This window comes from Thermoflavimicrobium daqui (genome assembly GCF_003313465.1).
GTDB lineage: Bacteria > Bacillota > Bacilli > Thermoactinomycetales > Thermoactinomycetaceae > Thermoflavimicrobium > Thermoflavimicrobium daqui.
On record NZ_KZ845663.1, the window covers coordinates 230687 to 692059 of the forward strand.

At 37.3% G+C, this 461373-nt stretch carries 404 protein-coding genes, 6 tRNA genes, 8 pseudogenes, 2 CRISPR repeat arrays, 5 riboswitches and 3 other annotated features (2 of these 428 only partly in view); of the genes and pseudogenes, 117 read left to right on the forward strand and 301 right to left on the reverse strand.

Features of this window, described 5'->3' with window-relative positions:
* Positions 1–29 carry the 5' portion of a glutamyl-tRNA reductase gene (gene hemA / locus DL897_RS01125; protein WP_113657288.1) on the reverse strand. The gene continues 1336 nt to the left of window position 1, outside the view, so 29 of the gene's 1365 nt are visible here — the first part of the coding sequence; it begins with the start codon at positions 27–29; the stop codon falls past the left edge of the window.
* A 423-nt stretch (positions 30–452) separates the two neighbouring features.
* On the opposite strand from hemA, the gene DL897_RS01130 reads away from it, so the two are divergent.
* From DL897_RS01130 to map, 5 genes are all read left to right on the forward strand, one after another.
* A complete protein-coding gene (locus DL897_RS01130) occupies positions 453–1460 on the forward strand; it encodes an ABC transporter substrate-binding protein (RefSeq protein ID WP_113657289.1) in 1008 nt (335 codons plus the stop codon).
* Positions 1461–1472: 12 nt separating this feature from the next.
* Positions 1473–2243 carry an ABC transporter ATP-binding protein gene (locus DL897_RS01135; RefSeq protein WP_113657290.1) on the forward strand — a complete coding sequence of 257 codons (771 nt, stop codon included), beginning with the start codon at positions 1473–1475 and terminating at the stop codon, positions 2241–2243.
* Positions 2240–3067, forward strand: a complete 828-nt coding sequence (locus DL897_RS01140; RefSeq protein WP_240627228.1) for an ABC transporter permease — start codon at positions 2240–2242, stop codon at positions 3065–3067. Before DL897_RS01135 ends, DL897_RS01140 begins: the two co-directional genes overlap by 4 nt.
* A 72-nt stretch (positions 3068–3139) precedes the next feature.
* Positions 3140–3610: a hypothetical protein gene (locus DL897_RS01145; RefSeq protein WP_113657291.1), complete on the forward strand. Its 471-nt coding sequence runs from the start codon at positions 3140–3142 to the stop codon at positions 3608–3610.
* 125 nt (positions 3611–3735) lie between these two features.
* Positions 3736–4488, forward strand: coding sequence for a type I methionyl aminopeptidase (gene map, locus DL897_RS01150; protein ID WP_113657292.1), 753 nt, complete (start codon positions 3736–3738; stop codon positions 4486–4488).
* A gap of 56 nt (positions 4489–4544) precedes the next feature.
* Here map and DL897_RS01155 read toward each other — a convergent pair whose 3' ends face one another.
* The 9 genes from DL897_RS01155 to tig all read right to left on the reverse strand — a co-directional run bounded on the left by DL897_RS01155 (position 4545) and on the right by tig (position 15535).
* Positions 4545–5648, reverse strand: coding sequence for a D-alanine--D-alanine ligase (locus DL897_RS01155; RefSeq protein WP_113657293.1), 1104 nt, complete (start codon positions 5646–5648; stop codon positions 4545–4547).
* Positions 5649–5689: 41 nt separating this feature from the next.
* On the reverse strand, positions 5690–6289 hold the full coding sequence (gene yihA / locus DL897_RS01160) for a ribosome biogenesis GTP-binding protein YihA/YsxC (RefSeq protein WP_113657294.1): 600 nt from the start codon (positions 6287–6289) through the stop codon (positions 5690–5692).
* Positions 6264–8612 carry an endopeptidase La gene (gene lon / locus DL897_RS01165; protein ID WP_113657295.1) on the reverse strand — a complete coding sequence of 783 codons (2349 nt, stop codon included), beginning with the start codon at positions 8610–8612 and terminating at the stop codon, positions 6264–6266. Before lon ends, yihA begins: the two co-directional genes overlap by 26 nt.
* Positions 8613–9001: 389 nt before the next feature.
* Entirely contained in the window at positions 9002–10660 is a 1659-nt protein-coding gene (gene lonB, locus DL897_RS01170) for an ATP-dependent protease LonB (protein WP_206186474.1), read from the reverse strand.
* On the reverse strand, positions 10617–10766 hold the full coding sequence (locus DL897_RS18075; RefSeq protein ID WP_168188587.1) for a hypothetical protein: 150 nt from the start codon (positions 10764–10766) through the stop codon (positions 10617–10619). Before DL897_RS18075 ends, lonB begins: the two co-directional genes overlap by 44 nt.
* A gap of 3 nt (positions 10767–10769) precedes the next feature.
* Positions 10770–11927, reverse strand: coding sequence for a lipid II:glycine glycyltransferase FemX (locus DL897_RS01175; protein ID WP_113657297.1), 1158 nt, complete (start codon positions 11925–11927; stop codon positions 10770–10772).
* A gap of 244 nt (positions 11928–12171) precedes the next feature.
* Positions 12172–13434, reverse strand: coding sequence for an ATP-dependent protease ATP-binding subunit ClpX (gene clpX / locus DL897_RS01180; protein ID WP_113657298.1), 1263 nt, complete (start codon positions 13432–13434; stop codon positions 12172–12174).
* Between the two features lie 4 nt (positions 13435–13438).
* On the reverse strand, positions 13439–14035 hold the full coding sequence (clpP, locus tag DL897_RS01185) for an ATP-dependent Clp endopeptidase proteolytic subunit ClpP (protein WP_113657299.1): 597 nt from the start codon (positions 14033–14035) through the stop codon (positions 13439–13441).
* Positions 14036–14239: 204 nt separating this feature from the next.
* Positions 14240–15535, reverse strand: coding sequence for a trigger factor (gene tig, locus DL897_RS01190; protein ID WP_113657300.1), 1296 nt, complete (start codon positions 15533–15535; stop codon positions 14240–14242).
* Between the two features lie 718 nt (positions 15536–16253).
* Here tig and DL897_RS18790 point away from each other — a divergent pair.
* Complete coding sequence (locus DL897_RS18790) at positions 16254–17624, forward strand: M28 family peptidase (protein ID WP_113657301.1); 1371 nt, start codon at positions 16254–16256, stop codon at positions 17622–17624.
* 911 nt (positions 17625–18535) lie between these two features.
* On the opposite strand, the gene DL897_RS01200 is transcribed toward DL897_RS18790, so the two are convergent.
* The 14 genes and pseudogenes from DL897_RS01200 to DL897_RS01270 form a co-directional block, all read right to left on the reverse strand.
* A complete protein-coding gene (locus DL897_RS01200) occupies positions 18536–19036 on the reverse strand; it encodes a metallophosphoesterase family protein (RefSeq protein ID WP_113657302.1) in 501 nt (166 codons plus the stop codon).
* A complete protein-coding gene (locus DL897_RS01205) occupies positions 19033–19665 on the reverse strand; it encodes an XTP/dITP diphosphatase (protein WP_113657303.1) in 633 nt (210 codons plus the stop codon). The genes DL897_RS01200 and DL897_RS01205 overlap by 4 nt, the downstream gene beginning before the upstream one ends.
* Positions 19662–20456 carry a ribonuclease PH gene (gene rph / locus DL897_RS01210; RefSeq protein ID WP_113657304.1) on the reverse strand — a complete coding sequence of 265 codons (795 nt, stop codon included), beginning with the start codon at positions 20454–20456 and terminating at the stop codon, positions 19662–19664. Before rph ends, DL897_RS01205 begins: the two co-directional genes overlap by 4 nt.
* A 211-nt stretch (positions 20457–20667) precedes the next feature.
* Entirely contained in the window at positions 20668–21729 is a 1062-nt protein-coding gene (locus DL897_RS01215; RefSeq protein WP_113657305.1) for a GerMN domain-containing protein, read from the reverse strand.
* Positions 21730–21794: 65 nt separating this feature from the next.
* Positions 21795–22658 carry a glutamate racemase gene (gene racE, locus DL897_RS01220; protein WP_113657712.1) on the reverse strand — a complete coding sequence of 288 codons (864 nt, stop codon included), beginning with the start codon at positions 22656–22658 and terminating at the stop codon, positions 21795–21797.
* Positions 22659–22746: 88 nt separating this feature from the next.
* Entirely contained in the window at positions 22747–23202 is a 456-nt protein-coding gene (locus tag DL897_RS01225) for a MarR family winged helix-turn-helix transcriptional regulator (protein ID WP_113657306.1), read from the reverse strand.
* 184 nt (positions 23203–23386) lie between these two features.
* Positions 23387–23779, reverse strand: a complete 393-nt coding sequence (locus DL897_RS01230; RefSeq protein WP_113657307.1) for a gamma-glutamylcyclotransferase family protein — start codon at positions 23777–23779, stop codon at positions 23387–23389.
* 245 nt (positions 23780–24024) lie between these two features.
* Entirely contained in the window at positions 24025–24708 is a 684-nt protein-coding gene (locus DL897_RS01235) for a hypothetical protein (protein ID WP_113657308.1), read from the reverse strand.
* A 146-nt stretch (positions 24709–24854) separates the two neighbouring features.
* Positions 24855–25760 carry a restriction endonuclease gene (locus tag DL897_RS01240; protein ID WP_113657309.1) on the reverse strand — a complete coding sequence of 302 codons (906 nt, stop codon included), beginning with the start codon at positions 25758–25760 and terminating at the stop codon, positions 24855–24857.
* A 138-nt stretch (positions 25761–25898) separates the two neighbouring features.
* Complete coding sequence (locus tag DL897_RS01245) at positions 25899–26609, reverse strand: MOSC domain-containing protein (protein WP_240627229.1); 711 nt, start codon at positions 26607–26609, stop codon at positions 25899–25901.
* A gap of 138 nt (positions 26610–26747) precedes the next feature.
* Positions 26748–27506: a CRISPR system precrRNA processing endoribonuclease RAMP protein Cas6 gene (cas6, locus tag DL897_RS01250; protein WP_145962178.1), complete on the reverse strand. Its 759-nt coding sequence runs from the start codon at positions 27504–27506 to the stop codon at positions 26748–26750.
* A gap of 781 nt (positions 27507–28287) precedes the next feature.
* On the reverse strand, positions 28288–28827 hold the full coding sequence (locus DL897_RS01255; RefSeq protein ID WP_113657312.1) for a hypothetical protein: 540 nt from the start codon (positions 28825–28827) through the stop codon (positions 28288–28290).
* A 229-nt stretch (positions 28828–29056) separates the two neighbouring features.
* A pseudogene (locus DL897_RS01260) lies at positions 29057–30811 on the reverse strand (protein kinase domain-containing protein).
* Positions 30812–30965: 154 nt separating this feature from the next.
* Positions 30966–31493, reverse strand: coding sequence for a serine/threonine-protein kinase (locus DL897_RS01270; RefSeq protein WP_113657315.1), 528 nt, complete (start codon positions 31491–31493; stop codon positions 30966–30968).
* 413 nt (positions 31494–31906) lie between these two features.
* Here DL897_RS01270 and DL897_RS01275 point away from each other — a divergent pair, with 413 nt between their 5' ends.
* Positions 31907–32542, forward strand: a complete 636-nt coding sequence (locus tag DL897_RS01275) for a hypothetical protein (RefSeq protein WP_113657316.1) — start codon at positions 31907–31909, stop codon at positions 32540–32542.
* 164 nt (positions 32543–32706) lie between these two features.
* On the opposite strand, the gene DL897_RS01280 is transcribed toward DL897_RS01275, so the two are convergent.
* Both DL897_RS01280 and DL897_RS01285 read right to left on the reverse strand, forming a co-directional pair.
* Positions 32707–33891 (reverse strand): McrC family protein, encoded by a 1185-nt coding sequence (locus DL897_RS01280; RefSeq protein WP_113657317.1) that lies wholly within the window; start codon positions 33889–33891, stop codon positions 32707–32709.
* Positions 33888–35222 carry an McrB family protein gene (locus DL897_RS01285; protein ID WP_168188588.1) on the reverse strand — a complete coding sequence of 445 codons (1335 nt, stop codon included), beginning with the start codon at positions 35220–35222 and terminating at the stop codon, positions 33888–33890. Before DL897_RS01285 ends, DL897_RS01280 begins: the two co-directional genes overlap by 4 nt.
* Positions 35223–35455: 233 nt before the next feature.
* On the opposite strand from DL897_RS01285, the gene DL897_RS01290 reads away from it, so the two are divergent.
* The 3 genes from DL897_RS01290 (at position 35456) to DL897_RS01300 (ending at position 36757) form a co-directional block, all read left to right on the forward strand.
* The gene (locus DL897_RS01290; RefSeq protein WP_168188589.1) at positions 35456–35794 is read left to right on the forward strand and encodes a deaminase domain-containing protein; all 339 of its coding nucleotides are present in this window, start codon (positions 35456–35458) and stop codon (positions 35792–35794) included.
* A 15-nt stretch (positions 35795–35809) separates the two neighbouring features.
* A complete protein-coding gene (locus DL897_RS01295) occupies positions 35810–36244 on the forward strand; it encodes a hypothetical protein (RefSeq protein ID WP_113657320.1) in 435 nt (144 codons plus the stop codon).
* A gap of 66 nt (positions 36245–36310) precedes the next feature.
* The gene (locus tag DL897_RS01300) at positions 36311–36757 is read left to right on the forward strand and encodes a hypothetical protein (RefSeq protein WP_113657321.1); all 447 of its coding nucleotides are present in this window, start codon (positions 36311–36313) and stop codon (positions 36755–36757) included.
* A gap of 100 nt (positions 36758–36857) precedes the next feature.
* Here the strand turns inward: DL897_RS01300 and DL897_RS01305 are convergent, their stop codons facing one another.
* Entirely contained in the window at positions 36858–37040 is a 183-nt protein-coding gene (locus DL897_RS01305) for an H-type small acid-soluble spore protein (RefSeq protein WP_113657322.1), read from the reverse strand.
* A 97-nt stretch (positions 37041–37137) separates the two neighbouring features.
* Positions 37138–37788: a class II aldolase/adducin family protein gene (locus DL897_RS01310; RefSeq protein WP_113657323.1), complete on the reverse strand. Its 651-nt coding sequence runs from the start codon at positions 37786–37788 to the stop codon at positions 37138–37140.
* Positions 37789–38159: 371 nt separating this feature from the next.
* Here DL897_RS01310 and DL897_RS01315 point away from each other — a divergent pair, with 371 nt between their 5' ends.
* Together DL897_RS01315 and DL897_RS18795 are read left to right on the forward strand one after the other, a co-directional pair.
* The gene (locus tag DL897_RS01315; RefSeq protein WP_240627230.1) at positions 38160–38858 is read left to right on the forward strand and encodes a D-Ala-D-Ala carboxypeptidase family metallohydrolase; all 699 of its coding nucleotides are present in this window, start codon (positions 38160–38162) and stop codon (positions 38856–38858) included.
* Between the two features lie 270 nt (positions 38859–39128).
* Positions 39129–39866, forward strand: coding sequence for a D-Ala-D-Ala carboxypeptidase family metallohydrolase (locus DL897_RS18795; protein ID WP_113657325.1), 738 nt, complete (start codon positions 39129–39131; stop codon positions 39864–39866).
* Positions 39867–40005: 139 nt separating this feature from the next.
* Here the strand turns inward: DL897_RS18795 and DL897_RS18080 are convergent, their stop codons facing one another.
* Positions 40006–40152 carry a hypothetical protein gene (locus tag DL897_RS18080; RefSeq protein WP_168188590.1) on the reverse strand — a complete coding sequence of 49 codons (147 nt, stop codon included), beginning with the start codon at positions 40150–40152 and terminating at the stop codon, positions 40006–40008.
* A 361-nt stretch (positions 40153–40513) separates the two neighbouring features.
* On the opposite strand from DL897_RS18080, the gene DL897_RS01325 reads away from it, so the two are divergent.
* A complete protein-coding gene (locus DL897_RS01325; protein ID WP_113657326.1) occupies positions 40514–40999 on the forward strand; it encodes an excalibur calcium-binding domain-containing protein in 486 nt (161 codons plus the stop codon).
* Positions 41000–41117: 118 nt separating this feature from the next.
* Here DL897_RS01325 and DL897_RS18575 read toward each other — a convergent pair.
* A pseudogene (locus DL897_RS18575) lies at positions 41118–41204 on the reverse strand (helix-turn-helix domain-containing protein); the annotation flags it as partial.
* Positions 41205–41227: 23 nt separating this feature from the next.
* A complete protein-coding gene (locus DL897_RS01335) occupies positions 41228–42694 on the reverse strand; it encodes a recombinase family protein (RefSeq protein ID WP_113657328.1) in 1467 nt (488 codons plus the stop codon).
* A 1290-nt stretch (positions 42695–43984) separates the two neighbouring features.
* On the opposite strand from DL897_RS01335, the gene DL897_RS01340 reads away from it, so the two are divergent.
* The 3 genes from DL897_RS01340 (at position 43985) to DL897_RS01350 (ending at position 45990) form a co-directional block, all read left to right on the forward strand.
* A complete protein-coding gene (locus tag DL897_RS01340; protein ID WP_113657329.1) occupies positions 43985–44455 on the forward strand; it encodes an NUDIX domain-containing protein in 471 nt (156 codons plus the stop codon).
* A 39-nt stretch (positions 44456–44494) separates the two neighbouring features.
* Positions 44495–45295: a GntR family transcriptional regulator gene (locus DL897_RS01345; protein ID WP_113657330.1), complete on the forward strand. Its 801-nt coding sequence runs from the start codon at positions 44495–44497 to the stop codon at positions 45293–45295.
* 95 nt (positions 45296–45390) lie between these two features.
* Positions 45391–45990 carry an HD domain-containing protein gene (locus DL897_RS01350; protein ID WP_113657331.1) on the forward strand — a complete coding sequence of 200 codons (600 nt, stop codon included), beginning with the start codon at positions 45391–45393 and terminating at the stop codon, positions 45988–45990.
* 74 nt (positions 45991–46064) lie between these two features.
* Here the strand turns inward: DL897_RS01350 and DL897_RS01355 are convergent.
* A pseudogene (locus DL897_RS01355) lies at positions 46065–46247 on the reverse strand (recombinase family protein); the annotation flags it as partial.
* 1406 nt (positions 46248–47653) lie between these two features.
* On the opposite strand from DL897_RS01355, the gene DL897_RS01360 reads away from it, so the two are divergent.
* Complete coding sequence (locus DL897_RS01360; protein ID WP_113657332.1) at positions 47654–48295, forward strand: NUDIX hydrolase; 642 nt, start codon at positions 47654–47656, stop codon at positions 48293–48295.
* A 109-nt stretch (positions 48296–48404) separates the two neighbouring features.
* Here DL897_RS01360 and DL897_RS01365 read toward each other — a convergent pair whose 3' ends face one another.
* The 4 genes from DL897_RS01365 to DL897_RS18445 form a co-directional block, all read right to left on the reverse strand.
* Positions 48405–49199 (reverse strand): ATP-binding protein, encoded by a 795-nt coding sequence (locus DL897_RS01365; RefSeq protein ID WP_113657333.1) that lies wholly within the window; start codon positions 49197–49199, stop codon positions 48405–48407.
* Positions 49084–50073 carry a replication protein gene (locus DL897_RS01370; protein WP_113657334.1) on the reverse strand — a complete coding sequence of 330 codons (990 nt, stop codon included), beginning with the start codon at positions 50071–50073 and terminating at the stop codon, positions 49084–49086. Before DL897_RS01370 ends, DL897_RS01365 begins: the two co-directional genes overlap by 116 nt.
* 30 nt (positions 50074–50103) lie before the next feature.
* Positions 50104–50307, reverse strand: coding sequence for a hypothetical protein (locus DL897_RS01375; RefSeq protein ID WP_113657335.1), 204 nt, complete (start codon positions 50305–50307; stop codon positions 50104–50106).
* A 202-nt stretch (positions 50308–50509) separates the two neighbouring features.
* Positions 50510–50671 (reverse strand): hypothetical protein, encoded by a 162-nt coding sequence (locus DL897_RS18445; RefSeq protein WP_206186468.1) that lies wholly within the window; start codon positions 50669–50671, stop codon positions 50510–50512.
* Between the two features lie 650 nt (positions 50672–51321).
* Between DL897_RS18445 and DL897_RS01385 the strand changes: the two genes are divergently transcribed.
* The 3 genes from DL897_RS01385 to DL897_RS01395 all read left to right on the forward strand — a co-directional run bounded on the left by DL897_RS01385 (position 51322) and on the right by DL897_RS01395 (position 52762).
* Entirely contained in the window at positions 51322–51630 is a 309-nt protein-coding gene (locus tag DL897_RS01385) for a helix-turn-helix domain-containing protein (protein ID WP_113657337.1), read from the forward strand.
* Between the two features lie 5 nt (positions 51631–51635).
* Positions 51636–52055 carry a hypothetical protein gene (locus tag DL897_RS01390; RefSeq protein WP_113657338.1) on the forward strand — a complete coding sequence of 140 codons (420 nt, stop codon included), beginning with the start codon at positions 51636–51638 and terminating at the stop codon, positions 52053–52055.
* Positions 52056–52351: 296 nt separating this feature from the next.
* Entirely contained in the window at positions 52352–52762 is a 411-nt protein-coding gene (locus DL897_RS01395; protein WP_113657339.1) for a helix-turn-helix domain-containing protein, read from the forward strand.
* 38 nt (positions 52763–52800) lie between these two features.
* A CRISPR array of direct repeats spans positions 52801–53363; the repeat unit is 36 nt; unit sequence GCTATAGTTCCCTAACGAAGTTCGATATGATATGAT.
* A gap of 97 nt (positions 53364–53460) precedes the next feature.
* On the opposite strand, the gene cas2 is transcribed toward DL897_RS01395, so the two are convergent.
* The 11 genes from cas2 to DL897_RS01450 form a co-directional block, all read right to left on the reverse strand.
* Positions 53461–53769 carry a CRISPR-associated endonuclease Cas2 gene (gene cas2, locus DL897_RS01400; protein ID WP_113657340.1) on the reverse strand — a complete coding sequence of 103 codons (309 nt, stop codon included), beginning with the start codon at positions 53767–53769 and terminating at the stop codon, positions 53461–53463.
* A gap of 4 nt (positions 53770–53773) precedes the next feature.
* Positions 53774–54673 carry a type II CRISPR-associated endonuclease Cas1 gene (gene cas1 / locus DL897_RS01405; protein WP_240627231.1) on the reverse strand — a complete coding sequence of 300 codons (900 nt, stop codon included), beginning with the start codon at positions 54671–54673 and terminating at the stop codon, positions 53774–53776.
* On the reverse strand, positions 54642–57869 hold the full coding sequence (cas9, locus tag DL897_RS01410; protein WP_113657342.1) for a type II CRISPR RNA-guided endonuclease Cas9: 3228 nt from the start codon (positions 57867–57869) through the stop codon (positions 54642–54644). The genes cas1 and cas9 overlap by 32 nt, the downstream gene beginning before the upstream one ends.
* A gap of 417 nt (positions 57870–58286) precedes the next feature.
* Positions 58287–58585: a CRISPR direct-repeat array (repeat unit 36 nt; unit sequence ATCATATGATATCGTATTTCATTAGGGAACTATAGC).
* Positions 58586–58799: 214 nt separating this feature from the next.
* Positions 58800–58985, reverse strand: a complete 186-nt coding sequence (locus DL897_RS01415; protein WP_113657343.1) for a type Z 30S ribosomal protein S14 — start codon at positions 58983–58985, stop codon at positions 58800–58802.
* Between the two features lie 435 nt (positions 58986–59420).
* Positions 59421–60377 carry a CBASS cGAMP-activated phospholipase gene (locus DL897_RS01420; RefSeq protein WP_113657344.1) on the reverse strand — a complete coding sequence of 319 codons (957 nt, stop codon included), beginning with the start codon at positions 60375–60377 and terminating at the stop codon, positions 59421–59423.
* Between the two features lie 24 nt (positions 60378–60401).
* A complete protein-coding gene (locus DL897_RS01425) occupies positions 60402–60791 on the reverse strand; it encodes a type II CBASS E2 protein (RefSeq protein WP_113657345.1) in 390 nt (129 codons plus the stop codon).
* The gene (locus DL897_RS01430) at positions 60778–61815 is read right to left on the reverse strand and encodes an SMODS domain-containing nucleotidyltransferase (RefSeq protein WP_113657346.1); all 1038 of its coding nucleotides are present in this window, start codon (positions 61813–61815) and stop codon (positions 60778–60780) included. The genes DL897_RS01425 and DL897_RS01430 overlap by 14 nt, the downstream gene beginning before the upstream one ends.
* 106 nt (positions 61816–61921) lie before the next feature.
* Positions 61922–62635 (reverse strand): M48 family metallopeptidase, encoded by a 714-nt coding sequence (locus tag DL897_RS01435; RefSeq protein ID WP_113657347.1) that lies wholly within the window; start codon positions 62633–62635, stop codon positions 61922–61924.
* A 10-nt stretch (positions 62636–62645) separates the two neighbouring features.
* On the reverse strand, positions 62646–65807 hold the full coding sequence (locus tag DL897_RS01440) for a type I restriction endonuclease subunit R (RefSeq protein WP_113657348.1): 3162 nt from the start codon (positions 65805–65807) through the stop codon (positions 62646–62648).
* Positions 65808–65823: 16 nt separating this feature from the next.
* On the reverse strand, positions 65824–67107 hold the full coding sequence (locus DL897_RS01445) for a restriction endonuclease subunit S (protein ID WP_113657349.1): 1284 nt from the start codon (positions 67105–67107) through the stop codon (positions 65824–65826).
* 20 nt (positions 67108–67127) lie between these two features.
* Positions 67128–68648 (reverse strand): type I restriction-modification system subunit M, encoded by a 1521-nt coding sequence (locus tag DL897_RS01450; RefSeq protein ID WP_113657350.1) that lies wholly within the window; start codon positions 68646–68648, stop codon positions 67128–67130.
* A gap of 375 nt (positions 68649–69023) precedes the next feature.
* On the opposite strand from DL897_RS01450, the gene DL897_RS01455 reads away from it, so the two are divergent.
* Both DL897_RS01455 and DL897_RS01460 read left to right on the forward strand, forming a co-directional pair.
* Positions 69024–69683 carry a TetR/AcrR family transcriptional regulator gene (locus DL897_RS01455; RefSeq protein ID WP_113657351.1) on the forward strand — a complete coding sequence of 220 codons (660 nt, stop codon included), beginning with the start codon at positions 69024–69026 and terminating at the stop codon, positions 69681–69683.
* A gap of 101 nt (positions 69684–69784) precedes the next feature.
* Positions 69785–72100, forward strand: coding sequence for an MMPL family transporter (locus DL897_RS01460; RefSeq protein ID WP_113657352.1), 2316 nt, complete (start codon positions 69785–69787; stop codon positions 72098–72100).
* Positions 72101–72302: 202 nt separating this feature from the next.
* Here the strand turns inward: DL897_RS01460 and DL897_RS01465 are convergent.
* Positions 72303–72452, reverse strand: a pseudogene (locus DL897_RS01465) (helix-turn-helix domain-containing protein); the annotation flags it as partial.
* Positions 72453–72832: 380 nt separating this feature from the next.
* On the opposite strand from DL897_RS01465, the gene DL897_RS01470 reads away from it, so the two are divergent.
* A complete protein-coding gene (locus DL897_RS01470; protein ID WP_276308549.1) occupies positions 72833–73357 on the forward strand; it encodes a class I SAM-dependent methyltransferase in 525 nt (174 codons plus the stop codon).
* A gap of 62 nt (positions 73358–73419) precedes the next feature.
* Here DL897_RS01470 and DL897_RS01475 read toward each other — a convergent pair whose 3' ends face one another.
* Positions 73420–74607: an MFS transporter gene (locus DL897_RS01475; RefSeq protein WP_113657355.1), complete on the reverse strand. Its 1188-nt coding sequence runs from the start codon at positions 74605–74607 to the stop codon at positions 73420–73422.
* 322 nt (positions 74608–74929) lie between these two features.
* A complete protein-coding gene (locus tag DL897_RS01480) occupies positions 74930–76126 on the reverse strand; it encodes a M24 family metallopeptidase (protein ID WP_113657356.1) in 1197 nt (398 codons plus the stop codon).
* Positions 76127–76281: 155 nt separating this feature from the next.
* On the opposite strand from DL897_RS01480, the gene DL897_RS01485 reads away from it, so the two are divergent.
* Together DL897_RS01485 and DL897_RS01490 are read left to right on the forward strand one after the other, a co-directional pair.
* A complete protein-coding gene (locus DL897_RS01485) occupies positions 76282–77844 on the forward strand; it encodes an alkaline phosphatase family protein (protein WP_113657357.1) in 1563 nt (520 codons plus the stop codon).
* A 95-nt stretch (positions 77845–77939) separates the two neighbouring features.
* Positions 77940–78701: a hypothetical protein gene (locus DL897_RS01490; protein WP_113657358.1), complete on the forward strand. Its 762-nt coding sequence runs from the start codon at positions 77940–77942 to the stop codon at positions 78699–78701.
* Between the two features lie 86 nt (positions 78702–78787).
* On the opposite strand, the gene DL897_RS01495 is transcribed toward DL897_RS01490, so the two are convergent.
* Positions 78788–80296: a hypothetical protein gene (locus tag DL897_RS01495; RefSeq protein WP_113657359.1), complete on the reverse strand. Its 1509-nt coding sequence runs from the start codon at positions 80294–80296 to the stop codon at positions 78788–78790.
* 146 nt (positions 80297–80442) lie between these two features.
* Between DL897_RS01495 and DL897_RS01500 the strand changes: the two genes are divergently transcribed.
* The gene (locus tag DL897_RS01500) at positions 80443–80694 is read left to right on the forward strand and encodes a DNA alkylation repair protein (protein WP_113657360.1); all 252 of its coding nucleotides are present in this window, start codon (positions 80443–80445) and stop codon (positions 80692–80694) included.
* Positions 80695–80730: 36 nt separating this feature from the next.
* Here the strand turns inward: DL897_RS01500 and pcp are convergent, their stop codons facing one another.
* From pcp to pxpB, 4 genes are all read right to left on the reverse strand, one after another.
* Positions 80731–81378 carry a pyroglutamyl-peptidase I gene (gene pcp / locus DL897_RS01505; protein WP_113657361.1) on the reverse strand — a complete coding sequence of 216 codons (648 nt, stop codon included), beginning with the start codon at positions 81376–81378 and terminating at the stop codon, positions 80731–80733.
* Between the two features lie 10 nt (positions 81379–81388).
* Positions 81389–82159: a LamB/YcsF family protein gene (locus tag DL897_RS01510; protein WP_113657362.1), complete on the reverse strand. Its 771-nt coding sequence runs from the start codon at positions 82157–82159 to the stop codon at positions 81389–81391.
* A 291-nt stretch (positions 82160–82450) separates the two neighbouring features.
* Entirely contained in the window at positions 82451–83476 is a 1026-nt protein-coding gene (locus tag DL897_RS01520) for a 5-oxoprolinase subunit C family protein (RefSeq protein ID WP_113657364.1), read from the reverse strand.
* Complete coding sequence (gene pxpB, locus DL897_RS01525) at positions 83473–84165, reverse strand: 5-oxoprolinase subunit PxpB (RefSeq protein WP_240627248.1); 693 nt, start codon at positions 84163–84165, stop codon at positions 83473–83475. The genes DL897_RS01520 and pxpB overlap by 4 nt, the downstream gene beginning before the upstream one ends.
* A 168-nt stretch (positions 84166–84333) precedes the next feature.
* On the opposite strand from pxpB, the gene DL897_RS01530 reads away from it, so the two are divergent.
* Positions 84334–85872, forward strand: coding sequence for a fumarate hydratase (locus DL897_RS01530; protein ID WP_113657366.1), 1539 nt, complete (start codon positions 84334–84336; stop codon positions 85870–85872).
* A 414-nt stretch (positions 85873–86286) separates the two neighbouring features.
* Positions 86287–87174, forward strand: coding sequence for a DUF1002 domain-containing protein (locus tag DL897_RS01535; RefSeq protein WP_113657367.1), 888 nt, complete (start codon positions 86287–86289; stop codon positions 87172–87174).
* 67 nt (positions 87175–87241) lie between these two features.
* Here DL897_RS01535 and DL897_RS01540 read toward each other — a convergent pair whose 3' ends face one another.
* The 10 genes from DL897_RS01540 to DL897_RS01585 all read right to left on the reverse strand — a co-directional run bounded on the left by DL897_RS01540 (position 87242) and on the right by DL897_RS01585 (position 99372).
* Entirely contained in the window at positions 87242–87850 is a 609-nt protein-coding gene (locus tag DL897_RS01540) for a LysE/ArgO family amino acid transporter (protein ID WP_113657368.1), read from the reverse strand.
* Between the two features lie 130 nt (positions 87851–87980).
* Positions 87981–89429, reverse strand: a complete 1449-nt coding sequence (locus tag DL897_RS01545; RefSeq protein WP_113657369.1) for an aminotransferase-like domain-containing protein — start codon at positions 89427–89429, stop codon at positions 87981–87983.
* Between the two features lie 69 nt (positions 89430–89498).
* On the reverse strand, positions 89499–90251 hold the full coding sequence (gene sdhB / locus DL897_RS01550) for a succinate dehydrogenase iron-sulfur subunit (RefSeq protein ID WP_113657370.1): 753 nt from the start codon (positions 90249–90251) through the stop codon (positions 89499–89501).
* Positions 90248–92032, reverse strand: a complete 1785-nt coding sequence (gene sdhA / locus DL897_RS01555) for a succinate dehydrogenase flavoprotein subunit (protein WP_113657371.1) — start codon at positions 92030–92032, stop codon at positions 90248–90250. Before sdhA ends, sdhB begins: the two co-directional genes overlap by 4 nt.
* Positions 92033–92047: 15 nt before the next feature.
* Complete coding sequence (locus tag DL897_RS01560) at positions 92048–92725, reverse strand: succinate dehydrogenase cytochrome b558 subunit (protein WP_113657372.1); 678 nt, start codon at positions 92723–92725, stop codon at positions 92048–92050.
* Between the two features lie 299 nt (positions 92726–93024).
* Positions 93025–94266, reverse strand: a complete 1242-nt coding sequence (locus DL897_RS01565) for an aspartate kinase (protein WP_113657373.1) — start codon at positions 94264–94266, stop codon at positions 93025–93027.
* Positions 94267–94365: 99 nt separating this feature from the next.
* Positions 94366–94551: riboswitch (Lysine riboswitch) on the reverse strand.
* 376 nt (positions 94552–94927) lie between these two features.
* Positions 94928–95998: a M42 family metallopeptidase gene (locus DL897_RS01570; RefSeq protein ID WP_113657374.1), complete on the reverse strand. Its 1071-nt coding sequence runs from the start codon at positions 95996–95998 to the stop codon at positions 94928–94930.
* Positions 95999–96148: 150 nt separating this feature from the next.
* The gene (locus DL897_RS01575) at positions 96149–96859 is read right to left on the reverse strand and encodes an HAD family hydrolase (protein ID WP_168188592.1); all 711 of its coding nucleotides are present in this window, start codon (positions 96857–96859) and stop codon (positions 96149–96151) included.
* Positions 96860–96992: 133 nt separating this feature from the next.
* Positions 96993–97994: a phosphotransferase enzyme family protein gene (locus tag DL897_RS01580; protein WP_113657376.1), complete on the reverse strand. Its 1002-nt coding sequence runs from the start codon at positions 97992–97994 to the stop codon at positions 96993–96995.
* A 298-nt stretch (positions 97995–98292) separates the two neighbouring features.
* A complete protein-coding gene (locus DL897_RS01585) occupies positions 98293–99372 on the reverse strand; it encodes a M42 family metallopeptidase (RefSeq protein WP_113657377.1) in 1080 nt (359 codons plus the stop codon).
* Between the two features lie 409 nt (positions 99373–99781).
* Between DL897_RS01585 and tatA the strand changes: the two genes are divergently transcribed.
* Positions 99782–99973, forward strand: coding sequence for a twin-arginine translocase TatA/TatE family subunit (gene tatA, locus DL897_RS01590; RefSeq protein WP_113657378.1), 192 nt, complete (start codon positions 99782–99784; stop codon positions 99971–99973).
* Between the two features lie 40 nt (positions 99974–100013).
* On the opposite strand, the gene uvrC is transcribed toward tatA, so the two are convergent.
* Positions 100014–101804 carry an excinuclease ABC subunit UvrC gene (gene uvrC, locus DL897_RS01595; protein WP_113657379.1) on the reverse strand — a complete coding sequence of 597 codons (1791 nt, stop codon included), beginning with the start codon at positions 101802–101804 and terminating at the stop codon, positions 100014–100016.
* A 121-nt stretch (positions 101805–101925) separates the two neighbouring features.
* On the opposite strand from uvrC, the gene DL897_RS01600 reads away from it, so the two are divergent.
* The 3 genes from DL897_RS01600 (at position 101926) to DL897_RS01610 (ending at position 105342) form a co-directional block, all read left to right on the forward strand.
* Positions 101926–103005, forward strand: a complete 1080-nt coding sequence (locus tag DL897_RS01600; protein ID WP_113657380.1) for a hypothetical protein — start codon at positions 101926–101928, stop codon at positions 103003–103005.
* Between the two features lie 219 nt (positions 103006–103224).
* Complete coding sequence (locus DL897_RS01605) at positions 103225–104127, forward strand: hypothetical protein (RefSeq protein WP_113657381.1); 903 nt, start codon at positions 103225–103227, stop codon at positions 104125–104127.
* A 468-nt stretch (positions 104128–104595) separates the two neighbouring features.
* The gene (locus tag DL897_RS01610; protein WP_113657382.1) at positions 104596–105342 is read left to right on the forward strand and encodes a DUF2935 domain-containing protein; all 747 of its coding nucleotides are present in this window, start codon (positions 104596–104598) and stop codon (positions 105340–105342) included.
* A gap of 297 nt (positions 105343–105639) precedes the next feature.
* On the opposite strand, the gene trxA is transcribed toward DL897_RS01610, so the two are convergent.
* The 5 genes from trxA to DL897_RS01635 form a co-directional block, all read right to left on the reverse strand.
* Positions 105640–105963 carry a thioredoxin gene (gene trxA, locus DL897_RS01615; RefSeq protein WP_113657383.1) on the reverse strand — a complete coding sequence of 108 codons (324 nt, stop codon included), beginning with the start codon at positions 105961–105963 and terminating at the stop codon, positions 105640–105642.
* Positions 105964–106229: 266 nt separating this feature from the next.
* A complete protein-coding gene (locus tag DL897_RS01620; RefSeq protein ID WP_113657384.1) occupies positions 106230–107210 on the reverse strand; it encodes an electron transfer flavoprotein subunit alpha/FixB family protein in 981 nt (326 codons plus the stop codon).
* Positions 107211–107239: 29 nt separating this feature from the next.
* The gene (locus DL897_RS01625) at positions 107240–108019 is read right to left on the reverse strand and encodes an electron transfer flavoprotein subunit beta/FixA family protein (protein WP_113657714.1); all 780 of its coding nucleotides are present in this window, start codon (positions 108017–108019) and stop codon (positions 107240–107242) included.
* A 35-nt stretch (positions 108020–108054) separates the two neighbouring features.
* A complete protein-coding gene (locus DL897_RS01630; protein WP_113657385.1) occupies positions 108055–108639 on the reverse strand; it encodes a TetR/AcrR family transcriptional regulator in 585 nt (194 codons plus the stop codon).
* A gap of 174 nt (positions 108640–108813) precedes the next feature.
* Positions 108814–110493, reverse strand: a complete 1680-nt coding sequence (locus tag DL897_RS01635; RefSeq protein WP_113657386.1) for a long-chain-fatty-acid--CoA ligase — start codon at positions 110491–110493, stop codon at positions 108814–108816.
* Between the two features lie 430 nt (positions 110494–110923).
* Between DL897_RS01635 and DL897_RS18085 the strand changes: the two genes are divergently transcribed.
* The 3 genes from DL897_RS18085 to DL897_RS01645 all read left to right on the forward strand — a co-directional run bounded on the left by DL897_RS18085 (position 110924) and on the right by DL897_RS01645 (position 114884).
* Positions 110924–111070 (forward strand): hypothetical protein, encoded by a 147-nt coding sequence (locus DL897_RS18085; protein WP_168188593.1) that lies wholly within the window; start codon positions 110924–110926, stop codon positions 111068–111070.
* A gap of 853 nt (positions 111071–111923) precedes the next feature.
* Positions 111924–113201, forward strand: coding sequence for a BaiN/RdsA family NAD(P)/FAD-dependent oxidoreductase (locus tag DL897_RS01640; protein WP_113657387.1), 1278 nt, complete (start codon positions 111924–111926; stop codon positions 113199–113201).
* A 303-nt stretch (positions 113202–113504) separates the two neighbouring features.
* On the forward strand, positions 113505–114884 hold the full coding sequence (locus tag DL897_RS01645; protein ID WP_113657388.1) for an RsmB/NOP family class I SAM-dependent RNA methyltransferase: 1380 nt from the start codon (positions 113505–113507) through the stop codon (positions 114882–114884).
* Positions 114885–114980: 96 nt separating this feature from the next.
* Here DL897_RS01645 and DL897_RS01650 read toward each other — a convergent pair whose 3' ends face one another.
* Positions 114981–115985 (reverse strand): aromatic acid exporter family protein, encoded by a 1005-nt coding sequence (locus tag DL897_RS01650; RefSeq protein WP_113657389.1) that lies wholly within the window; start codon positions 115983–115985, stop codon positions 114981–114983.
* A gap of 277 nt (positions 115986–116262) precedes the next feature.
* On the opposite strand from DL897_RS01650, the gene DL897_RS01655 reads away from it, so the two are divergent.
* Positions 116263–117384 (forward strand): S8 family peptidase, encoded by a 1122-nt coding sequence (locus DL897_RS01655; protein WP_168188594.1) that lies wholly within the window; start codon positions 116263–116265, stop codon positions 117382–117384.
* 106 nt (positions 117385–117490) lie between these two features.
* On the opposite strand, the gene DL897_RS01660 is transcribed toward DL897_RS01655, so the two are convergent.
* Together DL897_RS01660 and DL897_RS01665 are read right to left on the reverse strand one after the other, a co-directional pair.
* A complete protein-coding gene (locus tag DL897_RS01660; protein ID WP_113657391.1) occupies positions 117491–118108 on the reverse strand; it encodes a hypothetical protein in 618 nt (205 codons plus the stop codon).
* A gap of 413 nt (positions 118109–118521) precedes the next feature.
* Positions 118522–120882, reverse strand: coding sequence for an endonuclease MutS2 (locus DL897_RS01665; RefSeq protein ID WP_113657392.1), 2361 nt, complete (start codon positions 120880–120882; stop codon positions 118522–118524).
* A gap of 204 nt (positions 120883–121086) precedes the next feature.
* Between DL897_RS01665 and DL897_RS01670 the strand changes: the two genes are divergently transcribed.
* On the forward strand, positions 121087–121425 hold the full coding sequence (locus DL897_RS01670) for a phage holin family protein (protein ID WP_113657393.1): 339 nt from the start codon (positions 121087–121089) through the stop codon (positions 121423–121425).
* A 96-nt stretch (positions 121426–121521) separates the two neighbouring features.
* On the opposite strand, the gene sleB is transcribed toward DL897_RS01670, so the two are convergent.
* Positions 121522–122274, reverse strand: a complete 753-nt coding sequence (gene sleB, locus DL897_RS01675) for a spore cortex-lytic enzyme (protein WP_113657394.1) — start codon at positions 122272–122274, stop codon at positions 121522–121524.
* A 195-nt stretch (positions 122275–122469) separates the two neighbouring features.
* Between sleB and DL897_RS01680 the strand changes: the two genes are divergently transcribed.
* Together DL897_RS01680 and DL897_RS01685 are read left to right on the forward strand one after the other, a co-directional pair.
* Positions 122470–122862: a (2Fe-2S) ferredoxin domain-containing protein gene (locus tag DL897_RS01680; RefSeq protein WP_113657395.1), complete on the forward strand. Its 393-nt coding sequence runs from the start codon at positions 122470–122472 to the stop codon at positions 122860–122862.
* Between the two features lie 13 nt (positions 122863–122875).
* Positions 122876–122959: pseudogene (locus tag DL897_RS01685) on the forward strand (histidine phosphatase family protein); the annotation flags it as partial.
* Positions 122960–122988: 29 nt separating this feature from the next.
* Here the strand turns inward: DL897_RS01685 and DL897_RS01690 are convergent.
* Together DL897_RS01690 and polX are read right to left on the reverse strand one after the other, a co-directional pair.
* The gene (locus tag DL897_RS01690; protein ID WP_240627232.1) at positions 122989–123252 is read right to left on the reverse strand and encodes a hypothetical protein; all 264 of its coding nucleotides are present in this window, start codon (positions 123250–123252) and stop codon (positions 122989–122991) included.
* 148 nt (positions 123253–123400) lie between these two features.
* The gene (polX, locus tag DL897_RS01695) at positions 123401–125125 is read right to left on the reverse strand and encodes a DNA polymerase/3'-5' exonuclease PolX (RefSeq protein ID WP_113657397.1); all 1725 of its coding nucleotides are present in this window, start codon (positions 125123–125125) and stop codon (positions 123401–123403) included.
* A 367-nt stretch (positions 125126–125492) separates the two neighbouring features.
* Here polX and DL897_RS01700 point away from each other — a divergent pair, with 367 nt between their 5' ends.
* Positions 125493–125945 carry a hypothetical protein gene (locus DL897_RS01700; protein WP_113657398.1) on the forward strand — a complete coding sequence of 151 codons (453 nt, stop codon included), beginning with the start codon at positions 125493–125495 and terminating at the stop codon, positions 125943–125945.
* A gap of 240 nt (positions 125946–126185) precedes the next feature.
* Here the strand turns inward: DL897_RS01700 and DL897_RS01705 are convergent, their stop codons facing one another.
* From DL897_RS01705 to DL897_RS01730, 6 genes are all read right to left on the reverse strand, one after another.
* The gene (locus tag DL897_RS01705; RefSeq protein WP_168188595.1) at positions 126186–126713 is read right to left on the reverse strand and encodes a CvpA family protein; all 528 of its coding nucleotides are present in this window, start codon (positions 126711–126713) and stop codon (positions 126186–126188) included.
* An 11-nt stretch (positions 126714–126724) separates the two neighbouring features.
* Entirely contained in the window at positions 126725–126976 is a 252-nt protein-coding gene (zapA, locus tag DL897_RS01710; RefSeq protein WP_113657400.1) for a cell division protein ZapA, read from the reverse strand.
* Between the two features lie 99 nt (positions 126977–127075).
* On the reverse strand, positions 127076–129496 hold the full coding sequence (gene pheT / locus DL897_RS01715; RefSeq protein ID WP_113657401.1) for a phenylalanine--tRNA ligase subunit beta: 2421 nt from the start codon (positions 129494–129496) through the stop codon (positions 127076–127078).
* An 11-nt stretch (positions 129497–129507) separates the two neighbouring features.
* Complete coding sequence (pheS, locus tag DL897_RS01720) at positions 129508–130509, reverse strand: phenylalanine--tRNA ligase subunit alpha (RefSeq protein ID WP_113657402.1); 1002 nt, start codon at positions 130507–130509, stop codon at positions 129508–129510.
* An 85-nt stretch (positions 130510–130594) separates the two neighbouring features.
* Positions 130595–130821, reverse strand: a binding site (T-box leader).
* Positions 130822–130965: 144 nt separating this feature from the next.
* Positions 130966–131763: a TrmH family RNA methyltransferase gene (locus tag DL897_RS01725; protein ID WP_168188596.1), complete on the reverse strand. Its 798-nt coding sequence runs from the start codon at positions 131761–131763 to the stop codon at positions 130966–130968.
* A complete protein-coding gene (locus tag DL897_RS01730; RefSeq protein WP_113657715.1) occupies positions 131756–132424 on the reverse strand; it encodes a potassium channel family protein in 669 nt (222 codons plus the stop codon). Before DL897_RS01730 ends, DL897_RS01725 begins: the two co-directional genes overlap by 8 nt.
* Positions 132425–132533: 109 nt before the next feature.
* Between DL897_RS01730 and sspI the strand changes: the two genes are divergently transcribed.
* A complete protein-coding gene (gene sspI / locus DL897_RS01735; RefSeq protein WP_113657404.1) occupies positions 132534–132773 on the forward strand; it encodes a small acid-soluble spore protein SspI in 240 nt (79 codons plus the stop codon).
* Between the two features lie 32 nt (positions 132774–132805).
* Here the strand turns inward: sspI and DL897_RS18090 are convergent, their stop codons facing one another.
* The 3 genes from DL897_RS18090 to DL897_RS01745 form a co-directional block, all read right to left on the reverse strand.
* Entirely contained in the window at positions 132806–132967 is a 162-nt protein-coding gene (locus tag DL897_RS18090) for a hypothetical protein (RefSeq protein WP_168188597.1), read from the reverse strand.
* A 112-nt stretch (positions 132968–133079) separates the two neighbouring features.
* Positions 133080–133502 (reverse strand): disulfide oxidoreductase, encoded by a 423-nt coding sequence (locus DL897_RS01740; RefSeq protein ID WP_113657405.1) that lies wholly within the window; start codon positions 133500–133502, stop codon positions 133080–133082.
* Positions 133499–134191: a DsbA family protein gene (locus tag DL897_RS01745; protein ID WP_113657406.1), complete on the reverse strand. Its 693-nt coding sequence runs from the start codon at positions 134189–134191 to the stop codon at positions 133499–133501. The genes DL897_RS01740 and DL897_RS01745 overlap by 4 nt, the downstream gene beginning before the upstream one ends.
* Positions 134192–134532: 341 nt before the next feature.
* Between DL897_RS01745 and DL897_RS01750 the strand changes: the two genes are divergently transcribed.
* From DL897_RS01750 to thiE, 3 genes are all read left to right on the forward strand, one after another.
* Positions 134533–134838 carry a hypothetical protein gene (locus DL897_RS01750; RefSeq protein ID WP_113657407.1) on the forward strand — a complete coding sequence of 102 codons (306 nt, stop codon included), beginning with the start codon at positions 134533–134535 and terminating at the stop codon, positions 134836–134838.
* An 85-nt stretch (positions 134839–134923) separates the two neighbouring features.
* Positions 134924–135745, forward strand: a complete 822-nt coding sequence (thiD, locus tag DL897_RS01755) for a bifunctional hydroxymethylpyrimidine kinase/phosphomethylpyrimidine kinase (protein WP_113657408.1) — start codon at positions 134924–134926, stop codon at positions 135743–135745.
* Positions 135735–136400 (forward strand): thiamine phosphate synthase, encoded by a 666-nt coding sequence (thiE, locus tag DL897_RS01760; protein ID WP_113657409.1) that lies wholly within the window; start codon positions 135735–135737, stop codon positions 136398–136400. Before thiD ends, thiE begins: the two co-directional genes overlap by 11 nt.
* Positions 136401–136755: 355 nt before the next feature.
* On the opposite strand, the gene leuD is transcribed toward thiE, so the two are convergent.
* Genes leuD through DL897_RS01780 form a run of 4 tightly spaced genes read right to left on the reverse strand, consistent with a single transcriptional unit; the run spans position 136756 to position 141445 of the window.
* Complete coding sequence (gene leuD / locus DL897_RS01765) at positions 136756–137364, reverse strand: 3-isopropylmalate dehydratase small subunit (protein ID WP_113657410.1); 609 nt, start codon at positions 137362–137364, stop codon at positions 136756–136758.
* Positions 137351–138790, reverse strand: coding sequence for a 3-isopropylmalate dehydratase large subunit (gene leuC, locus DL897_RS01770; protein WP_113657411.1), 1440 nt, complete (start codon positions 138788–138790; stop codon positions 137351–137353). Before leuC ends, leuD begins: the two co-directional genes overlap by 14 nt.
* 1 nt (position 138791) lies before the next feature.
* Positions 138792–139892, reverse strand: a complete 1101-nt coding sequence (gene leuB / locus DL897_RS01775) for a 3-isopropylmalate dehydrogenase (protein ID WP_113657412.1) — start codon at positions 139890–139892, stop codon at positions 138792–138794.
* Positions 139893–139906: 14 nt separating this feature from the next.
* Positions 139907–141445 (reverse strand): 2-isopropylmalate synthase, encoded by a 1539-nt coding sequence (locus tag DL897_RS01780; protein ID WP_113657413.1) that lies wholly within the window; start codon positions 141443–141445, stop codon positions 139907–139909.
* A gap of 132 nt (positions 141446–141577) precedes the next feature.
* Positions 141578–141825: a binding site (T-box leader), on the reverse strand.
* A 324-nt stretch (positions 141826–142149) separates the two neighbouring features.
* On the opposite strand from DL897_RS01780, the gene DL897_RS01785 reads away from it, so the two are divergent.
* Positions 142150–142566 (forward strand): MarR family winged helix-turn-helix transcriptional regulator, encoded by a 417-nt coding sequence (locus DL897_RS01785; RefSeq protein ID WP_113657414.1) that lies wholly within the window; start codon positions 142150–142152, stop codon positions 142564–142566.
* Between the two features lie 54 nt (positions 142567–142620).
* Here DL897_RS01785 and rplT read toward each other — a convergent pair whose 3' ends face one another.
* The 19 genes from rplT to polA form a co-directional block, all read right to left on the reverse strand.
* Positions 142621–142974 (reverse strand): 50S ribosomal protein L20, encoded by a 354-nt coding sequence (rplT, locus tag DL897_RS01790; protein ID WP_113657415.1) that lies wholly within the window; start codon positions 142972–142974, stop codon positions 142621–142623.
* Between the two features lie 40 nt (positions 142975–143014).
* Entirely contained in the window at positions 143015–143212 is a 198-nt protein-coding gene (gene rpmI, locus DL897_RS01795; protein WP_113657416.1) for a 50S ribosomal protein L35, read from the reverse strand.
* Positions 143213–143232: 20 nt separating this feature from the next.
* Positions 143233–143748, reverse strand: coding sequence for a translation initiation factor IF-3 (gene infC, locus DL897_RS01800; protein ID WP_113657417.1), 516 nt, complete (start codon positions 143746–143748; stop codon positions 143233–143235).
* A 32-nt stretch (positions 143749–143780) separates the two neighbouring features.
* Positions 143781–143913: a sequence feature (ribosomal protein L20 leader region), on the reverse strand.
* Between the two features lie 52 nt (positions 143914–143965).
* Positions 143966–145885 (reverse strand): threonine--tRNA ligase, encoded by a 1920-nt coding sequence (gene thrS / locus DL897_RS01805; protein ID WP_113657418.1) that lies wholly within the window; start codon positions 145883–145885, stop codon positions 143966–143968.
* A 351-nt stretch (positions 145886–146236) separates the two neighbouring features.
* Complete coding sequence (gene ytxC / locus DL897_RS01810) at positions 146237–147115, reverse strand: putative sporulation protein YtxC (RefSeq protein WP_168188598.1); 879 nt, start codon at positions 147113–147115, stop codon at positions 146237–146239.
* Positions 147116–147470: 355 nt separating this feature from the next.
* Positions 147471–148583 carry a cyclic dehypoxanthinyl futalosine synthase gene (gene mqnC / locus DL897_RS01815; RefSeq protein WP_113657420.1) on the reverse strand — a complete coding sequence of 371 codons (1113 nt, stop codon included), beginning with the start codon at positions 148581–148583 and terminating at the stop codon, positions 147471–147473.
* 161 nt (positions 148584–148744) lie between these two features.
* Positions 148745–148833 (reverse strand) — tRNA-Leu (locus DL897_RS01820).
* Positions 148834–148845: 12 nt separating this feature from the next.
* A tRNA-Gly gene (locus DL897_RS01825) sits at positions 148846–148920 on the reverse strand.
* Between the two features lie 3 nt (positions 148921–148923).
* Positions 148924–148999 (reverse strand) — tRNA-Phe (locus DL897_RS01830).
* Between the two features lie 77 nt (positions 149000–149076).
* Positions 149077–150000: a primosomal protein DnaI gene (gene dnaI, locus DL897_RS01835; RefSeq protein WP_168188599.1), complete on the reverse strand. Its 924-nt coding sequence runs from the start codon at positions 149998–150000 to the stop codon at positions 149077–149079.
* Positions 149997–151442: a DnaD domain protein gene (locus tag DL897_RS01840; RefSeq protein ID WP_113657422.1), complete on the reverse strand. Its 1446-nt coding sequence runs from the start codon at positions 151440–151442 to the stop codon at positions 149997–149999. The genes dnaI and DL897_RS01840 overlap by 4 nt, the downstream gene beginning before the upstream one ends.
* A gap of 95 nt (positions 151443–151537) precedes the next feature.
* Positions 151538–152029: a transcriptional regulator NrdR gene (gene nrdR / locus DL897_RS01845; protein ID WP_113657423.1), complete on the reverse strand. Its 492-nt coding sequence runs from the start codon at positions 152027–152029 to the stop codon at positions 151538–151540.
* A 492-nt stretch (positions 152030–152521) separates the two neighbouring features.
* Positions 152522–152671, reverse strand: coding sequence for a hypothetical protein (locus tag DL897_RS18095; protein ID WP_168188600.1), 150 nt, complete (start codon positions 152669–152671; stop codon positions 152522–152524).
* A gap of 312 nt (positions 152672–152983) precedes the next feature.
* Positions 152984–154018 (reverse strand): glyceraldehyde-3-phosphate dehydrogenase, encoded by a 1035-nt coding sequence (locus DL897_RS01850; protein WP_113657424.1) that lies wholly within the window; start codon positions 154016–154018, stop codon positions 152984–152986.
* A gap of 188 nt (positions 154019–154206) precedes the next feature.
* On the reverse strand, positions 154207–154833 hold the full coding sequence (locus tag DL897_RS01855) for a lytic transglycosylase domain-containing protein (protein WP_113657425.1): 627 nt from the start codon (positions 154831–154833) through the stop codon (positions 154207–154209).
* The gene (gene coaE / locus DL897_RS01860) at positions 154791–155405 is read right to left on the reverse strand and encodes a dephospho-CoA kinase (protein WP_113657426.1); all 615 of its coding nucleotides are present in this window, start codon (positions 155403–155405) and stop codon (positions 154791–154793) included. The genes DL897_RS01855 and coaE overlap by 43 nt, the downstream gene beginning before the upstream one ends.
* A 15-nt stretch (positions 155406–155420) precedes the next feature.
* Positions 155421–156068 (reverse strand): sporulation membrane protein YtaF, encoded by a 648-nt coding sequence (ytaF, locus tag DL897_RS01865; RefSeq protein ID WP_113657427.1) that lies wholly within the window; start codon positions 156066–156068, stop codon positions 155421–155423.
* A gap of 66 nt (positions 156069–156134) precedes the next feature.
* Positions 156135–156956 (reverse strand): DNA-formamidopyrimidine glycosylase, encoded by an 822-nt coding sequence (gene mutM, locus DL897_RS01870; RefSeq protein WP_113657428.1) that lies wholly within the window; start codon positions 156954–156956, stop codon positions 156135–156137.
* Between the two features lie 19 nt (positions 156957–156975).
* Positions 156976–159630 carry a DNA polymerase I gene (gene polA, locus DL897_RS01875; protein ID WP_420824097.1) on the reverse strand — a complete coding sequence of 885 codons (2655 nt, stop codon included), beginning with the start codon at positions 159628–159630 and terminating at the stop codon, positions 156976–156978.
* Positions 159631–159978: 348 nt separating this feature from the next.
* Between polA and DL897_RS01880 the strand changes: the two genes are divergently transcribed.
* Positions 159979–161346, forward strand: coding sequence for an aspartate aminotransferase family protein (locus tag DL897_RS01880; protein ID WP_113657429.1), 1368 nt, complete (start codon positions 159979–159981; stop codon positions 161344–161346).
* Between the two features lie 9 nt (positions 161347–161355).
* A complete protein-coding gene (locus tag DL897_RS01885) occupies positions 161356–162222 on the forward strand; it encodes a MurR/RpiR family transcriptional regulator (protein WP_113657430.1) in 867 nt (288 codons plus the stop codon).
* 84 nt (positions 162223–162306) lie between these two features.
* On the opposite strand, the gene DL897_RS01890 is transcribed toward DL897_RS01885, so the two are convergent.
* From DL897_RS01890 to citZ, 14 genes are all read right to left on the reverse strand, one after another.
* Positions 162307–163494, reverse strand: coding sequence for a GTP-binding protein (locus tag DL897_RS01890; RefSeq protein WP_113657431.1), 1188 nt, complete (start codon positions 163492–163494; stop codon positions 162307–162309).
* Between the two features lie 181 nt (positions 163495–163675).
* The gene (locus DL897_RS01895; protein WP_113657432.1) at positions 163676–164554 is read right to left on the reverse strand and encodes a sulfite exporter TauE/SafE family protein; all 879 of its coding nucleotides are present in this window, start codon (positions 164552–164554) and stop codon (positions 163676–163678) included.
* A gap of 117 nt (positions 164555–164671) precedes the next feature.
* Complete coding sequence (phoU, locus tag DL897_RS01900) at positions 164672–165325, reverse strand: phosphate signaling complex protein PhoU (RefSeq protein WP_113657433.1); 654 nt, start codon at positions 165323–165325, stop codon at positions 164672–164674.
* A 13-nt stretch (positions 165326–165338) separates the two neighbouring features.
* Complete coding sequence (gene pstB, locus DL897_RS01905) at positions 165339–166100, reverse strand: phosphate ABC transporter ATP-binding protein PstB (protein WP_145962179.1); 762 nt, start codon at positions 166098–166100, stop codon at positions 165339–165341.
* Positions 166101–166121: 21 nt separating this feature from the next.
* A complete protein-coding gene (gene pstB, locus DL897_RS01910) occupies positions 166122–166886 on the reverse strand; it encodes a phosphate ABC transporter ATP-binding protein PstB (protein ID WP_240627249.1) in 765 nt (254 codons plus the stop codon).
* A gap of 78 nt (positions 166887–166964) precedes the next feature.
* Entirely contained in the window at positions 166965–167861 is an 897-nt protein-coding gene (pstA, locus tag DL897_RS01915) for a phosphate ABC transporter permease PstA (protein WP_113657436.1), read from the reverse strand.
* Entirely contained in the window at positions 167861–168799 is a 939-nt protein-coding gene (gene pstC, locus DL897_RS01920) for a phosphate ABC transporter permease subunit PstC (protein ID WP_420824098.1), read from the reverse strand. Before pstC ends, pstA begins: the two co-directional genes overlap by 1 nt.
* Before the next feature lie 49 nt (positions 168800–168848).
* Positions 168849–169754: a phosphate ABC transporter substrate-binding protein PstS family protein gene (locus DL897_RS01925; protein ID WP_113657437.1), complete on the reverse strand. Its 906-nt coding sequence runs from the start codon at positions 169752–169754 to the stop codon at positions 168849–168851.
* A 174-nt stretch (positions 169755–169928) separates the two neighbouring features.
* Complete coding sequence (pnpS, locus tag DL897_RS01930; protein WP_113657438.1) at positions 169929–171713, reverse strand: two-component system histidine kinase PnpS; 1785 nt, start codon at positions 171711–171713, stop codon at positions 169929–169931.
* The gene (locus DL897_RS01935) at positions 171710–172423 is read right to left on the reverse strand and encodes a response regulator transcription factor (RefSeq protein WP_113657439.1); all 714 of its coding nucleotides are present in this window, start codon (positions 172421–172423) and stop codon (positions 171710–171712) included. The genes pnpS and DL897_RS01935 overlap by 4 nt, the downstream gene beginning before the upstream one ends.
* A gap of 255 nt (positions 172424–172678) precedes the next feature.
* Complete coding sequence (locus DL897_RS01940; protein WP_168188601.1) at positions 172679–174103, reverse strand: PH domain-containing protein; 1425 nt, start codon at positions 174101–174103, stop codon at positions 172679–172681.
* 164 nt (positions 174104–174267) lie between these two features.
* On the reverse strand, positions 174268–175206 hold the full coding sequence (gene mdh, locus DL897_RS01945) for a malate dehydrogenase (protein ID WP_113657441.1): 939 nt from the start codon (positions 175204–175206) through the stop codon (positions 174268–174270).
* A gap of 28 nt (positions 175207–175234) precedes the next feature.
* Positions 175235–176530 (reverse strand): NADP-dependent isocitrate dehydrogenase, encoded by a 1296-nt coding sequence (icd, locus tag DL897_RS01950; RefSeq protein WP_113657442.1) that lies wholly within the window; start codon positions 176528–176530, stop codon positions 175235–175237.
* A gap of 276 nt (positions 176531–176806) precedes the next feature.
* Entirely contained in the window at positions 176807–177919 is a 1113-nt protein-coding gene (gene citZ / locus DL897_RS01955; RefSeq protein ID WP_113657443.1) for a citrate synthase, read from the reverse strand.
* 507 nt (positions 177920–178426) lie between these two features.
* Here citZ and ytvI point away from each other — a divergent pair.
* The gene (gene ytvI / locus DL897_RS01960; protein ID WP_113657444.1) at positions 178427–179566 is read left to right on the forward strand and encodes a sporulation integral membrane protein YtvI; all 1140 of its coding nucleotides are present in this window, start codon (positions 178427–178429) and stop codon (positions 179564–179566) included.
* An 83-nt stretch (positions 179567–179649) separates the two neighbouring features.
* Here the strand turns inward: ytvI and DL897_RS01965 are convergent, their stop codons facing one another.
* The 9 genes from DL897_RS01965 to DL897_RS02005 form a co-directional block, all read right to left on the reverse strand.
* Positions 179650–180051 carry an FxsA family protein gene (locus tag DL897_RS01965; RefSeq protein WP_420824099.1) on the reverse strand — a complete coding sequence of 134 codons (402 nt, stop codon included), beginning with the start codon at positions 180049–180051 and terminating at the stop codon, positions 179650–179652.
* Positions 180029–180469, reverse strand: a complete 441-nt coding sequence (locus DL897_RS01970) for an acyl-CoA thioesterase (protein ID WP_113657445.1) — start codon at positions 180467–180469, stop codon at positions 180029–180031. Before DL897_RS01970 ends, DL897_RS01965 begins: the two co-directional genes overlap by 23 nt.
* A gap of 544 nt (positions 180470–181013) precedes the next feature.
* Positions 181014–182768, reverse strand: a complete 1755-nt coding sequence (pyk, locus tag DL897_RS01975; RefSeq protein ID WP_113657719.1) for a pyruvate kinase — start codon at positions 182766–182768, stop codon at positions 181014–181016.
* Between the two features lie 68 nt (positions 182769–182836).
* Positions 182837–183793 carry a 6-phosphofructokinase gene (pfkA, locus tag DL897_RS01980; RefSeq protein WP_113657446.1) on the reverse strand — a complete coding sequence of 319 codons (957 nt, stop codon included), beginning with the start codon at positions 183791–183793 and terminating at the stop codon, positions 182837–182839.
* Between the two features lie 78 nt (positions 183794–183871).
* Positions 183872–184849, reverse strand: a complete 978-nt coding sequence (locus tag DL897_RS01985; protein ID WP_113657447.1) for an acetyl-CoA carboxylase carboxyltransferase subunit alpha — start codon at positions 184847–184849, stop codon at positions 183872–183874.
* 20 nt (positions 184850–184869) lie between these two features.
* The gene (accD, locus tag DL897_RS01990) at positions 184870–185712 is read right to left on the reverse strand and encodes an acetyl-CoA carboxylase, carboxyltransferase subunit beta (RefSeq protein WP_113657720.1); all 843 of its coding nucleotides are present in this window, start codon (positions 185710–185712) and stop codon (positions 184870–184872) included.
* A gap of 773 nt (positions 185713–186485) precedes the next feature.
* Complete coding sequence (gene ystJ, locus DL897_RS01995) at positions 186486–187730, reverse strand: NADP-dependent malic enzyme (RefSeq protein ID WP_113657448.1); 1245 nt, start codon at positions 187728–187730, stop codon at positions 186486–186488.
* Between the two features lie 755 nt (positions 187731–188485).
* On the reverse strand, positions 188486–189007 hold the full coding sequence (locus DL897_RS02000; RefSeq protein WP_240627233.1) for a phosphatidylglycerophosphatase A family protein: 522 nt from the start codon (positions 189005–189007) through the stop codon (positions 188486–188488).
* Positions 189008–189198: 191 nt separating this feature from the next.
* Entirely contained in the window at positions 189199–192618 is a 3420-nt protein-coding gene (locus tag DL897_RS02005) for a DNA polymerase III subunit alpha (protein ID WP_113657450.1), read from the reverse strand.
* 252 nt (positions 192619–192870) lie between these two features.
* Here DL897_RS02005 and DL897_RS02010 point away from each other — a divergent pair, with 252 nt between their 5' ends.
* The 4 genes from DL897_RS02010 (at position 192871) to DL897_RS02025 (ending at position 194620) form a co-directional block, all read left to right on the forward strand.
* Positions 192871–193200 carry a YtrH family sporulation protein gene (locus tag DL897_RS02010; protein WP_113657451.1) on the forward strand — a complete coding sequence of 110 codons (330 nt, stop codon included), beginning with the start codon at positions 192871–192873 and terminating at the stop codon, positions 193198–193200.
* A complete protein-coding gene (locus tag DL897_RS02015) occupies positions 193201–193731 on the forward strand; it encodes a sporulation membrane protein YtrI (RefSeq protein ID WP_113657452.1) in 531 nt (176 codons plus the stop codon).
* 264 nt (positions 193732–193995) lie between these two features.
* Positions 193996–194199, forward strand: coding sequence for a YtzJ family protein (locus DL897_RS02020; protein ID WP_113657453.1), 204 nt, complete (start codon positions 193996–193998; stop codon positions 194197–194199).
* Between the two features lie 112 nt (positions 194200–194311).
* The gene (locus tag DL897_RS02025) at positions 194312–194620 is read left to right on the forward strand and encodes a YtpI family protein (protein WP_113657454.1); all 309 of its coding nucleotides are present in this window, start codon (positions 194312–194314) and stop codon (positions 194618–194620) included.
* A gap of 87 nt (positions 194621–194707) precedes the next feature.
* Here DL897_RS02025 and DL897_RS02030 read toward each other — a convergent pair whose 3' ends face one another.
* From DL897_RS02030 to DL897_RS02040, 3 genes are all read right to left on the reverse strand, one after another.
* The gene (locus DL897_RS02030) at positions 194708–196021 is read right to left on the reverse strand and encodes a DRTGG domain-containing protein (protein WP_113657455.1); all 1314 of its coding nucleotides are present in this window, start codon (positions 196019–196021) and stop codon (positions 194708–194710) included.
* 331 nt (positions 196022–196352) lie between these two features.
* Positions 196353–197048 (reverse strand): metal-dependent hydrolase, encoded by a 696-nt coding sequence (locus DL897_RS02035; RefSeq protein WP_113657456.1) that lies wholly within the window; start codon positions 197046–197048, stop codon positions 196353–196355.
* Positions 197049–197298: 250 nt separating this feature from the next.
* On the reverse strand, positions 197299–197643 hold the full coding sequence (locus tag DL897_RS02040; RefSeq protein WP_168188602.1) for a YlbF family regulator: 345 nt from the start codon (positions 197641–197643) through the stop codon (positions 197299–197301).
* Between the two features lie 156 nt (positions 197644–197799).
* On the opposite strand from DL897_RS02040, the gene DL897_RS02045 reads away from it, so the two are divergent.
* From DL897_RS02045 to DL897_RS02065, 5 genes are read left to right on the forward strand one after another with little or no spacing between them, the layout of a single operon-like run.
* On the forward strand, positions 197800–199236 hold the full coding sequence (locus DL897_RS02045; RefSeq protein ID WP_113657458.1) for a YheC/YheD family endospore coat-associated protein: 1437 nt from the start codon (positions 197800–197802) through the stop codon (positions 199234–199236).
* Positions 199229–200350: a YheC/YheD family endospore coat-associated protein gene (locus tag DL897_RS02050; RefSeq protein ID WP_113657459.1), complete on the forward strand. Its 1122-nt coding sequence runs from the start codon at positions 199229–199231 to the stop codon at positions 200348–200350. The genes DL897_RS02045 and DL897_RS02050 overlap by 8 nt, the downstream gene beginning before the upstream one ends.
* Positions 200347–201729 (forward strand): YheC/YheD family endospore coat-associated protein, encoded by a 1383-nt coding sequence (locus DL897_RS02055; RefSeq protein WP_113657460.1) that lies wholly within the window; start codon positions 200347–200349, stop codon positions 201727–201729. Before DL897_RS02050 ends, DL897_RS02055 begins: the two co-directional genes overlap by 4 nt.
* 18 nt (positions 201730–201747) lie before the next feature.
* A complete protein-coding gene (locus DL897_RS02060; protein ID WP_113657461.1) occupies positions 201748–202869 on the forward strand; it encodes a YheC/YheD family endospore coat-associated protein in 1122 nt (373 codons plus the stop codon).
* Positions 202866–203333: a GNAT family N-acetyltransferase gene (locus DL897_RS02065; RefSeq protein WP_113657462.1), complete on the forward strand. Its 468-nt coding sequence runs from the start codon at positions 202866–202868 to the stop codon at positions 203331–203333. The genes DL897_RS02060 and DL897_RS02065 overlap by 4 nt, the downstream gene beginning before the upstream one ends.
* 89 nt (positions 203334–203422) lie before the next feature.
* Here DL897_RS02065 and DL897_RS02070 read toward each other — a convergent pair whose 3' ends face one another.
* On the reverse strand, positions 203423–204103 hold the full coding sequence (locus DL897_RS02070) for a C40 family peptidase (protein WP_113657463.1): 681 nt from the start codon (positions 204101–204103) through the stop codon (positions 203423–203425).
* A gap of 257 nt (positions 204104–204360) precedes the next feature.
* On the opposite strand from DL897_RS02070, the gene DL897_RS02075 reads away from it, so the two are divergent.
* Positions 204361–208278 (forward strand): WIAG-tail domain, encoded by a 3918-nt coding sequence (locus DL897_RS02075; protein WP_113657464.1) that lies wholly within the window; start codon positions 204361–204363, stop codon positions 208276–208278.
* Positions 208279–208350: 72 nt separating this feature from the next.
* On the opposite strand, the gene DL897_RS02080 is transcribed toward DL897_RS02075, so the two are convergent.
* Both DL897_RS02080 and DL897_RS02085 read right to left on the reverse strand, forming a co-directional pair.
* Entirely contained in the window at positions 208351–210432 is a 2082-nt protein-coding gene (locus DL897_RS02080) for a HelD family protein (protein ID WP_113657465.1), read from the reverse strand.
* A 121-nt stretch (positions 210433–210553) separates the two neighbouring features.
* Positions 210554–211957 (reverse strand): SpoVR family protein, encoded by a 1404-nt coding sequence (locus DL897_RS02085; RefSeq protein ID WP_420824100.1) that lies wholly within the window; start codon positions 211955–211957, stop codon positions 210554–210556.
* Positions 211958–212197: 240 nt separating this feature from the next.
* A riboswitch (M-box (ykoK) riboswitch) is annotated at positions 212198–212363 on the forward strand.
* A gap of 112 nt (positions 212364–212475) precedes the next feature.
* On the opposite strand from DL897_RS02085, the gene mgtE reads away from it, so the two are divergent.
* Positions 212476–213825, forward strand: coding sequence for a magnesium transporter (gene mgtE, locus DL897_RS02095; RefSeq protein ID WP_113657467.1), 1350 nt, complete (start codon positions 212476–212478; stop codon positions 213823–213825).
* A 91-nt stretch (positions 213826–213916) separates the two neighbouring features.
* Here the strand turns inward: mgtE and DL897_RS02100 are convergent, their stop codons facing one another.
* The 5 genes from DL897_RS02100 to DL897_RS18800 all read right to left on the reverse strand — a co-directional run bounded on the left by DL897_RS02100 (position 213917) and on the right by DL897_RS18800 (position 217954).
* Complete coding sequence (locus DL897_RS02100; RefSeq protein WP_113657468.1) at positions 213917–214234, reverse strand: Ger(x)C family spore germination C-terminal domain-containing protein; 318 nt, start codon at positions 214232–214234, stop codon at positions 213917–213919.
* A 359-nt stretch (positions 214235–214593) separates the two neighbouring features.
* Positions 214594–215214 (reverse strand): arylformamidase, encoded by a 621-nt coding sequence (gene kynB / locus DL897_RS02105; protein WP_113657469.1) that lies wholly within the window; start codon positions 215212–215214, stop codon positions 214594–214596.
* On the reverse strand, positions 215214–216500 hold the full coding sequence (gene kynU, locus DL897_RS02110) for a kynureninase (RefSeq protein ID WP_420824101.1): 1287 nt from the start codon (positions 216498–216500) through the stop codon (positions 215214–215216). The genes kynB and kynU overlap by 1 nt, the downstream gene beginning before the upstream one ends.
* Positions 216501–216587: 87 nt before the next feature.
* Entirely contained in the window at positions 216588–217427 is an 840-nt protein-coding gene (gene kynA, locus DL897_RS02115; protein ID WP_113657722.1) for a tryptophan 2,3-dioxygenase, read from the reverse strand.
* A 404-nt stretch (positions 217428–217831) separates the two neighbouring features.
* A complete protein-coding gene (locus DL897_RS18800; RefSeq protein WP_276308539.1) occupies positions 217832–217954 on the reverse strand; it encodes a hypothetical protein in 123 nt (40 codons plus the stop codon).
* A gap of 147 nt (positions 217955–218101) precedes the next feature.
* On the opposite strand from DL897_RS18800, the gene DL897_RS02120 reads away from it, so the two are divergent.
* On the forward strand, positions 218102–218953 hold the full coding sequence (locus DL897_RS02120) for a DegV family protein (RefSeq protein WP_113657471.1): 852 nt from the start codon (positions 218102–218104) through the stop codon (positions 218951–218953).
* 59 nt (positions 218954–219012) lie between these two features.
* Here DL897_RS02120 and DL897_RS02125 read toward each other — a convergent pair whose 3' ends face one another.
* Together DL897_RS02125 and DL897_RS02130 are read right to left on the reverse strand one after the other, a co-directional pair.
* The gene (locus tag DL897_RS02125) at positions 219013–221139 is read right to left on the reverse strand and encodes a 3'-5' exonuclease (RefSeq protein WP_113657472.1); all 2127 of its coding nucleotides are present in this window, start codon (positions 221137–221139) and stop codon (positions 219013–219015) included.
* A 211-nt stretch (positions 221140–221350) separates the two neighbouring features.
* Entirely contained in the window at positions 221351–222862 is a 1512-nt protein-coding gene (locus tag DL897_RS02130) for an RNA-directed DNA polymerase (RefSeq protein ID WP_240627251.1), read from the reverse strand.
* Between the two features lie 360 nt (positions 222863–223222).
* On the opposite strand from DL897_RS02130, the gene DL897_RS02135 reads away from it, so the two are divergent.
* The 3 genes from DL897_RS02135 to DL897_RS02145 all read left to right on the forward strand — a co-directional run bounded on the left by DL897_RS02135 (position 223223) and on the right by DL897_RS02145 (position 226410).
* Positions 223223–224377 (forward strand): protein kinase domain-containing protein, encoded by a 1155-nt coding sequence (locus tag DL897_RS02135; RefSeq protein WP_113657474.1) that lies wholly within the window; start codon positions 223223–223225, stop codon positions 224375–224377.
* 212 nt (positions 224378–224589) lie between these two features.
* Positions 224590–225303 (forward strand): response regulator transcription factor, encoded by a 714-nt coding sequence (locus DL897_RS02140; protein WP_113657475.1) that lies wholly within the window; start codon positions 224590–224592, stop codon positions 225301–225303.
* 9 nt (positions 225304–225312) lie between these two features.
* Complete coding sequence (locus DL897_RS02145) at positions 225313–226410, forward strand: sensor histidine kinase (protein ID WP_240627234.1); 1098 nt, start codon at positions 225313–225315, stop codon at positions 226408–226410.
* A 184-nt stretch (positions 226411–226594) separates the two neighbouring features.
* On the opposite strand, the gene DL897_RS02150 is transcribed toward DL897_RS02145, so the two are convergent.
* The 4 genes from DL897_RS02150 to DL897_RS02165 all read right to left on the reverse strand — a co-directional run bounded on the left by DL897_RS02150 (position 226595) and on the right by DL897_RS02165 (position 231391).
* Positions 226595–228151: a hypothetical protein gene (locus tag DL897_RS02150; RefSeq protein ID WP_113657476.1), complete on the reverse strand. Its 1557-nt coding sequence runs from the start codon at positions 228149–228151 to the stop codon at positions 226595–226597.
* 41 nt (positions 228152–228192) lie between these two features.
* Entirely contained in the window at positions 228193–229011 is an 819-nt protein-coding gene (locus tag DL897_RS02155) for a DUF4097 family beta strand repeat-containing protein (RefSeq protein WP_113657477.1), read from the reverse strand.
* A 102-nt stretch (positions 229012–229113) separates the two neighbouring features.
* On the reverse strand, positions 229114–229980 hold the full coding sequence (locus DL897_RS02160; protein ID WP_113657478.1) for an ABC transporter ATP-binding protein: 867 nt from the start codon (positions 229978–229980) through the stop codon (positions 229114–229116).
* A 187-nt stretch (positions 229981–230167) separates the two neighbouring features.
* Positions 230168–231391: a dicarboxylate/amino acid:cation symporter gene (locus tag DL897_RS02165; protein ID WP_113657724.1), complete on the reverse strand. Its 1224-nt coding sequence runs from the start codon at positions 231389–231391 to the stop codon at positions 230168–230170.
* 502 nt (positions 231392–231893) lie between these two features.
* On the opposite strand from DL897_RS02165, the gene DL897_RS02170 reads away from it, so the two are divergent.
* A complete protein-coding gene (locus DL897_RS02170; protein ID WP_113657479.1) occupies positions 231894–233360 on the forward strand; it encodes an erythromycin esterase family protein in 1467 nt (488 codons plus the stop codon).
* Positions 233361–233479: 119 nt separating this feature from the next.
* Here DL897_RS02170 and DL897_RS02175 read toward each other — a convergent pair whose 3' ends face one another.
* The 8 genes from DL897_RS02175 to DL897_RS02210 all read right to left on the reverse strand — a co-directional run bounded on the left by DL897_RS02175 (position 233480) and on the right by DL897_RS02210 (position 245205).
* Complete coding sequence (locus DL897_RS02175; RefSeq protein ID WP_168188603.1) at positions 233480–235132, reverse strand: 3'-5' exonuclease; 1653 nt, start codon at positions 235130–235132, stop codon at positions 233480–233482.
* Positions 235116–237638 (reverse strand): hypothetical protein, encoded by a 2523-nt coding sequence (locus DL897_RS02180; RefSeq protein ID WP_145962180.1) that lies wholly within the window; start codon positions 237636–237638, stop codon positions 235116–235118. Before DL897_RS02180 ends, DL897_RS02175 begins: the two co-directional genes overlap by 17 nt.
* A 5-nt stretch (positions 237639–237643) precedes the next feature.
* A complete protein-coding gene (locus DL897_RS02185) occupies positions 237644–240085 on the reverse strand; it encodes a UvrD-helicase domain-containing protein (RefSeq protein WP_168188604.1) in 2442 nt (813 codons plus the stop codon).
* Positions 240086–240434: 349 nt separating this feature from the next.
* On the reverse strand, positions 240435–240968 hold the full coding sequence (locus tag DL897_RS02190; protein ID WP_113657483.1) for a 1,2-dihydroxy-3-keto-5-methylthiopentene dioxygenase: 534 nt from the start codon (positions 240966–240968) through the stop codon (positions 240435–240437).
* 14 nt (positions 240969–240982) lie between these two features.
* Positions 240983–241624: a methylthioribulose 1-phosphate dehydratase gene (locus DL897_RS02195; RefSeq protein ID WP_113657484.1), complete on the reverse strand. Its 642-nt coding sequence runs from the start codon at positions 241622–241624 to the stop codon at positions 240983–240985.
* Positions 241621–242283 carry a 2-hydroxy-3-keto-5-methylthiopentenyl-1-phosphate phosphatase gene (locus DL897_RS02200; RefSeq protein ID WP_113657485.1) on the reverse strand — a complete coding sequence of 221 codons (663 nt, stop codon included), beginning with the start codon at positions 242281–242283 and terminating at the stop codon, positions 241621–241623. The genes DL897_RS02195 and DL897_RS02200 overlap by 4 nt, the downstream gene beginning before the upstream one ends.
* 3 nt (positions 242284–242286) lie before the next feature.
* Positions 242287–243519: a 2,3-diketo-5-methylthiopentyl-1-phosphate enolase gene (locus tag DL897_RS02205; RefSeq protein WP_113657486.1), complete on the reverse strand. Its 1233-nt coding sequence runs from the start codon at positions 243517–243519 to the stop codon at positions 242287–242289.
* A gap of 71 nt (positions 243520–243590) precedes the next feature.
* Positions 243591–243748: riboswitch (SAM riboswitch) on the reverse strand.
* Between the two features lie 275 nt (positions 243749–244023).
* The gene (locus DL897_RS02210) at positions 244024–245205 is read right to left on the reverse strand and encodes a pyridoxal phosphate-dependent aminotransferase (RefSeq protein ID WP_113657487.1); all 1182 of its coding nucleotides are present in this window, start codon (positions 245203–245205) and stop codon (positions 244024–244026) included.
* Between the two features lie 152 nt (positions 245206–245357).
* A riboswitch (SAM riboswitch) is annotated at positions 245358–245521 on the forward strand.
* 271 nt (positions 245522–245792) lie between these two features.
* Here DL897_RS02210 and DL897_RS18970 point away from each other — a divergent pair.
* The 3 genes and pseudogenes from DL897_RS18970 to DL897_RS02220 form a co-directional block, all read left to right on the forward strand.
* Positions 245793–245978 (forward strand): annotated as a pseudogene (locus DL897_RS18970) (ABC transporter permease subunit); the annotation flags it as partial.
* 115 nt (positions 245979–246093) lie between these two features.
* Complete coding sequence (mtnK, locus tag DL897_RS02215) at positions 246094–247314, forward strand: S-methyl-5-thioribose kinase (protein ID WP_113657488.1); 1221 nt, start codon at positions 246094–246096, stop codon at positions 247312–247314.
* Positions 247315–247406: 92 nt separating this feature from the next.
* A complete protein-coding gene (locus DL897_RS02220) occupies positions 247407–247757 on the forward strand; it encodes a DUF2512 family protein (RefSeq protein WP_113657489.1) in 351 nt (116 codons plus the stop codon).
* Between the two features lie 83 nt (positions 247758–247840).
* On the opposite strand, the gene DL897_RS02225 is transcribed toward DL897_RS02220, so the two are convergent.
* The 3 genes from DL897_RS02225 to deoD all read right to left on the reverse strand — a co-directional run bounded on the left by DL897_RS02225 (position 247841) and on the right by deoD (position 251356).
* Positions 247841–249709, reverse strand: coding sequence for a terpene cyclase/mutase family protein (locus DL897_RS02225; protein ID WP_113657490.1), 1869 nt, complete (start codon positions 249707–249709; stop codon positions 247841–247843).
* Between the two features lie 275 nt (positions 249710–249984).
* Positions 249985–250428 carry a DMT family transporter gene (locus DL897_RS02230; protein WP_113657725.1) on the reverse strand — a complete coding sequence of 148 codons (444 nt, stop codon included), beginning with the start codon at positions 250426–250428 and terminating at the stop codon, positions 249985–249987.
* A gap of 220 nt (positions 250429–250648) precedes the next feature.
* Positions 250649–251356, reverse strand: coding sequence for a purine-nucleoside phosphorylase (gene deoD, locus DL897_RS02235; protein WP_113657491.1), 708 nt, complete (start codon positions 251354–251356; stop codon positions 250649–250651).
* A 243-nt stretch (positions 251357–251599) separates the two neighbouring features.
* Between deoD and pnuC the strand changes: the two genes are divergently transcribed.
* Positions 251600–252235: a nicotinamide riboside transporter PnuC gene (pnuC, locus tag DL897_RS02240; protein ID WP_113657492.1), complete on the forward strand. Its 636-nt coding sequence runs from the start codon at positions 251600–251602 to the stop codon at positions 252233–252235.
* Between the two features lie 108 nt (positions 252236–252343).
* Here pnuC and DL897_RS02245 read toward each other — a convergent pair whose 3' ends face one another.
* The 3 genes from DL897_RS02245 to DL897_RS02255 all read right to left on the reverse strand — a co-directional run bounded on the left by DL897_RS02245 (position 252344) and on the right by DL897_RS02255 (position 255357).
* Positions 252344–253288, reverse strand: a complete 945-nt coding sequence (locus DL897_RS02245; protein ID WP_476718216.1) for a protein kinase domain-containing protein — start codon at positions 253286–253288, stop codon at positions 252344–252346.
* A gap of 349 nt (positions 253289–253637) precedes the next feature.
* Positions 253638–254507, reverse strand: coding sequence for a hypothetical protein (locus tag DL897_RS02250; protein ID WP_113657494.1), 870 nt, complete (start codon positions 254505–254507; stop codon positions 253638–253640).
* Positions 254508–254844: 337 nt separating this feature from the next.
* Entirely contained in the window at positions 254845–255357 is a 513-nt protein-coding gene (locus tag DL897_RS02255; RefSeq protein ID WP_113657495.1) for a hypothetical protein, read from the reverse strand.
* Between the two features lie 274 nt (positions 255358–255631).
* Here DL897_RS02255 and DL897_RS02260 point away from each other — a divergent pair, with 274 nt between their 5' ends.
* Positions 255632–257239, forward strand: coding sequence for a flavin monoamine oxidase family protein (locus DL897_RS02260; RefSeq protein WP_113657496.1), 1608 nt, complete (start codon positions 255632–255634; stop codon positions 257237–257239).
* 127 nt (positions 257240–257366) lie between these two features.
* On the opposite strand, the gene DL897_RS02265 is transcribed toward DL897_RS02260, so the two are convergent.
* The 4 genes from DL897_RS02265 to DL897_RS02280 all read right to left on the reverse strand — a co-directional run bounded on the left by DL897_RS02265 (position 257367) and on the right by DL897_RS02280 (position 260771).
* Complete coding sequence (locus tag DL897_RS02265; RefSeq protein ID WP_113657497.1) at positions 257367–258362, reverse strand: inorganic phosphate transporter; 996 nt, start codon at positions 258360–258362, stop codon at positions 257367–257369.
* Complete coding sequence (locus DL897_RS02270) at positions 258355–258975, reverse strand: DUF47 domain-containing protein (RefSeq protein ID WP_113657498.1); 621 nt, start codon at positions 258973–258975, stop codon at positions 258355–258357. The genes DL897_RS02265 and DL897_RS02270 overlap by 8 nt, the downstream gene beginning before the upstream one ends.
* A 178-nt stretch (positions 258976–259153) precedes the next feature.
* Positions 259154–259867 (reverse strand): ABC transporter permease, encoded by a 714-nt coding sequence (locus tag DL897_RS02275; protein ID WP_113657499.1) that lies wholly within the window; start codon positions 259865–259867, stop codon positions 259154–259156.
* Positions 259857–260771: an ABC transporter ATP-binding protein gene (locus DL897_RS02280; RefSeq protein WP_113657500.1), complete on the reverse strand. Its 915-nt coding sequence runs from the start codon at positions 260769–260771 to the stop codon at positions 259857–259859. The genes DL897_RS02275 and DL897_RS02280 overlap by 11 nt, the downstream gene beginning before the upstream one ends.
* Before the next feature lie 199 nt (positions 260772–260970).
* A riboswitch (SAM riboswitch) is annotated at positions 260971–261079 on the forward strand.
* 111 nt (positions 261080–261190) lie between these two features.
* On the opposite strand from DL897_RS02280, the gene DL897_RS02285 reads away from it, so the two are divergent.
* Complete coding sequence (locus DL897_RS02285) at positions 261191–262510, forward strand: Na+/H+ antiporter NhaC family protein (RefSeq protein WP_113657501.1); 1320 nt, start codon at positions 261191–261193, stop codon at positions 262508–262510.
* A gap of 655 nt (positions 262511–263165) precedes the next feature.
* Here DL897_RS02285 and DL897_RS02295 read toward each other — a convergent pair.
* From DL897_RS02295 to DL897_RS02390, 19 genes are all read right to left on the reverse strand, one after another.
* Positions 263166–263396: a hypothetical protein gene (locus DL897_RS02295; protein ID WP_113657503.1), complete on the reverse strand. Its 231-nt coding sequence runs from the start codon at positions 263394–263396 to the stop codon at positions 263166–263168.
* Positions 263397–263414: 18 nt separating this feature from the next.
* Complete coding sequence (locus DL897_RS02300) at positions 263415–263657, reverse strand: DnaJ domain-containing protein (protein WP_168188605.1); 243 nt, start codon at positions 263655–263657, stop codon at positions 263415–263417.
* A 58-nt stretch (positions 263658–263715) separates the two neighbouring features.
* Positions 263716–264333 carry a DUF4309 domain-containing protein gene (locus DL897_RS02305; RefSeq protein ID WP_113657505.1) on the reverse strand — a complete coding sequence of 206 codons (618 nt, stop codon included), beginning with the start codon at positions 264331–264333 and terminating at the stop codon, positions 263716–263718.
* 14 nt (positions 264334–264347) lie between these two features.
* Positions 264348–264899, reverse strand: a complete 552-nt coding sequence (locus DL897_RS02310; RefSeq protein WP_168188606.1) for a DUF4309 domain-containing protein — start codon at positions 264897–264899, stop codon at positions 264348–264350.
* 353 nt (positions 264900–265252) lie between these two features.
* Positions 265253–265702 carry a DUF6022 family protein gene (locus DL897_RS02315; RefSeq protein ID WP_113657507.1) on the reverse strand — a complete coding sequence of 150 codons (450 nt, stop codon included), beginning with the start codon at positions 265700–265702 and terminating at the stop codon, positions 265253–265255.
* Between the two features lie 27 nt (positions 265703–265729).
* Positions 265730–266467 carry a hypothetical protein gene (locus DL897_RS02320; RefSeq protein WP_113657508.1) on the reverse strand — a complete coding sequence of 246 codons (738 nt, stop codon included), beginning with the start codon at positions 266465–266467 and terminating at the stop codon, positions 265730–265732.
* A 744-nt stretch (positions 266468–267211) separates the two neighbouring features.
* A complete protein-coding gene (locus tag DL897_RS02330) occupies positions 267212–267718 on the reverse strand; it encodes a hypothetical protein (RefSeq protein WP_145962182.1) in 507 nt (168 codons plus the stop codon).
* Positions 267719–267814: 96 nt separating this feature from the next.
* On the reverse strand, positions 267815–268174 hold the full coding sequence (locus DL897_RS02335) for a hypothetical protein (RefSeq protein WP_113657510.1): 360 nt from the start codon (positions 268172–268174) through the stop codon (positions 267815–267817).
* A 48-nt stretch (positions 268175–268222) separates the two neighbouring features.
* Positions 268223–269296 (reverse strand): hypothetical protein, encoded by a 1074-nt coding sequence (locus tag DL897_RS02340; protein WP_113657511.1) that lies wholly within the window; start codon positions 269294–269296, stop codon positions 268223–268225.
* 3 nt (positions 269297–269299) lie between these two features.
* Positions 269300–270061 carry a PP2C family serine/threonine-protein phosphatase gene (locus tag DL897_RS02345; RefSeq protein WP_168188607.1) on the reverse strand — a complete coding sequence of 254 codons (762 nt, stop codon included), beginning with the start codon at positions 270059–270061 and terminating at the stop codon, positions 269300–269302.
* 20 nt (positions 270062–270081) lie between these two features.
* Positions 270082–270786, reverse strand: a complete 705-nt coding sequence (locus DL897_RS02350; protein WP_113657513.1) for a vWA domain-containing protein — start codon at positions 270784–270786, stop codon at positions 270082–270084.
* A 15-nt stretch (positions 270787–270801) separates the two neighbouring features.
* Positions 270802–272676 (reverse strand): protein kinase domain-containing protein, encoded by a 1875-nt coding sequence (locus DL897_RS02355; RefSeq protein ID WP_113657514.1) that lies wholly within the window; start codon positions 272674–272676, stop codon positions 270802–270804.
* Between the two features lie 4 nt (positions 272677–272680).
* Complete coding sequence (locus DL897_RS02360) at positions 272681–273415, reverse strand: hypothetical protein (RefSeq protein WP_113657515.1); 735 nt, start codon at positions 273413–273415, stop codon at positions 272681–272683.
* A 493-nt stretch (positions 273416–273908) separates the two neighbouring features.
* On the reverse strand, positions 273909–275066 hold the full coding sequence (yhbH, locus tag DL897_RS02365; protein ID WP_113657516.1) for a sporulation protein YhbH: 1158 nt from the start codon (positions 275064–275066) through the stop codon (positions 273909–273911).
* Positions 275067–275100: 34 nt separating this feature from the next.
* Positions 275101–276999 carry a PrkA family serine protein kinase gene (locus tag DL897_RS02370; RefSeq protein ID WP_113657517.1) on the reverse strand — a complete coding sequence of 633 codons (1899 nt, stop codon included), beginning with the start codon at positions 276997–276999 and terminating at the stop codon, positions 275101–275103.
* A gap of 967 nt (positions 277000–277966) precedes the next feature.
* Entirely contained in the window at positions 277967–278692 is a 726-nt protein-coding gene (locus DL897_RS02375) for an HAD family hydrolase (RefSeq protein WP_113657518.1), read from the reverse strand.
* A 129-nt stretch (positions 278693–278821) separates the two neighbouring features.
* Positions 278822–279286, reverse strand: a complete 465-nt coding sequence (gene trmL, locus DL897_RS02380) for a tRNA (uridine(34)/cytosine(34)/5-carboxymethylaminomethyluridine(34)-2'-O)-methyltransferase TrmL (RefSeq protein ID WP_113657519.1) — start codon at positions 279284–279286, stop codon at positions 278822–278824.
* A 66-nt stretch (positions 279287–279352) separates the two neighbouring features.
* Positions 279353–279859: an amidase domain-containing protein gene (locus DL897_RS02385; protein WP_113657520.1), complete on the reverse strand. Its 507-nt coding sequence runs from the start codon at positions 279857–279859 to the stop codon at positions 279353–279355.
* 204 nt (positions 279860–280063) lie between these two features.
* Entirely contained in the window at positions 280064–280597 is a 534-nt protein-coding gene (locus DL897_RS02390) for a methylated-DNA--[protein]-cysteine S-methyltransferase (RefSeq protein WP_113657521.1), read from the reverse strand.
* A 646-nt stretch (positions 280598–281243) separates the two neighbouring features.
* Between DL897_RS02390 and DL897_RS02395 the strand changes: the two genes are divergently transcribed.
* From DL897_RS02395 to DL897_RS02410, 4 genes are all read left to right on the forward strand, one after another.
* The gene (locus DL897_RS02395; RefSeq protein ID WP_113657522.1) at positions 281244–281501 is read left to right on the forward strand and encodes a FeoA family protein; all 258 of its coding nucleotides are present in this window, start codon (positions 281244–281246) and stop codon (positions 281499–281501) included.
* A gap of 2 nt (positions 281502–281503) precedes the next feature.
* Positions 281504–282229 carry a FeoB small GTPase domain-containing protein gene (locus DL897_RS02400; protein WP_113657523.1) on the forward strand — a complete coding sequence of 242 codons (726 nt, stop codon included), beginning with the start codon at positions 281504–281506 and terminating at the stop codon, positions 282227–282229.
* A complete protein-coding gene (locus DL897_RS02405; protein WP_420824104.1) occupies positions 282225–283622 on the forward strand; it encodes a nucleoside recognition domain-containing protein in 1398 nt (465 codons plus the stop codon). Before DL897_RS02400 ends, DL897_RS02405 begins: the two co-directional genes overlap by 5 nt.
* 126 nt (positions 283623–283748) lie before the next feature.
* On the forward strand, positions 283749–284216 hold the full coding sequence (locus DL897_RS02410) for a DUF1640 domain-containing protein (RefSeq protein WP_113657525.1): 468 nt from the start codon (positions 283749–283751) through the stop codon (positions 284214–284216).
* Between the two features lie 131 nt (positions 284217–284347).
* Here the strand turns inward: DL897_RS02410 and queG are convergent, their stop codons facing one another.
* The 7 genes from queG to DL897_RS02445 all read right to left on the reverse strand — a co-directional run bounded on the left by queG (position 284348) and on the right by DL897_RS02445 (position 292470).
* A complete protein-coding gene (gene queG, locus DL897_RS02415; protein WP_113657526.1) occupies positions 284348–285481 on the reverse strand; it encodes a tRNA epoxyqueuosine(34) reductase QueG in 1134 nt (377 codons plus the stop codon).
* Positions 285482–285569: 88 nt separating this feature from the next.
* A complete protein-coding gene (locus DL897_RS02420) occupies positions 285570–288626 on the reverse strand; it encodes an efflux RND transporter permease subunit (protein ID WP_113657527.1) in 3057 nt (1018 codons plus the stop codon).
* 417 nt (positions 288627–289043) lie between these two features.
* Positions 289044–289463, reverse strand: a complete 420-nt coding sequence (gene rnhA, locus DL897_RS02425; protein ID WP_113657528.1) for a ribonuclease HI — start codon at positions 289461–289463, stop codon at positions 289044–289046.
* Between the two features lie 2 nt (positions 289464–289465).
* Positions 289466–291175 carry an ABC-ATPase domain-containing protein gene (locus DL897_RS02430; RefSeq protein WP_113657529.1) on the reverse strand — a complete coding sequence of 570 codons (1710 nt, stop codon included), beginning with the start codon at positions 291173–291175 and terminating at the stop codon, positions 289466–289468.
* A 430-nt stretch (positions 291176–291605) separates the two neighbouring features.
* Complete coding sequence (locus DL897_RS02435; RefSeq protein ID WP_113657530.1) at positions 291606–291845, reverse strand: hypothetical protein; 240 nt, start codon at positions 291843–291845, stop codon at positions 291606–291608.
* Positions 291846–292274: 429 nt separating this feature from the next.
* Positions 292275–292351: transfer RNA gene (locus DL897_RS02440), tRNA-Pro, on the reverse strand.
* Positions 292352–292393: 42 nt separating this feature from the next.
* Positions 292394–292470, reverse strand: a tRNA-Pro gene (locus DL897_RS02445).
* A gap of 203 nt (positions 292471–292673) precedes the next feature.
* On the opposite strand from DL897_RS02445, the gene DL897_RS02450 reads away from it, so the two are divergent.
* The gene (locus DL897_RS02450) at positions 292674–293078 is read left to right on the forward strand and encodes a GntR family transcriptional regulator (protein ID WP_113657531.1); all 405 of its coding nucleotides are present in this window, start codon (positions 292674–292676) and stop codon (positions 293076–293078) included.
* Positions 293071–294174, forward strand: coding sequence for a DUF1648 domain-containing protein (locus DL897_RS02455; RefSeq protein ID WP_113657532.1), 1104 nt, complete (start codon positions 293071–293073; stop codon positions 294172–294174). The genes DL897_RS02450 and DL897_RS02455 overlap by 8 nt, the downstream gene beginning before the upstream one ends.
* Before the next feature lie 52 nt (positions 294175–294226).
* Here DL897_RS02455 and DL897_RS02460 read toward each other — a convergent pair whose 3' ends face one another.
* The 9 genes and pseudogenes from DL897_RS02460 to DL897_RS02500 all read right to left on the reverse strand — a co-directional run bounded on the left by DL897_RS02460 (position 294227) and on the right by DL897_RS02500 (position 300704).
* On the reverse strand, positions 294227–294433 hold the full coding sequence (locus DL897_RS02460; RefSeq protein ID WP_206186470.1) for a phage holin: 207 nt from the start codon (positions 294431–294433) through the stop codon (positions 294227–294229).
* Positions 294434–294655: 222 nt separating this feature from the next.
* On the reverse strand, positions 294656–295009 hold the full coding sequence (locus DL897_RS02465) for an SPOR domain-containing protein (protein ID WP_168188608.1): 354 nt from the start codon (positions 295007–295009) through the stop codon (positions 294656–294658).
* 448 nt (positions 295010–295457) lie between these two features.
* The gene (locus DL897_RS02470) at positions 295458–296906 is read right to left on the reverse strand and encodes a PH domain-containing protein (protein WP_113657534.1); all 1449 of its coding nucleotides are present in this window, start codon (positions 296904–296906) and stop codon (positions 295458–295460) included.
* Positions 296899–297366, reverse strand: a complete 468-nt coding sequence (locus DL897_RS02475; RefSeq protein ID WP_113657535.1) for a PH domain-containing protein — start codon at positions 297364–297366, stop codon at positions 296899–296901. The genes DL897_RS02470 and DL897_RS02475 overlap by 8 nt, the downstream gene beginning before the upstream one ends.
* Positions 297367–297478: 112 nt before the next feature.
* Positions 297479–298012 carry an ABC transporter permease gene (locus DL897_RS02480; protein ID WP_113657536.1) on the reverse strand — a complete coding sequence of 178 codons (534 nt, stop codon included), beginning with the start codon at positions 298010–298012 and terminating at the stop codon, positions 297479–297481.
* Positions 297966–298208: an ABC-2 family transporter permease gene (locus DL897_RS02485; protein ID WP_113657537.1), complete on the reverse strand. Its 243-nt coding sequence runs from the start codon at positions 298206–298208 to the stop codon at positions 297966–297968. Before DL897_RS02485 ends, DL897_RS02480 begins: the two co-directional genes overlap by 47 nt.
* A 14-nt stretch (positions 298209–298222) precedes the next feature.
* Entirely contained in the window at positions 298223–298984 is a 762-nt protein-coding gene (locus DL897_RS02490; protein ID WP_113657538.1) for an ABC transporter permease, read from the reverse strand.
* A pseudogene (locus DL897_RS02495) lies at positions 298981–299894 on the reverse strand (ABC transporter ATP-binding protein). The gene DL897_RS02490 and the pseudogene DL897_RS02495 overlap by 4 nt, the downstream one beginning before the upstream one ends.
* A gap of 725 nt (positions 299895–300619) precedes the next feature.
* A tRNA-Leu gene (locus DL897_RS02500) sits at positions 300620–300704 on the reverse strand.
* A gap of 284 nt (positions 300705–300988) precedes the next feature.
* On the opposite strand from DL897_RS02500, the gene DL897_RS02505 reads away from it, so the two are divergent.
* Positions 300989–304834, forward strand: a complete 3846-nt coding sequence (locus DL897_RS02505; RefSeq protein ID WP_113657539.1) for an AAA domain-containing protein — start codon at positions 300989–300991, stop codon at positions 304832–304834.
* A gap of 119 nt (positions 304835–304953) precedes the next feature.
* Here the strand turns inward: DL897_RS02505 and DL897_RS02510 are convergent, their stop codons facing one another.
* The 12 genes from DL897_RS02510 to DL897_RS02565 all read right to left on the reverse strand — a co-directional run bounded on the left by DL897_RS02510 (position 304954) and on the right by DL897_RS02565 (position 314160).
* Positions 304954–305526, reverse strand: a complete 573-nt coding sequence (locus DL897_RS02510) for a cysteine dioxygenase (RefSeq protein WP_113657540.1) — start codon at positions 305524–305526, stop codon at positions 304954–304956.
* 239 nt (positions 305527–305765) lie between these two features.
* Positions 305766–306161 carry a thioesterase family protein gene (locus DL897_RS02515; RefSeq protein WP_113657541.1) on the reverse strand — a complete coding sequence of 132 codons (396 nt, stop codon included), beginning with the start codon at positions 306159–306161 and terminating at the stop codon, positions 305766–305768.
* A gap of 14 nt (positions 306162–306175) precedes the next feature.
* Complete coding sequence (locus DL897_RS02520) at positions 306176–307390, reverse strand: thiolase family protein (RefSeq protein WP_113657542.1); 1215 nt, start codon at positions 307388–307390, stop codon at positions 306176–306178.
* Between the two features lie 14 nt (positions 307391–307404).
* On the reverse strand, positions 307405–308130 hold the full coding sequence (locus DL897_RS02525; protein WP_113657543.1) for a 3-hydroxyacyl-CoA dehydrogenase family protein: 726 nt from the start codon (positions 308128–308130) through the stop codon (positions 307405–307407).
* Positions 308120–308983 (reverse strand): 3-hydroxyacyl-CoA dehydrogenase family protein, encoded by an 864-nt coding sequence (locus DL897_RS02530; protein ID WP_113657544.1) that lies wholly within the window; start codon positions 308981–308983, stop codon positions 308120–308122. Before DL897_RS02530 ends, DL897_RS02525 begins: the two co-directional genes overlap by 11 nt.
* Positions 308980–309297 (reverse strand): EthD family reductase, encoded by a 318-nt coding sequence (locus tag DL897_RS02535; RefSeq protein WP_113657545.1) that lies wholly within the window; start codon positions 309295–309297, stop codon positions 308980–308982. Before DL897_RS02535 ends, DL897_RS02530 begins: the two co-directional genes overlap by 4 nt.
* Positions 309298–309412: 115 nt before the next feature.
* Positions 309413–310708, reverse strand: coding sequence for a phenylacetate--CoA ligase family protein (locus DL897_RS02540; protein WP_113657546.1), 1296 nt, complete (start codon positions 310706–310708; stop codon positions 309413–309415).
* 24 nt (positions 310709–310732) lie between these two features.
* Entirely contained in the window at positions 310733–311197 is a 465-nt protein-coding gene (paaD, locus tag DL897_RS02545; protein WP_113657547.1) for a 1,2-phenylacetyl-CoA epoxidase subunit PaaD, read from the reverse strand.
* A 20-nt stretch (positions 311198–311217) separates the two neighbouring features.
* Positions 311218–312012 carry a 1,2-phenylacetyl-CoA epoxidase subunit PaaC gene (gene paaC / locus DL897_RS02550; RefSeq protein ID WP_113657548.1) on the reverse strand — a complete coding sequence of 265 codons (795 nt, stop codon included), beginning with the start codon at positions 312010–312012 and terminating at the stop codon, positions 311218–311220.
* Between the two features lie 258 nt (positions 312013–312270).
* Entirely contained in the window at positions 312271–312639 is a 369-nt protein-coding gene (locus DL897_RS02555; protein WP_113657549.1) for a phenylacetic acid degradation protein, read from the reverse strand.
* Between the two features lie 11 nt (positions 312640–312650).
* Entirely contained in the window at positions 312651–313550 is a 900-nt protein-coding gene (gene paaA / locus DL897_RS02560; protein ID WP_206186476.1) for a 1,2-phenylacetyl-CoA epoxidase subunit PaaA, read from the reverse strand.
* Positions 313528–314160, reverse strand: a complete 633-nt coding sequence (locus tag DL897_RS02565) for a TetR/AcrR family transcriptional regulator (protein WP_113657550.1) — start codon at positions 314158–314160, stop codon at positions 313528–313530. The genes paaA and DL897_RS02565 overlap by 23 nt, the downstream gene beginning before the upstream one ends.
* Positions 314161–314530: 370 nt before the next feature.
* Between DL897_RS02565 and DL897_RS02570 the strand changes: the two genes are divergently transcribed.
* The 4 genes from DL897_RS02570 to DL897_RS02585 all read left to right on the forward strand — a co-directional run bounded on the left by DL897_RS02570 (position 314531) and on the right by DL897_RS02585 (position 318551).
* Positions 314531–315370, forward strand: a complete 840-nt coding sequence (locus DL897_RS02570; protein WP_113657551.1) for a class I SAM-dependent methyltransferase — start codon at positions 314531–314533, stop codon at positions 315368–315370.
* A gap of 38 nt (positions 315371–315408) precedes the next feature.
* The gene (locus tag DL897_RS02575; RefSeq protein WP_240627235.1) at positions 315409–316071 is read left to right on the forward strand and encodes an HAD family hydrolase; all 663 of its coding nucleotides are present in this window, start codon (positions 315409–315411) and stop codon (positions 316069–316071) included.
* 393 nt (positions 316072–316464) lie between these two features.
* On the forward strand, positions 316465–317079 hold the full coding sequence (locus tag DL897_RS02580; RefSeq protein ID WP_113657552.1) for a hypothetical protein: 615 nt from the start codon (positions 316465–316467) through the stop codon (positions 317077–317079).
* Positions 317080–317657: 578 nt separating this feature from the next.
* Positions 317658–318551 (forward strand): hypothetical protein, encoded by an 894-nt coding sequence (locus DL897_RS02585; protein WP_113657553.1) that lies wholly within the window; start codon positions 317658–317660, stop codon positions 318549–318551.
* 175 nt (positions 318552–318726) lie between these two features.
* Here DL897_RS02585 and DL897_RS02590 read toward each other — a convergent pair whose 3' ends face one another.
* Positions 318727–319653, reverse strand: a complete 927-nt coding sequence (locus DL897_RS02590) for an MBL fold metallo-hydrolase (protein WP_113657554.1) — start codon at positions 319651–319653, stop codon at positions 318727–318729.
* A gap of 232 nt (positions 319654–319885) precedes the next feature.
* Between DL897_RS02590 and rnz the strand changes: the two genes are divergently transcribed.
* Positions 319886–320803 carry a ribonuclease Z gene (gene rnz, locus DL897_RS02595; RefSeq protein ID WP_113657555.1) on the forward strand — a complete coding sequence of 306 codons (918 nt, stop codon included), beginning with the start codon at positions 319886–319888 and terminating at the stop codon, positions 320801–320803.
* Between the two features lie 44 nt (positions 320804–320847).
* Here rnz and DL897_RS02600 read toward each other — a convergent pair whose 3' ends face one another.
* Positions 320848–322026, reverse strand: coding sequence for an MFS transporter (locus DL897_RS02600; RefSeq protein ID WP_206186471.1), 1179 nt, complete (start codon positions 322024–322026; stop codon positions 320848–320850).
* Between the two features lie 157 nt (positions 322027–322183).
* Between DL897_RS02600 and DL897_RS02605 the strand changes: the two genes are divergently transcribed.
* Positions 322184–322396: a YhzD family protein gene (locus DL897_RS02605; RefSeq protein WP_113657557.1), complete on the forward strand. Its 213-nt coding sequence runs from the start codon at positions 322184–322186 to the stop codon at positions 322394–322396.
* A 20-nt stretch (positions 322397–322416) separates the two neighbouring features.
* On the opposite strand, the gene DL897_RS02610 is transcribed toward DL897_RS02605, so the two are convergent.
* Genes DL897_RS02610 through DL897_RS02630 form a run of 5 tightly spaced genes read right to left on the reverse strand, consistent with a single transcriptional unit; the run spans position 322417 to position 328241 of the window.
* Positions 322417–323661, reverse strand: coding sequence for a restriction endonuclease subunit S (locus DL897_RS02610; protein WP_168188610.1), 1245 nt, complete (start codon positions 323659–323661; stop codon positions 322417–322419).
* Positions 323636–325156 carry a class I SAM-dependent DNA methyltransferase gene (locus DL897_RS02615; protein WP_113657559.1) on the reverse strand — a complete coding sequence of 507 codons (1521 nt, stop codon included), beginning with the start codon at positions 325154–325156 and terminating at the stop codon, positions 323636–323638. The genes DL897_RS02610 and DL897_RS02615 overlap by 26 nt, the downstream gene beginning before the upstream one ends.
* A gap of 23 nt (positions 325157–325179) precedes the next feature.
* Positions 325180–326520 (reverse strand): restriction endonuclease subunit S, encoded by a 1341-nt coding sequence (locus tag DL897_RS02620; protein ID WP_113657560.1) that lies wholly within the window; start codon positions 326518–326520, stop codon positions 325180–325182.
* On the reverse strand, positions 326517–327950 hold the full coding sequence (locus DL897_RS02625; RefSeq protein ID WP_113657561.1) for a methyltransferase: 1434 nt from the start codon (positions 327948–327950) through the stop codon (positions 326517–326519). Before DL897_RS02625 ends, DL897_RS02620 begins: the two co-directional genes overlap by 4 nt.
* The gene (locus tag DL897_RS02630) at positions 327951–328241 is read right to left on the reverse strand and encodes a hypothetical protein (protein WP_240627236.1); all 291 of its coding nucleotides are present in this window, start codon (positions 328239–328241) and stop codon (positions 327951–327953) included.
* Positions 328242–328526: 285 nt separating this feature from the next.
* On the opposite strand from DL897_RS02630, the gene DL897_RS02635 reads away from it, so the two are divergent.
* The gene (locus DL897_RS02635) at positions 328527–329654 is read left to right on the forward strand and encodes an MFS transporter (protein ID WP_113657730.1); all 1128 of its coding nucleotides are present in this window, start codon (positions 328527–328529) and stop codon (positions 329652–329654) included.
* A 390-nt stretch (positions 329655–330044) separates the two neighbouring features.
* A pseudogene (locus DL897_RS02640) lies at positions 330045–330179 on the forward strand (RNA-guided endonuclease InsQ/TnpB family protein); the annotation flags it as partial.
* A gap of 186 nt (positions 330180–330365) precedes the next feature.
* Here DL897_RS02640 and DL897_RS02645 read toward each other — a convergent pair.
* From DL897_RS02645 to DL897_RS02655, 3 genes are all read right to left on the reverse strand, one after another.
* Positions 330366–332279 carry a heavy metal translocating P-type ATPase gene (locus DL897_RS02645; RefSeq protein ID WP_420824105.1) on the reverse strand — a complete coding sequence of 638 codons (1914 nt, stop codon included), beginning with the start codon at positions 332277–332279 and terminating at the stop codon, positions 330366–330368.
* A gap of 373 nt (positions 332280–332652) precedes the next feature.
* The gene (locus tag DL897_RS02650; protein ID WP_168188611.1) at positions 332653–333333 is read right to left on the reverse strand and encodes a DUF4309 domain-containing protein; all 681 of its coding nucleotides are present in this window, start codon (positions 333331–333333) and stop codon (positions 332653–332655) included.
* A gap of 179 nt (positions 333334–333512) precedes the next feature.
* A complete protein-coding gene (locus DL897_RS02655) occupies positions 333513–335594 on the reverse strand; it encodes a thioredoxin domain-containing protein (RefSeq protein ID WP_113657564.1) in 2082 nt (693 codons plus the stop codon).
* A gap of 541 nt (positions 335595–336135) precedes the next feature.
* On the opposite strand from DL897_RS02655, the gene DL897_RS02660 reads away from it, so the two are divergent.
* Both DL897_RS02660 and DL897_RS02665 read left to right on the forward strand, forming a co-directional pair.
* Entirely contained in the window at positions 336136–336483 is a 348-nt protein-coding gene (locus DL897_RS02660; RefSeq protein ID WP_145962183.1) for a hypothetical protein, read from the forward strand.
* Positions 336484–336787: 304 nt separating this feature from the next.
* Positions 336788–344584, forward strand: coding sequence for a type I polyketide synthase (locus DL897_RS02665; RefSeq protein WP_113657566.1), 7797 nt, complete (start codon positions 336788–336790; stop codon positions 344582–344584).
* Positions 344585–344687: 103 nt separating this feature from the next.
* Here the strand turns inward: DL897_RS02665 and DL897_RS02670 are convergent, their stop codons facing one another.
* From DL897_RS02670 to DL897_RS02685, 4 genes are all read right to left on the reverse strand, one after another.
* Positions 344688–346526, reverse strand: a complete 1839-nt coding sequence (locus tag DL897_RS02670; protein ID WP_113657567.1) for a glycosyl hydrolase family 18 protein — start codon at positions 346524–346526, stop codon at positions 344688–344690.
* A gap of 456 nt (positions 346527–346982) precedes the next feature.
* Positions 346983–347858, reverse strand: a complete 876-nt coding sequence (locus DL897_RS02675) for a PhzF family phenazine biosynthesis protein (protein ID WP_113657568.1) — start codon at positions 347856–347858, stop codon at positions 346983–346985.
* Positions 347859–347912: 54 nt separating this feature from the next.
* Positions 347913–348905, reverse strand: a complete 993-nt coding sequence (locus DL897_RS02680) for an RNA-binding domain-containing protein (RefSeq protein WP_168188612.1) — start codon at positions 348903–348905, stop codon at positions 347913–347915.
* 180 nt (positions 348906–349085) lie between these two features.
* Positions 349086–349976 (reverse strand): DMT family transporter, encoded by an 891-nt coding sequence (locus tag DL897_RS02685; protein ID WP_113657570.1) that lies wholly within the window; start codon positions 349974–349976, stop codon positions 349086–349088.
* 472 nt (positions 349977–350448) lie between these two features.
* On the opposite strand from DL897_RS02685, the gene DL897_RS02690 reads away from it, so the two are divergent.
* Complete coding sequence (locus DL897_RS02690; protein WP_113657571.1) at positions 350449–351438, forward strand: NAD(P)H-quinone oxidoreductase; 990 nt, start codon at positions 350449–350451, stop codon at positions 351436–351438.
* Positions 351439–351543: 105 nt separating this feature from the next.
* Here DL897_RS02690 and DL897_RS02695 read toward each other — a convergent pair whose 3' ends face one another.
* The 4 genes from DL897_RS02695 to DL897_RS02710 all read right to left on the reverse strand — a co-directional run bounded on the left by DL897_RS02695 (position 351544) and on the right by DL897_RS02710 (position 354755).
* Positions 351544–352617 (reverse strand): DnaJ domain-containing protein, encoded by a 1074-nt coding sequence (locus tag DL897_RS02695; RefSeq protein ID WP_168188613.1) that lies wholly within the window; start codon positions 352615–352617, stop codon positions 351544–351546.
* 175 nt (positions 352618–352792) lie between these two features.
* Complete coding sequence (locus DL897_RS02700) at positions 352793–353521, reverse strand: endonuclease V (RefSeq protein WP_206186472.1); 729 nt, start codon at positions 353519–353521, stop codon at positions 352793–352795.
* Between the two features lie 99 nt (positions 353522–353620).
* Positions 353621–354073, reverse strand: a complete 453-nt coding sequence (locus DL897_RS02705) for a DUF6376 family protein (RefSeq protein ID WP_113657573.1) — start codon at positions 354071–354073, stop codon at positions 353621–353623.
* Positions 354074–354317: 244 nt separating this feature from the next.
* Positions 354318–354755, reverse strand: a complete 438-nt coding sequence (locus tag DL897_RS02710; RefSeq protein ID WP_113657574.1) for a DUF6376 family protein — start codon at positions 354753–354755, stop codon at positions 354318–354320.
* Between the two features lie 436 nt (positions 354756–355191).
* On the opposite strand from DL897_RS02710, the gene asnB reads away from it, so the two are divergent.
* The 3 genes from asnB to DL897_RS02725 all read left to right on the forward strand — a co-directional run bounded on the left by asnB (position 355192) and on the right by DL897_RS02725 (position 358575).
* Positions 355192–357081, forward strand: coding sequence for an asparagine synthase (glutamine-hydrolyzing) (asnB, locus tag DL897_RS02715; RefSeq protein ID WP_113657575.1), 1890 nt, complete (start codon positions 355192–355194; stop codon positions 357079–357081).
* Positions 357082–357239: 158 nt separating this feature from the next.
* Entirely contained in the window at positions 357240–357728 is a 489-nt protein-coding gene (locus DL897_RS02720) for a divergent PAP2 family protein (RefSeq protein WP_113657576.1), read from the forward strand.
* Positions 357729–357753: 25 nt separating this feature from the next.
* Positions 357754–358575, forward strand: a complete 822-nt coding sequence (locus tag DL897_RS02725; RefSeq protein WP_113657577.1) for a cobalamin-binding protein — start codon at positions 357754–357756, stop codon at positions 358573–358575.
* 55 nt (positions 358576–358630) lie between these two features.
* Here DL897_RS02725 and DL897_RS02730 read toward each other — a convergent pair whose 3' ends face one another.
* Both DL897_RS02730 and DL897_RS02735 read right to left on the reverse strand, forming a co-directional pair.
* A complete protein-coding gene (locus DL897_RS02730) occupies positions 358631–358873 on the reverse strand; it encodes a YuiB family protein (protein ID WP_420824106.1) in 243 nt (80 codons plus the stop codon).
* A gap of 257 nt (positions 358874–359130) precedes the next feature.
* Complete coding sequence (locus DL897_RS02735) at positions 359131–360318, reverse strand: NAD(P)/FAD-dependent oxidoreductase (RefSeq protein WP_113657578.1); 1188 nt, start codon at positions 360316–360318, stop codon at positions 359131–359133.
* A 313-nt stretch (positions 360319–360631) separates the two neighbouring features.
* Here DL897_RS02735 and DL897_RS02740 point away from each other — a divergent pair, with 313 nt between their 5' ends.
* Both DL897_RS02740 and DL897_RS02745 read left to right on the forward strand, forming a co-directional pair.
* Complete coding sequence (locus DL897_RS02740) at positions 360632–361612, forward strand: NAD(P)/FAD-dependent oxidoreductase (protein WP_113657579.1); 981 nt, start codon at positions 360632–360634, stop codon at positions 361610–361612.
* Between the two features lie 263 nt (positions 361613–361875).
* The gene (locus DL897_RS02745) at positions 361876–362139 is read left to right on the forward strand and encodes a hypothetical protein (RefSeq protein WP_113657580.1); all 264 of its coding nucleotides are present in this window, start codon (positions 361876–361878) and stop codon (positions 362137–362139) included.
* A 150-nt stretch (positions 362140–362289) separates the two neighbouring features.
* Here DL897_RS02745 and DL897_RS02750 read toward each other — a convergent pair whose 3' ends face one another.
* Positions 362290–362646 (reverse strand): HesB/IscA family protein, encoded by a 357-nt coding sequence (locus DL897_RS02750; RefSeq protein ID WP_113657581.1) that lies wholly within the window; start codon positions 362644–362646, stop codon positions 362290–362292.
* 59 nt (positions 362647–362705) lie between these two features.
* Positions 362706–362942, reverse strand: a complete 237-nt coding sequence (locus DL897_RS02755) for an aspartyl-phosphate phosphatase Spo0E family protein (protein ID WP_240627238.1) — start codon at positions 362940–362942, stop codon at positions 362706–362708.
* 537 nt (positions 362943–363479) lie between these two features.
* On the opposite strand from DL897_RS02755, the gene mqnE reads away from it, so the two are divergent.
* Positions 363480–364574 (forward strand): aminofutalosine synthase MqnE, encoded by a 1095-nt coding sequence (mqnE, locus tag DL897_RS02760; RefSeq protein ID WP_113657582.1) that lies wholly within the window; start codon positions 363480–363482, stop codon positions 364572–364574.
* A gap of 22 nt (positions 364575–364596) precedes the next feature.
* On the opposite strand, the gene DL897_RS02765 is transcribed toward mqnE, so the two are convergent.
* The 5 genes from DL897_RS02765 to cysK form a co-directional block, all read right to left on the reverse strand.
* Complete coding sequence (locus DL897_RS02765) at positions 364597–366072, reverse strand: lipopolysaccharide biosynthesis protein (protein WP_113657583.1); 1476 nt, start codon at positions 366070–366072, stop codon at positions 364597–364599.
* Positions 366073–366225: 153 nt separating this feature from the next.
* Positions 366226–366465, reverse strand: coding sequence for a YuzB family protein (locus tag DL897_RS02770; protein WP_113657584.1), 240 nt, complete (start codon positions 366463–366465; stop codon positions 366226–366228).
* A 134-nt stretch (positions 366466–366599) separates the two neighbouring features.
* Positions 366600–366926 carry a YuzD family protein gene (locus DL897_RS02775; protein WP_113657585.1) on the reverse strand — a complete coding sequence of 109 codons (327 nt, stop codon included), beginning with the start codon at positions 366924–366926 and terminating at the stop codon, positions 366600–366602.
* Positions 366927–366955: 29 nt separating this feature from the next.
* Entirely contained in the window at positions 366956–368092 is a 1137-nt protein-coding gene (locus DL897_RS02780; protein ID WP_113657586.1) for a bifunctional cystathionine gamma-lyase/homocysteine desulfhydrase, read from the reverse strand.
* 1 nt (position 368093) lies between these two features.
* Positions 368094–369041, reverse strand: coding sequence for a cysteine synthase A (cysK, locus tag DL897_RS02785; RefSeq protein WP_276308544.1), 948 nt, complete (start codon positions 369039–369041; stop codon positions 368094–368096).
* 395 nt (positions 369042–369436) lie between these two features.
* On the opposite strand from cysK, the gene DL897_RS02790 reads away from it, so the two are divergent.
* A complete protein-coding gene (locus tag DL897_RS02790) occupies positions 369437–369826 on the forward strand; it encodes a VOC family protein (RefSeq protein ID WP_113657587.1) in 390 nt (129 codons plus the stop codon).
* Between the two features lie 79 nt (positions 369827–369905).
* On the opposite strand, the gene DL897_RS02795 is transcribed toward DL897_RS02790, so the two are convergent.
* The 6 genes from DL897_RS02795 to DL897_RS18100 form a co-directional block, all read right to left on the reverse strand.
* Positions 369906–370796, reverse strand: coding sequence for an ABC transporter permease subunit (locus tag DL897_RS02795; RefSeq protein ID WP_113657588.1), 891 nt, complete (start codon positions 370794–370796; stop codon positions 369906–369908).
* Between the two features lie 14 nt (positions 370797–370810).
* Positions 370811–371719 (reverse strand): ABC transporter permease, encoded by a 909-nt coding sequence (locus tag DL897_RS02800; RefSeq protein WP_113657589.1) that lies wholly within the window; start codon positions 371717–371719, stop codon positions 370811–370813.
* Between the two features lie 142 nt (positions 371720–371861).
* Entirely contained in the window at positions 371862–373715 is a 1854-nt protein-coding gene (locus DL897_RS02805) for an ABC transporter ATP-binding protein (RefSeq protein ID WP_113657590.1), read from the reverse strand.
* A 64-nt stretch (positions 373716–373779) separates the two neighbouring features.
* Complete coding sequence (locus tag DL897_RS02810; RefSeq protein WP_145962184.1) at positions 373780–375147, reverse strand: lanthionine synthetase C family protein; 1368 nt, start codon at positions 375145–375147, stop codon at positions 373780–373782.
* Positions 375147–378407: a lantibiotic dehydratase gene (locus DL897_RS02815; RefSeq protein ID WP_113657592.1), complete on the reverse strand. Its 3261-nt coding sequence runs from the start codon at positions 378405–378407 to the stop codon at positions 375147–375149. Before DL897_RS02815 ends, DL897_RS02810 begins: the two co-directional genes overlap by 1 nt.
* A gap of 60 nt (positions 378408–378467) precedes the next feature.
* Complete coding sequence (locus DL897_RS18100) at positions 378468–378614, reverse strand: hypothetical protein (RefSeq protein WP_168188614.1); 147 nt, start codon at positions 378612–378614, stop codon at positions 378468–378470.
* A 375-nt stretch (positions 378615–378989) separates the two neighbouring features.
* Here DL897_RS18100 and DL897_RS02820 point away from each other — a divergent pair, with 375 nt between their 5' ends.
* Together DL897_RS02820 and DL897_RS02825 are read left to right on the forward strand one after the other, a co-directional pair.
* Positions 378990–379217, forward strand: a complete 228-nt coding sequence (locus DL897_RS02820; RefSeq protein WP_113657593.1) for a NifU family protein — start codon at positions 378990–378992, stop codon at positions 379215–379217.
* A 114-nt stretch (positions 379218–379331) separates the two neighbouring features.
* The gene (locus DL897_RS02825; protein ID WP_113657594.1) at positions 379332–380597 is read left to right on the forward strand and encodes an Nramp family divalent metal transporter; all 1266 of its coding nucleotides are present in this window, start codon (positions 379332–379334) and stop codon (positions 380595–380597) included.
* A 340-nt stretch (positions 380598–380937) separates the two neighbouring features.
* Here the strand turns inward: DL897_RS02825 and DL897_RS02830 are convergent, their stop codons facing one another.
* The 14 genes from DL897_RS02830 to DL897_RS02895 form a co-directional block, all read right to left on the reverse strand.
* Positions 380938–381921 carry an ABC transporter ATP-binding protein gene (locus DL897_RS02830; protein ID WP_113657595.1) on the reverse strand — a complete coding sequence of 328 codons (984 nt, stop codon included), beginning with the start codon at positions 381919–381921 and terminating at the stop codon, positions 380938–380940.
* A gap of 2 nt (positions 381922–381923) precedes the next feature.
* Entirely contained in the window at positions 381924–382940 is a 1017-nt protein-coding gene (locus tag DL897_RS02835; protein WP_113657596.1) for an ABC transporter ATP-binding protein, read from the reverse strand.
* 14 nt (positions 382941–382954) lie between these two features.
* Complete coding sequence (locus DL897_RS02840) at positions 382955–383905, reverse strand: ABC transporter permease (protein WP_113657597.1); 951 nt, start codon at positions 383903–383905, stop codon at positions 382955–382957.
* Between the two features lie 3 nt (positions 383906–383908).
* The gene (locus DL897_RS02845) at positions 383909–384847 is read right to left on the reverse strand and encodes an ABC transporter permease (RefSeq protein WP_113657598.1); all 939 of its coding nucleotides are present in this window, start codon (positions 384845–384847) and stop codon (positions 383909–383911) included.
* Between the two features lie 80 nt (positions 384848–384927).
* Positions 384928–386577 carry a peptide ABC transporter substrate-binding protein gene (locus DL897_RS02850; RefSeq protein WP_113657599.1) on the reverse strand — a complete coding sequence of 550 codons (1650 nt, stop codon included), beginning with the start codon at positions 386575–386577 and terminating at the stop codon, positions 384928–384930.
* Between the two features lie 373 nt (positions 386578–386950).
* Positions 386951–388033, reverse strand: a complete 1083-nt coding sequence (locus DL897_RS02855) for a phosphotransferase (RefSeq protein ID WP_113657600.1) — start codon at positions 388031–388033, stop codon at positions 386951–386953.
* Between the two features lie 367 nt (positions 388034–388400).
* Entirely contained in the window at positions 388401–390032 is a 1632-nt protein-coding gene (locus DL897_RS02860; protein WP_113657601.1) for a peptide ABC transporter substrate-binding protein, read from the reverse strand.
* Positions 390033–390449: 417 nt separating this feature from the next.
* The gene (locus tag DL897_RS02865) at positions 390450–392081 is read right to left on the reverse strand and encodes a peptide ABC transporter substrate-binding protein (protein ID WP_168188615.1); all 1632 of its coding nucleotides are present in this window, start codon (positions 392079–392081) and stop codon (positions 390450–390452) included.
* A 239-nt stretch (positions 392082–392320) separates the two neighbouring features.
* Positions 392321–393124 carry an SDR family oxidoreductase gene (locus tag DL897_RS02870; protein WP_113657603.1) on the reverse strand — a complete coding sequence of 268 codons (804 nt, stop codon included), beginning with the start codon at positions 393122–393124 and terminating at the stop codon, positions 392321–392323.
* A gap of 138 nt (positions 393125–393262) precedes the next feature.
* Positions 393263–394234, reverse strand: coding sequence for an MBL fold metallo-hydrolase (locus DL897_RS02875; RefSeq protein WP_113657604.1), 972 nt, complete (start codon positions 394232–394234; stop codon positions 393263–393265).
* Positions 394235–394252: 18 nt separating this feature from the next.
* Positions 394253–395017 (reverse strand): TIGR01457 family HAD-type hydrolase, encoded by a 765-nt coding sequence (locus DL897_RS02880; RefSeq protein ID WP_113657605.1) that lies wholly within the window; start codon positions 395015–395017, stop codon positions 394253–394255.
* A complete protein-coding gene (locus tag DL897_RS02885) occupies positions 395014–395754 on the reverse strand; it encodes a class I SAM-dependent methyltransferase (RefSeq protein WP_113657606.1) in 741 nt (246 codons plus the stop codon). Before DL897_RS02885 ends, DL897_RS02880 begins: the two co-directional genes overlap by 4 nt.
* Before the next feature lie 496 nt (positions 395755–396250).
* Positions 396251–396910, reverse strand: coding sequence for a helix-turn-helix transcriptional regulator (locus tag DL897_RS02890; protein ID WP_113657607.1), 660 nt, complete (start codon positions 396908–396910; stop codon positions 396251–396253).
* 143 nt (positions 396911–397053) lie between these two features.
* Complete coding sequence (locus tag DL897_RS02895) at positions 397054–397488, reverse strand: DUF86 domain-containing protein (protein ID WP_113657608.1); 435 nt, start codon at positions 397486–397488, stop codon at positions 397054–397056.
* A 310-nt stretch (positions 397489–397798) separates the two neighbouring features.
* Here DL897_RS02895 and DL897_RS02900 point away from each other — a divergent pair, with 310 nt between their 5' ends.
* The 3 genes from DL897_RS02900 to DL897_RS02910 all read left to right on the forward strand — a co-directional run bounded on the left by DL897_RS02900 (position 397799) and on the right by DL897_RS02910 (position 399297).
* Positions 397799–398413 carry a MerR family transcriptional regulator gene (locus tag DL897_RS02900; protein ID WP_113657609.1) on the forward strand — a complete coding sequence of 205 codons (615 nt, stop codon included), beginning with the start codon at positions 397799–397801 and terminating at the stop codon, positions 398411–398413.
* Between the two features lie 193 nt (positions 398414–398606).
* Complete coding sequence (locus DL897_RS02905) at positions 398607–398873, forward strand: DUF3055 domain-containing protein (RefSeq protein ID WP_113657610.1); 267 nt, start codon at positions 398607–398609, stop codon at positions 398871–398873.
* A 178-nt stretch (positions 398874–399051) separates the two neighbouring features.
* Positions 399052–399297: a hypothetical protein gene (locus DL897_RS02910; protein WP_113657611.1), complete on the forward strand. Its 246-nt coding sequence runs from the start codon at positions 399052–399054 to the stop codon at positions 399295–399297.
* Positions 399298–399299: 2 nt separating this feature from the next.
* Here DL897_RS02910 and DL897_RS02915 read toward each other — a convergent pair whose 3' ends face one another.
* Positions 399300–399572, reverse strand: coding sequence for a YutD family protein (locus DL897_RS02915; RefSeq protein WP_240627253.1), 273 nt, complete (start codon positions 399570–399572; stop codon positions 399300–399302).
* Positions 399573–399786: 214 nt separating this feature from the next.
* Between DL897_RS02915 and DL897_RS02920 the strand changes: the two genes are divergently transcribed.
* Positions 399787–400458: a YhcN/YlaJ family sporulation lipoprotein gene (locus DL897_RS02920; protein ID WP_168188616.1), complete on the forward strand. Its 672-nt coding sequence runs from the start codon at positions 399787–399789 to the stop codon at positions 400456–400458.
* Between the two features lie 31 nt (positions 400459–400489).
* On the opposite strand, the gene lipA is transcribed toward DL897_RS02920, so the two are convergent.
* The 3 genes from lipA to DL897_RS02935 all read right to left on the reverse strand — a co-directional run bounded on the left by lipA (position 400490) and on the right by DL897_RS02935 (position 403557).
* Positions 400490–401383, reverse strand: a complete 894-nt coding sequence (gene lipA / locus DL897_RS02925) for a lipoyl synthase (protein WP_113657614.1) — start codon at positions 401381–401383, stop codon at positions 400490–400492.
* A gap of 105 nt (positions 401384–401488) precedes the next feature.
* The gene (locus tag DL897_RS02930) at positions 401489–402547 is read right to left on the reverse strand and encodes a FecCD family ABC transporter permease (protein ID WP_113657615.1); all 1059 of its coding nucleotides are present in this window, start codon (positions 402545–402547) and stop codon (positions 401489–401491) included.
* Positions 402544–403557 carry a FecCD family ABC transporter permease gene (locus DL897_RS02935; RefSeq protein WP_240627239.1) on the reverse strand — a complete coding sequence of 338 codons (1014 nt, stop codon included), beginning with the start codon at positions 403555–403557 and terminating at the stop codon, positions 402544–402546. The genes DL897_RS02930 and DL897_RS02935 overlap by 4 nt, the downstream gene beginning before the upstream one ends.
* Positions 403558–403724: 167 nt before the next feature.
* On the opposite strand from DL897_RS02935, the gene DL897_RS02940 reads away from it, so the two are divergent.
* Together DL897_RS02940 and DL897_RS02945 are read left to right on the forward strand one after the other, a co-directional pair.
* Positions 403725–404690, forward strand: coding sequence for an ABC transporter substrate-binding protein (locus DL897_RS02940; protein ID WP_113657616.1), 966 nt, complete (start codon positions 403725–403727; stop codon positions 404688–404690).
* Between the two features lie 154 nt (positions 404691–404844).
* Complete coding sequence (locus DL897_RS02945) at positions 404845–405894, forward strand: M23 family metallopeptidase (RefSeq protein WP_113657617.1); 1050 nt, start codon at positions 404845–404847, stop codon at positions 405892–405894.
* Between the two features lie 83 nt (positions 405895–405977).
* Here DL897_RS02945 and DL897_RS02950 read toward each other — a convergent pair whose 3' ends face one another.
* Complete coding sequence (locus tag DL897_RS02950; protein WP_113657618.1) at positions 405978–407372, reverse strand: branched-chain amino acid transporter BcaP; 1395 nt, start codon at positions 407370–407372, stop codon at positions 405978–405980.
* A gap of 395 nt (positions 407373–407767) precedes the next feature.
* Positions 407768–408007 (reverse strand): glutaredoxin family protein, encoded by a 240-nt coding sequence (locus tag DL897_RS02955; protein WP_113657619.1) that lies wholly within the window; start codon positions 408005–408007, stop codon positions 407768–407770.
* A 154-nt stretch (positions 408008–408161) separates the two neighbouring features.
* On the opposite strand from DL897_RS02955, the gene DL897_RS02960 reads away from it, so the two are divergent.
* Both DL897_RS02960 and DL897_RS02965 read left to right on the forward strand, forming a co-directional pair.
* Positions 408162–409928, forward strand: coding sequence for a menaquinone biosynthesis decarboxylase (locus DL897_RS02960; protein ID WP_113657620.1), 1767 nt, complete (start codon positions 408162–408164; stop codon positions 409926–409928).
* 326 nt (positions 409929–410254) lie between these two features.
* Positions 410255–410875 (forward strand): hypothetical protein, encoded by a 621-nt coding sequence (locus tag DL897_RS02965; protein WP_113657621.1) that lies wholly within the window; start codon positions 410255–410257, stop codon positions 410873–410875.
* Positions 410876–410942: 67 nt separating this feature from the next.
* Here the strand turns inward: DL897_RS02965 and DL897_RS02970 are convergent, their stop codons facing one another.
* From DL897_RS02970 to DL897_RS03000, 7 genes are all read right to left on the reverse strand, one after another.
* Positions 410943–411197: a YkuS family protein gene (locus tag DL897_RS02970; protein ID WP_206186473.1), complete on the reverse strand. Its 255-nt coding sequence runs from the start codon at positions 411195–411197 to the stop codon at positions 410943–410945.
* 140 nt (positions 411198–411337) lie between these two features.
* Complete coding sequence (locus tag DL897_RS02975; protein ID WP_276308545.1) at positions 411338–412126, reverse strand: TIGR00266 family protein; 789 nt, start codon at positions 412124–412126, stop codon at positions 411338–411340.
* A 257-nt stretch (positions 412127–412383) separates the two neighbouring features.
* The gene (nikC, locus tag DL897_RS02980; protein ID WP_113657622.1) at positions 412384–413265 is read right to left on the reverse strand and encodes a nickel transporter permease; all 882 of its coding nucleotides are present in this window, start codon (positions 413263–413265) and stop codon (positions 412384–412386) included.
* Positions 413266–413363: 98 nt separating this feature from the next.
* Positions 413364–414374 carry an ABC transporter permease gene (locus DL897_RS02985; RefSeq protein WP_113657623.1) on the reverse strand — a complete coding sequence of 337 codons (1011 nt, stop codon included), beginning with the start codon at positions 414372–414374 and terminating at the stop codon, positions 413364–413366.
* 164 nt (positions 414375–414538) lie between these two features.
* The gene (locus tag DL897_RS02990) at positions 414539–416152 is read right to left on the reverse strand and encodes an ABC transporter substrate-binding protein (RefSeq protein ID WP_240627240.1); all 1614 of its coding nucleotides are present in this window, start codon (positions 416150–416152) and stop codon (positions 414539–414541) included.
* An 84-nt stretch (positions 416153–416236) separates the two neighbouring features.
* A complete protein-coding gene (locus tag DL897_RS02995; RefSeq protein ID WP_240627241.1) occupies positions 416237–417226 on the reverse strand; it encodes an ABC transporter ATP-binding protein in 990 nt (329 codons plus the stop codon).
* Positions 417198–418208: an ABC transporter ATP-binding protein gene (locus DL897_RS03000; protein WP_113657624.1), complete on the reverse strand. Its 1011-nt coding sequence runs from the start codon at positions 418206–418208 to the stop codon at positions 417198–417200. Before DL897_RS03000 ends, DL897_RS02995 begins: the two co-directional genes overlap by 29 nt.
* Positions 418209–418475: 267 nt before the next feature.
* Between DL897_RS03000 and DL897_RS03005 the strand changes: the two genes are divergently transcribed.
* Together DL897_RS03005 and DL897_RS03010 are read left to right on the forward strand one after the other, a co-directional pair.
* Positions 418476–419960 (forward strand): FAD-dependent thymidylate synthase, encoded by a 1485-nt coding sequence (locus tag DL897_RS03005; RefSeq protein WP_113657625.1) that lies wholly within the window; start codon positions 418476–418478, stop codon positions 419958–419960.
* Between the two features lie 132 nt (positions 419961–420092).
* Entirely contained in the window at positions 420093–420689 is a 597-nt protein-coding gene (locus tag DL897_RS03010) for an N-acetylmuramoyl-L-alanine amidase family protein (RefSeq protein WP_113657626.1), read from the forward strand.
* Between the two features lie 65 nt (positions 420690–420754).
* On the opposite strand, the gene DL897_RS03015 is transcribed toward DL897_RS03010, so the two are convergent.
* The 18 genes from DL897_RS03015 to DL897_RS03105 form a co-directional block, all read right to left on the reverse strand.
* Entirely contained in the window at positions 420755–421318 is a 564-nt protein-coding gene (locus DL897_RS03015; RefSeq protein WP_240627242.1) for an isoprenylcysteine carboxyl methyltransferase family protein, read from the reverse strand.
* The gene (locus DL897_RS03020) at positions 421305–422384 is read right to left on the reverse strand and encodes a type III polyketide synthase (protein ID WP_113657628.1); all 1080 of its coding nucleotides are present in this window, start codon (positions 422382–422384) and stop codon (positions 421305–421307) included. Before DL897_RS03020 ends, DL897_RS03015 begins: the two co-directional genes overlap by 14 nt.
* A 310-nt stretch (positions 422385–422694) precedes the next feature.
* Positions 422695–424611, reverse strand: a complete 1917-nt coding sequence (locus DL897_RS03030; protein WP_113657630.1) for an ABC transporter permease — start codon at positions 424609–424611, stop codon at positions 422695–422697.
* A complete protein-coding gene (locus DL897_RS03035) occupies positions 424586–425365 on the reverse strand; it encodes an ABC transporter ATP-binding protein (protein WP_113657631.1) in 780 nt (259 codons plus the stop codon). Before DL897_RS03035 ends, DL897_RS03030 begins: the two co-directional genes overlap by 26 nt.
* Positions 425366–425543: 178 nt before the next feature.
* Positions 425544–426608: a sensor histidine kinase gene (locus tag DL897_RS03040; RefSeq protein WP_113657632.1), complete on the reverse strand. Its 1065-nt coding sequence runs from the start codon at positions 426606–426608 to the stop codon at positions 425544–425546.
* A gap of 47 nt (positions 426609–426655) precedes the next feature.
* The gene (locus tag DL897_RS03045; RefSeq protein ID WP_113657633.1) at positions 426656–427360 is read right to left on the reverse strand and encodes a response regulator transcription factor; all 705 of its coding nucleotides are present in this window, start codon (positions 427358–427360) and stop codon (positions 426656–426658) included.
* A 75-nt stretch (positions 427361–427435) separates the two neighbouring features.
* Positions 427436–427762: a hypothetical protein gene (locus DL897_RS03050; protein ID WP_113657634.1), complete on the reverse strand. Its 327-nt coding sequence runs from the start codon at positions 427760–427762 to the stop codon at positions 427436–427438.
* Positions 427763–428061: 299 nt separating this feature from the next.
* Positions 428062–428709, reverse strand: a complete 648-nt coding sequence (locus DL897_RS03055; RefSeq protein ID WP_113657635.1) for a hypothetical protein — start codon at positions 428707–428709, stop codon at positions 428062–428064.
* 9 nt (positions 428710–428718) lie between these two features.
* Entirely contained in the window at positions 428719–429003 is a 285-nt protein-coding gene (locus tag DL897_RS03060) for a hypothetical protein (protein ID WP_113657636.1), read from the reverse strand.
* Between the two features lie 103 nt (positions 429004–429106).
* Positions 429107–431668, reverse strand: coding sequence for an ATP-binding protein (locus tag DL897_RS03065; RefSeq protein ID WP_113657637.1), 2562 nt, complete (start codon positions 431666–431668; stop codon positions 429107–429109).
* A 39-nt stretch (positions 431669–431707) separates the two neighbouring features.
* On the reverse strand, positions 431708–433135 hold the full coding sequence (locus DL897_RS03070; protein ID WP_168188617.1) for a CD3337/EF1877 family mobilome membrane protein: 1428 nt from the start codon (positions 433133–433135) through the stop codon (positions 431708–431710).
* Positions 433136–433179: 44 nt separating this feature from the next.
* Entirely contained in the window at positions 433180–435708 is a 2529-nt protein-coding gene (locus DL897_RS03075; RefSeq protein ID WP_113657639.1) for an ATP-binding protein, read from the reverse strand.
* A complete protein-coding gene (locus DL897_RS03080) occupies positions 435705–436100 on the reverse strand; it encodes a TcpE family conjugal transfer membrane protein (RefSeq protein ID WP_113657640.1) in 396 nt (131 codons plus the stop codon). The genes DL897_RS03075 and DL897_RS03080 overlap by 4 nt, the downstream gene beginning before the upstream one ends.
* A complete protein-coding gene (locus DL897_RS03085; RefSeq protein ID WP_113657641.1) occupies positions 436097–436354 on the reverse strand; it encodes a hypothetical protein in 258 nt (85 codons plus the stop codon). Before DL897_RS03085 ends, DL897_RS03080 begins: the two co-directional genes overlap by 4 nt.
* A 2-nt stretch (positions 436355–436356) precedes the next feature.
* On the reverse strand, positions 436357–437262 hold the full coding sequence (locus DL897_RS03090) for a conjugal transfer protein (RefSeq protein WP_113657642.1): 906 nt from the start codon (positions 437260–437262) through the stop codon (positions 436357–436359).
* 36 nt (positions 437263–437298) lie between these two features.
* Positions 437299–437907 carry a class D sortase gene (locus tag DL897_RS03095; protein WP_240627243.1) on the reverse strand — a complete coding sequence of 203 codons (609 nt, stop codon included), beginning with the start codon at positions 437905–437907 and terminating at the stop codon, positions 437299–437301.
* A complete protein-coding gene (locus DL897_RS03100) occupies positions 437904–438746 on the reverse strand; it encodes a hypothetical protein (protein ID WP_113657643.1) in 843 nt (280 codons plus the stop codon). The genes DL897_RS03095 and DL897_RS03100 overlap by 4 nt, the downstream gene beginning before the upstream one ends.
* Positions 438747–439204: 458 nt before the next feature.
* Complete coding sequence (locus tag DL897_RS03105) at positions 439205–439897, reverse strand: DUF3891 family protein (RefSeq protein ID WP_113657644.1); 693 nt, start codon at positions 439895–439897, stop codon at positions 439205–439207.
* Between the two features lie 228 nt (positions 439898–440125).
* On the opposite strand from DL897_RS03105, the gene DL897_RS03110 reads away from it, so the two are divergent.
* Positions 440126–441832, forward strand: coding sequence for an MFS transporter (locus DL897_RS03110; protein ID WP_113657645.1), 1707 nt, complete (start codon positions 440126–440128; stop codon positions 441830–441832).
* 404 nt (positions 441833–442236) lie between these two features.
* Here DL897_RS03110 and yfkAB read toward each other — a convergent pair whose 3' ends face one another.
* Entirely contained in the window at positions 442237–443433 is a 1197-nt protein-coding gene (yfkAB, locus tag DL897_RS03115; RefSeq protein ID WP_338067069.1) for a radical SAM/CxCxxxxC motif protein YfkAB, read from the reverse strand.
* A 991-nt stretch (positions 443434–444424) separates the two neighbouring features.
* Between yfkAB and DL897_RS03120 the strand changes: the two genes are divergently transcribed.
* The 3 genes from DL897_RS03120 (at position 444425) to DL897_RS03130 (ending at position 446313) form a co-directional block, all read left to right on the forward strand.
* Positions 444425–444847, forward strand: a complete 423-nt coding sequence (locus tag DL897_RS03120; RefSeq protein WP_113657742.1) for a DUF2621 family protein — start codon at positions 444425–444427, stop codon at positions 444845–444847.
* 312 nt (positions 444848–445159) lie between these two features.
* Positions 445160–445369 carry a cold shock domain-containing protein gene (locus DL897_RS03125; RefSeq protein ID WP_113657646.1) on the forward strand — a complete coding sequence of 70 codons (210 nt, stop codon included), beginning with the start codon at positions 445160–445162 and terminating at the stop codon, positions 445367–445369.
* A gap of 83 nt (positions 445370–445452) precedes the next feature.
* Positions 445453–446313, forward strand: a complete 861-nt coding sequence (locus DL897_RS03130) for a GNAT family N-acetyltransferase (protein ID WP_168188618.1) — start codon at positions 445453–445455, stop codon at positions 446311–446313.
* Positions 446314–446470: 157 nt separating this feature from the next.
* On the opposite strand, the gene DL897_RS03135 is transcribed toward DL897_RS03130, so the two are convergent.
* Positions 446471–448723 carry an MMPL family transporter gene (locus DL897_RS03135; protein WP_113657648.1) on the reverse strand — a complete coding sequence of 751 codons (2253 nt, stop codon included), beginning with the start codon at positions 448721–448723 and terminating at the stop codon, positions 446471–446473.
* Between the two features lie 273 nt (positions 448724–448996).
* Here DL897_RS03135 and DL897_RS03140 point away from each other — a divergent pair, with 273 nt between their 5' ends.
* Entirely contained in the window at positions 448997–449938 is a 942-nt protein-coding gene (locus tag DL897_RS03140) for an RluA family pseudouridine synthase (protein ID WP_113657649.1), read from the forward strand.
* Positions 449939–450130: 192 nt separating this feature from the next.
* Here DL897_RS03140 and DL897_RS03145 read toward each other — a convergent pair whose 3' ends face one another.
* Both DL897_RS03145 and DL897_RS03150 read right to left on the reverse strand, forming a co-directional pair.
* Complete coding sequence (locus DL897_RS03145; RefSeq protein WP_113657650.1) at positions 450131–450433, reverse strand: YunC family protein; 303 nt, start codon at positions 450431–450433, stop codon at positions 450131–450133.
* A gap of 58 nt (positions 450434–450491) precedes the next feature.
* Positions 450492–450737: a DUF6154 family protein gene (locus tag DL897_RS03150; protein ID WP_113657651.1), complete on the reverse strand. Its 246-nt coding sequence runs from the start codon at positions 450735–450737 to the stop codon at positions 450492–450494.
* Between the two features lie 163 nt (positions 450738–450900).
* Here DL897_RS03150 and DL897_RS03155 point away from each other — a divergent pair, with 163 nt between their 5' ends.
* Positions 450901–451371: a QueT transporter family protein gene (locus DL897_RS03155; RefSeq protein WP_113657652.1), complete on the forward strand. Its 471-nt coding sequence runs from the start codon at positions 450901–450903 to the stop codon at positions 451369–451371.
* Here the strand turns inward: DL897_RS03155 and DL897_RS03160 are convergent, their stop codons facing one another.
* The 3 genes from DL897_RS03160 to DL897_RS03170 form a co-directional block, all read right to left on the reverse strand.
* On the reverse strand, positions 451372–452808 hold the full coding sequence (locus DL897_RS03160) for a bifunctional metallophosphatase/5'-nucleotidase (protein ID WP_168188619.1): 1437 nt from the start codon (positions 452806–452808) through the stop codon (positions 451372–451374).
* A 124-nt stretch (positions 452809–452932) separates the two neighbouring features.
* Complete coding sequence (locus DL897_RS03165) at positions 452933–453760, reverse strand: sulfite exporter TauE/SafE family protein (RefSeq protein ID WP_420824102.1); 828 nt, start codon at positions 453758–453760, stop codon at positions 452933–452935.
* A 25-nt stretch (positions 453761–453785) separates the two neighbouring features.
* Positions 453786–454640, reverse strand: a complete 855-nt coding sequence (locus DL897_RS03170; protein ID WP_113657654.1) for a DUF72 domain-containing protein — start codon at positions 454638–454640, stop codon at positions 453786–453788.
* A gap of 289 nt (positions 454641–454929) precedes the next feature.
* On the opposite strand from DL897_RS03170, the gene DL897_RS03175 reads away from it, so the two are divergent.
* From DL897_RS03175 to DL897_RS03190, 4 genes are all read left to right on the forward strand, one after another.
* Complete coding sequence (locus DL897_RS03175; protein ID WP_168188620.1) at positions 454930–455337, forward strand: Mov34/MPN/PAD-1 family protein; 408 nt, start codon at positions 454930–454932, stop codon at positions 455335–455337.
* Positions 455338–455354: 17 nt separating this feature from the next.
* Positions 455355–456818: a nicotinate phosphoribosyltransferase gene (locus DL897_RS03180; protein WP_113657656.1), complete on the forward strand. Its 1464-nt coding sequence runs from the start codon at positions 455355–455357 to the stop codon at positions 456816–456818.
* 399 nt (positions 456819–457217) lie between these two features.
* Positions 457218–458282, forward strand: coding sequence for a flavin-containing monooxygenase (locus DL897_RS03185; protein WP_113657657.1), 1065 nt, complete (start codon positions 457218–457220; stop codon positions 458280–458282).
* A gap of 204 nt (positions 458283–458486) precedes the next feature.
* Complete coding sequence (locus DL897_RS03190; RefSeq protein ID WP_113657658.1) at positions 458487–458978, forward strand: GNAT family N-acetyltransferase; 492 nt, start codon at positions 458487–458489, stop codon at positions 458976–458978.
* 294 nt (positions 458979–459272) lie between these two features.
* Here the strand turns inward: DL897_RS03190 and aceA are convergent, their stop codons facing one another.
* Together aceA and aceB are read right to left on the reverse strand one after the other, a co-directional pair.
* Positions 459273–460559: an isocitrate lyase gene (gene aceA / locus DL897_RS03195; protein ID WP_113657659.1), complete on the reverse strand. Its 1287-nt coding sequence runs from the start codon at positions 460557–460559 to the stop codon at positions 459273–459275.
* 18 nt (positions 460560–460577) lie between these two features.
* On the reverse strand, positions 460578–461373 hold the 3' portion of the coding sequence (gene aceB, locus DL897_RS03200; RefSeq protein WP_240627244.1) for a malate synthase A. It continues 794 nt past the right edge of the window; 796 of the gene's 1590 nt are visible here — the last part of the coding sequence; the start codon falls outside the window, past its right edge; its stop codon occupies positions 460578–460580.

The following is a 461373-nucleotide window of genomic DNA, read 5'->3' on the forward strand; positions in this document are numbered from 1 at the left end:
TGATTAAGCCCTACAACGAGTGTATGCATCTAACTTTCACCTCGGATTCCCAGTTTCATTTATTTCTGTCGATTCTGGGACAATTCCTAAGTCATTACACCATATTATAACATAGGTCATTTTTTTTCTCTTTCCTACCTGTGAACAGATTTTGAAGGACATCAAATCAAATATATTTTAACATAGCCCGTACACAAATGTTTAAATGGGATATAAAAAGAACTTTTTTCCTAGCATTTACAATTAGAACCATTTCATCCGAGTATTTTAACAATTGAAAATAAAAGCATTTACGAATATAATATATATCATAAAAATAAATGTATATTATGAATAAACTGATAAAAGGAGGGCTAAAGCTGCTGCAAATGAATAAATTCACGGATTATTTATAGTGATTTGTGAATACTTGATACTTATTGAAAAACTGGATACACGTAGCAGTGTAGCTTATGTCTAAGTGGAAATTCTTTTATTCCATTCTTATCATCACTCTTTTCAATCTCTCCCTGATCGCTTGTTCACCCACCTCATCGAATCAATCATCCAAAATCCGTTTGGTAGAAGTAACTCATTCTTTATTTTACGCTCCACAATATGTTGCACTTAGCCTTGGTTTTTTTAAAGAACAAGGGCTAGAAATAGAATTAATAAATGGCAACGGTGGAGATAAAACGATGACAACGTTACTTGCTGGAGAGTCCGATATCATTCTCATGGGCACAGAAGGAGCCATCTATGTGACTGCTCGTGGTGCAACAGAGCCCATCGTGGCCTTTGCTCAATTAACTCAGACAGATGGTACATTTTTAGTATCTCGAAAGCCACTTTCTTCCTTTAACTGGCATCAACTAAAAGGCAAATCTTTACTCGGTCAGCGTCGTGGTGGAATGCCACAAATGGTTAGTGAATATGTCCAACGTAAAAATGGTCTTCATCCTCATCAGGATGTACGCATGATTCAAAATGTTGAATATCAAAATTTAGGGAATGCATTTGCTGCAGGCACGGGAGATTTTGCCCAATTGTTTGAGCCTGTTGCATCTAAATTAGAACAAGCTGGAAAAGGCAAAATCGTTGCCTCTTTTGGCAAAGATAGCGGGAATGTCCCTTATACTGTCTATATGTCAAAAAAAAGCTTTTTACAAAATCATCCAGATACTGCAAAACGTTTTATCCGTGCAATTTACAAAGCACAAAAATGGATCGCCTCTCATCGTATTTCTGAAATCGTCGATGCCGTATATCCTTATTTTAAAGATATGGATCGATCCATTCTTACACGTGTAATTGAACGTTATCAACAACAACAGTCGTGGTCTTTGGATCCCATCATTGAACGCCAAGAATATCAGCACTTACTTCAAATAATGAAACAAGCCGGTGAGCTCCCAAAGTCGGTTCCTTATGAGCAAATTATTGATACAAAATTAGGTCATTCTATTATGAATGAAAAGTAAGGAGGGGGGAAGATGATCTCCTCTTTTGCTGTACAAGTTAATCACTTAACACATACTTACTTAACCAAACAGACAGAAAAAGAGGCGGTAAAATCAGTCTCATTCCATGTTTCGCGTGGTGAGTTTATCTCAATTGTTGGTCCAAGTGGATGTGGTAAAAGTACGATCCTTTCCCTGATTGCTGGCATTTTCCCCTATACGGATGGTGAAATCGTACTCTTTGGTGAAAAAGTAAAAGGACCATCAAAACGAATTGGTTATATGCTACAAAAAGATGGCTTATTCGATTGGCGTACAGTAGAAGAAAATATACGCTTTGGGCTTGAAGTCCAACATCAAGCAAATCGAGAGCATATTGCATTCAGTTATCAGCTTCTTAAGCAAGTTGGATTGGAGCATGTTGCCAAATTTTATCCTTCCCAACTATCAGGTGGAATGAGACAGCGGGTTGCTCTCGTACGAACTTTAACGATGAAACCGGATATACTATTACTCGATGAGCCTTTTTCCGCTTTAGACATCCAGCACAAACTACATCTTGAAGAATTACTAATTAGTTTACTATCCCAACAAGAAAAAACAGCTATTCTCGTTACACATGACCTTGAAGAAGCCATCGCAATGAGTGATCGTATTTTAGTAATGGGTGGGAATCCTGGAGAAGTTCAACAAACCTTCTTAGTTCCTGAAGAGCTGCGTTCTCTTTCTCCAATGAAAGCACGTGGTCATCCATCTTTCCGCCCTTTATTTGAAGCTCTATGGCAGGAGGTGGAGAAATCATGAACAAAAGTTGGTTAGAAAGGGGAGCGATGAGTCCAAATCATGCTCGTTATTTGCGAGAGACTCGAATTACAACCATATGGGTTTGGGTTTTAAGAATGGGTATTTTAGTTAGTTTTCTTTGGTTATGGGAATGGGCTACTAATCTTCGCATTATCGACCCCTTTCTATTTAGTAGTCCTAGCCGAATTTGGCAGTTAACGAGCAATATGGCTTTATCAGGTGAACTCTTCGGGCATGTTTGGTTAACCACATGGGAAACTGTTTGTGGCTTCATACTAGGGACCATCTTAGGAATCGCCATTGCAACATTAATTTGGGCTTCTCCATTTTTATCTCGTGTTCTAGATCCATATTTGGTCGTTTTAAACAGTATGCCCAAGGTCGCACTTGGTCCTTTATTTATTGTGGCGATGGGAGCCGGATTTGGTTCAATTTTAGCAATGGCCATTGCAATCACTATCATTATAACGGCATTGGTAATCCATAGTAGTTTTCAAGGCGTAGATCAAAGCTATCTCATCTTAGCCCGTTCCTTCGGAGCTAGTCGCTACCAAATCTTTTGTAAAGTTATTTTTCCTGCTTGTATTCCCGATATGATTGCCTCTTTAAAAGTAAATGTAGGATTAGCATGGGTTGGTGTGATCGTTGGTGAATTTTTGGTTTCCAAAGCTGGATTAGGATACTTAATCCTATATGGATTTCAGGTATTTAATCTCACATTAGTCATGGTCAGCCTTTTTATTATCGCAGTCATCTCGACACTCATGTATCAATTTATCGCTTGGTTAGAACACCGACTTTTACGCTACCGGCTTGGTGGGTAGTCCTCCTTTTCTTCATTGTTTATGATAAGATAGGACATAAGGATGTTAAGAAAAGGGAGAGAGTACCTGCGCATGCAGAAAAAAATAATTGGTTTTTTTCTTATTTTAGCGGGCATCTTACTTCTATTTGTACAAACTAAAATAGCTGAAATTAAAGACTTTATTACATGGCCTTTTTTGGGCTTACTTTTAAGTGTCATCTTACTTTTTATCTTTTTAATCAACCAACAAGCTCAACTCGTACTAATTGCTGGTATAAGTACGGCTATATTTCTTACTGTATGGGGAAATAAATATGTATCTGATTGGCCTACCCATTGGGGCATTCTGATCTTTATGTTCGGCATAGCCGTTATTCTACAATTCGTTGTTACCAAACATCATATGACTTTAATCATTGGAATTTTTATCATGTTAATCGGAGCATTTGCATGGCCCGGACTTCGAGACATTCCTGGACTTTCTTCCATTGCTATCATACTTAATACCTATTGGCCCGCTCTTGTTTTAGTGCTAGGATTTTTATTTTTAGTGAAAAAATAGGTTGATCTTTTAGTCTTTAGAACTAAATAGGTTTCTCTTATGATCCCAGCGCTCGAGATGTCGCTTGCTCAAAGAGAAGCCTATTTCCTATTCAGCGTCTAATTTAAATAAATGGAGAGAAAAGCATGATTCATATCAAAAGCAAAGAAGAAATCATTAAAATGCATCAAGCTGGACAGCTACTTGCTAAGTGTCATCAAGAAATCGCCAAAATGATTCGCCCTGGAATCACTACCTCTGACATTGATCAATGGGTTGAAACTTTTTTAGAACAACATGGAGCCATCCCTGAACAAAAAGGATACATGGGGTATCCTTTTGCAACTTGTGCTTCAGTGAACGATGAAGTATGCCATGGGTTTCCTCGTCCTATCCCTTTAAAAGAAGGCGACATTGTTACCATCGACATGGTAGTAAATTTAAATGGCTGGCTTGCTGATTCAGCTTGGTCCTATGCTGTTGGGAAAATTTCTAGCGATGCACAAAAACTATTAGATATCACTTATCAAGCCCTCTATCGCGGAATTGAACAAGCCACTGTTGGTAATCGCATTGGTGATATCTCTCATGCTATTCAAACGTTTGCAGAATCCCATGGACTATCAGTGGTTCGTCCCTTTATTGGGCATGGAATTGGTAGTAAAATGCATGAGCCACCAGAAGTTCCCCACTATGGCCCACCCCGTCAAGGACCATTGTTAAGAGAAGGAATGGTCATCACTATTGAGCCCATGTTAAATCTAGGTAAACATCATGTTAAAGTCGAAGCAGATGGTTGGACGGCTAAAACAGTTGATGGTAGTCTCTCCGCTCAATATGAACATACAGTTGCGATCACAGCAGATGGCCCTATGATTTTGACAGATCAAAATAAATAAATGCCAAGTAGGTTATAGAAGAAAAGAAGCCCTTATGATTAAGGGCTTCTTTTCTTCTATACTTCAAACTTTGTTATCAATCGGCTTTTCTCTTCATAACGCTCTATAGCTAAGTTAATTAGCTTGGTTACCAATTCTGAGTAGCTAATCCCCGAATACTCCCATAGTTTGGCATACATACTATATGGAGTAAAGCCTGGGAGTGTATTTACTTCATTTAATAATACTTCACCATTATCACGACGAACAAAGAAATCAACACGTGCAAGTCCTGTACAATCAATCGCTTGATAAGCTTTGATTGCCATAGCACGAACTTGTAAAGCTACATCTTCAGGAAGTTGTGCTGGGATTTCCATGACCGACTTTCCATCAATATACTTCGCTTTATAATCATAAAAATCATTAGAAGAAACAATTTCTCCAGGCACTGACGCTTCTGGGAAATCATTGCCTAAAACAGCCACTTCAATTTCACGAGCAGGTACAAACTCTTCAATAATGGCTTTCCGATCAAATAAGAACGCATCATTTAACGCTTGTACCAGTTCTTCTGAATTATTCGCTTTTGAAATACCTACACTTGAACCAAGGTTAGCTGGCTTTACAAAGCAGGGATATCCGAGCGCCATTTCAATTTGCGAAATGACGTGATCCTGATCTTTTTCAAACTGATTACGTAAATAAGAAACATATTTACATTGGGGTAGACCTGCTTGTGCAAAAACCTTTTTGGAGATAACTTTATCCATGCCTACTGCAGATGCAAGAACTCCGGCCCCAACATACGGAATATTTGCAATTTCGAGTAACCCTTGCATGGTACCATCTTCCCCATATGTACCATGTAATACAGGGAATACAACATCGATTTCATCTGGACGGAAGGATGGTAGTGTCTGTTTTTCATGCGTTTGAATACTCACTGTTGGTAGTTGACTTTGAAGTTCTTTTAACTCTTGATCACCCATATTCGATGTAAGTAATGGAATAGATGCGGAGCCAAGCCTCCATTCTCCATCTTTAGTGATTCCGATAGGCAGTACCTCATATTTTGCTTTGTCCATTGCTTTGATTACGGATGCTGCGGAAGAAAGTGAAACATCATGTTCACCTGACTTACCACCAAACAGCACAGCTACACGAATCTTCTTATTCATCCTCTCCCAATCCTTTCTTTCTTCATTCATATTAGCCTATTTTACTGGGGCGATTTGAGTTCCAGCTTTTCTTCAATAAGATGCCACAATTCTTCTTTTCCCTGCCTTGTTTGCGCTGAAAACAATATAAGATGATCTTTTGGTTGAATTTGTAATGTTTCTTTTGTTACTTTTAAATACTTTTGCCATTTACCTTTAGGAATCTTATCAGCTTTCGTAGCAACAACCACGACAGGAAGTTGGTGATATTTCAAAAACTGGTACATCGATTGATCATCCGCAGTGGGAGGATGACGTAAATCTACTACTTGAATAACTGCTTTTAATGATTTCCGCTCGGTAAAATACGCTTCCATCATTTTTCCCCATGCTGCTCGGATACTTTTTGATACTCGTGCAAAACCATATCCTGGAACATCTGCAAAAAACATCTGATTATTAATTCGGTAAAAGTTAATGGTTTGGGTCTTTCCTGGTTTGGAGCTGGTACGTGCTAGGTTTTTCCGTTCAATCAAACAATTGATCAAAGAAGATTTACCCACATTAGAGCGTCCAGCCAGAGCGATCTCTGGCAGGACCTCGTCTGGGTATTGAGCCGGTTTTACCGCACTAACCTCAAACTCGACTTGTGTTACTTTCATATGGATTCCTCACTAAAGCTAGTTGTAATACATCATCTAAATGGCTAACAGCCGTAAAAGTTAAGTCTTTGCGAACGCTTTTAGGGATCTCCTCTAAGTCTTTTTCATTATCTTTCGGGAATAAAACATGTGTAATCCCCGCTCGATGTGCACTTAGCGATTTTTCTTTAAGACCACCAATCGCAAGAACTCGACCCCGAAGAGTAATCTCTCCAGTCATCGCTACCTTATGAGAGACAGGAATCCCTGTTAAAGCGGAAACAAGGGCTGTAGCCATAGTGATTCCCGCAGATGGGCCATCCTTTGGAATAGCTCCTTCTGGCACATGAATATGAATATCATTCTTCTCATAAAAATCAGGATCAATATGAAGCTCCTTGGCTCGTGAGCGAATATAACTAAAAGCCGCTTGAGCTGATTCTTTCATCACATCGCCCAATTTACCGGTTAAAGTGAGTTTTCCTTTTCCTGGTAAAATAGCAATCTCGATAGAAAGCGTATCTCCACCAGCTTCTGTCCACGCTAATCCTGTAGCTACACCTACTTGATCCGTCTTTTCAGCCCGTCCATAGTGGAACTTCTCTGCCCCTAAATACTTAGGCAAATTTCGAGTAGTAATAACTACACGTTTTTTCTTTCCTGATACGATTTGTTTCGCTGCTTTGCGACACAGTGATCCAATTGTTCGCTCTAAGTTTCTTACTCCTGCTTCTCTCGTATAATTTCGAATCAATTTAAGCACGGTTTCCGAATGAACTTGCATATTATTGGTAGTTAATCCATGCTCTTTAAGCTGTTTTGGTAATAAAAAGTCCTTGGCAATACGTTCCTTTTCTAACTCTGTATATCCAGAGATATATAATACTTCCATCCGATCTAAGAGTGGCCTTGGAATATTATGAATCGCATTAGCTGTTGTAATAAACATCACTTTAGAAAGATCAAAAGGGATTTCAATATAGTGGTCACTAAAGGTTGAATTTTGATTTGGATCCAATACTTCAAGTAATGCAGAAGCAGGATCACCACGGAAATCCATCGACATTTTATCAATTTCATCTAATAGAAAAACAGGATTGGATGTGCCCGCATTTTTCATTCCTTGAATAATACGTCCTGGCATCGCACCAACGTAGGTTCGACGGTGACCACGAATTTCTGCCTCATCGCGAACTCCACCTAAAGAAATACGAACAAATTCTCGATTTAAAGCGCGAGCAACGGAGCGAGCCAGTGAGGTTTTTCCTACACCGGGAGGACCAACTAAACATAAAATAGGTCCTTTTAATTTTTGTACCATCTTTTGAACAGCTAAGTATTCAAGGATTCGCTCTTTGGCTTTTTCCATTCCAAAGTGATCTTCGTTTAATACTTTCTCAGCTTTTTCTATACTTAGATCATCCTCGGTTTCTTTCTGCCATGGTAAATCTAAAAGCCATTCAATATAAGTACGAATAACTCCACCTTCTGCAGAAGTAGTAGGAATTTTCTCTAATCGATCAATCTCTTTTTCAACTTTTTCTTTTACTTCGGATGGAGCTTGTAGTTTTTCTAATTGACCACGAAGCTCTTCGACTTCTCCTTGCCTACCTTCTTTTTCGCCCAATTCACGTTGAATAGCTTTCATTTGTTCACGCAAATAGTATTCTTTCTGCGTTTTTTCCATTTGCTTTTTCACACGTGAAGTAATTTTTCTTTCTAATTCTAAAACTTCTTTTTCATTATTGATAATGCCTAATAATTTTTCTAAACGCAGTTGAATATCTGCTATTTCTAGAATACTTTGCTTTTCAACAACTTTTAATGGGAGATGTGAAGTAATCACATCAGCCAATCTACCTGGTTCTTCAATATCAGCTACTACAGAATAAGTTTCTGCTGATATTTTTTTAGACAAACGCAAATATTGTTCAAAATGGTCAAGTACAGAGCGTACTAAAGCTTCTGTATCTAAATTTTTATGTTCTACATCCGGTAATTCACTTACATGAACTTGATAATATTCTTCCGCATCTATAAATGAGAGGATTCGCGCCCTCTTTAGTCCTTCAACTAGAACACGAATCGTTCCGTTTGGAAGTTTAAGCATTTGCCGTACTTTGGCAATGGTTCCTACTAAGTAAATATCTTCACTTGTTGGTTCTTCAATTTGTGCATCTTTTTGCGAAGCAAGAAAAATTTTGTGATCATCTACCATTGAATTTTCTAAAGCTTGGATCGACTTATCACGACCCACATCTAAATGAAGTACCATACTTGGGAACACAATTTCACCACGTAATGGTAACAAAGGAAGTGTATGTTCCTCTTCTTTTACAGCCATACCTGCACCTCCAATGCTGTTGTTTCGAAGGAACCTGTACCAACTTTGTACGATTTTATCCTATTCGTTTTCTTTTGTCTATGACAGAACAAAAGCCGGGCACCCTTTAAGTTTTAATAAGGGTACCGACTATTTAACAACTTTGGCCACCCCACCTTTTATTACTCTATTCTCATGAGATAAAGCAGTATACAATCATATACCTGCCGGCACTCTTTAAATCAGTCGCTTATCGACTTTGAGTTAGTGATCTATCCAAATGCGATTTGCTCAAAATCTATCCATGATCCTGATTTTTCATCGATCATATAACATACTCGCACAAGTATAAAACTGCAAAATCTTACTGAATACTATAGCACAAAATCGTTTGCTCTTTCATCTACCTTTTAGGTTAATACAGGAGTGATGGGTAATATCATTTCTTCTTGTGGTTGTGGCTTAAGTATTGCTTGTTCTAATACTTCATCCATACTCGTCACTGGAATCACTTCAATATCTTTCATCTGTTTAAACAAGGCTTGCATATTATCTTTTGGAATCATGACACGGGTTGCCCCAGCCTGTCTAGCAGCTTCAACTTTAGATACAATTCCACCCACTGGTTTAACATGACCATGAATACTTAACTCACCCGTCATGGCTAACTGATGATCTACTGGAACGCCACGAATCGCTGAATATATAGCCGTTGCAATGGTAATCCCTGCAGATGGCCCATCGATAGGGATTCCTCCAGGAAAGTTAATATGCAAATGATAATCATCAGGTCGGATATCCGTTTTACGCAAATAGGTAATGACATTTTCTACTGAACTATATGCCATACTTTTTCGTCGCAGAGTGCGGGAATGCCCTCCCATTTCTTCTTGTTCAACCACTCCTGTAATTTGAACCGAACCAGTACCATCTCTAACTTTGGTGGCGGTTACTTCAACTTCAAGAACCATACCTAAGTTCGGACCAAAAACAGCGAGTCCTGATGCCAAACCTACCTGAGCAGAAATAGGCATCTTCAGATCTATGCGCGGAGAAAGTTGGCTACTATGCACAACCCATTCGACATCTGCTCGTTCAATTTCTTGACGTCCTTCTGTCATAGCCAAACTGATCGCTGTTTGTACTAAATTGACTGCATCCCGTCCATTGTTTGCATAACGTTTGACAACCGATATGGCTTCTTTATCATACCCAAAATTGGCGCGCTCGCAAGCTTGAATCGCGATTTTTTCTATTTCATGAGGAAACAATGGGCGAAAAAAAATCTCCATACAACGTGAACGAATCGCTGGTGGAATCTCTTCTGGAGTACGTGTTGTTGCTCCAATTAATCGAAAATCAGCAGGGAGTCCATTTTGGAAAATATCATGAATATGGGTGGGAATGTTTCGATCTTCTGAACTATAATAAGCACTTTCTAAAAAAACTTTTCGATCTTCCAGCACCTTTAATAGTTTATTCATTTGAATGGAATGCAACTCCCCAATTTCGTCAATAAACAAAATTCCTCCATGAGCCTTTGTAACTGCACCTGGTTTAGGCTGTGGAACACCAGATGCCCCAAGTGCACCCGCTCCTTGATAAATTGGATCATGGACAGATCCAATTAGTGGATCGGCAATTCCTCTTTCATCAAAGCGTGCTGTTGTAGCGTCCACTTCAATAAACTTAGCTCTTTCATGAAAAGGGGAGCATTTACTTTTTTTAGCTTCTTCTAAGATCACTCTCGCTGCTGCCGTTTTTCCTACCCCAGGTGGACCATAAATAATCACATGCTGGGGATTCGGTCCACACAATGCTGCACGTAATGCACGAATCCCTTCCTGCTGACCGATAATCTCTTGAAGCTTCGTAGGTCTAGTCTTTTCAGATAATGGTTCAGTCAGGGAAATCTGCCGCATATCCTTAAGTTTGTCCAACTCTTTCCTCGACTCTTTGTCCACTGCGATTCGGTTGCTTTGCTGATTTCTTAGCAGATTCCAGAAATAAAGACCGATAATGACACTAAAGCCGATCTGCATCAGCATAAGTACAACAGTCCAATTCAACATGATGACTTCCCTTCCTTGTCTCACAATCAATTCCAAAGGCTTGCTTTACCTGTAGTATGACCGCATCAAGAAAGGGATACTCATCCGATAAGATCTTTACCAAGACTTACCCTCTGCGAGTCGATGCTATTTTTCGCTTCATGTACATATCAAAAGCCCAATGAAGCATAGGTACTAATGGATAATCCCATTCCCCCATCAGTTCACAAGCTTCCCCATTAAATCCTACCTTAAATCTTAACAAGTCATAAAGTGGATCTTTTTCATCAAGGCTTGTACTAATCCCGCGAAAGTCAAAAGTATGTGCACCTAATACGTAAGCGTCTTGAATCATTTTCCATCGTAACAAATAGCTAGCTGCTGGATCTGACTTTGTATATTTTGCACCATATAAATCCCAAGTTTGGCCTTTAACATGAATAGCAAGTGCTGCACTCAGAAGTTTTTCACCCTGTTTAGCTAAGTATAACCGAATACGGTTAGGGTCTTCAGCGCTTAAATTATAGTGCATTGCATTAAAATAAGATATATCTCGAGTAAGGCTCCCCTCTTGTTTAGCTGTTTCTGCTAACAATTGATAAAACTCTGGAATATCTTTCTCCGTCCCGAGTGTTACCTCGACACCTTCCCACTCTGCTTGATTAATTTTTTTCTGCCAGTGTGGATGAAATTCAGCAAAGATATGATCTAGTGTTTTCTGCGCTAAGTTTAAACGATAAACAAACTGAGGTTGAACAGTTATATCAAAGCTATCTTGTCCTATATTCTGTTTCCAACCTAACTTCTCTAATTTTTGTTGAATGATTTCAACATCATTATTAATTTGGTTTGGTCGAATATCTGTCAGTTTTTTATCTTTAAGTCCATGAGATTGGAAATCTTTCACACTTTCCATAATGGTTTCGGAATTCCACTTTCGTTTTACTAAAGGTGGATCCATTTTAACAGTGAATACATTCCACTGTTTAAAGTGTTCAAATAAAGGAGCAAACCATTGTTCTAAAGGAATTTCTGAAAACCAATTAATCATGGGACCACGTGGTATGTATGCAAGAAACTTATTCAGACTTGGAACTTTTTTATATAAAACGAGTGCACAGCCTACCATTTCATTCTCTGTTGTAAACCAGCCTAAGAGCTCGCTAGACCATTGCCATTCGGTTTTTAAATCAGCCCAAGAAGGATATTGTAAAAAATTCCTATGCGGTTGGTCCTCAATAAAGTTAAGATAACGTTTCCTGTTTACCAACGCTACCTTTAACACCTACGCCACCCACTTTCTACATTCATCTCAAACCCTCATGTATTATGTAAGTTATCCTGATCAACCCCGTCGGCTGCTCCTCCTTGTATTGATGGATTTGCTTATTCGATGGATCCAACCGAACTCTTACTAAACTATTTTATTTTAACATAAATTAGACAAAGATATGAGCATAAAAAAGCATCTACTTTCAAGAAGTAGATGCGTCTAAAATGGAACAATTTATCGTACAAAATTTTAAAACTTATGCACTCTCTTCTTTTAAATTAATCACGCGACCTTCACGAGTGGTTAACTTGGGAGCCATCTTATCCATTACCGTCTCTTTGGTTACCGTACACTTAATGACATCATCACGTGACGGCAACTCAAACATAACATCAAGCATAATGGATTCAATAATCGCTCTAAGACCACGCGCCCCTGTTTTCCGTTTAATCGCTTCTCGAGCGATCTCTTCAAGGGCTTCTTTCTCAAATGTCAGCTCAACATTATCCATCTCGAGTAACTTACTATATTGCTTAACAAGAGCATTTTTAGGCTCAGTTAGAATTTGAACAAGTGCTCCTTCATCTAATGGTTCAAGTGTAGAAATGACTGGTAGACGTCCAACAAACTCAGGAATCAGACCAAATTTCAATAAATCTTCCGGCATTACAAACTTTAAATATTCTCCTGGCTTCAAATCAACTTTTTGATTTTCAGCTCCAAAACCGATTATTTTTTTACCTTGGCGACGCTTAATGATTTGCTCTAAACCATCAAAAGCTCCCCCGCAGATAAACAGAACATTACTGGTATCAATCTGGATAAACTCTTGATGAGGATGCTTTCGTCCACCTTGAGGCGGTACGCTTGCGACAGTTCCTTCTAAAATCTTCAAAAGAGCTTGCTGAACTCCTTCTCCAGATACATCACGTGTAATAGAAGGGTTCTCTGATTTTCGTGCCACTTTGTCAATCTCATCAATATAAATGATTCCTCGTTCTGCTTTTTCAACATCATAATCGGCAGCTTGAATCAACTTAAGGAGAATATTCTCTACATCTTCTCCCACATACCCTGCTTCCGTGAGTGACGTTGCATCAGCAATCGCAAATGGTACATTCAATATCTTTGCTAAAGTTTGTGCTAATAGGGTTTTTCCGCTTCCAGTTGGTCCAACCAATAAAATATTACTTTTGGATAACTCAACATCATCCATTTTGGTTGAAGTATTTATTCGTTTGTAGTGATTATATACCGCCACAGACAGCGCCTTTTTGGCATGATCTTGACCGATTACATATTGATCGAGGATTGTGCAAATCTCCTGTGGTTTAGGTAGATTTTGCAAATCAATTTCCTCTTCATTTCCCAATTCTTCTTCCACAATCTCATTACATAGTTCAATGCATTCATCACAAATATAGACACCAGGCCCAGCAACTAGCTTTCGTACCTGGTCTTGTGATTTCCCACAAAATGAACATTTCAATTGATTTTTTTCCTCATTGAACTTAAACATGGAATCACCCCTTTCTTTCTTTACGGGTAGTGATCACCTCGTCAATTAAGCCATACTTTTTGGCTTCTTCAGCACTCATGAAGTAATCACGATCAGTATCGCGGGCAATCTTTTCGAGCGGCTGACCCGTACGCTCTGCTAAGATGCGATTGATCTGGTCTTTAGTACGCAAAATCCAATCTGCGTGGATTTTAATATCAGAAGCTTGCCCTCTAGCACCACCAAGTGGCTGATGAATCATCACTTCACTATTTGGAAGTGCTTGGCGTTTGCCTTTTGTACCAGCTGCGAGTAAAAAGGCTCCCATACTTGCAGCTAAACCAACACAAATGGTTGATACATCGGGTTTAATTAATTGCATGGTATCATAAATAGCCATCCCCGAAGTTACAGAGCCTCCTGGGGAATTTATGTACATATGTATATCCTTCTCTGGATCCTCTGCTTGCAAAAACAAAAGCTGAGCAACAACCAGATTGGCGACATGATCATCGATCGGACTACCAATAAAGATGATCCGGTCTTTTAATAAACGAGAGTATATGTCGTAAGCGCGCTCCCCTCGGTTGGACTGTTCAACAACCATTGGGATTAAAGGCATAAACCACACCTCTTTCGGGGAATGTTTACAGGACTACTTGCGAAAAACAGAAGAAGCATTCAGTGAAGTGTTTTGAAAAACAAGGCACGTATGATACGTGCCTTGTTTTTTCTCTCTATATATCCATTATGCCGTATTTTCACTGCTCAATACAAGTAGTCGAAGGTTTTCTTAGACTAAGTACATAGGCATTATCTATTTATATTATGCTGCATTTTTGCTGTTGGATACAAGAAAATCGATTGTTTTTTTGGTAAGGAGTTGATCTTTAATACGCTCTACGCCACCTTCTCCGAGAAGACGACGAATTTCTTCAAGATCCCGTTCCATTTGTTCAGCTAACTGATTTACTTCTTTTTCAATATCTTCATCAGTTACTTCAATGTTCTCAACCTTAGAAATTGCTTCTAATACGAGGTCAGCACGAACTTTTTTCTCAGCATCTGCTTTAAACTGTTCGCGAATAGCCTCTTCTTCTTGCCCTGTAAATTGCAGATACATTTTAAGGTCGAGACCTTGATATTTCAACTGTTGCTCAAACTGTTGGAGCATATGATTAATTTCATGATTGATCATCGCTTCTGGAATCTCGATTTCGGCATTCTCTGCTGCTTTTTCTACCAACTGATTACGGATAAAGTTTTCTTTCTCATTAACAGCACGATCTTTCAGCTTTTTCTCCGTATCCGCTTTGAGCTCTTCTAAAGTATCAAATTCACTCACATCTTGCGCAAATTCATCATCTAGCTCTGGTAAATTGAGACGTTTAATCTCATGTAACTTCACTTTAAATATAGCAGGTTTCCCAGCTAGGTTTTCTACATGATATTCTTCTGGGAAGGTAACTTGAACCTCTTTTTCATCCCCATTTTTCATCCCGATCAACTGATCTTCGAAGCCAGGGATAAAGGTACCTGAACCTACTTCGAGGGTATACTTTTCAGCTGTACCCCCTTCAAATGTTTCTCCATCCATAAAGCCTTCAAAGTCAATGATCACACGGTCACCTGATTCAACAACTCCATCTTCAACCACTTCAAGCTGACCTTGTTGCTTTTGCATTTTGGAAAGTTCTTCGTTAACATTCTCTTCAGTTACTTGATAGTTTTCTTCAGGAACTTCTACTTCTAATCCTTTATACTCCCCTAATTTCACTTCTGGTTTCACAGTAACTTTTGCTTTAAAAATCAGACTTTTACCTTTTTCTAATTGCTCGATATCGATCTCAGGTTGATCTACTGGTTCAATTCCTGTTTCCTTGATAGCTGCTTCATAAGCTTCTGGCAATAAAATATCTAAAGCATCTTGATATAAAGCTTCTACACCGAAGCGTTGTTCAAAAACAAAGCGTGGAACCTTTCCTTTACGGAATCCAGGTACACTTACTTTTTTAACTACTTTCTTAAAAGCTTGATCTAAAGCTTTTTTTACTGTTTCTACATCTGTTTCTACAGTAAGAACCCCAAGATTTTTTTCTGTTTTTTCCCAACTTGCTTTCATTGAATTGCTACCTCCTGAAAAAATCTATTTCAGATAAAATGAATACTTAGCCATAAAATACCCAATACTCACAACCATTCTATTATATCACAGGGTTGTCCTATTGCAATAAAACAGCTGGGGTTCATGGCTTTATTCCCATTGGTAAATTCTCACTTAGGGCAAGTATACAGTTACCTAAAAAAATGAGTCCTGTTTTCATAGAATCTACCACAAAATAATATGGAAGCCCTAAATGTCAAAATCGTTATGTATATCTTTCATATATTGTTGCCTTATCTCAAAAACCACGATCCTCTTCAGAGGTTTTGAATGGATAGGTGCAACAAACTCTCCTTTAAACTTAAATCATTGTAATATATGATAACCCTGAATGTAAAGATAAACCTCCTTCTCTCGTAGCAAAGGATATTTATATAAATATATAAAAAATCATGTTCAATTATCTTAAAAATGTTATAATAAAAATAAATTACTATACTTTTCCCTTTATTTTATTTAGTATATGACCAATTCTTGATTTTATGATTGGAGGTGACTAGATTACGGATGACTAAGATGATAGGGTAAATTCTTGTTTTATAACCTATATTTTTCATGGATTAAAGAAAACTTATACAAGTATAACATTTAACGAAAGGAGACTCTGGCGCTAAAAACATGAAATGAATGATCTCTTTCTTTAAATTTTCCCTGTTTTTAGCCCCAGAACTATATTATGTTTAAAAAACTTCGATTATTCGGTATAGCGGTTATTTTAGGATCACTAACTTTTTCAACAGCCTTTGTTTCTCTCCCCAATAAGAATCCTAAGCCACCACTAAAATGGATAGAAGCTAACAAGATTTATAAAGATATTGTCTGGATGTCTAATCGTGATAATGCACGTGTAGCTGGAACTGAAGGAGAAAGAAAAACAGCAGATCAAATCATTAAACGTTTTAAATCCTATGGTTTAGAAGTTAAAGAGCAAAAATTCCCATTCCTACAATTTATCAATCATGGAGGAACACTCACGATCAACCAACCTGAACAGAAGCAAGTTACCACTTCTCCATTAACATATTCACCACGTACACCCGAACAAGGAATTACTGCTGAATTAGTTTGGGCGAAGCTGGGTAAAGAAAGTGATTTTGCTGGTCTGGATGTCAAAGGTAAAATTGCTCTTATCCAACGCGGAGAGTTAAACTTCTATGAGAAAACGCAAAATGCAGCTAAAGCTGGCGCAGCAGGAGTGATTATTTACAACAACACCACGGGTCCAGTTAATGGTACACTCGGTCAACCTTCAGATGTCCCTGCGCTTGGTATTACACAAGCCGATGGCGAACATCTGGCCCAATTGTTGTCACAAGGACAAAAAGTAAATGCCACTATCCATGCCAAAACTGAGATGAAGACTACTACTTCGCAAAATATTATCGGAACACTGAAGGCAAAGAAAAAGCCAAATAAAGCAACAACCCTTGTCATCGGAGCACATTATGATGGGGTAGATACACCTGCTGCTAATGATAACGCTTCAGGTACAGCAACTCTACTTGAGGTCGCTCGTGTTTTATCCAAGTATAAAGCAGCCAAAGATACAAATATCACATTTATCGCTTTTGGGGCAGAAGAAAATGGACTTCTTGGCTCTAAATATTATGTTAACGAGTTGAAACCAGAGGAAAAAGCAAATATCAAAGCGATGATTAATATGGATATGGTTGGCGTTGGCGACCGCTTGGGTATCTTAACAGGTTCGGAGAATTCCCAGTCCTTTATTGCTGATTTAGCTGAAGAGAAAGCAAAAAGGCTCCAACTGCCTTATGAGCGCTCCTTCTCTACTCGAAGCGACCACGCTCCATTTGAAGAAGCTGGAATTCCTGTCGTATTCTTCCATTATATGGATGACCCCAATTATCACACAGACCAAGACACCATTGATAAGATCCAAAAAGAAGATCTACAAAATGCTGGCGTGATCGTATCGGATGTAGCACTTGAGATTACTCATAGCAAAAAACTTCCTAAGCCGAAAGCAAAGGACAAAAAAGTGAAGGAATATAAGAAGCTCAATGACCGACACTTTTCTGTGAAATAAAATTGTACAATAAAAAGCTCAATCTTCATTAGTTGAGGGTTGAGCTTTTTATTGTTTACTGTAATCTTTATTAAAAAGCCAGTCCAACATCTCAAATATTTTATCAAGTATAAATCTTATTGAGTTCAGAATCATATTGTTCCTTATTAAAAATAAACTCGAGAACTTTTTTAAGCCATTCAACTTTAGTACCTATACATTCATATCCTATAATCATCTCTTCGCTAGTACTAGTATCGCATGACAAAACGCTTTTCCATAAAAAAAAGCACTTCCTTTTATCCAACGTATAGGAGTGCCTTTTTCATACGTACATATCGGTTTTTCACATTCAGAAACTGTAGAGAAAAGTCCTGAACTCATTAATATTTCTACAGGTATTTGTTTGGCGTCCCAGGAGAGATTCGAACTCCCGACCGACGGCTTAGCATACCACTATGACTTTCGCCACCAACAATACATTTGTTGTTTGTGGTCTGGACTATATCTTCACCATTTCAGGTGTGGCACGTGTAGTCTCTACGGAACCTCACGATAATCATGCACGTATTTGACATTTTGTACTTGATTATTCTTCGGAATTTCTACCCTCAAGCTAATCGATTTATATAAATCAACTTGAGCCTTCAAAACTCCTAAATCTCCTTGATCAAAAGAGATCGTAAGTTTCCTCGGTATTACCATCAGCATAAAATCTGTTAAGGCTTCACCGATATAGTGCCATCCACTCTATAGGTTTCTGTTTCCCTATAGAGGCTCCTAATTGAAGGCCGCTGCTCTATCCAGCTGAGCTACTGGGACATATATTATTCATTTCTTACGAACAAGTATATTTTATACCCGTAATACTCCCTTTGTCAATAAAAATTTTCATGTTTACGCAATTAATTTTGCGTGGGAGGCATTTTCTCTTAAAAAGAAAAAATGCCTCCACGCTCGTGGATTTCTTTTCCATCAATTTGATGATAAGTCACTTTTACTTGTTTATTTACAATTTCTAAACAAGCAAAGGTTGGATAAGCAAAACCACGTGGATAAGATATACTACCAGGGTTAATCAGTAAAACATCATCAATTTTTTCACAGAAAGGAAAATGTGAATGTCCAAAACATACGATCTGGGCACCCATTTCTTCACCACGATATTTGATGGGGAGTGGGGATGTTTTGACACGCAAGTTATGTCCATGAGTGACATAGAAGCGTAGTCCAGCTCCTTCCCAGATATCTTCTTCAGGGACATCCTCCCAATCACAATTTCCCTTTACAATTGTTAACGACACGGGAGGAAGTTCATCACGATCTGTGCAAAAATCACCACAATGAATTACATGATCAGGAATCACCCGTTCGATAATCTGGTTAAGTAAATTCCCTTTTCCATGAGAATCACTTACCAAAAGTACCTTCATTTCATCACCTTCTGCTCAAACACATACTCTTTTTTTAATAGAGCTAGCAGTTTTTTTGTGGCCTCAGCTCGATGACTAATCTGGTATTTGCGCTCATTTGGCAGTTGTGCCATCGTTTTTTGCTCAGATGGGAGATAGAAAATAGGATCATATCCGAAGCCTTCATCACCTCTAGGTTCTGTCACAATATTACCTTGACATTCACCACGAACCAACTTAGTTTCTTCTCCTGGAACTGCCAAAGCCATCACACATACATAATAACCTTGTCGCTTATCTTCAGGAACCCCTTGAATTCGCTGGATCAGTTTACGATTATTTTCATCATCTGTTGCATGTAACCCTGCATAACGTGCAGAATAAACTCCCGGCTCTCCATTTAAAGCAGGAACAACTAAGCCGGAATCGTCAGAGATCACAGGACCTCCTACTATTCGACTAATTGCTTCTGCTTTTTTTTGAGCATTCCCCTCAAAAGTATCTTGATCTTCCTCAATTTCCGGTAGATCTGATACATCATTCAGTCCCTTTACAACCAGATGTAATGGAGCAAATAGGTCACGAAACTGCTTTAGTTTTCCGTTATTTCTAGTTGCAATTAAAATATATGAAAACGGCCAAGCTTTCATTCTACTGTTCCTCCCGAAGATTCTCCCTTAGTGTCTTCTGCTTTAGCTGCTGGTTTTTGACCTACTAACTCAGCGGTTTCTCCAAGAGTGCTTTTTTGTAGGTTGATTAGATGATCTACCCCATGCTTTGCTAATTGTAGTAATTCCACTAATTGCTCAGAGGAAAATGGGGATTCTTCTCCGGTTCCTTGAATTTCTACATACTTTCCTATACCCGTCATGACCACATTCATATCTACGATTGCAGAAGAATCTTCTTCATAACATAAATCGAGACATGGATTTTCGCCGATGATTCCCACACTTGTAGCTGCAAGAAAGTCGGTTACAGGTAAATAAGGTAAAGTTCCATTTTTGACCAGTGGAGCAAGTGCATCTACCATTGCAATAAAAGCTCCAGTGATTGCTGTTGTCCGCGTACCACCATCTGCTTGAATCACATCACAATCCAACCAACAAGTTCTTTCACCTAGTGCTTCTAAATTCACAACGGAACGCATTGCTCGTCCGATTAAACGTTGGATCTCCATCGTTCGTCCGCTTAATTTACCTTTACTTGCTTCACGTACTGTTCGTGTCTGGGTGGCTCGTGGTAACATTGAATACTCAGCGGTAATCCACCCTTTGCCACTATTTCGTAAGAAAGGAGGAACGCGATCCTCGACTGAAGCCGTACAAATGACTTTGGTGTCTCCAATTGAAATGAGCACAGAACCTTCAGCTGGTTTTATGTATCCACGAATGATCTCTACTTTACGTAGCTCATTATATGTTCGTCCATCAACTCGCAATGAATTTCCCCCCTGTATTCATTCACTTAAGTATAGCATACCCTACTCATTTAAAGTTGAATAAAAAAGAAAAAAGGATGATCAATGATCATCTTTTAGGATGATGTTAAAATCAATTTTATCTGGAATAGGTTTTCACAAAAAAGAGTGTAATTTTCGAGAAAACCTATTCCATTTTAGAGTTTTCAACATGCTCTAAGATCATTCATGATTATAGCTCACTTGGATTGATCATTTGTGGTCGACTAATCGGTTCATCCTGCTTCCTGTCTTGTTGTCCAAAAACCCCTACTGTTCCTTTTCCATTAACTGTAATTTTTACTTTTTTCGCTGTGCTATTCTCAGTTAATGAAAGAACAATCGATTGTAATGCATCCTTGGAAGCTGTTTTGGATTGATTTGACTCTAAAATCTGTTCACCAAAATCAGCCGTAATTAAATCCCCCTTGACTTGTACCTGATTCACTTCTGTATTAGCATCAATAGCACTAAATAGTTCAGCATTTTGTTTAGGTCCTTTGATTAGTTCTTTTAAAGTAGCTTCAGCGGTATTTTCCTGCCGATTCACCATTCTGGTTACCGGTACAAAATATACCCTATTTTCTTTGTTTTGTCCCAAAAAGTAAAGAGTGACAGGCATGCTTTGATTGAGATTGACTCCTTCAGCCACTTCCACATTGATTCCATTTTCACGTGTTAGATGTTGAGCAGGAGAATGTTCTTGTGGCATAGACTCAAGTGGCTTCCCATCCACCCAAATATTGACAGCTTGAATCTCATCAAAGCTAGTTAGTGTCCAAGTAATCGCATCCAAAATTTGTTTTTCTGATTTCTTGGTGTAATTGAGGAACTCTCTAGAAAAATCGACAATCGCCGTTTTATCTTGAATATGAAAACCCTTAATTTTTGTCCCTTGTGGTAATACTGCTGAGAAGCCCTGTGGTAAATGCTCCCCAGCTGGTCCATTTTGCACAAGATAAGATAATGCCTTTTTAGGAGTCATCTCTTTTTTATTTACAGGAATCATATAAGGAACAACAAACCCTGTTTCACTCAGAAAATACATTTCCGTCCCATTTCTTCTTTGGTCATTGATTACTGACTCCTTCTGAGGAGTTGTATTTACAAGATAAGCATGATCTTTTTGAACATGTTCAGGTGGTGGATCAATTCCTTCCGATGAGGGTTTTTCCGGGCCGAACAGACAACCAGTTAATGCAAATGGCAAGAGTAAAAGAGCAGCCATGAAACGAACTTTCTTTTTGACTCGCATGCTTAAGTTCCCTCCTAGGACAACAATTTTATTATATGTATACGAGCCCTAAGAGGATTTAGCACTTATCCTACAAAAAACTTTTGCAACTTGGGTAACTCTACTAGTTCCACTTTAATTGATTGACCTAGCCAATCTTTTGCAAGGGTAGCGAAAGTATCTGGGCTTCCTGTTGTAAAAAAACGATGGGTTGTTTTTTTCTGTGCCAGCAGACCTTGATGATGCAAAATAGCACTTAGTTCTATTGCTGTTTCTTCAGCGGAACTAATAATCTGGACTTCCTTACCCATTACTTGCTCAATGAGGTTTGCTACCAATGGATAATGAGTACACCCCAAGATAAGCGTATCCATTTTTTTATCTTGGAATGGCTTTAATGCATTCTCTATTACTTTTAATGCATTAGGGGTATTTTTTTCTCCACTTTCTACTAGCGGAACGATGGTTGGACAGGCTAAGCTATAAATGGTAAGAGAAGGATGTAAGTCAGTTAATGCTTTTTCATATGCTTTACTTCGGATTGTACCTTGTGTCCCGATTACACCAATTTGCCCATCTCGCGTAATTTTAATAGCTGCTCTTGCACCTGGTTCAATCACGCCTAGTACTGGGATCGGGAGTTCTTTACGAACCTGAGGTAAAGCAGCAGCTGTTGCTGTATTGCAAGCAATAACAAGAGCTTTCAAAGGAAACTGTTGTAAAAAACGAGAAATTTCTAATGTGAACTGCCGTACTTCAGCTGCTGTACGAGGACCATACGGACAACGCAGCGTATCAGCAAAATAGTATATCGTTTCACGTGGAAGTTGCCGCATCACTTCTTTAGCTACTGTTAATCCTCCTACCCCTGAATCTAAGATACCAATGCCATTTTCTTTCCTCGATCGATACACTTTTTCATCTCCATTTCTGCAGTAAGCATGCTGCATTCGATCAAACGCTTGATTTGTATCTAGCTTCATATTCAAGCAGCTTCTGTACCTACGAAAAAGCCCCTTATCAAGGGACTCGTTTAGATCAAATATCTTTCATTTCATTATATAAGATAGATAAATGCTTTCGAATTTGAATCGCTTGATCTTCTGATACTTGGGATAATACCCCAGTAAGATACTGACGGCGTGCTTCTAATACTTCTTCGATAATCTCTTTACCCCGTTCCAAAAGATGGATACGAACTACACGACGATCTCTATCATCACGTACTCGATTGACCAATTGATTTTTCTCCATCCGATCCACAAGATCTGTCATGGTACTACATGCGAGGTACATTTTTTGGCTAAGTTCACCAATAGTCATATCGCCTTCTTTGTCTAACCATAAGAGTGCATTAAACTGAGGTGGGGTAATCGGAAAATGATGAAGGATTTCTCGCCCCTTCCTTTTAACTATTGTACTCATTTCCCTCAGTAAACTTTCAATTTCCACCACCGTTTCCGGCGAAATTGGACGATGATTTTCTCCGCTCATTTCATTCTCCTTTATTCCTTGGAATTGTTGATTGTTGGTTGTTGGTTAACAAACCATCCCATATCTAAAATGGAAGGGCTCTCAACTCTAATTAATGTTATTGAAATTGCTATGATACAAAGAAAGTAAGTTCGCTCAAAGTATATAAAAAAAATACCTCCCTGACAAATACAAACCGCTATTTTCAACCTTTCGTCATATATTGAACCCAATCACCCTCAGTGATGTAAATTCCTTTTTGTTTGAGCCATTGTTCCATTTTATAGGTATAAACAAATGAGCGTATCTTACCATATTCTTTTGTATTAACATATAATTCATTACGTTCATATAAGTTACGAGGATCTTGTGGCCCATAATAATCTTCTAACTGATCCACACGTTTTAAAATCTGCTTATTAATATGGTAAATTTCACCTATGACATGACCATTTCCTGGGGTTAACCCTGGATAACCTTGTCTAGTATCATATAACAGGCCACGGATCCAAGCTGATAGCGTGATTAATTTTGCCCCTTGAAGAAGATGATGATATTTCATTCCTTTACGAAGTGAACCATAGACGAATAGATTCATAAGTAATTTCCTTTCAAATAGCTCATATTATTTGTATCGTTTTTGAACTTAGTTCTATCCTTATACAAACACGTAACGACCATCGGAGCCAAGTTTCGATCCTCCACCTGAGGTGTGTTTAAATATCTATTTAGATAAACGAACACTTCTTATTTCACATTCTAACGAAGAAGTGTTCGTTCTCGTATATATGGGCATTCAAAAAATTGCAATCCATGGATCCATACACCCTAACTGTGAGAAATTTATGACATTATGAGTGTAAGTAAAGTAACACCACCCAAAAGAGTTTGTACCTGATTCACACGTTGCATCATCTTTTCTCGTCTGGCATCCCACCACGATTGACTAGTCGCTCGATCACGAATCATACTTAAGAAAATAAATAAGATTATGATCCAAGATAAGGTGATTATACCACAAGTAACACCTAATTCTATTGTGGAAGCGTTACCAGTCATCAGAATACCTACAATTGCTCCTACACTAGGGATTAGTAAGGAATTTAATTTGATCGCATAAGTAGCTTTTCTACATTTACTTTGAAACAAATGCTTTACCTGTTCACTAACCGCCAAGGCATGTTGGGTAGAAATAGGATGTATCCCCTGTCCCTCTTTTAAGATAATTTCAATGATTTCTTTTGCATTAACCGCTTGATAATACTGTTTTCTTGTCCGAATGAACAAGCAAGTAGCTTGCCTTTTGGCTTGAAGTATTTTCCGTCTATAATGCATATCTCCATCAATGGAAATATGCATATAACCTACTCCTAACATCGGTTCAAATATTTCAATTCCTTCAACTCTTGCCATATCAATTTCTATCGTTTGATTGCCATTTTTTCGTTGATATATAATTTGAAGTTTGCTTGGATATATGATGAATCTCCCGTTTACGAAGCGAATATCACAAACCGGGATCTCCAATCCAATCACTCCTCTTGTATATGAACATAATATATTTTCATTATATATAAAAAAACGATTTTATTGGGTATTTTCACAGAATATACATAGATAAGTTTTAAAAAGACGAGCCTCCTATTTAAGAGAACTCGTCCAGGTTTATTATGTTATGTTAATTGTTCAAAATAATCATGGTTAATTCGTTTCAATACAAAATGTTTTGCATCTACAACCCCAACATTGTAATCCAACATAAGATTAGCTAATTCTTGTCCATCAATTAGCACAATATGATAACTTGATTGTTTAGCAGCTCGAAGTGCACTAGACGTAAAGTTAGAAGTTGTGATTAAGACACCACGATCCGCATTTTTCGTCGATAGAGCGCCACAAAACCGATTAACCTCAGGACTACCAACCGGCTTTTCCCAACGTTTTGCTTGAATATAAATCTGTCTTAGTCCTAAGCGATCCTCTTTAATCACTCCATCAATTCCACCATCACCTGTTCCCCCTACTACTTGACCAGCATCCTGTTGTGATCCTCCGTAGCCCATGGCTAGAAGTAAGTCAACAACAAGTTGCTCAAATGCAGCTGGAGAACACTTCATGACTTGCTCAAGAACTTCTTCAGCTAGTTGTTTACAAACTTGCTTATAGCTTTCACTTAGCATTTCCTCTGGTGTCGTCGTTGAAGTCTCCTCTGATACTTGTGAGCTGGTTTGCTCACCGACTTGCTCCATATATGTACGAAATGACTTATAACGCGATAAAAATTGTAGTGTAATTTCGGTTGGATTTTTCTTTAATACACGGGTTCCCTTAGCCGTTATTTTCAAAATGCCACGCTTCGGACTTTCGATTAAATTCGCTTTTTTAAGATAAAAGACAGCCCAACTCACTCGATTATTATATATAGATTGCTTTCCACTTGGCACCAACTTGTTCCTCAATTGTGAAGGGATTTGCAGCTCTTCAGCGATTCGATCACGCACCTCGTGAAGTGGGCACTCTTTTTTATCGGCAAGGGCTTTTAATACAGGCAACATAAACTTTTGGTATTCTGGGATCATCTTGATCACCTTACTGATTGATTCTAAGTTGTTACTTCATGTATTGTAACATATCTTCTAAAAAGAGATAGATTTTGCATGAATAAGAAGAATAGTCCCCTGTTTTCCAAAACAAGGGACTTATATAGCCCAATTCTCTTACTCATTCGGCCCTATCACTCGACCGCGAATATCTGGATTTTCCCCTTTTTCCACTCGTTTCCACAGTGTATTTCGCCAGTTTTCGGATAATAGCTTACAAGAAGCCAACTGCTGAGTTGCTTCTCGATCATAAGGCTGCTGATGCATAATTTGATTACATTTGGCAATGGTCCATTCTGGATAGGGACGCTCTAATAAAGTGATAGGCTGTCCACTTTCTACATAACCTTCTTGCATCACACGTAAGTACCAACCTGTACGCCCCGTATTTTGTATACGAAGAGCCAAGTCTTTAACTTTCCACAAACGAGCTGGCTTCCAACAGGGCTGTCTTGGTTGGGAAACTTGTACAATAGCTTCGCCTATTTGATATAGATCTCCAATACATACTTCCGCTTCAGTTTGGTTATCAATCGCAAAATTCTCTCCTAAAGCACCCGGTTTCATCTGCTCAATCCCTAATTCTGTTTGCCACTTTGCATAATGAGTACACGCATAAGCTAGTACTGCTTTATCAGGCCCACCATGATACTTTAAATCAGCTTGACCATCCCCGACTAGGTTGGTTCTACCTAGCCAAACCTTTCCTTCAACCGGCTTTTTAACAATTCCACTTGTCCATTCCTTATCCATTGCACTCTTCGCATCTTTTTGACCTAACGTCTGTGGTTTACCTACAAAAATTTTTTCAAGTATAATATTTTTCAACAACATCACCCTCCACAATAATCCTATCTTCATATTCATAAAATTCCACAAAGTCTTCTAAGGAAAACCGTGTCTATCATCCTCCATGATTTCTCTGACTGTGTATTCCTTTGTAGAAGTCATTAGTAACTGAGAGCATTACCTCGTATAACAAAACGGCTCGAGTCGCGTTTGCCCTAGTCCCCATGCTGTTTTATAACCAAAGCCCATCATCGATCCATATACTGCAAGTCGCCAGAGAAGCTCTTTTTCTTTACGTGGCAACGCTTTGAGATTAAGAGTAAGTGTACCTCGAAAACCAATTACATTAAATTTACCAAAATCAACCCGATCCGTCACAAATGAAGCATATTCAATCCGAATCTTACGCACCCATACTTCAATTTCATTGCGAGGAATTGCAAGCTCCTCACACATATCTAGCACTTTAGCTGCACTACAAAAGAGACGAACTAACTCAGGCAAAGGATAATAATTACCTTGTTGATAAAATGTTGTTGGGGTTAAAAATCTTAAAGTAAATTTATTAGTAATCTGCTGCATAATTTGCTCTTTGGTATAATGCTGACTATGTAAACTTTGAACAATCCCTTTCCAATGAATTAAGTCGATTAAACTATCTTCCAATAGCTTTCTTTGCAGGCTATGAACGACACTAAAGTCGGGTGAATGAACAAATATCTCGCCATTTCCAAAATATGTAGCAAAAGATTGTCGCTCTTTACAGTCATGTAAGTATTGCGATAACTGCGGATTGGCTTGCTGAATGGATTCAAGAATAAAGGCGTGGAGTCTCCGAGTCAATATACCAACACCTGTTGACTTATGGTTGGCTTTAATAAGTAGATGCAATCGATGCATAACGGATTCTCCTTGAACTGAATTCACTCGTTGCACTCTAATCAATCCCCTTATTCCCTATTCTAACCAAATATGAATTATCAAATTGGTAAGTAGTCCTACTTTTAAATAAAAGAGCCTGTTGCATCACTTGAGATAAAACCCAGATCATTCCTAGACGAAGCCGCGAATCGCTGGACTTTCCCTCAAAGGACAAGAGCTTCTTAGAGCTATGCGCTTAAGAAGCTCTATGGATCGATTAAGGATACGGGAGTAAATGTGGAAGCGATGAGCGGCTTTTTTTATGCAACAACCTCTATAAAATTACAGAGACTATGACGCCTATTTCAAACCAAGCTAGGCTGCTGATTTACTTGAAAAAATACAAAAACTCCGTTAAAATCCATGTTTTTTTTAAAGTTCACAAGTATACTAAACTAAAAATGGGTGATGTATAGCAATATATTTCTAAAAAAGCAATCCGAGTATTGTATGCTTATACTCGGCTAAACCATATTATTACAGGCAATTCAGTAAAATAAAATGAAATGAAAATGTTTATTTTTCCTTTTATCATCATTTCTCTTTCATTTTTAGTATAGCTACCCTATATGATATTTACAATTTTCTTTTTGATTTTTAAATACTAGCTCATTATTTTTCATAGAGAAAATTTTCTTCGTCAATAATGCTACACGTCGCAATTCCATTCTATTATCTGTATATAATTCAACTTTTTATTTGAATTATATACCATGATCAACGGAATAGTAATTTTCATAAAAAAAGCTACTTTCCTAAAAGGAAAATAACCAGTTCTAACAAAAAGAACCTATCTTTATTGTGGAAATTCAATCTCTTTAATCTCTCCGACATACTCATTGATCATATTTAATGACATATATGAATCATTCGCTACGGATTCAATACTCTGTTCTTCTTTTTTTACAAGCCATGTTTTTTTATCTATCCAAATTTTCAATTTATCTTCTACTTTCGCTTGGCCATTTGTACTAGTAAGTACATAAGGATATCTTTCAGAATCAACGAAGCCTGTTAATGTTAAATAAATAATATAATCATTCCCTAGTTCCTCTATAAAAGCATTAGCCAATCTATTTTTGACAAACTCTAGTTTATTTTTGGGATGGTAGATAGAAAAGTTAGCACATTCTTCCGGTATATGCCACTCCTTCTTTTGAGGATCATCTAAAATCCGCTGCTTGCATTGATCTCCCTTACGATATCTTTCATGAGAAGTAAACACGCTTTTATAATAATAGTGTTTTTCATCCAAGTACTTGAGATCTCCTTTTTGTTTATCTTCCATGATCATTCCTGAAGGTAAATACAGTTTACGCAGTACATGGGCTTGCACATGAAATCCTTTAAGTTTATCTATTTCATTTAAAGATTTTTTTTTCTATCACATGGGCTACTTGTAGGTCTTCTCCCCAAACCTTTACTGGATGAAAAAAAGAAAAAATCATAGCTATGACTAATGAAAAAGAGAAAGTACGATTCCAATAGCTTTGACTAATGAAAAAGAGAAAGTACGATTCCAATAGCTTTGACAAAATTTCAATTGAATCACTCCCTTAAAGACTTTAATTAGGGCGCTTGATTTCTTCCATTTCCCCCAGTACATGAGTAGTCATATTCAATTTTGATGATTGTGTCTTAATCGTTTGTTCTATCTTTTTTACTCGATGGTTGGTAGTCTGAGTCCAAATTTGTGCTTCGAAAGATCCCGAAATCAACTCATTATCTCCCTTATTTTTAGCAAACATTTGTAAGTGCTTCTGGAGAGGGTTTAACTGATCCAATGTGAAAGTAACCATATATTCATTTTCTTTTTTTTCTACTTTTGCAGTTTTACTTTGATCGATAAGTGCTAAAACTTCTTTGGGATCTTGTAATCCCATCTGTACATGACAGCTATAGAGTTTATACCAGCGTTTATCATTAGCCTTAGGAAATCTTCCAACACATTCCCACTTATTTTGAAATGTTTCAATATCATTATATTTATAATAAAAGTTCTTCTCATCTACAAACTGAATCTCTTCTTGATTTTCCTTCCCATTTAAGTTGATGGTAGACTTTAGATGAATTCCCTTCATTTGTTTCTGAGCTGTTTTCACCTCTTCAAGCACTGTTTGATCCTCTTCATCCAGATAGGGTGAAAGCACTTTGTAGGTGGGCTCTTCTGGTTTATTGAATATTTCTTTTTCATAGAACATGAGCCCCACCACTACAACTATGAGTAAGCATATACCGACTAACCAAATAACCTTAAAGTTTGTTGATTTAGATACCACTTTATTAGCTGAAGATGAATCTTTGTTATCAACTTTAGGTACGATGGAGTTCGTATCTTCTGGCAAGCTTTCCTCAGCCTGATTGAAAGTGCTTACAATATTTAAAGCATGAGCCATCTCTTCAGTAGATTGAAACCGCTCTGTCGGATCTTTTGCCAGTGCTTTTTCGATCACTTCACATAGCTTCCTTGGTAAGTCGGGTTTGATGTTACGTGGATCTGGAACAGGCTCTTGGAGGTGTTTAAAGATAATCGTGACTACTTCTTCGGCGTCATACGGAAGCTCTACTGTCACCATTTCATATAGGAGAATACCTAGGGAATAGATATCTGAAGAATAATGAATTTCTTTGCCTTGATAGCGTTCAGGTGCTAGATAGTGTACGCTTCCTAGTGTAGTATGGGTTCATGTTAGTTCAGTATTGGAATTAAGTAAGCGTAAGAGTCCAAAATCAGCGATTTTCCAACCAGAGCGTGAATCATAGAGGATATTTTGTGGTTTGATATCTCGATGAACAATTCCATGTCGATGAACTTCTCCTAGCCCTTTTAATATATCTAACATGATTTCGATGGCTTCTGATACTGTAAAATTCCCTTCATTCTTTAGCTTTTCTTTTAAAGTAAGGCCTTTGATTAGTTCCATCACGATATAATAAGTCGATCCTTCATTCCCAGTATCATGGATTTGGACAACATGGGGATGGTTGATTTTTGCTGTCTCTTTCGCTTCCTTATTAAAACGACGAATAAATTCCTCATCTTCACAGAATGATTCATTCATCACCTTAATTGCCACTTCGCACTCTAACACCGTATCCATCCCACGATATACTTTGGCCATGCCTCCGCCACCAATTTTCTCTAGGATCTGGTATCGATTTCCTAGTATAGGCTCTGGTGACTTCTTATCTACGATCTTCCCGATTCTTTCGATCGCTTCTTTCATTTCAGCAATCGACTGATATCGTTTACTAGGTTCTTTCTCCATCGCTCGATAGATTACTTGACACCATGCATCAGAGATTTCCGGATTAATCATTTGCGGATTTGGAATATCCTCAGTAATATGCTTTAAGATCAAAGCGACATTCTCCTCCGCTTGAAATGGAGGTTGTCCTGCCAATAGCTCATACAGAATGACACCGAGTGATTAGATATCTGAAGTAAAGTGGACCGCTTCTCCTCGGGCCTGTTCAGGTGATAGGTATTGTGCAGTTCCGATTGGCATCCCTTCGATCGTTGGAGGTAAGAATACGGGAAATACCAAAATCCGTCACTTTCCACTTTCCATCCTTCCCCCTCATGATGTTATGAGGCTTTAGATCACGATGGATCACCCCATGTTGATGGACTTCTTCCATTCCGCTTAAGATTTGTAATATGGTTTCATATGCTTCCGCGGACAAAAAAACTCCTTTTTCTTTTAGATTCTCTTTAAGAGTAGGACCTTCCATCAGTTCCATCACGATATAATCGAGCTCATTACTTTTTCCAATATCATAAATTTTAACTACATGTGGATGGGATGGTTTCGCCATGATCTTGGCTTCTTTCATAAAGCGGCGGAACATGATCTGATCTTTGGTACGTTTTAAATCCATGATCTTAATCGCTACATCACGGTCAAGGTGTTCATCCCTCGCTCGATACACTTTCCCCATTCCACCACTGCCTACTTTTTCAAAAATATGATATCTCTCTCCCGGATTTTGCCCTTCCATCGTATTCTCCTATCCCTTGTTGGTATAAAAATAGCAATAAATTTCCAACTTAAAATTGGTCCAATTTATGCCTAATTATCACTATTTTAACATATTTATATAAGAAGTCTCTGCACTTCTAGAGTGAAGCCGCTCATCATTTCCTTACTCACTCCTGTAGCCTTAATCGGATAGAGTTGTCTCAAGAGTAAAGCTCTAAGAAATCTTATCCCTTGAGGAAAAGTCGATCCTACACAAAAGCGATTTGCGGCTTCATCTAGGGATGATCTAGGCTTTGAATCGAATTACACAACTAAAATAATATAAATAAGTAAACTATTAATGAATATTAAAACTATTTTATATATCCATCATTAACTTGATTATTTAGATATGGTATAATAGAAAAAATCAACTTCTTCATGGAGGTAATTATGACCTATGCGTGGGCTTTCCATGACCATTTATCCCCAGGAGGAAGTAAGTTAATCACACACTTTGATCCAATTCCTATTCATTCAAACAGCGGATTGATTACTTTCGGCCTTTTTGATATTTATCCTTCTCCCTCTCCACTTGAAGTTATCCTATATAAATACAACCAACCTTTCTTAACCAATTTTATTTCTTCCCCTGGGACCATCCGGTTTTACAATCTATCACAGGGATATTATGATATCGTAGTCAAAAGTCTACGAGATAATGTCTCTTTTGTTTGCCATATTTCGAACGAACAACCCTATGTATTACCCAATTATCAACCGATTACTTCCATTACCAATAAGCATATACAAACGACAAAGGTCGGGACTTATTGGGTAAACGGTCTTACACCTCTGCAAGTCTCCCAAGGAACGGTCCAAGTTTATATCAATCAAGGAAATCGCTTTCCTTATCAAATCAGAGTATCCGTCTACCGATTTATGGAAGAAAACCCACTTTACTATGATTGTATTACTGATGTCGATTCTATCCGCTTTAGCAAACTAACACCAGGTCTTTATGAACTAAGTGTAAAATCTTTAATTGATCAACCTTTTATCGGTACACTTGATGTCTATGCCTATTAGAGGTTGTTTCATTAATCAGCCACTCATCGCTTCCCCACTCACCCCACTAAAGGTTTGTCACATAAGTCGATCCTACACAAAAACGATTCGCTCCCACTCTAAATATGATCTGGACTTTCAATCAAATGATGCAACATGCTGTATGAAATATAAAACTAATTTTTCTATCTTGTTTCAAACAATTGTTGTAAAAATTCCTCTCCACCTTCTGTTAAGTCTCCATCTAAAGGAAAGCTCAATGTACGAACCCGGATTTTACGAATCCATTGATCAATAGGCACTATTTGCCGTGTGGGATAGACTAATATCGCTTCTGTACAACCCTTGGTATAAGCATAAGAGACTAATTGAAAAATATCATTCTGTGAAGGCTCTCTATTTGTTTTATATTTTATATCCAAAATATATTTAGCGGTTCCTGCTTGATAAATAACGATATCCATCCGAAAGCGAATAGGATTATTCTCTCCAATATTTATTTGTTCTTGTGCTTTTAATTGATATGAACTAGGTAGATGAGCTTTTATCCATTCTGTAACAAACAGTTCATAAAGCCGTGGCATATAGACCAGAAATAACGGTGCATCATATCCCCCTTCTTTTTTAACAGGAGCCATTTGATCGAGAAATAAACGGCATAATGCATGTAACTGCTGATAATCTTTGTTAGAAGGATGATAAACTCGTTGGCTACAATCTTTAGCCTGATAAGGCTTTAAGGAAACTCCCCATCTTAAACAGTGATATACTTTTCGCATTTCACGAAGTGATGTCTCTTTTGTGCAGAGACTAAAGCGTAAAATTTGGTGCAAAGTCCATAATAAAATTTGATTATCTTCATGATCAACAGTTTGTTCTAAATAAGTGTAAGGTACTTCCACTAAATGGGGAGTTTGTACTAATTTAGATAGATTCAATCTTCCCCGAAGTATAGAAGATTTTTCTTGTTTTTCTTGGTATTTTTTACTTAATCCTTTTTGATAACGTACAAAAATCTTATGTGCCAATAATTCAGCTAATTTTTCATACACCTGTTGTACTGTTTCATACTGGTTTAGCGAATCATGAAATTGTAAACTATTTAAATGGTAGGCATACCCCAACATTCTATATAATTGATGAATAGATACGCGAGGGATGATTTGAATACCCAAATCCTTTGATAATGGTATGGAACCTACCCATCCTTTGGCTATGAGCTTCCAGCGACCATTCGTTTTGGGACTAGGAAATTCGATATCTAGTTGTTTATGATAAGTATACAAGATTTGATGGGCAAGACTTTCAGTAAGCTCCTCTTTATTTAACCATCGAATCCCATAGTCTTTGATCATTAGCCAATTCCTCATGGATCTAACTTCACCCACTTTTGAATTTGCTCCCACTGAAATTGATGCACTATATTCGGTTGATCAAAAAAATAGTCTTCTACAAAAGGTTCTATCTCTGTTTTCCAAATATCTTCTATTATTTCTTCTAAATTTTCTACTAAAAAAGGGGAGATACCCACCATATTATCTTCATGGCCAATCTGTTGATTTAGCTGTTTTAATATTTGAATTAACCCATCTACAGAATATCCACGTTGCTGATGAAACTCCTTTAATCTCAAAAAATTTGGTGAAAGGCGTAAAAAAGCAAACCTTCTTCGTAATGCAAAATCAATCGGGGCCGTAGAGCGATCTGAAGTATTCATCGTACCGATAACTCGTACATTTTGGGGTACTCTTAATTCATCCCCATTGGTTAAGCGAATGGGTTTCTCTCGATACTCTAGTGCATAAAGCAATTCTCCAAATACATGACTAAGATCTGCACGATTGATCTCATCAATGATCAACACACATCTTCCTTTTCGTTCACGAGCTTTTTGACAAAACTCTATCCATCTACCAGACTTCATTACATAAATCATTTGACCTTCTGATAAGATTTCTGGACGAATCCCCTGTATAAAGTCTTCATAAGTATAAGCCGGATGAAACTGAATTTGCTCGACAAAACCGTCTTCATCACCAAGTAAATAGTGGGCTAGTCTTGTAGCGATAAATGTTTTGCCTGTTCCAGGTGGTCCATAAATAATGGCTTGTCCTTTTCGTTCAATGACACGAACCCAGCGACGTATCTCTGCTTCTGGTAAATTCGTTTCACTTATCAACTCTTCGAAGGTATAATTCGTTAAAAACTTCTTCCCCTCTATCCTCTCTAAAAACTCTGGCCACTTCGTTTGGGGATGAGTCTGCTTCAATAAGCGTAAAGCGTCTAAGTGAAATCGGTATAAATAACCTGGCTTAATTCTGCCTTGTTGGTCAACCGGACCTTGCTCAATTTTTAATCCCTTTAATAAATCGATCATTGTATAAACATCGATCGCAGGCTCTAAAGCATGATATGTAGTACGAACTAATCTCCCCATCTCTCCCAAATCCGCTTTGGGCTTAAATTCTTCTACAGGAGATATGACTTGACTTACATATTGGATCTTGCCTTTTGCATAATGGAGCAAAATGTCCCCTTCTTCAACCTCGATAATATTTCCCCAATAATAATAAAATCGACCATTAACAGGTTGAATCGGTGTCCAAATAATGCCTTCTTTGTGTTCCTCTTCGATTAGCTCACCTTGGTTAACCCACCAAACCTTCGGCTCTTTCTGCAATGGATACGAACAATCGTGCATAATTCTCCACCACATCCCAATTGATTATATTTCTATCTTCGATCAAGTCTAAATTATAAGCGATCGCCTATCAACTTTAGATATAAGATATTTATCTTTAAATTTTTATATGATTTTTCCAAATACACTTCCCATTACTTTCTCATTTGATTTATTATATTTAATAAACTACTTCATCAACACTGAAAATAACTGAATATCTATAGATTTTACATTATAAGGAGGTTACACGATTGTCAGAAGAAAATGTTGTTCCTTTAAAACCACCTCATCAGCGTCGATTCCAAACACTAAACATTGACGGTCTTGGTAATATCAATACAGAAGAAGGATATAATCGTGCTGTTGAGCCCATACCCAAACTGCTAGAGCAAATCGCTGATCAATTACAAGGTCAACCACAAGCTGCTGGAACGATTAATCTAAATGTGAAATTTCCTTTATCCATAAGTTGTCAGTGGGTGATTTGCCAATTTCACCAGCAATTTCCCAATATTACACTCGATATTGTAGATCAAAATGGCAAAAGAACCTATCTTCAAGGAAATCAATTGCCACCACAAAAAAGATAAAGGAGGGAAAATTTTATGGTTGATTGGTTAGATTTTCATGATCCTAAACTCGGTTTATATGAAATTTGCTTTCCAAGTGAGTATGTCGAAGCAATTACCAAAGATATCTCTAAACAGCTACATCTGACGTTTGATAGCGAACGACTTAATCAGAAGTTAAATAACATAGGAAATTCGGGATTGGACTGTTTGTACATATCACAGAACAGTGAAGAGCGTGCTCTACTTCTCTTGGATTGTTCCAATACAGACTGGATATACACCCTTTGTATCATCTACGATGAAACAGTCCATTCTCAGGTTAAAGATCGCTTACTTGCTTGGGATTGTCACTGTCGTGAAGAATATGGACAACCCCGCCCTGCTGGATACCAACTTCGTAACAAAATTCAAGATGAAGAACCACTATTTGTTCAAATTATCCACAAGCATCGATTAGTGGAGAATTGATTGAGGAGATTTAACTCTTACCAACGGTTTAATATTTTAAAATAATAGCTCTAGTAGGTGTTCTTTATGTGGAACCAATTCATTCAATTTACTGTCAACGACCATCATCAATTTGTTCGGTTACAGCAATTTGTAAAAGACTTTCAAGCGGCAAGAGAGCTTGGTAATGACACCACGGTTGATGATCCTAAATGGCTCAATTATTTTGACCAATCAGCTATCAAGCGTTTTTGGTGGCCCACAGATGAAGAAGTCAAGCAGGTTAACCAACTCTTAAAATCTCTACCATCCGAGGAGCGAAGAGCTCATCCTACGCTCCAAAATCCATGGGATTTCGCTTCATGGTTAGATGCCTTATACCATGCTGAGCACAAACTATTAAATGTTGAACTTGAAGATGATATACATGGAAGACTCACTTTTGAAACTTGGTCTTGGCCTTATGGAAATGTTGATGCCCTTCGTTGGCATGTAGAGATTTTTGGCTTTACGATTACTAAGGAAGATATATAGAAACTGCCATACCATCTTTCAAATATAACTGACACATCCTTACAGAAATTATACAAAGAAAAAAGTCCGTTACCTAAATAGGTGAAACGGACTTTTTCACTTATTTTCGATCATCTAGATCCCAGACTGGGACAATCTTTACATCATCAGGGTTATTTTCGGAGTGTACCTGTGCTTTTTCAGCCGTTTCATCGATCATCTCAATCCAAACAGGGGTTCCACGATATTTTACTTCTATTTTTTCCGGAGAATTTAAAATCTCTTTTGCCCGCTCCATATCCATAAATGATCCCTCCTAGACAACATTTATCTTTAGAATGTGCCAAGGTGTGGGAGTTATTCATTCTTTCATTATAAAAGCATAAAGTCTACTTTTTACATTACTTAGCAACCTTCGCTTGAAAATAGTTCGCAAATTGAGCTCGTACCTGTTCAAGCTCTTCAGTAGATAATGGATTAATCTTACCCAACATTTTCGCTCCGAGGGCTAAGTGAGCCCCCATTTCAATAGCTTCAGCTCTACGAAATGCTTCTTCAATCGTTGTACCAACCGCTACAACCCCATGATTGGCGAGTAGTACCCCATTCGCTTTTTGTAAGCTATGTATGACATTTTGTGCAAGTTCTTCAGTACCAAATAGTGCATAAGGAGCAACAGGTACCTGATCACCTATTTCTGCTAACAGATAATGAACTGCCGGAATCTCAACACCCGCACAAGCAAACATCGTGGCATATGTAGAATGAGTATGAACAATAGCTTGTATATCTTTGCGATGTAGATAAATGGCTCGATGCATTGGTGTTTCAGATGACTCTTTATAGTTTCCAGATAGTTGTTCCCCCGTTTCGAGAGACACTTCAGCAATATCTTCTGGTGTTAGCTTTTCATATGGAAGAGCCGATGGCGTAATCCATAAACTCTTTTGCTTCTCATCTTTTACACTGATATTCCCACTGGTATTTTTAACAAGTCCTCGACGGATTAATTCATTAGAAAAATAAATAATATCTTTTTTAAATTTAATCATACAATAACTCCTTCAAATATATTTATTTAATGATCTACAAAACTTTTCATACTACTATTTTACCATTCAATTGCAATCTCATTTTAACTCCTTTTCAACCCTATTTTAGCAAGAAGGTTTAACTCAAGGACACTATCTAGTCTATCAAGTAAACGAATTGAAATAATGAATATTAAAATATTGAACTAATAAATTTCATAAGATGAATATCAATGAAATACTTACAAAAAATTATAGTCATTTTTTACAAAATATATTGAAAACTAACAAATATTAAATTGTAATGGTAGCGTAAATAGTTTGATATAAAAAAATTAAAGGGAGATGATGTTGTTGTTTAAAACTTCCCAAATCCATTCAGGATGATGTCGATGTTGACTGCTTTTGCATTAATTTTGACGATGATATACATTCCCTCGACAGCAGATGCGTATAACTGGTCTCGAACATTAAAAAAAGGGGACAAAGGGAATGATGTCAAAGAGTTGCAAATTCGCGTTGCAGGATGGGCTGCTGATTCTCCTTCAAAAACGTACGTAAGTGTAGATGGTCAATTTGGAGCTGGAACAGAAGCTGCTGTCAAGCGTTTTCAAAAAGCATATGGATTAAAACCAACCGGTATTGTTGGTCCTGAAACACATGCAAAATTAAATGCCTTAGAGGATGCGGATGGATCAACCAAACATTTTAACTGGAATGAATTTTATTCGAAAGATGGAAGTAAATTTACAGGAGGAAAAGTTAACGAGCAGGCAGTAAAAGAAAATGTTCGGAGAACCATGTGGAAGTTAGAAGCTATGCGTAAAAAAGCTGGCGAACGTGCTGTTACCGTTAATTCCGGTTTTCGGAGTATTAAGCATAACAAAAAGGTTGGAGGCGCTTCAAATAGCCAACACCAATATGGAATTGCAGCTGATATAAAAATTAAAGGTTATAGTGTTTCCAAAATGTTCGAATTAGGTAAAACATGTGGATTTAGTGGTTTGCTTACTTATGAAGCGAAAGGTTTCCTTCATGTTGATAGCCGAATCGAATATCCATATGGAGCACAAAGTTGGCTTTGGAAATAGTATATAATCAATATTTTTAAAGTTGAAAAAATATATACCATATAAGACCTATAACGTGTAGAAGCTGGATACAATATGTCCAGCTTTTTTATTTTTTACCAATATATCCTAATATTCACTTCCTCGTTTAATCTATAAAATAATATAAGATTAATAATATACTGTTATTAAATTATATTTAGTTTAATATAATTTATTGAAAAATAGTAATCATTATATTACAATAAATATAAAAATAAATAAATTAATATTAATGGAGGGATAAGGTCAATGACCAAAGTTTTAAAAGTTCCATTCCGAACGATGTCTATCTTAACTGTATTTGCATTCATTTTGACGATGATATTTATCCCATCTAAAGCAGAAGCATACAGCTGGTCTCGAACATTAAAAGTTGGAGATACGGGCAATGATGTCAAAGAATTGCAGATTCGTGTTGCTGGTTGGGCTGCTGATTCTGCTTCGAAAACATATGTAAGTGTAGATGGTCAGTTTGGACCTGGGACAGAGGCTGCTGTTAAACGCTTTCAAAAAGCATATGGATTAACCCCAGATGGGATTGTTGGTCCTGATACACAAGCAAAATTAAATGCCTTAGAGGATGCAGATGGATCAACCAAACATTTTAACTGGAGTGAATTTTATTCGAAAGATGGGAGTAAATTTACAGGAGGAAAAGTTAACGAGCAAACAGTAAAAGAAAATGTTCGGAGAACGATGTGGAAGCTAGAAGCATTGCGCAAAAAAGCTGGTGACCGCCCAGTTACTGTTAACTCTGGTTTCCGGAGTATCAAACATAATCAAAACGTCGGGGGCGCTTCTAATAGCCAACACCAATATGGTATAGCCGCTGATATAAGAATCGATGGTTACACAGTCTCACAATTGTTCCAATTGGGCAAAACGTGTGGATTTAGTGGCTTGCTTACATATGAGGCAAAAGGTTTTCTCCATGTAGATAGTCGTATTGAATATCCATATGGGGCCCAATTTTGGATTTGGGAATAATAATAGCTTTTTAACCACAACAAAACCTCTGTCTTTTATGCGACAGAGGTTTTCATTCAGATTTTCATCTCTAAGGCATCTTTTCAATGCCTAAAAATAAATTGAGCCTTTTCATGTTTCACAGGTACTCCAAGTTCATTTATTCAAATAAATGACCAATAAATTCAGAACCCATTTCATACGTGGTGTTTACTACTTCTGTCGTTGCTTCAACAGTCACTTCTGCTACCTCTCCAACCGATTTCGTAGCGAGGTCCATCAACTCTCCAAACATTTCACCAAACATGATGTTTCCCCCAAGATGAATTTTTTTAGCTTATTTGCGTTACGTTGTATTTGATAATCTTGACATTGTAAATTAATAAATTGCATCCATTTACGTATTTATTCCCTTACACTTAATCTTATAAACATTCCATTTATATTTACTTAGACCTGATCTTCCCTCATTCTCTCTATATACGGAATCTCAGATAAACGATGGCTATGAAAGTTACATGAATATTTCTATTACATTATATACAAGAGATAATATTTATTCTTATAATATTGATGGTATTATCATGCTTTTATATCAAATGGATTATCTTGTATTTTGATTATAGTAAATATAATCTATCTAATAAGAGTGACAAGGAGGTTTCTCATTGAAAAGACTATTCATCTTGTTCTTTAGTTTTACCGTTAGTATCTTGGCCTTTTCAAATACAGCTTCTGCAGCAGACAATGGAATGGATGGAATTGATAAAAATTGTTCGGACTTTCCCTCGCAAGATCAAGCTCAAACTTACTTTATACAAGATGGCGGTTCTAAAACAAGAAATGTCGATGATTTAGATCGAGACAATGATGGGAATGCATGTGAAGATGAGGATAAAGACCCCAATAATAGTGGTAATCATGCAAACAACGATGATAACAACTTAAATAGTAATGATAGTATTTCAACCCATGACAATCAAAATAATAATACACCATCTAACCAAGCTGGAAACACTGATCCCAATCAAACAGGTGAGAGACTACCTAATACAGCTACTCATTATCCAAATGCTATTCTTATCGGTATTTTGCTACTTATTGTAGGAGTAATTCTAATTATGCTACAAAAGAAAAAGCAAAACCAAGGGTAGAGATCGACATAGAAACTGGCCGCTATCTAGGCGGCTTTTTGTATTCCCTTCGAAACAGAGCTGACCACAAAAATTCCCCTGCCACTTCTGTAGCCAAGGCAGGGTTTACCAAAACGGATTATATTTTTAGTTCGCCCATCCTTACAAGTTCCACCACAGCTTGTGAACGACCTTTTACATTTAGTTTCTGCATCACATTATTAATGCATAACCATTGCAAACTAGGATTCAAGAAAAATCCCCTTGAAATGAATACGAAAGATCAATCGTGCCATCTGGATGTACTTCCACTTGATTGAGCAAAGTCTTAAATACCTGAAGTAAGTCTTGCTGCTCATTTTCTAATGCGGCAAAAGCCTGCTGGATATTATGAATCCGTTTTTGAACATACTCCCTTTTATTTAATGAAACTAGCTCAACCTCGATTTGCTCCATTCTATGATCCAGCTCGTTTCTTTTTAATTCAAACTCCTGTTTGCCTATCAACTTATCTAGATAGACATCAAGCAGATCCTTCTTTTTCTCTTCAAGCTGTGCTTTTTGCTTTTGCAGTTGACTCATTTTGATCCTCTTCTTTGACTCCAACTCGCTGACAAAATGAAATGAAATGGACTGACCTTTTTCTTTCAATTGAGAAATGATAAAAGCACGTATATCTTCATATGTAATCGGATGATGATTGACACACCCAGCTTTGGCTGCTCTTCGATATGCCGAACATTTCAAGTAATAATAGTGCTTCTTTTCGCCATTGGCTAATTTTTTACATGACTGAACAATGACCATATGACTACCACATTCACTACACTTTATAATTCCTCTTAAGTCATTCCATGCAGTACTTTTGACTTTGCTTTTCTTTTCATAGTTGGCTGCTTCCCATTGCTCTCTCGAAATAATCGGCATATGATGATCTTTAAAAATTAACCACTTTTCCTTTGGGTTCCGTATTTGCTTTTTCCTTCCCCCAACTTTTATCGTTGTATACTGATTGAGGATAAAGTCGCCACAATAGATGGGGTTCTGGATCATTCGTTGCACCGAAGTTACTTGCCATTTGCTCTTATTTTTCGGTTTGATATTTAGTTGATTTAGTTCCAGTGTAATCCGCTTATAACCCCATCCATTTAAGTACCAGTCGAAGATTTGCCGTACTACTTTCGCTTCCTCTTGATTGATTTTCAAAAAACCCTCTTCCCGATCATACCCGTATGGAATCCGTCCGACATGTTCTCCTCGCCGAACCTTTGCCGCTAGTGCTGCAGTAATACCTGCTGAAAGAGTCCGACTATACTGTGCGGCAAAAAGCGACCAAAGTTCAAATGCCATATCGTTTTTCCCAGCTTTATTGGAGTCATATCCCTCTTCGATTGAGATGATTCGAACATTGTGAGCGATAAACGTTTCACGAATCTCTAAGGAATCCTTTAAGTCCCGAGCTAAACGGCTAATGGACTTAAAGACAACCATATCCATTTCTTTCTTCTTCGCTTTTTCCAGCAATAACTGGATCGCTGGGCGTTCCAAAAACAAAGTCCCACTAATGCCATGATCCTTATAAATCGCGTTCTCATCCCATTCATATCCATTCCGTTCTAACCAGTTTCGACATATGTCAATCTGATTTTCAACGGAGGATACTTGCTCATCCCGATCCGTTGACACCCGCACATACACAGCGTATTTGCTTTTCATGCAATCACCTTAAGTATGGATAATATACTAGATATTTCCATTATATCGGTAATTTGGAAAAATACAAAACCCATCTGTACTGGGAGATGGGTTTTGTAGTATGCTGTTTAGTTTATCTTGGGAAGAGTCTCTCTTTTGTAATCAAAAAGACTTAATAGGATTTTTAGACAAAGAACTAAAGAATCCATTTTGGTTTTAATACTAAGAGCTAAAAAACAGCTTTAGAGGTCAGAAAATATCAATCCTCTTAATGAGGTGTTTTCTATTGTTATACCCGCTGCGACTATGACACTGGTAGCTTGGGCCCGGTTTCAATCCTCTTAATGAGGTGTTTTCTATTGTTATGTTAAATGGATACCCGCTGAACAAGTTCAAGCAAATGAAGTTTCAATCCTCTTAATGAGGTGTTTTCTATTGTTATATAAAAGCCAACCCTTGAAGGAGTTCCAGAATTAAGGTTTCAATCCTCTTAATGAGGTGTTTTCTATTGTTATAGCAGATGTTTGGAAACCTTGTTACTTCTAGCTTTGTAAGCTCATTTCCGAACACCTCTCCTTTTTCGGCTTTTCAAGGTGCCTTTACATCGCTAAGAGCTGTCTGACAATTTATCTATCCCTTATGTAACAGGGACTTTCGCATTTCCGAACACCCCTTGGGATTTTTCCGAAGCTCATGGTGTTCGCAAAGCTACTAAACCTCTAACTAAAAGATTACACTATTCCAAATTGAATATCAAGATTAACAATGATCCAAGCTATATCCATGGGTCATAAAACGTGAAAATACACATAACTATACTTCTTCAGAAGAAGAAAGAGTAAATTTCCAACCAAAACAAAATGAATTTTTCGACACAACCTCTCTTCAGTGATGGACTTTGAGCTCTCCGAAGTCATCCTTACTTTCGTTAAGAGGTGAAAAACATCTTCTACATTTTTCCGGTTTATTAAGTTCCCAAATGTGTAGTGTATAGCATTGTGGGCATCCATCAACACTTTTACAGAATGTTCTTTCTGCGGATCGAATGCGTTTATTCGGATCGAGATTTATTTTTATCAACGCATTTTTCTTCCTTCCTATTAGATATCATTCCTTTTAATCACTAGCTACTATCCTTAACATGATCTAATAATCATACATTATATTCAGAATATTTTATGTGATATTTTGGTTCCCTGTATTCAATTTAACATTGGTAGGTACCACTGTCAACCCATACGCTGACGATTAATCTAATTTATGATAATATTAAAATATCTATATTGATCATAAATCAGGGAGGCTTTTCACTTGGCTAGAAAAGATTACTATCATCAAGCAAATGCCCCTCAGTCCAATTCGTTGGTTCCAGCTGCCTCGGCTGTTGTCACAAATTCTAAGGGGCAAATCCTATTACACAAACGAAGTGACAATCAGTTGTGGTCATTACCAGGTGGGACGATGGAGTTAGGAGAGACTATACAAGAAACGATTATTCGTGAGGTGAAAGAAGAGACTGGGTTTGATGTGGAAGTCCTTAAATGTATAGGGATTTATACTGATCCCGGTCATATCATTGAGTTTTCCGATGGGGAAGTTCGGCAACAATTTTCCATCTGCTTTGCTTGCCGTATCATAGGTGGAGAACTGGCAATAAGTTCAGAGTCCATTCAAGTAAGACTTTTCTCGAAAGACGAATTAGCATCCCTTCAATTACATCCCGCCCAGCAAATCCGGCTCCAAGACTTTTTTGCCAATCAAGAAAAAGCATTTATTAGATAAATGACTAATTATATTCAGCGAAAAAACGAGGTGAAGTGAGTGAGTAATATTTCAAAGATTGATGAGGTGGTTAAAACTATAAAAAGTCAAATCGAACAAGGGGACTATAACGCTGGACAACGCTTACCCTCTGAGCGAGAATTAGCAGAAAAACTCAAAGTCAGTCGTTCTACGATTCGTACCTCACTTCTTCGACTTCAAGCAGAAAATTTGATCGATATTGTGCCTCGTGGAGGGGTCTTTGTACGCTCGAATACTCCAATAGAAATTTTAGGTTGTTCCAACCTTCCAACGCTTGAAGGGCTTGAACTTCAGCGGTCAGATTCTTACATGGAGATCTTACAAAGAAAAGGAAGAGAAGTTTTAGTACGTTTTCTGGAACCATCTGTAATTATTCCGGCTAGTGTAGAAATTGCAAAGAAATTAAACATTAATCCAAATGTGGAGGTCTTTCGTAGATATCGTGTTCAGATTGTAGATCGGATTCCTTACCGGATTATGGATAGTTATTATCTTGCATCTTTGCTTAAGGAAATGCACGAACAGGATCAACAACATTTTCCCTTACTAAGATGGGATAAAAACTATGTTCCATTTTTTAAATGGCTTAGAAAAACGAAAGCGTTTTATCCTTCACGTACCAAAGAACGCTTAAAATGCCGAATGCCTACTGCCGAAGAAGCATCTATTTTAAATATTGCCAGAAATCAGCCTGTTGTAGAAATGTATCGTTGGATCTGGGGAAGCTTTAAAGAGGAAGAAGAGGAAATCCTTTTTGAGTATAGCCGATTTATCTGCAATGCTTCCTTATATGAATTTGAATACATATATGATATTTAAACATACAGAATAGCATGTGATTATCCATATGGTATTTTAATTTACTCCCGAGTATTTTCATAGCAAAATTTTTTTAAAGGAGTATAAGCTATACGATGAATCTACTTGATAATTCACAATCCAATTCAATTGGTTTCGAAAGAAAATGGCTTTCTCAATTCATTCCTACTGAATCCGCTCGATATCAACACATATTAGGGGTTGTTCAGTACATGGAAAACCTCCTTCCAAGGCTAAATGTCCCTTATGACTGGAAACCTCTTCTTTTACAGGCTTGTTATTTACATGATATTGGCTATTCTCCAAACTTCATCAAATACGATTTTCATCCCCTCGATGGAGCCATTTTTGCTTCCAAAAAAGGATTCTTAAAACCAGTTGTAGCCTCCATCCTTTTTCATTCTTGTGCCTTTGAAATGGTGAAAAAAACACGTAACGATTTGATAGAGCTATATGAAATTAACTATACTCTGTTGGATCAACTGGATCTGCTATTTATTGATCTGGTTACATTTTGTGATCTACATACTTCTTCTACTGGTCAGCCCATCACATTCCAAGACCGAGTACAAGATGTTTTAGATCGTTATGGACCCCATCATGAAGTATCAAAACTTATGTTAGCAAATCGTCCTTACTATGAAATGACGATTAGAAACGTGAACAGAATACTAAGTAAATCAATAGAACTCTAAACGATTCATCAGTTTGGTTTTCCATCAACCAGGAACTAGCCTACTTTGCTTCTGCAATCCGGTAGTTCAGGCTTTGCTGGGAGCTCCAAAAACAAAGTCCCACTAGTGTCATGATCTTTATAAATCGCATGCTCATCCCATTTATATCCATTCCGTTCTAACCAGTTTTGACATATGACAATTTGATTTTCAACGGAGGATACTTGCTCATCCTGATCCGTTGAAACCCGTACATACATAGCGTATTTGACTTTCATACAAATACCATAAATATGGATATCATTGAATTTCGTTCCATTATAGTAATTATTTAAAAACAATCAAAGCCCATCTAACCATACAGATGGGTTTTGATTGTTTTTATTTAGTTTATCTTGGATGTGTCCACCATTACTTTAGGTAATAAAACTAGGTTTCAATTTCATAATAGACTCAACTCTATTTTAAGTGTAGAGCTTTCAATTCCTTGTCACAAAAGGACTTTCAAGCTCATTTACGAGCACTACAGAAAAATAAGCTTTTTTAATGTAGCTTCACAATAAAAATTATGTCACAAAGTCTATTTAGATCAGATATATCAGCGAGTACGAGCAAGACGGAAAGATAGCAATAGGCGCTACAATGTTTCAATTCTCTTGATGAGGTGTTTTTTATTGTTATTGTTTTAAAGGAAGTTGATGCAGAGCAAGTAGCAAAGTTTCAATCCTCTTAATGAGGTGTTTTTTATTGTTATTAATTATTAGTCCTGCGTTTTGTACTTGTAGATTTTCGTTTCAATCCTCTTAATGAGGTGTTTTTTATTGTTATAGCGGATGTCTGGAAACCTTGTTATGTCTAGCTTTGTAAGCTCATTTCCGATCACCTCGCCATTTTTGGCTGTTTCATGCAAATTTTAGCTAATAAGAGCTGTCTGATAATTTATCTATCCTTTACATATCAAGGGCTTTCGCATTTCCGAACACCCCTTGGGATTTTTCCGAAGCTCATGGTGTTCGCAAAGCAACGAAACCTCTTACTAAGAGATTACATTATTCTTAATTGAATATCAAGTCGAGCAGTGATTTAAGCTATATCCATAAAGCCAATCCACCCGGCAATTCTCAGTAAATCGGTTTTATGAATAACTCGATATCATACTAACAAACCATTTTTTATCTAAGTCTATAGTGAATTCTTGATGATCTTGCCATTGATCCATAGCCAATCCTCCTCTAAGGCTATGTTTTTACCGAATTGGGTGTATTATAACATCTATTCGAAACTCTCACATTTCTGGATAGCGTTCTTGAATTCCAGCGGTTATACTTTTATTAACCCGTTCTTTCGTGGGTTTAATCTTATATCTTGTTAAGGAGATTTAACAATGAACAAAGAGCTTTACAGGTATTGCGGGCTGAAAGCCCACGGTTTCAATCGTAGGATGAAAGACTGCGTTGCTCGGTAATCCCTTTTTGGGATTGCTTAGAGCAACAATTTTCTGTATAATCGAATACATGAGCGGTGCTCATCCTACTTATAGTAGGTTTTGTTCCTATGTACGTCATGGTATGGGGTTCTAGTGGCGAACAAGTCTCTCCCACTAGGGAAAATCATGAGAGTGAGTGAAAAGGAACTAGAACGCTGGTAATAGGCGTTCCGCCTATGTGGGTACATTTCTAACTGCATGGGACGGGGTGATGACACACCCCTGAACTTGGGAGTTGTTCAAAACGGAAACGGACTGCGAACGCTAACTATCCAAGAATCCCATCGGCTTCAGCCGTGGGAGTGTCAATTTCAATATCAGTGGAGATATAAAAAAGAGGATTTAAAATTTTGCCCGCGTTGCGGACATCGTTTTTCCCTAGAAGACTTGCATATTCCCAATCAACCTCAACTCCTTTGTCATCATTGTCAATTTGTCTTCTACTTAGATCCAAAACTGGCAGTAGTGGCAGTGGTTCTAAATAAAGAAAAAAACAAAGTATTACTTCTGCAAAGAAACGAAGAACCTGGGAAAGGCTTATGGGCACTTCCAGGAGGATATGTTGAACGTGGACATGATCTTTTTGAAACCATACAAAATGAAGTAAAAGAAGAAACAGGTCTTTCTATAGAAGTTTATAAAATTATTAATACATTCTCTTATCCTAAGGATGGGCTTATCCAATTGACCTACGAAGCGATTGCTGATCATGAAGAGGTTATCGTTAACATTGAAAGCAAAAAAGGTTATTTTTTCTATTTTGATGAAATTCCTTGGAGTCAGCTTGCATTTCCCTCAACGGAAAAGCTATTACGTTTGTATACAGATAAAAATAGGTAGTTTAACTTCAATGTGTATATCTAAAACTAGGTAAGCCGACGTTTTGTCATATGGAGGCGGATACTTTCCCTAACTGCTATATCAATAGGTACTAGCCTGCCTTCACTCCTTATAACTTCCCTGCAATCCGGTAATTCAGACTTTTATCACCTTTTAGAATCACTGTAAAGTCTTTACACATCTCATAAATCCGCGATCCGATCGCTTCATCAATGGTACATAGTTGATCAATATCTTTTTCGGATGAGACCATGATCGGAAGATGATTTAAATAGCGGTAATTAATCATGTCAAATAGCTGTTCAAGTTGGAAATCGGTTACTGTTTTTCGCCCTTTAAATAGATCATCGATAAATAAAACCTCAACTTGCTTTAACTGCTGCACTTTATCACTGATTACCTCAAAGTTACTTTTTAGATCATTCATGCCTTCTATCCAAGGAAAGTAGAGAACCCCAACACCTTGGCTTAATAGACTATTAGCCACTGCAATCAGAAGATGCGTTTTTCCACTACCCGACTTCCCTAGTAAAGCAATGCTATTATTCCTCCCTGATCGTAGTCGTGAGAAATATTCCAGATAAGCTTTGGCACATGCGAACGCATTTTTTACGGGTTGGGGTCTGCCATCAAGGATGAACGACTCAAATGATAGTCTACGAAATTCATTAGTGATCCGACTGTATTTAAATAGCCTCTCCACTCTCCTTTGCACATGACACTCGCACCAACACCAAACTTCATAGCCATTTTTATCTCGTGCAATATATCCTTCTTGATCTTGGCATTTAGTGCATTGATAAATGGGCTGGCTTTTCCTCAAGCCATTTGGGCATGTTGAGCCATCCGACTTTGCCGCCTGTAATGCTTTCATTCGCTGGATTCTCTCGCTGATTTGATCCATAACGCTGATTGTTTTTTGCATGATGCTGATCTCTCCTTTTTTCTTCATTGATCCAATTCCAGAGAATCGTTGCACAGTAATTAAACGAATGAACACCATCAACCCCTTTGATTTCAAAGGCATGATCCACCGCTTTTTTGATCCGATCCAATGGTACTTGCTTAGTAACCAATTCATCAATCGCTTGGTAGTCTTTTGCAGACAGCGGAGCTTTTCGCTGTTTTTTCTTCAAGTAATAGCGTTCTATTTGCTGGGCTTGTCTATCTTCTTTTGATGGCTCACTTTGTGAAAGATCACTCCATCTATCATCATCATTATTATTATTTTCTTTATTATTTTCTTTAGGAGGCTTAAATCCATTGGTACTATTGGGATCATCGCTTGTATCGGTTACCAAAATAGTAACTGAGGTGTTACTGTTTTGGTAACTTTCATACACTAAAGAGTTACCATTTTGGTAACTAGCGTTACTTTTTTGGGAATCGAAATCTCCTTCTGATGTTACGGTTTTAGTAACTGGTCCAGAGGGCAAATTTCTTTTCAACAACTCCATATACTTCTGTTTACTAAAACGTTTTACTAAGCTAACACGCCACTGGTCATAATTTTTGTTGATCTGGATCTGTTCACCATCGATCAGCAATACTTTTACCTCTGATAGATAATCTAACTCTTTTTTTATATGCGTCCTTAAAACGCCAACCAGCTCAAAATCGGAGGGACGTAGCAAAGCGACCTTCTTGCCACATCCATAGCTCATTCGGATGACGAGATCCAATATGTTTCGTTGCCGCTTTGAAAAGTCTGTCTGCATTATGGCTTCATAAAGTTCATTATTTAACTTGGTGTAGTGATCCGGCTGTGGATTTGCCATTGCAATCTTCCCCCTTATAATCTAAGTGATCTATTCAATTTCTTCTGGATGAAATAGGTTAAATTCTCTTAATACCGACTTCTCTATCTGATTCCGTTGAATATGTACAAAGCCACATCCACATTGATAGCAGGTCATTGATCGATGTCTCTTAAAGTCTTTCCTCCTCGGATTTACTGACCAACCACAATGACAGCAATATTTTGGTGGATTGATATTAAAGTAAACTCCCATCTTTCATCCTCCTCTAACTAGAAGCAGGGAATGGTGGGTTCCCTGCTTGTCCAATATACTTCCTAACCTTATCAACCTTCACCCTTAGCAATTGCCACAGCGTGACTAGACCCTGCTCTACCTAATCTAGATACATTTTTTGTATAAAATGAACGGGTTTCGCTTTGCTTTTTACTAAATGTTTGGTAGAATAACTTTACTGTTAAGCTTTTTTAGAGCTCGCTTCTTTCGCCAGAGAAGCGAGCTTTTGATTTAGAAGTTGGGCATAGGCTTTTAAAGTCAAATGTCCAGCAAGCTTTCCATCAACATATATCCAAACTTTTGGCACTCTTTTCTCTATAAAGCCGTAGATCCGAATGCGCAACGCTATCACCTCCTTTTGAAGATGAAAACAATTCCTTTTGCAGACTACTACCAGATTGAAAAAAAGGAGAAAACGCTTCATAAAATGCCTGTTCAATCGGTTTATCTCCAAAAGTTTCTTTCCCAAGCTTTGGCTTCACTCTTTTATTTAGCCGACGTCCTTTTTTCATAATATTTCCCCTGCCTTTTCATAGGTCTTACAAATAAATCTATGCAATATGGACAGGTGTACGAGCCTTCTAAATTACTTTAAAGATATGGACACTTTATCAACTCATATCTGACCTATTAAGGCTGTTAATAAAGAAGAGAGCCATTTTTGACTGAATCGACCTCTTGATGTGTTACTCAAAGGAATAAAGCTAATCTCCTTCTCGTTTTAATATTTGACTATCTATTACAAATGTTATGAATATATTTCGAGCTACTTTCTTTCTCTTAGCAATTTTTCGATCGTATTTTACAAAACGATCCTCTCGGTTTTTTAATTTCGCAATAACTGGAACAACTTAGTTTACCTCCACAAACTCATTATAAATCTATAGGTTAATTTAAGTCAATTATAAATTTACCCATTGGTTAATTTATCGTGAATTAATCTTACTCATCTTGTGTTATCATTAACCTATAAGTAACTAAGGGTGATTTTTTATGATTCACATTGGATCTCGTATAAAAGAGTTGAGAATACAGCGAAATATTAGTGCCAAAGAGTTAGCTTTAGCTCTAGATGTATCTCAATCTTTTATTTCAGCTATAGAAAATGGGAATAAAAAATGTTCGTTGGAAAACATCGATAAAATTTGCTCTGTATTAGGCATTACTCTTTCAGACTTCTTTGCTACTAACGACAATCAACTTCCACCTGATCTCATACAACTCATGGAAGCTCTTAAAAAGTTACCATCTGAAGAGCGTCGTGCTCTTAACCATTACCTGCAAACTCGATTGAAAGGATGATTCACATGAGTGATCAATTGCTTGAACAAATTCTGAGTGAACTAAAATCACTAAATCAACGTGTGACCAACATTGAAACGAACATGGCCACGAAACAAGAACTTGAATCTATAGACCAGCGTATGTCTAACTTTGAAACAAACACGAAACAAGAACTTGAATCCTTAAATCAACGTATGACACACTTTGAAGCAAACACGAAACAAGAGCTTGAATCCTTAAATCAGCATGTAAGCCATTTAGTTCCCACGACAGAACGCATCGAAAAGAAACAAGCAACCATCCTCGAACAAGTTGTACAAAATTCAGAAAGGATTTCGGTTATTACGGAAAGTCAGCAGCGTCAAGAAGAATCTCTTAAAACTCTCGCTTTGCGCTCTATCGAACAAGAAACAGAGTTGAGAAAGATAAAGCGTGTCAAGTAATCGCACCTAGCTGGTGCTTTTTTATGCCTATTCTATTCCGAATTTCCGCACTCTATTAAGTACAGCATGTTGCATAATTCGAGCCAAAAATCTAGATCATTTCTAGAATGCGAATCGCTTTTGTGTAAGATCGAAAACGATGAGCGGCTAAAGAGGTTATGCAACGTTATGTTGCAATTTTACGCATATATTATTGTAACATTTCGTTTCTGTCAATATTTTTTGCAACTTTTCGTTTCCTTGAACTAGAAACACTAAGTTTCTATAATTAATTTAAGACCTTAGGGAGATAAAAAATGTTTAAAGAACGGTTAATTAAATTAAGGAAAGAAAATAAACTAAGTCAATACGAGCTTGCTAATAAACTTGGCTTTACAAGAGGACAGATTTCAAATTATGAGTTAGGCTCAAGAGAGCCTGACCTTAAAACACTTCATAAAATAGCTGACTTCTTCCAAGTTACTCTAGACTATTTAACCGGTCGAGTAGATAACCTTACAAGCGCAGAAACCGATCTCCGAAAAGCAATAAATGAGGTATCAGGTCTAAGCAACCAAAATAATCGAAATCTCGCTATGGAAGAGATCATAGAAGTACTTAAAGTAAAAGAGCTTACCTTAAATGGCAAGCCCATACCCGAAGACAAGAAAGTGCTTATTATAGCCCAACTAGAAGCTACATTAGATGTTTTAAGAAAACAGGAATAGAAGTGATACATTAATAATAAGATACAACTGTTTGTGATGCTATAGTTCCCTAATGAAGTTCGATATGATATGATTTTAGGGTCAAATGGATTGTCAAATATTTTGCTATAGTTCCCTAACGAAGTTCGATATGATATGATCGATGCGCCCGAAACTTACGACTTTAACACGCTATAGTTCCCTAACGAAGTTCGATATGATATGATGTATTTTTAGCAAATGATTTAGGTAATCCGCTATAGTTCCCTAACGAAGTTCGATATGATATGATAACAAAAAAAACAAACCCTCACAGTCTGAAGCTATAGTTCCCTAACGAAGTTCGATATGATATGATACTTTCCATCAGAAGCATATCGCATTCTAGGCTATAGTTCCCTAACGAAGTTCGATATGATATGATTTCAAGATTTAACTATTCGCCTCTCTAATCGCTATAGTTCCCTAACGAAGTTCGATATGATATGATGATTTGTTCTATTACCAGAACGAACTGGAGGCTATAGTTCCCTAACGAAGTTCGATATGATATGATTGTAAAAAATTTATGTGTTTTAGGTGGTAAGCTATAGTTCCCTAACGAAGTTCGATATGATATGATACCTTTTCGAAATCCCTTGTGAATCCTATATTTACAGGGGATTTTCTTTTTAAAAAACAAGTTTTTAGCCATCACTCCCTTATCATTTTTCTCTTTTTTAGAAAAGCGAAAGCTGTGTCGAATTTAATTTTTTCTCTGTGGGAGTGGGTAGTCCAACCAGTAATTTCATCCTTGCATATTGTTTATCTGTAATAGTTAGTACACGTACGGATCCCTTCGGTGGTAAATTACGATTTAAACGTTCTAGATATTTTTGCATCCCATCATTTCCATTACAAATTCGGCAATAGACCGAATACTGAATCATATCATACCCATCATTCAGAAGATACTTTCTAAACTTTGCATACTGCTTTCTGTCTGACTTCCTAGCTACTGGCAAATCAAAGAAAACTAGAATTCTCATAAATTTACTCATATTTATGAAGTGTTAAAGGTAAAAGCTGAGGAAGCTTTAATTGATTAAAATCATCATGCCTACATGCAGTAACAAAGCTTTTAATCATTTCTTCAATAGATCGATAAATGCTATATTTCTCTTCATGAAACAAGACATTATAATTAAGCAGATTATACAACTGTGCTCGAATTTCTTTACTGAATTCCATCTCTTCATCTACATACATTTTGACACATAAATCAGCCATCGGACGATACACCTCCATAAAGTCATCTGCCAAATTAAAATTATTCAAATCATTACTGTGCATAATTCCAAGGCAAGGAGTGAAGCCATAACTAACCAAGGCTCTAGCTACTGCTCCTCTTATGATGGAATATCCATAATTCAAAGCAATATTTACTGTATTTTCCTGTCGCCGATGAAATTTCCCATCAAATAGATATTTGAAGTATATTTGTGCTCCATAAGCTTCTCGATTGGTAGTATCTCCAGAATCCACTTTTTTACTTATTTGAATCAATTCATCATATCCACTCTTTCCCAAAATTGATAAGCACTCTGCTTGATTTAATAACTTTTGTATAATAATCCGTTGCCAAATTCGTTTTTTAAAAGGTTTAGATAAAGCGTATTGCCGTTGCAATACGCTTAACTGTCTAGAATGTGTTTGAAAGCCGTGCAATACTCCATTAGGTAGATGTTTTTGATTACAGGTAAAAAGAGCAATGTTATATTCACTAAATTTACTTAATGCAAACCCTGTAATAACGGATGCATTCTCTTCTAGAAGAACCGTTGCAATATCTTCTAAAGGAATTTTTACTTCTTCATCTTGTATAATCACCAATTGGTTGTTTCTTACTGACAACTTAGCTTTATTGGTGATCATGACGTGTCGCCAGCCCAAGTCGTTTCTCTCCTTTTACTTTGGTATAGTTACCCAATATATCAACTTGATATTTTTCGAATTCTACCAAGGTTTTTGATCCAATTTTTTCAGATTCATACACTCTATCATGTGAAATAAGGTAGATTCCTGCAGTTGAAATATCAACACTTTTATAATAGCCAATAAACTCTTTGAGCTTTGTTTTTGCTCCTGTAGCTATCTCCTTAACTTTCACATTGATTCTGGGTACTACCCTTACTAAATCATTTGGAAATAAACTGAATCGAAATTCAAATGTATCGTCGATTTCTACCCATTCTGCATAAGGTTTACCTGCAGTAATTGCTTTATTTGGTAATCCATCTTTGGTTGTATCGATGGTATAAATCGGAATTAAATAATATTTTCCATCTTTGAAGAAAACATCTGTACGAATGATTTTAGAGTTATAAACGACTCCTCTTTTTTGATTTATGGGACGTACTACTCTTTGTTTATCTAAGATTTTGACTGATTTAATGACCGGCCCTAATTTCCCTGATTTAGTAGGCTTATGTAAGGGCTTTTCAAATGCCTTTTTCGGATCATTATTAAATTCCAATAACCTTGCTTTAATGGCTTGATATGTTGCTGGATCGCTTTCTTTTCCATACATTGGGAATTCCCCGTTTTTATCCAATGTAATCTTTGTTAATGGTGTCTTTATAGCCGTAAGTATCAATCCATTCTCCGAATAGCCTACGAACTTACGGATCGTCTTTTGATGTGCTTCACCTGTTACACTTCTCCTAGGCATCCTCGATACAAAAATAGGTCTTACTTTTTTAATCATTTCCTCATCATAATTCCCATGATTTAAACTCTTTATGCTCATTTGGGGACTTTGGGATATTCTTGCTTCTAACTCTAATCTAAAGTTATGCCAAGGTTCAGGGAAGTCGATTTTATTCCTTTTGATATAAAATTTATCTTCTTCACATTGTTGATAATACCGGTTCACAAGCTGAATCATATGATCAGATGTTACCCCAACAATGACGGCATCAACTGCGTGATGCAAATCGCTTTCCGCTCGATTCTTATTGAATCCCCAACGACTACGTAGATGTGCCGTTACCTTTCCGTTCACAGTCACTACTTTTTTCTTGATAGGATCATCGGCAAAAAGTAGATTTTGTCGAATAAAGTTGGACATAAATCTTGAAATGTATTGGGTATCAATTAAATTGCGCTCGCGAAATTCTTGTTGCTCTCTTTCATTAAAATGCTTACGTAGAAGATTTCTCTTCTTTACTTTATTGATCTTACTATTATTTTCTACTCTTTTTACGAATTCATTCCACTTTGATTCATCTCCACCCAAATATTCAAAAGGAGTCTTACTTCCTTTATTTTGATTTTCTCTAGCTAAAACCAATACCTTATTGTTATAACTGTCATCCAAGCTTCTACTAAATGGCAATATGTGGTCTACCTCGGTGCAACCAATCTCACATAATATGTTAGGTTCTATGTACTTATTTGAATACATGCACCATCCATTTTGTTGCTGCCACAGTTTATATTTAACAATGTCTTGTCCTCTTGGATCATTAATACCTAACTCTTTCAGTCTCTTTCGTGCTGTTTCATTCATTTTTCTATTTTCTTCATGTTCCTTTTGAATTTTTTTACGCTCATCAAACCTTTTAGGTAATTCTCTTGATGTTTCGATATGAATGGAGACAGGTGAGCCATAGCGTTTAATAATAGCATTAATTACCTTTCTTGTTTGCGATAAGGCACGTTGAACAACAGGATTACCAATAAGAGGAATGGCAGGTAGGAGTCGTTTCTTCACTGACGAGGCATTCCCTTGAAATTGATATCCGGCTAGCTCACATGCTTTATCATAGGTGTATCCTTGCTCTAGATAAGGTAGAACTTTTCGTATAGCTACAAATGATAAATGTCCTACCTTTGAAAAGCTAAGCTTGATTAATTCATCGATCCATTCATCTGGATACACTTGATTAGCTAGATTAGCCTGATGTCTCCCTTTACTATCTTTATATTCATTTTTTAAATAGTCTCGAATATCTTGATCATCCTTAAAAATAGTTAAGGCATATGCAAATGTGTCCCAATCCAAATCATTTACTTCATCACTTAAATTCTTGCCAACCAATTTTTTTAATGTAGAGTAGAGACGATGATAATCAGTCAACTCTAGAAACTTCGCTTTTTCTACTTCTTGTACAGACTTGGAAGCTTCATAATAGAGATCACGAAAGCGAATCTGATCATCCAATTGTAGTTGTTTTCGTATGTCATGATACTTGACTGTTTTTTTCGTAAAGGCAATTTGTAATATGTAATTGCGCTCTTCATGAGTCAACATCCTGCCTCCGTCAACTCCAACGAAGCGAAGATGATTGATTTTTTGCAGAGCCATAAACTTTTGGAATGAAATGGATGCCTTTGGTGCACGTTTTTCTCCCTCTTCCAATGTACAAAAGCCAATCATTTTTTCAATTTGTTCCTTAGAAGCATAAGGTCTTTGCGAAGACCAGATTTCAAGATATGCTTCTTCAAACTCAGAAGTTGCCCAAGGGTTCTGATGTACTCGTTGAGATTCAAAAAGAGTAACGATTTCTTGATGAACATCCTGACGGCTCACGACACTTAAATAACTTCCTGCTTTATTGCGTTTATGATTTTTAAATTTCTCGTGATTCACCATCAATTCTGCAATAGTTTGATAGCCATTTTCGTCCATGATTCGGCGGTTTTCATTGATATTGGAGAGTAGGGGTCCATTTTCTTTTTTACTTTCTTCACTTTTTCGATTTGACTTAAATCCTCTACGTTGCGCCAAATGAATCAGAACACGAGCCCATTCCTTCTTACTCAGTTTTCTTTGTAATGCATCTACACGCAATTCCCATACATCTAGCTCAAAACAATCATTATACAAATGATCCATTTCTGTACGAGTCAGAAGATCAGAACGAACAATTAACTCTCTAATTCTCTCAATACGATGCCTTTTCCGACGATTTCTTCTCCTTGCTCCTCGTGCATCTCTTCGTGGTTTGGCTAAAGGTTCTCCATCTCCAGTTTCTGCTTTATCGAAAATTCTTACACCCAAATCTTCGATACGCTCCTGATCTAAGTTGATAACCGCCCAACCACATGAACTTATCCCAATATCTAGTCCAATTCGGTATTTCATATAAAATACTCCCTTCTATGATCCATAAGTAAAATATTCAATTAAATACATAATTAATTATAACTTAACCCTTTTTCAAATTGTTATAAGCCGATATGTATAAAAAAACCACTATCTTATATTGAAAATTTTCTTTCATCATAAGATAGTGGTTTTTTATTAAACAAATTTAAATGGGGAGTTTTTGGCGATCCCCAACGCCACGGGTCAAAAGCCCTTACTATAGTAACCTAACAAAGTTCGATATGATATGATCATAAACCAGTATACCAATTCGATCCTAAAATAGCAACCATTCATTTCGTACTTATTTTTTTAAAAAAACGACGAAAGAAAAAGAAAATGCACCCTAACACATTCGTTTTTTAGAAGGAAACCCCTTATAAATATAGAATTCACAAGAGGTTTGGGAAAGGTATCATATGATATCGTATTTCATTAGGGAACTATAGCTCTTGGAGATGCAGTTCCAACTGGAGATTTATCATATGATATCGTATTTCATTAGGGAACTATAGCCTCTATCAGGAGACAGTTGCCACGCTGTCCATCATATGATATCGTATTTCATTAGGGAACTATAGCAACATACCGCTGCTATGGAATGCTCAAGAGATCATATGATATCGTATTTCATTAGGGAACTATAGCGGAGCTAATGTTAAACCCGTACTTAGCGGATCATATGATATCGTATTTCATTAAGAAACTTTGATTTCCTTCTTAATTGTATCCATCACGGTAGCAAATTATTTTTGCAATCCCCTAACTTATTCCCATAAATATACACACCTAGATCAAAAATTTACTCCATACAAAACTTTGGTGTCGCAATCTTCCCAACCATATGGGATAAAGCCAGTGTGCACCATACATTGTGAAAACGTCTTACCTGCATGACAACCAATGCAACCTACTCTTATACTCATGCTACCAACTTGCTTTTTTTACACCTGGAATCTGCCCCTTATAGGCTAGATCACGGAAGCAGATACGACAGAGATTGAACTTGCGCAATACGGAATGTGGTCGACCACAACGTCTACAACGTGTATAGGAACGGACTTTGAATTTCGGTTGACGTTGGGACTTCACTATCATCGACTTCTTCGCCATTTGATTCCCTCCCTTTGATGTGGTTTACCATATCATATCACCAAAAATTACTTCATCTACAAATCCACAACAACTATATCCCTGTACAGATTGATGGTATTATCCCCTTTTTCCTCAACTTTAATAATCTCCAGAAGTATTAGGCTTTTTAAGAAGGATTATTAAAAATGTAGAATGGTACAAGCTTATCTTTCATTTATCATCTATTTTCCTTAAATGCATATCTTATATACACTATCCCATCAGAAATAATTGTAGTCTTATCCCACTCAATTGTTGTCACTCATTATCTCATCTCTTGTTTTTTAGGTTAACAAGTGTTTAACATATATTTTGGATCTAAATCAATATTTCGGACACCAAAAAGTTTAGTATAAACTACTTCTTTAAAAGTCATCTTGAAACACTCGAGTAGCTAATCCTACCTCTTTAGCTTTAACTAAAGAACTCTGTATAAATATTATTACCTTTCATAAATGTCTCTTGAAATACTGTATCGGCTTCATGAATAAGTCGATTAAGTGATTCCTTTTCAGTTGTGTCTAAAGCCATTTTTAGGCTAGTCTCATAATCGATGCGATGAAGCTTATTACCTATCAAATAATTTGCAGTATGAAAAGCGCCTTTAGATTGGGATTGCATAGTGAATTCTACAAGATTTAATCTCCATGATGTAAGTCCACCAAATTCTGCATTTTTATTATCAATTTGATAAATATTGGTTCCGGTTCCAATAGAAAGAATTTTAATTTGCTCTAATGGGTATCCAAGTTTAACCGCTTCTGCAATAGCTACTAAAACTGGATTATTAGCCCAGAGACCTCCATCAATCTTACACTCAGTATTACTGACTTTTGCTGCTGGAAGATAAAAAGGTGCTGCAGAGGTTGCCAATGCAATTTTCCAGAATTCTAGCTTGCCATCCTCAAAATAAACTGGAAGATGAGGTGTCTTATAGACTTTAGGTTTCGCTTTGTGATGTTCAATAGCAGGTATACATACCATTGAATTAGCTTTTGTTAAACGTGCATCTTTAAACTTTTCTTTTAACACATTGATTAAGCCAGTGTTATCATACTTAGCATGTTTTAAATAACCTCTCGTAATTCGCTTTCGTCCAAATATATCTTTTCCTTTTTCAAGATACAGATCCAATATATCTTTCGCAGTTAAACCATAAGTTACTGCTAGTGCAATAATCCCACCTGTTGATGTTCCAGCAATTAAATCAAAATACTGATGAAGTGGTTGTGGTACTTCTTCCTCAATCCTTGATAGATATCTCGCAGGGAAAACTCCTTTCATACCACCTCCATCAATAGAAAGAATTCGAAATTCTCTATCCCTTCTAGTCTTCCATCCGTTTGTTTTTATCTCATCCCAATCAATCAACTTTATCGCCTCCCTGTATTTATTTCAGTCCTTAAGGCTATGAGGTGCTTCATGTCCCCACCAGATCCCGTCTTCCAGCCATTTTTCATAAAAGTAGAGCCATTCTGCAGTCCAAGGTATAATCGTATCAGCTATAAAAGTACGTCCATCATAGCTATTATCTTTTGGATAGTACAAACAAAGAGTTCCATTTGGATATCGATGAGGTGCATCTTTTTTAATTTCAGGTTTCAAAATAAACACATTAGGTGTAAAGCAATCATAGACAACTTTGATCAAATACTCTGGAGATGACTGGGTTGGTTTTAGAGTACCAACCCAGTATCCTTTTTTATGTTTAAAAGAAGGATATTTATACTTAATTTTAAGATTTTGCTGAACCTCGTTCAAATATTGTGGTTTAAATTTTTTCATCGTCTTCTCTCTCTCCGAAAAAGCGATGCTTTTTTATTTGGGTACCTTGTTGGCTAATATTTAACTCACCCTGTGAATTTACATAAACAGAACCAGATGCAATAAGTTCCGCCATCTTTGCACCTTCTTCTATTAATTGTGAAGGGAACTTTTCAAAGATTCCTTGCCATTTCTCTATACTTTTTTCTTTATTAGGCTCTTCTAAAGCCTCTAATGCTTTTTTATGGAGTGACTTCAGCTTATCTTTAAATACTCGACATTTATTAATATCCCAATCTCGTGCTAAATTCTCATCTTCTAGTGATGGATTACATACTTCAAGCGTAGCATCATCTTTCTGATTATTCATTAACTCCTCTAATTTGTTATTTAAATTCTCTAAAGTAGCTACTAATGTTTCAGCATAAGAATTTTTTTCAACCATATATTTTCCAACGAGTGTAGTCAGTAATATTGATTTAGGGGCTATTTTATCTCCAACATTCTTATCCCTCCAATGTTTCAGTATTCTCACTATAGGACTCAACTTCCTATCATGCTGAATGTTCATACGGTCGAACCACTTTTTAAATCCTTTAGGATTAGTCTTCACCCACTCTCCCTCTTTTTTTGAAGGAATAAAAATTGAATCTCCATAAGTAGATTTAGCAGGTACAATGTCAACATGGAAATCTCCAGCATAGTTAACTCTCACACATCGATCTTTTGGTTTAATTTTACCTTTATATTTTTCTTTAGTTTTCATACGTTCGACAATCCAATTGAAAAAATCTTTAGAATCCCCTTTTTCTACTTCTACTAATAAAACTGCATCTACATCAAATTCATCACCATTGTTTGGGCGAACCGCTGTGGTAGTAGCAAATGACCCTTGTGTATAAAATTCCCTAAATCTTTCGCCAATTTCATTATCTTCTTGAAAGATTTCCTCCCATGTAGAGATTGCACTTTCAATTTTTTCTATACGGTTTATATTCAAACTTATATTTTTGATAAATAGCTTAAAATATTCTTCTAATTTCATTATTACCCCCCCTAATTTCTTAGAACTCTTACCTATGAAATATAACAGAAGGGGTTTTAGGCATACCCCTTCTGTTATAGGTATGTAAATATATAAATACACAAAATCACAAGTCCAACCTTACCCCAAAGTTCTTCAACCACTCTTTTCTTCTTTCATAGTCAGGAAGAACTAAAGCTACTAAATCCCAAAACTCTTGCGAATGGTTCATATGAATCATATGGCACATTTCATGAACTACAATATAATCCAGCACATGCGATGGAGCCATCACACAACGCCAGTTGAATAGCAGTTCATGATTTGCAGTGCAACTAGCCCATCGCTTCTGTTGCTCCTTTACTTTAATGGCAGTTGGTTGGACTTTGAAGTGATGTGAATAATATTTCACTCGTTCTGTTACTTTCTTTAATGTCTTCCTCCGGTACCACTGCTTCATCGCCTCTCTAATCACTCTCTGCTCTTTGGTAGGTGTTTTAACAAAAAGCTTCCCTCGATAGAGCGATACCACAGGCTCTTTCAAAGTTTGATCCAAAATCAACTGTAAGGAATAGTTACGCCCCAAGTACATAAAGGACTCACCATTTACAAATTCACGGTGAAGCTTTTGGTACTCCATATCTTTAAAGGAAAATAGCTTTTGGACAATCCATGAACCACGACTTTTCACTTTCTGTTTAATGATGGGGATAGGTGTACCTTCAGGTGCTATCACTTGTACTTGTTTTGGTGGTTCGACTGCGATCTCCATGGTTTTTCTCTTCCGAAACTCCACGGTAAAGTCAATGGTTCGGGTTCCAAACTGAACATCTAACTTCATAATGTCTCCTCTAGTCTTTTGTAGCGTAGTGCTTCTTTGCTAACTGTAGGAGAGGTTGAGTAAGCTGTTTACGAACTTGCATGTTGATTTGCCGGAAGTACTTTTTGGTCAGCATCATTAAAATGGCTCGTTCTACATCAGCAGTTTTCGTTGAATTAGTCGTCCAGTCAATCACATAGTTTGTTTCTACAATCTCTGCAACATTCTGGGCGATTTCTTTCGATAGATGGATCATTTCCTCACTGATATATTCTGCACGTTCTTCTTTATTGATGGTTTTCGAACCTGCTTTCTGTTCTTCAGGTACATTCAAGTGAGCTTTCACCACCTCATAAAATGCATACTCCTTGTTGTTTAGCCCTAGTGCTTCTGCTTCCGCCGTTTCTCCTGTTTCAACCTCATTTTGTATAAACTCTTCCATCCGTTTCTTTCGTTCTGCCCAGTTTTGTTTGGTCTCATCGAGAATCCTTTGCAACTTTTCTAGTAAACTGGTGTAATAAACGGGGTTATCATCCATCTTAACAGAAATCACGTGACGGATGGTATGCTCCATACTTGAAGCAATCGCTTCATCTGACTGTAAAGATTGTAACTTGGCGTTGTAATCATGATCAAATAAGGTAATCGGTTGAATCCATTGTTCAACCCCATGAGATTTTAGATGATCCGAAACTAACTTACGAACTTTTTCTCCACAATCCGAGATATCTAATTCTTTTTCTGGTTGAAAACGTGCTTTGGCGGCGGCACGGATATAGGATAGCCACTTGAGATCATTTAAATGATCCGTCGATACTTTTCCTGGCATCAATTGTTCAACTGCACTTGCAAATCGCTTATAGGCAAGTTCAAACTCTGCACGCTTATCTTCAGGTTCTAATATTTTTACCAAATCATCTAACTGATCTTTTTTAATACCATGAAACATTACCATGACTGCTTCCCGATAAGAGAGCATCTGCTTATATAGCCCATCTAACGACTCCATTGGTGTTCCAAGATCCTCTTTATTAAAGACCTGCAGTGCTTCGTCTAAGTGGTTTGAGATTCCGTAGTAATCCACCACATAACCGCATTTCTTTTTATCTCCATGGGTACGGTTTACACGGGCGATGGCTTGTAGGAGGTTGTGTTCTTTCAATGGACGATCTAAATACATAACCTGCTCGATTGGAGCATCAAAACCAGTTAGAAGCATATCTTTTACAATTAAAAAACATAACTTACTTTCACTTATTGGCTTCACAAATTGCTTGATGATATTTTCTTGCTCTGGTTTTGTAGTAAAATGCGCTTTTAAATGAGGCTGATCATTCAATTTACCAGAGAAGATAATTTTCACTTCTAACTCTTCGCCCATGATCTCTTTCATATGCTTGGTCAAAGCATGGTAGTACTTTACACAAGCTTCACGGGAGACACAGACGACTTGCGCTTTAAAACCATTTGGATAAATCCATTCTTTATAATGTTGAAGCATATCTTTGGCGATCTCTTCAATACGTTCGTCTGCTTCGACAATGGTTTGTTTGGTAACGTATTTCTTTTTAATCATTTCTTTTTCTTCCTCTGTTCGATCTTTAAACGCTTGATCAAACAATTCCTCTAATGTTTCCCCTTTAATGTGCAACTTAGGCTTACGACCTTCATATACAATCCGTACTGTTGCTCCATCTTCAACTGCTTCTTGAATGGAGTACTTATCAATATAGCCACCAAATGTACGCTGGGTGGACTTATCCTCTTTTTCAATCGGTGTTCCTGTAAATCCGATAAAAGCTGCATTAGGCAAACCTTTACGCATATTTCTTGCATAGCCTTTGTACTGACTGCGATGTGCTTCATCCGCTAAGACGATGACATTCGACTTTAAGGTTAAGATCGGAAACTCTTTTTCCAATTGTAAGGATTTTGCCTGTTTCTCATCTTTGATCAATTCTTTTTCTTCTTGATCCGCTTGAAACTTATGTATCGTTGTCATCACAATTTGTGACTGTGCTTTGGACAACAACTCTTTCATTTCATCGACCGATTCAGCCCGAACTGGTGTCGTAATGGATGAGAGCGTATGTAAAAACGTTCCATAAATTTGTTTATCTAAGTCGACACGGTCTGTCACAACCACAATGGTGGCATCAGACAACTCTGGAACACGGCGGATTTTACGTGCTAAAAACACCATGGTTAGTGATTTACCAGAGCCTTGCGTGTGCCAGATGACACCGCCACGGGATACCTGATCTCGCCCATGGATCAGACGTTGAAGCGCCTTATTTACCGCACGAAACTGCTGATACCGACAAATCTTTTTGATTCGTATGCTAGATTCTGCATCTGTTTCAAATAAAATAAAGTTTTGCATAATATCTAGTAGATTACGTTTTTCTAGTAATCCCTGTAGAAAGAGATTTTGCCCACTATTCTCTACATCGACAATTTCTTTTTTGCGGAAAGGATATGGATCTTTCCATTCTAGATAATGGCTATATTTAGAAGAGATAGTTCCGACATATGCATGATACTTATTTAAGATGCCAGTAAAAAAGTTAGTATAAAAGAGACGTGGAGCTCCTTCTAATCCTTGGGAACCACGTTGATCCATATAACGACTGAGTTGCTCATAGGCTTCTCTTTTGCCGATATTTTCGTTCTGAGATTTCTCTAAAAAGGGTGACTTACATTCCAGTACGACAACGGGAGTGCCATTGACAAAGATCACCATGTCCGGTTTGATCTTTTCATTTGGACCTTGAACGACAAACTGGCGGGTGACTAGAAAATCATTGTTTTCAATGTTTTCCCAATCGAAGAATTTGACAGTATGGAACTTCTTCTTTCCGCTGTGATCTAAATCTTGATCTAAGGCATATGTAAGGTTGACAAAGGCTTCATATAGTTTCTCATTAATCTCCAGTAAGCTAGAACCTAATTGCTCCGGCCGAGAAACATAACGGATGGCTTTAGTGAGATTTCCCTCATCGAGCCAAGGATTGAGGCGTTTTAAGGCTGCTTCTAATCTTTTTTCTAAGATGACATCGTTGATCGATTCCCGCTCTCCATATTCAGGTGTTAACTTCTCACCATGAATGAATTCATAGTCTAGTTGCGATAGTAAAAAGTGAAGAGCGGGAAGCTCGACTAACGTTTCTTCGTTGCCTAAGTAGCTTCCCATCTGTTTGCCTCCTCTATTATACTTGCACACGGATTTTGCCGGTTAGTAGTTTTTGCATGAGCCCTTTTTTAAGTTGTTGGAGTTTTTCTTTTTTCTGTTCGTATTGTTCAATTTGTTCGTCGACGGATGAGAGAATGTTGGCGATTTTTTGTTGTTCTTGGATTTGGGGAACAGGTATCACATAATTCCTTATGATTTGTTGACTAATATTAGGTTGTGCTCCACCAGCTCCCATTTTAATAAGTTCATCTCTTTTAAATAATAGAATGTAGTAAAGAAATTCATCATCTACTTGTCCATCATATGGTGAAATAGCACAACAAGCTTGGTTAGTAGTTGCTTTTATCTTTAAAATAGATAATTTACCTATAGTTGCTCCATACATAGCGATTACTACTGTGTCCTCTTCCAATAGCTTCGCAGACGAATTTTTTATAGCTTCGTGAGTAATCTTTTCCTCAGCACTATATACATACTTTTTATGTAACTCGCCTGTTTTTATCCATGGAATTGTTCCATTTAAATAATACTCTTTTTTTTGTCTAGAGGGAGTACCACCGCTAGCCGTTTTGCAACATTCCGCGATAGGTTTCATTTCCCAATCAACTGGTATCTCTCCAACTGCTGTCTGTTTAAACTCTGTATGACCAATCCCTTTAGTAAGCAACTTTTGCATTAAGCCTTTTTTCAGTTCTTTTGTTTTTTCGATTAATTGATCAGTTTGCTCTAGTTGCTCGTCAACAGTGGAGAGGATATCAGTGATTTTTTGTTGTTCTGGGAGAGATGGAATTGGTAGTTTTATTTCCTTTAAATAACTTGTTTGTAATACTTCCTGACCTGTTGAGCCATTAATACCTTTCTCAAAAACTCTTTTACCAAAAGGAGATTGAAAATAATAATGAACAAACTCTGGAATTAGATTATTATGATTTACTCTTACCAGACCAATTGCACGTGTAAAAATATACCTTTCAGCATTTTTTCGATAAAAAATGTTGGACTTTCCAATCGAACCTCTACCTACAATGGCTATTAAAATATCTCTATTTTCTAACTCTGATGTTAAACAACTTTCAAATGTTTCTTTCGAGATTTTATCTGCTTGATTGTATAATATACCATAATCATAAAGGTCCTTTGTTTTTAGAACCCTATACCCTTTATCAGGTTCCCCAACATATTTTGGGTTAGGTCCTTGAGTTACCTTGATGGAATATTTTTTATCACCTAATGAACCTATTCTCCAATCAACCGGAATTGCTCCTATTTCTGTAATCTGATAGCCTTCTTTTACCAACATCAATCTCTTCCCCCCCTTCTTTAAATCTCTCCAAACCCCAATTCCTTCAAATAACCATTCAACTTCCGCTCCATCGCATCATGCTTTTTCTTAATCTCACGAATCTCGTCAATAACAGCTGCAATATCCACTTCTTCTTCCTCTTCAGTGGTATCTACATAACGGCTAATGTTTAAATTGTCTTCATTTTGATGAATCATAGCCAAGTCAACAACAGCTGCATACTTCTCCACATCTTCAAACGTATCAAACGCATTCACAATTTTTTCAATATCTTCATCACGTAATTTATTTTTGTTTCCATCTTTCACAAACCCTTGGCTCGCATCGATAAACAACACTTTGCCTTTACGTTCAGCAGGTTTATTTTTGTTTAAAATGAGCAGTGCAGCTGGAATACTGGTTCCATAAAAGACGTTAGCTGGTAAACCAATCACCGCTTCTACAAAATCATCTTTTAGAAAGCCTGAACGTATCTTCTTTTCTGCTCCACCCCGGAAGAGCACACCATGAGGGACAACTGTTCCCATTTTCCCTTTATGGTTTAAACTTGCTACCATGTGGGAAACAAAAGCTAAGTCACCATAAGATTTTGGAGGAGCACCATAGGTAAAACGAGAGTATGGATCATTTTGTGCTTCCTCATAACCCCAATTTTTTAGAGAGAAAGGTGGGTTAGCGAGGATTTTATCAAAGGTTTTTAAGGCTCCCCCTTCAGTATGTCTAGGGTTACGGATCGTGTCTCCTTTTAAGATCTCTGCTCCTTTAGCGTTATGGAACAACATGTTCATCTTACAAATTGCCCAGGTGCTTAAATTAATCTCTTGACCAAACAGAGAGAGGTTCCTAACATTTCCACCGTTCTCTTTGACATACTGCAAAGACTCAATCAACATACCACCGCTACCTACGGTTGGGTCGTAAATACGATCTCCTTCTTGCGGTTTCAATATGCGCGTTAATACTTTCACTACTTCACGTGGGGTGTAGAATTCACCACCCTTGGTTCCACCATCATCAGCAAACTTTTTGATAAGGTATTGATAAGCATCACCAAGCACATCAGGATTCGCAAGGTTTTCATTGGAAAGATCATGTTTATCAAAAAGCAGTAGTAACTGAGAGAGCTTTACATCAGGCACCCGCTCTTTGTCGTTATAGTTTGCGGTTGTCAGCACACCAATCAATTCAGAGTTGACTGGCTCATCTTCAATCGCTTTAAATGCTTTATCTAGCTGAGGCCCGATATTTAAGGTAAGTTTTTTGAGATGATCCCAACGAGCAGACCCTGGCACATAGAATGTTGTTTCGTAGATCGATGGATCTTCTAAGACCATGTCTACTTCTTCTTCATCCATACCAGCAGATAAAAATTCGTTTCGTTTCTGTTTCCATTCCCATGTGAATTGGTCATTCATTCGTTTTAGAAAAAGCAAGCCAAATATGTAATCCTTATAGACAGCTGCATTTAATTCCCCACGTAGGATATCAGCTGCACTCCATAATGTTTTTTCTAGTTCTTGTGATGTTAATTTTGACATATATGATAGAGCCTCCGTTCTTTCTTTAAAGTGGCATATATTTATAATAGCAAACGCCTACATGATTGAATATAGTGGAGACATTGAAAGCGAATCACTCTATACCATACATTTATAATACGAACTATTTTGTATCCTAAGTAGGATTGTATAATTGCGAAAACTAATCCATCCCCGATCATATATTAGGACAAATTAAAGTCCGATCCAGCCTTTTCTTTTAAAATATCTCATAATAAGTCCCATTCAAAAATTCGTCAATATTCGCCCATTGTGCATAATTGCTCATTGGGCAATAATTATACATGTGAAATTACCTTAGGAAAAAATATGAATTTCCTTAAAAGAGAGGTGTATACCACATAGGGGTTAGTCATGAACAACCAAAGTTTGCGTGATATAAAAAAGAAGACAACTGCATGTGCATTAGCGGATGCAGCGTTTGAGCTTGCCCTTGAACGAGGATTAGACGGCTTCATTGTTGAGGATATTGTGCAACGGGCTGGTTATTCCAGAAGAACTTTCGCAAACCACTTCTCCTGTAAGGAAGAAGCGGTAGTGATGGCTGCAATATCCTTCCAAGGTACTGAAGAATATAACCATGTAATTGCAGAGATACCCGAAAATACTCCTCCACTCGATTTCTTATATCATTTGATGAAAACATACCTAACAACAGAAGTTCTCTGGAAAATGCGTAAACTAATATTGCTTTCGAAGAAAAAACCGTCGCTTGAGCCATATATTCTCAGTGGTTTTCACCATTTGCAAGTGATGGCTCAGGAGACATTGAGAGACTTTTATCTTGGACGTTATCCTGAAGGGTACACCCATCTTCTCGTTGGTGCTGCTTACGGGGCATTACTGCCTATATTAGATGGTAGCCTCAATGTACTCCTTCCAGATCCATCAGAGTCTGAATCATCTGGGGCTATGACGTTTGAGCAATATTTGGATTCAACGTTCAGCTACTTGCGAAATGGATTTGAGTCTTCTTACCCTCTCAACCAGACAACGAACGAAAATAGTAGATAGCACAAGATACGATCTACATCCTATCCTATAACTGTTCGCAGATAATGATTTGGTTGAACAGAAACAACAAAAACAGTTAAATCCTAAGGAGAAAAATCGTTATGTCAACATTTCTGTACAGAGTAGGAAAGTCAGCCTACGATAAACCTTGGTATTTTATCATCAGCTGGATTGCAATCCTTGGGATTGTTTTCACCACTCTGGGAGTCAATGGCATTCATATAGGTTCGGAGATGAAAATCGAAGGTACAGAAGCACAGAAGGTGTTAGACCAGCTAGCAAAAGAACTACCAGAGGCTTCAGGCGGACAAGCCAGCGTTTTGTTCAAAGCTCCTAAAGGTGAACGCTTGGACACACCCGAACGTTTGAACGCGATCAGCAAGGCTATTCATGAAGTATACAGCCTTGACTATGTGATTAATCCCGTCAAATTGGCCAGCAAAACGGGGGCACCATCTCAAGAAAATCCTCAAAGTCCAAAAACAAATCAAGTTGCCCCAGCAGAAATGCCTCCCTATGGGCCTCTGATTATCAATAACCAACCCGTTCCAGGCGTGATGATATCATCCAACGGTAACGTTGCTTTGTTCCAATTTCAATTTACTGTACAACAGATGTCCTTACCTGAGTCTGTTACGGATTCCGTTATCAAAGCCATCAAGACCGTTGAGGATGCTGACATTATCGCATTGCCGAGTGACACACTTAAGAAACCTGAAGTTCCAATTGGTGGTACAGCCGAGATTATCGGAATCAGAGTTGCCGCAGTTGTTTTGTTGCTGACTCTCGGCTCAGTCGTAGCTGCAGGTCTACCACTTTTAACAGCAATCCTAGGGGTGGCGATCAGTGTAGGAGGAGCTTTTGCAATCTCGAACTTCATCAATATAACTGACATCACACCTGTTTTGGCACTAATGATTGGTCTAGCTGTTGGAATTGACTATTCTCTATTCATTGTAAACCGCCAACGCCGCATGATTCTCGATCAGGGACTGAGTGCACGTGCGGCTGCGAGTAGAGCAATCGGCACAGCTGGGAGTGCAGTATTTTTTGCAGGCTTAACTGTCATTATTGCCTTGTGCGGCTTGCTCGTGATCGGAATTGAGTTTTTGTCCACAATGGCAATTATTGCAGCAGTGAGCGTCCTTGTTAACGTACTCATTACTCTGACCCTGTTGCCAGCATTGCTTGGTTTGATTGGTGAGCGTATCTGTTCTCCAAAAGCACGACGTAAGAAAAATATCCATAAGACAGAAGCTCATCAAGGTATTGCACACAGCTGGGTTAAGGGAGTTGTAAAGTACCGTTGGCCTATCATTATCGGTGTAATCGCTATACTTGGTATAGCAGCAATTCCAGTTACCAAGATGGAGATGGCTATTCCTTCTGGTGCCACGGCAAACTTAGACACACCAGCAAGGCAAAGTTATGATGCAATTTCAGAAGGTTTTGGAGAGGGTTTCAACGGTCCATTGCTTTTAGTCACTGAGCCTAAAGGTTCTTCTAGCAAGGTTACACCAGCCATGCTAAACATGCTTGTTCAGGATCTTCAAAAGCATGAGAACGTTTCTTTAGTAACACCAATGGGCATTAACAAAAACGGTGATATGGCGATTATTAGTCTCATCCCCAAATCGGGTCCAAATGATAAAGAGACCAAAAATCTAGTTGAGGATCTCCGCGACTCCGATTCGAGTATAGCGAAGACCCATCATGTCAAGATGGGTGTTACCGGGTTCACAGCCATCAACATTGATATGTCATCTAAACTTGCAGAGGTGTTCCCTCTCTACATCGGTATTATCGTCATTCTCTCATTGATTATTCTTTTGCTGGTCTTTCGTTCGTTAATGGTTCCAATCAAAGCCACTGTCGGCTTCCTGCTTAGTGTGCTAGCTACATTTGGGATCACCACGACTGTGTTCCAATGGGGATATCTCCATTCCCTCTTGGGCTTTGACACTGGCGGTCCGCTGTTGAGCTTTATGCCGATTTTGGTTACTGGTATTCTTTATGGGCTAGCCATGGATTATCAAGTCTTCCTTGTGAGTTCCATGCGCGAATCTTACATCCACGGTCATCGTGGGAATGAGAGTGTCATTCACGGATACCAGCTAGCGAGCCGTGTTGTTCTAGCCGCAGCCGTCATTATGGTGTCTGTCTTTGCTGGATTCATTTTCACCGATGATATCATGATCAAACAGATTGGCTTTGCGTTGGCATTAGGGATACTTATTGACACCTTCATTGTCCGTATGACGTTGGTTCCTGCTGTTATGGCGATCTTTGGTGACAAAGCTTGGTGGTTACCAAAATGGTTAGACCGTATACTACCAAACCTGGATGTCGAAGGGGATAAGCTAATTGCTCAGTTGAAAGCCAAGGAGAGCACCGATAACATGCCCCATGCTCGTTAGCTATTCATATCCCTATCTCCATCATTGGTATGGAGATAGCTCATAGAAGTTATAAATTTGGACTGCAAGAATAAGGATTTCCATGAATTAAAACCCGACTACCTTCACTAAATGGATAGGCAGTCGGGTTTTAATATGTCAAAAATCTGTCTAAACCAATTGTGATGGTATTTGAATGGAATTTCCTTAGTTTTCAAAAGATACGCATCACATTGGAGATATGATTGCGTACAGTTTTTTCACTTATAAAAAGCTGCTGGGCAATTTCTTTGGTGGTTTTATCTTGGACTAAGAGTTCAAACACTTCCCTCTCCCGATTTGTCAACAAGGGCTTGCCTTTTTGGTTATTCAAATTGCTGCCACCCTTCCTTGCTTAAGCACTTCGAACTTAGGGGGTCAGGGATTCAGTCAACTTTATCTTATGAATAAAAGACCGATGGGGTGAAGTACGAAGAGTAAATTAGGCTTATACAACAGTGGGGTTATCTGATTCATCCTATCTTATGAGTTTTATACAAAATGAGTTCCTAGATGAGTGGGGGGATAAAAACAGGCTTTTTCCATTGTCATCACAGAGTAATCTCCTGATTTCCCCACTAAGGTATGTCATTTCAAAAATAGAGCAAATTAAAGGTATGACCATCGAAAGCAGGTGAAGAGCCCATAATCAATTCATTTTCCCCACAGCTATATCACTACTTTGTTCGCCCTCCACGACTCACCAAAAAATATATTCATGACTTTTTGACCCGCTCCTTTCACTTTGATGGAAGGCGTGTTCTAGATTTTGGTGCTGGAACTGGAGCAAACTGTTCCATCTTTTCCTCTGAGAACTATATCGGTATAGATCCTGATGCCAAACGGATCAGCTACGCTAAAAAAGTGTATCCAGATTATACTTTTGAGGTACTGGAAAATAATCGTTTAACCGTAGATGATCAAAGCATGGACTTCATTCTTATCATTGCCGTTCTACATCATATTTCATCCAATGATATATCAACGTATATCAGTGAGTTTAAACGTATTTTGAAACCAGATGGAACCATTATTGTGATGGAGCCCTATTTAAGTGGAAATCATCCGATTGGAAATCAACTGATGCGATGGATCGACCGTGGACCCTATATTCGCAGTGAACAAGAGTATTTACATCTTTTCCAAAATCATGGATATACCTGTAAGGTTATCAATCGATTTCGTAAATGCCTTGTGTATCATGAACTATTCTTTTGTGCCCAATTTCCATCTTTATAGTAAACTCCAGCGATTCGTAATTACTTCTCGTTAATACGAATCGCTGGAAATTTTGATACTATTTATTGATTTTTATACTCGCCTCTTTCTTTCACAGCAAATCGATAGCAAAGAAAAAGACAAGGTAAACAGACGATAGCCATTCCAAGAAATGGTGTTTGAATCGAGAATTTAGATAACCACCCGGCTACAAGACCCAGTATTCCTGTGCTAAGGCTACTGACTAAAGCCATGTAAACACCTAAGGTAGTTGGAATATAGGCCGATGGAATATTTTCATTGGTAAATCTGATAAAAGCATAGTGTGTTAAGGCATAAGTAATCGCATGGAACAACTGACTAAAAATAAAAACAGATAAGTCATGGAAATAATAAACGAGTAACCACCGAATAATAGAGAAAATAATAGAAATGACTAGCATTTTATAGACAGGTAATTTAGCAAAGAATCGATCAGATATATAGAAAAACAAGATTTCTACTGGGATTTGTAAAGCTAATAATATAGATGTCCAAGTCTCTTGCACTCCTAAATCCTGCAAATATAAAACACCATAATTATAATAGGCAGCGTGAGCACCTTGGATAATAAAACAAATAAAAAAACAAAGAGCAAAATGCGGAAGCTTAAACAAGCTGATAATCGATCCTTTTTCTGAGTCATTCTTAACCTTTAAACGGGTTGGCAATCCGATCATTGTAAAAAGCAAAAGGAACAAGCAACTAATAACCAATGAATAGACAATCACCGGCTTATGAAACTGAGCGATTAGTACTCCCATCATTAACAAAACAAAAATATAACCGACTGAACCCCAAGAACGACTTTTTCCGTAGTCTAACATACCTTCTTTGGCAAAAAGAGTCGCACATGCATCGTTTAGTGGCATATGAAGTGGATATACGATGTGGAGTATTAACATTGTAAGTATGATGATCACACTATTCAATTGAGGAATTAGAAAGCAACTAAAAATCAATAAAGAACAAACGGAAATACCCACAACTAAGTTTGATAGTTTAAATCGCTCACATAGTTTTGGGAATAAAAACATCATAGAGATAGCTTGGACTATGTTCCCCAATGCCATTAACCAACCAGCATGAGTGGTCGAAAATCCTTTACTTACAAGCCAGGGTACCCAAAATGGTAAGTAAATTCCCCAAGTTACAAAAAACGTAAAAAAGCGGATGGACATCCATCCGGAAGATGAAATAGATAAATGATGAAATAATGCAAATCTCCTCAACTTCTTCCCACCTTATGTTTGGTTTTCTTAATATCGCTAAAAATATCATATAAAAAAGAGAAAAGGTAGGATTTATATAAAATCCTACCCGAGGCAGCTAACAAATCCGGATTTCCTTTACTAATGATCAAAAAGAAAATCTACCACAAATCGAATATTTTATCAGCAAGACTAAGGTAGGCTCTAAATAAAAGCCTACCTCGATTATATAAAATATATTTGACAAACACCTAACTTCAAAATAAATTATTTATTTTACTCATGTGATTTACTTCTTACTGGGTCATGAGTCCATATAAAGACCTTATAGAGGATTCATTCATTAAGAATCTAAGTAAATAATTTCTTCAGAAGCAAAGGTAATGGACTTTAATCCATCTGGCTTTACAACATACGTATTTTCGATCCCAACTACGCCACGTTCAGGGAACGTAAATTTTGGCTCAATGGCGATGACCATTCCTTCTTCTAAAGGCTCAGAAAACCCGTTAGCCAAAACAGGTAGCTCATCCAGTTCGAGTCCAACTCCATGCCCCAAAAAACGGACTTGATCAGGTCCATATCCCATAAAATGCTTCTCTAATCCAGCCGCTTTTGCCATCTCACACCCTCTATTATAGAGATCTCGCCAAGGAATTCCTGGTTTTCCTAGCTGTTCGATTTCTTTCAAAATCTGACGCGTTACCTCATAAGCATGTTTTAAGTCATCATCTAATTCACCTATGACAGCTAATCTTGTCTGATCAATAATATAGCCTTCGCATACAGCGCTAATATCTACCAAAATGGGCTCTCCATATGCAAAAATCTTTCGGCTTGCTCCTTGAGGGTTGGCAATTGAGAGACCCAAACCCCCAGCAGGCCCATCAAAGTAAGTTGGGGTTGCTGCGGCAACTCCTGATGCAACCATTCCTAAAACGAGTTCTTGATTATAGGCACGCATTCGATATAATCCAAAGTTCCCCATCATCCGCAACTGATACTCAATCTTCGCCGCTAGCTCTACTTCACTTACACCTGGGCGAATCATTTCTGGTAACAAATCAATCACTTGCTTAACCATTTTTGCAGATTCCTCTAATTGTTCTAACTCATATGGTGATTTAATTGCACGTTGTAAGCGGAGCAAATAGGAAAGATCAACGGGTTCAACATCGGGAAAACAACGTAAATACCGAAGAGCTAAACCATACGGAAGAACATCCATCTCAATTCCAAGCCGCTTTCCGTTAGCAAACTGTTCTCTTAATTTCTCAGATAGTTCTTTAAATCGACCCATTTCTTCGACTGGAACAGATGCTTCAAATTTTGCTCTTACCAAACTTCTTTTTACATATAAGCATGGTTCACCATCAGCTGGTAGAAATAAAACACCATTTTGCATAGTGCCTGTTAAATAGTATAAGTCAATATTTTGTGTAATTAATGCTCCATCTATATTCTCACTTCGCATTGCATTTTGCAGTCGTTGTATCCTTGATTCAATTTCTGATTTAGGTACCTTCGGCAGTGGATGCATTTCTTATCTTCCTTTCAGTGATAAATTAATAAGACTATGTTTACTTTCTCTTTAGGCTGTGTTATTTCCTTTTAAAAAGAAATCTGACCCTATTTTGAATAAAAGAAGCATCTTCGTGTTAGGCTAGGATCAATAAAGTTTGATGAGGGTGGACTATGTATAATTTGTTATATTTTCTCATTTGGTTGCTCATTATTGGGGTGATTCTTTTCTACAAGCTAAATAAAAGAAAATATGCTCAGCTAAAAAAAATCTCACCTACTCATTATCGGCAGCGTCCTATCATTATGCTTATTGTAGATTCTTTGATGGATGCTCCATTACAAGAAGCGATACGTTCTGGACAAGCGCCTGCTCTTCAATATTTATTCAAAAACGGAATGTATTTTCCCCATGTGGTTTCATCTTTTCCTACGATGTCTGTTTGTATTGATAGCTGTTTGATTACAGGAACATTTCCCAACGACCATCATATTTTTGGTTTAACTTACTTTCACCGCGAAAAAAAGCGTATGATCAACTTTGGAACAGGGCCAAGAGAATCCATTGCATTTGGACTGAAGAGAGTGTTTAAAGATGGCATCGAAAATCTGAACCAACATTTTATTAACAAAAATGTTAAAACCATTTATGAAGAAATGGAAGATCCTTCTGCATCCATCAATGGGCTTGTATATCGTGGGAAGACTCAACATACTTTGCGACCACCTTTTTTCGCCAAATTATTTGGTATTTTACCAGGGAAGATAACCACAAAAGGTCCTTCCATCTTTTCATATGGATCACTTGCTAAAATCGATCCGGATACTACATATGATCAGCTAATTTTCCGATGTGGAATGAATAGTCGCTTTACTCGCATGGAGTTGACTTCTCTAATTAAACATTACCTCTTACCCGCATTCACTCTTGCCTATCTTTCAGATAACGATGAGATTGTGCATCGCAAAGGTCCTTCTACAACAAAAGGAATTATTAAAACTGATCAGGAACTTGCTAAAATCCTTAATGCTTTCCCCTCTTGGGAGGAAGCTGTAAAAGAAAATATCTGGGTTATTTTAGGGGATAGTGGCCAAACTGCTATGGTAAATGATTCTACACAAATGTACGTCGATTTACGGAAGCTTTTACATCCCTACAAGATTATGCCCCTTAAGCGTTCCCAGCCTCTACCAGAAGATCAAATTGTTTTATGCGTGAACGAACGCATGGCTTATATTTATCCAGTTGATCATCAGCTGACTCAGGACGAGATTATTTCGAAGTTGAAACAAGAAAAACGAATAGACATCATCGCATGGGTGAAAGAAGGATGGATTCATGTCGAAAGTGGTCAACAAGCTGGTCACATGAAATATAAATCGGGTGGTGAGTACCATGATATTTATCAGCAAAATTGGAGTATACAAGGAGACTTTTCATTATTAGACTTATCGATCGAAAAGCAGCAAATCCAATATGGAGACTATCCAGATGTATTAGCACGCTTAGCAGGTGTTATGGAAACAGCAGAACGAGTGATTGTCGTAACGGTTTTACCCGGCTACGAGATGATTGGTGAAAGTTCACCTAAACATAAAGGAGCTAGTCACGGTTCTCTTCATGCTCAGGATTCACTCGTACCTATGATCGTTTGTGGAACAAACTATAAACCTCCTTCTTTGCGTTTAGTTGACTTAAAAAAATGGATTTTAGAACTGATACGGCAGCAGACATAAACCATGTCTGCTTTTTGTCATGGGTCAAGCATATCCTGTCATACTTTAATTTAGGACATCTACACCTTTCGACAAAAAAGAAATGAGGAGCTGCCTTGAAATCGATTAAACCTAGACCACCTATTAGTCTGAATGCTAAATCTATATCTTCCCTTTCTTTTTGGAAGATATGGCCCAATCTTCCTTCAGAAATTCTTGCTTGGCTTGAACTAGAACAAGATGAATATTACTCACTAATCCCACATGATCAGGTCATTACTTATATCCAATCAGCGATACAATATGGAAACGAGCTAGCAGTCAAGTTTCCTACTTACCAGGGGCTAAAAGAATTATGCAATCTATTAATAAAAGATGGGATTCGTGTAAACTTTCCATCACGACACTCCTCTAGTGAATGGATTCGTGCTCAATATCATAGTCGATCATCAACCATTGAAGTATATCAAACTTCACTTCAACAATTACAAGACTTTTTTCTTTATCGCTGTAAAGAGGCTGTGAAAAAGGAAGATCTTATCGCCTTACATTTATATCATGAATGGTTCCACTATTTAGAAGAACAGAAATATGGACGAACTGATCAACTACTGCCCAAAGTAAGAGTAAAAAAGTGGGGATCTTTTTCTATCAAACACACCATTTATCAAACAAGAGAAATAGCTGCTCATGCATTTACACAAACCATGTTAAGATTAGAGTGGTCTCCACTTTTGTTAGACCAATTACTCCTTTTCCTACACCAAGGCTGGACCCGTGTACAAATTCGAGAGCATTTTAGCCAACTTCGCTTACGATTTGATCAATTATTACAAGAGCAAAGTCAAGAAGAGGATTCAAAAGAAACAAAGACCTAGAAAAAAGTATCTAGGTCTTTTCAAGAAATGAATTATCTTGTTACTAGGCTACAATCTAAACTTTCATCATAGACGAGGTTGAAATCTTATTTAGCAGGTGCACGTCGAGGGCGAGAAGCTGGCTTGGGAATGGGTTTGGGCCAGTGATGAAAGATGGTTTGTTTCATCTCTTCCTCTTCAAAAGATGGATAAAGTTTATTAGGAATGACAGGTGCCAACTTTTTTACTGTTTGTACTGTCAAAGGCGTAAATAAATCTTCTTCTACTGATTCTTTGAGCTGCATCGATAATAAGACACCACATAGATATACTAAAGATGAGTTAGGGATAACACCCAGCCATGTACTAACAGCCCAGTCTGGAGCTCTATAAGTTTCCGGTCGAGGAATAAATTGGATTCGTTCCACGATATCCCACCAATGTTGATCCCAGTTTAAATCTTGTTTTTGGTAAAAATCTCGTTCAAACATGGCTACCGCTAAATGATATCGCAACTTTATTAAATGAGCTAATTTCATTTGTTTAGAGAAGTTTTCATCTGAAATCGTTTCCAATTGTGCTTCAGGAACCTTAATAATTTCTTTCAGCCAGTCACGCTGATACAATAATTGTTCAAAATAAATTCCCCACGCATACTGAATAGGTAAATCTTTAATACGATTAAGTAGTGTATGGGATTGCAATTGACTAAACACATAATTCCGTCCTAGATCAAATAGATATGATCCCACTAAATGATACTCATCCACTTTCGTTTGAGAATGAAGAATGGACATATCTTGAATTCCCGATAATTTTTGCTCAAAAGGATCCGATCGAACTACCAGTTCCAACAACCCTTTTAAACGAAAGGTATCACGTGTTTGTTCAAGTACTTCTTTTAGTGGCTTCGTTAATAAATCATTCACAATCGGCTCTATATAAAGAGGAGGGACTGTCCGGATTAGCGAATCATCATAATGCCAACAGCGAATTCCTTCAGGACGTAGGTCAAACTTTTTACCTAATTGTTTATCCCATTCACCTTTTAATTCAGAATAATATGGATCAGTTGCCTCCTTAAGGAACTGTAATAATAAATTTACTTTTGACTCATTTAGCCCAAGATAATCTAAATACCAATGATAAAAGTTAGGAAAGCCTTGTCGCTGTAAAACTTGGTTACGTTTCTGTTTTAACTGTAGGAGTAAAGGAGCTATTTTTTTGCCGAGCGATTTAGTTTCTTTCCATAATGATTTTCTTTTATAAGTATTAACCTCTTTACCTAATTGTTGCTCAATCACACGATTTTGCTTACGAGCAGTCAAATAATAATGAAACACCTCTGTTTCTAATCGAAGGATCTCTTCGAGCTCATCTTGTTTCATCTGAAAGCATGTCATCCATTTATATAATGACTGTAATTCTTTAGAATCACTTTTCTCTATGTCTTTATATCGCTTTTCATCAGCTAACCAAGTATAGAGTTGTCTAGCTTTATCTTGCCAAGTTCGCTCCTTCTCTTTTCGATTTGAAAAAAGATAATCATAATATGCATCAGCCCATTCACGATAAAGCGAAATATATTCGGTAAGATATAAACTTTGCGCAGTCACAACGAAGCCTCCCCTTATTCACAAGCTCTTTGTATTTTTCTCTCTCCTCTTTATAGAATCCTCTTCTAGATGATGTTTTTTATGGATATCTCTCACTTATCATTCAGACCTTTTTGGGGAAATTTAAATATTGGAGGTGCGAAGAATTGGATCATACAGTCCCTTATTTATGCCCTTCATGTGGAACGAATCGCAGTCGCTTTAACTTAATCGAGCAAGTTGTACAAGCGGTAAAAAAAGACCCACAAACAGGGAGTATTGTCGAATACATTTCTGATCATGATCCACTTCAATTCACCTATCAAGGTGAAAAATATCGAGTACAGTGTGGTGTTTGTGGACTCATTGATGCAGAAGAATTATTTATTCGAAATGCACAAAGACAAAAGGATATATGATGAAGAGTGGCATTAGGAGCAGGTGAGGAATCAAGTCTATGCCAATGTCCCTCCTGCTTCCTCCATATCTTTATCCATTTCTATACTGGTCAAAATGGCAATTTCGATTGCTTTCATGGATATATCTAAGCTCATACTTGGAAGGTTCGAACATTTATTTACTTGATTTGGTAGATATGGAATATGAATCAATCCACCTTTCATTTTTGGGTATTTTGTGGTGATCTCATGAGCTAGTCCATAAAAAAGATGATTACAGACGAAAGTACCCGCCGAATATGATACAGTAGCTGGGATACCACCTAAGCGAATTTGCTTGACGATTGCTTTCGTTGGAAGAGTAGACCAATAGGCATTAGGACCATCCGGTATAACTGGTTGATCAATCGGTTGATATCCATCGTTATCTGGAATCCGCGCATCGTCTATATTAAGAGCAACTCGCTCTACTGCTATCTCACATCTTCCTCCTGCTTGTCCTACACAAATAACGATCTCTGGACGAATCTGAGCGATTTTTTCTTGTAGAAGCTTTAGTGATTTTTGGAACACAGTCGGAACTTGGACAATGTAAACCTGAGCATTCGTTAATGAAGTTGATTGCAATTGACGGACCACTTCCCAAGAAGAATTGAGCGACTCACCAGCGAACGGAGTAAACCCTGTTAATAACACCTTTTTCATCGATATCCTCTCATTCATTTTTAGTTATCCCGACTGATTGCAACCTAATTCCTTCTTTAAGCAAACGATGATGAATTAACCGTGCCATTTCTAAAGCTTTTTCCCCATCTCCATGAATACAGATGGTATCGGCTTGGAGTGGAATTTTTTCACCAGAAACCGTACGTACCCGACCTCCTTTTATGATTTCTATCACTTGCCTTACTGCTTGCTCGGGATCATGTAACAATGCGTTATTTGACTGCCGTGAGGTTAGTGTTCCATCTGCTTGATAAGTGCGATCAGCAAATACTTCATTGGCAATACGAAGTCCTACTTTTTTACCAGCACGAATAAGGTCGCTTCCTGCTAAGCCGAATAGAATAAGTTCGCTATCAACACGATATACAGCTTTAGCAATCGCTTCAGCTAATGTAAAATCGACAGAAGCCATATTGTATAAGGCTCCATGCGGTTTAACATGTTGTAACTTACCGCCTTCTGCTTTTACAAATGCAAACAGTGCTCCTATTTGATAAACCGTGTAATCATAAACTTCCTGCGGACTAAGCACCATCGGTCGACGTCCAAAGCCTAATAAATCAGGCAGTCCTGGATGAGCACCTATTGAAGCTCCTTTTTCTAAAGCAAGTTGTACGGTTTTACGCATCGTTGATGGATCACCAGCATGAAGTCCACAAGCAATATTAGCAGAAGTTACCATGTCCAAAATCGCTGGATCATTGCCTAAAGTATATACTCCAAAACTCTCACCCAAATCGGCATTTAAGTCAATATACAATTCTACTCCCCCTTTTTATATACTTTCCCAGTAAGGTCTGTTGATTTGCATCATATTGGAATGAAGTGAGGGCATGTTTTCGCCACGTAACTGATGATGTCTGGCAAGGATGAATCCGAGTCCGCTTCTGCTCATTCCATAAGTAACCCCAGCTAAAAGCCCATCGGATTCCATTCACTTCCGCTAGGTAAGACATGATAGAAGTTCTTATAGGCTTTGCCTCTTAGAACTTCTTATCCCATAGAGCGGGGCATGAGGTCGACTGAGTCGAAAAATGCCTCCCTTTCTTACCTATTTTTGGTTAATCAACACTCCTGTTTCCCAATATAATCGAAGTCTTTTTTGCATAAATTGTAGCGTTGCTTCTTGTTTCAAGTAGAGCTGTTCTGCAACTTGTAAAGAAACTTCCTGCAAAGTGAGTGTTTCTCCTGGTTTAACCTGAGCAAGTATGGGAAGATCGACAAAGATCACTTGAGCTATCTTAGGATATCCACCTGTTGTTTGGCGATCTGCCATTAATATGATCGGTTGTCCATCTGGAGGCACCTGAATAGTACCAAACAAAATAGTCTCTGAAATCATCTCCTTTGGCTCCTGTAACATTAAAGCAGGACCTTCTAATCGATATCCCATTCGATCGGACTTTGATGATACCCGATACGATGAGGTTACCAATCTTCGCTTTGCTTCTGATGAAAAGTCATCATATTGTCTTCCACGCACAAAACGAACACATGGATTGTTTCGATATGGGGGCAATACTTTATGATTCAAAGAAAATTTCGATATAGAAACTGAAGAATCTTTTATTAAGTTAAATTGCTGACGATATTTCTCTATAGTATAGAATGGTTCTTTGAGTGGAAGAATATCGCCTTTCTGTAAAGCTCTCCCCTTAAATCCTCCTAAATTAGCACGAGTATATGTACTTACACTCCCTAATACATGGTTAACATCAATCCCACCAGCTATAGCTATATAAGCACGACATCCTGTCTGTATCGCTCCGAAATGGAGTACACAACCTTTTCGTATATAAATTGGACGCCACATAGGAACATGCTTACTATCAAGCATAGGTGATAGGTCTCCACCACAAATAGCAATGACTGTATCTGCTAAAAACTCCAGCTCAGGTCCTCTTAATGTTACTTCTAATCCGGCCTCCCCTTGATCATTTCCTACCAATAGATTAGACATGCGAAAAGCAAATAGATCCATCGCACCACCCACGACGACACCAAACTTTTGATAACCGTGTCTCCCCTGATCCTGTACGGTGGTGAAAAGTCCAGGATGTTTCACAAGAATACTCATCGTTTCCCTTCTTTCCACTGTATATATTGTTCTTTGGAAATCGGTCGAAAACGTACACGATCGCCAGCTTGAAGTAAGCTGGGGGGAGATTTCTTTGAGTCAAATAAAGTAAGAGGGGTTCGTCCGATAATATGCCAACCCCCAGGGGTGGAAATGGGATAAATCCCTGTTTGTGATCCAGCAATTCCTACAGACCCGATGGGAATGGATAAGCTTGGTGTATGTTTTCGCGGTGTCGCAATTTCTGCTGACATCCCTCCTAAGTAAGGAAAACCTGGTGCAAATCCGATCATATACACTAGATAGCTTGGCTCTGAATGAATCTGTATCACTTCTTCCAGAGATAGCCCATGAAACTTTGCAACCTCATCCAGATCAGGACCATATTCACCACCATAACAAACTGGAATTTCAACTAAGTTCGGCAGTGTAGGGGATCGATCATCAAGTGATTCGATTAAATCTTTAATATAAGAACATACAAAAGAATAAGGAAACTCATTGCCTGCTTTCGCTATAAGCGTTGGATCATAGAAAACCGTTAATGTAGTATATGTCATTACGATTTCCACTAAGCCAAGAAATGCACGTTCTTCTAAAGCATCATTTAGTCTCTTTACCCGTTGATGTATTATTTCATCAATCTGATCTCCCAGTTCTATGGTTACTGCATACTCATTCAATGGCATGATCTTATATGGAAAAGGGGAACATTTCCTTCCTTTCACTATTAATACCCCCATTTAGTAGCGTTACTCTATTAGGTAAAGCAAAACTTAAACCTATTTTATTATCCTATTGACTTTTTAGTATAATAGTAAAAGATACGAGTTTTTAATTAGAAGAGGAGATTTAACATGGAAGCATTTAAAGAATCCATATTAAAACTAATTACCGAAACATCAACGAACCTACCTCCTGATGTTCGACAAGCCATTCGTATAGCTAAAGAAAAAGAAGATGCAGGTACACGTGCAGGTATCGCTTTATCTACTATTTCTCAAAACATTCAAATGGCTGAAGAAAATATCTCACCGATTTGTCAGGATACAGGTATGCCAACTTTTATCATTAATACCCCAGTCGGTGCCAATCAAATCCAAATGACCCAAATGATCAAAGAAGCGATTGTCGAAGCAACGCAATTAGGAAAGCTTCGTCCAAACTCTGTAGATTCACTTACTGGAGAAAACAGTGGGGATAATCTTGGACTTGGTTTACCTGTAATCCATTATCATCAATGGGAAAAAGATTATATCGAAGTACGTCTCATTCTGAAAGGGGGCGGCTGCGAAAATAAAAATATTCAATATAGCCTTCCTTGCGAATTAGAAGGATTAGGACGTGCTGGACGCGATTTAGATGGCATTCGTAAATGTATTCTACATGCTGTCTATCAAGCACAAGGACAAGGTTGTAGTGCTGGATTTATCGGTGTAGGAATAGGAGGAGATCGTACTACTGGATACGAGCTGGCTAAAATGCAATTATTCCGATCGGCAGATGATACCAATCCCAACCCTGATTTAGCCAAATTAGAAGAGTATATTATGGATGCAGCTAACCAGCTTAGTATCGGAACTATGGGCTTTGGTGGAAATGTCACCCTACTTGGATGTAAAATCGGTGCGATTCATCGGATTCCTGCTAGCTTCTTTGTTTCTGTAGCTTATAATTGTTGGGCTTTCCGTCGCCAAGGAGTTCATATCGATAGTAACTCCGGCGAAATAATCGACTGGATCTATAAAGAAGACCAAACAGAAACGAACCAAGAAGAATCGGCTCCAGCTGTCGAAGTGAAAAAGGAAGGTACACGTGAAATCGTACTTACTACCCCTATTTCTGAAGAGCAAATTCGCGAACTCAAAGTTGGGGATGTTGTTATTTTAAATGGGCTAATCCATACAGGACGTGACGCTTTACACAAATATCTCATCGACCATGATGCTCCAGTCGATCTTAATAATGGAGTGATTTACCACTGTGGTCCTGTTATGCTAAAAGATGCCAATGGCAACTGGCAAGTTAAAGCTGCTGGTCCTACTACCAGTATCCGTGAAGAGCCCTATCAGGCAGATATCATCAAGAAGTTTGGAATTCGTGCGGTCATCGGTAAAGGTGGAATGGGTGCTAAAACCTTAGCTGCTTTAAAAGAGCATGGTGCTGTATATCTTAATGCTATTGGTGGGGCTGCACAATATTATGCTGATTGTATGACCCAAGTAGAAGGTGTCGATTTTATGGAGTTTGGTGTCCCTGAAGCCATGTGGCACTTACATGTCAAAGGTTTTGCTGCCATTGTCACCATGGATGCTCATGGAAACAGTTTACATGCCGATGTTGATCAAAATTCCCGTGAAAAATTAGCACAATTTAAAGACCCTGTTTTTAAATAAATCCACAGAGCAGATAAACTGGGAATCAGTCGTGTTGATTAATCAAAATGAACCAATTAGAAAGTCATTTTTCGTCTAAGAGACAAAGTCTCTAATAACATCTCTAATTCCCAGTATATGATAAGTCTATACTTCTGACTTGGAATGGGTTTCCGTGATGCTTTTTAAGAAGCCCATTCCAAATTTAACAACCTTTCATTTCTGAATAATATAAATAATTAAACCACATCCTATTTCTTCCTATTCACAGAAATTAAGAGAAACGTTACAATAAAAAGGGGGTATATATTGTGGTAGGATAGGTTGCTTTCGATATTTCGTTGCAAATTTCTTTGTAAACGTATAAGAAGATTTACACTCTTCAAAGTTATATACAACCTAATCCCAGCCATAAAAATCCAAGGGGGTTTCATCATGAAACGATGGAAAAAGCTAAGTATTACCTTTCTTAGCTTCATTCTAGCGCTTGTTCTCTTGCTTCCAATTTCTGCTTTTGCAGACCAAGCAGAAACAGTCGTCACGCTAGGGAAAGACCTTAGTCAAGAACAGAGAAATGCAATTCTAAATGAAATGAATGTCGATGCCAATCAAGCACAAATTATTGATGTAACCAACCAAGAAGAGCATCAATATCTTGGTAAATACTTAGATAAACAAACCATTGGGAGTAGAGCTATCTCCTCTGCTAAAATTTCCTTAAATAAAAGCCAAGGCGGTATCTCTGTCAAAACCAAAAATATTACGGTCGTAACCAACAGTATGTATGCAAACGCAGCGATTACTGCAGGGATAAAAGACGCAGATCTTTATGTCACTGCACCATTTCCAGTATCAGGTACAGCTGGTCTCACTGGAATTATTAAAGCATTTGAGCAAGCAACGGGACAAAAAATAGATGATAACAAAAAAGACGTAGCTAGTGAAGAGATCGTGCGTACTTCACAATTAGCCAAAGAAATCGGTGACGGAAATAAAGCTGCTCAATTTATTAATCGTCTAAAAGAAGAAATCGCGAAAGAACAACCCAAAACAGCAGATGAATATAAAAATATCATTATTAACATTTCCAATGAATTTAATATCAATCTAAACAATCAAACGATTGATCAATTGATAAGCTATGCCCAAAACTTTGCTAGTTTAAATATTGATTTAGATACACTTACTGACCAGCTTTCCAAGTTACGGGGAGATATTAGTAATGTATTACAGTCTAAAGAAGCACAAGGATTATTCGCTACGATAGGACAATGGTTTGAGGATTTATTCTCTGCAATTGGTGATTTCTTTTCTAGTAAATAATCATTTGATAAAACTCCCAGACGTAAGACTACAACTTACGATGGGAGTTTTTTTTACTTCTAACCAACTAAATGATCATCGTTAGCAGATAAATAGCTGTTCCCCAAATAATCAACGCTGAAATTTTATTAATCCATCTTACAAACCTGTCCGTACTATCAGCTTTCCCAATAAAGCGTCCTGTAAAAGCCAATCCAAAAAACCAAAGCCATGAAACAATGATGGTTGAAGCAGTAAACCATATCTTATCTGCTCCTATATAATTGATTGAACTTGTTCCAATCACACCGATCGTATCTAAAATAGCATGAGGATTAAGTAATGATACGGAAGCTGCAAATAATATTTGCTTCTTAAAAGTAAATTTTTCATCTTGAGTATGCTTCATCGTAGTTACTGTAGCTGTCCAAGTTGTCCAACCCATATACAGCAAGAATAATATTCCTACACCCACTAATAAGTTTTTAAGCCATCCTAGCGCTAGAACAGCCAATGAAACTCCAAAAACAGCAAGTAAAACTAACAAAGTATCGCAAAGTGAAGCAGTAATAATTGCAGGAAGGGCATAACGAAAACGTTTTTGTAAAAGGCCTTGATTAAAGATAAAAACATTTTGAACACCCAGTGGTAAAATAAGACCAAAAGCTAAAATAAAACCATGAATAAAGGCATTCATTTATCTCCCTCCTTATGATTAGTCCAAATACCATCATAAAGGGGATCATCCAAATTGTCTCCAGCCAAATAGATGGGATCTATACCAACCAAAATGAATATAGCCAGTATATGTTTGAAAGGAAAGTTCTTTATTTAAGCTTTCGGACTAATTGTGCTAATCTTTTTATCCCAACTTGAAGCTCATCCATAGAAGCATAAGAAAATGATAAACGAAGTGCGTTACTTTCCAATGGATCATATATATACCCTGGATTCAATAGTATGCCTTGCTTGCTAGCCTCATTGAATAATTTTTTAATCGAGATGGCAGAACATAATTTTAGCCAGATATAAAAACCTCCCTGTGGCTGCGTCCACTTAGCTAAATTTGAAAACTCCTGCTGTAATAGAGATAAAGTGATATCTCTTTTTTGTCGAAGTATGCTACGTACAAATTCAGTATGCGAAAGATGCTCTCCACTTGCCAACCATTTGGCTACAACCCACTGTGAGAGCGAACTTGCTCCATAGTCCGTCTGCATTTTAATATCAGCCAACCTTTCAATGACAGGCTCTGGCCCCACGATCCAACCAATTCTCAGTCCTGGACTCACTATTTTGGACATACTCCCTATATAAAGAACAAGACCTGTTTGATCTCGTGCTTTTAAAGGGACTGGGGTAGGTTCATCCAACCATAGTTCGCGATAAACATCATCTTCAATAATGGGAAGCCCTATATTTGCACATCTTTTAAGTAAATCCATTCGTCTTCTATCTGACATCAAAATCCCCGTTGGATTATGAAAAGATGGAATGGTATATAATAGCGATGCCTGATCATTTTGTGTTAAACTCGCTATTTTTTCTGTTTGAATTCCTTCCTGATCCATCGGTAATCCAATTAAATGGATATTCATTGAAGAAAATAAATGAAGCGATTGTAGATAAGAAGGCTTTTCAACAAGGATCGTCTCCTCCTGTTTTAACAACCCCAACGAAATAAGCTGAAGTGCTTGTAATGCCCCAGAAACAATTAAGATTGATGCTGGGGAAGCATGGATTCCAAAGGATCTCAAGTAGTTACTTATTTGTTCACGTAAATATAAGAGCCCTTTCGGCTCTGCATATCCCCATGTTAAGGAGCTTTTGGATAAGTCCTTTAAAATTTGTCCTAACTTTTGATGTGGAAAAAGATGCGGTGCGAGCTCTCCAGTTCCCAGACGAATCATTTGCTGCTGAAATTCCATTTGGTTTATCTGCTGGATTGTTGGCAAATTGGGGTAATAAATTCCCGTTTGAACATAATTTATCCAGTCAGGAGGCTGTTTTGCTTGTAAAAGTGACCAAGAATTATTAATCACAATCGTTCCTTTTCTTCCTTGACCTTCCAGTAGTCCTTCAGCAACCAATTCCTGAATGGCTGTCACAATTGTACTTCGATTAACACCAAAAGCTTTAGCTAATTCTCTCTGCGCTGGTATCCGACTTCCAACGGTCCATTCTCCTAATTCAATTTTCCGACGAAGATACTCTTTGATTTGTAAATATAATGGCATACTAGAGTGCTTATTCGGCCGCCATTTTATAGGAAGCATCAGGCTACCTCCGATTTTCTTAACAAAATCGCCTCCCCATTTGATGGGAAGGCGATTTGTTGATTTCTATTAGAATGAAAGCCATTTTTTAAACATGAACTTTGTTGCTTCACGATTCATATTTGCAATTGCAGTTGTTAGTGGTATTCCTTTTGGACAAGCTTGAACACAGTTTTGTGAGTTACCACATTCTTGTAAACCACCATCACTAATCAATGCTTCCAAGCGTTCTTCTTTATTCATAGCACCCGTAGGATGGGTGTTAAATAGGTTAACTTGTCCTACAGCAAAAGGCCCGATAAAGTTCGATTTGCTATTGACATTTGGACAAGCTTCCAAACATACTCCACAAGTCATACACTTAGAAAGTTCATACCGCCATTGCCGTTCGGTTTCTGGTAGTTTGGGTCCAGGTCCTAAATCGTACGTACCATCGATCGGTACCCAAGCTTTTACTTTTTTCAATGCATCAAACATCCGACCGCGATCAATCGACAAGTCACGAACCACTGGGAATGTTCCCATTGGTTCTACCCGGATCGGTTGCTCTAATTTATCAATCAAAGCTGTACATGCTTGGCGAGGACGGCCGTTAATCACCATCGAACAAGCACCACAAACCTCTTCTAAACAGTTCGATTCCCAAATGACAGGTGATACTGTTTTCCCAGCAGCATTAACTGGATTTCGTTGGATTTCCATTAATGCAGAGATAATATTCATATTGGGGCGATAAGGAATTTTAAACTCTTCGTGATAAGGTTGGCCATCTGGGCCATCTTGGCGTTTGATTATCAAATGAATCATTTGTTGTTCGCTCATGATTTCTCACCCTCTCCCTTTTTCCCACTTTCATCTTGTTTACTCACATCGTAGCGGCGAGGACGAGGTTTAATCAAAGAAGTATCAACAGGCTCATACTCGAAAACAGGGCCATTTTCGGTATATCTTGCTTTTGTTGTTTTTAACCATTCTTCGTCGTTACGATCTGGGAAGTCTGGTTTATAGTGTGCACCACGGCTTTCATTCCGATTGTAAGCACCTAGCGTAATTACACGGGCAAGTTGGAGCATATTCCATAACTGACGGGTAAAAGATGCAGCTTGGTTACTCCATTTGCTTGTATCAACCATATTGATATGTTGATAACGCTCAATCAATTCTTGGATTTTCTCATCCGTCTTGAGTAGTCGATCGTTGTAACGAACCACAGTTACATTATCTGTCATCCATTCGCCAAGCTCTTTATGAATGAGATATGCATTCTCCGTACCTTCCATGTTAAGGAGCTTCGTATATTTTTCTTCTTCTTTTTTGCGTTGACTTTCAAATACTTGGTCACTGATATCTTCAACTGATTTATTTAAACCACGTACATAACGGACAGCATTTGGTCCAGCAACCATTCCACCATAAATACAGGAAAGGAGTGAGTTAGCACCCAAGCGGTTGGCACCATGATATTGGTACTCACACTCACCTGCTGCAAACAGGCCTGGGATGTTTGTCATTTGATCAAAGTCAACCCACATTCCACCCATTGAGTAGTGAACAGCTGGGAAAATCTTCATCGGAACTTTCCGTGGATCTTCCCCTACGAATTTCTCATAAATCTCAATAATTCCACCCAATTTAATATCGAGTTCTTTTGGATCTTTATGGGATAGATCCAAATACACCATGTTTTCTCCATTGATTCCTAATTTCATATCTACACAAACTTTAAAGATAGCTCGTGTAGCAATATCGCGTGGAACTAAATTCCCATATGCTGGATACCACTCTTCTAGGAAGTACCATGGTTTTCCATCTTTATAAGTCCAAACACGTCCACCCTCACCACGTGCTGACTCTGACATGAGACGCAGTTTGTCATCACCTGGGATGGCTGTAGGGTGAACTTGGATAAACTCTCCATTTGCATAATAAACACCTTGTTGATAAACAGCACTTGCTGCAGTACCCGTATTAATCATTGAGTTCGTTGATTTACCAAAGATAATCCCAGGACCACCAGTCGCTAAAATAACAGCATCTGCTGCAAATGATTCAATTTGACCACTACGTAGATCTTGTGCAATGATACCCCGGCAACGCTCTTCTTCATCTTTTATAATCGATACGAACTCCCAAAACTCAAATTTGGTTACCTTTCCTTCTGATTCAAACCGACGGACTTGTTCATCCAATGCATAAAGCAATTGTTGACCTGTCGTTGCTCCAGCAAATGCTGTACGGTGATGTTTGGTTCCACCAAAACGACGGAAGTCGATTAACCCTTCTGGTGTTCGGTTAAAAGGAACCCCCATCCGATCCAATAAATAAATAATTCCTGGCGCTGCTTCACACATCGCTTTTACAGGAGGTTGATTCGCTAAGAAGTCTCCACCATAGATTGTATCATCAAAGTGTTCCCAAGGAGAGTCTCCTTCTCCTTTGGTGTTTACCGCTCCATTAATTCCACCTTGTGCACACACAGAGTGTGAACGTTTTACAGGAACAAAAGAAAAGAGTTGTACATTTGCACCTGCTTCAGCAGCCTTAATAGTTGCCATAAGACCGGCAAGACCGCCACCGACTATAATAATTTTTTCATTCATGATGGCAAAAGCTCCCTTCTAATGCTGTGCTGCCGTGATTTTCTGAACTTCATCGATAAATGATGGATCATTGAAAGCTAATGCAGCTTTTATGCCTACGAAAGAAATAAGTACAAATGCAACCATCCAAACATATGTTGAAACTTTTTGTGCACGTGGTCCTACCGTAATCCCCCAGCTTACCAAGAAAGACCACATACCATTACAAAAATGGAAGACTGCCGCAATAATTCCAATGATAAAGATCGTTAAAAAGACTGGGCTTTGTAGACGTAAGGCCTGTTCAATCGCCATGTTTTTAGCAACATCTAATGAATGCTCACTAAGTCCGACAACCCGAATACGTGTATCCCATACATGCCATACTACAAAGATTAAGGTGATCACTCCCGTAATCCGCTGTAATACAAACATATAGTTACGAAATGTACCAAACTGATTGGTATTTGGTTTTGCTTGAAAAGCAATATAAAGTCCATAAATTCCGTGGTACATCAATGGAAGAAAAATGAAAAAGATTTCTAAGACCAGCAAAAACGGAATTCCCCAAAGCCACTCTACCCCATCAATAAAAGATTGTGCACTTTCATTCGCTTTATAGTTCGTATAGAAGTGCTCGAGCAAAAAAAAGCCCACCGGTATAACGCCTAGCAAGGAGTGTATCCGACGGTTAAAAAAGCTCCGCTGACTGCTCATCATGTGCCTCCATTCTATCTTTTTTCATTCAGATTATATTTTTGCTTTCCAAGCAATCGCTCGGAAAGAGTTGTAACATCATTGCCTATTTTACTCCCAATGTCTTGAAAGCGTCAAGAAAACGTCAAAAATCTGTTTTTACTAATTCATGAAAATTACCGATCGGAGTCTTTAAGACGTTTGTACTGCTGGACAGACGACCATGGAAGTGGAATAGTTAACAGTATGTGCTTTCGAGCAAAAAAATAAAACGAAAAAATCGTAAGATATAGGTAACCACTATACCTTACGATTTTATTTTATGATTTAACTACAGCTTGCTCTTTGGCTACATCTAGTTCGAAAGCGGTATGTAGTAACTGTACAGCTTTTATTGCCTGCACTCTTTCAACAACACAAGAAATTTTAATTTCAGAAGTACTGACTAATTTAATATGAATCTCTGCATCACTTAACGTTTTAAACATTTTTGCTGCTACTCCAGGCTGTTTCATCATCCCTACACCTACTGCAGATACCTTGGCTTGTCCTATTTCACATTGAACCTCTGTAAAGCCAAGTTCCTGCTTTGCCGCTTCAAGTACCTCTACTGCTTGTTTACTATCCCCTTCTACTACACTAAAAACAAGATCTTGTAAAGATTCGCCTTGTTCACTTTGAACGATCATATCCACATTCACATGAGCTTCCGCTAAAACTTCAAACAAACGTGGTAAACTTCCTTTATTTTTTTTAAGACCATATACTTTAATACAAGCGACATCCAAATCATGAGCAATTCCTCGTACTTGTAGTGTTGTTTCCATTTGATTGACCTCCTTAACCCAAGTTCCTGGTTCATCAACAAAGCTTGAACAGACAATAAGTGGGATTCCATAAACCATAGCACATTCTACTGAACGCGGATGTAGTACTCCAGCTCCTAAACGTGCCAGCTCTAGCATCTCCTCATAAGAAATTTCTTTCAACTTGCGAGCCTTTTCCACCAAACGTGGATCAGTGGTAAAAACGCCTGTTACATCTGTATAAATTTCACAACGATCCGCAGAAAGTGCTGCAGCTAATACAACCGCACTGGTATCCGAGCCACCACGTCCAAGTGTTGTGATTTCTCCTTCCTCTGAAATTCCCTGAAAACCAGCTACCACTACAATTTCACCTTGCTCTAAGCTTTCGCGAATGTGAGTTGTTTCTACATTCTCCACCAAAGCTTTTCCATGGACTGCATTTGTTTTAATACCAGCCTGCCATCCAGTTAGCGAACGAGCAGCAAGTCCCTTTGCTTGTAGTGCCATTGTTAGTAAAGCGGTCGTTACTTGTTCACCAGTTGACAATAGTACGTCCATTTCTCTTGGTGATGGATAATGACTAATTTTCTGTGCCATAGCAACCAGCTCATCGGTGGAGTCGCCCATCGCTGATACAATCACGACACATTGATGACCATCTTTTACTGTTTTAGCTACTTTCTCAGCGACAAGCTGAATTCGTTCTATGCTCCCTACCGATGTTCCACCAAATTTTTGTACAATGATCCCCACGAATTTCCCCTCCTTGCTATCTCGCACGCCGCTGCATATAAAAAGGCGACAGCAGAGAAAGTCTGCTGTCGCCGTGTGTACACGACCAGCTACTCTCCTCTGAAAGATAGTGCTCCACAAAAGCAAGCGGCTTCTGTGACAGTGTTGACCCTATTCGAGTACAACCCCAACTCTCTTAAGGTTCGGGCCTTATGAGAGTTTCGGCAAACTTTCCCTTTCCTTGTTTTTCATTGATCCCGCATCTCCAAACAAGTACTATTGAAAGTTCGCTCCTCTACCTCACATTGCGAGCGAGCAGATAATATATAATTATTTTTAATATAGTAACATATTCTATTTATCATATGCAAATATCTTTTTTATATATTCATGATCCCAATTCTACTTTTTTGCTCGACGTTTAGGATGAAAAGAAAAATAAAAGTCGCTGATATCTGTTAAACTAAGGTTACTATTTCTATAATAAATTAGTTAGAGTTTGTTTAATTTTAATTAAATCTTTCGTAAACCTGAACTACAACTTGAACTACTGCGCATAGAGTTACTATGACTAGAACTATTTGAATTGTTGAAATTAGAGCTACTATCATCGATTGGCTTTACACAAACGACTTAAACGGTTTCTAAGTGGTATGAGGGCTCTAACTTTAATACATGTGCTCTAATCAAAAAGCTTATGAACAGTTTCCTCATTCAATTTTTTGACTACAGCAGAAACTAACTGAATCGCTTTTTCTAAATCACTTCGATCCATCAATGTATTATGGCTATGTGCATACCTTGTTGGGACAGCAATAAAGATAGTTGGACAACCAATGCCATGTGTATGGAATTTAGCTCCATCTGTTCCACCATAATTTAATGCATCAAACTGTACTGAAATCCCTTCTTCTTTCGCCGTATCGATAAATAAGTCACGTAGTCCTAAATGACCGATCATCATGACATCTTTAAGGACAATCACTGGTCCTTTTCCTAACTGGCATGCTCCAGAAAAAGCCAAACTAGGTCTATCCTGTGCATCACAAATATCAACTACGATCGCTACATCTGGCTCTACTAGATTAGCTAAAGTGCCAGCTCCACGTACTCCTACTTCTTCTTGCACCGTCGCGCCGCTAAATACAATATTTGGATGTTGTTCATTTTGTAAATTTCGTAATACTTCTATCGCTATGGCACATCCTACTCGATTGTCCATCGCTTTGCCGACCCAGACTTCCCCATGATTCATTGTAAAAAACTCAGATTGAGGTACAATGGGATCTCCCAAGCGAATTCCCCATTCTTCCACTTGTTCTTTACTTCTAGCACCAATATCTATATACAAATCTTGTAGATTCATTACCTTTTTCAAATCTTTTTCTAGAGATGAAAGACTATATTTACCAGCAATAACCCCGACAAAATCCCCTTGTTTCGATTTAACTTTTACTCTTTGGGATAATAGTTGATGTGGCCACCAATACCCTAATGATTGAAACTTAAGTAATCCTTCTTCTGTGATCTGTGTCACCATAAACCCAATTTCATCCATATGACCAGCGATTAAAATACGTGGACCATCCACTTCTCCTACTTTTTTCCCTACTATACTTCCTAAACGATCTTTCATGATTTCATCTGACAAGGGTGTAAGGTGTTTTATCATTTTCTTTGCAATAGCACCTTCAAATCCTGGTATTCCATCCGCTTCTGTTAGTTCTTTCATTAAGTCTTCGAGAGAATTCATATTTCCTACCTACTTTCATTTTCAGTTAGAATATTAAGCAAACAAGTAATAATAGATAAGTAATGTATTTCCTCTATTGTAAAAAAATTAAACTATAAAACTACATATTTTTATATGTAATCCGTTCTATATATGGTCCACTTATTCCTTTTATTCTTCATGTGATAAAAGTGTAATAGCTTCGGGTATCTCATCCAAAGTACGAATAATAACTATTTCTGAATATATCTGAGGTATCATTTGATTCTTGCGATCGATCCATATTCCGCTTATTCCTATTCGAGTTGCTCCAATCACATCTTTATCAAGACGATCTCCAACCATAATAGCTTGTTTCGCATCTATCTCCAATTGATTTAAGCAAATCCGAAAAATCTCAGGATCTGGCTTTCTTATACCCACTTCTTCAGAAATGATCGTGGCTGAGAGATAGGGCATTAAACCACTTGATTTTATTTTCTTTCGCTGAGACTTTACATTACCATTTGTTATAATACCTAGCTTATAATTTGAAAGCCTCTGAAAACAAGGTAAGACATCTGGGAAGATCTGAGCGTTTTGTTCGTAAAATTGGATATACTCCTGATGCATCTGGGCTGCTTCTTCTTCATTTACCTTTTGGTTTAAGAATTGTAAAGATAAGGATTGCATTCGTTGTACCCTTCGCTCTTCAATCGTTATCTGCCCTAGTCGATATGCGATCCATAGTCGATCTGATTCATGTTTCCAGTATCGTTGAAACTGACTAAAAGAACAACGTTTCTTAAAATATTGGTTATACAAATGAAAGCAAGCCTTTTCTTGTGTCTGAGTATGATCTAATAATGTTTCATCTAAGTCAAAAACAATCGCACAGATCATCAGAGATATCCTCCCTTTCATCCTAGATCAGAAGTATTGCTAGGGATCATGCCCACCCTTTCACCATTAGAAGAACTGCAAAAACTTAAAGGAAGGATTTTATCATATCCAAACAGCTCGATCATTTTCTCATTTATCCTATATCAAAAATATCTTCTAATTCCCACCAATGTTCCATCAGCCAACACATCTCTTCAAAAAAGCGACGTGGATTTTCACTACGCTCTTCAATATCTGCTGTATACCACCAAGGCGCTTCTTTACACCAGAGTAAACGAAAGGCCCGTGCTAACTGAAATTTCGTTATGGGTCGATAAGTTCGATAGCCTTCTATAAATGCCGCTACTTTACGCATATCCATACCCATTTGAGATATAAATGCACCAGACATAATTGCCCGTGCGATATCCAAGTCAGGGTATACATACTTCATTCGATCAAAATCCAGAATAGCTGACACTAAATTTCCTTGAAATAAAATATTTTCCATCCACAAATCCCAATGTGCCCATCCCTGCTCGCACTCTTCAAATTGTTGCATTTGCAATGAATCAATAATTTCTCTTTGTCTTTTTAAAAGAAAGCGAATACGGATCGAGCAATTCTCTGTAGAAGCTTTTTCCCACTCCATTCTCCATTTCTTCAGTAACTGTAATCGCGTTGGTGACCAATAAGATCGATCCTTTGGAAAATCATTTAACACTTGATGCATATAACCTGTAACCCTACCTAAATCAAACATTTGTAACCAATTGGCTTCACCTGGATGAATGGTATCTCCATCACACGCATCCATCATACAAAAAAGAAAACCAGATGGTGTTTCAAAAATATACTTGCCGTCTATTCCATAAAGCTTCGGGCAAACTACGCCAGCTTCATGTAGTTGAGACTGAATTTGTAATGCTATTCGGACAAACCTCATTTTTTCTGAAGGGTAGCGTTTGGAGGAATAGCATTTTATAAATAGTTTTTTTCCATGATCATTGATAGCGAACCATTTTCTATTTTGATAGCCTCGCTGGATTGGTTCAATATCGTCTAATTGAAAACGAAAAGTAGAAGTGATATGATGTAAAATTTCACCTATGATAATCTGTTCTCCCATACTTTCACCTTTCCTTGCCAAAATCAACTAGCACCCTCCCTTCTAATATCTCTATTAACTCAATTTATAACATTTCATATCAGAATCTAATTTTATAAGAGGTTGCTTGTTATGTAGTCGCTCATGTAATTACCGGGATTGTTAATATGCATTCATAAATAATATTTACTCTAACTTAATACCCCCATCTAGCTGAAACTAACAAAACGTTTCGTTCTAGAAAAAATAAAAGAGCTCTGCTATAGTAAACAGAACCCTCCATATCATATCAACAAATCTTTTTGAAAAGAATTGTTCCTTCTGTTTAAATGAACTGGACTTTTGCTTAATATCTATAAGTAATTTGATCCACCGTTTCACGATCAAGACGCTTAATGACCTCAGTAAGTAAAGTAACCGCTTGTTCAAAATCTCTACGTGACATAATTGCATTGTGACTATGTATATATCGGGTTGCAAAGCCAACGACGATTGTCGGGCAACCATTTCCACTCAGGTGAAATTTCCCGCCGTCTGTTCCTCCACCCATCATGGTATCAAACTGTAAGTTAATTTCTTTTTCTTTTGCTACTTCTCGTATGATCCGACGTAATCCAGGGTGTCCAATCATTGTCGCATCAACAAGGGTGATCAGTGGACCTTCACCAACAATATTTGGTGGTTGCTCTTGATCGGTACCAGGTATATCATTTGAAATTCCTACATCTAAAGCAAAAGCAATATCAGGTTGAATCAGATGACCCATTGTTTGTGCTCCACGTAATCCAACTTCTTCTTGTACGGTTGCTCCAGCAAATACCGTATTAGGATGTTCTTCATTTTGCAAGCGACGAAGCACTTCTACAGCTACGGCACAACCTGCACGATTATCAATAGCCTTTCCTACCCAAAGTTCACCATCACGCATCGTGAAAAAGTCAGATACCGGAACAATAGCATCCCCTAGACTGATTCCCATTTCTTCTGCTTCTTCACGACTCTTTGCACCGACATCAATAAACAAGTCTTTTAAATCCAATACTTTTTTTCTTTCTTCTGCTTTTAATACATGGGGTGGCTTTGAACCAATCAGTCCAATATAATCCCCTTTTGCTGTTTTTATTTTGACACGTTGCGATAAGAGGGTATGTGTCCACCAACCCCCTAACTGTTGAAAACGAATATAACCTTTATCCGTGATATTAGTTACCATAAATCCAATTTCATCTAAATGACCAGCTAACAATATTCTTGGACCATCTGTATCTCCTGTTTTCCTTCCTACTATTCCTCCCAATCGATCTCTTAATAGCTCTTCTGATAACGGGGCAAGATGATTTTCCATCACTTGACCCATTTCATCTTCGAATCCAGATACGCCATCTGCTTCTGTAAATTCTTTCATCAATTGAGTTATTTGATCCATTAGGGACCCCCCTTTTATATTACAATTCATACTTAATATGGAAAAATATGTACATAATGATACATCCATATAGGAAAAAAATAGCATTTATACAATGGATATGAAAAGAATCTAAATACTTTCAATATCAAAGATAGCACAAAAACAAGAAAAAAACACCTTAATATAAAATCAATATTACGATTCTAGCTATCTATTTCAATTCAAGATATAATAAACATATTATTTGATATCAGAACATGTTGCAGAATCATCTAAATCTCAACTCATACCTAAACCTAAAGGCAATCGTGTTTGCATAAAATCTGGAATGAAAAGAACTTTATAGAGATCTTATCAAAGCTACACGAAATTGGTTTAGGAAGCACAACTGCATATTACTATAATTTCTAATAGGACGTGATGAATCATGTTTGGTTCTTTAGGAGTATTTGAGCTTGTTCTTATTCTTTTGGTTGTTTTATTATTGTTTGGTGCAAAAAAACTTCCTGAGCTTGGCAAGGCTACAGGTGAGACCATTCGTTCTTTCCGTAAAGCAGTCTCTGGATCATCTACCCAAGAGCAAAAACAGGAATTGGCAAAGAGTGAAGAAGGAAAATAATATAGAAAAAGCGGCTGCTTTAATAGAGCCGCTTTTTATTTTATTCATTATGGGCCTTATCTGGAGCTTTCAATGCCTGTAAAATAGTTTGTGCTAATTTAGCACTAATACCAGCTTTTTGAAAATCTTCTATCGTTCCTGTACGCATCTTTTCAATCGACCCAAAATATCGATAAAGCTGCTTTTTCCTTTTCTCACCTACACCTGGTATTTGGTCTAGCTTGGATTGCAGCAAATTTTTCCCACGTGTCTGACGGTGGAATTGGATCGCAAATCGATGTACTTCCTCTTGAATTCTCTGTAGTAAATAGAACTCCAAACTTCCTCTTGGTAAGATAACTTCCTTGGGTGGGTCACCCATCATTAATTTTGCGGTACGATGTTTTTCATCCTTAACCATTCCGCCTACAGGAATATATAGACCTAGCTCATTTTCAAGTACGTCTACCGCTGCTGAAATTTGTCCTTTGCCCCCATCGACCAAAACCAAGTCAGGTATAGAGAGGTTTTCTTTTAATACCCGTGTGTACCGACGCCGAATAACCTCTCGCATCGTTTCATAATCATCTGGCTTGTCCACTGTACGAATTTTATACTTTCGATATTCTTTTTTAGCAGGCTTCCCATTGATAAATACAACCATTGCAGATACAGGATCTGCCCCTTGAATATTCGAGTTATCAAAAGCTTCGATACGACGTGGAAGACCTGATCCTATCGCTTCTCCAAGATTACGTATAGCTTGAATTGTTTTCTCCTCATCTTTTTCCATTAAAGCAAACTTCTCTTGCAAAGCTAATTGAGCGTTTTTCTCCGCCATCTCAACCAATTTCTTTTTTAAACCCCTCTTTGGAGTATGGACGTGAACATTTGGAACAAATTGCTGGATCAAATCATGATCGACACCACTCGGCAACTCGATCTCTTTGGGTAATACGGGTGTTTCATGATAAAACTGTGCAATAAAAGATAAGAAATCCTCATCAGCTTCATTATAGTGGGGAAAAAGAGAAACTTCTCGCTCGATTAATTTCCCTTGTCTTACAAAGAAAACTTGTACACACATCCATCCTTTATCTGCTGCAAATCCAAATACATCACGATCAATTTGATCCGCAAAAGCAATATTTTGCTTTTCCATGACTGCATCAATATCTTGGATCAAGTCTCTTAATTCTTTAGCCCTTTCAAACTCCAATGCTTCTGCCGCTTCTTCCATTTTATGACGTAAATCACGCTGTATTTCCGGATATCCTCCATTCAAAAAGCGAATAATCTTCTTCGTCATTTCTTCATACTGCTCAGAAGGAATCGGATATTCACAAGGAGCGACACATTGCCCTAAGTGATAGTACAAACAAACACGTTTAGGTAAATGACGGCATTTACGTAAGGGAAATAAACGATCGAGCAACTTCTTTGTTTGAGCAGCCGCTCCAGCATGTGGATAGGGACCAAAGTATTTAGAACCATCCTTTTTTATTTTCCGTGTAACTTCTAGACGTGGATGTTTTTCTTTGGTTAAACGAATATAAGGATACGATTTATCATCTTTTAACATCACATTATAATGTGGACGATACTTCTTGATTAAATTACACTCCAAAATTAACGCTTCAATTGGCGTTCCTGTAACAATATACTCAAAATCAGCAATCTCCATGACCAATCGTTCTGTTTTCGCATCATGAGCACCTGTAAAGTATGAACGTACACGATTGCGTAAATTCTTTGCTTTTCCGACATAAATCACTTCTTGATGTTGATTCTTCATCAAATAACATCCCGGTTGATCAGGTAGCAGAGATAGTTTCTCTTTGATTTTAGGCATACTTTCACCTCTCTCTTACAAAAAACAATTTCACTACATGTATATAAATATACTCACCAGCCCAAACAAAACATGATATAGTAATTGATAAGAATAGTATAATTTAGGAAGAGGGGTTTTTGTGCAAAGTTTTTCATCCATCTTAACTAGGCATGGTTTTAAGCTATGGCTTTCCAATGTTTTAGGTCTTATCCTAAGCTTTATTGTATATCTCATTTCTGCATTGGTCTTGATCCTTATAGGTGGAATCCTTTTTGCATCTAGCAATTCTTCTGCTTTGATGGGAATTTTAACTGGTATGGGTGGAGAGCCTAGCGAAGCTCAAATACTTGGCTTATTCGCTGATATTGGTGTAGGTTTATTCATCTTCTTCATTTTTTACTTGGCGATGATTTTGATGATCGCTTCATTTCCAATCGGAGCTAACTATGGAGTAGCTATTGAAGCTGTTACACAAAACCGTGCTAGTATTGGAACCTATTTCAAATGTGGTTTCAAGTACCTAGGCAAAGTAATTGGGCAGATGCTACTAATTGGTCTGGCGTTTATCCCCATTTTTATCATTATGTTTATTGTGTTTGCATCGATTACAACTAATTCCATCGGTAGTGGTAGTGAAGACTCTTTTGTTGTTGCGTTTTCCCTTATTTTTTTGCTTATATTTATGATTTATATGCTTCTTTTCATGCATGCACCTGTCATATTAATCTCCGAAAAAACGGGTGTTTTTCGTTCCTTAAAGCTATCCGTACGCTTACTTATGAAAGCTTTTGGAAAAGTATTTGTTACAGGACTTCTTAATGTTCTAGCTATTGTTCTTCTCTACGTGATTCTGTTTATCGTAGTTGGACTCTCAGTGGAAGGAAATCCAAACCCCATCAGTTTACTTGTAATATACCTTGTTTTTTTTCCATTCTTTACTATATTAACTATTCTAATTATTGTTTATCGTTACTTTAAACACTTACGTCCATATCTGTTCCCGCATCACCCAGGTGGGGGTTCAGCCAATGGAAATGGCTATCCATCATATAACCCATATGGACAACAAGCACAGCAACAACCACCATTTACTTTTAATCCAAATCAAATGAATCCGCACGGACAGCAAAACCCTTACAACTATCCACCTAACAATCAGCAACAGCCAAATCCATATCCACCCAATCAGTACCCACCACAGCCACCATATCAATCCTAGTTAAACTCCTCCACCACATTTTATTGGGTGGAGGAGTTTTCTATTTTTGTGCTAAAAGGTGTGTCCATTATTTTTATTAACATATAAAATAGTAACATAAAAGGAGAGAATACTCTAAATCAACCATCTCCTACCTTTATCAAAAAAAGGGTTAAATTTTTGATCCGAGCGATACAGCACACTCAAACAATTAGACTCTACTTTTTAGGAGGAACCTTCATGACTTCTTTTTCTTCGCTTCTAAAAAGTCATGGCTGGCGAATTTTAATAGCACATGAAATAGGAATGTTCATTTTAACTATGATAGAGATGATTACAACTTTTATCTTAGTTTTGATGAGTGAGTACCTAACGAATATTACCACTCAAAACATTCTAAACCCTAAAAGTTTTATCTTTTACCTTACTCATTTTTCAGAGTTTAGCATTGGAACTTCTTTATTAATCTTTCTGACATTCATTCTATTAGGATTACATTTCTCCTTCGTGACCTGTGCCTCCTTTGGAACGATTATCCAAGTATATGAGAGAAGACCATGTAAAAGTTTTGATTTTTTACTTTATGGGCTCTCTTTACTTAGTCGGACTTTTACTCTCTTTTTAATTAATACAGCGGCCTTTATGCCTCTATTTATATTGGTTATTATAGGGTTAAATATAGATCATTCGATTCTTAACCTAGTGATGATTATTTCATTTTTCGTAATAAACTTCCTTTACTTTATGTTCTTTTTTTACTCCACATTGGTGTTGGTTGCTGAGAAGATCCGTCCCATCCAAGCATGGAAAATAACGTTACTCCTTCTCAAAAGAGCTTGGAAGCCAACTTTAGTTATTGGGATAATTTGCTTTATTCTCTCACTTCCTGATATCTTATTTTCTTCTATAGTTGATCCATTATTTTATATTCGTGGAGAGGGATTTTGGACCATGTTCAAAACTTTATTCCCTCCATCCGCATTTTTCACATCCACCATCATTAGTGCAATCTTACTAATGATTAGCTCAGTCATTCCAACCATTTACTATTTTCGTAATATGCGTTCCTGCATTCAAACGGAGCTGGACAGGATTACATACGAAAAAAAATCGATATATTGGAAACTTGATAAGAAATATTAATATAAAATGGGGCTCTCTGAAGTATGAATTAGTCAAGAGAAACCCTTTTTTATTTTACTTAAAAATAAATTACTCTTTAAACAGGTATCATTCGTTATGTTTTAGCTTAATTCCTCATATACATATAATATTCAGACCGTTTTACATTGAATATAGGAGGTAAATAACAGTACTCAGAAAGATAGTAAAGGTTAGGTAAAGGTGGAAAAGAGTATCATTTTTTTTAATTGGAAGGAGGGAATTGCTGCGAAGCATAGAAAAATAACCTAAGACGAAAACCAAGTGGAAAATGGTACATGATGCTCACCTATCGAGACCATGTATATATACCGATAGCTAATCGGAAATTGACGCCTGTGGAGTGTTATACAAACCACAGTAGGGAGAAGCTGCCGAAGTGGGACACGTTGAAGCAGGAACCTTCTAGACATAGGGTTTTTTTCTATGTTTTTAGTAGCAGGATAGCATATGGACAGCTTTCAGGAAGTGGTACATTTTGAGCAAAGTTTTTGGCTTCAAATCATGTATGATCATACGCGCTTTATTCTCGATGCTTTATCACCTAAAGAAAAAGAGGAGATCAAAAGAGCCAAGGCGTTAAAAAAATGTTTTTCCGAGTTAGAACAGTCTCCTTTAGACACGAGTCAGCTAAAATCTTCTTATCAATCGGTTAATGAACTAATCAAGTTCAAACTACATATTCTTCGACGCCTACTTACTAACTCCATTTCATTTAATCTTACGCCCACATTTGTAAATCATATGATCAATGAAGCTGAAGAGTACTTAAGAATTCTCTCGTGTTTAGTCGAAGGGAAAGCCCCTCAACCTCTTCATCCCTTACATCAACATTTATTATGGTTACCTGACGCTGCAGGGCATGCTGAAGGGATCGATGAAAAACTAGATGGAACTGAGAAAACTCTTAAAGCAAAATGCCGTTACTTTATTCATCATTTTGAGGATTTTTATATTAAAGCTGTCGAACTATCTGGTTATTTACGTACACGACTTAAAAATTTCCCTGCTTTATCCCGTTTTTATAAAGATGTCGAACTTGAGATAACATTATTTATGAACTTTCTAAAGGAATTAGAGGAAATGGGATTAAACAAAGAAATATTAGGTACTATGGCACCTTTAATGGCTGATCATATGTATCGAGAAGAACGTTACTATTTAACTAAGCTTGCTGAAGCAAAAGTACATGAATAGATTAATCCTATTTTACATCTCAACACTTTTGAGTTGTATAAACAAATCGATTCTTGGAGGCTTCCTTCACTATATTTTATATGCGTCCGTCAAAAATAATTTTCAACATAACATAAAAATGATAAAAAATAATCCACCATCTTGTAAAAATAGATGGTGGATTATGTGCATATTCACAATGTTCAAATGGATTTCTCCTACCATTCATGACTCAGGGGTCATTTTTCAGAGAAACCCATTTCTTTTTATCTTACTGTATAAGAGGATAAAACTTCTCTTTCAATGAAATTTAACTATTTATAAAGACTCATTAATCCATTGAACTAATGCTTCTTTAGGTTGGAATCCCATGCTTTTACTTACCATTTTTCCATCTTTAAATAAAATAAGTGTAGGAATACTCATAACTCCGAAACGTCCTGCCGTTTCTGGACTTTCATCTACATTTAATTTGGTGATTTTTACTTGGTCACCTATTTCTTGATCAACTTCTTCTAGAACTGGAGCAAGCATACGGCATGGTGGGCACCAAGTTGCCCAGAAGTCAACCAGAACTGCTCCACTATCGTTAGCTTCTACTTCTTTTGCAAAGGTTTGATCGGTTATTTCAATCACGGCCATCTTTAAAACCTCCTTCTAGTCACGCCAACCAATCAGCTAAATTCAAATAAGTACCTTTATCAATGTTAGTATATCATTAGAACAAAAAAGTTCCAAGATATTTCGATAACCAAAATAACTATCCTGCCTTTTAAACATAAGATGGGGAGCTTTATATTCCGATAAAGCAAGTATCGGAAAAAAGCTCCCATTCATCTTTTATTTAGCTTTTCTTCCCCATTGGACACAACTCTTCATAGTCAATCAAAGCTTTACTCTTACATATATTATTTACCTAAAACTTTTTTTAATTCCTCTGTTAAAAGTGGTACTACTTCAAACAAATCGCCAACAATACCGTAGTCTGCAACTTGGAAAATATTGGCCTCAGGATCTTTGTTAATCGCTACAATAACTTTGGAGTTGGACATCCCTGCTAAGTGTTGAATCGCTCCTGATATCCCACAAGCGATGTATAAATCAGGTGTAACTACTTTACCCGTTTGTCCAATTTGCAAGCCATAATCACAATATCCTGCGTCGCACGCTCCACGGGAAGCACCTACAGCACCACCTAATAGGTCAGCCAACTCTTGCAGTGGCTTAAATCCATCTTCGCTTTTTACCCCACGTCCGCCAGAAACAACCACTCTTGCTTCTGAGAGATCAACTCCATCAGCTGTTTTTCTGACTACTTCCTTTACAATTGTGCGTAACAAATCTTTATCAAAGGATACAACGAGATCTTCAACGGTTGCAGTCCGACTTGTGTCAGTTGCTAAGGCTTCAATATTATTCGGGCGGATTGTAGCAAAAATCAAGCCTTCTTTTACAGCTTTTTTTACAAATGCTTTCCCTGCATAAATCGGTCGTGTGAAAATAATTTTCCCATCTTGCACTTCGACGGAAGTACAGTCTGAAATTAATCCTAATCCGAGTCGAGCAGCGATTCGTGGGCTCACATCTCTTCCCACTGCTGTATGACCTGTAAAAATAGCGTCAGGCTGAACTTTCTCAATTACCTGCTTGAATGCTTGAAAATATGCATCTGAAGTATATTGGTCAAGCTCTGGATTTGATACAGTGATCACATGGTCAGCACCATGATGTGCAAGCTGTTCTACCAAATCTTTAGCACTACTTCCGAATACTGTAGCAGTCACTTTCCCACCATCAGCAATCATGCGAGCTACTGCCAAGCATTCTAATGCAACATTACGTAACTTTTTATCTCGAACATCTGCTAATATTAATACATTTTTGCTCATCCTATGGTTCCCCCTCCAAAGTAAGCCGTCTATATCACTTTGGCTTCATTTCTAAGTAACTGAACCAATTCTTCAACTTGTTTAGGAAGCTCACCTTGTAGTACTTTTCCTGCTTGTTTTTTAGGTGGTAAGAAAACTTCAAGGGTTTCTGTTTTTGCCGCAATTTCATCTTCATCTAAATCCAAATCATCAACTTCTAGACGGGAAAGCGGTTTCTTTTTGGCCTTCATAATTCCTGGTAAAGATGGATATCGTGGATCATTAAGTCCTTGTTGTGCTGTCACAAGAATTGGTAAAGTCGATTCGATTACCTCAAGATCCCCTTCAACATCTTTATCTACTGTTACTTGATCCCCATCAATATGTAGTTTGGTGATCGTGGAAATATGAGGGATATGAAGTAACTCTGCAAGTCTTGGCCCTACTTGAGCTGATCCGTCATCAACGGCCATGTATCCGCAAAGAATAATGTCATAATCCAAATCTTCCTCCTGGATTGTCGCTGCTAAGATTTGAGCAATCGTATGTTCATCTACTTGCTCTTCTAGCTCTTCAATATCAACAATTACACCTTTATCTGCTCCCATCGCCATCGCAGTTCGGAGTGCTTGTTCTGCTCGCTCAGGTCCAATGGTAATGACGGTAACTTCCCCACCAAATTTCTCTTTTAAACGAATTGCTTCTTCAACAGCATACTCGTCATAAGGATTGATCACAAATTCAGCTTCTTCTTCATTGATACGACCATTTTCAATCGTAATCTTTTCTTCCGTATCAAAAGTTTGCTTTAAACAAACTAAGATATCCATGCAGATGTCCCCTTTCATTTCAATTCCACTCGGTTTCATTTCCCAATTCCTTGAATAAATAAACGATGAATTTCATCAATCTGTTCTAATAAGCTATATTTATAATCATTCATAATCCAAGATGAAACTGTTTCGTCTAGTGTTCCAAAAATCATTCGCCTAACTAAACGGATATCAACATCTGATCGAAAACACCCTTTTTCAATTCCTTGTGCAATTACTTGATCAATTACATCCGTATATCTTTTTAATATCTTACTAATCCCTTCTCGAACCTCTGGATTTGATTGTCGGAGCTCAATCTGCATGACAATGGCTAGCTCCCGATTTTTCTCAAATTGATTTAGATGTAAGTGAATAAGATGATACAATCGCTCAATAGGCGATTCTACTTCTAGAAGCTGTTTTTCTACCTTAGAAATGAATGACCCCATTTTCTCACGAAATACTGAAATGAGTACGTCATCTTTATTTTCGAAATAAAGATAAATCGTTCCGTCGGCTACTTTGGCCTCCCGTGCAATTTTGGAAACCTGAGCATTATGATAACCATATTCTGCTATAACTTTCACTGCAGCATTAATGATTGCTTCGTATTTTTCTCCGGTTCGTTTCACCATAAAACATATTCCTCTCTGCCTTCCTGTGGGGTGAATGATTGTTCATTCATTTTTAGTCTATTATCCTCCATTTCATTTGTCAACTATTTTCAGCAAGGTTTTGTAAGCGTATACAAGAATGATATTTTAAATAAGCATTAATTATCATAATGCCCAACTTAACTTAATTTACCATTAGTTTGATTTATTATTTTCCTCTTCTTTAAGAACACGTCGTAAAACCTTTCCGATATTACTTTTGGGGAGTTCTTGTCGAAATTCTACAATTCGTGGAACTTTGTACGAAGCAAGCTTTTGACGACAATAATTCTCAATTTCTTTTTCAGTTAGTTGAAAGCCTTTTTTAAGGACAATATATGCTTTTACAGTCTCTCCACGGTATTCATGAGGAACCCCAATAACGACTGCCTCTTGAATAGCTGGGTGTTCAAATAAAACTTCTTCAACTTCCCTCGGATAAATATTAAATCCTCCTGCAATGATGACATCTTTTTTACGATCTAAAATATAGAAGTAACCATCTTCATCCATCTTGGCAATATCTCCAGTATTAAGCCATCCATCTACCAAAGTGGCATTGGTTTCTTCTGGACGCTTCCAATATCCTTTCATAACTTGTGGACCACGTACCTGCAATTCGCCAATTTCCCCTACACCCAAGATATCTCCTGTCTCAGGGTGCACGATACGACATTCTGTATCAGGTAAAGGTAGTCCAATGGTTCCGCTTTTAACCCGATCATATACTAAATTAGCATGAGTAATAGGAGATGCCTCCGTTAGGCCATATCCTTCAATTAAAGTGCCTCCTGATAACTTCTCAAATTTATCTTGTACTTCAATCGGTAGCGGTGCCGAACCACTGATACAAGCTTGGATCGAAGATAAATCATATTTTGATATTTCTGAGTGGTTAATTAAACCTATATACATCGTAGGCGCTCCTGGGAAATATGTGGGACGATGTTTATGAATTTCTTTAAGAATCATTTTTGCATCAAAACGTGGGACTAATACCATGGTTGCGGCAATATGAACAGCAAAGTGCATTAATGTGGTCAAACCATACACATGGAAAAAGGGTAAGACACCTAATACTTTTTCTTCACCTCGTTTTGCTTTATATAACCACGCAGTAGTTTGATACGTATTACTAATTAAATTTTGATGAGTTAACATAGCTCCTTTGGATAAGCCGGTCGTCCCACCCGTATATTGCAATAAAGCGACATCATCTTTGGAGTGATAAACAATTTCAACAGGGATGGGCTCTTCTTGAGATATTAACTGCTTCATGGAATAGTAACCGATTTCTTCTGGAATCGTTACTTTTATACCATCTTTTCTTAACTTCAGTTTATATAGCCATTTTTTAGGAAAAGGTAGTACATCGGCAATACCCGTCACAATGATATGAGATAGTTGCGTCTTTTCACGTATATTTTGCACCTTGTTAAAGACTAAATCTAAGCAGATAATCGCCTTTGCATCTGCATCATTAAGCTGATGCTCCAACTCATTTTCCATATATAGAGGGTTAGTATGAACGACAATACCTCCAATCATAAGCGTTGCATAATAAGCGATTACCGATTGAGGACAATTAGGTAACATGATCGCTACACGATCTCCTTTATTAATCCCTAACCTTTTTAAAGCGTTTGCAAAACAATATACCTGTTCAAGCAATTCTTGATACGTAAGCCGTTTACCCATAAAAGCAATCGCATCTTGGTTTGGAAAGTCATTCACCGCATTGATTAATAACTGAGCAATCGAAATATCTGGGTAATCGAGTGTGGCAGAAATTTGTTGAGGATACTGTTTTATCCAACATTTTTCTTTTATCCCCATAACCATCCTCCTAACTTAAAAATGAATGACTCCTCATTCAAAGGCTCCGAAGTTTGAATAAAGTATGACAATTATATTTTATCTAATTCTATTCCATTTTTGAATCTCTAATTATACATTTCATAGAAATTGTTTTTTTAATCAATAAATATTTTTTAATCCTAACTATTTGTCATTCGATTTAATATGGAAAAATAATATAAAGAAACCAAATAATATATTATCTTGCAATATAACGAGTAGACATCATGCAACGGTGATTTTATTATCTATTAGAGAATATGGATAAAATCAGATATACCTAAAGCTTGATTCCACTTTCTAATGAATAACCCAATTTCTTCAATTACAATCTTACTTGATTCATGATGAATTCTTAAGATATGATTAACTTAAGAATAACTAATTATAGATCAAAGGAGTTATACACATGCTTTTCCGTGACCCTAAAGATGAAATCGAATTTGAAATTGGCCCCTTGGAAGTAGAGATTGAGAGTGATGAAGTTGAACTAGAAATTGGTGGTTTAGAAATTGAGATTAGTAGAGATGGGATTGAAATAGAACTAGAAGACTAATCATATACCTGAGGTGTGAAATTATGTCGAGATTAGGTAAAATTGTATTAGGAATTGTAATCTCCCTTTTCATCTTATTTGTAATAATTGTTGGATTAGGAATATTCATTCTTAATAACATACTTGATTCGTTACCCAATTGGGATTGGCTTCAAGCTTTAAGTTGGCTTATTGATTTCTTTAATTCAAATTAAGCATGCTAATATTTGTCTAAATAGACATTTCATCATAAAAAAGATGTTGGAGTTTATTTCCAATATCTTTTTTATTTACTAGCAAAAGTTGTATGGAACAAATAATTATCCCCATATTATTTGTGTCTACCTTCACAAAATATCCTACGGCACTTCAATCGTACAGCAAATATGTCCGCTATTCTATCTTTTGATATATGCCTAACAGTCTTTATTTCCTTTGCTGTTCAATTGGTTAACAATAGAATAGGGGATACCATAAGCGAAACACCAAAAACTCCTCTTTTCATCCTGACTGTTGTTGCCTAAAATGAGGAAAGCTAGAAAAATAAATTTTATATCGCTAAGGAGGTAAATAACAGTACTCAGGAAGATAGTAAAGGTTAGATAAAGGTGGAAAAGAGTATCATTTTTTAATTGGAAGGAGGAAATTGCTGCAAAGCATGGAAAAAATAACTAAAGACGAACACCAAGTAGAAAATGGTACATGATGCTCATCTTACGAGTTCATGTATATGTACCGATGGCTAGTCGAGAATGGATGCCTGTGGAGTGTTATACAAACCACAGTAGGGAGAACGTGCCGAGGTGGGACACGTTGAAACAGGAATCTTCTAGACATAGGGATTTTTTTCTATGTTTTTAGTAGCAGTTTGTTTATGTACGTAGATGTGATTGTTATTGGAGGAGGACCAGCTGGACTAATGGCGAGTGCCTCTGCAGGGATACATGGAGCTAAAGTCCTTCTCTTAGATAAAGGAAATAAATTAGGAAGAAAACTGGCGATCTCTGGTGGAGGTCGTTGTAATGTTACCAATATCAAAGAAATTGATGAACTTATTAAACATATCCCCGGTAATGGTCGTTTTCTATATAGTGTGTTTTCTATATTTAATAACTATGATATTGTTGATTTCTTCGAAAATATGGGTGTTGCTCTAAAAGAAGAAGACAATGGTCGCATGTTTCCTGTATCGAATAGTGCCAAGTCAGTAGTAGAAGCTCTAGTCCGTAAAGTGAGCGAAGTAGGTACTGAGATTCGTATAAACACTCCTGTCAAACGTGTCTTATACCAAGATGGTCAAGTTCAAGGTGTAGAGTTAGATACAGGAGAGAAGATTAAAGCCACAGCAGTCATTATTGCTACCGGAGGGAAATCAGCCTCATTTACTGGAGCCAATGGAGATGGTTATGTTTGGGCAGAGGATGCAGGACATACCATCACTGAGTTATTTCCCACAGAAGTACCATTAACCTCAACAGATTGGTTTATCCGCTCTAAGGCACTTCAAGGTCTTTCACTTCGTGATGTCATGTTAACAGTGATTAATCCCAAAGGGAAAAAATTAATATCACATCGTGGAGATATGCTCTTTACCCATTTTGGATTATCGGGTCCGATCGCACTTCGATGTAGTCAATTTGTCATTAAGGCTTTAAAAAAGTTTTCCGTTCCCACAGTATCCGTGCAAATCGATCTGTTCCCCGATCAACATCAAGAGATGTTACTACAAACCGTAAAACCTTGGAGCGAAAAGCATCCGAAAAAAACAGTGCGTAATGCCTTAAAAACATTACTACCTGAACGACTCGTTCCAGTGCTAATGAGCCACTTGGAAATAACAGAAGATATTACCTGTTCTCAAGTATCCACTGAAAAATGGCAGACACTATGTCAAACTCTCAAAGCCTTTCCCATCAATGTTAACGGTACCTTACCTTTAGAAAGAGCTTTTGTTACTGGCGGCGGTGTACATACCAAAGAAATCGCTCCCAAAACGATGGAGTCGAAACTAATGTCTGGTCTTTACTTCTGTGGTGAAGTCATCGATGTACATGGATACACAGGAGGGTATAATATTACCGCAGCCATGTGTACAGGTTATGTCGCTGGAAAAAGTGCAGCTGAGCAGGTTGAGACTCGTAGAAAAAAATAACGAATGATTCAATCCTTTCCTATCCGATGGATAGGGATTTTTTGTTTAGAGCACGGCTTTGCTCGACAGCCCTGCATAGGAATTTGGAGCGGATTGCACATGCCTTCCCCGTAATCACCAACCAGAGTCAACGGGAAATTGCACTTCCGATCTAGATGTGAACTCTTCAACTCTGATTTATCCATAAAAAGTGGTAATCCCTATGACCTAATGATATCATCACAGAAGAAGACTCATAACACTAATCCGTTTTCCAAACGCAGAAACTAAACACGTATCAGTATAAGGGAAAGGAAGAACCAAATGAAAGCACTACCTCCAGCCTTTTTGGAGCAGATGAATGAATTATTGGGCGAGGAATACCCCCGTTTCCTAAAAACCTACCAACTCCCACCCATTCGCTCCCTACGCGTCAATACATTAAAAGTTCACCCCGAACAACTACCAAAGATGGTTCCCTTTCATCTCGAACCAGTCCCTTGGTGTAAGGAAGCTTACTACTATCAACATGAAATCGATCGTCCTGGAAAACATGTCTATCATGCTGCAGGACTCTATTATATCCAAGATGCAAGTGCCATGTCTCCTGCCGAAGCCCTTGATCCGCAACCAGGTGAAAAAATATTAGACTTATGTGCCGCCCCTGGTGGAAAAACGACGCAAATCGCGGCCAAAATGAAAGGACACGGTATCCTGGTAGCCAATGAAGTGGACTCCAAACGCATCAAAGCCTTAGTCGAAAATCTGGAGCGTTCAGGCGTTGCCAATGCGGTCGTACTCAACGAATATCCAGAGCATTTATCAGACCGTTTTGCCCATTTCTTTGATCGAATCTTAATCGATGCTCCTTGCTCTGGAGAAGGAATGTTTCGCAAAGACCCTGAAAGCGCTGAACGTTGGAGTCTACGTTCCGTTGAAAAGTGTGCAGAACTCCAGTTACAAATCTTATCATCTGCAGCACCTATGCTAAAAGCTGGAGGTAGACTGGTCTACTCAACCTGTACGTTTAATCCAAGAGAAAATGAACAAGTGATTACTCATTTTCTAAACAAATATCCTGAATTCGAGCTCATATCCGTTCCCCAGGCACAATATTACCAACCCGGTCGGCCTGAGTGGGTAGAGAGCTCGCCTTCTGAACTAACACATACAGCAAGACTCTGGCCTCATCACTTACGAGGTGAAGGGCATTTTGTCGCTGTACTACAAAAAAAAGAAGGGTCTCAAGGTTATCAAAAAAGAGTAGGCAAGCACCCTGCCATCCACAGCCAATTGAAAAAGCTACTTCAAAATTTCAGCTCGGATACTCTTAAGCAAAGTCTGTTTTCAGGAACACTGACCTTATATGGTGAACATTTATATCTTGTCTCAAGCGAACTTCCTTCATTAAAAGGTTTACGTGTCGAGAGACCAGGACGTTATCTCGGACAAGCAAAAAAAAATCATTTTCTTCCTTCACATGCTTTAGCATTATCGCTTAGGCCAGAGTTGGTTCAACAAACGCTCAACTTTACCGAAGATGAACCAGAACTATATCAGTATCTACAAGGTGAAGCCCTTTCCTATACACAAGGAAAAGGTTGGGTTCTCATCACAGTGAATCAGTTTCCACTTGGTTGGGGGAAAGCATCAGGCGGTCTTCTCAAAAACCATTATCCTAAATGGTTACGATGGGACAAATGATAGAGGGATAGGGTTTGCTTTTCCCTCTATTCATTCTTATCAAAGAAAGATCATCCAAAAGGAAGGATTTTGTTAATGAATGAATATCCTTTCCACTTATTTTCCTTCCTCTGTTCCCATAAAAACAGATTTCCAAGACCGCTTTTGCCTCTTGGTTGCTTGCACAAAGAGCTCCCTTTTAATGAGTAGATATCTTTGCATTTCATTAACAAAATGAAACAAAGCAGCTCGAACCTCAAATTCTTTGCGTTCTACTGGTAATGGAGATTTCTTGAAATTTTGCCTTATTTCCCTTAGTTCGTCCAAATAAAGGCTTACCGTATTACCTGGATGTATTCCTTGAGCCAAACGCTCTAAGTAGTCTGCAATGATAAGATTCTGTTCATAAGTTTCGTCAAGTGAACTTACCAATGGCATAATTCGTTGAATAATCTCAAACTGCTTCTCACGCATTTCAAAGTATCGCAAATAATCATTCTCAGTATAAAGTAAATTATTTTCTACATCACGGATCGCTTCTTCTTTTGCTTCTTGGATTAACTTCTGTGTTTCTAATATTTCTTTGCCGTCCCAATCACTCTCACCATAACGTAAATAAATGGCATATTCATTAAAAATTTTTTTAAAGTTAGCTTCTACTAATTCTTGATATTCTTTCAAACGCTTTTCGGAGCTAGGCATAATTATATTCATTAATAAAGCAAAACTAATCCCTACTACAATGATTCCCAGCTCATTAAGCAGCGTAAGGCCATCCACTTTCCCTAACATAAATAAATGTAAAATAACGACGGCACTTGTTGAAACACTATTACCAGCCTTTAATGTTACTAATAGTGGAATAATTAGGAGCAAAAGAATAGTGATTACCCAAGGGTGAAAGCCGAATAACTTAAAAGCAGCAGCTGCAAATAAACTACCAATGATACAAGAAATAAACTTCTCAACAGCACTTTCAATCGAACGTTGCCGTGTCTCCCTAATACATAAAATGGTTAGAACACCTGCAGAAGTATAAAATTCCAATCCTAACCATTTTGCCATAAGAATGGCTAATCCAGTACCAACGGCTGTCTTGATAACTCGAAATCCAATTTTCATGATATTTCACCTATACTTAACTCGATTCATATAAAATAACTTTGAAGTCTTTCCTTATTTCATTTATTTTCATTCCTATTTTACCTTATTCCCTCTTTAGCGACTACCTTAGCCTATAGCGAAAAGCTACAAGTAAATAGCATTTAACTTTACAATTATTCCATTATATTTTGAATGTACAAATGATTGTAAAAATATTTAAAGGAAGTTAGCTCGGTCAACTGGAATAAATAACTTGTATGTAAAAATAGGTTAAGAACAAAAGGAGTTGATATTTTTGAAATTTTTCCTCCCCATTCTTTTCTCTTTCTCTTTACTTTTTTCATCTGCCCCTATAAATGGATTTGAAACAAAACATTCACAAGAAATTATCGTTAAGACAAAACAAAAAGAATTTCTAAATCAGTTTGGACATATTATCGATCACAACAAAAGTCTAGGGTTTTATGTTTTACGTTTAAATAATCCCTTATTAAAAAGACAGACTATACAAAAGCTTAAACAATTTTCTTTTATACAATATGTTGAAGAAAATAGCTCCTTTCAAACTACTACCTTCCCTAATGATCCAAAATATAATCAACAATATGGACTGAAAAAGGTACATGCTAAAGAAGCATGGGCTGTCACACAAGGGAAGCCAAATACACTTATCGCTACAATTGACACAGGAGTAAATTATACTCATCCTGATTTGAAAGGAAAAGTAGTCAAAGGTAAAGATTTTGTTGAGAAAGATAATGACCCCATGGATAAAAATGGACATGGAACACATTGTGCCGGTATTGCAGCAGCTATCACAAATAACCAAATTGGTATCGCCAGCATGGCTCCAAAAACAAAAATATTAGCTGTTAGAGCATTAGATGAAAATGGCGAAGGCTATTTATCCGATATTGCAAGTGGTATCACTTATGCTGTTGATCAAGGAGCTAAAATTATTAACCTAAGCTTAGGATCTTCTGAAGACAGTCAAACTTTACGTGAAGCGGTTGAATATGCAGATCAAAAAGGAGCTATCGTGATTGCTGCAGCAGGAAATAATAGCTCATCCACACCCTTATATCCTGCTTTCTATTCAAAAGTAATCGCTGTTGCTGCTACTGACCAAAATGATGACAAAGCTGATTTTTCCAATTTTGGAACGTGGGTTGATATCGCCGCACCGGGTGTCGATATTTGGTCAACTTGGCTTAAACAAGGTTATCAACTTGAATCTGGTACTTCTATGGCTACCCCACTCGTTTCTGGTGTTGCTGGACTCCTTGCCTCCCAAGGTAAAAATGCAAAGCAAATTCGTCAGGCTATTGAACAATCCGCTGATCAGGTTCAAGGGACAGGGCTTTACTGGAGAAACGGACGATTAAATGCCGAAAAAGCGGTAAAAACAAAATCTTAATCTCCGATACATAGGGTTAGATATTTGTGAACAGAGTGATTTTCTATTGGATCTTTGTACTAAAAAAACGTCCACCAATTGGTTTGGTAGGACGTTTTTTAGCTTATTATTGTAACTTAAGAGCTTTCCCATCTTCAGTCGTAACAGAGAATTTCACTTTATTCGGGTCAATTTTACCTTTATCCACTCGGAAGTAGCCACGTGCTGGTAGATCCTTATCCTCTGGTGTACTAAAGCTTGGATCAGATGGTTTTACAACAATATTAATTAAATCAGGTCCTTTTTTCTCAACACGAATAACATCCAATTTTTTCCCTTTTAAATCTTCGTTTCCTACTTGAACCTCTATGTAATCTTCACGATCCCAAGAATATTTAATATAACTTTCTATACTACCAGCATGCTTATCTTTCGTATGCACCCGAATTCCTGGTGTTGAGCTTGGAGGATGGCTAGAGTTTGTAGGTCCATATTTATCAGCTCGAAAACCAATTTCCTCTCCTTGTTGTTTTGCTGCAACACCTACAGTTTGACTATTATTGTTTGTAGTATCGTTATTTTGATTCACACTATTGTTGTTATTATTTTCATTTTGCTGCTGATAGTCGCCTTGCGTGTTTTGTTCTTGGGGCTGATTTTTTCCACCAGGGAGTAATAGACCACACCCACTAAATAATAGCATAGAGAGGGCAAAAGTAGACAACACTACTAATTTCTTTTTCAATCTAAATACCTCCTAAAAAATTCTCTTAATTTGATTAAAACTCGTCCGTAAGAAAGTGTCAATAAATAATACCTATGACAATTTTGCCACATTTATCCTATTTAATAAAAGTATAAAATATAATTTGGTTTTTTATATATAAAACATTAGTTTTAGCAAAATCCCGCTGAATTAATCGGATATTTATTCTTATATATTAAAATTTAAAGTCCACTCTTTTGTGTACAGTTATGAAGAGTGGACTAAGACTGCTAATAAACTTTTTTTCGATATACAGAACAGAAAAACAATGCCAGCTAGACGATAGCAAATGATTAACGGTAAAACAGCCAGTAAATCCCAACAATTAAAAAAACCACACTAACGACCCCTAAGATTTTGGGAAGGTACTTCATTCGTATCCTCCATTCCATCTACTTCAATTCTACAATCGTAACCCCGGAACCGCCTTCACCATGAGAACCCATTCGATATGATTTCACATTGCGATGCTTACGTAGAAAATTATGCACTCCAGCTCGCAACGCTCCTGTCCCTTTTCCATGGATTAATGAAACATGTTTTAAGCCTGCTAAAATAGAAGCATCTAAATATTTATCAATGTCCAAGATCGCTTCTTCCACCATTTTACCACGCAAATCTAGCTCAGATTTTATATCGATAGACTTGCGTTTAACAGAAGTCATCGTTTTAGTAGGTGTAGCCACCGTTTTAGAAGCTCGCTTTTCTAATTGATTTCGAGAAAGTTTCATTTTTAACATCCCAATTTGTACTTGATATTCATTGTCTCCTATCTTTTCTACAATGGTACCTTTTTGATTAAATCTTGGGACAAAAACTTCATCTCCTAGCTCAAGTACATTTTCGTTATCTGAAACACTGACTACTTTCTGAGGCAATTCGGTATCAGGAACCGCTTCTTTAAGGCGTTTTTTCGCTTCAAATAGTTGGTGTTCTTTTAACTCCTGAGGACGTTGTTTAGCCCACTGTCGCAATTGTTTCATCACATCTTCTGCTTCATGCTCCGCTTTGCTTACAATAGCTTGTGCTTCACGCCTTGCTTGTTCTTTTAAACGGCTTTTTTCTTCTTCCCACTGCTCTAACTTTAATCTTAGCTCGCTAACAAGTTTTTCTGCTTCTGCACGTAAGCTTTCGACCTTGCTTCTTTCTACTTCAGATGTTCTTTTTTCTACTGTTAAAGCGGTTATCATTTCTTCCAAACGGCTTTCATCTTGTGAAAGCTCAGATTTAGCCAGATGAATGATGGATTCAGGCAGCCCGAGCCGCTTCGAAATAGCAAATGCGTTACTGCGACCTGGTACTCCAATCAGCAATCGATAAGTAGGTCTTAAGGTTTGGACATCAAATTCAACACTGGCATTGATAGCTTTTGGATGATTATGAGCAAATAGTTTTAACTCACTATAATGAGTAGTGGCTACAATAGAACAATCTTGTTCAATAACATGCTTTAATATCGCCATGGCTAAAGCTGCCCCTTCGGTCGGATCGGTTCCAGCTCCTAATTCATCAAATAAAACCAGACTTCGGCTATCAAGCTTCTTTAAAATCCGAATGATATTGGTTAAGTGTCCCGAAAATGTACTTAAGCTTTGCTCAATACTTTGCTCATCACCAATATCCGCAAAGACCCCACTATATACTGGTACCTTACTTCCTTCAGCCGCCGGAATTGGAAGTCCCGACTGAGCCATCAGAGCGAGCAGCCCAATTGTTTTAAGAGTTACCGTCTTCCCACCTGTATTGGGACCTGTAATGATAATCGCTTGGTATTCTGTCCCCATTTGTACATCAATGGGTACAATCTGTTCAGGATCTATCAATGGGTGACGAGCTTGTTTTAGTTCTAAGATATGATCATCAGAAAGATCAGGGACAACCGCTTTTAGCTTTTTACCAAATCGAGCTTTGGCCAGAATAAGATCAAACTTGGAGAGCGCCATCACATTTTGTTCTAAAGCTTCCACTTCTTGTGCGACTTCTCCCGTTAACTCTTGTAAGATTCGCTCTATTTCCTTTTTCTCTTTTAACTCACTTTCTTTGAGTTTGTTATTTAATTGAACGACTGCTTCGGGTTCTACAAACAATGTAGCACCTGAAGAAGACTGATCATGAATAATCCCTTGAAATGAACCGCGATATTCTTGTTTAATTGGAACCACATAGCGATCATAACGAGTCGTAATAATTGGTTCTTGCATCATTTTTTGATAGCGCGGATTTCGAATCATATTTTGCAAAGTATCGGTAATTTGGTGCTTGATCCGTTCCATTTCATGGCGAATTTTAGCGAGTACAGGGCTAGCTTGGTTCGCAACAAAGCCTTGTTCATCAATACAACTTTCTATTTTTTTCTCTAACTGTTCTAGACTGGCTATTTGATTTGTCAATCCGCGAAGGATCGATAATGAAGCTGTTTCTTCATCGATTTTGCGAAGCAGCGACTTACACTTTCGACCTGCATGAATCGTACTTGCAACATCTAATAACTCGTTTTCATAAAGTAAACCACCTACACGAGCACGACGAAGGATCGCCCGAATATCTCTCAACCCTCCGAGTGAAAAATCTCCTTTAAGGCGAATAAGATCAAACCCTTCCACTGTTTCTTGTAAACGATATTGTACCTCTTCTTTATCTGCAGCAGGAGTTAAATCTTCAATTAATTCCTTACCCAAGATGGAAGATGCAAATTGTTTGGCTATCTCTTTAACTTGTTGGTACTCGAGTGGCTTCAGTGTCCAGTTCTCCACGCCTCCATCCCCTCATCCTTATATAATCAATGGTTGTTTTTTTTTAAGTTTTCCAATCCCTATGTTGTTAAAAGTTTTGACGCTTATAACATCAACATAATCTTTTTTATTATAACACGATTTCTCTACAACCTTTCTGTCTAAAAACAATTCCACTAACACAAAATAACACCACATCATCATAGATGTAAAGGAGGATCTTTCGTGTTTATCGTTCACCATATTGTCCGTTTTATTGTGGCTATTGTTGTATTATGGTCCTTAAGTACCCTTGTCCCCGGCTTTTCTGTCTTAGGCTTTTGGACAGCATTTTTTGCTTCCATCGTGATAGCGGGAGTAGGGTGGGTGATCGAATCCTTTCTTGGTAAAGATATATCCCCTTTTGCTCGAGGCGTGGTGGGGTTTATAGTTAGTGCTGTAGTCGTTTTATTAACAGCTTGGCTTATTCCAGGGATTCGCATTTCCTTCTTGGGCGCACTCTTAGCTTCCTTAGTCATAGGGGTTATTGATATTTTCATTCCCACACGAACTCGCCAAACATAAATAAACTTAAAGGAAAGACAATCAGAACAAAGGCTCTTATTTGATGTACTTATTCATCAAGTAAGAGCCTTCGTTTACTTCATCATTCTTGATTTGTTATTTACAGAAAATATGTTTCCCTATTCGTTTCAGTTGTGGACGACTCCAAATCCACTTGGAGGTTGCACGGTCAGGATTAAAGTAATAAAGCGCGCCACCGGAGGGGTCCCATCCATTTAGAGCATCCATCACTGCCTTTTTGGCTGTTTCATTTGAAGATAGCCAAATCTGCCCATCAGCAACTGCTTCGAATGCTAATGGTTGAAAGACGATTCCTGAGATCGTATTCGGAAACAATTCACTATCCAACCGATTGAGTATGACCGCTGCTACTGCTACTTGCCCTACATAAGATTCTCCTCGAGCTTCAGCATGTACCGTTCTGGCTAGCAAATCAATATCATTTTTAGTTAAACCATGGGAGCTTTTGATAAGAGGAGGCTTATTTCCCTTTTTTGTCGGTGCTTTTTTAGCTTGCGCCCAATTTTTGGTCGCTAAATATAGTTTAAGTTTGGTTTTAGGACCCACCAGTCCATCTACTTTTAACCTAAATTCATATTGAAAGAGTCGAACAGCCCGTTCAGTTCGAGCATCAAACGTTCCATTTACGGGTCCTGTATAAAAGCCTAAAAACTTCAGTCGGTTTTGCATTTCCCAAACATACCCACCTCGAGCTCCACGTCTAATAATTTCTTTAGCAAATTCACTCGAGGAAGTAGGGGCAAGTGAAGCAGATACACTAGCAGCGTTGATTCCTGTAAATAACAAGGTACAAATCATGATCATGATAGCGATTTTGAGTTTTGGCATAACAGGATTTCAACCCTTTCCAGGTCTGAATTCTGCAGTTATTATGCCTTTATTTTTCAGGGATATACTTTATTTCTTCTTTTTGAATACTGTTTTCAGCAAAAAATAAATATTTTTGGGTTGTTCGCTTAATTACATGTATGATTAAAATAGCATGATCTCAATATTAAATGATATGGCAGAGGGGAAACAAAAATGGCTACATGGGATTTAAGTAAAACAAAACACCATATTTTCATTTGTAACGGTGGCAGCTGTAATCGAGAGGGAGCAGAAGAATTAACTCAAGCTATCCGTAAAGAAATCTCTGATCGTGAAATAGATGACATCATTCATACCACTCGCACACGCTGTAATGGAAGATGCGATGATAAATGCGTTGCCATCATCTATCCAAAAGGGGCATGGTACAAAAATTTAAAACCGGAGGATGTTCCCTTATTGGTCAATTCTCTTTTGGCAAATAAAGATTATACAGATAAAGTAAGCCATACATATCATGGTGAAGGTTTTGAACGAACCGATGGAACTACCGTCGGTATCCCGAAAGATAAAGCAAAAGTCAAAAAGGTATCTAAGAAATTTTAAAGAGGTAAGAGAAATGCAAATTTTATTAATTCGGCATGGGGAATCTATCGCTGATCTTTTAGATGTACATGAGGGACAGGTTGACTTTCCTTTAACTAATTACCTATCGCTAAATTTTTTCTAATACTAAAATCTCTCATTTACTTCCCAAGACTCGACAATTTGATGAGCATCTCTTGGATTATAACCTCTACCCATTAGATAGGTAATCGCTGCCACTTCGCGCAAAGCATGCTCGAATGAAGTATATTTAGCTTCACGAAGACCATATTGAACAAAAGGTTCTACTGTTCTTAATACTGGATACTTTAAATAAGCGTAGCGAGGTTTTCGAGGATGTCTTTTGGGCTCTCTAGGATAATAGGGATAAGAATAAGGGATATCGGACAATATTTTTCATCTCCTTTTTTAAGAATAAGTGGATTCACTATGTAGTATATGTATCAATACCCATCATGTACTGCCCAAAATGCCCTTTAGATTGGTTAGAAGGGGTAGACTTCAAAACTCTATGAGTCTACCCCTTTTTTAGCTCCTCTTATTTCTTTCTCAACACTTGCTTTAACTCGGATAAGGAATAAGTATTAATCACATCTTCTTTTTCCAGCCATCCTCTACGCGCTGTAGCTATCCCAAATTGGATTTGAGAAAGCCCACCAATAGCATGCGCATCAGTATTGATGGTAAACTTGAGTCCATACTCTTCTTTTGCTTGTTGCAAGTATGTATCTTTTAGATCGAGCCGATACGGGTTTGCATTTAACTCTAAAATCGTTCCAGTATCTCGGGCAGCTTGGAATAATTCATCCATATTCACCTCATATGGATCACGGCGTAATAGAAGGCGACCGGTTGGATGAGCGATGATGTTGACGAGTGGATGTTCAATCGCTCGAATAATGCGACGGGTCATTGCTTTTTCATCGAGTCGAAATTGGCTATGAATCGAGGCAATCACGATGTCCATTCCTTGTAATAAATCATCGGGATAATCGAGGGTACCATCGGTTAAAATATCGACTTCCGCCCCTTTTAAAATCGTAATTCCTTCTACCATTTGATTGACCTTATCAATTTCCTCCCATTGCTCATAAACCTCTTCGATCGATAGTCCACGTGCTACTTTCAGAGATCGGGAATGATCCGTGATAGCAATATATTCATATCCCAACTCTTTCGCTGCCTCTGCCATTTCTCGAACCGTATTAGCACCATCACTGTACAACGTATGCATATGTAAATCGCCACGGTAGTCGCTTAGCTGAACGAGGGTTGGAAGTTGATTTTGCTCGGCTTTTTCGATTTCTCCACGATCCTCACGGAGCTCTGGGGGAATCCAAGGAAGTTCTAGCTTGGCAAAAAGCGCTTGCTCATCTTGAAAGGTCATCATCTGTTTCGTCTTTGTATCTTCAATCCCATATTCACTTACTTTCCAACCATATTGTTTCGCCCGCTGTCGGATGCGTACATTATGCTCTTTTGATCCGGTGAAGTGGTGTAGACTACTCGCAAATTGTTCGGGAGTTACTAAGCGAAAGTCAACTCCCATCACAATCCCTTCTATATCAACGGTAATACTTACTTTAGTTTCACCTTGACCGATCACTTGTTTTACTTCAGACCAAGATACTATCTGTTTCCCTACCTCAATCGGATGTACTGTAGCTACGACAAAATCAATATCTTTGATGGTTTCTTTCCAGCGGCGAATGCTACCAGCTAATTCTACTTGTTCCACTTGATCAATCGTTGACAATTTCACCCGTAACGATTCTGCGACAAACATCGCCTGATGCACATATATTCGAGCAGGACCTTCTGAATAATTTTCAATTGCAGCTAAAATCTTTTCTTCTTTTTTCGGTCCAAATCCTGGTAAGCTACGGACTTTTTGTTGCTCTGCTAATTCTTTCAGCTCATTGATGTTCGTAATTCCTAATTGTTGATATAAGGTATAAATTGATTTAGGTCCTAAGCCAGGTAAATGAAGTAATTTGGGTAGCTCTGGTGGAAGTTGTAACCTGATCTCTTCTAACATAGCTAGTTGACCAGTCTCTATTATCTCTCGAATGATAGAGGCTGTTCCTTTACCAATCCCAGAAATCTGCTCCAGTTGATCTTGAATCTCTGTAAGTGACACTCGGCTACTTTCTACCGCTCGAGCAGCACGGCGGTATGCCTGAACTTTAAAGGTATTCTCTCCTTTCATCTCTAAAAAATCTGCCAATTGATGTAAGGTGTTAGCGATTTGTTTATTATTCAACTGTTATCCCTTCCTATTTTTCTTAGTTAGAGTCATATCCTTTACTTCAAGCTAAAGCATAAAGTACACGTTTCTTTTAACTAACACTATATAGGAATATATAGTTGGGTACAAAAGCTCATGGTTATTGATGCCCTTGAACATCGAAGACAGAGGAATCTTATTTATTAAACATATTTAGTGGTGTGAGTAATCAGAAATAGGCGAGAAGGAGAGACTTTTTATATCCTGTCTACATGGGAAATCGGCACTACATTAATATATATATAATTTTATACTTTGTGTGACTATAACCGTTATTGACAAAATACGGTCTCTATAATATTGTTTATATAATATTATAATTTGAAAAAAAGGAGTTTTGATATTGAATTTTTCACAAGAAGAATCCATAGTAGAATCTATTACAGTTAAGCCAAATCCAATTCTATTTTGGTTCACGGTGACATTTCAGTTGACTAATAAACGAATTTCATTGACAGACTATAATACACTTTTAGCTTTAATTCCATTCGGAAAAAATGAAATAACAATGACCTTGAAAAATGTAGCAAGTGTTTCAGTTAGCTCTGGTTTTTCTATTATTAGATTGTTAGTAGGTATTATCTTAACTGTTTTCGGATTAAACCTTTTATTTGATGGAATTTTCGGCATTATATTTCTCGCAATTGGTGTACTCTATTTACTTAAATGCTATTATTGCACTATAATTATTAATAATAATTCTGGTCAATCAAGATCCGTTGAAATTTCCTTCTTGGAAAAGTCAAAGTTAGAGTCATTTGCGGCTAAAGCAAATCAATCTCTAGCTAATCTATAATATAATTAGGAAATTAAATTATCGAATGTTCTTTATTATAAACCAAATTTCATTATCTGTTAATAAACCAGTTTGATAGGGAATTACAGTATTAAAACTGTTCCTCTATCAAGCTCTTTTTTTATATTATATTCCTCTTGACTGATGAATTAACAAAAATGAAAACACTAAAAAACCCCGCTACTTGCAGGTGGACAGTTCATGTTAACTCAGTGCTGTCACTTCCCACAAATAGGGGGGTTAAGTATTTTGACCTAAAAATAAGGCTTTGAACATCTCAGTCAGACTAGGGGTAACTTCCAAAATTCCTTGTGAAATTAGGGATTCATTAATGATTCTCTGCCCTGTGGTCCAAGGAAGAAAATAAAGCAGATTCACTATAATTATAAGTAACAGACTTATCTTAATCGCACCTAGAATTAGACCACTGCTTTGATTTAGCAAACTTAAAACAGGTAAACGAAAAAGTGGACGAAGTAAAAATCCAATCCACCCTAGTATTAGTTTGGCTCCGACAAACAAAATAAGAAATGCAGTCACAGATGAAATGAGCTTATCCATCGAAAGTAGCGACATCAAGGTCTCTTCATTTTGAAAGCCGATCAGATGACTTATAATCGGGGCAAACTCATCGGTAAACAGATAGGCCATTCCAATCGCAAGAATCCAAGAAACAAGCGAAAAAACTTGGGTAAACAAGCCTTTACGATAACCAAATATGCAGGAAAAGACAAATAAAACAATGATTAAGATATCAAATAGATTCATCGCAAACATCCTTAAGGTGTCTCATCTTCAACTAAATGTAAGATCTCATCATATTCTTGTTTTAGACGTAGATATTCATCTGCAATATTAACAGCTGACAAAACAGCTAATCGTGTCATATCTAAACGAGGATTAACATTAGCAATTTCCCTCATTTTTTCATCGACATGTCCTGCTACTTGTCTCATATAACTCGGACTTGCCTTACCTACAATTTGATACTGTTGACCATAAATCTCTACATTTAGTTTATTTTTGTTCAAATTAAAACCTCCTTTAAGCTAAGTAGGTAGCATGTTTTTCTTTACTCATTCAAAAAGGAGGGATCTCGCTTAGTAGATCCCTCTTCTCATTTCCGCAACTTATCTCAACTTCGCTTCCACCGTTTTTTCCAAGTGATGAATAATCTGGTCATGAACTTTTTGCACTTCTTCGTCTGTCAAAGTACGGTTTTTCGCCCGATAAACAAGGGAGTAAGCTAAGTTTTTCTTTCCTTCCCCAATTTGCTCACCAGTAAATACATCAAATAGATGGACAGATTCTAGTAATTCACCAGCCGCTTCTTTAATTCCTTCTTCTACTTCTTTTGAAACCACATTTTGCTTGACAATGATTGCCAAGTCACGAGTCACAGCTGGATAACGGGGTAAAGATTGATAAGTAACCGAATCTTCTGCAGCTTGACATAAAAGGTCTAAATCAAGCTGACATACAACGGTATCTCCTAAATCATACTCTTTGGCAACCTTAGGGTGAAGTTGACCAAGTAACCCCACAACTTGCCCGCTTAACCATATTGAAGCAGAACGCCCTGGGTGTAACCCTTCAAAAGTGGCCGCTTTAACTTCCGCTTGCTGAATGCCTAAACGTTGAAGCAAAGCTTCTAAAATTCCTTTCATTACAAAAAAGTCTCCACCGGTCATCCCTTCATATTGCCAATTGGTCGAACGATATTTACCTGTGAGTAGCATTGCCAGTTCTAGCTTTTCTTCAGGTAACTTCGTTAACTTCTGTTCCTTGCTTATATATGTTGCACCCATTTCAAAAATAGCTACATCATAGTTTCCATGATGGGTGTTATATGCAGCCGTTTCTATCAAATGAGGTAGTAAGGTCGTACGCAAAATAGAACGTTCTGAACTCATTGGCATGGATAGATGAATAGGGTTTGCATTAGGATTAAGTGATACAGTCTTTTGATTGACCTCTGGTGAAGTTAAGCTATAGGTAATGACTTCATTCAAACCTAAACCACGTAATGTTTGACGAATAATTCTACGGATTTTTTGCTCCTTGGTTAACTTTCCGGGAATATTTTTACCTTTGAGTAAACTAGATGGAATACGGTCATAGCCATATAGTCGAGCCACTTCTTCAATCAAGTCAACCTCAATCGTTACATCTTGTCGGCGAGTAGGTACTTGAACTGAATACTCTCCATTCTTATATTTAGCAGAGAAATTTAATCGTTTAAAAATAGCAAGTACTTCTTGGCTCTCTAGCTGAACACCCAAGAGTTTGATTAAACGATCATGTCGAAGAGTAATCACTACATCTTCAACATCACCAATCCGCTCTGAAATAAGATTAGAACCTACTTTTCCTCCTGCAATTTGTTGGATAAGCTGAACAGCTCTTGTTAGTGCAGGTATAATACGATCAGGATCAACTCCTCTTTCAAAACGATGACTCGCTTCTGAACGCAATCCCAGTTTACGTACTGCTTTTCGAGTAATCACAGGATCAAAGAACGCAGATTCAATTAAAACTGAAGTCGTTTCATCACTAACCTCAGTTGCTTCTCCACCCATAATACCAGCAATCCCCAAAGCTTCTTTTCCATCTGTAATCAGTAAGGTCTCTTCATCACATTTTCTTTTCGTTCCATCAAGGGTTATGATTGTTTCACCCAGTCTAGCTCTCCGAACAACGATCTTTCCGTCAGTTATTTTTTGATAATCATAAGCATGTAGCGGTTGTCCGGTTTCGATCATGACATAGTTCGTAATATCAACGATGTTATTAATGGGTCGAATTCCAGCAGAGATCAAAAAGTTTTGGAGCCATTGTGGCGAAGGACCTACTTTGATATTGTGAACAACTTGTGCTGCGAAGAAAGGACAGTCTTCCTCTGATTCAATACGAAGATGAATAGGGGATTCTTTTCCTTTTACCTTTTGTTCTTCAATATCAGGTAGATTTAACTTTCGATCAAAAATCGCTGCTATTTCAAATGCGACCCCTATCATACTGAGACAATCGGCTCTGTTAGGGGTTAATTGCAGTTCAATCACTTGATCATCCATGCCCAAATACTTCTTGATATTTTGTCCGATTGGGGCATCTTTTCCTAATACTAAAATACCTTCTAGTTGCTCTTTCATTATCATTTTTTCAGGTAAACCTAACTCTTTAGCTGAACAAATCATCCCATGAGATTCCACTCCACGGAGTTTTGTCTTTTTAATCTTGACTCCACCCGGTAGAGTTGCCCCAACTAAAGCAACGGGCACGAGTTGACCTTCAGCAACATTAGGCGCACCACACACAATTTGCAAAGGTTCTCCTTTACCAACGAACACAGAGCAAACCTTTAAGCGATCTGCAGCAGGATGAGGTTCAACCACCAATACTTTCCCAATAACTACATGGTTTACCCCGTTATCCCGCGTATAAATGACTTCTACTTCTATTCCAGTTCGGTTGAGCTCTTCAGCAATATCCTCAGCACTAATTCCATCTAAATCAACATATTTACTTAGCCACTCATATGATACAAGCATCTTCTTTCCTCCTATTCCGATTGGAATTGACGTAAGAATCGTAGGTCATTGTTATAAAAGTGACGAATATCATCAATCCCGTATTTCAACATCGCAATTCGCTCAATCCCTGTTCCAAAAGCAAAACCCGTATAATGCTCTGGATTATAACCTGATTTTTCAAGTACACGAGGATGGACCATTCCCGCTCCTAAAATTTCTAACCATCCTTTTTGAGGATCATAAATATCAATTTCTACACTTGGTTCAGTAAATGGGAAAAAACTTGGACGTAAACGAATTTCTGTCTCTTTGCCAAACATTTTTTGGATAAAGGTAAGTAAAACCCCTTTTAATTCACTCATGGATACACCACGATCTACGACCAGCCCTTCAATCTGCATAAATTGATGGGAGTGAGTCGCATCATCACTATCACGACGATATACTTTACCAGGGCAGATGATTCGTACAGGAACTTCTCCTTCTTTCGCAAGCATGGTTCGTGGTTGAACGCTAGATGTATGTGTTCGTAATAGAATTTCTGGATTAATATAAAATGAGTCTTGCATATCCCGTGCTGGATGTTCTTTTAAAAAGTTCAACATCTCAAAGTTATATTTATCTGTTTCTACTTCAGGGCCTTCGGCAACTTCAAATCCCATTCCAATAAAAATATCTTCCATCTGTTCCCAAATGGCTTGAAGTGGATGGATCGCACCGACTGTGAGAGGAAGTCCTGGCAAAGTAACATCAACCGTTTGCTCTCTGAGTTGCTTCTCTAGTTTCTCTTCCTCTAGCTCTTCTGTCTTACTAGAGATTAAACTTTCTAATCGATTTCGAATCTCATTCGCTAAAGCTCCCACCTGCGGACGCTCTTCTGGGGATAAACCTCCCATTCCTCTTAAAACACTTGTTAATTCTCCTTTTTTACCTAGAAACTTAACTTTCAACTCTTTTAACGTATTTAAATCATGAGCAGATTTGATTTTTGTTTCTGCTATGATTTTTAGCTCATTTAATCGCTTTTGCATCGTAAACGCTCCTTTCATCAGAGAGAATGTGATCTAGGTTTGCTTCAAAAAGAAATTTCTATAAAAATAAAAAAATCTCACGTCCTCAAGGGACGAGAGATTCGCGGTACCACCCTTATTGAAAAGCTTGAATTGCTTTTCCTCTTGATTTAGATAACGGTTTACCCGGTACCCTCTACTTTTGCTTTCGCTGTTCAAGGGACTGCTCCAGAGCGAATTTCAACAGCCGCTACCTTAGAGATGCTTTCAGTCTAAGACATCCCCTCCCTGCAAGGACTGCACTGTTTACTTAATCTCTATCATCACACCATACATATAAAAATTTTTTACTACAATTATATACAAAATATTTTCACTGTGCAACCATATAGAAGTATCAAATAAAGCATTATCGTATAAATAAGAGAGGCATTTTTCGACTAAGAGACCTCTCACTTTATCCTCATAGGATTAGAACTAAAAAGCAATAGATAATTGCCGGATTCTTTCATATAGAAGAATGGCACTTGTTACTGCTACATTGAGTGATTCCGTATTCCCGGGCATCGGAATCATCACTTCATCATCCACAAATGATAACCAGTCTGAATGCACTCCATTTCCTTCATTGCCTAGTAAAATGGCAACTTGTCTCGGAAACTGATACTCAAAAGATAAATTTCCGGCATGAGGAGACGTATTTACGATAGTAACTCCATTTTCTTTTAAGTATGTAAAACAAGTCGATAAGTCCATTTGCACGATAGGCAAACGAAATACAGATCCCATAGCTGCCCGAACCACTTTTGGATTATATCGATCTACTGTTCCTTTTCCTAAAAAAATACCCGTTACTTTAGCAGCTTCAGCCGTTCGCAAAATAGTTCCGAGGTTTCCAGGATCCTGAATCGCATCCAATAATAAAAAAGTCTTCGCTAAATCATCTGTCTCTAATAACTCTTCAATTTGCCAAGATTGCATTTCTATTTCAGCAGCAATTCCTTGAGGTGCTTGTGTCTCCATGAGACTAGCAAATAAAGAGTTGGATAGCTGATAGATCGGGGCAGGATGATCTAAATACTCTATGAACTCCTTTGATTGCTCATTAAGGATCCAAGACCGAATGGTTACTTTTGAACGGAGCGCTTCCTTGACCAAATGCTCTCCTTCAATGAGTAAGGAGCGAAATTGTTCTCTCCCTTTACGGCTACGTAGTTTTTTCCAACGTTTGATCTGTTCATTTTGGGATGATGTGATTTGTATTTGTTTATTCATCTTCTGCGCACGCCTCTTCAAGCTTTTGCAAATCATTATTATGCCCAATCACAACCAGGTTATCACTGGCATAAATGACATCATTTGGTGATGGAGTGATATCATACTTACCATTTCTCTTAATCGCCATCACATTACACCCAAAGCGCTGTCGTATATTTAATTCTTGTAATGTTTTTCCATCAAAAAATTCGCCAGCTTTCACTTCTATGATACTAAAGTCATTGGATAACTCTACATAATCTAAGATATTTGGTGAAATTAAATGATGTACCACCCGAACTCCCATATCACGTTCTGGATAAACCACACGCTCTGCCCCAATTTTTTCTAGGACTTTACCATGTAAATCATTTCTTGCTTTTACAACAATTTTATTAACCCCTATCTCTTTTAAGATTAGGGTTGTCATAATACTTGCTTGTATATCTTCACCGATCGCAACAACAACTACATCAAAATTACGTATTCCAATTGCTTTCAAAGCATTTTCGTCTGTGGAATCTGCTTCTATGACATGCGGAATAACTTGTGCCATATCCTGAACACGCCCGGGATCTCGATCTACTGCTAAAACTTCATATCCCATTGAATGTAACTTTTGTGCAACACTTCCTCCAAACCGTCCTAAGCCAATTACTGCAAATTGTTTATTCACTATTACACCTCCAATATGTATAACCATATTATATCCAACTTATTTTTAGGATAAAGTGAAGATTTCCCGTAAAAGCTATAAGTAATCAATCCGAAAGTTGGGAGGATACTTGATGAACTTTAATGTACGAGGTGCTGTAATTCATAATATCCAAAATCTAAATAACCAAGATTTACAAAATTTGGTTCAAGACTCTATCCAACAAGGCGAAGAAAAACTATTGCCTGGGTTAGGTGTCATTTTTGAAGTGATTTGGAAAAATAGCCCACCTCAAGAGCAGACACACATGATTCAAACCCTTCAACAATCTCTTTCGAAAGTCTCTACACCTTCTCCACTTCCTAAAATATAAAATGAAGCCCCTTGTTTGGGGCTTCAAATTCTTTAAAAACAACCTCCATATCCACCATAACCAAATCCTCCAAGTCCTCCCCACCAGAAAAAAATAAAGAATAAAAAGAGGATGACAAGGACAGCAATGATAATCCACCGTTTGAATCCAAATCCTATCCCACCAAATAATCCCTTGGTTTGTATGGTTGACATTCCTTACCTCCTCCTATCCATACACTCTTTACCAGTGTATGTGCTTTGAGGCAAGTGGGTTGGACAGATACCGGAGGATATGGCCTATTCTTAGAAAGCGATTGTCATTTCATCAACCCTTATTTGCACGTTGACATAGCCACAAGCATAACGTTATGAGTATAAATGCGATTAACGCTAAAAATGGAATCGTAATAAACCCTAGCCAATCAATATAATCTTTGTTACATGGAACCCCTACTGTACATGGTGCTATTTCAGCTAAACCTGGTACTTTTTGTTGTAAATAATGAAATAATGCAATGCCCCCACCAATGATTGAAAGCGGGAGCGTATAGGGAATAATTCTTACATCATTTCGGTAAGATGCGATTCCAAGTAGAATTACTAACGGATACATTAAAATTCGCTGATACCAACAAAGTGTACAAGGAACATACTGTGCTATCTCACTGAAATAAAGACTCCCCAGTGTCGCAACGATAGATATAATCCACGCAAAGTAAAGACCATATCGCTCAAATACTTGACTCATTTTCCTTGCAGCTCTTTCTCAATCGCTTTTTTCAACTCTTCGTACTTCATCGATGAATCTACTTTTTTTCCATTAACATAAACAGTGGGTACCGAATTGACTTGATGTGTTTGGGCTAATAAATTATCCGAATCAACAGCACTTTTAAAAGTGTTATTTTTCAAATCCTGTGATAGCTTATTGACATCCACTTCTGGAATATTCTTTTTCACTAGATCAGTCAAAAACTCCGGTGTAGCCCAAACTTTATCTTCAGCCTGCTGATTTTGATATACAATATCATAAAACTTCCAAAACGCCTCAGGTTTTTGTTTAAAGATCGATTCTCCAGCCATTGCTGCTGTCATTGAGTCTGGACCAAGGAAAGCCATATTCACAAAATGCATTTGGACTTTTCCTGTATCTATGAAGTCTTTTTTTAGTTTTGGATAAACTTCATCGTGAAACATTTTACAAGATGGACATTTATAATCACCAAACTCCACCAATTTAACGGGGGCATCTGGACTTCCTATGGCTGGCTGTCCCTTTGTTAATACATCATTATTTTGTTTTACACTTTCTGCTGAAGAGCTTCCTGTCAAATTACTAACTAACGAATATATTCCCAAGCCTAAAACCACAAGCAAAACGGTTACGATTGTAATCACTTGCATATCTAGACCTTTTTTCTTCTTTTGATTCCCCAAAAAGAATCCCCCCTTATCTTTTATTCAACTCGAATTATATCAGCTCTACTATTTAATTTCATCGTAGAGTTATAGGTTTTTTAAAAATACCTTAAGTAAAGTGCTATATCTTACTATGAAACTGTAAATACAATCTATTTTAAAAATCAAGTCGTTAAATTAGACATTTTTTTTACTATTTATATAGGAACCTTTGTTAAAATGATTAATAAAGAATAGTAATCCAAATAATAAAAGATCTAGTAACTTCATAAGAGGAAAAACAACATAAATACATAAATATTTACTATGTCCAACTCAAATAAATCCATACTTTTTTATATTCATGGGAGGGTTTAAATATGTCTAAGTCTGTCTCAAGTGAATCAAGAATGAGTATATGGAATATCGTTTCTCTCATTATCATATTGATAGGAATATTAATCTGGATTGTTTATTTCACATTTCCTAGCCTGCAAATTTCTTTTGATCAAGGTACACCCATTTGGTTTTGGACACTCATTCTACATCCGATTGGTATGATATGCGGTGCCATTGCATGGAAACGGAAAAATCATTTCGCTCGCTTTAACATTATCACCAATTTAATTATGACTTTTAGTATATTTTGGATATCATTTCTAATTGTACTTATTTATGGACCCTAACTTTTATGATAGAAATATAGTTGAATTTGCTATAATCAAATAAAAATATACTATTTATATGGTATTTTGAAAGGGTGCTTCATTCATGAATCAAAAAGTAGCACGTGCCTTAACCATTGCCGGCTCAGATAGTGGTGGAGGTGCGGGGATTCAAGCCGATCTTAAAACCTTTCAAGAACTGCACGTATATGGAATGAGTGCTATTACTGCCATTACAGTCCAAAATACATTAGGAGTTCATGGCATCCAAGAAATCCGACCGGATATTGTTGCCAGTCAAATCGAAGCAGTCACTACCGACATTGGGGTAGATGCAGTTAAAACGGGTATGATTTCAAATATCAAAATTATGGAAGCAATTGCTAGTCTAGTAAAAAAATATAAATTATCCAATTTGGTTATTGATCCTGTTATGATCTCTAAAAGTGGACATGCCTTACTTAAAGAAGATGCACGCCTCGCCTTAAAAGAGCTTCTTATACCTTTGGCGATGGTAATTACCCCTAATCTACCTGAAGCTGAAGTGTTAGTTGGACATTCTTTAGATAATATGGCAGCTAGAAAAGAAGCAGCGCAATACTTAAGAGATTTAGGTGCAAAACATGTTGTGATCAAAGGTGGACACCTTAGTGATCAAGAAAATGCTGATGACCTATTTTATAATGGTAATGAATTTACTCTTTTATCTTCACCTCGTTTTCATACACAACATACACACGGTACAGGCTGTACATTTTCGGCAGCCATAACCGCATATCTAGCAAAAGGTGAAGCTCCTGATATCGCTGTTCAGCGAGCCAAAAATTATATTACGGATGCGATTCGTTATCCATTAAATATCGGGCAAGGTCACGGCCCAACCAATCACTGGGCACACCGATTACAGGAGGAACAAAATGAAAAATAGTTTATCACTTTATCTCGTAATGGGAAGTCAAGATTGCCCTCATCAAAATCCCGTTGAAATTTTAGAAGAAGCCATTGCTGGAGGAATTACCTGTTTTCAATTTCGAGAAAAACTTTCGGGAAAAACAGGTATTGAAATCATCCGGTTAGGTAGGCAACTAAGGCAAATTTGTGCAGATCATCAAATTCCTTTTATTGCTAATGATCGTGTGGACTTAGGGCTGATTTTAGAAGCGGATGGAATCCATATTGGACAAGATGATTTACCTGCTTATGAAGTACGAAAGCTAATTGGTCCACGTCGTCTCCTTGGTGTTTCAGCTAAAACACCAGCAGAGGCTCACAAAGCTCTACAAGATGGTGCAAACTACATTGGTGTTGGGCCTATGTTTACCACTTCTTCAAAACTAGATGCTTCAGCTCCAATCGGCCCTAAGGCGATCGAACATATACGCCAAGAGCTCCCAGATATTCCAATTGTCGGTATTGGTGGTATTACTACTGAGCGAGCTGGTCAAGTAATTTCCGCTGGGGCTGATGGCGTGGCTGTCATCTCTGCCATTACTAAGTCATCATCGCCTTATGAAGTAACAAAAAATTTCTGCCGGCAAATTGCGATTACAAAGAAAGAAAAAAACAAAATGATAATGGATTAGAGATACTGTGGTTTTGGTTCTTCTATAATCTTGACTTATATTATTGATTGTATCAGAATTTTTTATAAACGGGAAACTAAAAGAGAGAAAAAAGGGTTGATCAAAGCATTCCCTAATGGGGATACCGTCCGAACAACGCTGTCTTTCATCCCACTACCCTACCATGGGTTTTCGGCCAGCAATTACTGTAAGACGAGTTGCTATTGCAGTGTTCTCTTTCGATTGATGAGTAAAATTCCATTAGTAATCTTCATCAGCGCCCATCCAAATAAAACAAACGCTATCCACCTGCCCATGTCCAAATGGAAGGATAGCGTTTGCTTATAAATAGATGAAAACTAGCTTTAAAATTCCTTTAATCCTGGATCAAATAATAAGAGGGAAGATTTTGTTCATAACAAGTAATGGCTTGTTCTGATTGTAGAGTGACTCCAATATCGTCAAGTCCATTTAACAAGCAATAACGACGATATGGGTCAAGATCAAATGTGGCATGAAAGCCAAGCTCATCCGTAATTTGTTTACGTTTTAAATCAACGTTAAGTTGATAGTTTGCATATTTAAATGAACGCTGGAATAATTCTTCTACTTGATCTTCTGAGATACGAACAGGTAAAATACCATTTTTAAAACAGTTATTATAAAAAATATCAGCAAAACTTGGAGCTATGATCACTCGAAATCCATAGTCCAAAAGTGCCCATGGTGCATGCTCCCTCGACGAGCCGCATCCAAAGTTGGTACGTGTAAGCAAAATGGAGGCATTTTGGTATGAAGACTGATTCAATATAAAATCAGGTTGTGGCTGCCCATTCTCTTGAAAACGCCAATCATAAAAGAGAAATTGCCCAAACCCCGACCGTTCTATTCGTTTGAGAAATTGCTTAGGTATAATGGCATCAGTATCCACATTCGCTCGATCCAGTGGGACGACTATTCCCTGATGTTGTTTAAACGGTTGCATGCCATTTCTCCCCTTTCTCTTTGAACTTCCACTTACGTACATCGACAAAGTGACCTTTAATCGCTGCGGCTGCTGCCATCGCTGGACTCACTAGATGAGTACGTCCACCGCGTCCTTGTCGTCCTTCAAAGTTACGATTGGAAGTAGAAGCACACCGCTCTTTCGGTTGGAGAATATCAGGATTCATCCCCAAACACATACTACAGCCTGACTCACGCCATTCAAATCCAGCCTCTTTAAAAACCTGATCTAAACCTTCCGCTTCAGCCTGTTGTTTGACCTGCTGAGATCCGGGAACAACCATGGCCCGAACAGTTGGAGCAACCTGATATCCCTTTACAACTTGTGCTGCTGCTCGTAAATCTTCAATCCGTGAGTTTGTACAGGAGCCGATAAACACACGATCAATCGAAATCGAAGTCATTGGAGTACCTGGAGTCAGTCCCATATAATCAATAGCTAATTTCACAGCATTCCTTTCTGTTTCAGTCGCCATAGTTTCGGGATCTGGAACTGTTTTAGTAATATCTGTCCCCATTCCAGGACTAGTTCCCCAAGTAACTTGTGGAGCCACTTGCTCTAAATCAACTTCGACTCTGGCATCATAAACAGCCCCATCATCTGTTTTTAACATTTTCCAAACTCCTACTGCTTTTTCAAACTCTTCCTCTTTGGGTGAGAAAGTGCGTCCTCTTAGATAATTAAATGTGGTTTCATCTGGGGCAATCAATCCTGCACGCGCTCCTGCCTCGATCGACATATTACATACTGTCATTCGCTCTTCCATCGACATCGCTCGAATCGCTTCCCCTGTATACTCAATCACATACCCTGTTGCTCCAGCAGTCCCAATTTGGGCAATCAAGGCAAGGATCGCATCTTTTGCGGTAACTCCTGGTTGTAATTTTCCTTTAAAATGAACCTCCATCGTTTTAGGTTTGTGCTGCTGTAAACATTGAGTAGCTAATACATGTTCCACCTCACTCGTCCCTATTCCAAACGCTAGCGCACCAAACGCCCCATGTGTAGAAGTATGGCTATCTCCACAAACAATGGTTTTCCCCGGCAAGGTAAGTCCCAGTTCTGGGCCTACAACATGTACAATTCCTTGATTTGGGCTGTTAAGATCAAATAACTTGATGCCAAAATCCCTACAGTTTTCAGCTAATGTATCGATTTGCTTTTTTGCAATGGGATCTTGAATCGGTAGGGAGCGATCCGTCGTAGGTACATTGTGATCCATCACCGCTATGGTTAAGTCGGGGCGACGCACCTTTCGTTTAGCTAGACGTAAACCTTCAAAAGCTTGTGGAGAAGTTACTTCATGAATGAGATGTAAATCAATATAAAGGATGGCAGGTTTTCCATCATGTTGCTCAACAACATGATAATCCCAGATCTTATCAAAAAGTGTACGTGGTTTCATTTTATTTCACCCCAATTTTCCACTCTTGTTCTAATCTTTTGATAATACGATCTCCGAATTCATGAGTACAAATAGCAGGTTGGCCTGATTTTACGAGATCAGGAGTACCAACTCCATCTGCAATCACTTGTGTTACTGCTCTTTCAATGGCTTGAGCTGCATTTTCATCTGCGAATGAATAACGTAACATCATCGCGATAGAGAGAATAGTGGCGCTTGGATTAGCAATACCCTGTCCTGCAATATCGGGAGCGGATCCATGTATGGGTTCATATAACCCTTTGTTTCCATTTCCTAAACTTGCAGAAGGCATTAAACCAATTGATCCCGTTATTACTGCTGCTTCATCACTTAAAATATCCCCAAACATATTTTCTGTAACGATCACATCAAAGTCTGTGGGGCGCCGTACAATCTGCATCGCACAGTTGTCTACTAGCATATGGTCAACCACTACTTCAGGATAATCTTTCGCAACTCTCTCCACGATCGAACGCCACAAGCGGGAGCTTTCTAGAACATTCGCCTTATCGACAGATGTCAAACGTTTTTTACGTCTGAGAGCCATTTCAAAACTTAAACGAACAATCCGTTCAATTTCATAGTCATAGTACACGAGCAAGTCACTAGCTATTTCACCTTGTTTGGTTTTCTCTCTTTTTTTCTCACCAAAGTAAATACCTCCTGTCAACTCTCGGACAACAACCAGATCCACACCATCAATCACTTCAGGGCGTAATGTCGAACGCTCTTCCATACCAGGAAGTAACGTTACAGGACGTATATTTGCATAAAATCCTAACTCTTTTCTTAAACCTAAGAGAGCTTTCTCAGGACGAAGTTCAGGAGGATTGTGGTCCCACTTAGGTCCACCAACCGCGCCAAGTAATACGGCATCAGCTTCTTGACAGATCTGGATCGTTTCGTTAGGTAAAGGGACATTCACTTGATCAAGAGCTGCTCCCCCTGCTAATGCGTATTGAATATCAAATGAATAAGAAGCATGCTCTTCAATATGATGAAGTATTTTCATCGCTTCTTTCACGATTTCGGGTCCGATTCCATCTCCGGGAATAACAGCTATTTTATATGTTTGACTCATGCTTCATCCTCCTCTTAGTTCGCGCAACCCACTGTTTTTCTCTCTTTTCTTCTTAGCAAGCGATTGATAGCATCTAAATAAGCTCTTGCACAAGCTTCCAAAATATCCGTACTCACTCCACGACCACGTACTTGAATCTCCTCTTGCTCTAACTGTACTGAGACTTCCCCTAGCGCATCTTTCCCATGTGTCACAGAATGAATCTTAAAGTCAATCAATTCAACTTTCTCATCAATCATCCGATCTACTGTTTTAAATATGGCATCGACTGACCCATTCCCACATGCAGCTTCTTCTAATAATTGATCTGAAGAATGATCACGAACTCGTAGTGATGCAGTCGGCACCGAATGACTGCCATATGAAATTTGTACCGATTCTAATGTATAAAATTCTTTCCCTTCACCTATTTTCTCTTCAACCAGAGCAATGATATCTTCTTCAGTAATCTCCTTTTTCCGATCGGCTAACTCTTTAAAACGGGTAAACAAAACATTGATTTGTTCATCTGACTGTGGATATCCGAGCTCTTCCAGTCTCTTTTTAAAAGCATGTCGTCCAGAATGTTTTCCTAAGACCAATAAGCTTTCGTCCATTCCTACTGTTTCGGGAGTCATAATTTCATAAGTTTCTTTGTTCTTCAACATTCCATCTTGATGAATTCCAGACTCATGAGCAAAAGCATTATCACCAACAATCGCTTTATTCTTCTGAACAAACATTCCGGTAAACTTACTAACCAAGCGACTTGTTCTAGCAATCTCTGAATGGCGTATGGATGTTTTCTTCTGAAAGAAATCTTCTCTAGTTTTTATTGCCATAATCACTTCTTCCAAAGCTGCGTTTCCAGCTCGTTCTCCAATACCATTAATCGTTCCTTCAATCTGTCTAACACCAGTTCGAACGGCTGCTAGACTGTTTACCACAGCCATTCCTAAATCATCATGGCAATGAGCGCTTAAAATAACTCGATCAATATTCGGTACGCGCTTTTGTAGCTGTATAAAAATCTCCGCATATTCATCTGGATATAAATATCCGACTGTATCTGGAATATTGATCACATCCGCTCCCGCTCGTATCGCTTGGTCAACTACTGCACATAAATAGTCAATTTCGGTACGCCCAGCATCTTCAGCTGAAAACTGAACAATCGGAAATCTACTTTTCCCATAGCGAACCATCTCGTCAACTGATTCTAAAATTTGTTCTTTACTCATTCTTAGTTTGTACTCGCGATGAATCGGTGAAGTAGAGATAAATATATGCAACCGAGGATAAGCAGCCTCACGAAGAGCTTCCCACGCTTTATCAATATCACTCTTCACACAACGAGATAAGCTACATACGGAAACTTCTTTTAAACGATTGGCAATTTGTTGTATCGAATATAGGTCTCCTGGAGATGCAGCCGCAAAGCCTGCCTCGATGATATCAATCCCTAGGCGCTCCAATTGCAAGGCAATTTCGATTTTTTCTTCTGTACTCAAATTCACACCTGGCGATTGTTCTCCGTCACGCAATGTCGTATCAAAAATTTGAATCTGATCCATAAGAATATTCCCTCTTTTCCCTCTAGTCTGTAAATATTTTTTAATTGAGTGTAACCAAAAATCATCGTTTTAACTACATAAGTAGGGTATTAAAAAAACCTTTTTCATCCCAACTTCCAGGTAAATCCTGAAGATTGGGGTGAAAAAGGTTCACGGTACCACCCAATTTTACCAAGTCTTCGCAGACATTGGTCTTAGTAAGTCTAAAAATTCTTAGACTTCGTCGATAACGGAGACGACCGATAGTGTTCTACTCAGAAAAGTCTCTTTTCGACACTCAACTCAGAGGTGAGTATGTGATATACCACGGTTCCGGTTTCACCAACCCCGGACTCTCTGGATCGCGTTACCATATCACTTATCCTCTTCATTGTCTTTATTATATTTCATTTAAGACTATCTACGATGATTATCAAGTCAAACGTATTAAATAAAGGTTAACAGCATTTTCTTTTATTTAGCTGTTATTATAATAGTCTCTTTTTGCAGCTGTCAATAGGATTTAATCATTTTTCACAAAAATAAATCTGAATGGATCTATCATTTTTTCTCTAGTAAATCATTTCTTTATTTTATCTTATTGTTGTTTTCTACTTCACACTTTGCTATATTATCTTAGACAACTCACATTTTAGGGGGGCACAACTGCTACGAAAGCATAGAAAGAATGGATTGAATAGCTTATCTATAGTAGCAGAAAAAAAATGTCTGATCGTATAACTATATCCTTAGAGTTGGAAAAAACTTTTTCCCAAGTCTTTCGCGAATTTAAAAAGGACCTAAAGCGTATTCTCCAAGACGACATGACTGGTGCTGAAGATAGCCTCCTACATTCTCTATTAGAAAAAAATCCACAGAGCATTACAGGGCTTTCACAAGATTTCCATGTCTCTGTCAGTCATATTACTCATGTGGTAGATCAACTTGAGAAAAAAGGCTTAGTACAGCGGAGACGCTCTCCCGCCGATAAACGAGTGGTTGAGGTTTATCTAACACCAACAGGGTTACAAAAGGGCGAATCCATTAACAAAAAGAAGCGGAAATATTTTCAGGAAAAATTTAGTCACTTAACAACGGAAGAATTACAAACTTTATTACAAATTTTCAACAAATTAAAGTAGAACAAAAAGGACCTGACTGATGAGACAGGTCCTTTTTTAAAGTACGTGTTTTTGTTATTGTGCATTTTTTGCAATGTTTGCTAGCTCTGTAAATGCTTTTGCATCGGATACAGCAAGCTCAGCAAGCATTTTACGGTTAATATCTACACCAGCTACTTTGAGTCCATGCATCAATTTGCTATATGATAGACCATTCATACGTGCTGCTGCATTAATCCGAGCAATCCATAGCTTACGAAAATCGCGTTTGCGTTGACGACGATCACGATAAGCGTACATCAATGACTTCATTACTTGCTGTTTAGCTGTACGGAATAATCTATGTTTCGAACCAAAGTAACCACGTGCCAACTTTAACACTTTTTTACGACGGCGACGTGTCACTGTTCCGCCTTTTACTCTTGCCACTGTCAATCCCTCCTGCTAAAAAACAACCTCATCTGTTCTTTTATTTGTAAGTGATTAATTGTTGAATACGTTTTACATCACCTTTGTGCATAATTGCACTTTTACGTAATTTACGTTTACGCTTCATTGATTTACCTTCAAACATATGGTTAGTGAATGCATGACTACGTTTGATTTTACCCGTGCCGGTTTTCTTGAAACGCTTTGCCGCAGCACTTTTAGTTTTCATTTTTGGCATCTACGTCGTCCTCCTTACAACTACTGCTGTTTGGGCGTTAAAATCATAATCATTTGTCGACCTTCTACCTTAGGTTGACGCTCAATATCAGACAAGTCTTTGACCTCATTTGCCATGCGATCGAGTACTCTTCGACCAATCTCTTGATGAGTAATCTCTCGACCACGGAAGCGGATAGTCAGCTTTACTTTATCGCCTTTCTCCAAGAACTTTTTCACGTTCTTTAACTTGGTACGGACATCATTTTCATCAATCGTTGGGCTAAGACGTACCTCTTTAACTTGAATAATCTTTTGCTTTTTACGTGCCTCTTTTTCCCGCTTGCTTTGTTCATATCGAAACTTACCATAATCCATGATCCGGCAAACAGGGGGTTTCGCTTGAGGGGCTACATTTACAAGATCTAAGTTTTGCTCTTGCGCAAGCTTTAACGCTTCTTTTAACGGCTTAATACCTAACTGATCACCACTTGGACCGATCAACCGAACTTCGCGAGCGCGAATCGCCTCGTTGACCTGATGTTGTTCCTTGCTGATAACTTGCCACCTACCTCCAAAGTATTTTTATACCAAGCAAAAAAGTGTGGACACATAGCGCCCACACTTTATCCTCATACCAATCTCATCATGGATGTAAATGGATAACCTAGCAACAGCCGAGTGCGTCGACCAGGTGAGAAGCGGGCGCTTCTTCTTGCACGGATAAGCACATCTTAGCATGAAATCAGATTATACGTCAAGGTTCATTCGCACTTTATTTTAAATGATTGCTACGCTGATGAATAGATTGAAGCATTTCATCAATAATCTCGTCAACTAGTTTTGCTCCCTGATCACCTAACGAGCGCTTGCGAACCGAAACTGTACCTGACTCTACTTCTTTCTCTCCTACGACTAGCATATACGGAATCTTTTGTACTTGTGCTTCCCGAATTTTATAACCCACTTTTTCATCACGTTGATCCAAATCTGCTCGAATTCCTGCTTTTTGTAATTGTTCAACAATCTGCTGACCATACTCATTAAAATGACGAGAGATTGGCAAGACACGCGCTTGGACTGGTGCTAGCCAAAGTGGGAATGAACCTGCATAATGTTCCACTAAAATTCCCATAAAGCGATCGATCGAACCAAAAATCGCTCGATGGAGTACGATGGGACGATGCTTCTCATTGTCTTCACCAATATAGGTGAGATCAAATTTTTCAGGAAACTGAAAGTCTAATTGAATCGTTGCACATTGATGACTCCGTTTTAGAGCATCCCGAATATGAAAATCGATTTTAGGTCCATAAAAAGCTCCGTCACCTTCATTTACACGATATTCAATTCCTGATTGATCCAGTACATTTTTAAGAGCTGTTTCTGCTTGCTCCCATAATTCATCTGAACCCATTGAGTCTTCAGGGCGTGTAGACAATTCTACTGTATAAGGGAAGCCAAAAATCGAATAGATTTGATCTACAAGATGCATGGCATTTTTAATTTCACTTTCAATTTGATCCGGACGAACAAAAATATGGGCATCATCTTGTGTAAAAGTGCGTACACGTAACATCCCATTCAAAGCGCCAGATAGCTCGTGCCGATGAACTTGGCCAAATTCAGATAGGCGGAGTGGTAAATCTCGATAGGAACGTAATTCATTTTTATAGATTAACATATGACCGGGACAGTTCATCGGTTTAAGGGCAAATGTATGATTATCTACTTCAGTAAAATACATATTTTCTTGGTAATGATCCCAATGCCCTGATTGCTTCCATAAGCGCTGATTCATGATAAATGGGGCTCGTACTTCTTGATAACCTGCTTGGTTTTGTAGTTGGCGAGACATGCTCTCAAGTTCATTTCTTATCGTCATCCCGTTGGGTAAATAAAAGGGCATCCCCGGTGCTTCTTCCGAAAACATATATAGCTTTAATTCACGGCCAAGCTTACGATGATCTCTTTTCTTCGCTTCTTCAAGGAAATGAAGATACTCGTCTAACTGTTTTTGATTCGGCCATGCAGTTCCATAAATGCGTTGCAGCATTTGTTTATCAGAGTCTCCTCGCCAGTAGGCTCCTGCTATATTTAACAGTTTAAATGCCCTAATTTTTCCCGTTGAAGGTAGATGAGGACCACGGCATAGATCAAAAAACTCACCTTGTTCATAAATCGTTATGACTGCATCTTCTGGAAGCTCATGAATCAGCTCTAATTTCAAGTGGTCACCAACCTCTTTATAGATTTGAATCGCTTCTTGACGGGAAATCACTTTTCGCTGAATTGGATGGTTTTCACTTACAATTTTTTTCATCTCTTTTTCAATTTTGGGTAAATCTTCAGGAGTTAGGCTTTTAGGTAGGTCTACATCATAGTAAAAGCCATCTTCAATAACTGGACCAATCCCTAATTTCACTTCAGGGTACAGACGTTTTAGAGCTTGTGCTAATAAATGAGCTGTACTATGCCGATAAACCTCAAGACCCTCTGGATCATCAGTCGTTAAAATCTTCACTTCTGCACCGTCCATAACTGGACTATTTAGGTCCACTATTTTCCCATTGATCATACCTGCCACGGCTTTTTTCTTAAGTCCTGAACTAATAGAAGCAGCTACATCGTTTACTGTACTTTGCACCTCATATTCTCTGACACAGCCATCTGGTAACGTAACTGAAACACTCATCTAATAGACCTCCTTTGCAAAAATAAAAAAACGCCCGTTCCCTAAAGGGACGAGCGTCAATGTCGTGGTTCCACCCTAATTCAATCATCAGCTAACATTAGCTTAAGATCCTCAATTCGTAATTAACGGCCTACTACCGACAATGGTTACTATGGATAATCTCAGTTCTCCATTGTAGCTCAGAGGTGGTAAATGTCTATCCATCGGGTGAAGGGGCTTCCAGCCGCTGACCCCTAATCTCTAGCACCATAGAAAAACATTCATGTCCTCATCATTGCAGATATCTTATCATTGACTGAATCTCTTTTAGACATTAGATAATATGTATCATAGCTGAAGCACCTTATACCGTCAAGCATCACCTGGAAAGTTTAATGAAATTCCACACTCATTACAACCATCACAAACAATGATTCGTCCTTCAAAAATCTGAAGTAAAGTACGTATCACGTTTTCTTCTGGAAGTTTGGTATGCAATACAACACGTTCTGGCGCAATACTAAGTAGAGTACTAACAATATAATCTTCATGCGAAACGGTATGATCCATCATCTCTTCACAAACTCCATCAATCTCTTTGAGCCTTAATGGCTTTCCATCCGCTTTAAGCAAATGAAATTGCTTTTTCCCCTGATGAATGACATGAACCAACGAAATTTTCGAAGATTGAACCGAAACGAAGTATTTAAGAAGCTGAATAAATTCTTTATACTCCTTATCCAACAAATACGATTCGATCGCTTCCTGAATACATTGGGCTAATACTTTTTTTCTGCCTTCAAGTCGAAAGCGTGCATATCCATCGATTGCAAAGTTTCTTTCCACTTTTAAAAATGAGGCGATTTGCTTTGTTAATTGATCTGTATTTTTCCAATTCGATTGTTGGCGTTTTTTTATGATCTTCTGAGCGTATTGCTCAATTTGTTTAACTTCTGGTGTATAAGCAAATTGGAATTTTTGCTGGATGATTTTACGAACTAATTCAGGCTCTTCAATCTCGGAAATAAATGCTGCTAAAACTCTACTAAGCTCTAAACGAATCTCCTTAAGGGTTGTTCTATCTCGATTCACGCTTTGCCATAAAAATATTTGCCGATCTTTACTTGTAAATTCTTCTATCCAACAATACATGCTTAAATCCCGTAAATACCCGACCAAAAGTGAGAGCCTTTTGCGTAAATAAACCACTTTGTCTAAATCTTGAAGGGAAATGGACAATAGATAATCCATTCTCCCCACCCCTTTCGAAGACCATGTAAAAGACAATGTATTTTTTTTAGTATATGGGCTGAATTTCATGACTATACATCATCGATATGGATATACTTCAGGATATATCTATTCAAAAAAATGGTTCTCATGACGCTTGAATGATAATTTCCTCAACATCCAATCTGAGATCAAATCATTCATTTAGGGAAATACTCGGCTCTACACAAAAGCGATTCGTTATAAATCATTCTGAGCTTTACACAATCACTATATACAAAAAACCCCCTGTAAACAGATTACAGAGGGTCAGCTGATAGATAAAGTTTTCTTATGTGGCTATTTTCCTTTTTCTCTTCACTTAAAAGAATCACACTTAGTTTTGCATGACAAAGTCCCGTTCTGCCACTTCTCCATCATGAAAGACACGTAAAATTTCGTATTTCGTATTACGCTGTGCAGGGATTTTACCTGCTTCACGGATTAATCGAAGAGCCAAGTTATTATTTACTTTATGAGCAGTACCTGCAGCGGAAACTACATTTTCTTCAATCATCGTACTACCAAAATCGTTACAACCATAATGAAGAGATAATTTTCCTACCTCTGGGCCCATTGTCACCCAAGAAGATTGGAAATTTGGAATATTGTCTAACATGATACGTGAAACAGCAACCGCTTTGAGATAATCTTCAGCGGATAACTTTTCTCGCTTTAAGTTCGTATTATCAGGTTGGAATGTCCACACAATAAAGGCAAGAAAACCACCTGTTTCATCTTGTGCTTCACGAATACGCAATAGATGCAACACTCGCTGCTCAATCGTTTCCCCAAAGCCGATAACCATTGTAGCTGTTGTGCTCATACCTAAACGTTGTGCAGTCTGCATCACATTCATCCAATCTTTCCACGACCCTTTTAAACGACTAATCTTTTTCCGGATACCATCATCTAAAATCTCGGCACCTCCACCTGGAATGGAATCAAGTCCCGCATCACGAAGCTGACGGATTACTTCTTCCACAGTAAGTCCCGATACTTCCACCATTTTCATTATTTCTGCAGGAGAAAAAGAATGCATATGAATACTTGGAAAGCGTTTTTTAATCTCTTTTAATAGATCCGTATAGTAGCTAAATGGTAAACCCGGATGGGTTCCACCTTGCATTAAGATTTCTGTTCCACCCACATCAACTGTTTCTTGGATCTTTTTGAATATCTCTTCATTGGATAGAACATAACCTTCTTCATGACCAGGGCGACGATAAAAAGCACAAAAACGACAATAAGTATCACATACATTGGTATAGTTAACGTTTCGCCCAATAATAAAAGTGGTAATCGGTTCAGGATGCTTCTGAAGCATAATCTGATTTGCAACCTTCCCCATCTTTTCTATTTCATTACTTTCCCATAACAACATTCCATCTTCAAGACCCAGCCGTTCCCCAGCTAAAGCTCTCTCTAAAATCGAGTCAATCTTTGACATTTTCCCTCACCGCCATTTGATTTCCCATCGTTTTATAACTATAGACCCATATCATTAATCGAATCATGTTTATGTTATCACAAAATCATCGTATAAAAAAACTTCATCTCCATAGTGATCAACAAAAAAATAAACCTCATCGATATTACGATGAGGTTTTCTGGTGCCTAGGGCCGGACTCGAACCGGCACGGTAGTCACCTACCGCAGGATTTTAAGTCCTGTGCGTCTGCCTATTCCGCCACCCAGGCAAAATGTAAAATTGGAGCGGAAGACGGGATTCGAACCCGCGACCCTCGCCATGGCAAGGCGATACTCTACCCCTGAGCCACTTCCGCAACTGGTGGTTCGGGACGGAATCGAACCGCCGACACGAGGATTTTCAGTCCTCTGCTCTACCGACTGAGCTACCGAACCGGACAAAAAGTATTATATCATGTATATTTTTGTTATGCAATATTAATTTATAAAAAAATACATAGAGCCTAATAATCTTATAACGCTCGACGATTAGGCCCATTAACCGAAAGTGGAATCACAAAGTGTCGAATACGTTCCATAATTCGTTTCGCTTTCAACCAATCTACACTTCCCTTGGCTGAATGAGCTAAATGCTCTTCTAATTGGTCCAAAGACATATTAGAAGTATAAATCGTTGGCAGCCTTTCAGCATAACGATAATTTAATACTCCTCCTAATATTTCATCTCGCTTCCACGGTGTTACATACTCTGCTCCAATATCATCTAAAATTAATACATCAACTCGTTTTAAATGATCTATTTTTTCATGAAGCGAATTTTCTTGGATGGACTCACTAATGTCCCTCATAAAATCTGGAAAATAAACCATATAAGAACTTTTCTTATACTGAATGATTTCATTCATGATAGCTCCAGCAATCCGGCTTTTCCCGACTCCAAAAGATCCATGCAAAAATAAACCTTTTTTCGGCTTCCCCATTGCAAATTGGTTACAAAAGTCAATCGCTACCGCAATCGCATCAACTCGTCCTACATCAAAATCAATAGTCTCAAACGAAGACTCTAAAATTTCTTTTGGTATATGATAGCTACGAATGAGTGATTGCGCTTGTAAATTCTCTTGATATACTTTTAGCTTACGACATGGTTGCATACGAAATTCTAAATATCCCAGTTGATCTGTTAGCTTTGTAAAATGCCCTTGAATCATATTTGGGCAAGCTTTTAATCCGGGACATTTTTGACAATTCTCTTTTTCCAAAAGCCACTGTTTTAAAGCGTTGACAGATCGCTTATAAAAAGAACGCGGGATCTCTGGATGCTCACGGATAAAAGCTTGTAAAGCAGGATGTTTCAAAATTACTTCAAAGTCTTTTTGTGCTTGTACATTTCTCCTGCTAAGCCATGGCTTTACCACTTCACCTATTTGTTTCACGGTGTATTCTCCTCTTCCTCCCATATTCTTTTCTGCTGTTCACGCATTAATGTTAACTTTGCCCGAATTTGTGCCTGCTTCTTTAGCAATTCTTCATCTGACATTTGCACAACCGGTTCACTTGATGGTGAACCTTTCTTTTGGCGATCCTGTTGCTTATTCTTGTTGAAAGAGACTACAGACTGTTGGTTTTTCTTTTTAGTTTCAGCTTGTCTTTTACTATTACGAAGTTCTTTTCTTGCTTGCTCTTTGGCTTGTTCTATGGTTGTAATGCCTAAACGTTTCCAATGACCTGCGATTTTTTGTACCAAAGAACGCGGAAGCTTGCGATCATGTTTTTGTAAAACATAGTCGAGCAACACATTAACCACACCTTGCGGCAGTCCGTAATCTCGTATTAACGACTCAACTAAATTGATATCACAGTCTGGAATTTTCGCCCCTCCCTGATAATACGATAATAATTCCAATGGAGATAGCATCCCCAGTTGCTGAAAGTATCGGTCCTCTTCGGTTAATGGCTCCTTTTGAGACTGTTTAGTTACCTGTTGCTTCATACTGGTTGATCCTAGCGGTTGTGGTTGCGCCTGCTTCGGCTTTAGCGAGTGACTCAGACGCATTTGATACTCACTTTTTACAAATGAGCGTAAGCGATTCATATCAATCTGGCCACGACCTGTGATCGTGGGATCTCGAAGTAGTTTTAATAGATCTTCCGCTTCAAGCTGATATAGCAAACACAATTCTTTAAGTTCAGCTTCTAATTCTTTAGTCCAGACATGAGGATCTATTTGGTTGCTTAAATGTCTTTGGATAACGGATAGATCATCATGATTCCATTCAGGAAATCTCCCATCTATCAACCCTTCATCATCTTGATCCCAAGACCAAAAATGATCTTTTTGTATTTCAGCAGCTTTCCTCATCTCATGTGGTGATAAACTACCAAAAATCTCTTGAAAAGATTTGGTGATATTTTTACTTACCTGAATGGACTCCACAGTATCTGGTTGAATAAACATTTTCTGTAACTCAATATACCGATCTTTTCCCAAAAGGTTATATAAAGTTAGGCTAAATACTTCACTTTGAAAAAATTTAATAGGAGAAAGTGGAGGTATTAGTTCAAATTCATAATAGCTACCATTCTTGAGATCTTTTTTCTCAAAGGTATTAAGTAGTCCAACTCCTTCCAACAAATATCTCGCTTCAAGCATTTGCTGTGAAGAGAGAGAAAGAAGCTTTAAAAGATACGATTGTGAACAAATAGTGGAAACTCCCGCTCGGTGTAGCGGTAGTTGATGATATAAAGTCATATATAATCCAATCGATGTTGCCCCGATAATAGGTTGATACAAATGTGTTAAAGCTAATAAATCCGTACCATGTAGCGGTCGATATGTGCGACTACACCATCCATATCCCTGCCAAAACATCGCCATGAGTAAGTCACCCTCCAACAGGTCAAAGCATCGGTTCGTTCATTTTATCATAGGGAGACTAGTAAAATACAAACGCTATTTTTAACCAATGAGACTTAAGAATCTATGCTTTTTTCTTTCATAGACGCTCGTTGAGATCGGTTCAGCAAATCTTCCAATTCTTTGACAAACACATTGATATCCTTAAATTGTCGATAAACTGAAGCAAAACGAACATAGGCTACTTCATCTACATCGATTAAGCGAGCCAAAATCATTTCACCTATCTCACTTGTCGCAATCTCCAACTGATCTGTTTCCCTGAGTGTTCGTTCAATATCCATGACCAACGCTTCTAATCGTTCGATCGGTACAGGCCGTTTTTCACAGGCACGTAACAAACCTCTAAGTAGTTTATCTTGATTAAATTCCTCACGACTTCCATCTTTTTTAATAACAATGACTGGCTTCTCTTCAATCATTTCAAAGGTTGTAAATCGTTGTGAGCAACGTTCACACTCTCTTCTACGGCGAATCGCTTTTCCGTCATGGATTGGGCGTGAATCAAGTACACGTGAACCTTGGTTCCCACAATATGGGCATCGCATCCGTTTTCCTCCTCTCTTCTTCTCTCTTCATCATAAAAGAGAAAAGAGCTCATTTATTTTAACATAATTCTATTTAATTTCCTTCTTAGAAGAAAAAACCATAAAAAGGGTATACACTACTTTTATATCAATTATTTTAATTTCCTTCCCTAAAATATATTTAGCTAGAAAAGGAAGATGGGATATTGGTAACCTAGTAGATAAGAGTATCTTAAGAACACATCAAGTGCTAGAGGGTGGATTAAAAAAGGGAGTAGCGTTTAGACATAACTTCAGAATAAAGTAGCTCTTTCATATAAAGTCAGATATACTTAAGATATTTTTATCAACAAATAAGCTTCCCTTATACAGATGGATCTATAAGGGAAGCTTATTTGTCCAAACGCTTTTGTTCATTTTTGCCTTTTAAAAAAATAGTTGTATTGATCGTTTTTCTATTCGCTTTGGTCTTTCCTATAATTTGATAATGCTTTTTATCTATATCTTCCTCGTTTATTGGTTGATATAAAAGTCGATTAACCCTTCAACCGTCCGAATCGCCACCCAAGCTTTTGAATGACTTCGCCTAATCTGTTCTAATATTCCCTTTTTATTAGGAACCAAACTTGCTATAAAAATTAACGAATGGCCTTGATAGTTCATGCTTTGTCAAATCCAATCGTTCAACTAATCGATTCGCCGAATGACAAGCTTGTTCATTAACATCCACACAAATAATTGGTAAACGTGTCTCTAAATACGGTTAATTAAGATTCTAGTCCCTTTATACAGGGAGAATCCTCTCTGTAAATCATAATCATTACGAATTATATTGTATAAACTCTCTCCTCTTTTGTAAATAGACCAATCATAGAGACCATTAATGAGTCTTTCTATCGTATCCAGCTGAGTATACAAAGTAAAAGCCGTTACTTGTATTCAATCATGAAGTAACGGCTTAAAATGAAAAACATATTATACCGGAACAGCATTTGCCTTCTTTTCCACAATGGAAGCACCTACAAATTTCACCAGATCAACAACACGACAAGAATAACCCCACTCATTATCATACCAAGTTAACACTTTCACTTGATTCTCACCAATCGACATAGTAGACATGGCATCTACTATCGAAGAGTAAGAGCTTCCATTGAAATCGGAGGAAACAAGTGGTTCTTCACAAAAATGAAGATATCCCTGCATGGAAGTTTTTGCAGCTTCTTTCAGTACACTATTAACTTCTTCTGCATTGGTTTTTGTTTCAAGATCAACGACCAAATCGACTACAGATACATTCGGTGTAGGAACCCGAAGTGCCATTCCATTTAACTTTCCTTTTAATTCAGGAATGACTACACCAATCGCCTTTGCAGCTCCTGTTTTTGTAGGAATAATCGATTGTGCACACGCACGGGCTCTACGTAAATCTTTATGTGGGTTATCTAGGTTTTTCTGGTCATTGGTATACGCATGTACTGTCGTCATTAATCCATGTTTAATCCCAAATTTCTCATGAAGCACTTTAGCAACAGGTGCTAAGCAGTTGGTTGTACAGGAAGCATTAGAAATAATATGATGGGCTTCTGGATTATAAATTTCTTCATTTACACCCATCACAATGGTTACATCTTCATCTTTACCTGGAGCAGTAATGACTACCTTTTTCGCGCCAGCTAATAAATGCATCCCAGCCCCTTCCCGGTCACGGAATTTCCCTGTCGCTTCGATCACTACATCTATATCTAACTCTCCCCAAGGAAGTTGTTTTGGATCACGGTTAGAAATTAGTTTAACAACATGTCCGTTCACTCGAATTCCATCTTCTAATGCCTCAATCTCTCCATGAAATGCCCCATGAACTGTATCATATTTCACTAAATGTGCTAAAGTTTCAGAAGGATAGCTAGCATTTATCGCCACAACTTCAACGGAAGGCTCTAATATTGCTTTTCTAAATACCATTCTACCTATACGTCCAAATCCATTAATAGCAATACGAAGTTTCATACAAAAGTTCCCCTTCCCATTTTTCGTCCATACTATTCACCTCTAATATTATAATCAGTATGGCACATTTTGCAATATAACTTGACAAAAAAAGCATATTAATTCTAAAAGGGTTACTTTAATCTGCTAAAAAGCACACAAAAAAGGATCATTTTTCCCAAAAATGATCCTTTTATTTTCCCTTCTCATTACGATTTATAATTGTACTTTTCTGCCAAATCCTTATAAAGTGATCGATATTTATCATAATAGTAGGTTACTCGATCTACATAATCCCGTGTTTCTTTAACAGGAATTTTATATGAATTTTTCCTTGTACCATCCCAAACGCCTTCCCTAATCCACTCAGCTACTTTCGTGGGCCCACGATTATATGACGCTGCTACGGCCACTTTATTTCCTTTATACCTCTCCATTAAAAAGGAAACATACCAACTACCTACTTGAATATTTGTAGCTGGGTCATGGATATAACTTTTAAGCGAAGGAGAAAAATTCCCTTTGGAAATGGCCCAATCCATCGTTTCCGGCATGATTTGCATTAGCCCTTGCGCGCCTACTCGCGATCTTCCTTTTGGATCAAACTTAGTTTCAACCCGGATAATTGCCATAATTAAAAATGGATCTGTATTATACTGCTTCGCACTATTAAATATGTACTCCTCATATTTGAGGGGGTAGATCCATTCATTTAAAATCGGAGCCATGACCAATAGATAAGCAGCGATGATAATTAACAAAACTAATAACACTCTTTTTGATGGAAGAGCATTTATTGCTGGCTGAACCCATTTTTTAACTTTAGACAATTCCATATCTGATCAACCTGTCTTTCCGTATTTTCCAACGTGCCGCTATTGTCAATGAGAAAGTCAGCATAGCGCTTTTTTTCCTCAATGGACATTTGCGCATTGATACGGCGACGAGCTTCCTCTTCAGTGAGATCGTTCCGTTTCATTAGTCGTTTTAGTTGCACTGGCTCTGGTATATATACAACAATAACCTTTTCGACGAAATTGGTCAAATTCTCTTCTATTAGTAAAGGAACATCCCAGAATACGATTTTATGCTTATTCTCTTTTAATATACGCTGTGTTCTTAATTCCATCTCATCCATAATAAGTGGATGTAATATTTGGTTGAGTTTTCGGCGTAGAGATTGATTTCGAAAAATAATCTCTCCTAGAGCCGCTCGATTTAGGCTCCCATCACTAAAAAAAACTTGCTCGCCAAATTCCTCTTCTACTTTTTGAGCCCCTTTACTTCCTGGCTCTACTACTTCTCGAGCAATTTGATCTGCATCGATAATCACAGCTCCGTGATCTTCGAACATGGATGAAACTGTACTTTTACCTGTAGCAATTCCGCCTGTTAATCCAACCCGCATCCATTCCCTTCCTTTCTAAAGAAGACGCAATAAACCAATGAATATAAGAATGATCCCTGGTACAAAAGAAAGCAAGCGATGCCATTGTTCACGGCAACAGCGAAAAGCTAACCACATACCCCATCTCAAGAATAAAATACTCATTGCAGCAATAGCTAGCGAGATCACAATAGGCGATATCCCCATCAATGCAGCCCCGATACCTGCACCAAAAGCATCCAGAGACAAAGCTGTCCCCAAGAGACAAGCTTCTTTTGCTGATATGACACCTGAGTCGTCCATGTCTGCTACAACGGGTGTTTTTAATATTTGAATCATGAGTCCAAGTGTTTGTAACCTGAATGTCCAAACTCGGATAGGTGCTTGATTGAGAGGAGCCTGATTTTTTTCTGCTTCAGGAAAACATCGATGACAAAGAGTCCAAGTTCCCATCGCTATCAGAATTACTGCTCCTATCATTTTAGCCAGTTCAGGAAAAAACCAGACTGAAAGCCATTCACCTAACTTCATCGCTAAAAACATGATAAACCCAGAACATATCCCAATAATCAAACAAGATATGACAGGAATCCGAATCTTTCTTAGACCATAAGTAATACCAACTCCAAAACTATCTACACTCACTGCAACGGCAATCCATATCAGGGATAAGCTTTGCCACATAGCGTCCACTCCTTCATAAGACAGGGAATCATAACCTATCTTATGAAAGAAGTGGAAATGAGTGAGTTATTTTTGACATTGAACACAGAGATGCGTACCTCTTCCTGCTACAACGATACGTGAAATCGGATGACCACAACGATGACAAGGCTCATTTTTCCGCCCGTACACTTGAATCTGTAGCTGAAACATCCCCATCTCTCCTTCACCATTTAGGTAAGAACGAACAGATGAACCACCAGCTTCAATCGCTGTTTGTAGTGTCTGACGAATCGCCTCATATAATCGTTTTATTTCATCATTCGATAAGGAAGAGGCAGCCCTCTCTGGATGAATACCTGCTAAATAGAGGGCTTCGTCCACATAAATATTTCCCAGTCCCACTAGATATTCTTGGTTTAGGAGAACTGATTTTATCTTTGTTTTTCTTTTGACTAAGGTTTCACTAAACCAGCTTAGCTGAAAATCATCAGAGAGTGGCTCTGGACCTAATTTTTTAAGCGGCAACTCTTTCTCTTCTTCTCCAACCGGAAAAAGATGCATGGTCCCAAATTGTCGTACATCTTTATAACGCAATTCTGTTCCATCTGTAAAATGGAAAATCACATGGGTATGTTTTTCAATTGGTTCTGATTGATCGCTAACGCGATATTTCCCCTCCATACGCAAATGAGAAACAAGTACCCATGGGTTCATATATATTTTTAAAAACTTTCCTCTCCGACCTATATCGGTAATCGTGGTTCCTTGTAATAACTTTCGAAACTGGTTTATATCTGGATGTTTAATAATTCGCGGCAAAGATACGGTAATATCGCGGATGGTTTTACCTTGAACTAGGTTCTTTAAAGTCCGTTTCACTGTTTCGACTTCTGGTAACTCTGGCAATGATTTCTCCCCCTCTATACTACTTTGCTTCGTACCAGTTTTCCCCATAATTCACATCTACTTTTAGAGGGACTGATAATTGAAGTGCATTTTCCATCACTTCTGGAACCAATGTACGTATGATTTCTAATTCAGAAGGTGGAAGTTCAAAAACCAATTCATCATGAACTTGCAGTAACAAACGGCTATGAAGATTTTGTTCCTTCATTTTTTGGTTTAACTCGATCATCGCATATTTAATGATATCTGCTGCCGTTCCTTGAATAGGGGTATTCATCGCTGTTCGTTCTGCAAAGCTACGTTTTGTAAAGTTAGAAGAACGGATATCTGGTAAATAGCGACGACGGTTTAACAATGTGGTCACAAATCCGTCTTTTTTTGCTTGCTCAACTGCTTCATCCATATAATTTTTAACCCCAGGGTATCTCTTAAAATACCGCTCGATAAACTCTTTCGCTTCAGCACGAGATATACCTAAATTTTGTGATAAACCAAAATCACTAATTCCATAAACAATCCCGAAATTAACTGCTTTGGCATGTCTACGCATTAATGAGGTAACTTCATCTGCACCTACTTCAAAGATATCCATAGCCGTTTGTGTATGGATATCTCGACCCTCATTAAAAGCTGTAATTAATGTTTGATCTTTAGAGAGATGGGCAAGTACACGTAACTCGATCTGCGAATAATCAGCTGAAAGCATGAGCCAATCCCGGTTAGAAGGAGTAAACACTTGCCGAATACGTCGGCCTTCTTCTAAACGAATAGGGATATTTTGTAAATTAGGCTCTGTACTGCTCAGTCTTCCAGTTGCTGTGATCGTTTGATGAAACTGTGTATGAATTTTTCCGTCTTTACCAATTTCCTTTTTTAATCCTTCAATGTATGTGGAATGGAGTTTTCCAACTTGGCGAAAGTGTAAAATCTTTTCTACGATCTCATGTTGAGGGGCTAATTTTTCGAGTACATCAGCACTGGTAGAATAGCCTGTTTTTGTCTTCTTCAGAACAGGTAAGCCTAACTTGTCAAATAAGATTTCTCCAAGTTGTTTGGGAGAGTTGATATTAAACTGAGTTCCAGCAATTTCATAGATCTCATCTGTCAGTCGATCTAATGTATCTTTTAATTCAATTCCAAGTTCTTCAAGTCGCTTTTGATCGATATAAACTCCTTGCAGTTCCATATCTGCTAGAACATTTGCGAGTGGCATTTCCATATCGAATAATAATGAGTTCAGATCTGTTGCTTGGATTTCTTGCAGTAGAACTGGGGAAATCCGGAAAATGGTCATTGTTTTACGAGCGAGATGCTGTGCCAATTCCTCTTCTTGGAGAACTCGCCGCTTTGCTCCTTTTCCATAGACCTCCTCATCACTAGGTAGTGTCGGTCCCAAATACTTACTAGCTACCTCACTCAACTCTAACTGCGTTTCTGAAGGATTTAACAAATACGCAGCAATCAACGTATCAAACTGTATCCCTTTGATCGTTTTCTGATGATTCTTAAGCAGAATTTTTATTTTTTTACTATCATATACCAGTTTAGTACGTTCAGGATCTCCTAACCACTGGTCAAAGACTTCCCAATCTAATGCGATCTCCTGTGGAATAAATAAACTTTCTTCCCCATCTGATAGGGAAAAGCCAATCACTTCCGCGTGATGAGGATTTTCCGAAGTAGCCTCGACAAAAAAAGCTAAAGCTCTTTTATCAAAAAACGAATGAAACTCCTTTTGGTTGTCTGCTGTGATGATCGTATACTTAACATCTTGGTAAGCTATGGTTGTTAATTCTTCTCCTACTTCTTTTTCTAATCGATCGAGCAAAGACTTAAACTCAAGTTTCTTAAATTGCTCTGCCAATTTTACTACATCGGGACCAGGATATACTAATTCTTCTAAGGAAAAGTCTAACGAAACATCACAATGAATCGTTGCTAATTTTTTACTAAGTAGGGCTTGATCATGATGCTCACGTACTTTTTCTCGTAGTTTCTTACCTGAAATCTCATCAATATGCTCCAATACTTCTTCAACACTTGAAAACTGGTGAAGGAGTTTTAGTGCTGTTTTTTCTCCGACACCAGGTATTCCAGGAATATTATCGGAAGTGTCCCCCATTAAACCTTTTAGATCAATAATTTGTTTTGGAGTAAGACCATATTTTTCATCTACTTTCTTTAGATCATAACGAACAGCATCAGACAGACCTTTTCGTGGGATACATACATGAACATGGTTATTAACTAGTTGCAACATATCTTTGTCACCACTTATGATTACGGTATCCAGTTGCTGTGATTCAGCTTGTTTACTTAGTGTTCCAATAATATCATCGGCCTCATAGTCCATCATTTCAAAATAACGAATCTGAAAAGCATCCAAAATGTCCTTAATTAACGGAAGTTGCTCGGATAACTCTATAGGTGTTTTCTCTCTCTTTCCTTTATACTCCTTGTAGTCTTTATGACGAAACGTTGTCTTTCCAGCATCAAAAGCGACAAGGATATGAGAAGGTTTTTCTTCTTCGATCACTTTGAGAAGCATCGTCGTAAAACCATATGCCGCATTAGTATAGACACCACTCGAATTAGACAAAAGTGGTAAAGCAAAAAATGCCCGATACGCAATACTATTTCCATCGATTAAAACTAATTTACTCACTGGATTCATCCGCACCTTTACTTAAAATAAATTCGACTCCGATCAAGCTAAAAACATGTCTATTGTATCATGAGAAACCTACATTTTTCCAGCTTCGCAGCTAATTTCACGAACATATATTTCTATTTCTTGGATGGTAATTATTTTAATGACCACATTATTTTTCCAAACAGTTTTTTATCCATCGTTTATATATGAATAATAAAGAATAGCTCAATTTATCTTCATATTTTTCGCTAAAGAGTCTAAATTATGCAACTATCCATATTAGACTATTTCATATAGACTTGTATAATGAAATATATACTCCGATTTATTTGGTTATCGGAATAAATATTTCAAAAGGGGCGTAAGAAAATGGATAGCCAAACCATTTATTTACAAAGAACAAGAAACTCGTCCTGTTTTTATCAAGAAGCTCAATCTTTCTTGCCAGGTGGAGTCACGGCGAATATTAAGTACTTTGAGCCTTATCCTATCGTCATGAAACACGCTAATGGTGCTTATGTATTTGATATAGACCAAAACAAATATATTGACTACAATCTTTGCTATGGAGCACTTCTTGTAGGACATGGGCATCCGCAAGTTTACAGAGCCATAGAAGAACAACTGCAAAAATTAGGAACAACGATCTTAGGAACCCCACATCTACTTGAAGTAGAAATGGCCAAGTCTTTAGTTGATTTATATCCCAGTATCGAATCCGTGCGTTATACCAATTCTGGGTTAGAAGCAACCATGCTCGCTATTCGTTTAGCAATGGCATGGACAGGCCGACAAAAAATAGCCAAATTTGAAGGTCATTATCATGGAGGCTATGACCAAGTACTAGTCAGCGTTCATCCTACTTTAAGGGATCAAAGTCAACTTCCTCCTGTTCAGTTAGATTCATGCGGGATTCCTAGTTACTATCAGGAAAACACAGTGGTACTTCCTTTTAATCAAATAGAACAAACCGCCGAACTATTAAAAAAGTATGGACATGAACTGGCTGCTGTCATTCTTGAGCCTGTTCAAGGAGGCTATATCCCACCCGATGCATCCTTTTTAAAAGAATTAAGGGAGCTTACTCGCCAATATGGAATCGTTCTTATATTTGATGAAGTGAAAACTGGATTTCGTCTCGGGCTTTCAGGTGCACAAGGAAGATATGGTGTAACACCTGATTTAACGGCACTTGGAAAAGTTTTAGGCGGAGGCTTCCCTGTTGGAGCGGTAGGAGGAAGAAAAGAAATCATGCAAGTTTGCTCGCCTATTGATCGTAGAGACATTTTAGGTGTAAGTGACGGACATAAAACAAAAAATGCTATCGATATTTTATTTCATAGTGGAACCTATAATGGACATCCACTAGTACTAGCAGCAGGTCTCGCTACGATTCGTATACTCGAAAAAACTGGGGTATATCAAGAGCTTGAAAAAAGAACCCATCAGTTAAAAGTAGGTATGCAGGAAATCTTGCATCGATATGGAATAGTAGGGAAAGCAGTAGGTGATGGTAGTATTTTTAATCTGGTTTTTAGTGAACATCCCGTCCTACAAATTCAGGATGTACTTCGCTCAGACCTAGCTACTCGTAAAGAATTAGATTTCTCTTTGCTTAATCAAGGTGTATATGTGAAGCCACAAAATCGCTTTTCTTTATCCATAGCCCATACATCACAAATTATTTCTGAAACATTAAATCGTTTTGAGCAAGCGGTTAAAAGCATAGTTAGCTAAGGGGGATTTATGGCAGATATAAAAAATATATTTCAGTTAATACGTGAAAAAAGCAGTAGAATGAGTAAATCGCAATTAAAAATCGCTAAGTTTTTAGAAGAAAATCTAGATACCGTCCCTTTTCTAACCGTAGCCAATGTTGCAAAGCAGGTAGGAGTCGGTGAAGCTACGATCATTCGATTTGCAACGAATCTTGGCTTCTCAGGTTTTTCTGAGATGCAGCAAAGTCTCCAAGAGCACATTCGTAAACGCCTGACTACTGTAGATCGGCTAAATCTAACTGAAAATATTTATTCCGAGAAACAGCGCCTCGCTACAGATGTTTTACTTGATGATATCAAAAATATTGAACAAACGATTCAAACAATAGATCTAAGAGTATTTGATGCAGCTGTCAAACAAATCAATCGTGCGAAATCAATAACAGTCGTCTCACTAAGAAGTTCTTACGCATTAGGATATTTCTTAACATTTTATCTAGATTTAATGCTTAAAAATGTACAGCTTATACCCGATTCTGATACCATGTTTGAAAAACTCTCTTCTCTTAGATCTGAAGATCTAGTCATTGGGATTAGCTTTGCTCAGTATACATCTCGAACGATTCAAGCTATCGAGTTTGTAAAGAAGAGAGGAGTAAATACCTTAGCGATTACTGATCATCATAGTTCACCACTCGCTCGGCTGGGCGATCTAACCTTAGTAGCTTCAAGTAAACTTCCTTCATTTTTAGACTCATTTGTAGCTCCACTTAGTCTGATCAATGCACTTTTGATGACAGTAGCTGAAACTAATAAAATGAATATTTCACAACATCTATCAGATCTAGAAGAACTGTGGGAAAGTGAACAAATTTATTATTCCCCCTCTAAATAACTCTATAGTCGGTTCATTTGAGCTGAATCGATGTATATAAGATAGCCGTCGTGTGTTTTTTCACGCCGGCTATCACTTACCTCTTTACGCTCCCTCAGCGGTTTTTGGCAGAGGATCTTTTAATTGCTCCCAGCTTCCCATCATTTCATCATCCGTTAACACTAATTGATCTAATTCATCTATTATCTTCTTATGATCCATATGTATCCCAATAAACACAATTTCATTGATACGGTCTCCCCATTTTTTATCCCAAGTCTCTTGAAGCTCAGACTGCTCTTGCAAAATGGCGACTTGCTCAGCTTTTGGAAGATCCGCTATCCATAGTCCTAATATACCCATTTGAATTGAAGGCCCTGCTTGACTAAAGCTAAAAGCATAACGTGGGCGTGTCGCTAGCCAAATTATCCCTTTTGCCCGGATTATTTCTTCTGGCCATTCGTCTAACCATTCCAGCAAACGCTCGGGGTGAAAGGGACGATGTCTCCGATATACAAATGACGAAATACCATATTCATCTGTTTCTGGTGTATGTTCATTTTGTAGCTCTTTAAGCCAACCAGCTGATTGACTGGCTTTCTCAAAATTAAATAGGCCCGTGTTTAGGATTTCATTGATATCTACTTGACCATGTGTGGATCGAATTAACTTAGCTTCGGGCTGTAATTTACGTAAAATTCCCTCTAACTGTTTTAATTCTTCTTCTTTAACCAAATCACATTTATTTAAAATAAGGACATCACAAAATTCAATTTGATCAATTAAAAGGTCGACTACATCACGTGAATCTTCATGATCCAGTGCTTGCTTTCGATCCAATAAGGATTCTCCCGAAGAAAAATCATGCCAAAAACGATAAGCATCTACAACCGTAGCCATGGTATCTAGCTTACACAATGAAGATAGATCAATTCCATTTTCTTCATCAGTATATGAAAACGTCTGGGCAACAGGTATCGGCTCACTAATGCCTGTTGATTCAATTAGAATGTAGTCGAATGCCTCATCTTTAGCTAACTGTTCTACTTCTTTTAGTAAATCCTCTCGTAAGGTACAGCAAATACAACCATTTGACATTTCTACTAATTTTTCTTCTGTTCGTGAAAGTTTAGCTTCACGACTTATGAGATCAGCATCGATATTGATTTCACTCATATCATTTACAATCACCGCAACTTTAAGTCCTTGTCGATTATGTAAAATATGATTTAAAATGGTTGTTTTACCTGAACCTAAATATCCACTTAGTACCGTAACTGGGATCTTTCTCATCTTTCATTTCCTCTCTTTTTATTCTTATCTAACTTCTTCTTTATATCGTAATTATTACGATTTGTAAATAGTAATAATTACGATATAATATTAAAAAAGTATACATATCCAAGAGATAGATATGTATACTTTCATCTATTTTAATTCTGTATCTTTGCAATAAGATAATCGTATTTCGTATTCATTCTATTTTATCTTTTTGTTTCTCTCTTTTTGTTTTTCGTAAGATAAATATAAAGCTCATGATCCATATGAGTAAGATCAAACTATAAAGTAAATACGAAGTAACTAAACTGATCTTCCAAGTTTTAATCAGAATATTCGCATTGGTCAAGAGGATAAATCCTCCTACAGTAACGCCCAAAAGATTAGCAGGGAAAATTCGCACAATCCAAGCTGCAATCGGTGCGGCTACAATTCCTCCTAACATTAATGCGCCTACCCATAACCAATCGACTTGCTTCCAACCTAAAGAAATAAAAAACCCTAATGACGCCGAAAGTGCAATAGCAAACTCACTTGTATCGACAGATCCTACAACTTTACGTGGTTCTATATGTTGCCTACTCAATAACACAGGAGTACTAATAGGACCCCATCCTCCCCCGCCTGTCGCATCAAGAAATCCTGCGAAAAAACCTAATGGAATTAGAAAATTCGGTCTCTTATGCAAGTTATTCGTTAGTTTTTTTGGTCTAATCCATAAAAAGCGCAACAAAACATACACACCTAACCCAAACAAAAAAGTAGCAATAAATGGCTTTACCTGCTCGCCTGGAAGATGACTTAAGAAGCAAGCACCGATAAAAGCACCGATGGATCCAGGTATCGTCATTCGCCAAACCGTTTCTTTGTCCACATTACCAAAACGAATATGAGAAATACCTGAAACAGCAGTCGTTACCACTTCAGCTAGATGTACTGAAGCAGAAGCTACAGCGGGTGCTATACCAAATAGCAACAATAACGAGGTAGACGTGACGCCATAAGCCATTCCAAGAGAACCATCTACAAGCTGAGCAGCAAAGCCGATCAGAGATAAAATGATCAGTTTACGCATGCACTCACTTCCCTCTCTTGTCGCAAAACAAAATCTGACATATCCTATGCGGAAAACAAAAAAGCTGTACTTGTTCTTTTTTACTCTTATGAACAATTACAGCTCCTGCCATCTGCTTTAGTTTAGGTCAATATATTTTCCTGTCTCGATATAGATTACACTTTCCGCAATATTGGTAACGTGATCACCAATTCTCTCTAAATAGTGCGCGACAAAGCAGAGAAGAAAGTATGATTCTGGATAGTCCTCAACATGGATTGATATGGTAGTGTTTCTGATTATATTATAATTCATTTGATCGACTTGATCATCTAATTCCGCTATTTTTTTAGCTAGTTGTATATTTCCGGTAATATAACTATTAATCCCATCATGTACCATACTTTGTGTCAGCCTAGCCATTTCGCGAATATCATGGTCGTTTCTAATAGGGGGTATTTTTTGATTACGCATTTGAATCGTAACTTCCGCGATATCTACAGCTAAATCTCCCATACGTTCCAAGTCTGAAACAATTTTTAGAGCTGCTACCAGCTTACGCATATTCTTTGCTACGGGTTGTTGTGTTGCGATCAATTTGGCAACATATTCATCGATTTTTTCTTCCAATTGATCAATCTCTTTATCATGATCAATCACTTCTTGAGCTAGAAATATCTCTTGATTCGCGAAAGAGCGAATGGACTTATCAAGCGCTATTTCTACTTTTTCACCCATTTTTAATAGGTATTGTTTTAGTTTTACCAATGATTCATCAAATGCGCGAGACATTTACGAGCCCCCTTTAACCAAACCGTCCACTAATATAATCTTCGGTACGTGAATCTTTAGGACTGGTAAATAATTGACTGGTCATACTATACTCAATAATTTCCCCATTTAAGAAAAATGCAGTCATATCGGAAACTCTTGCTGCCTGTTGCATATTATGAGTTACAATCACAATGGTATAGTCATTCTTTAATTGGGTAATTAGATCTTCGAGACGCTCCGTCGAAATAGGATCTAAAGCGGATGCAGGTTCATCCATAAGAATGACGTCTGGTTGAATTGCCAGTACACGAGCAATAACCAAGCGTTGCTGTTGTCCTCCAGAAAGCCCAAGAGCAGATGATTGCAAACGGTCTTTTACTTCATCCCATAAATTAGCTTGAACTAAGGTTCGCTCAACAATCATATCCAATTCTTCCCGTTTTGTTATTCCATGAATGCGAGGGCCGTACGTAATATTATCATAAATCGAAAGCGGAAATGGATTGGGCTGTTGGAATACCATCCCTACATTTTTCCTTAGCTGAACTAAATCTTGTTCTTCTCTGTAAACATTCTTCCCATCAATTTCGATGATTCCGGTGGTGCTTACTCCTGGAATCATATCATTCATCCGATTGATACTACGTAAAAATGTTGATTTTCCACAGCCTGACGGGCCGATCAATGCTGTTACTTTTTTCTCTTCCAGATTAAGCCCAATATCTTTTAACGCTTGGTTATCTCCATAGAATAGATTAAAACTTTCTACCTTGATTTTATCCGACACCCTCAAACCACTCCTTCGTTTGGCCTCTTAACCAAATCGACCCATTAGATAGTCTTCTGTTTCTTTACGTTTTGGGCTGGTAAATAATTGGTCGGTTAAGCTCCATTCGATCAGATCACCCATGTAAAAGTACGCCGTATAGTCCGAAATACGGGCTGCTTGTTGCATATTGTGTGTAACAATTACAATTGTAAATTCCTTTTTTAACTCTTGGACCAACTCTTCTATTTTTGCTGTCGAAATAGGATCTAATGCAGAAGTTGGTTCATCCAGTAATAAAATTTTGGGACTCATAGCGATGGCGCGTGCGATACAAAGCCGTTGCTGTTGTCCCCCTGATAAGTCTAATGCCGAGTGATGAAGTCGATCGTTGACCTCATCCCAAAGCCCTACTTTTTTTAAGCTTTCTTCAACCATTTTCTCCTGCTCTTGTTTGGAAGCACCATAGAGACGTGGTGCTAAAGTGATGTTATTGAAAATAGATTTGGCAAAGGGATTCGGCTTTTGAAATACCATTCCAATATGGCGTCTTAGATTAATCGCATTAATAGCTAAATCGTTGACATTTACATCTTCTACAAGTATTTCTCCTGTTACACGTGCCCCGGGAATTGTATCATTCATTCGATTGATGCACCGTAAAACCGTTGATTTTCCACAACCTGAAGGCCCAATAAATGCGGTTACAGTTTGTTTATAAAATGGCAAACTAACATCTTTTACAGCATGTTTCTCTCCATAGAAGACATTTAAATCCTTAATTTCTAATTGAGCAGAACCTTCCGGATCCATACTTACCTTTTTCGTCCGTTTTTGAACTGTAATTGGTAATGATTTAGACTTTACAGTCATAAAGCCAACACTCCCTTATTAAGACTTTGAACCTGAAGTTAACCGAGCATGTATAAAGTGCCCTAACCAACGTGCAAACAGGTTAAAGATCAACACCGCAATTACCAATAACGCAGAGGCACCACTGGCAACTTCCTTCGCATCTGCAACAATACTTTCGGCATTCACTTTCCAAATATGGACGGCAAGTGTTGAAGCAGGTCGAAATGGATTTAATGGAGAAGTTGGCGAACTGGGATCCCAATCTGTAAAGTCGAGCATAGGAGAAGTCATTCCAGCTGTGAACATTAAAGCAGCTGCTTCGCCAAAAACACGTCCTGCCGCTAAGATCGTTCCTGTCACAATACCCGGCAAAGCAGCTGGCAATAGTACACGTAAAATCGTTTGCCAATGTGTAATCCCCAGAGCGAGAGATGCTTCTTTTTGCTCTCTAGGTACAGCTGTTAATGCTTGTTCAACTACTCGTACCATGAGTGGTAAATTAAATACGGTTAAAGTAAGTGCTCCTGCCAACAAAGAAAATCCCCATCCGGTATATTGAACAAAAATTAATAAACCAAATAAACCAACTACAATGGATGGAAGAGAGGAAAGTACTTCAATACTTACTCGAAGCATTTTGGTAAGCCGACCTGGCTTAGCATATTCGGCCATATAAATTCCGCCACCTAATCCAAGCGGAATCGTAATCAGCATCGTTAAAATTAATAAATAGAAAGAATTAAATAACTGAGGACCAACTCCTCCACCACCTGTCAACAATGAACCTGGAGCTTCCGTTAAAAACTCCCAATCGATCACCTTAATTCCACGATACAAAATAAAGCCAATTAGTCCGATTAAAATCCCTAGAATTAAAAAGGTGATCAGATAAAACATCCCTGTAGCAATCCGATCTTTTATCTTCGCATTCATCAGCTCTGCTCTCTCCTTTTAGTAATCCAACGAATCAAAACGACAAATAATAAAGTCATTAAGAGGAGAATAAGTGCCATCGACCACAAAATACTATTATACGTAGAGCCTTGAACTGTGTTTCCCATATTTAAGGTAATGATACTGGTCAATGTACTAATCGGAGTTAGCAGGTTAAACGGTAGGTTGGGAGAGTTACCAATGACCATTTGTACTGCTAGTGCTTCCCCAAAGGCACGAGCCATTCCCAAAACAACACCAGTCATTAAGCCAGGCAATGAAGTACGTAGTAACAATCGGGAAATCGTTTGCCAGCGGGTGGCTCCTAATGCATAAGAACCTTCGCGTAAATGGCGTGGAATGGATTGAAGTGTATCAACACTAATACTTACAATCGTCGGTAAAATCATAATGGATAGTACAATAACTCCAGCTAAAAGACCAAATCCTAAACCTCCAAATTGCTCACGAATAAAAGGAACAACAACAGTAAGGCCTACAAAACCATAGACAACCGATGGAATTCCGACTAAGATCTCCGTTGCTGGTTGGAGAATTTTCCTTCCCCACTTCGGAGCAATCTCAGTCATAAAAATAGCTGCACCAATTCCTAGTGGAGCACTAACAATCGCTGCACACACACTTACAATTAAAGAACCTAAAATAAACGACAGAGCTCCATAAGAATTTTCACCAGGATTCCATTTTGTAGAAAAAAATTCAGCAAAACTAACCTCTCCACTAATAAAAGGAGCCGCACCTTTGGAAGTAATAAAAATAAGCAAGGAAAAGAGAATGAGAAGTAAAACCCAACTACTTACATACGTAAGAACTCTTCCTCTTCTTTCTGCTTGTAAAATTTTAGGAAGCGGCTTTTTTAAGTCTTCCGATAACGGTCTCTTTTGCTCAGCCACTTGATTGGTTACCAGCTGCTCCACGCATTAATCACCTCTCAATTAAGATGGGGACGAATATGTCCCCATCCATTTATTTCTTAGTGATATTTCCTTTAGCATCGCGTTCTACTTTCATATTGGTTACGGGAATATATCCTAATTTCGTAACTAGTCCTTGTTGTGTCTCAGGAGCAGTTATAAACTTAATAAATGCTTCTTCTAATTCTTTGTTTTTACCGTTTTTATTGGTATACATGTGCTGATAAGCCCATATTTTCCATTTATTGTCATAAACGTTTTCGTTTTTCGGTTCAACACCATCTAATTTAAGAGCTATAACCGATTTATCAAAGTAGGAGAAAGCTAGATAGCCAATTGCCCCAGGAGTTTCAGCGACAATTTTACGCACTGTACCTGATGACTCTTCTTCCAATCCACCTTGACCACGAAACTCTTTGTTTCCTTTAAGTGCCCACTGGGCAAAAGTAGCTCGGGTACCCGAACTTTCCGGGCGGTTAACGAGAACGATTTTTTGATCCTTCCCACCAACCTCTTTCCAATTTTTCACTTTCCCTGTGAAGATATCAATTAATTGTTGTTGCGTTAAATTATCTATACCTACTTGTGGATGGGCTACCGGAGCCATCCCTACTACAAATACTTTATGATCAACCACTTTTTGTGGATCAATTTTTTCTTTCTCTTCTGCGAAAACATCGGAATTTCCAATATCCGCAGTATCATTCATCGCAGAGGTAAGACCTTGACCACTTCCGCCACCTTGTACGGTGACTTGTACACCTGGATTTTTGCTCATGAACTCCTTAGAAGCTTCTTCAACGACAGGCTGCATTGCACTTGATCCTACAGCAGTCAGAGTGCCGGATAGCTTATTCTCTCCGCCACTTTGGTTTTTTGTTGATGCCGATCCACATCCTACCAATGCAGTAAATGCTAGAGCGACGACACCACCCAATAGCATGCCTTTTTTGAACATCAAAGTATGAACCCCCTAGTATAAAAAGTATCTATGATTTCCTCAACACTTTGTACTATAAAGCTTTTTTTTTGCTTCTAAATGAATATATTGTAAAGAAATCATTAAGCTTTTCAGACCACTAGAAAAGGCCTTAAGGAGTCACTTACTCCTAAGGCCTCTATCATTCACGGTTTACTTTGTAACTTCAGAAGTCAAATTCGACTGATGTGGAAACGTCAATGTAAAGTTCGTTCCCTTTCCAACTTCGCTATCCACCTGAATCTTTCCGTCATGAATCTCTACTAAATGTTTCACAATAGCTAACCCTAAACCTGTGCCCCCCGAAGCACGAGCACGCGCTTTATCTACACGGTAAAAACGCTCAAAAATACGTGGGAGGTCTTCTTTGGGAATTCCGATTCCAGTATCTTTAATTTGTAATTTCCATTCCTCTTTTCGATCCACTGCCATTAATGAAATTTTCCCACCTACACCCGTATAATTAATCGCATTGGTCAATAAATTAATCAAGATCTGCTGAAAGCTATCTGGATCTACCTGAACTTGAAAGTCAGATGAAATTTGAATAGTTAATTCCATCTCCTTGTTCCGAATTTGATCTTCTAGTGTTTTAACCACAGAATGAACGAGCGATTGGATTGACACACTCTTCTTTATGATATTTACCCGTTTGGATTCAATTCGCGATAAATCAAGTAAGTCACTAATCAGCCGCTGTAGACGAATACTCTCATCTAAAATAATCTGTAAAAACTCACGACATATTTCTGGATCTTGATGTGCTCCATCTAAAAGAGTTTCAGAAAATCCGCGAATCGAGGTAATAGGGGTTTTTAATTCATGAGATACATTCGCTACAAAATCTTTCCTTAATTGTTCAAGCCGACGAATCGCTGTTAGGTCATGGAATACGATTACTACCCCACATCCACTTGTCTCCATCCACATTGGTGTAAAGCTAGCGTCTAAAATACGTTCTTCAGGATAGTAAATATGGAGTTCTTGACGCAGTTTGATTCCTTTTTCGGCTACTTCGTTAATATAAGAAGAAAGATCATAAGATGATAAAACTTCTTTATATAAGGAGCCGATTAAATCAGATGCAGGTAGGCCAAACATTTGTTCAAAAGCTCGATTGGCTAAGTTGATTTTTCCTTCTGCGTTAATCATAAGAAGTCCACTTTCCATGGATTCAATCACACTTAGCAATCTTCGTTTATTTTTTCGAACTCTTTCCATCTGTCTTTGCAAACTATATGCCATACGATTGATTGCTTGTCCTAAACGAATAACTTCACTACTTCCTTCTGCTCGCACTCGATTATGCCAGCCTTTTTTAGCAATATCTACAGCAACCTGTGTCATTTCTTCTAAAGGCTTCGAAACACTTTTGGCGATCCTAGAGCTAGCAAAACCAGCTAAAGCAAAAGAAATGATCAACCCACCTATTAATGAAATCCATACTTCATGCATCGAGCGATTAACATCATCCAGATCAATCGCTAATTGAACAACTCCTACCACTTTTTTGTCTCGGACCACAGAGTGAGCCACATATATGTCATCATCTCGGCGTTCAAATGTACTTTCCTTATTTTGCAAAGCTGCCTTTACTTCTGTATAATTCTTCGAATTAGCTTTTCCAGTCTTTCCTTTGGGAATATCTTCTTCACCTGAATCACCGAGTACATGTCCATTGGCATCAATAAAGGTAACACGCGCAGTTAATATCTTCCGATACCGTTCGGATTGCGTTTGAAACTTTTTAGGATGGAGTTTATACTCTTGCCAAGGGATCATTTCGGCTATTAATTTTGCTTCTTTAACTAAACGCCCCGTTAGGGAATCAACATAAGAAGATTTTAGTAATATAGCTACATAAATTCCCGTTCCCACCACTGAACTACCAATCAGCAGCCAGCACATGGAAATAATCTTCGAACGTAGTGATTTCATCGATCCTTCCGACCTTCAAGCTTATACCCAATACCTCGAACCGTTTTTATATAAGCAGGATTACGCGAGTCGTCTTCGATTTTATCTCGCAAATGGCTCACATGAACATCTACAATCCGTGAATCACCTATATAATCATAGTTCCAAACAGCATTTAATAATTGATCGCGCGAAAGCACTTTCCCACGATGATTGACCATATAAAGAAGCAGTTCAAACTCTTTTGGGGTTAAGTCAATCGCTGATCCTTGTTTGGTCACTTCATATCCTTCTGCATCAATAAGCAAATCACCCACACGAATTTCTTTGCGTGATTCGATGGTGTGATCACTTTCTTTGATAGCTTCTAGCCGACGTAAAATAGCTTTCACTCTTGCTGTTAGCTCTCGTGGACTAAACGGCTTTGTCAAATAATCATCGGCCCCTAGCTCTAAACCAAGTACTTTATCAAATTCATCCGATTTTGCTGTAAGCATTAAAATTGGAATATGTTTCTGCTTACGTCGAATGCGACGACAAACCTCTAACCCCTCAACTTTCGGTAACATCAAATCTAAAATAATAAGATCTGGAGCATGACTTTCCACCATATTCAAAGCCATTTGTCCATCTAATGCAACATCGATTAAAAATCCTTCTTTTTCCAGGTTAAATTGAACGAGTTTGACAATTGCTGGTTCATCATCTACAACTAATATCCTCTTAGCCATGGTAGTAACCTCACTTTAAATTCAATCTTATTCCTGCACTGACACTTTTGGATTGTGACACCTATCTTTCGGCATTCGAGTATTTATCCTATCTCTTTTGTTTCAATTCTATGGAAATGGCTTCTTCAATAACTCCGAGTAAAGTGAGCTCTGAGAAGCTATTCATTTAAAATCGATGTTGAGGAAAACACTTACTTTTTGTTTAGGGGATCACTTAAATCATATCATATTGGAAATTATGTGCGTATAAAAGCTTTACAGATCCTTTATCCTTTTACTCGATCTTTTTATCTGAGTTTTACAAAGTAAAAGCAATCGTTCAACATCTATTTGTTCTAAATAACCACTTCGTACAACCTTTCCAGAAGCCAAAAATATAATCAGACGAGCAAGCTTTAGTTCTCTAGTCAATATATGTTGGAACTTAGTTCGTGCTTGTATTGCTTGATATGGGATGTAGTAAGTTTCTTTCGTATAGACACGTTTAACAAGTACAAGGCCACTAAGACCTGATCCGCATTTCTCATCTTTAAAACATTTCCATTGATATAAAAGAAAACAAGTGATGGCGAGTAAACTAAACCACGCCCATTTTATAAACCAAAAACAAAAAACTCCTTGAAATATAATCAGCAACGCAAATGTAATTGCTAACCGATAGTATCTGGACCTACACGGAGATGGATGAATTGACATTTCCATTAAGGGAAGAAACTCGGGTAAAAAACAACCAAAAAATTCCTTTTGCTTTTCCTTTTTGATAAGTGGAAATAAGACGACTTGTCCTTTCTTCTCTTCAATCCCCAATCCTGCGACAAAAATTTTTATGGTAGCCAAACCAAATAATTGTTGAAGTCCATTCTCTTCCAATTTAACTGCTTGAATTCGCCTAATTGGTATTGTTAACTTTTCTTGATGGATGAGTCCTTTTTCGATATACATATTTTGATCATCTCTGTACAGATGGAAATTCCCATAATGGAACCATGTAATCATGACTGATCCAAGCCAAGCTATAGGAAATGCAAGAAGTCCAATCCATATGAAATCGACTAGCTGACTCGGTGTTAACTTAGTATGCCAAATCCATTCAATCAACCATCTACCCATATCTACATCAAATAAGTCATCTAATTTTAATGTAATTGGAATGGCTACAGCCAAAAAGTAGCCCCATTTTCCTGATGTAAGCGCTGTTTGTAATAGCTGTTTAGATGTGATTTGATACCCTTTTAAATAAGAATCATTCCCCTTACTTAAGTTTTTCAACAAAGCTTGTTTTAATTGATCTGCTTTTTGTCTAGTGATGGTAGGCAACAACATCTCTGCCTCACTACTGCTACTTGTTTCAATTTTAACTGTAACTACTCCAAAAAACCTTTGCCAAAACTTTCTTTCAATCTCTACAGCTTGGATTTGTTTGAGTGGAATATATATTTTTTGACTTTTAATATTTCCCTCTTGATAACGAATCTCATGATTTTGTATCCAATATTTTGTATTTAGCCATTTGAAAACAACATAGAATCCATAAACCCCTAACCAAATAACAAGCATCCAAACCCATTTATCCCATCTGCCTTTAAGTAAAGCTACAATGATTGGAACGATTAAATAATGCCAATTGCGTACCATCATATAAAATATATAAATCGGATGTAGTCTTTCTGGTTTATTCATATTCTCCTCCCTAGATCCCACAAAAATCATTTTGATCAATAAAAATAGCTCAGCAAATACATTTGCTGAGCCATTTATAGAGTGAGCCACTAGTTTAGAGACTGATTCTTGGTTTCAGAAAAGAGAGAGACTTCTTTGATGAGACTAGTATTGTGGGAATCATCTTAGTTCAAGATTTTCATGACTTTACGTACCGAGTCAGCTGAACGATCAAGAGCTGCTTTTTCTTCCTCAGTTAATTCAAGTTCAATGATTTTTTCCAAACCATTTGCTCCTAAAATGGTTGGAACCCCTAAATACATATCGTTATACCCATATTCACCTTCGAGGTAAGCGATAGCTGGAAGGATTCTTCTCTTATCCTTGAGAATCGCTTCAGCCATTTGTACAAGTGCAGCAGCTGGTGCATAATATGCACTACCATTTCCCAGCAGATTTACGATTTCACCGCCACCTTTACGTGTGCGTTCAACAATAGCTTCCAATCGATCTTTATCAATCAGTTTCTCAAGTGGAATTCCACCCGCATAGGAGTAACGTACGAGTGGTACCATATCATCACCATGACCACCTAATACAAAGCCGGTTACATCTTCAACAGATACATTTAATTCCTGAGCTACAAATGTCCGGAAGCGTGCCGTATCAAGTACACCTGATTGACCAATAACTCGGTGTTTTGGGAATCCAGAAGTACGATACACTTCATAAGTCATAGCATCCACTGGGTTGGTAAGGACAATGATGATACAATCTGGAGAGTATTTTACGATCTGCTCTGTTACAGCTCGCATAACTTTTGCGTTCGTGGATACTAAATCATCCCGACTCATACCAGGCTTTCTAGCAATCCCAGCTGTAATGATGACTACATCGGAGTTTGCTGTATCTTCATAATTGCTCGTTCCGATAATATTCGCATCAAACCCTTGTACTGGACTTGCTTCGAGCATATCCAATGCTTTACCTTTTGTTGGATTTTCCACTTGAGGAATATCGACTAATACAATATCTCCAAGCTCTTTTTGTGCGAGCATCAGTGCAGTAGTCGCACCAGTAAATCCTGCTCCAATGACAGAAATTTTACGACGTCGAATCGCCATAATTGATTCCTCCTCGAATGATTCATCCTTACAAGTTTTTAATTAAGTGATCTGCAAACTCAGAGCACTTGACTTCCGTAGCCCCTTCCATAAGGCGAGCGAAGTCATACGTTACTGTTTTTTGAGCAATGGTTTTGCTCATCGATTTATAAATCAAATCAGCAGCTTCTTGCCAACCCAGATGCTCAAGCATAAGAACACCCGATAAGATTACAGAGCCAGGGTTCACTTTATCTAAACCAGCATACTTTGGAGCGGTACCATGTGTTGCCTCAAAAATAGCATGTCCGGTATTGTAGTTGATATTTGCTCCTGGAGCAATCCCAATACCACCTACTTGAGCTGCCAATGCGTCTGATATATAGTCACCATTGAGGTTCATAGTAGCAATAACATCATACTCTGCTGGACGAGTTAGAATTTGTTGTAAGAAAGCATCAGCAATCACGTCTTTGACAATCACTTTACCATTTGCTTCGGCTTCTGCTTGTGCACGGTTAGCCGCTTCCGTTCCTTGCTCTTCTTTGATGCGATCATATTGTGCCCAAGTAAACACTTGATCAGCAAATTCACTCTCAGCAAGTTCATAACCCCAGTTTTTAAATGCACCTTCAGTATATTTCATGATATTTCCCTTATGTACAAGGGTTACACTTTTTTGCCCGTGACGAATCGCATACTCAATCGCAGATTTTACGAGACGTCTCGTTCCTTCCTCAGATACGGGTTTAATCCCAATTCCAGATGTTTCTGGAAAGCGAATTTTCTTGACACCCATTTCATCTTGGAAAAAGCGAATGACCTTCTGAACCTCTTCTGAACCCGCTTCCCACTCAACACCTGCATAGATGTCTTCGGAATTCTCACGGAAAATAACCATATCTACATCTTGTGGACGTTTAACAGGGCTAGGTACCCCTTCAAAGTAACGAACAGGACGTAGACATACATATAAATCTAACTCTTGACGAAGCGCAACATTGAGTGAACGAATTCCTCCACCAACAGGAGTTGTAAGTGGACCTTTAATTGCTACTAAATATTCACGCACAGCTTCAAGAGTATCTTCAGGCAACCATTCGCCAAATTTATTGTACGCTTTTTCGCCCGCATAAACTTCAAACCAAGAAATTTTCTTTTTACCTTGGTAAGCTTTTTCTACAGCAGCATCTAAAACACGTTGAGCTGCTGCCCAAATGTCCGGACCTGTACCATCTCCTTCAATAAAAGGAATAATCGGTTGATCTGGTACACGAAGAGTTCCGTTTTCTACTGTTATTTTTTCACCTGCTGTCGGTGGTTTTAGATGTGTGTATTTTGACATAACTACACCCCTTTTTTTAATTTGTGAGCGAATTCGCTAGAAAGTTCTTTCTATCTCTGTCATTAAGAAAATATTTATGTAGAACTTGATTATAATTATACCTAAGTTAGCTGCTAACCGCTATGACAAAATACATCTTCGTACAAATAATTGACACAATATCAATCATGTTTGTTCGTCATTTCACTTATGACTGGATATAACGATAATTTAACAGGCGAAAAGCCGTCATGGTCCCAACTATGTCAGATAGGTCCAGACGGCTTACCGATTAAATTAGCGCTGATCAACAGGAACATATGACTGATTGGTCAATCCTGTATATTCAGCACGTGGACGGATTAGTCGGTTATCTGCATATTGTTCCATAACATGAGCAGTCCAACCCGTAATCCGACTCATTGCAAAAATAGGAGTAAATAAATCTTTATCTATACCTAAGTACGTATAAACCGAAGCAGAATAAAAGTCAACATTCGGTTTCAATCCTTTTTGGTCCACAACCAGATGTTCAATTTTATTGGACATCTCGAACCATTTTGGATTACCGACTTGTTGACCAAGCTGACGAGACATTTCTTTGAGATGTTTGGCACGTGGATCACCGTTTTTATAAACCCGATGTCCAAATCCCATGATTTTCTCTTTTCTATCCAATTTCCCTTGGATATAAGACTCGACGAGCTCTATACTATCAATTTCACCTAACATTTTCATGACTGCCTCGTTAGCTCCACCATGCAATGGACCTTTCAAAGCACCAATAGCCGCAGTAATCGAGGAATACATATCTGCAAGAGTACCTGCAGCCACACGTGCAGCAAAAGTAGAAGCGTTAAGTTCATGGTCTGCATGTAATGTTAGCGCTTTATCTAAAGCTTGCTTCGCAACATCTGTAGGTTCTTCCCCATTTAACATGTAGAGAAAGTTTCCAGCAAAGCCAAGTCCTGCTTTAGGTGAAACAGGTTCCAATCCTTTACGTAAACGAGCATAAGCAGTAATAATGGTTGGGATTTTTGCAGTTAGCTTCACCGCTTTTAAATAGTTGACTTCCGGGTCATTTTTATCGGCATCCTGATCAAACATCGCAAGTGCCGATACGGCAGTGCGTAAAACAGCCATTGGATGGGCATCTTTAGGATATTCTCTTAGCTGTTGAAGTACCACATCTGGAAGTGTGGCATGATTATCTAAGTCTTTCTTTAATTGATCTAACTCATCCTTCTGTGGTAAACGGCCTTTCCAAAGAAGAAAAGTCACTTCTTCAAACTGAGCATGTTCCGCTAGATCATCAATATCATATCCACGATAAGTTAGAACTCCATCAACAATTGAACTGATTTGGGACTCCAGCGCTACTACACCTTCTAATCCTTTAGCTACCGTCATACGAACACTCCTTTTATGAAGTGAGATCCATGGGCAAATGAATCCAATATTTGTAATAAAAAACTTGATTTGGTATATCGACAATAATCATACCCATGTCTAGTCGCTTTTAGTTTATCATAAAATACTTTTATTATCATCCCATGTATTTTACCATAATTACTGATAGGACCTCTTTCTTCAAGCATTGTATGGATAAACAAACATCCGACATTAGTAGTTTAAATTTTCAATTAAATTTATAATTATGCATGCCATAGCTAAGCATTCGTTTTAAGCTTCTACATTGAATTTTTCATAAAAAAAACAAGCTAGCTGTAGGATATCGATTTTCCTGTTCTGCTTTCACTCATTCAAGAAAAATCAAACAAAAGGTCATTCAGTTGGAAAAGTAAAACTATGTTGTAAGGCAATTTTAAACAAACGTCACGATCACTTGGTTATTTTTGCTATTTTTGAAGTAAAAAATGATATAATAGTTTCGTTAGTAAAATCGGAGGTAGATTTATGACCCAAACATATTGGAAACAAATATGTTTACGTACATTGATTGTCTTACTAATAGGTACAGGGGTCTTTTTTACATTTTATTTTATTTTACCTCTTATTTATCCATTTATTATCGCATGGGCGATTGCCATGCTTCTCGACCCCTTTGTCAAATTTTTGGAAAATAAAGTTCATATACCTCGTTGGCTAGCAGTAACCATTGCTTTGTTTGTATTACTGGTTGTAATTAGTATATTTTTTATCTTTTTAATTGGGGAGTTAGTAATCGTACTAGCAAGTTTATCAGAGAAGTTACCACTATTTTTCAAACAGATCACACAGTTATTTATGGATACATTCCAAAAGAACCAGAACATCAATAAAATTATCGAAACGGTACAAAACTATCTAACTCATAACCCACAGCATCAACAAAATATATCTAATAGTATCTCAACGAACATTGATCTCATAGCCAAGAAAGCGAGTGAACTAATAACCGATTTGTTAGCTGGGATTGGATCATTCATTGGCAACTTACCTTACTTTTTTACAGTACTCGCTGTAGTTATTCTGGCTACTTTTTTTATAAGTCTAGATTGGCCCAATATCAAACAAAAGCTCTATCGACTCACCCCCAAATCATTACAAAGAACCGGTGGTCTTGTCTTTCATGGTTTACGAACAGCGCTTTTTGGTTTTATCCGTGCTCAGTTAACGTTGATCTCTATTACTGGTTTAATCGTGCTTATCAGTTTATTTATTTTAAAAGTTGAATATGCGATTAGCATTGCTTTTCTGATCGCAATCGTTGATCTTCTACCCTATCTAGGGGTGGGGGCAGTTCTAGTCCCTTGGATAGTCTATCTCTTTTTATCTGGACAACTTAAGTTAGCTCTAGGGCTTTTAATCGTTTATGCCATTACCATTATAGTACGACAATTTCTTGAACCGAAGTTAGTAGCTCATAATGTTGGACTTGACCCTCTTATTGCATTGATTTCTTTATTTGTTGGCCTCAATTTATTTGGTGTTTTGGGCTTAATTCTTGGTCCTGTTATCATGGTTACCATTTTAACCTTAGCCCAAGCACATGTTTTTAAAGACATCTGGAACTACATTATAGGCTTACCCACTCAAAACGAAAAAAATGTTTGATGATCTCAATAATAAAAAGAATGGGTTCTCTTTAAAGCAACCCATTCTTTTTACGTAGACAAAGTTTCATTTAGTCGTGTTTGCTAGCGGTAATGTTGTTCCATTTTTTTACGAATCCATATGATGATCCATCGCTTAATCCAATTTCTAGTAAATGGAATGAGGAAAATAGTCCCCAATAAATCGGTAAAAAAGCCAGGGATTAATAGTAGAATACCACCTGCTAATATACAAAGACCATCTAAAATAGCGTCCCCAGGTGGTTCACCCCGCATCATATTCTCTTGTACTTTGCGTACCGCTTGTAAGCCTTCCTGTCTAGTCAGATAAATCCCCAGCACACCTGTTAATATTACTAATAAAATAGTATTAAGTGCACCAATTAAGCTACCCACTTGAATGAGTCCCCACAGTTCAATCAGAGGAAGCAATAAGAGCAAAAAGATCCATCCACCAAAAAAATTAGGCTTCTTCATTTGGTGCATATTGTAGTAACCTTTCATAAATATCTGGAAGAACATGGGCAAGATTAATGCGTTTCATCTCTCGATTTACCCATAAATGTTTGGAAAATCCAGTTGCTAATAATTTATTATCTTCTTTTCGTAGAACTTCATACTCGAAGATAACTTTTGATCCACTTAGTTCCTTCACATAAGTTTTTATAATTATTTCATCATCGTAACGGGCTGGTGAACGAAATACACAATTTACTTCAATAACAGGAAGCAGTACCCCTAACTTCTCCATATCGCGATATGAAAGCCCGATATCTCGAACGAAATCGGTTCTAGCCACTTCAAACCAAACCATATAATTGGTATGATATACTACACCCATTTGATCTGTTTCTTGATAGCGCACACGTATGATGGTTTCTGAAACACTTTTATTTGTTTCCATATCGACTCATACATCCTCCATTATATTTTTATGTTCAATTCGCTCCACCGATCATGGTTACTTCTGTCCATCTCATATCACGATATATAAAATAACAACTTCATTATATCAAAATAAAATAAGTAACAAAAAACCAAATCGGTAAATGAAATGGAAGCAACACATATTTTATGGTTTTATCTCACATAATGAGATTAGCATCGATATATCCTTTTCATATCTGAACGATTAAACAATCTGGTCTTGTAAGAATAAAGATGAAAAATAACGCTAAAAACATTTGGACATAAAAATAAAAGGTGAAGGGGGAATCGTTATGAAACTCCGTAAAAGAAAGAAAAGAAGAAAAAAATTACGGTGGTGGATATATCCACGATTACGACTAATATAAATAAAGTTTCACTTCTTTATTCACCATTCATCATTTTCGGACCTACTCCTATCAGATATCCTAGATTTTTGATCAAATTTTCTTATTCACTCCGAATAATTAAAAATTTTAGGATTTATTTAAAAAGCTGGGAGAGAGTCCCAGCTTTTATATTTATAACACATTAGCGCGTCCCGAGTATATATGTCCACGCTCTGCATCTACAGTAATCTCTTTTTCATTTTTTAAGATATTCATTGCATCTTGTACTCCAACAACAACAGGAATCCCTAATGTTACACCAACAACAGCTGCATGTGAGGTAAGCCCACCTTCTTCTGTGATCACAGCACCTGCTCGTGCGAATGAATCCATCATATCTCGATCAGTGGAACGTGTTACAATAATCGCTCCGTCTTCCATTTGGCTATGAATCTGTTCAGCAGTTTCTCCTAACACAACTTTTCCAAATACGACTTTTTTGCCAATGCCTTGGCCGTGAATTAATACCCCACCAATTACATGTACTTTCATTAGATTGGTTGTCCCTGACTGTCCTACTGGTACACCAGCAGTTATTACAACCAAATCACCTTGTCTTACATACTTTGTTGTGAGTGAAGTGGCAATTGCGGTTTTAAACATATCATCGGTTGTTTCACAAACTGGACCTTGAACAGGATGAACTCCCCAAATCAAGGCAAGCTTTCGCATGACTGGTAAATTAGGTGTAACAGCAATAATCGGTGCTTTCGGGCGATACTTCGAAACAATTCTAGCGGTGTATCCTCCTTCTGTCGCTGTAATAATCGCTGCACAGTCTAAATGTAAAGATGTATTTACAACAGATTGACTAATAGAATCTGTAATAGTATTTTCCCACTCACGGCTACGTGAATCAAATAATTCATTATACTCTAAAGCTGATTCGGTTCGTTCAGCGATGTTTGCCATTGTTTGTACTGATTCGATCGGATACTTACCAGCAGCGGTTTCACCTGAAAGCATAATGGCATCAGTACCATCAAAGATAGCATTAGCCACGTCACTTGCTTCCGCACGTGTTGGACGGGGATTTCGTTGCATGGAGTCAAGCATTTGTGTTGCTGTAATTACAGGTTTACCCAATTGATTACATTTGCGGATGGCCTCTTTTTGAACCAAAGGCACTTCTTCTGCTGCAATTTCTACTCCTAAATCTCCTCGCGCAATCATTAATCCATCGGAGACTTTTAAGATTTCATCTAAATTTTGTACTCCCTCTTGATTTTCGATTTTAGAAATAATATGGATATCTGCCTGTTGCTCTTCCAATATTTTGCGAATCTCCAGTACATCTTCTGCCTTTCTAACAAAAGACGCTGCAATAAAATCAACACCTTGCTGAATACCAAACAAAATATCTTCCGCATCTTTTTTAGTGATACTTGGTAAGTTCACTTTGACACCAGGTAAATTTACACCTTTTTTACTTTTTAAAATCCCGCCATTTTCGATTTTGCAATATATGTCTGTTCCTTCTACTTTTAGTACAGTCAAACCTATTAAACCATCATCAATTAAAATAGTGGATCCAGGTTCTACATCATGTATAAGTCCCTGATATGATACAGAAACTCTTTTTTCATCACCTAAAATCGATTCGGTAGTTAAAATGAATTCCGATCCAGCAACTAATTCTACTTGAGGAACCTTTAAATCACCTGTTCGAATTTCTGGTCCTTTCGTATCCAATAAGATGGCTACAGTTTTTCCTTCTTCCTTAGCAGCTTGACGAATATTATGGATCCGATTTGCATGCTCTTCATGTGTACCATGGGAGAAATTTAGACGGGCTACATTCATCCCACTAGCCATTAATTTTCTTAAAATTTCAATTTCCTCACTGGCCGGGCCTATTGTACAAACAATTTTGGTCTTACGTACCATTTGCATAGTCGCCCCTTCACTTAAATTCAATTTTTGTTGGTTACTCTTTTAGAAACCAGTATCCAAAGTTAAATCGACAAGATTTTGGATAAATCAAACAATGACATAATCGGTTGGTGTTTTTGCTTGATCGCTTCTGCAAAGTCTACTGAAATGACTTCATTATGCCGGATGGCAATCATACGATGGGACTCCCCTTTTAGTAGACACTCAACAGCCTTGGCCCCCATTCTACTAGCTAAAACTCGGTCAAAAGCAGTAGGTGATCCTCCGCGTTGTACATGACCTAAAACAGTTAATCTTGTGTCCATACCTTGTTGTTTTAATTGCTTAGCTATCTCAACTGCACTCCCTACGCCTTCAGCAACTAGAATAATACTATGCTTTTTGCCACTCTCTAAACTTTTTTGTAACCGCGCAATAACTTCATCCATTTTCATAGGGTTCTCAGGAATAATAATGGACTCTGCACCACCAGCTAGTCCCGCCCAGAGTGCTATATCACCAGCATCTCTACCCATAACTTCTACCACAAAGATGCGCTCATGGGAAGATGCAGAATCACGAATTTTGTCGACTGAATCAATGACTGTATTAATCGCCGTATCAAAACCAATTGTATAGTCTGTTCCATTAATATCATTATCAATCGTTCCAGGCACGCCAATAGCAGGGATATTATACTTAGCTAGTTTACTAGCTCCTTGAAAAGTACCATCCCCGCCAATCACTACCAGCCCATCAATTTGATATTTCTTTAATTGCTGAACAGCTTTTTCTCGTCCTACTTCTGTACGAAATTCTTCACTACGAGCACTATGCAAAATAGTTCCACCACGGTGAATAATATCCCCAACAAAACGTAAAGTGAGAGGTTTTATTTCTCCTTGAATTAAACCACTATAACCACGATAAACCCCAAATACTTCTAAACCATGATAAATTCCACTTCTTACTACAGCACGAATAGCTGCATTCATACCAGGAGCATCTCCACCGCTTGTTAATACTCCAATCCGCTTCATCATATCACTCCTTTTTTATAAATTATCCTGTCCCATAGGGACAAAAAACGACCAGCCAATGAAAAAAAGAGAAACCGACTAGCGGCTTCCTTTTGAAGCAGGCTCAAGATATTTCCCGATTTGAGCATACTTTTGATATCGATCTTCAACTAGTTCATCAGGTGTTAGCTTTAGTAATGAATTCAAATGCTTTACAATAGCTTTTTTAATATAAGCAGCTTGCTGATTCTGGTCACGATGAGCTCCACCTTTTGGCTCTGGAACGATCTCATCAATCACACCTAAAGTTTTAAGATCATTGGAAGTAATTTTGAGAGCTTCAGCCGCTTGTTGTGCTTGATTAGCATCTCTCCATAAGATAGCAGCAGCGCCCTCAGGTGAGATCACTGAATAATAGGCGTGTTCCAACATAAGCAGGCGGTTTCCTACACCGATACCCAGAGCTCCACCACTTCCACCTTCACCTGTCACGACACAAATAATTGGAACGGAAAAACCAGCCATTTCTCTCAAATTTCGAGCAATCGCTTCACTTTGACCACGTTCTTCAGCTTCAAGCCCTGGATACGCTCCTTGAGTGTCAATAAAAGTAATGATAGGACGACCGAATTTGTTAGCTTGTTGCATTAATCTAAGTGCTTTCCGATATCCTTCTGGATGTGGTAGACCAAAATGCCTCGCAATTTTATTTTTGGTATCTGTACCTCGTTCATGTCCAATAACGGTTACAGGTCTACCATCTAACTTGGCAATTCCACCTATAATAGCTGGATCATCCCCAAACAGCCGATCTCCATGCATTTCCATAAAGTCAGTAAAAATCGATCGAATATAAAACAGTGTGGTGGGACGACTAGTCTGACGTGCAATCTGTACTTTTTGCCAAGTTGTAAGATTTCCATAGATTTCTTTTTCTAGTTTTTCAGCTTTTTTTTCTAAGGTCTCAATCTCTTCACTTAAATCGATTGACTGATCTTTGGTGAATTTCTTCAGTTCAACAATTTTATCTCGCAGCTCAATGAGCGGTTTTTCAAAAGGTAAGTAGCCATTTGTCATAAGTACTCATACATCCTCCCTTATGCGTGAAACTCTAGAATTTTTATCAATGTATCACGCAATTCGAGACGTGGAACTACCATATCTAGTTGACCATGTTTTAATAAAAACTCTGCGGTTTGAAAGTCATCTGGCAATTTTTGCCGTACCGTTTGTTCAATAACACGACGACCAGCAAATCCAATTAACGCTCCTGGTTCAGCAATATTAATATCACCTAAAGAAGCAAAGCTCGCCGACACGCCACCTGTTGTAGGATTGGTCAGAATCGACACAAATAATACTCGTTCGCGATTCATTTTTTCAATGGCAGCACTCGTTTTGGCCATTTGCATCAATGAGAGTACTCCTTCTTGCATCCTAGCTCCGCCTGATGCACAGAACAAGATAAAAGGATAGCGCTTTGTTGTTGCTCTTTCAGCCGCACGTGCAATCTTTTCACCTACAACAGATCCCATACTTCCCATCCGAAAGCGAGAATCCATCACACCAATCACAGCAGGGTAACCACCTATGGTTCCTTCCCCTGTTACAACTGCTTCATTTAATTTGGTCTTTTCTTGATCTTTTTCCAGTTTTTTGCTGTAATCTGGAAACTCCAGTGGATCAACAGACAATAAGTCAGCATCGTATTCAAAAAAACGACCTACATCTACAGTAGCCTGGATTCTTTCAGGTGCAGACATTGAAAAATGATATCCACAGGATTTACATACTTTTAGATTCTTTTCTAGTTCTTTAGCAATTAAAATTGTATTACATCTAGAGCATTTTTGCATAATGCCCTCTGGTATCTCTTTTTTTGCTTGTGGTGACGGTATTGTCGCATATTTACGCTGTTTTCGAAATAAATCCTTAAACAAGTGTAACACCCCATCTGAGTGAAACTTTCCATATAGAGGTTGTCCTCTTAATCCACCGCTCATCGTTTCCTTCGCTTTGCGGCTTCATCTGGAAATGACTAAGTTTTTGACCGAACTATACAACATACTCTCTAGATTAATATAACTTCAATTTTTTAGTAGAAAATGGTTTAAATTATTTTCACAAGGGAACTGAAATAAGCACAATCATTTATTTTTCGTGTTAACACTAACTACAATTACTAATCATGTTTCCTATTCTCATTCATATGATTCAAAAATAGGTTCGAGTGAACCAATAGGTCTTAAAGACAACAATTTCTTTACTTCTATACTACATAGACGACAAAAAAAGGTAACTTCCATGGATTCTAACAAAAATTCGTCAGTATACTACAAACCTAAATTTTACTGAATAGTATACCATAAATTATTTCTATATTCATCTTTTACTTTTAAGCATAGCTACATCCTAGTTACATATCAAAGAAGGGTTCCATGCCAAAACAGCTCCATATCATTTTTGAACTAACTTCCTATTATGATTAGTTAAAAGTCTCTCGTTCAAAATAATATGTGCTTTTACAGTTTGTTTCCTGGATTAAGCACCATCTCTTTTATTTTACTACATAGATAAAATATGTACTCATCTTTTAAAATAAAAAACATCCAAATACATATCAATTCTTATAACTAAAGATAGAAGGAGGTATAGGAGGCTATTTTGCTTACTTGATCACAATTAAGTAAAATAGCCTCCTTCTTATTGAGTATTATCGAACTAATGTCTTTGTTAAACGTAGTGTATGGTTATAAACTTCCTCAGGATTTACATGAATACGAGCTTGACCCGTTTCAACAGCTGCATGAGCTACTGCTTTTGCAACAGCTGGAGCTACACGAGGGTCAAATGGAGCCGGAATAACATAGTCCGAACGGAGATCATTCTCATGAATTAAACTAGCGATCGCGTATGCTGCAGCTAATTTCATTTCTTCATTGATTTGACGAGCCTGTACATCCAATGCACCACGGAAAATACCTGGGAAAGCCAGTACATTATTTACTTGATTTGGATAATCAGAACGCCCTGTTCCTACTACTTTGGCACCCGCTGCTAATGCTTCTTCAGGCATGATTTCCGGCTCAGGATTTGCCATAGCAAAGATGACTGGATCTCGGTTCATAGAACGAACCATTTCAGGTGTAACACTTCCAGCTACAGAAACCCCAATAAATACATCTGCATCTCTCATTGCGTCTTCTAGGCTACCTTCCATTCGTTTTCTATTCGTAACCTTAGCAATTTCTTCTTTTACAGGGTTCATTCCGTATGGTCGTCCTTCATAGATAGCTCCACGACTATCACACATAATAATATCTTTTACTCCAAGGATGAGCAACAATTTAATAATAGCAATTCCAGCAGCACCTGCTCCATTGGCTACAACCCGGATTTGCTCAAATTTTTTGTTTACAACTTTTAAAGCATTAATTAGTCCTGCGAGCGTCACGATCGCTGTTCCATGTTGATCATCATGAAAAACAGGAATATCCAGTTCTTGTTTTAGTCGATCCTCAATGATAAAGCAATTTGGAGCCGCTATATCTTCCAAATTGACTCCACCAAAAGTAGGTGCTAATAACTTAACTGTTTCCACAATCTTCTCGACATTTGTCGTATCTAAACAGATCGGGAACGCATCGACCCCAGCAAAAGATTTAAATAAAACAGCTTTTCCTTCCATCACGGGCATAGCTGCCTTAGGCCCGATATTTCCGAGTCCAAGGACTGCTGTTCCATCCGTAACAACAGCGACCATATTTCCTTTCATTGTATAATCATAAATTGCCTCTGGACGATCATAAATCTCACGACATGGTTCTGCCACTCCAGGGGAATATACCAAACTTAAATCATGTGCATTATTAACGGCAATCTTCGAATTAACTGTTAACTTCCCATGATTCTCTCGATGTATACTTAACGCTTGCTCACGTAAGCTCTTCAACTTCATCGCTCCTTTTTTGCTGCCAGCTTGTCCAACATTATAGCAAAATGCCAATTGGAATAAAATAGGGTGACTTTTATTTATAATGCATATTTCCGTATTTCATTACTTATATACCGAGTTTGAATTTTCGTGTAATATCGATTGGTTTTTATAACTGTCTATCTACATTTAAATTTCTTTATGAATCGATCTTACCCTAATGAACTTTCTACTTCCCTCCTTTGTGTTCAAATAATAGGAATCCCTGATCGTTTAATATGATACAAGATTGTATAGATGACACAGTTCTCTTCTATAACGTTTTTCTTTTCCTATTTCACTCTAGTGATTAGAAATACGTAAACATCATTTATTCGGAAAAAGAAAACTGATAGATATGATCGTCTCTATGATGCATCCCAATATTAAACGAATTATCAGAATATTAAACCAAACTTATTGCTCTTCGACTCTCCTAAGAGATTAAGACTACAATGATATAACACATTAAAGTAAATAAGAGTTTTATAGAATGAATATATCACAAACGTACATTAAAATAAACCATACAAATTTACAATTAACACACAATTAATATTACTCTTTAAAGCATAAAAGGGATTTGATATAAATATAAAAATAATCTAATTTCAACTAAGAAAATAAATTGTAATCAACTAAGTTTATGAAACTTGCTATTTATTGGATATAGACCTGAAGCGTAACAAAAAAAGTAGTCCAAATTTAGATACGCAACAGGTCTAATCACTTTTAGATAGTTACTGTATGACAGATCCATGTTGGTCTCGTTTATAGTCTGTAAAATAGCGCTCAGCATTTGGATATTGATGTGCGATCCTTGCTGAAGCAGCAGCAGCGACACCAGCAATGAGATCATCTAGAAAAACATGAATTTGTGTCTGATGATTATTCAACTTACGCAAAATACCTTGTTTGTCTTTATCTAAGTATCCAAAGCTAGTTAGACCGATTGATCCGTATACATTAATAATACTTAAAGCGAGTATTTCATCCACTCCGTATAACGGTTCATCTATTTCCATAATGGTTTGAAACGGCTCTGGAAGTAACTTTTTTTCCGCTAATTGATCCAAAGAAATTCCCGTAATAATAGCATGTTGAACTTCTCGTTTTTTGAGTACCGTTTCAACACTTTCTATACATTCTCCCATTTCCAACTCGGGATGATATGGAACTTGCAGATCATAAACAATTTGTGCAATCTGATTTACCTTTACACCGCGTTCTTCGAGTAATTGAACGATATGATGATAAAACAAGTACTCATCCTCCTCTATCCTAAACATATGGGATAATCTATCTCGATTATTGTATCCATCGAATTTCATAGTCCTTATGAAGAAAGAGTATCTAACTAGAAAAAATCATTTTTTATTCCATAAATAGTACTACGGCAGTAACGTAGACATCGATCTAAGATTAATTAGGTATGTCATTTTATGTTTTTTACTTAATGAACGTGCTGAACTTCTTTGACATACACAGCTTGATATCCTAATAGTTCCTCAATCTGAAAAATACATTCCTTGGACAGGGAAATTCCATACTTTTGTACAGGTAGTTCTAAAACTTTTTTGTCGCGTTCATAGTATAGATAAACGGGTGTTTCGCCTCGATATGCGAAAATAATTTGTTTAAGCTGATGTAGCTTTTGTTTTTGCTCAGACTGTGGAAAAATCCGTATATATACTTTTCGCTTTGTTTCTGTTTGGGTTTGCTTCGCTTGAGTCTGAGCAAGATCGTTACAAGCTTCCGCTATCAACTTGATCCCTTTTTCATCCATTTTAATTAAGCCCGTTATTTGTATGGGCTGATCTTCGCGCAGAAGTGTACGCGCTTGAATAAATATGCGTGGAAATACAACCACTTCGATCGTTCCTGTCTCATCTTCTACTTGTAAAAAAGCCATTGGCTCTCCTTTTTTCGTTTTAATTAGCCGGATATCACTAATAAGTCCAGCAATCGTAACCTTTTTCCGTTCCTTTTCTTCCAATAATTGATAAATCTGATGGCTTCTCAACTTTCCAAGAATTATTTGATAGTCCTCAAGGGGATGGCCTGTTAAATAGATTCCTAGTAGCTCCTTTTCAAAGTGAAGCTGCTCTCGTTTCGTATAAGGAGCAATTTGGTCATAGCTATGCTCAGGAAACTCTTCATGAAATAAGCTAAGTTGATCTCGAGAGGCCGATCGATGATCATATCCATTTTTATTCATAATTTCTTCGAGCATAGCAAGCTTTTGCGCTCGGTGTCCTGGAAGAGAGTCCATAGCCCCACATTGAATCAATGATTCCAATACACGTCGATTACATATGCGTAGGTCAACCCGCTTACAAAAATCAAACAGGTTTTGAAATGGTTTTTGCTTCCGCGCAGCGATGATGGATTGGATCGCTAAAGCACCTACGTTCTTAATGGCTCCTAATCCGAATCGAATCGCATTTTCCTCGATTGAAAAATTGACATCACTGAATAAGACATCGGGTGGCAAAATACGGATATTTAATTTTTTGGCTTCTTGGATATACTCGGTCATTTTATTTTGGTTTCCCATCACCGTTGTTAGTAGTGCTGCAAAAAAAGCAAGTGGGTAATTTGTTTTCAAATAAGCGGTTTGGTATGCCAATACGCCATATGCTGCTGAATGACTGCGATTAAAACCGTAGTTTGCAAAACGCAAAATTAAGTCAAACACTTTTTGCCCGGTCTGTTCATCATATCCATTTTGTACACACCCTTGAACAAATATCGTTTTTTGTTGAGCTAATAATTCCTTTTTCTTTTTCCCTACTGCACGCCGTAAAAGATCGGCTTGACCAAGACTAAAGCCAGCCATTTTCGCTGCGATCTGCATAATCTGCTCTTGATAAACGATAATCCCATATGTATTTTTAAGGATATCTTCCAAGTCGGGATGCGGGTAAGTCACTTTTTCTATTCCATGTTTTGCTCGAATAAAACGAGGAATCTGTTCCATGGGTCCCGGACGATACAATGCCAATACTGCAATAATATCTTCAAAAGAAGATGGTTTTAGCTCTTGCAATACTTTTCTCATCCCTGCTGATTCCATTTGAAATACACCAATCGTTTCCCCTTGTGCAAGAAGCTCATATGTAGCCGGATCATCATACTCATGATGAAATGAAATGGTTTGTCCAGTATGTTCTTGGATTAGCCAAATAGCACGTTCAATCACTGTTAAATTTCGAAGCCCTAGAAAATCAGCTTTTAATAACCCAATCTCTTCGAGTACTTCCATCGGATATTGAGTAAGAGGTACTCCATCACTTCCCTCTTGCAAAGGGACATAATCTGTCAGTGGTGTACGAGATATGACAACACCAGCAGCATGGGTCGATGCATGTCGGGGAACCCCCTCAACCTTCGCTGCGTACTGGAGTAGCTGAGCTAGACGTGGATGACTATATAATGTCTTCAGTTCTGGTTCTAATTCAAAAGCACGTTTTAAAGTTATCCCTGGGTTTGCTGGAATCATCTTGGCGACACGATCTACTTCATGATAAGGAATTTCCATCACCCGACCAAGATCGCGAACAGCAGCACGCGGAGCCATTGTTCCAAAGGTGATAATTTGGGCGACACGTTCTTCTCCATACTTTTCTTTGACATAATGAATGACTTCATCACGGCGTTCATAATTAAAATCAATATCAATGTCAGGCATCGTAATCCGTTCGGGATTTAAAAATCGTTCAAATATTAAATTGTATCGAATAGGATCTACGTCCGTTATCTTTAGAACATAAGCGACCAAACTACCTGCTGCTGATCCACGTCCTGGCCCGACCGCGATTCCACGCTCATGTGCAAACCTTACAAAATCCCAAACTACCAAGAAATAATCATTAAAACCCATTGTATCAATCACGCTAAGCTCATAATTTAATCGCTCTTTCACTGTCTGAGAAAGTGTTCCGTATCTCTCTAATGCGCCCTTGATACATTGATCATACAAAAATTCTTTCGCTGTCTGTCCAGTTGGAATCGGATACTGTGGAAGTAACTTTTCGCCAAGAGGAATAGTCACTTGACAACGCTCAGCAATCTTAACAGTATTGATTAATGCTTCAGGAACATAAGAAAAGAGATGATACATTTCATCAGGGGATTTTAAATAAAATTGGTCACTTGGAAAACGCAAACGATCTTCATCTGAAATTTTTGTTCCTGTCCCAATACATAAAAGACAATCATGAACCTCTTGATCTGATTCATTCAGATAGTGAACATCATTAGTAGCTATCAATGGGATATTCATTTCCCCCGACCATGCTATCAATTGGCGGTTCACTTTTTGTTGCTCTTGAATCTGGTGATCTTGAAGTTCAAAGAAGAAGCGATCCGGGCCAAAAATATCCACATACTCATCAACTAGTTGCTTAGCCTGCTCTATTTTTCCATGTAAGATCGCCTGAGGGATTTCCCCTGCCAAACAAGAACTGGTTGCAATAAGACCTTCACTATACTTTCTTAACAGGCTTTTATCCACTCTTGGTTTATAATGAAATCCCGAAAGATGGGCTTCTGTCGTTAATTTAATCAAATTCCGATAACCCTTGTTAGACTCAGCTAAAAGTAGTAGATGGTAGTTTTTTTGCTCACTTCTTTTCGGACGATCCTGATAATTACCACTCGTTATATATACTTCACAGCCAATGATCGGGTGAATTCCTTCCTGTTTACATGCTTTGTAAAAAGGAACCACTCCATACATTGCACCATGATCCGTAATTGCAAGGGCTTTCATCCTTTGATCCTTTGCTTTTTTTACTAACTCTTCAATCCGTGCTGCCCCATCCAATAAGCTATATTCAGTATGAACATGAAGATGTACGAAGTTCATCATTTCCACCACCTATTTTCTAATCCTGAGCATATTTCTTTTATCTTACCACGACTTGGCTTTATTGCACGAACACATCTTCTCTTTGGGATTGTCCACATATTCCCATGTACCAAAACATAATTATGAACTGAGGTTACTAAATAAAAAAGCCACTCATCGCTTTTGTTCTAAGAATTTGACTATAATCGGAGTTTTCTATCCACCTTACAGCAAATATATCCATTTAATACCATAAAAAGGTAGGTTTTGACAATGGAAGAACAATTCTGGCAAACAACGATTCTCGACTTCTTTATCGCTTTCGGTGTTGTTGTTGGAGGGGTTGCATTGGGAGGAATTGGTGCATTTCTAACCAATGACTATCCAATGGAACGGATGCTTCGTTTAGCAGAGCAACTAAAGATTTGGGCGATGGTTGCTGCTTTAGGAGGTACTTTTGATACCATTCGTGCAATCGAAGTCAATGTATTAGGCGGACAAATGGGGCAAGTTGGACAACAATTGATTTTTATTATGAGTTCCTTCCTAGGTGCCCATATTGGAGTCTTATTAATTCATTGGCTTATTCAAGGGGAATTATAAATGTTCAGACAAGCGAAAAAGCACCGTTACTCATTTACTATTTTCCTGTTTGGTATGATTACTGGAGCATCCCTATTCCTATTTTTATATAGTCAAAAGATCGATAGTTTGTATTTAGAAAGAGACGCCATTTATTTTGCCAATAACCAAAAATACAAGCGAATCTTGAAGTTAGAACAGGAAATAACTAAATTATCCCAACAGAAATCTCCACAAACCGCTCATCAACCAGAAACCATTAAAAAAATCATTGTTGAGGTAGATAGTGAACAGCGTTTTGGTACAGAAATGATAAAAGCCCAAGTAGAATCCTTACTTGAGCCTTTTCTTGATAAATCAATGGATTGGGTTAGTAATAATCCTCAACTTGTCGAGTCTGTTCTACTTAAAAAGCCTATTCCTATTGATGAAGAAAGTAGCCAAACGGTACAAGTTTATGTTAAATATCTGTCTTTTCATCAACAAACATTAAAAATTTGGGTTAGTACCGAGGAAGTTTCTAACAATAATATGACAATTCCTCAAAAATAGGTGAAAAAATATTCATTTTAGGGTATATTCTTTACATGTAAATATTTCTACTCACTAATTACTTATAAGATTAAATTTAATTTTATCCTTGTTTTAAGTATCTTGAATTCCATATTTAACATTTGTCGTGAATAATTTCACATTCACGAACCTATGTATCGTTCGACGGGGATAAACTGAATATCGATTTTGTAATATGCTATAATAATATTTTAGACACTTGTCTAGTACAACTTCTTAAACCAACGAAAGGGGGAGCTATCTATGATTATTAGTCGTAAACACCTTGCAAAAGAAAAGCTTAACAAATTAAAAGATGGTTACTCTGCTTATGCAGAAACAGCAGAAGTAGCTAGCTACATCGAAAAAGAATTATCTAATTTGGATATGATGGTGCATATTGACCGAACCCCGCTTGGATGTTGGTTTATCCCCGAAGCCTCAAATTGCGGGGGACATTCTCACTGATCAAACGTATAATTGCGCCCCATCTAGTATGATGGTGGCGCTAATACATAATGTTTATTCCCTTTATACATATCTTTACCCGTTGAACGATTGAACATAGGAGGACTTATCGATGGGCTTTTTATTGATCGTGATTATCTCTTTGATTGTAGTGACCACATTTGGAACGATCTATTACAGCATAATGAAACGGAAAACAGAAGGAGTAAAACGGCAACTTTATCAAGCATGGATGAATATTCACATGGGTTTTCTATTTATTTCCATTGCTCTATTCCTTTTACTTACTCCAGATTACCGACTCTGGCGCCTTATTCTAATTGCCTTAATCATGATTCTAGGAATGATCAATTTATTTTATGGCATTAAATTTAAACGATTTTTTACCAATCAGTTGCAAAAAAAGACGAATAATAGTTAATGACATTTATAAATGAGTATTAATCTCGAAATTAAAGCCCCTTCTGCTATGCTTCGTACATAGTGAAAGGGGCTTTGCTAAATAAAGCTATCTCTCGATGGTTTGAGCCATCATCATAGCTTTGGCTACCACTTGATTTTCATGTATGACTTCAATATCCAATTTTGCTTGTTTACGACCTAAATCGAGAATTTTAGGGATGATTTCGATGCTACTTTCTAACTGAACCGGTTTTAATGAATAAAGGCTAAGGTTTTGTAATGACAAATCACCTCGGCGCAAGCGTCTAAGTACTCTAAGTGAAGACTCAGTAATAATTGATGTTAATACCCCTGTACTTAGGGTGCCTAACGAATCAGTCATCTGTGGTGTGACTTGTCCGCGAAATAAAATATTTCCTTGCCGGTCTGTCGCTTCTACAAAACCACGAAAGCTAAGATCTTGCATGGTTTCACCAACTTGTGGCTGTTTCTGTATATATTGCAATGATTTAATGACATCTTGCCGACTGATCACCCCAATTAACCGCTTTTGATCATTAACTACAGGCAACATTTCAATTCCTTCCCAAACCATTTCATGTGCTGCTGAAGCTAATGAGGTTTTAGGGGTAACAGTGATCGGATTTTTAGTCATCGCTTTCTCAATGGATTCATTGGCTGAATACCCCATAACATCTTTAGCAGTAACAATTCCAACTACTTTATTCGATTCATCTACTACTGGATATCGACTATGCCCCGTTTCCTTGACTTTTTCATGAAAATAAGAAACGGGGTCATGTTCAAATAAATAAATTAACTTTTGATTCATAGATAGCATATCTTCTACTAATAAAATTTCTTTTTTAATTAACCGGTCATAAATGGCTCGATTAATTAAAGAGGCAACCGTAAAAGTATCATAACTAGAAGATATCACAGGCAATTCTAGGCGATCTGCTAATTGCTTTACCTTTTCAGTAGCATCAAAACCACCAGTAACTAAAACAGCTGCGCCTCTTTCTAAAGAAATGCGATGGACATTATCTCGATTGCCTACAATGAGAAGGTTCCCAGGTTCAACATAGCGCATCATCGCTTCTAACTTCATGGCTCCAATCACAAACCGATTTAGCGTCTTATGTAACCCCTCTTTCCCTCCTAATACATTTCCATCGACAATATTTACTACTTCTGCAAAAGTTAGCTTTTCTATATCTGAACGCTGCTTTTTCTCAATACGTACGGTTCCAACTCGTTCAATGGTATTTACTAATCCCTTGGCCTCAGCGTCTTTAATTGCCCGATAGGCTGTACCATCACTGACATGTAACTCTTTGGCAATCTGTCGAACGGATATTTTATAGCCAACATCCAAGCTTTCAATATATTGGATAATCTGTTCATGCTTGGTTGTCATTCCGCTTCCCCCTTCTAAGCTGTATTATAACAAAAGAAATGCATAAAAAAAGAGACGGTTTCCGGGGCCGTCTCTACCAAAGGGGGTTTTCATCCTAGTTTCATTGTAGAGTATTAACATTACAGGATAATTACAAACCTTTTACAATTTTATATCTTATCTCTATCGAGTGTTCGGTCTAAGTTTTTATTTTAATCTATAATTTTTAATAATTATTTTAAATAATCATAAAATTATGTTGACGAATTTATGGTCATAGGCTTCTTATTGTTGTCCCTTGAGAGGGAAAGGGCTGATCCTTATCGCCAGCCCTCACGATCAGTATCGTATTTTATAATATCATTTGTCCACCAACATCAAGCACAGTACCTTGAATTCCTTTTTGTTCTAAGGATTTAGCAAAATGATGCGGATCTTGCTGGAGGAGTGGGAATGTATTGAAATGAATAGGGACAACTTGTTTTGCTTGCACCCATTCTGCTGCGAGTAGAGCATCTTCCGGTCCCATTGTAAAATTATCACCAATGGGTAAGAAAGCTAAGTCTACTGGTTTATTTCTACCAATTAGCTTCATATCTGAAAACAATCCAGTATCTCCTGCATGGTAAATTGTTTTATCTCCTAGAGTCAGCAAAAGACCTGCTGGCATTCCTAAGTAAATTATCTCTTTCTTTTTACCATGTTCTACAACTAATCCAGTTCCATGAAAAGCTGGTGTCAACTTCACTGTACCAAAGTCAAAAGTAAAACTTCCACCAATATGCATTCCATGAGTTTTAACACCTTGCCAATCTAAATATGTAGCTAACTCAAAGTTGGCAATAACCGTAGCCTTGTTTTTTTTCGCAATCTCTATGGTATCTCCAAGATGATCCCCATGCCCATGTGTGACTAAAATATAGTCCGCTTTTAGATCCTCCCAAGCTACCTTCGCCACTGGATTTCCTGTGATAAATGGATCTATGACGAGACAGTATGAATCATGTTCAATTAGAACGCCAGAATGACCTAGAAAGGTAATTTTCATCACGTTACCTCCATTTGTCTATTTAGAGGTGGTTGCATAAATCAGTCGCTTATCATAGCCCAACCTACTCCTGTTGGCTTTGGTCCTCCCATAGAAGTCCCTATAGGAGAAAAGTCGATCCTACACAAAACGATTCGCACCTATTTTAGGAGTGATTTAGGCTTTTCATCGAAATATGCAACGTGCTCTATTTACCAGTTACAGTCCCATTCTATAATACTACTTTCGTACGTGCTAGTTTGCTAATCGCTTACCTTGTGTCAAAAAGTTCTTTGGCAGGTTCATAAATTATTTTTTGAAGATCATTCATCAAAATTCCAAATCTTTCTTCAGCCTGTAGACATTTTATGATCGCAGGCACACCTTGAATGGCCATCGATAATTTTTTCATTTGCTCCTGTTGTTCTTCTGAAGGCTGTTTTCCTTCCAGCAATAATTGTTGCATCTCTACCTGTGTCTTTCGAAAGGTTGAAATCATCTCTTTATACTTTGGATTGTCCTCTACTTCTTGATACGCTTCTTTCCATTCTTGGTAAACGTTAGACTTTCGAATAGTACGTGCCAATTGATGTGCAAGATCATAAGCATTTTGCATTAGAGTTACTCCTTTCTGTGTGTTAGATATCATATTTAGTACTGCTGATTACTAATACCTATTCATAATGGTATATATAGGCAAGCCTTTTTTTATCACCCAAATATACATGCCTACATACTATACAGTAGTTATTTCTGGCGGAAGGGGATTGTCATGGGGCGATCACGAATTCAGATCAAGGTTATACCTGAACGCCATTTTCCTGCAAATACAAATATAAATATGAGTCGCTTTTTAGTCAAAAAGCTCGGAATTCATAGTCCGTCTATTCGAGTTATGTTTGGATCATCTATCCATATAGGTCAAATCTACTTAAATCGGAAAAAAAGTTCAACCATCCTAATTAGTTCAGAGTTAGCTTCAAAGCTTTACCTCCCTAATCAGTCTTCGGTCTATGCCCAATTTGATCCCCAAGCTCTCCGCTTAAAACTAGGTCCATTGCTTGGGATACTTATGAATACCCCAACTTCAGAAAATGCAAAACAAATCTTTGGAGCAATGACTCGCTTTCTTGAAGAATGCGCTCTTTGTGGCTCAATGTATGGTATTCAAGTTGCTATATGTTTTCCAGAAAACATCCTTATCAGAAAAAAATCAATCATTGGATGGATCTATGAAAAAGGAAAATGGATACAAAAAATTTTACCATTTCCAGATGTCATTTATAATCGGATTACTTCGCGAAAAATCGAACAACAAGAAACACTACAAGCAAAACTTAAACACTTACGTACCTATTATCAAGTCCCTATTTTTAATGAGAAATTCCTAAATAAATGGCAAGTTCATCAGATATTATGTAATGATGAAAAAATGCAAGATATGCTACCAGAAACCACCTTATTTTCTTTTAGTCATCTAAAAGAAATGTTGCAACGTTATCCGATTTTATATCTCAAGCCAGCCAATGGTAGCTTAGGTGGAGGCATTATTCGCTTAATTCGCCAAAATGGACGGATTATTTATCAATCTACTACACCAAGTGGCACTTTAACCCGTTTAACACATTCCCTTTATCACATGAATCAGATATTAAAACAAAGGATTAAAAAGCAGTCGTATCTCATTCAGCAAGGGCTCAACCTCGTCAAGTGCGAAGGGCGACCTGTCGATTTTCGTGTACTGGTACAAAAAAATCGAAGTGGTAACTGGACAATTACCTCAGCAGTCGGAAGAATCGCCAACAATCAACATATTGTTTCTAACTTAGCCAAAGGTGGAACAATCCGTAAAGCATCTGATCTGCTTAAAGAATTAAAACAAATAAGAAAGCCCTCTATTTCACAACTTCGAAAAAAGGCATTGGAAATTGCTAAAACGTTTGAGAGCTTAGCCGATGGACACTTTGCGGAGTTAGGTATTGATCTAGCAATCGACCAAAAAGGGGATATTTGGCTATTGGAAATAAACTCAAAGCCCTCCAAAACAGATGATTCAATGATTTCTTCTACCAACTCAACCCGCCCTTCTGTGTACAGACTCATGGAATATACTCATTTTTTGACTGGATTAAAAGAGCCCACTTTATTTAAGACCAAAAAAAGTTTTCCTACTTTTATGTACCAGAGGAGGACGATGTGTAATGACTAATGGTTCCAGTCAAACGCATACTCTTGGAGTCATCACATGTTTTCATGCTACAGGCGAACGACCTCCTTTTCCAGAGAAAATATTTTTTGAACAACTCACTCAAGCCGGGAAAAAATACCATATAAATATCATTATCTTTAATCCCAAACAAATTGATTGGTCTACTCGTACAGTAAAAGCTTGGACCCATCCATCTCCAAACCAATGGATTTCATCCACTTTTCCACTTCCATGCTTAATCTACGACCGTTGTTTCTACATGGATCGCAAGCATTATTTATCCTACAAACCATCAGTAGTTCGTCTAGCAGAGGATCCCGAAACTCGTCTCCTCGGTCGCCCCTTAGGCGGAAAATTACAAACTTATCTGATGCTAAAGGAATATCCTAAACTCCAACCATATTTGCCATCTACCTATCCTGTCCGCTCCCTACAATCAGTGTTATCAGCACTAAAAGCTTGGTCAACTATTTTACTAAAACCGAATGGTGGAAGCCTTGGTTGTGGAGTTATTTCGATTAAGCAAACTCTTTCTTGTTATTTTATATCTGGTCGTACAAAGCAGAACCAATTTTTCCAAGATGTCCTTTTTAATAAAAAGCAGCTTCTAGTTTGGTTAGAACATTTTATTGCGAATACACGTTACATTATTCAACCTTTTTTAAAGTTAACAACTCCAGATCATCGCCCTTTTGATGTGCGTATTCTAGTACAAAAAAACGAAAAACATGAATGGGAAACAACGGGAATGGCTGTCCGAATAGGAAATCCACATACAGTTACTTCAAATCTACATGGTGGCGGGGAGGCTGTTCCACTTCTCCCTTTTATCGAAAAATTATATTCAAAAGAGGTTGTAATTAAAATTCAGAATCAAATCAAAGAATTAACAGACCTCGTTCCAAATTATATCGAAGCAAAACATGGCCCTTTATTAGAGCTTGGATTAGACCTTGGTATTGACCCCCAAGGAAAAGTGTGGTTATTAGAAGTCAATTCCAAACCAGGACGATCCGTATTCTTAAAAATCGGTCGCCATGAGCTTAGAGAACGTGCCATTCAATTACCTATTCGTTATGCATATTCCCTACTTACAGGAGGGAAAGCCGGATGAGTTCAGTTATTTGTCAGATTCAACCATTACCTCAATCCCCGACTACTGCCATTTTTCTCTCCAAATCCTTAATGAAACAATGGAATTGTACACATGGAGAACTCATCGAAATAGAACTTGGAAATAAATCAGCTCAAGTTCGCATCTTTCAAAATAAACGCCCAGGATATTTCATCATTCTTTCATCTACTTTAGCACGGCAACTTGTTATTCCCTTTGCTGGATCAACACGTACACGGGCTTCTTTTCATGATAAAAAATTACGTTTAGGTCCAGTCATAGGGATCCTAACAACAGGTTTTACTGGAAATATGACAGCTCCATTTGGTGCAAGAACATTGCTTTTTCGAAACTTTTTGTTGGCTAGTGAGATTGAAAAACCCTTCTTTTATGTTTTTACTCCTGAGATGATTAACTGGCAGAATAAAACCGTTATTGGCTACTACTATAAAAAAGACAACTCAGGTGAATGGCGGTGGATGCGCTCTCTCTCTCCTCTACCTGATGTCGTATACGAACGAGTTCCAAATCGCAAAGCAGAGTCGCTAGCACGTGTACAAAGTTGTCTATTACGCTTAAAAGAAAGCACCCATTGCCAAGTTTTTAATCAAGGATTTTTCAATAAATGGACGATCTACCAATTAATAAAGAGCCACCCTCAAACGGCTAGCTATTCTCCTGAATCTCAACTAAATCCAACATCAAAAGTTTTAAAGAATATGCTGGATAAATATAAAATGGTATATCTAAAACCAAGTGGTGGGAGTTTAGGCATGGGAATTTTTCGTATTACCCATCACCCTACTCAAGGATATTTTAGCCGATTTCATCAAGGAGAGAAAAGTATTCTACATCGATTTCGAACCTTAGAAAATCTTCTTAAATTTTATTTTAAAAACAACCCCGATAAGTTAAAAAATTATTTAGTACAACAAGGTATACGTTTACTAAAAGTAAATGGGCGACCTGTTGACTTTCGTGTTCACATGCATAAAGATAGCACAGGAAAGTGGAAAGTAGTAGGTATAGCAGCAAAGGTAGCAGGGTTAGGCTCCGTTACTACTCATGTTCGTACAGGTGGGAGCGTCTTTACAGATGATTTGTTAAAAGAAATTTTACCTAACCATGCTCAGAAAGTAAAAGAAATGTTAGTTCAAGCTGCAGTCGAAATAGCTGAAGTACTTGAAGAGAAACTAAGTGGCCCCTTAGGAGAACTTGGGATGGATATGGGAATTGATCAAAATCAACGTATTTGGTTATTTGAAGTTAATTCTAAACCAGGACGCCATATATTTCATCATCCAAACTTACGGGAAGCAGGTCGTCAATCAGCTAAATATATTACAGAGTATAGTTTAAAGTTGGCAGAATTTGTATAAAAAGGAGGTCGTTCTGAATTGGGCGTTCTGCCTGCAGAAAAAGGACCTTATGTAGCCATTTTTACTTCAGATGGTGGTTCTTCCTTTCGTGGAAACCACCAGAACTTTATCGACTTGATCATGATGGGTAAAAAAATGGGGATCAAAGTATTTGTTCTAACTCCGAGTGGTCTTCAAATTGACCCATCATCTGTCATTGGTTATACTCTTACATTTGTTCGAGGAAAGCCCCGATGGAAAAAAACTGAACTTCCTTTTCCTCAGGTAATTTATAATCGGATTCCAAATCGACAAGTTGAACAGTCAGACGAAGTACAAAGTGCTTTAGCTAGATTGAAGTCAATCCCTGAAATTCACCTTTTTAATCCACACTTCTTTGATAAGTGGACGATTTATCAACATTTACGATCAGATAAACATCTGCGTTCCTATTTACCCGACTCCATTCTTCTACATGATTTAACTTCACTCAAATTAATGCTATTTAAATACCCTATCCTTTACCTAAAACCGATCCATAGTAAAGCAGGGATCGGTATGATTCGTATCACTTTAAATAACAAAGAATACGAAATAATTTATCAACAAAAGAACCAAAAAAAGAAATATTACTTTACTTCCTTTCAAAAGGTATGGTCACTAATCCAAAAGTTATGTGAATCCAACACTTATTTAATTCAACAAGGTATTACTTTAGCTCAGTATCATAACAAGTTTTTTGATGTACGTGTTCTTGTACAAAAAGATGCCAAAGGTATTTGGGATATTACAGGTATGGGTATCCGTTTAGCTGGTAGAAATGCCATTTCTACACATGTTCCAATGGGAGGAAGTATTGAAAATTTTGATGTAGTCATCAAGAAAGTATTTGGTTCTCGATCTACAGAAATTGCCAATCATTTAAAAAAAGCAAGCCTCTCCTTTGCCAAAGCAATTGAAGAAAAGGAAGATACAAACTTAGGAGAAATGTCCATGGATATCGGAATTGATAAAAAAGGAAATTTATGGTTTTTTGAGGCGAATGCGAAACCAATGAAATTTGATGAACCTGAAATACGTTCACTTTCGTTACAAAAAATTTTAGAGTATAGTCGTTTTCTAAGCCTTACAAAAAATTCTGTTCCGGAGGTGAAAAATTGAAAGTTCGTCGCATTAGCGCTAGTGAGTTTCATCGTGTACGTCCTATTCTACTTCATTTAATCAAACAATTTGGGGACGGACGTATCACAGCTCGAGCTATTCGTTGGTTTAATAAACTTCATTTAAATTCAGCAAAGGCTGGAACACTAGTCGCTATTTGTATGGAAAAGCGAAAACTAATTGGTCTGATTGTCATTGGAAATTACGGTTTAGAAGAATCATTTATCGTTGTACACACAAATCATCGTAAACAAGGTGTTGGTGAAGCCTTAGTTCAATTTGCCCTCCAACAGTTAAGTAAATTATACACACGAGTAGCCCATGATAATATTCCTAGTCTTAAACTCTGTTTCTCTTGTAATCTCGTTGCTTTTCATTTGATAAAAGGTCCTACTGGAAAGCCAACATTATGGTTTGGTGGAGGGAATTGGCAAACACAAGATATTTTTAACATCCGGTCATAAAAAATCCCCCTTTTCTTTTAGGGGGATAGATATCAGCTTTCCTTTTACAGATGTATAGCTTCAGAATTTTAAAAAACAACAATCGCTTTTTAGTTATTAATCACTCGTTTCGCTGTAATAAATCCTTCTTTTAACCAGCGAGTATCCATTGAATCGTAACGAACTCCTCCTGAACCCCAAGTGTGTAAAACTTTATTATTCCCAGCATAAATTCCTACATGCCCAATTTTCCCATTTGAAGAACTGGTTTTGAAGAAAAGAAGATCTCCTTTTTTAATCTCAGAACGGGAAACTGTTTTACCCACTGTTGCTTGTTGACGAGAGGAACGCGGGAGAGAAATCTTGTTTTCTTTGAACACTTGCTGTGTGAACAGTGAACAATCAAATAATTTCGTTTGCCCAGACGGTGCCCCCAATCTATATGGGACTCCTAAATACTTTTCCCCAGTTTTAATAACTCTGTCAGCGAGAGCATTTGATTGTTCACTCGAATTATCTAAGTCAGATGGATTCTCTATCTTATTTTGTGGTGGATTCTTTTCTGGAATAGATGGTGCCACATTGGAAGGTGTTTCGTTAGCCGAATCTTCCGAATAATTAGGTTGAGTAACCAGTTTACCTTCTGAATATTTCCAACCCACTTTCGAAAAGATTCTCTGCAAATCATCCTGTGGAGCAGCATGGCTCATGCTTAAAGGGATTCCAGCGATTACTGCAAGAGAAGTTAATGAGGCAAAAGCAACTTTTTTGATCTTTTTACGTGTAAGCATCAAATCCTCCTAAGAATATATAAATTTGTTGGACATTTCTTTTTGCTGATCTCGTCCAACTTGTTTTCCATGTTAACATAAAAAAAACCTGTTGTATTATGTAAATATCACCAATATAAGTAATATCCGGCATACTCTTTTTATGACTAGCCGTTAATGTCAATCTAATTTGGATATTTTTATTTTCTTTGTTTCCATGTGTCATGCTCATGAATATATAGTAAAAGGTACAGATTGTATAGAAAGGAGCATGAAAGTTGAAACGAAAAAAAATCGGTCCATCACGAAAAAAAATAATGTCAGATCACTTCCAAGATGAACTTATATTAGAAGAGATTATGCAACTTGAACAACTTGATTTAGCAAAACAATCCGAACCATTACCCACCGAACAAAGAAATCTTCTACCTCCTGACCAAGAAGAAACACATTTCAAAAATGATCTCCCCTTTCCCCATGAGTCCAAGCTCTCTAAACTTAAAAAGTTACGTAATCCCTCAAATGAAAAGAAAGCATTTATCTATACAGATGATTTACCTGATGCAGTCATTACTTCAGAAAAGCTTGCTAATCATTCCATCAGCGACAGCAAGATCAAAAAAGGAGCAGTTCTTACTGATCATCTACAAGATGAAAGCGTTATTTCAGCAAAAATAGCTGACCAAGCTATTACTTCTCCTAAAATCGCAGAGAAAGCGATCAAAGAGCACCATCTGGACAATCAATCCATCTCTGGCGAAAAGATTCAACGTGAATCCATTACTGCTAAGCATTTAAAAGAAAATTCAATTCCAGGCAACCGTATCATGGAACATAGTATTGAAGGCAGTAAGATTAAAGATCGTTCCATTTATGCCAATCATATTGGAATTGGCCATGTTCATCCAGAACATCTAGCTGACCAAGTCATCACAGGTGCAAAAATTAAAAGTGGCACCATCACCAATATTCATCTGGCCAATGATACTATTGATAATGCTAAAATTGCTGATCTTTCTATTTCAACAAGTAAACTCCAAGACCGATCCATTACAGCAGAGAAACTTGAAAATGAATCAATTACCCAAGATAAATTGGCTCATTCCTCCGTTTCGACTCATCACTTAAACGATAAGATCGTCCAAACCAAACATATTGCTGATGGGGCAATTACGCACTCGAAGCTCTCTCCACTCTCTATTCAAGATCATATGATACAGGATCAAGCGATTCAGACTCGCCATTTGAATAATCAAATTATCCATGCACAACATTTACAAGAACGTTCAGTAGGTCAGCATCACATTCAAGACAGAAGTATTCATGATCATCACATTGCGAGCCATTCGATTTCTGGTACAAAGCTGATGGACCATTCTATTACCACAGCTAAGCTAGCACCCGAGTCTGTCTCGACCGATAAATTAATCGATTTATCAGTTACTGGAAATAAATTAGGAGAAGGGGCAGTTACTCCAAGTAAAATCGCTTTTAAAGCGATCCTAAGTGAACATTTAAGCCCTGAATTAATTCAAAAGGACCATATTCAACCAAAGCAAATCTTAACTAAGCACATAGCCAATGATGCGATTACTCAAAGCAAATTAGCTCCAAATGCCGTTTGTACAGAGCATCTGTCTAATCAAATCATCACAGCCAAACATATTCAAAAAGGTCAAATTGAAACAGAGCTATTAGCGAGTGAAGCGATAACATCAGAAAAAATAGCAAGAGAAGCGATTATAACAAAACATATTCAACCACAATCCATCATTTCCTCCCATATACGACCTGATCAAATTGCAACCCATCATCTGCAAGATGAAGCAATTACAACCAATCAGTTAGCTGGTAATTCTATTTTGCAACACCATATTTCAAAACAAGCGATTATTGCTGACCATATTGGTGAAGAACAAATCCAAACAGATCATCTAGCTAATCAAGCAATAACGGCCGAAAAATTGGCTTTTTCCTCAGTTCAAAGTGACCACATTGACAAACAAGCGATCTTAGCTGGACATATTCAAAGTGGACAAATTAAAAACCGCCATCTCTCCGATGAAGTAGTAACATCTGGTAAACTAGCTAGAGGAGTTATCCAAAAGAAACACATTAGTGAAAAGTCCATTCAAGCAGAGCATATCCAAAATGAACAAATTGAAAATCATCACCTTGCCAATGAATCAGTTACCCAAAATAAGATCGCGAAATGCTCTGTGGAAGCAAAACATATCATTGATCGGTCTATTTTCTCTCATCACATTCAAAATGAGCAAATTGAAAATCATCATCTTGCGGATGAAATCATTACAGCAAATAAGTTGGCTCCAGAGTCGGTTGACGCTAAACACATTCAAGAGCAGTCCATTCTCTCTAAACATATTCATGATGCGCAAATCGAATCTCACCACCTCGCGAGCGAAATAGTGACTGCTGATAAATTAGCCAATGGAGCTATCCATGAAAAACATCTAACTCCAGAGATCATTTCTTCTAAACATATTCAAAATAAGCAAATTGAAAATCATCATCTTGCGGATGAAATCATTACTACTCAGAAGTTAGCCTTCGATTCGATAGAGGCTAAACATATCCAAGAGCAGTCCATTCTCTCCAAACATATTCAAGATGAACAAATCGAATCTCACCACCTTGCAAGCGAAATAGTGACTGCTGATAAATTAGCCAAAGATGCCATCTACGAAGAACATCTAACTTCGGAGATCATCTCATCTAAACACATTCAACCGAATCAAATTGAAAATCATCATCTCACGGATGAAGTTATTACAGCGAATAAGTTAGCTTCAGAGTCGGTTGACGCTAAACACATTCAAAAGCAGTCTATTCTCTCTAAACATATTCATGATGCGCAAATTGAATCCCATCACCTTGGGAGTGAAATTGTTACTGCTGATAAAATAGCCAATGGAGCCATCCATGAAAAACATCTAACTCCAGAGATCATTTCCTCTAACCATATTCAAAATAAGCAAATTGAAAATCATCATCTTGCGGATGAAATCATTACTACTCAGAAGTTAGCCTTCGATTCGATAGAGGCTAAACACATTCAAGAGCAGTCTATTCTCTCTAAACATATTCATGATGCGCAAATTGAATCCCATCACCTTGGGAGTGAAATAGTGACTGCTGATAAATTAGCCAATGGAGCTATCCATGAAAAACATCTAACTCCAGAGATCATTTCTTCTAAACATATTCAAAATAAGCAAATTGAAAATCATCATCTTGCGGATGAAATCATTACTACTCAGAAGTTAGCCTTCGATTCGATAGAGGCTAAACATATCCAAGAGCAGTCCATTCTCTCCAAACATATTCAAGATGAACAAATCGAATCTCACCACCTCGCAAGCAAAATAGTGACTGCTGATAAATTAGCCAAAGATGCCATCTACGAAGAACATCTAACTTCGGAGATCATCTCATCTAAACACATTCAACCGAATCAAATTGAAAATCATCATCTAACGGATGAAATTATTACAGCGAATAAGTTAGCTTCAGAGTCGGTTGACGCTAAACACATTCAAGAGCAATCCATTCTCTCTAAACATATTCAAGATGAACAAATCACCAACCGCCATATAGCTGAAGGCGCAATCACTTCTTATAAAATTGGCTTTGATACCATCCAAACTCATCATCTACAAAATAAATCCATCACCAAAGACAAATTGGCAAATGACTCCGTACAATCTGATAAAATTGCGGCTAAAGCGATACAATCCATCCATTTAGCTGAAGAATCCGTTCAATCAGAACATCTTAAAGATCATTCAATCGGAATCGAAAAACTAAGCTTTTCTCTCCCTCTCATTCTGTCAGGAAATACCACTTTTATCATAGGGGAAGAAGAAGTCGAAACTATCGTTGAAGTCCCTATTGAGCAGTCTTTACCTGCTTCTTACATTGTCGTAGCAATGACAGATCAGCCTTTTTGCATTGCAAGTTTATTGGAACGTTCGGAAGAAAAGTTTATGCTTCGAATTTATAAAGCTTGTTCGACAAAACAAGAAATCAAAGGGAACATATTTTGGATCGCAACTCCTTCTGTGGTTTCAAGCTCACAACCACCCACTTCTGGCTTAGAAGAAACACCTGAAACTATTTCCATCGCAACTCTCTCCAAGCCACTTTCTTATAATAACGAAAAAGGGTTTAACTGAGATAATTTCTAATTCGTGTTTGCGAAGGGCTAACCCTAGGCATTTCATGCTTTGGGGTCAGTCCTCTTTTCTTTATCCTTGGGGAACTAATGGCGAAATCTCCTTTTGATATGCAAGGGATAAGCGATGTAAGGCACGTGTACATCCAACAAATAGCAACTTTGCACATTGCTCATTTTCTGGATAAAATTGATCATCGACATCCAGTAAGATAACGGCATCAAACTCCATTCCTTTAACTAAATAAATCGGTGCTACAGAAAGCCCCCCTAGATACTGGTCTTGTTGTGAAGTAATTAAGTTAGGCTTTAACTCTGCGTTCATTAACATACGATATGCCTCTTTGGCTCTCATCTCTGTTGGTGTAACAACAGCGACTGTATGACTCCCCTGTGAAAAAGCATCTTGAACCCAAGTCATAATTTCTTGAAATGAATTCATTTGAAAACACTGTACAGGATCACCACTACGAAATACAGGAATGGCCCTTTCGATTTCTCCGCGATATGGATCGATTACTTGATTTGCAAACTGGATAATTTCCGTTGTTGACCGATAACTTCGCTGTAACTGATAGAAACGAACTTTTTGTATAGGAAACAAACTTTGAAATTCATTCCAATGGCGAATTCCTTGCCCCCCAAAAATATTTTGTAGTATATCCCCCAAGATCGTAAACGAACCACTGGGACAGTATTCTTGTAACACTGCAACTTGTAATGGGGAAAAATCTTGTGCCTCATCAATGACAATATGATCAAACAACTGTGTCTGATCTACTCCATACAACTGGGTATGTAGATAAACAAGCGGTGCCAAATCAGCACAGTCAAGCACCTTTAAGTTGATGTTTTGTCTAATAATGGAAAGATCAATATCTAAATCACTGGAAGGAAGAGGAGTAATGAGAAGATGATGGTATAATTCAATGAGGTTATGTTTCGGCCAAGCCTTCATATATGCACGCATCCGTTTCATTGCTTCTTTTTTTTGTAAACCTTTCGGATCTAAGGAGCGTATTTCCTTATATGCCGACTCTAACCAACGTTTGATGCGAGCAAATACTCGTTCCTTTCTTTTCATAAGAGGTTCATGTTTATATTCAATTTCAAACCAAGTTCGAATAGTTTCTTCAGAGAGAAAAACATCATCCCATGCAAGTATTCCACGTTTTGGAACGACATGAGATTCATAGTAGGCAAATGCCCTCTTTAAATAATGTAAAAAATCGATCGATCCTCTTAGGCGATCCCATTTTTCTGTTTGAGTCAAGAATGGTGGTTTTTTATCAAATTGTTTAGCCTGAGGAGAAGTTTTTAGCTCTTCAAGTTCGATGTGATGTGACTTTAAAATCTCCATCGCCCAGTTACGAAAAGTTGTCTGCTGAATATCACCCACTCCTAACTCCGGCAATACATCCGAAATATAATCCAAAAACATTTGGTTGGGTGCAAAAATGACAATGCGTTCCGCCCTGATTCTTTGTCGATATTGATATAACAAAAAGGCAAGTCGGTGTAAGGCAACTGTTGTCTTTCCACTTCCGGGTACTCCTTGTATAATCAACGCCTCACTGCGATCTGCACGGATAATCTGGTCTTGCTCAAGTTGAATGGTAGAAACAATATCACGTAATCGATGATCTTTATTCTCGGAGAGACGATACAACAAAAATTCATCGGTAAGCCCCATATTTTCTTTTCCTCGAACATAGCTATCCACAACTCGCTCTAGTTTTTGCTTACGAATAACAATATTTCGTTTTAAATGAATAACTCCTTCAACTAAACCATCAGGTGAAATATAGGAAGCAGTATCTCCTTTTCCAGTAAACGAATAAAACATACTAGCAACAGGAGCTCGCCAATCAATGATTAGTGGTTGATTCTCCGCTTCATCTTCCACACCGATTTTCCCAATATATAAAGGAGTAATCTGGTTCGTTTCACCCTCTTCAAAGTCTAAGCGACCAAAATAGAGTTGAGAATAAGCATGTCTTAGATCTCTTAGCTTCTTTTGTCGTTGATCATCAAGTATTTGCTCAACTAAATGATTGCCATAATAGCGAGGTATTTTTTCAAGTGCAGCTATCTGTTGACCAATTTTCTCTGTGATTTGCTTAAGCTTTTGCTTTTCTTCCGTATATAGACTCAAAATATTACCCCCTTGATTTGAAGAAACGTAACATATAATTTATTACAAAAATTCACTGATGTCAAATCAACAAAAAAACCTGAACATGAATAATGTCCAGGTTTTTAAACCGAGCCTCTATCTATATATATCGTCTAGTACATTTTTTTCCATTATAGCTAAATAAAACCTTTCGAGAGTCCATCATCGTTTGTAGATGAACATTTCGTCCCCAGAGAGCATAAACATGCGGTAGCGTTTTTTCCAAATATTTGATATCCAGCTCGACTCCTTCGTACTGGTGTACCAAATACAGCTCCCCGTTTTGGAGATAGTCCCCATTTTGTACTAAGATTACTGGATATCCACCATTAATACGGCTTGTTACCAATTCATCTCGGACTTTTTTCCAATTTTTATCTGTAATACTCCAATCATTCCCTTTCCGTTGAAACACATATAAATCTAATTCCTCTACCAAATCTTTCGTTAAATAGTTACGTAAGAAAGAAATATCAGAGTCTAATTCACGAACTTCAAAAATTTTCTTCCGTCCCTGGTTAGGCATACGCCCCCATCTCTTTTGTTCTTGCACGGTGGGATGATCAAAACGACGTTCAATATCTTCAAAAATTTTTAGTCCGAGATAATAAGGATTGATCGAAGTTGGAGCTGGTTGTGTGACTGATGCATTTAGTTTGGCAAATTCAATCGTCTCCTCTTCTGTCAAATCCATCTCTCGCATAATCCGAATATGCCAGTATGTCGCCCAACCTTCATTCATAATCTTTGTTTCAATTTGTGGCCAAAAATAAAGCATTTCATTACGTATAATAGTTAAAATATCTTGATGCCAATCATCTAAAATCCGGCTATGATTCATTATAAACAATAGTAAATCTTTCTCTGGGTCTTCTGGAAAATTTTTCTTTTTCGTATCTTTGGGTGGGATATTATTTGGCTCATCTAATCTCCATAAATCATCATATGGAGTTGTACGCTTCGGTGTTGGATTTTCATTTTTATCTTGATAAGTCAATTGTTGATCCAAAAGGCTTGGATTGATATGCTCTTGAATTGCAAGCACATGATCTAAAAAGGCTTCTACTTCCTCTTTTCCGTATTGAATCTCATAGTTACGGATTCGCTCAGCACTTGCAGCCATACTCTCAACCATATCCCGTGGCGTATTGGAAAAGCGAATATTATTTTTAAAAAAGTCACAGTGTGCTAAGACGTGAGCCACGATCATCTTATTTTGAATTAAACTATTTCCTTTTAGCAAAAAGGCATAACAAGGATTAGAATTAATGACCAATTCATAAATTCGACTTAAGTTAAAGTCATACTGCAGCTTCATCTTGTGAAAAGCTTTCCCAAAACTCCAGTGGGAAAAGCGTGTAGGCATCCCATAAGCACCAAAAGTGTAAATAATATCTGCTGGACAAATCTCATAGCGCATCGGATAAAAATCAAGTCCAAAACCAACGGCAATTTCCGTGATTTCATCAATCGCCCGCTCTAGGGCTTTCATCTCATTGGACATGATTGCCCCCCTTCCTTTAAACAAGGGAAGTTTGAAGCTAAGTTGATTCTCCAGATTTACAATTCTTAAGATTGAATTGACTAGGTGAAATATATTTTCAATTTTTTATATTTACATTATAGCATAAATTAATTTTTAATAGTGTGTAAAAAGACTTAACTCAAGAATAAATAACATTATAGTTGACGAAAAATGAATCAAGCAGCTATACTTAGCTTAAATCAATCATAATTGTATAGTTGATGTCTCTATTAGGTGAGGTTCCTGTTCGGAGATACGCTACTGCCCAAAAATGTCGAGAGACGCCAATGGGTCAGCAGGAAAGATCGGAAAGAAGGTCTTTTCTAACGTAGCTGGTCTTATGACCTATGCCGCTCAGTGCCAAAGCTCAATGAGGGGGACATTCAAAAATAGCCCAGAAACAGGCAAATATTGGGCTTATTTTGTGATGATGAAACCCTCTCGATCTTTTTAGAGAGGGTTTTTTATTGGGCATAATACAAAAAGGAGGGGAAAGCATGGATCACACCATCATTCAAAAAGAAATTGAATTCGCTTTACAGAACAAGAAAAACCCACAACATTTGTTTGATTTGGTTCATTCTTTACGTCCATATGATATTTCCGAAGTTTTGAGGGAGTTAAGTCTTGAGGAACAGCTTGATTTGATATCTAAGTTGCCAATCGTGCTTGCCGCTGAATCACTTGAATATCTTGAGCCTGAGGTGCAATATCATATTTTACGACACTTAAAGGACTCCATCGCTTCCCCTCTGTTGAAGCAGATGTCAAGTGATGCAGTGGTAGATATGCTACTAGCGATCCATCCGTTACAAGCACAACGTCTTTTGGATTTACTCCCCGAAGATTATCGTGATAAAATCAATCAATTGATGACTTATCCCGAGTATACAGCGGGAAGTCTCATGACAGTAGATTATATAGCTGCCAGAGCCTACTGGAATGGCGAACAGACTCTCTCACATATACGAAAAGTGGGACATGAAGCAGAAATTGTTTCCTACATCTATGTCACTGATATTCGTGGCGAACTCGTAGGGGTCTGTTCGTTGAAAGAGATCATCTTAGCTCGTCCTGATACTCGTTTAGGTGAAATTGCTATCCAAGATATCATCACAGTTCCTGCAGATATGGAACAAGAAGAAGTAGCCAACATTTTATCTCGATATGACTTTTATGCTCTTCCAGTCGTTGATCAGCAAAATCGGCTAAAAGGGATTATCACCGTAGATGATGTAGTTGATGTTATCCAAGAAGAGGCTACAGAGGACTTTCAAAAAATGGGAGGTAGCTCTCCTTTATCCGAGCCTTACTTTAAAACATCGACCTGGGAACTTTTCCGGAAACGAATTATTTGGCTACTTGTGCTCTTTATTGGTGGTGCTTATACTGCAAATGTGTTAGAAAAGTTTAGTGATACACTAAGTAAAATTGTAGAGCTATCATTCTTTATCCCTCTCTTAACAGGTACCGGTGGCAATACAGCTTCACAAATTGTTACCACTTTAGTACGTGCTCTTGGTATGGGTGAAGTCACATTTAAGGACATCTTTCGTGTAATACGCAAAGAAATCATAACTGGATGTCTACTAGGCTTATCGTTAGGATTCATTATGTATATACGAGCGGTGCTCATGGGTGTCCAAACGAATGTCGGTTGGGTTGTATCCATTTCTATTTTAATTATTGTATTATGGTCATCTTTAGTGTCTGCTATTTTACCACTCATCTTACATCGACTCAAGGTAGATCCTGCCGTTGTATCTAATCCATTAATCACAACTTTAGTGGATGGAACTGGACTTATTATTTACTTTACCACAGCAAAGCTACTTTTACATCTATAGTAGGTGAGGTCTTAAAGACCTCATCTTTCTTACTCGAATGATCTATCTTGTTTCTTCACCTTTTTTATTCATATCTCTGGGTACACAATTCTTAATTGATTACCAATCCAGCTACATCTACTCGATATACCTTTTGAGTTTTTGATAAAGCTAAATTAACAATTCGTAGAATTTCCCTTTGTGTTGCTTTCTCCACTCTTCTTAATAGGTTATTTTTAAAAGTATTTCCTAGAACCAACCAATCAGCCTCGAAAGTTCCTTCTGCCTCAATATCGACATCAACGATCAATGACTGTATATCTATTTGGTCTAGTTTAAACTTATGAAATTTAACATCAGCATTATGTCCAATCTCTTGTTTGATTCTCTTTATGTTCATCAATAGATTGGTTGTTAAATCATTTGACAAGCCGTTTTCTGAACTTGTGTTATGTACTCTGTTGATTGATTATTTGTTGGCTGGTTGTTAGAAGATGAAACATCGTAATTCGATTGGTTATTTTTTAATTTCTTAGTTTTTAGTCACTTAAATCCCTTTGAATTCTTTACATCAGTCATATGGATGTGTCCTTTCAGAAAATCCTATCTTTCCCTTTTAAAAATCAACATAGATTTTGCTCATATTATTTCTAGTTTTTGTGACAAGAAGGCTTTCTATGCACAGTGCGTCCGTTACGTTAATGGTTGATACTCTTTTTGAACCGCTCACATAAATAAAAAAGTGAGCTTGTGAATAAATCAGGCTCACTTTTTTATTTATCAACCTTTTTATATTTTCCGTAGTACGGCTCGAACCAAACTTCCATCTGCACCTTCAATCGGTAGTGGCAGGGCGATCAGCTCATAATCCCCTTCTTCCACCTGATATAAAACAGTACCTTCTAAAATATGCACACCATGTTGATGTAAAGAATGATGACCTAATAACTCCTTACTATCTGGCAAATCAACCGATGGTACATCTAATCCCAACAGCCGAATCCCTTGCTTCTGTAAATAAGAACCTAAATCGGGGCGAATATAGGTGAAAGATGTGGGGAAGACAGAACGATCTTTCCATGAGTCTGTACGGATAATTAATCGCTCAACCCCTGCTAAATTATACTTCGCAAGATCATGGGCTCCAATCGAAGGAAGATCAAATAAGTGAATCACGCGACAAGGGCCCACATAAAGAGAAAGATCTAGCTCATGCACTTTTTGTCCTTCATTATCAAAATGAAAAGGAGCATCAATATGGGTTCCTGTATGCGTACTAAATATAACTTTCCCAACATTGACAGAGCCTGTTTCCTCTTTTGTCCAATTAAGCGTAAAAGAAAAAGGCGTGTCTCCGGGCCAGCCTGCTACACCAGCCCGAAGTGGTTCCGAAATATCGATGAGGCACATTAAGCAACAACCTCACGTTCATTTTTAAATTTCTTATAGGTTTGTTCTTCCATTATCACTTTTAAACGGTGGATCATATCCCATACTTCTTCATAAGAAGTATAAAGAGCGATAGGGGCTAAGCGAATGACATTGGGAGCTCGGAAGTCTGGGATAACTAGTTTTTCTTTTAGTGCTTTACAAATCCGGGGTGCCTCTTCATGTTCTAAGCAAATATGCCCCGTACGACGATGATCTTCAGTAGGATTTCCAATATAGAAACCATAACCACTTAACTCACTTTTGATTAATTGCATCATATATCGAGTAAGCGCAAGCGATTTCTTACGAATTCGCTCAATCCCAGCTTCATCGAAAATTTCAAGTGATCCAATGAGTGGGGCTACACTTAGTAAGTGTGGAGTACCAATTTGATAAGCACCTGCCGTTTGCGCATGCTCCATATCATGGGACATATCAAACTGTTTATCTTTATCGGAACCAAACCAACCTGCAAGCCCAGGTGCTAAGCCAAAGTGTTTTTCATTGACATAAAGCCCAGCGACTCCTCCCGGACCACTATTCAGATACTTATACGTACACCAGAAGCCAAAATCGACTCCCCATTGACTAAACTGATGTGGAATCGCTCCAATTGAATGGCACGCATCAAACCCAATCAAAATTTCACGAGCATGGGCTTCTTTGGTTAAAAGTTCAATATCTAAGAGTTGTCCACTTCGATAAAGTACAGTCGGCAGAAGTACTAAAGCCACTTCATCTGTCATCGCATCAATGATATCGCTTTCATTTAAAGTACGTCCATCCCGACTTTTCACACGAATCAGATGAGTATCTGGATCAAAACCACGCGTACGCAAATGACTTTTTAAGGCATAGATATCAGATGGGAAGGTTAATTCATCAGCAACAATTTTGGTTCGTTTACCTTCTGGACGATAAAAAGTACTAACCAATTGATGTAAGTTTACGGTTGTGGAACCGGTTGCAACAACCTCTTCAGGTTTTGCCCCGATCAGATGAGCCATTTTCGCTCCCAACTGTTCCGAAAGATAATACCAAGGGTATTTCCCTTCTGTCCAACCATCGATGCCATAACGTTTCCAAGATGCTAATAACTCTAATAAAGAGGATTCTGCTCGTTTGGAACAAAGACCAAGTGAGTTCCCATCCATATAGATGGTATCCGGTTGAAGATAGAACTCTTCACGAAATTTGGCTAACTCATCTCGGCTGTCTAGCTCTTTCGCAAATTCCCTCGTTGGTTGAAATTCCATATAACCCATCCTCCATCTCTATGAATCATGTTCAATGATTTATACAAAAACATTCGTTTCTTTGGTCTTTAGTGACCATAAAGAATCCATTCATACTTATAATTGAGTACGAATTTTCCAAAGTTCCGGGAATAGATAACCATCTAACACCTTTTTCAAATAAGTTACACCTGAAGACCCACCTGTTCCCATCTTATGACCAATAATTCGCTCCACTGTTTTCATATGTCGGAATCGCCATTGTTGGAGCCAATCTTCAAGGTCAACTAATTTTTCAGCCAATTGATAGAGATTCCAATATTTATCCACATTTCGATATACTTCTAACCATGCAGCCTCCACAGTTGGATCTTCTTCATATTTTTCGCTCCAATCGCGATCCAGTAACTTTGGATTGATTTCCAGTCCAGCCTTGGCCAAAGCTTGAATCGATACATCATAAAGGCTAGGTTGATATAAAGCTTCATATAAACAATCATATAACTCTTTATCTTTTTTATAAATCTCTAAAATATGTTTACTCTTATTTCCAAAGGCAAATTCAACTAAGCGATATTGATAAGATTGGAAGCCAGAAGCATTCCCCAGCTTATCACGGAATTCCATATACTCAGCAGGTGTCATCGTTGCTAAAATATCCCATGATTGTATAATTTGCGATTGAATTTTGGAAACGCGAGAAAGCATTTTAAATGCAGGTTGATAAATATCTTGGGTAATTAGCTTCGTTGCTGCGTTTAACTCATGTAACATTAATTTGATCCAGAGCTCACTCGTTTGATGAATAATCAAAAATACCATTTCTTCATGATGGCCTGAAAGCGGATTCTGTGCAGATAAAATTTTATCTAATGATAAATATTCTCCATATGTCATTTTTTGTAAAAAATCTGTATGAATTCCTTTCTCGGGTACGAGCTTATTTTTTTCACTCATAATATGCACCTCAACCCTTCTAATTTCAAATACATCTATACTATAACACAATTTTGATCTTGGAAGTTCATGACAAAATTTTCGTTTTATTCCCATAGTGATTATGGGATATAGCTTATATATATGATAATATTTAAAGGTATATTTAGATATTTTATATCTTTGTACATTCAAGTAGAGTTGTCAAAGACATAATCCTCATGAGAGTCACTTAACTGAGAAAAATCGTTAATGAGATTTGAATTCCAAAGCAGAAATGTCAAAAGTCTTCATGTGGATAAAAACTTATGGAAGTCTATTCACTAACTTGAAAGTTCATATATTTTATTATTTAAAACAGTAGCTATGAATAGCTATACATCGTTAACGTCAAGATTCAGTCCTTCTGCTCTTCCCTCATTTGTTCACTGTAAAGTAATTCCAGAGACTGACCAACTAATCATAGTAGCAATGATTTCATCGCTTTTTGCAAAGGTTGTAACCAATTGATTTGCTTCCTCAACTCCAGTTTTATATCCTTCTCGCATATACGATTCATACTATGCTAATGCGCATTCATCTTAAAAGTTCATGATTAGGAATTGGTCAATCTAATCAACTCCTAAGTCGAACTTTTAGCTTGTTTTTCTTCATTCTTCTACCTTATACTTAGATGGACTGGAAGGGGGATGGATATGAATCGGATCGCCATTATTACCGATAGCTCTTGTGATTTACCAGCTAGTTTACTTGAAAAATGGAACATCAAAGTAGTTCCAATCCGTGTGATTTATTCACATGGAGATTATCGCGATGGAATTGATATCACACCCGAAGAAGTTTGTGATAAACTTCACGAGGAAATCCCGAAAACATCGATGCCTGCCCCTAAAGATATCATTCAGACACTTAAGCTAGTTCAAGATGAAGGATATACACATTGTATCATTTTAACAGTCTCAGCAGCGTTAAGCGGCACTTACAATGCTTTTAAACTCATCGTACAAGATTTTGATATGAAAATTGAAGTCATTGATTCTAAAGGACTCTCATGGCTACTCGGTTTTCTCGCCATTGAAGTTGCTAAAATGGTTCAAGATAAAATGAACTTCCAAGAAATTATTGAGAAAATTGAGCAGACTCGGCAAAAGTTGATGGGATTCTTTATAGTAGATACACTCGAGTATTTAAAGGCTGGTGGCCGTATTGGAAAAGTAGCTGCTACTCTTGGCTCTCTCCTTAACTTAAAACCGATCATTTCCGTTGACGAAGAAGGAAAATTTTATCCTTTTACGGTAGGACGTGGGCGTAAACAAGCCATTAAAAAAATGCTTGAACCTGTCTTAAAACAAGTCGAATCGACTAAGACCAGCTTAACGATTATTCATACAAAAGCAGAGCAAGAAGCGATGATGCTAAAAGAGCGATTCAAAAAAATGGAAAATATTGTTGAGATTTATATCAGCCACATTAGTTCTTCCTTAGTTGTTCATACAGGACCTGGATTATTAGGTTTAGTTATTAACACGGCTAGCTCCGAAAATTAATCGTTAAGTAAGTAAAAGCAGATCTGTAGAAAAGGAAGATCTGCTTTTTGGTGTTGTCTTTAGCTATCTAATTCCCACAATGAACTGGGAGTTCCATAGGAAGTCACATATAATTTATCTCTAGCACGTGTACTTGCCACATAGAGTAGAGAACGTTCCTGCTTCTCATAATCTTCTAGACCCCCTTGTTCTAGATCTAAATACTTATCATATAAAGGAATGACATCTTTATTGACACCTGCGATAAACACAATCCGAAACTCCAATCCTTTACTGCGATGCATCGTTCCGCAATTGATTCCACTTTCAGTCTGAACAAAATGAGATTTGAGTGTAACAACGGGAATTTGATGGGATTGTAGACTCTTTTTTAACTTTTCTACAATCTGACTGGTTCTTGCTAAAATAGCAATCTCATTACATCGAATACCTTGGTCTAATAGATTCCTTACTTCATTGACTATAAATTGCTGTTCCTCATGTTCAGTCGTAAAATGAAGTCGCTCAGGTGGCTCCCCATAGATTAGTGATGTATCTTTTCCATCTAATTTTCCACCATCTAGATCGTCAAACTCAAATCCTTGTAATCGTTTGACAGCTTGTTCGCGAATCTGCTCTGTCGTTCGATAGTTAATGCGTAAACGTTTTGAACGCTGTCCTCGAATATTAATCCCACAAAGTCGTAATACCACATGATGAGAATCAATTCGTTGATGAGGATCTCCTACAATAAATAAATCATTCATTTTCTTTGGAACCAAGGCACGAAGTAATTTAAATGCTTCCATGTGAAAATCTTGTGCCTCATCAACTACTGCACAGCGGTAGACAAAAGTACCTGGATTTTGTTCAAGCCATGTTCGCGCTATACGTAATATATCTACAAATTCATACCACTTTAACTTGTCCATTTGTTGGCGTACAAAACTTACAACCTGCCAAACTTTTTCTCGTTCACGAGAGGAGATACGTATACCTCTTCCTATACGTGGGATATGTGCATACTCTTCCCATGTTTGAATACCATGATTTTGAATAACATGGATATACTCTTGAATAACAAAATGCAATTTTTCAACCGGATAACCTGTTTCTTGACACGATTTGATCCAAATTTCTTTCATATCCATAGCTTCATTAATGATCTTATTAATAGGCAGTTTGACCAGTTGATAGATTATTCTTTTGGCTAATTGATCAATCGGTATAACATCAATTTGATTAAACTCTTGTTCCGTACACATGGTTCGTAAACATTCCTTTAAATAGTCAGCCAGATTAGAGTTATATGTAGTTACTAATATTTTTTCTTGTGGCTTTAGTATATTTCGTACCAAACGCCGGGCGCGATGCAAAGCGACGACAGTTTTTCCTGTACCCGCTCCTCCCAACACCCGAACAGGACCTAAATAATTTTTTTCTACTAAAACTTTTTGACTTGGATGAAGAAAAATCCGCCATTTTTCCAGCGGTTTCGTTAAAATCTCATTTAATTGTTCATCATCCGATACGACCACAATATGCCTACTAGAATGAACACTTTTGATCGCTTTCTCAAATGCTGTTGCCTCTTTGGTCTGATTCGCTAATTGTTGCGCTTCCACTTGTAATTCTTCCATAAATCTGACTACTTCTTCATATGCTTCCCCATGCGCCAAATATTGTAATGCTTCGATAGCATCTGAAGGAATCTTTCCTTTTTTTTGTTCCAGCTCTTGGATTGTTTTTATTTGCTGTACTTCTGCGACTAATTCACTAGGAACGCCTAATGTTCTTAGTTGTTTATCAGTTAAGGATGTAAATAAACCATACGTATTAGCAGACACATCTTGTATGAATGACTCATTCGCTTCCTCCAATGACCACATTTGGATAACTCCAGTCTGTGGGTTTACTGTGAACCGTTTACGCTTAGCCCAACGATATGCTTCGTCATGATGATCTACCCATACTAGAAGCATCGTATCACTTTTTTCTGGGCGAATGGCGATTGCACGATATGTATGATTAACTCGAATCGAATAAACTCGTGGATCCACAGCCTCTTTATAACGTTCTAAATTCAAACTAGAATAAAAGGAATCTTCACGCAATTTTCTGATCATTTCTTGGGTACGCTTTTGTTCTGCTTTTGGTAACTTGGAAAAAGCTTCTAAGAAGGTATCTTGAATTGCAATAGTTTGCATTACTTTTCCTCCCTTCGCTATGATCTGGTAGTGTTATACCTTCAGAAATTACTAAAATATACAATGATCCTCTTCTATGTTAGATTATAAATGATTTTCGCTTCGAAGGGAGAGGTTTATCCATTTACGAGAATTTACTTTTTGATAGATAAGGTTGCTTGGTACGATTTTGATTTTCAATCAAATTATGCAACATACTGTGGTAATTGGTTTAGTGATCATATCCAAGTGATCGAAAGCTAGCCATCGTTACCTGATTAAACGGAGACATCGGATCATAAAACTGAACGTGGTGTTTTGCTAAATGTTGAAAAAACGGATGTTCTATCCTTCCTTGTAACCATCCTTTCTGTACTCCCTCATATTGGAGAAGCCAGTCATTTTCAGACCATCCATTGGTTAGCTGTTGTTCCCATCTCTCTTTTGTAAGCCCTTTTAATAACCCTAAATGAGATAAATCAAGTGCTAATAGTACCACAAATGGATTTGTGATCATCGATAAGCCTTGCCCAAGTTGTTCTGGTAAAGTTAAATTTAAACACTTACATAGCCATAATGCCCAAACCAACTCAAAGTCATGCTGATACTGAAGACACTCTTGAATCGAACGACTTAATACTCTTGTAATTCGTTTTTGATCTATCGGCATTTTTTTACGTTGGTAATAATTAAAAAGATCTACGATCAATGGATAAGTATTCGATACATCCATCCAAATTCTAAGTAACCAACTTTCATAGAGCTCCCAGTTTTCCAAGTGTAATTGATCTGGAATGGATTTTTTTAGCGCATACTTCATAATGGCGGGATTCTGATATTTTTGATATAATTCATATGCTTTGTGAAACAAATTAAAAAAATCGACACGTTGTTCCTCAGCTTTTTTTGAAGAAATCTTAAATAAATCGAGCTCAACCTTCCATGATTCATAGAGCCTTTCAGGTAAATGAAACACCTTGGTTTTATGAGCATTCAAATCAAGCTCATAATACGCTAATGTTTCCCGGATAGTAGTTAGAGCTTGTTCAGCTTCTCCCATCGTATCAAAAAATAAATAAAAATCATCTACATATCTCAAACCACGAATATTGGCTATTTTATCTTGTAATCGCATATCAATCGCACAACCAATTAACTCTGCCATTACTAATGAAGTATCAGGCCCAATCGGAATCCCTAATGTTTGACCTTCTTGTGTATTTCTGACACCGATATCTAGACGATTCCCCAATAATTTCTTGTCTCGTCTTTTTTTCTTCCCTAACTCTTTAGTATGAAGCGCCCAAGGAATCACATGGGTATAGATGGTTGAATAAAAACGTGAAATATCAGTAAAAAGAGCTATTTTAGAGATAATGGAACTTCGTAAACGCTCCTCCATCACTTCTTGAAAAGAATAGGCTCTATCAATTGCTCGCTTTCCACTCAAATCTACTTTAGGATAACTAAAAGTAAGTGTTGATTTAGTACAAAATGCGTAAATTTGTTCCCACTCTTTGGCAATCTCTATGCTTAGTAAAATTTGATGGAATGGATGGGGTACATGTAAAATACGTCGATAATGTTTTTGCTTTGGAATTGAAAAAGTAATACTTTTACTTGGTTTTATGTTATATTTAATTGGAAGTTCATGGATACAGCTTCCTAAACTACGAGTGGTAAAAACTGGTGGAAGTTCTTTTGGAAAAAAGCCTCGAGATAGTAAGGATTCCAGTAAGTTCACTGACAACTCATTCCTTCCACAATTCAATTAGATGCGAAAAAAATAAGGCAATTTCCTAGAAAAACGGCATAATTGATGGTTTTTTACCCTATTTTTTGTTACACTCTTCTCATATCGTTTTATAAACGGAGTAAGTTTTTAATTTCAATCTATTAGAGAGAATAGTCAATATCTTCCTTCTAATTTGATATCCATATGCTCGTTTATTCATGTTCTACTTAACCTTAAGTCTTAAATGCTTTTTATACCTATGACATTTTCTTACTATTGCTCACCTCCTGTTATACCATATAATAAAAAGGGTTATTATTTTAACCGTTTTATTAGAACACGAGGTCAATCAGAAGAAAGGTGATATTCGTGAAAGGAAAAAAATTGGGTGGGAGGTACGAAATTATCCAGCTAGTCGGCGGTGGAGGCATGGCTGAAGTATATAAAGCTCGTGATTTAAAAAAGAATCAATTTGTTGCTGTAAAGGTTCTTAGCGAGTCACTAAGTCATGATAATGAATTTATTCGTCGATTTACCTGGGAAGCGAAAGCAACGGCAAAATTATCCCATCCTAATGTTGTCAAAGTCTTTAACATCGGTCAAGAAAATAAAATCCATTATATGGTAATGGAATATGTAGAAGGGCGTTCTTTAAAAGCTCTGATTAAGCAACGCGGTTCTCTCTCTCCACATGAATGTATTAATATTGCGATCCAAATTTGTGACGGATTATCACATGCTCATCAAAACGGAATTATTCATCGGGATATTAAACCACATAATATACTAGGAACACGTGATAATGAATATAAAATTACAGACTTTGGTATTTCTCGTTTAGTTAAACCTCAGTCTACTTTTACTAAAACAGGAATGGTCATGGGGTCTGTTCATTATATTTCTCCTGAACAAGCTCGAGGTATGCGAGTGAGTTATCCCTCTGATATTTATTCATTAGGAATTGTACTATATGAAATGGTTACAGGGCGATTACCATTTGATGGAAATGAAAATATCGCGATTGCCCTACAACATATTCAAGAACCTATACCCGATCCCCAGAAAATTAATCATACAGTTCCCAATGAGTTAAAACAAATTATTTATAAAGCATTAGAGAAAGACCCGAACCGCCGTTATCAGTCGGCCTTTGAAATTAAACAAGCTTTATTACAAGCGAGAGCGAATATTCCTAAAGATCATCCTTATGTAGCAAGTAAAGCGATGAAACAAACAACACATGTAAAAACAAGCTCTTCGCGTCAAAGCTATGCAAATTCACAATCTAATCGCGCTCAAATAGATCGCCCGGGAATGAAACGACCAACCCCGACTAAGCCTATATCTTCACGTTCAGAAAAAATGCTGGAGCCCAAATATTTATCTCAAACAACAACATTAAGTCGATCTCAACATCGGCAAACCCCATCAAAAATATGGGATGAATACAAAAACCATATAATCATTCTCATTGGCGTATTGGTTATTTGTATCATTGCAACCTACTTCTTACTTACTGATTAGGGGGCTCTTCGTCTACCGAGTAAGTAATATACACTTATTAAGTAATAGTGATAAGGTCACTGTTCTAATTACCTTTCACTTTCTTTCGTATCCTTTCTTCTGGTAAACGTGCCCCCTTTCTTTCTTTTGAAAGAAAGGGTACTTTGTTATGCCTTCTCCGTTATATCCACGACCTATTCTATTTCCAAAGTACAGAAAGTTGGTTAAGACTGATGCGCACTGATAAATTACTACTTGTTGACGACGAACAAGGATTACTTGATATGTTAAGTATTGTGCTAAAGCGTGAAGGGTTTCAAAATATAGAGACAGCGACGACAGGTCAACAAGCTTTAGATTTAGTAAAATCTCACACATTTGACCTTATTCTGCTCGATGTGATGTTACCTGACTTGGATGGATTTGAAGTTTGTAGAAGAATCCGAGCATTTAAGGATATTCCTATTTTATTTGTGACAGCCCGTGCGAGCGACTTAGATAAATTAATGGGTCTAGGTATCGGTGGAGATGACTATATTACCAAACCGTTTAATCCACTCGAAGTGGCAGCACGAATCCAAGTACAGCTCCGTAGACAAGCGATGTTTCAACGTGCATTACAACAAGAATCCGAAGAAGAAGAATGGAATTTCGGCTCATTTATACTAAACAAAAACCGTGGTGAGTTACTTGTCGCTGGACAGCCCGTCCATTGTACGGCAAAGGAGTTTGAATTACTCTCATTTTTATGTGCTCATCCTCATCGTGTTTTTACAATTAGTCAACTCTACGAATCTGTATGGGATGCTACTCATATAGGGGATGAAAAAACAGTAGTGATCCATATCTCTAAATTAAGAAAAAAAATCGAAAAAAACCCAAGAGACCCAAAAATCATTATTAATCTACGAGGCATTGGCTATAAATTTATACCACCTGAGAGGTAGAGCACCATTATGAAACTGAAATTACGTCTGATGTGGCATTTTATTTCTTTTTTTTGGTTATCCATGATCTCTACTGCAGTAATTCTTGTCATTATGTTGGAAGGGATTTTTCCATTATTTCACCTTAAACAGGATGATGATATCCTATTAGCACCCATGACTATGATCATCAGTATCCTCTTGATTGCCTTTGCTTATGGTTGGTATTTCGGGAAACCCTTTTTCTTCCTGATGAAGTGGATTGGCGAGTTAGCTAATGGAACCTATCAAGAACCCGCTAATTTCCATAAGTTATATCATGAAAAGAATGGCAAGCTTAAATATCCTTATCGTCTATATCAAGAGGTTTTTTTACATATGCATGCATTAACGAAGGAGCTAAAGCAAGCCGAAAAAGAACGGAAGCAACTAGAAGAAATGAAACAAAACTGGGCAGCAGGAATCTCCCATGACTTAAAAACACCACTAACTTATATCACTGGATACTCAGCGATGTTATTATCAACCGATCATAAGTGGAAACCCGAAGAACAAATAGAATTTATTCAACAAATTCATCAAAAATCGTACCACTTGCAAGAGTTAATTTCCGATTTAAACTTATCTTTTCAAATGGACTATCGAAAAATCCCTTTAAATAAGGTTAATCACAATATCGTCGAGTTTGTTCGCCGAATTATCGTCGATGTGATTAATGATCCCAGAGCGAAAGATTATCATCTAGATTTTTGTATATCCGTTGAGAAAGTGGATCTTGCCTTTGACGAAAAATTACTAAAACGCGCTTTAGTCAATCTCCTAATGAATTCAATTATTCACAATCCGAAAGGAACTAAAATTACCATTTCTGTTGATGTAGACTCTGATGAAAAAAAGGTGATTATCATCATAAGCGACAATGGAATAGGAATGGATGAACAGACAGTCAAACATTTATTCCACAAGTATTATCGAGGTTCATCCACAACCCAATCTGATGAAGGCAGCGGTTTAGGAATGGCCATTACCAAACAATTAATTCTTGCTCATGATGGGCAAATCGAGGTACATAGTCAACCTCAAGTAGGTACTTTTTTTCAAATCATACTTCCTATTTCATTAATATAAACAATACAAGATAAGTTTCACAAATTTGATCAAAAAATTAGATCATTCGCTAAAGCATTAAGTAGCTAGTTTAGAATGAAACGAGAGCGCTATGATATATTAATCTACTATCTACAGTCCAAAAGGATATGACCCCAAAGGCGCTTTAACGCAACTTGAGGTCATACCCTTTATATTTTGCTTTTTACTGTTTAGCCAGCTGACGCCATGCCGTAATCGAGAAGAGTAAGATAGTAATTCCCAGTAAGAGGAGTGTATGCGAAAGTATAGGTTGACTTACTCCCATATAGTCGAACATAGGGTTCGCGTTTACAGGACCAAGGTACCATAAAAATAAATACAAACCCTCAAACAACTTCCTTGTACCACTTAGACTTCCTAAACAAAAGGCTAATGTTGGGATAAATAAAGCACCTACTATCCAAGCAAAAATAAAGTCACTTTCATTGTAAAAACGTATGATTGCTCCACTGCCAATAATAAGTGCTAAAATGACTCCAGCTAACCAGCTGGCCATAAACTGACGCCTTCCAGATATTCCAGTCGCCACGATTGCTTCAGTTCGATATAGCTTTTCTTTCACCGCCATTTGAGACCAAACTGTAATCGGCCAAATCCATACAAAAGAAAGTAACCTTTTATCAGGTTCAATCGAACAATTGAAGCTAAAAAAAATAAGTCCAAGAGCGATGATATGCCACCATAAATTCATCCCCTTTAACATCAATCTTAGCTCATGAAAAGTCATGGTTAAGAGTGAAACCTGCTTCTGACCGCTGTATGGAGTCAATCGAAAAGAGGGAGACGAAATATCCATCACTTCAAGTTTTTGATGCTGATGTTGATAAAATTTCGAGAGATCAAGATATGTTTTCTTCTCTTTCATCGGCTTGGTTAAATAAGATCTCCGAAATAAAACAGTAGAAATTCCCATAATAATTAGAGCGAATAGCAACAACCAACTACGTTGTAACAAGTAATTAAAAGACCAGTCGATCCCTTGCCACACAAATTTTTTAAGTGTTATCGGTGTTTCAAAGAAGTTAAAGCCAAAGTGAATCATATCTGACTGTGCTGCCTTTGAATCAATCGGGGTTATACCTGCTTTTATATTCTGCAAAATAAACTCTGTTCCAAAAACATCATAAAAGCTTTCTTGTTCCATGGATTGAATAAATAAAACCATAATCCCAATAAAGTAGATGATATTTCCCCAAGCACCTGTCAGCCATGGAATCACATCAAATAATACAGTTAGAGAGGCGAGTATCAAAAACACAGGGAGCAAAATAATCAAATAAGTCAATAGGTAATCATGTAAGTAAAGTCGGAAGTCTTCTGCACGAATCAATTGCATGGATATAAATCCTAGAGTTAGAACAGCTCCCATCATCGCATAAACCAAAAAATTGCTTAAGGTTTTGCCTATGATATACTTCGCCTTAGAAATGGAGGAAGATCCAATCATTTGCCCCATTCGCAACTGTATATCCCTCGAAATGGGATCTCGTAAATAATAAAAACCAAACATACATGTAAATACACTTCCTAAAATACCTAACATACCACTCATCCAAGCAGAATTGTATATACCCCGTACTCCCGCTATATCTAATGTCGTATAGGGTGCCCCATCAGATGGAACAAATATATAACTTAGTGCAATAATCGCACCTAAAACAATCCAAAACGAATGACTTCTTACTTGCCTTTTTAACTCTGTAACCACAAAATAAACCATCTGATCATCCCTATCCTTTTTAAATCATACACATCATATTGCTATTTTTTAGTTAAATATATTTCTCCTGTTACTGATTTCACTTTTAAAACGGGACTATCTTCTTTCTTTTCCCCAATATATCCCAATTTCTTTTTCGTTCCATTGGAAGATGGGTGAATCAGAAAGTCTGTTTTGACTTCATTTATTTGTGAATCAAGATCTACTTTTAATGATTGAGGATTTTTGTCCATCCTTACTTGAACCTTTCCATTTTTTACATTGATTTGATTTTCTCCGATAGGATCCTCACGAAGAGATACATTGACTTGTCCGGTTTCACTTTGTAAGTCAAATGATCCTATAATTTTTTGTAAAGTCATATTTCCAGCCGAAGATACACCTTTAATCTTCTCGCTTTTTACTTCGTTGAACTTGACAGACCCTGTTTTTGTAGCAAATTTTACATCACCAGCCTGAATACTACGACTATATATATTTCCTGCTTCTGTTTTCATCGTAACTTGTTCATATAGTTTATGGGGTAGATATACTTTAACATCAGGTAAGGTTAGATCTAAATCTAATTGAATTCCGGACTTTACAGATCCTATCGCTTTGATTTCTAAACTCTTATCTTGTTGGTTTGCTTTTAAATGAATAGAATCGTCTCCTTCTTTCTTCCATAACTCTACTTTTATCTCTTCTTCTTGAGTTGGCTGAACGGAGATATTGGCAACATTACTTTGAATATTAATTTGTTGAATTTCATCCGCTAGAAAAGCTTTACTTTCCGCCTTTTCAGGTGGTTGATTCGAACATCCGACGATGGTAAATACCGAGCTGGCTAGAATTACGGAACCTAAAAGTTTCTTTTTCAATTTTCATTCCTCTTTTCTATTAGAGAAGTTTTAGATAGCCTTTTTTCATTTCATTCTGATTCAATATCTAATCTTTGTTTTGGAACCAATGATAAAACCTTTTCATTTTTCTAAGGTAGTATAGTACAAATAAACATCTTCTAAGGTTGCAGCAACCTTCTTCGCTTCTGAACAAGGCGGTTGATCTGAGATCACTCGTATTTCCATGCCCTCACTTCGATAAACAGCTTGGCTTACAAGATACTGTTTTTGTATTCGATTGAATTGGTCACTGGTTACAATGCACTTCCATACTTTCCCTTCGATGTTTTGAATAAGTTTTTCGGGTTGCATATATGCCAATAGTTGACCTTGATGTAAAAGGGCTATTTGTGTTGCTATTGACTCAATATCTGAAACGATATGAGTTGATAGAATTATAAGGCGATCGTGTGCCAAGGTTGATAACAATTGTCGAAAGCGAATTCTCTCCTCTGGATCTAAACCTACGGTTGGTTCATCAACGATCAGTAACTTAGGGTCATTTAATAACGCTTGAGCGATTCCCACTCTTTGCTTCATTCCTCCAGAATATCCACCAATCGGATACTTACAGTTCTCTGTTAGATTCAAAGCTACGATTAACTCATTAATTCTCTTTCGGGCTATCTTCATTGGAACTCCTTTGATCGAAGCCATATATTCTAGAAATTCAATCGCATTTAGCCCTGGGTATACCCCAAAATCTTGTGGTAAAAAGCCTAGCTCTTCTCTTAGCTTTTTCGGTTTTTTGGCAATATCCGTTCCGTTCCATCGAATCTGTCCTGAACTAGGCTGATCAAGTGTAGCTATTATTCGCATTAGCGTTGATTTTCCAGCTCCATTCGGTCCAAGTAAACCGATAATCCCAGATGTAAATTGAACGTTTATATCCCGTAAGGCCACTTTATTTTTATATTTTTTACTCACTTGTTGAATGGTTAGATTCATATTTTATTCCTCCTGTGATCATCTATGATTGATTATAGGAGGTGAAAGTAAAAACAAAGTAAAATAAAGACGAAATACAGATAAAATTTCCCCATAAAAAAACTGGCATTCTACAATGAATGTAGAGTACCAGTTTCACCTTTGTATCGAATTTAAATTCGCAACAAAATATGATCTAAGTTTTTTATTAAGCAGCCTGACCTTCTTGTTGCTCCTCGCCTTTCGCTACAACACAAGCTACACAAGCATCTCCGGTAATATTTGTCACAGTTCGACTCATATCAAGCAAACGGTCAACTCCCATGACAATGGCAATTCCCTCTACAGGCAAGCCAACTGAGTTTAGTACCATCGCCAGTGTAATAAGACCTACTCCCGGAACTGCTGCTGTTCCAATCGAAGCGAGTGTAGCTGTTAAAATAATCATTAATTGAGCTTGTAGATCAAGTGGAATTCCCCACAGTTGCGCGATAAATACAGCTGCAACCCCCTGCATGATCGCTGTACCATCCATATTAATGGTTGCTCCAAGTGGTAGTACAAAACTACTAATGGATTTGGGTACTTTTAAATCACGTTCTGCACATTCCATCGTCACCGGAAGTGCTGCTGCACTACTACTCGTGGTAAAGGCAACCTCCATGGCTGGAAGCATCGACTTAAAGAATCGTAATGGATTCATTTTTGCAAACACACTTAAAAGGGTTCCATAGGTAATCGCCATATGCAAAATAAGTGCTAATAAAATAGCAATCATATACCAAGCCATCGATCCGATTAAGTCAACCCCGGCTTTCCCGACAGCTCTTGCCATCAATGCAAATGCCGCATAAGGGGCTGTTACCATAATTAGCTGAACCAGCTTAATCATAATTTGATTGGCTTGTTCCACAAACTCGTTCACACGAGCTGCTTTTTCTTTGAGAAAGGCCATACCGATCCCGAATAAAAGGGCAAAAAAGATAATTTGTAGCATTTCGGCATCAGCAAATGCCTTCACTGGGTTTTCTGGGATAACATTTAATAACGTATCTTTAACACTGGGCGCCTTACTGATTTCTGGCTTTTCCGTAGTTGTACCAATATTGGTCCCAGTTCCTGGATCAACCACATTCGCTATCACAAGCGCAAAAGTAATAGCGATCGCCGTTGTAAGCAAATAAAGAATAACTGTTTTCCCACCGATACGCCCTAATTTTTTAGGATCAGCAATCCCCGCTGCTCCAGATACAATGGAAAAAAACACTAACGGAACTACAACCATTTTAATCGCTTTAATAAAAAGCACTCCAATTGGATCAAAGAAGTATTCATTAATCGGCTCAAACGCTTTAGGAAAATATAAATTTAATATAAGTCCTACTGCCAATCCCAAAAGAATACCAATGAGTATTTTGGTCGTCATCGTCAGTTTCTTCATTCATTCCACTCCTTATCTCATAATTTTCAATCCATAGATAATCGCTTTTCAACTCTAGCCTTATCAATTTAAACCTATTTCCTCTAATTGCATTTGTTATCATTAAATATTTAGGAATAAGCAAGTTGAATCGAATTACCATAATATTCACTCATATTGCGATATATCTATCGATTTCTTTTTGTGTCTATATTTTATCAATAAAAAGCAAAAAAGAAAACGTTTCCAACGGGAGAATAATAAATATTATTATTCTGACGAATGGATTTCAATTGTAAGATGTGAATGAAGTAATATCAAATCAAATATCCACCGATTTTTAATAATTATATTTAATATTGTAATATTTTAGAAAAAAGGACTTTGAACTGTGAGATGAGAAACGAGAAATGGCTGATCAAAGTGTAATTCTTAGAGTTAATATTCTATTTATTATCTGTTAAGCTTCTATTAATCTTTGTTTCTTATAATATAGATTACAAGGGGGTTACTTATGAAAATAAGAAAACATTGGCTTTCAATTACCGCTGTTACTGGCCTAGTGGTTACGAGTTTATTTTCGACAAACATATCATATGCCAATACAGCGTCAATGGATGAATCACCTGCATGGAGCAAGTGGTTACAAAAAAACGCTTATCCCGTTAAGAAACTAGCTCCAAGTTCAAATGATCTGTACAAGGATTTGCGTTTTTTAAAGAAAGTACTCAAAGACAAAAGAGTCGTCCTATTGGGAGAAAGCTCCCATGGTGCAGCTGAATTTAACTCATCCAAAGTTAGACTTGTTCAGTATTTACATGAAGAGTTAGATTATGATGTAATCGCTTTTGAATCTGGACTAGCGGAGAATCATGCTGCTGATATCCACGCTTCAAAAAACACACCACTTAAAACCATGCAAGATGCTATCTTTGGTGTATGGCATGCCGAAGAAACTCTACCCCTTTTCGATTATCTAAAGAAAGAAAAGAAAACGAAAGATCCACTTACATTAGCTGGTTTTGATATGCAGCCGATGGGTTCATATCCAACGTTTCTTAAGGATTGGTTGACAAAAGTAGACCCATCGATGGCCGAGAAAGCATATCAAACAGAGATAAAATTCATAAACTATTATCATGGTATCAACACTACTTTTGATCAATTTCAACAGGAAAAGCCGAAAATGATTTCCGAATATCAAGATATTATCAACTTTGTAAAAAAGCATAAGAAGAAACTATCTGCTATCTATCCACAAAATTCTAATCTGATCCAAGTAACCGAATATGCGCTAAAAGATCGGATCAATTCTACAGAAAAAATCATTGAAAAAAATCTACTGTTCAGCCAATATGTAAATGAAGGAAAATACGAAGAAGCACAAAAATACTTTGATGAGCTTTCGGTCTTACGTGATCAAGCTATGGCTAATCATCTAACTTGGTTAGCTGAAAAATTATATCCCAACAAAAAAATCATTGTTTGGGCGCATAATCTGCATATCCGTAAAGCAAATACCAAAGCCGAAAATCCGAATCGCAGCCCTGTTGTCAGTATGGGTGAACTCATTCCCGCACGCTTAAAGAAACAGTCCTATGTAGTTGGACTATATATGAACAAAGGGGTTTCTGCTCTTAATAACAGAGAACCTGCTCCGGTACGTTATCCACACCCCTCAGGTAATTTAGAGTCCATCTTAAGTAAGTCAGGTCATCCCAACGTTTTTGTAGACCTAAAACAGAAGAATAAAAAATGGACTTCATGGATGTTTACCAAACGCCAAGCGTTAGACTGGGGAATGTGGGACGAAAAATTGGTTCCTTATGAACAATACGATGGAATTTTATTCATCAATGAAGTTCATATGCCCAAATACATCCCCTATCAACAATCGAAAACTATGATGCAAAAGAATAAAAAGCCCTTGCCTGTATCTAAAAAGGATATTCTATATGAAACCTCTTTCATGAATAGATAATTAAATGACGACACCCCCTCTATAAAAGATGGGGGTTGTTGTCCATTTTCACCCTATTGTTCACATATAACCACTGATTATTGGCGATGATGAAAGCGATGATACTCATAACAATTCCCTCAGATCATCTTCTCCTTATCAAATCCGATCGCCGTGAAATCATCGATATGAAATTCATGGACAAAAGGAGAGATTCTTAATGGTGACTCATCCACATAATATAAAAATACTCGTTTTCGTGCTCGAGTGATCGCCATATAGAGTAAATTCTTTTCTTCAACAATAAGTCGTTTCAGATCTGATTGATAATATTCATCATCTTTTCCTGCTTTTTGCTGTAAAACTTCTATTTTTTTCAAGAGTGGATAGGTTGATTGGGTAAATTGTAGAATAAACACATAGTCAAACTCAAGGCCCTTGACATGATGGATATCAGCCAGTAGGATGGGTTTTTTCTCCTCATTCGTCATCGACTTTTTCATATAGTCTTTTATATTTATAACATCTAGTTCTTGCTCTAGTGCCCGTAGAAGTGGGATGTGATTCATCTGATCTTGTTCTTCATAACGATCGATCAAACAGATCGATGCATCTGGATCACGCATCTGGATCCAATGAATTTGGCTAACTATTTTTTGGACAAATTCTTTGATAGATGGGAAGTAGCCAATGTTAGGTAGCTCACCATTTCGTAGACTCGTAAGCTTAGGTTGACGCTCATACTCTCTATCTTCCAAGCGAAGGGCATTGGCAAATGCTAGAATGGGTCGTGTCGATCGAAAATTTTGGTGTAAAACTCTGGTCTTATCACCATTCAATTGAAGTCCTAAGCTAGCATCCGAGTGCGGACTCATTTGATTGATGGGTTGTCTAGAATCCCCTGCAAGTACCAGCATTTCTTTACTTAGTTGCACTAACGCTTTTATTTGCATGGGTTGCAACTCATGTACATCATCAACCAATACGAAATCATAGTGAAGGGACTGGGGGATTTGCTTAAGATAATATAATAGTAATAAAGCATAATCCTCAAGATCTATCTCCCTCTGATATTGGGTATGCATTTCTTGTTGATAGAGCGTAAACAAATGATAAATGGTTAGACGTTGACTTCTAGTTAAATGAGTACACTTTTCCCGCCCAACCCTCTCTACTTCTAGATAATCATCTTTACGAAGAAGTCCATTCGCTTTCATCCACAAAAACTCCTCCAGTAAAAACAAAGGGGTATGAGTATGATCCAACTCTTGTTCCGCTGATAGTCCTCTGTACCATTCCGATTGAATGAAGCGTTCACGTAGCATTTGGATACGATAAAGTCGTGTATCTGGGACTTTCTTTATATCTAGAGAGAAAGTGTTAGGCGGAACTACTATCTGATATCCAATTATTCTAAGTAAATTAGCTGCCATCTCATAAAAAGTACACAGCTCAAAATCATGTTTTTCTATTAGTAGTGTAAACTCAGGACAAAGTGAAAGACGTTGATAAATATCTTCTTTAAGAGTTGGTGTTCGTGTAATAAATAAAAACCTCTTTCGCTCCTTATATTCATTCATCATCTTTAACATTTTCAGCATTAAGGTTACACTTTTCCCATTGCCAGCAGCCCCTTGAATATAAAGCTGATCACTTTTTTGCTCCAAAATCATTTGTTGTTCCTTTGAAGGCTGAATCTCTGGCAATCTATTAGGCATCTCAACATAAAATTGCCAAGCTTTAGCTGAACGTAACCAGAAGTCTTTCTGTTCCTCTTTACATACTTCGCTCAATCGTAAATTCCCCCTCTGTACATGCATAAAGATAGGGACATGTCTTGCAATGATCTCCTACTTTTGCTTCAACATGTTGCTGAAAGATCGAAGAAATCCTTTCATCAAGCTGCTCACTAACCTCACATATAGTCTGTTCTTGATCGTTCGTTTCTAAGCTTTGAAACTGGATCAATGCTTTGGGATACTCTATTCCTTGAAAATGTAAAGATTCACGCAAGGGCGAGTGAGATACCATCTCGATCAGATCACTTTTTTGTTGATCGGTCCATTGTGGAAACAAAGGATATACCATTTTACGCACCATTTCTTTCCCACCTGCTTGTTGAGAGAGCAATGATCCAAGCAAAGCAAATACTTTTTGTTGATGAATATCATCTGTATATATTGGATGCAATTCTAGCAAACTATTATAGAAGAATTTCCGCGAGCATACTTCCTGATCTGTCCAATAAACCTGAGGGATTTGCTCAATAAAATGATCCAGTCGAGCATATAAGCGGTGATCTTTCATATCTACATTTGAAACATCTACTTCATAATTTAAATCCCAAGTTAGTAATTCTTTTCCATTTCCATACAATTGAAAGAGAAGCTGAAGATATGAACTTTCTTCATCTTGTTCATGTAAGCCACGAATCCAGCTGACAATTAATTTTTTACGATGAAACACCAATAGAAAAAAAAGACGAAACAGCAAGAGATTCTCTTTTAATTTATCTGCCAAATAATGAATCATAACACTGTGAGTACGCTTAGCTGCTTGTGGATTTTGCTCGCCAAACTGTTGGCGAATCGACTGAATTAACCACGACCAACTCAATATACTTGGCAAACACCCTCTCTGTTGAACTTGGTCAATTCCTCTCTTAGATAGGTCGGTCAGATGAATCTCATCGGCTGTCAACGTTAGTCCTTCAATCTGTGTAAAACTACTTAAGCTTCCCCATTGATCCCTGTCTTGATCTTGTTCACAAAAGGAAAGGAAAAATTGGCGTAAGTCAGCTCTTGTGACTTCCCAGTCTACAAATAAAGGGGTATAAAGAATCTCTTCGATCTGCTCTTCAACATCGACATCTATTTTTCTCCTATTTCTCATTTGCTTCCAATATTTTCGTAGTTGATCCATATGTTGTTTGATAGATATCTCTTTTCCTTCTTCTGGGAGAAGTTCCTTGATCATATCTTCTAAATTCGTTATGGCATTTTGAATTTGGCGTATCGTTATCGGATGACGATCGAGATGTACATAGGGGAATACTCGAAAGGGGTTTAATAAATATTGTTTAATTTGATTCCCTTCTATCTTGTCTTCCGCTAACTGATCAAATTGCTTGCTTACATCTAACAACTCTTCCAAAGACCGAAATCGTTCCTTTACTTCTCGGATTGTAGAAATTCCATCCATATAACTTTCCAAATCGATAAGTATTGGTAAAATGTCTTTCCCCAATCCATCATCTAATTCAACCCAGCCTGAAGTCATACATTCGACTAAAGTTGTATAGTCGAGATAAATTTCATGTTGATCTCGACTAGACTGATAAAAATAATATAAGAATTTCCCTTCAGGATAAGACAGAATATTTGATTCAAGTCTGGTAGACAGGCCATCATGAAAAGCTTGACTCATCTGTGGATAAGAAGTTGTGACATATTGACGTGTCTGTGCTCCATCTTGGTGCCAATCCAAATAATGCTGAAAGTGTGCAAGTGACTCAAAGAAGTGAAACTCGATTTTTAATGGATCAAATAGATTTCCACTTCTTTTTTGCTCCAAAAAATGGACCCATCTCCGTCCCTTTGTAAGTGAGATCGACTGCTTATTAACACCCCACTGATCAACTGATTTTCTAGAAACTTGTTCATATAACTCTTTCCAGCCTAATGACACCATCGGATATTGTGGATAATAGGGAATGCGAAAGATAATAGGAATCTTTGCAGCACGTAACTGCCAAAAAAACATCATCTGATCAGCCGAAATTTGAGACATTTGATAAACATAAACTCGTTCAAGCTGGGGATGTATTTTTTTATAGAGTAATTTGGCTGGACATTCTTTTCTCTTTTTACATAGTTTTTGTATCTGGGGATCTTGATGTAGAAATGCTATCGTTTTTCGAAATAAAAAAGCTTCTTCTGCTTCCTGTGTTACAGGGCTTAAGTCATTTAAATCCAATTCTACTAAGTAGCGAAAAGCCTTGACCCACTCTCCGATATGCTCTTCCAAGTAGCGATATTGTTTAGGATCCGTTACCTCTGCCTGAAGATAAGTACGGATTTTCGAAGCTAACATCAATTCGGTTAGTCCATACCAGTCTCCATATAATATTCGCTGTAAACGATCATAGGTATAGATATGAAATGAATCCCCTTGCTTTTTGGCATAATCCTTCAAATAGCTAGCTAAGGTGGATTCTGATACGATATGAATCTCATTTTCTTTAAAAATAAGTTGTGAAAAATAGCTATAGGGATCTTGGTATGTCTCAATACTAAACAACGTATTCATTCCCCCATTTTTAATAGATCCATCCATGTATTCGGCAGGTTGCTTCGCTTATTTTCCTCTATCGCATGAACAAAAACTTGCTTACGGACACGAGTCAATGCGATATATAGTAAACGTGCCTCCTCGCCTAATATCTCTTTCATCTCTTGAGGCTCTCTTTCCATGAAATAGGTATTGCGTACTAATAATGATGATAATAAAAAACGATAATTTAACCTCCATTCCTCATTTTCCTTATGTAGGAAAACTACGGTACGGCTGTCGCTCACCAATGGATCATAAGTATAAGGTAGAATAACATGATCAAACTCATTTTCCTTTGCTTGTTGAATAGTCATGACATGGAAACGGTGTCCTGTATATTCTGTTGATAATGGATCGAGCATTTCTTGATCATCTGTCTCCATATATTTGCGTAGTACTCTTTCCATTCCATACAACGTAGCTGCTGACTTTGAAAAGTGTTTACGTAAAAGATAAAAAAGCTTTTCCACTCCCATCTGGTATTCCATCCTTCTCGCTCGTGCCTCTTTCACAAAGTCTTGGATATCACGATTAGGATGGATCGTTTTCATTCTCGTAAGAAAACGTTGACTATATACTTCATGTGGGCTCAAATCCTTTATAATCATTCTTAATATAGAAAAAATAGGCTTCCTTTGTGCTAGCTCTTGCATCTGCCTCCAATAAATAAAATCGGGTTGTTTTTCTAATAAGGAAAGAATTACTTTTTGATCTGGTTCAAATTGCTCAATCAACTGGTCATTAGATAAAGTATTGACACCATAAGAAGACCGATGTAATGCGTATGCAAAAGATGGATTTTCCGGAAAAAGGAGAAAGCGAACTAAAATATACATTTCTCGCACAGGCAGACTTCGATAAAAATTTCCTAATCTACTTCTTTCGCAAAAAAAGCCAAGTTGTTCACACTGTTTGATCACTTCTTGTATTTGGTAGTCAAATCGTACCAAAATAGCTGTATCTGTTCCTCTTAGCTGTTCGAGTAGCTGACGAAAGGCTTGATTCTCCGATTCAGCATACCCCATCGCAAAGGGACCAAAGACAATACCCTTGTTTTTATTACCAATTGGGCGCATCGATTGTAACTGATCGTATATCGAAGCGGGAAATGATGCTAGTTGATTCCCCCATTTCATGACCAATGTATTTAATTGTTGAACTAACCTCGGGGTATTCCGATAATTTTTAGTAAAATGGATCGTTGTTACAGATTCACCTTGTTGAATGAGTCTTTTTTTCAACGCCGAAAAGGAAGTATATTCTGTACCATGAAAACGATACATACTTTGTTTGGCATCTCCTGTGATCGTTAAAGTACACTGAGTTGCAAGTTGTAATCGGAACAGAAAATCAACTTGAACTGGACTTACATCTTGAAACTCATCGATCAACAAGTAACGCAAATTCCATTTCTTCTTTAATCGCTTCATCACGACCATTCGTTCTAGATAGCGAACAACATCTTGTATTTCCCACTGCTTTAGTTCCTTTTTTTCTGTTTCCAAATGCTGATGTACATATTTAAGTACAAATTTGGCTAAAGGAGCAAATCCAACTTGATCATTTCCAAAATGGAGTTTCACGTGGAATAAACTCCCCAAATATTGACATTCCAATAGTTCATTCATTTTTAGTAATAGCTCTACCAAATTTTCGCGCGGAGTTTTAGTAAACGGACGGAAAGCTTCTGGACTTACTTGTGTATACTCACGAATTGCCTCGAACATTAACTCCTTCTTCCGCTTACGAAAACTACGTAACTTCTCTGTAACTGGGATAGGCTGATGAATTCCCGCCTTTTCAAATAAGGTTTCAACAAATGCTGATAGGGTGGAAATATGTAGATGTTTTACCTCATCGATCCACTTTAAATAAATAGGTTGATAGGTAACCTCATAGTAATCACGAAACCGTTGAATGATCCGCTGCCTTATTTTTATTGCAGCTTGATGAGTGAAAGTAATAAAGGCAGAATGGAAAAATAAATCCTCCATTCCCATATGTTTTAAAAATAAAAAGCGTTCGATCATCCATGTTGTTTTCCCAGTACCTGCACCAGCTGATATGATCAAATGCTGGTTTGCAGGAGAATGCTCAGCTTCATATAGTTTGCTAGGAAAATCGGTATGATGACAAACATAGTCATATATCTGTTGATTTGTCACTTTCCCATCTATAAAGGAGACGGAAGCCCCTTGATAATCGGTTTGATAGGGAACTTTCCACCACCCAAATAGCTTCCTTTTTTTAGCTTCTTTCCATTCATCCCAATCTTCATATTCCTTAAGTGAATCCATTGTGAATAAGTACACTTTAATTCCGTTATAAACATAATCATCGAGTAAAGACTCTATAAAATCATCTGTTAAATGATTCCTAAAAATAAAAAGTGAATGTTTGGGTTGTTGATCCAACATAACCCCTCCCTACATAGTCCAACAATGATATCTCTATCTAATAATCATATAAAGTATAGAATATAGATCGCAAAAATAATACATTACACAATAAATTCCTTTAAAAACATAGATCATTCACGACGTTACTATACGAGCTTGATGCCCCGTCTCGTTTTCCTTTTCCCATTGAACGACTTTTCCTCGCTCTTAACAAAATAAGCTAAAATTGATATTTCATGTCATTATTGACCTTTACACAATGTCAACGTTTATGATAACAAAAAAACCGAATGATCCAAGATGGATCACTCGGTAAAATTGTAAGGGTGAATAGGGAGACGGAATATACTTAGGCTTTTTTGACTTACCTCACCTCCTCTTCTTTCTCATAAATAGGTACCCAACCTTCTTTGGTTTTGAAAATACGAATAGCTACGACTTGACGATCTTCCATCAAGGTGAAGTAATGCCGATAATCGGCTGGTACAGAAATCAGATCCCCTGGCTCTAGCTCTACATCAAAGAAACGGCCATTTTTACCTTGAATCGCGAAAATACCATGTCCACTTACAATAAAACGGACTTCATCTTCGGAATGATGATGTTCAGCTAGAAAATTTTTCAGTAATTGCTCAAGATTCGGTGTCGCTGGAGAAAGTGAGATAACATCTTCTGTGATATACCCATAACGAGCAGATAAGTCATCAATTTCTTTACGAAATACTTGAATGATCTCTGCTTTTTCTTCATCTGAACATTGATAGTTCTCACGTAAATGTTCTGGGAGCTTATCTATATCCCATCGCTCGTAAATAACCCCTTGTGAATCAAGATAAGAAATTACTTCTTCTAATTTTTCCAAGCGTTCTCCATTATCGTGAAAACGTAATTGTGCCATTGTTTTTCATCCCCTCAATATGATGATTTTTGTAGTACTGAAAGTTGTGAAGCTAATTTTATTTTTAAATGGTATGAAAAGATAAATTCCAAAGCTTCCAAATGTTTCTTCGCCTCAAAGCCATTTTTGCCCCAGACAGTTAGCCCATGATTACGAATTAACACGGCTTTAGTTTCTGGTTTAATCACCTTTCCACACTCTTGTGCTAATCGAGAAATATCTGCATAATTTTCTACGATTGGGATCGTAATCTCACCATTCTCTTCCCAAATGCCAAACGCTTTAATAAGTTCCTGTCCCTTCAAAGTTATGGAACCATTGGATGCATATAATTCAGAGATTACATTATTATCCACTGTATGTACATGGAGACAACAGCCCGCATTGGTTAAACGATAGACTTCACAATGGATTAAGGTTTCAGCAGATGCCCTTAGATTGGTTTCTTGTAGTGGACGGCCTTCTCCATCCACCAACAAGAAGTCTTCATCGGTTCGTTTACGCTTATCTTTCCCACTTGCTGTAACCAAAAAGGTAAGAGGCTCGTCATTTACTTTGATTGACAAATTCCCACTGGTTCCTAGAAACCAATCTCTCTCTGCTAGCTCATCTTTGATATCTGCTAACTCATTCCATCGCTGTTCCAGTACACTCATCTAACCTCCTCCTTCCTACTTAATCCCTCAATCACATCATAAAAGGTGGTAAAAGGTGTATATGAAATCCCATTTTCTTGACATTTTTTGATTAAGAAGTCTCGCGCATAGACTTGATCCGCTAATTTAGCTGCTTGTAAGTCTGTAATGGAATCTCCAATAACAATTCGTTCATATCGGTTAGGGTCAAATTTACGTAAAATGGTCGGTTTACAGCAACCGCAATCATTGGTGCAAGGTTCAAGACATGCATATGGCCAAGAAATTTGAATCGTTTCCCCTGAAAAGTCGCTACCATTACAATAGATCTGCTCCGGATCGACAAGACCTTCCAAAATCGGATAAACAAAAAAGTCTATACCACCACTAACGATATACAAAGGGATTTTTTTCTCATTGGTAAAGCGAACAAAGTCACTAAATCCTTCACGAATGGTAGTTTGATCGAATACGAACTGGATAATCTGCTCTTTTTGTGATGAAGGAAGGAGAGAGAAAAGTTGCCCTACTCCTTTACGTATGGAAATCTTTTGCTCTAAGATCTGGTCTTTGATCTCTTCCCATCCTGGTGGAGCAAATTGCTTCATGATCGCGATAATATTATCTTTCACTGTAATCGTTCCATCAAAATCACAAAAAATAATTGGACTGCGACCCATGGATCATCTTCCTCCCCACAACGACAATGCCAGACTTAATTCTTCATGCTCTTGTACCCAGTGATCGATAGGAACTTCTCTTAACACACCATCAATGATCTGCCGAAAAGCTTTGCCCCCTGCAACTGCTCCACTTGGATGACCATGTACTCCTCCACCAGCGTTGATCACTGAGTCAATCCCAAAGTCTTGGATTAATAAAGGTACTAATCCTGGATGAATTCCAGCTGATGGTACTGGGAAAGATTGTTTGATATGCGGATTTGGACGTGTTAATTCATTGGCAATACCTAATGCCGTCTCTTTTTTAAGAGCAACGCTTCCATAGGGGGATGGGAACAATACAAGATCCGCACCAGCATAACGCAAACATTTTCCAAGCAGTAAAGCATGATGAACCCCATACAATGCTGAGGAGGTAAGAGCACCTGAAACAGCTGGATGAGCTAAAATAGGAATCGGGATTTCAGGGTCTTCCGCTAGAGCTTGTAGAACATCTAGACTGTAAGCAAATACATTAAATAATAAGGCATCTGCACCTAGTTCAACAGCTCGTTTGGCTTTTTCAATTAATTCAAAAGTAGAACCTGATAAATTCACGGCATATAGTGTTTTCTTCCCTGTCTCTGCTTCGACTTTTTGTAAAACTTCTTTGGCAACAATGATTCGAGAGTCAAAAGGAGTAATAGGATTATCAAATAAAATTTCATCATCTTTCACTAGATCGACTCCGCCTAAAGCCTGTGCGCGAAGTTGCTCACCAAAGCAGGAGAGATCTCGTCCTATGATGCTTTTAAAGATACTCATCAACAAGGGCCGATCATAAACTCCCAAAACTTCACGAATTCCATCAATTCCAAACTTAGGGCCAGAGAAGTGTTCCAAGAGATCACTTGAAAAATCCAAATCGATCAGTTTAATCTCGCCATCAAGGGATAGCTTTCCAAACACCGTCGTTAGTATCGCTGGAAAGTCTATGGTAAAGTTTGCTGAGGGGTATGCCACTTGGATCAAAGCTTTTTTCCGACTCTCCCCAAAATACCGATTAATTTCATCATCTTCCGATAGCTCCTGTATATTAAGGACTTGCCCTTTATGCTTTTGAAGTTGTTCTTTTTCTAAGTCTGGTAAATTTGTCCAAGTACCCACAGTAAGTCCTAGTGCAATTCCTTCAGCTTTTTTGGCGAAATTGCCATCCTTATCATAAACTTGATAAGTTGCAATTACTTGGCCCATGTTATCTCACTCCTTAATCAAAAAAACCTCTTCCCAGAGGAAGAGGTTTTAATTTCATATCTCACCGCTTCCTCTTATCTCTCAGCTAACGCTGCGAGAATTAGCACCGTGCCGTATGTCATACATTACCATGGCCCCTATCCAAAAATAAGTGCCCCATCTCACGATGGTATTACGGTCGGTTGCTGGGCTTCATCGGGCTCGTCCCTCCACCTGCTCCTGATAAGAGAAGTTTGATCATTGTTCTATATTCGAATTTACTTGTGATTATGACAGGGATTTTTTAAGCTGTCAACTATTTTTTATCAGTCTATTCAGAGGTTGTTGCATAAAACAGTCACTCATCGCTTCCCCTCTCACTCCTGCTAAAGGTTTGGCGCAAAAGTCGATCCTACACAAAAACGATTCGCTCTTATTTTAGGAGTGATCTAGGTTTTTGATCGAATTATGCAACAAGCTCTATTCATGCTTACACTTTTTCATTTTATTTTCCTGTTGCTTATACTAAATGTCAATACCCTGTATAGTTTGGGCAATCCGCTCTGCTGCCTCAATGAGTCGTTTTTCGTCTGTAAGTAAGCCCACTCGAACATATCCTTCACCATTTGTCCCAAAACCAATTCCTGGTGCTACCGCGACGTGAGCCTTTTCTAATAATAAGTCTGAGAAAGCTTCAGAGGTATAGCCCCTTGGAACAGGTAACCAACAAAAAAAAGATCCCTTTGGAGCTTCTACATTCCATCCCAGTTCTTGAAGTTTCCCAATAAATGCATGGCGACGTTGTTCATAGGTACGAACCAGCTCTTGGACACAATCTTGTGAACCCAACAATGCTTCTGCCGCAGCTGCTTGAACAGCTCCAAACAAGCTTACATAATAGTGATCTTGAAGCAAATTAATACTTTCGATCACACTTGCGTTTCCAACCATAAAAGCAACACGCCATCCAGCCATATTATATGTTTTACTAAGCGTATAAATTTCGACTCCTATCTCTTTGGCACCCGGAATCTCTAAAAAGCTAAGTGGCTTCTTTCCATCATAGCCAATCGCACCATAAGCAAAGTCATGTACCACTAAAATACCATGTTTTTCAGCAAGCTCTACGGTATCATTAAAAAAATCGAATGTGGCTATGGCTGCTGTTGGGTTATTAGGATAATTGAGAAACATGAGCTTAGCCTGTTTGAGCACTTCCGTTGGAATCTTCATATAATCTGGTAAGAATTGATTTTCTGCTTTCAGTGGCATGGTGTGCATTTGAGCTTGAGCCATAGCCAATCCAGACCAATAGTCTGGATATCCAGGATCAGGTACTAAGGCTATATCCCCAGGATTTAAGAAGCAAGGAGAAATTTCAACGAGTCCTGCTTTTCCACCAAATAGAATGGCTACTTCTGTTTCAGGGTCCAGTTCTACTCCATATTCACGCTGATAAAAGGTAGCCACTGCCTCTTTTAAGAAAGAATAGCCACGAAAGGGCGAATATTTATGATAAGCTGGCTCATTGGCCGCCTCTTGTAACGCTCTGACAATATGAGGTGGAGTCGGTAAGTCTGGATTACCTTGTCCCAAATTAATCACATCGATTCCTTGTTCTACTAATCCTTGTACTTTCTTTACGAGTTTAGCAAAAAATTGTTCAGGGAGTTGTGTTAAAACTTCCGCTGGTGGAAATTGTTTCAATTTTATTCACTTCCTAAAATTGTCGAGGTTATTTTCTAGTGACATATGTTAGCGATTGAAATCAAATTTGTAAAGTTTTTTCTCTATATTGACAGATAAAATAAATCCATTTATTATTTCGATTAATAACCTCATACAAGCAAACGGTATGTCTCTTATCAAGAGTAGGTGGAGGGAATTGGCCCGATGAAGCCCAGCAACCGACCATAATACCATTGTGAAATGGGGCGCTCAGCTTTTTGTCGAGAGCCGTGATGAAAAATCACATATGGAACGGTGCTAATTCCAGCAGAATTTATTCTCTGCAAGATAAGAGGTGGCAGAATATCGATTTCTGAGCCTCTTTCTTGCGAGAAAGGGGCTTTTTTCATCCTATTCTAGCAAAAAATCTACTTAACTTAAAAAAGCTAATCAAAATGGCTGCTATCACTCAACAATCACTTGGTATTTTCTCCTTACCATAAATCGCCCAGGATCAGAGACCAAGATTCATTGAACTTTTACCAAAGGTTATTCTTTTTATAACAATATGCTTATAGAAAATAATTAGATTTCCTTAGGTAGTTTTTACCATTATTCCTATCATTGAAATATTTTCGATTCCCTTTCCTATATTTTTGATGTTAACCTTTGTTATATTGGGTCATATTGTTTTAAACTATACTCGTTTCGGTCGTCACTTTATATTACAGGTGGCAATAAAGAGGCTGCTCGCTTATCAGGTGTTCCAATACAATGTTATAAATCCTATTCTACTCAACGGTTTAACCATGTAAAACGTACCCTATTATACGCAAGACATGATTAAAGGAAAAGGATCCATGTTAATTTGTGCTTGAACATTTGTATGTACAAAAGAGAAAAAATTAAAAGAGAGGGGATTACACCATGTCTACACCTTCTATCCAGCCGCCTTCCACTTATGAACCGTTAAATGAAAATACGGTTGTTCAATTTGTTAAAAAATTAAACTATTTCACTGAAGATGCTGCGTTGCAAGTACGTGAAATTGGTGACGGAAACCTTAACCTTGTTTTCCATATCGTTGATGAAAGCCATGCCAAATCAATCATCGTCAAACAAGCTTTGCCCTATGCAAAAGTAGTCGGTGAAAGCTGGCCACTTACCCTAGAGAGAGCACGCTTTGAAAGTAGCTATCTACAGAAAGCGGCTGAATATGTTCCTAACCTTGTTCCTAAAGTCCACTACTACGATGAATCACTTGGGCTTTTTGTCATGGATGATCTATCTTCTCATCTCATTTTACGTAAAGGAACTATCGAGGGAATTCAGTATCCACACCTTGCAAGGGATATAGGTACTTTTGTTGCTAAAGTTACTTTTTATACCAGTGACTTTTATCTACATCCCTTTGAGAAAAAACAGCTCGTTAAACAGTTTATTAATCCAGAATTATGCAAAATTACCGAAGACCTTGTCTTTACTGATCCATTTTTTGATCATGAGACCAATGATTTTCCGACAGAAATTCGGGAAGCAGTGGAGCAGTTATGGAATGATTCAGAGTTACGGCACGAAGTTGCCAAATTAAAGTTTCAGTTTTTGACACAAGCAGAAGCATTACTTCATGGGGATTTGCATACAGGTAGCATCTTTGTAACACCTGAATCAACTAAAGTCATCGATCCTGAATTTTCCTTTTTTGGACCGATAGGTTTTGATTTAGGTCAATTCTTTGCCAACATCATTTTAAGCTATCTTTCTCAGGAAGCTCATATTTTAAGTTCTAAGGAGCGCAAGCAATATCAATCTTATTTAGTTGATACACTGAAGCAAACATGGAGCTCCTTTAAACAAGAATTTAGTAAGCTATGGGAAAATGAGGGGAATGAAGTATATACCCAAGTTCCTGGTACCCTTGAATCCTTTTTAGGAAAAGTGTGGGTAGATGCTGTTGGTTTTGCAGGTTGTGAAGTGATCCGCCGAACTATTGGACTTGCCCATGTCGCTGATCTAGATACTATCCAAGACTTAACTCAGCAATATCAACTCAAGGAAAAAGCATTGGAACTGGGTACCTACTTTATTAAAAATCGAACACAGATTACAAATATGGAGCAATTGATTCAAGTCTTCTATCAAGAATAACCTCTTTTTTCTTCAAGTCAGACATTCATTGTCTGGCTTTTTTACATTTTTCTATGTGAACAGGAGAATCTAATGGATAAGGAGTGATCAAGATGAAAGGCTTGCTCGTTAAACTAATTGTTTGTCCAGTAGTTGTATATATCTCTACGTTTTTATTTCAGGATGTGTTCTATCCGGCTAACTATCAACCGATTATCGTCGGTCTTGTTTTAGGCATTGTAGGTCATCTCATGGAAGTATTGATGTTAAGACCTGGTACTCTATGGATAAGTACATTCATGGATTTTCTAGCTGCTACGGTCATTATTTACTTTAGCCAATGGTTTTTCACTGGATCGCAAATTACTTGGATAGGTGCATTATTAACAGCGTTTTTTCTTGCTGTTACTGAATACTTTCAACATATTTGGTTATTACGTAATGGTGCTACGGAAAAATCATAAATTGTTTATTCTATCCATCCAAAAGCCCACCTTCTCCAACAAATGGAAGAGTGGGCTTTTTGGATTCTTTTTATAAACCTTGATTAAATATACCTATTCCAATAATGGGAAAGTGTCACCAATGGCCAAATATGATTATAGCTATGATAATAAATATAAAATTGTCCCGCAAGCCCTGCTCCAGTCGGATAACTGATTTCCCAACTATCTTTTTCTAATAATTCGAGTAAACACTGCACTCCTTTTTTGATTTCGGGTGTTGGTTTATCATGATAAGCAATTAACGCATCAAGTGCCCAAGCTGTTTGTGAAGGAGTTGATGCTTGCAATGGAATATAACGATGTTCGATCTGGCTTTGACAAGACTCTCCCCAGCCACCATCTTGGTTTTGAATTGACTTTAGCCACTCCACCGCTTTTTCAACCATTGGATGTCCCCTTGGAAATTGGACTGCGGCTAATCCAGTTAGTGCTGCCCATGTTCCATAAATATAGGAAATTCCCCAACGTCCATACCAAGAACCATCAAATTGCTGATGGCGGGCAAGCCAATCAACCCCCTGCCTAACAGCAAAATGGTACGAAGACCAACCTAAATAGTTACCTAAAAACTCTAGAGCCCTCCCGGTTAGATCTGCCGTCGATGGATCACCCAAAATGCTTTCCGTATCGTCATATGGGAGTAAATACAACCACATTTTATTCGTATTTTTCTCAAATGCAGACCATCCTCCATCCCTATTTTGCATGGATAAAAGCCAGTTGACCCCTCTATTCCAAGATTCTTCATACTTTCCCTTCATTACAGCAGGGGCTATCACGCGAAGACAAGCCCCAGTATCATCAATATCTGGATTGATCGTATTATACCGTGAAAATCCCCAACCTCCTGGACAGATGCCCGGATTCCGCCATCGCCAATCACCCCAAGTATGTTGCTGGTTGTTAAGTAAATAGTAAGTACCGCGTCGTATAGCAGGATGCCTTGAAGATACTCCCGCTTCTTGTAAGGCATATAAGATCAAGGAAGTATCCCAGATCGTCGAAGAAGTCTCTTGTAGATGTCCTTCTTCTTGTAAAGGAAATATTAGATCGATTAATCCTTCCATCGCTTGACAAATGAGCGGGTGATTTTTGGGATATCCCAAACTTACCAAAGCAAAAATCATTAAAAACGTACTTGTAAAGTAACAATATAAAGTTCCATCTGGCTCAATTCGATTGAGCATAAATTGTTCGGCTAATAAATAAGATCTGTCTTGAAGTCTCCTCCGTACCGATGATGAGCGAAGCCATGTCGCCATCTTAAAAAAGCGTGTCCACCAACTTCTATGATTATGTATCCAGTTGGTACTTCCACAAGCTTGAATCCACTCCGAAACTTTGTCATGTCCTGGTAATTTCACCGAAAAGCGCTGGTTTGCTAGCACTAAAACAGGAGCTAAATGAACACGAGTATAACCAACAAAATCACAAAAGTTTACAGGCGAATTCCCCGATAAAAGTAAAATTTCAATCGGCATACTTGGCGACTTTCCCCAATCCAAATGACCTAGTATACTGAGTACTATTTTACTAAACGATCCTCCTTGGACTACTCCTCCTTTTGAATGAATAAAATCCTTAGCTCGCTGCATTCTTATATCCTTAGGTTGAATATTATCGGTATATAATAACGCTAAACAGCAATATATAGTCTCATTTAGATTTCCTTCTTTTTCGTCTTGAAATAGCTTCCATGTCCCTTCCTGTGTTTGTTTTGAAAGAATGCGCTGGATAAGCAATTCTTCTATCTCTGGCTTCTTATAGCCTAACCACTTCATCAGTAAAAGCATCAGTGCATCAGTCATAGTTCCACTTTCAAAACAATAATCCCAACACCCAATTTCATTCTGTTCTTGGAGTAATCGACGAACAATTTGATCAATCGCATTCCCAATCCGTTCCTCCATCCCGTCACCTCCTTCTATCTTCAGATTATTAAGGAAAAGTAGAAGGGATGACGAAATTATAAAAAAGACAGGCTACTTTAAGCACCTGTCTAAGACCATGCAAAAAACTTTATTTCCTTTTCGATAATGAAAAATAAAATAAAAGTCCTACAATCACTAAACCTAAAAACATAATGAAATGAAGCTTTACCAATTTGGTAATGAGCAATCCCAAAAATAGTAAGATTATAAACAAAAGAAATGAGATCTGTCGTTTTTTCATCCAATGATTCCCTCTATGCTTTTCGGTAGAATAAAAATAGTGCGATTGCCATTAATGCCAGTCCTGCTAAGCGATAACCATCGATCGGAATCTGCTTTCCACCTAAAAGTCCAAAATGATCAATCAAAGTACTTGTAAAAATTTGTCCTACAATGATTGCTACAAGAGTTGAGGCAACACCAATTTGAGGTACCGTAATAACCATACATAAAATAAAAACGGCCCCAAACACTCCACCAATTAATTGCCACTTTGGAACAGAAAACACTTCACCTAATTCGCCCTTGCCAAAAATAAGCATAAGTACTAGCAAAGTACAGGCTCCTACCAAAAATGAGACAAATGCTGCTTCAATCACACCTACTTTTTTACCTAACGCACCATTTACACCTGCTTGAATTGCCGAGGCAACGCCAGCACAAATAGCAATTGAAATCAAAAACAAATTAACTCGCATCATCATAATGTCCTTTCATTAACCATTACATTTCCATCATCTTGAGAATATCCACTTAGTCCGTCATTTATCGTTTCCCCACTCAAGCTCGTATTCTGGGTTCCTTCCATAGCGATTCAAAGAGCTAGAGCTTACACAAAACATATTCGCTCTTATTCTAAACATGAAGCTTGGTTTCTGAACAATTTCCATAAAAAAGAGCCTTCATTGGCTCTTTAATTTATATTTGAATCGCCGTTTCTAATGCTACTTCAAACATCTCATGTAGCATTTTTTCTTTTTGCTCTGAGCTAATCATTTCTTTCGTAAATACATGATCAGACACAGTTAAGATGGATAACGCATTGACTCCGTACTTAGCAGCAATGGTGTATAAAGCGGCTGTTTCCATTTCTGTTACAAGCATTTGATAGTCACCAAGTAGTTTATAATCCTCATCGGTAAGCTCGTAGAAAAAGTCAGAAGTAAAAACAGAACCTACTTTAACTGGTTGCTCTTTGGCAAGTGCAACATCATACGCTGTTTTTAAAAGATGAAAATTAGCCGTTGGGGCAAAGTCGATTCCTTTAAATCGTTGATGATTCATTCCGGAGTTAGTCGATGCACTCATCGCTAAAATAAGATCCAGCACTTTTACATGCGGATGAACAGAGCCACTTGTACCAATCCGGAACAAGTTTTTCACACCATATTCTGCAATTAATTCAGTTACATAAATGGAGATGGAAGGCATTCCCATACCTGTTCCTTGTACGGAAATTGGTTTCCCTTTATAAGTCCCTGTATAGCCAAACATCCCACGTACTTGATTATAGCAAACAGGGTTCTCTAAATAAGTTTCAGCTATGTATTTGGCCCGAAGTGGATCTCCTGGTAATAATACGGTTTCTGCAATCGCACCCGGTTTTGCCTCTAAATGAAAGCTCATATGACTAACTCCCTTTCATGAAATAACTAAAAAGTCTAATATCCAACACTTGATATATAAACATACAAGAATACTATACACCAAAAATCGGTAACTATACAAAGTTGTATTAGCGTGGATCGTGAAGATCAATCCTAGATGCCTTAGGTATTCTTTTGGATAGATACTTTAGAAAAACACCTGTTATCTCTTTACCAATTCGGGGATATATTAAGTGTCTATATTTATATTGGAGTGAGGCCTTTGATCCAACATCCTTTATTTGTTATTATCGCTAGCCTAATTACAGTGGCAGTTGGTCTATATTTGGGCTCAAGTTATATTGAAATTTTTGCTACAGTCATGGGAATTATCAATCTTTGGCTTTTAGCCAAAGAAAAAGTATTGAACTTTCTATTCGGAATAATTACAGTAACTACCTTTTTGTATATTTACTTCACACAAAGCTTATATGCAATGGTATTACTATCCGTTTTTCAACTAGCTTTTAATGTCTACGGCTGGTATTATTGGCTTCGTGATAGAGGTAATCAAGACGTACGTCCAACAGTGCAGATGACTCCAAAACAAATCGGGATAACAATTGTTGTCATCCTTATTGGATGGATGGCTTGGTCCTATTATGAAGTCAATTATACAGAAGTTCCTCATCCTTATTTAGATTCTCTTAATTTGGTGATTAGCCTTGTCGCTCAATACCTGCTTAGTAAAAAATTCCTTGAAAACTGGCATCTTTGGATTCTAACAAATATTATTTTAATTATTACTTATTTAATCACTGGACTATATGTCATGATTATCTACAGCGTTATAGGTTTTATCTTATGTATTCAAGGATTAATCGAGTGGAAAAAGAGTTTGCAAATGTTAAAAAGGTAAGGCGATTAGACATTGCCTTACCTAACGTCTGAAGACTAACCTAGTATTCTTAACCTTTGCCTTTTATAGAATCTCTTCTATACGTAAAGGATTGGATTATTAGGACTATTACCCATCAATCAATGTTATTAATAAGCCTAACAGGATAGCTAAGATACCTATTCCTATAGTCCAAGCCCGCTTTTTACTATATGATTTTACTATTTGATAATAATTTTGACCTTTTTCTATTTCTAGTAGAGTCCATTTTAATTCAAGAGCTATGTCCATTGCAGATGAGTATCGATCACCTGGCTTTTTTTGCGTAGCTTTATCAATGATTTGATATAAACTCTTTGGCAGATTCGGATTAAATTTTCTGGGATCAGGTAACGGTTTTTCAATATGTTGATAAGCTATAATCACACTATTACCATTTTTAAAAGGAACTTCTCCTGTAACCATTTCATAAAGCATGATCCCAAAAGAATAAATATCTGAAGTAAAACTTAGTTTGGCACCGCTAGCCTGTTCAGGTGAAAAGTAATGAACTGTTCCAATTACTACATCCGTCTCTGTTAACTGGGTGCCTCCTTCAACAAACCGAGAAATGCCGAAATCCGATACTTTTACATGTCCATCTAAAGTTATTAAAATGTTATGTGGCTTTATATCACGATGAATAATTCCGTGTTTATGAGCATAATCTAATCCTTCACAAATTTGTATACCAATAGAAACGATCTCTCTTAATGATAATTTCTTCTTTTGAATCCAATCTTTTAAAGATACTCCCTCAATATATTCCATTACCATGTAATATAAATCATCATCACGTCCTGCATCAAACACATTCACTATATTGGGATGAGAAAATCTCCCGACCAATTTTGCTTCACGTATAAAACGATAGATAAGTTCTTGATTTTGCTTAAGCTGTTCTGACATCATTTTAACTGCCACATAACGGTCAAGTACGATATCTTTTGCTTTATATACGCGAGACATCCCTCCACCTACATAATGAATTATTTGATACCTCCCAGCCAAAATTTTTCCTTCCAACTCAATCAATCACCTTTCTTTCTACACCTTAGTTGCTGCGTTCCATAAACCTGAGATTTATTATAGTGTAATTTGTAATAAATATTTATTTAAATCCAAATAATATATTTTGTATAAAAAAGACACCTTCAAAGGTAAAGATGTCTTATTTTAAGCACAGCTTCTGATATAGATGGTTTCCTTTTCCATTCTACCCCTCTTGCTTACGAAAGAGCAAATGTCATTCAACAAAAGGAACGCTTTATTTTTGGAAGTCATTAGCCATGCCTATCCATCTATTTCTCTTACAGCAGCAACAACCTCTCTTCAACTAGATTTTATTTATAAATTAGGCTGCATGCTCGGAAGTAAACTGCTACTATATAGATGTTACTTTCTCAATCAAATAACCACCTTTATAATCATCCCAATCCACTTCCTCATCCAAGTCTGTGCTTAAAATCATTTCTTGTATCTTATCTTCTGAGTAATAATTGATTTGATAAGTTCCCGGCTCCACACTAAAGATCAATATATTTTGGTCAATTTTATCATATAAAATTTCATAATTTTTTATGTTTTGCTGGTGAAACTCTTTAAAACGTTTGGCACATATTTTATTAAAACCAACTGTGGAACTAGCTAAAACTAAATAGCCAGAATCAATATTTATCGTATAAGAAGAGCAATCTTCAATGACTGATTTCTCGTGATCAGCTACTGTATCAGGCATTACTAACAACTTATTCAGTTGATCCTTTATAATGGGAAAACCTACAACAGCTGTACTAAAACCATCAAAAAGATATGCCACCCCTGCTCCTACAGGGATCATGGAAGAAACCGTATAGAGGCTACGATCATTATCGCACAGTTTTCGTACAACTAAGGTAATCTGATACTCTTCCCCATCTTTCGTATCCATTTCTAAAAAAGTAATCTCTTTTTGGCTATTTACTTTTACCTGTCCATATTTCTTTAAGTTATTAATCAAACTTTGACGAAAAGCAAAAATCTCTTCCTTCGTCCCAACCCAAAATAAGTCTTTAGATATCAAATGACATTTCCTATTCCATTCGTCTGGGAAATCTCCTTGCCTAATAAGTACCCATCGGTCTGAATATGGCTGTAAACCTTTCCAACTTTGAAAGTATTCATAGTCCATCATCATTAGAACATCACTAAATTCCATTCGAGTCATCAAACAAAAGGATAGATGACTTCCTTCACCATTTGTGGAACAAGACATCCGCTAAACATACCTCTCTTCAACCATTTTTAGAAATTACAATCAATTATCATAAAAGTTAAAATATATATATATCATATCATTAATTCGATGTAAAAAGTAAATAATTACAAGAAGTACGATTAACAGCAAAATATGGAACTCTTCTAACTAAAAATATCCTCACACACGAAACGGGCTGAACTCGAGTAGGTTTCTTAAAGTAGTGCTTAAGAGAAACCTACTCTTTATTCACTACCTCATTATCTGGTGTGGAGGATATAATGTTCTCTTATGTAACAGTTTAATCTCCATTTTCAATCCATACCATCCATTAAAGCAGCTGGCTCAATGGACTCTATTCAAATTGAATACTCTTACTTATATTTGGTAATTCATCATTAATCATTTTATCTAGCTGGGATAGCTTCTCTTTTACATCTTCCTTTACATTACCACTTTCATCAAAAAAGGAAGCTGGAGGTTCGGTTGATTGCATGATTGCTAATGTTTTACCATTTTTCGTGGTAAGGTATTCCCACTGGTTAGCTAGTTCTTTTTGATCCCATGCTGATTTAGAAGGGATATTAAAAACACCAATCGTAAAAATAGGGGCATTCTCATTTTTTAACTCAAAGGTAATCGTTTCGAGTTTTTCGGGTATAGCTTTGTCTGTATTTGATTTCACTTGAAAGACATCATCCCAACTCTCTGGAAGTTTGGCATTAAATTTATATTTTTCGTTTTTATATAAAATATAATCTCCATTACTTGTGAGAACATGATCTCCATCCTTAATCGTTCCTCCAGAACATGCAACGGCTATAACACTTAATATACATACAAACAGAAAAACTATAATTCTCTTCAATATTTATCTCCTCACTTTAGGTTTTTATAGCTTTCATTCATAGATTATAACACTTTATCATCTTCGAATTATAAATTAACAAATTGTTCATATTTTTCTTCCGAAAATATTTATATTTAATTTCCTTTCTAATAGTTATCCAATCAATTCCTTGCTAGTATGTATGGATATCGATTTTATAGTAAAAATATAACTGTACTAAGTAAAAACAGTCAATCTAATAAACCATCATTTGTACTCTTTTTATTTCCTCGAACCTAGAGGTGCTTAAAATATGCGTACCCCCCTTCTACGAAGCTTACGCAAAGCCTCTTCTATAGCAGCCGAATCATTTAAACGAGGAGTTCCTATAGACGAAGTGATCACTAATAAGAGCAACGATACTTCAAACTGTGGAGAGTCTCAAAAAAAGACGTATCCCGAACTGAATCCTTTTATACCAAACGTACCAAAAAATGCACCCTCTAATCCGCCTGAAAAAGTGGTCATTGTAGGTGCAGGACTTGCTGGATTAACTTGCGCTTATCGTTTAAAAAAAGCAGGCATTAATACTACAATCTATGAAGCAGCCCATCGATTGGGTGGCCGATGCTGGTCCGAGAGAAACTACTTTAACGCAGGGCAAATTGTTGAGCGTGGTGGTGAGTTTATCAACACGGAGCACTTTCATATTCGCCATTTGGTAAATGAATTAGGACTGCGATTAGACAATGTACAAGAAGAGAACCAAGAAACAAAAACTATTCTATACTTTCATCAAACCCCTTATACCATGAAGGAAGTTGCTGAAGATCTAAAAAGAGTTTATCCGCTTCTTCATCGGGATCAAACAGCTATTAAAGGGGGAGTATATTATAACCATTACAGTAAGAGGGCTTGGGAATTAGATCACATGTCTATTAACGACTGGATTAAACAAAATGTTCCAGGTGGAATAGGCTCCAAACTAGGTACACTTTTAAATATTGCATATACGACTGAATATGGGGCAGAAGCAAGTGATCAAAGTGCTTTAAACTTAATTTTGCTTATGAGCTGCAATCATATCATTAAGTCAGATGAAGCTTATCATGTACATGGTGGCAACGATCAGATTATCACGAGGCTGGCGAAAGAACTACAAACACAAATTAAAACCGGTCACCAACTAGTAGGTATTAAAAAGAATCCAAATCACAGTTATACATTAACCTTTAAATATAAACTACACACAAAAGAAATAACCGCTGATAAAGTAGTATTAGCCATTCCATTTACCATTCTTCGTTCTTCTGTCGATTACAGCCAAGCTAACTTCCATCCTTTAAAACAGATTGCAATTGAAGAAAAAGGAATGGGTAACAACACGAAATTTCAGCTTCAGTTTACAAAACGTCACTGGAGAGATCTAGGTTACAATGGCTCCTCTTTTTCTGATACCGGATACCAATGTACATGGGAGGTTACACGTGCTCAAGCGGGGAAACCAGGTATTTTAAATAATTTTACAGGTGGGGCTACTGCCAAAAGCTTTACATCCAACTCTTCGCAAAAGAATGTAGATGAATTTTTACAGCAAATTGAATCGATCTTTCCCGGCTTGAGTAGCTGGTACAATGGTAAATTCATAATCAATCCTTGGAGTCAATATCAATGGACAAAAGGATCTCATACTTACTATCGCGTTGGGCAGTATACGAAATTTGCAGGAATCGAAAGTGAGCCAGAAGAAAACTGTTATTTTGCAGGAGAACATACATCCTATCAATTTATGGGATTTTTAAATGGAGCTGTAGAATCTGGTGAACGAGTAGCATATGAAATTCTACGAGACTTAAAAGGCACACATGATCCATCTTTATTAGTGAAATCTATATCATACAATATACCTACTCTTGATTGACTCCTGTTACCAAACAAATGAGCTTCTCATTAATGAGAAGCTCATTTCCTTTGTATAGATATTTTGTTCGCTAATATATCCAAACATCTAAATATTTCTATTATCTATATATAAAAAATTATATAACTTATGCCTCAAAAATACGGAAAACATAATAGAACAAATATCCCATCAATGCTGTTCCAGGAAGTGTCAATATCCAAGCATAAACAATTTTAGTGGCAACACTCCACCGCACACTCCGCAAGCGCTCTGCAGCTCCTACACCGATAATCGATCCTGTAATCGTGTGGGTAGTACTTACTGGCACACCCACTTTAGCTACCACAGTAAGTAATAAAGCAGCCCCAGTTTCTGCAGCAAATCCTTGTGGCGTCTCTAAACGGCTTAAACGCGAACCAATTGTATGAATAATTTTTTGTCCACCAGCTGCTGTTCCTGCAGCCATTAATAAAGCAGCTGCAATCTGAGCCCAAAGTGGAACAGTTAGGCTCGTTTGATGTCCGTATGCCATCAATGCCATTGCAATAATCCCCATCGCCTTTTGAGCATCAGAAGCCCCATGGCTAAAAGCCATAAACCCAGAGGAAATAATTTGTAAATATTTAAATATCGATTTCACTTTCGCGCGAGGAGTATTCCCAAAAATACGGCGGATCAACTTCATTAAGCCCGCCCCCATAAGAGCTCCTAATACTGGTGAAATCAACATACCTATTAAAATCACCATAATTCCTTTTGCTTGTAAAATACTAGGTCCTCGATGAGCTACTGCTGCTCCGATCAGACTCCCGATTAAAGCATGAGATGAACTCGTAGGTAAGCCAATCAATACGGTCACTACATTCCAGACAATCACCGCAATCAATGCGGCTACCAATACCACTAAAGTGACACTTTTCGGATCCACAATATCATTACCTATCGCTTTTGCCACCTCTGTAGAAAAGAAAGCACCAACTAAGTTTAATACAGCTGCAAGTGCAATCGCTTGCCACGCTGTAAGCGTTCGAGTTCCTACTACTGTCGCAATTGCATTTGCCGTATCATGCCAGCCATTTGTAAAATTATACGCAAGGGCAAGAATTACCACTGCGATAAGTAGATAATATGGATCAAGCATATTTCATAACCACGCTTTCCATAACGTTCATCACATCTTCAAAGGAGTCAGTGATATATTCTAATCTTTCATATATTTCTTTCATTGTAATCACGTGAATAGGATCAGTCGGTTTTTTAAACAACTGACCGATTCCTTCTCGCATCAATCTATCTCCTTCATTTTCCAGATCATTGATTTCCACTGAAATCGATTGGATCGTTTTATAATCCTTTTTATCTAAAGCTTTAAATGCTTCTTGTAGTAGTTTTGCACACTTACTTAAGATCTCAGCAAATTGATGCAAGTATGAAGTGGGCTCATTGACCCGCATATAAACCAAACGGGCAGAACAAGCTTCAATTCCATCCAAAACGTCATCAAGATAATAAGCTAAGTTTAAGATATCTTCATGATCAAGTGGTGTCACAAAAGTTTGGTTCAATTCTTTAATAAGAAAATGAGTATACTCATCCCCTTTTTTCTCCAGTTCTTTTAATTGCTCTGCATATTTTTCTTTTTCTTCTAGAGTTACCACATTTTCATGAAATAGTTTGACCGCTTCGGCTATATTATTTGTAATTTCTAACATAGTTTGTAAAAAAAGCTGGTCTTTTGAACGATTAAAGAGCACAATTGCTTCCTCCTATTTCGCTATATATCGAGCTATTTCTTCTACATGACTAGTAGGCATCCATAAAACTCTATAAAATATAATATCTCTAATTATAGATTACAAAAAGACCCTAAATTTGGTTCTCCTTCTTCTACATGTAAAATTTCTGATCCAACAGCTTTTTTTCCAAAATAATTTATACATCCCTTCTGGAAAAAGCCTGAAATGTAACCAAAATGAAAATGATATAGTATATAGCAATGACCAAAATCGCCCACGCAAGCGAAACACCTTCTGGTAATTGACCTAAATTCAAAAGCCCAAATAAATAATACTTAGATAAAAAAGGATAAAACATATTTATAAACGATGAGAGCCCTTGGGTAAGTTGTAGAAAAATCGTTAGTGCTATAGCTAATGCCGATTTACGCGTGAGTGTCGCAATCATAAACGCAATCGTCATATAAACCGTCTGTAAAATTAATGCATACAGTAGGTCGCGAATGAATAAGGAAAAATATACTTTTTCAATAGTAAAAAACCAAGTTAATATGTACGCTATTAAATAGGTACCGATTAATTGAAATAGTAACATCAAAAATACAGCAAAATACTTTGATAATAAGACATTAGTTCGTGAATATGGACGAATCAATAACTGTTTAATCGTTCCATTAACATATTCCTCTGCAACGGTTGTAGCAGCTAAAATCGTTGTGTAAATCCCTATAAAACTCAATTGAAATACCAAAGCAAAATCAATAAAGCTTTTCTGCCAAGCTGATCCTGTTTTAAAAAAATAGATCAGAATAAATAGAAAGGGGATGCTATAAAAAATGATAAAGTATACCCAAGTTCTTTTTCGTACAAAAAATTTCATTAGCTCATTTTGAATCAGATTACCTACCATCGTCTTTATCTCCAACCACTTCTAAAAATTTCTCTTCTAGAGATTTACTTACAACATAAACCTCATAGATACGAATACGCTCTTGAGCAAGATGGTAGATTATTTCAGGAATCTCATCCACCGCTCTTGTGATTAAAACACCATCGTCTGCTTGGGAAATCTTAAGTTGTGGATCATAAAGATGTAGGGCATTTGTCACTTGTATAGGATCCCCTTTAATTTTCACCTTTTGCTGTTGCTTCATCCTATTTTCTTTCAGATCTTGTATAAAAACTCGCTTCCCATTTTGAATAATAATCACCCGATCGCACATCAACTCTACTTCAGCTAACAGGTGACTTGAGACCAAAATAGCGATATTCTCTTGATGGGCTAAATATTTCAAATAGTTACGGATTTCCTTAATCCCTGCTGGATCTAAACCATTCGTGGGCTCATCTAAAATTAAAATTTGCGGCTGATGAAGTAAAGCAACTGCGATGCCTAAACGTTGTTTCATCCCTAGAGAGTAATTTTTTACTTTTTGATCTAATACTTTATCTATTTCAAGACGTATTACGACATCATTAATCCGGTTCTCATCAACTTCCGTATACATTCTAGAAAAATATCTTAGATTTTGTCGGCCTGTCATATAGGGATATAATGAAGGCGTTTCAATAATCGCTCCAATTTGACTAATGGATGGCCTCCATTCTTTTTGGATGCTTTTTCCAGCAACAATAATATCTCCATCAGTAACTTTCATTAAACCTGTAATCATTCGAATGGTGGTCGTTTTCCCTGCTCCGTTTGGTCCCAAAAAGCCTAAGATCTCTCCATACTTTAGCTCAAAGGACAGGTTGCTGATAATCTCTTGTTCTTTGATACGTTTCGTCACATTTTGTAGCTCCAAAGCATACATGGATAATTGCCCCTTCGCAAACCTACAGTCTCAATAGTTAGTATTTCCATTCGATCACTTTTTATTTTCACCCAAACAGCACCCTATCCAAAAAAAGACAATAAAGTCACATTGACATTTATGCTAAATCATTTTAATATGGCACAAGGCAATCATTTATTTTTAAAAAACCCTTTTAATATAAAATTATAGATTAATCTTCTTATCTAGAGAGGCGGAGGGACTGGCCCAAGGAAGCCTCGGCAACGGGCTCTCGACTTAAGAGCGCTGTGCCAAATCCAGCAAGCATCAAGCTTGGAAGATAAGAAGAGTGCCTCTTATTTTGATAAGACCTCTTCTTCTGCAAGAAGAGGTCTATTTCTTTTCTCTCTGGCAATAAGAGGTTCGTATAGCAATGTCTTTGAAAGGTGGCTTTAACAATGAAAAAAGGGAACCCCATAGCTTTATTGCCGTTAGCTATATTTTTAGTTTTATTTATCGGTATTGGTATTGTCATTGGTGACTTTAATAAAATTCCTGTGATTGTGGTAATCCTGATTGCTGGAGGAATAGCTCTAATCATGAACCGTAAGGAGTCAATGCCAAATAAGATCAATATTTTTTGTAGGGGAGCTGGCCATCCAAATATTATTTTAATGATTATTATTTTTCTCTTGTCTGGTGCATTTTCAGCTGTTGCTAAAGGCATGGGAGCGGTAGAATCGACCGTTAATCTGGCTATGTCTTATTTACCACAAAATCTTTTGATTGTAGGGATTTTCGTAATTGCTTGTTTTATTTCTTTATCTATGGGAACATCTATGGGCACTATCGTTGCTTTAGCTCCTATTGGAGTGGGCATTAGCGGACAAACGGATATTCCTTTAGCATTATCAATGGCTGCTGTCATTGGTGGTGCCATGTTTGGTGATAACCTATCTGTCATCTCCGATACGACTATCGCAGCAGTCAATACACAAAAAATACAAATGAGAGATAAATTTAAAGTTAACTTTCTGATTGTCCTCCCTGCAGCAATCTTGACTGTAATCATTCTAACTCTGTTAACTTCAAGTACGCAAAGTGAACTCATCAAACATCATTTTGAATGGATACAAACCCTTCCATATCTAGGTGTATTAGTCGCTGCTCTCATTGGCATCAACGTAATTATTGTATTAACAGGAGGAATTATTTTTGCTGGAGCTATTGGTCTATGGTATGGAAATTTTGACTGGTTAAGTTTTCTACACAAAATAGGTGAGGGCATTGCAAGTATGCAAGAATTATCCATCTTAGTTCTATTGATTGGTGGTACAGTTGAGCTTATCAAACATCATGGTGGAATCGACTATCTCTTATATACCATCACAAGTAAAATTCAATCAAAAAAAGGAGCCGAATTTGGGATCGCTGGACTTATTATGCTTACAAATCTTTCGATTGCTAACAATACCATTTCCATTCTAATCACAGGACCCTTGGCGAAAGATGTTGCTGATCGATATCAGATTGATCCACGTAAATCAGCTAGTTTACTTGATATCTTTTCATGCTGCTGTCAAGGACTTATCCCGTATGGACCACAACTTCTGTTGGCAGCTGGTATCGCTTCAATTTCTCCGATCAGCATCTTACAGTATTCTTACTATCCAATTTTGATCGGTCTTTGTGCTATTATATCTATTTTGATCGGCTTTCCTAGACTCACATCACTCAAAGCTAATCCTAAACTAGAGCAAAAAATGAATGCGAACTAGCAATCACTCTTATGTTTAATTAACTGAGTAGAAAAATGAAAATAGCCTCCAGCTAATATAGAGCTGAAAGCTAAACTATTTTGAATAGAAACCCCCACTTCATAGCTAAAGTAAGTGGGAGTTTCTTTCAAAATGGGTTCTTTAATAAGAACCCATTTTCAAATTTATATTTTCTCTCTTCCCCCAAAAGTTCGTCTTTGGATATATTATTATTCTCTTTTAATACTACTTCAGATATCCAATTTAACTGAAGGACGACATCCTTTTCTGGCATCCCACTAATAGTCCATTCATATATTTCCTCTGCTTGGTTATTAATGGTTCCATTAACTCTTTAGCTTGATCTGAAGTAGCTTCTACTATTTTTATGCCTTCCGGATCTTCCAGTTGAAAAGACATTTTAAGAATCGGTATATCTAGAACATCTTTATTTTGTAGTGTCTGCTTATAGCTTTGTTTGTGTGAATCTGTTGCTTTAATAGATAACGTAAGAAATGTTTTCCCTTCATCACGCTGATACTTAACCAATTTAATTTTAAATTTATTATCAATAATAATCGTTTGATTGAGTGCAAGTGGAATCGAATCAGGTTTCGTATTTGAAAGGAAAGTCCATGTTACAAGCGAAATTACAAGAATCCCAATGCAAATTAAACTAAATAAGCCATTTTGTTTTCAATAATTGTTGTATGATCGGATGAGTGGAAACAATTTCTTTTGTTGCTGTAACATTTTGCGTGCTACTGCTTTGATCCCACTGGTGTTTAAATGGTTGGGTAGCTTGCGCAGTTGCAGGCTCTTGTTCTTCTTTATTTTTATCATCGAGATCTGTACGGGATTGTGTGGTTGGATGTGACTCATTCTTCTTGGTATATGTATACGACATGTCTACTGCTGGTAAGAATTATTTTCGCTTTATTTCCTGTAACTTTTGATCATATTTCGCTCGCTGTTCCGGGTCTAAAAGTATTAGTTTGATCTCATCCAGTCGTTCTATCATTCGCTCTGCTTCTTGACGACGTGCAAGAGTTGGAGTATTTGTTCGTTTTTGCCAAATCCGTATTTTCTTTAAAATCGCCTTGTCAATCTCTTCATTAGAAGCATCTGGTGGAAGACCGATTAGCTCATAGTAATTTTTCTCTTCCATAAAATTAGCAACCTCGTTTTTCATTTCGGTAACTGTGTGTAATGATCAATAATCCAGCTTATTCTGATTCATTAAAGTACTCTTCTTTAGCAATTGCAAATGCTTCAACTTGTTTTTTATTCACAATAAATTCAATCCCGAAAGGAGGGAAACGGTAAAAATAATACTTGGTATCTACACTTTCTAATTTTCTTTTATCACGCTCACTCGGCTGACCAAATACTGTTAATAAATGATCTACAGTTAGGTCTTTATATCTCTTCGATAAGTCAATAGCTTGACTATCTTTTGCAACGAATTCAGAATCGTTAACATCGAGTAAGCTAACATGATAGGCCCAATAAGCTAGAGCACCATCCCTATTAAAAATAAACTGTACATTAGGTGCTTTCCCCCAAGTTTCACCGATTCGAGCCGTTTCATCTGCTTCTCCCCATTTACTTCGCACTTCCTCCGCCTTAACTCCTACTGTAAATGGAATACCATATATCTTCCCCTGCTGAGCTAGCTTTTTAATCTCTTGGGCTTGTTCTATTCCAGGATTCTCAATTTTTACTTTCGACGTTGTAGATACTGCTTTTTCTTCTGTCTTTTCACAACCTAACATCCCTAGCATAAACATAAACAAGATAGCAAAAGAACTAACCAATCGTCTTTTATTGGCTAGAAAGCCCATATCTCCACCTCTTCTTATTGTTGACGTAATTTTTTCAGATCTTCTTGCACAAAAGGATTTGTCTGTTTGGATACCATAAACGAAACCAGTTTATTTTCATATACAGCAAAGCGAATACAATAATCAAAAGATAATGTATAAAAGTAACTTACGGTTGATCCGGCCGGCTCAGTATAAGTTGATTGATAATAATTATCCCCGAACACTTTAATCACATCTTGAATCGTGACATCTTTATAGCGATCAGGTAAGCTAATATATCGTCCATTTAAAAAATAGGGATCAGTTGATTTTACATCTCTTACCCCTACAGTAAACTCTTCATAATTTCGAGTTTCTCCAAGAAAAGTGAAAAATACGGAAGGAGCTCTTTTCCAATAGTAAACAAAAATACCTCCATTTTCTGTCACTCCTCTTATCCTTGCATCAGCAGCCCCCCATTCTTTAGGAAATACATGTTCATTGAGTCCCACGGCAAACGGAACACCATATACTTTTCCTTGTAAAGCCAAATTATAAATTTCCCTTGCTTGCCTAATTCCCGGACTTGCTGTTTTAATTCTCACTTCTTTTACTTCCACCTCTACTGTTTCTGATTAACAGCTAACTAAAAGGAAAGATACTAAAATGATAGATACCATTTTGTAAAGCGCATTTCGTACAAACATTCTCAGTCAAATAACTCCTTTATCCATTATATAAAACGCAGATTCACAAATTATTATAAAATAAAACTTTGTTATAAAGTAGCTTTATATTCCTATAGTCGAAAGATTTAAATATATATTTGACACTAAGCGAAAATTTTTTCGGGGTCATTAAGGGAATTAGAATTTTATATTACCTATTTAAAAAAATGAAAAAATAAAAGCCGCTGTCTTATTTTTTTAACAGCGGCTTGAGTCATCATAAGATAATACTATGTACCTTCTTTGATACGTCGAATCGCTTTAATAATATTTTCTCTTTCGATCTCTTCCAAAACAAAAACCCGTGGCATAGAGGGAATAGCAAACTGAGTATGACTGTGAAATAATTCAATGATAAAGGTACCGATTGGATTGTTTTCTTGATCTTTGACTACACTCCAAAGCATTCGATCACGATTTTCTTGTGGTCCCCACTCTTCTAAAGAATCATGCAAATTTAATATACTCTTGAACTGAAAGCCAGCTTTAAATAATTGTTCAAAAACTGGGGTCATTAGTTTTTTAAGATAAATTCCATACGTAGGTTCTCCGATTTTCTTGAAAGACTGTAAAAGCAGGTCATAATTTTCCTCAAGGACTTTCTGCCAATGTGCTGTCACATAATCCTCAATTAAGCTCCCAATTTCTTTTATTGACATACCGGGTTTAAACTCTCCCATTTCCCATACCCTCCTAATAGCCAATTACTAACCATTTGTATTCAAATGTTCTGAGATATTTTCTTGAATCTCTTTTAATTCCTCTTCGATCGAGAGCAACAATTTCATTAATGACTTGGAATCACCTTGATTCACTATAATAAGAGCAGATTGCTCAATCCCTTTTTCCACTGAACCAATCGTGCCATCTAATTTACGAGCTACTTCTGCTAGTAACTTTTGCATCTTTTGAACCCCTTTTATATTTTCTTTAGTATTCTTAGCACTTTGGGAACCTTCTATATACAAAACATCGTTTATTTGTTGAAATGGGACAACATGAGGATCAGCTTTAGGACTTACTGCTTGGTTAAAAATGATCTCACCTTCATCAAGCGGTGGTAATTGGGACATACCAGAGGAACTATCGCGGATCTTTATCAATTGCTCGATAAATTTAAACACACCTTTGGATTCCCAACATCCTTGATCCGATGTAAACTGAGCGAAGGGATACTTACAAATACTAATCCCTTCCTCTCGCACAACCATCATATATTCTAATTCTGAACTATTTTCCTTAGGTACACTATAAAACTGTAAATGATATGAAACGGGTAGGTAACCATGATTACATATATGTTCAAATAACCCCATCACATCGAGTGGATCTACTACTAACTCACTAGCAACCTCCCACACTCGGGAAATATTGCACGATCCATCCTTCTTTTTACACCTTTCTACCAACCAGTCTTCGATGATATTTTTCAACTTCGCTTCCAATCTATACCCTCCTAATAAACCTACTGCTGTCCCAAGCTTTATAATCCTAGTCCATCTGCGCAAAAGTGGATATAATCCCACATCCCACCATAACTTTGAATTGTAAATCAATTAAATAATATTTATGTAGCATAATGGTTTAGCCCAATTTTAAATTATATGTCTATACTTTACAATTAAGTAACTGAAATATAAATTTATATGTAAATTTAATGTATTAATAATCCGCTCATAGGCATAATTTAGTGTTTGGTGAAGTATAGAGTTCAAGCAATGCGCCATTATTTCTTTCGCGTGATACTCCATTCATAGGCTTTTTCTTTGGGAACTCCTAAAGAGATAAACCTTTTTACTTTAGTTTTTTGAGTTCTTTCACTGCTTCCATAAACACATTCTGAGTCTTCTGCGTATCCATTCGTCCAATGGATGCTAGCCTCGTATAAAGTTCGTGTTCCTTAGGTTGGAGGTTTACCGCCGGCTTCCTTCAGATCCTGCCGCCTTGGGCTAACGACTACTGCTACCTTTGCTGTACGGGACTTTCACCCTATAGAATGTGCTCATGCCGAGCGCACATTCAAAAAGCCTTCAGTCACAAACATCTGAAGGCTAAATTTATAATAATCGGGATGCACTTTAATAAAAATGAATAATTAAATGATTGCTTAGGTAAAGTCTTCTGCAACATCCTTGAACACAATTCCCATTTAGGAAATCGACAAGCAATTGACTTCATCTATAAAACATTTAAAAAGAAGGCAAGCGGTTCGCTAACATCGTCAATTCCTCAAGAAAATCATTGATGAATCTTGTAAGTGACGAACTGGGTGAAATCAACTGGCGAATGCTGATCAATTTTTGCACCAATTGATCAACTGATCTCTGATCGATTTTCTCCCGTTTGATTTGTTCGACAGTCCACTCCAACATTTTTTTTACTTCAAACTTAACTTCCATTGCAACTTCAATATCCTCTTCAATGAACACATTTAATCTTCGCATCATTTCAGAAAACCTATCTTGTGGTTCTCTTTGAACTGCAAAAGACTGTGAACTTTCAGCTACTGTACTAGCTGTTTCTAAAGCTTGCCATGAATCTATATTTTGGGTAAACGAATACATATCCTTGTTTGTCTCATGGCTTGAAGGTTCAAAACCGAGGAATTCATCAGATATAGCAATATCATCTAAAGATAAAGAACCCGTTTCTTCCATATACGGAGTCGCATAAGTGCGGCGGTAATCTTTTTCCATTTTGCTAGCCTCTATCTCACTCTCTAATAAATGAATAAAAGGAATAATCACTTGCTGATTAAATTGGCGACAGGCTTCCTCTTTAATCTGATGATCTTACTCCCGCTGATCACCACCATACATATATACAGCCTGATAGATACTAAATCGACCATATGTTGCTTTGATATATTTTAAGAGTTGGTATATAAAAGATATTTCATCATCCATCGGGATGTTCAATTTTTTATTATAAAGAATTCCTGACTCTACAGCAGACTGAACATCATAATGACAGCGAAATTTGGCAGCTATTAACTGTGCTGTAATCGGATTTTCCTCTATAAATTTCACCAACATCGTAATAAAAAAGTATTCTTCTTCATAGGACAGATATTGAATTCTTTGTTTTAAATGTATAAGTTTGGCTAATGAACGATGAATCTCTACTACTTCTTCATGAGCAAAATGACTCAAATTCCCATAACCTCCTTGAAGCCTGAGTGAAGTCTACTTCTTTTTTCCTCATCTTTTCATCATGGCATATTTACATGACCTCTGGAGTGAGCACTGTTCACAGCGATATAGAGTTGTAACGATCACATCTGACTTTCTCTCTTGAATATTCTTTAAAGCTTGCTCAAGCATGTTCTTCACTCGTGACGTTAGATACACATTGGTAGTTCGATTTTTATAATGAATCACACCGTGTTCTAAATTATTAAAGAAGTTTTTTAAAATAAGGAGATTAGCTGCTACTTTTGCTACGTCATATTCATGAGCATAGTGAACATAGAAAGGTAAAATGGTATCCTTTCGATCAAGAACAACAATCATTTTTTTTGTCTTTTCATCATAATCTAATTGAAATGATTCCTCATATATATTTAATGATAGATCTGCTAGTGGATATTTCTTTCCTTTAAACAGATTCTTAATAATTTTTTCAATTTCCTTTTGTTTTGATTCATATATTTTATCCCATTTTCTTAGTTCATTCTCTAATTCCTGCTGGTATTGTACCTTTTGTTGCTGATAGATCCGATCCGCCTCTTCTTTCTCTTTTTCATACTCTTTCCAAACTGCAGCATGTTTCTTATCATATATCATCCTTTTAATCATATTGATTATGGGTCTTATTATTTTATAGGGCACGTATAGAATCATGATCAAATAGGGCATTATATACATCCCGATTCCTATTAAAATAACGATGCTAATTATTTTTAAAATGAGATTTAGATCAGCCAAGATAAGTGGCAATAAGATCAGCGCCCCCATTATCAGTAGAAGATAAAAAGGGAAGTCATCTAAAAAATCGGAATAACTAGATGGCAAAGGTCGAAATTCTTCTACATCCGGCTTCAGAATATTATTTCTGATGGGCTTCTTCTTGTTGGGAAGGCGCTTGGAATGATATATGGTATGATATGCATTTCTAGCATCTTGTTCATCTTTCGATATCTGGTAAAACTGATCGTTTTTTAAATGGAGTTTTGCTTGAGAATTTAACTTTTCCTCACGCTTACGTTTCCATTTCTCTGGGCAATACAAAAAATCCCTGATTTCATCGGTTGAAAACATCTTTGAATGACCCATCATCTATCTCCCTTCAATACCCACATCTTCTTCGAGGGAAAGTTGCAGTAATGCGATAGCACAATCATCATATGTTCGGTCACGGATCACATTCTCCAAATTTCGTTGAATCGCTTCCTCAACAACTTCTGCTGGATATTGGGCTAGCCAACCCATCATTTTTTTAGCACCATCTGCAATTGTTTTTTCCTGTCGATGAAATAAGGACTCAGCCGAACCATCTGACATCAAGATAAAACCTCTTTTTTGATTGATTTTTTCACGGTAAATACGAAAGTGATGATGCGCATCGACAGAAGTAGTAAAAAAGGTGGCATTGGTAAATTCCCCATTTTCCGGAAACGAAAGAACCCTATGGTTTTCCTCCTCTTGGCACCCAATCACGCCATCCCCCAAATGTCCAGCTAAAAAATATTCTCCATCTACAGCAACAAACAGTAAAGTAGAAGAAAACGGTTTTAGGGAGATTGTGGCTGGATCATAATTTCTAATCGCAGTAACAATCTCATCTAGCATTACTTCTACTATCTCTTGTTCGGTCATTTCTATAAAATCGGTAAATCTCTCTGTTAATACTTGAGCACATCGCTTAGTAGCAATCGCTGCTCCTTCATGTGATCGAGCACATGAGCCAGCTCCATCGGCTAGAGTAGCTACTGTAATGCCATTTTCAGATATACAGTAAGTCGAGTCTTGGCAAGGTATTTCTCTCTTCATATGATAACGTCCTACGATTTTACCTGATGCAATCTTCCAATGCCCCATCATTTATAACTCCATCCAAATTAAAGTTCTCCCCATCCTTTAGCTTCTGGGAGTTTAACCGATTCTCCAATAGTTGACTGTGATACAGCAATGACACTCTTGCTAAGCCATTCAAAAAAAGCAGAGAAATTCAATCCTTTTAATCGGACAGGCGTTCTTCTAGGTGAAAATTTAGCTAATGTCTGTAAATCAGCAGCGGAACCTACCCCAATAGGGAAAACAGTTAGCTTCTTGGCATTAGCGAGTTCGGATGATCTCTCTGCTGCTAGAGTAATATCATCGGTAGGAGCACCATCTGTCATCAAAACTAACCAGGGTTGATAGTAATCCACACCTGTTGTAGAGTACATTTTTTTCCGCTTCTCAAGCATATCTAATCCCATCTTAACCGCTGCTCCCATCGGCGTACGGCCTGATGCTGTTAAAAAAGGGATCGCTTGATTACCAATACTTGTGAAGTTTAATTCGCATTTGGGCTCCTCATCTCCAAACGAGACGACTGCAATTTCTGCAGAATGTGCCGCTATATCGTCTTGTCGAATTGCTTTCATAAATAATTGAATTCCTTTATTTAACTCAGAAATAGGTTCACCCCACATAGAACCACTACAATCAAGAACTAAACAAATCGGTACTCTAGCCGTCGGATTATCGAATAGTTCTTGTCTAGAAAGACTGAATTCTTCTAAATCATGTTTTGGTCGAAATGCGTTAAAATGGTCCATCATGATCCCCTCTCACTATGATTTAAATCGGTTTAAAAAGTTCTGTAAGAATGAGCTAGGTTGATTTGTATTCCCAGCCATTTGACTTGGATCAAAGAGAAACGGATCCTGATGTGGATCAATTCCATTTGAACGGAAAGAACCCATTTGATCTTTGGATGTTATTTCATTTTCCGTACCATATAAATTTTTCATCAATTTTTCCTCTTGGATCTTTTCCTGACATTTATAGCAAATCAATTTATTACCATTTTCCACCATCTGCTTCTTACGATCAATATGAATATCAAATTCCTTTCCACAATACGGTTCTTGACAAATGGCTGTCGTTCTTTTTTCAGCAGGAATTTTATGTCCTTGTGGAAAAAGTTCATCGCTAAGGTATCCTTTGGATATCGTATATTCATAATGCTTTAGCACTTGAATCCATTCCATCGTGTTTAGACGCTCTTGTTCTTTAAATGAACGGTAAAATGCCTCTTTCGTCTTAAAAGGCAAGTGACTCCAAATAAATCGCCATGGACCATCTGGCGCTTTTCCTGTCGTATTCTGACCTAATGGATATGGAAAGTTACCATTTTTGATATTTTCTTGTGGACTCCCTCCATCTTGTTGAGCAAAAGGCGCTTTTCCTGGAAGTAAGATCATAAAGATTAATGTAGCAACTGCAAAATATTCGTGCTGAAAACTCCGTAGAAAACCTCCGAACTTCTTTCCTTGGATTTCGGGTGCTGTATAGTTAACCGTCCCTACAGGACAGGGGTACTCCGCGATTTGAAAACTATCGGTATCTACTAAAAAAACCTCTCGCTCATTTTTAATTAGGATATTGAGTGGATTCAAATCTCCGATAATAATGTTTCTCTCATGCAGATATTGAATTTTTTCTAAGATGGCTAGTGCTAGTTGTACCAGATGACTTCGTTTCCAATATGGAAAGTTTTTCTGCAAAAGCGGTTTGACAAAGATGGATCGTTGTAAGGGTTTACCCACTGCTTTTGGCATAATATAGCCAACAAACTGTTGTCGACTATTAAAAACTAAATCCTGAGGCCAGCAAATCCCCGATTTATCAATCGGATATTTTAACATAATACATAGCTTTTCTAATTTCGCTTGGGTAATGCTTGTCTTCTTATAAATTTTACATATTTGCCCATTACTAGTTAGGTAGATATCTCCTTCTCCTCCGCTACCCACTTTTTCAATCAAACGCAATGGACCAAATCTTCTGGTCGAGATCAGTTGGTTTAATTGTGGAATCTCCAAAACAGGTAAAGGGTGGTCGATTCCTACTTTAACTTTCTTACCTAGAGGTAGCTTCTTCATCTTTTCTCGCGATGGAGAAAATGGTATCTTTTTGTTTTCGCTTTTATGTGAGGATTTTTTCATTAATTCTTGTATATTTGATTCTTGGAGATTAAAGTTCCAAGGAGACAACTGTCCAAACTGGTTAATCGTTAACACTAAAATATGCTTATTCGAACGAACTGATTTTTGTCGATTTAGATTATCAACATCTTGTGCTAACTTACGATCTTGTGTAATAAAGGCAAGATGATATTTTGTACGGTAATTGGTAAATACCGTCAAAATGGTTTGATCAACAAAATTATCTGCTGAACTACCAAACCCCTCCAGTATTTTTCCTCTGATGTACAGCTTGATCATCTCAGCTGCTTTTCGTGCTTTATAACGTGTTTCTTTTATTTCGCTTTTTAAATGCTTATTTACCTCATCGATTACTCGAACGGGTAGTTTCACCGTTTCTCTTTGTGAGTATAACGCTCGTGGTAACTCATTCTCTAAGAAATGAACGGCTTGTGGGAACATCCATGTACATGTATCGATAAATATTTTATACTTTGCAACAATTTTTTGGATATTCATATGACTAACCCTCTAATGACAAATGTTGAGAGATATTTTCTCGCATCTCTTTTAATTCCTCCTCGATTGAGAGCAGCAATTTCATCAATGCTTTAGCATCACCTTGCTTAACTAAAATAAGAGCAGATGCCTCGATTCCTTTTTCCATCGAACCAATCGTGCCATCTAGCCGATGAGCCACTTCGAATAATAACTTTTCCCTTTGGGCCCACTGTGGATTTCCTTTATGAAGACCCGTACTTTGGGAACTTTCAACTGATAAGTTATACTTAATCGGTTGAAATGGAGCAAGATAAGGATCTACTTCAGAAGGAGTCGACTGGTTGAATAACATCTGACCTTCATCAGATTGCGGTGAATTGGATATATGGGGGGAACTGTCGCGGATTTCCATTAACTTTTCAATAAATTCAAAAACACCATTGGGATTCCAACACCCTTGTTCGGATGTAAAGCTGGATAAAGGATAGTTATATATGGTGAGCCCCTTTTCTCTGATAACCATCATATATTCCATATCTGGACTATTTTCTTTAGGCACATGATAAAACTGCAAACGATATGACACAGGCAGATAACCATGATTGCATAAATGTTCAAATAATCCCATCACATCTAATGGATCTACTTCCAATTGGCTAGCAGCTTCCCAAACTTGTAAAGAATTACATGATGAATCTTTCTTTTTGCACTTTTCAAGTAGCCAATCTTCTACGATATTCTTTAGTTTCACTTCCAAGCTACATCCTCCTAGTAAACACATTTCAGCCCAAGTTTGACACCAAAATCAAGCATACATTAAAACCATTTGATTTCTATTATAGATATCACCTAATCCATTACTTAAATAAATAATTGGATAATATAACTATTTAATCCAATTGTAAATTATATAAATATATATTTCAATTTAGTATAAATTAGAGAAAACATATATATTATAATTTGTGACACTTTATTAAAATATAATAAATCCAGCAAAAGCCCCTCCTTCGTCTGGCGCTCGCTTTCACCCATAACTGAAGCTAGGGGTTTTCCCGTTCACAAAGAATGTAAAATTTCTGGGGTTGGAATAAAGTAATTTTCCGACATATCCAAAAATCATTTTATAAATAAGATTGGCTGAGGGGACATTTGTCCGACACATCCCAAAAAGGGATGCTTCCTCAGCCATTGTTCAAGTATCTAATATTTTTAGTTTACAATCAGTTGTAAGAGAATATCTCCTCATGTCATTTGCTAAAAGATGGATTCCTCTTAGCAAAAAAATGCTTCAACGCATCATATACTTGTCCCTTTTCACGAATCACATAGTACATAAACTTTGGATCTTTAAGATGACGATATGCTGTCATCAATGTAGAATGACGATTATACTGATTCACTTCACCATAACCAAAAAGATTACTACGTTCCATTAATTCTTTTACTAAGCCAACACAGCGTTCATTATCCGAGGTTAGATTATCTCCATCAGAGAAGTGAAATGGATAAATATTATATCGACTCGGTGGGTAGCGTTTATCGATAATTTCAAGTGCTTTACGGTAAGCAGAGGAGCAGATTGTCCCTCCGCTTTCTCCTTTGGTAAAAAAGAGTTCTTCTGTTACTTCTTTTGCTTCAGTATGATGGGCGATAAAGACTATTTCTACATTTTCATACTTGGTTCTTAAAAAGCGAACCATCCAGAAAAAGAAACTACGTGCAATATATTTTTCAAAAATCCCCATCGATCCACTTGTATCCATCATTGCAATCACAACTGCATTAGAATGAGGGATTTTCTTTTCTTCCCACGTTTTAAAGCGCAAGTCGTCAACTGAGATTTTCACTTTCTCTTTTTTTCCTTTCAGGGCATTTCGTTTGATCGCTTCGAGCAATGTGCGCTTTTTGTCAATATTCCCCATTAGCCCTTTTTTACGAACATCATTAAATTGGATTTCGTCTACTAACATATCATCATGTTCTTTTACTACCAAATGGGGTAATTCTAATTCTGAGAAGAGAATATTTTCTAACTCATCAATGGAGACCTCTGCTTCATAATAATCTGTGCCCGCTTGATCTCCTGCACCCGGTCCTTTGCCGGGGCCTGCCTTTTGTGAGCCTTCGCGTGCAAGTACATCTCCGACTTGGCTTTTTCCATTCCCTTGGCCCACATGTTTCCCTTTATTAAAGTTGTAGCGGAACCGGTACTCTTCCATCGATCGGATCGGTATTTTTACAATTTGCTTTCCATCCGACATAATGATACTTTCTTCACTGACTAGATCAGGCAAGTTTTTGCGTATCGCTTCTTTGACTTTCTCTTGGTGCCGCAATTGATCTTCATACCCTTTGCGGTGTAGAGACCAGTCTTCCTGGGAAACGATATGTTGGGGGTGTTTCATACCAGTTCACCTCCCGTTCTCGTTCGCCAGCCGCCTACCGGTTAAGCAGGCTGCCCACGTAGCGCAGAAGTCCATTGGCACTAGCCGGGGTATATCCATAATCCTCTACCAGACGAGCAATCACTTCGTTGATCTTTTTCAATTGGTTTTCATCAGGCATTTTGGTTGAAGTGGTGATTTTGACGACATCTTTTAAATCAGCAAAAAGCTTCTTCTGGATCGCTTCCCGGAGACGCTCATGACTATTATAATCAAAGCGTTTCCCTTTGCGTGCATAAGCAGATATACGAATTAAAATCTCTTCACGGAATGCTTTTTTGGCATTTTCTGAGATACCGATTTGCTCCTCAATCGAACGCATTAATTTCTCATCAGGATCAAGCTCTTCTCCTGTGATCGGATCTCTAAGCTTAACACGGTTACAGTAAGCTTCTACATTATCCAAGTAGTTATCCATTAGTGTTTTAGCTGATTCTTCATAAGAGTATACAAATGCCTTTTGGACTTCTTTCTTTGCAATCTCATCGTACTCTTTCCGCGCCAGTGATATAAAGTGAAGATATCTTTCACGCTGCTCTTGAGTAATCGATGGATGTTGATCAAGTCCATCCTTAAGGGATCGTAAAATGTCTAAGGCATTAATATAATCGACTTCTGTACGAATTAAAGCACTGGAAATCCGGTTTATCACATAACGTGGGTCGATTCCGGACATTCCCTCATCCAGATATTCTTTCTTTAATTCTTCAACGTCAATATCTGTGACACCTTCGATAATCTCGCCATCATAAAGGCGCATCTTTTTAATTAGGTCGACCCCTTGTTTTTTGGAATCTTTTAAGCGTGTAAGAATGGTAAAAATCGCTGAAGTTCGAAGTGAATGAGGTGCGATGTGGATATGTGCTAAGTCACTTTGCCCAATTAATTTTTTATAAATCTTTTCCTCTTCAGATACTTTGAGATTATAAGGAATGGGCATTACGATGATACGTGATTGCAACGCTTCATTTTTCTTGTTTGAAATAAATGCCTTATATTCTGATTCATTGGTATGAGCAACAATAAGCTCATCTGCTGAGATCAATGCAAAGCGTCCAGCTTTAAAATTTCCCTCTTGTGTAAGAGAAAGCAAATTCCATAAAAACTTTTCATCACATTTCAGCATTTCCTGAAATTCCATTAAGCCACGGTTTGCTTTATTTAACTCTCCATCAAAGCGGTAAGCTCTAGGATCTGATTCAGACCCATACTCGGTAATTGTTGCAAAGTCAATACTTCCAGTCAAATCAGCGATATCTTGTGATTTAGGATCTGAAGGGCTAAATGTTCCAATTCCTACACGCTCGTCTTCAGACAGGAAAATTCGTTCAACAGGGACATCTTCAATACGATTATTAAATTCCTCACGGAGTCGGAAACGACAAGCTGGGCAGAGATTCCCTTCAATTCGCACTCCTAGCTCTTTCTCTGCTTCAGGCTTAAGTTCATTTGGAATCAAATTTAACGGCTCTTCATGCATAGGACAGCCTTTGATACCAAAAACGGCTCCTTCATCAGTCCGAGCATATTCTTCTAGTCCCTTTTTAAGAAGAGTGACAATGGTCGATTTTCCTCCACTAACAGGCCCCATCAATAGCAAAATCCGCTTCCGAACATCCAAACGACGAGCAGCGGAATGGAAATACTCTTCTACTAATCGCTCTATTGCCTTATCTAATCCAAATAATTCCTTGCTAAAAAATAAATATTTTCTATTACCTTGTGAATCGACTTCAACCCCAGCACGAGCAATCATATTATATATTCTAGAATGAGCTGTTTGCGCAATTTGTGGATTCTTTCTTACCAACTCCAGATAGTCCGCAAACGTCCCTTCCCACTTTAATCTTTCTTCACGCTCCCGATATTCGGCCAAACGATTTAAGATGCTCATGGAAGCCTCCTTTCCCTTAGTACAGCCTCTCCTTTAAAAACAAACTACATCTCTTTTGTAACTATTCCCCAACTACACTAGATAAAAGCCTAAAAGTACGGAAAATAAATTGAACGGAATTTAGCAGTAACCTAGAATAGAGAAAAAGGGGTAAAATGGAGAGGATACTCAGGTGCTTTCCTTTGATTTAACAACACGGCTTCACTAAAGACAGTCTTAACATTTTTACTTATTGACATATTAACAAGTTAAAGTTTCTGATGGAAACATATACAGGGACTGCCTTTAGCTGTCTTAAAGGAGTTCCTGCAAACATCGGTAGACCATCTCTCATCATATAATTGATTTGGCACGGTTTTCAAACAATAGTCTCACTATCCAATCAATAAGGTTCATTAATTTTTGTATTAATATTATACAATAAATCAAATAGAAATACAATAATAATCATATAAACAGATAAAATATTCCATCTATTTATATAGCTTATAGACTAGACATTTGAACACTTCCGCCACCTAGCTAACGCTTGAGGTGGGGAATTCTTGGAAACTCCCATCTTCTGACGGGATATGAACCAAGCTTAGACGGGCTAACCGATCGCAAGTAATCGGCTCCCTTCTCACAAAATATTAGTAGCAGTGTCAATCCCCTGTCGTGTTCTATACCACATTCTGAACATGTCCACTGTCTTTGTACCATTGGAAAGTATTGCGAAATCTTTTAAGCCGAGATCCATACCAACCGCTCTATTTTTATTTACTGGAACATATGGACAAGAGTTTCACAAAGGATGGATACAAAGTCTTTTCCTGATGGACTTCTCCGAATGGTAGTGGGAGTACTCTTTCAGAAAGACTGATAGATTGATAATTTAGTCTTAAGTACCCTTATATACAAATACTTAACTGAAAACAGGTCTAGTATTTTTGATTATTGGCGAAAACTAGACCTGTTTAATTATCAATTATACAGACCGAAACACCCCAGATTGATTGCGTATGGCTTCTAATAGCTCATCCATATAACCAGACTGATCTATTGAATATACTGGATTACCACGATCAATCGGGTGATCTTTGAGATAAAAAGTCTTCATACCCAGCTCTGATGCGACCATATCTTCTTGCATATCATTTCCAACCATAACACATTCGTTCGGCTTCAACTGAAGTCTTTCTACAATCTCTTGATAATATTCTATATTCGGCTTACAAAAATGGGATTCTTCATAGGCTGTAATCCAATCAAATGGAAATTCATGTACACCTGACCAGCGCAATCGCTCTAATACGGCTACTTGAGGGAAAACTGGATTGGTAGCAATGACAATTTTATAGCCTTGATCAACCGCTGCTTGTACGACTTTTGATGCTAAGGGATTAAAATTAGTAAACTTCTTAAGTTTAGGGAATTCCTCGTGGTAAAAACGATCTACTTCTTCAACAATCTCTTCCCACTGTATTCCTGTTTCTTTAGTAAAAGTCTCTTCGAAAACTTGTTGGTTACTCTTTTCCTGTTCTTTATTTTGAATCATTGCTAATGTTGATTTCATCATAACTGCAATAAACTTCTTAGGTGCTATGATGTTCACCATATGAGGAGCCAACGATTTCATATACGCTTCAATAAACTGATGCGTATCCATCGGCAATAAGGTTCCATCTAGATCAAATAATACAGCCTTAATCATTTCATTTCCTCTTTCTGATTAAAATAATGCTTTTTTCAAAGCTATGATCCTTGTAATCAATTAGTTCGGAGGCTTCTGGTCTTCTGATTATTCGTACTTGATTACAAAAGCAAAAGCCTCCTACGATTATTAAATTAAACTGGGGAATTGTAATTGACGTAATGCCTCATACGCCACAATTGCGACTGAGTTGGATAAGTTAAGTGAGCGACTAACCGGAAGCATAGGAATTCGAATTCGCGTATCATGATGAGCTTCCAAAATCTCAGGCGCAAGACCTTTAGTTTCTTTTCCAAATACAAAAAAATCTCCATCTTGATAAGAAAAGTCGGTGTAAAGCTTAGATCCTTTCGTAGTAGCACAAAAAAAGCGCCCATTTGGATATGTTTGCTTTAATTGGGCAAATGAATCATGAAATTGAATATTTAATTCATGCCAGTAATCCAAACCTGCCCTCTTTAGTTTAGCATCATCAATACGAAAGCCGAGTGGTCGAACCAAATGTAATTGAGCTCCAGTTACTGAGCAAGTTCTGGCGATATTCCCTGTGTTTTGTGGGATTTCAGGTTCAACGAGTACAATATGAATGGGCAATCTTCATCACTTCCATTACAGCATTCTTTTTCTATTTTACCTAAAATTAATTCTCACTCTCAACTATTAGGAAATAATATGAAAAAAAGCATATTTAATCTTTGGCGTCCACGCACTTGAATCTCGATATTCCCAATACCGATGTTGACTATTTGAGGTATGAGCATTAACCAACGGATTTCCATCCATATCGAAACGGGTCACAATGGTATTATGATTCCAAACACCATTCCCCTCAAAATCATAACAAATGATATCCCCCAACTTTAAATCAGTGGGGCTTTTTACCGCATCCGCTCTTGGCCCTGTTTTATGCTTTCCTCTTAAGTACCAATAAAGGCTATGAGCAACCGACCAGCTATAACTCCAATGATGTCTAGCTTTTCCTTGACGGTGATACCACCAACCTACCGATGGATTCTCGGTACCTGAAGTCATGGGAATTCCACCTGCTAACAAACATTGGGATATATAGTTCGTACAATCATCTGTGAATTTAAGAAAATTAGGATTATAACTATTCCAATACTGATCTGCATACCAGACTGCTGCTTCACGATCATATCTAGCCATTAGATAAACCTCCCTATGCTTTTCTACTAAGATATGTAGCTTTTGACATAAGAGGTAATAAAAAAGGCTAAGATCTATTCTTAGCCACAGTTAGCCTAAAAAGTTCCCGTTATTTATCCCTTCTGCTATTTACCTTCGTTTCATTTTACTCCTCTCAATAAGAAGAAGTAAAAGTAGCTCATACAAATTCAAATTTCTAAAGAGCTAATCTTCGTGGGGCAAATACCCTTCCAATGTTAACAAAAATTCCTTAATAAAAAGACCCCCTCCATATCCAACCAGTGATCCATTAGATCCGATCACCCGATGACATGGAATAATGATAGAAACCGGATTCCTATTATTCGCTCCACCTACTGCACGAACAGCCTTAGGTATACCAATTGCTTCAGCCACTTCCTTATATGAACGAACCTCTCCATAAGGAATCGATTGTAGCTGCTTCCAGACTCTTTTTTGAAATGGTGTTCCATATATATCAAGTGGAACATCAAACTCTTTAATGGTCTGATCAAAGTATCTATCTAATTGTTCACTATATAAGAGTAGCTCTGAATCATTTTTTTCCAATTGAAACGAACGAAATGTTTTATTTAGCCATACCTTTAATCCAATTGTGGGCTCCCCTGACTTACTAAACAAAATGTGACACAATCCATCTTTTGTTGCCGCAAGTGTAAGTAAACCAACGGGACTATCCATTTGACTCCATGTAACGATTCGGGTATTTGGAGACATGAAAATAAGCCCCTCCCTAATTTAACGATTACTTTTATTTTACTATTTCTCCAGAAAGAATGCGATGTCAGCTACCCATCATTTCCATGGTAAGTTTGTTTTTGTCTAGAAGTCAAATCCATATGCCGAGTCGGTTCCAAAAACCATACCCCTCTTCCTTACTTCTGTATGACACTGGAAAGCAGTTGAAAACTAATATTGTAGATTATGTTACTGATATGGTAGAATATGCTATTTAAAAATATGGATCGTATACAGATCGTGATTTTCTAGTTTTATGTAGTTCTTTTGTATCAAATTCCATATTTGATACAAAATTATGATTATATCCACTTTTTTTGAATTAGTGTTGATTGGTCAATGAGATCATCGCCATCATTTCGATCTGATCCACCTCCATTTCGCTAGAATTATTTTATCACAATATATCTGAATAGAAAGTAATTTGGAGATATCTGCGGTGTCATTCCAACATCTCCCTTAAATTATTTTTACATCAGCAATGATCCATCATAAAAATTACTATTGAATATTCTGCTATATTGTTATAAAATGAAATCAAATTTATATAATCATATTTTTAAATAAAAATTTGCCTTAGGGAAAAATATTTGATAGAGATTAAAAAAATGGTGGGTGAGAAAGAATGGTAGCCGACTCCAAAGGAGCTTTTCCTCTCTGCGATGCTCAGATAGGTGATAGCGTCCGTATTACTCAATTATGTATTGAAGGAGCGATGCGGCTTAGGCTTTTAGATTTAGGATTTATACCTGGTGCCATTATCAAAGTATTACAGAAGAGCCCACTTGGTGATCCAATGGCTTTCCGTGTCAGCCAAACTACCATTGCACTTCGAAAAGAGGAAAGTTCACAAATTTTAGTAGAGAAATTGGGAGATGAATGAAAATGCGACATTATCGCATAGCCTTAGCTGGAAATCCAAATACAGGGAAAAGTACGTTATTTAATGAATTAACAGGTCTACGCCAGCATACAGGAAATTGGCCTGGAAAAACGGTCTTACATGCCGAAGGCTCATTTTCCTATCAAGGTAATTCATATACCTTAATCGATTTACCTGGTACGTATTCCCTATTTTCCAATTCAGCTGATGAAGAGGTAGCACGCGACTATATTATTTTCGAAAAACCAGATGCAACCATCGTTGTTTTAGATGCCACCTCATTAGAGCGCAACATGAATCTGGCTTTACAAGTATTAGAAATGACTGAACAAGTGATTATTTGTATCAATCTAATGGATGAAGCTCGAAAAATCGGGATTCAAATCGATGAAAAGAAAATCGCTTCGCGACTGGGTGTCCCTGTTATCAAAATGGCAGCTCGAAATGGTGAAGGGATCGATCTTTTGTTAAAAACCTTACATCAATTAGTAACAGGAAAAATTAGTCCGCAACCTCTAACGATCCAATATAGCAAAGAAATTGAAGAGAAAATTGATGAACTAATACCCCATATTCAAAATCTAATCGGAAATTCCTATCCCACTCGTTGGATTGCCTTACGACTGTTGGACGGGGATGAGTCTTTTGTTCAACTATTAAAAGAAAAATACTCTAAAGGAAAGCTACAGTTTAATCCAATTCGATTCCCTTCTAAACACGCGAATTGAAAGGAGGAGGAGCTTAATGGTAGATTCCATAGAAAAACTAATCCAATATTCTCAGTCGCTTCGAAAACCAAACATTCGTGATGAAATCGTTACCCAAATTTACCAGACTACTCGCTCTATTTGTCAAGATTCCGTCATCTATCCCAAAACAGAAACGAACCGTTCCGAAAAACTGGACCAAATTCTAACATCTCCTATTTGGGGATTTCCGATAATGTTTGCTATGTTGGGAGTGGTTATCTATTTAACTATTTGGGGAGCCAATGTCCCTTCTGAAGCTTTGGCTAATCTTTTTGGAATAGGTGAAAATTACCTAACAGCCGCCTTTCAAGCACTGGGGGCGCCAAGCTGGTTACATGGCTTGTTAGTATTAGGATTATATCGTGGAACATCCTGGGTAGTAAGTGTAATGTTACCTCCTATGGCTATTTTCTTTCCCATGTTCGCCTTACTAGAAAATTTCGGTTATTTACCTCGGGTCGCTTTTAATATGGATCGTTTATTTAAAAGTTCGGGTGCTCATGGCAAACAAGCATTAACTATGGCCATGGGGTTTGGGTGTAATGCGGCAGCAATTATTTCTACACGGATTATCGAATCTCCACGTGAGCGGATGCTTGCCATCCTTACCAATAATTTTGTTCCCTGTAATGGACGCTGGCCCACATTAATACTACTTGCTTCTTTGTTTATGGCAGCAGGATTTGCTACTGGTGTACAATCAATTGTTACTACTCTTGTCGTTATGGGAATTGTCCTATTAGGAATCATGGTCACTCTACTCGTATCATGGATTTTATCTAAAACAGCACTGAAAGGTATACCTACACGTTATACCTTAGAGTTACCTCCGTATCGTCAACCTAAATTTTTGAATACAATTTTTCGTGCAACAGTAGACAAATCTCTCTTTGTATTAAAGCGTGCCATTATCGTTGCAGCTCCTGCAGGACTTATCACTTGGATACTTGCGAATATTATGATTGGAGAACAAAGTATTTTACAACATATTACTTTATTTTTAGATCCATTTGGAAAAGCATTAGGACTTGATGGTTTTATCCTCATGGCCTTTATCTTAGGATTACCTGCAAACGAAATCGTCATGCCTATTTTACTGATGGGATATCTAGCCACAGGAGCAATGACGGAAGTCGATAATATGGTAGAGTTAAAAAAGATATTTGTTGACCATGGCTGGACATGGCTCACTGCACTCAATATGATGTTGTTCTCACTTCTCCACTATCCTTGTGGAACTACAATCTTTACGATCTATAAAGAAACCAAAAGTGTAAAATGGACTATCTTATCTGCGGTTATTCCGACAGCGATCGCCATCACTGTTACATTTATCACCGCTCATGTTGTACGTGGATTAGGACTTGTATAATGATGCTAAGCTTCCCAATCAAGACATCTCGAAAGTTCGAGATGTCTTTTTTATGATATATTTACACATTTATCCAAATTAGTGTAAAATAAGTCTTAATCTTACAAACTACGGGAGGCTATCCCTATGGAAAAATTACTCTTAAAGCAAATTTTAGGCTGCTTAACACTGATTCAGGAAAATTTCGTCGATTTCAGAGATAACTTGACTTCTCTCAAACAAGATAGCAATACGATCAAAGAAGATATCCAAATCCTCAAAGATGATATGAGCACACTCAAAAGTGATGTGAACATCCTTAAAACCGATGTAGAAACCCTAAAAAGTGATGTGAACACCCTTAAAACCGATGTAGAAACTCTTAAAAGTGATGTGAACACCCTCAAAACTGATGTAGAAACTCTTAAAAGTGATGTTCAGATCCTAAAGAACGACATGATTGAAGTGAAGACTCGTTTGGATTATTTAGAAAATAAAACGGATGGGATTGATAAAAAGGTAACTCGGATGGATGCACAAATGAACACATTATCTGCCGACTTTGTTGCAGTTGCCGAAGATGTTTATCAACTTAAAGGTAAACGGGCATTTTGATATGTTCTCTTAACCTCAGTAAACAGAATATTAGTGTTATTTTAGGAATATTACATGATTAATTATCCAAATCTTTGCGCAAATAGTGAAGACTCGTCCAAAAATTTTTGGGACGAGTCTCTTTGTTATTTCTATGATTCTAGTTTTTTTAGCGCTCTTTCAATTTCTATCTGTACTTCAGTATTATGTTCAATATTTTTAGCTTGTACTAGAGCATCTTCCGCTTCGAATCCACCTATTTTCCCTAATGCCCAAGCTGCTGTTCCACGTATGACAGGACGCGGATCTTCTAAAAGCAAACGAGACAGTTCTGGAATTGCAGTTTGATCGCGAAAATGAGCTAAGGCTATCATTGCATTTCGTTGAATTGGCTTTTTACCACGCCACGAACCGGACATTTGCCCAAACTCCTTATTAAATTCACGTTTGCTCATCGTAAGTAGTGGCTTTAACAATGGCTTAACTTTTTCTGGTTCTGGTGCAAATTCGGGATGATGATCAAAGTGAAGACCACGGTTTTTGGGACAAACTGTTTGACAGGTATCACAACCATAAAGGCGATTTCCAATCTTCTCTCGATATTTGTCAGCTAAAAACCCTTTCGTTTGTGTCAGGTAAGCAATACAAGCTTGTGCATTCAGTTGTCCAGGTTGTACCAAAGCACCGGTTGGACAAGCATCGACACAAATATTACAGTCTCCACATCCATCTTCAACGGGGTGATCGGGTGGAATATAGATATCTGTAATCATTTCACCTAGATAAACCCAAGAACCAAACTCTTCTGTAATAAGAGAGGTGTTTTTCCCGATCCATCCAATTCCGGCACGTTCTGCTACCGCTCGATCAGATAAAGCACCTGTATCTACCATTGACATTATATTTGCTTCAGGGATTAGTTCGTGGAGATACATTTGAAGCTGATTTAATTTATCTCGTAACACATGATGATAGTCTTCTCCCCATGAGGCTCGACAAAAAATACCCCGATTGGCCCCAGGTGCTGATTTTGGAGGATTTTTCAACTTGGAGGGATAGGCGAGCGCAATCGCAATAATCGTTTTTGCTTCGGGTAAGCTTAAGTCAGGTCGAACCCGTTTCTCGATATCAGGCTCTTCAAATCCTGATGCATAACCTTTCTGCTGATGTTCTACCAGTCGTTCCCGTAACTCTACAAAAGGGTCCGCTGAAGCAAATCCGATTTTATCGATACCTATTTCTTTAGCTTTTACAATGATTTTTTGCTTTAACTCATTCGGGCTCACCTTTATCACCTCCTCTAAATTTTGACCTATTATTATAACATAAATATATTTTAAAAACAATGATCTTTTATACTCCAAAAATCTCTTACTATCTACTACCAACGGACGAGTTTACCACCGACGAATTAATTTGCTGGACGGGTGTAGATGCAACTTCTTTGTCTTTATACTGTAAGGTTCGATTCGCTATTTTATCTAAAGCAAGATATACCAATGGGACAATCACGAGGGTGAGCAAGGTTGAGGAAATTAAGCCAAAAATCACAACGACAGCAAGAGACCGTGAGATAAGACCACTTTCCATCGAAAAAGCAAGTGGAAGTAAAGCACCAATTGTTGCAATTGCTGTCATTAAGATAGGGCGTAAACGAACAGCTCCAGCCTCTATTAGTGCTTGTTTGGTTGCCATTCCTTTATTACGATTTTGAATTACACGATCTAATAGTACAATCGCATTCGTCACAACAATTCCAATCAGCATCAGAAAACCAACAAGCGCAGGGACGCCTAAAGCTTCACCCGTCAGAAAAATTCCTATAAATCCACCTACTACAATAAAAGGGAGTGAAAATAAAATCGCAAATGGTGCTAATGCTTCACCAAAAGAGAAAAACATAACGACATAAACCAAAAGGATCGAGACTCCGATGGCAATCGCTAAGCTCTTAAATCCTTTCTGAATCTCTTTTGCTTCTCCTTCAAAATAATATGTCACATCAGAAGGCATCTTCAGTTTTGCTAATCGCTTCTCCACCTCTTGTTGAACAGCCATCGTGTTATTTGTAGTAAATTGACCTGTAATAGAAAGGTATTTTTGTTGATTTAATCGATGAATAGCCGCTGGAGCCAGTACCTCTTCTATTTTAGCTACATTTGATAGCTGTACAGGGGATCCATCTATATTCGGAATCATTTGTGATTCCAACTCTTCTAGTTGCTTCCAGTCCTGTACTTCTAATCCGATTTTCACTTCATGATCTTCAATTTTCATAGTAGAAGTTCCAGTTGTTAATGTTTCTCCTCCGATCATCCTTCTTACACCAGCTACCACCATATCAGTAGTTACTCCATATTGATTAGCCTTATTCATATTTACATCAATAGATATTTGTGGCTTCTTTTCTGACCAATTTGATTTTACATTTGATATCCTAGATACTTTTTGAATTTCTGCTACCATTCTATTACCTGCTTGTTTTAAGCTCGTTTCATTAGAAGCAGTTGCTATTACATATAGACCACTCCCGCTTGTTGTTATACTTAATGGGCTTACCGTAGCTATATATCCATTTCCTAAACGATCAGCAAACCGTTTCAGATCATCAGCAAATTTGGCTGTCCCTTGCTTTGTTATTTCCTCCTTTAGTTCAATTTGTGCACGCAACTCTTCGTTTTGTACATGGGATTGGAATTGCTTTACATCATGGTGCGAAAGTAAAAATTGATCTAGGCGTTCAACAGATTCTGAAATCCTTTCTTTGTTCTCTCCATCTGGAAAACTAACCTGCAATTGGTACGATTCTGTTTTATCTGCTGGTAAAAAGTGAACAGGAATAAAAGGCCATAAACAACACGAACCAATCAATAACAACATCGTAATCACTGCTAATTTCCCTTGGTTCTTAAAAGACCATAGTAAGACTTTCCGATAGATTCCTTGCAACGTTTTTCGCTTTTGATCATGTGGTAAACTTCTACATAGAAAGAAATGAGCCATCAATGGGACAACCGTAATAGCTACTATTAAAGAAAAAAATAGTGACACAATCACAGCAACAGCGAACGGTTGAAACAAACGCCCAATTACACCTGGTACAAATAACAACACTACAAAAGCAACAATTGTCGTTAATGTTGAAGAAGTAATTGCATGCCCAACCTCTCCTGTAGCCTGAAGAATCATCTGCCTATTCCGCCTACGACTAATAGCAAATCGACGATAAGTATTTTCAATAACAACGATTGAATCATCTACAACACGTCCTGTTGCCACTGCCATACCCGCTAATGTCATTATATTTAAGCTATAATCCATGTATTTCAAAACTATGATCGAAGCCAAAATCGATAATGGAATTGATAAAGCAGCAACAAGTGTTGTCCATCCATTTCTTAAAAAGAGAAATGTAATAATTACTGCAAAAACAGCACCTAAGAGAGCTTCGCGCCACATTTGATCGACTGATTTTTGAATAGCTTTTGAACGATCATGAATAAAGACCATTTCGGTACTATTAGGAAGATGAAGACGTTCTAATTTTTGTTTAACTTGTTTAATAATCTCAACAGCATTCGCACCTGGCTGAGAGTAAATCTCAACAATTACCGCCTCTTTTCCATTTAAATGGGTAGAGGATATTTCTGACTCCTCATCATTTACCATCGCGACATCCGATAATTTTATATTTGAACGAAGAGGGAAATTTTGCAGTTGCTCGATGGAATTAATTTCACCACCTACGACTACAGGCAGTCTCTTTTGATCTAAATTCGTTTGCCCAGCAGAGATCTTCAAATGATTTGATTGAAGAGTTTGTTTAATTTGATCATAAGAGAGTGAGTTGCTTCTTGCTTTGGCAGGATCAATCCGTATGACTAAATTTTGATTGTCCCCACCTTTGGTCTCAATATGTCCTACACCTTCAATCGCCATCAAAATAGGTTTGACATGCTGGTCTAAATACTTCCGCAAGTCCTTTTGACTTTTCTGATAAGAGATTAAGCCAAACGAAAATACCTCTCCTTGTGTTGGATCAATCCGCTGTACCTGTAATTTTTGTGCATGAGAAGGAAGTGAAATTGTTGATAATGTTTGATTTACCTCTTTCTCCATTTCCTCTATATCATAGTGATCATCAAATTCTAAAATCGCCTCGACTAAGTCAGGCTTAGCAGTCAAGTAAATATTTTTTAATCCTTTTTGCCCTGACAGTGCTTGTTCAAGAGGCTTTCCCACATATTCTAAACTTTGATCTGGGGTTGCCCCTGGGTAAGAAACATATACACTCAAATAGGGAACATTGGCATAAGGAAACATTTCCATCTTCATTGTTTGTATCGAATAAATACCACCGGTTACTACCAATATCATCATAAACAATATGGCTACTCCATTTTTCAACGAAAATTGTGTTAATCGACTCATTCGGCCTATCTCCCTTCCCTATTTGCTGATCTATTTAAAATAGTATGTAAACCATAATGAAAAGATAACACAAATAAAACTATATAAAGGTATATAAAACAATCTAGCTTTATCCTTTTTCTTTTTTAATTTTATCTGATAATATAAAGATATAATACCTCCTTCTTCCAAAATAAAATTTATAATTTACTTTTATATGTTATACTTCAGTCAATTTCCTCAAGTATAGCAAAGCATTTTCACGAAATAAATGACGGAATAGATACATTTTTTAAATAATCAATTTATTATAAATTAAAATACTTATATAAAAAAGCACTCTGATTTATCTAAACAGGAGTGCTTTTTGTAATCAATTACCATTATCTATTAAATATCAAAACAGACAAGGAACACTTTTAATCCATCTATCTATTTTTAACTTTTAGATTTGGGTACAGCAGCCCTTGCCAGTTCATCACAACGATTATTTAGATCCACATTACTATGTCCTTTTACCTTAATAAATTCCACCTCATGCAGACGTACTAGCTTAAGAAGCTCTCGCCATAAATCTTCATTCTTCTTAAAACCTGTACGTTCCCATTTCTCAAACCATTTTTGATGAAAACAATTCACAATATAAGCACTATCGGAATGTACCTTTACACGACATGGTTCTTTTAGTGCCCGTAACGCTTCGATTACAGCTGTTAATTCCATCCGGTTATTTGTGGTGTTTTTCTCACCACCTGATAATTCCTTATAATGCTCTCCATAAATTAAGATCGCTGCCCAGCCACCCGGACCCGGATTATATGAGCAAGCACCATCTGTATAAATAATGATTTCTTTCATTTTCAACCTCCAGAGCGAATCACTAGGGATCGTAAACGATTAATAGCACCAGCTAATTCAAATTTTCTCGGCAAGCTCAAATAACCAGGATGTTTTCCATAATATGGCGATATCACATCAAGTCCCTGTGTCTTAATTTGTGTATACACTTTTTCAATGAGTTCATCTAATGTTTGTCTACCATCAGCCAACTCACCGACCCGATAAATCATCCATGCAATAGCTTGCACTTGACTGACATCCACCAATTGTTCTAAAGCAGTTAAATCAATCTGATGCATGCCAAAAATAATAGTATGTAAACCTTTTGCATCCATTTTTTCTTTTTTTCCTTTTGAAGCATCAAATCCTTTCTTAAGAGGAACACGTTGGGTAAGCTTACCAAATTGCTCTCCGCCTTCAAATTGACGTTCTACAATGCTATCGTTCGCAATTTGCTTTGCTTTTTTGGTTACATCATATGGAACATATTGATCCATTAAAATCACCTGATCAGCTACCTCAAAATAATCACCAGATCCCCCTAGAACCAAAATACTAGAAACACCTTGCTCTTTATATAGTTGCTGAATTTTATCAATCAATGGGGTGATTGGTTCTTTTTCTTTTGTGACTAAGCTTTGCATCCTTGCATCACGAATCATAAAGTTGGTAGCACTTGTGTCCTCATCAATTAAGAGACAAGAACATCCTATCTCTAGACTTTCCATGATATAAGCTGCTTGTGAAGTACTTCCGCTCGCATCCTCTGTCGAAAATTGCTTTGTATCTTGTCCAAATGGCAAATGATTAATAAAAGGCGAAATATTGACCTTTTCTACACGCCGACCATCTTCAGCTCTAATTTTCACTGCCTTCGGATCTGTCAGTACATACTCTCTACCATCTTGCTCGATATGATTATAAACCCCTCGTTCAATAGCACGGAGTAATGTACTTTTACCATGATATCCTCCTCCAATAATAAGGCTTATTCCTGTTGGAATAGCCATCCCAGATATAGAGTCACCATGAGGAACTTTTACCACTTTTTTCATTGTCGGAGGAGCTTGAAAAGGAATCACATTCATTTGCTGTAAGGGTCGATCACTGATTCCACTTTCCCTTGGTAGTATCGCCCCATCTGCTATAAAAGCAATCCACTTTTGCCGAGACATCTCTTGACGAATCGCTTGTTGATTATCTACTAACTTCATTCGTCTTTCAATTTTTAATAAATCCTCTTCATTTAAAAAAAAGGATTGTTTTACCAAAAACGGAAGCTGTTCAACTAACATCTCTTTCGCCTGTCGTCCTAATACCGTTCTCCCTTGTGCAGGCAGCCCGATCGAAATGCGCGCTTCTGCAAAATCTTCATTTACTACAACAGCCGTTCGCTCAAGAATTTCTTGACCTGGACAATCAATGGTAAAGAGCCCACTTTTCCCACTACCACGCTTCCTTGAAAGCTGGTCAATTTGTTTAACCCATTTTCGGAGCAAATAATCCTCTAATGCGATTTGGCGAACTTTTGTTTGAATCCAATCCGAATGAAATTTTAGATGTGCTTGCATTACACGTATCCGAATACGAGAGGGGGTAGCAAAAGGATCTCCCTGTACATAGTCAACTAAAAGCTTAAACAAGGGAAATTGGTATCCCCCTTGTAAATCTTTATATGCTTTATATCCTTTTCCATCAATTCTCTCTAAAATTTGTATCAGATTCTTCATCTTTCACACTTTCCACCCTTACCAATAATTGTCAAGTTTTTAACCCACATGCTCCTCATAATAAAAGGAGAGCACTCATACTTTCTATTATGTCAAAACGAGTGCTCTCTTTCTATTTACATCATCTTTTTCCAACCTTTTTCCCAAACTAATTAATATATAAATAATTTATATTAATAAATCAATACACAATATTCATCGTATAAATACATCCATATTTAATATAGAGCATATTGTATAATTCAATCCAAAACCTAGATCATTTCTGGAACGAGAGCGACTCGTTTTTTGTAGAATCGACTTTTCCCTGAGGACAAGAGTTGTCTCAAAAGCAATTTCTCAGAAACTCTATGGATCGATTAAAGCTATAGGAGTAAGTAGAGAAGCGATGAGCGGTTGGTTCATGCAACATTCTCTAATATAAATTATTTCATGCCTTCAATTTATTGAGCCACCGACGTAAAAGTGATCCCCTTCCAAGTTTACCAAAATAGTTTAATTTGTCTTCGCCATACTCCACTCCTCTCATATCATCTACAGATAATCCATAGGCCGATACAAACTGTTTAATCTCTTTGGAATTCCGCACTTTTCTTACAGCATTTGTTTCCAAATTGTACACATACAATGTTTTATTAGCCTCATCGATCCAAAACTTAATCTGATCCATTCTACAAAATACCTCCATATTAAAATAGGGACTCCAGATTTTTCACCTGTATCGAGCGGCTCAAATAAAAAACAACATCATTTGCAAAGTATATTTGTAGCAAGTAGTTCAATAGGAGCTAAAACCCTTAGTGCATCTACTTTTTAAAACAAATCATTTTTCGTGAGACGGATGTTTGCATTAAGCACTGGTGGGAATAGTTCAAAAATGATGAGTGGCAAAATAGTAGGCAATCTTTAAAGAGGATTAAAACTAAATCTAGTTGACCCATATTATATACAACAGACAAAAAAATGGCAAATACAGGGAATAGTAGACATGAAATCATTTGAAACTGATACTACCCAGATCAACTTTAATTTAAACGTAAAAAATTTCATTGATCCTTAAATATAAAAAAAACCAAGGTTCATCTCCTTGATTTTATCGTGGTCGGGATGACAGGATTCGAACCTGCGACCCCCTGGTCCCAAACCAGGTGCTCTACCAAGCTGAGCCACATCCCGGTATTCGTTTATAAAATCAAATGATCAACCTTGGTTTTATCGTGGTCGGGATGACAGGATTCGAACCTGCGACCCCCTGGTCCCAAACCAGGTGCTCTACCAAGCTGAGCCACATCCCGATGTTCGTTTAATTTACCGCAGCGACAATAAATAATCTACCATGTAACTTACATACAGTCAATACTTATTTTGAAGTTATTCTATTCTGAATACTGATGAACCCTATTCGCTTTAATTAATTAGATTAAAACGAATGCTATTTTAAAAGATAACACTATATGTTATAGTATATATATAACAGATAGTAAAGGTGAGACTTATTATGTTAATCGAAATCGATTTAGAATCAGATTTACCGATTTACTCACAGCTGGTTAACCAAATCATCGAGGGTATTGCTACAGGTCATCTTAAACCGGGAGAAGGTCTTCCTTCTGTACGTACCCTAGCTGCAGATTTAGGTATTAACTTGCATACGGTAAACAAGGCATATCAGATCCTAAAGCAGAAAGGCTTTGTACTTATTCACCGGCAAAAAGGAGTTGTTATCCAACCACAAGGTATTGCAAAAGCGGATGCCTATTTTATTGAAGGTATAAAAGAAACAGTGAAACCCTTAGTTGCCGAGTCGATATGTAGAGACATTTCCGAAGAAGAGTTTATTACTTACTGTAGGGAATTATTCTCTTACTTTCACAAACAAAAAGGAGGATTTTCCAATGAATAACATTAGTGAACTTCTACCTTTCTATTTCGGACTTATTTTTCCTTTGATTTTTGCCATCTTTCAACCCTATATCACTCGAAAAACAGAATCGTTTGGCGTTTCAATTCCTGAGGAGTTTTACAACGATCCAGGAATCATTGCCTTTCGAAAACGATATAGCACCATCCTATCTATATTTGCTATCTTTATGCTTATTCTTTTTACGGCTTGTATCTTTTCCATTTCTTTAGACAAGATTGGAACTTGTTTTGCCATCCTACTCATTGTAGAAATCATTTTATCATACTTGATCTATTGGCAATTCCATAAAAAAATGAAAGACCTAAAGTTGAATAAGGAACTCCTTCAAGACAAAAAACAACGGCGTATTGTAGACAGTTCTTTTCATCAACAAAAACTTACATACTCAAACAGATGGCTACTTATTCCTTTTGTGATCGCTGTTGGAACTTACCTACTTTCACTATTTTTTTACGAGCAGATTCCTGAACAAATTCCTATTCGTTACAATTTCGACAACCAAGTCACAGCCTATAAAACGAAGTCCTATGGTACTTTACTACAAATTCCTTTGATCCAACTTTTTATTACAGGTATATTTTTATTTGTCAATATAAGTAATTCCAAAGGAAAACAACAACTAACAGCGAGTAATCCCCAAAAATCTTTACAACAAAACATCTTATTCCGCCGTAAGTGGTCTTTATGGTCGATTATTAGCCCAATCATCTTTACCTTATCATTTTTATTAATACAATTAAACTATATCATACCAATTCCTCCTAATCTGCTAGGAATGGTCCTTCTCTTTACAATTGCAATCGTAATCATCTGGTCCGTCATCCTCTCTTTCAAGCTGGGACAGGGAGGAAGTCGTATATCAGAAAAAGAGACAACAATAAATCCAAAAATAGTTAATATCGATGATGACCGTTATTGGAAGGCAGGGATCTTTTACTTCAATCCAAAAGATCCTACTCTCATTGTAGAAAAACGATTTGGAATTGGATGGACGTTTAATTTTGCTCGTCCTCTTGCTTGGCTAATCCTCGTATTAATCTTGGTTGTCCCATTACTCCCATTACTCCTACAGTAAATACAGAAAGGGATGACTTTCAAACTTTGAGTCATCCCTTTCTTTTACTTCATCATCTCTTATCATCTAAATATCCTTTATTCTCTGTAGTTGGGTCGTTTAAGATACCGAAAAATACCAAAATACTTAAAAGAACATTGACAAAATCATTATAGTTTCCTTTAGCAAAATCAACACCAAATAGCTCAGCTACAATAGCAATAAATGCAGTCATCGAAACCCAAAAGCCGTAGTTACGTAAGCGACCGTGCATCCTCATCTGCTTCCCTCCCTGATATTAATGCATATGATAAATTCAATCCATTTTCGTCAGTATTATATGTGACCAGAAAAAAAGTGTTTGGACTTTTACCCCTTTCTCTCCATTAACTCCCAAAATAAAAAATAGGACATTCTACAAAAGAGAATGACCTATCTATATTTCTGATTTAGCATACAGTGGATTGATAGAATGAATCATTTATGAGAGGGTATCTAAAACTTAATAGCTACCTTTTTTTCTTGGAATAACAAACACACCATCAAAACCGGACTTTTTCACCTTTTTAGTATAATTATTCATATTGGCTTTAGAGTTAAAAGCTCCTATTTGTACACGATAAAACTTTTTACCGTTCACATATGCTACTTTAACAAACGCATCATATCCCTGCTTTTTCAAGGCGGCTACCCGTTTGTATGCATTTGATTTGTATGTGAAGGAACCTGCAAATACATAATAATTTACGGGTCTATAATCAGGTGAAGTACCTGAAGCTGCTGATGCTGGAACAACTCCTACTAACAAGAGAGCAAACGCAATAAACAATGCTGCAATGCGACGCTTCAATTTCATGAAGTTCACCTCCAAAGTTATATAATTCATTTCTACAATTCAATTATAGCCATGTCTCTAGAAAAAGTCTATATATTTTTCTGACTTATTATTATATTTATATTTAATAAAAAATATAGATTGTCATTCCATATAATGAAATCATTTGTATTTTATGTAAAAATAAAGGATATTTCTTATTTCGATGCTTTCTATCTCATCTATTTTTGCCTATTCATAAGTTGAGATATGGTTTTACATTAGTAATTACCGATAAGATTGTTAAAGTCAATAACTTTCTATCAGCCCTTCTGAAATTCCTATGAAGAAGCCAAAGAGTTAACTGAAAATGATCTGTATGTCATCAAAGGTGTTCGTAAGAGTGGAAGATTGAATAAGCAGAATCTCCTCTAAACTAACGATATTTAGGGGAGGTTCTGCTTCCGTTTTATAAAATAAGTCCAATACTTTAAGACATTGATTTCATTTTTATCCAATCTAGTATTTGTTCTACATCCATCTCTGCAATGTAGCCACTTCTTATTTTTCGTCCAGATGATATAAATGTTCTAAAGCGGGCTAGTTGAGCTCGTTTCATTCTTCGAGATTGCAAACAGGTACGTGATTGCATAGACCTCTGTGGAACATAGAATGTATTTCTTACTAACACCCGATTTCTTAAAACAATCCCATCTTTGGCTAACCCCCATCCTTCGTCTTGATAACGCAACCACTGATACACCATTAATATTAGAATGACAGGAATCCCGATCCAACTCCAAGTCGGACTCAGATAAAAGAAAATACATTGCACAATGATAAGGCCTATCAATTGAGGAATAAGGCGATAAACCTTGGATTTAATGGGTGTAGGACGTAAAGCGATATCTGTATAAGCAACATATTCAGGAAGAATATGTTGCAGAAGAGAAGGGATCTCTCTTTTAGAGACTAAAGGAAACAGTACTATTTTCTTTTTCTCTTTCGACTCTTCATCATTATTCTCACCATATCCAGCTATTTCCAATTTAACTAATGCCCATCCCAAAGGTTGACGTAACCAATTCTCTTCTACATTCACCATTTGTATACGTTTAATAGGAATGGTTAGCTTTCTTAAATGAAAAAAACCATACTCTACATAAAGTCTTTTTTCATCTCGTCGTACTTTAAAATAAGCAAATTCAATCACTGTCCAAACAATGGAAATCAGCCAAGCAACTATTAAAAAAGAAGGGATGATCCAAAACAAATGCATAAGCATCGACATTTCAAAATGTTGCTTTTCAATGAAAGCATCGACATCAATAAATTGACTGGCTTCATCGATATATTCTAATAGTTTCAAACCAAATAAAACCGGTAACGATAAGGTGTAAACAATTTTTCCAGATGTCATCCCAGCCTGTATCAATGTCTTCCATGTTACGCGATAAAAAATAGAAGTGTCATTCTGATTTTTCTCTAGAGAAGAGCCTAGATCAACCTTATTTTCCTCTCTTAAAAGAAACTTTTGCAGGGAAAGGGCATCTGTTTTTTTCACTGCTTTAAGGACAGCTTCAGAATCGTTCCCACTTGCAGTTTCAATATGAACTTCTACGACATCAAAAAGCCGATGCCATAACTTTTGTTCGATCTCCACCGCTTGGATCTGTTCAAGAGGGATAAATACTTTTTTATGAAATATCCCTCCTTTTTGCAAACAAAACTCTCCATGATCAATAAAATAAATACTTCGAATCCATTCAAATACAGAATAGACTAACAGGCACAAAAATACAATAAAGCAAATTCCTAAGGTTATGAGCCAGTCTTCTATTTGAACCCATAAAAAAATAAACACGGGTAATAGGCTTACAAAATGCTTTGGCACGTCAAACAATATAAAAATAGGATGGAGTTTTTGTGGTTTATTCATCTTCAACTTTCACCCACTCCATGATCTGTACTCTTAGTTCATCCGCTTCTGATACCTTAATCGCTGGAATTTCAAAAGAGTCACCACCTGCAGTATAAATAACCAGATTAGCAAGATCAAACATTCTAAGAATGGGTCCTTGTTCTGTTGTCACATGCTGTACACGGATCATCGGGATAAATGTTTTTTCCATAAAAATAATACCTGATCGTATAAATACTTCTTTCTGTGTAATCGCATATGCATAATACTTCCATACCAATCGAGGTAAAATGCTAATACTAAGGATTCCTACGACTCCGATGATACTAAAAATAGTGATCATTATTTTAGGATACTGATCGAAAAGGTCAAAAAAAATCGTTACACCCACTGCGATTACCAAAATGACTAAAGTGCCAATTAAATTTGTAATCGTCCAAGCGCGAATTGCACTTGGACTAAGTTTCTTCTCCTCCACTCAAGACACGGCCCTTTCTATATTTTTATAATATAGTACCAGAATATAATATTTTCTCACTTTGTTCCATTTAAATAAAAGAAGTATAGGATCTCTATGTAAAAATACTTTACTAGGATGGTAGATCTCTTTTTTCAAACACTTTAATCCCAATATAAGTAATCATTATAAATAACACTGAAATAAGAATATAGAATCTCAATAATGAATCAAGTGGTGTTTCGTCAGCTGGAGACATAGCAAGGGCAGGTTGAGCCCAAGGATAGTATTGGCCATACACAGTTAAAACAGGTAGTGTAAAAGCGATATTAATGGCTAATGGGACACCAAAGCTTCGATAATATATGGATATAATCAACTGTATAGCGGCTAATGGAAAAGTAGCATACAGTCCTTTTCCAGTAAACACTAAAATTTCTAAAAAAGGGAGAGGGCTAGGTATTTGAAATAAAGAACCTAGAAGCAGAAAAAAAATCAGCAGTAAAGTTTGAGTTCCTGCTAAGAGTAAAATAACCATAAATAACTTACTTAAAAATATGGTAGACCGCTTTACCGGGAGGGCAAGGATCTGCTTCCATCCATTCCCGATATGTTCACTTCTACAAATTAATGCTGCAAAAACTCCCGTTAAAATAGGATAGATAATCTTTGCATAAAAACAGTTCTACCTGTGTCCACGCCTCAATCCATCCATTATCCCCTGGATCCATAAATCTATTTAGATGATTAAAAAAGTTACTAATTCCTAATGTATTATCCGCAATCGGAGCTATTAAAACCAAAATCCATAGCATCGATCGCTTCGTTTTTAATAACTCATTGTAAAACAGTCGAATAAACATCCAAAGCCTCCTTATTACACTTCTTTTTGAACAAAATTTCGCATTCCTAAAATCAGCATCACAACAGTCATAATTAGACTCAAAAAAAACCATTTTATTAGGTCCTGATTAGGTAAAACTCCAGTAAACTGATTATTCGGAACAATAGGCATTACCAAAGAAGGATATGCCCATATTAGCCACTGTGTAATCGGTCTTTGAACCAAGAATAAACCACTCATTGTTGTAATAATTCCAATCGAAATAGAGATAGCTTGATTTTTAATTGACATGGATAACCAAAGCTGAAAGCTTATAATAGGTAAGAAAGCGAAATAAATATATATCACTTCTTTTAAAACTAAGTCAAAAGGTATTTTCCCTTCAATCCCTAATATGATACCAGTGATTGGAAAGACAACACATAATAAGGCTATAGCAATAAAAGACCAAATTAGTAGATTAAGAAACTTAGAAATATAAATCTTATATTTATTTACTGGTAAGGTCATCATTTGTTTCCATGAATTCGATTGATGCTCAATATTTGGTATTATGGAAGCTATCATCGTAATCATTAGAGGAAAAGAAATAATTAAGAATCGATGTGTACCTATAAGAAGGTAAGTCCATAGATCTACGTGTAGCCTAGCAGCAGATTCCAAAACTAATTCAGTTCTTAGTAAATAATTAATCGCTTGAAGAAGCATAGTTAAGAAAGGCATAAGGATAACAACTAGAGCAATCGAAGTTCTTTTGTTCTTTAAGAAATCCGAATACAATAACCTTCCAATCATAAGCTATGTCCCTTTTCTGTTAGCTCCAAAAAGATATCTTCTAAGGAAGGATGGACTTCCTCTAATTTATATATTGATACTCCTTCTTTTACTAATTGCTCATTAGCTAAAGCAATTCGCTCTGGATCTATCGTAGATAGCCATATAAAATTATTTTCAATAATTGGTTTCCATCCATTTTTGTAAAGTACTTGATAAGCTTGTTCTAACTGTAAAGTGCCCATTTTGAGTTTAGGCCGATTTTTCTTCTTGATTGCTTCAATTGAATCTTGAAAAATTAACTCACCTTTCAATATAATACCTACTTGCGTAGCAATTTGCTCAATTTCGCTTAATAAATGACTAGAGACTAAAACAGTCATTCCGTATTTTTTAGGTAACTCTTTTATTAAATCACGTATTTCTTGGATACCTGCAGGATCCAATCCATTCGTGGGCTCATCTAAAATCAATAGTTTTGGGTGGCTTAATAAAGCGGTAGCAATTCCTAATCTTTGCTTCATTCCTAAAGAATACTCTTTAACTAATTGGTTCGAAACATGACGCAGTCGTACAACTTCAAGCACTTCATCAATACGTTTTTTAGGTACATCGAATACGCGCTGAATCGTTTTCAAATTTTCATAAGCGGTTAAATGACCATAATAAGAAGGTGATTCAACAAGCGATCCGATTGATTTTAGGATAGTTAATCGATCATCTATTAAATCCTTACCGAATATTCTTATTTCACCTGATGTAGGTTTAATCAAGCCTAATAACATTCGGATCGTGGTAGTTTTTCCCGCACCATTCGGGCCTAAAATCCATAAATTTCGCCCCTTTTAATGCTTAAATTTACTTTATTTACACAAGCATGTTGACCATAATAGCGTGTTAACTCTTTCGTCTCCAGTATAATATCATTCACCACTATCACCTCATTATATTTTAAATATTTACTGAAAATATATGATCCGTCTAAATTCAATTTTCGTCTTAATCAGATCCAGATGAAAAGCCGCCCCTCTTTTTAAGTAAAAGCTACTTTAAAAGTGATGAGCAGCTACTTTACAAAAATATATTTTAATAATAAATTATCCTTCAAAATATTTTTATACATTTTTCACTTGCTATCTTTAATTCTTTTATAATAATTAACCCAATAAATTATATTAATCGCTATCACAATAACAAAAGATATAATGCACCATATACAAATAGCTTTTAGAAAAAAAATCTCTACAATTGTTAGATAACATGAAAATATAAAGCCTATTCCTAGTAAACAAACAAATAAAGTATGAATATTAACCTTTTGGAACATCCAAACTACTAAAATAACTCATCGCTATTTTAGCGTTACAAAATCGATGCCTCTTTCCTTCCATCGTCCATCATCTTTAAAATCACAGCGTCTTTGGGCTTAGATTTCTGACTTTCCAATCTCGCAAGAAAAGCCCTAGAGCTAGGTCAAAGTCTTCCTCTCGTTATTATCATCATTCACAAAAACGTCATTGAAAACTAATTAATTTTTGCGTCGTGCCACTTCAACTAACCCCACTTCGTAAAATTAGTTTGCACGACTTTTTGAGTCTAAAAATGCAAAAAACACCGGGGCAATTTATTAAAACCCCCAGTGTTTATGCTATGTTTTGGTGCCGAAGGTGGGAGTCGAACCCACACTCCCGAAGGAACACGATTTTGAGTCGTGCGCGTCTGCCAATTCCGCCACTTCGGCAAGATAATTAAGCTTATAATTAAAGCAGCCGTTTATGCTGACAATGTATAATTTATCATGCTCGTCTGTGAATGTCAACACTTTTTTCTAAGAAGATATATTTCGATGTAACGTATCATCGCAAAAACTGTATAAAAATAGATATTAACTATGTTATTCGACAGATTATAAAGGGTATTTTCTGATATATGTAAATATTACATGTATATGAGATCAAGGTTTAGATTTGGTACATGGCGTGAAAAACATCTTTGAGTAAGACTTTAGAAGGTGGAGGTTTTTTTATGGAGCAAAAATTAATCCGCCTCAAAGATCGCTTAAGTGATATCAGCCAAGATAATCGAGCAATCCGATTGATCAAATTATACCACAAATGGGCTTTTGATATAACAGATCTAACCCGTCTTCGTGGAGCTGATTTCCTCTCCTATTTCCTAGAAGAAATCAGAAAACCAAATGCTTTGATTCCCCTCCTCAAGCAAACTGATGCCTCACATCATGCAGATCCCATTGATAAAAACCTTTTATCTTTATATCGGAACTGTAAACAGCTTGAAGAAGAAACAGGGATTTATGACTTAGCTGTTGGCTATCCTTTCTTAAGCGGAACTCTTGAGGATGGTACTTTTATTCAAGCACCTTTATTTCTTTATCCCGTAAGACTCGTTCGATGTCAATCAAATCCTATACGCTGGGAACTCTATCGCCAAGAGACAGAACCACAACTCAATCGCGCACTTTTTTTAGCTCTAAAACAATTTCATCAATGTAGTATTGATGAGACTATTTTTGAAGATGTAGATCGTTTAGCTCGTTTGGAGGGAAATACAGTAGCCAAATGGGCGAGTTGGCTAAAAGAATATCAGGTTGATGTTACCTATGAAAAAGAGACGATTCAACCTTTTGACGTTTATTCAAAGAGTACTTTACCTAATCAAAAATTGGAGATCAAACCACATTTAATATTAGCTAGTTTCCCTCAAGGAAATTCATCCATTTTACATGACTATCAGCGACTACTCCAGTCTACGGAAGTTAAGACACATCCCATTGTCTCTTCACTCATGCTACAAAAACCAACTGGGAAAAAAGCGGATATATCCGATGCTGAATCGACAGATCCTTTCTATTTGTTACCAACGGATCGTTCACAAGAAGCTATTCTTGCAAAAGTGAGAACAGAAACAGCAGTAGTAGTGAACGGTCCACCTGGTACAGGAAAGTCTCAACTTATCACTAACCTAATTACTGATGCCCTTTCACAAACGAAAAAAGTATTGGTTATTAGCACGAAGCGAACTGCACTGGATACAGTCTATACTCGTTTAGAAAAGTTAGGTATTTCACCATATGTCGCTCTGATTCATGATGAAAAGAAAGATCGAAAGGCTTTATATCAAAAAATCCATCAACTCATTACCAAGTTCTATTCGAATATCCCAAACTATGAACCTTTTTTACGTAAGCTTACCGAAAAAATAGATGAACATGAGCAAAAGTTAAATGAGGTATATAAAGCACTACACGAAGTGCAAGCTTTTGGCTTAAGTGCTTATGAATTATATAGTCAGGCTAAACACATTGACTCACCGATTTTAGTCTCAGATATTGCTTACTCCATTCATACAAGCCAGCTAAATAAAATTACACAAACGATTAGCCGTTATTCCAACTATTATGAGAAATTTAGCCAAGAAAGATATGTCTTTAAAGAGCGTCGTTCTTTTGCGGGCTTAACCAGTACTGATTTCGAACAGTTAAATGAAAGCTTAGAGGTGATGATTGCAAAGGCCAAAAACAGTATAAATAAGCTAGATGAGCTAAATAACCCTGATATTACACCCCAATTCCTGTGGTCTATCGCGAAAAAGCTTGAACAAATTCCTATTAAGTTAAAGCCTGAAGATCTAAGCTTATGGGAGAAAACAAAACTAGCTTGGTGGACGAATTTCCAAGGTAAAAAATTAATTCAAGAACTATCGGATTCCTTACCACCTCTAAAAAATCAATCTCGAACTTGGGAACAGACCAGTCAACAGGTACTGCTCATGGGAAAAATTGCACAAATCACTTCTGAGTTAAATAAAGACTTGTTAAAGTTAGAAAAGATATTTCCTTCTAGTCAAGTTCAGAAACTACAAGAGCAATTAGCCAAAGGGAATATTCCTCTTAAGGAATTGGAGAATATTCGAAAGTGCTTCACAGATGATTTTCATCAAGTAAAAGATATGGATCAGATCTATGAAAATACAACCCCAATTATACGAACCTTGATTGAACGCTTACAAGAAGTAGATACAAAAAAAGAATTTCCATTATCTAAAGTATGGAATCAAATTGTCATTCAATCCCTTTATCAATTTTGGATTCAAGAAATTGAACAAAAATATCCGATTCTAACCATGATCTCTAATGGTGAAATTGAACAAGTTCGCATCCACTATCGCCAACTTTTGGCTGAGAAAAGAGACTTAGCTACCAAAGTACTACGATCAGACTTACAGTATGGAACCAATCAACTTCTCAATCGATATCCTCGAGATGTAAAGGAGCTTAGGGAACAAACAGGTAAGCAGAAAAGGACATGGCCAACTCGCAAATTAATCCATCATTTTGCTCATCGAGGATTACTTGAAATTCTACCTGTTTGGCTCGTTTCACCTGAAACTGTTTCCTCGATCTTTCCTTTATTAAAGGAATGCTTTGATTTATTAATCATTGATGAAGCCAACCAGTGTCCCTTTGAGCAAAGCATTCCAGCCATTTTTCGAAGTAAACAAGTTGTAGTCATTGGGGATGATAAACAACTTATCAATCATCGAGCGATCTCTACAACTTTCGAAGAAACAGAAGCCCATACAGAGAGTTCAGAGAGTTTATTTTACTATGCCTGTGAGGCATTTAATAAAAGCTCCCTTCTATACCATTATCGCTCACAAGCGGAAGAACTCATTCATTTCTCCAATCACGGTTTTTATCAAGGTAAATTACAGATTGCTCCCAATGTACACACAAATTTAGACAATCCAGCAATTTCTTGGGATAAGCATGAAAATGAGAACGAAGAAGCTAAAAAAGTTGTCATTTTACTAAATCAGCTTTTAAAATCTCATCCCGATAAGTCAATCGGTATTATAACTTTCCATCCTAAACAAAAAGAAACAATCACTGAATTAATCGAAACCATGCTAAAAACAAATAACCATTTCTCTACTCTTTATAACCGTGCCATTGAAGAAAAAATAGATGAGCGTATTTTTATTAAAACAGTAGAACAAACCCAAGGAGATGTACGCGATTTTATAATTTTTTCTATGGGTTATCTCAAAAATGAGAAAGGAAAGGTTCAATTTTATTTTGATACACTCGGTCTCGAAGATGGAGAACACTATTTAAATATTGCCATTACACGTGCTCGTGAACATTTATACGTACTTTCAAGTATTGAACCCGAAGATATCGAACTATCTTCCACAGATCACCAGGGACCTATTTATTTAAAACATTTTTTGGAGTACGCAAAAGCAGTTCATAGACAAAATAAAGACCAAGTGGACCATATTTTATGGAAAATTAACGGTACTAGTAAGATAAAGCGATATATGGACACTCCCTTTGAAAATCAACTTCAAACAGCATTAAGTAGGCTTGGTTATACCGTCGTTCCTAAAGTAGGATCTTCTTCTTACACCATTGACCTTGGTATTGTGCATCCCGAAGACCCTCACCGCTATATTCTTGGGATCGAATGTGATGGAGCAATGTATCACAGTACATCTGATACGAAGGAGAGGGAAGTTGATCGTCATATCTTTTTAGAAAGACGTGGTTGGAAAATCAAACGTGTATGGAGTCGAAATTGGTGGCAGAATCCAGAAGCTGTGATCGAAGAGATTGAGGAAGCGATTGACCAATACTTACGCCCTCATATTTCAAATGGTTCAAGAACACCTTATAAAGAAAGTAAACAAATAGATGCTACCGAAACACAAGAACAAAAGGGAATTAAAGTGGCCCATCATCAAAATGACACTTCAAAAACACTTTTAAAAGCTAGTTTAAACTCGAAACCATCATTCGACCCCAATAAAGAAATCGATCATATCTTATCTTATTACAATTTTAAGTAAATCAATTAGCCGCTTCTCTTCCAAGAAGTGGCTTTATATATTTAAGGGTAAAGAGACTGCCCTTTTGCGCAACCAACAAAAAAGACTTCCTAAAGCAAAGTTTAGGAAGTCTAAGTCATTTAATTTTTTATCTTTCGGCTCTGTTTCATAAACTTAAATACTTCTCTTTGCTCATCCGGCCACCAAGCTCCGCATTTTTCACTAACGATACATCCTAGACATTTTTCTAAATTATATACTTTCATATCTTTAATGGGTGGCGAGTAGACATGAAAGGTAACAAGCATATCTTGCTCCGATGGATTTTCGATACTATGAATTAATTGACTCGTTTCCAAAAAAGCAGTTCCTTCTTTTTCTATTCGGGTTGCGGTATGAGTTAATACTTCTTTCTGATCGAGTGTATAAATTTCATGCAATGCATCTCCGTATACAAAATAGATCCAACCAAATGATTTTCCATGATCATGTGGAGCACAAGCGAAACGATTAGCCCAATTATTGACTACTACTTCAACCGTATCATTTTTATATATAATGTTTCTTCCATATGGAAAGGTTTCTGGATCATTCAAATAAGGCTGCAACTCTTCTAAGGTAATTTTTAAAGATTTTATTGCTTTTTTTAAATCATTAGAGGAAGGATTTGCTAGCTTCGCAAAAGCTTGTTGCACTCTCTCTTTTAATTCCATATAAACCCCCTCCTTTACTCGACAAAAAAACTTACTAAACTCATCGGATTATTGTTAGAAAAATGATAATATCCATTATAATGTTAATAGTCTGTAACTTTATTCTACAATAAAATAATCATCATGCACATAGAAAATGCATTCTATTTCTGGTTTATCAAAAAAACATCGATTGATCCAAAAGAAATGGATCAATCGATGTTTTTCATTCCGAAAAGGAAAATCGAGATGAAGCAGTCTTATCTCTTCATTTTCTCTAATCGGTCTTGTATCTTCTCTTTAGATAAAATTACCTGAACAAATTCAGCCTCTCCTACAATAGCTCGGTTATGTTTAGCAATCACTGTACATATGACTTGGTTTTGGATCACACGAGTCACCGTTGCTGTAAAAGTAACTTGTTTTCCAATGGGAGCAGGTGCACGGTGTTTAACTTGGATTGATGCACCTAACCCTTCTTCTCCATCTTCTAAAAAAGGAAGAATCACTTTCCGTCCGACCCACTCCATATAGTAAACCATACTTACTGTTGATAAAGTGGGATGAATCATCTGACCTCCAAAGGATGCCGCCATCTCTTGGGTAACGGTAATCGTCATACTTTCTTGATAGCCAGAGGTAAGTCCTGATCTCATCGTCATCCCCTCTTCTACTCATCCATTCGTTCCACCAATGTAGCGATACCCTGTCCTACACCAATACACATGGTAGCTAGTCCTAACTTTCCTTTTCTTCGCTTTAGTTCATGAACCAGTGTAGTTAGGATACGTGCTCCACTCGCTCCAAGAGGGTGCCCTAAAGCAATAGCTCCACCATTTACATTGACCTTCTCCAGATCTAGTCCTAACTCCTGTATGCAGGCAAGTGCTTGTGCTGCAAATGCTTCATTTAGTTCAATCAGATCCAACTGTTCCACTTGTATTCCTGTTCTTTGTAGGAGCTTTCGTGTAGCAAATATAGGTCCAAGTCCCATATAATGTGGATGTGTACCTGCTACTGCAAAGCCAATGATTTTGCATAAGGGTCTTACACCTAGTCGATCTGCTGTCTCTTTTTCCATCAACAAGAGGGCTGCTGCTCCATCATTGATGCCTGAGGAATTCCCTGCTGTTACCGTTCCATTGACACGAAAAGCAGAACGGAGTTTTGCTAGTTTTTCGATCGTTGTATTCGGACGGATGTGTTCATCTTTCGTAAACTCAATAGCCTCTTTATTTTTTGTTTGAATGGAAATGGGGATTACTTCATCAGCAAACTTCTCTTGCTCCCAAGCTGCTGTTGCACGCTGATGGCTCATGAAAGCAAATTGATCTTGCTCTATTCTTGTAATTTGATATTTTTCCGCAACGTTTTCGGCAGTCTCTCCCATACTCTGTGGCTCATACATCTGTGATAGCAGTGGATTGATAAAACGCCAACCTAAAGTGGTGTCAACCAGAGTTTGATTCCCCCGTATAAAACTGGTCTCTGGTTTTAACATCACCCATGGAGCTCGTGTCATACTTTCGACTCCACCTGCAACCATAACATCGCCTGATCCAATCTTAATCGATGCATACGCTTGGTTGACCGCTTCTAATCCTGAACCACACAAGCGATTGACTGTACATCCTGCTACTGATTCAGGAATGCCAGCTAAAAGCGACGCCATTCGAGCTACATTACGATTATCTTCTCCAGCCTGATTAGCACATCCCATGAATACATCTTCGATCAAATGGGTTTGAAGGTTAGGATTTCGTAATAAAAGAGCTTGAATCACATGCGCAGCTAAATCATCGGGTCTGACCATACTCAATGTTCCTTGATAACGACCGATTGGTGTTCGTACGGCATCTACAATCACTACTTCTCGTTCGCCCATATCCTCCACTCCATCTAGTCATAATCATAAAAGCCGCGTCCTACTTCTTTTCCTAAATACCCAGCATAAATCATTTTACGCAGCAGTGGGGCAGGTCGATATCGATCTTCTCCATACTCTCGATATAGGCCTGTTAAAATAGCATAAATATAATCAATTCCCACTTGATCTGCCCAAGATAGAGGCCCTTCTGGAAAATTCGTTCCCAGTTTCATGGCTAAATCAATATCTCTTGCATTGGCAATCCTTTCGCTTAAAGCAAAAGTTGCTTCATTGACGAGAAGGGCAAGGGTTCGTGGGAAAACAAGTCCTGGTTCGTCTCCAACTATTTCTACTTGTTTTCCTATTTCACTCCAGATGGTAGTGAATTTTGCCCACTTTTGTTGGTCTCGCACTTGCAATGGTGAACTGACTTCTAAAATTTCCATTTCTGATAAGAGTAAGGGGGAAAAGCCAATAATCCTCTCAGGAACTCTAACCCATGAAGCGATTTCAGTTGCCGTACGATGTAGTACTGAAGTAAAAATAGGAATATCGGGTGGTAGAATTTTTTCAACTTCAATTAACAATTGTCTTTTATCATCATTGAAACCTGATTCAATTTCGAGGACAGCGTGGATCTTCTCTCTTTCCTGCCAACTCTCCTCTACGGAATATACCATCCAACCTTGCAATTTTAAATAGTTCGCTATTTCCGGATATAGTGCTCCATTTCCAGCTAGTATTACTCTACGACTCATAGGTAAAATGCCCCTTCCCTGTCTTACGACCCAAGGCACCACTCTCCATCATTCTCTGCTGCCGATAGTGCGGGCGAAAACGTGGCTCTGCAAAAAATCCTCTATAAACTGATACGGATGCCGCCAAATTGATATCGATACCGATCAGATCTTGTAATTCAAAGGGTCCCATCTTAAACCCAGCTGCACGTAAAATCCGATCCACTTGTGCTTTATCTGCTAAGCCTTCACTAATCAAACGATATGATTCGATATGAAAAGGTCGAGCCACACGATTAACCAAAAATCCAGGGGAGTCAGCTACCTGAACAGGCTCTTTTCCTATTTCTTTTATCCATTGTGTTACCTCTTCCATCCATTTTAATTCCGTTACTTCTCCTCTAATTACTTCTACAAGTGGCATTTTCACAGCAGGATTAAAAAAGTGTAAGCCTAGTACCCGTTCAGGATTAGCTGCTGCCGCCGCAATCTCAGTAATGGATAAAGAAGAAGTATTGGAAGCTAAAATCGTTGTATCTGAAACGATTTGCGATAGCTGAGAGAATAATTCTTTTTTTACCTCGATATTTTCAACCACAGCTTCAATAATCAGATCCATTTCCCTTAAATCTGATAAGCTCGAAACAAGATGAATGCGCTGACATAATTCTTTCATTTCTTTGGTGGTAAGCTTTCCTCTCTCTACTTGCTTAGAGAGTCGATGTTTAAGACGGCTCCAATTATTTTTCCAAGCTTTGGATGATGATTCATAAATGGCTACATTGTAGCCAACACTAGCTAAAAATTCTGCAATTCCTAACCCCATCGTTCCAGCACCGATGATAGCTAGACGATGAAATGTATCGTTGGTCATTTTACTTCACCATCAACTTCTTCACCAATAATCATTGTGACAAGCTTTCCAGCAAACTTCATTAGATCTTTGGCAGCTGCTTTTCCTTCAGGGCTCATCATGGACTCTTGTAATGCTTTCTTATCCTTGAAATACATTGTCGCTTGGAGGTAATAAGGGGATGGATCTCCCATTGGAGTAGATGTAAAACGGGTGACTTCTAGTTTTAAAAGTCCTGGCATTTTTTTGGTTAATGGGGTATGCACGTGAAAGTAATGTTCATCAAAGGCTTGAAAGTCCTCAGGATGTTTGTATAATGCAACTAGCTTTACCATGTGATATCCACACCTTTCCAAATAAATGATTCTATCTCAAACTTTAGATTAGCTTTTCATTTACCATACAAGGAACTTCATAGGGATTGGTTCAGATTCTATGATGTAGCAAACTTTACCTATCATCGATCACCCGAACTGCTTTTCCTTCACTACGTGGGATACTACCAGGTGATCCTACATGAACTTGGCAGGTTATCCCTAATGTTGCCGAAAGTTTAACCATCATCTCTCCTGCTAACTCTCTTTTCTTCTCTTCACCTCCTTGATGGTTAAATTCGTGAGTTACTTCTACTTCCAATATCAACTGATCTAAAGCACCTTCTTTTTGTACAACTAACTGATAGTGAGGTGCGAGTTCTGAATAGCCTAAGACAAATGCTTCAAATTCAGAAGGAAAAACATTTACTCCCCGAATGATGAGCATATCGTCGATTCTTCCTTTTACCCTTGACATTCTTGTATGTGTCCTGCCACACTGGCAAGGTTCTCGTGTAATGGAAGCCAAATCACCTGTTCGATAGCGAAGTAAAGGAAGTGCTTCTTTGGTTAAAGTAGTGAACACTAGTTCACCCAGTTCCCCTTCTCGTACGGGTTGTAGGGTTACTGGATTGATCACTTCAACAAAAAAATGATCCTCTGCGACATGTAGTCCATCTTTGGCTTGCCAACATTCCATAGCTACACCAGGTCCCATCACTTCTGATAAGCCATAAATATCCACTGCATGGATATTCCACATCTCTTCTAGTGCTAGTCTCATCTCTTCAGTCCATGGTTCAGCTCCAAAAATTCCATACTTTAGAGAGCTTTGGCGAGGATCTTTGTTATTTTGTATCATGACTTCACCTAGACTTAAGATAAAAGAAGGTGTTCCAGCAATGCCATCTGGCTTTAGATCTTCAATGAGCATAGCCTGACGGAGTCGATTCCCTCCTGAGGCTGGAACAGTAGCCATTCCTAGTTGTTCTGCACCATAATGCATCCCTAGGCCACCTGTAAATAGCCCATAACCATATGCATTGTGGAAACGATCCCCCATTTTCCCGCTTGCCATTACAATCGCCCTAGCACATACCTCAGACCAATTCTCTATGTCTCTCTGTGTATATCCAACAAGAGTGGGCTTACCTTTAGTCCCTGAGGAAGCATGAAGACGGACAACCTCTTCCATCTCTACGGCAAACAAGCCAAAAGGGTAGTGGTCGCGTAGATCCGATTTGGTTGTAAACGGTAGTTGTGTTATTTGTTCTATTCCCTTAAATCGACTTGGGTTTATTTTTGTTTGTTGAAATTTTTTCTGGTAAAAAGGAACCACATGGGACACACGTTCAATTACATTTTGTAAACGCTTACTTTGTAAAGCAGATAACTGAACTCGACTCATCATTTCGACTTCCGGCTGTAACAAATTAGTCACTCCTTCATTGTCTCTTTAAACCCTTTTCATTCCCTCAAAAGGTTGTTTACAGCGCTTACAATAATAGATAGCACGACAGGCAGTCGGACCAAATAAATTCTCTACTTCTCCATCTTTTGCATTACAGTAAGGACAAGCCGGAGTCGATAGAGTTTGTGTGTCATCTTGTGGAGGTGGTGCAATTCCATATTCTTTTAATCTTTCTCTGCCACTTGTTGTAATACAGTCACTGGTCCAAGGCGGATTCGTGATCCACCGTACTTCTACTTTCTCGATCCCTTCTTCTTCCAACAGCCTTGATTCAATCCGTTCGCGAATGATATCTAAAGCAGGGCAGCCCATAAAAGTTGGCTTAATCTCAACAAGGAGTTGATGATCCTTTTGAGTAATTTGATGGACCATACCCATTTCAACAATACTGATAGAAGGAATCTCAGGATCTTTCACATCTTGTAATGCCTCCCACCAACGCCCTCTCATCCTTATTCCTCCTAGAATAATCACCATCTAGCAGATGGGTCACTTTGATACACTTCGGACATCGTACTGAGTAACTTAGCTAAATCTGGGCTATGCTCGCCTTTCCGACCATCTCTTTTCACTTTGGGCCAATCACCAGGCCAAGGTAGTCCTGCTTTAAGTAATGTCGATTTAACTTGCATAATCCAACGCTCTTGTAACTCTTTCACACTAATACTAATAATTCCATATTCAAATAGCTTGTTTTCATATTCTCCCCAGCAAAATAATCCACCGATTTCCGGCCAAATATCATGAATCGCTTTCTCCAATCGTTTTTTGGCTTCTCCACCTGCTTGTCCTAAACGGTTCAAATACGCTGACATGTGTAACCGATGATAATATTCCTCTCGCCGAATTTTTATCGCTCCTTGAGCCAAAGGCTGATAGCTTGACTGTTCAATCGCTTCTAATCGACAAGAATCAAACACATCATACAAGTAGTGACGGACGATTGAATAAGCAAAGTCCCCATTTTCTCTCTCGAGTAATGTTGCATTTCGTCGTTCGGTAAGCGGACGTGCAAAAGCAAGCTGATCAGGATTTTTCTCTCCTAACTCATGTAAAAGATCGAAGTAAAACACCGCATGACCTACTTCATCTTGAGCAATGGAGCTAAAGGCGACATCTCCTTCAATATCCGGACTTAGACCTAACCATTCAGAATCGCGGTGCCCCAAAGTTAACTCATCATCAGCTAATTGAAAAAGAAATTCACATAAAACTCGATGGTAATCTTGATCTTCTTGGGCCTGTTTTGCGTTCGCGACTTTCATCGATCTCCCCCTCATCTCTTTATCCTCTAATAAATCCACTATATACACCTTATTGGATAATTCATAAATCTTTATAGAGGTTACCCTCTTTATCATCCACCCATCGTTTTTGACTCAATTCCGTTGCAGTTTGGCACAAAAGTCGATCCTACACAAAAATGATTCGCTTAAACTCTCGGTATGCTCTGGCTTTTCAATCGAATTATGCAACACGTGTTAATAGCATTTAATCTCGAAGCAGTTTTAACGATATAATTTCTATTTTTTATTCTTGGACTTTAGGTTTCTATTTTTCTCTTCTACCGCTGCTACAATCTCCTCAATTGTAAGCGTTTTCTCTTTAAACATTCGCCAAAGTCGTCCATTTTCGGTATATCCTCTTACTTCTCGATACTTTCTATCTAGCTCTCGAGCCAAAAAATCGGTTGACGTTTGATCGATGTGCTCACGTTGTACTACCCATAAACTTACAGCTGAATCCCTACGCAAAAAGTTTTCACGTGCCCATTGCATAGCCAATTCAGAGGTAGGAGCTACAAGACTCCCTACATGAATATGTGGATCTGTATAGCTCTTCTGAATAAACACTTCATATACGCCGTACTCAGCCACTTCTTTTTTGGTCATGATATCCCCCCTTAGCCAACCGGCTTACATAACATGGCTTGGCGTACCCAGCGACCACCTTCATGAGCTTGACGTCTTAGCTCAATTCGTTCACGTGATTTTGGCCCATTATTTTTCTTTACAATTTCACTAAATTTCTTCCAATCCGGTTCGGTATAAACCCAACATTTTTTTTCAGTATCATACTTTAAGTGAGGATCTGGAATGGTAAGTCCAATGGAGTGGATACGAGGAATATATTTATCAAAGAATTTTTGACGAAGTTGTTCATTAGTGAGGGTACGAATGCGGTAATGAATCATCCGCTCTGCCGCTGGAGTTACTTCTTTAGGCCCAAAGAAGAATAAAAGTGATTCCCACCAATAGTTTAACGAATCTTGGAGCATTTGCTTTTGTTTTGCCGTCCCCATGGCTAACGTTAAAATAATATTTTCTCCATGCTGCATATGGAAACTTTCTTCAGCACAAATTCGCTTAAGTACACGTGCATAAGGGCCATATGAGGTAGATAAAAGGGCAGCTTGATTAATAATCGCAGCACCATCCACTAACCAACCGATTAAGCCAGCATCAGCCCAAGTCCTAGCCTCCATATGAAAAACATTATGAAATTTCACCCGGTGATAATAAATATCTTCAATTAAATCTTCCCGCTTTTTTCCAAGGGGGTAAACCAAATCTTCTACGATACGTAGTAGTAACTGACCATGTCCCATCTCATCTTGGACTTTGGCCATGATCGCTAATTTACGACGTAAACTCGGCGCTTTCGGAACCCATTCCTTCTCTGGATAAGCTCCCATAATTTCACTAACTGCATGCATATGAATGAGTTTAATAAGGAGTTGTCTATATTCATCAGGCATCCAATCTGTAGCTTCGATTTTTTCACCCTGTTTGATCCGTTTCATAAACATTTCTTCCTGATTCAAAATGAATCCCCTCCTTTTGGCCTAAAAAGCCATAGAGTAGAATCGTCATAAACCGATCTACTATCTCATCAACCGATAACTTTCCATCTGGCTTGTACCATTGATATAGCCAGTTACCAACCGATAAGAGTAATAAACGAGCAAATTTACCATCCAAGTCATGAAGTTCACCCGATTGGATACCTTCAAGCAAAATCTGCTTCCACATTAACTCATATTGATCTCGCTTTTTTTGGATTTGCTTACGACGTTCACCTGTTAGTGCTTTCCACTCATGAAAAAAGACCGTAGCAGCTTCGATATTCTCTGCGACTACTTGGATATGTGCTCGTAAAGCAAGCCTTAGCTTTTCAGCTGCGGATTTCTCACTATTTACCACTTGCTGTAGGGATTGTAAAAATGATTGTGCTCCACGATCTGTAATTTCATAAAGTAAATCTTCTTTTGACCGAATATGTGTGTATAAACTTCCAGCCAATATACCACAAGCTTCGGAAATATCACGCATGGTAGTTCCGTGATAGCCTTTTTGACTAAATAGATGACAAGCAGTAGTTAGGATCTCTTCCTTCCTTTTAACTTTTCCCATTTTTCATTCCTCTTCTATAGAAAACAAGCGCCCGTTTGTTTTTATAATAAAAAATAGTATGAATATATGTCAATCACTATATCATCCGTTTTTTTGAATAATTCTTTCATATATTATTCTCTTCTTTGTATTTTCTTTTAATATCTACCATTTAAAAAAGTACAACCTATTCAAGCTAATATAATCGATAGCATCAACCTTCTGTCAAACAATCTAGTAGCGGTTGAAAACACAATATAATTACGGAATTTCGGGTATCTAGCAGAATAACTGCTATTTTCCCTCTTCTGTCCAGTTGTCAGTTTTTTTACATATCGTTTACAATTAAGTAACAAAAGTATTTCAAACACATCATAAGGGGGTTTCATCTATGACGTTCAACAAACTGGTACTTGAACAATATCAAGATCCACAACGATTACAAACTCGTGCAGAATATCATCAAAAGTACGGTTTAGCTCCCACATCCCTAATCGATTGGGTTTTGAATCAACTTCCTCTTCGCGGTGATGAAAAGGTTCTTGATGCTGGGTGTGGGACCGGATCTTTTCTTTTTCCCCTCGCTAAACGATTACCAAAAGGTGAGATCATTGGGATTGATCTCGTCCCTGAAATGATTACATATATTAAGGAAAAGCTTAGCCCCAACTCCAACATCCAAGTACAACAAGCAGATATCATAAACTTACCTTTTGCTGATGAAACATTTGACATCGTTATGGCTAACTTTGTCTTATTTCATATTGAAGATATTTTCGCTGCCATTGCAGAATGTAAACGTGTTTTAAAATCAGGAGGACTGGCTGTATTTGCCACCAATAGTATACATAACCGTGGGAGGTTAGAATCTATTCATCGTGCAGCACAACGCGAACTCAGTTTTCCCGAAGAAGTCATCCACTTCCCTTCACCATTCAAACGTTTTTCTATCGAAGGAGGAGGAGATTATCTTAGCCATCACTTTTCATGGTTTGAAGTCCATACACTCTATAACCAGTATGTAGTGCCAGAGACCGAAGCTGTCTTAGCATATTACACCTCAGGAATGATCGATTGGGCACTTAAAAACAAAAATATCCAAGTTCCTGCTTCTAGGTTAGAGCAACTTCGTCAACTCGTTGCTGAAAAAGTTGAACAAATCATTCATGAAGAGGGAGGTTTTCGGGAAAGTCAACTAAGTGGCTTTTTCTTAGCACATAAGAGTGAATAACAGTTTGAAACTAGCTATTAAATTTATAAAAAGAAAGGGTGTTTAGGATAAAGATTCAAACAGTCATTTTTGATTTTGATGGTACGCTCGCTGATACTCTGCCCTTGGTTTTTTATGCATTTCAAAGGGTCTTTAAGGAGTATGAACAAAGAAATGTTACACCTGAAGATATAATAAAGATGTTCGGTCCCTCTGAAGTAGAAATCATTCAAAATAATATTTCCGATCATGAGAAAATTGAGGATGCTATCCATAGTTTTTATCAGTATTATATGGACCATCATCGTCATCTAGTCAAACACTCGCAAGAAATCTTAGATTTACTTCATTATTTGAAAGCAAAAGATATGAACCTTGCTATTGTCACTGGAAAAGCGAGAAAGAGTCTGGATATCTCTCTTCAAACATTAAAAATGGATTCATTCTTTGACGTAGTAATCACCGCCGATGATCTCAATTACCCTAAGCCTCACCCAGAGGGGATTTTAAAAGTATTAGAAACACTTAAAGCAGATAAGAATCATACTCTATTTATCGGAGACAGTCTTGCAGATATTGAAGCTGGGAAACGTGCAGGTGTTTATACAATAGCTGTTCAGTGGCTTTCAACCCCACAAACCAGAGAATTTGCGATCCAACCACATCAGCTCTTTTATCATATTAATGAATTCATTGAGTTTATTGACAGGCTAGGTTACTAATCTAGTGCCAACCTCTATTGATAAATAAAAGACTAAAAAAACGAAGGAGATCATTTAGCTCCTTCGTTTTTTTAATAATTAGGATGATAATATCCAATCTGCTTAAATACTTTTTAGAGAAATCTTAACAGTAGATTAATTTTATAAAAATAACCTTGAGTACTTGTTTAGTTACCCTTAATATAAAAGAGCGTACTAAAATCTTAGTAAAAACATTTCCCAACTGTAATCACGAATATCAACGGAGGGTTTAGAAAGGGAATATCATAAAACATTTTAGTGTAATTTTAATAAAACTAACACATCCCTTTAAAGTGTTAGTTTTCTGAATACCCATTTTTACATCTCAAATAAAGAATGAACTCTTCTTTGTCACCAAGGAGTTGACGAATCATGTTTGAATTTTTTTCGAATTATCGCTTTGCTTTTTTGATTGGTGCTGAAGTCACATTTTGGATTTTGATCACGTCATTTTTCGCACTCCGTTATCTATTCCGATTTGAAAAAGCAAGTATCTTAGCCATACCACTTATATTAGCCAATGAATTGTTTATTGCTTTTCTAGGCTATATTGATTACAAAATCACAGGTCAGTTTTCCCGTTTTCAGATTATAGTGATTATCATTCTGATCTATAGTTTGACTTATGGAAAAAAAGACTTCAAACGGCTTGATCATTTTATAAAAAGGAAAATAGCAAAGTGGCGTGGGGAGCCAATCCCATCTGAGTTAGAAGAAGTAAAATTATATGGATGGGCTCATACCAAGTCGGAACTAAAACAATGGTGTATTCACCTACTTGTATACATTACCGTCCATATTATTTTTATCTTTACATTTGGCTTAAATACAGAAGTGCTTCATGATCTTTCATCTGCATTAGAAAAAGGTCAATTGTTTAAAAATGAAAGTATAACCTCACTAAGCTATGTTTGGAGTATTATCTTCGTAATTGATACAATTATTACTCTTTCTTATGTCATTTCTCCCAAAAAGAAGAAAGCTTAATTTCTTAAAAAAGAATAGAAGCCAATTGCTTATCCGGGCCTTTTTATATCTTCCTTAATCTCTGGGCGATATACTATATATAAGGCCTATTTTTTAGCTTTAATTTAATAAATTCTCTAAACTTGTCTCTTAAAGACTTCAATTCCTCACGGTTTAAATAACGATCCTGTCTTTGTACGATTCATTATAGAAGCAATGATCCAACGTCCATTTCACATCACTTCATTATATGCCAAAAGCTATGAAAATATTAAAATCGATATACAAGGAAAACTCCTAGGATATTAAAATAATTCAATACAAATTGAAAATGTTAAAATCCTTTTCCATAATAAAAATATGTTAAACTACCAAAAAACTTAAGACCCTTATTTTAGGGACATGAGGCTAATATTTTTTCCATTATATATAGAATATTTCTCCACATATAAACGTTGAACTATGTTAGAATAAAATTATACAATTCATTCAATTTACACGCTTTCTATCTGTTTCATAAATAAAAGCGTTTCGCTAAATTCCAGCATGATCTATTTTTAACCAAAATATTGCTATATGCTCTTGAGGAGTAGATTCATATGACTCGATCCTCTTTTCCTACTAATTATGATTCCACAAAGATAGACTTAATAAAAAATCATCCTTTACAAAATTCTTTACTTAAAAAGTTTTTAACGAAACCAAAAATCACTAACTACTATTCTTTTATAAAAGTGAACAACCTTTTTTATAGTAAAACAGAATTAATAGAACAGATACGTTTATTAAATCGAGCAAAACGATTTGATTATTTGGATCTTTCGCCCCTACCAATGGGTTATCAAATTCAATTTGAGTACCATGCCATCAAGCGTTGGAATGAACGGATTTCCACCCCCATTTTACCTCAACAGTTACAACTCCTACTTCAACAAATTTACTTTATGGGGCGAATCAAAATATCCAAAGATGGTTGGGGTTTTATTGATCAAGATATTCTACTTGGCTATCGATGTAAAAAAGACACATTTATTATTCAAACATTTCTAGGACGAACCTCTCTAGTTCCTCATTTAGCAAACTATCCCTCCTTATTACGGTTTAATCAAATACAAAAAGATCGAATCAATCTTCGTATTCCTACACGGATACTTCATAGACAAAAACTCCCACTAATTCCTAGAGAAATTCTATGCTTTCAAGGTGATTATCAAAAATATCAACTTGAAGAATACACTTATCACAATAACCATCAAACTAATGGGACATTATATCTTATAACCATCAAACCATTAAAAAAAGATTTTCAGACACCTCCTATCCGAAAAATTATCGATATCGACAATCCTTATATTCCAATGCTCACACGAAAAATTCTTTATATCCTTTATAAAAAAGGTCATAAGGATTTTATCTCCCGACATGTTATTTTTAATAAACCGGAAAAAGTGGGGAGACTATTAGCAAAGTCTTCAAGCTTTTTTCTCAAATAATCCAGTATCTAAATAGGATACTGGATTATAACTGATGGTATAACTCGGTTTTCTAATTCCAAAACGATTTTCTTATAAACAACAAGCAAAAGAAAACCACTATATACACAAAACTTTATCTACAAACTGAAATCTCCCTTCAGCAGGGAGGTTTCTAATGATTTCTCTTTTTTCTTTACTTCAATACAAATGCTTGTCCATGTTTCTTTAAAGCAATTTGATCTGCTTGATCTCCAGCTACTTGGATAAGCCGTTCCATTGGTTCAAGGACAGGTTCATACGATAAGACAAATGTGTCCCAATGAATAGGAACCAACCACTTAGCTCCAGTATCTAAAAACATTTTCCAGGCCTGCTCAGGTGTACAATGGGCCCATTGAAATGATTCAGGTGTATAGGCGCCTATCGGCATAAAGGTGATATCAATATCTCCTTCTTCTCTAAGTTGACTAAACTTTGGTGTATAAGCAGTATCTCCTGGAAAAAAAAGTCGTACACCTTTACGTTCGATTAAGTATCCTGTATAACTAAAGCTTCGGTTCCATGGATAGCGATGACCCCAATGTCGAACGGGAACTCCCTTTATTTTTACTTGTTCGTCAACTTCAAAAGTATTTTCATCTGCCATCTCAAGTATTTGCCCAAAAGGCATTTTTCGGAGCAAACGTGCAGTTCCTTTTGGGATAATCACCTTTGTTTCTGGTCGTGCTAGTTTCCGAAGTGTGGGAATATCAAAATGATCCATATGTGCATGTGAAAGTAAGATTAAATCGATTTTTCCAATCTCCTCAAGCGATACTGCTGGATCAATATGTCGTTTGGGACCGATAATCCATCGATCCCCAGACCCAATTCGAATTCCTACTCGCTTTGCAAATACAGGATCTGTTAAAATTGTATAGCCATAAATATTCATTAAAACTGTTGAATGCCCTACCCAACCGACAGTTACTTCATCGTTTTTCCATTCTTTTGGGGTCATCTTTACTTCTAACTCTTTAAAAGAAGGTCTTGGTCTTTTTAGAACCCAGTAAAGATAATAAGCAATTCCTAACAGCAGAGCTATCAGTATAACCCCTATAATGATCACAATTGTACTCATGTTCAAGTTATAATCTCAATGCCCCTTTAAAATAGAATTTATATCAATAAGCGAAAACACAAACAAATCAAATCAATCAAAACATAGCATATTTCTTTTTGGAAATCCATTCTTTCATTTATAGAATGTTGAAGGGTTTTTAAATAATAAATTCAGTATACTTTTATAGTATCGGCATGATGAATGGAAGTTATTCCTTACTCTATCATCCAAGAAAAGGTGATGTATTAAAATGGAATATATTTTTTTAGGTACAGGAGCTGGAATCCCTTCAACTACACGCAATGTTTCCTCAGCTGCTTTAGTCCTACCTGAATATCAAGGTGAGACTTGGCTTTTTGATTGTGGAGAAGCAACACAACACCAGATTCTCACGACATCAATTACATTAAGCAAAATACGACGTATCTTTATTACTCATCTTCATGGAGATCATATATTTGGACTCCCAGGAGTCTTAGGAAGTCGCTCTTTTCAAGGGGCAGAAACTCCTTTGACTATTTATGGACCAAAGGGGATTCTATCTTTTATTGAGATTACATTAAAAACTAGTCAGACTTATCTACGCTATCCACTCGAGATTATCGAAATTGAAGACGGTATGGAGATCAAAGTACCACATTTTCGGATTAAGGTTGCCCTACTTGAACATGGCATTCCGTCTTTTGGATATCGGATCGTGGAGGAAGAAAAGCCGGGCTCCTTACAAGTAGATAAACTTAAGGCTTTAGGAATTTCACCAGGTCCCATCTACCAAAAAATTAAAGCTGGTGAATTAATCACTCTGAACAATGGTACCCAAATCCATGGTGCAGACTTTCTAAATCCCCCTAAAAAAGGAAAAAAGATCACAGTCCTTGGTGATACAAGACCAACAGCTAGCTTAAATATGTTAGTGCAAGAAGCGGACTTACTTATTCATGAATCTACTTTCCGCAAAGGGATGGAAGAAAAAGCTAAAAAACATTTTCATTCTACGAATATCCATGCAGCACAATTGGCTAAAGATGCGAAGGTCAAAAATCTGATCCTGACTCATTTCAGTGCACGCTTTCTGGAAGAAGAATGTAATGAACTCTTATCTGAAGCACGGGAAATATTCCCCCAAACTTGGCTTGCTTATGATGGCTTTTGTTTTACGATCAAGTAGAAATCATGATCTAGCCATAGTTATGTTACTATGGCTAGATCTGATTACATCATGGAAGTAGTTTCTTCTCTTCTATTTTCTGTAGTTGAGCGATAAAAAACAGCTAGTATAACAAAACCTCCCAAAATGGTAGAAATCAAATAGAATAAGGAACCTCCCCCAAAATATTGAATCAAAAGGCCACCCATATAAGGACCCAGCATGCTTCCTAAACTAAAATGGATAGAAGCCATTGAATTGGCTTTCGGTAAAGCATGAGCTGGTAATAGATCAGCTAAATAAGAAAGCCCTAACGTAAACAAAGATCCGACAAAACCACCAATTAATAAGAATAAAGCAAGAAGTGCATACACTTGATTTCCGAGTAGTGGAATGAGTGCCATACCGACCGATCCAATGATACAAGCTAAAATCAAAACTTTTTTTCTATCCCAACGATCACTTAAAATTCCAAGAGGAACTTGTAACAAGAGGGCACCATACACAAATGCTGAAATTAAAATGGAAACCCATTCCTTGGAGATTCCTTCACGCAGTCCATAAATTGGGAAGCTTACCGCCATCCCCGCTTCAAGTAGTCCGTACATCATTGCAGGGCATAATGCAATCAAACCAAGTCGATAGATCCACATCATACTGATATTTGTCTCATTCTCTTGACATGATTGCAATCCCCCTCCCAAATCGAGTCGATAAATCAAGAAAATAGCGATTCCCATGACTATACCAACCACTAAGAAAGGGACAGCATTTCCCCACTTTAATAAATGAATCCCTTGTGGACCTAATCCAAATCCAACACCATACATTAAACCATATAAGGAAATCCGCTTCCCACGTTCGGCAGCAGGAGCTGCAAATGTAATCCAGAGCTGTGTAGAATAATGTAGGAGGCTATCTCCCATACCGACCACAAAACGTAAAAGCGCCCAAATCCAGATATTAGAAAAAAAGGGAATAAATAAAATCGCGATAGTAGCCACTACCAATCCAATTAAAATACTTCTCTTATAACCTATTTTTCTTACAATCATGGGACAAAAAGGGGTAACAAAAATAATACCTAGATACAGTGCAGACGCACTTAATCCATTTACACTAGAAGGAACCCCTTTTACTTCTAATAAGGTGCTTAATAAAGGATTTAAAAGTCCTTGGGTAACTCCGGCCACAGCAATAATAAATACCAATATGCGAAATTTGTAGATGGACCATTGTTCCACCATGGGCTCCTCCTTTCGTTTGGTCATTTTTACACAATTATTGTAGCGAGAATCATACAGAAATGTGAAGCTTTTCCTGTCATTTTCCCGTATAAGAAGTTTCATAAAATATTATATAATAGAAAATAAATATATTCTCTTATTGGAGGGTTAGAATATGTATCATATGACTGTTTTTGATCTGGATGGAAAGGTATTATATGACGAAGTGCTTCATGCAAATACAGACCAAGAGGCAAAAAAAGTAGGATATGCTTGGTTAAGTGAACATAACCATGAAGATAAGCCTCATCGTATTTTTCATACAACAGGTCGGCTGGTTTCCTTCAAACCACATTCATTTCAGCTGCATCAAGCAAAAAGCTCATAGACAAAAGACCTTTCCAACATCTATTGCTTGGAAAGGTCTTCTCTTTGGAGATGAAATTTTTGCTGCCAATAAAGCAAAACCTTTTCTAGTAAATATAAATACTCTTTCATTTTCTTCTTTTTTAGCTCCGATTTACAAACAATGCTTGCAAAAGTTTTTTGAAGGGAAAGCGGTGGTAGGATGATAGATAATTGTAGTAGTTTCGATTTCGATATATTTAACATAGAACTAGCACTACCACTAGCTAACTGTTGAATTTTAATTCTCATATTTTTTTCATTTAAGAGCTTCCATAAAAAAATAGGATCAAGCTTTTCCGATCGTGGATGAATTCGGAGTCGAAACATCGTATCAGGAATTAGTAAATGATCTCGTGTTTCAAAAACATAGGCACACTTTCCTACTAATTCCTTAACATTTTTACGACATATAAGTAAGTCGCCAACTTGGACAGTGAGTGTTTCTCTTGCATCGATTTGAGATGGTAGTGTTTTATTTTCTTCTTCTTTATAGAAGCCTTGTGAAATTGCACTAAGTTTTAATACTCCCCAACCATTCTTAGGAGTTGGTTGATCTATACATACTGGGCTCCATCCCCCAACAATCGACGAAACGCCACTTCCCAACTCATTCATTTCCCAATTTTTCGTATTCTGGACAGGATCATCAAATAGTCCGTAAAAAATAGACTGTATCCATTCATCCACCATAGCAATCGCTTGCTTTTGTTTCTGAATTAGTAACTCTAGTTGACCTAATATCTTACTTATTTTCCTTTGTCTTTCTATATCAGGCAATGGAATTAACAAATTCTCTATAAACTCTCTCTGAATATGCCGAACGGTAGCCCCTTTGCATCGACTTTTTATCAAAGGAGATTGACTCTGTAAGTATCTAGCAATATAATCTGTACAGATTAGGGTATCGTTTTTGGGTTTCAAAACAGCTAGTGTACTACCAATTACTCCAGATAATCCAGTATAAATATCTCCTGCATTTACCCCATCCCATACCAAAATGATATCCTTATGATCTACAGTTACAGCATCTCCAATAACAGATATATACTTCGGCTTAATTCGATTCTTTAAGTCCCTACATTGCAGATAGCGGTACACCTTCGGCTGATATTCATCACTTGATGCTAACAGGGAACTCCCTTTTTCTTGTCTATGTAGAATGCCTTCTTGCTCGTAAGCAACCGTCATCTTTTTGCCTTTTTGAATATCAAAAATATCTTTAACTTTGATCCACTGAGTCTTCATGCATGAATGCCTCCAACTCATCAATTCCTTCGAAAATCTCTTGCTCCAGTTGTCTAAGCTGTTTAAGAATGAGTTCAGGACTCTCATATTTAATTTTTGGATAATTGATTTCTTTATACTGATAAATACTTAAGTCATACTGATTTTGGCGAATTTCATCGATAGATACAAAAAAAGATTGTGCAGTTCGTTGATTTCCTTTTTCTGCTTCTAAATTTTCGAATCGACTTATAATATCAGGTATATTATTTTGTTCGTGCAAATTTTCATCGAGTTTTATCCTCTTATCATCTAATGAAAAACCATCCGCCTTCATTTCATAAAACCAAACATCATTCGTTCCACCTTTGTTTGTCTTCGTAAAAATGAGCACAGCTGTTGATATACTAGCATATGGTTTAAAAACTCCGGCAGGAAGGGAAATAATCGCTTCAACTTTCTGATGTTCAACTAACTCTTTCCTTATACGAATATGTGCTTTACTCCTACCAAACAACACTCCTTCCGGAACAATGATAGCACAACGCCCTCCTTGTTTTAATAAACGTAATATCAGTGCCAAAAATAGTAACTCCGTTTTTAATGGTTTATTCTTGCTCGCTCCAAGTAATTGCACTAAATCAGGTGATACATACTCTTGATCAATCGAACCTTTGAAAGGCGGATTAGCTAATATTAGTGTGAACTGGTCTTGTTGGGAATAATTTTTAGAAATCGCATCATGATAGAGAATATTCGGACTATGAAATCCATGTAGTATCATGTTCATAGTGCTAATACGTAGCATCGTCATATCAATATCTAAACCATAAAACATCGTTTGGTAAAAATGTTTACATAAGTTATTTTTTTCTCTATCTGTAAAAATTTCTGGATAGTGCTTTCGGATATACTGTGATGTCAATACCAGAAAACCCGCAGTCCCTACAGAGGGATCCATAATTCGATCACTAGGAGCGGGCTTCATCATTTTAATGATCATTTCAATAATATGACGTGGAGTACGAAATTGACCATTCTGCTTTGCTATTTGTAATTTTGAGAGTAGGTATTCATATAAATCTCCTAAAAAATCATCATATCTTATAGGTAAATAATCAAATAATTGATCAATCCCCTCTACCACTCGTTTTAAAAGAATAGGAGTCGGAATGAGAAACACCGCATTTTCCAAATATCTAGTTATATTCGATTCTTTTTGAGTTAACTGTTTAATAAACGGAAAAACATGTTCTTTTACTACTTGATACATAGTATCTGCAGACAAATTTTTAAATCGACTCCATCTCAACTGCTGCTTTTCATTAAAAATTGATTGATATATAATTCCTCTCGTTTTCCTATTCTCTTCCTGTTCTCTTTCTAGATCATCCAGTTTTTTCATAAATAGAAGATATGTCAACTGCTCGATAATGGTAAGGGGATTTGTAATACCCCCTGTCCAAAAATACCTCCATATTTCATCTACTTTCCTCTTAATTTCTCCCTTAATCACTGATATTCACCTCAGGAACTTCTCTAGATCATATCTTTATGAGACAGGGACACAAAAAAATGCTTGATGTTATTGACTACACAGTGATCTTCTTCCCCATTTATTCTTTCATTAATCAAAGCAACAATTTCTTTTTGTATTTTCATCTCTGGGACAGGTATAACCATTTCCTTTAAATCATTAGCTCGTAATTGGGGTAATGTATCTCCGGTTTTCCATATCGCAAAAGTTTGGTGTACCCATCTTGTTTTAAAGTAGTAGGCCAAATATTCACTAGAAAGTGTGGTTTGGTCAGGTGTAAGAACCCACATATTTGAGTTTGCAATCGATCCATTCCATTCTTTAGTGATAAGAGCTGACCGTCCTAGTGTTCCTCCTATTCGTAGCACTAGGATATCCCCTGTTTGGAGTACTCTTCCTTTGGAATCATAAACTATATTTTCTGGAACATAAACCGGCTCTTGAGCGATTAAATGGATCGTTTCATCCGAAAGATTACTTGGTCTAATATAAGGAATTCCTTTGTTGCTTAAGTCATTTCGTCCAACAGGTACACTCATTCCCACTTTTACAAGCTCTTTTAAAGGAACTTGTATACACTTCCACTCGACCGATATATCTTCAGCTAAATAGTGAGCCACATCAAGTCGACCGGATAGCTCTTCATATGCTAAGACTTTAATCAATGACCTCTTATCCTGTTTCTTTTCTCTAATCAGCAACTTTTGCTCAAATACCTCTTCTACTACAGCTGATAGTGACTTTCTTTTCTGATAACAAGCTAGGAGTTGTTGATAAAGCTCTTTTGCTTTCTTTTCTTGTAATAGAGAAAGTGATAAAAATGGGAGATTATAATCCTTGATTTGTTTAAGCTTTAAGCTGGCGATCGTACCGGTTGCCAGTTTTCCTAATTCATTGAGTACTTTTGGATGTCGTAATAAAAAGTAAATTAGTTCGGCACAAAATTCTTTCGGCCGAAGCACAGCAAACCCACTACTTACAATACAACCATCCAATTGCTCTGGAATAATCGCTACTGCTCCTCTTTCGGGTCTAACCAATGACAAAATAATATCATCTTTTCTAGCGAATAAGCGAGCCCTTGCTGGTAGATCGTTTGGATCTACCAGCTTTGTTGACTCAATCATTCCCATATCCACATTAACGGAGCTTAATTCTACATATTGATATTTGTGACCTTTAAGTAGATCCTTGGAGGGAAGGCTTTCAGTATTGATATCCACTAGATCAGATAGTAATATGGTTCGATGCTCGTTTTGTTCTTGATCAAATACTAAAGAACTGACTGTCCAATCATCTTTTTTGAGTATCTGTTCATAAGAAATGATATGAACCAAGTTCACCCGACTTTCTCCCCTTTACGCCACTTTGCAAAAAGATCGACTACTACCGTAAAATCTTCTAAGCTCTTTGGCTCTGCTAAAAAAACTTCTTTTCCTATTTCAGTATGATCTAATTTCTTTTTTAGGACAAGTAAGCTTGTTTTTACAGCAGTATAGGGTCGAAGAGTATGAGGAGGTAGACTAAAAATTCCTTCAATGATCGTTTCTTTTCGTATATAGTCTCTTGTCGTAACTGGATTCTTAAAAAGCAATCCTTCTGTAAGAAGTGTCAAAATCATTCCACCTGGTTTAGCTAGTTGAATGGCTTGCTCTAAAAGAAGTTCACTTAAGTCAACACGGCGACGCCTTCCATATTCTGTTACTGCAAATTCATTATAATTAAGTGCGTCAGAACGAATTCGCTGTCCGAGTGGTGGATTAAGCAATATGAGGTCATAATTTTCCGTCGATTTATACTCCAATGAATTCATCTGGTAAATGGTAACTCGATCATAAAGACCCGTGACTATAAATAGAATTTGCGCTAACTCTGCTGCTTTGTGGTTTACTTCTATCGCTTCACAGATCGTTGGCTTTATCACTTGTAAACAACGAAAAAGATTAAATCCAGAGCCTAACGACAAATCCAACATACGCCCTTGATCAAACACCACTTGAATAGTTTGCTGAAAAAGCTCACTTAAAGCAGGTGTAGTAATCACTTCACCAATTTGCATTTTAGGATGTAGAACCTTTTCTACTAACTGAATCAGAACAAATCCTAGATTATAATGGGTTGGAATAATATGCTCCGTCTTCCGAACCAAGGATTCTATTTCAGTTGAAGTAAACCCTTTTAATGCGAGTAGTAAGTTCTGATCAATTAAATGATACGTATTCATCGTTTCTTCCAGAAGTTGAATATAAACTTTAGGTGATTGAATTGATGACCATCCTTCTAAATTTCCCTTTTGTTTTAGATCATGTCGTAAGAGCATATTATATGCTAGTAGTGCTAGTGTATTTTCGCTATCGAGTACACCACGAAACGTATGATAGCATCGCCAATAAATTCGCTGAATTTGCGTAATATCAGTAATATATTGACTACACGAATAAACTGTATTAGGGGGAGAAACAGGTAATAAATTTTGGTCATACCATACTTCTCGTTCTCTCGTAATCAGCAAAGCATAAGGGACATCTAAGCTTCTAGCTGCACCTTGTAGATAAACTGGAGCATGAACAGGAGGATCTTCATATATATCTACAACAACTTGCGGAATCAAATTTCCCTTTCCATCAATCACATATGCAACAAGATCAATCGTTTGTTTTTTACCACTTCTTAATACATCTTCTTTAATAATAGGATAACCCAAGCTCCTTAGACGAGAAATAATTTGTCTCTTTCGCTCATCTACTCCCGACCATTTAACATTCCGATTCAATTAACTAGCCACTTCCTTTTTCCCTTCTTGCTTTGGTTTAAAGGACATTAATTTTTTCAAATATAAGTTCTCTTTTTCGCTCTCCTTCCCTGATTGATAAGTTGCTTTCGAAATAGGTGTAACTTCTAAGATTCCTCTACATTTTACACCTGGCATTGTAGAAGCAATTAACATCACTTCATATATATCTAAATTCGCGTTTGTTTTCAAGTAGCGTGCAACACTTACATCTTTTCTTTTTCCTACGTGACCATATCGACAAACTACTTTCCAATATTTCATTTTCAACATGACCACACCTTCCATTTATTTATTGTAAAAAATATAGGCGTGTTTTATGTGTACTAATCTTACAATATTTCAATCTTATATGTCAATGACAATATAAATAAATTTCAGAAATATATGAGTATGTTTATCCAATTTACTACTATTGTTATTTTATATCGATCTCCTTATATACTAGAATTATGTAAAGTAATCTCCTTTAAAAAACAAAAAACCGATCATCGTTCGGTTTAAAAAACATGAACCCATTTGTTAAGGGGTGATGGTGTGAAAATTAGTATTTATATCATGGCAGTTACTTGTTTTATAGTAGGAACTGTAGAATTAGTTATAGGAGGAATACTGAATCTAATTGCAGCAGATTTAGGGGTTTCCATTAGTGAAGCAGGCAAATTGATCACAGTCTATTCACTTGCTTTTGCTCTGTCAGGTCCTGTGATGCTGACTATGACATTCAGATATGAACGCAAAAAGCTGTACCTTTACTCGCTGTTTGTCTTCTTGATTGGGAATTTATTATCTGCATTTAGCCCTAATTATTCTGTTTTAATGTTATCCCGAATTCTACTCGCGTTAAGCAGTTCATTATTGATCACATTATCGATTACGATTGTTACAAAGCTAGCGGCGCCTTCGATTTACGGAAGAGCAATTGGAGTTATTTCTATGGGAATTAGCGGTTCACTCGTTTTGGGTGTTCCTCTTGGGATCATCATTAGTCAAACTTTTGGATGGAGATATATTTTTCTAATCATTTCTCTACTAACTATTATTTCCATCATTAGTATATTCTTATTACTACCTAAAATATCATCTGATTCAGTTTTACCTCTAAAGAAGCAGTTAGCCACATTAAAAAACAGTAAAATATTAAGTGCACATTTGATTATCATTTTAATCTTAGCAGGTCATCTTACCTTATATGCGTACCTAGCACCTTTTTTACAGGCATCCCTACACCTCAGTAGCGATTGGATTAGCTTATACTTTTTCATATTTGGTATTTCAGCCATATTAGGTGGAGGTATAGGTGGTTGGGTCACTGATAAGTGGGGATCATCAAAGACGATTTTCATGATCATTACCCTGTTTATCATCGCGCTAGCTCTTCTACCCATCACGATATCATCTCTCCCTGTTTTTATCATGAATCTAGTTATATGGAGTTTATTAAGTTGGGCAATTACCCCAGCACAACAGATATACTTAATAGAGAGCGCGCCCGAAGGTTCAGATATTCAAATAGGGTTTAATAACTCGGCATGCCATATCGGTATTGCCATCGGATCTTATATAGGCGGAGTGGTTATCAAACAATCTTCTGTATTGTTCAATCCTTGGATAGGTGCATTAATATCCCTGCTTTCTTTAGGATGTGCTATCTATTCTCATACTAGACCTAATATTCAGAAATAAGGCAGATAAATACAAATTAATCCAAAACCTCAATCACTCCTAGAATAGGGCAAATCGTACATTCCCAATATTTATAACAAGCTTATTTTAAAAGGCTCTTACCATGTGGTTAGCATATCCACTAGAGTAAGAAGCCCTAACTTTCCAAGAAGTCTCCATCTCTTTGTATTCACGTAGGTGCTAACGTAGTCTATTGAATTAATTTTTTAACATACTTTTCCAAGAAGTCTCCCGCTTCTATAAGCGGTGAGATGAATGACGCGTCAGACGAGGGAGGGAGTTTTTTTGTCCCTCTCGCAAGTCTGACCATTTTTTCGTTTTTCAGAATCGTTTGTTGCCTATTTATTTCACAGCATTAGGTGATAAAATGGCTGATATCAGACATGTCCTGTCTGCAAGAAGAGAAAAAAGGTCTCTTCTAGAAACTACCGTTGTTCCTGTGGGTATCAAGAACATCGAGACACACATGGAGCGATTCAGCATCTCGATGTTTCCACGAAACAAACGTATCTACGGATTGCTTAGCGAGAAGTAGTAGATGGTCTGTTCCGACCCTGGTACATCCTTTTTGTACCTGTTGCTTACTTAGGAATCCAGATGACTTTCCGATCACTTCGATACGTGAGAGCTTCTTGATTCTGATGGTAAGAAACTCCCACTTCTTAGCGTTAGCGTAAGTGGGAGAGGCTCATTAGATTAAATATACGCTAATCATCTTAATAGCCGCAAACCATTCAATATCACCAGTAAAGTACTTCCTTCATGCCCAATTACCCCAAATGGAAGTGTCATTTCTTGCAGGAAGTTAGCAAGAATCAATGAGCAAATAACCAATAAAGCAAAAACCATATTCTGTTTCACAATTCGCTGTGTTCGTTTTCCTAAGCGAATGGCTTGAGGTATTTTACTTAACTCATCGTTCATCAATACCAGATCTGCCGTTTCCAAAGCAACATCACTTCCAGCTCCGCCCATCGCTACACCTACATTGGCTGTAGCTAGTGCTGGGGCATCATTTACACCATCACCAATCATCGCTACTTTTCCATAATGTTGTCGTAATTCTTTAACTGCCTTCACTTTATCTTCCGGTAGGAGGTTACTATAAACTTGATCTATACCTGCTTCTTTCGCTATCGTTTTAGCAGTTACTTCTTGGTCTCCTGTTAACATCACTACTTTTAAGCCCATTTTCTTCAATTGTTGTACCATGGTATTAGCTTCATCACGCAAAGTATCTCTTAGAGCGACCACACCTACAATTTGTCCTGCCCTTTCGGCTAGGATGGTTGTTTTCCCTTCCATCTCTAATCCTTGAACAAGTTCTTGTATTTCATTTGTAATTTGGACAAACATCTTCGGTTTCCCCACTCGCCATCGTTGACCTAGATATTCTGCCTCAACCCCTAAACCTGTGATTGCTTGTAAATGTGCGGGTCGGCTTAAACGGATCCCTTCAGTTTGAGCCTTTTGCACAATGGCTTTGGCAATGGGATGCTCAGATAATGATTCAATCGATGCTAAAGCCGTAAGTAATTCGTGTGAATCCATTCCTTGTGCAGGGATAAAGTCGGTTACAACCGGCTTTCCTTTCGTTAATGTGCCTGTTTTATCAAAAGCAATTACTTTTACATCTGATAACAGTTCTAGTTGTCGCCCGCTTTTAAATAAAATTCCTTTCCTAGCACCACTGGAGATCGCTGAAAGAACGGCTGGCATAATGGAAGCAACTAATGCACAAGGAGAGGCAACTACCAAAAACACCATTGCTCGATAGACCGTTTCAGACCAACTCCAGTCCAACAAATAGTGCGGCAAAAAGAGTAACAATACAGTGATACTTAAAATGGCTTTCGCATAAACCTTTTCGATTCGCTCTATTCTCGTTTGTGATGCTGGAACTTCATTTCTCGCTTGTTCTATATGTCGAATGATCTTTGCAAATACACTATCTTCTCCAGCACGAGTTACCTTCACAATTAGTGATCCAGAACCATTCATTGTTCCTGCATATACTTCATCGCCTAATTCCTTTTCGGCTGGCATCGATTCTCCTGTAATCATCGCCTGCTCAACTGACGAAAAACCTTCTTGTACAATTCCATCAGCAGCAATTCGCTCACCTGGACGAATAATTAGTAAGTCTCCTTCTTGTAACTGTTCAATCTTAACTTCTCGCTCTACTCCGTTTTCATCAACCACTCTTGCTGTTTCTGGTTTCATCTTCATAAGTTTGGATAGATCACGCTCACTCTTCGCTTCTGTATAACTTTCCAACGCTCCACTTAAGGAAAAAATAAAAATGAGCACAGCTCCTTCTAACCAATAACCAATCGCCGCAGCGCCAATCGCCGCAATAATCATCAATAAATTGACATCAATCTCTTTTTCTTGTACCAACGTTTCAATGCCTTCTTTAGCTTTGACAAATCCACCCATCACGAAGGCAAGGAGATAAAGGATAATCGATGTTTTTGGCATGGTAGGCATGAGGAAATAAGCGATAAGCACAATCAGACCTGACCCTAATGCTGCTATCATCTCACTATGTCGTTTAAGTTTTTCAAATCGAATGGTGTTACTTGATTGCTGATCTGTTTTAAGTGGTTTTAGATTCTTTTCCAATGGATAAAGGGTATTCATACTTTCACCAGCCTTTAATGAAAATAATTATTATTTTTAAATGACCCAAAGACACTACATGCGACTCGATCTGGAGTCGCATCATGTTGAGAATGATTATTATTATTCTCTTTTTATTATCATTATTAACTTAGAATCATTATAAATTAAAAATAAGTACACTGTAAATGGTTTAGATACAAAAAATTCCCCTTCATACAGCTTCATTTTTCATTCTGCATGAAGGGGAAATTTTATAAATCATTAACGAATATCGTATGATATTTTCCTTCCAATTTCACTTTCTTATTACATAGGGCATGCGTAGATGCAGGGGATTCTTGGGTAATCTCTTCTAATAAAAATTATCCATTAATTAAAATAATGGACTCGTATCTGGATTATTAATTTCAACATCTACTAGCTTTTTATTCTCTGGATCGAAATGAAAAATCACCTGATATTTACTAGCTTGATATAAGTATGAGTACATATGCGAACTTACATCTCGTTGTGGTTTACCAAGCACTGCTTTCATCTGTTTAATAGTGATCCCTTTATAACGCGGATCATAAGATTGAATATTGTAAATCTCCTTTGAGCCTCTATCAAAAGAAAGAATTACGTTAGGCTTTTTATATACATATTGATTATCTAGGGATATTGGATCTGGATTACCATATCGCTTAATAGCTTCTTCAATACGATCGTCCAAAGACAGATTACTATTAATCACTTTTCCTTGTTTTGCTTTCTTCATTATATTACTAAGGACTGCCGATTTCTCATTTTTTTCTTTGTTAACTTTTTTTTCTTTTTCCTTCTCTTTTTCAACTTTATTATTTGTATCATTATTAACATCTTGCTCTTTTTCTTGATTAACTGTACTTTGCCCTTTTTCTTGATTAATTGTTGCTTGCTTACTCTCCGTTTCTTTCTTCTGTGTTACAACCGCTTCTGTTTTTTCTATACCATTCGTTGAAGAATTACATGCAGCTAGCAAAAATAGACTTATCATAATTACAAATGAATACAGTAAAAGTTCCTTCTTATTCAAACTATTCGCCATCCTAACCCTAATATATTTTTTGCAATAATATTATATATAAACACCCAAAGCGATGTAAAATGAACACTTTTCAAAATAACAGAAGATAATTCTTGATAAATTGTAATATTGTCATTCAATATAAAATATGCACCTTCTGATTTTGAAATGAAGGTGCATATCGTTCATTATTGATCCAGCTGCTGACGAAGCTCTGTTAACTCTGTAATCGGTGCTTTACACGTATAGTTCTCACACAGATAAACAACAGGCCGATCTGCAATTTGGGTTTCTTTCCCATCTACCAATGGCAACCATAATTTCATCGTATTAGCACCCAATTCCTTCGGATAAAGAGCTAAAACTGCTTCGGGTAAATATCTTTTATGGACTTCTTTGATCATAGACTTCGTTTCTACACTTGTTGGTGATCCAGCAATCACAATCTCCTTAGTCGGTCCTAACGCAAACTGCATCGCAATCAAGAAGAAAGAATAGGATATGGGAGAGCTTTTTACTGTTTGGGCAAAAACTTTCATCTGTTTATCTGCTTCTTTAATTAGCTTTTCATCTGAAGTTAGTTTACCTAGACGGATAAGATTATAAGCTGCTACGGAATTTCCTGATGGAAGTGCTCCATCATACAATTCTTTCGAGCGTGAAATCAATGATTCTCCATCTTGGCCACTGAAGAAAAAGCCACCTGCGTCTGGATCACCAAATAGTTTCAGCATTTCCTTGGTCAGTTGAATCGATTGCTCTAAAAATTCCGTTTGGAATGTAGCTTCATACAGCTCCATTAACCCCCAAGTCAAAAAAGCATAGTCATCAAGATAAGCAAGGTATTTGGCCTCTCCATCTCGAAAGCTCACCAACAACCTTCCATCTTCTCTTTTTAAATACTTGACGATAAAGCGATAAGCTCTTTCAGCAGCTTCTGCATAACTTACCTCATTTAACACACGTGCCCCACGTGCGAGAGCAGCAATCATTAGCCCATTCCAGCTTGTCAGGATCTTATCATCTTTATGGGGATGAACGCGTTTTTTTCGTACTGTAAATAATTTTTGCTTTGCTTGTGTAAGCAGTTCTTGTAACTCCTCTACAGAAATACCTTCCTGCTGCGCAACTTCACTTGCTTGAAACTTAATCTGATTGAGAATACTGGTATGATGTTCAAAATTCCCTTCTGGAGTTACATCATAACAAGTACAAAATAATTCTCCTTCTCTCTCCCCTAGGACTTCCTTAATCTGCTCAGGTGTCCAGACATAGAACTTTCCTTCTTCTCCCTCTGAATCAGCATCTTCAGCAGAATAAAATCCACCTTCTGGTGAAGTCATATCACGTAAAACATAAGTGAAGATTTCCTTCGCCACATCAGCATACTTCTTCTCACCTGTCGCTTGGAATGCTTCTAAATATGCAATGGACAGGAGCGCATTATCATATAGCATCTTTTCGAAGTGAGGGACTAACCATTCACGATCCACGGAGTATCGAGCAAATCCATACCCAAGATGATCATAAATCCCGCCACGATACATCGCATCCAACGTTTCTGTTACCATATGCAACGCTTCCTCTTCTTGCTCTTGTTTCCAATAACGCAATAAAAAGAGCAGATCATGTGGGCGAGGAAACTTAGGTTCATCACCAAATCCACCATGTAAATCATCAAACTGTCGAGCAAATAGCTCAAAAGCATGATCCAAAATCCCTTTATCAAAGTCCGTCTCTTGATCTGCTGGATCTAGGTAAGTTTGAATCTGTTCCACCACTTTATCGCTCATGCGATTCGCTTGATCCCGCTCTGTTCTCCATAAATCTGCAATTTTAGGTAACAATTCCATTAAACCCAAGCGCCCGTACATAGCCCGCTTAGGAAAATATGTTCCTGCAAAAAACGGTTTTTGTTCTGGCGACATAATGATAGTTAGTGGCCAACCCCCATGTCCTGTCATCATCTGACAAACCATCATATAAAGCTGATCAATATCCGGTCTCTCTTCCCGATCAACCTTAATGGAAACAAAATGTTTATTTAAAAGATCGGCTACTTCTGGGTCTTCAAAGCTCTCTCTTTCCATGACATGACACCAATGGCAAGTACTATAGCCGATTGATAGAAAAATAGGTTTATCTTCCTGCTTTGCTTTTTCAAAAGCTTCCTCTGACCAGGGAAACCAGTCAACTGGATTATATTGATGTTGAAGCAAATAGGGTGACTTCTCTTTGGCTAATCGATTAGGCTTATTATTCGTTGACATGGGGCATCACCTCCTGTTTTTTTTGGAGATTTTTGTTATTGACAAATCAGGTTTAGTATACCCTATCAACCAGAAAAAACCTACGTAATAAGAATAGGTCATTTACGGCTTAATCTTTCAATTCTGTTAGCTCAAACCTCATATGATATGGGAAAACCATTTGTCTAAAAAACGAAAAAACATATACATTTAGAGCCCCATTGACCTTTAACTTTAGACCTTCGTTTTAACAGTTTTTATCAATACATTCATCCCGGATGATTTTGATCTTTCAACAATTATGTTATCATTTAGCTTATAAGAGGAGAACTGAAAATGATATAAATTTATATAATTTTAGTTTAATTGATAATATTACTCATATAATATTATTTAAGGCATAGACATTATAAAATTTTATTTTAAATCCATATCGTTATTTACATCAATCTAATAAAAACCTCAACAATTTATCAACTTTTTAAGAGACAAAATTAGTAATTATATATTATAATAATTAGTATTAATTACTCACCTTTTGACAGGAAGGAGTTAACTAATGATGATTAAGCTTACTATGCTCTTTCGACAGCATGAAGAAACAAAAGATATCAATAAGTATGTTGATTTCTTACACACAGATATTATTCCAAATATTCTTAATCTAAATAAAGTATCTCATGTTGAACTATGTCACTATGTTCCATTCTCTTTTGTTCCTGATAAAAATCTTGATGACCAAAAATACATTTTACAATTGGATATTTACTATGAGAACCAAGAAGCTTTTCAACACTCGGTTGCTTCATTTAATAGTGCTAAACTGGTAGAAGAGATTATTAAGGCATCTGAATATCAAGACATTTATATTTCTTACATAACTCACTATACCAAAGAAACATATAAATAATTTTCCGACGGATTTATGTTTATTTTCTTCTACAAAAAAACCACCAGATTTTTTTATGGTGGTTTTTCACGATATTCCTTCTATAATTATCTATCTATTTAAAATCATTCATTTATAATGTGAAACATTGGATTGACCCATCTTCATTTTAAGTTGCCAATTTACTATACTCCTTAATTTCTAACAAATAATCCCATTTCCTACAAAATACGAATATAAATTATTTTTATAAGAGGATACAATTTTATTATATAAATAGTATAATTGAAATAGAATAATTTTATTATATAGAGGTGAATAGTGAATGGACCAAAACTACATAGCTGTAGTTGGAATCGGCTGTCATTATCCAGGAGCCAGCGATCTTAAAGAATTATGGGAAAATCTACTCGCTCGTCGACGACAATTTCGTGAAATGCCAAATGAACGCTTACCACTAGCAGAATATTATCATAATAATCCAGATACACCAGATAAAACATATGGTCGACATGCAGCTGTAATTGATGGATTTGAATTTGATTGGGTTAAAAGAAGGATTCCAAAAAGTACATATGAATCTTCAGATATTGTTCATTGGTTAGCTTTAGAGGTTGCTACACAAGCCATTATAGACGCGGGCTACTCTCGAGAAAACATTCCCAAAGATAAAACAGGAGTCATATTAGGAAATACATTAACAGGTGAATTTATGCGTTCAAATACGATGAGACTACGTTGGCCATATGTTCGCAAAACTTTACGTGCTGCTGGAATTGCCCAAGGTCTATCCAGTGAAACGCTCTCTAAACTAGAAAAATATATGGAAGGAATATATAAATCTGTTTTCCCACCTGTTACAGAAGATACTTTAGCAGGTAGTTTATCCAATACAGTCGCAGGGCGAATTTGTAATTTTTATGATCTACATGGTGGAGGATATGTAGTAGATGGTGCTTGCTCCTCTTCTCTGATTGCTGTAGCCACAGCTGCAGACAAATTAGCCAAAGGAGAGCTTGATCTAGCTTTGGCAGGAGGAGTAGATATTAGTTTAGATCCTATGGAGATCATTGGTTTTGCTAAAGCTGGGGCTCTAACTAACAAAGATATGAATGTCTATGATCGAAATTCAAGTGGTTTTATTCCCGGTGAAGGTTGTGGCTTTGTCATCCTCAAACGTTTGGAAGATGCCAAAAGGGATGGAGATTATGTATATGCCGTAATCCGAGGATGGGGTATTTCCTCTGATGGAAAAGGTGGAATCACAGCACCTAAAACCGAGGGACAAGCACTTGCTTTACGTCGGGCATATGAGATGGTGGACTATTCTCCACACGAACTTGATTTTATCGAAGGACATGGAACTGGAACTGTTGTTGGTGATCGAACAGAGCTTGAAGCCATTTCTTTAGCAAGAAATTCATTTGGTGATGCAGAGTTACGTTCATGTGGCGTAACCTCATTTAAATCGATCGTAGGACATACAAAAGCTGCTGCAGGAATAGGTGGGCTGATTAAAGCGGTACTATCTGTCAACCAGCGTATCTTACTCCCCACTGCTGCATGTAAAGAGCCGAATGAGATTTTTTATACCCAAGCAAAAGATATCTATCCGATCTTACAAGGAGAAGTTCGAGCTCCTGATCAAGTCATGCGTGCAGGTATTTCAGCAATGGGCTTTGGAGGTATTAACTGTCATGTAACGATAGAGTCTGCTGATTTACCCAAGCAAGAATTAAAGTCATCAATTGAAGAAAGAGCGTTACTCGCCTCTAATCAAGATACCGAATTAATTGTGTTTGCGGCAAATACCAAAGAAGATTTACTTACCCAAGTGGAAGAGGTTTACAAAATGGCTTCAGGGATGAGTATTGCCGAGATCACCGACCTCGCTTACCATCTAACCCATCAAGTCAAATCAAAGGACAAGGTAAGAGCTGCTGTTATAACGGATCATCCTGACCGCTTAACAGACCAATTACATTATTTAACAAAAAAATTGGCGAACGATTTCCCAAGTAAAGGAGAAGTCTTTGTCAATATGGAAAAGCAATGTTGGATTAGTAATCAGGTCAGTAAACATCAAGTGGGTTTTTTATTTCCAGGTCAAGGTTCACAAAAAGTGAATATGGCTCGCACTTTGTTAGAAAGATTCCCTTGGGCAAGAGAAATCGCAGAAAAAGTATGGGATGTATTACCACATGGTAATCAGGTTATGTTTCGTTCTCTTGATAAAGCAATCAACCAAGATGAAATAAAAGATTGGGAGAAACAATTAAGTCAAACGGAAATTGCCCAGCCTACCATTTGTTTATCATCTGTTTTATGGACTCTATTTTTAAAGCGGTTAGGTATTCAACCAGTAGTCACCGCAGGACATAGCTTAGGTGAATTAACAGCTCTTTTTGCAGCGGGAGCCTATGATGAAGAAACATTATTTAAACTAGCAGCACTCCGAGGACAGATTATGTCTTCTTCAAGCGATGAGGCTGGATCCATGGCTAGCCTTTCGTGTAACCAAGAAGAAGCCGAAAATATCTTAGCGAATATTTCCGGCTATGCTGTGATAGCGAATTTAAATAGCCCTAAGCAAACAGTTATTTCAGGTGAGAAAGAAGCAATCTCTGAAGCCGTTAAGTTAGCAAAGAATCGTCAAATTCAAGCGATCAACTTACCTGTATCCAATGCTTTCCATTCGGAACTGGTAAAGAAAGCTTCGGATATTTTACGACAGCAGGCACCCCTTCCAATGGAAACAATCAACTTAACTGTTCCTTTCATTTCAGGAATTGACGGAAAAGTTGTCCAAAATTTTTCAGATTTAAAGGAATATCTCGCAAATCAAGTCACTCAACAGGTTGATTTTATTTCCCTTACTTCCACTATCCAAAAACAATGTGATTTGTTAGTAGAAGTGGGACCAGGTCGTGTCTTAACTGGGTTAGTTAATAGTCATTCTGAAGGAGAACTACCTTGTTTTCCAATCGAATCAAAACCAGGATCCAGTCGTGATTTACATCTATTCCTAGCTACTTATTTTATATATGGTGGACAGATCCATTGGGATGTACTATACGAAAATCGCTTAGTTCGTCCATTTGTTCCTGCAAGAGAGAAAAATTTTATTGTTAACCCATGTGAAAATCCTATATCCATGACTGATTCAAATAAAGTTGACCATTTTACTGATTTAACTAGCCTTCTTCCACAGGCATCCGATCTACCTGCTGAATTAGTCGCAAATTATCTGAAACAAAGAGGCGAATTTATACTTGATGTGATTCGAGCCGATTTAAAAAATACGACTTCTGTACCATCTGTCCCTGTTGTCAAACAATCTATTATACCAGAAAATCAGATAGAACCATCTTCGCGATCAATTGATCAATCTATTGGGACATTGGAGCAAACCGTTATTCGATTAGCAGCTGAACTAACTGGATTTCCTACCGACTCCATTCAGCTTACTCATCGATTGTTGGATGATTTAAACTTAGATTCGATTAAGTCAGCAGAACTAGTCTCTTCGCTGGCACAGTCCTTTCAAGTGGCTGATCAACTCGATCCAAGCGGATTTACGAATGCTACATTGAAAGATATCATCCATGAGATTGAAGCATTGCTTCCAGATCAAGCAACACTAGAGCCTAAGAAAATCCATCATGATATCTCACATGTACTTATCCAGCACGTCGAGAAAATTACAGGCTATCCACGTAACTCGATTCATATGGATTTGCGATTGTTAGATGATTTAAATTTAGATTCGATTAAATCGACCGAATTTGTTGCAAGTGTTGCCAAAGAGCTAAACATAACTGATCAAATTGATCCTAGCCAATTTGCAAATGCTACTTTACATGATGTACAACTGTACTTTGAAAGCTTAGTTCCACAAACCGATCGTCAACAAACAGTTGCAGAATCGTTAATAAGTAAGACAATCCAATTAACCGGCTTTCCTCGTGAATCAATTAGTATGAATTTACGCTTGTTAGATGATCTAAACTTAGATTCGATCAAATCAGCAGAGCTAGTAAGTCAAGTAGCAAAGGAATATGAATTAGAAAAAAACATTGATCCAAGCTTATTTGCCAATGCCACTTTAGGCGACATTGAGAAAAGTCTAACCGAATGGACCACTGCTGTACCCAAAAAACCCAAGCCCTTGCATTCAAAACTCACAAAGAGCCCTACTCAAACTTGGGTACGGAATTTTGCGGTCAATTATATAGAAGATCAAAGTATTCATACAGAAAATATATCTTTTCCTAATTCATCTTATTTCTTAATCGTAGCAGAAAATACAGAGGATTCCCTCGTCCAAATGTTGGAAGGGGAGTTGAATCAGCTTCAAATCTCAAGTCATACCACGACATTTGCTATGTTAAAAGAAAAACAGCATCTGAAAAAAGAAGCATTTAGCCATATAATAGTGATCTTACCCAAATCGGATCTCAGCGATGACATAACGAATATGGTAGAACGTCTACAAAGTGTCATTGAACCCGTAAAAGATCATGGCTATCAAGCTTCTATCACCTATATTCAGTATGCGGGTGGTACCTTTGGAAATGACAGCGATTCATTCCAGTTATCCTCTTGTGGAGCACACGCTTTTGCAGCAAGTCTTCATATGGAACGTCCACATGCCAAAATTCGTGTTATTGATCTAAGTCCAAAGTTACAGGCTGAAGAGATTGTAACAAACGTGTTAGCGGAAATCTCCGCTGAAGATTCTTTTATCTCTGTCGGATATGATCAATATAAAGTGAGACGTGTTCCACAGGCAGTCGTACAGCAACCGAGTCAATATCCACGGCGTTCGATTGAATGGTCAGAAGAAGACGTCATTTTAGTTACAGGTGGAGCTAAAGGAATTACGGCTGAATGTGCTCTAGCTGTAGCCAAATCAGCGAATACGAAAATGGCTTTGGTTGGAAGCTCTCGTATAGAGGATAGTTTAGAGATTCAGCAGACAATGGAGCGCTTTTATCAGGCAGGAATAACTTGCCAATATTACCAATGTGATATAACCAATCGCAGCCATGTCGAAGAATTGGTTAATTCGGTTCAAACAGATCTAGGTCAAATTACTGGCGTGATTCATGGAGCAGGCCTTGTTCGTTCAAGACGAGCTGAACAGACTTCACTCCAATCCTTCCTAGAGGAAATTGGTCCCAAAGTATTTGGAGCTATGCATCTTGGTGAAGTATTAAAAAATCAACCACCTAAATTATGGATAGGCTTTACTTCCTTGACAGGTATTACCGGAATGTCAGGAAATACTTCTTATGGATTTTCTAATGAAGTATTACAGCTCTTTTTACAACGATTTGAAAAGGCACATCCAGAGACCCAAGTATGCTCGATTGCTTATAGTGTATGGGATGAAGTAGGTATGGGAACCCGCTCTGATAGCATTCGCTTTTTAGAGAAAAAAGGAATCTATGCTATACCTCTTGATGAAGGTGTGAAACGGTTTGTTCATATATTCCATCATGATCCTCAAGCAAAGCAAGTAGTGATTGCGGCTAAATTAGATCGTGTTGATACTTGGCATCCACGTCCTGTAAAACGGGAAAAGGAGTTCCGATTTGTTGAGGATATTATCTACGATTATCCTGAAGTTGAACTGATAACTCGTGTTCACTTAAGTTTGGATAAAGATCCTTATGTGGAAGAGCATCAATTTAATGGATCATATTTGTTTCCAGCTGTATTTGGTCTTGAAGCTATGGCTCAAGCAGTTTCTTATGTCACAGGCATACAAGATTTTAGTCGTGTTCGTGTGGAGGACATTCAATTCAAACTACCAATTGTTGTCGATCCTCAGAAAGGACGAAGACTAGAGATTCGCGCAGAAGTGTTAGAGGATAAACGGGTAGTGGCGGAAATACGGACAGAACAAACTGGCTTTTCTCAAGTTCATTTTTCAGCAACATATGTATTTCCATCAGAAACCGATGTTCACGAGAAAAGCATCGTTTTCCCTGAACAACCTTTAGCTTTTACGCCAAAAGATGACTTTTATAAACCATTGATGTTCCAAGGACCTTCCTATCACCGTTTGGAACAGGTATACAAGGTTTCACACGATCCAATCGAACATACAGGTAGTTGCCTATTTGCGGCACATAGTCATTCCATCGATGAATATTTACTAGGTGATCCATATTATCATGATGCCATTATGCAATCAGCTCGTGTTATCACGCCGCAGGATGAATGCTTACCTGTCGAAATCGCTTCGTTTGAAAAATTTGGGCTATATCCTTATTTATCTGGATCTTGGAAAGGTGTAACTCGTCTCAAAGAACGAAATGGCTTTTACTATACCTATACCATTGAAATATTGGACGAAGAAAACCGTGTTATTCAAAGTTTAACTGATTTTAAAGTTCGTATTATGGAAAACAAGCCGGAGCTTCCAACTGCTGAGGAGCTATTTTCTTCCGCTTCTGTGGATGAACGAATGTTAACCCAAGCATTGCAGACATACTCTGATCAGTTTCAGTTGGCTCCTCCTGTTATCACAGTGGCTCACTTTTCTCAGATCCATCAACAGAAGAAAGAACAACGCCATGCACGCGTGCTTCCATTATTCCAACGAGCACTAACCAAAGCAAATACGACTCATGAAGACTATTCATTAGCATGGGATGAAACAGGGAAACCATCCATATTAAAGCATGGTAAGCAAATTTCTGACCTTCAAGTCTCTTTCTCGCATGATGATGAGATCACCATTTGTACAATAGGTAGTAATAAACAAGGTTGCGATATCCTTCCTATTGAAAATCATCGTAGTGAAGAAGATTGGATCAACTTATTAACATCAAAGTACCAACCCTTACTCCAATCATTGAGAGAATCCGGAGATTCTGTAGTCGAAGCAGGAAGCCGAATCTGGTCTTGTCTAGAAGCTGCAAAAAAAGCTAGTGGGAAACAAATAGAGGAAATAATATTGAGAGAAGTTATCGGTCAAGCTGTCTTATTTGAAGTGATAAGCCAAAAAATATCATATTTAGTTATTACATTCCCTATTCAGCTATCGAAACCACTTCCAAGAATGCTAGCTATCGTGGCCTCTTCTCACTCTCTCGAATCATCTGAAGATCTGCTATATGGTAGATTCGATGCTGAACATGGATTTGTCTATCGCTTCCCCTTAACTTTTAAAGACACACCAACACTAAGTAGACATGTGAATCTCTCAAGTTATTCAGCTTGGATGGGGAAAGTTAGAGAGCTATCATTAACCAACATTCTAGAGAGCGTAGCTGAACAGTTTGCTACAGGAAAATGGGGAATGGTTACCAACTTTGTTCAGACAGAAATAACGGGTGAAGCAGCATCTCACGATATCATCGAAGTACATTTGCAAATCGAGCAAATTCAAAAAGATAGCTATATAGAAATTGTATACTACTGGTATAAAGTAAAGGATAATCATACTTTAGAGCTTATTGCCACTAGCCGCCAAGGTTTAACTTGGGTAGAAATCATCGGACACGGTTTAGTAAAAGTAAGTCCATTTCCCGCCTATTTCAAGCAGTTTTTAGAAGAAAAACTAGTAGTGATGAGTAGTAGAGAGAAGCTCCTCAATCAAAACAAGATATTATCTACAGAGCTGTTAGGAAAAGAGTTATTTTCAGTCAAAACCGGACCACTCAATCGCCTAATACTACAAAAAAATACCTTTATAACTTCATTAGAAGAATCCAATTTAGTTGGTAACATCTATTTTTCCAATTATACGATCTGGCAAGGAAAAGTTCGTGATCAATTTTTCTACCAACTTGCTCCAGAGTTATTTCAAGGCACTGGTGAACAAGGTGAATGGATTGCGCTTAACACACATATTCAACATCTTCGCGAAGCCATGCCTTTTGACACTATTGAAGTGGAGATGTCTCTTGCCAAACGATATGAATATGGAGTGAAGCTATTCTTTGAATATTACAAGCTAGCTTCGGATGGTCAAAAACAGAAGTTAGCTTTTGGAGAGCAAGATATCGTCTGGATCAAGAGAGATGAAAACGGAAAGCCACACTCTTCGTCGCTACCCGATGTATTTGATCAAGCATTCATGAATGTCACAAATCAGGTACACAGTTAAAGTTATATCAAAGGGCTTAGGAGCAACCTAAGCCCTTTGATATATAAAAATAGAGCTGCTCGCCTCATCAAGAGGTTCACAGCCCTACACTTTCATTATAATACTATTTTAATTCGGAATATAATTTATTTAATAAGGTTTTATTTCGATCACCACTTAGCTCCCAGAACATCGCTCCGCCTAAGCCTTTTGATTTAATAAATTGCATCTTATGACCCATTGATTCTGCATCATCATAAGAAATAAATGTTCCATTACTTGGGTTGAATAAGAATGGTGTTTTAGTTACATCATTCCAATAACGGGTATAACCATTTTTATTAATATAGTTATTTTCTAAGTCTATAAAGTCAAAATTACCATCTTCCCAGGTTCCTTTAGGTATCCCGGCACATGCTTGATACTCACCATGATTATCTTTACCACAGCCTGTCCAACCACGACCATAGAATGGAACTCCTAATACAATCTTTTCTGCTGGAACTCCTGCATCAATATGACCTTGTACCCCTGCTGCAACATTAAATTTATCTTTTTGTTCAAAAGGATCTTTTGCATCAACATAGAGCGGTGCATTATGTCCACTCACTTTATCCCAACCACCATGGAAGTCATATGTCATAATGTTAATCCAGTCAAGATAATCTTCGACTTTACCTAATTCCGTATTTTGTAAATAGCTAGGCCCGGCTCCAGAAGCAATCGTTAGTAAATATTTCTTACCATCTTCTTTTCCAGCAGCATCTAATGTTTCACGTAACTTTTTCATGAGTAATGTAAAGTTTTGTTTATCTTCCGGTTTCCCTGGAGTTAGCCCTCCACCTACTGGATACTCCCAGTCAATATCGACTCCATCAAAACCATACTCTCTTACAAACTTTAAGGCACTATTTGCAAACTTAGTTCTTGAAGCTTCCGTCATTGCTGCATCAGAGAAATTCCCTGACCAAGTCCAACCACCTACAGAAATAAGCGTTTTCAAATGAGGGTACTTTTGCTTCAGTTTTTGTAATTGATTAAAGTTTCCACGCTTACAACCAGCTTCCCAGCAATCTCCTGGAAACGCTTTATCTAGATCAGCATAAGTATCTCCTACAACGATCTCACCATTTTGCACATTTGCAAAGGCATAGTTCAGATGGGTTATTTTCGAACCATCAATATCTGCTACTTGATAGTTACGTCCATAAGTAGACCAAGCTGTATAATATGCTACAATTTTCTTACCTAGAGGAGGCGTTGTTCCTCCATCATCTTCAGCTTTAGTTTGAACAGTGATTGCATTGCTGGAAGCGGATACATTTCCGGCTGCATCTTTGGCCTTAACTGTATAAGTATAGCTAGTATTTGCAGTCAAACCTTGGTCAGTATAGCTAGTTGATGTAGAAGTTCCTACTTTAGTTGTACCTCTATAAACATCATATCCAGTTACACCAACATTATCGGTGGAAGCAGTCCAAGATAGGGAAACAGTGTTTGCTGTTTGTGCAGGTGAAGAAAGATTGGTCGGTGCACTTGGGGCAATGGTATCGCTTCCACCACCATCCGAACCAACCGTTACAGTAATCGTGTTGCTAGTGGTTGTACCATGGGCGTTACTTACTTCAGCTTTATATGTGTAAGTACCAGCTGCTTTATTTTTTATCTCAAAGGAAGCCGACTGTGCTTGTGGGGAATTGTCTTGCAATGTTGCGGAATGGATTTCTTTGTTATTTTCAAATAATTTCCATGACGTTCCATTATTTCCCCACCATATGTTCCATTCTAATTTAAAATTATTTTGATTACTATAATTATTATGACTCAAATTTACAGTCGCTGGCTTTCCACTAGCCTCTGCATAAACTTGAAGTGACATGAATGGAAATGCCATCGCGATCAATGAAAATACGACAGTAAACATCGCGATTTGTTTTACCAAATTTAATCTTTTTTTCCGCAAAATAATCCCTCCATATTCTAGTAGATTTAACTAAAGACGAATGTTTTTTGTGCCCCCCTTCAAAACATTCATTATAATGTTTATTTTAAATGATAAATACTATTAATTCAATATGTTTTATTTGGATTATTATGTGTATTCCATTTAATACCGAATAAATAATTAATATATAAAATAACTTTATACAAAATTAATAGTATGACCTATTAATTCTTTTATCCTAAATTACTATCATTTTTTATCAAGGAATTATAGATAGGACGTTTGATTTAAACATACTAATGAATAAATATAAATTTATTCCATTTTGTATTCACTTGATTTTGTGATTTTATAAAAAATAGTCTTCAAGAGACTAGAGTGAATTGTTTTTGGATAGGATCGACTTTTGCGTCAAACCTTTAGCAGGAGTGAATGAAAAAACAATGAGCGGCTGATTAAGAGGGGGAGTCCCTCTTAAACGAGCTCTCCTTTAACTACTAAGACAACTTTACCTCCAATGGAAATGTCAATTTTCTTATCCATATATTTAGCATTTAAATACACTAATGAGGGTCTCTGAATTTCATATCCTTGTTCCACACGCAAATCAATATCATCTTTATCAAAATAGCGATACTTGACGAGATAACCTGCTAAACAACCATTTGCGCTCCCTGTAGCTGGATCTTCAGGAATGCCATAACAATCTACGAAAACCCGAACATTTAGATCATGGCCAGAATGATAGGTTTCTGGACAAAAGATAAGGATACTTTTTCCTCTTGTATATTGGGTTAAACGATTCAATAATTCCTGATCCACTTTCGCTTTTTTAACTGAAGACAATGACTTTATAGGTACAATGATAAAAGGAAGACCCGTAGAAACATCTTGGATTGGAAAGCGCTCATCGATTTCATCTTCATCGAGATTTAAAACTGGTGCAATTTCTGATCGCTCAAAAATTTGCCCAAATAAGGGTTCATTCTGTTTCATCCACAAAAACTCATCGGCAATGATAATAGGAATCTGCCCTACTTGTAAGTTTAAAAAAATCTTATTCTCCATCTGGGATAATAGCTCCCGCTGAATGACATAAGCAGTACCTAGTGTAGGATGACCTGCAAAGGGTAACTCAGCTTCAGGAGTAAAAATACGAACCGTATACCCACCATCAGCTTCTTTCTGATCTGAACAAATGAAAGTCGTTTCTGAATAATTCATCTCTCTAGCTAGTTGTTGCATCTTTTGATCAGAAAAAGAATTAGCATGGGTAAAAACAGCAAGTTGATTTCCTGTATATTTTTCCTCCGCAAATACATCCACGATGTACAGTTTACTTTTTTTCATACCAATCCCTCCAGCTTTCATCTTTGATAAACAAAAAAAGCCCGCTTTGCAGGCCTAGGCACTTGAAGACTCTAATGGATCAAGCACTTCATTTACCCATATTTCAATCATCTCTAATCCATAGGGGAAAATCTTTTTAAGTGTTTCCATTACTATTTCTCTGTCTTGATAGATCAGATAGAGATTCATCGCTAGCTCTTTTACTGTCGTTCTATTCTGTGCTATCCGCGGATATTCCACATTAAAATGAGCAAATAGCGAATTGACAATCGCAGCATTTCCTGCTACTTTTGCTTCAATTTGCTTTAATTGTTTACTTATCGCCTGAATTTCCTTAAAAGTTTTCATAGAGAAGGCTATTGTATCATCGGATAGTTTTTCGACAAACTCATGTTGAATACGATTCGTCGTTTCTTCTACTTTTGATTCCAACACCACTAATAAATCGCTTAAATCGCTACTTATTTTTTCTTTCATCTGATATAGACCTTTGTTTACCACTTTTAACTCTTTATGGCTTTGTTTAATCTGCTTTTCTAGATCAGCTGTTGCTTGTCGAAAGCGTTCAAAAAATTTGCTACCTTGTACATCTAGATAAAGATCTAAAAGTTTATCAGGGGTTAGGGGTAAATTTCGTCCATCTCCACGAATCATATATAATCCTTTTTCAGTACAATAGGGTTTATACTGACCACTGGGAATTTCGATTCTATAAAATGATAAGCCTTCCTCGGTAGTTTCTATAAATATTTCAATATCTACAGGTGGTCGACAGGACATCGCTTTACTTATTATCGCAAGCTTTTCTCCATCACTAATTTTACACCCTACAACCTTTCCTTTCTGTTTTCCGTTTTCATCTTCTGTCTCGTCAACTCCAAGCAGAATGACTCCACCATTGGGTGAATTGGCGAACGCAACAATATCCTCCGACTTTAATCCTCCACGTTGCCGTTTAAAATCCACATCAGTACCTTCTTCTTTGTCTAAAAGCTCTTTTCCCCTTTGGCTTAACAATTCACTCTCTTTAGTTGCATCCGAAGACAAGGAAATACACCCCTATCATTGGTTTCATCAAGGTTAGTGAACTCATTTTTCACTAAATATCAACCATGTGGTGTGTCAATTCCCTAAACTCCCATTTCGTAACCTTAATTTTCATTGATATAACAATAATAAAATATACCGTTTCCCTGTAAATACAGAACGGTATATTTTATCTATCTTCTATTTACGTCTAGGTTGTATAGTTACTACTAGCACACCCATCAATATAAAAAAACCACCCATAAAAAAATTAGAGTTTAACTCTTCATGAAGTACGAACCAGCCCAAAAAAGCCCCTACTACTGGTTGAAAGAAGAAAAAGAGTGATCCAATACTTGCATCCATCAGCTCCAATCCTTTATTCCATAGAAAAAATGCTCCTGCAGTAGCGACAATCCCTAGATAAAGAATCCCTAAAATGACAGAAGAAGATTCTAGTACTAGTGGATGCGTTTTTAATTCCCAAACCATCCAAGGGATCGTAAAAATAACCGCAAACCCAATGGCATACGTAGTAATCACTAGTGTAGAAAAACGTAGAGATGCGACTTTGACATATACAGAAAGCAATGCCCACGTAATAGCCGCTCCTACTAAAATGATACTTCCCCAAAAATAGGTACCTAAATATGGATTGTAGCCAACAATAAAAATAACACCGATGGTAGCAAGTACAAGAGATAGAATTTTACGAGCAGTTAAGGCTTCCTTTAATATAATCCAAGCAAACAAGACCATAAATGCAGGCGTAGCTGATGTAATTAAAGCTCCAGTATGGGCATCCGACCATTTCGTACCCATAAATTGAAGAGCAATCGAAATAAAATAGCCAATAAACCCGATCCAGCCCAAAAGTAGCCAATCTTTTAACTGGATTTTTTCATGTTTTTTATTTTTCCATTGCTCCCTTTTTAAAAGCGTATACAGTATTGCAAACGCAATCATATAGCGAAAGCAAACGAGAGTTATCGGTGGAACAAAATCCAAAACATACTTACTTACCACATACATACTACCCCATATACTAGCAGCCAGCGATAAACAAATTGCACCAGTTACACTTGGTTTCATCATTCATACCTCCGTCTTTCATTGGGATAAATAAAACATTTAATCCCTAAAGACGAGGTTGAATAAACTTTAAGAACTGTTCATCCCCGTCTTTAGGTTAGGAATAAACAGTTGGTTGGTCATTCTCAAATAGATCGAAATACATTCGCATCGATTTCCCCCCCTATCATCTAATTCAATAATTAATTCCATATATTATAGCAAATTAATAAACTTCTATGAACAATGAGGTTGCCTTTTTAATCAGCCGTTCATCGCTTCCCCACTTACACCTGCTAAAGAATTGGTGCCAAAGGCGATCCTACACAAAAACGTTTCGTGATTTTCCTCTAGGTATAATCTGGATTTTCAATCGAATGATGTAACATGCTGAACAGTAATAAAAGTTTGTACTTATTGGATCTACTCCATCCTAGAATTAGGAAATACCTACTTCTCATGATAATATGAAAAAAAGAAAGGGGAAATCTTCATGAAAGCCGTTCTTGTAAAACAACCTGGTGGGGTAGAACAATTGAAAATCGTTGAATATCCAAAACCCAAGCCAACTTCAGATGAACTTTTGATTAAAGTACACTATACAGCCTTAAATCGGGCAGATATTGCACAAAGAAAAGGCATTTATCCTCCACCTCCTGGAGCAAGCCCTGTTTTGGGACTTGAATTCGCTGGAGTAATTGAAGAAGTAGGAGAAAATTACCAAAACCAATGGAAACCAGGTGATCGAGTATTTGGCTTACTAGCAGGTGGTGGTTATGCGGAATATGTGGTAACAGCTGGTGATTTAGTCATGCCTATTCCAGATTCATTGTCACTTGAACAAGCTGCTGCCATTGCTGAAGTATTTCTCACTGCATATCAAGCATTGTTTTGGATTGCTCATATCTGTCCACATGAAACCGTGCTTATTCATGCAGGAGCAAGTGGCGTTGGGACTGCAGCGATCCAACTTGTAAAGTCCATGGGAGGGCGTTCCATTGTTACAGTAGGATCAGAAGCCAAGAGAGCTTTTTGTTTACAACTTGGTGCTGATTATGCCATTAACTATAAAAAAGGTCCCTTTTTATCTGAAGTCATGGCCTATACCCAAGAAAAAGGAGTTCATATTATTTTAGATTTTATCGGCGCTTCCTACTGGGAACAAAACCTAGATGCTCTCCAAATAGATGGAAGACTTGTATTAATCAGTGCTTTGGGTGGAGCCAAACTTCAAAACACTTCTCTTCAAAAAATTTTAATGAAACGGTTACAAATTACAGGAACTACCTTACGCGCTCGTTCTAGGGATTATAAGGTCGAGCTCATAAAAGATTTTATGACTTACGCACTTCCTCGCTTTGACAATGGACAACTAAATCCTATAATTGATCGTGTTTTTCCTTTTGAACAGGTCAAAAATGCTCATCAATATATGGAAGAAAACAAAAATATGGGGAAAATCCTGTTACAACTCATCAACTAAAATTCATTCTTCTATCATTAAAGGCCTTTTAGGCAATGAAAGATTGTCTAAAAGACCTTCTCTAATTTCATTTGAATAAAACAACTACATTTTATTAGCTTAATCTTAGGATGTAGGTAATTCAAAGCGCAACTTATAATGGTAGCTTTTCTCTTCAGCGGATATGATTTGTTGCCCTGTTTGACTATCTTGAGTTTGTTGTCTCACTTCTAAGCCCGTAATACTATTAACCATAAGCATGTTACGTCCTTCAGGAAGCCCTGCAAACGTCCACTCATACGTTTCTTCCATGTCATCTGATAGCTCCTTGGTTAGACGCCTTGCTTGAGAAGTATTTACTTCTTCTTGAATCAGACGATTTCCTGATTCATCTTCTAGATAAAACGATATCTTTAATAATGGACGATTTTGGAGATGTTCTTTATTTTTAATGGTATTCTCATAATTCACTTTCTGCTCAGATGTTGGCCTCATTGAAAGGGTCATCACAGTATTTGAACCTTGTTTCTTTAATCCGGTTAAGGTAACCATAAATTTATCATCTATAATCACAGGTTGATTCAGTGTTAGTGGTGTAGAAGGAGCAGGTTTATTCCATCCTTGTATTCCAAAATAGATACCAATCGAAGCAATAAGAATAAAAAGAGAAGACCAAGCTAAAACCCTTCCTTTTTTCCCTTTCTTTTTTTCGTTTAATTGTTCTGATTCAGTTGGTTTTTCTTCTAAGACTTGGTTAAATGGGGATGAAGTCTCATTTTGAGTCTTAAACTCATTCAGGGGCTGTCTTTTCTCATGCATCTCAGCCCTTATTTCATCCTTCACTTCTATTTCTACTGTCTTTTCAGTTTGGTCTAATTCATTCGGGGATTGACTACTTTGTTTGGATTCTGGCGATGGGGTCTCTATATTTTTTTTCTTCTCAATCTCCTCTTTAGAAATCACTTCTACTTTTGAAGCTTTTTTAAGTTTTTCATCGTATTGTTTACGTTTTTCATCATCGAGAAGTATAACTTTTATCTCCTCAAGCATATCAACCATTCGTTCTGCTTCTTGTCGCCGCTCTCGCGTTGGCGCATTAATACGATGATTCCAAAGTCGCAATTTGTTGAGAATAGCTTCATTAATCTCTTTGCTGGATGCATCTTGGTCAACCTCTAAGATTTTATAATAATTATCCATATACCTATCAACCTTTAAGTCCATTTATTAATCTTTTATAACTATTCATATTATTTTTATTTATATTACCATTCTAATCATCTTTATTCAAGGATAAGACAAAATATACTAGAAATAGAGCCAAAGAGCAAATGAAAAAATTGCGAATTAAAAATCCAATTATCCAAAGGGTTAACTATACCGACTTATCTTGTAATATCGCTTGACGTAATTTGCGAGTCCATAGATCTGCTTGACGAATAATTTCGGGAATTCTACTTTCTTTACCTATAAAATGCATCGTAAAGTCAAGGGCATTTTGCAATGTAACACGATTACCTACCGATACAAACACTGGTTTAACATTCGTCTGAGTTCGTAAGACAGCACCTATCACTTCGTCACCATCATAGATATTTTCATAACTTCCCTTTGCTTTATTTAATTCCTGATAACTACCTATAAAATGAGTTTTTGCTATACCAATCGTCGGTTTATCAATAAAAAAAGAAGCATGTGTAGCAATTCCTACACGATTTGGGTGTAAAATACCATTACCATCAAAAAATACGATATCCGGGTTTGATTGCATTTTCTCCCACGCTTTCAAAAATATAGGAATCTCTCGAAATGCAAGAAGCCCCGGAACATAATCATAGGAAATGTGATCAACATGATAGACTGTTTCAATAGTTTGTCTAGTAGCAAAATCCATAACAACAATTACAGCAACTGCTTGGTTATCAAAATAAGCCAAATCAACTCCACAAACAGTCTTTGGCATCGAAGTATAGGGTATAATTTGAATATTTTTTGCTAGCTGAAATTGAATCTCTTTCATTTGGCTTTTCTTTAAATCAAAAGAATGAATATAGTTCACATGCATAAAAATGTTCAACAGGAGTCTTAGATTTTCAAAAGACAAAATACATCTTTTTTCTCCTGTTCTCCTCCTTCTTCTTTTTATTTTTATATGATAAAAAAACAGCCTAACTTTGATCGTTAAGCTGTTCTTTATCATTTATTATTTACCAAGGTTTTGAACCTGATCAAGTAGATTAATAATCGAGTTCATCGTTTGATATAGCTCAGAATTTTTAAATTCCTGCGGATCAAGTTTACCATCCTTCACTAAACCTAAATATCCATCGATCGCTGTCTGAAGCTTTTGGTTGTGATCTTGAATCGTTTGGTGGATGTCTTTAGCAAAATCAGGTGGTGTTAATTTTTCAAAGTTTTGAATCTCCGTTTTTAGATCGTTTAACTTTGTTTCTAAGTCTTTTCTTACTTTTGAGTCAGTAACTGCTTTTTCAACCATCCCTGGAACTTCATTATAGAAATCTTGTACTTTTTTAATATAATCGGCTGTCTTTGAAACATATTCCACTGAAACACTAACTTCACCCGTCAGAGAACATCCTCCGGTCACAACCAATGTGAAAACAGTGAGTAAAGAAAGTAGCCACTTTTTAACCAATATAAATCCTCCTCGTCTTGTTAACCAGCCATTCACTCTATCATTTTGATCTTACTTATTCATGATATAAGTGATTATAAACAATGTAAAGAATAATCGATATAGTTTAAGCTAAAGTTTAGCTAAAACTATCTTCGATTTTTATTCTTTATGCAGCTTATTCAAAAGTTTAGTAATATAGAAATAGGCTAATAAAATCAATAGCAGCTCAAGCAACGTGCTCAAGTTGCTATTACACTCGATCTTATGCGAGCTGTTGGGCTTGATCTCTTAATTTAAGCATCTCTTGAATGGTTTTAGTAAATGCAGGAGTTTGGAAGACTTTAGGATCAAAATTCCCTTTTTTTATTTGCTTTAAATAAGAGTTAATTTCCGATTCAACTGTTTTATTGTAGTTAGTCATGTTTTGATGAATTTCCTCTGCACGTCTCGGGGGAATCATTTCATTATATTTCTGGAGCTCACTTTTTACATTATTTAAGTTTTTCTCCAATGTCGTTTTTGATTGTTGGTCACTTGTTGCTTTTAAAGCTAAGCTTGGTATATTATTCACTAGATGATTCACCATGTTTGTATATCTAACCGTCGTTTTCACATAATCTACCATTCCCGCACGTTGGTCAATAGAGCATCCACTCAAAAGAAATAAAGCCACAAACGATACCATTAACATTTTTTTCATGTTGATCCCTCCATTCACTCAAATAGGACTAATATAAGTAGTAATTCGCCATGCCTTCAATAAACGTTTATTGATCTACAAGGATCTGTGATAGTTAAAACCAAGTCATGTTAAGTATATAACAATCTCACACCTATTCCATTATAGTCAATTGTAACTAAATACCCAATCCTTTTCTTCTTCTAATAACATTAGTAGTATAATGAATTGGTGTAATTTGGTCTTACTTTTTTATGAAAATAGACAAATTCTCTCTAGTCTATCTTTAAGATTATCAGATATACTAGGACAAGAGTAAACAAGGAGATTACTATTATATTCCAAAAGTCACCGTGAATCATATTCCAAACTTATGTGTTATTCACAGGAACTATCCATACTTGACAACATTTGGTTCTTTATAAAATTACAGATAAAAGATAGGTGAACGGATAAAATGTGTGGTTTTGTGTCAGTCTATCACAAATATGGTCAACCCGTACAACCCGAAGAAATCGAAAGAATGGCAGATCAAATTCACCATCGTGGCCCAGATGATACACACTTTTATGTAGAGGATCATATTGGATTTGGCTTTAAACGTCTAAGTATTATTGACTTAGCTCATGGAAGACAGCCACTTTGTAACGAAGATGGAACGATCTGGATCGTCTTTAATGGTGAAATCTACAATTATAAAGAACTACAACAATGGCTTAAAGATAAAGGGCATCAGTTTAAAACAAACTCAGATACCGAAACCATTGTCCATTTATATGAAGAAGTTGGATTTGATACTCCCAAATACTTACGTGGTATGTTCGCTTTCACCATCTGGGATCTAAATAAACAACAATATTTTGGTGCGCGTGACCATTTTGGAATTAAACCTCTGTACTATACAGAAACAGCTAGAGGATTTCACTTTGCATCCGAAATTAAATGTTTACTTGAACTAGAAGATTTATCTCCAGATGTAAATACGTCGGCTCTTTATCAGTATCTAACATTCCAATATAACCCATATACAGAAACCTTTTTCAAAGGGATTCACAAAGTCTTGCCAGGGCATTGTTTCCTGATTAGGAATGATCGTTTAGATATTCGCCCTTATTGGCAGGTTCACTTTGATCCCGATGAGAGTAAACCACTATCTTATTATATTGATCAAACAAGAGCAATTATGGAGAACTCGATTCAATACCATCGGCAAGCTGATGTTCCTTTGGGAGCTTTCTTGTCAAGTGGAGTTGACTCTTCAACGACAGCTGGATTACTTCGTAATCATGGTCCACTTAAAACGTTTAGTATTGGATTTGCCCTTGGACAAAATGAATTACCTTATGCTCGCCGAACAGCGGAACATTTCGGAACTGAACACTATGAGCTTGAAGTAACACCACAAATGTTTATCGACGAGTTACCACAAATTATTTGGCATATGGATGAACCTCTAGCAGATCCAGCAGCTATTCCGCTTTATTTTGTATCCAAACTCGCTAGAGATTATGTAACCGTTGTTCTTTCAGGTGAAGGAGCCGATGAGTTTTTTGGTGGGTATGGAATTTATCGTGAACCCAATGCACTGCGTCCATTCAATTATATGCCGAAAGGTTTACGGAAAATGTTAGGGAGTATTGCCTCTAACCTTCCTAATGTTAAAGGAAAAAATTATATTATTCGTGGTTCTAAAGATTTGCAAGAAAGATTTTTTGGGAATGCTTTTATTTTCAGTGAAGAGATGAAGCGAGAAGTTCTAACCAGCTGGGTAAATCAACAAACCCAACATTTGCATCCTCTTGACATTACTTTACCAATTTATGAAAATGCCAGTATGTATGATGATGTCACCAAGATGCAATATCTAGATATCCATACTTGGTTACCTGGTGATATCTTACTTAAAGCTGACAAAATGTCGATGGCTAACTCACTAGAATTACGTGTACCATTCCTCGATAAAGAGGTATTTGAAGTAGCAAGCAAGATTCCAACCAAGTACAAAATTGCAGGTGGTACAACAAAGTTTGTATTACGTGAAGCCATGAAAGATTTGTTACCTAAAGAAATTCATATGAGACCGAAACTAGGTTTCCCTGTACCAACTCGACATTGGTTGAAAAATGAGTTTTATCTATGGGCGATGGAAATTCTAAGTACTAGCCAAATTGACCAATATATTAATAAGCGTATGGCGATCCAGTTACTCTCTGATCACAAAGAAGGTAAAGCAGACTATAGTCGTAGAATCTGGACTATCCTTTGCTTTGCACTGTGGCATCAAATCTATATCGAAAAACAAGCTCTTCACTTGCTAAATAATGTAACCATCTCAAAAATCTCCTAATCCGACTCAAAAAAGGTTGCCTGCCAATTGTAGGGCAACCTTTTTCAATTTATAGATTGGGTAAAAATATAATGAAAGACATTGATCACACAACCCCAGATCTTATAAAACTTTATATAGAAGATGTTTTTCTGCTGCTGATGAAAGGATGACTTCAAATGATTTATGAGCTATTATCTAATTTTTCTTTATGGACCTCCGTCACGGCGATCGTACTAGCTCAAGTATTAAAAGTTCCTTGGAACTACTTTATCTCTCAAAAATGGGATTGGGGTTGGCTTCTTAACTCTGGAGGCATGCCTAGTTCTCATACTTCTGCAGTTACCTCCCTCGCAACTTCGATCGGGCTAATCGAAGGCTGGAATTCAACTTCATTTGCTATTGCAACTATTTTTGCTGTTATTACCATGTATGATGCGACAGGTGTTCGTCGTCATGCTGGAATTCAAGCACAAGTAATTAATCAGCTTGCAGAGGATTTTACGACACTACTTCATGAAATTCGCCAATTAAAATTAAATGAAAAGCCTCTAGGTAAGTCACGAATTAAGTTAAAAGAAATATTAGGACATAAACCTATTGAAGTATTCATCGGTCTTTGGTTTGGTATCTTAATTGCACTCGGTATGTATTGGTTGTGGTTTTAAGCCTGTATACAAGGGGGATAACGTTATGAAAAGGATCATATCTATTTGCCCAAGCAACACAGAAATCCTCTATTTTCTAGGGATGGGAGATCGTGTTATCGGATTGGATGATTTTTCAGATTGGCCTAGTGAGTGGAGTTATCTCCCACGACTAGGCCCAGACCTAGATATCGATATTGAAAAAGTCAAATTACTTAATCCTGATCTTGTCATTGCATCGCTAAGTGTGCCAGGAATGGAGAAAAATATCGAGCGTCTAAAAGAAGAAAAAATACCCTACATTGTTTTAAACCCAAAATCACTTCATGAGATTCCGAATGATATCATGAAGCTCGGCCAAGCCCTTTTTGTTGTTGACAAGGCAGAGAATTTGGCAAATCGATTTCGATGCGAACTGGAGCAAATTCAAAGTCATATACCTGCTTCATCTTTACCAGTTAGACTTTATTTTGAATGGTGGCCAAAACCCGTCTTTAGCCCGGGGAATAAAAATTGGTTGACAGATATTTCGCATTTAATCGGCGCCTCCCAAATTTTCGAAGAATATGACCAAGAGAGCGTACAATCCGATTGGGAAACAGTTGCAGATAAAAATCCCGACTACTGCTTAATCGTTTGGACGGGTATTCCCAAACATCGAATTCGTAAAGAGCTGATTACCAGTCGCCCAGCCTTTCAAGGGCAAAAATGGATAGAGCCAGGGCGACTCCATATTTTAGAGGAAGGTTGGTATTGTCGCCCCTCTCCTCGTATTCTAACTGGGATCAAGTATTTAGCGCACATCCTTTATCCTGAACGCTTTATATCTCCAAATCCAAATGACCCTTTTCACGACACTCGTCAATAGATTACAGCAAATGGGTTTCTCCAAACGATAAAGTTAGAGAAACCCATTTACTATACTAAAACATCTTATATCCTTTGGAACGCAATGTTTGAATAGTCCAGCCACCTATAATAGTCCCTGCTAATCCAGAAATCATCACAGAAATATCGGCAAAATGAAATGAGGATAAGGTAAAAATAAGGTAACCTGCAAAACCAAAGTATAATACCAAAGGTAGCCAAGTTGTTTTAAGAATCATATTTAAAATAAAGCCAATGCCAAAGAATAAGACGAAGAACATTACAATAGAAACGGCCATTTGCAATGTATTTATCTTTTCAACTAATAATACAAGGGCCAGATTCACTACCCTTCCCTCCATTTTTACAAACAATGTCTGTTATCATTTTACAAGAAATATATAAAGGGTTCAATGAAACGACGAATTATCAAATATGACTAATGATTAACATATTATAACAATGGATCAAATTTAATCTTTTCTTCTTATTACTAATAAAAAAGAGGATATTAGTCCTTGTATGACTAACCATCCTCTTATATCAAACAAAACGATTATAATTTTCCCTTCTTTAATACGAGGGAAATTCCACCTAGTAAATATAGCCAACGCATATCGATTAGTTTCTTCATGAAAGCTGCCTTACCACCAACTAATTTTTTATCTCCAACCGTACCAATCGCTTCTCTTCTACCCAACGAAGCAACGGTTCCTTTTGGCATATACTTAAATGGCTTCATTTCTCCACCACGAATTTTAGAAGCTAAATTTTCTCCCAAGAGTTGACCTTGTTGCGTTGACATTTGCGCTGTAGGCGGATACGGACGTTCTTCTTCGTTAAACACTAAAGAGCTGTCTCCAAGAACAAACACATTTTCATAGCCCGGTGCACGCAAATATTCATCCACTTTTACCCGACCACGCATCGTTTCAATACCTGATTCTTCAACCAGTTTATTTCCGCGCACTCCACCAGTCCATACTACTGTTGCTGCTTTAATTTCTTTTCCACCTTTGAGAATAACACCGTCTTCTTTACATTCTTCAATAGGAGTACTTAGAATAAATTCAACACCTTTTCCTTCCAAGTACTTCACTGCATAGTCTACCAAATCTTTATCAAAGCCTGGAAGAACAGTAGGTGCTGCTTCTACATTGACAATACGAACTTTTTCAAGTGGCACATCATATTCATGACAAAGCTCTGGCATACGATCTACAAGCTCACCAATAAACTCTATTCCTGTGAATCCTGCCCCGCCTACAACGATAGTGATCAGCTCATCTTTTTGCTCACTTTGATAACGCGCAAACATATACTCCAAATGCTCGCGAATTATACGGACACTATTAATATTGCGTATAAAATAAGCATTTTCTAATAAACCTTTAATACCGAAGGTTTCTGGTGCACTCCCCAAACCAATCACTAGATAATCATAAGAAATGGGCTTATTGTTTTCCAATTGAACTGTTTTGTCTTCTAGTTTAATTGCGGTCACTTTATCTTGAATAAATTTTACCTTTTGCTGGTTGATTACTGAATTGATCATGATACGTGCATGATCAGGATGACTAGTACCAGCAGCTGGTTCATGTAACTTGGTCGTAATATAATGATATGGATTTAGGTTTACCAAAATAACCTCAGCTTCATTATAATGTAGCTTCTTCTGTAATCCCTTTACAGTCATTAAACCGCCATAACCTGCTCCCAAAACCACTATCTTAGGTACACTCATTACTAATCCCTTCCATCTACTAATTTCCGTTATGATTAACCCATCACAAACAAAAAAATAAAATAAAAGATATCCGCCGAAATTAAATTATACCAATGAATATGATATGACTTTCACGAACCTTTGGCAAGAGATTTTGTTCACATTGTATCCAAATATTTGAGTTGCATCCTTAAAACATGCTGGAAAAGGTTACAAAAACCCACTATATCCAATTTAATAAATATTCCTATTAGAACAATATAACTTTTTCATGGTATAATGGGAAGAAAAAGTTCAAAAAATATATACTTCTGCTACTGAGGTGGTATTCATGACAGTTACAGATATTCTTGTTATCGGAGGAGGTCCAACTGGATTATTCACTGCTTTTTATGCAGGAATGCGAAAAGCAAATGTGAAAATTGTCGAAAGCATGCCTCAGCTCGGCGGACAGCTTGCTGCGCTGTATCCTGAAAAGTTTATCTATGATGTAGCAGGATTTCCAAAAGTGCGCGCCCAAGAGCTGGTCGATAACCTGATCCAGCAAGCCCAATTATTTCAACCAGAGTATTGCCTAAATGAAAAAGTAATTCAAGTTAAGAAAAAAGAAGAGCGACTATTTGAAGTTGTTACCAATCAGCAGATTCACTTAACAAAATCCATTATTATTACAGCGGGTTGTGGAGCTTTTGAGCCCCGAAAACTAGTATTACCTCAAGCCAAACAGTATGAAGGTAAAAATTTGCACTATTTCGTGAGTGACTTAAACCAATTTCGAGGTAAAAAAGTTTTAATCGCTGGTGGTGGTGATTCGGCAGTAGATTGGGCACTTATGTTGGAACCGATTGCACAAGAAATCACTTTAATTCATCGTCGAGATAAATTCCGTGCCCATGAGCATAGTGTTGAATTATTGATGAATTCAAAAGTGAAAGTGCTTACACCACGCGAAATTGTCGATATTCATGGAACAAAGCGTATCGAAACGGTAACCATTCAAGATAAGAAACAAGGAACAACAGAAATTGTATCCATCGATGATCTAATCATTAGCTTTGGCTTTGTTTCTTCACTAGGTCCAATAAAAGAATGGGGTCTTGAAATCGAAAACGGTGCTATTAAAGTAAACTCTCGGATGGAAACAAACATCCCTGGGATTTATGCTGCGGGAGATATCGCCACTTACCCCGGAAAAGTCAAGCTAATCGCAGTTGGTTTTGGCGAAGCGCCTACTGCTGTGAACAATGCTAAACAATATCTTGACCCAACCGCTCGCCTTCAGCCAGGGCATAGTTCTAATATGAACCTTTAATCCCCATTCCCCTTCAGGTGAAAGGGGTTTTTTTATTTTTATTCTTAGATTTATAGAGGTTGCCCTCCTAATCGTCCTCTCATCGCTTCCCCACTCGCTCCCGTAGACTTACCATTCAAAAGTCGATCCTACAAAAACGATCCGCGGCTTCGTCTAGGAATGGCTCGAATTATGTAACATGCTGTTATAGAAATACTTTCCTAACCTAACTGCATGATTATAAAAGATTTGGCCCATCCTAAGTAAAAAAGAGGGTGGGCTTGTTGCTTCATACTAATCCATACGCATGTCCAGTTTGTAATGGATTTACTTCCTATACAGCATATTGTCCAAAATGTAGCCATATCCTCCAAGATGGTGGACGGATCTTTGACTATTTTGCCGACTATAGTCCTTATCGCCCAATCGATGACTTAAAAATGACAGATGGCTTGCTTGATTACCAAAATCATACTTGCCCTCATCAAATATACTGTGAGCATTGTGGATATCGAGAAGTTACACTGATGCAAGAAAGCCACTACTAAAAGATCATTTTTAGATCATTCTTCCTCTGAAAATAATAAAACCCAGCTCTATTCTACATCGTCCATGAATGATATAGATAGAGCTGGGTATTTCTTTCTTTGAAAAGATTGGAGAAATTTGCTATATCAACGATATCGTTATCAAAATCCTTAACAGTCTTCAGGTTTTCCGGCTTCTGTAGCTGTACGGAATGAGGCACCACAGCCACATGAAGCAATAGCATTAGGATTATCGATACTAAAGCCGCCACCCATCATCGATTCTTTAAAATCGATAACCGTTCCTTGTAAATAAGCAATACTATCTTGATCTACCAAAATCTTAACTCCATGCTGACTTAATTCCATATCGTCTTCTTTTTTGTCCTCATCAAATCCCAGTGAATAATTCAAACCACTACATCCACCAAATTGAATACCAATCCGTAAAAACTGTCGATCTGGGTTATCTGTATCTTGAAGCATCTCTTTCACTTTCAGAGCTGCTTGCTCCGTCAATGTTATCATATTGGTTACCCCCTTTATATACTTAGTATACAGGGTAAACCTTTTCTTACTCAACCCAATTAAACGACTGTACGAATTGGTACTTCACGGATCGTTGAAGAATGAGGACGAATTGGATAAATTCTTTCTACCGATTTATCCAACTCTTTCGCATACTCTCGATGCCATTCGTTGTGAAGTTGATCAAGCGCTTGGCTTAGTTCATATACATTGGGGTGACCTAATCCCAGATCAAGCGCTGTCACTTCCATCTCTTTTCTTAGCGCTTCTATTTTCTCCTCTAGCTTCCGTTTCACACGGAATTCCCCCTCTTTTATCTTTCTCTACAAAAATTTTTTCTTTACGAAGCCGATTTGTTCGAAATATGGTTAGTTTAGAGAGTAATGGGAAATTTCCAACCACAGGCATCTACAAATTCTAACAAGTCGAAATCGACTATTTTTAGTATACACTCCCAATTAATAGAAAGAAAGTCGCTTTTTTTACAATTTCTCCATCCTATTTATTACTAAACATGATAAAGAGACGTTAATTGACAACAAATACGTACAATTACAAGATTTTTCAACAAAATTGATTCGTTTATTTCCATACATCGATATGATAGAATGAAATAGAATTTAGTTTTTTAGAGGTACGAAATGATTGGATTAAGATTAAATATTCGTCTTCAAGAGATAACATACACCTAATCCAATCGAATATACTCTTAAAACTAGTGTGTGAATAGCATCCATGACCCATTCTTATGCCGTTTATCTGGGATTAAAGCATTTTTTGTCAAACGTCATGCTGAATTATGGAATTCATATGTAATGAAAGAGGGATTTTTGATGTCAATGGCAGTAAAGAAAGATCTTTCTTATGTAGTTGATAAAGTACGCAGTGGCGAACGTCTGACGTTAGAAGATGGTATGATTCTATATGAATCACCTGATTTGCTCACTATTGCACAATTAGCTAATGAAGCAAATTTAAAGCGAAATGGAAACAAAGTATATTTTATTCAAAATATGTATATCAATCCAACCAATGTATGTGAAGCAAAGTGTTCTTTTTGTGGATTTCGCCGTGATCCAGGAGCTGAAGGTGCCTATACTATGTCACCTGAAGAGGTTTTAACCTATGTCAAGGAACGCTATACGGAAGGGATTCAAGAGTTTCATATTGTAGGTGGGCATAATCATACTGTTCCTTTTGATTACTATCTTGAAACGATTTCCATTTTGAAAAAAAATTATCCACAAGTACGAATCAAGGCGTATACAGGTGCTGAAATTGAATTTTTCGCTCGTATCACAGGTTGGTCAATGGAAAAGGTATTACAAGAGCTAATCAAAGCTGGCTTAGATACTCTTCCAGGTGGTGGAGCGGAAATTCTAACCGAACGCTATCGTCTAAAAATGAGCCCTGATAAAGCAAGTACAGATCAATGGCTTGAAGCACATGAAATCGCGCATTCACTTGGTCTTAAAACACATGCAACCATGCTTTATGGTTCCATCGAAACCTTAGAAGAGCGCCTAACCCATATGATTCGTGTACGTGAACTCCAAGATAAAACAGATGGATACTTAGTCTTTATTCCTTTAGCTATGCAACCACGTAGTAAAACCGCATCGATCAAACGCCGTACTTCTGCAATGGATGACATGAAAACGATCGCAATTAGTCGCTTAATGCTAGATAATTTCCCCCATATCAAAGCTTACTTTATCAATATCGGTACCCAATTAGCCCAGCTTTCCCTCCACTATGGCGCCTCTGACTTACATGGTACCCTAGTAGAAGAACGCATTAGTCATGCTGCTGGAGCACTTACACAAACGGCTTTAACCATCGATGAGCTTGTCTGGCTCATTCAAGGTGCCAATCGGATCGCAGTCGAGCGTGATACGTTCTACAATGAGATCAAAGTTTATGAGTAAAGCCAATCAGTCCGACTCTATCTTATATCGAGTCGGACTGATTGGTTTTACGTGGTAATTTTAGTTTGAGGGTAAATAAAGTTTTTACAGAGACCAGCCCACTTGCAAAAATAATTATAAACCAAGCTAGAATAGCGAATAAATAATAGAGAGTCAATCCTGGTGTATGATGCATTTGCAAATACGTGACTCCACTCATCAAAGCGATAAACATCAAAATAAATAAGAGCATCGCCGGAAAGCGAAACGGAACAGGATAAATCTTTTGGCTTTTATAGTACAAAAAGATATTAATCAACAAGTAAGTTAGTACATTCATTCCACATACAGCCCATAAGCCAAAGACTGGAATGAAGACCAAACTTCCAATTAGATAAATCACAGCAACCATACTAAATATCCTTGATATCATCACTGTCTTCTTCTGGAAAAAGAGTCCAACCCCAATGATCAAATGTAATACATTTAAGATCGTACTAAACGAAAGTGCCCACATATATGGATAAGCTGAATGGTATGCTGGCTTTCCTCCAGCAATCAGCTGAATAAACGGTTCAGCAATCATACTAAACAAGAGAACAACAAATGAACCAACAATCAGCACTCCTTTGGCCAAACGGCTAAATAGCTGTGGGGCATCACTACGATCCTTAATCGACATCGAAAAAGGTCGCCATGCTAATTGAAATGAAGCAGTTAATAAAACAATATAAGAAGCGACTCGGGATGCCGCATCGAAAATCGCGGCGCTCGTGGGTGAAATCATATGATAGACAAACAGTCGAGAAGTCGCATTTAATACCCAAAATGTAAGTAATGTCGGAATAAGGGGAACCCCATATTTTAATAGATGTTTTGCATAAGGAATTTGTATTGGGAACCTAAAATGATTCCAAAGCAATATGACCAATCCTAACAAGACTAGGCATTGTCCAATAATTTGTCCGATAAAAATCCCTGACAAACCTTCTTTAAGTCCCACGACAAAATACACACTAAGAATAGCTGAACCTGCAAGCTGTAAAATCCCAAAAATCATAAAAGGCCATTTACGCCGTTCTAGACGGAGGTAGCCAAGCAACAACTGATTGAGTACCGAAAAAACCGTCGATAACAGCGCGATCATCAGAATCCACTTATTTTTTTCGCCACCTTCGTAAACCAGTGATGAGACCCATCCATTTACAAAGAAAAAGGCGATAACAAAAGCGATTCCTACCAAGCCACTCGTTAATACTGCTGCTGTTAAATAGCTTTTTCTCTCCTCATCCGTTTTCACATCATGGTAGTAAAACGCAAGTGCTGTATCCATCCCTAATAAAAAAAGATAGGAAATAACTAGCGTAACGGTATTCGTAACTCCCCAATCCGCATATTCATTCAGGGACAAATATGCGATAAAAATGGGAAATAAGAAAAAAGCGACAAACTTATTGCCAATGGTTACGACTGCAAATGCAAGCGAGTCTGAGGCAAGACGTTTCCATAACTGTTTCATCTATGGATGCACCTTTCTGATCTAATAAATATATTTATTATCCCTAATCAGCTTTAACTTGACAATAGATCCGATTACGAAGACACAAACTCGAGCATTATACTAGAAGAAGGAATAAAAAATCCCTTTAGCAGATACCCCCGCTAAAGGGTTTTAGTAATGAAGTTCAATCTCTTCGATCGCTTTATAGATTTTCTCTAATAGCTCTTCAGCTGTATCTGCTTGAATTAACTCACCATTTACCAAACAATATGGGTGAACAGCACAGTTGCCACAGTACCCTAGACAACCATATTCAATGACATCTAAAGAAGAATCTTCATCTAGTTTCTTTTTGATCTCCAATACATCATCGGTTAAATTATTTACACAAAACTCAATCAGAGGCCTCATTTTACATTCACTCCATTTCTGATCCAAATTGGTATCCATTTTACTCACAATACATTTATTATATATCCTTTCGACGATGAGAAAAACCATCCTTATTTAAGGATGGCCTTATTTGTAAATGATCATGATACTTTTTAAGCGACAGGCTCTAAACCTAATTCTGTAAGTTTTTGGGTAATCTTTTTTAATTTAGGATTTCCTTCATCAATAACTTCATCATCAATCACTACCACAGGATACCAAAGATCTTCATCGATCACTCGCTTGGAAAAGTTTTTTTCTTTTTCTCCCTTAGGCGCAAAAATATCCACATAAACCACTTCGACTTGTTCGCTAAATTTACGCTTTAAAGCTGATTGTAACCAAGTTGCTGTTTCTTGGGAAGAAGGTAAATTTACACAGCTAGCACAAACTTGCTCAGCCCCATAGACAAAAACTTGAATCGGCTTGGTGTTGTTCATAGGTGCAACTCCTTTATCACTATAATCAATTAAAAAGTAAGTGCTTGATCTAAATCATCTAATAAATCTTCGCTATCTTCAATACCTACGGAAATACGGATCAATCCATCCGTAATACCCAACTCCGCTCTTGTTTCTGCAGGAATCGATGCATGTGTCATCCGAGCAGGTACAGATATAATACTTTCTACAGCGCCTAAGCTTTCTGCTAATACAAAGTAATTGACTTGCTCTAAAACTTTCTCTGCTTTGGCTTGACTACCTACATCAAAAGAGATCATCCCACCAAATCCACGAGCTTGTCGCTTGGCTAAGTCATGTCCAGGATGTGATTTTAAACCAGGATAATAAACTTTGTTTACTCGTGGATGTTGTTCTAAATAACGCGCGATTTGCCCCGCACTTTCCTCATGCTGTCTCATGCGAAGACCCAATGTCTTCATCCCACGGATTAATAACCAAGCATCAAAAGGACCAATCACACCACCAATCGAGTTTTGTAGAAAATGAATCCGTTCACCGAGTTCTTCATCTTTCGTGACTACCAAACCTGCTACAACATCACTATGGCCACCTAAGTATTTTGTGGCACTATGCAATACAATATCAGCTCCTAAATCCAATGGATTTTGCCAATAAGGAGTCATAAATGTATTATCCACAATCAGATATAAGTTTTTCGCTTGGCAAATTTCACTAATTAACTTGATATCGGACACTTTAAGGAGTGGATTACTTGGTGTTTCTAAGTAAATGGCACGTGTATTTTCCCTAATGGCATCCATAACATAGCTGATCTCACTTGTATCTACAAAAGTCGCTTCCAAACCAAAACGGGAAAATACTTGGCTCAAGACACGATAAGTTCCACCATAGACATCATCACTGATGACTAAGTGATCTCCTTTATTAAACATCGACAATACTGTCGAAATGGCAGCCATTCCAGAGCCAAAAGCTAAACCACGTTTACCATTTTCCAGAGTAGCAATTAACTCTTCTAACGCCGTACGTGTAGGATTTCCTGTACGAGAATATTCATAGCCTTTATGTTGACCAATAGAAGCTTGTTGATATGTAGAAACTTGATAGATAGGTACACTAACTGCTCCCGTTTGTGGATCAGCTACCACTCCACCGTGTATTAACTTTGTATTCATTTTCATTTTATATCCCACCTTGATAAATTTTCTGACTTAAATATCGTTCACTACTATCAGGAAAAATGACCACAATCCGCGTATCATTAGGTGCCTTTGCTGCTTCTTGAAGTGCTGCATAACAGGCAGCTCCTGATGAGCTTCCAACTAATAACCCTTCTTGCTTTGCTAATTCAGCAACAAGATGAAAAGCATCCTTGTCAAGAACCGTATATACTTCATCAATCAACGAGTGATCAAAAAAGGATGGGAAAAATTCCATGCCAATCCCTTCAGTTTGATGCGGACCAGACTCTCCTCCACCGATAATCGAACCTTCTGGTTCAACAATCACTGTTTTAATCTGAGGATTCTTTTCTTTTAAAAACTGAGCTACTCCCATAAATGTACCTGACGAGCCCGCTCCCGCTATAAAAATATCCACCTTACCATCTAGTTGTTCCCATATCTCTGGGCCTGTTGTTTCATAATGAATCTGTGGATTTGCTGGATTAGAAAACTGCTGTGGACAATAGGCTCCATCTAGCTCTTGTTCAAGCTCTTTTGCTTTGCGGATAGCTCCTTTGATCCCTTCTGAAGTAGGTGTATTGATCACATGTGCTCCTAATGCTCGCATGAGATCTTGCTTTTCAACCGAAAATTTTTCAGGAACCACAAAGATGACTTGATATCCAGTCCCGATCGCAGCAAGTGCCAAGCCAATCCCTGTATTTCCAGCAGTTGGCTCTATGATCGTCCCACCTGGTTTTAACTTACCAATACGTTCGCCTTCCCGAATCAACGCCACTCCTAACCGATCTTTTACACTACCTCCCGGATTAAATGACTCCAACTTAGCGTAAAGCTCTATGTGACTTGGTATTCCTAACCTTTTTATCCGTATCATCGGTGTATTCCCGATCAGATCATGCACATTCTCAAATACATTTTTCATGCTTAGCGCGCCTCTTTCCATTCGAGTTTCATCCTTATCCATCAAGATCAAAGGGATAAATCTCCCATCGATGTTAAAATAAGAACCCGCTAACACTATCTTAACAATTTTACGATGAATTTAAAACATAGTATGCCAATCGGTTTTAAATATTTTAAGGCTTAGAAATGCTTATGTCAAAGTAATTTCTTCTAATTAAACGAAAAGATCCCGCAAATATCACAAAAAATCCAACCCTCCACTCGCAAAAGATCTTACTTGTTTTATAATATATGATAAAACATATGATGAAACTAACTCCTTGATAAACGGATTCAGAAAATAAGGAATGGATACATAGACATCATTTTTGTTTCTACTCCAGAAGATTTTAATTCTTGGAATCACTCCATTTCTTTGAAGAAGAGGGATACATGATGAAAGTAACAGGCTTTAATCATCTAACCTTATGCATTAAAAGCTTAGAGAAAAGTTTACCATTTTATTGTGACATATTAGGAATGACCTTAGTTCATCGTGGTAATACAGACGCCTATTTGGAATGGGGAGATGCTTGGATTTGTCTATTAGAAAAGAGTGACTATCAAAAAACAGAAAATCAGATTGGAATGGATCATATCGCTTTTTCCATTAGCGAAGAAGGGTTTAACGATGCTATTACCGTACTACATAACCATCACATTCCAATTACCCGAACACCTATCGAGCGGGGTGGAGGCCATTCTGTCCAATTTCTGGATCCGGATGGAATCACGATTGAACTATTTACTGGAAGCTTACAGCAACGAATGAGGAATTGGAAGTAAATAAAACAAGCATAAAAACACCCGAACTTTTGTATAACAATCAGAAAATCAGATGTTTTTCCGAATAGTAATCTTGAATCTAATCTGCAAATATTTTTTCAAATAGAAGAATAAGCAATCGCATTGTAACGTAAGTAATGAAGAAAATAACCATTAGCGCTAATAAGGTATAAGTAACAATATTGTATTGCCCTTGTATATCCCATTTGTGTACGAGAAAAAATAACTTCGTTACCCCTCTTAAATTAAAAATTCTTTCTACAATATACATAGAACCTATCATCATACCACATATTTTAAATAGATCCGCTTTAACAAACGGCAAAATATTTCGGATCACATGTTGGGAGTATATATGCCACTTAGACAATCCTTTTGCCTTAGCAATCAATATATAATCTTCTGTTAATACATGATAAGTTTCGAATGAAACCATTCGGATCATATACATAAAGGGGATATAAGCTAACGTAATAAAGGGGAGGAGAATCGCTGTCTCCGATCCCGTTGCAGCTACTTCAGCGACAAGGATACCTGTGGACTGAAAGATGACGATTACCAGTACACATAATAACAAACCAACAAAGAAATCAGGTAGTAGAGAGAGAAAGCCAAAAATATCTTTTACCCATGCTTTTCTTTTGGCTAACCATAGACCGACGAATAATCCCAAACCCATTGCTACAATACCTGTCAAAATTAAGAACACAGCTGATAACACAAACGAATCTGGCCATTCATCCCAAATAGAGTATTCACTAAGAACAAAACCATCTGCCACCCATTTATATTGAAAACTCTCACCCGTTAATAAGCCACTAAAATAATTTTTCACATATGTAAATATTTGCTCATTAAATGAAAAAGAATTGCCGTCATAAGAGAAAAGAAAGGGAAAAGTTGAAATCACTAATAAAATGATTACCCATAAAGTCCCCATATATAGCCCATGAAATAATTTACGAATCATCAGCTCACCTCCTGTTAAATGTATGGCTGCTTACTATATTCTTGCTGGTATTTCTTCTCAAATCCTCGATAAAGTAAATAAAAAGAAAGCATTAATAAGAAAAAACCTAGTAACGGGTAAGCGATAACCCAAATTTTATAATCAAGATAATCTTTATGTTGTCCTAGCAAACTCATCCATTCCTGCGACTTGCTATAATATTTTGGAGGTCCACTACTACTTATTTTGATAAGTGAGCCACCTAAAAACACATTGACTATACTAAGTTGACCAAACATCACCAATACTAAAATAATTTCATATAAAAACATTAAAAATAAATTCTCCTTTAATAAAGGAAAAATATGTTTCCATATGACTCTTTGGGTACTAGCCCCCATTTGTTTGGCCACCATGACAAACAAATGACTTTTAATGACTTCGGTTTTAGATTTAACACTGATGACAATAGGAGCAATGCCAAACAATATCATCAACACACTTTGTACAACAATTAATTCCCATTTAGCTGGCGTAACATCCTCAGTGATACCCACCTTGGTTAGTAAAAAAGAAAGGATAATAATCACAGGAACACTTCCCAAAACCCGAAATATCCCTTGCTGCTTGACCTGTACTTCTTTCATTCCTAATCCTAGACCGATCACTCCCCCGATTAAGATCCGTAAGAAAGCTATGCCTATCGAAATAAACAAAGTATATTTCAACCCATACAACATCAAAGTTAGTAAATCTTTTCCTTGATTATCACTCCCTAACCAATGAGTCGATGAGGGATAAAGCGGTGGGTCCGCTGACCAATCCTCATCAGTCACCGAATAAGGAGCTATCCATGGTCCCAAAATAGCTAAAGTCACAAAGCATATGAGTAACCCTCCTCCGATCCATAGGGATAGATTTCGTTTTTTCCTTTTCATTTCCATATAATCTTTTCACCTCAAATCGAGTTCTCTAAAACCAAGGACGATAAATAGTTAAAAATCCAATCCTTAAAGGGATTGGAAATCGAAAAAATGATGAAAAAAACCTTATCTTTCCTCTTCTCTAAATGGTCATATTCTTATTTCACATGTAAATCTCTTGATTAGTTTGTTTATCTTTCTCCATGATATAAGATGATACTTGCAATTGATATAACTCAGCGTATAGTCCATCGAGAGCCATCAGTTCTCTATGGGTTCCTTGCTCAACAATTTCCCCTTGATCCAAAACTAAAATTTTATCTGCAAAGCGTACAGAAGAGAAACGATGCGAAATAAAGATACCTAATTTATCTGTCACTAACTCTTTAAATCGATTAAATACATCCATTTCTGCCTTTGGATCTAAAAAGGAACTTGGCTCATCTAATATATATAAATCTGCTTTTCTCATAAAAGCTCTAGCGATTGCCAACCGTTGCCATTGACCTCCTGATAATTGCAGACTTTCGTCGAACCATTGTCCCAACTGTGTTTCTAGACGCTTTGGCATTTGTTCAATCACTGATTGAATTCCTGCTTTTTGTGCGGCATCAAGCAGCGCCTGATCATCATCCATCCGATCCAGATCACCAAATCCGATGTTGCTACGAACGGGCATCTCATATTGAACAAAATCTTGAAATACAACACCGATTTTACGACGCAGTTCTGTTACGTCGATGGATTTAATTGATATTCCATTAATCAAAATATCCCCTTGAAAATCATCATATAGCTGCGTTATTAATTTAACTAATGTACTTTTCCCAGAACCATTTTCTCCTACAAGTGCTAAGGTCTCTCCTTTTTTCAAAGTAAAACTAATACGATTTAAAGCTGGACGATCCATGTCAGGATATTGAAAATATACATTACGAAATTCAATGGATTCAATGGTTGATAATTCAATGTCCTTAAGGGAGTCTGATTTTGATTTCGTTGTTAAATCAAGATAGTGAAATAATTGTTGTATAAATAAATTATTCTCACATAAGGTAAGAACATTATGAATCAAAGTATTTGATGTACTATAAGTCAAATTTACTGCTTGAACCATTCCCACTAAATTACCAATTAACATTTTTCCGATAAATGTCGTCCAAAGAATAAATAAAATAATACTCCCTATCACGATATGATCCAAAAACTCGAAAGTGAGGGAGATCTTTACCTGTTTCTTAGCCAGATTCCGATCCTCTGTAAGAAATGTTTCGTTTATCTTATTATATTTATTTAGTATATACTTTTCTAAACCAAACAACTTAATTTCTCTAAAACCATTATCTTTACTAATTAGAAAAAAGAGATACCAAGAAAACCGAAAACGAGAAGCTCTTTTATATTGGACAAAGAATCTTTCTTGCCCTAAGCGAAAAAATGAAATAAAAGAAATAAACGGAGTAATCATTAAAATAACAGCAATCCACCACTTCCAAACTGCCACAACAGAAACCGCGGAAATCAAGGTTACTACTCCTGACACAAAAGCAATCATTTGAGAAAAAATCTCAAAGATACGATAGTTTGCTTCCATTTGCGCTCGCTTTAGATCATCTTGTATATTAGGATCTTCAAAATCTGCTAATTTCAGTTGCGTTGATTTTTCCATAATTTTATAGCCTAAAGTATTCGATAGAATGGTTTTAAAAATACTATTACAGTAATTCTCAATAATATTAAGTAGTTCATTACATAGACCAATTCCAATCAGAAAGCCAAATCCCCAGAGAACTAAGCTAAAGTCTCCTGTTTTCTGAGCTACCATGACTTGATTGACTAAATTCTGGGTTGCCAGCAGAGACAACACAGGGACTACAGCCTGTAAAATATTAATAAGAATAAGGATAGATAAATATCCTTTGTGTATATCCCATAAAAGCTTTAAGACCCTTGGCCATGATCGGATTGTATACCATATATTGGATAATGAAAAATCCTGTAATTGTTTTGTAGCCATCTACTCTCACCTTAATATGACCGTCTTCTTCGCAGCTATTTTAAAACGACTTATGAAATGAATTCTAGTTTATTAAAAAAACACTATCCCATTCAGGCTCCTGATCACTTATTAAACTAAGAAGCGTAAGACCAATCCCAGCAACACCGCTTAATAGACCAGCATTGGTAACCTTATTGCTCTTTGTTTTTATCATTACCATTTCATAAAAGCGTAATGGTGCTTGATGATCATAGAAATCAAGCACTTTTTCTAATAAATAATCACGATATCTAAAAAGTTCTTTATTATTTGTATCTGCTAACATCCGCTGAGTCATCTGTAATAGTCCTATATATCCATGACAAAATGTCGGAGAGTTTGTCTTCCACTCTTGTTCAGGACGTCGGAAAACAGATAAAAAAGAATCAGATGCAATCTGTTGATATCTTGAGTCATCAAGTGCTCGGCCTGCTAGTAGCAGCGCGCGGGATATCCCTGGGGTACCATAACACCATGCAGCACGTGTTTGAACCTCTTTCAGTCTACCTTTTTGGTAATCTTCTTCACTAATCCAAAATGGCCAATATAATCCATATTCATCTTCTTGCTTCCATTGAATAAGCCATTCTGTTATTTTCATAATCGCTTCTCGTTGTCTTGGTACCTCCACTCCCTGTAAGAGTGCAATCGATAATAATGCGAGAGGTCCTGGAATACCATGAGCGAGTCCAAGATTAAAAAGCCCATATGGATACATTGATTCGCCTGCTATACTCATATGATGCTTATCAGGTATAAACCAACCTGGGAGTAATTGCTGATTGATTTCCTTATCTTCACATAATTGAACAAGATAAATCAGGATCTCTTTCAGTGATTTTGTTAGTTGAGGATCATGTTTATTAAATAGTAGGTACCTGCCTATTCCCGACCAACCATCAACCACATCATAATATTCCGCACGTGCTCCCTCATGAAGTTCGGACAGCGTAGTATCCAACAACATCGGATAATCACTTAGATAAACATCATGAAGTTGCTTCATCATATTTTGATACCGTGTTCCTTCTCGGGACAAAGAACGTACAGCCATCAAAACGCCACAAATACCACTCCAAAGAGAAAGATTTTCTATCTCTTCTTCAATAAATGCTTTCTGAACCCATTGCAAGTATTCAAATCCTACTTCATCCCATCCATCATTGGGAAAAAGGCGATCAAGCTCACCATAAAAAAGTGCAATGCTTGGAAAGCCATTGGACAAGCTTAACGCTGACCAAGGAAAAATACTAAACCCAGCAGCAGTTAGATTATTCTCCTGTGCTGTTACCTTTTTCACTACCTCTTGTGGATTTTTCAGCAACGAAGCAAGTTCCAATACAATTTGCCGCACTTTTTGCCGTAGTTCTTTTGATTCAACCGGTTTCCAACCACTTTTCTTCCTAATCATCAAACCACTGTTCCCCTTGTATATTGTAAGTTTCGTAAGGTATGACGAGTCAAAGTCATGATCTTCTTTTCTCTTTCTTCATCTAAACCAATCAGACGATTTAAATGCAAATGCATTACACTACCCAAAATATCATGAAAATAAGTAAATAACTGCCCTTTCTGACGATAGTAATCGATTTGCTGTTTATATTGCTGAATACTATCCTTGCGTAAGTTAAGAAGAGAAAGGATTTGTGGTCCATCTGGATGAGTCTGTAAACCTTCCCAGTGATTCATTGAATTTGCTAATAGCATATAAGACTTTCGGTGATTTCTAAATTCATCAAGATATTTTTTATAATTCACATGTTGATCTAACCAATTCAATTGCTCTAAAAAGGGTAGACCGAAATGATTAAGTAGGTCAACACAGCTAATCACTGCTAATAACTCTTCGCTTAACTCTATTTGACCAAAGCGTTGGAGTGATATCAATTCTGTAACCATCATACTATCCGCGGCAAATAAACGCTCTGCTTCTCTAATTAAATGTGGTCCACCAAATCTTTCTATTTCAGGTTCATATGTATCCAATACCAGTCGGCTTAATATTCCTATTGCTTTTAATTCTTGTACCCATGGATATATGTGAGATAAACCCTCTGTTAATAAACGCTTTGGTTCTCCATGAAACCGTAAGCGAATATGGGGTTCAGGATCGACATAGCGCATAAAAAACCAATTGTCCGCCCAACCAGTATTTAGGGCTTCCTGACAAAACTGTTTCATATAACTACCAATAAATTCTTCTTGTCTATTATTTAATCCATAAAGCTTCAGATAAAGCCACTCATCACCTGGCAATTTCATTCGCTCTTGGCTTGAAATATGAGGTTGATTCATAAGCATAGTCATTTGATATTTTAATTGTTGATCGACTTGACTTTCTTTATTAAAGTATTGATCGTTCCTTATTAAAGGAAAAACGAATTCATTAATATATGTTCCTTCAGTACTTTCGATCCATGTTTCTGATAACTCAAAGCCTGTTTCTGTAAGCAATAGACACTGATCTGCTGGTAAGTTCATAAAATCTCGTTTTAACTCTTCGACATGGATAGGATTGGTCAAATCAAGTAAAAGACGATGATCCCCAACTGTAAGATAAATATACTGTGGAACATTCCATTTTTTTCGCCATTCTTGCAAAGCACCAAACCATGACTCGGTATCAGCTTCCTTATTAAGCATCCAACTTCCTAATTTCCATTGTGCAGGTGAAAGAATAACTCTTCCATAACGCAAACGGGGTAAAAATACGGCATCATGTATAACCGAACCCCAATCAAATGGATAAAAAGGCTTTTTCATTTCATAAGCAATCTCTAGTAAAAAGCGACAAACGTTTGGCGCTCCTCCCACATTCAACATATGCCCTGTTACAGGGATCACTTTTTTTCCCAGTGACTTGGACTTTAAATAAAAACCGTTCTCCGTACATCCTATAACTAAATCAGAAAGTGGGATCGTATGCAAATCATCTTTGGAGGAATTGGTATTTAAAACAATTTCATAAGAACGCATATTTTGTGATAAAACTACATTGCCCAGCCGTCCTTCTACAGGCATATAAACAAGCTCTGCTAAAATCGATTCAGGTTCCCGTTCCTGCTCTAATTGATGGATTTTTTTCCAGTGTGCGACTTCTTGATGTTCAAATAAATCTATAAAGCGCCCAAAAGTCTTACCTGCTCCATTGGATCCAGGATTTGGGCTAATGATTAAATGATAATTCCCTTGATCAACCGCTTCTTTTGAATTAGAAACTACTGAAAAATATAACTCCATCGATAATTGAGTTTGATTGATCTCTTCTTCTTTCATTAATAAGCTTTCTATTTTCTCATCAGTTAACTCAACCTCAATCTGATTTTTCTTGATTGCATCAAAAATCCATTCCAAAAAAAGGATATTTTTTTTACTTGATTGTGATCGGTTCCATTGGTATTTACGATGACTAGCTGGATTTGTATATGTCGCTGGCGCTCCTAATCCTTGATCTTCATCCAATACTTCTAATAATGAAACTTCACGATATGGACCATATTTCTCCAAAAATTCTTCTCTAAATGATTGAAGATGAGGATTAGCCATGGTATTTGGAGATAGTTTCCATAATAGATGTGCAGCTTGAGCCACATCCTCCTTTATCTCCTTATGCAAAAAGACTTGTTTGGTATCTAAGGCCACATCGACTTGCAATGGATTTTTTACATCAGCTAATCTTTTCATTTTATTATTTAGTTGTAAAAACTTCTCTTCGCCTTCTCCTAACATCAATTGATCATACTTTGTAATTTCATTTTGTATCTCTATTAATTTTTGTATCTCTTCTTCTAGACCTTCCAATCTGGATAATTTATTGATCACATAATCAAAAGGTGATTTGACCATCAATGGTGGACGTAACTCACTCATTAAAAATTCTTGTTCAAATAACTGCCATAAAAATGGGTAGATGACTTCTTCAGATACATCTCGATAGATCCCACTCAATTCTTCTAATAATCGAGAAAATAGTATTGGCTTCTCAGCGAATTCAAAAACTTTTTGTACAACTTCTGTATAGTTGATGGAAGCCATCTTTATATCCGGATCTTTTTCAACTTGTCCATACTTTGTTTGATACAAAAGCTTTGCTCGTGAACCATGAATATACACAGCTTGATTCACTTGAACATGTAATTGAACTAAAACCTCTTTTCTTTCTTCAAGCTGCTGAATAATCTTCATTAACCATTTCATATCTGGACGCGTCCGTTTACGAAAATCACCTATTTTCCCCAATTGTACACATGTCTTCTCTCTAAATTCCCCCATAGCCACACCTGCACACAAACCATAAGGTGTTGATCTTGTAGCCATACGTATAAAATAACGTAACAATGCTTTAGCAACTTGGTCTTGTCTACGTGGCTGATCAAAGTTGGCTAGATGAGGCAGAGAATAATATAAGGAAGGGCTGGCTACAGCAATTGATTCACGAATTATTTGATTATCAGTCAGTTCAATTAATCTTTGAATAGTATTTGTATGAATCGTTTCTCCATCATCTCTTAATAGGTCTTGTGAAAATATTTTTTCATACATATCGAGTGGCAATAACGGAGTTCTGAGCATAAAAAAATCTAAAGGTTGAAATGCTTTTGGTTTCATCCGATTCACCAATCGTCCAATCCCTTCTGAATTTAATTCTATATAGAACGCAATATATTTCACACAATAACAATCTGCTTCAGATAAAACCGAAGCAGATTGTTAGAAGGTAATGACTATTTATTACATACAGCATAAAGCTGTTCCGCGACCAGGATACCATTGTGATTTAGTTGGACGGTAGATACCGTCATCTCCCGCTTTCACTACTTTGCTTTCGCTTGACTTTTTTATTTGTAAATCCAAATCAAATCCTTTTGAACTTTTCATGACTAGCACCACTCCTCGTATATTTATATTTTGCAACCGGTTACAATTTAATATTAACATTAGAATATATAGAATTCAATATATAATATGTATAAATTTCATTTTTCCATTTATATTATATTAATTTTATATTAGTAACATTTATTATTTTATTCCATTAAAATCATATGTTATGTAGAAATAGATTCCCGATACCGAAGTAACATAACTAACAATACTTCCATTTATTGATACTAGTTAAATTCCATTAAAATCCAATGATATACTTAAAGGTATTTACAGGAAGAAAAGCCAACTTGATTTTCATTCTCAAAAAGCCTACAATGAATTTGACGGCTCGATTGGAGGAAGTAGCAGTCGGAAAGGAGAAATATCATGAGCGTAGAAGAACGTGTACAAGAAATTTTAGATAAACTACGTCCTTACATCCAAAGAGATGGTGGGGATGTTGAATTAGTAGAAATGGTGGATGGCGTTGTTCGTGTACGATTACTCGGTGCTTGCGGTAGCTGCCCTAGCTCAACTATTACTTTAAAAGCAGGAATTGAACGTGCTTTGATGGAAGAAATTCCTGAAGTAAAAGAAGTTGAGCAAGTACTATAATCGTTTGCTAAAGATACCTCTTTCATAATGAAAGAGGTTTTTTATTAAGCGTTGATTGTAACCGTTTTCAGTTAAATATATAATATTTATATAAAACTGAAAGGGGTTATTTATATGACAAATGCAAATTCCCCACAATCGGTCCCCTCTTCATGGCGAAAACGAATCAAATTAATGGGACCTGGGCTCATCGCTGCGGCAACTGGAGTCGGTGCTGGTGATCTCGTCGCAGCATTGGTCGCAGGAACGCAGTTTGGTTTTCTATTATTATGGGCAATTATTATTGGTTCGATTATTAAATATTATTTAAATGAAGGAGTTGGACGATGGCAATTAGCCACTGGAAAAACCATTCTACAAGGGTGGAATTCCTTAGGACGCTGGACACTCATTTATTTTGGCATCTATATTATTCTTTGGGGATTTGTCTATGGTGCTGCTGGAACCTCTTCTGCTTCTCTTGCAACAACAGCGATGTTTCCACAGTTGGATCTTAAAGCTTGGGCGATTCTTCATGGAGTTATTGCTTTTTTATTAGTGCTTTCAGGCCGTTATCAACTCTTTGAGAGAGTGATGACCGTTTTAACAGGTCTCATGTTTATCACCGTTGTTGGGACAGCAATCATCGTATTTCCTCATGTGTTCGACTTATTATCAGGGGTTATCCCACGTATCCCTACTGGATCAATTATGTTTGTCCTCGGACTTATTGGTGGTGTCGGTGGTTCCATCACCATCGCATCCTATGGTTATTGGATTCGTGAAAAAAATTGGGTCGGACCAATTTGGCTTTCATTCATGCGACTAGATGCCAAAGTTGCTTATATCTTAACAGCTATTTTTACCATTTCATTATTAATCGTCGGTGCAGAATTCCTATATGGTACAGGAATCATCATTCAAGATGAAAAGGGTTTGATTCAACTTTCACAGTTACTTGGGGAACGTTTTGGAGAAATCGTTCGTTGGCTTTTCCTCCTTGGCTTCTGGTCTGCATCCTTTACTTCTGTACTTGGTGTTTGGAATGGTGTTCCATATCTCTTTGCCGATTTTATCCGTCATTTACGTAAAAAAACATGGAGTCACAACCAACCGATCACCGAAAAAGACCCTGCTTACCGTACGTATTTAGTTTGGCTTACCTTTCCTCCCATGCTACTTCTATTTCTAGGAAAACCAGTTGGACTCATTATCATATATGGGGTGCTTGGTGCTCTATTTATGCCTTTCTTAGCCATTACTTTACTTTGGTTGCTTAACTCTAAGCAAGTGGAAAAATCTTATCAAAATACGCTAGCAACCAATACGATATTAATCCTTAGTTGTATTCTATTTATCATTTTGGCTGGGCAGGAAATTGTTAAAATAATCTTTAAGTAGATTTGAAATCATTCTCTTTATTCAAGTTAATCACATCGGAATGGATGAGAATCTTTTCGTCACATAACCAATGATATCTGGGGGTTAGCATCATAGATGAATTTACTCCCACCGTCTAAATTAATTACTGATGAGAGGGACCATTTAATATATTTGTATGTTCATATAATACTATATTTATATTTAAACTCCACAAATAGCCATTACTTTGAATTCCCCTTTAATACAGTAGTGTGTTAACATTTCAGATTATATATAAAAGTAAAAAAGCAATGGCTTTCTACTTGTGCATCTAGCCATTGCTTAAAACTATAATTTTCTAGAAAATAGAATCCTAAGTTTATGAATACAAGTGACAAGCTACCCAATGATTTTCTTTAATTTCTTTCCACTCAGGAACCACTTGGGAACAAATATCTTTTACTTTTGGACAACGGGTACGGAAACGGCAGCCGCTTGGTGGATTAATTGGGCTTGGTACATCTCCTTCTAAGATGATCCGCTCTCTTGTTTTAGCGACATTTGGGTCTGGGATCGGTACAGCTGATAGGAGCGCTTCCGTATAAGGATGTAACGGTTCATCATATAATGTATTACTATCCGCTAGTTCAACTAGATTTCCGAGATACATCACACCTACGCGATCACTAATATATTTTACCATTGACAAATCGTGGGCGATAAAGAGATAGGTAAGTCCTCTCTCGGTTTGCAGCCTCTTCATGAGATTGACGACTTGAGCTTGGATTGATACATCGAGTGCAGAAATAGGCTCATCGGCAATGATAAAATCTGGTTCTACTGCAAGTGCTCTTGCAATCCCAATCCGTTGTCGTTGTCCTCCACTAAATTCATGCGGATAACGTTCAAGATGTGAACGATTCAGACCAACCGTCTCTAAGAGTTCAATCACTCGGTTACGTCGTTCTTCCCCTTGAGACAAGCCGTGGATATCTATCCCTTCCGCAATAATATCCAAGACTTTCATACGAGGGTTCAGTGAAGCATAAGGATCTTGGAAGATCATCTGCATTTTGCGATGGAATTGCTTTAAGTTAGCCCCTCTCAACGCATGGACATCTTTATCATTAAATAAAACTTTACCATCGGTTGCTGAATATAAACGAATTAATGTACGCCCCACCGTCGATTTTCCACAACCCGATTCCCCTACGAGTCCTAATGTCTCACCGCGACGAACTTGGAAGGTCACTCCATCAACTGCTTGCACGAGTTGTCTACCGACTTTAAAGTGCTTTTTTAGATTTTGAACATCTAAAATGATATCTTCTTGTTTCTTCGTTTTCGTTTGTTCTGCATTCATCTTTATTCCCCTCCTACTGCCGCCGCTGGTGGTTCAACTTTGGGTGCCATATCATGCTCAAGCCAACAAGCCACTTGATGGGTAGAAGAAACTTTTGTGGCCTCTGGCATTTCTTCTAAACAAATCTTCATGGCGTGCTTACACCTAGCAGCAAATGGACATCCTTTTGGCGGTTTAAATAAATCGGGAGGAGATCCCGGAATCGGTAAAAGCTCTTGATCGCTCGTTTGGTCTAAACGAGGCATCGATGCAAGGAGTCCCCATGTGTATGGGTGTTTGGGTTGATAAAAGATTTCTTCCAATGTACCTGATTCAACAACTTTTCCTGCATACATCACGACGACTCGTTTCGCAATATCAGCTACAACACCTAGGTCGTGTGTGATGAGGATAATCGAGGTTTTGATATCTTTTTGTAACTCTTTCATGAGATCGATAATTTGCGCCTGAATCGTAACATCTAGTGCCGTTGTCGGTTCATCGGCAATGAGCACTTTTGGAGCACAAGCTAATGCAATCGCGATCATCGCTCTTTGTCTCATCCCACCACTAAATTGATGGGGATATTGATTAATACGCTTTTCAGGGCTAGGAATGCCTACTTTCTTTAGCATTTCTACCGCTTTCTTCTTCGCATCTGATTTACTCATTTTATGATGTTTCATTAAGCCTTCAGTAATCTGATCCCCTACTTTTAAGGTGGGATTCAGCGATGTCATAGGGTCCTGGAAAATCATGGCGATTTGTGCGCCACGGATTTTTTCCATTTCTTTCTCTGAAACTTTTGTCAGATCTTTTCCATCAAATAAGACTTCTCCGCCTTTAATGACTGATGGTGGACTAGGAAGTAATCGCATCAGGGTTTGAGAAGTCACACTTTTCCCACACCCGGACTCTCCAACGATGGCAATGGTTTCCCCTTCGTCAAGATCAAAAGAAACACCACGTACCGCATGTACTTCACCACTATAGGTCTTAAACGAAACTTGTAAATCTTTTACTTCTAATACTTTTGACATGGTTCATCCCTCCTCTATTTCCGCATTCTTGGATCCAGCGCATCGCGCAGTCCATCACCAATTAAGTTAAATGATAACATCATGATTCCAATAATAACGGATGGAATTAATAGCTCATGCGGGAAAATTTGCAAGTTTTGTGCACCATCATTAATAATTACTCCTAAACTTGCTTCAGGAGGACGAAGCCCCAAACCGATAAAGCTTAAGAATGCTTCATAGAAAATAGCAGATGGAATTGCAAACATAACGGCAATAATAACGATACTCACAATATTAGGAAGTAAATGCTTTGTCATAGTCCGAATATGACCTGATCCCAATGTACGTGCTGCTAACACATACTCTTGTGATTTTAATTTCAGTACTTGCGCACGTACAATCCGCGCAGTTGGGAGCCAGTTGGTCAATGCTAACGCAAGTGCTATCGGTACAATTCCCGGATCAAAAATGATAAGAAATAAAATCACCACGATCAAGTTTGGAATACCATATAATACTTCAATCACACGCTGTAAAATATTATCAACCATACCACCGAAGTAACCAGAGATGACTCCAATCGTCACCCCAAAGACAATCTCTAATATCGCTGCAAGTAAGGCGATCATCAATGAAACTTTGGTACCATACCAAACTCTTGTCCATAAGTCCCGACCAAGATTGTCTGTTCCAAAACGATAATCATCACCTGAGATCATATTTTGGAAAGTGGGTTCTTGGTCTTGTACACTTAAGTTTTGTGCTTGATAGTCGGTTTTTCCCATCGATGGTCCTACAAAGGTTAAAACTAGTATGATACTAAGTAATACTAACCCTACCATTGCACCCACATTTCGATAAAAACGACGCCATACGTCTTTCCAAAAGCCGATCGAAGGCCTAGCAATCGCATTTTTGGCAGAGTCATCGATTTCTGCTGGTTGAAACATATCAGGTGTTAATTTCATTGTTTCCTTCATCATGGATCACTCCTTCCCACTCTGTGCCACACGAATTCGTGGATCGATTAAACCATATAAAATATCAACAATAAAGATAGCAAATAATAGGAATGCACTATAAAATGTGGTCGTTCCCATGATTAGGGTTAAATCTTTATTGTTAATACAATCCACAAACAACTTACCCATTCCAGGAATAGCAAAAATTAACTCAACAACCATGGAACCGGTCATTAAGTTTACAGTCATCGGTCCTAAAATGGTTACAGCGGGAATCAGTGCATTACGTAACGCATGCTTCGATAAAATTTTATTTCTCGCTAACCCTTTTGCCTTCGCTGTTTTAATATAATCCTGTTCTAAGACTTCAACCATTTCGGTACGGGTATAACGAGCAATTTGGGCGATGACGATAAAAGTTAAGGCTAATGTTGGTAACACGGTGTGTGAGAAAGTTCCCCATAATGCCACCGGAAACCAGCCTAATTTTAAGCCTAAAGAATAAGACAAGACAGCAGCGATTACGAAGCTGGGTACAGATACCCCTAACACTGCGATCACCGTCGTAATGTTATCTACCCAACTTCCTCTCCTAAGACCTGAAATTACACCTAAGATCAATCCGATCAGACAACCAAGAATGATTGCTTGAAGTCCTAACTGGGCAGAAGCTGGAAACCCTTCCATCACCATATCTGTAATTTTCTTCCCATCAAAAGTCATAGATGTCCCCAAATCACCTTTAAGTAAGCCACCCATATATCTGAAGTATTGCACATGAAGGGGATCTTTGAGTCCATACTCCTTAAGAATCTGCTCTTTAATTTGTGGAGGAAGTTTTTCCTCATTACGTAGTGGGCTACCTGGCAGTAGATGCATGAGGAAGAAGGTTACAGTAATAATAAACCATAAGGTTACGATCATATAGCCGAAGCGTCTAACTGAATATTTGACTAAATCCATATCTCCTCACATCCTTTCATCTTTAGTGAACAGTGATAAGGTATATGTCCTAATCTGGACATATACCTTATTTGTCGTTTTTACTTACTTTCGATATAAGCTTCTTTCAAATCAAAGTCAGCATTAAAGAAGTGCCATTTAACCCCTTTAACATAAGGTTTCACAAGATAAAGTCGATCAGATTGATAAAGTGGTACTGTAGCATGATCATCTACCCAAATTTTCTCAGCTTTCATGAGGTCTTTTGAGCGCTCTTCAAAATTAGTATTGGAGTAGGATTTTTCGATCAATTTATCATATTCGGCGTTCGACCATTTTCCTTTGTTATTCGGGCTATCACTGGTCCAGAATTCCATATAAGTCATCGGATCGTTATAATCAGGTCCCCAACCATACAGTACTAAGTCAAATTCACCACGATCAGACAGTTCTAAACGTTGCTTAAATGGAACCGACTTAACAACCGTATTCAATCCTAAATTTTTACGTAATTCTTCTTTGATGTACTGAGCAATTTGTGGGTTGGGATCAATATTATTTACTAAGATTTCAAGAGTTGGTGCAGAAGATAAGCCCGCTTCTTTTAATCCTTCTTGGAGAAGCTGTTTTGCTTTAGCTGGATCTGGTTTAGTTGGATCTAACTTACTTTCTTCACGGATCGATTTACCACTAGTCACAGTGATCTCTTTTGGTACCCAAGAGCCAGAAGGTCTACCAGTTCGAAGTACTTTGTCTACTAATGTATTACGATCAACCGATAAGTCAATTGCTTCACGGATTTTCTTGTTGCCAAAGAATTTTGCTTTATTTGGATCTTTCGCTTTAAAGTTTTGGATCAGTACCCAACTACTTGCATAAGGTGGAACAAATTTATCTTTGTGATTTTTATACTTAGTCAAAAATGCCCCAGATAATGGTCCCGACCAAGCGAGTTTACCTGTTTCATAAAGTTTGACTGCTGTAGCATCATCTTCGATAGAATGCAAGTTTACTTTTTCTAATTTTACTTTGTCTTTATCCCAATAGTTCTGATTTTTCTTTAGAACAAACTTACCTTTTTTACTTTCGGTACTAATTTCAAATGGTCCATTGTAAACCAATTTATCTGGTGTTACTCCATATGCCTTACCATGTTTCTTTACAATATCTTCACGCTGTGGAAGATACGTAGCAAATGCAACTAAATCCAAAAAGAATGGGGTCGGATTTTTTAATTTTACTTCAAGAGTCTTATCATCTTTGGCTTTAACCCCGAGTGTATCAGCAGGTTTTTTCCCTTGGTTAATCTCTTGTGCATTTTCAATGAAAAACATGATATTAGCATATTGAGAAGCCGTTTTTGGATCAACCACACGCTTCCAAGCAAATTCAAAATCCTTTGCAGTAACAGGTTTACCGTCACTCCATTTAGCATCACGGAGTTTAAAGGTGTAGGTTTTCTTATCGCTACTAATTTGTGGTTGTCCTTCTGCAATCGCAGGCTGCGGTTTATGATCCGCATCGAGACGGAATAGACCATCCATACTATTACTAATCAGATAGTTCATGCTTTGGTCAACATCCAAGGCATAATCGAGGGTTTTAGGATCCTCTCCCATATACCACTCTAATGTTTTGGTGTCTTGTGGCTTTTCATTAGCTGTATTACCGCCGCCACCGCCGCCACATGCTGCAAGCACGGATGATGAAGCAAGTAAAAGTCCTAATGAGAGCGCTAATTTTTTGCGCATGTACCTCAGCTCCTCCTCTAAATCTCTAATTTTTTAGAATTTATACGGTTAAGACAAAAGTCTTAAGCCCAAATTATAAAAAAAACATAGAACTAATAAAAATAAGTGCTAAATAATTTAAATAAATTAATCTAGAAACCTATATTCATAATTTTGACAATAACCCCACTTATAGAAAACGCTTACACTCTGGTAATATATCTTCTTCGAGGATTAATAATATCATATTATATTCTGCAAATATAGTAAAGTATGTATCCACTGTTTGTTTCTTTTTTAGATAAAAAAAATAAGAGGATCATTTTTCCTTTAAGTTGTAAAAGAGAGAAATCCGGGAGAAATTCGCCTTTTAATTTTAAAAAATAGATTTCGTTTATCCTCTATTTTCCATCCAATCAACTTCAGGTACAGAAATATGCCAATTTTCCCTAATCAAAAAGGTATATTTTTTTAGTAAATCTAACTTTTTTCCTTCAATCTTAGCTGCACAGCGAAAATAAGGCTTAGCTGACTCCACTCCTAATGTTTGTTCACTATAAAACGCCTTTAGTACACGAAATAGATGATGTGGAAAAAGTAATTGGGTATAAATTAGAGCATATTCTGATTCAATCAGAGGACTAACCTCTTGATAGGCTCTTAATATCCATTTTAAAACCTCTATACTTCCTGTTCTACCATAAGCATATTGAAGCCACCGAGCTAAATCGGCGGATCGGGTATTAAAGGTGACATCATTCCAATCAATCAGATAGATTTGGTCATCATGTGTTATTAGTAGATTTTTACGATGTATATTATTATGACAAACTCTACTATATGAAACTGTTTCTTTACAAGTCTTATCTCCACCTATTTTTAAATAGTATTCTATTAAGTTTTCCGTAATTCCTTTTATATAACTCGCATAACTCAACCATGTTTTATCTACCTCTGTTGGTAAATTGGTCCACCTAGCGGCAATCTGAAATAATTCCAATTGTCGATAAGTTTGTTTAAATGTAGCTAACCATTTTCCGGTTTCCTGATATTTACGATACGAATTGCTTGGCGTGAAATTCTTTGTAGTTTTATGGAAAAATGCAAGAAAACGGCTAACCTGCTGCCATTCTTCTAAACGTAAAAGCTGTACGGGATTCGCTTTAATCCAAGGCATAAGTACATAGCTATAGTGAAAGCCATCAAAATAAGGCTTACCAATTGCGGTTAAAATCGGGGTTGGAATAATGAGATCTATTTTCTCCAAATGCTCACTCAATTCCAAAATTAATTTGAAACGATCTTTTTGCCCTTTTCTTACTCGTTTTAAAGCCATAGGACCTTGATCTGTTTTGAGATATAAGACTCCACCCATTGGCTTTGCCTGTATGATCCGCAAGTTATAAAAGCTCTGCAAATAATCATCGAGTCGCGACTCACCCGTCCAACTCTTAATCTCTTCCATAGTCACAGACATTCGCTTCACCTCTTCTAATTAGGCTATGTCAGAATAAGGAAATAGGTGCCTACAAAAGGATTTAGTTGAAAAAGAAAACGAAGCGTAAGTCGTGATAAAGGATGTGGATTAACCAGTAGCTCATCGCCCTCACTCACTCCCGTAGCCTTAATCGGTCCATCGAGCTTCTTAGAGAGCTTAGCTCTTGAGACAACTCTTGTCTTTTGGGAAAAGTCGGATTCTACACAAAAATGATTCGCTCTCGTTCCAGCAATGATCTAGGTTTTGGATTGAATTATGCAACATGCTCGTGATAAAAAACGAGGTTACTCCTCTGCTCCAAAGCTTCATTCATTTGCTTAATAAGTGATAGAGTAACCTCGTTTTATCATTTATGACTACTAATATATGCCCATTTTAAGCTATACTCTACGCCAAAGGGATGACGATAAAGATCTTTGACATATTTTTTTTGCATAAAAGCATTCCCTTTGAAGTATAACGGAATAACAACGGTCAATTCCCCTGGTTTTACCAACATTCGTTCTGCTTCGAACCAATTTTTCAGCTTGATTTCATTGTTGTTTGTCTGCATCGTTGCCTCTAATAATCGATCTAATTCAGGACTACTAAATTTTCCTTCATTTAATTCTGAATCAGAGTGCCAAATATTAATAAAACTATTCGGGTCGTTATAATCTGCAGTCCATCCTTCCATTAGCAAATCAAATTTCATGTTTTGTTTTAACACTGTTCTAGCATCGGGAGCAGGTGTATTGATTAAGACATCAAGCCCCAAAATCTCTTTCAGCTGCTTTTTAATCTCGAGGGCGACACTTTTTCGTTCATCATCAGGTGTAAGTAAAACCAAGGATGGTATTTTTTGTAATTTCAGCTCCTGCAATCCCTTTTTAAAATATGTTCTAGCCAGTTGTGGTTGATAGCTAACTAAGTTTTTATCACCTTGATCACGAAATGATTGGCCATTCACAGTAATTCCTGGAGGGACTAAAGCATCTGCTGGTGTTGAAGCCTCTTTTAAGGAATTTACAATTTCCTTGCGATTAAGCGCCAAGGAAAGGGCAAACCGAATATTTTGATTACGGAAAAATGCTTTAGTATGATTCATTAATAAATAGTTCACACGAGCAATTTCTGAGTGAACATAATCGGGAGAATTACGATATGCTTCTGTAAAATTTTTCAATCTGGCAATATCTAATTTTCCGCTCTGATAAAAGTTAATTTCTTTCTCTGAATCGATCCCAATATGAATAACTACTTGATTTAAACTAACATTCGAACGATCCCAGTATTCTGGGTTTTTCTTCAAGATAATCTTAGAAGGGGTAAAACTTTCCATGATAAATGGTCCATTGTATACCATTGTTTTTGAGTTAGTAGCATATCTTTCTTTGTACTTTTCGACAATATCCCGTCTGAGAGGGGAAAAGTTAGGCATAGCTACAATACTTAAAAAGTTAGGATCTGCCTCTTCTAATTCAATTTTCAATATTTTGTTATCAATAGCATGAATGCCTACTTGATTTTCTAATGCTTTCCCTTCGTTAAATTTGCTCGCATTTTTGACTTTCATTAGAGCATACGCCATTTGTGCTTTCATTTTCGGATGAAGCATCCGTTTCCAAGCATATTCAAAATCATTCGCGGTGACAGGCCGACCATCACTCCATTTTGCATCGGAACGTAGCATAAACGTATATGTTTTTCCATCTTCACTTACTTCATAACTTTTAGCAATGCCGAGGGTGGGGCGATTATCCTTCCCTATTCTCATTAAGCCTTCCTGAATATTGTTAAGGACATTCACACCATTCATTTCTGCAAATTTGGCTGGATCAAGCGTAGCAGGCATTCTAGTTTCTGTAAGTTCCAGTGATTGATCTTTACTTATCTCCTCGGATTCTTTCGACAAGTTCAAATCAGAAGATAAATCACAGCCGGTTAGCAAAAAAGTACCCAAACAAACACTTAAAATAATAGCCTTCCACTTACTCAAGCTCCTTACCCCCAGATATTTATATAAAAAATTAAAAATCTCCCTTGCTTGTTAATTATAAACAGATCCCCAAAAAAATAAAATATATAAGGATTTATTAATAAATTACCAACTTATGTAAATTTTTTATTCTATTTCGATTTTATTTACTTTATAAAAGGTTTCCCTCTAAAAAAGCCATTCATCGTTTCCCCACTCACTCCCATCGCCTTTTTCGGTCCATTGAGCTTTTTTACAACGATGTAACTTCCTCTATCTCTTCATTGCAGTTCAAAAAAACAAGCCTATTCTCCAATATGGGAAACAGGCTTGTCGTGCAAGTTATATGAACTTAAAGTTGTCTGCAAATTACATCACTCTTTCATATCGCCAATAAAAATATGTAATTATTGAAAAAGAAAAGAAAAAGCTTTCAAACTATCTTTTCTCCTTGCTCATATAGGCCCATTTCAAACTATACTCTACACCAAATGGGTGATAGATCATATCTTTTACATAGCTTTGTAACAAAAAAGTTTCCCCATGATCATACAGTGGATGAACCATTGCTAATTGGTCTGGTTTAACAAGTAATTTTTCGATTCGTGTTAAGTAGGTTAATTTCTGCTCTTCATTATTCGCTTGCTTCGTCAACTTGAATAATTCATGGAGAGTGGATGATTGAATCAAATTCCCATTCTCTTCGAAGTCGTTGTACCAGCGATCCAAAAAGTCACTAGGACTATTGCTATTTGCTATAAAGCTATCCAAGATTAAATCATAATTCCCTTTTCTCTTCAGATCTTTTAACTGATCTACTTCTACAGTACTTAAAAGTACTTCTAATCCTAATGTCTTTTTCAACTGCTTTTTAATCTGAATGGCTGCTTTTTTCCTTTCATCGTCGGGTACAAGTAGGTGTAATGAGGTTGGTAGTTTTGATTTCAACTTACTTTTCCCTAGCCGAAGTTGTTCTTGTGCTTTTTTAGGATTATAAATCACCAGAGAATCTAAGCGAATATCGCGATATGAATGACCTCCACTGGCTACGATTGCTGATGGAATGAGTCCGCTTGCAGGCTTTGACCCATCATTCAGTTGTTCTGTAATATTCTTTCGATCAATTGCTAATGTAATCGCTTGTCTAATATGATCGTTTTGAAAGAGGGGCTTTTTCAAATTCATTAACAAATAATCGGATTGGGCCATCTCCGTTTGCAAATACTCGGATGATTTTTCATCCTTTGATGTTTGCTGTACTCTGGCAATGTCAAGCTGTCCTTGATGATACAATTCCCGTTCTTTAGTTTGGTCTTTGACCACAAAAATCTCGGCCATTTTAAGCCCTACATTACTACGATCCCAATAAGCATCATTTTTTAATAATACTAACTTGGAAGGCGTAAAGGTAATGAGTATAAAAGGTCCATTGTATACCATTGTGTTTGAACTGGTTGCGAAGTTTGTTTTATACTTCTGGATCATATCCTTTCGCTGTGGTGCCAGTACAGGTAATACAACTTTATCCAAGAAATTCCGATCTGGATGGTTCAATTGAATTTTCAATGTCTTTTCATCCATAGCAAAAATACCAACCTCTGCTTCTTTTGCTTTCCCTTCATAATAAGCTCGAGCATGTTTAATTCCAAATAATACATTAGCATAAGGCGATTTGTTCTTAGGGTGAAGCAATCGTTTCCAAGCAAATTCAAAGTCATAGGCAGTTACTGCTTTTCCATCACTCCATTTCGCATCCTTACGTAGGAAAAATATATAGGTCAGCCCATCTTGGCTTACTTGAAATTCAGCAGCCATCGCTGGCTCTGGACGATGATCTTTCCCTAATCTCAGTAACGATTCCTGAATTTGATTGAGTATATTTAAGCTGCTTAATTCATTGACTTTGGCTGGATCTAATTGACTATCTATTTGTGGTTCTGTCATTCGTAGTACTTGTCCCTCGACCACTTCTTTTCGTAAATCAAAGTTAAGACGCGTTTTCCAATCACATCCCGTAAGAAATAATGAAAAAATAATTACATACAACAAGGATTTTTGCCAGTAATTCAAATTAATCACCATTTCTCTATCTGTCATTTATAATTTGATTCTAGCAGACAAAAATCCTAATCCATTCCTATTAACAAATTCATTTCCAACCCTTTACATTCTATTAAAAATAGGTGGAAGATCCTATTCGGGATCACCTTCTAAACAGTCGCTCTAGTTCTAGATTCAACTAAGGTTATAATATATACAATAAAAAAACCCTACTTTCCATCCTTGAGAAAGTGGGTTAAAGCATTCATTTATGAAAAAGTATCATGCTTCTTTGAGACGGGATGAATCACATCCAGCCCACCCGTCACATTGATGATGTTTCCTGTTACAAAATCCGAGGCATCCTGACAAAGAAAATCAATCACCCTGGCTACATCTTCTCCTGAGCCTGGGCGACCACGTGGTGTTTCTTTGTCTGTTAAGTTTACCACGTCTTGTATACGCCATTCCTTTTTTTCTCCAACAATATCCCCAGGACATACCATATTGACGGTAATGCCATAGGGAGCTTCTTCGACAGCCAATGTTTTGGTAAATGATACAAGTCCTGTTTTTGCGGCTGCATAGACCGAGCGGTCAGGCCAAGATGGTGCTTCACCGGCTCTTCCAAATCCAAATAGAATTATTCTGCCCCATCGTTGATGTCGCATATGAGGTAAAACAGTATGAACCGTCCAAAGAGCACTTAGCAGATTACCAGTGATCATCTTTTCAACTTCTTCCAAGGAATGCTCGTAAAATAACTTACGCTCCCGAATAAAAGGTCCTACTGCATGAATTAAGACATCAATTCTTCCAAATTGGCGGTACACGTTTTCAACTAACAAAGTGGCTTCTGCTTGATTCATCACATTAGCTTGAAAAAATTCACTATGGCCTTCTCGATCTGTCTTTAGGCTTTGTAACCAGCTTTCGAGCTCAGAAGTCCACTTCCGACCATTGATAGCTAAGTCCCAGTCTTTTTCCGAAAGTATGGTTGCCGTGAGCTTGCCCAACCCATTTGTTCCACCTGTGATCAATGCCACACGCCTTTGTTTCAATCGCGAATTCATCCTTTCTGGCTCCAGAGAAGGCTTCCTGCTTTGAGGCGATTTTAATAATGGGAATATTCAACGATGCAATAAGGTCTGTTTTTTATTTATCTTTCCATCCATGTTCTCTATTATCTTCATAAACTTTACTATTGATGATTATGAATGGGGTTTTATATAAAAATAGATATCATCTTTCTCTTCGCCATCTATTTGATTGTTTTGGCGCAGATATTCTAAATGAGCCAGTGTTTCTGCCATTGCAAACCGTAGATTATGAATGGATAAATTTTGACCAAAGATAGCAAAACAGGTATCCGCTGTCGTAAGTCGCCCTCTTTCTGCAACAATCTTCTGGATTTGTTGTAGCCTCTTTTTATGATGATTTTCAAGTTGAGAAATACGCTCTTGATAAAAGTCAAATACTTGACCATGCGCAGGGAATACCTGTTTTACAGCAAGGTCTTTCATCTGAGCCAATGTTTCTAAAAATAGAGCAAGTGGATTCGAATGACACTTAGGCCATAAACTTATATTGGGTGTAATCTTTGGTAACAAAAAGTCACCACCCATTAACAGTTGCCGTTTAGGATCATAAAAGCTTAAATGCCCATCCGCATGACCGGGTGTATGATAAATTTGATAAGGATAGTCACCTAGCTCTATCATTTCTCCAGCACGAATAAATTCCACTTGGGGATGCGGTTCAACCCATCTGCAAAATCCTCTGAGGTGATCTGGGATTTGCTTGACCCAAGCTTCAGGTAGACCATGTTTCTTATAAAATTCAGCCATCTCATCAGGTAAGCTACTCTCTCTATCAAAAAAGAGCATAGCCTGTTTCCAATCGGTCTCCGATATATATACTGGAGCTTGGGTTAAATTTTGTAAAGTCCCAGCTAGTCCAAAATGATCGGGGTGGTAATGAGTAATTATAATTTTTTCTACATCTTCCCAAGTAAAACCCACTTCTTGTTGTATTTGTTTCCAAGTTTCTAATGCTTCTGTCGTATGTAGTCCTGCATCCACAATGGTATATCCCTTTTTCCCCTCTATCAAATACGCATTGATAATTTTTAAGGGAAAAGGTAAGGGCAAAGCAACCTTAATAATATCTCCCCATCTGTTCATTTGTTTGTTTCCCCTTTTTTATAGTTTCCATTCACGCAGTGTAACAACTTGATATTTCGGCTTAATCTCAGACTGGTTAGCTATATCCATGGTCGTTACCCCACTAAGCACAAGTAAGGTATCTATCTTAGCTTTAACACCTGCCAAGATATCTGTTTCTAGGTTATCTCCTACAATCAAAGTCTCCCCAGATGTTGTTCCTAAAGCTTTTAATGCATAGTGAATAATTATCGATTCGGGTTTACCAATGATTTTTGGATTTACCCCTGTCGCCATAGCGATCGCTTGAATTAATGAACCAGCTCCAGGTAGTAAACCTTCTTCTGTAGGAAGAGCTTTATCTGGATTAGTGCCAATAAACTGAGCTCCTTGTCGAATAAAAAGACATGCTTTTTTCATCTTTTCATAGCTAAATTCACGATCGATTCCTACAACAACAGCTTCTGGATTTTGCTCTGTCATCAAACAGTTTGCTTCAATTATCGCTTTCTTTAGTCCCTCTTCGCCAATCACAAATACGGAAGGAGAGCCTAATGTATCTTTTAAATAAGCAGCTGTAGCTAGCGCAGAAGTATAGACTTGATCCTCTCTAGCAGGAAAACCAAATTTTTGCAATCGTTTAGCTACCTGAGCTGGTGTTTGAGAAGAATTGTTAGTCAAAAATAAATATCGTAAACCCATTTGGTCTAAGGAAGCTATAAATTCGACCGCTTCCGGAATAATCTCATTACCTCTATACAAAGTCCCATCCAAATCAATTAGATAACCCTTATATTTTTTCATTTATAAACCGTCCCTATGATAATCATTCGTTCACTTTCTTTCGTATATGGTTCCCCTTGATAGCTTCCATATGTAGCATTTACGGTCATTCCAGCTTCCTCAATCATACTGAGCAGTTGATGATAGGTGTACATTTTAACCCGTTCTTCATATCTTCTTTCTTCATTCCCATCAACGATTCGAATGTTTTTGCAGACATAATCGCCTTCAATGCGCCTGTTTTCTTTAATAATCATGCCTTTTTCTTGTCGCTCGCTCTCAGGTATCAAATGGCTAACAATGGCTTCCTTATTTAGAAAGTCAATAAAAAATCGGCCTTCAGATTTAAGGACTCGAGCAATCTCTAAGAGAACTTGGAAATTTTGCTGGTCTTCATGAAAATAGCCAAAGGAGGTAAATAAATTGAGTACAACATCATACGATTGATCAACAAAAGGAAGCTGTCGCATATCCCCATGTATAAAATGAATAGGAAGCATTTCACTCTGACTCATTTTCGTTGCAATGTTTAGTAATTCCCACGATAAATCCAAACCTAGAACATTGAAGTTTCTTTTTGCTAAGGAAATTGAATGACGACCTGTTCCACAACAAAGATCTAATATTTGATCCTTTTCTGTAAGCTGTAACCAATCGATCAATCGTTCAACTTCATCATTTGCCATGGCTCGATTTCTATGAGGATAAACTAATAAATAGTCTTTCCCAAAACTTTCTTTATACCATTCCAAGCTCATTATTTTTCCTCCTGTATTAGCTTACTATTTTATTTTATCAAATAAAGTTATTTAGAATATAGTCTATTTTAATGCAATGCACCTTTTAACTAGTGTTAATCATATAGCCGATTGCAATCTACAATAGGACATCATCCTAAAAAAGGGCTGATTTTTAGTAATCACCCCTTTAAGACCCTATTTATATGAATTTTCCGTATATAGTATGCGAATCATATCATTGTAAAACCTTTTCGCATCTCACAGATGACAAGCCCTTTAAAAGGAGTATTGCCAAATAAAAAGATATCATTCTCTATGAAAGACGAGATTGTTCCATTATGCTGCTACCTATCGCTCCCCCACTTACTAATTTCTTAGAGTTATGCTCTTAGGAAAAGTCGAGTCTACATCAAAGAGATTAGATAGCTTCGTCTCAGAGTAATCTAACTTTTTAATCGAATGATGCAACATACTCAATTGACTTTTAGAAGTTCTTGTCTCTGTGAGGATGAGGTTATTTAATCGCTTCCTTTATGACCTCCTGATTCTCTGCTTTTTGACGAATGAAATAGACACAGTTTTGTCCACCTTTTGCCTTACATTCATATAACTGTACTTCAGCGTCCAAAAGGTTTCGGAACCAATTGAGCTCACAATTACAGGCTTGATTATAACGATTGGCTATTTGCACGATAGGACAGTTATGCTCGACCAAAGTAAAAGATTCAGCAGAATTTTCTTCCCATTCTACCATGTATCCTTTAGACTCTTGTAGTTTGGCTAATGTTTCTATCCGTTCGCGCAAACTTTTTTCTTGAAACATCGATTGATAGGACTCAGTTAGTCGCTTCTCGCGATTACGAAATAAGCTGTCGATAAATTCGCTTCCCTGTAGTTCCTCTAGATCTTGAAGGAGATCCAAAGTAAACATATGGTAATTTTTCGGGAAGAATTCCTCAGATTTTTCAGTTAGGAAGTATTGACTAGTTGGTCGACCCATGGACTGACGTAACAGCTGGGATTGAATTAATTGATCCCGTTCTAAAGTATTTAGATGGCGACGAACAGCCATCTCTGTTACCCCTAGGTGCTCAGCCATGTCGCTTACAGTCAATGGTCCCTTGGTTTTAAGCAAAATAAGAATCTGATTACGGGTTGAGCCGTTTTCTCTCATCTGGCTTCACCTTCCTTCTCCTCATTGTACAAAAATGCACAAAGGTTGTAAATTTACCTAAACACGCTAATCTTAGCATCTTATTGACAAAATGAGAATAATAATGCTCCAATGTTAAATTTCAAAAGGAAAGATTCAATTTGTTATCGTATGGTCCCAGCGGCACGTTCTTTTTCTAAAAAAGACTTAACAGCATGAATAAATTGACGATAGGGCTCAATATCTATACTAAATCGACGAAGTTCCTCTGTTTCGATCACATCATAGTATCGAATCAGTTTTTCTCTAAAAGTTACTTTTTCTTTGACTTTACCCGATAATTGCTTGTCGATAACTTGTTCATCTTCTAAAATATCTACAATATCAAGGTAGCCCCCTGGATCACGCATAATAAATCCATCAATCAATACACTCCCTACGTCAATCATGCTCTCTACTGCAATGTGAAGTGCTCGAGCTGCCGCAAATCCCTGTATACTATGAACATCGTCCACATTTGTCTGCTCTAGCACTTGAATACAATTTTGCAAATATCGAAGCTGGCTCTCAATTCGTTTTATATTAATATCATAAATCATCGTCCTAAGTTCCTCCAACCATTAAGATAGTCATCATCTATTATACGACATGTATACAAGCAACCAAAAGGATAGTACAAAGTTAATCATACACCAATATACCAAATAAAACAGACAACGCAATAGTTTACTAACTCTAATACGCGATTTCCTAATTAGTCATATCAGCTCCCATTGATGATTGGAAGCTATTTGTATTTCATCCACTAGTTTTGTATAAATTTGGCTTCCTTTGTCATGTCTGAAGGATTGGAATATGATTCCCAGAAAATAGTAGATATAATAATTACACAGACTGGAGGAATTTGCGATGTATCATAATATCCAAGATATTCAAGCTTATATTTCAACACGGGAAGCAGCTGAAAAATTACAAGTTCATGCACGAACGATAAGAAAGTGGATTGATATGTTTGAAGATTATATCAGTCCAGATTGGAATGAACGTGGTCATTATTTACTAACAGAACAAAGTCTCTTACGTCTAAAAGATATAAAAGAACGCCTCCAAGAACCTAATAAATCGATGCGCCAAGTTCGTGAAGACTTAATTCGAGAAGGTAAAATTACGAAAGAAACCGAATGGGCTCAGCTTGATCCCGAAAAAACATTTCGTTTTATATCAGAAAATATGGAAAATATGATTGACATGGTTGAAGAATTATTCACTCGAATGGAACGGTTTGAAGGTCACCTGTATACTCTCTTTGAAGCGATCGAAAATTTAGAACAACAATTAGCAACTGTCACACATGATAGTATCCCAGCAGGCGAACTTCATAAAATGTTTGATGATATTCGTAAGAAACAAGAGCAATTAAAAATAGAGTTACGTAATGCTCATTTTACACAGCGCATGGTAGCAGTAACACGAGAATCTTCTCTTCCACCCCGCAAAAAGAAAAAGAATTTTTTATTTTTCTAACATCATCCTATTTGGGTAGAATTTCTCTAGGAGATACTGGACACAAGTCGAAGACCATGACAAACTGAATGCAGGAGAACATTCTCATGACAAACACCAAAAATTCCAACCTATTGGGTAAAGCTTATCTTTGGAGCCCGATTGGAATTAGACTACATGAAGTGATTGAGATAAACGAAAAGGAGTTTACTTTATGACAGACTTGATGTTCTTGTATGATGATGTAGAAAATACCCGTACCCGCTTTGTTAGTTTTATGGGAGAAACAAATCGTTTTGATTTAGCCATTATCACAACTGAACGCTTTTATGGAAAATTATTAGTTTTAAATTTACAATCAAGTCGATTTGCCATTATAGGATCGGATGACTTAGAGGAACCTGGCTATCTTGAACATGTATATCAGCTTTCTGAAGAGGAAGCAGAAGAACTTCGACACTTTTTGCATACACTGATCTAAGCCTAATCGGTATGGAGAATACCCCCTTCTAACTAAAAAAACCTTGGTTCACAAAATAGGTGAACCAAGGTTTTTTTATATGGGTTGGAGATGGTCTTGATTGCCAAAGCTAGCTTATCTTTCCCTGTATACAATTGTTTCTCGACGGACAATTTAGGAAAAAGAGGTGAAAGAGCATATGTCCAATCGACCTGATTACAAAGAACTAAAAACTGTTGAGTCAGTCCGTAACGAAATTCTTCCAGAGGAATTTCCCGAAGGGCCTTATGGATCAACAAGAAATGAAAAGCTTGGTAAAAGTACCCCATGGGAAAAAGATCAGCATGCTGTCTCCAATTTTGCTTATGAGAATCGTGAATTCCATGAAGGTTTACAAAGAGAAATGCCAGGAAGTCATCCCACCCATGATGATCCAGAGGTATAATCTTAATTCGGAATGCGTTTTAGTACAAAGTAAGCACAGCCGAAATTACAAAATTCATTTAAATACTCTTCTAAATAACTAATTTTTGTTTCTGGTGTTGCACGAATATGTTGGTCTCGAAAAAAACCTTTCAGCCTAAGTTGACCATATCCCCAATCACCTACAATAAAATCGTATTTATTTAAGATTTCACTGTATCTCTTCTTAAAAGCATCTGGATTCCACGCATCCCGATAGTTGGTTAATAACTCAAAATGAATTCCTTGTATTTCCATTCTATCCATAAAAGCGGCGTAAGTATTATACGCCCTTTCCTCCTTTTTTAATAAAAGTGCTGCCATCTCTTTTTATTTTTAGACTGCTATAGAACAGTACAGGATTGTTTAGTTGTGTAACTACTATATCACAACTGATAATTCCTTACTATGTTTTAATTGGAAGCGTATTCATATGAAAAACGGGCAAGCTATCCTAAAAGGAGGTATCAATATGACTCGACGAGCATGGGTACTGGGTATCTTTAGTGTAATACTATTGATTACCACAGCCTGTTCACCTCGAAATCAATCTGCAGAACATGACAATACCAGTCCACAAGAGCCGATTTTTCGTGAAACCAATAATCCGTCTCGACTAGGAGCTGTACGTCGTGATAATAGTGATATCAATGGCCATGAAAATGCTGCTACCGGAGGGCAAAACGAAATTGGTTATTTTCGGTACAATCCAGCCAATTATCGGACCAATGGACGTAAGATTCCACAATCCCATAATGTCTTTGTAGATCGTCCTATCTTGGCTAAACATATCGCTCAATTGGTCACTGTTTTACCAGGTGTTAAAGAGGCCACTGCTTTAGTAACGGATGATCATGTATTTATCGGCGTGCGCACAAAGAACGGAAAACACAATCCGAAAATTATCAAAGAGGCCAAACGGACAGCCGAAGCTGTTACCCCACGTTATTTTAAAGTACATGTTACGGATAGCCAAAAGCTTGAATCACAAATCAATAGTGTCGGAATGCGTATGAGAACAAATAATGATGTAGAAGGTGTAAGAGGAGATCTTGAACAGCTACTTCGAAAAATGGGTGATGAAACTCCACCTGATGTTAATGAAGATAATAACCCTAATTCCAAAACGCAAATTGGATATTAAAAGGACGCTTCAACTATGAAGCGTCCTTTTATTATTGAGCCACTGCTTTTTTCTCTGTATTTGCTTGTGCAGATTGAACTTGTTCATGAGCATGATAAGAACTTCGAACTAATGGTCCTGATTCCACATGGGAAAAACCTAGTGCAAGACCCTCTTCTTTGAAAGAAGCAAACTCTTCTGGTGTATAATACCGTTCAATTTTCATATGTTTTCGAGTAGGTTGTAAATATTGTCCAATGGTTACAATATCGACCTGATGTGCCCGAAGGTCTCGCATGGTTTGTACTACTTCATCGTTGGTTTCACCTACTCCAACCATAATACTAGACTTAGTAGGAATTTGGGGCTGCATTTCTTTCGCTCTCTGTAACAATTCTAAAGTCCGATCGTATTTCGCTCTAGCTCTGACACGATCTGAAAGTCGGCGAACTGTTTCAACATTATGATTTAAAATATCTGGTTTCGCATCCATAACAACTTGGAGTGCTTCCCAATTTCCTTGAAAGTCTGGAATAAGTACTTCTACACTCGTAAATGGATTTCGCTGTCTGATCGCTTTGATGGTAGCTGCAAATATGGCTGCTCCACCATCTTTAAGATCATCTCGAGCAACCGAAGTGACTACCGCATGTCTAACTCCCATTTGCTCAACTGCTTCAGCTACACGCTCGGGTTCAGCCCAATCAAGTTCAGTCGGTAATCCTGTTTTTACTGCACAAAAACGACAGGCACGCGTACAAATATCACCAAGAATCATAAAAGTAGCAGTACGATTAGCCCAACATTCATAAATATTAGGACAACGCGCTTCTTCGCATACGGTATGTAGCGTTTTACTGCGCATCATTTTCTTAAGCTCTTGATAGTTCTCACCTGTTGATAGCTTTACTTTTAACCATTCAGGCTTACGCTCTCTCGTCGTCAATTTTTTCCCTCCATCTATCCGTAACTCTCTAGAGAAAGGTCACTATTCACTAAAGGCATTTTCGTATTTATTTTATCACAAATTACCTTTTTCTACCCTGCTAAATCAAACTGTTCTTTTTTTAGTTCTTGCTAGTAAATAGATAAAGTAAGGGGCACCAATTGCAGCAGTAAATACTCCTGCAGGTATTTCTAACGGAGGAGCAACCGTACGTCCTACTAAATCAGCAAGTACCACTATAGTTCCACCCAGTAGTCCAGATACAGGTAAAAGAACTTCAAATGAGGAGCCGACAAGTCTTCGAGCTGCATGAGGAGCAATTAATCCTATAAAGCCAATGGCCCCTGCAAAAGCAACAGCCGTTCCGGCAAGACCTGTACTAATTAGTAAAATGAACAAACGATTTCTCTGTACGCGATCTCCCATACCTGTTGCAATATCATCACCAAATTGCTGTATATTTACAGTTCTTGCCATGATAAAAGCAAGCGGAATTAAAATACAAATCCATGGTAATAAGGTAAATACTTCTTTCCACTCACTTCCATACACACTTCCAGTTAACCATGTTTTAGATTGGGTCGCCCGATAAACAGGACCTAGTAAAATAATTAAATTCGTAATGGCTTGTGTAGCCGTATACAGCCCAATTCCCACCAATACGAGTCGAAAAGGTGATACACCTTTCTTCCACGCTAATCCATACATGAGAAGAGCAATAACCGTTGCTCCTAAAAATGCTGCGAAAGGAATCCACTGCATACTTACTGAAAGGGATTTTGTACTATCGCTAAAAATGGTAATCATAGATACAGCAGCCACAGATGCTCCACCAGTAATTCCAATGACATCGGGTGAAGCAAGGGGATTTCGGACTAGAGCTTGTAATAGTGCTCCTGAAATCGCCAAGGACATTCCTGAGAATAATGCTACTAGAATGCGAGGCATTCGAAAGGTCTGAATGACCATCTGATGAAGTTCGTCACCTTGACCGATGAAAGTCAAAAACACTTCAAGGGGTGATATATAAATTTCCCCAATCCCTGCACTAATCACAATCGAAAACATTAAAAGAATGAATAAAACCACAATTGTACTTACTGCTTTTTGATCGACAAAAAAAGAAATTCGATTACCTATCCGCAAAGTACGAAAACGTTTCATACTTTTTCACCTGCATTTCTACGGGCAAGATAAATAAAAAATGGAGTCCCAATGATAGCTGTCATCACTCCCACTGGAATTTCTTGTTTGGCCATAATCAGTCTTCCACCTATATCTGCACTCATTAAAAATAGAGCTCCAAATAGGATGCTATAAGGAATAATCCATCGATAGTCAATCCCAACTAATGCTCGTACTATATGCGGGACAATCAGCCCTACAAATACAATGGGACCAGCGATCGCTACGGATCCACCTGCTAATAAAATAATAATACAACCCGTCAATAGCTTAATCAGACCTAGTTTCATTCCGAGTCCTTTGGCAACCTCATCTCCTAAAGCAAGGACATTCATTTGCTTCATAATGACAAGTGCAAGTATCCAGCCTAGAAAAATAAATGGAAATATACTCGAAACCATTTCTAATTTTCTTCCTTGAACCGAGCCAGTAAGCCAAAATAATAACTCTTCAAGACCTTTTTCGTTCATGACTAAAATTCCTTGTGTAAGTGAAGCAAACAAGGCTGCCATCGCTGTACCTGATAAAGTTAGCTTTACTGGAGTCATCCCATCCCGCCCCAGCGATCCTAAAAAATAAACCAAAAATGAAGCCAGAGCTGCACCAACTAACCCTACTATCATTAATGAAGTTAATGATTGTATACCTAAAAAAGAAACAGCAATCACAATCAAAAAACTAGCTCCCGCATTCACACCTAATGTAGCTGGTGAAGCAAGGGGATTTCGTGTAAGTCCTTGCATAAGCCCACCTGCAATCGCTAAACTAGCTCCAACCACTGTAGCAATTACTGTCCTAGGTATGCGACTACTCCGAATAATTAAGTGTTCGTTTGATTGATTAAAATGGAAAATAGAGTCCCAAACCATTTGTATCGACATATTTTTAAATCCTAACATGATACTTAACAACATAAAAAGAAAAACGAATAATAATCCAATTATCAATCCAGCAACTTTTAATAACCTCGTATGTAAAATCTCTCTCAACGATCGTCACCTAACTTCCTTAATTACCTGAAACCATTTTCAGTCTAATGAATCTATTTAGTACATGTCAATGAAAATCATTTTCAAATACTAATTGACAATAAACTAGCTCCCTATTATAGTATTAAATGAAAATCATTATCAAATGGAATGAAGGAGCTACAGTCATGTTTAAGCGCCATTTTTTAGGACTATTTAATATTATTTTTATACTTTCTATGCTCATGGCTGGATGCGGGTCTATCCCCACACAAAGTTCAAAAGAGGAAAACAAAGGAAAATCCCGTACCATTGAACATGTGATGGGTAAAACAAAAGTACCCGAACATCCTAAGCGCATTGTTGTCCTTACCAATGAAGGAACAGAAGCACTACTTGCTTTAGGCATTAAGCCAGTAGGTGCTATCCAAGGTTTTACAGGAGAGTTTTATCCACATATCGCTAAAGAGCTACAAGGAGTGACCTCTGTAGGTACGGAGCATGCACCTAGCTTAGAGACGATTATGAAATTAAAGCCAGATTTAATTATTGGTATGAAAATGCGCCAAGAAAAAATTTATAATCAGCTTTCTAAAATAGCCCCTACTGTTTTTAGTGATAAATTACGTGGAGATTGGAAAGAAAACTTTTCACTTTATGCAAAGGCAGTTAATAAAGAGGCAGAAGGGAAAAAGCTTTTAGCAGATTATGATAAAAAGCTTGAAGAAGTGAAAAAGAAAGCAGGAGACTTAACTCAGAAAAAGATTTCTGTTGTACGTTTTATGCCTGGTAAAGTTAGAATTTACCAAGGGGATACCTTCACAGGAAATATATTCAAACAGTTGGGATGGGCTCGCCCTGAACTCCAAGCAAAAAATGAATTTGCGTTAGAAGTAACACGTGAAAGAATCCCAGATATGGATGGGGATATCCTTCTCTATTTTACTTACACACCAAAAAAAGATGGCTCGGGAGCTCTTCAATTAGAAAAAGAGTTTACCAATGATCCATTATGGAAAAACCTCAATGCCGTTAAAAATCAACAAGTATTTAAAGTTGATGATATTATTTGGAATACAGCTGGTGGTATCAAAGCAGCTAATCTAATGTTAGATGAGTTAAGTAACAAATATATACCACAGTTTAAAAAGTAATCCATGTTATTCCTCCTAATAATTAGAATCTACTTCCACTACAAAGCTTCATTTCGTTATGAAATGAAGCTTTGTTATTTCCCTCAAACTTCCACCTATCTTTTTTTGAATTTAAGACATACTAACTTAAAACGATCAACATCTCGGTGATCTTATGAAAACAAAGAGATTGATGTGCCTAATTAGTTTCATCATCTTACTAAATTCAATAATAAGTCTAAACACCCCTGTTCATGCACAAGTGGCATCACCTGAATTAGAGAAAATTTATCTATTTAAAGCAATGGAAGCACTTACTGGAGCCCCTTGGAATTATTTAGCTGCTATGAACCAATACGAACAAAACCTTACAAAGTTACAAAAAAAGAAAAGCGAAAAGAAAGGACTTATCTCCATACAGGTTTCCCCTAGTATTTGGGCTGGTCCTGCTAACCCGGATCTTGAAAGTATGTACCCACGATCTATTCAATTTTTTGCTGGAATTGGTCGGGATGGTAATGGGGATGGATTAGCTAATCCCAAAGATGATATGGATATTCTATACTCCATCGCCCACTTTTTGACACAAAAAGGACAAACACCGCAAAATATTCGTGAACAACTTTGGCAATACTATCAACACTCGGTTCCCGTTGATATTATTACTCATATAGCCAAGATTTTTGAGAAGTATGAACGAATTGATTTAGATAAATATACTTTTCCGATTCCTCTACATTACAACTATTCTTATCGTAGTACCTGGGGTACAGGACGTAACTGGGGTGGGAGACGTATTCATGAGGGAACTGACATCTTTGCCGGTTATGGGACTCCCATTCGTAGTACTTGTTATGGTTATATCGAATTAATGGGTTGGAATCGATTTGGTGGATGGAGAATCGGTATTCGTGATACCCAGAATAATTATCATTATTTTGCCCATTTAGCAGGCTTTCGTAAAGGGTTAAAGCAAGGTGATATTGTAAAACCTGGGGAGTTAATAGGTTCAGTAGGCTCTACTGGATATGGTCCTCCCGGAACGGCTGGAAAGTTTCCGCCCCATTTACATTATGGATTATATAAGTTTAATGGACGAACAACTTATTCTTATGATCCATTTCCTTCATTAAAAAGATGGGAACTATCTCTAAAACAAAAGATGAAAATAAAAAAGAAAAAAGGACAGAAGCCCACCTGGAATTCCAATGATGTTAAGATTTAATAAAAAATAGACTTCCCTTTCAATCTAATGAAAGAGAAGTCTATTTTTTAATACTTAGAATCATTCAATCGCCCATTGCTCTTTTAATCATCGTGATTCAGCTTAGATTTACGTACAGAGTATGCGAAATATACAACGATACCAATTGCCCACCAAATAAGGAAACGAAGCCATGTTCCCCAAGGAAGCTGTACCATCAGGTACACACAAGCAATCACAGCTAGTATGGGGAGCCACGGAACACCGGGACAGCGAAATTTCCTTTCCAAATTAGGCTGAGTTTTTCGTAAAATAATCACAGCGATCGAGATAATAACGAAAGCAGCAAGAGTACCTAAGTTAACCAACCTTGATAATTCACCTAATGGAACCAGAGCACCAAATAAAGCACAAACAGTTCCGCAAAACCATGTGGCTTTATAAGGAGTTCGAAGTTTGGGATGAACCGTTGAAAAAAATTTAGGTAACAGGCCATCACGCGACATCGCATATCCAATCCTGATTTGTCCGTACAACATAACAAGCATCACTGTCATCATACCAATCACAGCTCCAAGATCAATCATACCAGCTACCCAGTCTTGTCCTACAAATTTAAATACGTATGATACTGGAGCATCTTCATGACCTTTAAAGTTTAGAAAGGGCATAGAGCCTGTAACAACAAGAGTAACAACAACATACAGAATCGTACAAATACCAAGTGACCACATAATTCCTTTGGGTAAGTCTTTTCCTGGATTTATCGTTTCCTCAGCCGCTGAACTTACTGCATCAAATCCTAGATAAGCAAAGAAGACGACAGCGGCAGCAGCCCCTATCCCTGAGAAACCATACGGTGCAAATGGAGACCAGTTTTCAGGTTTCACATAAGCCACACCAACAAAAATCACTAATGCAACTACAGCCAGTTTTAATACTACCATGATATTATTGACCAGTTTAGACTCACGAATTCCTAGGGATAGTAAAAATGTGATCAACATAACAATCAGAAAAGCCGGTAAATTGATAACAGTCCCTTCCGCAGCATTATAAGCTCCTGTAAGCGCTTTCGGTAACTCTAATCCAAAACCAGCTATAAATGATTGAAAGTATCCCGACCAACCACTTGAAACAGCACTTACTGCTAAACTGTATTCCAATACTAAATCCCAACCAATTACCCATGCTAAAAATTCTCCAATCGTTACATAGGTATAAGTATAAGCAGATCCGGAAATTGGAACCATGGAAGCAAATTCTGCATAAGCAAAAGCTGCTAAAGCACAAGTAATACCCGCAATAATAAATGAAACCACAAGTCCTGGCCCAGCAGTTAACGCCCCTTCACCCGTTAAAACGAAAATTCCAGTTCCGATAATCGCTCCAATACCCAAAAATGTTAGATCAAATGCGCCTAAATTTCGTCGAAGTGTTACTCCTTTCCCACTTTGCTGCAATAAAGTTTGAATGCTTTTCTTTCTAAAAAGATTCACTTCATCAACCTCCTTTTAAATCGAGAATATTCAGTTTGAGGATGTTGCATGAATCAGACACTCATCGTGTTTGAACTCACTCCCGTAGCCTTATCAGTCAAAAGCTGTTTCTACATAAAAACGATTCGCTCTCGTTACAGAAATGATCTAGGTTTTGGATTGAATTAGGCAACATTCTCTGTTTTCATGCGAAATAGATATTTATTTATTTTTCGAAAATACCTATTTCTCATTGTAAAAATATCATAGCATAATCATATCTAAATATGAATAAGAAATTTCATTTTTTTGTAATAAAATCAATGATTCGATCGGTTTTTATTATTATAAAATGTTATATAAAAACTATTATTGATAATTAGTTCACCCACTAAGACAATGGGTGAACTTTGCTTTTATTTCTCCGCTTTTTGACCTAGTGCTTCGAGGATTAATTCTGGTTGTAAACCATGGATCGCTTTATCTCCAACAACCGTTACGGGAACACCTAAAAATCCCATCTGTTTAACTTCTTCCAAATACATTGGATTTGATCCACAATCTTTTACCTCATATTCGATTTGATAGTCGGTCAAAAAACGCTTTAAGATATTACATTCAATACAGTGTGGTTTCGAATAGACTAAGACTTTCATTCTCGTTCCTCCTTTTTTATCAATCATCTATTCGTTCTACTTATTCCTTACTATTCAACTTTACAATAGAACTTTATAATTTGTATAACAAGATACCCTTATTATATCTTCTTACTTTCGCTATAATAGGACTAGATTATGAAGTACGGGAGAGATGACTTTGCATAAAAATCTACGTTCTTTTATTAAGCAACTTAAACAAGAGAAAGATCTAGTGGAAATTGATACACCCGTTGATCCGAACTTAGAGCTCGCAGAGATCCACCGTCGAGTAATTGAAGAAGAAGGGCCCGCTCTTCTCTTTACCAATATTCGTGGGAGTCACTTTCCAGTAGTAACCAACTTATTCGGGACTACTCGTCGTGTTGAGCTTGCTTTTGGTCCGAGGCCTGAACAATTAATGAAGCAAGTCGTTCAATTAGTACACAAGTTAATGCCTCCATCTCCTCAAGCACTCTGGGGAGAACGAAAACTAATTGGTGATCTACTTAAGGTTGGTTTGAAGACTGTTAGTAAAAACAGAGCTCCTGTCTTGGAACAACAACAGAGTAAAGTAGACTTAACTAAATTACCTGTCATTACTTCATGGCAAGAAGATGGTGGTCCTTTTATTACACTACCACTCGTCTATACAGAGCATCCAGAAAGTAAACAACATAACTTAGGAATGTATCGAATGCAGATTTTTGATGGGCAAACGACAGGAATGCACTGGCAGATTCATAAAGGTGGAGGTTTTCATTATTACGAAGCAGAACGAAGGAACCAGCCTTTGCCTGTGCGAGTATTTTTGGGTGGACCTCCAGCCTTAATCGTTTCCGCTATTGCTCCATTACCCGAATTTCTACCAGAACTATTGATGACTTCTCTTATCCTTGGAGAGAAATTACCTGTCGTAAAACCAGAAGATGGAGGATATCCTTTTGTTGCCGAAGCAGAGTTTGTCCTATCTGGTAAAGTATTTCCACATGAACGTCGTTTAGAAGGACCATTTGGTGATCATTATGGCTATTACTCTCTTGCTCATGAATTCCCTGTCTTTCATGTTGAGAGTGTTCACCACCGAAAAAATGCCATTTATCCTGCAACCATCGTCGGTAAACCCAAACAAGAAGATTATTATTTAGGTGAGTTTTTACAGAAGCTTCTTTCCCCCGCTTTTCCTATGGTTATGCCAGGTGTTCGTGAAGTATGGGCATATCCTGAGACGGGTGTCCACGCACTTGCAGCGGCTATCGTCCGTGAGAGTTATAAACGTGAAGCTTTAGTCAACGCGTTCCGAATTCTAGGCGAAGGTCAGCTTACCTTAACAAAATTCTTGATTGTAACAGATCAATCTACATCACTTGAGGACTTTCCTCGCCTCTTTGAACTTGTAATGGAACGGTTTGATCCGGCAACCGATCTTTTTATCTTTAATAATACTTCTATGGATACACTTGACTATACGGGCCGTCGTCTTAATCATGGTAGCAAAGCAGTTCTCATCGGAACGGGAGCTCCTGTACGATCTCTCCCAGCCCAATTTGATGGGCCTGATATGGCTGGTGTGAAAGATGCTGCTGTTTATTGTAAAGGAGCATTAGTCTTAGAGGCGGACTCATTCTCACAAGATCCAGAACTAGCTGAAAAACTTCTAAAACATTATGGCGATCAGCTAACAGAATGGCCATTTATTTTCTTAGTGGATGATATCCATGCGGCATCAGGACAAACTCCTTTCTTATGGACAATCTTTACTCGCTTTGATCCAGCTCATGATATTTATGCACGGACTGAGCTTATACGTCATCATCCCAGCTACTGCTTCCCGATTATCGTCGATGCACGTATGAAGCCAGATTATCCCGATGAACTAGAAGTAGATCCTGATATCAAAAAATTAGTCGATGAACGTTGGAAAGAGTATTTTGGTAAATGATCGAATAATGAACTCTAGAAGTATTTTAGTTATCCACTAATTATTTTGGATACTAAAGATAAAGCCCGTATCACCTTGCACCTTAACCAAAAGTGATACGGGTACTTTTTTGAATTCACTCTTTTATGCTTAAGCTATTTTTTCAATCGAATGATGTAATATGCTAATCCTATATGTTAACAAACAAAGATCTATAAAGAATTTCTATCCTATCTTTCTTCTCCCTATAACTAATTCATACCAACCTTTTAGCAGAAGGTTGCCTAAGTTTTTTGCCGAAAGGGAATATATGAGTGAGATGATATGAGGAAAGAGTTGAGAAGAACATGGCAGACTCCATCCCTATCGAGTTATCAAAACAAGATCATCCTGAAAATAAACTTTTATTTCAAACATTAAAGAAGTATCTGCCCAATGATCATTTGATTCTCTATCAGCAAAATCTATATGGCTATCAACCTGACTTTATTATTTTTGGTCCTGATTTAGGCTTGTTTGTGTTGGAAGTCGAGTACCTTTCCAATCTTTCCACTTGGTACTTTTCCAAACTAGCGAAGTATCAAATCAATTCGTCTGCTCACTTTTTTCAAATCCCTACACTTTTGCGTGCTCGAAACTATGTTTTTCAAATTTCCAAAGTACTACAACAAAGTCTACAAGCTATCTTTAAAAATACTTGTATCACCTTTCCCTATGGCTATGGGACTATTTTTCCTCAACTTTCAAAAAAGAATTTACAGCAAAAACAATTAGGTTCACTTCTCCAGTACCCTAATATAATGACTCGTGAAGAGATTGATCCCAATTCTTCCGCTTTCTCATCCAAAGAGCTAACTGAGCGATTTAAAATCATGATTAAGGGATCTCACTCTTTTACAGAGCCACTATTTTCTGATGCCATTAAATCCATTCTTTTACAAGACTCCCTTTCAACAAAAGCTATCTAACTTAATGAGCATTCTACAAAAAAAGTGACTTGAAAAAAGCCCAAGTCACTTTTTATCATCTTATACTTTAACTAGGAAGACCTTTGAGACGTTGCCCTACTTCTTCTGCTGTTAACCCATGGGCATTGATTACTGGACAATTTTGTACGATATCTTGCATTCCCATCATATTTTGGTCAATCCCCGAGATTACAATCGCATCAAAATTCGCTTGTATAGCCTGATTCACATTTTTCGAATTCCATACTTCGACTTGGTAGCCTTGTTGACTTAAATATTGTTGAACATTGGAAAGATCTGCTTCAACAGCGATACGCTTCAAAATGAACACCTCCAATCATAGTTTGATTCGAAAATGATCCCTTTATGCATTTTGCTTATGACAAACCAAAGAGACAGGCGTATAGATTTACTGCCTGTCTCTTTGATTTGAAAATGTATAATGGGTATAAATAGTAACTGCTACTCCAGAAATCCCTCAATAAAACTACCACCACTACCACTACTTCCACTGTCTGTCGTTGAAGCTTCTGCAAAGATTCGACTTGCTAAACGGCTAAATGGTAATGACTGAATCCAGACTGTTCCAGGCCCTTTTAATGTAGTCATCGTTAATCCTTCGCCACCAAATAAAGCTGTTTTTATACCACCAACGAACTCCGTATCGTATTGAACATTTTTAGTCATCGCAACGATACAACCGGAGTCAACCCGAATGACTTCATCTGGAAATAATATTTTTTTATAAATCGTTCCACCAGAATGAATAAAAGCTAGTCCATCACCTTCCAATTTTTGCAGGATAAAATTTTTCCCAGTTAATGCTTTTTTTGTTGTTTTTTGTTCAAACTCAATCCCAACTGCAACACCTTTGGCAGCACAAAGAAAAGATTGTTGTTGACAAATAATTTTTCCACCTAATTCAGCTAGATCCATCGGAACAATTTTCCCAGGATAGGGTGAAGCAAATGATACATGTCTTTTCCCAGTGTTACCTGTATGTGTAAAAACAGTCATAAATAAGCCTTCACCAGATAGCAGACGCTTTCCAGCACTTACTAGCTTTCCAAAAAATCCACTGGATTTTTGACTTCCGTCTCCAAATATCGTTTCCATCCCAATATCATTTTCCATCATCATCAAACTACCAGCTTCTGCAATCACACTTTCACCTGGATCTAATTCAATTTCGACAAATTGCATGTCCTCCCCATAAATTTTAAAATCGATTTCATGGGCATTTTTCAACACAGTTCACATCCTATGTTTGAATTTTAGGTCTACTTTAATCTTATCACTTTATTCACTATTATTGTATTATTATTTTATAATCAAAAATTTTCATTCATTTTAAGTTATAACCTGTATTTTTCAAAACCACAAGATATTCATGTGATAGTATTAAATACCCTTATGATCTAATGGTAATTAAAAGGGCATCCCATTTCCATTTCATTATAAATTTTTATTAAAATAAAAAATCCGCCTATATTTAGGCGGACTTTTTCTTACTGTTTCATTCTTGGATCAAAGATATCCCGTAAACCATCTCCTAGTAAGTTAAAACCAAGAACTGTTAGTACAATCGCTAAGCCTGGGAAGATCATCGTCCATGGTGCTGTTTGAATAAATGGTCTAGAGTCGGCAAGCATAGTTCCCCATTCAGGTTCTGGTGGTTGGGCTCCCAGCCCGAGAAAACCGAGTGCAGCTGCTTCAATGACCGCTGTCGCAAAACTAAGTGTTCCTTGTACCATAATTGGTGTCCAACAATTGGGCAAAATATGATGAAACAAAATCCGACCATTTTTCATACCCATTGCTTTTGCTGCTAAGACATAGTCTTCTTCTTTGATTCTAAGCACACTGGAACGCATCAATCGCCCGAATGTCGGAATATTAATAATAGCAATTGCAATCATCGCATTATTAATTCCTGGCCCTAAAATGGTTACCATCGCAATGGCCAATAAAATACCTGGGAAAGCCAATAAAATATCAAAGATACGTGAGATGACTGCATCTCTCCAACCGCCAAAGAAACCTGCGATCAATCCTAAAAGACTACCAAGTACAATCGAACCTATTACGGCAAAAAAACCAACCCATAAAGAAATTCTTGCTCCATAAATCACCCTTGTAAATATATCTCTTCCCATTTCATCTGTACCAAACCAGTGATTTGCTGAAGGTGACTGCATCAAATCATTTGACTTAGCTGAATACTCAAATGGTGTTAGTACAGGGGCAATTATAGCAATAAGAATGAGAAACAAAATAATAACGCTTCCAATGACAGCAGAACGATGTCGTAAAAAAGAGCGCATAAAATCTTTCCATGGCTTATCTTCTTCAACCACTTTATTTCTGATATCAACAGTTTGGGTTTGCATTATCTAAAGAACTGCTACTTCAGGTGTTACATGCATCGTACACCTTTTCCGTAAAGCAGCAGTCTCTACACCTCCTCTTTACACGAACGGATATCATGTTATTTTTTTCCATACTGGATACGTGGATCAATCCAAGCATAAATTAAATCAACAATTAGGTTAATAATGACGAAAATCGTAGCAACAATTAAAATTCCTGACTGTACGACAGTATAATCACGTTCTCCAATCGCAGTATATAAATATCTTCCTACTCCTGGCCAGCTAAAGATCGTCTCTGTTAGAACTGCTCCACCTAACAATGTTCCTAACTGTAAACCGATCACCGTTAAAACAGGAATGGATGCATTTTTAAGTGTGTGTTTATACACTACCCAAAACTCCGACAATCCTTTTGCTCTAGCAGTCCGAATATAATCAGATCGCATCACTTCAAGCATACTAGATCTCGTAATTCTAGCAATGATGGCCATGGGAACTGTAGCTAGTGCAACAGCTGGTAAAATCAAGTGTTTTACCGCATCCCATAAAACTTCTGTATCCCCATAGAGAATCGTATCGATAACATAAAAATAAGTAATTGGTTCCATTTGAATACGTGGATCAAGTCTTCCATTGGAAGGTAACCAATCAAGTGTTTGAGCAAATAGCCACTGCTCCATCAAACCTAACCAGAATACAGGAATAGATACTCCAATAAGTGCAATCATCATCGCCGAATAATCAAACCATGAATTTTGTCGCCAAGATGATAAAATTCCTAAATTCACTCCAAAGAAAACGGCAATAAACATAGCTGCAAACACAAGTTCTGCCGTTGCAGCTAAAAAAGGTCCAATTTCTTCTCCGATTGGGCGTTTGGTCGTCATAGACTTACCTAAATCACCTTGTAGTAACCCTTTTGCATAGCTCCCATACTGTATATATAATGGCTCATCCAGACCCAGTTCTTTGCGGATTTCTTCAACACGTTGGGGTGTTGCCTTTTCTCCAGCGATCGTTTGTGCTGGGTCCCCAGGAATCATATGGACAATTCCAAACGTAATAATAGACATCCCTACCAAAACTGGAATCAACATGAAAAGTCTTCGTACGGTATAAGCAAGCATAATCGGTCTCACCTACCATTTATTCCAGATTCTCCATATACAAAGCGGCATTGCACAAAGAGAGCAATGCCGCTTTGAGCAAAGGTTGTTTATTTGTCTGAGTTTTTCATCTAGCATCAATCCATTTTAAACACGATTGATTTGGAATTGAGTCGTAATTTAGCTTATCTTGAAACTTTATAAAGCTTGTAACCACTGGTTGGATGCGGGAAGAAACCTTTCAGTTCTTTTTTACCTGCAACAGGGACAGTCGCATGAACAAGTGGTACCCACGGTGCATCTTTCTTGATAATTTCTTGTGCCTTTTTGTATAACTCTTCACGTTTCTTTTGATCCACAGTGCTTTGTGCTTCTACTAGCAATTTATGCACTTCTTCACTCATATAATAAGAAATATTAGAAGCATCCTTTTCACGTGCATTGTTTTTATCTAGCAATACATACAAGAAGTTATCTGGGTCACCATTGTCACCATTCCATCCATATAAGGCGAGCTCATGTTGTCCACTTTTTACTTGATCTTGATAGGTTTTCCATTCAGCTGTTACAATCTCAGCATCAATGCCAATTTTCTTAAAATCCTCTTTTAAGAATTCAGCTACTTTCTTTCCATTTGGCAAGTAAGGTCTTGGATCTTGTGGTGCATGTAGCTTTAATTTTAAACCTTTTTCAAATCCAGCTTCTTTCAAGAGCTGTTTAGCTTTATCTAAATTAAATTCATATTCTTTCACATCTTTGTTGTAACCCATCATGAAAGAAGGGTACGGATTAATAGCTGGTTCTGCTAAGCCGGCATAAAAATTTTTGATAATTCCCTCTTTATTCACTGCATAGCTAATTGCTTGACGTACTTTTGGATTATCAAATGGCTTTTTCTTCATATTAAAAGAAAGATATGCCACGTTCATCCCTTGCTGTTTAAACAATTGAAGTTTACTGTCTTTTTCTACTTGTGGAGCATCTGTTGGATTCATTCCATTCATGAGATCAATATCACCAGATTTTAGTGCATTAAAACGAGCTGTGTTATCCGGGATAGATTTGAAGATTAGCTTATCAGTCTTCGGAAGACCTTTTACCCAATAATCGGGGTTTTTTTCAAGAGTAATCGTGTCATTTTTCTTCCACTCTACAAATTTATATGGTCCAGTTCCAACAGGGTTTTCATTAAATTTTTCTGGATCTTTTTTAATAGCTTCTGGTGAACCAATCGCAAATGGTGGCATGGCGATATTTGCTAAAAATGGTCCGAGTGGTCGATTCAACTCAAACTTGACAGTATGATCATCTACCTTACTTACTTTGTTAATAACATGGGTAGAATCTCCTTTATAACCACCAAACATATCCGGATAATAAGTAAACTCCCCACCTTTATGTTGTGGGTGATTTTTATCCATCCAACGCTCGAAGTTAAACACAACTGCATCAGCATTGAAAGGAGTACCATCATGGAATTTCACATTTTTACGCAGATGGAAAGTCCAAACTTTTCCGTCAGCACTGTTTTCCCATTTTTCAGCGAGTCCTGGTTGAACTTCCGTGTTTTCATCTTTGTATTGAACTAAGGTATCATAAATCATTTGAGTAACCTGTAATGATTCACCATCTGTCACTTGAATAGGATCTAACTTTTTCGAATCGGCTCCACGGCCATAAATCAATGAATTACCAGTGTCTTTTTTAATTCCGCCTTCCTTTCCTCCACATGCTACAAGGAAAATTGAAAGCAAAAAGACCAACGCGATCATACCCGTCCATATCGGTCGCTTTTTCACTAATGATCCCTCCTAAAGATAATAATTTAAGATTTGTAGGAAACATTCGAATGAGTCCATTCTAATTAAAGATCTACACCTCCTTTATGAAATCAAATGACAAGCTACAAAATGTCCATTTCCTTTGTCAACAAATTCAGGTCTTTCTTTCTTACAAACATCCATTACATATGGACAGCGAGGATGAAAAGCACATCCTTTGGGTGGATCAGCAGGGCTAGGTACATCACCCTGTAATAGAATTCGCTCTCTGTTTACCTCAGGATTTGGAATAGGTACTGCTGAAAGTAGTGCCTGTGTATAAGGATGAAGTGGATTCTGATAAAGTTCGTCGCGATGCGTTAGCTCAACCATCCGTCCCAAATACATAACACCTACACGATCACTAATATGTTTGACCACACTCAAATCGTGAGCAATAAAGATATAGGTGAGTCCAAATTGCTCTTGAAGGTCTTCCATAAGGTTTAACACTTGTGATTGAATCGATACATCAAGGGCCGATACGGGTTCATCTGCAACAATTAATTTCGGTTTCACAGATAACGCCCGAGCAATTCCAATTCGCTGTCTTTGTCCTCCACTAAATTGATGGGGATAGCGACTGGCATGATGCTTATCTAGTCCGACTACCCTAAGTAATTCCAAAACTTGTTCTTTTCTTTCTTTAGCATTTCCTATTCCATGTACGATTAGAGGCTCTTCCAAAATATCTGCTATTTTTTGTCGCGGATTTAGTGAGGCAAAGGGATCTTGAAATACCATTTGTAAATCCCGACGGGTTCGACGCATCTCTTCCTGACTTAACTTTAATAGTGATTTTCCTTCAAACTCGATTTCACCTGAAGTTGGCTCATACAATCGAAGGATAGAACGACCTGTCGTTGATTTGCCACATCCGCTTTCTCCAACCAACCCAAGAGTTTCACCAGGAAAAACATCAAAACTTACTTGATCAACTGCTCGAACCTCACCCACTTTTCTGCTGAATATTCCACCATGAATTGGAAACGTTTTCACTAGTTCTTGTACTTTAAGTAATGGACTAGGTTGTGTCTGCATCTCCTTTCCCATTTTCTATCGCCTCCTTCCCTTGATGTAGCCAACAACGACTTAAATGTTCTTGCTCAATTTCATAAAGATCTGGCTTTTTATTCCAGCATGTCTCCATCACATATTCACATCGAGGAGCAAAACGACATCCTTGTGGCATATTTAACGGATGAGGTACTTGTCCTGGAATCGAATATAAGCGTTTTTGATTTTCGTCTAGTTTTGGAATCGACTTTAACAATCCTTGTGTATAAGGATGGGATGGATTTTTAAATAGTTTGCGACCATCAGCTTCTTCGACCACTTGACCCGCATACATGACCACAATACGATCACACATTTCCGCGACAACTCCCAAATCATGTGTAATCAGTAAAATGGAAGTTCCAAACTCTCGATTCAAAGAGCGCATCAAGTCTAAAATTTGTGCTTGAATCGTTACATCCAAAGCGGTCGTCGGTTCATCCGCGATTAGAAGTCTAGGTTCAAGTACCATGGCCATCGCAATCATCACGCGTTGTCTCATTCCACCTGAAAGCTGGTGTGGATACTGCTTTAGGATCCCAACACGTTTAATCCCAACTTTTTCAAGTATAGCTAAACTAAGTGATTGTGCTTCTTTTTTAGAACACTTTTTATGAACACGAATCGCTTCTACCAATTGATCACCAATAGTAAATAACGGATTGAGGGAGGTCATAGGCTCTTGAAAGATCATAGAGATGTCTTTGCCTCGAATTTTCCGCATTTGCTTATTAGTCCAATGCGTAATCTCTTGACCCGAAAAGCGTATACTCCCACCTACAATTTTGCCGGGTGGAGTGGGAATCAAGCCCATGACTGCCAGAGAGGTCACGCTTTTCCCACAACCTGATTCTCCAACAAGCCCCACAATTTCCCCTTCACCCACTTTTAAATCGACTCCATCAATTGCTTTGATTACACCTTTTTCCGTAAAAAAATGCAACTCCAATGTTGAAATATCTAGTATAGATTGACCCATAGGAACACCCCAAAACATATGAAAAAATAAAATATCTCGAAAATAAGTACTGTATATTTAATATAAATGGTTCTATATTCTATATCAAGTTCGCCATTTAGACAAAAAATCCTTTTTTTAAAAAAACAAAACATCTCGATGACAAAACTTATTATTCTATCTACTTTTTGCAATCCATTCCTTTTTAAAAATCAGTAGTAAAATGTGATAAAATCGATGAGAATGTTAGTACTAAAGAGAATAGAGACAGAAGTGGAGGATGAATGAGTGACTATAGCCATTAATCTGGAGCAATATGTATCCAACTTAGATAGAAATGTTTATACCATTTATAACTTACCCGAAGAGGTTATCGCAGTTATTTTTGCCTATGTTAGCCGAAGTTCCGCAGGTTTCCGAGAGAATCTTGCAAAGCTGTTAGCTGATGAAGATTTAGCCCTTGCTGGGCATTCTGGAAACCGTGCTACTATCTATTCAGAGAAAGCAGCCCGGTTTCATGAAAAGTGGGTTGTAGGCTATGGGCATAGTAGCGTAGCAGAGCACGCGGTGGCTCATATCGGTATTGAAAAAATTAGCCGCCTTGCCTCAGCTGAGTTGGAGCTTGCCAATACCTTTAATAGCTTTACAGAGTATAGTCAACGTTATCAACGCCCTAAACGTGGAGACTTTTATCTTCCATCAAGTTTAAAATCTAATCCGGAATTACAAGCGAAGTATATACAGTTTCATGAAAAAGCTTATGATATTTATGAACAGTTAATGTCTGGGTTAGTTAAGTACTTACTCCAAACCGTCCCAAAGCAAGAAAAAGAATCTGACAAACGATTTAAACTACGCATCGAAAAAATCGCTTTTGAAGATGCTCGCTATGTTCTTCCATTATCCACTTTAACTAACTTAGGAATGACAGGAAACGGTCGGGCGTTACGGGATACATTAGTTCGGCTTCTATCCAGTCCTTACAAAGAATGCCAAAAGTTAGCGCGTGACATGGAACATGAAATCACAACAGTGATCCCAACACTATTAAAATATGTTAAACCAAGTGAATACTACCAGAAGACTCAAGCAAATTTGCAACAGTGCTTTCAAAAGATCCGCCCCATTGGTATAGTCGAATCATCGATGGGACCTTCTGCTCGTTTTATCCAAATGCCCGATTATCTAGAAGCACTCAAACAGCTTGCAACGTTCCTACTAATTAGAGAGCAACCCCTTTCTTATGAAGAGGCAAAGCGAATTATTCATCAGTATCCTCAAGAAGAACTAGAGCAAATCGTCTCTTATGCTTTATTATCTTTACGATTCTTTGATAATCCAATTGATGAGTTACAACATCTCACTTATCAAATCGAGTTAAAAATTTCGGAAGCAAACTGGCATCAACTGCTACGTCATAATCGAAAAACACACTTTACTTACTCCAAACCGACCACTCGTTTTGGTTACACCATTCCTCCTCATATACAAGAGGCAGGACTAACTGACCTTTTTAGATCATTTGTTCAAGAATCTGAACAAATGATTCAGCAGTTTTCATCCTTTGATTCGACTATCGCTGATTATTTCATTACCAATGCCCACCATCGACAAATTATTGCTTCTGTGACATTATGGGAACTTTATCATCTTATCAATTTACGTACATCTACTGAAGCACAATGGGATATTCGCGAAACCTTTGTCCAAGTCTATCAAGAACTACAAAGGCAGCAGCCCATATTCGCACGCTTTGCTAAGCGTAGAGCCTAAATAGAAGCCCAAGTTGGTCATATTTTTACTCCAGCTTGGGCTTATGACTATTCCATTTATTCTATCTATTCAATATAATAATACTAGATTATTAGAAAGCTCCCATTTTTTGACGTATGGAGGGATCACATTATGACCAAAAAATTGGTCATTGATCCAGGACATGGTGGGTCAGATTCCGGTGCAGTCAATGGTAGCTATCAAGAAAAAAATTTCACATTAGATATTGCCTTAGCTGTTCATGATTATCTTCAAAACCACTACATGGTGGAGCTATTTATGACTCGCAAAACCGATAAAACCCTTTCACTTAAACAGCGAACAGATTATGCAAATCAAAAGCAGGCAGATTATTTTATTTCCATTCATATTAATGCTGGCGGAGGAACCGGGTGGGAAAGTTACATCTGGAATGGCCCTGTCAATCAAACAACGATAGATGCCCAGAACATCATTCATAACACAGTCATGAATGAAATTGGTCCGAAATATCAGGTAAAAGACCGAGGTAAAAAACGAGCCGACTTTTATGTCCTGCGGGAAACGATTATGCCAGCCATTCTATTAGAAAATTTATTTATTGATACAACTAATGATCTTCATTTACTCATAGATAACCAATTTATAACTGACCTGTCGTGTACAATTGGAGAAGGACTAGCCCAAGCACTTTCTTTAGACAAAAAAACCTTACCAAAAGATCAAGATCACACACAGGATCGTCCGTAGTGTGTATTAAAAATACCGCCAAATAAGAAAACTTGATCTACAAGCTGAGTAGTGTCCATATATCACTACTCACTTTTTTGTTTGGGCCAAAAACGCGTTGGCGTCATTACTTCTTCATAAGAAGTACCTTGCTTTAATGCTTGTTCTTCGATCGGAATTCGAATCATAAGTAAAATAAATAGATTTACCAACGAAAATACAACGGAAGTCACAACAGCTCCAAATATAAGTGGAAAGGAGAGAAATTCAAGGATGACAGCAAGATAATTCGGATGACGCAAATATCGATAGGGGCCTCGTACACATGGGGAATGTCTAGGAACAATCCAAATCCGCGTATTCCAGTAGCGTCCCAATGAAACCATACACCAAATACGTAAAGCCTGAGCAAATATAAAAATAAGAAAAGGAATCCACCACCATGAAATGATAATCTTTGATCTCCATAAATTCTCTATAAAAGTGGATATAAAAAAAAGCAGATGCATATTTACCAACAAAGGATAATGTTTACTTCCAACTTCATAGCCACCTTGTTGTTTCATCCAATCCGCATTTTTCTTAGCCCACCCTAATTCGATAATCCTTTGAAGTCCAACTATTAACCATAAAATATTAAAGAGACTCAAAGTTATCCTCCTCATCCCAGCTGATTAGTGCAAGTTCAGAGCTAAATCCAGGACCTAATGCTGCGAGTAATCCATAGCTACCATAGCGATGACTCTGTTGTAGGGCTTTTTCCAATACAAATAAAACCGTAGCTGAAGACATATTTCCATAATCATGTAAAGTCGAATAAGCATGTTGAAATTTATTCTTAGGTAATTCCAAGGCATCTTGATAAGCTTCTAGCACCTTCCTACCACCTGGATGGAAGATAAAAGAGTCAATACAACCTAGGTCAAGATTTTCTTCTGCTAAAAAATTTTCAATCAAACATCGAGCTTGTTTACGAACAAGGGTGGGGATATCTCGTGAGAAGATGACTTTAAGACCATCATCCTTTAAATCCCAACCCATTACATCAAGCGAATCGGCCCAAATCCTACTTTGTGTTGTTACAATACGTGGTCCAATGGGTATATTCATTTTTCTTCCTGATACCAAAACTGCAGCAGCACCATCAGCGAATAAAGAAGTAGCTACTAGATTACTCTTGGAATGATCTTGACGACGGAATGTTAAGCTACATAGTTCTAACGCTAAAAGTAAGACCTTTTGCTCAGGAAATGCTCTTGCATATTCATAAGCTCGTGCCAGACCTGCCACTCCCCCAGCACATCCCAGTCCCCAAATCGGGGTTCTTTTCACATATGGATTCATTTGCAAACGATTGATTAAATGAGCATCTAAGCTGGGTGTTGTTATTCCTGTCGTAGAGACAAATATGAAATGATCAATATCACTTATTTCCATCCCTATTGGCTCTATACAATTACGAATAGCTTCCTCTCCTAGCCGAGAAGCCATATCTATATATATCTGATTTCGCTCTGCAAAACTATGTTCAGTATCAAACCATTCTCTTGGCATACTAAAAAAACGTCGGTTTATCGCAGTATGACTAAAAATTTGGATTAAACGATCGATATTCGGAAAGGAATCTCGGAATAAAGTATAGCTAAAATCTTTCACTTCATCTTGATAATAAGCATATGGTGGAACAGCAGTTCCTATCGATATAATTCTTGGCACACAGATTTCCCCTGTCTATCTTTTCACCTATGGTTCCCAAATACTTTCTTCCTATTCATTGATTTATGAGAATGCCTTAAATAGACTTAACCATCTTCATGAAAAAGGTTTTCTATCAAGTAAATCGGTAGATGCCTTCGTTGATGGTGAATATTATACACGTATACTTGTATCTAGCTTTAATAAACAATCTCAAGCTATTCAATTAGTTAATGAACTAAAATCTAAAGGATTGGAAGCATTTTGGCAAAAAGAAAAATAGGCTTGATAAAAAAGAGCCGATATCCTTAAGACATCAGCTCTTTTTTTATTAACTAGATTTTTGTACACGTTTTAAAACATCTGCCATATATAATCGATGCGTCCAAAGATAATATAATCCAAAAACAAATAGATAACCAATCACTGCCATCGCAAAGAGATCCCAAACAGGCTTTTTGAACAAGGTGCTAAACATATTCATCGCTGCCATCCCGTGACAAACACTAACAATAAAAGGGATAAAAAACAGGAGGCGGATCTGTGTACTCATTAAGCGAATAGCATCTTTTTGTCGAATGCCTAATTTATGAAGAACCATCATCTGTCCTGCATCATTGGGTAATTCCGTAAAAATACGAAAGTATAAGATACTACCAGCGGCCAGAAAAAACAAGATTCCTATAAAGAGGCTAACAAACATGAGAGGGGCAAAAATACCTTTGAGTGATATATACAGCTCATATGTGCTTTGCACATTGTAGGGATCTTCTCCTAGTTTTGTTATTTGTTGGTCTAAATCCATGACAATCTGATCAGCCTGTTTCCAATCGTCAAAGCGATAGTTATGAAGTATAGATAGCTCCTCTTTTTTCGCTTGTGCCTGCAACTCCCTAAATTGTGTATCGTGAAGTACTAATAAAAAGTGGGTTCCTTTATGTTCGTTAAAAAATTTACGACTTAATTCTTTTTCTACTTTAAAAGAATAATTAACTTTCCCCATCATCACATCCATTTGCCGAATAGCCATCGTTTTTTCTGCATCGGGTGTATATCCTGTTGCATTAACAAATACCGCTTGGTCTTTCTGTAATGAAATAGCTGGATCGCCTAGCTTTTGAAGTAAGCGGTTGATATCTTTTTGACTAATCGCTGAAACAAATCGCTTTTCACCTTTTACCTGAACGGCAATCAAAGGAATATGTACTTCTTCAGTAACTTGTATTTTTTCTTTTTTAAATAGGGATTTTAATTCAGCAGGAGACATATTTGGTAAATCTCCTTGAATACTTAAATGATAAGGAGATTGATCTGTTGCTACTTTTTCCGCTTCAAAATAATAAGTTAAGCAAACACTAACTGAACTAATCACTACACTACTTAACAGTGATACAATAAATAAGATCCGTGCATTATCCTTTAAGCGGAACCGTAATTGGGATAAAAGCATCATATTGGTTCCTTTATAAAAAAGCTTTTTCTTTTTTTGCATATAGCTGATCACTGCTACACTTAACTGGGTAAAAAATAGATGCGTACCAATAAGCACGAGTACAAAAATAGGGATGATCCTTTGTACTAAACTTGCTAAATCAGCAGTCCAAGCAATATAGTAAGCACCACCTAAACATCCTAGAGAAACAATCACTTTCCACCACGCAAAAGTGGGTGTCGGCTTCGCTTGTACTGACTCACGAAACAATTCAGCAATCGATAATTTTCGTATAGTAAAGCGACTCCACCAAGATAAAACAGAGAAGACCAACAAGAATCCGATACCTGTTAATAAAATAGCGGGCATGGGAATCACAAAGGGAATTGGTGTTGCCAAATCCAAAATAAATGAAACGGCTAAGAAAAATAGTTTTGAAAAAACAATCCCTAGCAGGATTCCAACTCCTACTGCTAGACTACCTACCAACATATTCTCCCAAAAGATCAAACGAGTTATATGTTTTACCGACATTCCTAAGCATTGTAGCAGTCCTAAATCTCTCTTGCGATTTCGTAAGAAGGATGATTGAGAATAACCAATAAACAAACAGGCAAATAAGCCTATCATTACTTCGACAACCATCATGAGGGATACAAATTGATTGGGGAGTGTTTTTTGTGTTACCATTGGGTGAAATAAGAGTGAACCATAAAGATAAAACATCCAGACGGAAAAGGTACAGCTAATAAAGTAAGCTAGATAGCTTCTAAATTGAAACTTAGCATTTTTAATAGCTAGATTGCGTAAGTTCATAAGACTCCCCTCCTAAAGCAGCAGTTACTTCCATAATGTGTCGATAAAATGCTTGTCTTGTTTGACCTCGACGAATTTCAGTGAAAAGCTGTCCATCCTTGATAAAGATAACCCGATCACAGTAACTAGCTGTAAATGGATCATGTGTTACTGTTAAAATAGTAGCTTTTTCTTTTTTGTTTAAGTTAGATAGCGATTCCATAAGGGACTTAGCTGACTTCGAGTCCAAGTTCCCAGTTGGTTCATCCGCTAATATTAAAGCAGGTGAGTGAATTAAAGCTCTGGCTGCAGCTGCGCGTTGTCGTTGTCCACCTGATACTTCATAAGGTCGGTGAGAGAGAACTTTTTGGATACCCAAATAATTAGCAAGCTCCTGAACTCGTCTTTCCATTTCTGCAACAGAGCGCTTTTCAAGGACGAGGGGTACGAGTATATTCTCTTGGATTGTTAATGCATCTAACAAATGAAACTCTTGAAATATAAACCCTAATTGTTTCCTGCGAAAATCAGCAAGTTCATTATCTTTCATCTTCGCTACATTTTTCCCTGCTATCAGAATATCTCCTCGCGTGGGACGATCAATGGTTCCTAATATCTGTAATAATGTTGTTTTTCCGCTCCCAGATGGCCCCATAATTCCAATAAACTCACCTTGCTGAATCGTTAGGTCAAAGTCCGTTAGTGCTTGGTGAACTGCTCCTGTTCCTTTTTCTCCATATACCTTGGTTAATTTTTTGGCTTCAAGTACGATCATGTGTGCCGCCTCCATTTCGTTTGCTCTTGTTATATACAGTGTATAAATTTCTTTATGATGCTCCCATCGATTTATCTTGCAATATCGCTTGACAACCTTACATTTTTGTTAGAAATGATCAAAAGCTCTTTTTGATAAAAAACCTACTGACAACGTGCTTTATCAGTAGGTTCAATCATTATTTATGAATGGAGTAAGTTAATATAAAAGTAGCCCCTTTACCTTCTTCAGATTCAGCTGTAATCTCATGACTTAAAGCAGTAAATACTTTTCTTACCAAATATAATCCCATCCCAGTTGCTTGAGAGAAACGTCGACCATTTTCTCCCGTAAAGAATGGATCAAAGATCCGGGGCAAATCCTGTTTAGGAATCCCTGGTCCTTGATCTTCAATCAAAAGATAGATACTCTTCTTTTTTTTCAAAAAACGAAAGGTGAGATAGCTTCGCTCTTCCATCTTGGATGCATATTTTAAGGCATTTTGCACGATTTGTTCAATAGCAAATTGATTCCACTTACGATCCGTTAAAATTTCCCAATCCTCATCCTGATCCGCTTCTATTTTAGGGAAAATTCCCAAACGAATAAAACTTTTTTTCTTATGATGAATCACTTCACGTACACTTTCTAAGAGAGAAACCGGACGAATATGATAATCCGTAGCAAAGTCATCTAAACGAGCCATATTTAACACCTTATCTAACTCGTCATTTAGCTTCTCGATCTCTTCTTCCATACTTTTCATATGATTTCTTTCCTCTTCTGGTAATGCATGAATATCCATTTTTTGCAAAATTAAAGATAAAGAAGCAAGCGGTGTTTTCATCTCATGAACCCATAAATTCATATATTCTAGATGCTGTTGGTGTGCATCCTCATACTGATTTTTCTCCTGGCTCGCCACTTGATATAAACGACGCATGACCTGATAAAACCGTTTATGCTCAGCTAAACTTACCTTGCCTAAATGCCCAAAGTCATCCATTTTCTCAGCTTCATGAAGTAACAATTCCGTCCGACGATAAAACGGATACCAACGTATAAATTGAATCACTAAGAATAGTAAAAGAAGGGTTCCAGTAAGGAGAAGAAGATAGCCCCAATCTGCTATCAATAAATCAAAAGCCTGTTTATGAAAATAAAAATAAAGATATAAATATATCAGTATAAAAAATATCTGCAATACACATAAGCTAATCCAACCGATTCGTTCTCTGATAAAATAATAAATCGTACGCCACATTCACTTTCCTCCTGCCCGAAAAAGTAACACTCCCTTTCGCCTTCATATTAAGCCTGATCCATTGTTACCAAACAATATCCTACACCTCGTTTGGTTTGCAGCATTTTATCTAAATTCCACTCGCTTAGCTTTTTCCGCACACGTGTCACATTAACCGTTAGTGTATTATCATCAACAAAATCTACCTCATCCCACAATGCTTCCAGTAGATCTTCACGTGATACTACTTTTCCAGCTCGTTCCATCAATCGATGTAAGAGTTTTGCTTCGTTTTTCGTCAGAGATTGTACTTGATTTTGATAATGAAGTTCCATCTTACTTAGATGTAGTGATAACTCTCCTACATTAATCATGATCTCTGACTGGTTTTCTTCTTTTGCATACTCACCGTATGTACGCCTTAATGTCGCTTTCACTTTGGCCAGTAATATCTCCAAATGAAAAGGTTTCGTAATATAGTCATCTCCACCACTTTCCATTCCCATTACTTGCTCCATTTCGGAACTACGGGCGGATAGAAAAAGAATCGGTACAGCAGAAATCTCTCTAAGTCTACGACATAAATAAAAGCCATCTTGATATGGTAAATTCACATCCAAAATGACTAAGTGAGGTTGAAACTGTTTAAACTCTTCAATCACTTGGGTAAAATCTTGTACGGTTTGAACTTGATATCCATATTGTTGTAAATAGTTTTGTATAGATTCGGCAATTTTTTTTTCATCTTCAATTACATATACTTGATATTTCATCTTTTACCTACCTTTCTTGTAAAGAAAAGCCATAAAATATATATCAATCATTATATCATTTAATACTTTAGCACATTAATATAAAGAACGATAAAATATGATTAGAGATAAAGTAGTTAATGCCGAAAAAATAATTAATGATGTGAATAAGGCATAAATAAATATAAAAGCACGAAAGCGCTGAATACGTTTATTCATAACACGTCTCAATTTTTGCATGATAAAATAAACAACAGGCCCCCATAATAAAGCAGAAAATCCAATTACCCAGTACAATAAAACGGATTGTCCAATCACTAATGGGTGCGATGTGGTTAGCTGATAGTGCTGAATGATCCACCATCGTCCCAATCCAAAAAATAAAACCATGATAAAATAATAAATAGACCATTTTCGATTCACAGCGGGATCCTCCCATTCTTTCATACATTTTGGTACTAGCAGCCTTAGTTTTTTAATCATTTTATGTAACAAACACTCATTAATTTGTATTTATAATTTTATCATTTAAAGTGATTATATAGAATAACGAAGTATCTGTGTATCGATTTTTCATCTTGATATAGAGATTGCATCAACTTTTCGGAATAACGTTGCTCTTACTTGTTTTGTAAGCAATGGAAGTAAAACTAAGAAAGGAAAGCTGCTGCAAATTTATTCGATATCATAAAACAGGATGAGCCTACTTATCCAGTTTAGGCTCATCCTGTTTCTTTTTTTGTCATTTTCTTTAGAGCTCTTTTCCATTCACTTTCCTCAACATAAGTTATCTTTAGTACCGCATTTGGCGAGTAATAGCTACGATAGGGATGCTGTTTTTGATAGCTCTCCCATTCCTCAGCTGGTGCCTTTTCGATATGAATAATATGAGGAACTTTTCCATCCTTTCCTTTTTTAAACTGATGATAATCATCTTCGTGTAAAATAATTATTCTTTGTTGATTAGAGGAGATATGTTCATTCGTTATATGATTTTTTTCAGTATTTGTCTTCTTCTCGAATGGCTTCGATTGTATTTGATCTTGATCTGGTTGATTTTGTTCTATTTTTTTGGCAATAAAATAAAACAACCCGACAATGATGGGAATTGCGAACCATATAGGGATAATTATGCTCCATTCGTATACGGTTTGCGTTAAAAAAAAGTTCGTGAAGCTAGATTGATATTTTCTTTCTTGAAAATAAAACAAAGATCCAATGAGTAAGACAGGTACTAAATAGTGACTAACCACTCGTAAATAGTTAGGAAGTGTTTGCTGCTCTTTTTTTAAAATAAATAAATTAAGAAACCGCCGTGAAAAGATAAAGCGGAACAGTCGACCAAATAATAACTTTATAATCTCTCCCATTTTTCATCATCACCATTTCAAATACTTTCTTAATAAGTAACGAATTCCTCCCACTAGCAATCCTGCTATCACCCCAAACAATAGATTGGATATCGCTGAAACATAAAAAAATATCATTACTGCCCATGCGATTGAAATTGTAATAGAATAAAGGTAATTAAACACCAGTAAGCAAATAAAAATGACAATAGCAGTTGCTGATGATCCAAATAAATTTCCCAACACAAATGCTGGCAATGCTAGCTCAATAATAGGAAAAAAGGCTTTAAAAAAACCAAAAATAGACCTCACCACCAGCTTCTCCCCCTCTCTCTATGGATGTCTATACAAATGATGTCTTGTACAGAGAAAAGGCGCAAGGTTCGATGTTCTTTACTCTGCGCCCTTTACTCTACAACTAGGAAATATTCGCAGTCTCTTCCATATAATCAAAAATTTCATGATCCAGATCACGGAGTGGTCGAGCTTCGGGTGACTTACGCATTATCTCTCTTCCCCACTCAATCCCGAGCTGATGAGCCTGCTTGATTCCGTCTCGATTGCTATGTTCCACTTCATGTCCTTTTGCATCATAAACAATAGGTGGTTTACATCTCACTTTATAGGTATCGTGTTGGGTTCGTTGCATCAATTTTCCTCGGACATACACCATCATCATTCGTTCAGGTAATGGCTCTAAATCTTTCACGGTAATTCGCCCACGCGTAATATTTTCTACTTCATCAGCTCCTTCTTCTTGGGCACAGCTTAGTACCATCCCGATATTTGCTTTAATCGTTTGCATTAATACACTATTGTTCTTAAAGTCATCAATATCCCTCGTGACCAGACCAAAACCATGATCATAGCGGGCATCTTCATCAAAAATATTGGTAAAGATCGGAATCTGTGAACGATGAGCTTCATCAAGCATCACCAGATGAAACTTCTTACTATCTTTCCGTCTCCGGCCGATTTGATGATATAGATAAATAAGATAGCCAACCGTAACTTTGAGTTCATGAGGCTTCATCTCGTTTAAATCGAACATAACCAAATGTCCTTCATCCATATATTTCTGAATATCGAGTGCCATCTCTTTCTGTAGATAAATTCGACGGGTAGTTGGATCTTGTAATAACGGCTCTATAAGATCCAGCAAAGGTTGAATCTCCTTCTTCCATTCCTTCCCTCCAACATGAGACCAATAATGTCGGACATAAGGATCTTGAATTCTTTTTAAGATCTGCTTCCGAAATGCTTCGTTAGTCATCATATATTCCACTTCCAAGAGTGTATGAGGTTCATCATCGAGTAATAAGGCATGGATCGCCAATGTTAAGATCCGTTGTAGAGGAATACTTTGATTTTTATCTTTAATACCATCATACATCAAGAGACGGGCAATTCGTTCGGCAGCCTCATTAAGCGGCATATTCTGGATTTTATGCAGGAAATTAAGTCCAATTAGGTTTGTTGTATCATCAGATAAATCGTAGTAATGAATTTTATCTTTGGGAATGGGTACTCCGTCTTGCTCTAACTTCCGTAAGCGATTAGCAATAATAGGTACAATTTCACGTGCTGGATCAATAATCGTAAAGCCGGGTGCTTGATCAGGATTCCTTAACCAATCATCCAACATCGATTGGAGCATTTCGACAGCCGCACTTACTCTTCCCATGCCTTTTGATCCGGTAAGTAGAAAGTGATTACTCAATTGCTCATACCCAATTTTAACCAATTTATCTTGATCTAAGGGATGAACCAATGACCCAATAACTACTCCTTCACTTGGTGTCGTATATTTCTCAGGCTCATACGTTCCTAAATGAGCGAGATACCCTCTAGCTTCTTTGGCGCTAGGCTCTTGATAGATTACATGGTCACCAGGAGGTAAATGAAGGAGATTGGCTAGCTCTTCACTGGCCCAGACCATAAAAGTGAAAGGAATCGGGAAAGGGATCAGATTACGATCCTGCATAAAATTAAAGATGGCTCGCTTTCTTCGCCTAAACTGGATATCTCCCACGTCTTTTAATGCTGAAGAAATAGCGTTCGCGGTGGAACTAACCACCTGATCCGTTTCCTTCTCATGGTTACTCCAAATGGTTAAACGCAGCTTAAAGGCATAAGCCTTATCTGTTTGCCTTTTTTGTAACGCTGCCTTCCGATTCCGTTCCTCTGGTTCCATATCCTGTACTTTCTTACCTTTAAAACTTTTTGCTGCTTTATCAAATCGTTTGTCTAGGTATTCCCAATTAATAGGTGAAAAATGAAGATCGATATAGGATCCTCGTCGTAATGTCGCTAAAATCGAACCAATCTCACTTTTTTTGCTTTCAACAAGCGAAGTAAGCGGGAGTCCACTTCGAAGCGTAAAAAATCCTCCTTTTCCTCCTTTTTTGGGACCTGGAAATTCTTTTTCAGTAATGGGCACAATCTCAGCGCGTGGATAGGTTCCTCGAATCGCTTCATGTACTTCTTTTTGCTTATCGGATGGATACGCTAAATAAATACCAATCTCCAAACTGTCAGGTAACATGGCAAATCTCATTCGAAACCATAACGGGCCAAACTGCCCTTTCTCTTTGAAATGACGTTTCATATTGCCAAATGCTTTTAACATACTCATTATTTTATCAGGGTCTAACTGTACATCACGACGTGGTAAAATACGAATATACTTCACATTTTGTTCAGCGGATCGCCGATAAGCCTTATAGACAGACCAAATCACGATCCCAATGATTAAGGCAAATACCAGGATTATCAGTAGAATTTCTAGGAGTATCCCTCCTGCTTTGATGAACCAGTCCCCAATCGAGCTCATGGTTTGATTCGTGGTTCGTCCTTCTAGTTTAAACTCCAAATACTGATGAAGCTCCCTTAAAATAAGAAAAAAAGCGATAACACCTAAAACTTTTAGCACCATTAGCATCTGATTATCATTACCTTGCGGCTGCTTAAACCAACTCATTTTCATCCCACCTTTCTATTAAAATAAATCAAGTATACTTTAATACCTTTTTATAAATTTTGGTAAGTTACTCTTCCCTTTATCCAAATATTTTTGTAATATGTTAGCCAAGTTTTGAATACCAGGATCATTGTATTGGACATTTTTGATTACACTAATTAGATCATTTCGTTTCCACAAAACTCCTAAGATCAACACGGCTTGCATAAGAATCGTTAGTAAATATCCATTCTTAGGTGGAGTCATCATATACAAGAACTGGGAAATAGCTAATACTAAGCTTAAAAATAAGCCAATGACGATCTTTACTAAAACATAACCAACAAATTTTTTTAGCCAATCGATAGCTACACTAGACCAAGCAGGATATAAAGATAATAGTAAGGCAAATGGAGCAAATAGTGCTAAAATGACAAATAAAATCTGATACAAAATCATGGCTCCAGCTATTACTATAAAAACAATACCTAAGATAATATGTGTAATAATAAGTAGTAAAATAAATCCTAGACGTTGGAAGGCACTTTCTGGCTTCATTAATGGATTCTTGTTTGCTTCAACTTCCTCTTTAACAGCCTCACCACGTTCTGTGCTTCCTACTTTGTGTTCCAAAATTTTTTGGATTCGCTCTGATGTTAAAGAGGGGTCACTCGATGTTTTACCATATTGCAACATCAAATAAGGTTCATATACTAACATGTCATATAGCTTATCTGCTGCTACAAAAGATGCAACATCGGAATCATAACTACTTTGATCTTTTCCAATCGAAATTTTATTAGCCACCCCCATGATCTCTTGACTAATCCCGCTGCTAATACTATTCAGATAGGTCATCACCCCACCCGCATTGGCAAAGAAAGCTAGTGATACCATTAAAAAAAAGATCGTGCTAATCATTGCTCCCCAAGCTTTAGTCGTATTTTTTTTTACCATTCCGTTATAAGCGATCCAAGCACCAGCAATCATTAGAACAAAGACTAGAAAATTACCCCAAAGCCCACTTGATCCAATCCCTCCATTGGAAAATCCCGTTAATTGCTGAATCGAACCTTCTATAGCAGTTGCAAATGTATTAACTAGATCTAAAGAAAAGCTGCTTTCTACTAGCATCATGACATTAAAATTCCAGGCAAGTAACAACTGCCAAAACATATTATTGATTTCGTGCAGTAAGCCATATCCTGTATTTTGTGCTGTGCTTAAGACATTCCATGTATTTTGTTCTCCAGCGTAACTATCAAGTGAATAACGACTTGGTGGATACTTCGCAAACCGTACCTCATATCCTTCTGCTCTAGCTTTGGCAATCCCCTCGTCTGGAAAGTGTGTTAGAATATCAAATAATCCATTATGCCCTTGGTTTTGACTGTCCGTTTTGGGATCAGCTGCTAGAACACTCCCTGTACAAAACAAAAGTGGAAACAACAGCGCAACGATGACAACCCATGTGACTTTTCTTTTCATCTTTCCTTTAATCTCCTTCTGGTTGGAGTACCATGACTTCCCCGTCATGGTACAATCGCCTTTCTAGTTGTTCGATGGATTACAATCCCTTGCTCCTCTTTCGATTCCCTTTTTTCTATTCTTTTTGCACCTGGCCTTGTATCGAAGGCATGGAATAGCCTTTCGTCAAAAATACGAATTTCTACTTCATTGACTCGTTTTTCCAAATCAGACATTAAACAAGTTCCTGTCGATAGGTTACGGATTTTATCAATATTTTCCTCATTTTCATCAATCCCTAAAATACGACATGCTGCTTCTGCTTCTTGTTGGTCTCGACAACGAAATACAAAGCGACATCCTAAATTGGAGCGAATCTCCTCTCCGAGTAAATCTTTCGCATTTTGGCTAATCAGGTAAATCGCCGCATTTTTACTCCGTCCAGTTCGAACCAATTCTTCCAAAATTGCTCGTCCTTCACGTACTTTCGCCAAACGCCAAGATTCATCAAAAACCACCATCTTAAAATGATCAGAAGACTGGTTGGAAAAGCGCCGGGAAAAGTCAGAAATCGCCATGAGTAGAGCAATTCCCATCCGTCCAAAGTCGGTTTGACTTTCCTCCGGTAGTTGTAAGTCTTCAATCTGTAGAATTGTAAGTGGCTGAGACAAGTCTATCGCTTCTTGGGTTCCATCTCCAAACAGAAGCTGACCTTGACCGGAGTGAGCTAAATAACTTAATACATCAATCATCTCCTCAATCCGCTCCTGCTTTTTGTCAGGAACTGTTCCCAAACCATCTCTTAACACTTGGAGTACTTGCATCATTGATGGAGATGCCGTCTCTAGCGTATAGTCCACTGCTTTTCCGATAACAATCGCTTCATAAGTACCATCTGAGGCTCTAGCTAAAAACTGTAAAATGCGCTTCGCCGTTTCAGCTGAAGCTGCCTTTTCAGATGGTGTCTTTATCCCAATTAAAGGATCTAATTTCCCACGATCCTCTATACTCGCACGAAGTGTCACAATACGTGTAATACTTTTTAATTCAGGAAGATATTCCGGCCAGTGCCCTCTTTCATCTTTGGGGTCAAAGATTAGTACTTTAGAACCACTTAATAAAGCTTGATATGCCAAAAGATTAGCTCCTAGTGATTTACCGGCTCCCAGTGAACCAATAAATGCAGCTGAAGCAGTCGTAGATAGACGTTTATCCTTAGGTCCACGATCATGCTGGAAAAATACAGGCAAATTGTGCGACATCCCAATCAGATGACCTTGACCATCACCCAGCTGTTTTGTAGCTCCAATCATACTTGCAGCAACAGCCGCTGGTTCCATATAGTGAATATAATCGGTAATATATCGGTCTGCACCTGGGATCATTTCATTAAACCCACGCCATTGGTCACCATAAGGAACTTCTATTTGAATCATCATATCGCTATACAAGTCTCTGACCAACTGAATTCGCAGATTTAAATCCTGTTCATTATCAGCAAACACACATAACACAATTGAAGTAGTAAGTAACGGAAACTTCCCTGTTCGCAAATCATTTTCTAATTCTAGGGCTTCTTGGCGACTATTTACGATGTGGAATGATGTATCCTCACCACTTTCCATGGCATGTTCATCCTCAGCTTTTAGCTCTTTCTTTTTATTGGCTACTTGAGCTATGGCTTTACTATACTCAATAGACTCAGTCCGAATAGAAGCCTCTACAGGAAAAGAGAGCTTCTGCAAACAATACAGCCATTCAATACCAGGGAAATGAGACTTATCAGGAATATGGGAGATTGTCAAAAAGGCCATATATCCCTTTTTCCACTCTCCATCCAAATGTTGCTCAACGACGAGCTGTCTGCCATAAGAGTTATCAAATTTTCCTTCGGTTAACGTGAGGATATCACGCCCAGGTCGAATGACTTTTTTGTTATGTTTTGTTTCAGGTGCTGGAATCGCTTGCGGTTTCCAGTTTTGGCGTCGTGGAATTTCTCCCAAGCCACGATAAAAACCGCGGCGGATCAACCACTCTAGATCAGTTGCTGTTACACGTCGTACATCGAGAAAACCATTTAAACGCGTATAGACAAACTTTTCTTTGGATAATGCTGCTTGAATCTCTTCAACAAAGATTTCAGGTACATCAGTGCCTGAGCGGTCTGTGAGATATCTTTTAAAATCTTTTAACAGATAGATTAATTCTTTGAAGATCGGTATTCCTTTTACTTGAGTGTCTTTTAATTTCACACCTATAAAAAAGCGATAATTAATTAATTTTTTCCCTGCTAGATGATCCATGCAAGCCTGAATGTATTGATGTCCCGCTTCCGTTAACGGTTCAACCATTTTTTCTTTTAAAGATTCTTCGATTTCGCTTAGGTTTTGAAACTCTGGAATCACTAGTGTATGCGTATCTAAATTGATATTCCAATAAAAAGCCTCCAGACTACTATGGAGGCTTAGTTGATCATCTGTGGAGCGATAATCATAATGAAACGGATAGAGCTCATAATACGCTGAAACAGAACCATCGGCACTAAATACTAAGTTATGTTCAAAATATTTGACCGGGAATACAATGCGACTCAAAACGGATCACCCCCAGAACATTTACGATAAGCAACTACTCCATCATATTGGTATTTATTAGCTTGCTTTTCCAAATTTTTATATCTTGCAAAGTGCTGACTGTTCAATCTATGCTCAAGATAACGTATAATAAATCGATGGGGTGCTTTTCCATCCAATGTTTTCCTTGTGAAAAACCACGCAACCAGAAAAGGGATGCCAATAAACTTCACTAAAAAAAGATCAATCATATTCATAGGTGGAAAAGCATTTAATATGATCATTACAAGTAAGGTTCCTACAAAAAAGGCGAGTTGCCGATATGAAACAGGTTGAGGCAGATGAATTCCTTGGATTGAGTAGACGGTTTTTTCAATACGAAATACTTGATTATAAACCCGAATTTGTCTCATTTGAGATAATCCTCAAATAGCCATTTAAAACCGTCCGTTCCCAAGGATTTAATTAATTGTGGCTGGAAAACAAATACACTAACTACCATCGCAAAAAGGACAAAGCCAATAAATGCAGTAAATGCACGTTTCCAAAATAGTGTTAAACTAACCACAATAACCACAAGGAAAAACAAAGCACCTATTTCTTGGCTTGCTACTTGTTGCAGTTTTTCACCTGGACCCGCAAGCCATATCGTTAATGTATGAAACATATTTATTTCTCTCCTTGTTTCATTTTTAATACATAAAATCGATCTTTTTCTTGCACTAACCAAAATTGATAATGATAAGTGACGCGAGCTCCTGACTGAACGTCCTCGAGTAAAACATCAAAATCTGTTTTATATTCATTATCTTTTTCTTTTACTGTACTTATATTGGATAGCTCGATAAATTGAAACATATCTTTATAACCAATCTTTGGTTTTTGATCTTTCATCATATAACCAATTTGTTCATTACTATCTTGGGTATATGACTTCCAAAAATCACGCAAAAACTCTTCAACCTTTTTCCCTGTTGAGTCATCAATATTTTGACCTTTTGATGGTTCTTCTTTCTTTTCACTCAATTGGGCTGCAACCGGTCGAGGAATTTCGAAAGGTTGATCAATCACGCGATAGGAGTTTCCTGCTTTTTTGATAGGTACAACTAGATAGCGAAAAATTCGTTTATCATTTGTATCTTGGTTACCCACTAACCACTGATCAGCAAACACTGTTATCTCTTTTATGCCATCTTCACCTTCACGTTCTTGAATATTCCATGTACTCACATCATAAACTTTAGCTTCTTTATACTTCATTTCTTTGGCATCGATCTGAACTGCTTCTTTTAAATTTTGGGTGATAAACGGTAATAAGCGTTTGGTTCTATTCTCATCATCTTCCTTTTGCCATGTATAATATTCCTTAGTAAATTGCTCGGCAAAAGTCGTTTCTCCAAAGTTCAAACTAGCCGCTTCCGCTTGATTTGGCTTGATCGGCTCTTCAATGGTACGAATACGTTGAGGTATAAGTCCTAATTGTACAGCCCATACGAGCGAAGTGCTTAAAGCAATATAAATAATTAATAGCCAAAACAAAACACGGATGATCTTCTGACCGACCGATGTAGACAATGTTTACGTCCCCCCTTTGCTCTGACTCTTACTAAGTTAATTGATTCTTTCTCTTAGAGTCGACTGGATAATGTATCGCTTCGGAGCAGGTCCCACATAGTAAAATGGATAGCAAGTTGTTAATGTAAGTGTAGGTTTATCATGCGGAACAATAACCATTCGATCATCCGCATGGGTAATCCATGTCTTATTAATTACATAAATAAATGTTCCTTGATTAGTTTTAACGCGAAGTTCATCCCCCTTCTTCAATTGCCCTACTTTACGGAAAATAGTATCACGATGTCCTGAAAGCACAGCGTTATCTGGTTCGCCAGGTAATACACTGCCTGCATAGTGGCCTACTCCTTGGGCTAGTTCATCTTCATGAGTTCCTTCAATAATTGGCATTTGAGCATTTAATTGTGGAATAATTAAATCAGCAAAGTGTTCCCCCTTAATCGGGCGATCCTTGGATGGGAAAACCACCCAAGGCTCCCCGTTACTTTTGGCTGCTGCTTCAACCATAGAGACAGTGGAGTTGGTTTGGATCGAATCCGCTTCTTTCACCACATTGATCTTTTGGAAATAACTCACAGCTGAATAACTACTGTAGGCAATGCCAACGACAACCAATCCATATGCTAATATTCGATCCCATTTCACTTTCTTTTAACTACCTTTCTACCTTTGTCTTTAAACAAAATATAAAGTGATCCTAAAAGTGCTACAAATGCTCCAAAGATGACTCCTTCTAGATCACGACCAGCTGTATCTGGTAGCTTACCACCTTTTTCGGTTGTTGGTTTTTTAGATGGAATTGTCGGTTTCGTAGTTGAAGAATCTGAACCATTTTTAGCATATGCTTGTTGATCAGAAGCAGGAGTTTTGGAAGGTGGATTGGTTGTTACTGCTTTTTTCGTGCCATTTCGACTGCCTGCTGTTTGCTGATTTTTTTCATTTACTGAGTTGGCAGCCTTTTTTTCTGTTGCATTTGCACGATTTACTTGCTCTTTTTCCTTCTGTTTAGCAACTACTTGAGGTTCCTTTTTCGCTGAGTCTGGCATTGTCGAACTATTATTTACCCCGTCACTGCTATTTTTAGGCTTTTCTTTAATTTTATCATAATCTTCATTCTTTTCATTAGTTGTATATGTATTTGATTCTTTTTCTTTCTTTGAATCCATTTTCTTTTGCTCTACATTTTTGGTTGAAGAATTTACTTCAGGATCTTTAGGAGGGAGGTTCAACTCTTCTTCTAGTTTTACATTTGCTGCTGGCTGAAGAGATGGAAATTTATCTGGTGGTTTATCATCACTTGCAAATGCAGATCCTACTCCAATAGTTAGACCCGAAACAAGACAAAGTGCTAATACAGCCGTATGAGAAAAACGCTTTCTTGCTTTTCTCTTCATTTGTCGTCGACTGCGAGTACGACTCAATTCGACAGATGTATCTAATGATTCGTATTTTGATTTGACTACTCTTTTTGACTGATTCAACATTTTTCGCCTCCTTTTAGTATTCAAGCTTTCTTCTATCTATAAAACTAGCTAAAGATATATCATTTTTATACTTTTTTGGTAACACTTACCAAAAACTAAATAACCTAAATTTGGATACCCTTGCTTCACTCATAAGAAAAAGTATCCATATGGTTTTTTTCCCGAACTTCATCTTTTTAATCAAATTTTTATACCCATGAAGAAAAGGAGATTGGTACAATCTTTTGGCCCAAAATCTCCTCCAGTTGTTCTATGCGTATCGACATTTTTGTCATTTTCGCATTATTAGACAATAAATTGTTTGATTTTGTCCAAATTGTTCACTCTTTGTCCTAATATTATTACATCTAACTTCTCTTTTTCAATACTTTCTTCAAATTTTTGGTATAAATGCCAAAACCCACGATAACGTGGGTTTAAATCTCTTTTAGCGTTCACTTACCAATCTCGTAAAATCATTAAGCTAAAATCTTATAGATATAGACATCTTCATTCACAACTTGACGATTCTTATCTATTACTTGATAAGGGATTCGAATAATAAAAGAGCTATCAAACTGATTGGGTTCTAATCGTAAGCATGTATCACTTTCCCAAATCCAGTGATACCTTACACCTTGATACATCAAACCATTTTTATACCATGGATGGGTATTTTTTTTGGGCTCATTTAAACATATTGCCAATGATAGATGATCACAAAACTGTAAAAGCGCAAAGTTTTCCTTCATACTTTGCATTTCCAATCGTGTAAAGTGCTGTTTTAATTTATGCTGTCTATCGAGTTCACCTTGGAAAAAATACATGCCCAACTCTGACTGGTCATTTTTAAAAAAAGAGGCAAAGTGTAAGCTACAGAGATAACCAGCATAAGGTTCCTTTGATTGGACAATCTTAATTCCTTCTTGATAAGCTTCTATCTTCTCTTTCAATGGATACCGTGAAAAATCGGTAGGCTGATTCGTTTTCTCATCCCATAACACGGACTGATCTAACTTCTTCCAACCTACATCATGATAAGAAATCGCATAAAGTGTTTCTTTCCTAGGAACAATCTCATGATTCCAATGCAGGGCAAACTCCCCTGAAACTAAAGCATGATCATGTTGAGGAATTAGAATAAAATGGTCTTCTTGCTGCCGGACGATCATATATTGTCATCCTTTCTCATATTACCAGCGAGCCATTTATATACTTATTTTTCCCTTTTTCTATCCACACTAACCAAAGATCATTTCATTTTGCAAAGTGTTTATTATCATCTTCTTTTTTAATTATTTGAAGGGATATATAAATTCTATTATCTCTACTATAATAAAAGTATTAGATTGTTTGCCCACTAAAACGAATCCATTTCTATAATCGAAAGGGAAGATCCTATGATTCGAATGGTTATTTTCTCATTTCTTTTGGGAATTTTCTTTATCAATTGGTATCCTCCGATTTGGAAGAAAAAGTTCCGGACTAGACGATTTATCACTACCCAAATTATTCGCTATATTTTGGGTAGTCTATACGCATTTATTCTCCTATACTTTCATTTACTTGATCAAACTTTCTTAGCACTATTTTATTGGATTGGATCTATCTTTTTCCTAGTAATAATTATTGATGGTATACGATGTTTGGCGGCATATGAGAATGAGCGTCGTATTCCAATAGCAATGATAGGAGTAAATATAGGAAGCATTGCCCTTATTTCTTTTATCTTTCTTTGGACCATTTATCCATTTGCCATTGCGCAAGATCGACATGATTTCATGAAAAAATTCGTAAAAACAAAGGAAACCACCGAAAATATGAGTCCGACTAATGAACAACATATTCCTGTTGTTCCCCGTGAATATGCTCGATATAAAATGGAAAAAATTCTAGGAAAAGTTAAAAATTACTCTTATTATGATCTAGAAGAACCTTATATACAAAAGATTAATAATAGGCTTTATTGGATAGCTGCCTTAAATCATAAAAGCTTTTTTAAGTGGTTGAATACGGATGGTGTACCTGGTTACATGAAGATGAGCGCAGAAGATCATCAATCGGAAGCACAGTTTGTTGCCCATTCCATCAAATATGTACCTAGTGGATACTTTAGCGAAAATCTGATTCGCTTAGCTCGAACTAAATATCCTGATCTTATTTTTATGCAACCTTCTTTTGAGCCTGACGAAAATGGGAAACCTTATTATGCTCTTAGTTATGGATCCTACCATAAGATGCGAAATATTCGCTCTGTCGAAGGGGTTATTTTAATAGATCCAGCAAACGGCCAGATGAAAAAATACCCCATGAAGCAAGTACCTTCCTTTGTAGATCAGGTAGTTCCACATGATATTGCCTATGACTATAATTATTGGTTTGGTAAATACAAACATGGTTTTTGGAATTCCATCTTAGGCAAAACAGATGTTCATGTCCCACCAGAAGAATTTGTGGCTGTCTTTGATCATCGACTCCATATGTATTGGGCCACAGATCATACACGTGATGAAGAAAATGCTGGTTCCATGGTTGGCTATTCGATGCTTAATTCACGAACGGGTGAACTCAATTATTACAGTAAAACAAATGGGATGATTAATGGAACAACAGCTATGAATGTAGTCGAAAAGACATTCCGTGAAAAGCAATGGCATGGTGCTAGTCCCATCTTATATTATATCTACGGACAATATACTTGGATTGTTCCAGCATTAGATAGTAATAATGTGATTCGAAAAATTGTTTTAGTCAATGCCAAAGATGAGAAAGTGATTGGACATGGTGATAGTAAACAAGAAGCCTTTGACCAATATCAATATGCTATATCTACCAACTTCAATGGTGATTCTGCTACACCTACCCCAAATGCTAAACTTGCCCAAACCAAAGGGAAAGTGACTGCTGTTTATAAAAATCAACAAGCAGATGAGACCTATGTCCAATTTTTAATTGAAGGTAATAACCATATCTTTACAATGTCTTCCAAAAACAATCCTTATATTATCTTTTTAGAAACCGGACATGAAGTTGATCTTCGTTATATTGAAACAAAACAAACTATAGTAGCAACCAAACAAGTCAAAAATCTTACTCTAAAGAAATAATGGAGCACCCCTCCAAAATCTAATAGTTTTCAATGAATAATAAATAGATTAGAAGCTATTTCAAAAGTATTTTTCACATCATTATTCAAGATAACCTGTGTACATCTTTCGCTTCTGTTGTCCGCACAGGTTATTTTATTCTATGAACTTTGAAATAGCTTCTATCATTCCAAAATAATAGTTTCTCTTAAAGTTTATTTCTGTATAAACATCTCTTGGGCAAGGTTTCCATTATCTAATGATTTTCCTTCTCCGAGGTAGCCCTCTTAATCAGTCGCTCATTACTTCGCTACTCACTCCCTCTAAAGATTGGATACAAAAGTCGTTCCTATACGCGATTCCATTGGGGAATGATCTCGATTTTGAATCGAATAATGTAACAAGCTCTATTATTTTTCACTTTTTCAATCAAGCGTTATCAGCGCTTTTCGCTCTTTAAAGACCCAATCCGGATAATAGGTTTGAGCTACCAAAATATTAGGACCTGTACAACGTGCTTGTTGACAGTAACAGTGATACTTATGAGCCACAGGATGAGCTAGCCAACGCTCAAAAACTTCGGTTAAAGAATCTTTATAGATATTTCCTAATACTGGTATGTCTCCAAAGTCTGTCACGACTACATCACCAGTAAATACATTGACGTTAAGTCGGTTTCTACCATCTGGATCTTGTCGTGCTGTTACATTCGATTCATCCACAAAAATTCTCTTCCAAAGAGTAAGATCTTCATCTTGATTACTACAAGGAAAAAAGGGGAGTGTACCGAGTAAAATCCATAAATCAGGATGACGGTGATCCAACAAATGAATGATAGCCTCACGATATTCCTGTAAAGTTAATAAACTCATTCCTTTAGCAAAATCACTTGGGTATAGTGGATGTACTTCATGCCGTTTACATCCCATCTCCTGAATCGTTTGATGCATATCAACAATGTACGGCGCTGTAAAAGGACTTAAGAATGATTCAGCCGAGACAAAGATCCCTGCTTTGGATAATGTACGGGCATTCTCTTTCATCCGTTCAAACAAGGATTTCGCTACTTCAAAACTTACTTCTTTACGGAAATTACCAAAGGCCATCCGGTAAAAATCTTCCGCATGACGATAGTTATAAGAAATATGTAATACGTCTACATCTTCAATCCAATCCTCATATCTTGATAACGGCAACGTTAAATTTGAATTGATTTGCGTATAAATGCCTCGAGATTTTGCATATTTTAATAAGGGGATGATCGTCTCTTTCACTACTTTTGGACTTAAAATGGGCTCGCCACCAGTAATACTTATCGTTTGAAGAGTTTCTATCTCATCCAATCGGTTAAGTATAAAGTCGATAGGAATAGGAATGCCATCTTTCTCTACTAATTGTTCACCTACAGCACAATGTTCACAGCGTAGGTTACACAAATTGGTGACTGTCAATTCAACACTGGTCAGCTCATACTTTCCTTTCTCAGACCGTGTATACCATGCATCCCAAGGATCCCAATCTGGGGTAATTCTACATTTTTCCATTTCATACTTTTCCATAGCTTTCTCCCATCCTTCTATAACCTTAACCCGACGATGAGTATAGACTAAATTGTTTTCCAAGGTCAATCATACCCTCTTTTCTTCAACAATCGACCATCTTTATATTTTTTTCGACAGTCTCACTCTATTTCCCCGGAAATAGAGTGAGACTGTCGAAATAGGTCTGTTATTTTTGTAATCGATTTGTAATGATAAATAATAACTTAAACCCTTTATTTACGGACTTTCACTCATAAATCAGGTCATTCTTATGTCACAAAAGTGTTGTTGTATTTCTAATTGGTAACCCTAACATTACATCTCTTTTACATTTCCCCAAAATGAAAGACAAGAGTAGACTCCTTTTTTATAATGAAAATACATTCAATCACACGGAGGGATAATCCAATGAATAACGCAACTATCGGATTAATTAATGGTGCTTTACTAAGTCTTCCTATTTGGGGTCTGATCTACTTTGCAATTCATCTAATCCTCAATTAATTAGTTATCTACCTTTATGGAGGAATCAAAAGTGAATATCGTTACTTTGGAAGTATCTTTTCCATATCGACTAAGACTGTAAAAAACGCTTTCTTCTAAATATCAAGGGAGAAAGCGTTTTTTACATTTATCCGCTGGTAAAACATACTTTCTAAAAATGACTGTTTACTTTTCCTTCAATCGCCCCCCATAAGCAAGAATAAGAATAAAAACCATCCTCCATAACACAGCAGGCGATAAAGGTCCTTTAGGTATAACGAGTAGTACTAAGGCGATTTACATGTTCTGTCACTGCATCTGAAAGAGTTGTTACTTGTTCCCTTATTAGCTGTAAAAGCAATGTTCCAAAGAAGGAATTATCGATAGTAAAAGTAGAAGAAATCCAAATGAAGCAACCCGTCTGCTTATGTTATAAAAAATATCATCTCTTCGCCAGTGACTTAAAAATTCTCTACCTTCACTAAGAACAGTGTTGCTCTATAAGTTCTCCTCCTCTATAATGAAAAGTTGAAATAACATATGTAAGAGGTGTAAACATATGCACTTCCTGTTCTTGTTTAAGTTAGATATGCCTACTTGGCTTAGTATATTTTTCCAATTTTATTGGATTTTTTTGGTTGTCTTTTTGGGGATCGGTGGGTACTTTATGTTTCGGAAATTTTTAAAAGCACTGCCCCAAGCAGATGGTAAATCCATTTTGGATTGGCAAGAGCACTATATCAATCAAACCATCCATCTTTGGAAAGATGAAGATAAAAAACTATTAAATGAATTGGTAGAGCCTGTTCCTAAACTCTTTCGCGATGTAGCTAAGCAAAAAATTGCTGCGAAAATTGGGGAAATCGCTTTAGAACATAAGGCTACACAGATGAAACAAGAATACATCATTCAAGGTTATATTCTAGCTACCCCCAAACGTGATCATAAATGGTTAATCCAAACGTTAGAAAAGAAGAAAATCGATCTCTCTCCTTATCAACATCTTTTTTGACAAATTGCGATTCTTTTTTACTAACACTTGCATTGTAGTTGCTGATGTGGTACTCTCGTAATAAGCAAAAAAGTGGTATGAAAGATCAAGCATCATCTTGGGCCTCGTGTTTTACCTCATTCAGAAAGGCCCTCGCTTTTGCGAGGTATGCAATACGAACGGTTCAAGTGTCTTGAGTTTTTCCCGCTTTTTACCTCATCTATCAGGAAGATCTACAGGCTCGTAGATCATGATCGGTAGATGTGCCAGTAAACTGGCTTATATCATCTCCACTTCGGAGAAGGTTTTATTTTTTTTAAAGGAGGCCCAAGCATGAAGGGTAAAGTAAAATGGTTTAATGCAGAAAAAGGTTATGGTTTCATTGAGCGTGAAGATGGTGGCGATGTATTCGTACACTATAGCGCTATTCAATCCGAAGGTTTTAAAACCTTAGAAGAGGGAGAGCCAGTTGAATTCGACATCGTTGAAGGAGACCGTGGTCCTCAATCTGCTAATGTAATTCGTTTGAACCACGCTCGCTAAAAACTTAGGACACGTATATAAGCACTTTCCTAATGGAAAGTGCTTTTTACTTTCTCTATTCCCTATTTAAAGGAGCTAATCCTATGTCCTCTTCAATCATCTCTATCCAAACTTGGACTACAGAGCAATTAAATGAATTACAAAAGTTACATCATCTCTGTAATTTTTATGATCAAATAAATACTCCCATTAATTATTATATGTTAAAAAATCGGCGTCAATCCGATAAGTACGACTTTTTATATTATATTGATCATAAACTGGTTGGTTATTTGGGTTTATTTATTTATATGGGTGACGAAGCAGAGATTAGTACGATTGTCCATCCTGAATTCCGACAGCAAAAAATATTTACTCAATTATTTACTTTAGCTAAGCAAAAATTACAGTCTAAACAGATCCAGCGTGCCATATTTCTTACTGACACAAGATCCAAATCGGGTAAGCAAGTTCTTCAACACTTACATACATCTTATCGTGAATCATTTTATCACATGCAACATCAATCCCAGTCTTTTCCAAGTATCACGATCCCTACCTCATTTTCCCAGGCTGAACCCTCCGATTTAGATGAATGGGTTCAATTAGAAGCAAAAAGTTTTCAAGAATCAGAAGAAGTTCTTCGCTATCATATCCTGATGTTTTGGAATCATTCCCACCATTATCACTTTAAGTATTCATATTCCAATAAACTAGTAGGAAAAATAAGTGTAAGTGGGGATGAAACCCAAGCACATATCTATGGATTGTGTGTAGATCCGGAATTTCAAAGAAAAGGGATTGGTAAATCCCTCATTTTGTCAACTCTCAAACAGCTTCAAGATCAATATACAAAGTTTACTCTAGATGTTGAAATCTCGAATAAAAGAGCCATCAAACTCTACGAAAAGTGTGGATTCCAAATTATTGCCAAACACGATAACTATGAACTTTCTATCTCATAACTTATAACATCAGATTCATTTCTTTCTTTTATACGAAAACAAACTAAAAATCCATTTTGTATCATCATCACTCAAAGAAGATCCCTCACCACCTCATATGGTTTGGGATCTTAGTTGTTTGGCTAATTAAGTTTCTTTTGAGTCATTCTTTATACTATTACTTCGAATGATATACTCTTGCCGTTTCTCCTTGAATGGATGATTTTCTTACAAAAGGAAGCCACCAGTTGGCTTTTCCAAGCATTCGCATTGTGACAGGCACTAAGATAGAACGAATTAATGTTGCATCTAAAAAAATCGAAACGGCTAGCCCAAATCCCAACTCTGCGATTACAGATATCTCTGAAAACGCAAAGGCAACAAAAACTGCGATCATAATGAGTGCTGCTCCATTAACTAAAGCTGCGGTCTCAGCTATTCCTCTGGCAACACTCTCCTCATTAGATCGTCCTTCTTCATATAATTCTCGGATACGGCTAATGATCAGTACTTCATAATCCATGCTAAGCCCAAACAGAACCGCAAATAATACAACGGGTGTCACCGAGTTGATCGTTTCCATATTACTTCCGATAAAGAAGTAAACCAAAGCCCCCAAACTGGAAAGCATGACTAAAGAGTTTAAAAGTAACGCCTTGATTGGAATCAGAATAGAGCGGAAAGTTACGACTAAAATCAAGAAACTGATCACCATAACCGATATAATGACGTAGGGGATACTTGCAAAAATCCGCTGATCAAAATCGGCTCCAATTGCAGTAATTCCTCCAACATAAACATTCATCGTATTGAATGAGTTTTGGTCAATGATCTTGCGAATCTCTTTGATCAGTTTATGAGATTTTACATCATCTGGATCTGTTTTCGGAGCGATCGTAATAATACTGGTCTGCTTTCCTTGATAAACATTGACCAATTTGTTGATATTATTTTTCACTGGGTCAGGAATATAATCCCAATTTTGATATGCATTTTGATAATCACTAAGTTTCCAATCTTTATTCCAGTTAGTTAAACTAACAACAGAGTCAATCTGAGATAACTTTTCAACTTGTTTAGTTAAACGATCAACTTCAACTAGATTTTCTTCGGTAAAGAAGTCACCTTTTTTAGCCTTGAGTACAACTTCAATCGGAAAGATATCCCCTTGTCCGAATTCTTTGGTCAATCGTTCGAAACCAATTCTTGTCGAATCAGATGATGGTAGTAGTGAAGCAGAAGCTATAGGAACTTGCATCTGAATATTCATCACGGGTAGAGACAACAAAATTAGTAGTAAAGTAGTAGGAATAAAAAATAAAAAAGGTCTCTTCATCAATGAATAGGAAAATGTCAACCAAGGGGATTTTTCTTTTTTCTTGCGATACATCGGTAATAATCCCCAGTTAATTCGTAGGCCAAGTATTGTTAAAATGGCTGGTAGTAAGGTCATCGAGATCAGTACAGATAAGAATACAACTATAATTCCACCTATAGCAATTGAAGAGAGTACCATAATATTAGGAATAAACAAGGATGATAAACTGATTGCAACGGTCATCCCTGAGAAAAAGACAGCTCTTCCTGCTGTTAGCATAGATATCTGCACTGCCTCTATTACTGTACGATTTTGTTCCAATTCCTGTCTAAAGCGGCTAATAATAAACAAACAATAATCAATGACCACTCCAAGACCAATCATCGAAATACTATTCGTAAGCAAAACATTAAGGGTTACTTGGTCTGCTATAAAATAACACAATGCCATCGTAATTCCCAAAGCAAATAAGCTCATGATTAAAGGAACTAAGGCAGACACGACAGAACGAAGCACCACTAGTAGTATAATAAGCAGAGCTGGGATCGCGATCAATTCTGCTTGGGTGACTTCCTCTTTTGTGGCAATCGTTAATCCATATGCTAAAGCAGGTCCACCCGTTAACCACCATTTAAAGTCTTTCATCTTTATTTCAGCTTTCAGACTTTGTAGCTCTTTATCCATCTTAGGTACTAAGTCATTGGCTTCACTTTCGTTTGCATCTAATCCAATACTAATAAATGTTTTTTTCTTATCTTTTGAAATGAATGTTTGCTGATTCTGGCTATAGTAATTTTCAACTTTACGTACCATTTTATGCTTAGCAATCTCTTCTGTAATTCGTTCTACTGCTTGCTGATATTCTTTATCACTTACTTGATAACGATCACTTTGCACGAGTACGATCAATGAATTGGGGTAACGATCAGCAAAGTTTTCTTCCAGAATTCTTTGTGCTTCTGCAGATTCGCTTTCTGGATCTTTATTGCCACTTGCAGTTAAAAGAGAGGACAGATGTAAAGCAAAATAAGCAGAAACAGCAAGAAGTAGAGCCCAACTTACAATGATTTTCCAAGGATGACGTGTTGTTAATCTAGCTAACCAACCAAACATATTCTTATCCTTCCCACTTTCTATTCAGTATCTTTTTCAAAAGGTGAAAACGGTTTGACTGGTAAGTAAACCTTAAGGTAATCCTAACATTTCAAGTAAAATGGATACATATGAAATAACAAGTTAATCCACCTTTTTTATATAACTTTTTAAATCGACTATAGATCATATAGCATTATTACCTTTAATTCATTAGATGCTAAGCGAATCGTTTTTGAGCGTAAGTAGCGGCTAATTAAAAAACAACTTTGTTATAGAAAGGTGAAAAGACCTATGAAAAAAAAACAAAGGCCTAGCAAATGGATGACCTTTTATATTTCACCAGAGTGGGATGGAGCAACTGTAGAAACGATATTAAAACAGCCTTTACTCATTTCTGGACGCATGATTAATCGTTTAACACGAATCAAAGGGATTAAGCTTAATGGGCGTATTCCATGGCTCAAAAAGCCCGTCAAGGTAGGAGATCACCTTCAAGTAGCAATTAGGCCTTACGAAAAATCAGATCTCAAGCCTCAACCTGTTTCCTTTGAAATTGTATTTGAAGATGAGGACATCATGATCATTGATAAACCAGCAGGCATTCAAGTACATCCTGTACGCCCTAGTGATCAGTATACCTTGGTGCATGGAATTACCTATATCTTGCAAGAGCGGGGGCTTGACGGAGTGGTTCGTCCGGTTCACCGGCTTGATCGCGATACTTCTGGTTTAATATTAATCGCAAAAAACGCGTATATGCACCAGTTGTTAGATCGACAACTGCGTGAAAAGCAGATTACCCGTCGTTATCTCGCTATGCTCAATCGCCCTTTATCTGATACAGATGGCACCATCCATCAACCGATTGGTAAAGATCCCAAACATCCGTATCGCCGTATCGTTACCCCACATGGGAACCTTGCTATCACTCATTATCATATTCTTGATCAAAATAGTAAGGGAGCTCTACTCTCTATCGAACTGGAAACAGGACGTACCCATCAAATTCGAGCTCATTTTGCCCATTTAGGATGTCCTTTAATTGGTGATCGGTTATACGGCGGAGACTGCTCTATCCTTACTCGTCAAGCTCTCCACTCAGCCAAAATTTCGTTTACCCACCCTTTATCTAATGAATTATGTACGTATATTTCTCCTTTACCTCATGATCTTGATCAAGTCTGTCAAACTCTTCAGCTAAAAATTCCCTCAAAAATCAACGAGAAAAATTAAAAAAGGAATGGGTATTTCTAGAGCGATTTACTGCTAGATAAACCCATTCCTATCTTCATTTGCTACTAAGCCTCCGGATTATATTATCGAAGTTTATGGACAAATCTTTCTTGTGCGGCGGTTTAAAAGTAATCAAAAGCCATTCATTCATCGAAAAAGGAACACTAATCTTAAAGACAGCTATCAATTAGGTCATAACATTTTTTGTAGAGCTTGGGAACCGATCATACCTTTATATATTCCTAAAGCCTCTGCTTCATGGGTAACCGATTCTAGTGGAGCATTTAATAACTCTTCCAAGGTACGAACTCCCACTGCTCTTCCCGCTATAATCTGCCGATTGGCAAGCTTTTCATTGAGCAAGCCAACATCTAAAGCACCACACATAATATATCCTTTTTCAGTAGCAATCGCTAATAAGTTCGTTTTCGGAAGCTTCACTTCGATTCCTATTACTGATTGTCCATCCATATTTATAGGCTTAACTTGTATCACTTATATCCCTCCCTCATGCATCATTTATTTCTAAACTATGCATGTAGAGGAAGATAAATTAATGCAAAATCGATGTTTTACGAGGTGGGAGTTTTCCATCCTGAATCATTTTTAACTTTAACATCTCAACTAAATAAATACCCATCATCTGCATTACTTCATCGTCATTCATATTTCCGATCAAGCTCATAATATCTTCTCTTGAATGATCTTCTAATATACTTAATACTATAATTACAGCATCTTCTTCATCATCTGTCAGTTGGTCACGATATAAAGAATAAACTTGATCTACAAAACTCATGATGTTCCTCCTAGTCTAAGTCTATCTAACTTCACTACCAGACCCCACTTTTTCCAGAAAATTTCTACGTTCATTTGAAGTATGTACTTTCAGAGACCCTCGCTTTAATATGAATCAGATGGAAGCCTACAACTCATACTTAATTTAAAAGGGAGGATTTCATATGTCAGTGAGAAAAATGACTACCATTGCACTTATTGCTGCTACATACGTTGTTTTAACCTATACTTTTGCTCCACTATCCTATAATTATATCCAATTTCGTGTCTCAGAAGTTCTAACTGTACTACCATTTATTACCCCTTTAGCAGTACCAGGGCTTTTTATTGGTGTTATTCTTTCAAATCTCAACAGTCCATTCGGGATATATGACATTCTATTTGGCAGTTTATCGACTTTAATCGCAGCCTGGTTAACTACTAAAATGCCAAATAAATGGTTAGCACCGCTACCTCCTGTCATTGTCAATGCCGTGATTATTGGGACTTTACTAGGCACAATTGGGAATATTGGTGTATCCATACCGTGGGCTATGCTTTATGTTGGAATCGGGGAGTTAGGTGTATGTTATATACTTGGAATTCCTTTCTTGTATATCATGGAACGAATCCGACATCTTATTCCTAAACAATAGCTATCGAATAATCCATCGATTGTCAAAACACTCCTGTAGTGCTAGGGGGTGTTGTAATTGGGCAATGATAAGATCTCGTAAAAACTCGGGAAGATAATATTTTATCAAATTCCCTTTCTTTAATTCTAGGTAACCAGCACCAAAAACAAACATATCGATTGTGGCTATTTCGATGACATCTTCATCTTTTAACAGGCGATCTTTAAGCTCAATCGTACGAATCTGTTCATAAGGCTGTTGTGTGAGGTCTACAGTCACTTTCATTCCAGATATACACATCGAACCTAATACTTCTCCACGGAATCCATATCCATGAATAGGCATCTCTTGAAAATGGTTCATCAGCGATTCTTCAAGGGTTATCCGAATTTCTTTCCCCGTTATTTGCAGTAAGACAGGATTAATCAAATGTGGGCAAATCGCATGAACTTGACCTTTGGTAACTGTACCTTTAGGAAGATGATTTAATAATTGCCCACTATTTACCAAAGCAATCTCTGCTCCCACCCAATTTCTTAGACTATCTGCCAAAAGATTGCCAAGAGGTGATTCCTTCTTCCAATCCATATGGATAGAGTGACTTAACTCTGCGACTGGCTTAGACAAGGTTTCTTCTGCTTGTTTCCTATATTTTTGTAGTAGTTGTACGATTTCACTCGCTTGATTTTCTTCTGATATCGAAACCGGATAACCTGTGATTTGCTGAACAACTTTCTGATCTTCATCCCATTCAATCAGAACTTTGCCTATATATTCACCATATTTGCCAGCGGCTACAATCCAAGTCGAGCCAATTTGCTCAGCTTGCTCCAATAAATGATGAGTGTGACTCCCAATAATCAAGTCAATTCCTGAAATCATTTGGGCAATTTCACGGTCTCGATTAATCCCTAAATGAGATAAAAGAACCACAATATCTACGGATGGTTTTATCTCTTGTACAACCTGTTTAAGCCGAATCATGGGATCTTGCACATCCCATCCTAACAACTCATAAACCTTTTCATAATACACAGTCGCTGCAATAAAACCCACTCTTATTCCATCGAGAGAAAATATTTTCCATGGCTTAAGCCAAGAAGGCTGTTTACCTTCCTCCTGCTCAAAAATATTGCTACTAATTATACAATAAGAATGATCTTTGTACGCCAGCCGCAGCTCTTCTTTGGAAAAAGTAAGGAGCTCATTATTTCCCAAGGTGACTATATCATAACCTGTCTCTTCTAAAATAGCTCCATTTACTTTTCCATCCGTTCCTTCTGTCTCCATACAAGATCGATCCATGTGGTCACCAATATCTACTAGCAAGCTTTGTTCACCTTGTCTTGCCCACTCTTTCCGTAAACGATGCACAATGGAATAGATTTTTGGTGTTTGATCCAAATGACTATGTAAGTCATTGGTATAAAGAATATGAAATGGTTTGATTTGACCCATCATGCCCCTCCTGACTTCGATTAGCTATTTCTCCTTCATTATTCAAATATCTTCAAGCTTCAAAGTGAAATCTCAAAGAGGTGGTATGGATAAATAGTACATGTTGTTTTACTTGAGAAGCTTCTTAAATAATATGAAATCCATTTAAAATCATCCGGATCGCCATTAATATCAATGATACACGGAAAACGATCAACAATCCTTTCCCACTTAGTTTCGAAGAGATCCATGCTCCTGCTTTACCACCTAACCATGCACCAGGTGCAAGCAAAAGAGCTGCTAGAAAGTGGACATTTCCTTGGATCAAATGTGTAATACTTCCAACACTCGACGATAGTAAGATAATAAACATCGATGTAGCTGTTGCTACATGGGGTGGGTATGCAAAGAGAATAATCATAACTGGAACGAGTAATGAGCCTCCACCAATTCCAAATAAGCTAGAGAGCATTCCTATGAAAAATGAAATAGTTACGACCATAACCCGATGGTAACCATACTCATATTTTTGTCCAAAACCATCCACAAAAGTCCGAGATACATCCCAATGGATTCGTTTTACAGGTAGACGATCTTTAATGGTTAAAATAATAGAAATAACAATCATAAATAGTCCAAATGCAATAAAAAAACTGTCTGCTTTAAAATAGCGAGTAAAATAAGCCCCTAAAATAGATCCTGGACCCGAACCCAAAAAGTATAACCAACCACTTTGAAAGTCCACTCGTTTTTGTTTTGCAAAAAAGAGGGTAGATGATAAGGAAGTAAGCACTACCAACAACAATGATGTACCTACAGCGATAGAAGGAGTGATATTGGAGAATTCAGGAAAGATCTGACCAATAAACATCAGCGAGGGAACGATGATGATTCCGCCACCTAAACCGATCAGACTTCCAAATGTCCCTGCAGCCAATCCTACAATTACAAGTAGAAGCCAAAACAATGACATGATCATCTTCCTATTCTTATAGAGCTCATAAAATCTCTAATTGCCTTGGTGACAAATCCAAATAGTCCAAACCTAGCTTACATATCATCTTATTCGCACTATCTACGGCATCTCCTTGTGAGTTATTATTAAACAATAGGATGACTTGATTCGCATTTTGCTGTAATTGTTTTATATGCACAATCCATTCATTTAACTCTTCATCTGAATACCGATATGCATAACGAACATCACGCCAATCTGGACGGCCTGTATTATTCCAACCTTCTACATTACGACCATGAAAGCGAACAATTGATAAGTCTGTATTGGTTACTTTTGGCACGATAGGAACAGAACCAATCCCTGCTTGTGGTTCATCACAAACGACATGGATTAACTGTTCTTGTTCCAAAAAATGAAGTGTTTTATCTCGATAGGAAGAATCAAACCAGGTCCGATTACGAAATTCAATCGCTACCGGAAAGTCACGAAATGCTTCGCGAACCTTTCGAATATATTTCACATGCGCAGCCGTACAATCATACCAAGGTGGAAATTGAAACAAAACCGCAGCCAATTTACCAGCTTTTTTCATGGGTAATAGAGAGGCTCGCATCTCTAGAACATTGTCCTTCCACGAGCGAATTGGGGCACCTTGTTTTCTTCCATGCCCTGTTAACTCACGATAAGATTTCACTACAAATTGAAAAGAATCAGGTGTTGCCTGTACCCACTGCTCCATTCGTTCAGATGAAGCAATCGCATGATAAGTACTATCTAATTCAACGATTGGAAAGTATCCTGTATAAATAGGTAGCTTATCCTTGGAAGATGTACCTGGTGGATATAAGTCATCATGATCTCCCCAGCCACATACACCCACTAGGATCGAATTCATATTCATCCGCCTTTCTTACATGCTGCTTCTACATTATTTTAACATATTTCATGGAAGTACTTTGGCTTCACGCTGAAGAAAACTTCATAGACTTTTTTACAATAGGAGTTATAAAATAGAGATAAAGCTTGTTTAATTAATCGGTCAAAAACCCTTATCATCTCTCTAACCTTAAAACACATTATTTTTGTGTAGAGGCAAATTGTAAAGCGATAAGGAGTAGTTTGTAGAGGGTAACCTCAGACATGATCTAAGACTAATAGGTGAAACCTAGTAAGGTGGACCGATGATGACCATATCCTATTTTTCCATTGATTCCCTAGTTATTAAAAATATTCAAGATTATTGTACATCATTATTTCCTCTTCAAGGATACGGAATTCTCGCTGGGCAAACACATTATATTACTCATTTTTTTCCGATTACCAATTTAAATACATGTGCTTGTTCTTTTGAATTTGATCCACGCGACTATATTGAAACCATAAAAAAGCTTCGCGATCTTCAGCTAGAATGGATTGGTATTATTCATTCACATACACTGACAGATGCTGCTCCATCTGCACGAGATCTCACGCATTGGAGCTATCCAGAAAAAAGCTGTTGGATTCTCTCTCTAAAAGAGGTTGAATTTAACCTTTGTGCATACTATATCAAGCATGGACAAGCAATTCCGGTTATTTATGAAATACTATAAATCAAGGAGATGTCATCATGAATTCCCCTGTATCAGCCTTACATACTGATAAATATCAAATTACCATGATGTATGCCCACTTTAAAAATGGGAGCCATCTAAAGCGCCGTGCTTTCGATCTATACTTCCGTTCTCTTCCCTTTGGCAATGGCTATGTCGTCTTTACTGGATTGGAAAGGGTAATCCATTATATAGAGAACCTTCACTTCACAGAAGAGGATATTGAATACATCGCATCTCTGGATGATCAATTTGACACAGCCTTTTTAGACATGTTACGTTCTTTTCGGTTCACTGGAGATATTTGGGCTGTTCCTGAAGGAACTATTGTTTTTCCTGAAGAACCTCTTCTACATATTCAAGGTACCATCATGGAACTACAACTTATTGAAACTGCCCTTTTAAACTTTATTGGCTACCAATCTCTAATTGCCACTAAAGCAGCACGCATCCGTCATATTGTAGGTGATGACTTATTACTGGAGTTTGGGACACGTCGTGCTCAAGAGAAAGATGCAGCTGTTTGGGGAGCTCGTTCAGCTTATATCGGCGGCTTTAATGCTACTTCCAATTTGCTTGCCGGAAAGCAATTTGGTATCCCCGTCAGTGGAACTCATGCTCATGCTTGGGTACAAGATTTTGATCATGAACTAGATGCTTTTCGTGCTTATGCATCAGCATTTCCTAATCAAACCATCCTGCTCGTCGATACATATGATACTCTCAAGAGTGGAGTACCTCACGCAATTCAAGTGGGCTTAGAAATGAAAAAGCAAGGAAAAAAACTATTAGGAATCCGTCTCGACAGTGGTGATTTAGCCTATTTGTCCAAAAAAGCTCGTCACATGTTAGATCAAGCAGGCCTCACTGATACAAAAATTGTCGCTTCTAGCGATTTGGATGAACATACTATTCTTCATCTAAAAAGCCAAGGTGCTAAAATTGACTCTTGGGGAGTAGGAACTAAGCTAATTACAGCTTATGATAAACCAGCTTTAGGTGCAGTTTATAAAATGGTAGCACGCTTAGAACATGATCATTGGATGCCAACCCTAAAAATCTCTTCAAATCCAGCTAAAATATCTACACCAGGTCTAAAATCATTGTATCGAATCATCGATAAACGAACTGGAAAAGCTCGTGCTGATTTTATTACTTTGTTAGAGGAGAAAATAGATCCCAAAAAGACACTTGTTTTATTTCATCCACAACAGACTTTCAAACGCAAAAAAGTGAAAAATTTCACAGCTATACCTCTACATCGAGCTATCTTCAAAAAAGGACAGCGAGTATATGCCATCCCTACATTGGAAGAGGTTAAAAAGTATCATCAAACTCAACTATCTTTATTCTGGGAAGAATATTTACGCATCTTAAATCCAGAAGAATATCCTGTTGATCTCTCTAAAAAGTTATGGAACTCTAGACAGACATTAATTAAAGAAATCTACGAACAGATTAAGCACGAGTTAGAAGAATAAATAATTTTTAATATACAGTAGAGCATGTAGCATAATTCGATTCATAACCTAGATCATTCCTAGAAGAAGTCGCAAATCGCTTTTGTGTACAATCGACTTTTTTAGAGGACAATCTCTAAGTAAATAATGGTCACAGATCATTTTAAAAGCAAAAAGGTTAATCTTTTCCATCAACCTTTTTGCTTTTTTATAAGTTGAATAACATCCATTTTTACTGGAAAGGCTACATATTCATCTTTTCTAACTCTTTTAGTTTATATTGATCAAAGAGAGTTAATATTTCGGATTAAATGTTTACCATTCCATTTCTTAATTATTTGCCTAAAATATATTTGTGTATCCATTACATATGCTTCAGATTTTATTTCATAACATAGATAATGAATGGAGACTAGTATAATGAAACACTATTACGATGTCGTTGTCATTGGAGCAGGTCAGGCTGGCTTATCAATGGGATATTATTTATCCCAATCTGATTTATCTTTCGTATTAATCGATGCCAAATCAGAAATCGGAATGAACTGGCGCGAACGCTATCAATCACTAAGATTATTTACACCCAGTCAATTTTGTAGCTTACCAGGAATGCCCTTTCCAAGAGAACTCGATTACCGTCCATCAAAAGATGAAGTTGCTGACTATCTGCAAGCTTACGCCAGATACTTTAAATTACCCATACACCTAGAGACTCGAGTATCTTCCCTAAAAAAAATAGGCGACGCTTATCTTGTTTTAACCAATCACGGCAGTTATTATGCTCGAAAAGTAGTGATAGCTACAGGGCCATTTCAAATACCTAAAATCCCGGATTTTTCTAAAAATCTCCCAGATCATATCTACCAAGTTCATGCCTCTGAATTTCATGATCCAAGCCAACTACAAGAAGGACCTGTCATCGTAGTCGGTGCTGGAAACTCAGGTGCCCAGATCGCTGTCAAGCTATCAAAAATCAAGAAGACCTACATTTCAATCGGTCGTCCTATCAAATATCAACATACTCATGTTTTAGGTAAAAGTATCTTTTGGTATCTAGATCGCTTAGGAATTATTACAGCTGACCTTCATACAAAGCGTGGTGCGTGGATGAAGATAACGAGTGAAGAAGTTTATGGATACGATTTGAAACATGCAATTGAAAAGAAACAAGTACTTGTGAAACCACGAGCAATATCAACAATTGGTAGTCAGTTATGTTTTGCCGATGCGACAGCACTTTATGTTCCGAATATCATTTGGGCTACAGGTTATCGTTTGGACTATAGCTGGATTCATATCCCCAATGTTTTAAATAGTGCAGGACATCCCATTCATGATAAAGGAATTAGTCCTATTTCAAATCTATATTTTATTGGACTTCGTTGGCTTAGCTGCCAAGGTTCCTCATTATTAGGCTGGGTCGGTCACGATGCTAAGCGAATTTTTGAACATCTATATAAAAAGGACTCTATCGCTATGGCATAAATAAGGGTTTGATTTGTGAAATTATACACAAAAACTACTTCTAAGCCAGTGAACCCATTTCGCGGGCTTTTAAATTGGCATTTATCATAGGCATCCTAATCATTCCAACAAATATTTAAGAGAACTTAATGAACTTCTTATTGATTTTTATACCCATTTTCAGTAAAAATATTTTGTTAAACTATTTTAAAAGGATGAGATTCCATGTTAATCATTCGCGATGCCTATGAAGATGATATTCAAGCCATATTAGACATTTATAATCATGCTGTCATTCATACTGCTGCTACCTTTGATTTAGATCCTCAAACTTTTGAACAAAGAAAAAAGTGGTTTGCAAACTATGGAGAAAAGTATCCACTGATCGTCGCAGAATTAGAAAACAAAGTAGTTGGTTATTGTTGTCTTTCTCAATTTCGTAATAAGCCAGCTTATAATTCAACAGCTGAACTTTCCATCTATGTAGATCCAAATACCAAAGGACAAGGGATTGGTAAACAGCTTATGCAAGCCATTATCAAACTAGCAAAAGCAAAGAAGTTCCATGTACTTGTCTCTGGCATCGCTGATGGGAATATGGTTAGCATTCGCTTGCACGAAAAATTTGGTTTTCAATTGATTGGTTCATTCAAAGAAATTGGATTCAAATTTAATAGGTGGCATGATGTACACTTTTATCAACTCATTCTTTCATGAACCTCCCTCAGGTAAGGTAATGCGCTCCTATTTTTAGAGGAGCCATTTCCTTATAGAGCATTTAGCATAATCCAATCTGAAACCTTCATCATCTCAGGAACGAGAGCGAATCGTTTTTGAAACGGTCGACATTTTACTCATTAAGGCTATGGGAGTGAGTTCAAACACGATGACATCTGTGATTTATGCAACATCCTCTTTATAAATATAAAAAAAGAGGCTACCGTCCTAAACAAACAGTAGCCTATATAAAAGGGTGTAGTATGACATAAAACAAATTCGCTCACATTTAACTTAGATCGAAGTAAATTGTTCTTCTTCCGTTGAACCAGTTAATGCTGTTGTCGAAGAATTACCTCCAGAAATAACCATGGATACCTCATCAAAATAACCTGTTCCTACTTCACGTTGATGGCGTGTTGCGGTATATCCTTGCTCTTCCATTGAAAACTCTGCTTGCTGTAGTTCGGAATAGGCAGTCATGCCAGTCTGACTATATTTATGAGCCAACTTAAACATGCTATAGTTAAGCGAATGGAAACCTGCCAAAGTGATAAACTGAAATTTATAACCCATTTTCCCTAGTTCATCTTGGAATTTTGCAATGGTTTTGTCATCAAGTTTCTTCTTCCAGTTAAAAGATGGAGAGCAATTATAAGCTAGTAACTTGCCCGGAAATTTCTTATGAATCGCTTCTGCAAAACGACGTGCTTCTTCCAAATTAGGTTCAGAAGTCTCACACCAAATCAGATCAGCATAAGGAGCATAAGAAAGACCTCTGGCAATAGCCGATTCTAACCCATTTTTAATACGGTAGAAACCTTCAGATGTGCGTTCGCCCGTCAAGAAAGGTTGATCAGCTGGATCAATATTACTCGTTATAAGTTCTGCTGCATTCGCATCAGTTCTTGCCATTAAAAGAGTGGATACACCCATCACATCTGCTGCTAACCTAGCTGCAACTAGATTACGAACCGCATGTGAAGTTGGAATTAAAACCTTTCCACCTAAGTGCCCACATTTCTTCTCTGAAGCAAGCTGATCTTCAAAATGAACTCCTGCTGCTCCTGCTTCAATCATTCCCTTCATCAACTCAAACACATTGAGTGGACCGCCAAATCCAGCTTCTGCATCAGCAACGATAGGAGCAAACCAGTAGCGATCACTTTTTCCCTCGGCATTCTCGATTTGATCAGCACGTTGTAATGCTTGATTAATACGTTTTACTACATGTGGCACACTGTTTGCAGGATATAAACTTTGATCTGGATACATTTGTCCAGCTAAGTTAGCATCTGCCGCTACTTGCCATCCACTTAAATAAATAGCTTGAAGACCCGCTTTTACTTGCTGAACAGCTTGATTTCCAGTTAGTGCACCTAACGCTTTTATATGTGGTTTTGTATTTAATAGATGCCATAAACGCTCTGCACCTTTTTGGGCTAATGTATACTCAATTTTGAGTGTTCCTCTTAAGCGAATGACATCCTTAGCTGAATATGGACGACTAATCCCATTCCAACGCGGGTTCTCTGCCCAATCCTTCTCCAATGTTAATTGTTCTTCTTTTTTACTTACCATCTTAACCCCTCCCTAGAGCTATTTTTTATTTACCAAATATTCATAACCTGGAATAGTCAAAAATTCTTTGAACTCATCATCTAAAATCAATTGGACAAATAAACGTTTAGCTTGCTCAAACTTTCCTTTTTGAAAATGTTTTTCTCCCACAAGAAGTCGAATTACTTGTATTTCCTCTTTTAAAAATTGCATAACCATTTCTGCTGTCACTTTTCTTCCATCATCTAGAACCCCTTTTGGATGTCGAATCCAATGCCATACTTGTGCCCTAGAGATTTCAGCTGTGGCAGCATCTTCCATCAAATGATTAATCGCTACAGCTCCGTTACCACGAAGCCAAGCTTCGATATATTGTATACCTACCCGTATATTGGAGCGAACCCCCTCTTCGGTAATGGTCCCACTGGGCACCTGCAATAAATCTTCAGCTGTCACCTCTACATCTTCTCTTAACTTAGTTATTTGATTTGGAGTAAACATAATCTGATCAAATACATCCTTAGCGACTGAAACTAAGCCTGGATGGGCAACCCATGTTCCATCGTGTCCATCCAAAGCTTCACGTTCCTTATCGACTCGTACCTTGGTTAAAGCTATTTCATTGGCTTCTGGATTGTTTTTCACCGGAATCTGTGCAGCCATCCCCCCGATACAAGGTGCATTTCGCCGATGACATGTTTTAATTGCTAAGAGGGTATACGCACGCATAAAAGGGGTTGTCATCGTAACTTGTTCGCGATTAGGTAAAATAAATTCGGGTTGATTACGTAATTTTTTTAAGTAACTGAAAATATAATCCCAACGACCACAATTG

What these genes read in the sequence shown, in the direction of transcription:
- DL897_RS01130 (WP_113657289.1), top strand. Translation starts at nt 453, where the DNA reads ATGTCTAAGTGGAAATTCTTTTATTCCATTCTTATCATCACTCTTTTC.
- DL897_RS01135 (WP_113657290.1), top strand. Translation starts at nt 1,473, where the DNA reads ATGATCTCCTCTTTTGCTGTACAAGTTAATCACTTAACACATACTTAC.
- DL897_RS01140 (WP_240627228.1), top strand. Translation starts at nt 2,240, where the DNA reads ATGAACAAAAGTTGGTTAGAAAGGGGAGCGATGAGTCCAAATCATGCT.
- DL897_RS01145 (WP_113657291.1), top strand. Translation starts at nt 3,140, where the DNA reads ATGCAGAAAAAAATAATTGGTTTTTTTCTTATTTTAGCGGGCATCTTA.
- map (WP_113657292.1), top strand. Translation starts at nt 3,736, where the DNA reads ATGATTCATATCAAAAGCAAAGAAGAAATCATTAAAATGCATCAAGCT.
- DL897_RS01155 (WP_113657293.1), bottom strand. Translation starts at nt 5,648, where the DNA reads ATGAATAAGAAGATTCGTGTAGCTGTGCTGTTTGGTGGTAAGTCAGGT.
- yihA (WP_113657294.1), bottom strand. Translation starts at nt 6,289, where the DNA reads ATGAAAGTAACACAAGTCGAGTTTGAGGTTAGTGCGGTAAAACCGGCT.
- lon (WP_113657295.1), bottom strand. Translation starts at nt 8,612, where the DNA reads ATGGCTGTAAAAGAAGAGGAACATACACTTCCTTTGTTACCATTACGT.
- clpX (WP_113657298.1), bottom strand. Translation starts at nt 13,434, where the DNA reads ATGTTTAAGTTCAATGAGGAAAAAAATCAATTGAAATGTTCATTTTGT.
- clpP (WP_113657299.1), bottom strand. Translation starts at nt 14,035, where the DNA reads ATGCCTTTAATCCCAATGGTTGTTGAACAGTCCAACCGAGGGGAGCGC.
- tig (WP_113657300.1), bottom strand. Translation starts at nt 15,535, where the DNA reads ATGAAAGCAAGTTGGGAAAAAACAGAAAAAAATCTTGGGGTTCTTACT.
- DL897_RS18790 (WP_113657301.1), top strand. Translation starts at nt 16,254, where the DNA reads ATGTTTAAAAAACTTCGATTATTCGGTATAGCGGTTATTTTAGGATCA.
- DL897_RS01200 (WP_113657302.1), bottom strand. Translation starts at nt 19,036, where the DNA reads ATGAAGGTACTTTTGGTAAGTGATTCTCATGGAAAAGGGAATTTACTT.
- DL897_RS01205 (WP_113657303.1), bottom strand. Translation starts at nt 19,665, where the DNA reads ATGAAAGCTTGGCCGTTTTCATATATTTTAATTGCAACTAGAAATAAC.
- DL897_RS01215 (WP_113657305.1), bottom strand. Translation starts at nt 21,729, where the DNA reads ATGCGAGTCAAAAAGAAAGTTCGTTTCATGGCTGCTCTTTTACTCTTG.
- racE (WP_113657712.1), bottom strand. Translation starts at nt 22,658, where the DNA reads ATGCAGCATGCTTACTGCAGAAATGGAGATGAAAAAGTGTATCGATCG.
- DL897_RS01225 (WP_113657306.1), bottom strand. Translation starts at nt 23,202, where the DNA reads ATGAGCGGAGAAAATCATCGTCCAATTTCGCCGGAAACGGTGGTGGAA.
- DL897_RS01230 (WP_113657307.1), bottom strand. Translation starts at nt 23,779, where the DNA reads ATGAATCTATTCGTCTATGGTTCACTTCGTAAAGGAATGAAATATCAT.
- DL897_RS01240 (WP_113657309.1), bottom strand. Translation starts at nt 25,760, where the DNA reads ATGATCCCAGAATACCAAAAGTTTATGTTGCCTGTATTAAAAGCCCTT.
- DL897_RS01270 (WP_113657315.1), bottom strand. Translation starts at nt 31,493, where the DNA reads ATGGAAGGGCAAAATCCGGGAGAGAGATATCATATTTTTGAAAAAGTA.
- DL897_RS01275 (WP_113657316.1), top strand. Translation starts at nt 31,907, where the DNA reads ATGACCTATGCGTGGGCTTTCCATGACCATTTATCCCCAGGAGGAAGT.
- DL897_RS01280 (WP_113657317.1), bottom strand. Translation starts at nt 33,891, where the DNA reads ATGAGGAATTGGCTAATGATCAAAGACTATGGGATTCGATGGTTAAAT.
- DL897_RS01285 (WP_168188588.1), bottom strand. Translation starts at nt 35,222, where the DNA reads ATGCACGATTGTTCGTATCCATTGCAGAAAGAGCCGAAGGTTTGGTGG.
- DL897_RS01295 (WP_113657320.1), top strand. Translation starts at nt 35,810, where the DNA reads ATGGTTGATTGGTTAGATTTTCATGATCCTAAACTCGGTTTATATGAA.
- DL897_RS01300 (WP_113657321.1), top strand. Translation starts at nt 36,311, where the DNA reads ATGTGGAACCAATTCATTCAATTTACTGTCAACGACCATCATCAATTT.
- DL897_RS01305 (WP_113657322.1), bottom strand. Translation starts at nt 37,040, where the DNA reads ATGGATATGGAGCGGGCAAAAGAGATTTTAAATTCTCCGGAAAAAATA.
- DL897_RS01310 (WP_113657323.1), bottom strand. Translation starts at nt 37,788, where the DNA reads ATGATTAAATTTAAAAAAGATATTATTTATTTTTCTAATGAATTAATC.
- DL897_RS01315 (WP_240627230.1), top strand. Translation starts at nt 38,160, where the DNA reads ATGTTGACTGCTTTTGCATTAATTTTGACGATGATATACATTCCCTCG.
- DL897_RS18795 (WP_113657325.1), top strand. Translation starts at nt 39,129, where the DNA reads ATGACCAAAGTTTTAAAAGTTCCATTCCGAACGATGTCTATCTTAACT.
- DL897_RS18080 (WP_168188590.1), bottom strand. Translation starts at nt 40,152, where the DNA reads ATGTTTGGTGAAATGTTTGGAGAGTTGATGGACCTCGCTACGAAATCG.
- DL897_RS01335 (WP_113657328.1), bottom strand. Translation starts at nt 42,694, where the DNA reads ATGAAAAGCAAATACGCTGTGTATGTGCGGGTGTCAACGGATCGGGAT.
- DL897_RS01350 (WP_113657331.1), top strand. Translation starts at nt 45,391, where the DNA reads ATGAATCTACTTGATAATTCACAATCCAATTCAATTGGTTTCGAAAGA.
- DL897_RS01360 (WP_113657332.1), top strand. Translation starts at nt 47,654, where the DNA reads ATGGGACGGGGTGATGACACACCCCTGAACTTGGGAGTTGTTCAAAAC.
- DL897_RS01365 (WP_113657333.1), bottom strand. Translation starts at nt 49,199, where the DNA reads ATGGATCAAATCAGCGAGAGAATCCAGCGAATGAAAGCATTACAGGCG.
- DL897_RS01370 (WP_113657334.1), bottom strand. Translation starts at nt 50,073, where the DNA reads ATGGCAAATCCACAGCCGGATCACTACACCAAGTTAAATAATGAACTT.
- DL897_RS01375 (WP_113657335.1), bottom strand. Translation starts at nt 50,307, where the DNA reads ATGGGAGTTTACTTTAATATCAATCCACCAAAATATTGCTGTCATTGT.
- DL897_RS01385 (WP_113657337.1), top strand. Translation starts at nt 51,322, where the DNA reads ATGATTCACATTGGATCTCGTATAAAAGAGTTGAGAATACAGCGAAAT.
- DL897_RS01390 (WP_113657338.1), top strand. Translation starts at nt 51,636, where the DNA reads ATGAGTGATCAATTGCTTGAACAAATTCTGAGTGAACTAAAATCACTA.
- DL897_RS01395 (WP_113657339.1), top strand. Translation starts at nt 52,352, where the DNA reads ATGTTTAAAGAACGGTTAATTAAATTAAGGAAAGAAAATAAACTAAGT.
- cas2 (WP_113657340.1), bottom strand. Translation starts at nt 53,769, where the DNA reads ATGAGAATTCTAGTTTTCTTTGATTTGCCAGTAGCTAGGAAGTCAGAC.
- cas9 (WP_113657342.1), bottom strand. Translation starts at nt 57,869, where the DNA reads ATGAAATACCGAATTGGACTAGATATTGGGATAAGTTCATGTGGTTGG.
- DL897_RS01415 (WP_113657343.1), bottom strand. Translation starts at nt 58,985, where the DNA reads ATGGCGAAGAAGTCGATGATAGTGAAGTCCCAACGTCAACCGAAATTC.
- DL897_RS01425 (WP_113657345.1), bottom strand. Translation starts at nt 60,791, where the DNA reads ATGAAAAAATTTAAACCACAATATTTGAACGAGGTTCAGCAAAATCTT.
- DL897_RS01430 (WP_113657346.1), bottom strand. Translation starts at nt 61,815, where the DNA reads ATGAAATTAGAAGAATATTTTAAGCTATTTATCAAAAATATAAGTTTG.
- DL897_RS01435 (WP_113657347.1), bottom strand. Translation starts at nt 62,635, where the DNA reads ATGAAGTTAGATGTTCAGTTTGGAACCCGAACCATTGACTTTACCGTG.
- DL897_RS01440 (WP_113657348.1), bottom strand. Translation starts at nt 65,807, where the DNA reads ATGGGAAGCTACTTAGGCAACGAAGAAACGTTAGTCGAGCTTCCCGCT.
- DL897_RS01445 (WP_113657349.1), bottom strand. Translation starts at nt 67,107, where the DNA reads ATGTTGGTAAAAGAAGGCTATCAGATTACAGAAATAGGAGCAATTCCG.
- DL897_RS01450 (WP_113657350.1), bottom strand. Translation starts at nt 68,648, where the DNA reads ATGTCAAAATTAACATCACAAGAACTAGAAAAAACATTATGGAGTGCA.
- DL897_RS01455 (WP_113657351.1), top strand. Translation starts at nt 69,024, where the DNA reads ATGAACAACCAAAGTTTGCGTGATATAAAAAAGAAGACAACTGCATGT.
- DL897_RS01460 (WP_113657352.1), top strand. Translation starts at nt 69,785, where the DNA reads ATGTCAACATTTCTGTACAGAGTAGGAAAGTCAGCCTACGATAAACCT.
- DL897_RS01480 (WP_113657356.1), bottom strand. Translation starts at nt 76,126, where the DNA reads ATGCATCCACTGCCGAAGGTACCTAAATCAGAAATTGAATCAAGGATA.
- DL897_RS01485 (WP_113657357.1), top strand. Translation starts at nt 76,282, where the DNA reads ATGTATAATTTGTTATATTTTCTCATTTGGTTGCTCATTATTGGGGTG.
- pcp (WP_113657361.1), bottom strand. Translation starts at nt 81,378, where the DNA reads ATGAAAAAGGTGTTATTAACAGGGTTTACTCCGTTCGCTGGTGAGTCG.
- DL897_RS01520 (WP_113657364.1), bottom strand. Translation starts at nt 83,476, where the DNA reads ATGAGTATTCTTGTGAAACATCCTGGACTTTTCACCACCGTACAGGAT.
- pxpB (WP_240627248.1), bottom strand. Translation starts at nt 84,165, where the DNA reads ATGCCATTGAATGAGTATGCAGTAACCATAGAACTGGGAGATCAGATT.
- DL897_RS01530 (WP_113657366.1), top strand. Translation starts at nt 84,334, where the DNA reads ATGGAAGCATTTAAAGAATCCATATTAAAACTAATTACCGAAACATCA.
- DL897_RS01535 (WP_113657367.1), top strand. Translation starts at nt 86,287, where the DNA reads ATGAAACGATGGAAAAAGCTAAGTATTACCTTTCTTAGCTTCATTCTA.
- DL897_RS01540 (WP_113657368.1), bottom strand. Translation starts at nt 87,850, where the DNA reads ATGAATGCCTTTATTCATGGTTTTATTTTAGCTTTTGGTCTTATTTTA.
- DL897_RS01545 (WP_113657369.1), bottom strand. Translation starts at nt 89,429, where the DNA reads ATGCTTCCTATAAAATGGCGGCCGAATAAGCACTCTAGTATGCCATTA.
- sdhB (WP_113657370.1), bottom strand. Translation starts at nt 90,251, where the DNA reads ATGAGCGAACAACAAATGATTCATTTGATAATCAAACGCCAAGATGGC.
- DL897_RS01560 (WP_113657372.1), bottom strand. Translation starts at nt 92,725, where the DNA reads ATGAGCAGTCAGCGGAGCTTTTTTAACCGTCGGATACACTCCTTGCTA.
- DL897_RS01570 (WP_113657374.1), bottom strand. Translation starts at nt 95,998, where the DNA reads ATGAATTCTCTCGAAGACTTAATGAAAGAACTAACAGAAGCGGATGGA.
- DL897_RS01575 (WP_168188592.1), bottom strand. Translation starts at nt 96,859, where the DNA reads ATGATCTGTGCGATTGTTTTTGACTTAGATGAAACATTATTAGATCAT.
- DL897_RS01585 (WP_113657377.1), bottom strand. Translation starts at nt 99,372, where the DNA reads ATGGATCAAATAACTCAATTGATGAAAGAATTTACAGAAGCAGATGGC.
- tatA (WP_113657378.1), top strand. Translation starts at nt 99,782, where the DNA reads ATGTTTGGTTCTTTAGGAGTATTTGAGCTTGTTCTTATTCTTTTGGTT.
- uvrC (WP_113657379.1), bottom strand. Translation starts at nt 101,804, where the DNA reads ATGCCTAAAATCAAAGAGAAACTATCTCTGCTACCTGATCAACCGGGA.
- DL897_RS01605 (WP_113657381.1), top strand. Translation starts at nt 103,225, where the DNA reads ATGACTTCTTTTTCTTCGCTTCTAAAAAGTCATGGCTGGCGAATTTTA.
- DL897_RS01610 (WP_113657382.1), top strand. Translation starts at nt 104,596, where the DNA reads ATGGACAGCTTTCAGGAAGTGGTACATTTTGAGCAAAGTTTTTGGCTT.
- trxA (WP_113657383.1), bottom strand. Translation starts at nt 105,963, where the DNA reads ATGGCCGTGATTGAAATAACCGATCAAACCTTTGCAAAAGAAGTAGAA.
- DL897_RS01620 (WP_113657384.1), bottom strand. Translation starts at nt 107,210, where the DNA reads ATGAGCAAAAATGTATTAATATTAGCAGATGTTCGAGATAAAAAGTTA.
- DL897_RS01625 (WP_113657714.1), bottom strand. Translation starts at nt 108,019, where the DNA reads ATGGATATCTTAGTTTGTTTAAAGCAAACTTTTGATACGGAAGAAAAG.
- DL897_RS01630 (WP_113657385.1), bottom strand. Translation starts at nt 108,639, where the DNA reads ATGGTGAAACGAACCGGAGAAAAATACGAAGCAATCATTAATGCTGCA.
- DL897_RS01635 (WP_113657386.1), bottom strand. Translation starts at nt 110,493, where the DNA reads ATGGGGATAAAAGAAAAATGTTGGATAAAACAGTATCCTCAACAAATT.
- DL897_RS18085 (WP_168188593.1), top strand. Translation starts at nt 110,924, where the DNA reads ATGCTTTTCCGTGACCCTAAAGATGAAATCGAATTTGAAATTGGCCCC.
- DL897_RS01640 (WP_113657387.1), top strand. Translation starts at nt 111,924, where the DNA reads ATGTACGTAGATGTGATTGTTATTGGAGGAGGACCAGCTGGACTAATG.
- DL897_RS01645 (WP_113657388.1), top strand. Translation starts at nt 113,505, where the DNA reads ATGAAAGCACTACCTCCAGCCTTTTTGGAGCAGATGAATGAATTATTG.
- DL897_RS01650 (WP_113657389.1), bottom strand. Translation starts at nt 115,985, where the DNA reads ATGAAAATTGGATTTCGAGTTATCAAGACAGCCGTTGGTACTGGATTA.
- sleB (WP_113657394.1), bottom strand. Translation starts at nt 122,274, where the DNA reads ATGCCAAAACTCAAAATCGCTATCATGATCATGATTTGTACCTTGTTA.
- DL897_RS01680 (WP_113657395.1), top strand. Translation starts at nt 122,470, where the DNA reads ATGGCTACATGGGATTTAAGTAAAACAAAACACCATATTTTCATTTGT.
- DL897_RS01705 (WP_168188595.1), bottom strand. Translation starts at nt 126,713, where the DNA reads ATGAATCTATTTGATATCTTAATCATTGTTTTATTTGTCTTTTCCTGC.
- pheT (WP_113657401.1), bottom strand. Translation starts at nt 129,496, where the DNA reads ATGCTTGTATCATATGAGTGGCTAAGTAAATATGTTGATTTAGATGGA.
- pheS (WP_113657402.1), bottom strand. Translation starts at nt 130,509, where the DNA reads ATGCAAAAGCGATTAAATGAGCTAAAAATCATAGCAGAAACAAAAATC.
- DL897_RS01725 (WP_168188596.1), bottom strand. Translation starts at nt 131,763, where the DNA reads ATGAATAAACAAATACAAATCACATCATCCCAAAATGAACAGATCAAA.
- sspI (WP_113657404.1), top strand. Translation starts at nt 132,534, where the DNA reads ATGAACTTTAATGTACGAGGTGCTGTAATTCATAATATCCAAAATCTA.
- DL897_RS18090 (WP_168188597.1), bottom strand. Translation starts at nt 132,967, where the DNA reads ATGTCAACCATACAAACCAAGGGATTATTTGGTGGGATAGGATTTGGA.
- DL897_RS01740 (WP_113657405.1), bottom strand. Translation starts at nt 133,502, where the DNA reads ATGAGTCAAGTATTTGAGCGATATGGTCTTTACTTTGCGTGGATTATA.
- DL897_RS01750 (WP_113657407.1), top strand. Translation starts at nt 134,533, where the DNA reads ATGTCTAAGTCTGTCTCAAGTGAATCAAGAATGAGTATATGGAATATC.
- thiD (WP_113657408.1), top strand. Translation starts at nt 134,924, where the DNA reads ATGAATCAAAAAGTAGCACGTGCCTTAACCATTGCCGGCTCAGATAGT.
- thiE (WP_113657409.1), top strand. Translation starts at nt 135,735, where the DNA reads ATGAAAAATAGTTTATCACTTTATCTCGTAATGGGAAGTCAAGATTGC.
- leuD (WP_113657410.1), bottom strand. Translation starts at nt 137,364, where the DNA reads ATGCAACCGTTTAAACAACATCAGGGAATAGTCGTCCCACTGGATCGA.
- leuC (WP_113657411.1), bottom strand. Translation starts at nt 138,790, where the DNA reads ATGAAACCACGTACACTTTTTGATAAGATCTGGGATTATCATGTTGTT.
- leuB (WP_113657412.1), bottom strand. Translation starts at nt 139,892, where the DNA reads ATGAGTCAAACATATAAAATAGCTGTTATTCCCGGAGATGGAATCGGA.
- DL897_RS01780 (WP_113657413.1), bottom strand. Translation starts at nt 141,445, where the DNA reads ATGGATCAGATTCAAATTTTTGATACGACATTGCGTGACGGAGAACAA.
- DL897_RS01785 (WP_113657414.1), top strand. Translation starts at nt 142,150, where the DNA reads ATGTCTGATCGTATAACTATATCCTTAGAGTTGGAAAAAACTTTTTCC.
- rpmI (WP_113657416.1), bottom strand. Translation starts at nt 143,212, where the DNA reads ATGCCAAAAATGAAAACTAAAAGTGCTGCGGCAAAGCGTTTCAAGAAA.
- thrS (WP_113657418.1), bottom strand. Translation starts at nt 145,885, where the DNA reads ATGAGTGTTTCAGTTACGTTACCAGATGGCTGTGTCAGAGAATATGAG.
- ytxC (WP_168188598.1), bottom strand. Translation starts at nt 147,115, where the DNA reads ATGGATTATCTATTGTCCATTTCCCTTCAAGATTTAGACAAAGTGGTT.
- mqnC (WP_113657420.1), bottom strand. Translation starts at nt 148,583, where the DNA reads ATGTCAAAGATTGACTCGATTTTAGAGAGAGCTTTAGCTGGGGAACGG.
- DL897_RS01840 (WP_113657422.1), bottom strand. Translation starts at nt 151,442, where the DNA reads ATGGCGATGTTTTGGCAGGGATATGGATGGTGTAGTCGCACATATCGA.
- nrdR (WP_113657423.1), bottom strand. Translation starts at nt 152,029, where the DNA reads ATGCGATGCCCATATTGTGGGAACCAAGGTTCACGTGTACTTGATTCA.
- DL897_RS18095 (WP_168188600.1), bottom strand. Translation starts at nt 152,671, where the DNA reads ATGAACTATCAAGGCCATTCGTTAATTTTTATAGCAAGTTTGGTTCCT.
- DL897_RS01850 (WP_113657424.1), bottom strand. Translation starts at nt 154,018, where the DNA reads ATGAAACTTCGTATTGCTATTAATGGATTTGGACGTATAGGTAGAATG.
- DL897_RS01855 (WP_113657425.1), bottom strand. Translation starts at nt 154,833, where the DNA reads ATGGAATTGTCTAAAGTTAAAAAATGGGTTCAGCCAGCAATAAATGCT.
- coaE (WP_113657426.1), bottom strand. Translation starts at nt 155,405, where the DNA reads ATGCGGGTTGGATTAACAGGCGGAATTGCTACAGGTAAAAGTACAGTT.
- ytaF (WP_113657427.1), bottom strand. Translation starts at nt 156,068, where the DNA reads ATGTGGCAAAGCTTATCCCTGATATGGATTGCCGTTGCAGTGAGTGTA.
- polA (WP_420824097.1), bottom strand. Translation starts at nt 159,630, where the DNA reads ATGAATCCAGTGAGTAAATTAGTTTTAATCGATGGAAATAGTATTGCG.
- DL897_RS01880 (WP_113657429.1), top strand. Translation starts at nt 159,979, where the DNA reads ATGGATAGCCAAACCATTTATTTACAAAGAACAAGAAACTCGTCCTGT.
- DL897_RS01885 (WP_113657430.1), top strand. Translation starts at nt 161,356, where the DNA reads ATGGCAGATATAAAAAATATATTTCAGTTAATACGTGAAAAAAGCAGT.
- DL897_RS01890 (WP_113657431.1), bottom strand. Translation starts at nt 163,494, where the DNA reads ATGAGAAAGATCCCAGTTACGGTACTAAGTGGATATTTAGGTTCAGGT.
- DL897_RS01895 (WP_113657432.1), bottom strand. Translation starts at nt 164,554, where the DNA reads ATGCGTAAACTGATCATTTTATCTCTGATCGGCTTTGCTGCTCAGCTT.
- phoU (WP_113657433.1), bottom strand. Translation starts at nt 165,325, where the DNA reads ATGTCTCGCGCATTTGATGAATCATTGGTAAAACTAAAACAATACCTA.
- pstB (WP_240627249.1), bottom strand. Translation starts at nt 166,886, where the DNA reads ATGGATCCGGAAGGTTCTGCTCAATTAGAAATTAAGGATTTAAATGTC.
- pstA (WP_113657436.1), bottom strand. Translation starts at nt 167,861, where the DNA reads ATGAATGCGAAGATAAAAGATCGGATTGCTACAGGGATGTTTTATCTG.
- DL897_RS01925 (WP_113657437.1), bottom strand. Translation starts at nt 169,754, where the DNA reads ATGTTCAAAAAAGGCATGCTATTGGGTGGTGTCGTCGCTCTAGCATTT.
- pnpS (WP_113657438.1), bottom strand. Translation starts at nt 171,713, where the DNA reads ATGAAATCACTACGTTCGAAGATTATTTCCATGTGCTGGCTGCTGATT.
- DL897_RS01935 (WP_113657439.1), bottom strand. Translation starts at nt 172,423, where the DNA reads ATGGCTAAGAGGATATTAGTTGTAGATGATGAACCAGCAATTGTCAAA.
- DL897_RS01940 (WP_168188601.1), bottom strand. Translation starts at nt 174,103, where the DNA reads ATGAATAAACCAGAAAGACTACATCCGATTTATATATTTTATATGATG.
- mdh (WP_113657441.1), bottom strand. Translation starts at nt 175,206, where the DNA reads ATGGCGATTCGACGTCGTAAAATTTCTGTCATTGGAGCAGGATTTACT.
- icd (WP_113657442.1), bottom strand. Translation starts at nt 176,530, where the DNA reads ATGTCAAAATACACACATCTAAAACCACCGACAGCAGGTGAAAAAATA.
- citZ (WP_113657443.1), bottom strand. Translation starts at nt 177,919, where the DNA reads ATGACGGTAGCTAAAGGATTAGAAGGTGTAGTAGCGCTGGAGTCCCAA.
- ytvI (WP_113657444.1), top strand. Translation starts at nt 178,427, where the DNA reads ATGACCCAAACATATTGGAAACAAATATGTTTACGTACATTGATTGTC.
- DL897_RS01965 (WP_420824099.1), bottom strand. Translation starts at nt 180,051, where the DNA reads ATGCACCAAATGAAGAAGCCTAATTTTTTTGGTGGATGGATCTTTTTG.
- DL897_RS01970 (WP_113657445.1), bottom strand. Translation starts at nt 180,469, where the DNA reads ATGGAAACAAATAAAAGTGTTTCAGAAACCATCATACGTGTGCGCTAT.
- pyk (WP_113657719.1), bottom strand. Translation starts at nt 182,768, where the DNA reads ATGGTACGTAAGACCAAAATTGTTTGTACAATAGGCCCGGCCAGTGAG.
- pfkA (WP_113657446.1), bottom strand. Translation starts at nt 183,793, where the DNA reads ATGAAGCGGATTGGAGTATTAACAAGCGGTGGAGATGCTCCTGGTATG.
- DL897_RS01985 (WP_113657447.1), bottom strand. Translation starts at nt 184,849, where the DNA reads ATGACAAATGGCTACTTACCTTTTGAAAAACCGCTCATTGAGCTGCGA.
- ystJ (WP_113657448.1), bottom strand. Translation starts at nt 187,730, where the DNA reads ATGAAGTTGAAGAGCTTACGTGAGCAAGCGTTAAGTATACATCGAGAG.
- DL897_RS02005 (WP_113657450.1), bottom strand. Translation starts at nt 192,618, where the DNA reads ATGATGAACTTCGTACATCTTCATGTTCATACTGAATATAGCTTATTG.
- DL897_RS02010 (WP_113657451.1), top strand. Translation starts at nt 192,871, where the DNA reads ATGGAAGAACAATTCTGGCAAACAACGATTCTCGACTTCTTTATCGCT.
- DL897_RS02015 (WP_113657452.1), top strand. Translation starts at nt 193,201, where the DNA reads ATGTTCAGACAAGCGAAAAAGCACCGTTACTCATTTACTATTTTCCTG.
- DL897_RS02020 (WP_113657453.1), top strand. Translation starts at nt 193,996, where the DNA reads ATGATTATTAGTCGTAAACACCTTGCAAAAGAAAAGCTTAACAAATTA.
- DL897_RS02025 (WP_113657454.1), top strand. Translation starts at nt 194,312, where the DNA reads ATGGGCTTTTTATTGATCGTGATTATCTCTTTGATTGTAGTGACCACA.
- DL897_RS02030 (WP_113657455.1), bottom strand. Translation starts at nt 196,021, where the DNA reads ATGACAACCAAGCATGAACAGATTATCCAATATATTGAAAGCTTGGAT.
- DL897_RS02035 (WP_113657456.1), bottom strand. Translation starts at nt 197,048, where the DNA reads ATGAAAATTACCTTTCTAGGTCATTCTGGCGTTCTAATTGAACATGAT.
- DL897_RS02040 (WP_168188602.1), bottom strand. Translation starts at nt 197,643, where the DNA reads ATGCAAAATGCTTATGATCTTGCACATCAATTGGCACGTACTATTCGA.
- DL897_RS02045 (WP_113657458.1), top strand. Translation starts at nt 197,800, where the DNA reads ATGGGGCGATCACGAATTCAGATCAAGGTTATACCTGAACGCCATTTT.
- DL897_RS02050 (WP_113657459.1), top strand. Translation starts at nt 199,229, where the DNA reads ATGACTAATGGTTCCAGTCAAACGCATACTCTTGGAGTCATCACATGT.
- DL897_RS02055 (WP_113657460.1), top strand. Translation starts at nt 200,347, where the DNA reads ATGAGTTCAGTTATTTGTCAGATTCAACCATTACCTCAATCCCCGACT.
- DL897_RS02070 (WP_113657463.1), bottom strand. Translation starts at nt 204,103, where the DNA reads ATGCTTACACGTAAAAAGATCAAAAAAGTTGCTTTTGCCTCATTAACT.
- DL897_RS02085 (WP_420824100.1), bottom strand. Translation starts at nt 211,957, where the DNA reads ATGTCCAATGAGATGAAAGCCCTAGAGCGGGCGATTGATGAAATCACG.
- mgtE (WP_113657467.1), top strand. Translation starts at nt 212,476, where the DNA reads ATGGATCACACCATCATTCAAAAAGAAATTGAATTCGCTTTACAGAAC.
- kynB (WP_113657469.1), bottom strand. Translation starts at nt 215,214, where the DNA reads ATGTGCCTCATCGATATTTCGGAACCACTTCGGGCTGGTGTAGCAGGC.
- kynU (WP_420824101.1), bottom strand. Translation starts at nt 216,500, where the DNA reads ATGGGTTATATGGAATTTCAACCAACGAGGGAATTTGCGAAAGAGCTA.
- kynA (WP_113657722.1), bottom strand. Translation starts at nt 217,427, where the DNA reads ATGAGTGAAAAAAATAAGCTCGTACCCGAGAAAGGAATTCATACAGAT.
- DL897_RS18800 (WP_276308539.1), bottom strand. Translation starts at nt 217,954, where the DNA reads ATGCGAGAAGGATATAAAACTGGAGTTGAGGAAGCAAATCAATTGGTT.
- DL897_RS02120 (WP_113657471.1), top strand. Translation starts at nt 218,102, where the DNA reads ATGAATCGGATCGCCATTATTACCGATAGCTCTTGTGATTTACCAGCT.
- DL897_RS02125 (WP_113657472.1), bottom strand. Translation starts at nt 221,139, where the DNA reads ATGCAAACTATTGCAATTCAAGATACCTTCTTAGAAGCTTTTTCCAAG.
- DL897_RS02140 (WP_113657475.1), top strand. Translation starts at nt 224,590, where the DNA reads ATGCGCACTGATAAATTACTACTTGTTGACGACGAACAAGGATTACTT.
- DL897_RS02145 (WP_240627234.1), top strand. Translation starts at nt 225,313, where the DNA reads ATGAAACTGAAATTACGTCTGATGTGGCATTTTATTTCTTTTTTTTGG.
- DL897_RS02150 (WP_113657476.1), bottom strand. Translation starts at nt 228,151, where the DNA reads ATGGTTTATTTTGTGGTTACAGAGTTAAAAAGGCAAGTAAGAAGTCAT.
- DL897_RS02160 (WP_113657478.1), bottom strand. Translation starts at nt 229,980, where the DNA reads ATGAATCTAACCATTCAACAAGTGAGTAAAAAATATAAAAATAAAGTG.
- DL897_RS02170 (WP_113657479.1), top strand. Translation starts at nt 231,894, where the DNA reads ATGAAAATAAGAAAACATTGGCTTTCAATTACCGCTGTTACTGGCCTA.
- DL897_RS02190 (WP_113657483.1), bottom strand. Translation starts at nt 240,968, where the DNA reads ATGGCACAATTACGTTTTCACGATAATGGAGAACGCTTGGAAAAATTA.
- DL897_RS02195 (WP_113657484.1), bottom strand. Translation starts at nt 241,624, where the DNA reads ATGAGTGTACTGGAACAGCGATGGAATGAGTTAGCAGATATCAAAGAT.
- DL897_RS02200 (WP_113657485.1), bottom strand. Translation starts at nt 242,283, where the DNA reads ATGGGTCGCAGTCCAATTATTTTTTGTGATTTTGATGGAACGATTACA.
- DL897_RS02205 (WP_113657486.1), bottom strand. Translation starts at nt 243,519, where the DNA reads ATGGGCCAAGTAATTGCAACTTATCAAGTTTATGATAAGGATGGCAAT.
- mtnK (WP_113657488.1), top strand. Translation starts at nt 246,094, where the DNA reads ATGTCTACACCTTCTATCCAGCCGCCTTCCACTTATGAACCGTTAAAT.
- DL897_RS02220 (WP_113657489.1), top strand. Translation starts at nt 247,407, where the DNA reads ATGAAAGGCTTGCTCGTTAAACTAATTGTTTGTCCAGTAGTTGTATAT.
- DL897_RS02225 (WP_113657490.1), bottom strand. Translation starts at nt 249,709, where the DNA reads ATGGAGGAACGGATTGGGAATGCGATTGATCAAATTGTTCGTCGATTA.
- DL897_RS02230 (WP_113657725.1), bottom strand. Translation starts at nt 250,428, where the DNA reads ATGCGAGTTAATTTGTTTTTGATTTCAATTGCTATTTGTGCTGGCGTT.
- deoD (WP_113657491.1), bottom strand. Translation starts at nt 251,356, where the DNA reads ATGAGCTTTCATTTAGAGGCAAAACCGGGTGCGATTGCAGAAACCGTA.
- DL897_RS02250 (WP_113657494.1), bottom strand. Translation starts at nt 254,507, where the DNA reads ATGTCTTGTTCCACAAATGGTGAAGGAAGTCATCTATCCTTTTGTTTG.
- DL897_RS02260 (WP_113657496.1), top strand. Translation starts at nt 255,632, where the DNA reads ATGCGTACCCCCCTTCTACGAAGCTTACGCAAAGCCTCTTCTATAGCA.
- DL897_RS02265 (WP_113657497.1), bottom strand. Translation starts at nt 258,362, where the DNA reads ATGCTTGATCCATATTATCTACTTATCGCAGTGGTAATTCTTGCCCTT.
- DL897_RS02275 (WP_113657499.1), bottom strand. Translation starts at nt 259,867, where the DNA reads ATGGTAGGTAATCTGATTCAAAATGAGCTAATGAAATTTTTTGTACGA.
- DL897_RS02280 (WP_113657500.1), bottom strand. Translation starts at nt 260,771, where the DNA reads ATGTATGCTTTGGAGCTACAAAATGTGACGAAACGTATCAAAGAACAA.
- DL897_RS02285 (WP_113657501.1), top strand. Translation starts at nt 261,191, where the DNA reads ATGAAAAAAGGGAACCCCATAGCTTTATTGCCGTTAGCTATATTTTTA.
- DL897_RS02295 (WP_113657503.1), bottom strand. Translation starts at nt 263,396, where the DNA reads ATGTCGTATACATATACCAAGAAGAATGAGTCACATCCAACCACACAA.
- DL897_RS02300 (WP_168188605.1), bottom strand. Translation starts at nt 263,657, where the DNA reads ATGGAAGAGAAAAATTACTATGAGCTAATCGGTCTTCCACCAGATGCT.
- DL897_RS02305 (WP_113657505.1), bottom strand. Translation starts at nt 264,333, where the DNA reads ATGGGCTTTCTAGCCAATAAAAGACGATTGGTTAGTTCTTTTGCTATC.
- DL897_RS02315 (WP_113657507.1), bottom strand. Translation starts at nt 265,702, where the DNA reads ATGGGAGAGTTTAAACCCGGTATGTCAATAAAAGAAATTGGGAGCTTA.
- DL897_RS02330 (WP_145962182.1), bottom strand. Translation starts at nt 267,718, where the DNA reads ATGGAAAAAGATTACCGCCGCACTTATGCGACTCCGTATATGGAAGAA.
- DL897_RS02340 (WP_113657511.1), bottom strand. Translation starts at nt 269,296, where the DNA reads ATGGGTCATTCAAAGATGTTTTCAACCGATGAAATCAGGGATTTTTTG.
- DL897_RS02345 (WP_168188607.1), bottom strand. Translation starts at nt 270,061, where the DNA reads ATGGGGCATTGGAAGATTGCATCAGGTAAAATCGTAGGACGTTATCAT.
- DL897_RS02350 (WP_113657513.1), bottom strand. Translation starts at nt 270,786, where the DNA reads ATGGACCATTTTAACGCATTTCGACCAAAACATGATTTAGAAGAATTC.
- DL897_RS02355 (WP_113657514.1), bottom strand. Translation starts at nt 272,676, where the DNA reads ATGAATATCCAAAAAATTGTTGCAAAGTATAAAATATTTATCGATACA.
- yhbH (WP_113657516.1), bottom strand. Translation starts at nt 275,066, where the DNA reads ATGAAACACCCCCAACATATCGTTTCCCAGGAAGACTGGTCTCTACAC.
- DL897_RS02370 (WP_113657517.1), bottom strand. Translation starts at nt 276,999, where the DNA reads ATGAGCATCTTAAATCGTTTGGCCGAATATCGGGAGCGTGAAGAAAGA.
- DL897_RS02375 (WP_113657518.1), bottom strand. Translation starts at nt 278,692, where the DNA reads ATGATTAAGGCTGTATTATTTGATCTAGATGGAACCTTATTGCCGATG.
- DL897_RS02385 (WP_113657520.1), bottom strand. Translation starts at nt 279,859, where the DNA reads ATGGCTAGATATGATCGTGAAGCAGCAGTCTGGTATGCAGATCAGTAT.
- DL897_RS02390 (WP_113657521.1), bottom strand. Translation starts at nt 280,597, where the DNA reads ATGTCTCCAAATACCCGAATCGTTACATGGAGTCAAATGGATAGTCCC.
- DL897_RS02395 (WP_113657522.1), top strand. Translation starts at nt 281,244, where the DNA reads ATGGTAGCCGACTCCAAAGGAGCTTTTCCTCTCTGCGATGCTCAGATA.
- DL897_RS02400 (WP_113657523.1), top strand. Translation starts at nt 281,504, where the DNA reads ATGCGACATTATCGCATAGCCTTAGCTGGAAATCCAAATACAGGGAAA.
- DL897_RS02410 (WP_113657525.1), top strand. Translation starts at nt 283,749, where the DNA reads ATGGAAAAATTACTCTTAAAGCAAATTTTAGGCTGCTTAACACTGATT.
- DL897_RS02420 (WP_113657527.1), bottom strand. Translation starts at nt 288,626, where the DNA reads ATGAGTCGATTAACACAATTTTCGTTGAAAAATGGAGTAGCCATATTG.
- rnhA (WP_113657528.1), bottom strand. Translation starts at nt 289,463, where the DNA reads ATGAAAGAAATCATTATTTATACAGATGGTGCTTGCTCATATAATCCG.
- DL897_RS02430 (WP_113657529.1), bottom strand. Translation starts at nt 291,175, where the DNA reads ATGAAGAATCTGATACAAATTTTAGAGAGAATTGATGGAAAAGGATAT.
- DL897_RS02435 (WP_113657530.1), bottom strand. Translation starts at nt 291,845, where the DNA reads ATGGATCAGATTAAGTTTTGGATCGATGAGGCTAATAAAACATTGTAT.
- DL897_RS02450 (WP_113657531.1), top strand. Translation starts at nt 292,674, where the DNA reads ATGTTAATCGAAATCGATTTAGAATCAGATTTACCGATTTACTCACAG.
- DL897_RS02455 (WP_113657532.1), top strand. Translation starts at nt 293,071, where the DNA reads ATGAATAACATTAGTGAACTTCTACCTTTCTATTTCGGACTTATTTTT.
- DL897_RS02460 (WP_206186470.1), bottom strand. Translation starts at nt 294,433, where the DNA reads ATGAGGATGCACGGTCGCTTACGTAACTACGGCTTTTGGGTTTCGATG.
- DL897_RS02465 (WP_168188608.1), bottom strand. Translation starts at nt 295,009, where the DNA reads ATGAAATTGAAGCGTCGCATTGCAGCATTGTTTATTGCGTTTGCTCTC.
- DL897_RS02470 (WP_113657534.1), bottom strand. Translation starts at nt 296,906, where the DNA reads ATGAATAAACCACAAAAACTCCATCCTATTTTTATATTGTTTGACGTG.
- DL897_RS02485 (WP_113657537.1), bottom strand. Translation starts at nt 298,208, where the DNA reads ATGTTTATTCGACTGTTTTACAATGAGTTATTAAAAACGAAGCGATCG.
- DL897_RS02490 (WP_113657538.1), bottom strand. Translation starts at nt 298,984, where the DNA reads ATGATTGGAAGGTTATTGTATTCGGATTTCTTAAAGAACAAAAGAACT.
- DL897_RS02505 (WP_113657539.1), top strand. Translation starts at nt 300,989, where the DNA reads ATGGAGCAAAAATTAATCCGCCTCAAAGATCGCTTAAGTGATATCAGC.
- DL897_RS02510 (WP_113657540.1), bottom strand. Translation starts at nt 305,526, where the DNA reads ATGGAATTAAAAGAGAGAGTGCAACAAGCTTTTGCGAAGCTAGCAAAT.
- DL897_RS02515 (WP_113657541.1), bottom strand. Translation starts at nt 306,161, where the DNA reads ATGAGATCAGGACTTACCTCTGGCTATCAAGAAAGTATGACGATTACC.
- DL897_RS02520 (WP_113657542.1), bottom strand. Translation starts at nt 307,390, where the DNA reads ATGGGCGAACGAGAAGTAGTGATTGTAGATGCCGTACGAACACCAATC.
- DL897_RS02525 (WP_113657543.1), bottom strand. Translation starts at nt 308,130, where the DNA reads ATGAGTCGTAGAGTAATACTAGCTGGAAATGGAGCACTATATCCGGAA.
- DL897_RS02530 (WP_113657544.1), bottom strand. Translation starts at nt 308,983, where the DNA reads ATGACCAACGATACATTTCATCGTCTAGCTATCATCGGTGCTGGAACG.
- DL897_RS02535 (WP_113657545.1), bottom strand. Translation starts at nt 309,297, where the DNA reads ATGGTAAAGCTAGTTGCATTATACAAACATCCTGAGGACTTTCAAGCC.
- paaD (WP_113657547.1), bottom strand. Translation starts at nt 311,197, where the DNA reads ATGAGAGGGCGTTGGTGGGAGGCATTACAAGATGTGAAAGATCCTGAG.
- paaC (WP_113657548.1), bottom strand. Translation starts at nt 312,012, where the DNA reads ATGAAAGTCGCGAACGCAAAACAGGCCCAAGAAGATCAAGATTACCAT.
- DL897_RS02555 (WP_113657549.1), bottom strand. Translation starts at nt 312,639, where the DNA reads ATGACCAAAAAAGAAGTGGCTGAGTACGGCGTATATGAAGTGTTTATT.
- paaA (WP_206186476.1), bottom strand. Translation starts at nt 313,550, where the DNA reads ATGAAACGGATCAAACAGGGTGAAAAAATCGAAGCTACAGATTGGATG.
- DL897_RS02565 (WP_113657550.1), bottom strand. Translation starts at nt 314,160, where the DNA reads ATGGGAAAAGTTAAAAGGAAGGAAGAGATCCTAACTACTGCTTGTCAT.
- DL897_RS02570 (WP_113657551.1), top strand. Translation starts at nt 314,531, where the DNA reads ATGACGTTCAACAAACTGGTACTTGAACAATATCAAGATCCACAACGA.
- DL897_RS02580 (WP_113657552.1), top strand. Translation starts at nt 316,465, where the DNA reads ATGTTTGAATTTTTTTCGAATTATCGCTTTGCTTTTTTGATTGGTGCT.
- DL897_RS02585 (WP_113657553.1), top strand. Translation starts at nt 317,658, where the DNA reads ATGACTCGATCCTCTTTTCCTACTAATTATGATTCCACAAAGATAGAC.
- DL897_RS02590 (WP_113657554.1), bottom strand. Translation starts at nt 319,653, where the DNA reads ATGAGTACAATTGTGATCATTATAGGGGTTATACTGATAGCTCTGCTG.
- rnz (WP_113657555.1), top strand. Translation starts at nt 319,886, where the DNA reads ATGGAATATATTTTTTTAGGTACAGGAGCTGGAATCCCTTCAACTACA.
- DL897_RS02605 (WP_113657557.1), top strand. Translation starts at nt 322,184, where the DNA reads ATGTATCATATGACTGTTTTTGATCTGGATGGAAAGGTATTATATGAC.
- DL897_RS02610 (WP_168188610.1), bottom strand. Translation starts at nt 323,661, where the DNA reads ATGAAGACTCAGTGGATCAAAGTTAAAGATATTTTTGATATTCAAAAA.
- DL897_RS02630 (WP_240627236.1), bottom strand. Translation starts at nt 328,241, where the DNA reads ATGTTGAAAATGAAATATTGGAAAGTAGTTTGTCGATATGGTCACGTA.
- DL897_RS02635 (WP_113657730.1), top strand. Translation starts at nt 328,527, where the DNA reads ATGGCAGTTACTTGTTTTATAGTAGGAACTGTAGAATTAGTTATAGGA.
- DL897_RS02655 (WP_113657564.1), bottom strand. Translation starts at nt 335,594, where the DNA reads ATGTCAACGAATAATAAGCCTAATCGATTAGCCAAAGAGAAGTCACCC.
- DL897_RS02660 (WP_145962183.1), top strand. Translation starts at nt 336,136, where the DNA reads ATGATTAAGCTTACTATGCTCTTTCGACAGCATGAAGAAACAAAAGAT.
- DL897_RS02665 (WP_113657566.1), top strand. Translation starts at nt 336,788, where the DNA reads ATGGACCAAAACTACATAGCTGTAGTTGGAATCGGCTGTCATTATCCA.
- DL897_RS02675 (WP_113657568.1), bottom strand. Translation starts at nt 347,858, where the DNA reads ATGAAAAAAAGTAAACTGTACATCGTGGATGTATTTGCGGAGGAAAAA.
- DL897_RS02685 (WP_113657570.1), bottom strand. Translation starts at nt 349,976, where the DNA reads ATGAAACCAAGTGTAACTGGTGCAATTTGTTTATCGCTGGCTGCTAGT.
- DL897_RS02690 (WP_113657571.1), top strand. Translation starts at nt 350,449, where the DNA reads ATGAAAGCCGTTCTTGTAAAACAACCTGGTGGGGTAGAACAATTGAAA.
- DL897_RS02695 (WP_168188613.1), bottom strand. Translation starts at nt 352,617, where the DNA reads ATGGATAATTATTATAAAATCTTAGAGGTTGACCAAGATGCATCCAGC.
- DL897_RS02710 (WP_113657574.1), bottom strand. Translation starts at nt 354,755, where the DNA reads ATGAAAAAAATGTTAATGGTATCGTTTGTGGCTTTATTTCTTTTGAGT.
- asnB (WP_113657575.1), top strand. Translation starts at nt 355,192, where the DNA reads ATGTGTGGTTTTGTGTCAGTCTATCACAAATATGGTCAACCCGTACAA.
- DL897_RS02720 (WP_113657576.1), top strand. Translation starts at nt 357,240, where the DNA reads ATGATTTATGAGCTATTATCTAATTTTTCTTTATGGACCTCCGTCACG.
- DL897_RS02725 (WP_113657577.1), top strand. Translation starts at nt 357,754, where the DNA reads ATGAAAAGGATCATATCTATTTGCCCAAGCAACACAGAAATCCTCTAT.
- DL897_RS02730 (WP_420824106.1), bottom strand. Translation starts at nt 358,873, where the DNA reads ATGGCCGTTTCTATTGTAATGTTCTTCGTCTTATTCTTTGGCATTGGC.
- DL897_RS02735 (WP_113657578.1), bottom strand. Translation starts at nt 360,318, where the DNA reads ATGAGTGTACCTAAGATAGTGGTTTTGGGAGCAGGTTATGGCGGTTTA.
- DL897_RS02740 (WP_113657579.1), top strand. Translation starts at nt 360,632, where the DNA reads ATGACAGTTACAGATATTCTTGTTATCGGAGGAGGTCCAACTGGATTA.
- DL897_RS02750 (WP_113657581.1), bottom strand. Translation starts at nt 362,646, where the DNA reads ATGATAACATTGACGGAGCAAGCAGCTCTGAAAGTGAAAGAGATGCTT.
- mqnE (WP_113657582.1), top strand. Translation starts at nt 363,480, where the DNA reads ATGTCAATGGCAGTAAAGAAAGATCTTTCTTATGTAGTTGATAAAGTA.
- DL897_RS02765 (WP_113657583.1), bottom strand. Translation starts at nt 366,072, where the DNA reads ATGAAACAGTTATGGAAACGTCTTGCCTCAGACTCGCTTGCATTTGCA.
- DL897_RS02770 (WP_113657584.1), bottom strand. Translation starts at nt 366,465, where the DNA reads ATGAGGCCTCTGATTGAGTTTTGTGTAAATAATTTAACCGATGATGTA.
- DL897_RS02775 (WP_113657585.1), bottom strand. Translation starts at nt 366,926, where the DNA reads ATGAACAACACCAAGCCGATTCAAGTTTTTGTCTATGGGGCTGAGCAA.
- DL897_RS02780 (WP_113657586.1), bottom strand. Translation starts at nt 368,092, where the DNA reads ATGAAAATGAATACAAAGTTAATACACGGTGGAGTGGTAGCTGATCCA.
- cysK (WP_276308544.1), bottom strand. Translation starts at nt 369,041, where the DNA reads ATGGAAAGAGGCGCGCTAAGCATGAAAAATGTATTTGAGAATGTGCAT.
- DL897_RS02790 (WP_113657587.1), top strand. Translation starts at nt 369,437, where the DNA reads ATGAAAGTAACAGGCTTTAATCATCTAACCTTATGCATTAAAAGCTTA.
- DL897_RS02795 (WP_113657588.1), bottom strand. Translation starts at nt 370,796, where the DNA reads ATGATTCGTAAATTATTTCATGGGCTATATATGGGGACTTTATGGGTA.
- DL897_RS02800 (WP_113657589.1), bottom strand. Translation starts at nt 371,719, where the DNA reads ATGGAAATGAAAAGGAAAAAACGAAATCTATCCCTATGGATCGGAGGA.
- DL897_RS02805 (WP_113657590.1), bottom strand. Translation starts at nt 373,715, where the DNA reads ATGGCTACAAAACAATTACAGGATTTTTCATTATCCAATATATGGTAT.
- DL897_RS02810 (WP_145962184.1), bottom strand. Translation starts at nt 375,147, where the DNA reads ATGATTAGGAAGAAAAGTGGTTGGAAACCGGTTGAATCAAAAGAACTA.
- DL897_RS18100 (WP_168188614.1), bottom strand. Translation starts at nt 378,614, where the DNA reads ATGAAAAGTTCAAAAGGATTTGATTTGGATTTACAAATAAAAAAGTCA.
- DL897_RS02820 (WP_113657593.1), top strand. Translation starts at nt 378,990, where the DNA reads ATGAGCGTAGAAGAACGTGTACAAGAAATTTTAGATAAACTACGTCCT.
- DL897_RS02825 (WP_113657594.1), top strand. Translation starts at nt 379,332, where the DNA reads ATGACAAATGCAAATTCCCCACAATCGGTCCCCTCTTCATGGCGAAAA.
- DL897_RS02830 (WP_113657595.1), bottom strand. Translation starts at nt 381,921, where the DNA reads ATGAATGCAGAACAAACGAAAACGAAGAAACAAGAAGATATCATTTTA.
- DL897_RS02835 (WP_113657596.1), bottom strand. Translation starts at nt 382,940, where the DNA reads ATGTCAAAAGTATTAGAAGTAAAAGATTTACAAGTTTCGTTTAAGACC.
- DL897_RS02840 (WP_113657597.1), bottom strand. Translation starts at nt 383,905, where the DNA reads ATGATGAAGGAAACAATGAAATTAACACCTGATATGTTTCAACCAGCA.
- DL897_RS02845 (WP_113657598.1), bottom strand. Translation starts at nt 384,847, where the DNA reads ATGGATTTAGTCAAATATTCAGTTAGACGCTTCGGCTATATGATCGTA.
- DL897_RS02850 (WP_113657599.1), bottom strand. Translation starts at nt 386,577, where the DNA reads ATGCGCAAAAAATTAGCGCTCTCATTAGGACTTTTACTTGCTTCATCA.
- DL897_RS02855 (WP_113657600.1), bottom strand. Translation starts at nt 388,033, where the DNA reads ATGTCTGTGACTATGGAAGAGATTAAGAGTTGGACGGGTGAGTCGCGA.
- DL897_RS02870 (WP_113657603.1), bottom strand. Translation starts at nt 393,124, where the DNA reads ATGAATTCGCGATTGAAACAAAGGCGTGTGGCATTGATCACAGGTGGA.
- DL897_RS02875 (WP_113657604.1), bottom strand. Translation starts at nt 394,234, where the DNA reads ATGAACAGATGGGGAGATATTATTAAGGTTGCTTTGCCCTTACCTTTT.
- DL897_RS02880 (WP_113657605.1), bottom strand. Translation starts at nt 395,017, where the DNA reads ATGAAAAAATATAAGGGTTATCTAATTGATTTGGATGGGACTTTGTAT.
- DL897_RS02885 (WP_113657606.1), bottom strand. Translation starts at nt 395,754, where the DNA reads ATGAGCTTGGAATGGTATAAAGAAAGTTTTGGGAAAGACTATTTATTA.
- DL897_RS02890 (WP_113657607.1), bottom strand. Translation starts at nt 396,910, where the DNA reads ATGAGAGAAAACGGCTCAACCCGTAATCAGATTCTTATTTTGCTTAAA.
- DL897_RS02895 (WP_113657608.1), bottom strand. Translation starts at nt 397,488, where the DNA reads ATGATTTATGATATTAATATAAAACGAATTGAGAGCCAGCTTCGATAT.
- DL897_RS02900 (WP_113657609.1), top strand. Translation starts at nt 397,799, where the DNA reads ATGTATCATAATATCCAAGATATTCAAGCTTATATTTCAACACGGGAA.
- DL897_RS02905 (WP_113657610.1), top strand. Translation starts at nt 398,607, where the DNA reads ATGACAGACTTGATGTTCTTGTATGATGATGTAGAAAATACCCGTACC.
- DL897_RS02910 (WP_113657611.1), top strand. Translation starts at nt 399,052, where the DNA reads ATGTCCAATCGACCTGATTACAAAGAACTAAAAACTGTTGAGTCAGTC.
- DL897_RS02915 (WP_240627253.1), bottom strand. Translation starts at nt 399,572, where the DNA reads ATGGAAATACAAGGAATTCATTTTGAGTTATTAACCAACTATCGGGAT.
- DL897_RS02920 (WP_168188616.1), top strand. Translation starts at nt 399,787, where the DNA reads ATGACTCGACGAGCATGGGTACTGGGTATCTTTAGTGTAATACTATTG.
- DL897_RS02930 (WP_113657615.1), bottom strand. Translation starts at nt 402,547, where the DNA reads ATGAAACGTTTTCGTACTTTGCGGATAGGTAATCGAATTTCTTTTTTT.
- DL897_RS02940 (WP_113657616.1), top strand. Translation starts at nt 403,725, where the DNA reads ATGTTTAAGCGCCATTTTTTAGGACTATTTAATATTATTTTTATACTT.
- DL897_RS02945 (WP_113657617.1), top strand. Translation starts at nt 404,845, where the DNA reads ATGAAAACAAAGAGATTGATGTGCCTAATTAGTTTCATCATCTTACTA.
- DL897_RS02955 (WP_113657619.1), bottom strand. Translation starts at nt 408,007, where the DNA reads ATGAAAGTCTTAGTCTATTCGAAACCACACTGTATTGAATGTAATATC.
- DL897_RS02960 (WP_113657620.1), top strand. Translation starts at nt 408,162, where the DNA reads ATGACTTTGCATAAAAATCTACGTTCTTTTATTAAGCAACTTAAACAA.
- DL897_RS02965 (WP_113657621.1), top strand. Translation starts at nt 410,255, where the DNA reads ATGGCAGACTCCATCCCTATCGAGTTATCAAAACAAGATCATCCTGAA.
- nikC (WP_113657622.1), bottom strand. Translation starts at nt 413,265, where the DNA reads ATGCAAACCCAAACTGTTGATATCAGAAATAAAGTGGTTGAAGAAGAT.
- DL897_RS02985 (WP_113657623.1), bottom strand. Translation starts at nt 414,374, where the DNA reads ATGCTTGCTTATACCGTACGAAGACTTTTCATGTTGATTCCAGTTTTG.
- DL897_RS02995 (WP_240627241.1), bottom strand. Translation starts at nt 417,226, where the DNA reads ATGGGAAAGGAGATGCAGACACAACCTAGTCCATTACTTAAAGTACAA.
- DL897_RS03000 (WP_113657624.1), bottom strand. Translation starts at nt 418,208, where the DNA reads ATGGGTCAATCTATACTAGATATTTCAACATTGGAGTTGCATTTTTTT.
- DL897_RS03010 (WP_113657626.1), top strand. Translation starts at nt 420,093, where the DNA reads ATGACCAAAAAATTGGTCATTGATCCAGGACATGGTGGGTCAGATTCC.
- DL897_RS03030 (WP_113657630.1), bottom strand. Translation starts at nt 424,611, where the DNA reads ATGAACTTACGCAATCTAGCTATTAAAAATGCTAAGTTTCAATTTAGA.
- DL897_RS03035 (WP_113657631.1), bottom strand. Translation starts at nt 425,365, where the DNA reads ATGATCGTACTTGAAGCCAAAAAATTAACCAAGGTATATGGAGAAAAA.
- DL897_RS03040 (WP_113657632.1), bottom strand. Translation starts at nt 426,608, where the DNA reads ATGTGGCGTACGATTTATTATTTTATCAGAGAACGAATCGGTTGGATT.
- DL897_RS03045 (WP_113657633.1), bottom strand. Translation starts at nt 427,360, where the DNA reads ATGAAATATCAAGTATATGTAATTGAAGATGAAAAAAAAATTGCCGAA.
- DL897_RS03055 (WP_113657635.1), bottom strand. Translation starts at nt 428,709, where the DNA reads ATGGGAGAGATTATAAAGTTATTATTTGGTCGACTGTTCCGCTTTATC.
- DL897_RS03065 (WP_113657637.1), bottom strand. Translation starts at nt 431,668, where the DNA reads ATGAGTTGGTTTAAGCAGCCGCAAGGTAATGATAATCAGATGCTAATG.
- DL897_RS03070 (WP_168188617.1), bottom strand. Translation starts at nt 433,135, where the DNA reads ATGAAAAGAAAAGTCACATGGGTTGTCATCGTTGCGCTGTTGTTTCCA.
- DL897_RS03080 (WP_113657640.1), bottom strand. Translation starts at nt 436,100, where the DNA reads ATGAGACAAATTCGGGTTTATAATCAAGTATTTCGTATTGAAAAAACC.
- DL897_RS03085 (WP_113657641.1), bottom strand. Translation starts at nt 436,354, where the DNA reads ATGTTTCATACATTAACGATATGGCTTGCGGGTCCAGGTGAAAAACTG.
- DL897_RS03100 (WP_113657643.1), bottom strand. Translation starts at nt 438,746, where the DNA reads ATGTTGAATCAGTCAAAAAGAGTAGTCAAATCAAAATACGAATCATTA.
- DL897_RS03105 (WP_113657644.1), bottom strand. Translation starts at nt 439,897, where the DNA reads ATGATCGTCCGGCAGCAAGAAGACCATTTTATTCTAATTCCTCAACAT.
- DL897_RS03110 (WP_113657645.1), top strand. Translation starts at nt 440,126, where the DNA reads ATGATTCGAATGGTTATTTTCTCATTTCTTTTGGGAATTTTCTTTATC.
- DL897_RS03120 (WP_113657742.1), top strand. Translation starts at nt 444,425, where the DNA reads ATGCCTACTTGGCTTAGTATATTTTTCCAATTTTATTGGATTTTTTTG.
- DL897_RS03125 (WP_113657646.1), top strand. Translation starts at nt 445,160, where the DNA reads ATGAAGGGTAAAGTAAAATGGTTTAATGCAGAAAAAGGTTATGGTTTC.
- DL897_RS03130 (WP_168188618.1), top strand. Translation starts at nt 445,453, where the DNA reads ATGTCCTCTTCAATCATCTCTATCCAAACTTGGACTACAGAGCAATTA.
- DL897_RS03135 (WP_113657648.1), bottom strand. Translation starts at nt 448,723, where the DNA reads ATGTTTGGTTGGTTAGCTAGATTAACAACACGTCATCCTTGGAAAATC.
- DL897_RS03140 (WP_113657649.1), top strand. Translation starts at nt 448,997, where the DNA reads ATGAAAAAAAAACAAAGGCCTAGCAAATGGATGACCTTTTATATTTCA.
- DL897_RS03150 (WP_113657651.1), bottom strand. Translation starts at nt 450,737, where the DNA reads ATGAGTTTTGTAGATCAAGTTTATTCTTTATATCGTGACCAACTGACA.
- DL897_RS03155 (WP_113657652.1), top strand. Translation starts at nt 450,901, where the DNA reads ATGTCAGTGAGAAAAATGACTACCATTGCACTTATTGCTGCTACATAC.
- DL897_RS03160 (WP_168188619.1), bottom strand. Translation starts at nt 452,808, where the DNA reads ATGGGTCAAATCAAACCATTTCATATTCTTTATACCAATGACTTACAT.
- DL897_RS03165 (WP_420824102.1), bottom strand. Translation starts at nt 453,760, where the DNA reads ATGTCATTGTTTTGGCTTCTACTTGTAATTGTAGGATTGGCTGCAGGG.
- DL897_RS03170 (WP_113657654.1), bottom strand. Translation starts at nt 454,640, where the DNA reads ATGAATTCGATCCTAGTGGGTGTATGTGGCTGGGGAGATCATGATGAC.
- DL897_RS03175 (WP_168188620.1), top strand. Translation starts at nt 454,930, where the DNA reads ATGACCATATCCTATTTTTCCATTGATTCCCTAGTTATTAAAAATATT.
- DL897_RS03180 (WP_113657656.1), top strand. Translation starts at nt 455,355, where the DNA reads ATGAATTCCCCTGTATCAGCCTTACATACTGATAAATATCAAATTACC.
- DL897_RS03185 (WP_113657657.1), top strand. Translation starts at nt 457,218, where the DNA reads ATGAAACACTATTACGATGTCGTTGTCATTGGAGCAGGTCAGGCTGGC.
- DL897_RS03190 (WP_113657658.1), top strand. Translation starts at nt 458,487, where the DNA reads ATGTTAATCATTCGCGATGCCTATGAAGATGATATTCAAGCCATATTA.
- aceA (WP_113657659.1), bottom strand. Translation starts at nt 460,559, where the DNA reads ATGGTAAGTAAAAAAGAAGAACAATTAACATTGGAGAAGGATTGGGCA.